The sequence below is a fragment of the Acidimicrobiales bacterium genome, assembly GCA_033344915.1.
Taxonomy (GTDB): Bacteria; Actinomycetota; Acidimicrobiia; order Acidimicrobiales; family Aldehydirespiratoraceae; genus JAJRXC01.
Window position 1 is genome coordinate 1767261 of the sequence record JAWPML010000001.1, and the last position, 458703, is coordinate 2225963.

The following is a 458703-nucleotide window of genomic DNA, read 5'->3' on the forward strand; positions in this document are numbered from 1 at the left end:
GTGGTTGTGCACGACGGCGACCCACGGGCCCTCGTCGTCCACCACACACAGACTCGTGGCGAACCACGGCAGTCCGAGCGACGCGTTCGTCGAGCCGTCGAGCGGGTCCACGACGGCCACCGGGCCGTCACCCGGGCCGAGACCGCTCTCCTCGCTCAGCACGCGCAGCCCGGCCGCGCCGAGCACCGCGAGGACGGCGGCGTCGGCCACGAGGTCCGACGCGTACTGGCCCGCCTTCAGGCCGGACGGTCCCCAGTCGATCGATCCGGCGAATGCGTCGACGACCGCATCGGCCGTTTCGTGGAGGACGGCGAGCACGTCATCGGCTGTCACGACACGCAGTGAACCACGCCCGACGCGACCCGGCACGGTTCGAGGTGCCGATTCGGGGTCGAATCGTGGCAACCTTGGCGCAATGGCCGTGATCGACCTCCAGGGTTTCGTCGCCGACCTCAAGGACCATGTTGCCGAGCACGGCTTCCACGTCCACGACGAACGTCACTTCATCGAGACCTACACGAACCGACAGACCTGGGAGATCGACCTCCACCCCGACCGGGCGTGCGACGGCCCGCTCGACATGCATGTCGCCCTCGAGGTCGATCCGCGCTCGCTGATCCACTTCGAGGACGAGGTGATGCAGATCGGCGACACCGGTGAGCCTTCGGACGACATCACCCTGCCGTTCACGATCGGCTTCGCGCTGCCGCCGCTGCCGGCCGGCCCGGATCTGCTGGTGTTGGCCACGGACCTCGCCGGGATCGGCGGCACCGAACTGCCGCTCGAGGTCAGCGCGGTCGACTCCTTCGCCGCCGTGACCGACGCGGCGGAACGAGCCGTCAGCATCGTGGCGCGCGTGACGGTCCCCCTGGCCCGGATCTACCTCGGCCAGGAGGTGCTGTGCGACGTGCTGGACCGTTGCCAGCAGGTCGGCGAGTTCCTGCTCGACCGGGCTCCCGCCTGGCTCGACGAGCTCTGATTCTCGACGAGCCCTAGAGCGAGCGGAGGGCGTCCAACGCCTCGTCGGCGTGCTTGATCATGTCCGTCTCGCTGCGGATCGACTTCACGAGCCGCCGGTCCGTGTCGATCACGAACGTTGCCCGCTTCGAGGGCAACGGACCGAGCCGCTTCACGCCGAACGCCTTGGCGACCTCCCGGTCGGCATCGGACAGGAGCGGAAAACCCAGGCTGTTCTTGTCGTCGAATTCCTTCTGCCGATCCACCGGATCGGCGCTGATTCCCACTCGCTGGGCGCCGAGTTCACCGAACTCCGACGCCAGGTCGCGGAAATGGCAGCTTTCCTTCGTTCAACCGGGGGTCATGGCCTTCGGGTAGAAGAACAACACGAGCGGCCCGTCGGCGACGAGGCTGCTGAGCCGAACCGACGCTCCGTGCTGGTCGGGGAGCTCGAAGTCGTCGATGATGTCGCCTTCGTCCATGGACCGCACCCTACCCGTGGCGGCCGTGCTGCGGGTACCGTCGCGACATGGCCGATCCGTTCGACACTGATCCGTTCGACACCGATCCGTTCCACAGCGTGCGCGCCCTGGCGCTCGCCCTTCCCGAGACCAACGAGCGGATCAGCCACGGCATGCCGACGTTCTTCATCCGCGACAAGAAGGTCTTCGTCAGTTGCGTCGACGATCACCACGGTGACGGCATCGTCGGGATCTGGGTCGGCGCCGCGCCCGGCGTGCAGGAGGAGTTGATCGAGCAGGAGCCCGATCGCTTCTTCCGGCCGCCCTACGTGGGCCATCGCGGCTGGGTCGGGGTGCGCCTCGACGTCGGCCGGGTCGACCTCGACGAGCTGCGCGAGATCATCACCGAGTCGTTCCGGCTCGTCGCGCCGAAGACCCTCGTCAAGCAGCTCGACGCCGCCGGCCGCGCGTGAGACGCCGCGCCCTCCTGACGGTGGTCGCGCTGGTCGCGACCGGCTGCGTCTGGCCCGTGCCGCTCCCCGGCGATCCGGTGCCGACGATCGAGTCCAGCGCCGATTGGGTGGCCGCCGATGCGACCGTCACGTTCACCATCACCACCACGGATCTCGTCGCTGACCGGGTGTGGGTGTTCCCCGCCGGGCTCGGCGCGCCGGCGATCCACGACGCCGCGGCACCTTTCGTGATCGAGGTCCCCGCGGACAGCATTCCCGCCGGGGCCGAGTCGGTCCTCGTGCTCGCCGAAGGCGGCGGCACGTGGGTCACCGAACACGAGCCGGTGCCGGACGTGCGCTGCAACGGCCATGTCGCCCTGTGCACCCGCCCGTACGACACGGTTCGCACGGTCACGACCCACAACGCCATGTCGAACTCGACGGACGGCTGGATCGGGCCCAACCACCACCTCGACGTGCCCGCCCAGCTCGCGGCCGGTGTGCGCGGCCTCATGCTCGACACCTACCGCGCCGGTGATCTCAACGGCATCGGACAGGTGCAGGTGCCCGGGGTCGACCCCGACACGCCCTATCTCTGTCACTCCTTCTGCTCGCTGGGATCCCAGCCGCTCGTCGACGGGCTCGCCGAGATCCGGACCTTCCTCGACGCCGAGCCGGGGGCCGTCGTGACCCTCATCCTCGAGTCGTATCTGAGCGGGCCGCTCACCGAGTCGGCCTTCGATGCCGCGGGCCTGACGGACGAGGCATACGTCCATGCGGGCGGTGCCTGGCCCACCCTCGGTGAGCTGATCGACGCGGACACCCGGTTGATCGTGCTGACCGACGACAGCGCCGACCCGGCCCGCCCGTGGTTGATGAACGTGTGGACGCACGCGTTCGAGACGCACTTCTCCAACAGCGTCCCCGGCGACTTCTCGTGCACGGACAACCGCGGCTCGCCGACAAACGATCTGTTCATCCTCAACCACTTCCTCACGAACGTCTTCGGTGCACCGGAACTCGCCGAGCAGGTCAACCACAATCCGTTCCTGCTCGACCGGATCGAGGAGTGCGAGACGTTCCACTCCACCGCGGCGACGTTCGTGACCGTCGACTTCTCGTCGATCGGCGACGTGCACGCCGCGGCCGCGACGCTCAACGGAATCTGACGGCTCCCCGCTTGAGTTCACGTCGCCCGTTGTGGGACTGTGCGGGCCTTCGCAGACGAGGAGCATCGGCATCATGACTGACCAATGGGGATTCGAGACCCGCCAGATCCACGCCGGGCAGGAGCCGGATCCGACGACGGGCGCCCGGGCGGTGCCGATCTATCAGACGACCGCGTACACCTTCCGCGACTCGGAGCACGCCGCCAACCTCTTCGCCCTCGCGGAGATCGGCAACATCTACACCCGGATCATGAACCCGACCCAAGCCGTGGTCGAGGCCCGGCTCCAGAGCCTCGAGGGCGGCACCGACACCGCCGTCGGCATCCCCGGGGCACTGCTCACCGCATCGGGTCAGGCCGCGGAGACGCTCGCCATCCTGAACCTGGCCGAGAACGGCGACCACATCGTCGCTGCCGCGGCGCTCTACGGCGGCACCTACAACCTCCTCCACTACACGCTTCCGAAGATGGGCATCACCTGCACCTTCGTCGAGGATCCCGACGACGAAGCCGAGTGGAACGCGGCCGTGCAGGAGAACACCAAGGCGTTCTACTGCGAGTCGATCGGCAACCCGCTGAACAACGTGGTCGACATCCGCAAGGTGGCCGACCTGGCCCATGCGCACTCCGTCCCGCTCATCGTCGACAACACCGTGGCGACGCCGTTCCTCATCCGCCCGATCGAGCACGGTGCGGACATCGTGGTGCACTCCGCCACCAAGTTCATCGGCGGCCACGGCACCGCGATCGCCGGGGCCATCGTGGACGGCGGCACGTTCGACTTCGGCGCCTCGGGCAAGCACCCGATGTTCACCGAACCCGACCCGAGCTACCACGGCCTCGCCTACTGGCCCGGCCTCGGCGCCGGGTCCTACATCATCAAGGCCCGCGTGCAGCTCCTGCGCGACATCGGGGCGGCGATCTCGCCGTTCAACGCGTTCCTGCTGCTCCAGGGGCTCGAGACGTTGAGCCTGCGGATGGAGCGCCACTTCGCCAACGCCCAGAAGGTGGCCGAGTATCTCGACGGTCACGATCAGGTGGAGTCGGTCGCCTACGCCGGGCTCCCCTCGTCGAAGTGGTACGACACCGCCCAGGCCCTCACCGGCGGCGCCGGCTATGGCTCGGTGCCCGCGTTCGAGATCAAGGGCGGTCTCGAAGCCGGCAAGGCATTCGTCGAAGCGCTCGAGCTCCACAGCCATCTCGCCAACATCGGTGACGTGCGCTCACTGGTGATCCAGCCGGCAGCCACGACGCACTCGCAGCTGACACCCCAGGAGCAGGAGACCACGGGCGTGACCCCGGGCCTCGTGCGGCTCTCGGTGGGCCTGGAGAGCATCGACGACATCATCGCCGACCTCGACAGGGGCTTCGCCGCGGCCGCGGGCTGAGCCGGCGCTCAGTCCATGTTCTCCGGGTCGGCGCCCGGCGACGCGATCCATTCGCGCGCCTCGTCGACGGAGTCGACATAGGTGATCTCCGGTAGGTCCTTCACATCGCGGCCGGTGAGCAGATCACGGACGCGGATCGTCGAGACCAGCCTGGCCCGCACGGGTCCGGGCGGGGCGACGAGCGCAACGCGGAACTCGCGGCCCTTGTTGAACAGCACGCGCACATGGACGAGCACTCGGTGCTGTTCCTCGACGTCGAGTTCCAGGCTCGCCACTTCGGCGAAGTCGAGAATGACCCACGGCGTGGCCGCGTCCAGTCCTTCGGCCCGAAGACCGTCGAAGCCGCCGATCACGTCGTCGAGGTGGACGACGCCGGCGAAGGAGAGCCGGTATCCGGCGCCCTCGGAAGCAATCTGGAAACGCGTCACTGTGGGCTCGGTGGGGATCGAACCCACGACCGAAGGATCATAAGTTCCTTCCGTCCTGATTCACATAGGTTCGGTCGATCCCACGTAGCGCCGTTTCACGGAGGTTTCAAGAGCGGAGAGGGCAGGGCGACCCTCTCGGAGCCAGTGCGTCTCACCAGAGTTGAGCAACGAGTGAGCAACCGGGAGGGATTCCAGTTGTCCAACGTTTGTCCAACCGGGCGCATGCCGGCGGTGGGGGCTCCTAGGGAGGAGGACACCCCTGACATCTTTTTCGCAAGAATCGCGCAGGTTCCTTCGCTAGCAGGGGTTCGGCTCCCGACCTAGGTTCAACCTGTGAGGCCACACGAACGGTCGCCGTTTTTCCCCGCCGCTGCTGGCGGAGCGGCGGGTTGTAGAATTGATCCCACGAGCGCCAGCCGGCTGTCTTCCACGTGCGAGGCTCAAGCGGAGCGACAGCTGAGCGAAGCTGAGCCCGACTTCGAAACTGACGAGCCCCCTCGGGAGGACTACTTCCTTACCGGCGTTTTGGGCGAGCTCCATGTCGACCAACGGACTACCTTGCGTTCCCTCCGGATTCGACGCCGAGCTCCGCGAACTCAGCCTGCGCTACCAGCGAGGAAGTGGACAGTCTCTCTTCCACCGAGTTGGAGACGCTCGAGCGGTACAGCGCTGGCGTCGATGCTCAGGTAATTGATGCGATCGTCGACGACTCACAGGCGTGGCCACCAGTTCCAGACGTCTATATCGGTGCTAGCGAGGCCGAGCTACTCAGTCCGTTCGCCAACTCGGACTAGCGGGCCGTTGGCATTGGCATGGCGGCGCCCCGCTGAGCGGAACTTCGATCGCTACTCGAAGGTGCTATGCCCGGCGCTCTCAGCAGGGATGGTGCCGCGCGGAACGCGACAAGGGGTGATGCCGACTCTGGAACACCCGCCATCTCGTCGGTGCGTTGGGAGGTTCCCCCGGGCTCCCTGGAGCTCGCCGTCGAACGGGACTGGACCAGTTCCACACGCCGCGCAACCTGCCGCTTGCTCCTGTGGGAGAGGTCGGGGAACTCGCGGCCGAGCTGCAGTGGAAGACCGACGCGGAGATTCGAGACGCGGACCTCGGACCGGAGAGTCCCGTGGCTCAAGAGCTCGCCGATGTCACGATCTACCTGGCTGGGTTGGCAGACCAGTTGGGTGTCGACTTGAACACCGCCGTCGTCGCGAAGATGGTGTCTAACTCCACCCGCTACGCCGCGGACGAAGTGAGGGGTTCCGCCGAGAAGCGTTGAACCGCGAGTCCCACGGCGTCCTGTGCCGGCCGCTTCGACTCTGCTGCGCCTAGCTGCGGGTCCTCATCCCCGGCCGAAGATCAGACCAAAGACACCGACGAGGACGAGGCCGGAGACGACAGCCCAGGCGATCGTCAAGAAGATCGCGACCATGATGATCGAGACAACGACCAGAGCGATCATCGCGATGCCCACCAGCGAGGACCCTGCGGCGGCGACAGTTGAGCCTGTCGATCCCGAGTGGAACCAGTCATCGAGTACCTCGTAGGCCGTCGCTGAGATACCCCAGGCGGGCACGAGTCCACCGAAGAGGCCGACAAGCAGGATCAGGAATCCCCACGGCCTTGATTCACCGTCGGCGGGACTGGCGGATTCTGCGAGGGCGATCGCTCCCGCCGCGATGCCCATCCACAAGGCAAAGAAGATGACAGCGGCGATGCCGAAGGCGCCGAGCGCTCGCATGTCGGCGACGGTAGTAGTTCACGGTCGATCGGGCCAGGGGGCAACGCCTGACCCAGGTCGAACGGCAGAGCGCAGCGGCGCGACGCTACTGTTCTTCTATGCCTTGTCCAATCTGCGGAACAGCCTCCGATAGGGCAACTCGGATCTCGAACGGCTACTTCCAGTGCGTCGCCCCGACCCGGGAGGTGCAGTGGAACGAGATGGTTCCAGATCCACGTATCCGCGGAGGAATGATGCCGGTGACACACAGCCGGATGGAGCCTTGCATGACGAGATTCCAGGAAGGAGGTCATGGTGGTTTGACCCCGCCCTGCCACATCTGCGGCACCGACTCCATCGCGACCTGCGCGAAGTGTGGCGAACGGGTCTGCGGTGAGCCGTCGCACTCAAGGTTGTATCCGACGAAGCGGCATTGCGGCGTTTGCGTCGAAGAGATGGAGTACGCGAAGCGCAACAGAGGGGGGGCAAAGAAGGCTGAGGCTGCGATCGCGAAGGCAAAGGCGAAGCGGGAGAGGGAGGCGCGTGACAGGAAGGAGGGACAGCGTCAGGCGGATGCGAAGGCGGACGCTAAGAAGCTGCTCAGCCAACTCGCTGATGCCGGCTGGCCGGGAGCTGAGAAGCTCCTCATCCCCAAAGCCGACGTGGATCTGGGGTTGACGCCGACCGGCGACAAGCGCCTCGACTACAGGCGTCGATCCAAGGCAGAGCGAAGGGTCGGGAAGGCCTACAGTCATGGCGCCTTCGGCCGCCCCTGGCGGCACGTGCTTCTCGGAGTTGATCGCCGGCGGAAGGTGCGGGGATATCCCATCGACAGGTACACCTCGAAGCGTGTCGAGACGAGCGGGATCACCTACCAGGAGCAGACCTATGCGGACCGGATGTCGGCATTTATTCTTGAGGACGGGACAATCGGCTATTCCGACAAGCCTGGTTGGCTGATGCGCAAGATGAGTCGACCCGAGAAGCGCGAGCCGGACTGGACCACCGTTCGGGATGCGCTCACCCAGCATCTCCCATCCTGAAAGGCACCGAACACGGACGGCGAGCGTTGTGCCGCCCCTCGGTACAAGTGCGGCGCCGCCCGTTCAGGCCGCTCCTCGGTGGTGCCTTCGGCGAGCGAGCCGACCTGGCGGGGGTTCAACCCGTCGGTCTATGGGCACTCGGATGCCGGCCGCGACGAGGCGGCAGCGAAGACCGTGGGCGGGGCCCTCGCGACCGAGGCGACCGCTGCCCTGCCCGTCTCCAGATCAGAAGGGTGTCAGCGTGTGGACCTCCTCGTAGGTCCGCCCTTCCTCGTCGGAGAACGTCACGCGCAGCTTCCACTGGCTGGCCGTTCCCATCGTCACGGCGATGAGGACACTCACCGACTCCCCCGGCGGGATGACTTCCAACGGTTCGTCGAGTAGCACCTGCGGCGCCCGTCCATCGCCCACCGGCTCGACGGCGACGTCGACGCCTACAGCCGCAAGAGCGCCGATGTTTTCAAGCGTGAGGACGTCGCCGCCCCGGCCGCTTCGTTGGCGATAGCGGCCGCGTACCAGAGGGCGCCCGTGCTCGGGAGGAGACGCCACCGAAGATGAGACGCCTCCGACTGCACCCTCGCTTGGCGGCGTGACCTTGGCCAGCTCCGCGATGTCCGCCTCAAGCGCGGTCCGCACCTTCGCCCTCAGGTCATCGAGCGACGCATAGCTGCCGAGGAGGCCGCCGGCTTGGAGTTGCTCCTTGTAGGCGACCAGACGGGCGATCTCATCGGGCTCGAGATCCTCCCGGGAGATAGGCATCTCTGAGAAGTAGACGTGGACTGGGATACCGCGATCTCGCGCCCTCTCGATCTCCTCCGCTGTTCCCGAATCCGCTCGGCCCGTCGGTGACCCGAGCCGAGCGTGGAACAGAGCGACAACGACATCGCAGCCATCGACCAGCTGCCGGTTGATGACTGCCTGCGCTCCGCCATCGTCGAGCGTAGGAACGCTGTCCTGCTCCCACCGCAACGGGAGAAGCACCACCCGTTCGTTAACGGCACGGTCCCGGTTCCATGACCCGATAGTTGCCTCGACCGCGTCGCGCCCGGACTTCGTATCCCCAGGGGAAGCGACCAGGACCTGGATCACCCGCGCGTCGAATCCCATCGCTCCGGTCTACCCGAGCGACGCACCATTCACATCTCCCTTGAGCAATCCCTGAGCAACCGTGAGGCTGACCGGTCGAGCGGTACCGACGTTTCGCCGACGTTTTCCCTGGCCACCGTGGTGGGCTCGGTGGGGATCGAACCCACGACCGAAGGATTATGAGTCCTCTGCTCTGACCACTGAGCTACGAGCCCGCCAGAACCCTACGACCTCGCCCGGCCCCGGACGCGAAACAGGCCGCCCGTGACGCGGTGCGGCCTGCCTCTGGAGCTCCGGGGGTGGGGATCGAACCCACGACAAGATCGTTAACAGCGACCTGCTCTGCCAGCTGAGCTACCCCGGACTGACAGGGGAGGAGGGTAGCAGCATGAGGCCATCCATCATCCCCAGAATCCGGCGCAACGTATGGGTACACGCGTACCGCACATGACAGCAGCCGAACACGTGGCGGTTGTGGCGCCTCGTCTCGTCGACCACTGCCCGATAGGGCTTGTGGAACTGCTCGAGCGGGATGCCAGTCACCCTCGACCAATGCCCGTTGGCGGAGTCGAGATCGAGGTCTGCATGGAGATAGAGCTGCACCCGTAGCCGCGCCTCCTCGACGTCGAAGAACTGTCTGAACCAAGCGCAGTAGAAGCGGATGTAGTCCGGATTCGAGTTCGCGAAGTTCACCGAGCCGCCCTTCTTCGATCCATCGCCGGCGTAGAGGCCGAGACCCGCGGCGAAGAACTCGTCGTCCGTGAGCTGAGCGAAGCGCTCCAGGCCGGCCACCCGGCACGCCTCGATCTCCTCTGACTTTGCCCGTTGGAGCTTGTTCGGGCCGCGCTTGCGGGCCGTGCGGCGTGGGTTCGGCACGAAATCGACATCGCGGACCCAGACGGAGACCGAGCTCTTCGACACGCCGAGCTCCGCGGCGATGTCCGCGAGCGTCCAGGCTCGTGCCCGCAGCGCACGAGCCAGTTCCTGTTCTCGGAGCTTGCCGCCGTATCCCATGCCCCGAAGTTAGGGAGGGGGTGTGACACGCAGCCCTGGGGATCAGCTGCTCTCGAGATAGTCGCGGAGGCGGTCGCTGCGGTGGGGATGACGCAGCTTCGCCAGCGTCTTGGCCTCGATCTGGCGGATGCGTTCGCGGGTGACACCGAACTGGCGGCCGACCTCCTCCAGCGTGCGGGGGCGGCCGTCGTCCAGGCCGAACCGGAGGCGCACGACCTCCTGCTCGCGCTCGCTCAGCTCGTGGAGCACCTCACCCACCGCCGCCGTGAGCAGCTTGCGGGCCGCCGCGTCGATCGGAGCGATCGCGTTCTGGTCCTCGATGAAGTCGCCGAGGTTGGACTCGTCCTCCTCACCGACCGGCGAGTCGAGCGACAGCGGGTCGAGAGCGATGCGAAGGATCTCGCGGATCTTCTCGACCGGCTCGTCGACTTCGGCGGCGAGCTCCTCGACCGTGGGTTCACGTTCGAGGTCCTGGTGCATCTGGCGCTGGATCCGCTTCACCCGGTTCATCGCTTCGACCATGTGGACCGGGATGCGGATGGTGCGGGCCTGATCGGCGATCGCCCGGGTGATGGCCTGGCGGATCCACCACGTGGCATAGGTCGAGAACTTGAACCCCTTGGTGTGGTCGAACTTCTCGACCGCCCGCATCAGGCCGAGGTTGCCCTCCTGCACGAGGTCGAGGAGCACCATCCCGCGCCCCACGTAGCGCTTCGCGATCGAGACGACGAGGCGCAGGTTCGCTCTCGTGAGCTCGTCCCGGGCCCGTTCGCCGTCGCGCACGACCCGGTTGAGGCGGGCCCGCTCGCCGGGCTCGAGCGAGTCGAGTTTGCCCGCGGCGCTGAGCTCGGCGAGCTCCTCCTCGCCCTCGCTCCCCCGTCGGATCCGGGCGGCGATCCGCACCTCCTGGCGGGCGTCGAGGAGCGGGACCTGGCCGATCTCCTTGAGATACATCCGCACCGGGTCGCTGCTGCTGCCCCCGTCGCCGCGTTGACGCGGGGTGCGGCGGCGTCGCTCCGGCTCCTCCACATCGTCACCGATCGACGCCGCGAACTCCGCAGCGCGCGCCACGCGGGCCTCGTCCACGGGCGCCGCATCCAACTCCTCCTGGGTGGGTTCGGGGGCGGCGCCGGGGACCGTGATCTCGGGCGGAACGGGTGAGGACTCGTCCTCGTCGATGACGATCCCGTCGGCTTCGCACGCCGCCCGGATCTTCTCGAACAGCTCCATGTCGAACTCGACATCCTTGAGCGTGTGGACGAGCTGATCGAGCGAGAGATGGCCGGAGACCTTGCCGGTCTCGAGCAGCGCGGCGAACAGGACGGCCGCATCATCCGGGAGGGGCAATTGCGGTGCGGTGTCGGTCATGCGCTCCTCCCCTCTTCGTAGTTGATGAGCCACGGTAGCAACTGCTCGATCGCCTCTTCTCGCGTATCGCTCTCGTCGAGGCGCTCGATCAGCAGCTTGATGGGGCCGATCGACGACACGGCGTGCCGTTTCTGTTCATCGGTCGAATCGAGCGCGCGCTGGACCCGCCGCAGGTCATCGAGGGTGCGACGGCCGGCGCTGCGGGCGAGTCCGGCCACCACATCGGACGGATCGGCGTCGGACGGATCGACGGCGAGACGCCGCAACAACGCGGCCGCCCGCTCACCGGCGCGGTCACCGGCCCCGAGCAGTCCGCCGCTGCGCAGCGCCGTCAGCGCCTCCTGACGGGTGGCGTCGCCGAACAGCTTCGGGTGGAGTCGGGCGGCGTCGTCGGGCCGGTGGATCGCGAGCCGCAGCGCCTCGTCCTCCGCGGCGACGGCATGGTTCTCGGCGTCGATCAGGACGTCGGCGGCGACCATCCCCTCGTCGAAGTAGTGATCGTCGGGTTGGTTGGCGACCTCCCGCGGTCCATCGGTCGGAGCCGGCGGCTCGTCGCGACGACGGGGCGGCACGGTCTCGCGTTCCGGCGTGCGGGCGCGCGGTGCCGCAGCCAGCTCGCGGAGCCGGGCGAGGTCGACGCGGCAGCGGTCGGCGACGTCGAGCAGATAGGCGTCGCGCACGAGCGGATCCGGATGCTCGGCGATCACGTCGAGGGCGGCCTCGGCCGTGCGGGCCCGGCCCTCGACGGTGGACAGATCACCGGCCGCCAGCACCCGCTCGAGCCGGAAACTCAGGAACGGTGTGGCCTCGTCGATCGCCCGCTGGAGCTCGACCGGGTCCTCACGGGCGAGGTCGGCCGGGTCGACGCCCGCCGGCAGGTCCGCCACCCGCACCTCCAGACCGTGCTCGCGCTCCCATTCGTACACCCGATCGGCGGCGGCGAGCCCCGCCGCGTCGGCATCGAACGCGAGCACGAGCCGGTCGGCCGAGAACCGCTTGAGCAGCTTCACGTGTTCCTCGGTCATGGCGGTGCCGCAGGTGGCGACCGCGCGCGGGATACCGGCATCGGCGAAACCGATCACGTCCGTGTAGCCCTCGCAGATGATCGCCTCGCCCGCCTTCACGATGCCCTCGCGGTGGGCGTGGAGTCCGTAGAGCACCCGGCTCTTGTCGTAGACGACGGCATCGGTGGTCGTGTTCTTGTACTTCGAACCCTCGTGGCCCGGCAGGATCCGCCCCCCGAAGCCGACCGGGTCACCCCGCTCGTCGGAGATCGGGAACATCACGCGGCCGCGGAAGAAGTCCTGCTGACGGTCGGCCTTGTTGACGAACCCGAGCCCGGCATCGCGGAGATCGTCGGCCGAGAGCCGGAGGTGTTTGGCGAGCTGGTCCCAGTCGTCGGGCGCCCAGCCGATCCGGTACGTGCGCACGACCTCCCCGTCGTAGCCCCGCGAGCGCAGATAGCTGCGCGCCTCCCCCGCGTCGGCTCCGGTGAGCAGGCGCTGGTGGTAGAACTCGACGGCCTTCTCCACCGCGTCGAGCAACGTCCGCTTGCGGGCCCGCCGGGAGCCCTCGTCCTTCGACGTGTAGCGGAGCTGGATGCCGTAGCGCCCGGCCAGCGACTCGACCGCGCCGGCGAAGTCGAGATTGTCCATCTCCTGCACGAAGGTGATCGCGTCGCCGCTGCGCTGACAACCGAAGCAGTAGTAGACCCCTTTCTCCGGGCTCACCGACAGCGACGGCGTGCGCTCGCCGTGCATCGGACAGCGAGCCATCCACTGGCGACCGGACCGCTTGATCTCGGTGTGTTCGCCGATGAGCGCCACGAGGTCAGCAGAGGACCTGACCTTCGCGATGTCATCGTCGTGGATACCCATTGATCCGCAAGCTAGCAGTGCCCTCCGACAGCCACCCATGGCGCCCGGGCGGGGCCTCCGATCGTCCGGATGCCATGATGCCCGGGTCATGGCCCGCACTCCGAAGACGCTCCTTCTCGGCCTCGGTGGCCTCGTCGCGATCGCCCTCGTCATCTCCCTCACCGGCTCGGGCGGCGACGCCGACAGCGGCGCGCCCGTGACCACCTCGTCGACCTCCACCTCGAGCACGTCGACCACCACCTCGACCACGACCACCACGACGACCACAACCACGACGACGCTCGATCCACGGGTCGCCTTCATCGACGCCATCGATCGGCAGGCGGCGGCCGAGACGGATCGCGGACTCGCCTACCGGCTCGTCGTCACCGGTCTCACCGGGTCGCAGCTCGCCACCCGGCTCCAGGACACCGTCGGCTCCGTTTGCGTCGGCGGCGTGTTCCTGACCGAGACGAACCGCAACTGGGCCCCGGAGGACGACGTCGATGCCTTCACCGCCGCAGTCGCCGACCTCGACGCCGCGTGGCACCGCCAGGAATGCGCGGCGGCCAGCTTCATCGCGACGGACGCGGAGCTCGGCGCCATCGTGCGCGTCCCCGTGACCTCACCACCGGCGCCGCCCCGCTGGACGGAGCGCTACATCACCGGCGAGCCCTACAACGTGCTGCTCGACCTCCAGGAGCAGACGGCGACCTACGCACAGCAGCTCCTCGACCTCGGCATCACGGTCAACTTCGGGGCTGTCGGCGACGTGGTGACCGACCCGGCGCACTTCATGGCCGGCAGCGGCCGGACGTTCGGCGACGACCCCGGCGTCGTCGCCGCGCTCGCCAACGCGGTGATCCAGGCCCATTGCGAGGTCGGCGTGGCCGCGACGCTCAAGCACTTCCCGAACCAGGGCGCCACGGTCGAGGATCCCCATCGCCGCACCAGCACGGCCGTCGGCGGGCGGGAGCTGTGGGAGGCCACGGGGCGTCTCCCCTACGAGGGCACCGGCGCGCCGATGGTGATGACCGGCCACATCTTCGTGGACGACGTGGACCCGGACCTCCCGGCGTCGATGTCGTTCGCGATCACGACCGGCCTCCTGCGTGAGGAACTCGGATTCGACGGCGTCGTGATCACCGACGACCTCTCCACGATGCGGGGCGCCATCGACGTCATCGCCGAGCCGGGCGCACGCGCCGTCGCGGCGCTACGCGCCGGAGCCGACCTCGTGCTCTTCGTGGACGATCGCGACATCGCCGAGGTCGTCGACGCTCTGGCTGCGGAGATGGACGCCGATCCCGCGTTTCGCGACCGGGCCGAGGAGGCCTTCGGACGGGCACTGCGGCTCGATCTCGCCCGACGCCAACCCGACCTCTTCCCGCTGTGCGGCGAGGCCGCCTTCTAGGGGAGGCGGTCGGCGAGGTAGGACTCGAGCTGGTCGAGGCTGACGCGGTCCTGTTCGCGGGTGTCGCGTTCGCGGACGGTGACGGCTCGGTCGTCGAGCGTGTCGAAGTCGACCGTCACGCAGTAGGGCGTGCCGATCTCGTCCTGACGGGCGTAGCGCTTGCCGATCGACTGGGTCTCGTCGTAGTCCGCCATCCAGCGGCCCTTCACGGCGTCGAACACCTCGTGGGCGGTCGGCGTGAGGGTGTCCTTCTTCGACAGGGGCAGCACCGCGACCTTGTAGGGCGCGAGGCGGGGGTCGAGGCGCAGGACGGTGCGGGTGTCGTCGTTCACCGTCTCCTCGTCGTAGGCGGCCATGAGGAACGCCATCGCCGTGCGGGTCGCACCGGCGGCCGGCTCGATCACGTGGGGCGTGTAGCGCTCGCCCGAGGCCTGGTCGAAGTAGTCGAGCTTCTCGCCGGAGTGCTCGGCATGTTGGGTGAGATCGAAGTCGCCCCGGTTGGCGATGCCCTCGAGTTCGTCCCAACCCCACGGGAACAGGTATTCCACGTCGGACGTGCCCGACGAGTAGTGGCTCAGCTCGTCGGCGTCGTGGGCCCGCAGCCGGATCGCGTCGCTCGGCATCCCGAGGTCGAGATACCAGTTCATCCGCTCCTGGCACCAGTACTCGTACCACTCGGTCGACTCGTCGGGCGGGACGAAGAACTCCATCTCCATCTGCTCGAACTCGCGGGTGCGGAACACGAAGTTGCCCGGCGTGATCTCGTTACGGAACGACTTGCCGATCTGGGCGATGCCGAACGGCGGCTTCTTGCGACTCGTGTTCAGCACGTTCGCGAAGTTTATGAACATGCCCTGGGCGGTCTCGGGGCGCAGGTAGACGTCGGCTGCGGTCTCCGCGACCGGGCCGGCCTGGGTCTTGAACATCAGGTTGAAATCACGCGCCTCGGTGAACGTGCCCCGATTGCCGCACGTCGGGCACTGGTCCGGATCGTCGAGCTTGTCGAGTCGGTGCCGGGCGTTGCACTCCGTGCAGTCGACCAGCGGATCGGAGAAGTTGGCCAGGTGACCCGACGCCTGCCAGACCTGGGGTGGCGACAGAATCGACGCGTCGAGCCCGACGACGTCGTGGCGCAGCTGGACCATCGAACGCCACCAGGCGTCCTTCACGTTGCGCAGCAGGAGCACGCCCAGCGGGCCGTAGTCGTAGGTCGAACGGAAGCCGCCGTAGATCTCGGCCGACTGGAAGACGAAACCCCGTCGCTTGGACAGGTTCACGATCTTGTCGAACAGCTGCGGATCCGGCTCAGGCATGGCCCAGAGGCTAGCGGCGGCGTGCGAGCATGGATTCCGTGATTTCTCCCACGTCGAGTCCTCCGCCGCCCCTGCCCCCGACCGCCGCCACCGGCGCATCGCCGCCCGCGGATCCGACCGCGGTGGTGGGTCGGCGCATCGTCGCGTACCTGATCGACTTCGTCCTCTATGCCGCGGTCGCCATCGGCACCACAGCGGCCGTTGCGTCGTCCGAGACGATGCGGTCGAGCTTCGAGGCGGAGAGCGTCTGTTCGATCCTCAACAACGCGCCGGACGTCGATGCGCTGTGCATCACCTCCGGCTCCGACATCATCCTGCTCGAGTTCGGCGACTTCTCGACGATCTTCCTCGTCTCGGCCGTCTTCGCCCTGGTCACCCAGCTGATCCTTCCGACCATCACCGGCTTCACACCGGGCAAGGCCATGGTCGGGCTCCGGATCGTGAACCAGGAGACCTTCGCCAAGGCGGGGTTCGGCGCCCAACTCGGCCGCCTCCTGCTCTGGGCGGCCGACGGCTTCCCCTACTGCTTCCCGCTGGTTGCGCTCGTCACCGGTCTCTCCAGCACCGGACACCGCCGGGTGGGCGACATGGCGACCAACACCGTGGTGATCGACAAGATGTGGGTGGACCATCCGTTGCCGATCCCGGGCCTCACCGGCGACGCAGCCACGGCGCCGACCGCCGTCGCCGCGCCCTTCGGGGCCAGCACACCGCCGCCGCCGGCACCGACCACCACGCCACCCACCGCGCCGCCCGTCATTGCGCCACCCACCGCACCGCCGGCTCCCTCCCCGGCCGCGCCGCCTCCGCCCGCCGCCGGCCCGCCCGTCGCCCCGCCGGCGAGCGCGCCGCCCGCACCGCGTCCGCCGGTCGATCCCCCGCCGCCCCGGTCCTTCGCGGACGAAACGGTCATCCGCGAGCCGGAGCCCCCCGCCCCGAGGCCGCCGGTCGATCCGCCCGCACCCGAGGCCTTCGCTGACGAAACGGTCGTCTTGGAGCCGGAGCCCGCCCCTCCGGAGCCCGCCCCACCGGCGCCTCCGGCCCCCACGCCCCCACCGGCTCCCACACCCCCGCCGGCCCCCGATCCGGCCCCGCCCGCACCGGCGCAGCCGGGCATCGACGCACCCCAATGGGACGCCGCGCGCGACACCTACATTCAATGGGACCCCGAATTGGCCGAATGGATGGAGTGGTCCGAGGCCGCCGGCGCCTGGATCCCGATCTCGCAGTAGCCGGAACCCGCGACCGGAACAGACCATGACCAGACACCTTCGCCTCCCGCTCATCCTTCTCGCCTCCCTCGCGCTGCTCGCCGCGGCGTGCGGTGACGACAGTGATGAGGCCGCGCCCACAACGACGACCACCACCACGACCACCGAGGCACCGACGACGACGGCCGAGCCGACGACGACGACCACAACCACGACCACCGAGGCGCCGACGACGACCGCCGAGCCGACCACCACGACCACCGCGGCGCCGACGACCACGACGGTGGCCAGCCAGTGCCCGGGCAGTGGTGCGCTCCCCGGCGACGCGCAGTACAGCACGCTCGCGGGGGCCGACGTGGACGGCGACGGCGACATCGACACGCTCCATGCCTACGCAACCGGTGACCCGGACACCCCGAACCAGTGGTGGCTCCAGGTCTCCTTCACCGGCGGTGGGGGCGCGACCTACGCCGTCGACCACCCGGGCGCCCTGCTCAGCGGCGTGCAGGCCAACGACGGCGTCGACCTGAACGGCGACGGCACCGAGGAGTTCTTCGCCAAGATCGGGGCCGGCGCGGCCGCGACGATCATCGGTGTGTTCGACGTCATCGACTGCGAGATCGTGCACGTGACGGTCGACGGCAGCCCGACCGAGCTCACGGTGGGCGCGTCCATCGGCAACTTCAGCGGCTTCGAGTGCCTCGACATCGACACCAACGGTGCGAACGACTTCCTCCTCGTCTACACCGGTCAGCGGCTCGGCGACTCGGACGACTTCGAGGTCACCGCGATCCAGTACGCCCTCCAGAACGGCACGCTCGAACTCATCCTGGCCGACGGCCTCGGGATGACCGAGGGCGAGCCCGGGTTCATGGAGTTCGGCGGCGTGGAGTGCCCCAACTCGGCGTTCTGATCGTCGCCCGGGATCAGGTCGCCGTCTGATCGAGGACGGCGACCGATCGCAGCCGCCGCTCCAGGTGATGCTCGAGGAGCGCGGTCGACAGCATGTCGACCTCACCCGTGGCCGCGCCGACCTGCTCGTCGAGGACCCCGGCGAGACCGCCGCCGAGGATCCGCTGCATCAACGCCACGGCACCGGGGGTGATCGGCCGGCCGCGGCGGTGCTCGTGGCAGCGCACGCCGCCGTCGTCGAAGTCGAACGACTCCAACCCATCGGTCGATCCGCAGTCGACGCAGAGGTGGAGTTCGGGCTGGAGCCCCTCGTGGGCCAGCAGCTTCAGGAAGAACGCGGCCACGACGAGCGGCGAGTCCTTCTCGTTCAGCGTGCGCAGGGCCCGCACCAGCATGACGTGGAGCACCCGGTCAGGTTCACGGTCCTGGGAGACCTGGTCGACGGCCTCGAGCACGGCCTCGGCGCGGGCGAAACGGTCCGGATCGTCACGCAGCGACCCGAACCGGTCGACGGTCTCGACCTGGGTGATCGTGTCGAGGTCGCCCCGCCCGCGATAGAGCTGCACGGACACGTGGCTGAGCGGCTCGAGCCGGGCGCCGAACTTCGACTTGGTGCGGCGCACGCCCTTCGCGACGCCGCGGACCTTGCCGTGGTCGTGGGTGTGGAGGCTGATGATCCGGTCGGCCTCGCCGAGCTTCCACGATCGCAGCACGACGGCGTGATCGCGGTAGAGGGCCATCGTCTCAGGCCCCGTTGACGCCGCCGTAGCGACGCTCGCGTTCCTGGAAGTCGGCGATCGCCTCGAACAGCGCCTCGCGCCCGAACTCCGGCCAGGGCGTGTCGGTGAAGATCAGCTCGCTGTACGCCAGCTCCCACAGGAGGAAGTTGCTGATCCGGAACTCGCCGGAGGTGCGGATCATGAGATCCGGGTCCGGCATCTCGTTGTCGTAGAGATGCTTCGCGATCGTCTTCTCGGTGATCTTCCCGGGTGAGATCCCGGACGCCGCGATCTCGCGTACCGCGTCGACGATCTCGGCTCGGCCGCCATAGTTGAACGCGATCGTGAACGTCAGCTTGCGGTTGCCCCGGGTCAGCTCGATGGACTCGTCCATGCGCTTGATGAGCCGCTTCGGCACTCGCCAGTCGCGCCGGCCGACGAAGCGGATGCGCACGCCCCGCTCGTGCAGCTCGTCGCGACGGCGTAGGAGGATCTCCTCGTTGAAGTTGATGAGGAAGCGGACCTCGTCCTTGGGCCGGCGCCAGTTCTCGGTGCTGAACGCGTAGACCGTCAACCATTCGACGCCGGCATCGAGGCACGCGTCGACGACCTCGAACAGCGAGTGTTCGCCGGCCTTGTGACCCTCGGTGCGGGGCAGACCCCGGGCCTGCGCCCATCGTCCGTTGCCGTCCATGACGCACGCGATGTGGCGGGGGATCCGCGTCGGATCGAGATCGTCGGGAGACACCCCGCGAACCTATCGGGAGAGAACCGAGAACGAAGGGACGCACGGATAGGCTCCGCAGCCACGTGACGGAAGAACCGGTGGACCTGGCCGAGCAGACGCTCGCGACGCTCGACGAGGTGACCGTGGCGCTCCCGGGCGGAGGCGAGCGCCGCGACGGACAGCGGGACATGGCCGCCGCGGTGGCCGCCGCGATCGCCGACAACGGCCATGTCGTCGTGCAGGCCGGAACGGGCACAGGCAAGTCCCTCGCCTACCTCGTGCCGCTGGCGTTGTCGGGGAAGACGGCGATCGTGGCCACGGCCACCAAGGCGTTGCAGGACCAGCTCGCCGGGAAGGACCTTCCGTTCCTCGCCGACCACATCCCGGGCGGCATCGACTACGCCGTCCTCAAGGGCCGCTCCAACTATCTCTGCCTGCAGCGCCTGGACGAAGCGGAAGCGGACGACCGTCTCGGGCTCGAACTCGACGACGAGAAGACGTCGCCATCGCTCGACAGCGACCTCCTCGATCGCCTCCGCGTGTTCGCCGCATCGACCGAGACCGGCGACCGCACCGAACTTCCCGACATCGACGACCGCACCTGGCGCCTCGTCAGCGTCGGCCGCGACGAGTGCCCCGGCGCGAACCGCTGTCCGGCCGGCGACGACTGTCTCGCCGAACGGGCCCGCCGCAAGGCCGCCGCCGCGGACGTGATCGTCGTGAACCTCCACCTCTACGCGATCGAGGTGATGGTCGAGGGCATCCTCCCCGAGCACGACCTCGTCGTCATCGACGAGGCCCACCAGCTCGAGGACATCGTGTCGGAGGCCGCGGGCCGCACGATCAGCCCGGCCCGTCTGCAGGCCGCGGCACGCGCCGCGAGCACCGTGCTGGCCGATCGCGACGCGCCGGTCGGCGTGGAGGAGGCGGCCACGCTGCTCCACGCGCTGCTCGAGCCGCGGGTCGGCGATCGGCTCACCGAGGGGCTCGACGACGAGTCCGGCGCGACGCTCGATGTCGTCCGCGGGCGCGTGGATGCGCTCCTCAACGCCCTGCGGGCCGTGCCGAAGGACGCGCCGGCGGACACCGCGGCGAAGGCCCTCCGGGCGCGCCAGACGATCACCTCGCTGCTCGACGACATCGACTACGTCCGCTGGCCGATCGACACCGAGGTGCTCTGGGTCGACGGACCGCCGAACAACCCGGCGCTGCGGTCGACCCCGGTCGCGGTCGACGCCCTCCTGGCCGAGAACCTGTGGGCGAAGCGCAGCGGGGTGCTCACCTCGGCCACCCTGCCGGGCAAGACGGCCGCACAGCTCGGCCTCCCGGGTTCGACGCCGACGCTCGATGTCGGCAGCCCGTTCGACTACGAGAAGAACGCCCTGCTCTACTGCCCCACCGATCTGCCCGACCCGCGCGCCGAAGGCCATCGCGAGGCCCGGCAGGCCGAGTTGGAAGCCCTCATCGTCGCCGCCGGCGGCCGCACCCTCGCCCTGTTCACCAGCTGGGCGGCGATGCGCGACGCCGCCGAACATCTCGACGGGCGCCTGCCCTGGAAGGTCCTGGTCCAGGGCGAAGGGTCGAAGATGGCCCTGCTGGATTCGTTCGTCGAGGATCCCGAGGCGTGCCTGTTCGCGACGATGTCGTTCTGGCAGGGCGTGGACGTGCCCGGCTCGACCTGCAACCTCGTCGTGATCGACAAGCTGCCGTTCCCCCGCCCCGACGACCCGGTGCTACAGGCCCGTCGTGAACGGGCGGGATCCGCCGCCTTCCGGGTGATCGACCTGCCCCGGGCGGCCACGCTGCTCGCGCAGGGGGCCGGCCGGCTGATCCGCTCCGCCACCGACCGCGGGGTGGTCGCGGTGCTCGATCCACGGCTGGCAACGTCACGTTCGTATCGCTGGGATCTCATCAACGCGCTTCCCCCCATGCGGCGCACCAAGGACCGGGCCGAGGCCGAGGCCCTGCTGCGCGAGCTCCGCGACGCGGACTGATCCCGCTCAACCCCTCGGACCGGCGTGCCGATCCAACCCAGGTGACCCGACGTACGCGTCCCCACCCCGCGCGCCGCGCCCGCCGTGTCGTCGGCGCGTCCGCGATCGGGGCGTACGCGGGACTGCTGGTCGTCGTCGGCTGGGCGCAGCGCGGCACCGAGGACCAGGCCACCCCGCCTCCTCCTCCGCCGGACGGGCCGACGACGACGATCGCCGGTGTCCAGCGGGTCGACATGCGGGCCACGGCGACCTTCTCGCCGACCGGGTCGGTCGCCACGACGACCTCGCTGGCCCCGGTCCGGCTGACCCCACCGCCACCGCCCCCGAGTGTCGTCGTCACTACCACCGTGGCACCGCCGCCGACCGCCCCACCCACGACCGCGCCTCCCAGCACCACGGCCGCACCGACCACGACCGTCGCGCCGACGACCACCGCGCCGCCGGCCACGACTGCGCCGCCGACGACGGTGCCGCCGACCACGTCCATTCCGACCAATGCCAGCTGACCTGATCGTCTCCGGACGCGAGCGTCGGGCCGTCGGTCGAGCGATGGGCTCCGACTATCTGGTGGTCGTGCACGAGCGCGACGCCGGACTCGTCGCCGACGTGCGGGTCGAGCTCGCCGGTCTCGAGCAACGGTGGAGCCGCTTCCTCGCGGACTCCGAGATCTCGATGCTGAACCGGGCCGAGGGGCGCCCCGTGATCGTGTCGCCGGAGACGTTCGCCGTCGTGGCCGACGCCGTCGAGGGTTCCCGGGCGACCCAGGGCCGCTTCGACCCCACCGTGCACGACGCGCTCGTGGGGCTCGGTTACGACCGCACGTTCGAGCAGATCGCGGACATCGACGGGATCGAGGCAGCCGCCGGTACCCCGACCGCCGCGCCCGGCGTCGCCGCGATCCGACTCGACGAGCAGCTACACGCCATCACCCTGCCACGCGGTGTGCGGCTCGATCTCGGGGGGATCGGCAAGGGCGCGGCCGCCGACCTTCTCTGTGACCGCCTGATCGAGCGCGGGGCGCGCGGTGCGGCCGTGTCGATCGGTGGCGACACCCGGGTCCGGGGCGAGAGCCCCTCCGGTGGAACCTGGCGAGCCACCCACGAGGGCGAACCGCTGGACCTGCCGCCGCTCGTCGACGGGGGCGTCTGCACGAGCGCCATCACCAAGCGGCGCTGGCAGGTCGGCGGAGCCACCCACCACCATCTCGTCGACCCCCGCTCGGGCGAATCGCTCGACCCGACGATCGACTCCGTCACCGTCGTCGGCGCCACGGCCGCGCAGGCCGAGGTCCTCGCCAAGGCGGCGATGGTCGCCGGGCGGGCGGCGCCGGCCCTGCTCGCGGGATTCGGTGTCGCCGCCGTGATCCGCTGGGCCACGAACCACTGACCCGGCTTCCTCGGGCAATTCCTCGCATTCCCACGGTTCGTGCCGACGGGAGACGCCGTGAGTGAACAAGTGTGGTGGTACGCCACCCGCGCTGCCGGGATGATGACCTGGACGACAGCGACCGCGTCGGTCGTTTTCGGCCTCCTGCTGTCGACGAAGAAGATCCGCGCCCGCACGGGCCCGTGGTTCCTCGACCTCCATCGTTTCCTCGGCGGGGTCTCGGTCGTCTTCCTGATCGCCCACATCCTCACGCTCTGGGCCGACGGCTATGTCGACTTCGGCCCCCGTGAGCTCTTCGTCCCGGGCGCGAGCGAATGGAAGCCCGAGGCGATCGCCTGGGGCATCATCGCCGCGTATCTCATCATCGCGGTCGAGGTGACGTCCCTGCTGCGGGCGCGCGTCAACACCACGGTCTGGCGGGTGATCCACTTCTCGTCGTTCGCCGCGATGATCGGCGGCAGCTATCACGCCTTCCTGGCCGGCAGCGATGTCGACAACCCGGTCACGTGGGCCATCGCCGGCATCGGTTCCCTCCTCGTCATGGGGCTGGTCTCGATGCGGCTCCAACGCCAGGATCCGGACGAGGCCGGCTCGGCTCGCCTCGCCGACAATCGCGCCATCCTCGAGGAGATGCGCCAGCGGCTCCAGGACCTTCCCGTCCCCGAGACGACCCCGCAGCCTCAGATCAGCAGCCCCGGTCCATCGGGCGCGCTGCCCCGCCGGGCGCCGGTTTCCGAAGCCCTGCCCGGCATCGAACACTCGACGCCGGGCACCCCGGGCGAGCCCGTCGGCTTCTCCGAGGATCCGTTCGCCGCGGTGCCGCTCAGCGGCGCCGACCCGCAGCTCGGCACCTGGGCCAGCCCCTCGACCGCCGACCCGTTCCTCGCTCGAGAAGCGGGGTGGGACGACGGCGCCGATCTCTTCGACGACGGGCCGCAGGACACGCCGACCCCGGACCTCTTCGCCACGGTCATGCCCGACGATCCGTTCGGCGACATGTCCGGCAATCCGTTCGACCCCGTCGAACCCACGCCGACGGCGATCCACGCCCCCACGCCGGCCCCTGCGCCGGCGCCCGCGCCGCAGCCGGTCGCCAGCGCCGGTGGCCCTCCGCCGTTGCCGACCGCGATCGACCCGGTCACCGGCGAACCGGACGAGGCCGCCTACACCGCCTGGCTCAAGGACTGGCTGGCGTACGCGGAGCGGTACGGCGACGAAGCGCCGGACGACCCGTCGCGTCAGTAGCCGAGGCGCTCCACCGAGTGCGCCTGGTGCTGCCAGTTCTTCTCGACCTTCACGAAGAGCTCCAGATAGACCTCCTCGGGGAGCTGGGCTCGCACCGCGATGCCGACCTGCTTGAGGTTCTCCCCCTTCTTCCCGATCACGATGCCCTTCTGTGAGTCGCGCTCGACGATGATCTCGCAGCGCACGCGGGGCCATTCCCACTCGGTCACCCGTGTGGCGATCGAGTGCGGGAGCTCCTCACGGGTCACGGCGAGGAGCTGCTCACGCACGAGCTCGGCCACCCAGAAGGCGTCGGGGACGTCGGTGATCACGTCGTCCGGGTAGAACTGCGGCCCTTCGGGCATCCGCTCGCGGAGATGGTCGACGAGTGCATCGACTCCCTCGCCGGTGGTGCCCGAGACCGGGAACCACGCCTCGGCGTCGAGATGCGAGGTCGCCTGGAGTTGGGCGAGCACCTGATCGGGTGATGCCAAGTCCGCCTTGGTGACGACGACGACCGTATCGGCCGGCAGTCGCTCGGCGATGTACGCATCGCCCCGCCCGTAGGGTGCGGTCGCGTCGAGGACGAAGCAGACCACATCGACCTCCGCGGTCGCCTGGTTCGCCGTCGCGTTGAGGCTCGTGCCCAACGCGGTCCGCGGCTTGTGGATCCCGGGGGTGTCCACGAAGACGAGCTGGGTGTCCGGCGTGGTCAGCACCCCGCGGACCTGGGTGCGCGTCGTCTGCGGCTTGTCCGAGACGATGGACACCTTGTGGCCGAGGATCCGGTTCAGCAGTGTCGACTTTCCGGCGTTGGGTCGGCCGACGAGGGTGACGAAACCCGACCGGTGCTCAGCCATCGGCCGGCACCTCCTGCTCCACCGGGGTGAGGCGCACGCGGGTGATCCGGCGGCCCTCCATGCGCTCGACCCGGAGGCGCACGCCACCCTCCTCGATCGACTCGCCCACCGCCGGCACGTGTCCCAGCGTGTTGAAGATGAGGCCACCCACCGTGTCCCAGTCGCCCTCTTCGATCTGTGACGCCACGAGGGCGTTGAGCTGGTCGACGGGCATGCGCCCGTGGACGAGCGCCTCCCCTCCGGCCAGCGGTTCGAGCAGCGGCTCTTCCACGTCGTACTCGTCGACGATCTCCCCCACGAGCTCCTCGACGACGTCCTCGAGCGTCACGAGCCCGGCGGTCCCCCCGTATTCGTCCACGACGACCGCCAAGTGGTGGCGGCCGGACTGCATCTCCCGGAGCAGCACGTCGGCATGCTTGGTCTCGGGCACGAAACGGGCGCGGCGCATCAGCGAGCGGGCAGGACGATCCCCCTTGCCGGCCCGTTCGGAGCGGGTGAGGTCCTTCACCAGGCAGACCCCGACGATGTCGTCGACCCCGGTGCCACAGACCGGGAGGCGGCTCAACCCCTTCTCGATGGCGAGGTCGAGCACTTCGGTGATCGTGCTCGACGCGTCGGCGGTGATCATGTCGGGGCGGGGCACCATGACCTCGCGCACGATCGTGTCCCCGAGGGCGAACACCGACTCGATCAGCTCGCGTTCCTCGTCCTCGATCGCCGCGCCGGCCGCCGCCGCGCCGGTCAGCGCGATCAGCTCGTCCTCGGTGATCACCGGCGGGCGGGCCGGGCCGGGCAGCAGCACGTTCGAGACGCCGTTGAGGAGTCGGCTGGCCCAGCGCAGCGGCGCGATGACCAGCACGACGCGCACGATCGGTGCCGCCCGCCGCGCCGCGACGTCGGGATTCTGGAGCGCCCAGGTGCGCGGCATCGCTTCCGCGAACACGTAGAGCACGATCACTTCCGCGGCGACCGCGAGCGCGACCCACGCGGGACCGACTCGATCGAGGACGATGACCGTGACCACCGCGGCGGCGATCAGGTGGAACACCACCCGCAGCAACAGCAGCGGCGCCAGGGTGGCCTCGCGATCGGCCAGGAGGTCAGCCAGCGCGCTCCTGCCCTCCGGATGTTCGGCTGCGAGCGATTCGGCGCGGGCCCGGCTGATCCGCGTGAGCGCGGTCTCCGCCGCCGCGACCAGCGCCGCGAAGACGGTGACCAGGGCGACTGTCACGAGACCGAGCAGGAGGCCGCCGGTCATGCCCGTCGTCCGGTCCGGTGGTGGCGGTCGAGCAGGCGCTGCTCCTCGGCCTGCATGGCGACCGTCTCGTCGGGCGCCGCGTGGTCGTGCCCGAGGACGTGGAGCACGCCGTGCACGATCAGCAGCGCCAGTTCGTCCTCCGTCGTGCCGCGATGACCGCGCTCGCCGGCGTGGTCCCCGGCCTGACGGGCGGCGTACGCGGGACAGACGACAATGTCGCCCAGCAGGATCTCGCCGGGCAGGACCTCGCCTGCCGGGGCTTCGCCGGCGCCCGCGTCGAGCGGGAACGACAGCACGTCCGTCGGCCGGTCCTCGCCCATGTGGTCGCGGTTGAGCGCCGTCATCTCGGTCTCGTCGACGAAGAGCAGGTTCAGCTCGCCGGTGTCGACGCCGCAGGAGACGAGCGCGTCGCGGCTCAGGGACTGCCAGCGGGGGAGGTCGATCGCGATGTCGGACTGTTCGTCCACGGCCACGACCACCGGCCCCTCGTCAGTCATCCACGGCGGCCTTCTCGTAGGCGTCGACGATGTCCTGCACGATCCGGTGGCGCACGACGTCGCGTCCCGTCAGCCGCACGAACCCGATCCCGTCGATGCGACCGAGGATGGGTTCGAGGCCGTCGAGACCGCTGCGACCGGTCTGCACGTCGACCTGGGTGATGTCGCCCGTGACCACCGCCTTCGAACCGAAGCCGATGCGGGTGAGGAACATCTTCATCTGCTCGGGCGTGGTGTTCTGCGCCTCGTCCAGGATGATGAACGACGAGTTCAACGTGCGTCCCCGCATGAAGGCGAGCGGGGCGACCTCGACCACGCCGCGTTCCATGAGGCGCTCGACGCCGTCGGTGCCGACCATGTCGTGCAGGGCGTCGTAGAGCGGACGCAGGTAGGGGTCGACCTTCGCCATCAGGTCCCCGGGCAGGAAGCCGAGCCGTTCACCGGCCTCGACCGCGGGGCGGGTGAGGATGATGCGCTCCACCGAGCCCGACTGGAGCGCAGCGCACGCCATGGCGACGGCGAGCCACGACTTGCCGGTGCCGGCCGGGCCGATGCCGAAGGTCACGACATTGCTGTCGATGGCCTCCACATAGGTCTTCTGGCCGCTCGACTTCGGCCGGATGATCTTGCCCCGGTCGGCACGGAGGATCTCGTGGGTGAGTACCGAGGACGGCTTCTCGTCACGGCGGACCATGTCGATCGTGCGGTCGAGCGAGCGCTCGTCCAGCCGCTGTCCCTTCTCGGCGAGCACGACCAGTTCCTCGAAGAGCGTCTGCACCACGGAGGCGGACGGCCCGGACAGGTGCACCTCGTTGCCCCGCACCGTCATCTCGGTGTCGGGGAAGGCTTCCTCGACGCGACGCAGGTGGCGGTCGTGTTCACCCAGCAGCGCGCCCATCAGATGGTTGCCCGGGATTCGGATGGTGATCGGCGTGTCGCTCATGGGTTCACCCGAAAGGGTACCGGTACCCTCGACGGTCGTGGATGCCGATTCCCCACTCGAGCCGGTCGCGCTGACGCCGAACGATCCGCTGGCCGGCCTCGCGGACTGGATCGCCGAGGGCCGGGTGGACGCCGCCGCGGCCGATCGGGCCCGCGGCCGCTGGCTCGAGCGCCAGGCCCAGGAGGACGCGACCCTCGCCGGCGTGCTGCTCGATCTCGCCGAACGAGGCCGTCCGGTCGCCGCCCGCACCGTCGGTGGGCGACTCGTGCGGGGTCCGGTCACGGCGTTGGGCGCCGACTTCCTCGTGATCCGCGAGCAGCGACTGGGCGACGTGATGGTGCCGCTCGGAACCCTCGCGACGGTGCGGGCCGCGCCAGGCGACCCGCCGCCCGTCGGCGCCCGGCCGGTGTCGTTCGCGATCGTGCTGGCCGAGGCGTTGGTCGAACTCGCGGCCGACCGGCCGACGGTCGTGGTGGCGGTGGCCGGCGAGGAACTGCGGGGCGAGCTCTGCCGAGCCGGCCGTGACGTGGTCGCCGTCGCGTTGACGGATCAGCATCGCGAGGTCGTCAGCATCGCCACGGCCGCGATCGACCATGTGATCGTCCTGCGTCACTGACGGCCGCGACGCTGCCGTTCGAGGAACCGGTACACGTCGAGCAGGTCGATACCCGGGAAGGGACTGAACTGCCGATCGCTCGGCGGGAGCGCGGACAGCACGTGGCTGCGCTCCGCCGCCGACGGCCAGGCGACGTCCTCCCACGCCTCCACGAGCTGGGGGTCCGGCTCGATCTCGCGGCCCCGGGCGAACTCGCGGCGGAGCGTGTCCGCGCCGCGGAAGGCGGAGGCGTGGGCCGCCGTCGTGCCGAGGGAGATCGCGTGCGGGGTCCGGTCCGTCTCCGTCTCGATGTAGGTCGTGCAGAAGTAGTCGCCTTCGTCGCACACGGTGAACTGGCTGTGCAGCAGGAAGCTGCCGTGGGCGTTCCACGCCTGCCGACTCCCCCACTGCCGGGGCACACGCTGGCCCTCGAGGCCACCGTCGGTCGCAGCCGGGAAGCGGATGCCGTCGTTCTCGTACGCCTTGCTGATGACGCCCTCGCTGTCGGTGCGCAGGAAGTGACAGGGGATGTCGAGGTGCCTCGTGGCGAGGTTCGTGAACCGGTGCGCCGCCATCTCGTAGGAGATGTAGAAGACCTCCTTGAGGTCCTCCACCGAGATGTCGTTCTGGCTCTTGGCCTCCCGCAGGAAATCGACGGCGGGCGCTTCGGGGGCGAGCACCGCGGCGGCGAAGTAGTTCGATTCGATGCGCTGCCGGAGGTACTCGCCGAAGTCCGTGGTGTCGCGGTGTTCGAGCGCGAAGTGGCCGAGCGTCTGGAGCACCACCGAGCGGGCCTGGCGGATCCGCAGGCCGCCGCGATCGGGGATGAAGATGATCCGGTCCCGCGTGTCGGTGATGCTGCGAGCGGTGCGGGGCATCGCGCTGACCCGTTCGATCGTGAACCCCTGCCCGGCCGCGATCTCGGTCAGCACCCGCTCGCTGATCGGGCCCGATCCGCCGTAGCCGGCCTTGTCGAGGGCCAGCCGGGCCACGTCCTCGATCTCGACGAAGTAGTTGTCCCGCCGCCGCATCTCCTCCCGTAGCGCCATGTTGGCGGCGCGGGCATGGTCGGCGAACCGGCTGCGGTCGTCGGTGCGGGCCTCCTGGTCCCGGTCGGCAAGCCGTTGCCACAGGGTCAGGATGTGTTCGAGCACGTCGTCGCCGAGCTTGGCCGAGGGCTTGAGGTAGGGCAGGCCGAGGGCGGCGTAGCGGGGATCCTCCTGGGCGCGGGCAACGCCGATCTCCAACTCGGCACGACGATCCGGCGGGTTGGGGTCGAGCAGATCCGCCGTCGTCGTGCCGATCGCCGCCGCCAGATCGCCCAGCAGGCTGAGCTTCGGTTCGACCTTCCCGTTCTCGAGCTGGCTGAGGTACGGGGCGGGTCGTCCGACCCGCTCGCTGACGTCGGCGAGGGTCGCCCCGGCCCGCCGCCGGGCGTGGCGGATACGGGCGCCGAGCACCAGACCGTCGAAATCATCAGCCATGAGGTGCGAAGAATGACAGATCTTTCGACCTTTGGGAAGTCATGCCCCGATATTTGTTCCCTACCTGTCTTGTTTTGTGCGCAAATCACCCCCAAACTTGGGAGCAGCGATCAGAGAGGAACATCGATGCCCGTCGGTTCGCCCGCTGAACCCACCGCCGACGCCGCCACGCATCCTCTGACCGCGTCCGTGCTCACCCCGGCCGCCCTGGCGTTCCTCGGCGAATTGCACGCCCGGTTCGGCGAACGCCGCCGCGCCCTGCTCGACGCCCGCACCACCCGCCAGCAGTGCATCGACCGCGGCCTGCGCCCTGAGTTCCGCGCCGACACCGCCCACATCCGCTCCGGCGGCTGGACCGTGGCCAGTGCCCCGGCCGATCTCACGAACCGCCGCACGGAGATCACGGGTCCGGTCACGCTCGAGTTCATGTCCGCCGCGCTCCAGTCGGGCGCCGATGTCTTCATGGCCGACTTCGAGGACGCGACCGCTCCGACCTGGGACAACATCGTGACCGGCCAGCACAATGTGGCGTCGGCCTACCGCGGCGAGGTCACCCCGCCGCCCTACACGACCACGCTGATGGTCCGCACCCGGGCCTGGCATCTCGACGAGAAGCACGTCACCGTCGACGGGGAGCCGATGGCCGCCGCCCTCGTGGACTTCGGTCTGTGCGTGTTCCACAACGCGAAGGTGGCCGTGGGCCGGGGCACGGGCCCCTACTTCTACCTCCCCAAGGTCGAGGGCCAGGACGACGCCCGCCTGTGGAACGACGTGTTCGACCACGCCGAGGCCCGCCTGGAGCTCGGCCCCGGCACGATCCGGGCGACCGTGCTGGTCGAGACGATCCTCGCCGCGTTCGAGATGGAGGAGATCCTCTACGAGCTGCGCGACCACATCACCGGCCTCCACACCGGCAACTGGGACTACCTCTTCAGCGTCGCCAAGACCTTCCGGGCCGACCGGTCGTTCGTGTTGCCCGACCGTGATCGCATCTCGGTCACGACCCCGTTCATGCGGGCGTTCACCGAGCTGCTGGTGGCCACCTGCCACCGCCGCGGCGCCCACGCCATCGGCGGCATGTCGGGCGTGAACCCCGAGGGCGAGGACGAGGAGCGTGTGGCGAGCGCCCTGCGGAAGGTGTCGGTCGACAAGCGGCGCGAGGCCGGCGACGGCTTCGACGGCACCCGGATCGCCCACCCCGGCCTCGTCCCGGTGGCGCGGACCGAGTTCGACAAGGTGCTGGGGAGCCGACCCAACCAGATCGCCCGCCAGCGCGACGACGTGTTCGTCATGCCGGAGGACCTGCTCACGCTGCCTGGATCGGACGGCGCGGTGACCATCAGCGGCGTCCGCACCAACATCGCCATCGTCATCCGCTATCTCGGCGAGTGGCTGTCCGGCAATGCGGCCGTGGTGATCGACGATCATCTCGAGGACACCGCGATGGCCGAGGTCTGCCGGGCCCAGCTGTGGAGCTGGCGCCACCACGGTGTCGAGGTGTCGGACGGACAGATCCTCGACGACGAACTCCTCGATCGGCTGATCGACGAAGAGTTCGAGGCGCTGCGCAGCTCGCTCGACGCCGCCCACTGGGCCCACGGCCGCTTCGACGAGGCCCGCACGCTGCTGCGCGACCTCGTCACCACGGACGACTACCCCGACTTTCTCACCATTCCGGCCTACGAGCTCCTCTGAGCCCGAGGCCAGGACCAACCCATCTCAACCGAGAGAAACCCACAGGAGACACGAATGAACCCGAGCTTCGCCGAACAGGTGGCCGCGCTGAAGAAGGACTGGGACGAGAACCCCCGGTGGAACGGCGTCACCCGCGACTACACCGCCGAGGACGTCGTCCGTCTACGCGGCAGCGTCACACCCGAGAACACACTGGCCCGCCAGGGCGCGGAGAAGCTGTGGGACCGGATCAACACCATGGACTACGTCCATGCGCTCGGCGCCATGACCGGTGGCCAGGCGATCCAGTACGCCAAGGGCGGTCTCCCCGCGATCTACCTGTCCGGTTGGCAGGTCGCCGGTGACGCGAACCTCGCCGGTCAGGTGTACCCGGACCAGTCGCTCTACCCGGCCAACTCCGTCCCGTCGGTGGTGAGCCGGATCAACAACGCCCTGCGCCGCGCCGACCAGATCGAGTGGAGCGAGACCGACGGCAACCCGTCGATCGACTACATGCTCCCGATCGTCGCCGACGCCGAGGCCGGCTTCGGTGGTCCCCTCAACGCCTACGAACTGATGAAGGGCATGATCGAGGCGGGCGCCGCCGGCGTTCACTGGGAAGACCAGCTCAGCTCGGCCAAGAAGTGCGGCCACATGGGCGGCAAGGTCCTCATCCCGACCCAGCAGCACGTCACGACGCTCAACGCGGCCCGACTCGCGGCCGACGTCGCCGACGTGCCGACGATCGTCCTCGCCCGCACCGACGCCCTCGCCGCGAACCTTCTCACGACCGACGTGGACGAGCGCGACCAGGAGTTCCTCACCGGCGAGCGTTCCGCCGAGGGCTTCTACTACACCGAGCCCGGCATCAAGACGCCGATCAAGCGGGCCCTGGCCTATGCCCCCTACGCCGACCTGATCTGGTGCGAGACCGGCACACCGGACCTCGCCCAGGCCCGCGAGTTCGCCGAGGCCGTCAAGGCCGAGTACCCGGACCAGCTGCTCAGCTACAACTGCTCGCCCTCCTTCAACTGGAAGGCACACCTCGACGATTCCGACATCGCCAAGTTCCAAAAGGAGCTCGGCGCGATGGGCTACGCGTTCCAGTTCATCACGCTCGCCGGCTGGCACGCGCTCAACTACTCCGCCTTCGAACTCGCCAAGGGCTACACCGAGTCGGACATGACGGCCTACGTCGACCTCCAGGAGCGCGAGTTCGCCTCCGAGGGCGACGGCTACACCGCCGTCAAGCACCAGCGTGAGGTGGGTGCGGGCTACTTCGACCAGATCGCGACCGTGGTCTCCGGCGGCAACGCCTCGACCCTCGCCCTGGCCGGCTCCACCGAAGAGGAGCAGTTCCACTAGAGCCGCGAACAGCCCGGATCAGCCTGCGGGTGGGGGCGGCGGCGGTGGCGGCGGTGGCGGCGGCAGCGATGCCGTCGGCGCGCCGTCGCCCCGTAGCCCCGGGTTGGACGTGAAGAGGCCGTCCATGTCGAACGAGCCGTCCTCGGTCAGCAGGTCATTCTCGACAGAGGCCCGTTTCGCCGCTTCGTTCTCGGCGAGGATGGCCTTCGCCGCCGCGAGTTCGTCGGCGGACAGCGCCCGCCGCTCGGCCGGCGCGCCCCACCGGTTGACGACGTCGTAGCTCCCGAAGAACTGGAGATACACCCAGACAGCGATGTTGAGGATCGGGAAGAAGAACAGGCACACGAGCCAGCCCGTGTGGTTGCGATCGTGGGCCCGGCGCACCGACTGGGCGTAGAGGATCCAGATCAGCGGCACGCTGAAGAGGAAGATGTTGCCGGCCTCGTTGACGTTGGTGACCATGCCGTCGCTGCCGGCGAAGACGATGTTCACGACGATGTAGGCCGCGAAGATCCCGGCCTGCCACATGAAGTACTCGAGGCGACCGATGCGGCCGGCTCCGAAGAGCACCTGGTTCATGCATTGATCGTCGGCGGATCCCGGACCGGATTGAGAAGCTCACGCCGCTCGCCTGTCGGCCGAAAGGGACTCGTGCTCCCGTTCGACCGCCACGACCGCCGCGTCGCGCTCGTCGCCGCCCTCGTTGGTGTCGGCATCGTGCTCGTCTCTCTGCTCAGCCACGGCGGCGACATCGCGGGCCTCATCAAGTTCGGGTCGGGTGGCCACGTGGTCGAACGGACCGCGCATGTCGAGGAGCTGCTCGGGCGCGAGGTCGCCACCGTCGACGAGCTCGGCCACGACGGGTCCATGTACTTCCTCCAGGCCGTCGATCCCTTCTTCCTGGACCCTGACGAGCACGCGGTGCACCTCGACCGACCGGTGTATCGCGCCCAGCGGATGCTGTTCCCGACGATCGCCGGACTCGGTGGTCTGGTGCCGCCGGAGCCGCTGCTGTGGACGATGGCGCTCACGAACATCGCCGCGATCGTCCTCGGATCGGTCGGCACGAGTCGCCTCGCCCGCCGGCTCGGCGGCTCACCGTGGTTCGGCCTCGCCTTCGCGCTCAATCCCGGGATCCTGTTCGAGTTCGACATCTCCGGCGCCGGCATCCTGGCGTTCGCCGCCGCGATCTGGGGCACCCTCGCCCTCGACGACGGCCGCGACCGTTCGGCCGCGGCCTGGTTCGCCGCCGCCGTCCTCGCCCGCGAGGTGATGTTCCTCTATCTCGCCGGGGTGCTGCTGTTGCGGCTCTGGCGGACCCGGCGCATCCCCTGGCTGGCCGGCGCCGTGCCCGCCGCCGCCGCGGGCGCATGGGCGCTCTACATCCGCACCCGTCTCGAGTCCCACCCCGGGGTCGAGGAGGTGCAGGAGTTCGGACTTCCCTTCAAGGGGATGATCGGCGCCAGCGAGAACTGGTTCGCGAATCCGGACGAGATGGCCGTGATCGCAGGCGTGTTGATCGTGATCCCCGTCTTCGTCGTAAAGGTCATCCGCAACCCGAGTTCGCTGGACGCCGGCGCCCTCGGGTTCGTCGTGCTCGCGCTGCTGCTGAGCCGTCAGGTGTGGTGGCAGTTCGTCGACATCACCCGGGCGCTGGCGCCGATCTTCACCGCCTACGTCCTCACCGCCTTCGCCCGACCCTCGACACCCCCGACCGCTGGGCCGGGCGTCAGCGAATCGCCGGATACACACCCCGTCGCTGCCGCGACGGCGTGAACACGATCTGGAAGAGCTGAGCGGACCGACTCCGGAAGCCGGACGCCGACCCGAGCAGGTAGTAGTCCCAGGTGCGCCGGAACCGTTCGTCGTAGTGCGGGATCTCGTGCCAACGTCCCGAGATGTTGCGGTGCCACTCCATCAGGGTCGTGTCGTAGTCGGGTCCGAAGTTGTGGACGTCCTCGATCGACCAGTGCTCACCGGCGGCGCGGGCAATCTGGCCGAGCGAGGGCAACACGCCACCGGGGAAGATGTACCTGTCGAACCACGGGTCGCCGACGGTCTTCCACTCGTTGGACCCGATCGTGTGGTGCAGCATCATCCCCTCGGGGTCGAGCAGCTCCCGGCACTTGGCGAAGAGGGTGCCGAGGTTCTTGGGGCCGACGTGTTCCATCATCCCGATCGAGGTGATGCGATCGAACGTGCCCTCCAGGTCCCGGTAGTCGAGCTGTTGGATGCGCACCGGCAGCGACGCCGTGCGCTCGCGCGCGACCGCCACCTGCTCCCGTGCCGGACTGATGCCGGTGACGTGCACGTCGTAGCGCTCGGCCGCGAACTGGGCGAAACCACCCCATCCGCACCCGATGTCGAGCAGGCGCATCCCCCGCTCGAGTCCGAGCTTGCGACAGATCAGGTCCAGCTTGGCTTCCTGCGCCGTGTCGAGATCCGTTGCGTCACGCCAGTAGCCGCACGAGTAGATCATGCGCTTGTCGAGCATCCGCTCGTAGAGGTCGTTGCCGATGTCGTAGTGAGCCCGGGCGTTGGCGACGGCCCGACGCTTCGACTGCTGGTTGCGCATCCGGGCGGCGAGCGCCGCTCGCACCATCCGGGCGCTCGGCTTCACCAGCGACCGGAGATCGGCGGTCTGGACGACCGTGAGGAACTCGTCGAGTCGATGCGCGTCCCACCAGCCGTCCTGATAGCTCTCGCCGAGCCCGAGTTCACGCTCGCTGAGGACCCGATCGTAGAACCGCTCGTCGTGCACGACGATGTCATGCGGGGCGTCTCCCCCGACCGTGACTCCGGCCCGGGCGAGAAGTTCTCGTCCTATGGTTTCGGCGTCGGCCATGCGCTGCTCCCCACGGAACCGGTGTGACCTGACGCCATTTTGACATCCCGGGACCACCCGACGCCACGGAACAGCCCGTGTAGTAGCAATGGGCCTCGTGACGATGAAGGTCCAGATCCACGACACGCTCCCCCACACGCTGCCGCCGGACGACTCGCATCCGTACCGCTCCGGTGCTTGGCGACCGCAACACGTGGAGTACGACGCCTGGGATCTGGACGTCGAGGGCGAGATCCCGGCCGACCTCAGCGGCGTGTACCTGCGCAACACGGAGAACCCCCTGCACCCGCCGATCGAGCGCTACCACCCGTTCGACGGCGACGGCATGGTGCACTCCATCTCCTTCGAGAACGGCGAGGCCCGCTACGCGAACCGGTTCGTCCGCACCGACGGCCTGCTCGAGGAGCTGGACGCGCAGGAGTCGCTGTGGGCCGGCCTGGCCGAGCTTCCCGCATCGGCCAAGGCCCCGCATCGGATCGGGGCCCGCCCGCAGATGAAGGACGCGGCGAGCACCGACATCGTCGTCCACCGCGGGCAGGCGCTCGCCAGCTTCTACATGTGCGGCGACCTCTATCGCCTCGACCCGCGCACCCTCGCGGCCGACGGCAAGGAGGACTGGAACGGCCAGTTCCCGGCGCACGGCGTGTCGGCGCACCCCAAGGTCGACGAGCACACCGGCGAGCTGCTGTTCTTCAACTACGGCACCGAGTGGCCCTACATGCACTACGGCGAGGTCTCCGCCGACGGCGAGCTCACCACGTATCAGGACGTCGAGCTCCCCGGCGCCCGTCTCCCCCACGACATGGCGTTCACGGAGAACTACGCCATCGTCAACGACTGCCCGATGTTCTGGGACCCTGCTGCGATCGACGCGGGCCTCTACGTCCCGCGGCTGTTCCCGGACCTCCCCACCCGGTTCGGGGTTATCCCGCGGGGTGGTGGCGACGTGCAATGGTTCGAGGCCGACCCGACCTATGTCCTGCACTGGATGAACGCCTACGAGGCGCCGACGGCGACCGGCACCGAGATCGTGCTCGACGGCTTCTTTCAGAAGAACCCGTCGCCCCGGCGCCGGCCGGAGGCGACCTTCGAGGAGAACCTCTACCGCTACCTGGACCTCCACTCGATGCTCTCGGTCCCCTACCGCTGGCGGTTCGACCTCGAGACCGGCGAGACCACCGAAGGCCCGTTGCACGACGAGATCCTCGAGTTCGGCATGATCAACGGCCGCTACGGCGGGCGGCCGTACCGCTACAGCTACGACGCCCTGCCCGCGGCCGGCTGGTTCGGATTCCACGGCGTCGTGAAGCACGACGTCGAGACCGGTGATCTCACGACCTACCGCCTTCCGGAGGGCGTCTACGCGAGCGAGACCGTCATGGCGCCGCGCGACGGTTCGACGGCCGAGGACGACGGCTATCTGGTCACGTTCACGATCGACCTCGCGAACGACCGCTCGCAGTGTGTCGTGCTCGACGCGGCCGATCCGGCCGCTGGGCCTGTGGCGACGATCTCGCTCCCGGAGCGGATGTCGTCCGGCACCCACGCATTCTGGGCACCTGCGTCGTCGCTCTGATGGGCGACCTCTTCGGCCTGGTCGAGGAGTACGCCGACTTCGGTGAGCACCGCACCGGGACGGCGAGCCAGGCCCGCACGGCCGACTGGCTCGCCGATCAGCTCGGGTCGCGCGGCGGCGCGGTGCGGTTGGAACCACTCGCCTTCGAGCGCTACACGGCGGACTGGAGCGTCACCATCGACGGTGACGAGGTCGAGGCGCTCCCGCTGTTCTACGAGGCCGTCGGGTCGGCGGCATCGGACGACCCCGTGCGCTGGCCGGCGTTCGATCCGCCGGGCGCCGGGCCGCTGGGCACGACCGGCGCGCTGGAGGACGCCCAGCCTGGGGTGCTCGCGGTGGCGGCCACCCGCAACCTCCTCGGGCTCCTCGCCGTGTCGAACCGCACGCCGGTGCTCGGCTCCGGCCAGCCCGTCCTGCAGGTCGCCGGGCACCACGGCGAGGCCCTCGCCGGCGGCGCGACGGTGCGAGCCCGGCTCGACGCCCGCATCGAGCCGGCGACCTGTCCCAACGTGATCGCCGAGTTCGGCGATGTCGCCGGGGCCCAGCGACTCGTCATCGTCACCACGCCGATCTCCGGCTGGTTCCGCTGTGCCGGTGAGCGGGGAACGGGCATCGCGGTCGCCCTCGAGGTCGCCGAGCGCCTCGCGGCCGAGACGCCGGTGCTCTTCCTGGGCGCCACCGGCCACGAGCTCGGCGGGCTCGGCGGCGTGGCCTTCCAACGCGCCCACGCCGGGCGCGTCCACACCCTGCTCCACGTGGGCGCGAACGTCGGATGTGACTGGCCCGCGACCGACACCCTCGCGGCGCCGAACCATGCGTTCATGCGCGCCCGGGTGATCAGCACCACGCGACGGACCCGCGATGTCGCTGCGCCCTTCGAGCGGCTCGGGTCGGGCATCGACGAACCGGGGCGCGACCGGTCGAAGTGGTTCGGCGAGGCGGCCGAGTGGCTCGACGCGCCACAACTGCTGTCGTTCCTCGGTCAGAACCCTTGGTTCCACGCGCCACAGGACACGCCGGACGTGTCGTGCACGGCCGAACGCACCGCCGCAGTCGCCGGCGCGTTCACCGAATCTGCCCTCGCCCTCGTCCGCCGGTAGCGTTCTGCCCATGGCAGTCACCGAGTCCACCGGCACCGACGCGATCCTCGACGAACTCCGAGCATGGCTCGAGGACAACTGGGATCCCGACCTCACGCTCGCCGAGTGGTGGGAACGCCTCGGCCTCGCCGGGTGGGCCGCGCCCACGCTGCCGACCAACGCCTACGGCAAGGGTCTGAGCCGTAGCGACGCGAACCAGGTCGGCCGGGTCATCGCCGAACACGGCGCCGTCGGTGCGATGGGCGGCCTCGGCCTGCTCCTCGCCGCCCCGACGATCGCGACCCACGGCACCCAGGAGCAGATCGATCTCTATGTGCGCGAGATCGTCACCGGGCAGAAGGCGTGGTGCCAGCTGTTCTCCGAGCCGGGCGCCGGTTCCGACCTCGCCGGGTTGACCGCCAAGGCCGAGCTCGACGGCGACGAGTGGATCGTCAACGGCCAGAAGGTGTGGACCTCGCTCGGCCAGACCGCCGACATGGGCATGCTCATCGCCCGCACCAACCCGGACGCGCCCAAGCACCAGGGCATCACCTGGTTCGCGTGTGACATGCACCAGGAGGGCGTGGAGATCCGGCCCCTCATCGAGATGACCGGCCACGCCATGTTCAACGAGGTGTTCCTGAGCGACGCCCGCGTGCCGAACGACGCCGTGATCGGCGACGTGAACAACGGCTGGGCCGCCACCAACACCACGCTCGCCCACGAACGGGCCGGTCTCGGCTCCGGCGGTGGCGCCGGCGGCTCCGGGCTCACGCCCGGCACGGTCGCGGGGATGCTCGACAAGCGCGCTGGCGACTACGCCCCCGATCCGGCCAAGCGGTCCCAGGCAGGCGGCGCGGCGGCCGCGGTGCGGCGGGGCGGCGCCGACATGATGATCGACCTGGCCCGCGCCGAGGGGAAGAACACCGATCCGGTGATCCGCCAGGACCTCGTGCGCCTCCACATCCTCCACCGGCTCGGCCAGATGAACACCGACCGGGTCAAGGCCGCCAAGGCCGCCGGCAAGGACATCCCGGGCATGGCCAACATCGGCAAGCTCTCGATGAGCGACGTCATGCGGCTCACCCGTGACCTCGGGCTCCAGCTCGTCGGCCCGATGGGCACGCTCCACGGCTACACGCCCGAGCAGACCGCGGCGCTCAACGAAGCGACCGGCAACCCGTTGCTGCCGATGATCACCGGCCAGGCGCTCTACGCCCAGGCGCCGCCGATCTACGGCGGCACGGATCAGATCCAGCGCAACATCATCGGCGAGCGGGTCCTCGGCCTCCCCAAGGAGCCCGGCGACTTCAAGACGACCCCGTTCAGCGAGCTGCCGAAGAACGCCTGACCGCGTCCGCCGGGCCGAGCTGCGAGATCGCGGCGACACCAGCGGCCAGGAAGATCCACTGGATGGTGCCCAGGCGGGCGTTCGCCGGGTCGAGCAGCATCCACGCACCCGTGACAACGGCGACGATGGCGAACGGCGCGACGCGTCGTCGGGCACGGATCCCGGCCCAGATCGAGCCGCCCATGACGGTGACCACGCCGATGGCGGCGAGGCCGGCGTGGCCGAGGTGTTGCCACCCGACCATGTCGTGGCGCATCAGCGTGCGACAGAAGCCGATGCGCGGCGAACACTCGAGCGGGACCGCGCCCAGCGCGACGACCAGCACCGCGAGGAACCCGACCAGCGCCGCAGGGCCGGGAGTGGCGCGCCGCCAGCGCCACGCGACGAGCGCCATGACCAACCCCACCACGGCGATCGCCGCCCGGGTGGCCGCCGGATACGGCGCCTCCGACGCGGCGAACCAGCTGATCGGATGCTGAGCTGGGAGGACTGCTGGGTGAACTCGATCGGCTTCGACCTGGCGATCGCCTACGCCAACCAGTGGCCTACGCTCGGCGACGCCGAGGCCGACGGCTGGCATCGCGCCGTCAACTATGTGGAGGGCATGGGCACCCATCACGTGCGGCTCGAGGGCTTCGATCCGACCGGTCCCGGATTCGATCCCGACGATCCCTCCTTCCCGGGCACCGCGATCGACGGCACCTTCAACGCGGCACAACCCGAGTTCCTGATGTACGACGGCAACGGGGCCGACGCCGAGCTGACCAGGTTCGCCTGGTTCTTCGAGTCGGACTCCACCACACCGCCCGAGGGCTTCCGGGGCGACAACGACTGGTGGCACCGCCACGAGAGCCTCTGCTTCACCAACAACTCGTGGCTGGTGGTCGGCGAGAACATCACGGACACCACGTGCGCCAACCGCGGCGGCACCAACGTCGACCTGTCCAACTTCTGGATGCTCCACGCGTGGATCATCGATCCGTGGACGGTCCAGTTCGACGTGTTCGCCAACCACCACCCGTGCCTGCACCAGTCCGGTCCTGCCGTCCCCGGCGACCATGACCCGTGCTGGGAGGAAGCGCACAGCGGCGGCGGTCACGGGCACTGACGTCACCGCCGGGCAGCGGGGTTCGATGACGCCGAGATCTTCGGGATCACGGCGTTCGTCGGACTGCGCATCGCGTTCTCGACGATCAACGCCGCGCTGGGGGTGAGGCCGGACGCGGAGCTGCGGAGTTTCTCGCCGCCGGAGGTCGTCGACGCGGTGGACTTCGGCCGACCGATCGCCGACGACTGAGCCGGCGGTCGGCGACACGTGGTTCGGGGCACCCTGGGTTCCGATCTCCATCCGGTACCATCACTACCGACGTTTGTTGCCGCCTCGTTGCGGGCGACTGTCGACTTCCTGCACCCTGCGCGCCGTTTTGATTCGGGCCTGTTACGGCTCGGCGAACACCGCCGCGATCGGGAGACAGATGAAATCGGGTCTGCGTATGTTCGCCTCGAGCGGTGGTCGACCACCGGGAACCGACGAGAGAACCGAGTACCGAACATGAGCGGCAACGAGATCAGATTGCAGGCGATCAACGAGGTGACGAACCGCAGCGTCGTCCCCGCCGGCAGCCCCGGCGGGCCGTTGAGCGAGATCTGGGCGTGCGACGTGTTCAACCTCGCCACGATGGAGGAATCGCTGTCGAAGAACGCCTTCAAGGCGATGAAGGCGGCGATGCAGACCGGCACACCGCTCGACCCCGCCACCGCTGACGTGGTCGCCGCCGCCATGAAGGACTGGGCGATCGGCAAGGGCGTCAAGTTCTTCTCGCACATCTTCTACCCGCTGACCAACATCACCGCGGAGAAGCACGACGGCTTCATCGTCACCAACGCCGACGGCAACGCGATCACCGAGTTCACCGGCAGCCTGCTGATCAAGGGCGAGCCCGACGGGTCGTCGTTCCCCAACGGCAGCCTCCGCACGACCAACGCCGCCCGGGGCTACACCGCCTGGGATCCGACGAGCCCGGCGTTCGTCATGCAGACCGCCAACGGTGCCACGCTCATGATCCCGTCGGTGTTCATGGCGTGGACCGGCGAGTCACTCGACAAGAAGATCCCCCTCCTGCGGTCCAACGCGGCGATGAGCAAGGCCGCCACACGGGTGCTGTCGCTGATGGGCGAGACCGACATCGAGACGCTCAACTCGAGTTGCGGCGCCGAGCAGGAGTACTTCCTCATCGACGCCCACTTCGCCCACAGTCGCCCCGATCTGCTGCTCGCCGGGCGCACCCTGTTCGGCGCGCCGTCGCCGAAGGGCCAGGAGTTCGACGACCACTACTTCGGCGCCATCCCCGAGCGGGTCCAGGTCTTCATGCAGGACTTCGAGGACAAGCTGTTCCGCCTCGGCATCCCGGCCAAGACCCACCACAACGAGGTCGCCCCCGGCCAGTTCGAGATCGCGCCCTACTTCGAGGCGGCCAACGTCGCGGCCGACCATCAGCAGCTGATGATGACGATCATGCAGTCGACGGCGAAGGCCCACGGCTTCGTGTGTCTCCTCCACGAGAAGCCGTTCGCCGGACTCAACGGCTCGGGCAAACACGTCAACTGGTCGGTGGGCAACTCCACCCAGGGCAACCTCCTCGACCCGGGACAGACGCCCGCGGAGAACCTCAACTTCCTGCTGTTCTGCGGTGCCGTCATCCGCGGCGTCCACCTCTTCGGTCCCCTCCTGCGCGCCGTCATCGCGTCGGCCAGCAACGACCACCGACTGGGTGCCAACGAGGCGCCGCCGGCGATCCTGTCGGTGTATCTCGGCGAGCAGCTCGAAGCCGTGTTCAACGACATCAAGGACGGCTCCGCGTCCGAGCTCGCCGAGGGCGGCACGATGGACCTCGGGCTCGCCGAGATCCTGCCGTTCACCCGCGATCCCGGCGACCGCAACCGAACCTCGCCGTTCGCGTTCACCGGCAACCGCTTCGAGTTCCGCGCCGTCGGGTCGTCGCACTCCGTCGCCGGCCCGCTGGTGGCGATGAACACGATGCTGGCCGACTCGCTCGAGTGGATCGGCGACAAGCTCGAGCCGGTGCTCGAGTCCGGCGCCTCACCCGTGGAAGCCGTGGCCACCGTGCTCAAGGAGCTGATGGAGCTCCACGGCGACGTGGTGTTCGGCGGCGACGGCTACTCCGAGGAGTGGCACCGTGCCGCGGTCGAGGAGCGCGGCCTGCGCAACCTGCCGACGACGGCCGACGCCCTGCCGGTGCTGATGGAGGACGAGACGATCGCCCTCTTCGAGCGGACCGAGGTGCTTTCCCCCGTCGAGCTCGAATCCCGCTACGAGGTCTACGCCGAGCAGTACATCCTGTCGATCGGCGTCGAGGCGAGGATGGCGGTCGAACTGGCCAAGACCTGGATCTACCCGGCGACGATGTCGTACCTGTCCGAGCTGACCACCACCATCGGCAACGCGGGGACGCTGGGCGTCGACATGGACACGTCGATCGTCAAGGCCCTCGGCAACGAGGCCGACGCCATGCTCGCCGCCGCCAACGAACTCGACGAGGCGATCAGCTTCCACGATTTCGATTCGACCGCAGGCCACATGCGCTACTGCGCCGACACGATCCGGGGCCTGATGGACAAGGTGCGCAGCCACGCCGACCGTCTCGAGACCGACGTGGCCGACGACCACTGGCCGCTCCCCAAGTACCGGGAGATGCTCTTCATCAAGTAGCGGCCCGCCGCAGGGCCCGCCTCGCACCCCCGACAGGACTCGAACCTGCAACCTGCGAGGTAGAAGCTCGCTGCTCTATCCAGTTGAGCTACGGGGGCGAGATAAGGGTAGGCCGGGCGGGTACACCCCCGGTACACTCTGTCGCTGCCGGGCCCTCCGGGTTCGGCACATCGTTCGGCTCCGGCCGGCATGGTGGGCGTAGCTCAGTTGGTTAGAGCGCCTGGTTGTGGTCCAGGAGGTCGGGGGTTCGAATCCCCTCGTTCACCCGTAGAGTTTCTCCTCGGAGCAATTCCTGCACCTCTAGCTCAATTGGTAGAGCATCGGACTCTTAATCCGCAGGTTCTGGGTTCAAGTCCCAGGGGGTGTACCACCGCAAACCCCAGGTCAGGCCCGTTGTCCGGGCGGCCTGGGGTTTCGTCGTAGGCTCGGCTGCCATGCACCCAAGCCGGCGCGTCGGATGACCAAGGTCGTCTTCGTCGTCATCGACGCCCTGCCGCTCGATCTCGTCGGTCCGGCGTGGACGCCGAACCTGCACCGGCTCGCCGAACAGGGCGGCACTCATCCCGAGGGCGGACGGGCCGTCCTCAGCACGGCGACCTACCCGAACCATGCAACGTTCGCGACCGGCACCTCGCCGGCGGAGCACGGGATCATGGTCAACCGGATGTGGAACGGCGAGGCGTTCGTGTCGTCGTCCAGCCACGGTCCCCGCGGGGAGACCATCTTCACCGCGGCTCGTCGCGCCGGACGGTCGAGCGGCATCGTCGTGGGCGACCACCACCTCGTCGGCGTGATGGGCGGCTTCGAGGCCGACCTCCACTGGCCGCCCGACGGCCGCCGCGCCGATGTGGCGCTCGACCCGTTCCGCTACGCCGCGGACTCATCGGTGATCGACGCGGTGGACGAGACGTCGGTCCTCGACTGCGATCTCGCGGTCGTCCACTTCAACGAGCCGGACACCGCCGCGCACCGGTTCGGGCCGGACTCGAGCGAACTCGCCGAGTGCGCCCGCTCGACGGATGCCGCGCTCGGCCAGCTGCTCGAACGCATCGGCCCGGCGTGGGACGACACCGTCGTCATGGTGGTCAGCGACCACGATCAGGAGCGGGTGACCGACCACGGGCTCGACGTCCAGGCTTCGCTGGACCAACGGGGCCTGCCGGGCATCGTGGAGACCGAGGGCACGGCCGCGCTCGTCATGGGCGGGCCGCCGGTCGAGCAGCTCCTCACCCTTCCCGAGGTCGCCGGCGCGCTGCCACTCGACGCCGACAACACCCTCGTGTGGGGCGAACCCGGCCAGGTCTTCGGTCCGTGGCTCGACGAACTCCACGGGTCCCACGGCAGCCCCCGCTGCGACACCCAGGTGGCCGTCGTCGGCGGTGGACACTCGTCCGTCGCTCCCCTCGCCGCCCGCATCCGTGCCGAGCGGCCGGCGGCGACCTCGTGGGCGCCGACGATCGCCGGTCTTCTCGGGCTCGATCTCGCAAGCCCGGCGAGCTGACGGGGCCTAGGCCCCGCACCCGGCGACCAGGACCTCCGCCGGCTCCGCCCCGAGCTCGAAGAGACTCACGCCCCCACCCTCGTAGTACGACCAGCGCGAGGCGAGTTCGTAGGCGCCGTCACCGTTGACGTCGATCGGCCCGGCCAGATCGACCCGCAGGACGTACTGACCGGCCTGCTCGAGATCGGCGATCCCCGCGTGGAGCGTGATGTTCTCGACCGAGTCGTCGGCCACCACCCGGCGCAACACGATGATCGAGTAGTGGCCCTCGTCGATCAACCCGAACAGCGGGCCGTCCGGGAACCGTTGGGCCTCGATGACCACCTCGTCCACCCCGTCGCCCTCGATGTCGAGCCGGGTGACCTGCGCGATCTCGACCGGCACTGACGGATCCACGCCCTCGGCGTCGAGCACGGCCCGGATCGCCTCGACATGGGCGTCGGCGGCGCCGATCACCTCGAAGGGGCGGGGCTGGAGGTCATGGCTGCCGCTCGCCCGCACTCCCTCGAGACCGTCGAGCCACCAGTTCACGACGCCGGCCTCCGGCATGCAGCTCGCGAGCGGCTCGCCCGCGGTGACATCCGGGAGCCCGTCGACCGATCGCAGCGTCTCGCCCGCGATCGGGGGCACGTCCGCCTCCACGTCGGCGGTCTCGACCCAGGTCGATCCGTCCCACCAGCCGAGCACCATCTCGTCGACCGTGACGAACACGGTGTCATCGACCGGGCCGGGCACCGTGGTGGTGGTCGTGGTCGGGGCCGCCGTCGTCGTCGACGCCGCGGTGGTGGTGGGGACCGTGGTGGTCGAACCCGTCGCGACCGCGCCCGACGCCGATGTGGTGGTGTCGGCGGTGTCCGCGGCATCGTCGTCGCCACAGGACGCGGCGATCAGGGCCGCGACCAGCACGACAGCCACGGTCCACGAACGAGGACGAGCGCAAGTCATGTCCACGACGGTAGTGGCCGACGCATCGACCGCCGGGCACCGTCCGGCCCCTGGGTGTACCTCAGCCCCCGAGCAACGCCCGCCAGGCCTTCCCGGCGGATCGGCCGCCCGAGATGCCGGCGACACCGGCGACCGCGCTGTAGGCGTCCGCCGCGAGCACCCGGGTGTTCTGGGGGCGCAGGAACGAGATCCGGTACTTCTCCCCGCCCACGACGAACGAACACCCGGCGCTCATCTGCAGCTTCGGCCAGCGGACGTCGTGGACCTTGTCGATCGGCACCGCGAAGACCTGTCGGAGTTCGTCGTCATCGTCGAGGAGCTCGAGGCGCACGCGGCCGCCCTCGTGGTGGAGCAACCCGGGCGTCGATCCGGTCAGTCCTTGCAACGTCCAGATCTCGGTGCTGAGTGCGTCAGCCATCGACGTCGCCCCTTCGGCGTCAGGTGCCCGTCCAGTTCGGCTCGCGCTTCTCGGCGAACGCCGCGGGGCCCTCCTTCGCGTCGTTGGACGTGAAGACGGGGATGTACATGTCGGCCTGGATGGCCATCATCTCGTCCTCGGTGTTGCCCTGGGTCGCCCGGATGATCTTCTTGGACGCGGCCACACCCAGCGGCGCGTTCTTCGCGATCCGCTCGGCCAGCTCGATCGCCACGTCGACCGCGGTGCCCGGCTCGGCGAGGCGGCTGATGAGCCCGAACGCGTGGCCTTCCTCGGCGGTGATCGGATCGCCGGTCACGGCCATCTCCATCGCCTTGCCGTAGCCCACACGGGCGGGCAGGCGCATGAGGCCCATCCCCGCGGCGAACAGCCCCACCTTCACCTCGGGAATACCGAGCTTCGCCCCCTCGGCGGCGACGAGCAGATCGCACGACAGCGCGATCTCGAGGCCACCGGCGAGCGCGAACCCCTCGATGGCCCCGATGAGCGGCTTCTCCGCGCCGGCCGCGAAGAACTGCTGGATCGGCCCGATGTCCTCACCCTTGGCGAACGCCTTGAGGTCCATGCCGCTGCAGAAGGCGCCGCCCGCGCCCGTCAGCACACCGGCCGTGAGCCCGGAGTCCTCGTTGAGCTCGCCGACCGCGGCGAAGAGGCCGTTGGCGAGATCGCCGTTGATGGCGTTCTTCGCCTCGGGCCGGTTCATGGTGATGACGAGGACGCGGCCGCGCCGCTCGGTCAGGATTGCATCGCTCATGGCAGGTTCTCCTTCAGGATCCGGCGATCACTTCGGTGGCATCCGGATGCCGCCGTCGACCCGGATGGTCTCGCCGTTCATGTACGGGTTGGTGATGCACTCCATCACCATGAACGCCAGCTCCTCGCCCGAGCCGAGCCGCTTGGGGAACAGCACCGACTGGCCGAGATGGTTCTTGAACGCTTCGGAGCCCTCACCCTCGCCGTAGATCGGGGTGTCGATCAGGCCGGGGGCAACAGTGTTGACCCGCACGCCGATGGCGGCGAGATCACGGGCGATCGGGAGGGTCATGCCGACCACGCCGCCCTTCGAGGCGGAGTAGGCGCACTGGCCGATCTGGCCGTCGAACGCGGCGGCGGAGGCCATGTTGACGATCGCGCCGCGGGAGCCGTCGTCGTCGACGGGGTCGGTCTTCGACATCGCCGCCGCGGACCGGCTCAGCATGTTGAACGAACCGATCAGGTTGACGTTGATCACGAAGGTGAAGTTGTCGAGCGGGAAGGGGTTGCCCTCACGGTCGACGGTGCGCCCGGCCGAGCCGAGGCCCGCCGAGTTCACCAGCGCCCGCAGCGGGCCCATCTCCGAGGCCGCGGCGACGGCGGTGTCGGCGTCCTCGGTGCTGGTCACGTCGCACTTCACGAAGAGTCCGCCCAGCTCCGATGCGACGGCCTGGCCCTTCTCCTCGTTGAGGTCGGCGATGACGACCCGGGATCCGGCCGCCGCGAGCTGGCGGGCACTGGCCTCGCCGATGCCCGACGCGCCGCCGGTGATGATTGACGAGCTTCCTTCGAGGTTCATGCGTGGCATCCCGCCAGCTTCCCACGGGAAGCCCGCGAGGGCCTAAGCCTGCATGCCCCGCAGCCGCAGGCTGTTGCCGACCACGAACAACGACGACAGCCCCATCGCCCCGGCCGCGATCATCGGGTTGAGCACACCGAACGCGGCGAGGGGAATCGCCGCCGCGTTGTAGGCGAACGCCCAGAAGAGGTTGGCCTTGATGGTGGCGAACGTGTGGCGGGACACCTCGATGGCGGTGACGACCGCCGGGAGCTCTCCCCGCACCAGCGTGAGGTCCGAAGCCTGCATGGCGATGTCGGTACCGGTGCCGATGGCGATGCCGAGGTCGGCCGCGGCGAGCGCGGGTGCGTCGTTGATGCCGTCGCCGACCATGGCGACCGTGCGGCCCTCGTCGCGCAGCCCCGTGATGGTGGCCGCCTTCTGGTCGGGCAGCACGCCGGCGATGACGGAGGAGATGCCCACCCGATCCGCCACGACCTGCGCGCTGGACGGGTTGTCGCCGGTGAGCATCACGACGTCGAGGTCGCGTTCACGCAGCGCCGCGATGGCGTCGACCGAGGTCGGCTTGATCTCGTCGGCCACCGCGATGACGCCTTCGGCCACGCCGCCGCGGCCGACGAACACCACGGTGCGGCCGAGGGCTTCGTCCGCGCCGGCGAGCGATTCGACCTCGGCGGGCACTTCGTCGAAGAACTCCCGTCGGCCGACCCGCACCCGCACGCCGTCGACCGCACCGGCGACCCCGCGCCCGGCGTCGTTGTAGAAGCCGGTCACCGTCGCGTCGTGGGACACATGGGCGGCGATGGCGCGGCCGATGGGGTGCTCGGAGGAGCCTTCGAGAGCCGCCGCGAGCCGCACCAGCTCGGCGGTGTCGTCGCCGGTGCTTCCCGCGCCCACGACGGTCATGCGTCCCTCGGTGATCGTGCCGGTCTTGTCGAGCACGACCGTGTCGATGCGACGGCTGTCCTCCAACACCTGGGCGCCGCGGACGAGCACGCCGAGCTGGGCCGCCCGCCCGGTGCCGACCATGATCGCGAGCGGCGTCGCCAGCCCGAGCGCACACGGGCAGGCGATGATCAGCACGGCGACGGCGGCGGTGAACGCGTCGGCCGCCGGCTGGCCGAGGGCGAGCCAGGTCAGCAGCGTGAGGACCGCGATCCCGATGGCGGTCGGCACGAACACCGAGGCCACCCGGTCGGCGAGCCGTTGGATCGGCGCCCGACTGCCCTGCGCCTCCTGGACGAGGCGGACGATCTGGGCGAGGGCGGTGTCCGCGCCCACCCGGCTGGCCTCGACCACCAAGGAGCCGTCGGTGTTCACGGTGGCCCCGATGACCTCGTCACCGACCCCGACCTCGACGGGCAGCGGCTCCCCGGTGAGCATCGACGCATCGACTGCGGCCCGACCGTCGACGACCACACCATCGGTCGCGATGCGCTCTCCGGGCCGGACGACGAAGCGCATGCCCACGGCGAGATCGTCGATCGCGATCTGGCTGCCGTCCTCGAGTTCGACCACGCGGGCGCCGAGATCGGCGAGGGCGCGGATGGCGTCGCCGCTGCGCCGCGTCGCTCGCACCTCGAACCACTTCCCGAGGAGGATCAGCGTGACGATGACGGCACCGGTCTCGAAGTAGACGGGCTCGTCGAGGTCGGCGAGGAGCACCGTCGCCGACCATCCCCACGCGGCGAGCGTGCCGACCGACACGAGGGTGTCCATCGTGACGAGGCGATGCCGGAGGTTGCCGGCGGCGACGCGGTGGAACCTCCAGCCGGCGCCGAAGATGACCGGGGTGGCGAGCGCGCCCGCGACCCACTCCCATCCGCTGAAGCGCAGCGGGCGGACCATGGAGACGACCATCAAGGGGACGGTCAGCGCGACGGCGACCCGGAAGCGGAGCCAGAGATCCGCCTCGCGGGCGGCCTCGGCCGCGTCGTGGTCTCCCTCGACGGGGGCGCCGTAGCCGAGTGACTCGACGACCCGGCGGAGATCCTCCGCCGCGACGGCCGCGTCGTGGTCGACCGTGGCGCGACCGGTGGCGAAGTTGACGTGGGCATCGGCGACGCCGCTCAGCTTGCCGAGCCCGTCCTCGATGGAGCGGGCGCAGGCCGAACAGGTCATGCCCTCGATGGCGAGTTCACTGTGGACGACGGTGGTCATGCCCCCAGGATAAACCTTCCAGTCGAAAAGAAGGTCAAGCCCGATCGATGACCTGACACCGGTTCGGGTCGGTGCAGGCCGACGGATCCAGCCCTCCGGCCCGTGACGCCAACTCGACGAGCTCGGTCCGGGCGGCCACCAGCCGTTCGATCTGGTCGTCCAGGTCCGCGAGGTGGCGTTCGAGCAGCGATCGCGTGTGCGAGCAGCTGTTGGCACCGGTGTCCTTCAGCTCGAGCACCGACTGGATCTCCGCCAGCGACAGGCCCGTCGCCTGGGCGTCACGGATGAACCGGAGCCGCTCGGCAGCGGTGGCGTCGTAGTCGCGATAGCCGGACGGCGTGCGCCCCGGTTCGGCCAGCAGACCGATCGACTCGTAGTAGCGGATCGTCTTGGTCGTGACGTCCGCCTGTTCGGCCAGCTCTCCGATCTTCATGTCCGCCAGCGTAGGACTCCCTAGGCTGGACGGCAGGAGGTCTCGCCATGCGGCTCGACCAGCTCACGTTCGACAACTCGTTCACCCGCGAGCTCCCGGCGGATCCGTCCACCGAGATCCGGCCGCGGCAGGTCACCGATGCGGCCTACTCCCGGGTGGCGCCGACCCCGACCGAGGCCCCGACGCTGCTGAGCCACTCCCCCGAGGTCCTGGCGATGCTCGACCTCGGCCCCGAAGCGTTGGACGACACGTTCACGCGGGTGTTGTCCGGCAACGAGGTCCTCGACGGGATGGACCCGCACGCCATGGCCTACGCCGGCCATCAGTTCGGCAACTTCGCCGGCCAGCTCGGCGACGGCCGGGCGATCACCCTCGGCGAAGTCGTCACCAGTCACCACGGCCGCCAGACCCTTCAGCTCAAGGGAGCGGGGCCCACTCCCTATTCGCGCACGGCCGACGGCCTGGCCGTGCTGCGCAGCTCGATCCGTGAGTTCCTGTGCAGCGAGGCGATGCACCACCTCGGCGTGCCGACCACCCGCGCCCTGAGCCTCTGCCTCACCGGCGACAAGGTGATGCGCGACATGTTCTACGACGGCCGCCCGGCCCTGGAGCCCGGCGCCGTCGTGTGCCGGGTCGCCCCGTCGTTCATCCGCTTCGGCAACTTCGAGCTGTTCGCGTGGCGCCAGGAGACCGACAACCTGCGGGCGCTCGCCGACTACACGATCCGCACCCACTTCCCGGAGCTCGGCGAACCGTCCCCCGAGGTCTACGGCGAGTGGTTCACCGAGATCGCCAACCGCACCGCCGACATGGTCGTGCACTGGCAGCGCGTCGGCTTCGTCCACGGCGTCATGAACACCGACAACATGTCGATCCACGGCCTGACGATCGACTACGGCCCCTATGGCTGGCTCGAGGACTACGACCCCGGCTGGACGCCCAACACCACCGATCGCCAGCACAGGCGCTACCGGTTCGGTGCCCAGCCGGCGATCTGCCAGTGGAACCTCACCCAGCTCGCCAACGCCCTGCACCCGCTGATCGGCGAGGTCGAGCCGCTCCAGGCGGGCCTGGAGGCGTACGTCACCCGGTTCAACGACGGCTGGCCCCGCATGATGGCGGGCAAGCTCGGCCTGGCCGACTTCGATCCCGGCAGCGACGGACAGCTGATCGAGTCGCTCGTCGAGCTGCTCCCCCGGATCGAGACGGACATGACGATCTTCTTCCGGGGTCTGGCCGACGTCCCCGCGGGGACGTCCGAGCTGTCGGAGGACGAGACGTTGGCGCCGATCCTCGACGCGTTCTACGTACCCGACGAGCTCACCGGCGACGTGCGGGCCGCCTGGCTCGACTGGCTCGGCCGCTACCGGGCCCGGGTGCGCGACGACCGCCGTGAGGCCATGCACCGCGTCAACCCGAAATACGTGCTGCGCAACTATCTCGCCCAGCTCGCCATCGATGCGTCCGAACAGGGTGACCACACCATGATCGACGACCTGCTCGACACGCTGCGCACCCCCTACGACGAGCAGCCCGGCCGCGAGTCCTTCGCCGCGAAACGCCCCGACTGGGCCCGCACCCGCGCCGGCTGCAGCATGCTCAGCTGCTCCAGCTGAAAGATGGGACACGGGGTCAGAGTCCCGTCCCACCTTTTCCGAACTCAGAGTTTGCGGATCTCGTCGCCTTGGCGGATGGTGCCGGGGGTGACCACGCGGGCGTTGATGCCACGCAGGTGGAGCTCCTTGCCGATCTCGCTGTTGACGAACCGGTGGGCATCCACACCGAAGCGCCGACTGAACTTGGCGCACCCCGTGTGGGGCTGGTCGGTCACCTCGATGACGGCATCGCCGATGGCGAGCTTCGTCCAGTGCGGCAGGTTGGCGTCGCTGAGGTCCATGTCGGCGATCAGCTGATCCCCGGCCAGCGGCATGCGCTCGGGTGACTGGGCGATGAGCGCGAGGATCCGGGCGTTCATGATGTTGAGCTGCATGTCCGGATGCGACGACCCGTCCTCGGTGCGCTTCGAGCCCCGCTGGTTCCACGTGTCGCCGGCGAGCCCCTCCTCACAGTTGAGCTCCGCGGTCTCGAGCACCACTCGCTCGTCCTCCGCGGGACGCTGCACGATGAGTTCCACGGTGCCCTCGGCGGGCGAGGCCCGGATGTGATCCAGGGCGGCTTCCATGTCGGCGGTGGTGAGGTGTTCCATGCCGGTCAGTCTGTCAGGAAACCGGTGGGACGCCGGTGAGATTCGTCTCGAGCAGCAGACCCCCGTCGATCTGGATCGCCTGGCCGGTGATGGCGCTCGATTCGTCGCTGGCGAGGAACAACACCAGGTCGGCGACCTCCTCGGGCTGGATCGTGCGACCGATCGCGTGCTTCGCCGCCACCTCCTCGCGGGTGGTGAGGCCGATGCTCAGCACCTGCTCGAACATCGGCGTCTCGACCACGCCCGGGCAGATCGCGTTGCAACGGATGCCCTTGCGCCCGTATTCGAGCGCCGTCACCCGCGTGAGGTTGATGAGCGCCGCCTTCGCGGAGCAGTAGGGGGCGTTTGCTGCGCCGGCCAACAGGCCGTAGACGGAGGACGTGTTGACGATGGCGCCGCCGCCCTGCTCGATCATGTGCGGGATGGCGGCCTGCATGCCGTGGAGCGGGCCGTTCAGCATCAGCTTGATCGACGCGTCGAACCCGGCGAGGTCCAGGTCGGCGACATAGCCACCGGTCGAGGTCGCGGCGTTGTTGAACAGGATGTCGATCCGGCCGTGATCGGCCACGCAACCATCGACCGCGGCGGTGACCTGGTCGGGGTCGGTGACGTCGGTCTTGACGAACGTGACGTGGTCCGCACCGATGTCGTCCACCATCTGCGCCCCCCGATCAGCGTCGATGTCGAGCCCGACCACCTTCGCCCCCTCGGCGACGAACCGGCGAGCCGTCGCCCAGCCGATACCTCCCGCCACCCCGGTGATCACTGCTGCCCTGCCGTCGAGTCTTCCCATGGGCGGAGTTTCGCGCGGCATGATCCTGGGTATGGAACTCACGCCGGAGCTCACCGAAGCCGTCGACCACGTCCTCTCGACCACCCGAGCCGTGCGCAGGCGCATCGATCTCGACCGGCCGGTCGAGGATCAGGTCCTCTACGACTGCATCGACCTCGCCGAGCAGTCGCCCACCGGCGGTAACCAGTCGACCCGCCGCTGGCTGGTCATCCGCGATCCCGAGCAGAAGAAGGCCGTCGCTGATCTCTACCGCGAGGCCGGCGGCGAATGGATCATCGCCAGCCACGAGGGCGTCAAGGGCACCGGCCACCACAACGAGAAGGTGCTCGCCTCGGCCGCGTTCCTCGCGGAGAACCTCGAGCGCATGCCGGCCATCGTGATCGTGTCGATCTGGGGCGAACACGACGCGAGCGGACGCCCCGGCCTCTTCGACTCCGTGATCCAGGGGGCGTGGAGCTTCTGCCTCGCGCTGCGGGCCCGCGGGCTCGGCAGTGCGTGGACCACCCTGCACCTGAGCAAGGCCGACGAGTTCAAGGAACTCCTCGGCATGCCCGACGGCCTCACCCAGATCGTCCTTCTCCCGGTCGGCTACACCGTCGGCACGGACTTCAAGGCCGCGCCGCGCATCTCGGCCCGCGAGATCACCTACGTCGACCGCTGGGGCGACACGATGGCAGACAACGCCGACGGCCCCCTCACGTTCGCCGCCGGACCCGGCGTGACCGTCGAGGTCGAGACCAAGGCGAAGCCGAGCGCTATCTGGCCGTTCATCGCCGATCCCGACCTCCTCGCCCGCTGGAGCGACGAGTTCCAGGGCGCCACCTGGAACGGCGAGCCCGGCGAGGGCCAACGCTTCACCGGGCGCAACGCCAACGAGGTGTTCGGCGAGTGGGAGACGTCCAGCGTGTGCACCCACTACGACGAGAACCGCTGCTTCGGCTGGAAGGTGCAGCGGCCCGACGCCGACGAACCCGGCACCCAGTGGCGTCTCGAGATCATCCCGCTGGCCGGCGGGTCACGTCTGCGCTTTGCGATGCGCTTCGGACCGGGCGACTCCGGTCTGACGTGGAACATCTCCCAGAACCCCGACCGGGAGACCGAGATCATCCGGGCCCGTCAGGACGAGCACCGGGCCAACATGCTCCGCTGCGCCGAGGGCATCATCGCACTGGCCGAGGCGACCGGAGGATCCTGACCATCCCGCCGGCGGCCCGCACCGTCAGCCAGACGACCGACGTGAGGATCACCGCGCCGCCGATCAGCGTCTCCGCCGAGGGCTCCTCGGCGTGGATCCACCACATCCAGATCGGCGCCAGGACGACCTCGGACATCAGCAGCAGCGCGGCGTCGGGCGCGGGGACGTAGCGGTTCGCCCAGGTGAAGATCGGCAGCGGGATGCCGAGCAGCAGCACCCCGGCGAAGAACCCGATCCACCGGTCGTGCCCGGACGCCACGAAGCCGTCGCCGAGGCCCGTGGCGATGAGCGAGATCACGAGCGCGGTCGTCGCCCCGACGATCACCGGCACGGACGGGTCGATGTCGTCGCCGACACGGATCAGCGTCGAGTAGAAGCCGAAGCCGATCGGGATGATGGCGACGACCGGCACGATCCACAACGGCGCGCCGCCGAGTCCGGCGCTGACCATGATCACGACGCCCGTGATCATCCCGACCGTCGCCAGCTGCGCCTCGCGACTCATGCGCTCGCGCAGGATGAACCAGGAACAGATCGCGGCGAGGATCGGCGATCCCGCCTGGAAGGCGAGGACGAACGCGGCCGTCGTCTCGGTGAGCGCGACGATGAAGGCCGAGAACATCAGGCCGATGATCACACCCGCCCCGATGTGGGCGAACTCGACCGCCTGCAGCTCGACGCCGACACGGCGCCGGTTCTGGAACACGAACACCGGCACCGTGACGGCGAGGGCACCGGCGGCCCGAAAGACCAGGTACTCCCACGCGCCGATGTCGTCCGTCCACCGGAAGAAGACGGCCCCGAAACTGAAAACGATGCCCGCGGCCAGAACGACCACGGCCCCCTGTGCACGCGACATCGCAGGCACGCTAGGAGGGAGTAGGCGGCCGATGCCAGGCGATTTCAGTCGTCACCCAGCCAGCCGGCGACGGCGTCGGTCGGCGCGAAGCTCTCGACGAGCGAGTTCTCCGCGAGGCGGCGCAGACCGTCATCGTCGAGGTCACAGAGGTCCCAGGCGTGCTCGTACTCGGCCAGGAGGCTCGTGGCGAACAGCGGCGGGTCGTCCGATCCGAGGGTGACGGTGAGACCGGCGTCGAGCATCGCCGGCAACGGGTGGACGTCGAGCGACGGCACCGCGGCGAGGGCGACGTTGCTGCCCGGGCACACGTCACAGGCCACACCCTCGTCGACCATCCGGGCCACGAGATCCGGATCCCCCATCGCGCCGATGCCGTGCTGGATGCGTTCGGCGCCGAACACGTCCAGGGCGTGGGCGACCTCCCAGGCCGGGCCGTGCTCCCCCGCGTGGCTCACGGTGTGCAGGCCGGCGTCGCGGGCGCGGTCGAACGCCGGCCCGAAGTCCTCGACGCGCCAGTTGTCGGCCGGCCCGCCCATCCCCACGGCGACGATCCGGGGATGGAGCTCGGCGAGCACGACATCGAGCGCCCGGTGGGCGGCGTCGGCCCCGAGATGGGGCGAGAGATCCGGGATCAGAAGCGACGAGATGCCGAGGGCCGCTTCCGTCCGTTCGCACCCGGTCACGATCCCGGCGAGCACTTCCGACCAGTCGGCTCCCTGCTCGACGATGTGGTAGCTCGACGACACGTGGAACTCGACGTGGACCGCGCCCTGGTCGTGGGCGTGCCGCAGATAGGCCTCGGCGACGTCGGCGAAGTCGTCGGCCGTGCGCAGCAGGCCGCACACCCAGAAGTAGCGCTCGAGAAAGCTCGGGAACCCGTCGAAACGGAGCCAGTCCCGTATGCCCGCCTCGTCCGCCGCCGGCGGGGTGACCCCATGGCGGTCCGCGAGGCGAAGCATCGTCGCCGGATCGACGCTGCCCTCGAGATGAACGTGGAGCTCCGCCTTCGGCAGGGCGCGGGCGAGGTCGGCGGGGAACTCAGGCATGTCATCCATACAAGCCGAGGAGGCGACCGGAGAAGATGATGACCGCGACCACGAGCACGGGCCGGATCACCCGCTCGCCGCCGGCCACGGTCACCCGGGCGCCGATGTAGCCGCCGGTGGCCAGCCCGACCGCCAGCACGAGGGCGGGCGCCCAGTCGACGTCGCCGGCGATGATGAACACCGGCAACGCGAAGACGGTGAAGACGAAGGTGACGATCACCTTGATGTTGTTGGCCGTCACGAGGTCGACGCCGGCCCGCGACAGGGCGACGATCAACATGAGCCCGACGCCGGCCTGGAAGGCGCCGCCGTAGACGCCGATACCGAAGAAGATCACCGTGGTCAGCCAGGTGGGCCACTGGGGCCGTTCGGCCAGCGCCTCGACGTCGGGCTTGCGCAGCGACAGGATCAGGATCGGGATCATCACGAAGCCGAACGCCTGCTCGAACGCGTCGTCGGCCAGCTGGCTGATCACGATCGACCCGACGAGCGAGCCGACGATCGCGGGACCGAGGATGCGGCCGATGCCGCCGAGCCCCCGCACGCCGAGCCGCCGGAACGTGCTCGCCGCGGTCAGCGAGTTCGCCAGCACGCCGACCCGGTTCGAGCCGTTGGCTGTGTTGCCCGGCACGTCGGCGAACACCAGCAGCGGCACGGTGAGCAGGGAACCGCCGCCGGCCATCGCGTTGATCACGCCGGCGACGACACCACCCCCGAGGAGGACGACGACGTGGATCCACTCCATCGGCGCCACGCTAGCTGTGCCGGGGACCGGCTCAGTCGAGCGTAAAGGGACCCTTGCCCATCTGGTCGCGGATCGGCACCACGGTCGGGTTGGTCATGGACCGGCGCTGCCAGTTCGCCCCGTCGACCACGAGCGTGTGGCCGGTGATGAACTGGGCGTAGGGGCTGGCCAGGAAGGTTGCCGCCCAGCCGAACTCGCGACGGGTGCCGACCCGCATCGCCGGCTGCAGCCCGTCCTTCTCCGGATCGGCGCGGGCGAGGTTCTCCTGGATGTCGGCCGTCATGTCCTCGTGCGGGATCAGCCCGGGCACGAGGCCGTTCACCTGGATCCCGTAGGGCCCCCATTCGACCGCAAGCGACTCGACCATGTTCTTCACGCCGGCCTTCGCCGCCGCGGAGTGGGCGAAGCCCGGGCCACCGGTCCACGCGTAGGACGCGCCGATGTTGATGATGCTGCCGGGCGTGTCGGCGGCGAGGTGACGGCGACCGAACTCGCGGGCCACGAAGAACGTGCCGTTCAGCGTGATGTCGACGACGGTGCGCCACGCGTTCGGCGACATGTCCTCGGCCGGCACGGGGAAGTTCGCCGCCGCGTTGTTGACGAGCACCTGCGGCAGCCCGAAGGCGGCCTCCGCGGCGTCGAAGGCCGCGGCGATGCTGTCCGGCTCACGGATGTCGCACGTCACCGTCTCCACCGGCGCGCCGAGGGCCTCCATCGCGGCACGACCCGCGTCGAGGTGTTCGGGCTTGCGCGACGCGATCACGATCGACGCACCGAGTCGGGCGAACTCCTCGGCGATGCCCTTGCCGAGGCCGGTGCCGGCCCCGGTGACGAAGACGCAGACGCCGTCGTAGGTGCCGGCCGGAAGGGCGCTGGCCCCGAGCGCTGGTGGGTCGGGAAGGCCCATGTCAGCTCCCCCGGTAGTTCGGCTCGCGGTCCTCGGCCCGGGCCGCCTTGAACTCGGCGAAGTCGTCGGACCGGTTCAGGAACGTCTGGTAGATCAGCTCGTCCTCCATCGACGATCGGATCTGCGGACGGCTGAGGTGACTGATCACCCGCCGGGCGAGCTTGACCGTCACCGCCGGCGCCGCCGCGATCTTCTCGGCCATCTCCCGGGCGGTGTCGTCGAGTTCGTCCTCGGCGACGATCCGGCTCACGATGCCGTGCGCCAGCGCCTCCTCGGCGCTGAGGCGACGACCGGTGAGGACCATGTCGCTGACCAGGCCGTGGCCGCACATCTCGTAGAGCACCCCCATGCCACCGGTGTCGGGGATCACGCCGTGGCCGACCTCGGGCAGCATGAAGCGGGCACCCTCGGCGGCGATCCGCACATCGCACATGAGCGCCCGCTGGAACGAGCCACCGATCGCCCACCCCTGGATCGGGACGATGACCGGCGCCTCGAGCTCCCAGAGCTTCTGGATGCCCTTGTGGCCGCGGGTCATCAGCTCGTGATGGGTGAGCTCGGTGACGTTGGTGCCGATCGCGGCGACGTCACGGCCGCTCGACCAGCTCTTGCCGTTGCCCCGCCAGATCACGGCCCGCACGGTCGGTGTCGCGATCAGCTCGTCGAGGATCTCCCACAGATGGGCGTCCATCTCGTCGTCGAACGCATTGTGCTTGTCGACATTGTTGTTGGTGATGGTGGCGATCGGGCCGTCGATCTCGAAGAGGATCTTGTCGCTCATCGCTCCATTCCATCATCCGTTCGCCCCGAACGGAGAGTTCGCGCCGCGAGCAGGCCACCGCCGGCGACGGCGAGGCCGACCAGGACCAGTACGGGAACGAGCAGGCCGTTGCCGTCATCGTCGGGCGCGGTGGTCGTGATCGGTGCCGCCGTGGTCGTCGTCGTGGTGGTCGTCGGCGTGGTCGTCGGCGCGACCTCGCCGTCGAGGGCGGCCAGCACCTCGTCGCCGGACGGCGTGTCGAGCACCTCCCAGTTCACGCCACCGTCGGTCGATCGGACCACCGAGGTCTGGGCGTAGGCGTACACCGTCTCGTCGCGCGCATAGGTCGGCGAGAACTGGATCGGCGAGGAGGACGGGTTCGAGTAGTCGGCGATGAGGAGGTTCTGGCGGACGAGCGATTCACCGGCGATCGCGAACGTCCGACCGCCGTCGGTCGAGCGCAGCAGTCCGACCCCGCGCACACTCACGAGGACCGGACCGCCCTCGGCCACCGTCGGCGCGATGCCGATCGCTTCGATCGGGGTGCCGTCGTCGAGTCCGGGGCCGGAGACGAGCGACCACTGCTCCCCGTGATCGCGGGTCTCGTACAGCCCGTGGTCCGTGCCGGCGAGGCCGTACCCGTCGTCGACGTAGGAGGGCGAGAGCACGACCTGGATGCCGAAATCGACCTCGGTTCCGGAGACCTCACTCCGATTCACCACCCCCGTGGGCGCGAACGACGCGCCGCCGTCGCGGCTGCGATGGAGCGCGGCAACCGTGCCGACGAAGAGATCGCCGCCACCGGCCGCGTCCGTCGCGGGGGCGACGGATCGCACCCGACCGTCGAAGCGATGGAGCAGCTCCCAGCTCTCCGCGTCGCCGCGTTCCCCGGACCGGTAGAGCTCCCCCTGCCGTGTCGCGGCCCACAAGGTTCCGTCGGTGGCGAAGTCCGACGACAGCGCGAGCACGAACTGACGCAGCGCGGTGTCGTCGGGCCGATCGCCGACCGCGATCGACTCCCAGTGCGCGCCGGCGTCCGTGGACCGCACGACGGCGGTCCAGGTGGCGCCGTAGAGCGTCCGGTCATCGGCAAATCCCGGGGAGATGTGGACGTTGTGCAGTCGCCGGAGCGGCGCGAACTGGTTGCCCTCGTCGACGGACGGCTGGCCGAGCCCCTCGCTGACCAGGGTCCACGTCGCGCCGCGGTCCGTCGAGAGGAACGCCCCCTTCACGTAGGTGAAGACGGTGATGGTCGAGTCCTCCGCGTGGTCGGGCGAGACGGCGAGACCGGTGATGTAGTCGTCGAGCGTCTCGATCGGCAGCCAGGAGTCGTCTCCGTCGTCCGCGACGAACACGCCGGCGAAGCCGCCGAGGACCAGCCGCCCGGAGCCGCCCGGGGCGATCGCGATCGCCGCGAAGTCGGCCGCGCCGGACGACAGCGCCTGCGGCGAACGGGTCAGGCCCGCGTCGACCAGGTCCCAGCTGTCACCGGCATCGCGTGACACGACGGGGCCAGAGCGGATCGTCACCCCCCAGAGCAGTCCGTCGTCGGCGAATCCCGGGGAGAAGGCGATCTCGTTGACACGGTCGTCGGGAAGACCGGGGACCGGGGCGTAGGACCCACCGCCGTCGGTCGAACGGACGACGCCGTCGTCGCCGGTGATAAAGACCGTCGCCTCACCCGACGGCCCCGGCCCGATGGCGATGTCGCGGGGAAGCCCGATCTCGACCGAGAGGCCGTCGTGCCAGGTCGCCCCGCGGTCCGACGAGACGAACGTCTGGCCGTTCGTGCCGATGGCGAGGAGGTTCTCGCCGTCCTCGTGGTGCTCGACCTGCCATGCGCCCAGGTTCCGTTCCGGGAGGGTCGCGGCTGTCCAGGACTGCCCGCCGTCCGTCGAGCGGGCCACGGGTCCGTTGAATCCGAAGCTGCCACCGACGACGAGGAGGTCGTCGGCGTCGACCGGCGACACGCTCAGCTCGCGGGCGGTGAACCCTGTGTCGGCCACCGTCTCCCAGGACAGGCCGCCGTCGGCGCTTCGCAGCACCGCGCCGTCGCCGGTGGTCAGGTAGCCGACCGCCGGGTCCGAGGGTGCCATCTCCATGCGGGCGACCTTCTGCGCTTCGCCCCCGAGGCCCCGCACGATCTCGCTCCAGCTCTCCCCGCGGTCCTCGGATCGCATCAGATGACCGCGGACGATGGCGTGGACGACACCGCTCTGCGCGAAGTCGACGCTGAAGTCCACGTCGGTGACCTGATCGTGCGGCGCGTGGGCCGCGGCCGGGGTGTCGTGGCCCGGGGCGAGCGACACGATCATCGCCGCGGCGATGACACCCCACATTCCCCTGCGGCCCCGGTTCATGGGGCGACGATACTCCCGGCACGCGCCATACTCCCCGAATGGAGATCGCCTCACTCGGCAACTGTCCCTCGACGCTGTTGGCCGATCCGATGGCGATCGACGGGGAGAAGCTGCGGGCCTACATCGACGCCACCGCGTCGGCCGGCTTCGATGCCGTGAGCCTGTGGGCGTTCCATCTGCTGTTCGCCGGGCCGGACTCGGCCGCCGTCGTGCGCGACTCCGGTCTCGACGTCGGGGCGGTCGAGGCGTGCATCGGTTGGACCGCCGGGCCGAGCGACGCCCTCACCGCCGAGATCGACGGTCTGATCGGTACCGGCGTCGACCTCGGCGCTCGCATTGTCGGTGCCGCCTGCCTCGGTCCGATGGACGACCACCCCGCCGCCGTCGACGGGTTCGCGGCCATCGCGGCGCGTGCCGCCGAGGCGGACATGGTCGTCTCGCTCGAGTTCCTCCCCTGGACGGGCATGCCGACCCTCGCCGCCGCCAACGATCTCGTCGTTGCGACCGGGGCCGCGAACGCGACGATCCTGCTCGATCTCTTCCACTGGATCCGCCAGCCCGGCGGGCCGGACCTCGACCTGCTCCGCACCCTGCCCGGCGAGCGGATCTCCTACGTCCAGCTCTGTGAGCCGTCCGCCGCGCCGACGATGGCGACCGGCGAGATCGAGAACGAGGCGATGCACGCCCGTCGCCTCCCCGGCGCGGGCACGGTCGACCATCCGTCGATCTGGGATGCGCTCGACCACATCGGCAGTACGCCGTTCGTCGCCGCGGAGGTGTTCAGCGACGAGCTGGTCGCCGACGGGCCGGTGTCGATGGCCCGGGCCGTGCACGACGCCTGCCGAGCCGTACTGCCCTAGACGGTACTGCCCTAGACGGTACTGCCCTAGGTTTCGCCGAGGTCGACCGGGTCGCCGATCCGGAGGGTCGCTCCCTCGATGACGCGGCAGATCACACCCGCGCGGCGCCGCATGGCCGTGCGGGCGCCGTCGCCGATCTCCATGTCGAGCATCTTGCACGGCGCCGCATCGCGGACGACCTCGAGCACGACATCGCCGACCCGCCAGCGATGCCCGGGTGTCCGCGGCACCACGCCGTGGCTGATCGTGACGTTGCGTCGGGTGAGGAGCGGATCGATGGGCGCGCCGAATGCCTCCTCCGCTTCGGCGAGCTCGGTCAGTGACTGCACGCTCAGCTGGCGGTGCCTGCTGCCGTGATAGCGGTCGCCGACCAGACCGGCCTGCGTCTCGATCTCCGCCTCCTCGACCGCCCGCATCGGCAGTTTCGTGGCGAGACCGAGCTGGATGCCGACGACTCTCATGGGAGGAACACGCTTCCTCGCGTGCCGTCGATCGTCACCGCCGCGCCGACCTCGACCCGCCGGCCGGCCACGTCGATGCCGTGGTCGCCGATCACCAGTCCCTGCACCGCCACGACGGCGGGCACACCCGCGCCCCGGGTGACGACGGCGGCGTGACTCTCGGGGCCGCCGAGCACCGTCAGCACCCCGGCCGCCCGCACCATGACCGGCACGTCGCCGGGCGAGCTGGTCTCCAGCGCGATGATCACCGACCGACCGGCATCGATCGCGTCGAGTGCGTCGTCCGCGTCGACATGCAGTTCGCCGGTCGCCACCCCCGCGCTGGCCGCCCGTCCGTGGGCGACCGCACCCTCGAGCTCGGGCGTCGCGCCGTCCACCGCCGGAGGGGCGAAGGTGCGCAGTTGCAGGTACCAGAGCTCGCCCTGCTCGATCACGATCTCGAGTTCGACCGGCGAGCCGAGTTCCGCCTCCAGTCGTGCCGTGTCCTCCCGCAATCTCGCAGCGGTCGCCGGGAGACGCCCGTCGATGCTCGCGGCCGGGTCGACGGCGATGGTGCCCGCCATGACCGCGTCGCCCCGCTGTCGCCAACCGATCGAGCCGGCCATGCCCGCCTTCCCGGTCACCGGGTCGCGGCTCGTCACCACCCCGGCCCCGGACAGGTCGTCCCGCGTCGCCTCGACCTGATGCTGCACGATCACTGCAGTCGGGGGCACCTCGTCGACGCCCATCGCCCGCACGATCGTTTCCACCCGCAGCCCTCGCGTCGAGGCCACCACGGCGGCGACGGCCTCCGGAACGTCGTCCGGCTTCACATCGAGCATCGTGTCGAACGCCCCCGGGAGCGAGATCGACGCTCCGGAGCGCACCGCGAACCTGGTGTCGTGCGCCCCGGGGATGCGTCGCAGCTCGTCGAGCGCGTCGGCGAGGTCGGCGAACGCGGTCGTCACCACGCCGATCTCCACACCCTCGGCGATCTCCGCCGCCGCGTCGATCGGGACGACGATCGCCGCCGGCACCGACAGGCCCAGCCGGAGCAGCTCCTGCAGCCCGCAGGCCTTGCCGCCGTGCCGCAGCGGATCGAGGGGCGCGCCGTCGCCGGCGATCACGACGATCCCCGAACGCTCCTCCCCCGCGGCGGCCATTCCACGAGTCTGCCCTGCCGCATGCCTCACCGTCGGGAGTATCACTCGGCAGCGCCCCGCGCCATCACGCCACGTTTTGCGACATGCGACACCACGACGCTCCCGGCGCTTGTCGCATGTCGCAAAACGTGGCGCACCCGAACGACCGGGTGCGTGCGGGCAGGGCCGGCGCTGCTAGTTCTTCGGCAGATCCTTGAACGGGGTGCCCTTGTCGGGGCCCGGCTCACGGGGCAGCCCGAGAATGCGCTCACCGATGATGTTGCGCTGGATCTGGTCGGTACCGCCATAGATGGACGGCCCGGGCGAGAAGGTCGTCAGCTCGCCGACCGCGCCATGGGTGGTGGGATCGCTGGCTCCCCACAGCATGGCGTCGGCGCCGATCACGGCGCAGCCGACGTCGCGGAAGGTGCGGAACATCTCCGACATGTGGAGTTTGCCGATGTTGGGCTCGGCGCCGGTCCGCTGGTTCGGATCCTTGGCCCGCAGCGTGCCGAGCCGGTTGATCTCGATGAGCGAGTAGAGCTTCATGAGATCCTGGCGCAGGACCGGGTCGTTGATCCGGCCGGACTTCGTGGCGAGATCGACATAGTGCTGCCAGAGCCCGGGCCCGAGGGAGGGCACGCCACCCTCGCTGCGCTCCCGCTTGGCGAAGTCGGTCACGGGCCGCTGGAGCGCCTTGCCCAACCGGCCCGGGGTCGCGGTCTGGGGCTTCTTGCCTGCGGAACCGAGCGAGGCCCGCTCGAACATCAGCGTCGAGTTGGCGACGGCCCAGCCGTTGTTGAGCCCGCCGATCATGTTGGCGTCGAGCACGCGGGCCTCATCGATGAAGACCTCGTTGAAGAGCGCCCGGCCGGTCATCTCGGTGAGCGGTCGTACCGTCACACCGGGCTGGTCCATCTCGAAGGCGAAGTAGCTGATGCCCTTGTGCTTCGGCGCATCGGGATCAGTGCGGGCGATGAGCATCCCCCAGTCGGCGACCTGACCGCCGGAGGTCCACACCTTCTGACCGGTGATGACCCACTCGTCGCCGTCCTTCTCGGCCTTGCAGGCGAGACCGGCGAGATCCGAACCCGCGCCGGGCTCGGAGAACAGCTGACACCAACCAACCTGGCCGGTGAGGATGTCGGGCACGAACTGGTCGATCTGCTCCTGGGTGGCGTGGGCGGCGATCGTCGGCGCGGCGAGCATCCAACCCAGGCCCGACGACGGCGGACCCATGACCCCGCGCTCGGCCATCACCGTGTTGACGACGGCCGCGAGATCGCGTCCCCAGCCCTTCCCACCGGCGTTCACCGGCAGCGTCGGGTGGGCATAGCCGGTCGGCGCGAGGCGCGCCCACCACTCCTCGACGGTCAGGGTCTCGTCCCAGTTGGCGTCCAACCAGGACTCGAGATCGGCTCGGACTTCTTCCGCGGTCGGCATGGGCGTGCTCATGGAAGGGAGCGTAGCAAGAAGTTAGCGAGCGTTCACTTCCCGGGAAGGTGGGTCAACAATCCTCTCCCTCACACGGGTGACACTCGGCCTGGAGGGTGACATGGTCGATGCCCCGCTCCCCCAACGCGACCGACAGCCGTTGGGTGACCACCTGCGCCTCGTGGAGGTCCTCGGTGTCGACCTGGACGTGGGCGGTGAGGCTCACCGTGTCGCCGTCGAGGGTGCGTACGTGGAGGTGGTGGGCGTCGGTGACCAGCGGATCGTCGAGCATGAGCGCCCGCAGACCGTCCAGGTCGACGCCCTCCGGCACCGCGTCCATGAGCACCCGCAACGAGGTGGAGCCGAGGCGCAGCGCCGACCACACGATCAACACGGTGACGACGAGCGAGGCGGCGGGATCGACCCAGTCTGCGCCGGTCGCGAGGACGAGCGCACCGCCGATGAGCACGACGAGCGACCCGGCCGCGTCGGCCGCAAGATGCAGGACTGCGCCTTCGACGTTGAGCGAGTGGCCGTGCCCCATGTGGAGCCAGCGGGCCGAGAAGCCGTTGACGGCCAGACCCACCAGGGCCAACACGACCACACCCAGGCCCTCGACCTCGTGGTCACCGTCGAAGCGCCGGACCGCCTCGATCACGATCCAGACCGCGCCGGCCAGCAGGAGCACACCGTGCAGCAGCCCACCGAGCGCATCGGCGCGGCGGAACCCGAAGGTGAATCGCCGCGACGGCGGTCGGGCCACGACCGCGGCGATCCCGACCGCGAGGAACAGCGACACCACATCGGAGCCTTGGTGGATCGAGTCGGCCAGGAGCGCGATCGAGCCGAACGCGATCGCGCCGACGACCTGGACGACCAGCAGGACCGTGTTGGCCCCCGCCGCCACCGTCAGATCTCGGACGGGGCGGGCCGGGCCCGGTGCGTGGTCGTGATCGGTGTGGGCCATCGACCCTCCGGGTCAGGGCAGTGGCGTGTTGAGGAAGGTCACGTTGTCGAGCAGGATCTTCTTCTGGTCGACGGCGTCGAACGCCTTCAGTTCGACCAGATAGTCGAGCGGCTTGGGCAGGCCCTCGATGTGGGGCCAATCGGAACCGAAGATCACGTGATCGGCGCCCATGAGCTCGGCCACCTCGTTGACGTCGTCCTCCCAGAACGGGTTCATCCACACGTTCGCCTTGAAGGTGTCGACCGGATGATCGGTGAACCAGCCGAAGCTCTTCTTGGCTGTCTGATCGAACTTGCGGAACGTGGGACGCAGGAAGTCCGACCCGTTCTCGACCGAGGCGACCCGCAACCGCGGGAACCGGTCGAAGATCTTCTGGAAGACCGCCTGGATCAGCCAATCCTGGGCGGCCCGCTCGATCGAGAAGCTGCCGATGCTGGGACCGCCGTAGTTCCCCTTGCTGATGCCGGCCGCCGAGAAGCGATTGTCGGCATACCCCTGGGTGCTGTAGCCCGAGTCGGCCGCATGGATCACGACCGTGATGCCCGCCTCGTTGATCCGCGACCAGACCGGGTCGAAGTGGGGGTCGAACGGCGACTTCATCCCGGTCGGTGTGGTGACCGCAGCCGGCCGCATCACGACCACGCGGGCGCCGGCGGCGACGACCTTGTCGACCTCGGCGGCGGCTGCGTCGACATCACCGAGACAGAGATACGGCGCACCGAAGATCGTGTCCTCGTAGGCGTAGCCCCAGTCCTCGAGCAGCCACTGGTTGAACGCCGACATCATCACGGCGCACGCCTCGACGTCGTCCTTGATGAGCTCCTCGTAGAGCACGCCGAGCGTCGGGAACAGCCAGACGCCCTGGAGGCCCTGCGTCTCCAGCAGCGCCAGGCGGGCGTCGTTGTTCATGTAGTAGTCGGGAAGCGGCTCGCGCTCCTTCAGCATCTCCATCGGGCTGCGGCCCTCCGGGTTGCCCTTGAAGTACTCGTGGAGGGCGCCGGGCATGGCGACCGGATCCCAGGTGGGATTGACCACGGCGTGGCTGATCCGGCCACCGACGAGGTGGTACTTGCGGCCGTCCTTCTCGATCCACTGCACGACACGCGGCTGCATCTCGGCCGGCACGTGGCGGGTGAACGCGTCGAGCGCCTCGTAGTAGTGGTTGTCGGCGTCAAACGGCTTGAAGTCCAGATCCTCGGGCGTCATGGCCCCCATGGTAACCGCCCGCTAGAGCGGACCCCAGTTCGGTTCGCGCCGCTCACCGAACGCCCGCATAGCCTCGGTCATGTTGCCGGTGAACGTGCCGAGCACCTGCTGACGGTTCTCGAGCTCGACGGCGTGACGGATCGACGGCGCGTCGATGTTCGCCCACAGTCCCCGCTTGGTGAGCCAGACGCCGTACTCGTTGTTCTTCGCGATCTCGGCCGCATAGGCCTTCGCCTCGTCCACGTGGGTGCCGGTGGGCACGAGCCGGTTCAGCAGGCCCATGCGGTCCGCTTCGTCGGCGGCGACATGGCGACCGGTGATCATCATGTCCATCGCATGGCCGCTGCCGACGAGCCGCGGGAGGAAGTAGCTCGTGCCGATGTCGCAGCTGGTCAGACCGACGTTGATGAAGACGGAACCGAAGTAGGCGGTCTCGTCCGCCACCCGCAGATCGCTCGCCAGCGCGAGGGCGAGTCCACCGCCGACCGCGGCGCCGTGGACGGCCGCGACCACCGGCTTGTCGCACTCGTGCACGGCCATCATGAAGTCGACGATGTGCTCCTGGGCCCGATAGACGGAGCCGACCGGGCCCCGACCCTCCGAGTCCGGCGCCGGCGAGCCACCCTTGAGATCGGCCCCGGCACAGAACCCGTCGCCCGCCCCCGTCAGCACGATCACCCGGGCCTCGCGGTCGCGATGGAGTTCCCGGAACGCGTCGATGCCGTCGCTGACCAGGTCCATCGACAACGCATTGCGCCGCTCCGGCCGATTCAGGGTCACCACCGGGATCGCCGGATCCCCGCGATCTATGGTCACGAAAGGTTGACGCGTCTCGCTCATGTCGTCCGACCCTAGACGGACCCGCTACATTTTCTCCCCGTGCCGAAATCGCCCCCCACCACCGCAGAACTCCAGGCCGACCCGTACAAGCGGGGCACCAAGGTGCGCCTGGTCGACGACATCCCCGGCTACCCCGCGGGCAGCGAGGGCAAGGTCGCGGTGGCGAACGGGTTCGCGTGGCAGCGCTACTGGATCCGCTTCGCGGACGGCGAGTCCGTGGGCCATATCGACCACGGCAGTGTCGTGCGGGCCAAGGACTACGAACGGTTCCTCGTCCAGCGAGAGCGCGAGGCCGTCGAGGCCGAGAAGGCCGCCGAACTCGCCGCGGCCGCCGCCGAGGCCGGAGGCGACGACGCAGGCGATTCGGGTGGCGCGGCAGCCGGCGGAGGCGTGACCGTCAACGGCGTCACCGTCCCCCAGCGCCTGCTCGACATGAGCGCCGCCGCCCGCACCCGCCTCGGCGCCTGATCCACCCCACCCCAACGCAGCCCCACCCCACCGCAGCCCCACCCCACCGCAACTGGCGTGTGCCACGCCCGAACTCAGGGCGATGTACACGCCACTTCGGAAGGGTGGGGGTGAGTGGTAGGGGGGTTGGAAGGTGATCAGCGGATACGCGGGGTGATCCGCTCGCCGGAGCCGAAGGCGTCGGCGCCGGCGGCGAGGACCGACACGTCGGTGCCGGTCGTGAGGATCGACGGGGCCATGGCGATCGCGTTGAGCCGGCCCAGGTCGTTGGCCGCCCAGATGGCTCGGACCGTGCCCTGCACGGCGACCGGCGGCTGCGACGCGATGGCGTCCGCGACCCACTTGGCCCGCTCCCGCAGTTCGTCGGCCGGACACACCTCGCTGACGAGACCGATGCGCTGGGCCGTCTCCGCGCTCATCCGCTCGTGGTTGCCGAGCAGCGACAGCCGCAGGATCTCCCCGAGCGGCATGCGCTGGAGCATCTTCATCGGCTCGTAGACGGCCGCCATCCCGTACGTCACGTGCGGATCGAAGAACGTGGCGTGGTCGGCGGCGATGATCACGTCCGCCTCGGCGAGCATGTAGAACGCGCCCCCGGCGGCCATCCCGTTGACCGCGCAGATCACCGGCTTCCAGAGGTCACACGCCTTCGGTCCGAGGCTGTCGCCCGGATCGTCGTACATGAAGTTGTTGGACGTGCCGTAGAGGCCGGCGCTGTCGTCGAGCGCCGTGAACTCGCCCTCGTTGCGGTCAATGCCGACGCAGAAGGCCTTCTCCCCCGCCGCCGTCAACACGATCGCCCGCACGTCGTCGTCGCGCCGGAAGGCCTCCCACGTCTCGCGCATCTCCCGTTCCATGGTGGGACTGAATGCGTTGTAGGCCTCCGGCCGATCCAGCGTCACCCACGCGACATGGCCGTCCATCTCGACGGTCAGCGTCTCGAGCTGCGACGGGTCATATGTCTGGGGATCAGGGCTCTCGGGAACAGGGCTCATGGGGTCCAATCTCTCAGTCGGGCGACGGCTTGCGCCACATCGGCTTCGCTCCCGGCGAACGAGAAGCGCACGAAGCGATGGCCGTCGGTCGGGTCGAAGTCGACGCCTGGTGTGGCAGCGATCCCGAGCTCGTCGAGCCAGCGGGCGCACAACGCCTGCGAGTCGTCGGCGAGATGGTCGGTGCGGGCCCACACGTAGAAGGCACCGTCGGCAGGAGCGAGCTCGGTGATGCCGGCGGCGGGCAGACCCGACAGGAGCAGCTCCCGGTTCGTGGCGTAGCGGCGCACGTTCTCCTCGCACTCGTCGTGACAGTCGAAGGCGGCGAGCGCACCGAGTTGGGACAGCGTCGGCGCCGCGATCGTGACGTTCTGGCCGATGCGGGTGAGGGCGGTGCGCAGCGGATCGGGCGCGATCATCCAGCCGAGCCGCCAGCCCGTCATCGAGAAGTACTTCGAGAACGAGTTGATGACGATCGCGTCGCGGTCGAACTCGAGGGCGGTCGGCGCCGCCTGGCCGTAGGTGATGCCGTGGTAGATCTCGTCGGACACGAACCACACGTCGTTCGCGCGGCACCACTCGCAGACGGCCGCCATCCGCTCGGGGTCGAGCATCGTGCCGGTCGGGTTCGACGGTGAGCTGAGGACGAGTCCGTCGACAGGGCCGAGCGCGTCGAGCTGGGCGACGGTCGGTTGGAAGCGGTCGTCGATCGTCGTCGGCAGGTCCACGACCTCACAGCCGAGCGCCGCGAGCGCGTTGCGGTAGCAGGGGTAGCCCGGCGTCGGCACCACCACCCGATCGCCGACATCGAACGCCGCCAGGAAGGCGGCCACGAACGCGCCCGAGGCCCCCACGGTGAACATCACCGCGTCGGGATCGACGTCCACGCCGTACCAGTCAGCGTAGTGGTCACCGACCCGCCGACGAAGCGGTTCGAGCCCGGCCGCCGTGGTGTAGCCGAGCACGTCGTCGTCCAGGGCCCGATGGGCCGCGTCGATGACGCCCCGCGGCGCCGGCGTCGACGGTTGGCCCACCTCGAGGTGCAGGACGTCGTGCCCGGCGGCCGCGCGCAACTCGGCGGCGCGCATCACCTCCATCACGTAGAACGGCGCGATGTCGGCCCGGTCGGCCGCCCGGCGGCTCATTTTCGTTGCGACACGGCGATCTCGGGCACCGCAGTCTCAGGCACAGCCCGATCCTGGCACGTATGGCCCATTTCGGCCGTTTCCGCAGACGCGTATCCTGGGATTCCGACGATGCCAGTAGACGCCAAGCGGTTCGGATATCAACCGGCCCTCGACGGGCTGCGGGCCGTCGCGCTCCTCGGCGTGGTCGGCTACCACGCCGGCATCGACTGGCTCCGGGGCGGATTCCTGGGCGTCTCCACCTTCTTCACCCTGTCCGGCTTCCTGATCACGACCCTGCTCCTCCAGGAGCGCTCGACGACCGGCACCATCGCGCTCGGCTCCTTCTGGGAGCGCCGGATCCGGCGCCTGCTCCCGGCCGCCATGGTCACGATCATCGCCACCACGCTGGTGGTCGCGTGGATCGGCGACTCGTCCCAGCTCGACCGACTGCGGACCGATGCCCTCGCCTCGCTCTTCCACTTCTCCAACTGGCGCTTCATCAGCGCGGGCGACAGCTACGGCGCCCTGTTCCAGAGTCCGTCCTTCTTCCGTCACTTCTGGTCGCTCGCCGTCGAGGAGCAGTACTACTTCGTCGTCCCCGCCCTGCTGACCCTCACCCTGCGCCGCGGCGCGACCCGCGCGTTCGCCGCCGCGCTCACCGCGACCGCGGTGGCGTTGCTCGCCTGGCCGGCGCTTCTCATCACCATGGGAGCGAGCACCGATCGCGTCTACTTCGGCACGGACGGGCGCCTCGGCGAGCTTGCCCTCGGTGCGGTGCTCGCCGTCTGGTGGCAGCGGCGGGCCGACGCCCCCGCGAGCCTCGCGGCCACCCGCGCCCTCGACGTCGCCGCCCTCGGCGCGATCGCCGCGACCGCGGCGATGTGGGCGACGGCCGAGCCCACGGACCTCTGGCTCTATCGGGGTGGACTCGCGATCCACGCGGCCCTGGCCCTCGTCATCCTCGTCGCGGCCATGACCCCGGGATCGGTCGTCCGCCGCACGCTCGCGTTCGAGCCGTTGCGCCGCCTCGGGGTGATCTCCTACGGCGGCTACCTCCTGCACTGGCCGGTCCTACTCGTGCTCCAGCAGGAGACCGCGCTGGAGCCGCTCGCCCGCGTCGGCGTCGGCCTCGCGATCACGATTCCGTTGGCCGCCGCCATGCACCGGTGGATCGAGACGCCGATCCGGCGGGCCCGCGGCAGCGGCCGGCGGCTTCTCCTCGTTGCTCCGGCCACGGCGATGGCTGCGCTCATGATCGTCGCCGTGGCGGCCCGGAGTCAGCCGACCGACACACCGACCGACTTCGCCCAGGCCCAACGGGAGCTCGAAGCGCTCACCGCCGCGCCGCCCCCGCCGGCGGTCGCCGCCGTCGCCCCCAACACCGCCTCGCCCGACACCGCCTCTCCCGAGACCGTGGTGGCCGGGGCGATCGAGGAGGCCCCCGGCCCGGCGATGATCGCCATGTTCGGCGACTCGACGGCGCTGATGACCGGGCTCGGCATCGCCGAATGGGCGGCCGAGCATCCCGACGAGCTGTGGATGATCCGCGGCGCCGCCAAGCTCGGGTGCGGCCTCATCGAGGACGGCACCCGCATCCTCGAGGGCCGGGAGGTCCCGGTCGGCGACGACTGCGTGGCGTGGCTGGACAGCTGGCTCGCGGCCCTCGACCGGCATCAGCCGACCGATCCGGACGGGACCCGGCACGAACTCGACCTCGCCATCATCCAGCTCGGCGCGTGGGAGATCGTCGACCATCGCACCGACGGCGGCTTCACGAGCCTCCTCGACGACGCCCGGGCGGACCAGCAGCGCCGGATCCTCGCTGCCGCGGTCGAGGCGCTGCACGAACGGGCGGCGACCGTCGTGCTGATCGCCCATCCCGACGTCGGCGCCGGGCGCCTGCGCGCAGTGCCGGCGGGTGCGCACTATGCGGAGTACGACGTCGAACGGTCCGAACGGTGGCGGGAGATCGTGGCCGAGGTGGCCGCCGAACGCCCGGACACCGTGGTCATCGACCTGAACGCCTGGATCGCCGCACAGGACGACGATCTGCGGCTCCGCCCCGACGGCGTCCACTTCTCGACCGACTCGGCGCGAGAGGTGGCCGACTGGCTGGCGCCCGAGCTCCTCGATCTCGTGGACGCTCCGACCCCGGGCACCTGAGCCGACTGTTGCTAGTCTGACCGCCCGTGGCAAGGCTCTACGGGATCTGCGGCGGCTCCGGCGCCGGGAAGACGACCCTCGCGGTCGAGCTGACCCGCCGACTCGGCCCGGACCATGTGTCCGCCCTCGCCTTCGACGCCTACTACCGCGACCTCTCGCACCTCTCGATGGAGGAGCGCATGCAGGTCAACTACGACCATCCGGACTCGCTCGACCACGAGTTGTTCGCGACGCATCTCGCGGACCTCCGCGCCGGTCGACCGATCGAGGTGCCGGAGTACGACTTCGCAACCCACACCCGCACCGGTCGGACCATTCCGGTCGAGGCCCGTGACGTCGTCATCGTCGAAGGCATCCTCCTGTTCTGTTTCCCCGCCATCCACGCGCTCCTCGATCACGCCGTCTTCATCGACGTGCCCGAACCCGTGCGGCTCGAACGGCGCATACGGCGAGACGTCGCCGAGCGGGGACGCGACGCGGACGACGTCCGCCGCCAGTTCGCCCAGTTCGTGGCCCCGATGCACGATGAATTCGTGCAGCCCCACCGCGATGCGGCCGATCGGGTGGTCGACGTCGCCGAGGACCTCGACACCGTGGCCGGCGAGCTGGCGGGCCGCATCGAAGTGAGCTGAGTCTCCCCACCCGCTCGAATCGGACGATTTTCGTGCCGATGGAGATTTCATGTCAGAGATCGGGGTGCGTGACGCGTCTGAAAGGGTGGTGACCACTCACGCGACGCTCAGTGCCCCGATGGAGGCGATCCCCCGGGGCACGGCCCCCGGCCGACCGGCGCGCACGGTCGGCGGGCGTCGATCACGGCGGGAACGACGCGCCGAGCGCCACGACGAGGTGGTCGCCGTCTACGAGGCCCACTATCCCGACCTTCTCCGCTTCGCCGGTTTCATCGCCCCCGAGGCGGGGATGGCCGAGGATCTCGTCCACGAGGCGTTCGTGAAGCTCTACGGCGCCTGGAACCGGATCGACGACCCGGCCCGGGTCGGCGGCTATCTCCGCACCACGGTGCTGAACCTCGCCCGCGGCCGGGCCCGCCACCTCGGGGTGATCCGGCGCAACCGCCCCGACCCGCGCCCGGACATGGCCAGCGCGGAATCGGGCGCCATGCGCAACGACAGCCGCGACCGGGTGGTCGACGCCCTCGGGCAACTGTCCGACCGTCAGCGGGCGTGCCTCGTCCTGCGCCACTACGAAGACCGGTCCGAGTCCGAGATCGCCGAGATCCTCGGCATCTCGATCGGTTCCGTTCGCACCCATGTGCACCGCGGGATGGAATCCCTCGGTCGCCTCCTCGACGCGGAGATGCCCCGATGAACGAGTTCGAGATCCGCCGAGCCCTCGCCGGTGCTGCGGCCCCGGCAGCCACCGCCGACCCCGAGCGCCTGCGCGCCGCCCTCGTCCACGCCGACCGGATGAAGACCGTGCGCATGGCGATGGCCGTCGGCGCCGTGACCCTCGTGGCGAGCCTCGGCATGTTCCTGGCCCGCACCGGCGAGACGACCGCACCGACGAACGTCGTCGACCAGCCCGACCAGCCCGCCCCGGATCCGAGCACTCCGTTCATCGACGACGCCTCGGCCGAGACCACGACCACCACGGTGGCGGCCACCACGACGGCCCCGGCGCCGGCGAACGATCCGTCCCACCTCGCGACGCCGACCACCACCGAGCCGCCGGCCCTCGTCACCGCGACGACCACGCTCCCGCCCGTCACCACCACCACCGCTCCCCCGCCCACGACGACCGCCGCCCCGACAACGACGTCGCCCACCACGACCACGGCGCCCACCACGACCACGACCGAGGCCGCCGTCGCCTTCACCGCCCAGGCCCGCTACGGCAGCTGCGAGGAGGATCCGCCCTACGACGAGTACTCCGGCACTGCCGCCCCCGGCGCGACGATCACCGTCACGTCCGCCTACAACGCCACCACCCAGACGACGGCCGACGGCAACGGCGACTGGTTCGTGCGGGTCGAGTTCCCCACTGCTCCCGTCGACGAGCACTTCGACGTGACCGTCGGCGACGGCACCGACAGCCAGGTCTTCGACTTCGTCCGCACCGCCTGAGGGCCGCTCGGCGAGCGCGACGACGGTGCTACCGTCCGGCGCATGTCTCTGGACGGCAATACCCTCGACCGTGAAACCCGATACCGCGACGACGTCGTCACCTACGCTGGCGTGGTCGGCGAGAACATCGACATCCCGAGCCGGAACCCGTCCAACTATGTGACCGCGATGGCCGGCCCGGCCCCGGGCGAGGCCGCCGACGACGCCGTCGTGCTCGACGGGAAGCTGTTCGTGCCCGAGGGCGCCGCCGGTGCGACGGTGATCGTCACGCCGGGATCGCTCGGCGTCGGGCCCAACCACGAGCAGCACGCCGAGACATTGGTCCGCGCCGGCTTCGTCGTCTTCGTGCTCGATCCGTTCGGCGCCCGATCCGTCACCTCGACCGTGGCCAACCAGGTCCAGTTCAGCTTCGCGGCCAGCGCCTACGACGTGCTCGCCGCCGTCGCCGTGCTCGCCGACCGCCCGGAGGTCGACCGCAGCCGCATCGCCGCCCAGGGCCACAGCCGCGGCGGCGCGGCCGTCACCATCGCCTCGAGCCGCCACTTCGCCGACGCCGTACTCGGCGACGGCCCCCGACTCGCCGCCGCCTACGCCGTCTATCCGTGGTGCGGCCACCAGTTCCTCGACGCCGACATCGGCGACACCCGCCTCCGGGCGATCATCGGCGAGCGTGACGAGTGGTGCTCCGTGCAGGAGGCCCAGTCCCAGATCGCCGCCCTGCGCGCCGGCGGGGCCGATGCGTCGATCCGGATCGTCGGCAACGCCCATCACAGTTTCGATCGGCTCGAGCCCGTGTCGTTCATGGAGGAGGCGCGGGTCTGCCCGAACATGCCGACGACCTACCTGGCCGACGACGGCGCCATGATCGATCCGATCGTCGGCGAGCCCGATCCGGCTCTGACCGATGTCGACCTCTTCACCGCCGCCATCGAGCGGGGCTTCGGCCAGAAGGGCGCCCACATCGGCGGCGAGGGCGATCAGCCGGCCGTGTTCGAGGCCGACATGCTCGCGTTCCACGCCCGGCTCTGAGCCGGACCGACCTCAGGCGACGAACGCGCCGACCGTCTCCACATGGGACGTGCCGGGGAACATGTCCACCACCGTGAAGCGGTCGAGGCGCATCCCGGCGTCGATCAGCAGGCCGGCGTCGCGGGCGAACGACGACGGGTCGCAGCTCACCAGCACGAACAGCTGTGGCTCCGACCGCAACAACGCCGTCACGGCCGCCTTCCCGAGGCCCTCGCGGGCCGGATCGGCGATCACGATCGCGGCCGGTGACGGGCGCCACCGCTCGACCGACGCGGCGATGATCCTGACGTCGCCGTCGAGGTTCACGCGGGCATCGGCGATCGAGTCACGACTGCGTTCGATCGCGTGGACGGTGCGCCCTTCGCCGATCGTCCCGGCGAAGATGCCGACCCCCGCGTAGGCGTCGACCAGCGGGCCGTCGGCACCGAGGACGTCGACCATCTCGCGGACCTCGTCGACGAGCGCGTCGACCCCGGCTGGGCGGTTCTGGAAGAACGACTGGGCGGACACCCGCCAACGGCGACCGCCCGCCTCCTCGTGGATCCACGCCCGCTTCCCCTTCTTGAGGTCGGCGGAGCCGACGACGAGCACGTCGTCGGGCACCTCGATGTCGAACGGGCTTCCCTCGACCAGCACCAGGCGTTCCCCGGTGCGGTTGCCGACCCGGATCGTGACCTCGTGCGCGTCACCGAACCGGCCGTCGACGAGCAGTTGCTCGGCGGACGGGTCGACGGCGTCGCACGACTCGGGCACCACCACGTCGTGCGAGCCACGGATGCGATAGCCGGCCCGCCCGTCGCTGACGGCGGCCCGCACGGTCGTGCGGCCGTGGTCGTCGTCGAGCGAACGCAGGTCCGGGTCAGGGGCATCGAGTCCCAGCCGGGCGAGCTGATCGACCACCATCGACGACTTCAGGCGCAGCTGGGCCGACTGGCCGACGTGGAGCAGATCGCACCCACCGCAGCCCTCGATCTGGTGGGTACACGGCACCGGCACCCGGTCGGGCGACGGGTCCAGCACCCGCACGACCCGGGCCCGCGACCAGCGGCGATCCACCTTGAGCATCTCCACGCTCACGGTCTCGCCGGGCAGGGCGCCCTCCACGAACACCACCCGGCCGTCCTCCGCGCGGGCGACGCCGGCGCCGTCTCGCGCAGTTGCCGTCACCCGGAGTTCCACGAACGGAACGGTATCGGCACCCCACCGAGAATCGCCCTGCCCCGCCCGACCCGGCAGGTAGGGTCGCGCCCGTGAGCCGCGCCATCGAGATCGCCCCGTCCATCCTTCCCGCCGATTTCGCCCGCCTCGGCGAGGAGTGCATCGACCTCGAGAAGGCGGGCGCCGACCGCATCCACTGGGACGTCATGGACGGCGTCTTCGTCCCCAACATCACCGTCGGACCCGATGTCGTCTCCAGCATCCGTCCCCATCTCACCATCCACTTCGAAGCCCACCTGATGGTCGTGAAGCCCGACGAGATCGCGCCCCTCTATGTCGACGCCGGCTGTTCGACCGTCATGGTCCACGCCGAGGCCTGCACCCACCTGCACCGATCCCTCGACAACATCCGCAAGCTCGGCGCCCGCAGCGGCGTCGTCCTCAACCCCCACACCCCGGCCAACGTGCTGTCCCATGTCCTCGACGTCACCGATCACATCCTCGTCATGACCGTCAACCCCGGCTTCGGCGGCCAGACCTACATCCCGCTTCTCGACAAGATCGCCGACCTGAAAGCCATGGTCGACGCCTCCGGCAACGAGATCGACATCGAGGTCGACGGCGGCATGAGCGCCGACACGATCGGCGAGTGCGCCGCGGCGGGGGCCAACGTGTTCGTCAGCGGCTCCGCCCTGTTCCGCTACGACGACAAGGCCGAAGGCATCGCCGAGCTGAAGTCGATCGCGGAAGCGGCCCGGGCATGAGCCTCACGGTCTCCGAACTCCGCCGCTTCCCGGTGAAGTCGTTCCAGACCCCCCGCGTCGACCGGGTCGACCTCGGCCGCCACGGCATCGTCGGCGACCGCTTCCTCGGCCTGCGCGAGGTCAACACCGATCGGGTGCTCAGCGCCAAGGCCCCCCGCATCGGCGAGACCCTCCTCGGCTTCTCCGCCGACTTCGACGCCGAACCCGTCGCCGGCGAAGCCATGCCCGCCGTCACCCTCACCATCGACGGCGACACCTTCTCCTCGGCCGACCCCGCCGCCGTCGCCACGGCCGCATCCGCCGCCCTCGGCATGGAGGTCGAGCTCGTCACCGCCGGCGACCAAGCCATGACCTACGCCTCCGAATGGCCCGACATCGGCGAAGGCTTCGCCCTGTCCGGAATCGAGCTCGATCTCCCGTCCGCACTCGCCGAGCAGGGCAGCTTCGCCGACCTCGAACCGCTCCACATCCTCACCACGGCGAGCATCGCCCACATCCAGGAACGCGCCGCCGACAGCGTCGTCAACGCCGATCGGTTCCGCCCGAGCGTGCTTCTCGACACCGGTGATCTCGACTGCATGCCCGAGAACGACTGGGAGGACCGCACCGCCACCATCGGCGGCGCCACCATCCGGTTCGGCTCCACCGCCCCCCGCTGTGTCATGACCACCCGCGCCCAGGCCGGCCTTCCCCGTGACAAGGCCGTGCTCCAGACCATCGCCGCGGCGAACAAGCGCCCCTTCGGCGGGTTCGGCGACTTCCCGTCGCTCGGGATCTATGCCGTGGTGGTCGAACCCGGCCCCGTCGCCGTGGGCGACACCCTCACCTTCACCTGAGCGAACTACCGTCGTCGCCATGCGGTGGACGGCGTGTGTGCTCGCCCTCACCCTCGTGGGGGCTGCCTGTGGTGACGATGCGGCCGCGCCCGACGACACCACCAGCACCATCCCCACCGTGGTCACCGGCGTGTCCGAGGAGTCGCCGACCGGCTCCGGCGTGTTCATCCCGTGGCACGAGCGCGCCACCTTCGACCCCGTCGGCCAGGACCCCGCCGACTGTGTCACCCGCGACCGTGACGCCGACGACAGCCGCGAGGCCGGCGGCGACATCGATCTCGGCGGTGACGGTGGTGGTGACGGCGGTGACGACGCGACGGCCCCGGACCGCCCGGCCACCGACCTCGAACAGGCCAACAGTTGGCTGATCGTCGAGGGCCTCCCGCTGGTCGACGCCGAGGACCCGGATCTCGTCGATGTCACCGGCGGCCGCATGGTGCTGCACCCCTCATCGGACTTCGCCCCGACCCATCTCGTCGCCGCCCGCGACGATGTGCGCCAGACGCTCGAATGGATCGCCGGTCGACGCGACGTGACCCTCACCGCCCTGCTCTTTCTCGCCACCGACGATCTCGACCTTCCCGACGCGGCCGGCCAGCAACACGGCGAAATCGTCGCGGGCTGGGCGGTCGTGGACGAGCAGCTGGTGTCGTTCCGTGGCTGTGACAGCGTCCTCTGGCTCCTCGAGACGCTGGACGGCGTCGGCCTCGGCGGCTCCACCGACGAGCTCGCGCTGATCGAGTCGCTCCGGGCGATGACCGAAACCCGCCAGAGCGTGCTCGCCGCCATGGGCGTGGGGACCAATTCGTTCCGTTTCGACCATTGCGCCCCGAAGGACCCCGGCATCATCCCGAGGCTCGGGTTCGGCGGCGCGGACATGGCCATCGGCTGGGGCGCCCTGCCCGAAGGCAACGACGGCCGCCTCGACCTCGACGGCTGGACCATCCACGCCGCTCCCCAACACGACCCCGCGCCCGTCATCGACGCTCCCCGCGTGGTCGACTGGTCGGCCGACGACTGGTTCGTCACCTACGACGCGACCGATCCGAACGCGGTGGCCGTCGGCCTCTTCGGGGTCGACGCCGACCTCGGCCTCTACGCCGCCACCTCGCTGACCTACGACTGGGAGAACGTGTGCGACATCGTGCGCGACGTGCTCGCCTTCGCCGAGTTCCTCGCCGGTGTGGAACCGGATCGGGAGCGCTGGGACCTTCCCGCCGGTGAGGCCGGCGACGAGCAGATCGTGATCGACACGCTGCTCGCGTTGCGCGACGACGAAGACACGCTCGAGAAGTTCTTCCTGTGGACGCCGTGCACCTACAAGCTCTGCGTGCTCAACGGCGACGTGCCGCCTCGCATCAGCTGACGCCAACTCCTGTCGCCCGGCCATCTCAGGCCGCCTGCGCGATCGGCCCGGCCCGGGCCCCGGGTTCGATCAACCGGTAGCGGCCGGCATCGTCGATGACCACCTGATAGCCGTGGTCATGGATCAGCGAATGGGCGCTGGCACACACCAGGGCGAGATCGTCGATGTCGGTCTCGCCGAACGTCGGCGGCGCCCACGGCACCAGATGGTGGGCCTGGCATCGGGCCGGATCGGCACCACAGTGGATGCAGCCGCCATCCCGGTCGATCAGTGCGTTCCACTGATCGTCGGTGGCGAGCCGGACAGCGCGGCCCTGCCAGAGGATCGAGCCGTCGGTGTCGAAGATCGAGCCGACGAACGCCGACTCACAGGCGATGCGCTCCAGTACGGACTGTGGCAAGGGTGTGCCGTCGAGGAAGGCGGCGAACCCCGACGGATCGTCGGCCCGGCACCGGTCCGCGTCGATCCGCACATGGGTGACGAACCGCGGATGCGGCCGCCGGCTCGCGGCAGCCGCCCCAGCCGATCCACCCGACGCCCCGTCGGCGATCAGTTCGGTGAGGGCGTCGGCTCCACGTTGGGCGTAGGTGCGCATCGTGGCCGGATCGCCGTCGCGACCACCGTCTTCACGGAACAGCCGGGCCATCGCCTGCTCGAACGCCTGGAGCACCGGGTTGCCGGCGACCGGGTCGAACTCACCGTTGATGCCGATCCGGCCGTTCTTCTTCCGCCAGACCACACCGGTGCGCTCCCGGCGGGCCCGGTCCTGCGCCGTCTCCTTCTTCTCGTCGGACTCACGCCGACTCGCCCAGTCGTTCGCCTCCGACGCGAACCGGTCGGCCGGCAGCAACAGCGCCAGCTTCGCCAGCTCGGCATCGGCCTCCTCGGGCGACACCCGCGCCGCCGCATCGGCGGCCGCGTCGGCGTGTTCCTCGGAGATCTCGCCGTCGGCCAATGCCTGCTGGATCGTGGGCATCGCCGGCAGCTGCTTCGCGGTACGCGCCGCTCGCTTCGACTTCTTCGACGACGCTCTCGTCTTCGTGCGATTGGCGTCGGCCGGCTTCACCCCATCGTCGCCCAGCGCCTCGATCGCGGCGAGACACGCCAGCTTCTTCGCCGCCGCGAACGCCGCCAACCGCCCGCACCCCTCGAGGGCGCGCTCGATCTCGGTGCGGGTCTTCCCCACCGGGTCGAAGTTCGAGAGTCGCTCGAAGTCGGTCACATGCATCGTCCCGTCACCATAGCGAACATATGTTCGCCTCGCAAGAGGAATTGCCATGAAAACGCGAGAAATCCGGGCGCGCCGAAATCGACGTCCCGTTGCCCGCTCCGACTGGCCGCGCGGCGTGGCCGCGACGGCTCAGATCATCTCGCCACGCTTGACGATGACGTGGTCGATGATGCCGTAGTCCTTCGCCTCTTCGGCGGTGAACCAGCGGTCACGATCCGAGTCGGCCTCGATCTGCTCGACGGTCTGACCCGTGTGGTGGGCGATGCGCTCCTGGAGCAGCTTCTTCGTGTAGGCCATCTGCTCGGCCTGGATCGCGATGTCGGTGGCTTGGCCCTGCACGCCGCCGAGGGGCTGGTGCATCATGATCCGGGCGTGGGGCAGCGCGTAACGCTTGCCGGGCGCACCGGCGCAGAGGAGGAACTGCCCCATCGAGGCGCCGAGACCCATGCAGATCGTGCCGACCTCGCAGTCGACGAACTGCATCGTGTCGTAGATCGCCATGCCGGCCGACACCGAACCACCCGGGGAGTTGATGTAGAGCCAGATCGGCTTGTCCTTGCCCTGGCCTTCCAGGTACAGGAGCTGGGCGGTGATGTAGTTGGCGATCTCGTCGTTGACGTCGGTGCCGAGGACCACGATCCGATCCTGGAGCAGGCGGTGGTAGATGTCGGCCTGGGGGTTGGCCGTGAGCGGCGTGGCCATGAGCGGCACGTTCGGAGGGGTCTGCGTCATACCGCGAAGGGTATCGGGACGGACCTGCCGGGTGGCGCCAGCTCAGCCCTCCACCTCGTCGGGTGCGGATGTGGGTGTGGGCGCGAGTGTGGATGCGGGTGCGGGTACGGGAACGGCCTCACCGGGGCCGGGCGCGGCCTCGGTGGTCTCGACCCAGGCACCGACCTGGCCGTCCCATTCGACGGGCGCGCCGGAATCGCAGTCGATCGTCTCCCACCCCGAGGTGATGAACAGCGCCGTGTCGACGTCGGCATCGATCGCCGCGAAGCACGGCAGGTACGTGGGCGCGATGCCGTCCTGGTCGCAACGCTCGGGTTCGGGCTCGAACCCGTCGTCCGCCGCTTCCATCGCATCCTCGCAGAACACGACCGGCGCGGCCTGGGCGATCTCGAACAACGCCCCGTAGAGCGGCCACCCGCACGGCTCGAGCGTGATCTCGTCGAGGGCGGCGACCAACTCGGCGAACTCCTCCTCGTCGACATCGGGGTCGTCCGCCTCGATGACCGCCACGACCGAGGCCACCGCCTCGTCGCCGAACGGCTCGACCGCGTTCAGGAACACGGCCTGCTGCTCCTCCTCGGATTGGTTCGCCAACGCCTGTGCGGTCGACCCGACGACGACCGTCGCCATGTCGGTGCACGGGTCGCCGGTGACCTCGTAGGTGAACGTCGGCTCGTCGAGCTCGAGGTCGTCGATGTCGGGCAGCGGCGGGACGTCCCCGCTATCCGCGTCCCCGTCGCTGTCGGACCCCGTGTCGTCGGACCCGGTGTCACCGGACCCCGTGTCGTCATCGGTGATGCCCTCGACCACGATTCCGCCGCCATCGTCCCCGTTGGTGGCGGTGTCCGGCGCGCCGTCCGAGCACGCGGACGCGGCCAACGACACCAACAGGAGCAGCGCACCGGCGAGCAGCCGCCTCCGCCTCGACCGCCTCGGTACGCTGGCCCCACCACGCGGACGTGGTGGAATTGGCAGACACGCCAGGTTTAGGTCCTGGTGCCCGAAAGGGTGTGGGAGTTCAAATCTCCCCGTCCGCACGAGCGACGCCGCTCAGTCGCCGCGCATGCCGCGGGCGCGCTCCCGCTCGAGCGTCAGCTCGGGAGAGGTGTCCGGTTGCGGTCGCGAGGTCGGACGGGTCAACCCGCGGAGGAAGTTGCGGACCTGCCGGATGATGGCCATGGGGCAACGATAGACGCTGACACTGCTCAGCCCAGACCGCCCCAGAAGTCGGCGAGGGCGTCGGCCGCGGGGGCCGGGGCACTCACCATCCACCAGTGGGCCTGACCTTCGAGCACCACGGAATCGCTCTCGAGTCGTTCCGCCATCTCGGCGGCCAGCGGCGCGGGCACGAAGTGGTCCTCGGACGCGATCACGACCAACCCCGGCGGACGATCGGCGGCGACGACCCGTTCCCCGAGCTCGACCATGAACGGCTGCGCGGCCTCCCGGTACAGCGTGAGGATGCACTCCCCCATCGTCGCGTCCACCGCGGCAGCCATCGCCGCGGCGACGTCGGCGGTCAGCCCCATGTCGACATAGGTGGCCGTGCGGTCCTCGATCGACCCGGCCGTCATCGCCTCGATGACCTGTTCGCCGACCTCCGGGGTCTGCCAGGCCTGCGCCATGTCGTGCCACTCGTAGTCGGGGTGGATGAGGGCGGCACAGTCCGCCGCCCACGACCGCACCAGATCCGGCCGGCGGGCGAGGAGGCCCATCACGTGGCCCGCGCCCCAGTCGTGGCCGACGAGATCGATCGGCCCGTCCATCGCCCCCAACTCGGCGATCAGCCAGTCGACGTAGGCGCCCGGCGTCGCATCGAACCCGTCGGGCACCGGCGCGCCGAAGCCGGGCGGCGACAGTGCCACGAGATCGTCGACCCCCCGCTCGGTGAGGGCGGCGAACAACGGCCCCCACACCGCGTCGCACTCCGGATTGCCGTGGACGAAGACCTTCGTCATGCGTTCCCCTCCCGGGATTCGTGAAAGCACTTCTCGACAAAGCTGCGGATGATCGGGATCGCCGTGTCCGGCTGATCCCGGTAGGCGCCGTGACCACAGTCGGCGAACCGGTGGAACTCCACGAGATCGGGAGGCAACGCCGCCACGATCTCCTCCTGGTCCTCGATCGGTGTGGTCGGATCGTCTTCACCGCCGAGCACGAGCGTCGGACACGTGACCGAGCCGAGCGCGGGCAGGAAGTCCATCTCGTGGTACTCGCCGCGGAAGAAGTCGTAGAGCGTCCCGAGCCGGTAGACGGTGCGGGACGCCCCGTCCGGGTCGCTGAAGTGCCGGTTGTAGGTCGACATCGCGTCCCGCATGAACGGGCCGAGCGTCTCGTCACCCGGGTCGTCGTAGAACGCGTTGGCCGCGTCGACCGCGGCCTGACCGCCGAGCCGTTCGAACACCGCGATGTTGCGCTCCCGGTTCTTGCGGGCCGAGGTGCTGGAGAGGATCACGCCGGCCGGATGGTCGGGGTGGCGGGTCATGTAGGCCATCGCCACCATCCCGCCGAACGACTGGCCGAGGACGATCGGCTTCTCGATCCCGAGGACGTCGCAGACCGTGCGCACGTCGTCGCCCCACTGATCGAGGTTGCGCCGCTCCGGCGGGCCGTCGTCGGAACGGCCGTTGGCCCGATGGTCGATGTACACACACTGGGCCATGTCGGTGAGCATCCGCAGCTCGCTCTTGAACGGGCTGTGATCCATGCCGGGCCCACCGTGCAGGAGGACGACGGTCGGCCGCCGCTGCATGCGATCCCCGACCACTTCGTACTCGGGGCCGTCGACGTCCACGAACACCCGCACGCCGTCGCCCACGTCGATCCTCATGCGATCTCCTCGGTCGAGCGGCCCCACAGGAATCCGGCCATCAGGTCGGTGAATCCGAGGTGCTGGTAGAAGGCGATGGCGTTGGTGTTCTCCGGCGAACAGCCGAGGTGGATCGCATCGGCCCCCGCGGCGCGGCACGCGGCGAAGAGGCTGTTCATGAGCCGCTTGCCGAACCCGCGGCCCTGGAGCCGGGGCAGCAGGTCGATGTGGAGATGGGCCGGGTAGTCGCCGACGATCTCGGCCGGCATGACCGGCGGGGTGTGGATCAGGTTGACGCAGTCGGCGTCCGCGGTGCCGTCAGCGAACGACCCTTGCGGATAGCGGTCCCGCAGGGGCGGGAACCAGACCGTCTCGGCCCAGTGGTCGTATGCCGCCGTGTCCGGCGTGCCCACGATGTAGCCGCCGACGCCGGCGTCGTCTTCCAGCACGAACGCACACTCCGGGTGACGCACGAGGTAGGGGGCGACCCACACCTCGCCGGTGATGCGCGGGTCGGTGTAGAGGTGGGTGGCATCGGATCCGTTGTCGCCCGTCCGCAGACAGATCTCGTAGCACGCGTCCGTGTCGGACGGCTCGAAGGGACGGATGCGGGGCTCGCTCATAGGGGCACCGGCCGGGGGCCGGTCCGGCCCAGCGTGCCATAGAGCATCCCGGCGATCACGATGACCCCACCGACCACCGTCCAGACCTCGGGCACCTCCGAGAACCCGATCCACGCCCAGATCGACGCGGCGACCGTCTCGACCGGCGTGAACATGGCGACCTCCCCGGCCGGCGCGTACTTGGGGGCGTGGGTGTGGAGCAGGCGGCCGAGTGGGTTGAAGACGAAGCCCATGCCGACGAAGGCGGCGAGGGCCCGGCCGTCGATGGCGAACGTGACCCCGACCGCGAGGCACACGGCCATCACGAGCACGGCGGCGGTGCCGAGCCCGACGAGGCGGCTCATCGCCGGCCATCGGCGCCACAGATTCATGTTCGTGGCGAACGCGAAGATGGCGAGCAGCGCGAGGAGGTCGCCGTCGAGCGTCGGCTCACCCACCGAGCGCACGACGATCACCACCACCCCGGAGAATGTGATCGCGATCGCAGTCCAGACCCGGCGGCTCGTCGACTCGCCGAAGAACGCCTTGCCGATGAGGGCGGCCACGATCGGCGACGCGGCGACGATCACGACGACGTTCGCCACCGACGTGCGGGTCACCGCCGTGACGAACGCGAGCTGCGAGACGGTCGCGCCGACCGCCACCGCCAACAACGGCCAGCCCGCGGCCCGGAATGCCCGCACCGGCCCGGGTTCGCGCCGCACCGTGCCGATCCCCAGATAGAGAACGAGGGAGAACGCGGCGACCCAGAACGAGATCGTCCACGCCTCCTCCTCGCTCCACCGGATGAAGAAGGAATCCGTGGACACCAGCAGCATTCCGCCCGCGGCGTAGAGCCAGCCTTGTGTGCGGTTGGTCATCGACGGGTGCTCATGACCAGAAGGCCACCACGTCGCCGGGGTCCTCGCCGGCGAAGAGCTCGACCACCTCGGTCCCCCGATGGCCCACCACCGGCGGCAGGCCGCGGCTGCAGTGCCGCGACCACATGGCGAGGGTGTAGGCGCCGACGTCGCGGATCAGCAGCAGGTCGCCCCGTTCGGCGAGCGTCAACGGACGTTCGACGGCCAGCAGGTCACCCGAGAAGCAGAGCGGGCCGGCGACGGTGGTCGGCTCGGCGGGGCCGGCCTTCGGGTTGCCGTGCGAGTCCAGCACGACCATCTCGTGGTCCCAGGAGCCGGGTTGGTACACGCGGCGCAGGAACATGTCGGCGCCGGCGTGGACCACCATCGTGCGCACCCCGTTCACGTCCTTGACCGCCTCGATCCGGCTGACCAGCCAGCCCCGGCCCGCCTGGATCCACCGTCCCAACTCCGTGACGAGGCGACGGCTGCCCCACGCGGTGGTGCGCGACAGCATCGCGGTCCAGTCGTCGAGCGTCGGCGGCTCGGGGTCGGCGTCCGTGTAGCGCACGGGCAGACCCCCGCCCACGTCGACCCAGTCGAGGTCGAGGGCGGCCGCCGCGTCGCAGGTGGCGTTGACGGCCGCGTCGATCAGCTCGAGTGCGACGCCCTGCGATCCGGTGTGGACGTGGAGGCCCCGCACGAACGGGTAGCGGGCGACCAGGTCGGCGGCCTGCTCGAGCGGCACGCCGAACTTGCTGTCGGCCGACACCGTGCTGGTGAAGCCGATCGAGCCGGCGCCCGAGCCCGGGTTCACCCGCAGGCCGACCTGCGTCCCCGCGGGGACGCCGATGGCCTCGAGTCGGCGCAGCTCGTCCTCGTGGTCGGCGTTGATCCACAGGCCCAGCTCCGCCGCGGCTCGGAGCTCGGCGTCGGTCTTGGCCGGCGAGTCGAACACGATCCGGTCCGGCGCGCAGCCCGCCGCTCGGGCGAGCTCCACCTCCTCCCACGAGGCGGCCTCCAACCCGGCCCCTCGATCGACCACTGCGGCGAGGAGCCGGACCACCGGGTTGGCCTTGATCGCGACGCTGTGGAGGGTGTCGGCCGGGAAGCCCGCGTGGAGACGATCGAGGTCCGCTTCCATGCGGGCGAGATCGTGGAACACGACGGCGCGCGACTCGTCGTGCCACAGCCCCGCCGAGCGGGCCGCGTCGAGCACGGGCGCGACCTCGTCGACGGGCAGGCGCCGGACCGGTTGCTCGGTCACGGAAGGAGGTCGGGGGTCAACACCGCGGTCTGGAGCTTGTGGTGGAGCTCCTCGGCACAGCCCCGGAACCAGGCGGCGCCCGCGTCGGGCCGGTCGGCGTGTTCGCGCACGAGCCGAGCCCCGAGCGCCACCCGCAGCACCGCGGGCTGGTCCGCCGAAGGCGGGCCGAGGGCGACCGGCTGGCCGAGGTGGAACCGGCGCCGCACCGCGGGGTCGGGCGACTCGACCTCGCTGTCGAGCACGGTGTGGAGCCGGCGCAGCGCATCGGCGTCGAGACGGGTGCCGTCGGGCCGGTGGATGGCGAGGCTGTAGACGGACGGGAACGCACCCAGCCCGCTCGCGAGCTCATGGACGGGCGGCGTCGGGATCGACAGCTCCACCAGCGGCGCCGGGCCGAACGTGCCGAGCAGGGCTGCGGCGAACGTGTGGTACACGCCGCTGCGCCGTTCGACGGAGATGGCGTGGTACGCCTCCATCTCGGCCAGCGCGGATTCCCAGCGCAGCAGCAGCCCCGGATTGGCCCGCACGGGGGCGCCCTCCCGGGCCCCGGCCCACGCGGCAGGCAGATCCACTGAGGTCACCCAGCCGTCGAGCCCGACCGGAAGCGGCCCGGGGTCGTCGGCCCACTCGCCGGGCATCAGCAGGGCCCCGGAGAACGGCGGCCCGGAATAGAACTTGCTGCCGGTGAAGAGCACCACATAGCCCTTGCGCAGCGCCCGGCGGATGTCGGTCGGGGCGACGCGGCCCTGGGCTGCGTCCATCAGCACGAGGATGCGGCCCGGATGGGCGGCGACGAGCTCGTCGACGCAGCGCACCGAGGGCGCCCGCAGGCCGGTTTTGGAGTGGGCGACCATGTGCAGGATCACGGTGCTGCCGGGCTCGTCGATCCCCCGTTCGACCGCCGCGGTCGCGGCCGCGTCCACCTCGTCGGGGTCGAGGGCGTGGCCGGCCGCGTCACGCAGATACACGGGCTCGGCCGAGCAGTACTCGCTGAGGCCGGTGAGGCCGATGCCCCAGTCGTCGGTCAGGCCGAGCGGCGGCGCCTCCGTGAAGGTGTCACCCGCGGCGGCGGGCATCGTGCCGCTCCCCAACTCACCAGCCCCGACCACGACATGGTGCAGGTGGCGAGCGCCGCGGGCCAGGGCCACGGACGACACCACGAACACGGCATCGGTGCCCGATGGCGTGAGCACGACCTCGCAGTCGGACACGGCGAAGATCGCTCGCAACCGGTCGCGCACACCATCGGCGGTCTCGAGCAGGGCGGCGACGGGGTCGACGCCGGTCTCGGCCCGCCAGCCGTCGAGGACCGCTCCCGCCGCGTCCCACCCGAGGGGCGAGGACCACGATGCCGTGCAGGACCCGAGCGGCTCACCGTCGCGGGGCACGCCACTGACCCGGTAGCGGTTGAGGCCGGTCGAGGGGTCGAGCCACTGACGGTGATCACCACCGCTGTCGATCATCTCGTCGAGGGACAGACCACGAATGTCCACCGCCGTGTCCAGGGACTCTGTCATCCATCGCCTCCACCGGCCCGCGCCGGACAGGCCCCCAACGTAGTCCGCTACGACTCGCGCAGGGCGACGGCGAGCGCCCGCAGTGCCCGGCCCCGGTGGCTGATCTCGTGCTTCTCGTCGCCCATCTCGGCGAACGAGCGCCCGTCACCTTCCACGGGCACGAACACCGGGTCGTAGCCGAAGCCGCCCGCCCCCTGCGGGGCCGGCGCGATCACACCCTCGACCACGCCCTCCACGGCGAGCTCGGACCCGTCGGGCCGCACCACCATCACGACCGTGCGGAAGCGGGCGGTGCGCTGGGACGGTTCGACCGCGCCGACCCGGTCGAGCTCGGCGAGGAGCTTGTCGACATTGTCCTGATACGTCGCGTCCTCACCGGCGTAGCGGGCCGAGTAGACGCCGGGGGCGCCGTCGAGCGCGTCGACCTCGAGGCCGGTGTCGTCGCTCACCGCGGCGGCGCCGGCCGCGGCACAGACGGCGACCGCCTTCAGCCGGGCGTTGCCCGCCAGGTCTGGCGCGTCCTCCACCACGTCGGCCAGGCCAGCGGGACGGGGCAGCAACTCGACGAGACCGTCGAGCACAAGCGCGATCTCGGCGACCTTGTCGGGGTTGGCGCTCGCGCAGACCAGTCGGGGCAGCGAGCCGGCCACGTCAGCGACCGACGCTCCGGGGCGACGGCGGATCGGCCAGCACGGCCTTCTGCGCCTCGGTGATCGTGGCGATCCCGCCCTCCGCCAGATCCAGGAGCGCATCCAACTCGGCTCGGTCGAACGTGTTGCCCTCGGCCGTGCCCTGCACCTCGATGAGCTGGCCGGTGCCGGTCATGATCACGTTGAAGTCCACGTCGGCCGTGGAGTCCTCCGGGTACGGCAGGTCGAGCACAGGCTGTCCGTCCACGATGCCGACCGAGATCGCGGCGCATTCGGTGGTCAGCGGATTCGCCGGGATGGCGCCGTCAATCACCAGCCGCTCACAGGCGTCGTGCAGGGCGATGTAGGCGCCGCAGATCGAGGCGGTGCGGGTGCCGCCGTCGGCCTGGAGCACGTCGCAGTCGAGGCGGATCGAGTGCTCGCCGAGGGCCACCATGTCGGTGACGGCCCGCAGCGAACGGCCGATGAGCCGCTCGATCTCCTGGGTGCGGCCCTTGGCGCCGTTGCGCTCACGGCGGATCCGCTCCGGCGACGAGCCGGGCAGCATCGAGTACTCGGCGGTGACCCAGCCCTCGCCGTTGCCCTTCATCCAGCGGGGCACGTCGTCCTCGACCGAGGCGGTGCACAGCACCCGGGTCTCCCCGAAGCTCACGAGGGCCGAGCCCATCGTCATGTTGGTGAAGTCACGGACGAACGAGAAGGGGCGGAGGTCGTCGGGCTGACGACCGTCGTAGCGGGTGGGCACGGTGGGCTCCGGAGTCGAGTTGGTACAGATCTCGAAGTCGCAGCCCGGCAGGGCCACGTCGACCGGGCCACCGTAGGCCGCGACGGCCTCCTCGCGGTGCGGGACGGTCGATGCGGTTGAACTCAGTCGCTCGGCGCGAGGAGTGGCACGGTCGGGAAGTAGGTGCGATAGCGGCTGACGTCTCGGGTGAGAAGCTGGAATTCGGCGATCGCCGCGTGGGCGCCGATGAAGAAGTCGGGAAGCGGTGTCGTCTTCGCGCCCTGGCTTCGTCGGTAGTCCAGAAACGCCTTGCCGGCGAGGAACGCGGCAGCCCACGGAATGGGCTCGCGCCGGTAGTCCTCATGCGGAAGCGCATCCTCGAGCGCCTCGATCGATGAGAACCTGACGGACACTTCCGAATACACCACCACGTTGATGTGCAGCGGGCCGGTTTCCGCGGCCTCGGCGAGCGCGGTGAGGGACCAGTCCTGCCAGACCGGATCTTCGGTCATGATGTCCAACAACACGTTGCTGTCGACCAGGGTGCCGTAGGTCATGTCACGGTTCTCGGGTGAGAGCCATGATCTCGTCGGTTGTCATGTCGATGTCGCCGCGGCCTCGAAGCCGTTCCGCGAGCTGACGCCCCCTGGTCGGTCGACCACGGGCCTTTCGCACGACGATGGTGTCGTTGTCACGCTCGAACTCGACCTCGGTTCCCGCCCCGATACCGAGCGCGTCACGGAGGTCCTTCGGGATCGTGACTTGGCCCTTCTCCGTCACTCTCATGGTAAGAATCCTACAGGTAGTACTCTTACTCGTCCACCGGTCGCCGCCCGGAGCGCGCGTCGAGGTTGGCTCCGGCGTCGAGGTTCAGATCTCGAAGACGCAGCCCGGCAGGGCCACGTCGACCGGGCCGCCGTAGGCCGCGATGGCCTCCGCGCGGTGCGCCACCGGGTCCGAACCCGGAATCAGATGCGTGAGCACGAGCCGGTGGACGCCGGCGGCATCGGCTCGTTCCGCGGCCTCCCGGGCACTCATGTGGGGGATGCCCTGGCCCTCGTAGTGCTCGAGATGGCTGGCGTCACAGAACGCGAGGTCGACATCACGGCCGAAGTCGTCGAAACGCCAGCCGGGCCCCGAGTCCGACGTGAACATCACGGCGCGGTCACCGACCTCGACGCGGGCGGCCAGGGTCTCGACCGGATGATCGGTGCGGTCGAACGTCCACGTCTGGTCGCCGATGACGACGGTCGACGACTCGTCGATCGTCTGCCACTCGAAGGGCGGTGGTGCGCCGGGCGCTCGCACGGTGACGGCCTCGTCCATGCGCCGGGTCTCGGCCGTGCCGTGGAGGGGGATGCCGTTGCGGGGATGGAACCAGGTGAACACGTTGCGCAGCACCGGGAGCTCGAGCCAATGGTCGGGGTGGCAGTGGCTGACGACGATCGCGGTGAGGTCGTCGAGATCGATCGCCGCCTGGAGGGGGCCGGTGGTGCCGGGCCCGCAGTCGAAGAGCACGTTGGCGTCGGCACTCGAGACGAGGAAGCCGGTGCACGGATTGTCGACCGACGCATAGGAGCCGGACGAGCCGAGCACCGTCACCGTCATCGCCGCCGTCACCACTGATGCGCCTCCACCGAGTCGAGCTCCGGGCCGAGCAACTGGCGTCCGAGTCGGGCGAACGTCTCCACGTCACCACTCGACACGAACCGGCGAACCGGCGGTCCGCCACCCTCCCGATCGGCACCGAGCGCCTCGATTGAACGCTGCACCTCGAAAGCGGTCTCGTCCGCCGACGACACGAGTACGACGTCGCGACCCATCACGTCGCCGATGGTACGGGCGAGGAACGGGTAGTGGGTGCAGCCCAGCAGGAGGCTGTCCACCTTCGCGTCCTGCACCGGCGCGAGCAGCCGTTCGGCGAGCACGTGCACCTGGTCCGACCGCGTCTCGCCCCGTTCCACGAACTCCACGAAGCCCGGGCACGCCGCGCAGGTGAGGTCGACGTCCGGCGCCAGCGTCTCCGCGAGGCGCTGGTATGCGCCGCTCGCCACCGTCCCCACCGTGCCGATCATCGCGACCCGGCCGGTGACGGTCACCTTCAGCAGCGAACGCAGGCCCGGTTCGAGCACGCCGATGACGGGCACGTCGACCATCGCCTCCAGCTCCTCGAGCGCCACCGCCGATGCGGTGTTGCAGGCGACGACGATCATCTTCGGATCGTGGGTCTCCACGAGCCACTCGGTGATCTGCACCGCGTAGTCCCGCACCTCGTCGTGGGTGCGGGGCCCGTAGGGGTAGCGCGCCGTGTCACCGAAGTAAACGACGTGCTCGTTCGGGAGCAGGTCGATCACCGCCCGGGCGACGGTGAGTCCACCGAACCCCGAGTCGAACATCGCCACCGGGCGATCGGCTGCAGCCATCCGCCCAGGCTACGGGCGCGCCGGCCGGTAGTCAGGGAGGGGCTGTGGTCGCGATCTCCCCCTCAACGCCGGCGCATGGTGATCATCATCTCCCTCTCGGCACGGAGTCCGGTCAAACCGCTCCTGGGATAGGAGATAGGGGTGCTAGTGATGTCGTTGTAGTCGTGACTTGAGATTCCGGAACTGTCTTCGAACGATTCGGGAGGCCGTCGTCCATCGGAACTGCGCTGATTGGACGCGGTGAATCCATGTTGGTCGAAGTGTCCGACGGAGATGATCATTCAGCTCCTTCAACGCAGGGTCGGCAAAGTACCGCTGCGGAGACATCTCGTCAGGATTCCTAGTCGAGGGCGCCGCTGTCAGCCAGCCAGCCTCGTCATCGAAGTCGAAGAGCCGGGACCAAGCTTCTCGATCCACCCATGGGAGCAATGCGACCTGTCGGTCTAGGTCCAAGAACGTGTCGAGAGCACCTCCGCGGTCGTTCGAGTCTTCGTGCTGCATCCGGCTGACTCTCCAATAGAGGGGAGCCACTTGATTGAGAACTGTCTGTCGAAGCTCAACTCTCATCCGAGCGATCGCACCCGATCTGGCGCCCACGTAGCCACCGCCGAAGAGAGAGGCAAGGGTCTGCCGCGGTTGGAGGTGACAACTGATCTGGCTTGCTTCGGCGGGCCTGGAAGGATGTCACTATGCCCAAGCCCTATCCGAAGGAGTTCCGCGACGACGTCGTGCGGGTCGCTCGCCAACGCGGTCCGGGAGTAACGCTCGAGTCGGTCGCCGAGGATTTCGGGATCCACGCGATGACGTTGTCGAAGTGGATCCGCCAAGCGGCGATCGATGCCGGCGAGAAGACCGGCGTCACCTCCGCGGAAGCGAAAGAGAATCGGGAGCTGCGCCGCCGGGTGAAGCTCCTCGAGCAAGAGAACGAGGTGCTGCGCCGTGCGGCTGCGTATCTCGGGCAGGCGAACCTGCCCCCAAAATGATGTTCCCGGTCGTTCGCGACCTTGCCGCTGACGGGATCCCCGTCACGGTGACGTGCCGGGTGTTGAAGCTGTGTCGCCAGCAGTACTACCGCTGGCTCGATCAGCCGTTCACCGATGCCGAGCTCGATGAGGCCTATGTGGCGAACGCGGTGTTCGACGCGCATCGCGACGACCCGGAGTTCGGGTATCGGTTCCTCGCCGATGAAGTCCGCGCCGCCGGCCACATCGACGTCGGTGACCGAACGGTGTGGCGCATCGCCAGCGAGAACGGCTGGTGGTGCAGCTTCGGCAAGAAGAAGACCCGCAAGAAGTCATCGCCAGCGACGGCTGCGCACGACGATCTGGTCCGCCGCGAGTTCTCAGCCGATGGCCCGAATCAGGTGTGGGTTGCGGACTTGACGGAGCATCGCAGCGCCGAAGGCAAGATCTACTGCTGCGCGATCAAGGACCTGTGGTCGAACCGGATCGTGGGCTGGGCCATCGACGAACGAATGAAGGCCCGCCTCGTGGTCGCTGCGATCGAGATGGCCGCCGCCCGGCGAGGCGATGTCGCCGGCTGCATTCTGCATTCGGACAGGGGTAGCCAATTTCATTCACGGAAGGTCCACCGGGCACTCACGAGGCATCGCATGGTCGGCTCGATGGGCCAAGTCGGCACTGCGGCCGACAACGCCGCTATGGAGTCCTTCTTCTCGCTACTGCAGAAGAACGTGCTCAACACCCGCCGCTGGGAAACTCGCGACGAGCTTCGCATCGCGATCGTCACCTGGATCGAACGCACCTACCACCGCCGCCGACGCCAACCCGCCCTCGGCCGATTGACCCCCGAAGAATACGAAACCATCATGACCCCACCCGCGGCCCTCGCCGCATAACCAACCTGTCACCTCCAACCGCGGCAGACCCCAACTGCGACCATGAGGTTTGCTGTGTCAAAGAAGCCAGAAGACATTCCCTCACCCCGCAGGCCTCGGGATAAGGACCCGCGACCGGCGCCACTGTAGATGTCGCCTAGACGCACCGCCGAAAGCCATGGAACTCGCTTGGCGAGTGCTCTCGCGGCCCTCGCCGCCGACGACTATTCGGTCTCTTCGTCTTCCGTCCCAATTCCCAGTTCGCCCAGGCCAACCCGGTCCTGTGCTCGTTCAACCGCTTCGAGCGGCTCCCCGATGAGAGCCCGTGTTGCCTCCACAATCGCCACCTCGGGCATGCCAGCTTCACGCATGGCTGCGATCCGAGACCGGAGAAGATCCGTTTCTCGCTGCTGGTTCTCTAAATCTAGGCGGCGAGCATCCTCGCGGTCGCGGTAGTCCCGGTCCTTCCGCCGCTCGTCTCTGTCGTTCAGCCAGATCCTGAGCTGCTCCAGGATCCCTAGATCGCCGAACAACGAGATGCTTCCTGGGGACGACACCTCGATCGCGGACAAGACGAGCCTCTCCGAGGGAAGCACGGCCGGCTCGGGCAGCCAATCTCTATCGAGTAACGGCCGCAGGCCGAACGGCCGAAACTGCTCCGGTCGCCCGGCCTGCGCCTGGAGCTCTTCGATGAAGCGGTCCAGCGTGAGAAGGCTGTCGTAGAGGCGATTGATCGCGTACAGCGCAGAGACATACTCGCTAACAAGTCGTCCCCCTTCGAGGCCGAGTACTACTGTCCCAAGCTCGGCCTCGGATGTGCTTATCTCGCTCATGCGTCGCCATAGTAGGCCTCAGCGTGAACCGCAGCATTCGGTATGTAAGCGGGTGAAGCTCCCAGGGGGTTCGCGCGGCGAGCCTCGCGTCCTGAGACTGGCGTATCTCCAGTCGGAGTTCGTGGTGTGACTATCGACGTCTGAGCCTGCGTTCGGTGAGCGACGCGAGACCCTAGGTGTCGCCGAGACACCCTGAGCAGACGCAAGGGTTCGGAGTTTCTTGCCGGGTTGTGGCCTTCGAAATCGACGGGTTCTCTGACAGACGGCGAATCAGTCGAGCTCAAGCCGCGCACGGAGGACGTCGGAGCCGCGGAGAGGACGCTCACCTGACGTACATATCCCGGCCGCCGGACGCCGGGTGACGCGGACCCCGGTGGGTGGTAGACGGTTTCCCCGGGCGGTTGTGGTTGGGATGATGGTCGCTCTGAGCCTCGAGGAGAGGCTTGTGAGCGAGGAGAGGCAGTGTGGAGGTCCTCGGCCAGTAGCGCAGTCGCTGATCAGCGAGTTCAGACGCAGTCCTCACCTTGGACAAGCAGATCGTCGCTTGCCGTGACTCGGATGGACTCCACACGACCTACGTCGTCAAGTGCGATGAGGTACCCGCCTTCGCCACCGGAGTACACCATCCAAGCGGTGTAGTCTACGCCGATCCGGTCCGGCTCGCCGTGAGCGTCGAGAATCTCGGTTCTGAGATCGCCAACGCGTCCAACAGGAGTCAGAATCGTCGGACTCATGACATCGATTGCGAACACACCTTGTTCGCCATATGCGACAGAGTACGAGTACGGGTGTTCGGCTTCGCCGACAGGAGTCAGGTGTCCACACACGTATCCGTCCACGGCCTGCGTAAACTGATAGAACTGATCGTCGGTCACAACACCCGTGGCAAGTGCCTCGCTGGCCGACATGCCGAACTTGAGCTCCTCAATGCCGTTCGTCGTCACGCAAAGGCGGTTCCCGCGGCAGGCAGGTTCTAGCCCCCCAAGGCCCGCGGGCTTGTCGAGGCCAGAGCACGAATAGGCAGGGATCTGATCCGTGCTGCCGTCGACGCCGTCGAACACGTAGCTGAACACCTTTTGGCCATCTCCGTCGTAGAGAGCGACGTCGGTCGAAGGCGCCGTACCAAGGGAGTCAACGACGTAGTAGAAGTCTTCGTTCTGGGCGAGCCATTGACCAGCGGCGGTCTGGCATGCCGACAGTTCGATACTGCCGATGCCGGCCTCAGTACCCCGGTAAACTAAACCCGAACCGGATTCGCAGATTCCGACCTCTACCGCCCCGTTGTTGGCGGTACCGCCAAAGACGAGCGACGTCCCCACCGGACAAAGCGCCGCCGCGCGCATGAATTCGGCGATAGCGAAGATCGTGTCGTTGGTGGGTTCGACTGAGGTGGTGAGGGCGCTGTGGTAGCAGCCTGAGTCCCAGAGCCCGGTGTATAGGAGGTCGGATCGTTCGGCGAGTGGGACGAGGCCGATGATGCTGCCGATGTTGTCTGCAGCGCTGTCGACTGTGTCGAGGGTGTAGTCGCATTCCCAGTTGCGGGTGGTGTCGGCGTCGGCCGTGGCGGATGAGGCGGAGACCGCGATGTCGCCGATGTTGATGGTTGTGTCGGTGAAGGGGGTGTAGAAGAGCCCGAAGGGCTTTTTGAGTGACTCAGGGTCGTGGACGATTATCGAGCCGGCGAGAGCATGGACTGCGATGTTGTCAGGCCAGGGTTGAAGGGCTCGCAGTTGCTGGGAGCCGGCGCGGAGGGCTTGGCCTGCGTCGCTGTCGATCACGTTGAGCAGTGGGATCGGGCACGACTCGACGTCAATGGTGGAGATTGTCCCGCAGGTGTGGAGCAGCAGTCGGATGAGCGGGACGGTGACGTTGCCTGCGAGTGCGGGTCCGACGGATACGCCGTTGAGAATGTCTTGGGCGATCGCGAGGGTGTCGGAGCCTTCGTAGGGCGTTCCGAGTGTGACCACGAGGCCGATCTGTTCAGATCGCGGTCCCAGCGGCCCGACGCTGTTGGCGACCCAACGGGTGGCGAGCCCGCCCATCGAGTGAGCGACCACGACAACGGGCTTGTCGAAGCGCGCGTAGAGACAATCGATAGCCGAACCGAACGCTTCACCCACCGCAGGATGAGTGACCCATCTGAGCGAGTTGTCGTGATAGTCAAATGTGTAGGAGACCGCACCATCGATCCCGTTGATCTGTTCGACGAGTGATCGGTCCAAGGGGTCAACGAGATGGTTGACGCGTTTGACGATCGGCTGTGTCCATTCCTCGGCTGATCCGGTGATTCCATGGATCATCACCACGGGTTGCAGCCGCGCCGTATCGGAGACGATCGGTTGATGGTCCAGATCAGCGCGCACGGCGCCGTTGCAATCCTCAGGGATCGCGGTGTCCTGCGCAGCGGCGTCGCCAACCAGCCGAGTAGGCGACGCGGAAGGGAGGATGCTGACCGCGACAAGGACGCAGACAGCTACAGCGGTCGAGACGGTGGCCTTTCGCAGCGTCACGAGTCGGCTCCCGGCGAGAGCTGCAGCGTCGACGAGATCAACCACTCCCCGACGTCGTCTTGGAACATCACCACGACGAACCGGTCCGCTGGCAGCCCTGGGCGAGTTACGAGCACCTCAACGGTCGCACCAGCATCCGAGACGACCCACGAATCAGCCACCACCTCAAGCTCACTCCCGGCCGGCAACGCAGAATCAACGGCGACGAGGCCAGCAGACTCGGGTGCCACAACCGACGCGAGCTGCTGCTCCGCTACTTCGAGAACCTCGACGACCTCCGACGGCACTGCCCTCGCCTCAAAGGCCCGTTGCCTCGCGGTCTCCGAGTCTTCGACCTTAGGAGAGCGGTCTTCAGAAGGCTCCGAATCATCAGCCGGGTCGCCACTGGATGAACATCCGAGCGCGAGAAGCGAGACCACCGCAACCATGGAGACTCTGGAACCCAGGAGCGTCCACGGAGCCTGGCAGAGCCTCATCTTCAGTTGTCCGGATCCGGCCGGGCCGGTGCCGCAGGGATCAGGTCATCACGCTCGACCTCCCCCTTCGCTATCGCCCAAATGTGCTCGACACAGAACTCGTTCGACTTGTGACCTGAGTTGGTGCATCCCGTCGCGGCGCAGATACGAACCGCAGGGCTGTTGGAGTCGTGACCAGCTCGGGTTGGCCCGCCTTGGAACGTTTCGCCCAGCCCCCACGTCGCCCAGGATGGGACCGAGCCACCGTCCGGGAGCTCGTCAACGATGCGGTCGAGCGACGTGTTCCATCCAGCAACCATGGCTTCTTCGGTCTCACCGTTTGGTTCCACGTGACCGCCGGCGATCCGTTGGATCGCGATGTCCCGGCGTCCGCGCATGACCAGCACCGCCCCCTGAGTCGAAATGTGGGACACCACCACCCCCGACGGGGTGCACCCGTCGGCGTGGGCTTGTTCTGCGAGGCCGTCGAGGATCGCCAAGTCGAGCGCTCGCCGATCAGGGTCGGTGGGAGCGACGGTCTCCGAGGACCACTCGGCAAGCAGCGACGAGAAGCCGTACTCTGCAACCGCCCACTGCAACGTTGGGATCGGGCTTGCTGCGACTTCCGCGATCCAGCGCTCCAACGCGGCAACAAGGTCCTTGGGACCGTGGCGATAGCCAACCCCGCCCGCTGCCGCGATCAGGTTGGTGTATGACGGTCGGAGCTTGACCCGGCTCCCCGTCGCTCGCATCGACTTTGCTGCCGACCAGAACTCGGTTGCCGCCGCTTCGAACTGATTCACCGCCGCGTTCGGCGCTTGGTAGCTCACTGTTCAAGGACTCCTCGTCTTCAGGCTCCGGTGAGGCTCGGGTACACAAACTTCTCTCCACGGTGAGCTGCGCTCGCCGCTCGCACGGTTACCACCACGCCATAGATGAATAGGCCCAGCAACAAGAACAACCCGATGACGACCAGCACCAACAGAGACGAGATCACAATCGCGAGCGTCATGAGCGCGTGGAACCGCACAACACCACTCGCATGGTGCCGCAGGAAGTCTGAACTCGTCCGCGTACCCACCCAGAACAGCCCGGCCCCGACCAGCCCGAAGAAGAAGCAAGCGACGATCGCCACCGTCGCCGTTGTACGATCTCCGCCTGACGCGGACACCGCGCCGTGGAGCTCGAGCTCGTCTTCGATCCAGGACTCGCCGTCCCAGAACGCGATCGCTTCAGGACCGCGGCGATACCAGCCAGGCGCTTGGCTCACTATGCCTCCTGATGGTCGATGTCCCTTGTCTCGTCATCGCCATGTACGTCTCCCATCCATGCCCAGGCTTGCCCGCAACGCCATCCACCCTTCTATCCTGACATCCGGCATACCGTCTAGTTTCCCAGCAACTGGAGTCCCCGGGTCTGCCGCGCTCTCAGAAGCTCGCTGATTCTGATGCCGGCACCGATCAATGCCGCCGCAGCCCATAGTTCTCGCGCGAACGGTCGTTGTGGGTCGACCACGAAACCGCAGGAAGCGGTATCGCCTTCGGAGCCTCCAGCTGGTCGGGTTCGACGAGATCGACCGCCGGGATCTGCGGCGCCGCGTCCTCGATCCCGGGTGGCGGAGCGACCCGCTTGGGCGCCGGCGCCTGATAGGCGGTGAGATCCTGCAGCACCGTGCCGTAGAAGTTGGCGACAGCGTCGTACACCGACTGCGAGAACCCCGGCTTCTTGCCGCTCTTGCGGTTCATGCCCATCTCGGTTCGAGCGACGACGCGGAATCGCGACGGCGGCTTCTTCGTGTCGTCGACGATGAGCATGGGGTCGTCACGCACGGCCGCGAGCGCGGCGGCCGATCCGTTGCTCGAGTTCTTGGGATACGCCTCGATCACGAGATTGTCGGGGCAGTCCCTGAGCTGGCGCAGGAGCCACGTCACGCGGGCCTTGGCCTGCTTGTCTCGAGGAGCGTCGAATGAGACGCTCGCCTCGATCTGACGGGCCTTGATGTCGGCAAGCACGTCAAGATCGCCGATGGTGTTCGGGATCCGGAGCCGACCCTCGAGAAGTCCCGATGACGCGAGACACTCGACGAAGTACTTCGTCCGAAGCCGCGGGTCATTCTGCTGTGCTCGAGGTACGAGCTCCACGACGTCTTCGCCGATCTCGCTGCCGAGCTTCAATGAGACGTAGCCGAGGAGTTGGTCCCACCGCTGGGCGATCTCGGTCACGCCTTCGTTGCGAACGTTGAGCGTTCCGTCCCGTGCCCCGTCGCGCACGCTCACCCACGTCCCGCCCATGTCGTCGAAGCCCATGGCGCCCGAAGCGTCGTGTTCCAGGTAGCGAATCAGCTCACCGAGGATCCAGTCCTGCTCCGGATCATCGACGCCGCGGTGGGTCTTCTCGACGACCGCCGTCGTGAGCAGCCGAGTCCACGACAAGTGGTGGACCGCCACCTTCGAGTTGGCGCGCACCTTCAGCTCCGGGGTGGGGTGGACGCCGGGCGACGGTGCGATCTCATTGGAGATACTCAGCACCGCGTCGAAACCATTGGCCCGCGCAATATCCCAATAGGCATTGAGCTGCTCGGCCGACAGCGCCGTAGTGCCCGTCTTGACCTCGACCAGCGCAACCCACGGCGCCTTGGACCCGTGACTCACACGAATGAGTCCGTCGGGACGAATGGACTTGCCAGCAGCATCCTTGAACGACGGTTCCACATAACACTCAACGGTCGCCCGATCCGCCTTCGACGCTCCATAAGGCCCGAGGAGAGACTTCGAGAACGGACGGACAACACTGATGACGGCGAGCAATGCTGATGTCGCCCGCTGTTCCGCCTCCTTGTCGCTCGATATCCCCGATACCGGGATCAGACGCGCCTCTTGCCACTTCGCCATTGCCACTCCTTCCGCCGAGTGGCAACGTACCGCACATCGGCGAAGGAGACGGACGCTGGGTGCGCGTCCCGCCGCACACCCAGGGCGCTGACCGAAGCCGAGCGTTAGTAGCCACGACGCGGGCGTCAGCCAGGCCGCTCGACCTCAGCTCAGCGCTCGATCGGCTTCCTCGAGCGCCTCGTCCAGCACGGCCAGGCCCCGCTGGAGCTCGGCGCTCGTGATGGTGAGCGGCGGGGTGATCATGATGACCGACGCCGAACCGGGCATGCAGTAGACGCCGCGCTCCATCGCCGCCTTGAGCACGGCAGTCTTCGCGGTCGGGCCCTTCGGGGGATTGAGGCCATCGTGCACCGGCGCCCGGGTGTCGGGGTCACTCGCCAACTCGAGACCGAAGAACAGGCCGAGCCCGCGAGCCTCGGTGACCGACGGGTGCGCGTCGACCAGCGCGGCGGCACCCTCGGCCAGCTCGACGCCCCGCTCGCGGGCCGCGTCGATCAGGCCCTCGTCCCGGTACACCTCGATCGTGGCGGCCGCGGCGGCACAGGCGAGCGCGTGACCGCCGTAGGTCAGACCGTGGTTGAGAAACTGGTCGTCGATCCGGGCCGCGATCTCCTCGCGGACCACGGCGGCACCGAGCGGCACGTAGCCGCCGTTGAGCCCCTTGGCGACGGTCATGATGTCGGGGACCACGTCGTAGTGGTCGCACGCGAACCATTCGCCGGTGCGACCGAAGCCGCTCATCACCTCGTCGGCGATCAGGAGCACGTCGTAGGCGTCGCAGATCTCCCGCACCCGCCGCAGGTATCCCTCCGGCGGCACGATCACCCCACCGGACCCCGGGACCGGCTCGATCAACACCGCGGCGACATGGGCGCGGCCGCCCTCCCGCCGGATCGCGTGTTCGATGGCGTCGGCACAGACGAGATCGCAGCCGCCCCGCGATCCGCACGCGAAGGGACAGCGCAACGGGTAGGCCTCGGCGACGTGGGAGACCCCGGTGATGCCGGGTTCACTCGGCCAGGTGCGGTGGTCCCGCCCCACGCTGAGCGCGCCATAGCTGGCGCCGTGGTAGTCGCGGGCCCGGCCGATGATCTTCGACCGACCGGTGGCCATCCGGGCCAGCTTGATCGCGGCCTCGATGGCAGCGGCACCGCCGCCGGTGAAGAAGCTGCGGTTCAGATCCCCCGGGGTCACCTCGGCGACGAGCCGCGCCGCGTGTGACGCCGCCTCGGTGGCGAACGGCGTGGCCGCGAACGGCAGGACGCGCGCCTGCTCGACGATCGCCTCGATGATCCGGGGATGGGCGTGGCCCGGGTTCGCGTTGGCGAACTGGGCCGTGAAGTCGAGATAGCGGGTGCCGTTCTCGTCCCAGAACTCGCACCCCTCGGCCCCCGCCACGACGAGCGGGGCCCGGTTCGCGTTGACGCTCCAGGAATGCAGGACGTGGCTGCGATCCCAGGCCAGGGCGTCGTCGAACTCGGTCATCCGATGTGCATCTTGTGAGGAGAGCGGGCGGCGGAGCTGCCCGCTCGGAGCTAGCGCTCTTCTTTGAACGTGACGTGCTTGCGAACGACGGGATCGTACTTCTTGATCTCGATGCGCTCACGCGTGTTCGTCTTGTTCTTGGTGGTCACGTAGGTGTAACCGGTGCCCGCGGTGGAGCGGAGCTTGATGATCGGGCGCTTGTCGGAACCAGCCATGATCGGACTCCTCAGACCTTCTGGCCGTTGCGGCGCATCTCGGCGACGACGGACTCGATGCCGCGCTTGTCGATCGTCTTGATGCCCTTGGTACTGACGTTGAGCTTGATCCAACGCTTCTCACTGGCGAGGTAGTAGCGCTTCACCTGCACGTTCGGATCCCAGCGACGGCTGGAACGACGGTGCGAGTGCGAGAGCTGCTTGCCAAAGTGAGGCGTCTTGCCGGTGACCTGGCAAATCTTCGACATCGGAAATTCTCCTGGCGGAACCTGCGACCGCCGGATGGGGTCAGCGAAGTAGGACCCAGAGAGGTTACCGCGCAGGGCTCAGGACTCCACCCGGTCCAGGACCCCGCAGAGCCACTGATCCATGGTGTCGTTGGCGATCCGGGACAGCTCCGCCGGGTAGGCGTTGAAGCCGTGCGGACACGCCGGATACGCCGCGACCTGGGCTTCTCCCCCGGCGGCGTGCCAACGGGCGGCCATGAAGAGTGAATCGTCGAACAGATAGTCGGCCGTGCCGACCGTGAACAGGGCCGGCGGCATGTCGCGCAGGTCGGCGAAGATCGGCGACATGTCGACGTGGTCCCGGTCCCGCCGCTCGACGTCGGGCAGGTAGAGGTCCCGGAACGAGGGAATGCCCCGCTCGTACTGCGACGGCGTGCCCCGCATGTCGAACACGCCGTAGACCATGTTGGCGGCCTCGATGGCGCCGAGCGCATCGTGCTTGTCGCGCAGGCGGACGAGGGCGCCGGCCGCGATGTTGGCGCCCGCGGAGGATCCCATCACGGCCCGCAGGGGCACGCCCCACTCCGCCGACGCGTTCTCCAGGACCCAGAGCGCGGTGGCCTCGGCGTCGTCGGGCCCGGCCGGGTAGGGCGCCTCGGGCCCGAGCCGGTACGAGGCGGACACCACCACGGTGCGGGTGGCCGCGGCGAGGCGCAGGTTGAGCACGTCGTCCATCTCGGGGCGGCCGAGGAAGAAGCCGCCGCCGTGCCAGTCGAGCACCACACCGCGCACGTCACCGTCGGGCACGTGGGTCCGCAGCCGGATCGGGCCGTGGGGGCCGTCGATCTGGCGGTCGACGAACCGGTCGGTGACCTCGGGAGGATGGGTCGAGTAGGCCTCGAAGTTCGCCCGAGCCCCGGTGATCGCCTTCTCCGTCCACACCTCGGGCGACTCACCCTGCATCTCGGCGACGAGGGCCGCGATGCGCTCCATCTCCGGCACGTGCTCGTCGAGGGCGGGGTCGTACAACGGATCGGGAATCGGCGCAGGCACGACGCGACGGTAGCGCCGGGAGTCACTAGCCTCGGAACCGTGACCGTCGACCGCGTTCTGCTCGCCTCGCCCCGCGGCTTCTGCGCCGGCGTCGAGATGGCCATCAAGGCGCTCGCCTGGATGGTGCGGGCCTTCGAGCCGCCGGTCTACTGCTACCACGAGATCGTGCACAACCAGATGGTGGTGCAGCGCTTCGAAGAGAGCGGCGTCGTCTTCGTCGACGACATCGGCGAGGTGCCGCCGGGCCGGCCGATCATGCTGTCCGCCCACGGCTCCGCGCCCGAGGTCGTCGCCGCGGCCCGCGACCGGGGCGGCTATGTGGTCGACGCCGTGTGTCCCCTGGTCACGAAGGTCCATCACGAGGTGAAGACCCGGGCCGGCAAGGGGTTCCAGATCGTCTACGTCGGCCACGAGGGACACGAGGAGGCGATCGGCACGATGGCCGTGGCGCCCGACGCCATCCACCGGGTCGAGACGCCCGAGGAGGTCGCCGCGCTCCCGGCCTTCGAGACACCCGTCGCCGTGCTGGCCCAGACCACCCTGTCGCACCGCGAGTGGGCCGGCGTGGTCGAGGCCACCAAGGAGAAGTTCCCCCAGCTCTGGCAGCCCGAACGCTCCGATCTCTGCTTCGCCACCACGAACCGGCAGTCCGCCCTCATGGCGATCGCGCCCCAGTGCGACGCCATGGTCGTGATCGGCTCGGCGAACTCGTCGAACACGAACGCCCTCGCCGCGCTCGCCGCCGAAGCCGGTTGTCCCCGCGTGTTCCGCATCAACGGCCCGGACGAACTGCCCGACGACATCACCGGCACCGTCGGCGTCACGGCCGGCGCGTCGGCCCCGGAGGACCTCGTCCGCTCGGTGATCGACCGCCTCTCCCCCGCCAACGGCGTCGAGGAGGTGCAGGTCACCGACGAGGACGAGTACTTCCCGCCGCCCCGCAACCTCCGCGAGCTCCTCAGCGCCGTCGACGCGGTGGCGTCGGTGATGCTGCCCATGCCGGACGCGTCCGTCGGCCTCGACGATCGCAACATCGATGCCAGCGACGTGCTCGAGTCGCTCCACCGCCACGGGTGAACGACCTCCGCTACCGATTGGGCGTCCCGTTCGCCGCCGGCGCGGCCACCGCCCTCGCGCTCGGCATCTACGCCGGCGCCCACGACCCCTCCACCCGCTCGTGGGTGATGCCGGGCTTCGACGGCCTCATGTCGTGGAAGGCCGCCTTCACCACGACGGCGCTCGTCCTGTTCGTGCTCCAGGTCGGCCTCGGCCGCTGGATCACCGGGCCCGCCCCGGCGTGGGGTCCGGACGTCCACCGACTCGTCGGCACCGTGGCCTTCGCCCTCACCATCCCGGTCGCGTTCCACTGCCTGTGGGCGCTCGGCTACCACGATGACGACTGGCGGGTCGCCACCCATTCCCTCGCCGGGCTCGTCGCCTACGGGCTCTATGTCGCGAAGGTGATCAGCGCCCGGTCCCGGCTCGACCGGCCCGCCTGGGCGCTCCCCGTCACCGGCTCGCTGCTGGGCGTCGCCCTGCTCGTGGTGTGGTGGACGAGCGCGCTCCACTGGTACGGCGGCGGGGGCGGCCCATGAGCACGGAAGGCGAGACTGCCCTGCCTCGGACGATGCTGCACCGGATCACCGATGCCGTGCAGTGGATCGTGGGCGTGGGCGCAGCCACCGCGGTCGTGATGCTCTTCACCCTCGACAACGCGCCGCCCGGACCGCAGCCCCAGGTCGTGTCGGCCGAGGCGCTCTACGCGCAGCACTGTGCGTCGTGCCACGGGATCGACGGGAGCGGCGGTCAGGGTCCCCGCCTCGCCGGCACGATGGAGGAGCTCTACCCCGATCCGGCCGATCAGGCGGCGTACATCCGCGCCGGCAGCACCGGCATGCCCGCCTTCGCCGACGTGCTCAGCGGCGAGGAACTCGACCGCATCGTCCACTACACCCGCAACGTCCTCGGCTGAGGCGCCTCGGGGCCGGTTCAGCTCGGCGCCGGCTCGTCGCCCGCCAGCACACGGGCCTCGACATAGAGGTCGCTCAGCTCCTCGTAGAGCTGATCGGTGAGCTCGCGGACCGCTCGGCGCGGCACCTTGCCGTCCACCTTCGGCGCCGGGTGGATCGGTTCCCCGATGACGACGACCACCTTGTGGGGTCGCGGGATCTTGGCCCCGAGGGGCAGGGCCTTCGCGCTGCCGCCGATGCCCACCGGCACGATTGGCACCCCGGATCGCGACGCCACGAACGCGGGCCCGTCGAGCACCTGAGCCCGATCGAGACGAGCACCCTCCTGGCGGGTGCCCTCGGGGAACATCACGAGCGGCTCGCCCAACGCGAGGACATCCTGGGCGGCCCGCAGGGCGGTGCGATCGGCCCCGCCCCGCTCCACCGGGAAACCGCCGAAGAAGGTCAGGAAGGCGCCGAGCGGCTTCGACTTCCAGAGGCTCTCCTTGCCCATGAACCGCAGCCGCTTGCCGGTGATGACGCCGACGATCGGCGTGTCGATGAACGACCGATGTACCGCGGAGAGGATGAACGGCCCGTCCGGCAGGTTCTTCCGACCGTCGACCCGCATCCGGAACAGCAGCTTGCACAGGCTGTAGACCACGAACCAGAAGGGGCGGTACATGATCCGACCGAAGAGGCCGTGGGCACTGCGAGCCGGCGTGTCGCCCTCCTGGCTTCCGTAGGCGACATCCCTGCTCACGCCAGCAGTCCTTCGATCACCTCGACCACCTCATCGATCGAGAGTCCGGTGGTGTCGACGAGCACGGCGTCGTCCGCCTCGGCGAGCGGGTCGACGTCGCGGGTCGAGTCGAGCGTGTCGCGACGGGCGAGGTCGGCGGCCACCGTCTCGTAGTCGAGGTCGGTGACCTCCTTTGCCCGGCGCCGGGCCCGTTCGTCCGGATCGGCGGTGAGATACACCTTGAGCTCGGCGTTCGGGAAGACGACGGTGCCGATGTCGCGCCCTTCGAGCACGCCACCGCCGCGGCGCTCGGCCCACTCACGCTGGCGGGACACCATCTCGACCCGCACGGCCGGGTTCGCGGCGACGAGGCTCACGCACCGGTTCACCTCGGGCCCGCGGATCTCGAGGGTGGCGTCCGCCCCGTTCACGATGACGGTGTCGAGCCCGACCGTGAGCTCGATGGAGCGGGCGACGTTGGCGGTGAACTCGGCGTCGGCCGGGTCACCACCCGCCCGCAGCACGGCGTATGCCACCGAGCGGTACATGGCGCCGGTGTCGAGATACTCGAGACCGAGCCGGTCGGCGACCGCTTTCGCAACGGTGGACTTGCCCGAGCCGGCCGGACCATCGATGGCGATCACACGCATGATCGCCCATCTTGCCCCGTCACCGGAGTTGTTCCAATGCGGCGAAGTAACCCGGGAACGTCTTCGCGACACAACCCGGGTCCCGCACCGCCACCCCCGGCACGACCAATCCGACCAGGGAAAACGCCATGGCCATGCGGTGATCGTCGTAGGTGTCGAAGGTCGCGGCCGTCGGCCGGCCCGCCGGGCGGACGACCAGGCCGCCGTCGATCTCCTCGGCGTCCACACCGCAGCGCCGCAGCTCCCGCACCGGGGCGCCGATCCGGTCGGACTCCTTGCCCTTCACGAAGCCGATGTCGGTGATCGTGGTGGGCCCCTCGGCGAACGCGGCGACGACGGCGAGCGTCGGGGCCGTGTCGGAGATGTGGCGCAGGTCGACGGTGACGCCCCGGAGAGGCCCGCCGACGACTTCGATGTGGTCGGGGCCGACGTCCACGGTCGCGCCCATGTCGGCGAGCACGTCGGCGAAGGCGACGTCGCCCTGCAACGACGAGCGGCCGAGGCCCTCGATACGGACCCGTCCCCCGGTGATGGCGGCTGCGGCGAGGAAGTAGGAGGCGGCCGACGCGTCGGGCTCGATCTCGTAGTCACCCGGCGAGGTGTAGCCGCCTCGCACGGTCCACGCCGTGCCGTCGTCGTCGCTGACTTCCGCGCCGAACGAGCGCATGACCGCGGCCGTCATGTCGAGATACGGACGGCTGACCGCGGACGTCGTCAGCCGGGCGTCGAGCCCGTGGATCGCACCGCTGAGCAGCAGGCCGGACAGGAACTGGCTGGACACGTCGGCCGCGAGGCCGATCCCCGCAGCGCGCATCGGCCCGGTCAGCCGCAGCGGCAGCCGGCCCGGGTCGCCGAGTTCCTCGACCGTCACCCCCATCGCCCGCAGGGCGTCGATCTGGTCGTCCATCGGGCGGTCCCGCATCTGCGGGTCGGCGTCGACCACGACCGGGGCGGCGCCGAGCGCCACGGCGGGGGTGAGGAAGCGGGCGGTGGTGCCGGACTGGCGGGCGTCGATCGTCGTCTCGACCCCCGGCAGCTCGCCGCCGCACCCGACGACGGTGACAGTCGCCGCGTCGCGGTCGATGCGGAGGCCGATCCCCAGGTCGCCGAGGGCGGCGAGCATCGCCTCCGTGTCGTCCGCGAAGAGGACACCGTGCAGCGTCGTGTCGCCCGCGGCGAGTGCAGCCGCGACGAGCGCCCGGTTCGTGATGCTCTTCGAGCCGGGCAGGGTGATCGTCGCATCCGGCGGCGCGGCGAGCGGTTCGATCTCGTAGGGATCGGGCAGGGCCCGGGGGTCGGCGGTCGCCATGCCGGGTCAGTCCAGCGGCCGGATCGAGGGTCGGTAGCCCTGCACCATCAGGCCGCCCTGGAAGCGCTCGGCGAGCGCGGACTCCACGAGCACCACCACGACACCGCGAGGGCCCTCGGCCGAGTGGGCGATCTCGAGGTCGTAGATGTTGACGTCCAGATCCGCCGCGAGGGTGGCGATGGCGGCGATCTCCCCCTGGCGATCGAGCACCGGGATCCGCATCTCGGACATCTTCTCGGCCACCAGCGCCGTCGTCGGCAGGTTGCGACGGGCATGACGGGCCGACTCGAGATGATCGAGCAGGCGCTCGCCCTGACCGTCGGCCACGACGTCACGCAGGCCGCTGAGCTCCCGGATCAGCTCGTCGAGCACATCGGTGATCGCGGCCTGGTTCTGGGTGCAGATGTCGGGCCAGATCGCCGGATGGCCGGCGGCGATCCGGGTCATGTCACGGAAGCCACCCGCCGCCAACCGCAGGAGCGACCGGTGCTCCTCCGCCCGGCCGTCGGCCAGACGCATCAGCGTCGCCGCGGTGAGGTGCGGGACATGACTCACGACGGCGACGAGGGTGTCGTGGCGGTCCGGCGGCATCACGATCACCTGGGCCCCGAGCGAGGAGACAACCCCTCTGACCTCGGCAAACGCCGCGTCGTCGGTCGTCTCGGTCGGACACAGCACCCACATCGCACCGCTGAACATGTCGGCGAATGCGCCGGCGAGCCCGTCCTGCTCGCTGCCCGCCATGGGATGGCCGGGCACGAAGCGCGAGTCGTCGACCGCGGCCGTGATCGGCGCCTTGACGCTGCCGACGTCCGTCACCACCGCGGCGCCCGCGTCGAGCGCGGCGATCGCCATCGACGCGGTGACGTTCACCGGCGTGGCGATGAAGGCCAGGTCGCACTCGCCCAGGGGGCCGGCCTCGTCGATCGCACCCGACTCGAGGGCCGCGGCCAGTCTGTCCGTGTCCGGATCGACGCCGACGACGTGCCAGCCGGCGCCGCGCAGCGCCATACCGACCGATCCGCCGATCAGGCCGACGCCGACGACGAGCGCCGTACGCGTCTCGGGGTCGGCGGGCGGAGTCACGAGAGGCGAGGTTAGCGCTCGCCGTCGGCGCCACCGACGGCGATTTCGAGGCTGCGCACCTCGTCACGGGTGAGGACCCGCCACTCCCCCGGCCGCAGCCGCCGGTCGACCAGCGGCCCGATCCGGGTGCGCACCAGCCGCACGACGGGGTGACCGACGGCCTCACACATCCGGCGGACCTGACGATTGCGGCCCTCGTGGATCGTGATCCGCAGCAGCGAATCCTCGACCGCGGTGACGCGGGCCGGGGCGGTGCGGCCGTCCTCGAGCTCGATGCCCTCACGGAGTTCTCGCAGGGCGGCGCGGCTCGGGGTTCCCTTCACCTGGGCGAAGTACTCCTTCTCGACGCCGAACGACGGGTGGGTCAGCCGGTGGGTGAGGGTGCCGTCGTTGGTGAGGATCAGCAGGCCCTCGGTGTCCGCGTCCAGGCGGCCGACCGGGAACACGCGGGGCTCAGCCGGCACGATCTCCACGACGGTCGGGCGGCCCTGCGGGTCGTCGGCCGTCGTGATGACGCCCGTCGCCTTGTTGAGCAGGTAGTAGACGAGATCCGGCCGGATGCCGACGATCGCGCCGTCGACCTCGACCTCGTCGTTCTCGACGTCCACCCGGCGGCCGAGGATCGCGGTCTCGCCGTTGACGGTCACCCGCTCGTCGGCGATGAGTTCTTCGCACGCCCGTCGACTGCCGAATCCGAGGCGGGCGAGCACCTTCTGGAGCCGCTCGCCCTCATGGTTCACGACCCGTCGACCTCGGCACTGTCCGCGCTGTCCTCGGTGTCCTCGGGCTGGTCGCTGCCCGCCTCGGCGATGACCTCCTCGTCGGGGACCACCCGCAGGCCCCGCTCCAGCGCCTCCACCACGTCGCTGCCGGGGAAGAACTCACCGAGCGGCGGCAGCTCGCTCACCGAGTCGAGCCCCATGCGTTCCAGGAACGTCGGCGTCGTGCCGTAGAGCACCGCCTGGCCCGGACCGGGGTCGCGGGCGACCTCGTCCACGTAGCCGCGCTGTTGGAGGGTGCGCATCACGCCGTCGACGTTCACGCCGCGGATCGACGCGATCTGGTTGCGGCTCACCGGCTGCTTGTAGGCGACGACGGCGAGGGTCTCGAGCGCGGCAGCCGAGAGCCGCGACGACTGGCCGTCGAGCACATAGCGCTCGACATAGGGCGCCTGCTCGGTGGCCGTCTGGTAGCGGTAGCCACCGGCGACCTTGGCGAGGACGAAGCCCCGTCCGTCCACCTCGTACTCACGGGCCAGGGTGTCGCAGACCTCGACGACCTCGTCGGGCGACGCCCCCACGAGCTGGGCGAGCAGCTCCGGCGGCATCGGATCCTCGGCGACGAGGAGGATGGCCTCGACGGCCGGCGGAATGTGATCTGCGGTCACGGTCAGCCCTCGTAGGTGTCGATCGTGATGGCTTCGGCCCGCACGGACTCGTCGCCGATCCACACGATGGCGATGTCGCCGAAGTTCCCGGGCTGATCGAGCTCGACCACGCCCTGTTTGAAGAGTTCGAGCACGGCGAGGAAGCGCACCACCACCTCGATCCGGTCAACCAGCTCGGCGGTGAGCTCGCGGAACGTCAGGCGCCCGACGCGGGGCAGCTCGTCCACGAGTTCCTCGACGGCTTCGCCCACCGTGACCTTGATCGGGGTGATGTGGGAGATGTCGACCCGGACCACCGGCTTCGGGGCCGTGGCGCTGAGGTAGGCGTTGCGGAGATCCTCGGGCGTGGTGCGTTCGAGGAGATCGGGGGCCAGGCCGATGAACCGGTCCTCGACGGGCCCGACCCGGCGGGGGTAGCTGCGGGCGGCGTGGGCCGACAGCTTGCGGAGCACGAGGGCGGCGTCCTTGAAGGTCTTGCACTCGACCAGACGGGCGAGCAGCAGATCGCGCTCCTCCCACAGGCCGAGCTCGTCGTCCAGATCGATCTCGTTGTCGTCCGGCAGGAGCCGGCGGGCCTTGAGCTCGACGAGGGTCGCCGCGATCAGCAGGAACTCGGTGGCGACCTCGAGATCGAGGCGATCCATGCGGTCGAGCTCGACCAGATAGGCGTCGACGATCTCGCTCAGGTTGATCTCGTAGAGGTCCACCTGCTCGCGCAGGATCAGGTGCAGGAGCAGGTCGAACGGCCCGTCGAAGACCGGGGTGTGCACCTCGTACGGCATTCCGCTGACCCTAGACGGCGCAGCGCCGCGTTCCATGCTCCTCCGCCGGGTTCGGGCCGTGCATCCGGAGGCGGGGTTCGATCCGTAGGTTCCACATGACGACATCCGCGATCTGCTGGTTCCGGCGCGACATGCGCACGACGGACAATCCGGCGTGGACGGCCGCGCTCGACGCCGACGAGTGCGTGCCGCTCGTCGTGCTCGAGCCGGCGCTGCTGGACGCGGCGGGGCGGTTCCGGCGGGACGCCTTCCTCGATGCGGTCGAGAGTCTGCGGGAGCAGCTCGCCGCGGCCGGTCACGAGCTCCGTGTGGAGACCGGTGATCCGGCCGTCATCGTGCCGGCGGTCGTGTCCGCTTCGGGCGCGACGGTCGTGCACGCCAACGCCGACGTCACCCGGTGGTCGACGCGGCGCGACGCGGCCGTCGCCGCGGCGATCGAGGTGCCGCTCGAGCACCACTGGGGCACACTCGTCCAGCCGCCGGGCACCGTGCTCACGAAGGCGGGCACGCTCTCGAAGGTCTTCACCGCGTTCTACGTCACCTGGCTGAGGAGTCCGGTCGGCGACGGCGAGACGGACGAGCCCACCACGGCCGTGGCGAAGGCCGTTGCGCGCGCACCGGGATACGAGGGGCGCCGAGACGTGCCCGGCGAGCCCGGCACCACCGAGCTGTCCGTCGCCCTGCGCTTCGGCACGGTCTCGCCCCGAGCAGTCGTGCGCGCCCTCGAAGGTGTCGACGGCGGGGAGGCGATCATCCGGCAACTCGCCTGGCGCGACTGGTACGCCCATCTCACCGCCGAGACGCCCGACATCGACCGGGTGGCCCTGCGCCCCGAGTACGACGCCATCCCGTGGGAGACCGGGCCCGACGCCGACGCGGCGTTCGCCGCCTGGTGCGAAGGACGCACCGGCTACCCGATCGTGGATGCGGGGATGCGCCAGCTCCGCGAGAGCGGGTGGATGCACAATCGCGTCCGCATGATCACCGCGTCGTTCCTGGTCAAGGACCTGCTTGTCGACTGGCGGCGGGGCGAACGCTGGTTCCGGCACTGGCTGGCCGACGGTGACATCCCTCAGAACGCCGGCAACTGGCAGTGGATCGCCGGCAGCGGGCCCGACGCGGCGCCCTACTTCCGGGTCTTCAACCCGGTCGCGCAGAGCCGCAAGTTCGATCCCGACGGTGCCTACATCCGTCGCTGGGTCCCGGAACTGCGCGAGCTCGACCGGAAGCAGATCCATGCGCCCTGGGAGATCCCGCCGCTCGATCTCGCGAGCGCCGGCCTCACGCTCGGCGCCGACTATCCCGCACCGATCGTGGATCACGCGGCCGCCCGGGAGGAGACGCTCGCCGTCTACAAGCGTGCGCTCGCGGCCGCCCGCGAGAAATGACGGCCATCGGGGTGCGATCGCCGTAGCATCGCAAGCCATGACCCGCGTCTTCTCCGGCATCCAGCCCACCGGCGAGCTCCATCTCGGCAACTATCTGGGCGCGATCCGCAACTGGGCGCGCTTGCAGCACGAGACCGACGCGATCTTCTGCGTCGTCGACCTCCACGCGGTCACCGTGCCGAAGACGCCGGGCGAGGTCGGCGAATCCACGCTGCGTCTCTCGCAGCTCCTCATGGCGGCCGGGCTCGATCCCGAGGTGTGCACCCTGTTCGTGCAGTCCCACGTGCGCGAACACACCGAGTGCGCCTGGTTGATGGAGTGCAGCGTGTCGTTCGGCGAGCTCAGCCGCATGACCCAGTTCAAGGACAAGTCCGACCAGCACAAGGACTTCGTCTCGGCCGGGCTCTTCACCTATCCGGCGCTCCAGGCGGCCGACATCCTGCTCTACGACACCGACGAGGTGCCGGTCGGCGAGGACCAGCGCCAACACATCGAGATCACCCGTGACATTGCCGAGCGGTTCAACTCCCGCTACGGCGACACCTTCGTGCTGCCCAAGGCCGTGCTGCCACGGGCCGGGGCGCGGGTGATGGATCTCCAGCGGCCCGACAACAAGATGTCGAAGTCGCTCGACTCGCCGAAGGGCACGGTGAGCCTGCTCGACGAGCCCAAGCAGATCGCCAAGAAGATCAAGAGTGCGGTGACCGACAACGACGGCGAGGTGCGGTTCGACGTCGCCGAGAAGCCCGGCGTGTCGAACCTGCTGTCGATCCTCGGCGCGGCGACCGACCGCGACCCCGCCGCGCTCGCCGACGACTACGAGCAGTACGGCCAGCTCAAGGTCGACACCGCCGACGCCGTCGTCGCCCTACTCGAGCCGTTCCAGGCTCGCTTCCGCGAGCTCGAGGCCGACCCCGGCGAGACCGCCCGCCTCCTCAAGATCGGCGCCGACAAGGCCCGCGAGACCGCGTCCACCACCGTCGCCCGGGCCAAGTCCGCCATCGGCTTCCTCGCCGACTGACCCGGGCACGAGCCCGCGGCAGAGGAATCTCTGGTCACGAAAGGGTCGCCCCGGGGCCCTTCCTCGGCCCCTCGCGGCGATCTCTGGTCAGGAAAGGGTCGTTCTCGCCGGCCGGATCAGCCGCAGCCGACGAGTTCGGAGCCGGTGATCGCGAGGATCGTGTCGTCCGAACGCACGACCGAGCGGACCGGGAGCTCCGTGGGGACCCACACGTCGCCGTCGTCGGCTCGATACATCGCCACGCCGAGGTCGGTGCCGACCGCGACGACATCGTCGTCCACGGCGACGAGCCAGTCCGGGAACCACGTCAGGGCGGGGCGGACAGGCACGGGGACTTCCTCTGCCGACTCCGGCACCACGATGTCGATCAGGCTCTCGTCGGTTCGCACGGCGAACACCGGCAGCCCGTTCATCGCGCCGACGAACCCCGGGAGTCCTCGGACGTGCTCGGCGAACGCCTGCGTCTGCCAGACGAGGTCGCCGCTGTCGAGCGAGACGGCGTACAGCTCCCGCGTCGGGACGCCACTCGAGGCCGCCTCGCTGTTGCGGACGTCGTAGAGGAGGAGGTCTCCGGCCAGCCTCGCGTTGCGCACCGAGAGCGCGTCGACGACCAAGGCGCCCTCGAGGTTGACCACCACGGCGTGAGCGTTCGGACCTACCTCCGACCCGATCTCGACGAGCACCCGTCCGTCTGCCTCCTCCACCCTCTCGATCACGTCGAAGTCCTGGGGCACACCCAGTTCCTCGGTCGTGAACCGCAGGCCATCGGGCCCCGTCACCGTGAGCTGATCGCCGGCGAGCTCCGCACGCCACTCCAACGCCTCAGCTGTGTCGCCGTCACCGGGCACCCTCGGCCGCGTCTCGATGATCGACCCGTCGAGGGCGATCTCGTACACGTCGTCCCCGCCCGAGACCGACAGTCCGTTTGCCGCCGGCCGAGCATCGTAGAGATAGCGATGCGCGAAGAAGCGTTGCCAGATCGGCTGCCCCGTTCGCACGTCGAAAGCGACGACGCTGGGCGGGTGCGTGTCCAATTGCGATCCGACGGTGAGGACCCGGTCTCCGATGCTCAGCGGCGGGTCGCTCGCGAACGGAATTTGCTCCTGCCAGAGCCGTTCACCGGATCCGGCATCGATGGCGACCAGCCAGCTGATGAACGGGCCGCCGCACGCATCCGGCAGTCCGTCGCCGATCGCGACGGACTCCGGGTCCTCCACGAGGACCGCGGGTTGACGCTTCAACGCATCGTCGAGCGAGCCCTCCCACGAGCCCCCGGAACAGGCTGATCCGAGGAGTCCGAGGCCGACCAGTACCGCGAGGCGCCGCATCGGACCAGCCTGACACACCCTCCGTCCTGGTCGGCCTCGCAAGCGGACCCGGACGACCCTTTCCTGACCAGAGATTGCTTGGAAGGGGCCAGAACCCGGGGGATTCTCGACACTTTCGTGACCAGAGATTGTTCTTGGGGGGAGATTCCTCGTTGGGAGTGGGGTCAGTCGTCGTCGACGGCGGAGAGGACGTGGGCGATGTCGAGGGGGATGGTCCATTCGTCTTCGAGTTTGTGGTGTTCGGCGGCCCAGGCGACGGTGAGGGGGTCGGATTCGGCCATCTCGAGCATGTCGGCGCCGATCTCGGGGTGGTGCAGGTAGAGGCCGACGCGGCGGGTGAAGCCGCTGGACTTGATCCAGAGCCGGGCCGTGTCACGGCCGGCGACCTTGGCGGACAGGGTGGCGACGACGCGGCCCCAGGTGCCGAGGTCGGCGTCGATCTTGCCGATGTCGTGCAGCAGCGCCGCAGCGAGCACGGGGGGCGTCGCCTCGTTACCGAGGCGGCGTTCGACCTCGCGGGCGACCTTGGCGGTGTGGCGGCGGTCCGGACCGTACTGGCGGCGCCACAGCCCGTACTCGGCCTCGGACAGCACCGACTCGACCCATGCCCGGTCGGCCTCGGGCGGCCCGCCCGGCCGGAGGGCGCCGAAGAACCGCTTCGTCAGGTGCCAGGCGCCACCCATCACGCTCTGCCTTTCACGACAGTGCCCGCGGGTGGGCGTTGCGGTAGACGGCGAGCAAACGCTCGGTCGAGACCTTCGTGTAGATCTGCGTCGTCGAGATCGACGCGTGGCCGAGAAGTTCCTGCACCGTCCGGATGTCGGCGCCGTGATCGAGCATGTGAGTCGCACACGAATGACGCAGCACATGGGGCGTCAGGCGGTCGCCGAGCCCCACCTCGTCACCGTGGCGGCGCACCACACCCCAGGCGCCCTGGCGGCTCAGGCGACCGCCCCGCTGGTTGAGGAAGACGGCGTCGGCGTCGTCACGCCGGGTCCATCGGTCGGGCTCCATCGCGCCGCGCCCGGCGGTGGCCGTCCACTCGGCGAGTGCGACGGCGGCGTGACGCCCGATCGGCACGATGCGCTCCTTGCTGCCCTTGCCCATGACCCGCATGAGCCCGTCGTGGAGGTCGACGTCGCCGAGCGACAGCCCGACCAGCTCGGAGATGCGAACCCCGGTGCCGTACAGCGTCTCGAGGATCGCCCGGTCCCGGCGCGCCACCGGGTCGTCGCCGGTGACGACCTCGATCAGCGCCGTCACCTCGTCCAGCGTGAGCGCCTTCGGCAGACCGCGCGGCACCCGGGGCATCTCCACCTCCGCCGCCGGATCATCCGGACGGATCTCCTCGGCGACCAGGAACCGGTGCAACCCCCGCACGGCGACGAGGGTGCGGGTGACCGACGATGCCGCCAGCCCCTCCCCCTGCAGCACGTGCACGAAGGCGAGCACGTCGTCCTCGTCCGCCGCGACCACCGACCGGCCGCGCCGCGACAGATGGTCCCGATAGCGCAGCAGGTCCCGGCGATAGGCGTCGAGGGTGTTGGGCGAGCGACCCTTCTCGACGGTGAGCCAGATCAGGAAGTCCTCGGCTTCGGGTTCCAGCCGGTCGATCGACTCGGTGACCGGACCCACGATTCAGCGCCCCAGATGACGCAGGGCGGCGAGCAGGCCGATGACCGTCTTGGCGTCCTTGATCCGGCCGTCGGCCAGCCCGCCGGGGATCTCGTCGACCGGCCAGCGCTCGATGGTCATGTGTTCCTCTTCCGGGCCCTGCCGGTCGAGCGGCACCGGCTCCAGGTCGGTGGCGAGGAAGACGTGGGAGTACTCGTCGGAGAATCCGACGGAGTTGTAGAACTCGCTCAGCAGGACGAGCGGCGTCGACGTGGTGAAGCCGACCTCCTCAGCCAACTCCCGCAGGGCGGTCTCGGCCGGCGGCTCGCCGGGCACGTCGCGCTTCCCGGCCGGGATCTCGAGCAGGTCCTCCTCGGCCGGCGCCCGGAACTGGCGTACGAGCACGATCTCGTCGCCGTCGAGGGGCACGACCGCCACCGCGCCGGGGTGACGCACGACATCGCGGCTGATCACCTCACCGTCGGGCGTCTCGAACTCGGCCACGACGACCCGGATCGCGAACCCTTCGTGGACCTCCCGCTCGCCGAGCCGGCGGAACCCCGACGCAGCGCGAGGCCCCGGCTCGGTCACGAGTCGGCGCGTGCGGGAACGTCGGCGTCGACGTCGATCAGCTGCGGGTTGCGGCCCTCGGCGCGCTGCATGGCGGCAGCGACGAACTCCCGGAAGAGCGGGTGAGCCCGATCGGGGCGGCTCTTGAACTCGGGATGGGCCTGGGTGCCGACCCAGAACGGATGGTTCTTCAGCTCGATGAACTCCACGAGCCGCCCATCGGGGGACTCACCGCTCAGGACGAGGTCGCTCTCCTCGAAACGCTGGCGGTACTTCGGGTTGAACTCGTAGCGATGACGGTGACGTTCCGACACCGTCTCCTTGCCGTAGGCCTTCGCCACCTGCGAACCCGGCTTGAGCTGGGCGACATAGGCGCCGAGGCGCATCGTGCCGCCCATGTCGGTGACGTCGCGCTGGCTCTCCATCAGGTCGATGACCGGATGGGGGGTGCGGGTGTCGAACTCGGTCGAGTTGGCATTGGCGAGGTTGAGCGCATTGCGGGCGTATTCGATCGTCATCACCTGCATGCCGAGGCACAGGCCCAGACACGGGATGTCGTGCTCGCGGGCATACGCTGCCGCCGCGATCTTCCCCTCGACGCCGCGCTCACCGAACCCGCCGGGGATCACGATGCCGTCGAGATCACGCAGACGGTCGGCGGCGAGAAGACCCTCGACGTCCTCCGCCTGGATCCACTCGATCCGGATGTCGCCACCATGGTGCAGGCCGCCGTGGTTCAACGACTCGACGACGGACAGGTAGGCATCGGGCAGGCTCACGTATTTTCCGATGAGGCCCACCCGCACGGGGGTGGTGGCGGCTTCGACCTTGGCGACGATCTCCTTCCACGGCTCAAGATCGAGCTCGTGGCCCTCGAGACCGAGGATCCGGCAGACATAGTCGTCGAGACCTTCGTCGTGCAGGACGAGCGGGATGTCGTAGAGGCTCGACGCATCGGCGGCGTTGACCACGCCCTCCATCGGCACGTCGCACAGGTTGGAGATCTTGCGCCGCAGGTCCGCGCTGATGGGATCGTCGGACCGGCAGACGATGGCGTCCGGCTGGATGCCGCGGCTGCGCAACTCGGTGACCGAGTGCTGCGTGGGCTTGGTCTTCTGCTCCGACGACGGGCCGATGAACGGCACCAGCGTGACGTGGACGTAGAAGACGTTCTCGCGGCCGACGTCGAGACGGAACTGCCGGATGGCCTCCAGGAACGGGAGGATCTCGATGTCGCCGACCGTGCCACCGACCTCGGTGATGACCACGTCGACCTCGTCGGAGACGAGCCGGTTGATCCGGCGTTTGATCTCGTCGGTGATGTGCGGGATCACCTGGACGGTCTTGCCCAGATAGTCGCCCCGCCGCTCGGCCGCGATCACCGCGGAGTAGATCGAGCCGGTCGTGGCGTTGGAGTCCTGCGTGAGATTCTCGTCCACGAAGCGCTCGTAGTGCCCCAGGTCGAGGTCCGTCTCGCCACCGTCGTCGGTGACGAACACCTCGCCGTGTTCGAACGGGTTCATCGTCCCCGGATCGACATTGAGGTACGGATCCAGTTTCTGCATGGTGACTCGGAGGCCTCGGGCCTTCAGGAGGCGCCCGAGCGACGAGCCGCTGAGCCCTTTCCCGAGCCCACTCACCACTCCACCGGTCACGAAGATGTGCTTCGTCATCGGGATCTCAACATAACTCCTCGGGACGCCGGTGGCGCGCACGGGTGACGGACAATTCGCGATTCGCGCGGAAATTCACGCACGACCGGCGCCCAGAAGCTCGATCGCGTGCTCGCGGGCCGCCTCGGAATCGGGCGAACCGGAGAGCATCCGGCTCACCTCGGTGATGCGTGATTCGTGGTCGAGCAGCACGGCCGCGCTGACGGTCGAGCCCTTCCGTTCGCGCTTGGTGATCGCCACATGGTGATCGGCGACGGCGGCGACCTGGGCCAGATGGGTGACCACCAGGACCTGATGGGTGTCAGCCAACTCGGCCAGCGACGAACCGACCGTGTTGGCGGCCTCGCCGCCGATGCCGGCGTCGACCTCGTCGAACACCAGCGTGGGCGGCCCGGCGCTCAGCACGAGCCGCAGCGCCAGCATCGTGCGGGCGAGCTCGCCGCCCGACGCGACCTTGGCCAGCGGTTGCGGATCGTGGCCGGCATTGGCGGCGAGCCGGAACGTGACCTCGTCGCCCGCGTCGCCCTCGACGGAGATCGCCAGGTGGGCTCCCTTCATCGCGAGACCGGCGAGGTGCTTCTCGACCGCGGCGGCGAGCCTCGGCGCCGCCGCTTCGCGCGCAGCGCGGACCCGTTTCTGCTCGGCGGTGAGGGCGGTCAGCAGTTCGCCCCGACGCCCGTCGAGCGCAACGGCCCGCTCGTCGTGGCTGCGCAGTTCGGCCAGCCGCTCGGCGGTCTCGGCGCCGTAGGCGGCGACCTCGGCGAGATCGGCGCCGTACTTGCGACGGAGTTCGCGCAGCATCGCCCGCCGCTCGCGGAGGGCGGCGAGCCGCTCCGGGTCGTCCTCGATCCCCTCGACCCGGTCACGCGCCTCGGCGGCGAGATCGGCCAGCTCCGCGATCATCGACCGCAGACGCTCCTCCAGGTCGGCGAACGGGGCCCGCCCCTCGAGCGCGGTGAGCGCCTCCCCGACCGCCCCGGCGGCGGCGCCGTCGGCATCCAACAGGGAGCGAGCCGTGGCCGCAGCCTCGCGGTGGGCCGTGGCATCGGCCAGCACGTCTTCCTCGCGGTCGAGCCGCTCGTCCTCGTCAGGGCCGGTGATCCCCGCCGCCTCGATCTCGTCGAGCTGGTGTTGCAGCAGATCGATCTCGCGGGCCCGGGCCCGTTCGTCGCCGCCCAACTCGGCCAACGCGGCGTCGACCGCCCGCAGATCGTCGACCAGCGCGGCCAACGCGGTGGTGTCGATGGCGCCGAAGCGGTCGAGGGCGGCGCGCTGGACCGGCTGCTTCAGGAGCGACTGGTGGGCGTGCTGGCCGTGCAGGTCGACCAGGTCGGCGCCGTGTTCGCTCAACGCGGCGACCGTGGCCAGGCGCCCATCGATGTAGACCCGACTCCGGCCGTCGCGGGGAATGACCCGCCGCACCACGATCTCCTCGTCACCGTGGACGAAACGGCCCTCGATCTCCGCCTCGTCGGCGCCGGGGCGCACGAGCGACGCGTCGGCCCGGCCCCCGGTGAGCAGGTCGATGGCGCCCACGATGAGGGTCTTGCCCGCGCCGGTCTCGCCGGTGACCGCGGTCATTCCCTCCCCGAGGACGAGTGACAGCTCGTCGATCACGCCGAGATCCCGCACGACCAGCTCGGTCAGCACGGCGGGATCTCGGAGGTTTCGCTAGCGGTCATTGAGCCCGAACTTCGCCTTCAACACTCGGTGGAACTGACGCGGCCCGAACGACACGAGCCGGACCGTGTGGGCGGCGGCGGTGCACTCGATCGCGTCACCATCACCCACGACCGCCACCCTACGACCGTCCACTGACACTGTGGCCGGACGGTGGCCGTCGACGGTCATGCGCAGGCGGGTCGACGGGGCGAGCACGAGCGAGCGGTCGAAGAGCATGTGGGGCGACACCGGGGTCAGCAGCAGGGCCGAATGACTGGGATCGATGATCGGACCGCGGGCGGAGAACGCGTAGGCGGTCGAGCCCGTCGGGGTCGCCACGATCAGACCGTCGGCGGCGTAGGAGGTGAAGAACTCGCCGTCGACGTCGACCGCGAGCCGGATCGTGTTGGCATCGGCGGATCGCTCGACGACGACCTCGTTGAGCGCCCGGTGGACGGCCACCTCGCCGCCGCTCTCGATGCGCACCTCCACCAGCATCCGTTCCTCGATCACCATCTCGCCGGCGAGGGCGCGCGAGACCGCGGTCTGCGCCTCGCCCGGCTCGACCTCGGTGAGATAGCCGAGTTGGCCGTGGTCGACACCGAGGATCGGCACCGGAGCGTCACCGAGCAGCTCGACGGCCCGCAGGATCGAACCGTCGCCGCCGAGGGTCACGACCAGATCGAGCCCGGCGGCGAACGCCGTGGCGGGCACCGAGAGCGCCTCGAGGCCACTCACCGCGGCGTCATCGGGCGGGATCCGCACGGCATGACCCTGCGCGGTGAGCCACGCCGCGAGGTCGCGGGCGTGGGCGGCGGCTTCGTCGCGACCCAGGTGGACGATGAGCCCGATGTCAGCCATGGGCTGATTCCACCTCGCCGAGGACCCGATCGACAAGCTCGTCGAGCGCGACCGGCGCGTCGGCGCCCCGGCGGGCATGGAGCAGGAACTCGACGTTGCCGTCGCCCCCCGTGATCGGCGAGACCATGACGTCCATGATGGCCGCTGCGCGCTCCTCGAACGCGGTGCCCACGTCCAGAACCGTCCGACGCCAGATCTGCGGATCGCGGATCACGCCCCGCCCCCGGTCGGCGTCGGCCTTGCCCGCTTCGAACTGGGGCTTCACGAGCACCACCAGATCCCCGCCGTCGACGACGAGGGCGAGCAGCGAATCGAGCACCGTACGCAGCGAGATGAACGACAGGTCGCCGACCAGCACGTCGCCGGGGCCGCCGACCGAAGCCGGCTCCAGATCCCGCACGTTCGTCTGCTCGTGCACGTCGACACGGGGGTCCTCACGCAGGCGTTCGTGAAGCTGGTTGCGGCCGACGTCGATCGCCACGACGCGGGCCGCGCCGTGCTGGAGCGCGCAGTCCGTGAACCCGCCCGTGGACGAACCCGCGTCGATCACGCGGCGATCGGCGAGGTCCACCGTGAACCGCGCCAGCGCGGCCTCGAGCTTGCGGCCGCCCCGCGACACGAAGCGGGGCGGGTCACCGACGACCTCCACCGCATCGCCCGGATCGACCTGCCGGGCCGCCTTGTCGGCGACCGCGCCGCCGACGCGGACCCGTCGCGCGGCGATCAGTTCCTGCGCCTGGGACCGGCTGGTGGCCAGCTCGCGGCGCACCAGTTCGGCATCGAGGCGACGGCGACGGCTCACGGGTGCTCCACGGGTCGGGACCGGTGCGGCCACTCTATGCAGCCAACCCTCCGTATCATGACGGTGCTGCCGATGGAAAAGGCAGTATCAGTTGGCACACTCGCGCGTGTTCGTTTCAGAGAGAAGGACGATGGCGGAAGATTCAGACGACGCGATCAAGGAACAGGTCGCCGGCTACCAGGCGGCCTTCGACAAGATCGTGGCGAACGTCGAACACGTGATGAAGGGCAAGCCCGATGTCGTGCGCCTCGCGGTCACCGCGATGCTCGCCGACGGCCACCTGCTGATCGAGGACGTGCCGGGGGTCGGCAAGACCTCCCTGGCCCGCGCCCTCGCCGAGACGATGGACGGCTCGCTCCAGCGCATCCAGTTCACCCCGGACCTCCTGCCGACCGACGTCACCGGCGTCCAGATCTACAACCAGGGCGAGAACAGCTTCGAGTTCCACGACGGCCCGGTGTTCGCCAACGTCGTCGTCGCCGACGAGATCAACCGGGCGTCGCCGAAGACCCAGGCCGCCCTGCTCGAGGTCATGGAGGAGCACCAGGTCACGGTGGACGGCGCGCCCCGCCCCGTCCCCGACCCGTTCATCGTGCTCGCCACGCAGAACCCGGTCGAGCTCGACGGCACCTACGAACTCCCCGAGGCCCAGCTGGACCGCTTCCTCATGCGGCTCCACATCGGCTACCCGGACGCCGCGGCCGAGATGGAGATCCTCGACCAGCACGAGAAGCGATGGGACCGCACCGAGCTCGCCCCGGTCGTGTCCACCGAGCAGTTCGCGAAGATGACCCGCGTCGCCGACCGCGTCCACGTCGGACCGCTCGTGAAGGAATATCTCGTCACCCTGTCCCACGCCACCCGCATCCGCCCCGACGTGCGCATCGGTGTGAGCCCCCGCGGCACCATCGCCCTCGCCAACGCGTCGCGGGCATGGGCAGCCAGCCAGGGTCGCCACTTCGTCGCCCCCGACGACATCCGCCTCATGGCCCCGCACGTCCTCCCCCACCGGATCGTGGTCACCCCCGAAGCCGAGCTCCGCGGTGTCACCGGCAACGCCGTCATCAACGAGGTCTTGTCGCAGACTCCGGTGGACGAGACCGCGCGGAGCTAGGCCGTGACCGCCGCCGGACGCGGCACGCTCGTCATCGGCATCCTGATCGGCGTCCTCGGACTCGCGATCGGTTATCCCACGCTCGTCGCGATGGGGGCGACGCTGATCGCCGCGGTGATCATCGCCCTCATCCTCGTCGGCCGGCCGCCGGACCTCGCGAGCGTGCGGGTCGTCGTCCCGGACCGCGTGACCTCCGGCGAGACCGCCGTCACCCAGCTCACCGTCGCGAACCGGGGTCGGCGCACCAGCGGCGCGTCGAAGGGCCAGGAGCGCTTCGGCGACGATCTCATCCCCGTCGACATCCCGTCACTCGAACCCGGCGAGTCCACGACGATCACCAGTGAACTCTCCACCGCCACCCGCGGCATCTTCGACGTCGGGCCGCTCACCGTGCGCCGCGGCGATCCGATCGGCCTCGCCCGCCGCGGTGACATCAACTCCGACATCAGCCGCCTGATCGTCCACCCCCGCATCCACGACGTGTCGCCGTTCCCGGCCGGCATCCGGCGGGACATGGAAGGCCTGCCCTCCGGCGAGGCGGCCGAGGGCGGCGTCACGTTCTCCAACCTGCGCGAATACGTCCCGGGCGACGACCTTCGACTCGTGCACTGGCGCTCGTCGGCCAAGGTCGGGCAGTTGATGGTGCGTCACAACATCGACGTCCACCGTCCCCGCACGACCGTCATCCTCGACACCAGCGCGGGGCTCTACGACGACGAGTCGTTCGAGGACGCGGTGCGAGCGACGGCGAGCGTGATCGTGTCCGCCATGACCCGTCGGTTCCCGTTCACCCTGCGCACGAGCCACGGCTACCTGATCGACGATCGGTCGTCCCGGCTCGCCGTCATGGATCTCCTCGCCGCCCTGACCACCCACGACGACGAGACGATGGACCTCGGGCAGGCTGCCGTGGCCGCGAGCCACGACCCCGCCGGGCTCTCGTGCGCCGTCATCACCGGCCGCGCCGGCGTGGACGCCCTGCGCAGCCTCGGGCCCATCCGCAACCGCTTCGACCAGCTGACCATGATTCGCATGGGCAGCGGCACGTCCTCGGAGGTCTACGAACTCGGCGGGGCCGTCCTCATCAACGCCAACACCTCGGCGGACTTCGCCCAGGCCTGGAACCGGCGGATGAAACGATGAGGCTCCGCCCCTCGTTCACGACCACGGCCTCGCTGGCTGCGCTGGTCGTCGTCGCCGCTTTGCCGCTACGCGAGGTCTTCGGCGAGTGGACCTGGGCCATCAGCGTGCTCGGCGCCGCCGTGGGCGGGGCGTTCGTCGCGAGCCTGCTCGAGTCGACGCTGCGCCGGCTCCCCCCGACCATCACCGCGTTGAGCGTGGTCGCCGGCGCGCTCGTGTGGTCGGTACTGGTGTCGCTGCGCGACATCTTCTGGGCCGATCCCGTCTCGCGGGCGATCCGCCGGGAGCTCGGCGACGGCGTCTTCGAGGGATGGGGCGCCCTCCTCGACGAGGAGTTCCCGCTCACGGACCCGCAGAGCGCCGAGACGTTCGCCGCCCTCCTCACCTGGATCGCCGCCGCGGCCGCCGTCCACATCGCGGCCCGCTACCGCACCCCCCTCGCCGGCGCCCTCACCGCCGCCGGGGTGCTGTGGGTGGCCACCGCCGCCGCCCTCCCCCGCGGACTCACGCCGGCGATCTTCGGTGCCGGTGCCGGCGGCGTGGTGCTCCTCGCGGTGGCGACCACGACCCGCTCCCCGGACCAGCGGTGGCGCGTCGGTCGCGCCGTTGCCCTCCTGCTCGTGATCATCGGCGCCGCGACGGTCGCCACGATCGGTGCAAGTGCGTCCGGCCGCTTCGACCGTGAACCGGTCGACCCCCGCGCCACCCAGAGCACGGAGACCGTCACGGAGGTGGTTCCGGACATCCTGGCCGAGTTCGCGGTGACGGCCGACGACGACGAGGTCGTCATGGTGCTCGACGGCCCCCAGATCACCACCCCGCTGCGCCTCCGGCTCCAGGTCTACGACGAGCACAACGGCCAACGCTGGCTACCCGCTTCCGGATTCGACGAGATCGCCACGTTCCCGGGCCCCGACAGCCTCCCGCCCGGCGAGGTCGTCACCTATGACGTCGACCTCGAGTTCCTCCCGGGGCCGTGGATCCCGTTGCCGGACCGCCTCGTCAGCCTCGACGTGAACGACATCCGCTGGAACGAGGAGACCCAAACGGCGCTCGAAACCCGCCGCATCGACACCTACCGCTTCACCGGCGCCATGGTGCCCCGCACCGATCTGGAAGGCATCGACGCCGACCGCGACGCGGTGAGCGAGGAGGCGAGCGAGGTCCCCGCCGGCCTGCCGGACGAGATCCGAGCTGCAGCCACGGCCGCGGTCGAAGGGGCGGACGACGCCATCGCGAAGATCGACGCGATCACCGCACGCGTCCGTGAGCTCGGGCGCGACGAATCGCTCGCTCCCGGGCATTCCTTCGGGCGCCTGCGCGCGGACCTCGAGGACGGACGGGCCACCGGGGCCGAGCAGATCGCCTCCCTCCACGCCCTCATGCTGCGGGCCGTCGGCATCCCGAGTCGGCTCGTCGTCGGCTATCTCGCGACCTCTTCGGTCGTCGAGTCGAGCGACCTCCACGTGTGGGTCGAGACGGCACTGCCCGGTGTCGGCTGGTTCGCGACGGACCCCGTCCCCATGGGGGCCGACGCCAGGCCCGAGACCGAGACGGACCCGACCGCCACGACCACCTCCCTCGCAGAGAGACCCGCCGTGCAGGCCCAGGCCCTGCCCCAGGAGCTCGGGCCCGGCGAGGATCCGGGCGAGACCGCCATCGGCGGCCGCAACGACATCACCCTGCGCGACACGATCGTGTTCGCCGCCATCGCGATCGGCGGGCTGGTGCTCCTCCTGATCGTCGTGCGGGTCGCCCGCCGCCAGTTCCGCCACGCGACGAACCGCCGGGCGGACGTCCGGGTGCTGGGCGCCTGGGCGGAATTCGTCGACCGACTCCGTGAGCTCGGCGCCCCGATCACCGCCACCACGACGGTGGACGACATCGTCTACATGGCGCGGGCGATGGACGAGCAGCTGGGCGACGAGGCCGAACTACTCGGTGACCTCGCCTCCGACGCCCTCCACGGGCCGATCGGGCCGAACGCCGACGACGGCACCCTGGCCTGGGAGGAACTCCGGCGGATCGAGTCCACCCTCGCCCGGGTGCGCGGCGGCCACACGATCGCGCTGCGTTTCATCGATCCGCGGGTCCTTCGCCATCGGGCCCCGCGGGCCCCGGCATCGCGCGAGGGTCGCTCGCGGGAAGGTGTCAGGACACCGTGATCGTCGCGCTCACCGAGTCGAACTTCGCGCCGGACCACACGGTCAACGTAACGGTGTAGGACCCGGGCGCCGGATAGGTCACCACCGGGTTGGGCACCGACGTGACGCCGACGGCCCCCGCGCTGCCGAAGTCCCACGACCAGTTGTCGACGGGCGGACCCGACGACGTGTCGGTGAACGAGATCTCGAGCAGGCCGGTCTGGCTGTGCCCGAAGCCGGCCACGAGCGGTTCCTCGACCGTCACGAACGCGATCTTGGTGTCCGACACGCCGTTCGGGTCCCGGGCCGTGACGGAGACGGTCCAGTCCCCGGCAACCGTGAACGGGTGGTTGATCGCGTCACCCGCGTTCGCGTAGGTCGGCGTGGCTGGCGGGGACGATCCCGTCGGGTACACCCGCCAGTCCCAGGTGAGTCCCGGCAGGCCGAGCGGGTCATTCGACGACAGGCCCACGACCGTGCCGGTCGGGACGGGTGACGGCGGGCTCACGACGATCGGATCGATGTCCGGGCCGGGGTTCACGACGAGGTCGACGGTCTCCACGACCTGCTGGTCGAACGCGTCGACGATCCGCAGCCCGACGGTCTTCCCGCCGACCGTGTTGAAGATGGTCTGCCCGTTCTCGTCGCCGCGCTCCCAGCCGTCGCCGTAGTTCCACCACCACTCCTCGACCGCGCCGGACACCTCCACCGGGAACTGCACCAGGACCCCCGTGGTGGCCGGGTTCGGGGTGGCCTCGAGCTTGTCGATCGACGGTGGCGGCGGCGGGTTGATGTGGAGCGGCTTGACGACCTGATGATCGGCCACCGCGGCCACGGGGCTCTCGGCCGTGAGCGTGATGGTGTAGTCGCCCTCCGCCCCGAAGAAGTGGGGCGGCGTGGTCTTGCCGGAGTACTCCGCGATCAGACCGCCGTCCTTGCGGATCTGCCAGTTCCACGCGGCGATGGGGCCGCCGCCCACGTCCACCCCGGTGAACGAGATGGAGCCGACCTCCTGAGGGTCGGCGAAGTCCGCGATCGCCACCGACGGCGGCGGCGGATTCACCACGGTCACCGGCAGTGAGACCCACTCGCTCCACTCGTTCAGTCCGCCGTGGGCCCGCATCTTCACGGTGTACGAACCGGCGGCGTCGTAGTCGTGCCCGAAGGACGGGCTCGTGGAGCCGAACACCCCCGAACCGTCGCCGAAGTCGATCTCGTAGCCGTCGATCGGCCCGGACGACGCGTCGACGACCGCGGTGAAGGTGACGTCCTCGAGCGTGGTGACGACGTCGTCGTCGCCGGCATCGAGATCCACCGATGCGATGCGCGGACGCGCCGGGTTCACGAAGACCGTGCGGGTGAACGAGGACGAGTCGCCGGCGCCGTTGTGGACGGTCAGGGTGACGGGCCAGGCACCGGTCGAGGTGTAGGTGTGCAGCGGGTTCTGGGCGCTGCTGGTGGCGCCGTCACCGAACGTCCATGCCCAGCTCACGGCGTTGTCGGACCGGTCGTAGAACTCGACCGTCTCCCCGGTGCGGACCGCGCTCGCGGACATCTCGAAACGGGCGATCGGTTCGAGCCTCGGCTCGACGATCACGCTCGTGGAGTTCGACCCGTTGCGGTTCGAGACGGTCAGTGTGACGATCTTCTGACCCGGGGTGGTGAACGTGTGCAGCGGGTTGATCGACGTGGACGTACTGCCGTCGCCGAAGTCCCACTGCCAGGACGTGGCGTCGATGCTGGCGTCGAGGAACAGGGTCGTCTCGTTGACCCACGGGGACGGGTCGAAGTCGCCGATCTGAGCGACCGGCGGCGGGAGCTCGGCCACGACCACGATGGTCTCGGTGACGCTGTTCGTACCCGCCGCGTTCGTCGCGGTGAGGGTCAGCAGGTACGAACCGACCTCGTTCCACGCGTGGCGGACCGTGTTGCCCGATCCGGTCATGCCGTCACCGAACGACCACACCTCGGTGTCGGGGCTGTTCGTGGAGAGGCTCGTCAGCTCGACGAGGTCGCCCACCTCGATGATCGCCGGAAGGGTGCCGATGACCGCCGTCGGGGGGAGGGTCGGCGGAGACACGACGATGACCGTCTGGGCCGTCGACGTACCGGCGTCGTTGCGGGCGGTCAGGGTGACGGTGAAGGTGCCCGTCTGGAGATAGACGTGGACGGGCTCGGCGCCGGAGGCGGTCGTGCCGTCGCCGAAGTCCCAGTCGAACTTCGCCGGATCCGTGGTGGACGATCCCGTGAACTCCACCCGTTCGCCCAGGTCGACGTCCGTCTCCGACGCGACGAGCACGGCCTCGGGGGCGCGCAGACCCGCGATGACCTCGATCTCGACCCTCGCCCGATCGGACCCCTCGTCGTTCGCGACGGTGAGCTGCACCGTGTAACGCCCCGGCGTCGACCAGGCATGGCTCGCATCCGGTGTGAAGGCCGTGGCGCCGTCGCCGAAGTCCCAACGCCAACGTTCGATGTCGCCGTCACTGCGATCCTCGAAGTCGATCTCGTCGCCGACCTCGACCACGGTCGACGAGAAGACGAAGTCGGCCGCCGGGGGCAGGCTGACCTCGGCGGGCACCACCGTGATCGCCAGGCTGATCGCCTTCTCCTCGTCGCCCCGCTCGACGGTCAGGGTGACGGGATACGTGCCCGGCTCGTCCCACGCCTTCTCCACCGTCGGCCCCTCGCCGCCGGTGCCGTCGCCGAAGTCCCAGCGCCAGGCTTCGGGATCGCCCGTCGAGCTGTCGACGAAGCGGACCAGCTCTCCGACCGTCACGGTCGTGGCGCTGAACGAGAAGTTCGCCACCAACTGGTCGTCCGGAAGCGGATCCGGCGGGTCGTCGGGCTGGTCCTGCACCGTCGCGGCGAGGACATTGGCGTCGATGACCGGCGCTCCTTCGGCCGCGAGGTCCGCATCGACGCCGGGCACCGCGACGGCCGGCGCGTCACTGTCGCCGCCGACGACCGCGGTGTCCGCGTCATCGGTCACCACGATGCCGCGATCGCCGGCGGCGGTGGGGACGAACGCCACGACGCCTTCCTCGTCGATCAGCGCAGCGAGCGTCCCGACCGCGTCGTAGGCGACCACCATGTCGGCGCGGGCCCGCAGGCGCATGAACCCGGGGGTGAGCACGCTGATTCGGTTCACGGAGCGCTGATTCGGATCGATCGCGTACACCGCGCCGGTGGCGGTCTCCGGTATGAACACGCGACGACCGGCGACGACCGGGCGTCCGAGCGCACCGACGTCATCGCCGAGCCGGATGACGACACAGTCGCCGTCGACGAGGTCGGCCACGTGCAGGTTCGAGCCGTCGAGCGCGACAACCCACTCGTCGCTCGTCCCGATGGCCACGTCGGGGCCGGACAGGTTGTTCTCGAAGCAGCCGAGCTCGCTCCCGCCGAGACTGCGCACCTCGTCACCCCGCAGGGCGACGACCCGATCCACGACCCGCACCACATGGCCGGTGGTGGCGGTCCCCGGCGCGACCTCGCCGTCCGGGTCCACCGCGAACCGCTCGAGTCCGTTGTCGACGATCGCCCCGTCGCCGTCGGCCGCGACCGACCGTACGGGTGCGTCGATGGACACGATCTGCGATCCGGTGACCTGCAGGTCCACAAGGGCCACTCGGTCGCGGTCGGCGGTGATCACCGTCGAGGGGCCGATGTCGAACCGGTTGCCGTCGACGGGAAGGCCACCGACCTCCCGGACGACCTCGTGCAGGGCGGGATCCACCAGCGTGACGCGTCCGGCGGTGCGGTCGAGCACGATGACGCCGGCGTCGCGCTCCTCGACGTCCAGCAGTGCGCCCGGATCGGACACGCCCACGCGCGCGGTGACCCGGGCGCTGGCCGCGTCGATGTGCACGATCTCCCCGCTCGCCGGGGCGGGAACCCAGAGGCCGATCGGGTCGGTCGCGATGTCCGTGACGACGTCCGGATCGATCTGGAACGCGGCCGCGCCGGCACCCATCGTGGCCACCAGGGCGAGTACGCCCGCGAAACGACTCCAACGCCTCCGCACAACACCCCAGAGTACCGCACCATCGGGGCCGGACATGGGGCGGGCGACCCATGACCTCACCACGCTTCGTGGCGGGAGATCCGCGTCAGATCAGCTGATCGACGAGCGTTGCAAGGTCCGCGGCCACGAACTGTGGCGCGGGTTCGACCGGGAGATCGGCGGGGCCGACGACACCGGTGAGCACCAGGGCGAAGTCGTAGCCGAGCGTGGCGGCGAACAGCCCGTCGGTGTCGGGACGGTCCCCCACCATCACCCCCGCGTCGCCGAGGCGGGCGCGGGTGAACGCCGCGATCGGTTCGTGGGGCTTGCCCGCGATCTCGGGTTCGACACCGGCCGCGACCGCCACTGCGGCGACCAGGGCGCCGTTGCCGGGCAGCAACCCGGTCGTGTCGGGATAGGTGGAGTCCGTGTTCGTGGCGATGAAGCGGGCACCGCCGTGGATCGCCCGCATCGCCCGGGTCATGTCGTCGTAGTCGAACGACATCGAGATCCCGACGACCACCGCGTCGGCTTCGCCGTCGTGGACGAGCTCGACCCCGCGGCGCCGCAGTGCGTCCACGAGGCCCTCCGATCCGATCGCCAGGACGCGCGAACCGGGCTCCACGAGCGATGCCGCCGCCATGGCGGCCGTGATCACGAGCGGTTCGGCGTCGGGAATTCCGTGCGACGCGAGCTTCTCCGCCACCTGGGCCGGGGTGCGCAGGGCGGAGTTCGTCACGAACGCCACCGGCGCGCCGGCTGCGCGCAGACGCGCCACCGCCTCCGGTGCGCCGGGAACCGACGCCGCGCCCCGCCAGACGACGCCGTCGAGATCCAACGCCCAGGCGGTCAGCTGACTTCCCAGGTGGGGAGGCTGTGGAGGAGTCCGTGGAGGTCGCCGCGGTCGCCGCCGGCCTGGGCGGCGGCGAGCTGAGCGTCCACGGCCGCGCCATAGTCCTGGGTCTCGACCGCCCGGAACACACCGACCGGAGTCGGGCTCTCCCGATCGCTCGCCAGTCGGCTGAGGGCGAACGCGACCGACGGATCCGGTGCCTGCTCGTCGTGCACCACGAGCGCGTCGACGCCGACCTCGTCCACCGCGACGACCCGCGCCACGCCGTTCTCCAACACGACGCCCCGCGCCCCGTCCTCACCGAAGCGAACCGGTTCACCATGGGTCAGCTCGATGAGCATCTCCGTGCGGGCGTCCTTCTTGGTGATCGCGGCGAACGCGCCGTCGTTGAAGACGTTGCAGTTCTGGTACACCTCGACGATCGAGGCCCCCTTGTGGGCGTGGGCCCGGCGGAACATCTCCTGCATGTGGGCCCGGTCCATGTCGTGGGTGCGGGCGACGAAGGTGGCCTCCGCACCGAGCGCGACCGAAATCGGGTTGAACGGTCGGTCGAGCGATCCCATCGGCGTCGACTTGGTGACCTTGCCGACCTCGCTCGTCGGCGAGAACTGGCCCTTGGTCAGACCGTAGATCTGGTTGTTGAACAACAGGATCGTGAGGTCCACGTTGCGGCGCAGGGCGTGGATCAGATGGTTGCCACCGATGGACAGCATGTCGCCATCACCGCCGACGACCCACACGTCGAGATCGGGGCGGGCCATCGCGAGCCCGGTCGCGATCGCCGGCGAGCGACCGTGGATCGAGTGCATCCCGTAGGTGTTCATGTAGTACGGGAACCGCGCCGCACAGCCGATGCCCGAGATGAAGACGGTGTCCTCGCGGCGGGTGCCGACCTCGGGCATGAGCAACTGCATCGCGGTGAGGATGGAGTAGTCACCGCAGCCGGGGCACCAGCGCACCTCCTGGTCGCTCGACCAATCCTTCCTCGTGGTTGCGGCGGTGTCGGTCACGCGACGATCTCCTCGATCTTGGCAACGAGTTCCCCGGCGGTGAACGGTTGACCCATCACCTTCGGGATCACTTGGGCATCGACCAGGTACTCGGCCCGCAGCAGGGCGCTGAGCTGGCCGAGGTTCATCTCCGGCACGATGACGTGCTTGCGGCCCTGCAGCAGCTCGCCCAGGTCGTTGGGGAACGGGTGCAGGTTGCGCAGGTGGATGTGGCCGACGCGATGCCCGGCCCGCCGGAGGCGGCCGGCCGCGCCGGTGATCGCCCCCCAGGTGGAGCCCCAGCCGACGAGCAGGATGTCGCCGTCGGCGTCGCCCACGACCTCGGTGGCGGGGTACGACTCGGCGATCTTGTCGATCCGCTCCTGGCGGATGTCGACCATCGCCCCGTGGTTGACCGGGTCATAGCTGATGTTGCCCGTGCCGTCCTCCTTCTCGATGCCGCCGATGCGGTGCATCAGCCCATCGGTGCCGGGGATCGCCCACGGTCGAGCGAGGTCTTCGTTGCGCATGTAGGGCCAGAAGACGTCCTCACCGTTCTCGTCGAGGGCGTTGGTGCCCGTCGCGAACTCGGCGGGGATCTCGGGCAGCGAGTCGACGTCGGGCAGGCACCAGGGCTCGGTGCCGTTGGCGAGATAGCCGTCGCTGAGCAGGATCACCGGGGTGCGGTAGCGCAGGGCGATCCGCACGGCCTCGAAGGCCGCCTCGAAGCAGTCCGACGGCGAGTTCGCCGACACGATCGGCAGCGGAGCCTCACCGTGGCGGCCGTAGCGGGCCATCATCAGATCGGCCGCCTCGGTCTTGGTCGGCAGACCCGTGGACGGACCGCCGCGCTGGATGTCGATGACCACCAGCGGCAGCTCCAGGCTGACCGCGAGGCCGAGGGTCTCTCCCTTCAGCGCGACACCGGGACCGCTCGTGGTCGTGATCCCGAGATGCCCGCCGTAGGACGCGCCGAGCGCGGAGCCGATGGCGGCGATCTCGTCCTCGGCCTGCAGGGTGCGCACGCCGAAGTTCTTGTGCTTCGCCAGCTCGTGGAGGATGTCGCTCGCGGGCGTGATCGGGTACGACCCGAGGAAGATCGGGATGCCCGCCTTCTGCGATGCGGCGATGAGGCCCCACGACAGGGCGGTGTTGCCGTTGATGTTCGTGTAGGTGCCCGGTGGCAGCTCGGCCGGGCGCACGGCGAGCCGGCTGGCACTGAGCTCGGCGGTCTCGCCGAACGCGTGGCCGGCCTTGAACGCCGCCTCGTTGGCCGCGATGACCAGTTCCTTGCCCGCGAACTTTTCGCGGATCCAGTGCATCGTCGGCTCGGTCGGGCGGGTGTAGAGCCACGAGACGAGCCCGAGCGCGAAGAAGTTCTTGGAGCGCTCCGCGTCACGCGGCTTCACCCCGAGGTCCTTGCAGACCTCCTTGGTGAGTTCGGTCATCGGTGCGGTGATCACCGAGTAGCCGTCGAGCGTGCCGTCCTCCAGCGGGTTGGCGTCGTAGCCGGCCTTCGCGAGATTGCGCTCCTCGAACGAATCCGTGTTCACGATGACGGTGCCACCCGCCTCGAGCTTCGGCAGGTCGCTCTTCATCGCGGCGGGGTTCATCGCGACGAGCACGTTCGGCGCATCGCCGTGGGTGTGGATGTCGTGGTCCGAGATGTGGACCTGGAAGGCCGAGACGCCGGCGAGGGTGCCGGCCGGCGCCCGGATCTCGGCCGGGAACTCGGGCAGTGTCGCCAGGTCGTTGCCGAACAGTGCGCTCGCCGAGGTGAAGCGATCACCCGTGAGCTGCATGCCGTCACCGGAGTCACCGGCGAACCGGACGATGATCCGGTCGACTTCACGGACCTCGGACGAACGTTCCTCTGTGTTGGTCACCGGACCCCCTTGACCGCGACGTCTTTGCCTCGGACCCGGCCAACCCTAACCATATGGATTCGCTAGTGGTGCATCCCCCTCACCCGGGTTCGGAGCCGGTGCCGCGGGCCGCGTCGAGGGCGGCTTCGACCACCCGATCGGCGCGCGCGGACCCGCCCTTGACCACACGCTGCGCGACCACTTCGGTGCGGCTCTGACTCCCCCCACCGGCACGGAACCAGCGGCGCCGGACCCGCCCCGCCACGACGACGTCCTGACCGGCCAGCAAGCGTGGAGGCCGCTTCGCGTCGTACCAGGCGATCGGCACGGCGGCGCCGTCGGCCCGCACCTCGAAGTTGTGGACGGTGCGGCCGTCGGCGAGTTCGGTCAGGTGCGCGTCGGCGGCGAGGACGCCCCGCAGGACGGCAATGTTGATCTGGGCACTGCTCATGTCGGTACTTCCCATCGGTTTCGCGCCGGCGACGCGGTCGCCGGCGTGCGGAGGAGGGAAGTGACGTCACCCTATGTCGGGGGTGTGACAGGGCCCGGAGGGCCTCAGCTGAGGGTCTTCACCCGGGTCTTCACGTCGGCGAAGCGCGGGTCGTGCCCCGCGATCCACTTGAACAGCTCCCGGGCGCGGGCGGCCTTGCCGGCCCGGTCGTAGAGGTCGGCCAGCGCGTACGCACGGCGCAGATGGTGGTCCTGGGGCCGCTTGGGCAGTTTCCAACCGGCCTGGAGCGTGCGGATCGCCTTGTCGATATCGCCCTGGTCGGCCTGGGCCCCCGCGAGCACGATGCGTCCCTCCGTCACGAGGTCACCCGCCGGTGATGCCTCACCGAGCTCCTCCCACAGTGCTTCGACGTCGGCCCAGCGCCCCTTGGCCCGGTGGCAGTCCATCAGGACCGGATGTTGCTCGGTCGAGTGGGTCAGCTCCCGGAACGCCTCGAGCTCGTCGATCGCCGCCTTCCAGCGGCCGAGGCGGTACAGGCTCAGCCCGTACAGCTCACGCGCTTCGGCGAGCTCGGGCGCCTCTGCGAGCACGGGCCGCAGTGCGGCTCGGGCGTCGTCGAAACGCTCCGTCTGGAAGGCTCGCCCCGCATCGTTCAGTCGACGGAGAAGCTTCTTGGCGCGGTCCTTGCCGACCAGCCGATCGAGCACGACGGCCGGATCCTGCACCCGTTGGGGGCGCGCGCCGAGCGGCTTGCGTTCGCGCGCCGCGGGACCTCGACTCCGGCGCACCGCCTTGGCTGCGTGGCGCTGCAGATCCTCCGCCCCCGGGAGGTCGCGCTCCTTCTTCGGCAGCGGCTTCTTCTCGACGACGGGTTCGGCCGGTGGACCGCCCTCGTGCCCTTCGCCGTCGCCGCTCTCGCCATCGACGTCCACCGGCGGCTTCGGTGGTCGCTTCCGCGGCGGGCGGATGTCGTCCATCGCCTCGGTGCCGATCGCGGGCGACTCCATGCGCCCGGCGCCACCGCGGGCGATGCGGCCCCACTTCGCCGGCCCGGCGAGATCGGGCCCGGGGCGGCGCTCACGCTCGTCGTCGCGACGCTCGGGGCCGGCGGACCGGTCCCGGCGATCGCCGCGGTCGTCGCGTCCAGTGGGCCGGCCCTTGCCCGATCGCTTTGCGCCCTTGTCCGGCCCTGCCCCCTTGCCGGATGGCTTGCCACCCTTGCGGGGCGGGCGGCCGCCACCGGTGCGGCTCGAGCCGGACGGGCCACCCTTGGGGCCGCGACCACTCGATCGATTGTCGCGGCGACCGTCAGAAGGCATGGCGCTCGATCCTATCCGGCCAAAACGCACTCGAGCCCCGCCGTAGCGGGGCTCGAGCTCATCGTTTGATCGCTCCAGCCGCGGATGCGGCGAGCGGGGCAACGCCGAGGCGTTGCGGGAGAAATCCGGCGGCGTCCTACTCTCCCAGGGCGTGACCGCCCAAGTACCATCGGCGCTGACAGGCTTGACTTCCGTGTTCGGAATGGGAACGGGTATGACCCTGTCGCTATCGCCACCGAAACTGTTGAGTTGGCGTTGGAACGGCCCCGATGTCGAAGACACCGGTGCCGGCAACGCCGAAGGGCGGGGTCGGTGAACCCCTGCCTCTTCAGAACTCCATAGCGAGCACGAACATCCAGGCTTGAATTGTGAGACCAAGCCCTCGGCCGATTAGTACCGGTCAGCTGAATGCATTACTGCACGTACACTTCCGGCCTATCAACGTGGTGTTCTGCCACGGGCCTTACCCGGTTAACCCGGTGAGAGATCTCATCTTGGAACAGGCTTCCCGCTTAGATGCTTTCAGCGGTTATCCCTCCCGTAGGTCGCCAACCAGCCATGCCCTTGGCAGGACAACTGGCACACGAGAGCTACGTCCATCCCGGTCCTCTCGTACTAGGGATAGGTTTCCTCAAATCTCTTCCGGCTACAGAGGATAGGGACCGAACTGTCTCACGACGTTCTAAACCCAGCTCGCGTACCGCTTTAATGGGCGAACAGCCCAACCCTTGGGACCTGCTTCAGCCCCAGGATGCGATGAGCCGACATCGAGGTGCCAAACCTTCCCGTCGATATGGACTCTTGGGGAAGATTAGCCTGTTATCCCCGGGGTACCTTTTATCCGTTGAGCGACGGCGCTTCCACACGCAACCGCCGGATCACTATCTCCTACTTTCGTACCTGCTCGACTTGTTAGTCTCGCAGTCAAGCTCCCTTGTGCGATTGCACTCAACGACTGATGGCCGACCAGTCTGAGGGAACCTTTGAGCGCCTCCGTTACCATTTAGGAGGCGACCGCCCCAGTCAAACTACCCATCTGGCACTGTCCCTGACCCGGATAACGGGCCGAAGTTAGATTTCCAGCATGAGAAGGGTGGTATTTCAAGGACGACTCCACACTAGCTGGCGCCAATGCTTCCTAGTCTCCCACCTATCCTACACAACTCAGACCAAAAACCAATACCAAACTGTAGTAAAGGTCCACGGGGTCTTTCCGTCCTTCTGTAGCTAACGAGCATCTTTACTCGTACTTCAATTTCGCTGGGTCTATGGTTGAGACAGTAGGGGAGTCGTTACTCCATTCGTGCAGGTCGGAACTTACCCGACAAGGAATTTCGCTACCTTAGGACCGTTATAGTTACGGCCGCCGTTTACTGGGGCTTAGGTTCAGAGCTTCGCCTTACGGCTAACCCTTCCCCGTAACCTTCCAGCACCGGGCAGGAGTCACAGCGTATACAGCGCCTTACGGCTTCGCACGCTGCTGTGTTTTTAGTAAACAGTCGCTTCCCTCTGGTTTGTGCCACCCCTTCGAGCTCGGACAGCAAGTGTCGTCACTCTATTGGGGTCGTCCTTCTCCCGAAGTTACGGACGCATTTTGCCGAGTTCCTTAACCATAGTTATCCCAATCGCCTTGGTATTCTCTACCTGTCCACCTGTGTTGGTTTGGGGTACGGGCACCACACGTACTAGCTAGCGGCTTTTCTTGGCAGCATAGGATCAGTGACTTCGCCTGATTCGGCTCGGCGTCGCGTCTCAGGATCATGAGGGCCGGACTTACCTGGACCTCTCCCTACACGCTTACCCCAGGACTACCATCGCCTGGGCTCACTTACCTTCCTGCGTCCCCGCATTGCTTGCCTCCACGACCTGGGTCGGTTCGTCCACCAGCCGTTTTACGGGCCGGAGGCATCCCCTTAGCAAGGTTGCTTCAACATGGGCGCATAATGTGGTGGTACTGGAATATCAACCAGTTGTGCATCGACTACGCCTTTCGGCCTCGTCTTAGCTCCCGACTCACCCTGGGAGGATTAGCCTTCCCCAGGAACCCTTGGACTTCCGGCGGAGGGGTTTCTCACCCCTCTCTCGCTACTCATGCCTGCATTCGCACTCGACCTCGCTCCACGACGGTTTCCACCCCCGCTTCGCTGCAAGATCGACGCTCCGCTACCACTCCATGTTGGTCGAAACCAACAAGAAATTCACAGCTTCGGCTCTGTACTTGAGCCCCGTTACATTGTCCGCGCAGGACCACTCGACCAGTGAGCTGTTACGCACTCTTTCAAGGGTGGCTGCTTCTAAGCCAACCTCCTGGCTGTCTGTGCAATCCCACATCGTTTACCACTTAGTACAGAATTAGGGGCCTTAGCTGGTGATCTGGGCTGTTTCCCTCTCGACCATCGAAGCTCATCCCCCGAGGTCTCACTGCCGCACTCTGGAACCATGGCATTCGGAGTTTGGTTGGGGTCGGTAACCTTGTGGGGCCCCTAACCCATCCAGTGCTCTACCTCCATGGTTGAACATGCGACGCTGCACCTAAATGCATTTCGCGGAGAACCAGCTATCACCGAGTTTGATTGGCCTTTCACCCCTAACCACAGGTCATCCCCTCCGTTTTCAACCGAAGTGGGTTCGCGCCTCCACGGAGTCTTACCTCCGCTTCACACTGCCCATGGCTAGATCACTCGGCTTCGGGTCTACAGCATGCGACTGAACGCCCTGTTCAGACTCGCTTTCGCTCCGGCTTCCCCTCACGGGTTAACCTTGCCACACACCGTAACTCGCAGGCTCATTCTTCAAAAGGCACGCCATCGCGACCACTGTTCCGAAGAACAGAGGCGACGCTCTGACTGCTTGTAAACCAACGGTTTCAGGTACTATTTCACTCCCCTCCCGGGGTACTTTTCACCTTTCCCTCACGGTACTAGTTCACTATCGGTCACTGACATATACGTAGCCTTACGAGGTGGTCCTCGCAGATTCACGCCGGCTTTCCCGGATCCGGCGCTACTCGGGAGACACGATCGGAGGCAAGATGCGTTTCGCGTACGGGGCTATTACCCACTATGGCCGGCCTTTCCAGAGCCGTTCCACTACACACTTGCTTTGTAACTCCGTGAGGACTCTGACGCGTCCTCTATCGGTTCCCACAACCCCCATGTGGCAACGCCGTCAGGCTTTCCACCACACAGGTTTAGGCTGATCCCGTTTCGCTCGCCGCTACTCAGGGAGTCGCTGTTGCTTTCTTTTCCTCTGGTTACTTAGATGTTTCAATTCACCAGGTTCCCTCTACCCGCCCTATGTGTTCAGACGGGAGTAACACCCCATGACGGGTGCTGGGTTTCCCCATTCGGTCATCCACGGATCGGGGCTTAGTCGGCAGCTCCCCGTGGCTTATCGCAGCCTCTCACGACCTTCATCGGTAGTCAGTGCCAAGGCATCCACCGTTGGCTCTTCGTAGCTTGGAAATTCTACAATTCAGAAAAATTGAATATTAATTGATCTATTGATCATCTTTTTCAAGATGCTCGTGCTCGCTATGCAATTCTCAAGAGGCGAAACGAACGAATGCCAGCCCCCATGGTTGGACCATGATGAGCTGGCAGCGCGTTCAATCGAAAGAGCATGACTGCTCCCTCAAAGCGGAAGAGACGAACACCGGCCGGCGCGCTGAGAGCAGAGCTCTGTGCAGGGCGCCGGACGAATAGCGAGTGCCTAACTGGGAACCTACTCGAGTTGCCGGCTCAGAAGAGCCAGGTCATCGAGAGGAGCTCCTTAGAAAGGAGGTGATCCAGCCGCACCTTCCGGTACGGCTACCTTGTTACGACTTCACCCCAATCGCCAACCCCACCTTCGGCAGCTCCTTCCCCGAGGGGTTAGGCCACTGACTTCGGGTGTTGCCGACTTTCGTGGTGTGACGGGCGGTGTGTACAAGGCCCGGGAACGTATTCACCCCGGCGTTGCTGATCCGGGATTACTAGCGACTCCAGCTTCATGGAGTCGAGTTGCAGACTCCAATCCGAACTGAGACCAGCTTTATGGGATTCGCTCGACCTCGCGGTCTTGCAGCCCTCTGTACTGGCCATTGTAGCATGTTTGCAGCCCTGGATATAAGGGGCATGATGACTTGACGTCATCCCCACCTTCCTCCGAGTTGACCCCGGCAGTCTCCTACGAGTCCCCACCATTACGTGCTGGCAACATAGGACGAGGGTTGCGCTCGTTGCGGGACTTAACCCAACATCTCACGACACGAGCTGACGACAGCCATGCACCACCTGTGTATCGCCCCGAAGGACACCATATCTCTATGGCTTTTCGATACATGTCAAACCCAGGTAAGGTTCTTCGCGTTGCCTCGAATTAAGCAACATGCTCCGCCGCTTGTGCGGGCCCCCGTCAATTCCTTTGAGTTTTAGCCTTGCGGCCGTACTCCCCAGGCGGGGCACTTAATGCGTTAGCTACGGCACGGAATCCGTTAGAAGACCCCACACCTAGTGCCCAACGTTTACGGCATGGACTACCAGGGTATCTAATCCTGTTTGCTCCCCATGCTTTCGCTCCTCAGCGTCAGTACCGGCCCAGAAGACTGCCTTCGCCATTGGTGTTCCTCCTGATATCTGCGCATTCCACCGCTACACCAGGAATTCCATCTTCCCCTACCGGACTCGAGTCATTGCAGTATCGGATGGCGTCTCAGGGTTGAGCCCTGAGTTTTCACATCCGACTTACAAAACCGCCTACGAGCTCTTTACGCCCAATAAATCCGGACAACGCTTGGTCCCTACGTGTTACCGCGGCTGCTGGCACGTAGTTGGCCGGACCTTCTTCTGTGATTACCGTCATTTTCGTCATCACTGAAAGTGGTTTACAACCCGAAAGCTGTCATCCCACACGCGGCGTTGCTGCGTCAGGGTTTCCCCCATTGCGCAATATTCCCCACTGCTGCCTCCCGTAGGAGTCTGGGCCGTGTCTCAGTCCCAGTGTGGCTGATCGTCCTCTCAGACCAGCTACCCGTCGATGCCTTGGTAGGCCGTTACCCCACCAACTAGCTGATAGGCCGCGAGACCCTCCTAGAGCGCCTGAGCATTTCCTCACTCGGCCATGCGGCCATGTGAGGGCATCCGGTATTAGCCGTCGTTTCCAACGGTTGTCCCGGTCTCTAGGGCAGGTTTCTCACGTGTTACTCACCCGTTCGCCACTGTCCCCCGGAGCAAGCTCCGGGATCTCGTTCGACTTGCATGTGTTAGGCACGCCGCCAGCGTTCGTCCTGAGCCAGGATCAAACTCTCCGTCGAGATCTCCACACCGGCCGAAGCCGATGCTTGAATCGGGTTGCTACTCCCTCAACCACTCAGGCAAGCCTGGGTGATCGCATGAGGGAGCGGCGTACTGAGAGCCGGCCACCGCTGGCTGCAGTGACCATTTTGTTCTGCGTCGTCATCCGAAGATGACTCGGCATGGCTCGTCGGGGCCGTTGAGGGTCCCCGACATGTTTTGAATTGACAGATGCCATTTTGGATTGCGAAACCCAAAACGTCACCCGCACTCGCTTTTGCGTCCGTCTCTTCCGTTTTCAAGGAGCAGTCGACCGAGTGTCTCGAGAGACGCCGGCCGGGCACGCGGATCGAGCGGACTCGATTTCCGTCGGTGCCTAGCAGTTGCTTCCAGGGGCTATTGCCCACAGAGGCGAGTTGTCACGCTATCGGGAGGGTGCTGGAGCGTCAACCCCGGCAGCCCCGATTTTTCCGGCCGGAGTTCCCGGCGTTCGAGCGCTCGGGCACGTTACCGGGCGCACCCCGGGGGGAGACACCCCATCGGTGTGATCCGCGTCACAGTCGGCCGGGTCAGGCCCGCACGGCGAGGTGGCGCTGCTTCTTCCCCCGCTGGACCAGAACGAACCGGCCGTCGACGAATGTCACGGTGTCCGTGGCGGCGACGACCTTCTCGCCGTTCACCCGGATGCCGCCCTGGTCGATGGTTCGCCGGGCGTCGCCGCGCGACGAGCAGACCCCCGTCGCCACGAGGAGATCCACGACCGGCTCCTCGTCGCCGAGCGGCTGATCGAGCGTCGTCTCGGGCACCACCCCGCGCAGCGCATCGAGCCCCTCGGCGTCGACCGCTCCCCCGCCGAACAGCACACCGGCCGCGAGCACGGCACGGTGGGCGGCGGATTCGCCGTGCACCAGGGTGGTCACCTCGTCGGCCAGCACCCGCTGGGCGTGGCGTTGCTCCGGCACCTTCTCGTGCTCGGCCATCACCTCGCCGATCCGCTCGACCGGCAGCAGCGTCAACTGGAGCAGGAACCGCTCGACGTCGCGGTCGTCCGCCTGCACGAAGTACTGGTGGAACTCGTAGGGCAACGTCTGCTCGGCGTCGAGCCACAGGGCCCCGGAGGCCGACTTCCCGAACTTCGTGCCGTCCGCCTTGGTGATGAGGGGCCAGGAGAGACCGTGGACCGTGTGGCTCTCCCGCCGGCGGATCAGGTCGATGCCGGCGGTGATGTTCCCCCACTGATCGGACCCGCCGATCTGGAGATCGCATCCCCGGTTGACGTGGAGCCACCAGTAGTCGAACGCCTGGAGCAGCATGTAGCTGAACTCGGTGAACGAGATTCCGTGCTCACTGTCCATCCGCGAACGGACCGAGTCCTTGGCCACCATCTGGTTCACCGTGGCGTGTTTGCCGACGTCGCGCAGGAAGTCGAGGACGCCGACGTCCCTGGTCCAGTCGAAGTTGTTGACCAACTCGACGCCGGACGAGCCGCCGGTGTCGAGAAGGCGCTCGACCTGCGCCCGGATGCCGGCGACATTGTGGGCCAGCGCGTCGGCATCGAGGAGGTTGCGTTCCTCGGATCGACCGCCCGGGTCGCCCACCATGCCGGTGGACCCGCCGACCAGCGCGATGGGCCGGTGCCCGTGATCCTGGAATCGACGCAGCACGAGGATCCCGACGAGATTGCCGAGATGCAGGCTCGGAGCGGACGGGTCGATGCCGTGGTAGAGCGTGATCGGACCCTCGTCGAGGCGCTTCCTGAGCTCGGACTCCTCGGTGGAGTCCTGCAGCAGGCCGCGAGCGATCAGGTCATCGAGGATCTCTGCACCGGGCACGCCCCGAGGATACGCAGAGGTGCCGTGGATCACGGGTGATTTGCCACCAGAATGAACACTCATGCGCCGCCCCCGTCGCCTCCTCGCCGCGCTCCTGGCGCTCGCGTCCCTCGCCGCCGCGTGCAGCTACGAGACGAAGGACTTCGATTCGCTGTTCGGCGACGACTTCAGCATCGAGCAGCTCGAGACCGCCCAGTCGTCGAGGCTCGTGGACCGCAACGGCACGGTCATCACCGACCTGCGAGGCGAACAGAACCGGACCGACATCGAGTTCGAGGACATTCCGCCCGTCGTCTACAACGCCGTCGTCGCGATCGAGGACGAGCGCTTCTGGGACCACTCCGGCATCGACCTGAAGGCGATTCTCCGGGCGGCGCGGTCGAACGTGAACGCGGGCGGCGTGAGCCAGGGCGGCTCCACCATCACCCAGCAGTACGTGGGCAACGTCTTCCTCGACCGTTCCGACCGCACGGGGAGTCGCAAGATCGAGGAGATCTTCATGGCCCGCCGCTTCGAGCAGCGATTCACGAAGCAGTTCATCCTCGGCCGCTACCTGAACTGGGTGTACTTCGGCAACGGGGCCTACGGCGTGGAAGCCGCGGCCCGCGAGTACTTCGGTCCCCCCGACTGCGCCCGCCAGCAGACCCTGGCCGATGCCGACGACCGCGACTGCCTCAAGGTCTCGGAACTGTCCCTCGTGGAGGCGGCGACGATCGCCGGTCTCATCCAGGCGCCGGGCCGCTTCAACCCCTACGACAACTACCAGGCGGCCAAGGACCGGCGCGATCTCGTCCTGCTGCGCATGCTGGCCAACGACTACATCACCGAGGACGAGTACAACCGTGCCCTGCTCGAGCCCATCGAGCTCGTGGACGACGTGCCCCTGCTCGAGGAGCAGTATCCGGCCGCGCACTTCGTGGACGACGTGAAGCAGTGGTTCCTCGACAACCCTCTGTTCGGCGCGGACCGTGAGGAGCGCGCCCGCCTCCTCTTCGAGGGCGGCCTCACGATCCACACGACCATCGACCTCGAACTCCAGGCGCGGGCCGAAGCGGCGGTCACCGAGGTGCTGCCCGAATACGCCGAGGACGGCCGGATCAATCCCGACGCGGCCGTCGTCACGCTCGGCACCACCGCCCAGGACGACGGCCATGTGCTCGCCATGGTCGGCGGCCGAGACTTCTTCGGCGACGGCAACTTCGCGAAGGTCAACCTCGCGTCCGGCACGGGGCGCCAGGCCGGCTCGTCGATGAAGCCGATCGCGCTGGCGGCGGAGCTCCAGCGAGGCCGCTCGATCACCCGGATCTGGGACGCGCCGCTGCGCATCGAGATCGACGAACCGAGTGTCTGTGGCGGACTCTGGCGGGTGCGGGGCGGCACCGGCGGCCAGGTCACCCTCGCCCGCGCGACCCGCCTCTCCCTCAACTCCGTCTATGCGCAGGTCGTGGCCGACCTCGGGCCCGACACGTTCGTCGACATGGCCGAGCAGCTGGGCATCGGCGAGGACCGCCTGGCCCCGGTGTGCGCCGCGGTGCTCGGCTCCGAGAACGTCAACATGCTCGAGATGGCGACCGTCTACTCCACCTTCAGTCGGTCCGGCACCCGGGTCGACCCCGTCCTCGTCACGTCGGTCGTCAATGCCGACGGCACGGTCCTCTACTCCCATGCCTCGAATCCCGTGCCGGTCCTCACCCCGAGCGTCGCCCACCAGATCAGCTGGGTCCTGACCACGGCGGTCGAGAGCGGCACCGGTCGGCGGGCCCAGCTCGCCGACGGCCGCACCGCCGCGGGCAAGACCGGCACGGCCCAGGACAACGGCGACGCCACCTTCGTCGGCTACACGCCCCAGCGGACGACGGCCGTGTGGGTCGGTTTCCCCGAGGAGGTCACGCCGATGCGTGACTACTTCCTCGGCGGCAGGGTCGAGGGCGGCACCTTCCCCGCGCTCATCTTCAAGGCCGTGATGGACCAGATGCACGACGGGATCGAGGACACGCCGTTCCCGACGCCGCCGCCCAGCTCCACCACCACGACCCTTCCCGTGCCCCCGGAGACACTCACCGTCCCCGACTGGGTCGGCCAGGCGATCAACACCGAGCTGCTGGTGGCGGCCGAGGAGCAGTTCTTCAATCTCGTCATCGCCGAGCAGGAGACCGACGAGTTCGCGGAGGGCACGATCATCTCGCAGGTGCCGGCGGGGGGCACCCAGGTGCCGGGCCTGAGTCTGAACACCGTGACCGTCGTGGTCGCGATCTCTCCCCTGTCCGCGCCAGTGCCCGATGTGACGGGTCTCGTCGAGGCGCAGGCCCGCCAGACCATCAGCGGCAACGGTTTCGGGCACGAGGTGATGTACCAGGAGGACCCCGACGGCGAGACCGAGCCGGGGTTCGTGTGGGACCAGGACCCGAGCGGAGGCAGCCCCCGTGACGACGTGGACACCGTGCGGCTCTGGGTCCAACCTATTCCGGATCCCTCCGATGACGGCGGGGACGACAGCGGCGACGAGGGCGACGGCGAGTGACCACCACGTACGACGCGCCCCACGACGAAATCGAGCGGCCGCCCTCGAAGGTGGCGCGGGTCGGGCTCGGCGTCGTGGTGGTCGCCATGATCGGAATGTGGGCCTGGATCTACATCTGGGCACCCCGCGACAACCCCGACCGGCTGACCAATCGCGCCTATCCGGAGGCCGTCGAGCCCAGCTGCGCCGCGTTCCAGGCGGAGATCGACGAGCTGCCGTTCTTCGACACGTCCACCACCATCGGCGAGAAGACTGCGCAGGTTGCCCGGGCAACCGAGCTGACCGAGGAGCTCGTGGCGACGCTCGAGGCCGAAGCGGCGTCGAGGACGTTCGACGATCCCGACGACAGCCGCCTGCTGGGGCTGTGGTTCGCCGACTGGAACGCCTACCTCGCCGACCGGCACGCCTACCTCCAGCTCCTGCGCGACGCGCCGGCGGACACGCCCCGCAACGAGCTCTCGTTCACGCTCACGGAGCGCTCGTCCGGCGGGTTCTACACGCGCACGATCGAGGGCTTCGCGAACGTCAACGACATGTCGTCGTGCCGCGTGCCCACCGACATCTGAGGCTCAGCCCGACAGCTCGCGGGCGAGGGCGAGCCCGGCCACGGCCATGCGGTGCGACCCCGGGTCGGCGCCGAGCGCGGCGAGCTCGTCGGGCCTGACCCAGCGCTGATCCTGCGACTCGTGGTTCGCGTCGACGGTCGCTCCCGGCGGTGCGACGACGAGGAAGCGCACGTCGTAGTGCAGGTGGGCGTCCTCCGTCGGCGGGTCGACCCGGTGGATGTCGAGGTCGATCGCCACAGGCCACACCCGGAGACCCTCGATCCCCGTCTCCTCCTGCGCCTCGCGCAGGGCGACGGCGGGAAGATTGGCGTCGCCGTCGGCGTGACCGCCCGGCTGCACCCAGATCTGAAGCTTCGTGTGGAACAGGAACAGGGTGCGCTCCGCCGCGGCGTCGACCACGAGCGCCGAGCCGGTCAGGTGTCCCGGTCGTTCGGTGCGGTCGAGCGGCCGGGGACGGTCGGCCAACAGCGAGCGCATCCCCTCCCGTTCGTCACGCAGGGCGTTGTCCGAGACACCGGCGATCGCGGCCCACGCATCGCCGACCCGCATCGATGGGGCGAGTCGGTGGTCACCGGCAGTGAGCAATCGGGGGTCAGGGGCCATCCTCGGCGACCCTACCGGGCGCTCGTTCGCCCCCGGCCAGTCGGATCGCGAACTCTTCCGCCCGGCGTCCCCACCGGCTCTCGAACGCGTCGATCACCTCCCACCCCAGCGCGGCCAGCATCATGCGCCGCCGCAGATGCGCTTCCGGACCGCCCGGATGAACCGTGCAATCCAGTGCGACGGCGGCCTGTGCCTCCCCCACGACCAGGTCGATCTGTTCGTGGCCGACGCGATACCCGCTGCGGACGACGAGACCCTGCTCGGCGAGGAGGTCGCGCAGGACCGCCGGCCAGCCGTCGACGGGGAGGCCGCGCGGGGCGTCATCCACCTGCTCGGCGTGGGCGAGGTAGTCGGCGATCAGCCCCTTCGGGGGCGACGCGAGCGACGTGACGACGGTGCAACGCTGGCGAGCCCGCGTGACCATCACGTTGAAGAGATGTCGGTTCTGGGCGAAGCGGACGGACCCCGCCGGACAGTCGTCATCGAGGGCGAGCGAGACGATCATGTGGTCCCGTTCCGCGCCCTGGAACCCGTGGACCGTTCCGACGGCGAGGCGGTGCTCGAGGATCGTGTCAGCGTCGAACGTGTCGACGAGGCGGGTCTCGAGGAGATCGGCTTGGGCGCGAAACGGCGTGATCACACCGAGTTCCCGCTCCCCTGCGGCCACCCGAGCCGTGAGGAACTCGACGATGTGCTCGACCTCGGTCGGGTTGGTCCCGTTCTCGAGCCGGTCGCCGTCCAGGCGCACCACGTCGATCCGATCGCTGGTGTCCACGCGGGGATGGCGAGTGGCGGGCTGGACCCGATCCTCGTAGAAGCGCTTGGCCGAGAAGTCGATCAGGTGCGGCACGCTCCGGTAGTGCGTGGTCAGCAGCGTGGTCGGACCGGCCGCCGACGCCGCGTCGAGCAGGCTGTTGCGCCGGATGTCGAGCTGACCGGCACGGGCCGTACCGGCGAGCCCCCAGCGCGCGAGTGCCTCCGCCATAGCGTCGTCGGAGGCGAACGACGTGTGGCGGAGTTGGTGCGGATCGCCGGCTGCGATCATCCGGCGACCCCGCAGCAACGCCGGCGGCGCGACCGTCTGGTCGACCTGACTCGCCTCGTCGACGATCACGAGGTCGAACATCGCCGCGGTCGGTGGGAGCAGATCGTCGATGTCGCCGATCGTCCCGACCCAGAGCGGGAGCGCTCGGAGCAGTCGTTCTCCGTCGAGCGCGGCGAGGATGCGGCGCCGCGGGGCGCGCCCCGAACGCAGCGCCCGGCCCAGCTCCATGAGCACGCGGCGATCCCCGCGGGCGACGCGCTGTTGCGCGCGAACCCGTTCGAGTCGCAGGAACCGCTCCCGCAGCTCGTGGTCGAGCGCGATCTGCTGTTCGACCGCCTCGCCGAGTTGCAGGCCCCCGGCGCGCTCGAGGCGGCGGGCGTGCAACCGATCCTCCAGATTCTCGATGCCGCGATCGCCCGCTCGGACCGCAAGCCGTCGCCTCGCCCGTCGACGACGCCACCACCCGGCCCGGACGTCGCGCCGCACGACCCGGAGGTCTCCTTCCACCTCGGACCATTCGTCGTCGGTCAGCGCCTCGTCCAGGACCAGGGAGACGGCATCCGCGTCGCGGATACGCGCGTCGGCCCGCATCGCTCCGAGCACGTCACGCTGCGACTGGGCAACCGCACGTACGGCGTCGGCCACCGCTCGCTCGGCTTTGCTCGCGTCCTCGGCCTTGGCCCCGATCGCCTCGTACAGATCGGCGACCATCTGCTCGCGACTGCGATTGTCCCCGAAGACCACCGCCCGCGGCGCGCCGATCTCCGAGAGGAAGTCGATGATGACCGACGCGGCATGCTGCGACTGGGTCGCCACGAGGACCGATTCGCCCCGGTGCACCGCGTCGACAGCGAGCGCCGCGACCGTGTGCGACTTCCCGGTGCCGGGCGGCCCGGAGATCACCGAGATGCGCTCGCGACCGCCCGCGACGGCCGCGAGCTGGTCGCCGTCGAGCGGGAGCGCGCTCGTGGGGGCGTCCGCCACGGGTTCACGCTCCGCAGCGGGGACGGGTGCGCCGTAGAGGGCGGCGAACGCCGTGCCGTCGAGATCCGGGCGGGTGGCCCACGCTTCGAGGGACGGCCGACGCCCGATCTGGTCGAGATCGCGGGCGAGGTAGACACCGACCGACGGCACGACGAGCAGACCGGGAGACTCGCTCTGCTTCGCCAGAGACTCCACCGCGATGGCCGGGCGCGCGTCGGGGAACCCCATCGCCGTCGCCGAACTCCGCAGCCACCGCTGCAGCTTCGGGAACCGTGTCCACCAGTGGGCTGACGCATCGGGGGCGATCGCCTGGTACTGGGCGTCCTCGACCGATGCGAGCCGGGCCTCCACGTCCTCGATGAGATGTGAGCCCTCCTGGTCACCGTCGAGTCGCCAGCCCGACCCTGCGAGGCTGTCGGACCGATCGGCGATCCCACCCACGAGAGAGGACCGGGTACGTCGGATCCCCTGGGAGACGATGGGGGCGAGCACGCGACGCGTCGAGTCGCCCTCGTCGAGCCGGCCGACGACCCAGCCGTAGCCGATGCGGAGCAGGGTCTCGTGGGGATGCAACCCATCGCGCGCAACCATTCGTCTCACCGCGGAGCTCTGCAACGCGTATCTCTGCTCGGGCAGGAGCGCTTGCGCGACGACCGCACCTTCGGTGAAGAACTGCAAGGGGGACGGCACCACCGTGACGACCCCGCCGTGCGCCGCCACGTCGATGATCCGATCGGGAGGCTTCACCATGTCGGCGAAGTACCGAAGCGTCGCACGAACGGGTGAGGTGTCGGTCACGGCCCTGGGATCGTAGCGTTGGGGCCCGGTGCGGGATGAGGACGACTCACCTCGGCGCAGTCCGGCACGGCGAATCGCCAGGGAAGACCCTGGCCCTTCGTCAGACCGATCCGCTCCCCCACCGCCGGTGTCGGCGGCGGGGCCGTGCCGTCGTCGCGGATCGAGACGCCGAGGTCGGCCCGGGCCAGATCGACGCCGTCGTGGGTGCCGTCGATCGCGAATGCCTGTGCCAGCTTGGCCGGCCCGTTCGCGAGGTCGACGTCACGGCGTGCCCGCTCGCGGCGGGACCGCATCGCCGGGACGCCCCGTAGCGGGGTGACGGCCCGGATCAGCACGGCTCCCGGCTCGCCCCGGGGGCCGGTCACCACATTGGCGCACCAGTGCATGCCGTAGGTGAAGTACACGTAGAGATGGCCGGGCGGCCCGAACATCACCTCGGTTCGCGGCGTCACGCCCCGGTGGGCGTGGCTCCCGGGGTCATCGGCGCCCTGGTATGCCTCCGTCTCCACGATCCGGCCGGCCACGCCCGGGGCAACCAGCACCTTGTTGAGCAGGTCAGGAGCCACCTCGAGCGCCGGGCGCGCGAAGAAGCGACGGCCGAGTCGGCGGCTCACCCGTCGAGGTGGGCGCGCATCTCGTCCGGAATCGGGACGGGCGCGTACCCATCGTGGCTGACGACGACATAGGTCGTTGTCGAATCGATCACCGCCCGTCCGCCGACATGCCCGGTGGCGGTGACGTCGAAGCTGGTGGTGCCCCAACGCGAGACGGCGAGATCGAGGGTGAGCGTGTCACCGAAGCGGGCCGGGCCCTGCCAGACGATCTCGCTGCGCTTGACCGTGACCTCCCACCCGAGCGTCGCCTCGAAGTCGGTCTCGATGCCTCGCAGCCACTGGTCGACCGCATCGTCGATGTAGGCCATGTAGTGGGCGTTGAAGACGATGCCCTGCTGGTCGCACTCGCCGTAGCGGATCCGGTAGTCGTAGGACGCCATCACCCCAGCGTCGCGCGAAAGCGGTCGAGCTGCGCAGCGACCGCGGCGGGCGAACCGCCGCCGTGGGTGGTGCGGCGGGTGACCGAGACGCCGGGCGCGAGCAGCGCGGCGGCGTCGGGACCGAGATCGGGGTGCGCGGCGACGAGATCCGCGAGGGTGCCCTCGCCGGCGAGCGCCTTGCGGACCTGCTCCCCCACGACCGCGTGGGCCTGGCGGAAGGGCATGCCCCGGCCGACGAGCCACTCGGCCAGGTCGGTGGCGGCGGCGTAGGGCGAGTCGGCCTGCTCGGCCATGGCGTCGGTGCGGAAGGTCGTGGTGGCGAGCATCCCATCGAGGGCGAGGAGGGTGAGACGCACCGTGTCGACGGCGTCGAAGAGCGGCTCCTTGTCCTCCTGCATGTCCTTGTTGTACGTGAGGGGCAGGCCCTTGAGCGTGGTGAGGAAGCCCGTGAGGTGGCCGACGAGACGCCCCGCCTTGCCCCGGGCGAGCTCCGCGATGTCGGGGTTCTTCTTCTGCGGCATCATCGACGATCCGGTGGAGAACCCGTCGTCCAGCTCCACGAAGCCGAACTCCGTCGATGCCCAGAGGATCAGCTCCTCGCCGACCCGGCTGAGGTGGACGCCGAGCAGGGCGAGGGCGAACAGCGACTCGGCGACGAAGTCGCGATCGGCGACGGCATCGAGGCTGTTGTCGAAGACGCCGTCGAAGTCGAGGTAGGCAGCGGTCTTCGCCGGGTCGAGGGGCAGCGAGCTGCCCGCGAGCGCGCCCGCTCCGAGGGCGGACACGTTGGTGCGAGCCCGCGCCTCCCGCAGCCGTTCGACGTCACGTTGGAGGGCCCAACCATGGGCGAGGAGGTGATGGGCGAGCGCCACCGGCTGGGCCTGCTGGAGATGGGTGTAGCCGGGCAGGTAGGCGTCGCCGGCGGCCTCCGCCTGGGCGAGCAGGGTGCGTTGTACCCGCACGACGAGATCGACGACCTCGTCGAGCGCGGCGCGGGTCCACAGCCGCAGGTCCGTCGCCACCTGGTCGTTGCGGCTCCGGCCGGTGTGCATCTTCGCGCCGGCCGGCTCGAGCTCGGTGACCCGTCGTTCGACGGCGGTGTGGATGTCCTCGTCGCTCTCGACGAAGGCGAACGTCCCGTCGGCGATCTCGGTTTCGACCGCGTCGAGTGCGGCCAGGACGCCGTCGCGCTCGGGCTCGGACAGCAAGCCCACGTCGGCCAGCATCCGCACATGGGCCCGAGAACCGGCGACGTCCTCGCGAAACATCCGCCGGTCGAAGGGCAGAGAGTCGTTGAGCGCCTGCAGCGCCTCGGACGGCCCACCCTCGAACCGACCGTGCCAGAGCTGGCCCCGCTCGGTCACGAGGCCCCCCGCTTCCGGGCGAGGTTCCGCAGCCGCAGGGCGTTGAGCTTGATGAAGCCCTCGGCGTCGGCCTGGTCGTAGGCGCCTTCGTCCTCCTCGAACGTGGCGATCTTCTCGTCGAACAACGAGTCGGGCGACTTGCGCCCGGCGACGTCCACATTGCCCTTGAACAGCTTCAGGCGCACCGTGCCGTTGACGTACTCCTGGCTGTGGTCGATCGCCACCTGGAGCATCTCCCGCTCGGGGCTCCACCAGAAGCCGTTGTAGATCAGCTCGGCGTATTTGGGCATCAACGAGTCCTTGAGGTGCGCGACCTCACGGTCGAGCGTGATCGACTCGATGGCGCGGTGGCCCCGCAGCATGATCGTGCCGCCGGGCGTCTCGTAGGCACCCCGGCTCTTCATGCCGACGAAGCGGTTCTCGACGATGTCGAGCCGTCCGATGCCGTTGGCGCCACCGATCTCGTTGAGCTTCGTGAGCACCTCGGCAGGGCTCATCGCGACATCGTCGATGGCGACGATGTCGCCCTTCTCGTAGGTGAGGTCGACATAGGTGGCCTCGTTCGGCGCGGCCTCGGGGGACACCGACCAGCGCCACATCTCCGAGGGCGGCTCGGTGAACGGGTCCTCGAGCGGACCGCCCTCGAAGCTGATGTGGAGCAGGTTGGCGTCCATGGAGAACGGCGACTTCTTCCCCCGCTTCATCTCGATCGGGATGTCGTGCTGCTCGGCGTAGTTCATGAGCGACTCACGCGAGCCGAGATCCCACTCCCGCCACGGGGCGATCACCTTGATGTCGGGCGCGAGGGCGTAGGCCCCGAGCTCGAAGCGCACCTGGTCGTTGCCCTTGCCGGTGGCACCGTGGCTGATGGCATCGGCCCCGTGTTCCTCGGCGATCTCGACGAGGCGTTTCGCGATGAGCGGCCGGGCGATCGAGGTGCCCAGCAGGTACTCCCCCTCGTAGATGGTGTTCGCCCGGAACATGGGGAAGACGAAATCGGCGACGAACTCCTCCCGGACATCCTCGATGTGGATGTTGCTCTCCGGCACGCCCATCTGGAGGGCCTTGGCCCGCGCCGGTTCGACCTCTTCGCCCTGTCCGAGATCGGCGGTGAACGTGATCACCTCGGCGTCGTAGGTCTCCTGGAGCCAACGCAGGATGATGGAGGTGTCGAGACCTCCGCTGTAGGCGAGAACGACCTTCATGGGTTCGTGTGCTTTCTCTTCGTGCTGTCGATCAGAGGCCGGCGAGCTCACGGAGCTGCGCGGCGAGGGCTTTGCCACCGGTGGGTTCCGTGGCGACGACCATCAGGGTGTCGTCGCCGGCGACCGTACCGAGGATCTCCCCGATCCCCGCCCGGTCGAGGGCGGAGGCCACCACATGAGCCGACCCCGGCGGCGTCCGCAGCACGACGATGTTCGCCGAGCTGGCGACGTCGGCGACCCAGTCGCCCATCACCCGGCGCAGGTGCTCCTCCGGCGCGATGCGGTCGACCGGATGCTCCGGGATCGCGTAGACCGTCTCGCCGCCGGGCACCCGCACCTTGATCGCACCCAACTCGTCCAGGTCGCGCGAAACCGTCGCCTGGGTGGCGTGCAGGTCCTCCTGCTCGAGCAGCTCCACGAGCTGCCCCTGGTTGGTCACCGCGTTGTTCTCGAGCAGCAACGCGATCCGGTGCTGCCGCCGTGCCTTACTCACACTGGCCCCCGTTCATGACTGAGCCTCGGACATGAGCCAGGCGAGCAGGCCACGAGCGGCGTGCATGCGGTTGGCCGCCTGGACCCAGATGCGACTGCGGGGGCCGTCGAGCACCTCGTCGACGACCTCCTCGCCGCGATGGGCCGGCAGACAGTGCAGGAAGATCGCGCCGGCGGAGGCGAACCCCATCATCCGCTCGTCGATGCGGAACCCCTCGAAGTCCCGCCGCCGCTGCTCCGCCTCGGCCTCCTGCCCCATGGACGTCCACGTGTCGGCGTAGACGGCGTCGGCGCCGGCGACGGCGTCCTCGGGCCGGTCGAAGATCTCTGGCTCGCCGTGAGACCGAATCCGGTCCAGGTCCCGCTCGCTGAACGTGTAGCCGGCCGGCGACGCGATCCGGAACTGCATGCCCGACAGTGCCGCGCCGATCGCCAGGGACCGGGCGACATTGTTGGCATCGCCGACGTAGGCGACGCTGCGACCCTCCAGGGCGCCGAACTCACGACGCATGGTCAGCAGATCGGCGAGTGCCTGCATGGGGTGGCCCTCGTCGCACAGCAGGTTGACGACGGGGACGCGGTCGACCGCGGCCATCCGGGCGACCGTGTCGTGGGCGAAGACCCGCGCCCCGATCGCGGCGTGGAACCCGGCCATGGCGTTGGTGACGTCCTCCACCGACTCACGGGTGTCCAGCCCGACCTCGTCCGCCTGGATGTAGACCGGATGGCCACCCAGCTGCACCACCGCCATCTCCATGGAGTTGCGGGTACGGGCCGACGGCTTCTCGAAGATGAGCGCCATGCCCTTGCCCGCGAGGACCCGGGCCGGGTCGGCCGTGGACGACAGATCCAACACCCGCGCCAACTCGGCGGACGAGAGGTCGTCGATCTCGAGAAAATGGCGCATCACGCAGCCTCCTTCGCGTCGAGCACACCGGCGATGATCGAGACTGCCTCGGCGATCTGTTCGTCGGTGATGATGAACGGCGGCGCCACCCGCAGCGCCGTCGGGGTGATGCCGTTGAGGACGAGCCCCTCGTCGAGACAGGCACGGGCGATCTCCGGGCCGGTGCGACCCGCACGGGCGTCGTCGGTCAGCTCGATGCCGAGAAGGAGGCCGGCGCCGCGGACATGATCCACGCCGTCCAGTGCCGTCAGCGCCGCAGTCAGGGCGGCGCCGCGCTCACGCACCACCGCCGGCGCGTCCATGGCCGCATAGCGGTCCAGGGTGGCCCGGGCAGCGGCCAGCGCGAGCGCCTGACCGGCGAAGGTGGACCCGTGATCGCCCGGCCCGAAGGCGGCCGCGACCTCGTCGCGGGCCCAGATCCCGCCCACCGGCATGCCGTTGGCGATGCCTTTCGCGAGCGTGACGATGTCGGGCCGGATGCCGGCGTGCTGGAAGCCGAACCATTCGCCCGTGCGGGCGAACCCGGTCTGGATCTCGTCCATGATCAGCAGGATGCCCCGCTCGTCGCAGAGGCTGCGGACGCCCTGGAGATAGCTCGCGTCAGCCGGGTTCACGCCGCCCTCGCCCTGCACGGGCTCGAGGAGGATGGCCCCGACCTCGGGGCTGAGAGCCCGCTCCAGTTCGCCGAGGTCGTTCCACGCGACATGGTGGAAGCCCTCGGGCAGCGGTTGGAACGGCTCGTGCTTCTCCGGCTGACCGGTGGCCGCGAGCGCAGCCAGCGTGCGACCGTGGAACGACCGCATGGCGCTGATGACCACATGGCGGCCCCGGCCCTGGTACTTCCGGGAGAGCTTGATGGCCGCCTCGACCGCCTCGGCACCGGAATTCTGGAAGAGCACCTGACCCGGACCGGCATCGATCAGCGCGGAGACACGCTCGGCCACCGGCGCCTGGTGTTCGTTCGCGAAGAGGTTGGACGTGTGGATCAACGTGCTCGCCTGGGCCGCGATCGCGGCGGCGACATCCGGGTCGGCATGACCGAGCGATGTCACCGCGAGACCGCACAGGAAGTCGAGGTGGCGGTTGCCCTCGGCGTCCCACAATTCGGCACCGGCACCCTTCACGAAGAGACGGGGCGGGGAGCCGTAGTTGTTCATCAGCGGGCTGTGGTCGCCCGAGGCGCCCCACGCGGCAGCTTGCTCGGTCGTCACGACTCGTCCCCTTTCGTGACCATCGTGCCGATACCGGCATCGGTGAACAGCTCCAGCAACAGGACGTGGGGAATCCTCCCGTCGAGCATGTGGGCGGAGGTCGCGCCGCCCCGGACGGCCTCGATGCACGCCTGCACCTTCGGGATCATGCCGCCACCGATCGTGCCGTCCGCGATCAGACCCTCGAGCGTCGCGACATCGGCACGGGCCACGATCGAGGACGGGTCGTCGACATCGGTGAGCAGCCCCGGGACGTCGGTGAGGTACACGACCTTCTCCGCGCCGAGCGCACCCGCGAGCGCGCCGGCGACGGTGTCGGCATTGATGTTGTAGGCCTGTCCGTGGCCGTCGCTCCCGATCGTGGAGACGACGGGGATCATGTCCTCGGCGAGCAGCCGTTCGATGATGCCGGGCTGCACGGAGACCACGTCGCCGACGAAGCCGAGCGCAGCGTCGCGGGGGGCGGCCGTGATGAGGCCGCCGTCCTCGCCGGACAGGCCGACTGCGTGGGCGCCGTGGACATTGATCGCGCCGACGATGTCACGGCCCACCTTGCCCACGAGCACCATGCGGGCGACGTCGAGCGTCTCCTCGTCGGTGACCCGCAGACCGTCGACGAACTCGGTCTCCTTGCCGAGCCGAGCGAGCAGGTCGCCGATCTGGGGACCGCCCCCGTGCACGACGACGGGTTTCAGCCCGACCGAACGCAACAGGACGATGTCCTCGGCGAAGGTCGCAGCCAGCGCCGGATCGGTCATCGCGTTGCCGCCGTACTTCACCACCACCACGGCCCCGCGGAACTGCTGGATGTAGGGCAACGCCTCGACCAGCGCATCGGCGCGCCGCTCCGGAGAGAACCCCCGGTCCGGAAGGATCTCGTCGCTCGTCTCGGTCATGACCGGTACCCCGCATTGATCTCGATGTAGCCGTGGGTCAGATCACAGGTCCAGATCGTGGCCGACCCGGTGCCCACGCCGACGTCCACCCGGATCGACACCTCGTCCTCCCGGAGGTGGGCAGTCGCCCGCTCCTCGGAGTAGTCGTCGACCACGACGCCGTTGGCGGCGCACTGCTCGGGGCCGATCCAGATCGCCAGCTCGTCGCGGTCGGCGGCTTCGCCGGCCTTGCCGACGGCCATCACGATCCGACCCCAGTTGGCGTCCTCGGCGGCGAGCGCCGTCTTCACGAGGGGCGAGTTGCCGATGGCGAAGGCGATCGTCTCCGCCGCGTCGTCCGACGCGGCACCGGTGACGGTGACCTCCACGAACTTCGTGGCGCCTTCGCCGTCGCGCACGATCTGATGGGCGAGGTCGAGCAGCACCGAGTCGAGGGCCTCCTGGAAGTCCGCGAACCGCTCGTCGTCGGTCGTGACGATCTCGTCGTCGATCTGTTCGCCGGTGGCGAACAGCAGCACGGTGTCGCTCGTCGACGTGTCGCCGTCGACGGTGATGCGGTTGAACGAGCTCCCAACCGAGCGCGACAACGCGACCTGGAGGACGTCCGGGGCCACCCCGAGGTCGGTGAACACGAAGGCCAGCATGGTCGCCATGTCGGGGGCGATCATGCCGCTCCCCTTCGCGATACCGGCGATGTGGGCGGCCGTGCCGGGGATCCGGGCGGCGGCGCCTTTCGAGAACGTGTCGGTCGTGCGGATCGCCAGGGCCGCGTCCGCCCAGGCCTGCGAGTCGGCGGTGCCGAGCGAACCGGCGAGGGCGGGGAGGCCGCCGCGGAGCGCGTCCTCCGGCAGGGTCTCGCCGATCACGCCCGTCGATGCCAGGAACACCCGATCGGTGTCGACCCCGAGTTCGGCGGCGATCAGCTCCGCGGTGAGGGCGGCAGCGGTGTCACCCGCACGGCCGGTGAACGCGTTGGCGTTGCCGGAGTTGCAGACGATCGCCCGCGCCGTGCCGTCGCCCTCGGCGAGGATGCGGCGGCACCAGTCGACCGGCGCCGACGGGCAGAGGCTCTTCGTGAACGTGCCCGCGACCGTCGTCCCCTCGGCCAGGGCGGCGAGGAAGAGGTCGGCGCGCTTCGCGTACTTGATCCCGGCCGCGTGCGTCGCCAGTTGCAGACCGGCGATCGGCGGGAGTTCGGGGAACGCCGCAGGGGCGAGCGGTGAGGGGTCGGTCATCTCGTGCTCGTCGATCTAGGGGTAGAGGCCGGCCGAGGCCAGGCCGGTGGCTTCGGGGAGCCCGAGGACGATGTTGGCGCACTGCACGCCCTGGCCCGAGGCGCCCTTCACGAGATTGTCGAGCGCGCCGATGGCCAGGACGGTGCCCGTGCGCTCGTCGACCCGGGCCGTGAGGTGGACGCTGTTCGAGCCGAGCGTGGCCTTGGTGGAGGGCGACCGCTCCGAGACGACCATGAACGGCTCGTCGGCGTAGGCGTCGTGCAGACACGCCATCACGTCCTCCGTGGTGGGCGCGCCGACGGGCCGGCCGTAGCAGGTGGCGAGGATGCCCCGGTTCATCGGTGCCATGTGGGGGGTGAAGAGCACCTGGGCGTCGGTGTCGGCATGGCGACCGATCGCCATCTCGATCTCCGGCGTGTGCCGATGGGTGAGCAGGCCGTAGGCGGTGAAATCCTCGTCGACCGTGCAGAAGGTGGTGTTGGGCTTCGGCGGCCGCCCCGCCCCCGACGCGCCGCTCGCGGCATCGACGATGATGCCCGTCGGTTCGATCAGTCCGGCCCGCAGCAGGGGCGCCAGCGTGAGGGCGGCTGTGGTGACGTAGCAGCCGGCGACCGCCACCAGCTCGGCCCCGGGCAGTTCGTCACGGAAGAGCTCGGGCATCCCGAACACGTAATCCGAGAGGAGGCCCGGCGCCTGGTGTGCTTCGCCGTACCAGTCGGGGTAGACGGACGGATCGTCGAAGCGGAAGTCGGCCGACAGGTCGACGATGTGGGCGACCTTTCCCCGGATCTGCGGGGCGATCTCCTGGGCGTGGCCGTGAGGCAGTCCCATGAACACGAGGTCGATCCCGTCGAGGATCGACTCGTCGTAGGGCACATACGCCATGTCGCCGTACGCAGCCGCAAGACTGGGATAGAGGTCGGCGATGCGCGTGCCGGCCTGGGTCTCCCCCGTTGCCGCAACCACCTCGAGATCGGGGTGGCCGGCACACAAGCGGAGGAACTCCGCGCCGGTGAATCCCGACGCGCCGACGATCGCTACCCGGTGCATTCCGACACTGTACCGAAGGTCGTATGTCTATGCAACCATTTGCATGAACATTAGTTGGGTGGGGCGAGGTCGCAGTCCGGGGCGGTCACCGGATTGCACCACTCGTCGACCGTCACGACATAGTCGGTGCCGAACGCCGGATCCTCGACGTAGTAGTCCGTCGAGAGATAGTGGGCACCGCTGGCCAGCGCCGCCTCGCGACGGGTCGTGTCGCCGGTGCGGGCATCCGCGGTCGGCGTGTCGGTGCGTGTGCGGATCAGGTAGCCGAGCGCGGCGAGCTCCGCGATCCGATCGGCATTGTCGACCGGTCCGTCGACCCGGAGGAACGCGGCATCCGGGGCGCCGGGATCGCTCGTGGTGAACATCACCCGACCGGCGAGCACGTCGCTGTCGGCGCGGTAGAGGTCGCGGGCCGAACCGGTGTTCACCATGGCGAAGAGCACCTTCCCCCGGGCGTCCTCGACCGTGGGCCACCCATCGGCGAGGACCACCTCTTCCAGCGTCGCCGCGTCGCCCCGGACCTCATCGGGGGTGATGATGCGGTCCTCCCCCATCGCCTCACGGATCTCCTCGTCGAGCGCGTCGAGGGTCTCCTCGGTCGTCTCCACCGGGATCGTCCACTCGATCGGCAGGTCGGGGAGCTCGACCCCGGCGTCGGCCGCCGCCTGGGGCACCGACTCCTCCTTGACCTCGATCATGATCATCAGCGGCACATGGTCGGGGTTCTCGTCGGACCACTCGGCGATCTCCGTGAGGCAGAGCTGCAACGTGAGGCAGTTCGTCTCGAAGTCGAAGTCCTGCGTGTGCAGCACCTTGAAGCCGGGCTCGTCGAGTTCCGCGAGTCCCGATTCGGCCGGAAGACCGATGACGGGCATCGCCGCCCGGTTGGCGTAGAGGCCACCGTCCGGGTCGGCGAACACGTCGATCTCGAACTGGCGGATGTCGAAGTCCTCCAACTGTTCGGTGAGCGAGCGGTGCGAGTAGTCGATCGACTCGGCCAGCTCCCGACTGACGGCTTCGATCGCCGCGTAGGCGTCCGGCATCGGCCGGAGGTGATACGAGTTGTGCGACCCGAGGACCTGCAGATCGTTGATCCGCAGCGGCTCGGGCGGAGCCTCGGTGGTCGTCGAGGTGCTCGTGCTCGTCGTCGAGGTCGTCGTGCTCGTGGTGGTCGTGCTGGTGGTGGTCGGCGTCGCCGTGTCGCCGTCGTCACCGCAGGCCGCGGCGACGAGGGTGACGGCGAGGGCGACGGCGATCGCTCGGATGCTCATCGCCGGGACCGTAGTGGCTGCGATGCGGTCGTCTCGACGACGGCCTTGCCGTAGACCTTGCGATCGGCGAGATCCTGGAGCGCCTGGGCCGCGTCCTCGAAGGCGAACGGCGGATACAGCGGCGGCGCGACCGCGCCCTGCTCCGCGAGGGCGAACACCTCACCCAACTGGCGCGCGACCGCGCCGGGGTCTCGCATCAGCGACGCACCCCAGTGCACGCCGACGACGCTGTAGTTCTTGAGCAGGATGTGGTTCGTGGGGGCGTCGGCGATGCCGCCCACGAAGCCGATGATGAGCAACCGGCCGTCCCACGCCATGCACCGGCGCGCCTGGTGATAGGCGTCGCCACCGACGGCGTCGAAGCACACGTCCACGCCCCCGCCCGACATCTCCCGCACGGTGTCCACCCACGCAGGGATCTGCTGATGATCCACGACATGCTCGACACCGAGGTCGCGCACGACCGCCGCCTTCTCCTCGCCGCCGACCACCGCGATCGGGATCGCCCCGGCCGCCAGTGCGAGTTGGATGCACGCGGTGCCGGTGCCGCCGGCCGCGCCCGTCACGAGGACGGTCTCGCCCGCTTCCAGATGCGCCCGGTCGTGGAGGGCGTACCACGCCGTGCCGTAGTTGACCGGGACCGCGGCCGCCTGGCCGGCGGACAGGGCGCCGGTGGGATACGGGAACACGCTGCTTGCGCCAACCGTGTTCACCTCCCGCAGGCCACCGCCGAGCACGGCGACCGCGGTGCCGACCTCGATGCCCTCCACACCGTCGCCCAATGCCGTGACCACACCCGCCGTCTCGCCCCCCGGCGTGTAGGGCAGCTTGGTGGGCACCTGATAGTCGCCCCGACAGCTCAGCACGTCCGGGAACGTGAGGCCGACCGCCGTCGTGCGGATCTGCACCTGACCCGGCCCCGGCTCGATGACCTCCTCGTCCTCGAGTCGGAGAACGGCGAGCGGCTCGCCGAGTTCGTGGGAACGCCAGATACGCATGGCGGGCACCGTAGTCCGCGCAGCAGTAGCGTCTCGACCGTTGTGCGGTTCGACCTCCCCCTCTCGCCCGACGGCGTACGCCACGAGCTGCGCGACGGTTCGTCCATCGTGCTCCGGCCGATCCGGCCCACCGACGCCGACGAGCTGCGCAACGGATTCGCCCGCCTGTCCGAACGGTCGCGCTTCCTGCGCTTCTTCACCCCGATGCAGACGCTCCCGGACGCGCTGGCCGAACGGCTGGCCTCGATCGACCACGTCACCCACCGCGCCTGGGTGGCCTATGACCCCGAGGCCGACGCGCCCCCACCCGGTCTCGGCGTGGGCGTGGCCCGGCTCATCGAGGTCGCCGACGACCCACGATCGGCCGAAGCGGCCGTTGCCGTCGCCGACGACTACCACAACCGCGGAATCGGGCGGGCCCTGATCGCCGTGCTCGGCGGCACCGCGGTCGCCGCGGGCTACGAGACCCTTCTGATGCACGTGCTGGCGGAGAACGCGGCGATGTTGGAGATCGCCCGATCGCTCGGACCGGTGCGTTCGACCCGTCGTGACGGTGCCGCCATCGAGATCCACGTCGGCCTGGAGCACTCGACCGACGAAGCCATCGCGGAAGGCGCGCTCTACGACCTGCTGCGCCTGGCCGCCCGACATCAGGCGGAGTGAACGTCAGGCGCGCAGCACGGCGCGGGACTTCGCGGCCGCCTGTTCGATGCAGGACTGGCGGACCTCGGCGACCTCGGCGTCGGTGAGGGTGCGGTCGTCGGCCTGGAACCGGAGCCGGTAGGCGAGCGAGCGGGATCCGTCGGCGACCCCCTCGCCTCGATAGACGTCGAACAGCGCCACGGTGCGCAGCAGGGCGCCTCCGCCCTTGCGCAACGACGCCTCGACGGAGGAGGCGGGCACGTCCTCGGGCACCTCGAACGCGAGATCGATGTCGGACGACGGGAACTTGCTGACCGGCGTGTACCGGCGGTTGCCGTGGGGTCCGTCCAGCACTGCGCCGAGATCGAGCTCGATCCACGCGACCCGGCCGACGACGCCATAGTTCTCGAGCACGGTCGGGTCGACCTCGCCGACATAGCCGCGGGGTCGCCCGGCGATCACCACCTCGGCGGTGCGGGTGGGATGCAGCCCGGGCGCCCGGTCGGGCTGCACGCGGACGTTCGGCAACGCCAGCGTGCGTTCGAGCAGATCGAGGATGGCGACCGCCGAGGGGGCCTCCTCGCCGGCGAGGGCGACGGCCAGGTACTCCCGTTCGTCCGGGAGGAGCTCGCCGGGCGGCGCGGGCAGGTACACGTGGCCGATCTCGAAGAACCGGGTGTCGGGCTCGCGGTGCGACTGGTTGTAGGCGATCGCCTTGAGCTGGCCGGGAAGCAGCGACGTCCGCAGCACGGACTCCTCGGCGTGGAGCGGGTTCGTGAGGGTGACGCCGTCCTCGGGGAGGCCGGCGTTCTGGAGGTCGCCCGGGGCGAGGAAGGGCATCGGGAACGTCTCGTCGATGCCGGCGCCGACGAGCACGTCACGCACCAACCGACGGGCCTTCTGGTACTCGGTGAGGCCGCCGGCGGCCTTGCCCTTGGGCACCGTGCGGGCGATGTTCTCGTAGCCGTACATCCGAGCGACCTCTTCGGCGATGTCGGTCTCGGTGGCGGTGTCCCAGCGCCAGGTCGGGATCGTCACGTCGAGATCGCCATCGACCGGCTCGACGTCGAAGCCGATGGAGGTGAGATGCGCGGTCATCTCCTCGGCGGCCAAGTCGGTGCCGAGGAGACCGTTGACCTTCGCAGGACGAACCCGTACCGGTGTGCGGTCCGGCACCTCGCCGGCCTCGTCGATCTGACCGGCGACAGCCACGGCCCCCTGCTCGGACGCGAGCTGGACGAAGCGCCGCATGGCTCGGTCGATGTTCTCGCCCCAGTCACAGCCGCGGCGGAACCGGGTCGACGCCTCGCTCGGCAGGTTGAGACGCTTCACGGTGCGGGAGATGGAGGGCGGATCCCACCAGGCCATCTCGAGGAGCACGTCGGTGGTCGTCTCGGAGATCTCCGTGGAGGCGCCGCCCATGACGCCCGCGAGGGAGATAACCGTGTCGGTCTCGTCGGCGATGACACCGTCGATGGACGTGAGCGTGCGTTCGACGCCGTCGAGGGTCACGAGCGTCTCGCCCTCGACCGCCCGTCGCACCCGCAGCCTGCCGTTCGGCACCGTTGCGAGATCGAAGGTGTGGTTCGGCTGTCCGAGCTCGAGCATCACATAGTTCGAGATGTCGACGATCGAGTTGATCGGCCGCATCCCGAGCTGGATCAGCCGGTTCTGCATCCAGACCGGCGACTGGCCGACGGTGACGTTGCGCAGCACGGTGGCGACGAATCGGCCACACAGGGACGGGTCCACGATCTCGACCGACAGCAGATCGTCGACGTGCTCGTCGGATCGGTCGGCGTCGTGGTCCGGGAAGGAGAACGGCACGCCGAGGGCAGCGGCGAGATCGCGGGCGACGCCGGCGACCGACATCGCGTCGGGCCGGTTGGCGTTGACCTCGAGGTCCCAGAGCACGTCGTTCTCGATGCCGAGCGCGTCGCCGAGCGGCATGCCGAGTTCGGCGCCCTCGACCACCCGGTCGTTGAGGATGAGGATGCCGTCGGCATCGTCGCCGAATCCGATCTCTGCTCCGGAGCAGCACATGCCGTTCGAGGTCTGACCCCGCAGCTCGCGCTGGGCGATCTCCATACCGTTGGGCATGGTGGTGCCGATCGTCGCGAAGGGAATGAGGTCACCGACGGACATGTTGAAGGCGCCGCAGCAGACCTGCAGCGGGCCCCCGCCGCTGCCGTCGTCCACGTCGACGAGCTGGATCTTGTCGGCGTCCGGGTGGGGGCGCAGGTCCACCACCCGGGCGAGCACCACGCCCTCGACGACGTCGCCGATGATCGCCATCTCCTCGACGGCGAGGCCGAGCGCGGAGAGGGTCTCGCCGAGCTCGACGGGATCACCGTCGATGTCGGGCGCGAACTCCCGCAGCCAGGAAAGGGTGACCTTCATCAGAACTGCCTCAGGAAGCGGACATCGTTGTTGACCAGCTCACGGATGTCGTCGAGCTGGTAGCGCATGACGGCGAGACGATCGATGCCGAACCCGAACGCGAAGCCCTGCCACTCATCGGGATCGATGCCACAGTTGCGCAGCACGTTCGGATGGACCATCCCGCAACCGCCGAGCTCGAGCCAGGATCCGTCGGGGCGGGAGATGTCGAACTCGGCGCTCGGCTCGGTGAACGGGAAGTACGACGGACGCAGCCGCGTCTTCACCTCACCGCCGAAGAACGCCCGGACGAACTCGTCGATCGTGCCGGACAGATCGCCCAGGGTGATCCCGCGGTCCACCACGAGTCCCTCGATCTGGTTGAACGCGGGGAGATGGGTGGCATCAGCGGTGTCGGTGCGGAAGGTGCGCCCCGGAGCGACGATGTAGATCGGCGGCTCCTGGTTCTCCATCGTGCGGATCTGGACCGGCGAGGTGTGCGACCGGAGCATCACCTGTTCGGGCTCACCGAGGTTCACGAAGATGGTGTCGAAGCTGCCCCGGGCCGGATGCCACTCGGGGATGTTGAGCGCCTCGAAGTTGTACCAGGCGCTCTCGACCTCGGGGCCCTCGGCGATCGTGAAGCCCATGCCCACGAAGACGTCCTCCAGCCGGTCGCGTGACTGGGTGACCAGGTGCAACGAGCCCCGGCGGATCTCGTCGCGGATCTCCGTGAGATCGAGCCGCTCCGCCTCGAGCTGTGCAGCCCGCGCCGCTGATGCCAGCCGGGTGCGGGCGTCGGCGACGGCCGCCTCGATACGACCCCGGATCTCGTTGACCGCCTGACCGGCGGCTTTGCGATCCTCGGGATCCAGCCCGCCGAGCTGCTTCTTGGCCTGGGTGATCGCCGACTTCTTGCCGAGATACTCGGCGTCGATCGCCGCCAGAGCGTCGAGGTCCTCGACGTCGGCCAGGCGGGCGGTCGCCTCGGCAGCGGTCTGTTCCAGCTCCTCGATCATCAGGGCCACAGGTTACGGGGTCGGAAGGGCGCTGCCGTCGACGTTTCCGGGGTTGGATGCTGCGAGACTGCGCGGGTGGACCACATCGTGCGCGACAACCCCGACCGCAACCGCTACGAGCTGATCGTCGACGACCGGATCGTCTCGATCGCGGACTACTCCCTCGACGGCACCAACGTCGTCGTTCCCCATGTCGAGACGGACCCGGCGATGCGGGGCCAGGGCATGGCCGACCGCCTCATGCGGGGCATGCTCGACGACCTCCGGGCCGGCGGACGCACGATCACGCCGCTGTGTCCCTTCGCCGCTGCCTTCGTCCGCAACCACCCCGACGACCACGACCTCCTCACCTGACCCCCTGATTTCCGATCCGCGTTGAGTTGTGGTCGATATGCGACCACAACTCGGTTAAGAAGCCGGGGTTCGGCGGGCTTCGTAGGCGAGCAGGGTGCCGGCCATGGCGACGTTGAGGGATTCGGTGTTGCCGGGCATGTCGATGCGGACCCAGGCGTCGACGTCGACCTCGGCCCGGTCGAGGCCGTGGGGTTCGGAGCCGAGGACGATGGCGACCGGGCCGCTCAGCACACCCCCGTCGTGGGGTTCGCCCTCGCGGACGTCGGTGCCGATCACCCGGGCGCCCGCGGCGCGCAGCGCGGCCGACGCAGCCGCCAGCGTTTCCGCCTGGACGATCGGGACCCGCAGCACGGAGCCGGCCGAGGAGCGCACCGTCTTCGGGCCCCACGGGTCGGCGCCGCCGACACAGACCACGCCGACCGCACCCACCGCATCGGCGACTCGGATGAGCGTGCCGACGTTGCCCGGGTCACCGACCTCGGCGAGCAGCAGCGCGACGTCGTTCGCGCCGAACGCGGCGGGCAAGGCCGCCACCGGCCGGGGTACCAGGGCGAGCATCGGTTGGGGCGATACCGCGGGTGCGAGCCGATCGAACACGTTGTCACGGGTGACGATGATCTCGACCCCGTCCGGCAGGTCGGCGAGCAGCACGTGCCCATCGCCCGATTCCGGCACGATCACGACGGACGGGACATGACCCGCGTCCAGCGCCTCGGCCACCGTCCGGGGCCCCTCCAGCACGACCTCCGCCGAACGCGAACTGCGCCGCCCGAGCAGGCGACGCAGCTCGGCGATTCTCGGATTCTGTGCCCCGAGCACATGCGACCCGGGGTCAGGCGCCATCAGGCGTCGGTGAGCGCCCCGTTGGCCGCCTCGACCAGGGCGGCGAAGGCCGCGGGGTCGTGGATGGCCAGCTCGGACAGCTGCTTGCGATCGACCTCGATGTCGGCCGCCTTCAGGCCGGCGATGAACCGGCTGTAGCTGGTGCCGTTCTCACGGCACGCCGCGTTGATGCGCTGGATCCACAGCTTGCGGAACTCGCCCTTGCGGGCCCGACGGTCACGGTAGGCGTAGTTGCCCGCGTGCATCACCGATTCGTTGGCGGACTTGTAGCTCCGCGACCGGTTCCCGTAGTGGCCCTTCGCCCGCTCGAGGACGACCCGGCGGCGCTTCTTGGAGTGAACGGATCGCTTGACGCGTGCCATCTGACTCCCCTTTCTCTCTCGTTCTGGTTCGGGTGCGGATCGGCTCAGACGCCGAGGTCGCGCAGGTTCTTCTCGTCGGCCTTCGAGACGATGGCCGTCTTGCGGAGCTGACGCTTCCGCTTCGGGCTCTTCTTCTCGAGGATGTGGTTCTTGTTCTGGTGCCGGCGCTTGAGCTTGCCGGTGCCGGTGCGCTTGAAGCGCGCGGCCGCACCCTTGTGCGTCTTCATCTTGGGCATGTCTGGTCTCTTTCAGGACTCGGCGTTGTCGTCCGACTCCGCTGCGGCGGCCTCGGCCGCCTCCTTCTCCATCTGCTTCTTGTGGCGGGCCTGGGCCTGCTTGTCCGGCGCGAGCACCATCACCATGTTGCGGCCGTCCTGGCGGGGGTGGAACTCCACCTTGCCGACGTGTTCGACCGTGTCAGCCACCCGATCGAGGATCTTGCGACCGAGTTCGGGATGTTGCATCTCACGGCCACGGAACATGATCGTGACCTTGACCTTGTGGCCCTCGCCGAGGAACTTCTCGACCTTGCGCGTCTTGGTGTCGAAGTCGCCGGGACCGATCTTCGGCCGGTACTTCATCTCCTTGACCGAGAGATTCGAAGACTTCTTCTTCGATTCCTTCTGGCGCTGGTTGTTCTCGTACTTCCACTTGCTGTAGTCCATGATCCGGCAAACCGGGGGGTTTGCCTGATCGGCGACTTCAACAAGATCAAGACCTGCGGCGCGAGCGATGTTGAGTGCTTCGGGCAGTGCCTTGACACCGATCTGCTCGCCGTCCTGGCCGATGAGGCGGACCTCACGGGCTCGGATTCGGTCGTTGATCCTTGGCTCGTTGCTTGGCGGTGCTATCGCCCTGTACTCCTTGTGAGCACGGAACCTCCGTTGTCTGGCGGAATCCGTTGCTCCAAAACGAAACAACGGACGACGGCGAGCCGACGTCCGCGAAAGAACCCGAGAGTTCTGCCGTGTGGTCGACCTGGGCGCATCGCTGGTTCCGAAGAACCGGATTCCGGAGAACCTGATGGCCAGGTGGGGGGTGACCCCGCTTGCCCTTGAATTGTGCCCGTTAGGGTACCAGCCATGAGTTCACTCTGGACACCCGGTGGCGAGCACCCCGTTGATCGCAGCACCCCCACGCCCCCCAGTGACGCGCCGCCGGCCGGCGATCCGTCGCTGGACGACGAGATCGCGGCGGCGCTTCCGGAGGGTGTGACGCTCGACGACCTGTCGCCCGAGGAGCGGGCTCGGGCCGAGGAGATGATCCGGGAGATGGCCGAGGCGCGGGGCCGCCTGCTGGAGACCCCGGCGGCGATGATCGTCGCCAACCACGGCATGGGCCTCTACGAGCTGGCCGCGCTCCACCTGTCCCAGGAGACGCCGAACTTCACCGAAGCGACGGTCGCCATCGACGCTCTCGCCGCCATCATCGAGAAGCTCGAGGGCCGGCTGGGTGAGGCCGAAGCGACCCTCACCGAGGCGCTCGATCAGCTGCGCATGGTGTTCGTCCAACTGAAGAACCAGGGCGCTCCCTCGGAGAGCTGATCCTTCAGTCGGCGCCCTCCGGCGCCGACGGATAAGGGTGACCGCCGCGCCCGATTCGACCTCCGCAACCGGCGGTTCCGCCGGCTCGCAGGCCGAGGCCCTCGACGACCGGGCCTGGCACCCCCGACGCGGCGTGACCGCCGCCATCCGCGTCGTGATGGTGGTGGCTCCCGCGACCGCCAGTTGGGTCGCGGTCTGGGCGGCACTGACCATCGTGCCCATGCCGGGCGGTGTGCCGGCCCGGGTCGGCTGGGTGGTTCTGCTCGTGGCCTTCGCCGTGGCCGGTATGCGCGTCGCCCACTTCGCCACCCGTCAGCTCGCCCCGCTGCGGGCGCTGTACCAGATGTCGCTCGTGTTCCCGGATGCGGCACCCTCGCGCTTCCGCACGGCGTTGCGGGCCCGAACGGGGCGCCAGTTGGAACGCGCGGTCGGCGTCGCCTACGCGTCCGATCAGGAGGCTGCGGAGACACTCGTACAACTGCTCGCCCGCCTCGGCGCCCACGACCGGCTCACCCGCGGCCATTCGGAACGGGTCCGAGCGTATTCGGTCATGCTCGGCGAGGAGATCGACCTGTCCGCCGACGCGCTGGAGAAGCTGAACTGGGCCGCCCTCGCCCACGACCTCGGGAAGCTCGAGGTGCCGCACGCGATCCTGAACAAGAACGGGCGACCGACCGACGACGAATGGCAGATCCTGCGCGGTCACCCCGCCGCCGCCACCCCGTTCGTCGAACCCCTGCGCCCGTGGCTCGGCGACTGGGTCGACTGTGCGACCCAACACCACGAACGCTACGACGGTGGGGGGTACCCGGCCGGCCTGGCCGGAACGGAGATCTCGCTCGCCGGACGCATCGTGTCGATCGCCGACGCGTTCGATGTCATGACCGCGACGCGTTCCTACAAGCGTCCGTTCCCGGCCGAGCAGGCACGAGCGGAGCTGCTCCAGAACGCCGGGACACAGTTCGATCCGGCGCTCGTGCGATCGTTCATCGCGATCTCGCTCCCCGAACGGAGCCGGTTCGCCGGATGGATCGGCTGGCTCGCCCAGGTGCCCAACATGCTTCCGGCGCCCGTCGTGCCCCTCGCGCACAACGTGGGCAACGTCGTCGCGGCTGCGGCCGTGTCGGCCGCCGCGATCGTCGCCGCGCCGATCACCGACGGCGGCCCCGGCGACCAGGAGTTCGCGGCCGAGCGCACGGTCGAGGACGATGACACACCGACGTTCGCTCAGCCGGCCATCGGCGATGCACCCGATTCCCAGGTCACCGCCCCGACGACCTCCGGCCCGGCGCCGACCACCAGTACGACGACGACGACCACCACCACGACCGAACCGCCGGCCGTCCCGGAGTCGTCGACCACGACCAGCCCGCTGCCGACCGTCACGCTTCCTGCGATCACGACGACCATCCCGTCGACGACCACGGTCGCGCTCCCGACGACGACCACGACCCTCGCCCCCACGACGACCACGACCACCACCACGACAACGACGACCACCGAACCACCGGCGGTCACCGTGGCGAACGACGACGAGGCCGTGGTGTTGAACGTCCTGGGCCGCCTGGTCGCCGTACTCACCAACGACGACTTCGGCTCGTCGAGCGCCGACCCGGCGACGCTCGTCGTCGTTGTCGACCCGGGTCGGGGCACCGCGAGTGTCGTCGGCGAGTCGATCCTCTACACGCCGGGATTCCTGCAGACGGGCGGCACCGACTCGCTGGTCTACGAGATCTGCTCCGTCGCCGGCAGCTGCGACCAGGCGACCGTGTTCCTGACCCTCGCGATCTGATCGCCGCCCGACGCCTGTTCAGGCCACGACGAGCCCGGCACCGGCCACCACACAGCACGAGCCGAACACGATCCGAGGCGTGACGGTACGCCGCACCAGGAACAACCCGATGAGGATCGACACGCCCCGCAAGGTGGCGACGTTCGCCGCGTCGGCCCGCTGATACGCCAGCAGCACGAGCGCGTACGCCGCGGTCGAGAAGAGTCCGACCGTGATGCCGGGCCGAATCGCACGACGGAGCCGCGTCGGCGACGGACGGGAGCCGACGAGCACGACCGCGGCGGCGACCAACGACGCAGCCGCGAAGAACCCGAGCTCACCGGTCTCGCGGACGGCCCGGGCGTCGATCAGCGTGTAGCTCGCGATGAAACACCCGGTCACCAGCGCCATCGCCATCGCGACCCGCTCACCGCGCCCCCAGGCGACGCCACCGATGACGACCAGCCCGACGCCCACGGCCACGGCGCCGGCCAACGTCGGCACCGAGGGCGTCTGATCGAGCAGCCAGATCCCGACGACGGCGACCAGCAAGGGGGCCGTGCCCCGGGCGAGCGGATAGGTGGTCGCGAGACCCCCGCGGGCGTAGGCCTGCGAGAGGAACAGCAGATACCCCCCGTGGGCGAGGCCGCTCAGCAGGACGAACCCGAGCGCCTCGGTCGGCGGGTCGGCCACGAGCCACGGGGCGAGCACGACCGCGCCGGTCGTGTACATGAGCGCCAGCTGTGGAGCCCGGTCGTCGTCGGCGTTGGTGCGGGCGTTCCAGCTGGCGTGGAGGAACGCCGATGCCAGCACGAGCGCGAACGCGACGGCGGACACCGATCAGACCGCAGCGATGTCGCGCGCCTCGAGTCGCCCCCGATGGCCGGGCACGAGCACGAAGCCCACTTCGGCCCCGGGCTCGATCGTGCGGGACCCGTCGGCGATCGCCGTGCAGTGGAAGAACCACTCGCCGTCCCCATCGGTGACCGTGCCGTAGGCGGCCGCGTCGTCGTAGCCGGTCACCCGCCCGATGCGCCGGGCGCGAGACGAGTGGGCGTTCACGGGACGATCTTCGCGATGGGCAGTTCGACGATGTCGGTGGCGCCGCCGTCGCGCAGGGCCGGGATCAGGATGTTGATCTCGTTCTTCGGCACGACGGTCTCCACGGCGTAGCCGGCGCCGCGGAACAGCTCGTTGACCGTCGGCGCCTTCATCGACGGCAGGAGGTCGATGACGATGTCGAGCCGGTCGCTCGGCACGTTCATCTTCACCAGCACCTTGCCCCGGGCATCGAGCACCCCCTGCAGCAGGGTGTGGATCTGACGCATCGCATGGGCCTTGTCCGGGTCGGCGAACGACGTGGGGTTCGCGATCAGTTCGGTGTAGCTCGTGACGAGGGTGTCGATGATGCGCAGCCCGGCAGCCTTGATCGCCCGCCCGGTCTCGGTGATGTCCACCACCACGTCGACGATGTCGGGCACCTTCGCCTCGGTGGCGCCGTAGCTGAGGCGGACATCGGCGTCGACGCCGGCGTCCTCGAGAAAGCGACGGGTGATCTCGGGGTACTCGGTCGAGACGCGCACGCCGGCCGGGAGGTCGCCGACCGATTGCCACGGCGAGTCGCCGGGAACCGCCATCACGATGCGCACCGGCTTGGCGGTGGCCTTCGAGTAGCGCAGCTCACCGAGCGACTCGACCTCGCTGCTCGTCTCCTCGATCCAGTCCCGGCCGGTGATGCCGATGTCGAACAGCCCGTCGGCCACGTAGGTCGGGATCTCCTGGGGTCGCAAGATGCGCACGGACTCGATGCGCGGATCCGCGATCGTCCCGTTGTAGGCGACCGAGGACGAGCGTTCGACCGGCAGGTCGGCCGCCTCGAACAGCTCCATGGTCGCCTTCTCCAGCGATCCCTTGGGGAGAACGAGCTTCAACATGGGCGTGAAGGCTATCCCTGCGGGCCGACGGCACCGTCGGGCAGCATCGTCACCCGCAGGTCGGCGCCGAGCTGCTGGACGGATTCGAAGCGTCCGCGCCAGATGCCATCGACCGACATCGCGCCCGCGCCGGCGAACAGGCTCGCCGCGTCGCTGCCGGCGAAGAGGGCCGGGGCGACGTACACGACGTATTCGTTCACGAGCCTCGGGTGATGGAACGCATGGGCGACGCGGGGCCCGCCCTCCACCATGAGTTGCACGACCTCCTCGGTGCCGAGCTGTTCGAGCAGATCCGGGATCTCACCGTCGAACTCCAGGCAGGGATGGACCTTCGCCCCCTCCGGGGCCGAGCCGAGCACGATCCGGCGGGGATCGCTCACCCCGGTCGGGTCGATGTGGAGCTCGGGCGGCGGCCAGTCCCGCACGGTGAGCGACGGGTCATCGGCGCGCACGGTGCCGGCGCCGACGAGGATCGCGTCCGACTCCGCGCGCAGCCGGTGCGCGTCCACCCGGGCCTCGGGGCCGGTGATCCACTGCGACGAGCCGTCGGGCGCGGCGACGCGTCCGTCGAGGGTCGCGGCGAGCTTCAGCACGACCCACGGACGCCCCGTGCGGCGATGGTGCAGGTAGGGCCGCAGCTGCTGCTCGACCTCGTCGGCGGCGACGCCGAGGTCGACCTCGATACCGGCCTCGCGCAGCCGGGCGATCCCGCGGCCGGCGACCTTGGGATCCGGGTCCTGGATGCCGACGACGACGCGGGCGACACCGGCCTCGATCAACGCTTCGGTGCACGGGCCGGTCCGGCCATGGTGGCTGCACGGCTCGAGGGTCGTGTAGACCGTCGCCCCGACCGTGTCCTCGGCGCTCTCGAGCGCCTCGATCTCGGCATGGTTCCCGCCCGGCGGCTGGGTCGCCCCCCAGGCGATGCTGCCGTCGGTCTGGACGAGCGTGACGCCGACCCACGGGTTGGGCGAGGCGCGATGGCGGGCCCGACTCGCCACGTCGACCGCCCGGAGCATGCGGTCACGGTCCACGACCGGTGAGACGTCAGCCATCGGAGCGGTGCGAGGAATCGGCGCCGGGGTGCGGGTCGGCGTTGTCGACGAGCAGACGCACGGCGTGGGGCAACACGTCGAGGACCGCATCGAGCGTCTCGACACAGCCCTTCGACGAACCGGGCGTGTTGACGATCAGCGTGGTGTCCAGCGTGCCGGCGACGGCGCGGCTCAGGCGACCGAGCGGGCTGACCAGACGCATCGCTTCGGCCAGGCCGGGAGCTTCGCGGTCGATGACCGCCCGGGTGCCCTCCGGCGTGTGGTCCCGAGGACCGAAGCCGGTGCCGCCCGTGGTCACGACGAGACCGTGGAAACCGTCGGCGAGGGCCCGCAGCTTGGCCGCGACCGCCTCGGCGCCGTCCACGGTGACGTCGCGTGCGACCACCGCCCAACCCGCGGCCGCGAGGTGCTCCTCCAGGATCGCGCCGGATCGGTCCTCGCGGGTGCCGTGGACGACGCCGTCCGACACGGTGAGGATCTTCACGAGGAGCGGCGCGGCGTCGTCATCGCCACCGTGATGATCGCCGGGCTGGTGCGCATGGGCCATGGCGGAACGATAGCGACTCGGCTCAGCCTCTCCGGAAGACAGCCCGACACATGCCGTCATGACCGGGGCCCGGGAGCAGCAGGTCGACGTCGGGTCCGAACGGCCGCCAGTCGGCGTCGGCCGGTCGATGGCCTGTCAGACCGAGCGCGGCGAGCTCGTCGCGACAGGCGCCGACCACATCGGTGGACTCCGCCGCCGTCAGGGTGCAGACGCTGTAGACGAGCGTGCCGCCGGGGCGGACGAGCGGGGCCGCGGCGACGAGCATCCGGCGCTGGAGGGTGGCCAACTCGTCCACGTCGGACGGCGAGATGCGCCAGCGGGCGTCGGGCCGACGACGCAGGGCCCCCAGGCCCGAACACGGCGCGTCGACGAGCACGGCGTCGAACGTCTCGGGGACGAACGGGGGCGCCGTTGCATCGGCCTGGAGGACCGCGACGCGATCCGTTCCGAGACGGGCGACGTTCTCCCTGATCAAGCCGACCCGACTCGGCCGGAGATCAGCCGCCACGACGAATCCGCCCCGATCCGCAATCCCGGTCGCCTTGCCCCCGGGGGCGGCGCAGAGATCCAGCACGCGGTCACCCGGCGCGGAGGGCACCAGGGCGGCGATGCGCTGCGAGCTCTCGTCCTGCACATAGCCGTCGTCGCGCCGCTGGACGGTCGCCGGCCGGTTCATCGTCGTGAGCGCCGCCGTCGCCTCGTCGGCCCCGATGTCCGTGCGCAGCCGATCCACGACCCAGTCGGGATAGCTCAGCTCGACCGCGGGGCTGGGATACTCGATGCCCGACTCGGCCGCCGTGGCCACCTTGCGGAGCACCGCGTTGACCATGCCCCGGAAGCGTTTCGGTGCGGCGGACACCGTGGCCGAGACGGCGGCGTGGGGCGGGGTGCCCATCTCGATCAGCTGGTGGGCCCCGATGCGCAGCGCGGCGCGGGCCGCGGGCGGCGGGTCCTGCACGAGGAAGCGGTCGACCACATGGTCGAGCGCCCGCCGCCGCCGGGTCGACCCGTAGACGAGCTCGGTCACGAAGCCGCGATCGCGCGGTTCGAGATCGGTCTCCTCCAACAGCTTCGGAAGGAGGACGTTGGCGTACGCGCCGCCGTCGTCGATGCGGACGATGGCGTCGATCGCGACGCGGCGAGGATCGTCCGCCATCAGTGCAGCCGGTCGTCGGCGGTGGGCTGTGCGCCGTTGCGCCACGCCGCCGCGTCCTGGCGCGGCTTGCCCTCGGGCTGGACCTCGACGAGTTCGACCGCGCCGTCGCCCGTCATCACCCTGAGGCCGTCGAACGATCCGGGCTCGCCGCTCCCGCTCGCGAGCGCGGTGCGATGGATCTTCAAGCGCTTGTCGCGAAACGTCGTCCAGGCGCCGCCCACCCGCACCTGCCGATGCACGGTCGGCGCCGACGCAGTCCAGTCGATGCGCCGTTCGTCGGCGGTGAGCTTCTCGGCGTAGACCGGCTCGCCGACCTGGGGGGTCGGCTTGCCGAGTCCCTCACCGAGGGCCGCGACCAGCTGGCTGACTCCCAGGGTGACGAGCCGGGTGCGCAGCTCGTCGAGCGTCTCGTCGGGGCCGATGTCGATCTCGTCGCGGCGATAGACCGCCCCGGTGTCGAGTCCCTCCTCGACCGCCATGAGACAGACGCCGGTGCGAGCGTCGCCGGCGAGGATCGCCCGCTCGACCGGCGCCGCACCGCGCCAGCGGGGCAGGAGCGAGAAGTGGATGTTCACCATCGCCAGGTGGTCCAGCACCGACGCGGGGATGATGCGGCCGTAGGCGACCACGACGCCGAGGTCGGCGTCGACCTCGGCGAGGTCGGCGAGGTCGTCCGTGACCCGCAGACCGAGTGCCTCCGCGGCCGCTTTCACCGGGGACGGCTGATGGCCGCCGCCCCGACCCCGCCGGGTGTCGGCCCGGCTCACGACGAGGGGCACCTCGTACCCCGACGCCACGAGCGCGGCGAGCGGCGGTACGGCGAGTTCGGGCGTGCCGAGATAGGCGATCCGTCGGATCTCCGCCGGAGGCGGGATCGTCACGGGAGGGACAGCCCGCCGCCGGTGGGCCGTCGGGTGTCGGCCCCACCCAACTGCTGGTCGCGGATCGTCTTCAGCGCGGCCTTGCGCGTGTCGTCGTCGAGCCGCTCGATCAGCAGCGTGCCGTCGAGATGATCGAGCTCGTGCTGGAAGAGGCGGGCCTCGATCTCGTCGGCCTCGAAGGACATCTCGTTGCCGTCGAGATCACGCCCGACGATGTGGACGGTCTTCGGTCGGACGATCTCCCACGAGAGGCCGGGCACGGAGAGGCACCCCTCCTCGAACAGCCACTCACCGTCGCTCTCGACGATCTCCGGATTGACGATCGCCTCGGGACCGGTGCCGACGTCCCACACGAAGAGGCGCTTTTGCACGCCGACCTGCGGCGCCGCGAGGCCGATGCCGGGGGCGTCGTACATCGTCTCCAGCATGTCGTCGACGAGGCGTACGAGCGCGCCGTCGATGTCGGTGATCTCCTTCGCCGTCTGGCGCAGGACAGGGTCTCCGATCACGCGGATGTCGTAGCCGGCCATGGCTTCCAGGGTACCGTCCCCCTCGTGAGCGCCGGTCACTACTTCGATGACGACCCGGACGCGCCGTCCACCCCGGCCCCCGTCGAGATCACGCTGCCGGATCTCTCCCTGACGCTGACCGCCGACCGAGGCGTCTTCTCCGCCGATCGGCTCGATCCCGGCACCAAGTTCCTCCTCCAGGAGGCCCCTCCGCTCGACGGGGCGACGGCCGTGCTCGACCTCGGCTGTGGCTGGGGGCCGATCACCTGCGTCGCCGCCCGCCGCGCGCCGGCGGCGCACATCTGGGCCGTGGACGTGAACGCGCGAGCGCGCGCCCTCACCGAAGCGAACGCCGCGGCGATCGGCGCCGCCGACCGGGTGACCGTCACGGTGCCCGACGGCGTGCCGGACGACATCCGCTTCGATCGCATCCTGTCGAATCCGCCCATCCGCGTCGGGAAGAAGGCGCTGCACGACATGCTGCTGCGCTGGCTCCCCCGCCTCACCGCGAGGACCGGCCGCGCCCACCTCGTCGTCCAGAAGCATCTCGGCAGCGACTCGCTCGCCCGCTGGCTCGGCGAACACGGATTCCCCACGACCCGGTTGGCGAGCCGGGCCGGCTACCGGATACTCGAGGTCACGACCACCGGAGACGAGCGATGAGCCAACTCGACGGCACGGGCATGAAGCGCCTCCATCGCGAATGGCGGCGCCGCACGGACGGCCGGCTGGCGTTGATCCTCGACGGCGTGCAGAACCCGTTCAACGTCGGGTCCGTCGTGCGGACCGCCGCGGCCGAGCGGGTCGACCACGTGTGGATCGCCGGCGGCACCGCCCCCGACCACGACAAGGTCAACAAGACTGCGCTCGGCACCGCCCGCTATCTCACGTGGGACGAGGTCGAGGACGGTCCCGCGGCCGTCGCCGCGGCGAAGGCGGCCGGCTATCGCGTGGTCGCCGTCGAACTCACGTCGACCGCCGTGCCCCTCCACGAGGCGGATCTCTCCACGGACGTCGCCCTCGTCATCGGCCACGAGGACCGCGGGGTCACGCCGGCGACGTTGGCCGAGTGCGACCAGACCGCCTTCATCCCCCAACTCGGCAAGGTCGGCAGCCTCAACGTCGCCGCCGCCACGGCGATCGCGATCTACGAAGCCCGTCGCTGCCGCTGGACGGCTAGTTGACGTAGCCGATCGGGATGTTGTGCAGCTCCGCCATCCGCCGGAACTCCTGGGCCGCGGTTGCGCCCGTGAGGTGTCCGAGCGCCCGGTACGACTCGAACTTCTGACCGTCGAAGAGCTGGTTGACCGTGCTGTGCGACGGGAACTTCTTGTCCCGACGGCCGAACGAGCGCACGTCCCAGGGGTGCGCACGCACCACCGCGGTCTTGGCGAAGACGATGATTCCCCGGGTGCCGTCGGGATAGTGGATCGTGCCGGACACGACGGCGGCGGGTGATTCGCGCGACATCTCGATGTCCTCGGGATCGAGCGCGCTGGGGTCCAGGATGATCTCCACGCCGAGCTCGGCCCGGGCCAACGCGATCGTCTCGCCCACAGCCTTGAAGGAATCGATGTCGTCGCCCCCGGCGTCGAACGCCATCACCGCCGTGCACCCGCGCCGGAGCAGCTCCACCAGGCCGAGGTTGTCGATGTGGCCACCATCGGTGACGTAGAGGAACGTGTCCTCGAGATTGTGACGCCGGAGCACCTCGTTGAGCAGATAATTCGCCCGCGGCCGCCGCGCCCAGCCACCGGGAAGCTTCGCCCGGGCGACGGAGTCGGGGTGCGGCGTCCACACGCCGAGGCGCAGGTTGAACAGGGCGAGCAGCGACGTGACGGCCGGCAGTGTGAGCCGCCCCATCGACGGCGACACCGCCGCGCCCGAGATCGCCACCGCCGCGGGAAGGGTGGCGTTGCGGTGCAGGCGACTCGACACAACCGACTCGAAGTGCTCGGTCTGGCAGTAGCCGACCACCGGACCACCGATCTCGGTGCTGCTGAACGTGAACCCCACGGCGCCACGGCCGGCCGGTGACACGTCGGCCGTCGTGATGTTCGCCGCCGCGCAGAAGATCGTCTGCGGCCATCTGTCGTCCGGGTCCTCGCCGTATCGGGACAGCGACCAGAACCGATCGGTCTCGAGGGTCGAGGCCGCCGCCTTCCCGTTCGGCATGAGTATCCGGCGCAGTCCGAACGCCGACTCCAGCCGGGCCTTGTAGAACGGATGGAACGTCCGCCGGTTCTGATCACCGGGCAGGAACAGGACGACGAGCGTGCCGAGGGTGATCAACCAGATCGTCACACTGTCGTTCCATTCGGAGGTGACGGCGTACCAGATGGTGCCGAACACCACCCCGGGAACGACGATCCACGCCGCGATGTTGCCGAGCACCTTCTTGTTGCGGCTGGCCACCGCGGCGACCGCATTGCCGATCAGCGAGGTGACGCCGAGCAGCTTGAGCACGCCGATGAACGTGATCTCCGTCGCCCCCGTCACCGCGGCGGCCTGCGTGTCGTCCGCGAGGAGATCGTCGGGGAACAGCGCCTGAGCAACCCACGCGAGTGCCTGCGGCACCCAGGTCACGAGCAGCGGTACGAACACGGCCACGGAGAACAGAACGGCGGCGACGGCGACCGCCACCCCTCGCCGAGCCCGCGCGGTCGGGAGGGCATTGACGGGGTCGACGGCGCGGGCGACCTTCACCCTCCGGCTCGCTCGCATCGCCACGCCGAACGAGACGGCCGTCACGACGATGAGTGGGACCGACCACCAGAGGTCGTATCCCGGGGCATGGAGGTCGGGGTGGAGGAACGACATTCGGCTGACGGCCGCGACCGGGACGGCGACAAGCCACACGGTGAGCACGAGGAACGCGAAGTTGTGGCCAAGGCCGAGCAGGAACCGGAGGAAGACGAGGAACTTGTTCCACGCTTTCGGGGCGAGATAGGTGGTGCGGTTGCGGAGAAGTCGCTCCTCCGGTGACAGCGGAGCGAACGGTGCTTCGTCCGCGAGCAGCCGCGCGTCGGACTCGCGCCGCAGGGTGGTCATCGCTCCGGTGATGTAGCCACCGCCGGACACCGACGCGAGATAGCGCGACTGCCGTAGGAGATCGTCCTCCTGGAGCGCCTGGTACACACCGAGATGGAACGAGGCCGAGCGGATTCCGCCGCCGCTGGCGCTGATCCCCATCCGTCCCTCGACCGGCTTGCGGGACCAGTCGTTGCGAAGTTCGATCGACGCCGACTCCCAACTGTTCGGGTCCAGCCCGGCGGGCGGTTTCGACTCGAATCGCTCCCGGTCCGGACCGTAGGCCGGGACGACCGGACGGGTCTGGAGCCCTTCGATGTACCAGCGGCGACTGCGCTTCTGCACGCCCGCATCCGACGTGCGACGACGCTGCGCCGACAGCCTCGCCCACTCCCGGACGCGGGCAACGCGGGCCTCCCGACGGCTCATCACCTGACTGACGCTGCGGGCCTTGTCGACCTCCACCTGCGCGAGCGTCTCCGCCCGTCGCGCCGCGACGACCGCGTCGAGGTCGGCGGACTCGCCCGCAGCCACGGCGTCCTGCAGAACGATCCGGAGCGAACGCGCGTCGGCCAACGCCGCCTCCGCGGCTGTCAACGCCGCGGTCGCAGCCGCCGCCCCAACGCGCGCCGTCAACTGTGCCTCGTCCACCCACTCCTGGATGCGGCGGTTCTCGGCCTCGTCCGGACCACGTTCGACAACGCGCGGCTCCGCCCCGAACACCCCCGGGAGCATCCACTCCAGGAAGCCCCAGATCCAGGCGAGCACGCCGACGAAGGCGTAGACCAACGCCACCGCGATGAGCACGAACTTCGCCCACGCGAAGGTCGCCGCCACCGCGGCGACGACACCACCGGCATCGCTCGCCGTTGCCCCGGTGGCGCCGAAGCTGAGCTCCTCGAGGACGAACAGGAGTCCGAGGTTCTCGACCATGTCGAAGCCACCCGCGAGCAGTGCAGCCAGACCGGCATGACGTCCGAGGGCCACGGCCCAGGGGTCGGCCATGTTCCGACGACCGACCCCGCACAGATAGGCGAGGAGAACCGCGTAGCCAGCCGCGAAACCGAAGTCGAAGAGCAACTGGCGCCGGATCGCGTCCGCGTCGTTCTCGGTCCAACGCGTCTTCACCCGCGCGTCGGAATCGCCCGGAGCCTCGCCGTTCACGACCTCCTGGATCCTGTCGGCGCTCCCGGCCAGTTCGAAGTCGACGATGTTGTGGGCGCCGTCGACCGGCTTGGTGTCGGCGAACTCGAAGAGGGCAGCGCTGCCGAGGACGACCAGAAGTGCGATGGCACCGATCCAGTGCCGTATCGGCTGTCGCTCGACCGGCTCCCAGATGAACCGACGGAAGTGGATCGTCTGCTTCTCGCCGCGGTCGTCGGTGAACGTCAGACGTTTGGTCGCCGCCTCGCGGCCGATCCCGATGAGGTCCGCCAAGCGAGCGGGCCGGGACCGACGGGGCGCCGCGACCGCATCGTCGTCCGTCTCGCCTGTCACCGCCGCCATGGCCGTCCCCCTGCTGAACCGAAATCGCGCCGGCTCGTGTCCGACTTCCTACCAGAATCGGTCCGCGCGGTCGACGGAGCTCAGTTGCGGGCGGCCGTCTCCCGGCAGACCCGGACGATCTCGTCGGCGAGGCGCTCGTCGGTGCCGAGGGCGAGCCGCACGGAACAGGCGACGTACTCGTCCGCGCCGTCGGCGAAGGCGGCGACGACCACGATGCGGCCCGCGGTGGCCGTCGTCGCCCGGAGCACGTAGGCGTCCGACAGCTCCTCCTCGACGACGTCGAAGAGGCTGTCCCCGCTCGCGGCGCGCATGTCGACGAACGACGGCAGCGATGCCGCGCCGGCGGTCCACTCCGCCAGGGTCGCGGCACGACACCCGTCGAGTGGACAGGCCCGGGCGACCGACCACACATCGAAACCCTCGACGCCGCCGGGCGGATGGAAGTCCCACACGAAGGCTCCCTCGGCGACCCAACCGAGCGGCACCTCGGTCACGAGGCCTTCTTCGGTGGTGACCGTCTCGAGGTCGGGCCCCGGTTCGTCGTCGCTCGCCGTGAGGATGAGTGCACCGCCGACGAGGCCGAGCACGATCAGTCCGACGAGCACCCAGGGACGACGCATCGGCTCATACTCGCAGGGGATCGACCTCGATCCGCAGCCGGGCCGCGGGCCGCGGCGTGCGCGCCAGCGCGTCGAGCAGCGGCGGATGCGACGGCGCCCGCAGCAGCCAGCGGTCGTCGACGGGACCGCGGACCTGCACATCGTCCGGCTCGCCGAACGCCTCGACGAAGGCTTCGGCCCCGGCCCCGCTGACGAGCGCCTCGGCGCCGTACGGCGGCGCACCGGTCGCCTGGCGACGATCCCGCTCCGCCACGGCCACGATCGACGGATCGGCGCGAACCGCGGCCTGCACCACCTCGTGCTCGGGTTGGCGCGTCTGGAGGACGAGCCGGCCGTTGTCGCCGCGGGGCCCGAGCAGGCGGGCGGCGCGGGCGAGGAGGGCGAGCGCCTGTTCGGGTGCGCGCTGGGTGGGCCGGAGCAGTTCCTGATCCAGGTCGAGGAACACGATCACATCCGCCCGGTCCACCCGATGCAGGAGGGCCTCCGTGCCGATGACGACGCGGCTCTGCGGCGGATCGTCGGAGGCGGCCGTGACCTCGTCGACGTCCTCGCCGACCAGCGCGGCGAGCTCCTCACGAGCCCGGGTGACGCCGACCCGGAGGTTCTTCAACATCGTGCTGCCGCAGTGGGCACACACGACAGGCCGATGCTCGGCGCCGTCGGCCGTCTCCAGCCGATCGTCCACCAGCACCATCGGTCGGCTGCCGTCCTCCGAACAGACGATCTCGCCGCAGGTCGCACAGGCGAGCAAACGGGCCCGTCCGGTCCGGTTGAGGATGCACAGCACCCGGCCCGAGCGCAGGCGCTCCCCCAGTCGTTCCGCGAAGGGTCCGGCCTTGACCGGGTCATCGGCGCGGCGATCGAGCACGTCGACGATCGGCCAGCCGTCGCGCTCGGCCCCGCGATCGGGACGCAGGAGCGGACCGGCCCGGAGCGCGTCGAGCGACGGCGTCGGGGATGCGAGCACACAGGGAACAGCCGCCCGACGACACCGCTCGAGCACGACCTCGCGGGCGTGCCAGGTGGGCTGGCGTTCCTCCTGAAGTGCTTCGTCGTGCTCGTCGAACACGACCCCGGCGGCGAGGTTCGGCATCGGCATCCAGGCCGCCGAGCGGGTGCCGACGACCGTCGCTCCCCCGGCTGCGGTCGCCCAGTCGTCCGGACCGAGGGCGACGACGACGCCGGCCCGCCGCAGCGCGATCGCGAGACGACGAGCCCGGCTCATGTCGGCGACGACGATCAGGGCGTCGCCGCGCCGACACGCGGCCAGCGCGAGCGAGACACCGTCATCGGTCGGCGGGGCCCGCACGACCGCGACGTCGTTGTCGAACGCCGCGTCGAACACGTCGGCCGGACCCGACGGCACGGGCGCTCGGGGCCGGCTGTCGGGGATGCCCGCGACCATCCGGGGCGGCGACGCCGTGCGCAGGAACGGCACCCGCCGGCCGGCCCAGCGCCACGCCGCCCAGATCGAGAGGTCCAACAGGTCCGCGCTCGGCCCGACGCCGCTGACCTTCGTGAGGGGCACCAGGTGCACGCCCGGCGCCGGCTCGACATCGACGGCGGTGACCCACCCGGCCACGCGCCGCCCGGCGAGGTCGACGCGCACCATCGAGCCCACCTCGACCCGGCTCGCGCGACCGTCGTCGGCCCATTCCGGCGGCACCACATAGTCGAATTCGCGGTCGATGGCGGGAACGTCGGGCAGCACGCGCACGACCCGCCCCGGAGGGCGGGTCGCAGCATCGGATTCCGGCTCCCCCGGGCGGTCGAACTCAGTGAGCTCGAACAGCCCCTCCGGAGCAGCGTCGGGTTCGCTCGGGCTCAGAGCCCCAGCGCTGACTTCAGGTCGTCGACCTTGTTCGTCTGCTCCCACGGGAACAGTCCACCATCCGTGGAGCGACCGAAGTGGCCATAGGCCGCGGTCTGTCGGTAGATCGGCCGACGCAGGTCGAGGTCGCGCATGATCGCGCCGGGACGGAGGTCGAAGACGTCGTCGACGGCCTTCTCGATCGCGGCCTTGTCGACCGTCTCGGTGCCGAAGGTCTCGACCAGGACCGACATCGGACGGGCCATGCCGATCGCGTAGGCGACCTGGATCTCACAGCGGCTGGCCGCGCCGGAGGCGACCACGTTCTTCGCGACCCAGCGGGTCGCGTAGGCGGCCGAGCGGTCGACCTTCGACGGGTCCTTGCCCGAGAAGGCACCGCCACCGTGGCGGGCCATGCCGCCGTAGGTGTCGACGATGATCTTGCGGCCGGTGAGGCCGGCGTCGCCCACGGGACCACCGATCACGAAGCGACCGGTCGGGTTGACGAAGACCTCGTAGTCGTCGTCGGCGAACGCCTCGGGGATGACCGGACGGATCACGTGCTCGATGAGATCCGGCCGGATCATCGTGTCGCGATCGATGCCGTCGTTGTGCTGGGTCGACACCAGCACGGTCTTGAGCTTGACCGGCTTGTTGTCCTCGTACTCGAACGTGACCTGGGTCTTGGCGTCCGGACGCAGGTAGGGAATCGTGCCCGCCTTGCGGACCTCGGCGTGGCGCTCGGCCATCCGGTGGGCCACGTGGATCGGCAGCGGCATGAGCGCGTCGGTCTCGTCGCACGCGTAGCCGAACATCATTCCCTGGTCGCCGGCTCCCTGCTTGTCGAGTTCGTCGGCCTCGCCGGCTTCACCCGAGCGGACCTCCTCGGAGGCGGTGACGCCCTGGGAGATGTCGGGCGACTGCTCGTCGATCGCGATCATGACGCCGCAGGTGTTGCCGTCGTAGCCGAACGACTCACGGTCGTAGCCGATGTTGTTGATCGTCTCCCGAACGGTGCCGGGGATGTCGACGTAGGCCTCGGTCGTGATCTCGCCGGCGACGATCGCCAGGCCGGTGGTGACCATGGTCTCGCAGGCGACCCGGGACATCGGGTCCTGCTCCAACATGGCATCGAGAATCGCGTCCGAGATCTGATCGGCCATCTTGTCGGGATGGCCCTCGGAAACGCTCTCCGAAGTGAAGGTCCAGCGGGTCACTCTTGCTCCTGATCGGTGGGTGAGACGGTGTTGTTCGAAAGAGGGGTGGGATCGGTTTCGAGACAGCCCCGCGCCGAATCCAGTACGGCGCGCGCGATGTCTCGCTTGTCGGACAGTGGTACATGATGCCGTGAGCCGTCCGCCATGAGCACAATGACCTCATTTGTCTCGTGCTCGAAGCCCACACCGGGCTTGGAGACGTCGTTGGCGACGATCATGTCGAGATTCTTGCGCTCGAGCTTGGCCGCGGCATTGTCGAGCAGGTCGTCGGTCTCCGCGGCGAAACCGACCAGCACCTGGCCCGGCTTCTTGTGCTCACCCAGCCGGGCGAGGATGTCGACCGTGGGCACCAGCGCGACATCGGGGGCGCCGTCGTGCTTCTTCAGCTTGCCGTCGGCCGCGGTGGCGGGCCGGAAGTCCGCGACGGCGGCCGCCATCACGACGATCTCGGCGTCGGGCGCCTCGAGTTCGCACGCGGCAGCCATCTCGGCCGCGGTCTCGACCGGGACGACCCGCACCCCGCTGGGGGCGCTCTCGCCGCGGGTGGTGACCAGGACGACGTCCGCACCGCGGGCGGCGGCCTCCGCTGCGACCGCGTGGCCCTGCTTGCCGGAGGAACGGTTGCCGACATAGCGCACGGCGTCGATCGGTTCACGGGTGCCCCCCGCGGTGACCAGGACGCGCCGGGCGACGAGATCGCCGGGGGCCAGCGCCCGCTCCGCCGCGGCGAAGATCGTGGCGGGCTCGGCGAGGCGGCCGTGGCCGATGTCACCGCCAGCGAGACGGCCGGACTCCGGGGCGACGATGAGCACGCCGCGTTCCTCGAGCACCTCGAGGTTCTCCTGCACCGATGCCTGTTCCCACATCTCGGTGTGCATCGCGGGACACACCATGACGGGGGCCCGGGTGGCGAGCACGGTCGCCATGAGCAGGTCAGCCGAGCGGCCGGTGCGGATGTCCGAGATGACCCGTGCGGTGGCCGGGCAGATCAGCACGAGATCGGCGTCCTGACCGAGGACCGTGTGCGGAATCGGCGTGTCCGGATCGTGGAAGAGCGACGTGCGGGCGGGTTCGCTGGCCAACGCCGAGAACGTGGTGGCGCCGACCATCTCGAGCGCGCCGTCCGTCAGGATCGGCGACACGTGGGCGCCGGCGTCGACGAGACGCCGGCAGACCTCCACGGCCTTGTACGCCGCGATGCCACCGGTGACGCCAAGGACGATGCGGCGACCGGTGAGGGATCCCATGGCGCCGGGGAGGTTCAGGCGCTGTCGTCGCCGAGTTCGGCGGCCGCTTCGGCCTCCGCCTGAGCAAGCGCCAGCGCCGCGGCTTCGGCTTCGGGATCGATCTCGATCGCTTCGATCTTCTCGGCCGCGATCTCCTCGAACGCGATGGACAGAGGCTTGCTGGCCGTCGAGGTGACCTGGGGCGGGACCGACGCACCGATGCCCTGGCCGAGCTGGCCGACATAGTTCGTGATCTCCCGGCTCCGCATCGCGGAGAGCGTGACGAGGCTGAACTTCGAGCCGGTCTCGTCGAGGAGTTCCTCGATCGCCGGGTTCATCATCGTGTCGTAGCCGTGCGCCATTGCATTCTCCGTGCGGTGAGGGCGCCGTCAGGCGACGGAGCCGAGCATCAATCGTATCAGTCGGCGCTGTCGCCGCGGCGCGCCTCGATGTGGGCCTCGACCTCGGCGACGGCCCGGTCGAGGTCGTCGTTCACGACGAACACGCTGTCGAGGCGGCGGGCGACCGCCACCTCCTCCTCGGCCTTGGCCAGGCGGGCCTGCACCTTCCCCTCGGCGTCGCCGCGGCCCCGGAGACGTTCCTCCTGGTGGGCGCGGCTCGGCGCGTCCACGAAGATCAACAGGGCATCGGGATAGCGCTGTCTGATCTGCTCGGCGCCGTACACGTCGATCTCGAAGACCACGTCGTGCCCGGCCGGCGGATCCGGCACCGGCGTGCCCTGGAGATAGTCGAGGAACTCGACCCACTCGAGGAAGCCGTCGTTCGCCACATGGGCGAGGAAGAGCTCGCGGTTGGTGAAGTGGTACGCCTCCATGTGCTCGCCCGGCCGACGAGGACGGGTGGTCCACGAACGACTCAGCCAGAGACGAGGATCGCGATCGAGAAGCCGCGCGACGATCGTACCCTTGCCGACCCCGCCGGGGCCGGAGATGACGATGATCAGGCGGTCGCTGAGTTCAGCCACCGATGCTCCTCAGCCGAGCTCCTTCAGGAGCTCGCGGCGCTGGTTGTCACCCAGGCCCCGCAGACGGCGGCTGTCCGCGATCCCGATCTCCTCCATCGTGCGCCGCGCCTTCACCTTGCCCACGCCGGGCAACGACTCGAGCACGGCGAGCACCTTGGTCTTGCCGATGACCTCGTCGTTGTCCGCCATCGTCAACAACTCCGGAAGCGACAACGACCCCATTTTCAGCCGCTGTTTCAGTTCGGCCCGCACCCGGCGCGCCTCGGCGGCCTTCTGGAGCGCCGCAGCGCGCGCCTCATCGGACAGTTTCGGTGGCGTCGGCATACCGCCGACACTACCGGAGAGCGCCACCCCGGGGGTCTGACCCCACCAGGGCGGGCCCGGAGCCGCTCGACGCGACGATCAGTCGCCGGCGGAGGCGATGGACTCGTGGACGGCTGCGGCCGCGGCGAGCGGGTCATCGGCGCGGGTGACGGTGCGGCCGACCACCAGGAGATCGGCACCGGCGGTGATGGCATCGCCGGGGCTCACGGCGTTTGCGTGATCGTCGACATTGTCACCCGGCAGGCGGATGCCGGGAACGACCCTCGTCATGCGGGGCGCATAGTGGTGGGCCTGCTGCAGGTCGCCCGCCGAGCACACGAGACCGGTGCAGCCGGCCTCGGTCGCGAGCATGACCCGCTTGGGCATGATGTGCTCGGGCGCATCGCCATCGCTGGTCAGCACGGTGACGGCGAGCGATTCGGGCTTGTCGAGACCGGCGTTGCGGGCGCCCTCCTCGAGACCGTGGACCCCGGCCTGGAGCATCTCCACGCCACCGTGAGCGTGCATGGTCAGGTAGGACACCCCGAGCGCGCCGAGCACCCGGGCGGCCTTGCCGACCGTGGTGGGGATGTCGTGCAGCTTCAGGTCGAGGAAGACCTTGTACCCGAGGTCGGCGACCGCGCCGATCGCCTCCGGTCCGGCGGCGCTGTAGAGCTCGAGGCCGATCTTGGCGACACCGAAGTAGTCGTTGAGCTCCCGCCCGAGGCGGATGGCGGCGACGAGGTCGTCCACATCCATCACCAGGGCGAGCTTGCTGCGGATGTCGGCGTCGATTTCAGCCATGTGCTGCTCCGATCAGTTCGGCCACGTCCGCCACCCCGTGGCGGGCGCACCATTCTTCGAATTGTCTCAGGATCCGGCGGGGGGCGCGCGGATCGGCGAACGTTGCGGTTCCCACCTCCACCGCGCTGGCCCCGGCGAGGAGGAACTCTACGACATCGGCTCCGGACGTTGTGCCACCCACCCCGACGATCGGGACGGTCGGCGCCGCCTCGTGCACGTCGTAGACGGCCCGCACGGCCACCGGGTGCATCGCGGCGCCGCTCAGGCCGCCCTTCTTCGCCCCGAGGACGGGGCGGCGGGTCTCCGTGTCGATCACCATCCCCAGCAGGGTGTTGGTCAGCACGACCGCTTCGGCCCCGGCCTCGTGGGCGGCGATCGCGATCTCGGGGAGGTCGGCGGCGTTGGGGCTCAGTTTGGCCCAGCGGGGACGTCCGCACCCGGCCGCCGCCTCGATCGCGTCGCGGGTCGACGCCGCCGAGTGGGCGAACATCGAGCCGCGATCCTCGAGGTTCGGGCACGAGACGTTGACCTCGACGGCGACCACCTCCGGCGGCGCGCCCGCCAACGCGTCGGCCGCGGCGGCGTAGTCGGCGATCGAGTTCCCCCAGATGCTCGCCACCACCGTGGCGCCGGTGGCGATCAGCTCGGGCAGCTCGTGCGCCAACCAGTGGGGCACGCCCTTGCCCTGGAGGCCGACGCTGTTGATCATGCCGGCGGCGGTCGGGTGCACCCGCGGCGCCGGATTGCCCGCCCACTCCCCCGCCTTCATGGACTTCACCACCACCGCGCCGAGCTCGGCCGGTTGCAGATAGCGGGCGAATTCGGAGCCGTATCCGGCGGTGCCCGATGCGGTCAGCACCGGCGCCCGCAGTCGGACCGAACCGACCGAGGTGGCCAGGTCGGTCACGAGCCGCCCAGGGCCGAGGCCGAAACGCCGGCGTGGTACTCCTGCAGGCTGCGCACGGCGAGCGGGTGGGTCCGCCAGTCCTGCATGCCGTTCGCCGCGGCCACGGCGGCGGCGCCGGTGGTCAGCAACGGCACGTTGGCGAGCCCGGCGGCGGAACGGATGTGCTCACCATCGGCGCGCGGGCCCCGACCGCGGGGCGAGTTGATGACCATCTGGACCTTGCCGTCCTGGATCAACTGGACGGCATCCACGCCCTCGGCCTCGCCGAGTTTGGCGACGTCGACCGCGATGTCGACCCCCGCGTCCCGCAGCGTGGCCGCGGTGCCGCTGGTTGCGGCGATCTCGAAGCCGAGTTCGATGAACGTCTTCGCCGCGGTGACGCCCAGGTGCTTGTCGCGGTCCGCCAGCGACATGAAGATCGTGCCCGACTCCGGCAGGCGTGTCCCTGCGCTGAGCTGGGACTTCACGAACGCGAGGCCCGGGGTCAGGTCGATGCCCATGACCTCGCCGGTCGAGCGCATCTCGGGACCGAGGACGGCGTCCGCCTCCGGGAACCGGTTGAACGGGAGCACCGCTTCCTTCACGGCGACATGGTCGCCGGCGACGCGCTCACGCAGGAGCCCTTCGGTGCGGAGTTCGTCGAGCGTCGCGCCGAGCATCACCCGGCTCGCCACCTTGGCGAGCGGCACCCCGGTCGCCTTGGCGACGAACGGCACGGTACGGCTGGCGCGGGGGTTCGCCTCGATGACGAACACCTGGTTGGCCTTCACCGCGTACTGCACGTTGATCAGGCCCCGGACCTCGAGCGCCGCCGCGATCTGGCGGGTGTACTCCTCGATCACCGCGACGGTCTCGTCGCTCAGCCGGTTCGGCGGGATCGAGCAGGCCGAGTCCCCGGAGTGCACGCCCGCCTCCTCGACGTGCTCCATCACGGCGCCGATCACGGTGGCCCCGGTGTGGTCGCGGATCGCGTCCACGTCGACCTCCGTCGCGTCCTCGAGGAAGCGGTCGACCAGCACCGGGCGTTCGGCACTGAGCCCGCCCTCCTTGCCGAGCGAGCCGAAGCCGGCGAGTTCGGCCATGGCCCGCCGAAGGTGCTCGTCGTCGTAGACGATCTCCATGGCCCGTCCACCGAGGACGTAGGACGGCCGGATCAGCGCCGGGTAGCCGATTCGCTCGGTGATGGACAGCGCCTCGTCGATGTCGACCGCGGTACCGCCCGCCGGCTGAGGGATCTCGAGCCGGGCGCACAGGGCGTTCCACTGCTCACGGTCCTCCGCGAGGTCGATCGACGCGGGGGACGTGCCGAGCACGAGCTCGGGCGGCAGGCGGTCGGCCAGCTTGAGCGGTGTCTGCCCGCCCAGCGAGACGATGACGCCGAGCGGCTGCTCCGCGTCGATGACGTCCATCACGTCCTCGTAGGTGAGCGGCTCGAAGTAGAGCCGATCCGAGGTGTCGTAGTCCGTCGAGACTGTCTCCGGATTGCAGTTGATCATCACCGTCTCGTAGCCGGCGTCGCGCAGGGCGAAGCTCGCGTGGACACAGCAGTAGTCGAACTCGATGCCCTGGCCGATGCGGTTCGGGCCCGACCCGAGGATGATCACCCGCTCGCGTTCACCGGGGCGGACCTCGTCCGTGTCCTCGTAGGTCGAGTAGTGGTACGGCGTCGAGGCCTCGAACTCGGCGGCGCACGTGTCCACCGTCTTGAACGTGGTCGCCACCCCCTCCGCGAGCCGGGCGGCGCGCACCGCCGCCTCCTCGACCTGCCAGAGATGGGCGAGCTGGGCATCGCTGAAGCCGAGCTGCTTGGCCCGCTTCCAGGAGCGCCGGGTCATCGCCGCCATGCCGACCTCTTCGAGATGGGCCCGCTCCTCGGTGATCATCAGCATCTGGTCCAGGAACCAGAGGTCCACACCCGTCGCCTCGTAGATCTTGTCGATCGAGACCCCGCGGCGGAGCAGGGCTTCGAGCTGGAACGGCCGATCCGGGGTGCCGATGCTGGCGGCGGCCAGCAGGGCGGCGTCGTCGAGTTCGTCGAACGCTGCCTCACCGGGATCGCAGTTGAGGCCGTAGCGCCCCTGCTCCAGCGAGCGCAGCGCCTTCTGGAGCGACTCGGGGAACGTGCGCCCGATCGCCATGACCTCGCCCACCGACTGCATGGAGGTGCCGAGCACGCCGGACGTGCCCGGGAACTTCTCGAACGCCCACCGCGGCACCTTGGTGACCACATAGTCGATCGACGGTTCGAAACTGGCCGGTGTCTTCTCGGTGATGTCGTTCGGGATCTCGTCGAGGGTGTAGCCGACGGCCAGCTTGGCCGCGATCTTCGCGATCGGGAAGCCGGTGGCCTTCGACGCGAGCGCAGACGACCGACTCACCCGGGGGTTCATCTCGATGATGACCTGGCGGCCGGTCTCCGGATGCACCGCCCACTGCACGTTCGAACCGCCGGTCTCCACGCCGACGCGACGGATGCAGGCGAACGAGCCGTCCCGCATCGTCTGGTACTCGACGTCGGTGAGGGTCTGGGCGGGAGCGACGGTGATGGAGTCGCCCGTGTGCACTCCCATCGGGTCGAAGTTCTCGATCGAGCAGATGATCACGCAGTTGTCGTTGCGGTCGCGCATCACCTCCAGCTCGTACTCCTTCCACCCGGAGATGGACTCCTCGATCAGGATCTCGTTGATCGGGCTGCACTCGAGCCCGTAGGCGGCGACCCGCTCGAACTCCTCCATCGTGTGCGCCATGCCCGTGCCGCGGCCGCCCAGGATGTAGGCGGGCCGGATGATGATCGGGAGGCCGACCTCCTCGACCACGCGGCGGGCCTCGTCCATGTCGTGGGCGATGCCCGAGCGAGCGACCTCGAGGCCGATCTCCTGCATCGCGACCTTGAACTTCTCGCGGTCCTCCGCCGTCTCGATGGCCTCGGCGTCGGCGCCGATGAGCTCGACACCGTTCGCCTCCAGGACTCCGGCCTCCTCCAGCTCCATCGCGAGGTTGAGCCCGGTCTGCCCGCCGAGCGTCGGCAGCACCGCATCGGGCCGCTCCTTCTCGATGATCTTCGCCAGCACGGCGACATCGAGCGGCTCGACATAGGTCGCGTCCGCGAAGTCGGGGTCGGTCATGATCGTCGCCGGGTTCGAGTTGGCGAGGATGACGCGATAGCCCTCCTCCTTGAGCACCCGGCATGCCTGGGTGCCCGAGTAGTCGAACTCACACGCCTGACCGATGACGATGGGGCCCGAGCCGATGATGAGGATCGACTCGATGTCCGTGCGCTTCGGCACTACGCCGCCTTTCCGTGGGAGTCCATCAATTCGGCGAACTGATCGAAGAGATACCGACTGTCGTGGGGGCCGGGACCGGCCTCCGGGTGGTACTGCACGCTGAACGCCGGAAGGTCGTCGTGGACGAGCCCCTCCAGGGCGCCGTCGTTGAGGCAGACGTGGGTCTCCGTGACATTGGGGACCGACCCCAACTCGACCGCGAAGTTGTGGTTCTGGCTGGTGATCTCCACCTTGCCCGTGCGGGAATCCTGCACCGGCACGTTGCCGCCGTGGTGGCCGAACTTCATCTTGAAGGTCCTCCCGCCGAGGGCGAGGGAGAGCACCTGGTGCCCGAGGCAGATGCCGAAGATCGGCACCTTGCCGATCAGCTTCGGCAGCTCGGCGACGATCGATCCGGCTTCCTCGGGGTCACCGGGACCGTTCGAAAGGAAGACGCCGTCGGGTTCCATGGCGAGCACCTCGTCGGCCGGCGTGCCCGCGGGCACGACGGTGACGGTGGCCAGTTCCCCGAGGTGACGCAGCATCGTGGCCTTCACGCCGAGGTCGTAGGCGACGACCTTCCGGGGGCCCGAGCCGACCGTGTAGGGCGCATCCGTGGTGACCGTGCTGACGAGGTCCACACCCGCAGTGCCCGGGTCGGCCTGGGCGGCGGCGCGGAGGGCCGCGGCGTCCGCGGTACCGAAGGCGCCGGGCATGGCGCCGCTGTCACGGATGTGACGGGTCAGCCGGCGGGTGTCGATCCCGGCGATCCCGGCGACGCCGTGTCGACGCAGGAAGGCGTCGAGATGACCCTCGGCCCGCCAGTTGCTGTGGCGCCGGGCGAGATCACGGATGATGACCCCACGACAGTGGGGCCGAGCCGCCTCGTCGTCGGTCGCGTTCACGCCATAGTTGCCAATGTGGGGGTAGGTGAACGTGATGATCTGGCCCGCGTAGGACGGATCGGTGATCACCTCCTGATAGCCGGACAGGACCGTGTTGAACACGACCTCGCCCGACGCGATCCCGTCGACGGGGTCCGCCCCGATGCCCTCGCCCTCGAAGACCTCGCCGTCGGCGAGAACCAGTTGGTATTCCCTGAGCTCGCTCACCGTTGTGCTTCTCCGTCGATCACGACTGCTTCTCCCCGCAGGATGGTGTGTCTCGCCCGCCCGCGCACCGTCATTCCCTCGTAGGGCGTGTTGGTGCTGCGGCTCGCCATCGCCGCGCCCGACACCGTCCACGTCGTGTTCGGGTCGATCACGGCGAGATTCGCGGCCCCGCCCTCCACGACGGGACCACCGTGCTGGTCCTGGATCCCGGCGATCGCCGCGGGGCGCCAGCTCATCGCCGCGAGCAGATCCTCGATCGGCATCTCCAGATGCGTGTTCGCGATCGCGAAGGCGGTCTCGAGCCCGAGCATGCCGGGCGGCGCGTCCGCGAAGGTGCGCTCCTTGTCCTGTGACGTGTGGGGGGCGTGGTCGGTCGCGATCGCGTCGATCGTGCCGTCCGCCAGGCCCTCCTTCACCGCCGCCACGTCCGCGTCGGTCCGCAGGGGCGGGTGCACCTTGTAGAGGGGGTCGTAGTCGGCACAGCAGGCGTCGGTGAGACAGAAGTGATGGGTGGCCGCCTCGGCGGTCACGGGCAACCCCGCGTCCTTCGCGGCGCGGATCATCGCGACCGATCCGGATGTCGACATGTGCTGGAAGTGCACGCGGGTGCCGGTGAGTCGGGCGAGGGCGATGTCGCGCATCACCATCAGCTCCTCGGCCTCCGCCGGCTGGCCGGGAATACCGAGGCGGCTCGACCACTCGCCCTCGTGCATGTAGGTGCCCTCGCTGAGGGCGTTCACCTCACAGTGCTGGGCGAGCACGATCGGCCGGCCACCGGCGAGGTGGGCGAGCGACCCCGCGTACTCGAGCGCCGTGCGCATCAGCCGGTCGTCCTGCACGCCGGTGCCGTCGTCGGTGAAGACCCGCACGCCGAGCTTCACGAGCTCGGCCATCGGCGTCAGCGAATGCCCGTCACGGCCGACGGTGATCGCCGCCGAGGGACGGACATCGCAGATGGTGTCGGCCGCGAGGTCGATGACCTCACGGACCACCGCCGCGCAGTCCATCGCCGGGGTGGTGTTGGGCATCGCGATGACCGAGGTGAACCCGCCCAGCGCGGCGCCGCGGGCCCCGGTGTCGATCGTCTCGGCTTCTTCCTTGCCGGGCTGTCGCAGGTGCACGTGGAGATCGACGAAGCCGGGCGAGACGACACAGTCGGTGGCGTCGAGGGTGCGATCGCCGTCGAGGCCCTCGCCGACGGCCACGATCGTCCCCTCGTCGGAGACGACCACGTCGGCGCGCCGGGAGCCGGTCTGATCGACGACGGTGCCGCCCTTGATGACGGTGGTGGACTCGGACATCAGGCAACGGCCTCCTGGGTGTCGACGAGGTCGAGGCCCGACCCCAGCAGCAGATACAAGACGGCCATCCGCACGGCGATGCCGTTCGTGACCTGTTCGGTGATGACGGCGTTGGGCCGATCGGCGACCTCGCCGGCGATCTCGACACCCCGGTTCATCGGCCCCGGGTGCATGATCAGCGCGTCGTCGCGCAGCCGATCGGCGCGCGCCGTGGTGAGCCCGTACTCCTCGTGGAACTCCCGCAGCGTCGGCACGACCGCCTGCTCCTGGCGCTCGAGCTGCATGCGGAGCAGGTAGCAGATGTCGACCTCGCCGATGACCTCGTCGAGATCGTGGGTGACCTTCACCGGCCACCCTTCGAGGCTCGGCGGAAGCAGCGTCCGGGGGGCGACGAAGGTCACCTCGGCGCCCATCGTGGCGAACCCGATCGCGTTCGAGCGGGCGACGCGGGAGTGTTTGATGTCGCCCACGATCGCGACCCGGCGACCGTCGAGGCTGCCGAGGCGTCGGGTCGCCGTATAGAGATCGAGCAGCGACTGGGTGGGGTGCTGATGCCAGCCGTCTCCCGCGTTGATCACGCAGGCGTCCGTCCACTCGGTGATCCGCTGAGGGGCGCCGGCGCCGTGATGGCGCACGACAATTCCGTCGATCCCCATCGCCGCGACCGTTTCCACGGTGTCGCGCAGGCTCTCGCCCTTGTTCACCGAGGACGAACTCACGCTGAAGTTCATCGTGTCGGCGGAGAGCCGCTTGGCCGCGGTCTCGAACGACAGGCGGGTGCGGGTGGAGTCCTCGTAGAACAGCCAGGCGATGGTCTTGCCCCGCAGCGCCGGCACCTTCGGGATCTGACGCTGGCCGACCTCCGCGAACGAGTCGGCCAGGTTCAGGAGGCGTTCGACGTCATCGCGGTCGAGGTCGGCCATGGAGAGGAGATGACGCATCGCCCCGGTCACGTCACGTCTCCCAGGTCGACGCCGTCGTCGTGCACGTCGACCAGCTCGTCGCGCCGGGTCGGGAGGTTCTTGCCGACATAGTCCGGCCGGATCGGCAGTTCGCGATGACCGCGGTCCACCATCACCGCGAGCTGGATGGCCGCGGGGCGGCCGTAGCTGTGCACGGCGTCCATCGCGGCCCGAACGGTTCGGCCCGTGTAGAGCACGTCGTCGACGAGCACGATCACCTTGCCGGTCGGGTCCTCGGGGATCTCCGTGACCGCTTCGGGCATGACCGGCCGCAGACCGAAGTCGTCGCGGTGCATCGTGGCATCGAGGCTTCCGACCGGCACGCCCACCCCGGCATCGCCCTCGATCTCGGTGATGTCGTCGGCCAGCCGCTGGGCCAGGGCGACGCCACCGGTCTGCAGACCGATGATCATCAGGTCGGCCGCGCCATGGTTTCGCTCGAGGATCTCGTGGGCCATCCGCCGAACGGCTCGGGTGACATCCTCAGATGTCATCACCCGGGTCCGGGCCTGGAACTCGCCGCCCGCGGGCGGCGCAGCCAGGCGACGTTCTCGCTCTGCCACGTTTTCCTGCTTTCGTCCGTACGAGCCTCACGGGACTCGTTTCACGGTCGAGACGGCAACGTACCAGACGCGCGTGCCGCGACCTCGCGCGGTTTCCTGTGGATTTCGCGCGGCCCGCCCGATGGGTCGGCGCGGTTCCCGGGACCTTCACCTGGCGTGGCGGCGACCGCTACGCCACGTTTTGCGACAAGCGACACGCGACACGCCACGACGCCGTCCTCGCGGCAGACAATCCTTGTCGCTTGTCGCAGAACGTGGCGGCAGACCCCGATCGCCCGATCGCCCCTACTCGATGGCCCCTACTCGATGGACCGAGACGGGAGACTTCTGCACCACACACCAGGCTTCAAGGCTGCGAACCCGGCCGAACGAGCCACCGCCTGCGAGGCGTGGTTCTCCTCGCCGATCTCGGCGAGCACGTGGTCGATCCAGGTCGACGCGAGGACCCACTCGACCACGAGCGAGACAGCCGCCGTCGCCACGCCGGCGCCGCGGGCCTCCTCGTGAACCCACCAGCCCATCAACACGGCGAGCCGATCCGCATCGAAGCGAGAGAAGCCCACCTCGCCGAGGACACGCTCGTCGCTGGCTGCGGCGATCACGAGATCGAAGGCGACCCCCGCCCGCCGGCGCTCGTCGCAGCCCTCGATCCAGCGGGCCGCAGCGGCCACGGAGCAATCGGCCGGCGGCGTCGATCCCGCGATGATGGCCGGGTCGTGCCACGCCCGCGACAGCGAGGGCGCGTCGTCCACCCGCCACGGGCGCAACCGGATCTGTTCGGTCGAGAGGTCGGGCACCTCGAGGACGAGCGCCTCGGGGTTCACGTCTCGTCGGGACGCAGTTCGTTGGCGATGGATCGCAGCACACCGTTGAGGAAGCGGGGCGAGTCCTCGGCGCAGTACTGCGACGCGAGCTCGACGGCCTCGCTCAGGACGGCCCCGGTCGGCACGTCGTCTCGGTACCGCAGCTCCCAGGCCGCCATCAGCGCGATGACGCGATCGACGATGGGCATCCGTTCGAAGCGCCACCCGGTGAGGTGGTCGCCGACCAGTGCCGACAGCTCCTCACGGGCGCCGTCGACCCCCTCGATCATCTCGACCGCGTAGTCCTCGAGCGACACCACCCGCGCGGCCAGACCGTCCACCGCGGATTCACCCGTGAGTTCGATCTCGTAGAGGAACGACAGCGCCTCCTCCCGGGCCTCGCGACGGCCGCCGAGGCCGGGAAGAGCAGCAGTCACGCGCGGCTGAGGTATTCCCCGGACCGCGTGTCGATCTTGACGCGCTCGCCCGGTTCGATGAAGAGCGGCACCTGGATGACGAGGCCCGTCTCGAGGGTCGCCGGCTTGGTGCCGCCCGACGAACGGTCGCCCTGCAGGCCCGGCTCGGTCTGGGCGATCGTGAGTTCAACCGACGCGGCCATGTCGGTGCCGACGATCTCGGTGCCGAACATCAACAGGATCGCGGTGGACCCGTCGACCACATAGTTCGCCGCGTCGCCGAGGACATCGGGGGCGACGTGGATCTGCTCGTAGGTCTCGTTGTCCATGAAGACGTAGTCGTCGCCGTCGCGGTAGAGGAAGTTCATCTCCCGCTTGTCGATCGTCGCCCGTTCGACCTTCTCACCGGCCCGGAAGGTGCGCTCGACGGTGCCGCCCGCGCGGATGTTGCGGAGGCTGGTGCGCACGAACGCGTGGCCCTTGCCGGGCTTCACGTGCTGGAAGTCGACGACCTGGAACAACCCGTCGTCGAGATCGAGGGTCATGCCGTTCTTCAGGTCGTTGGTGGTGATGGTGGGCACGGCGTCTCCGAAGCGGGCTCGAGCGAGATCTTGGGGTGGTTGGTCAAGGGTCGACACCCGTCGTCGGTGACGACCACCATGTCTTCGACCCGCACGCCGCCGACTCCGGGGAGATAGATCCCGGGCTCGACGGTGATGACGTGGCCGGGCTGGAGGATAGCGGTGTTGCCTCGCCGCACCGAGGGGAGCTCGTGGATGTCGAGACCCACGCCATGACCGGTCCCGTGGCCGAACCGGGGACCGAAGCCGGCGTCGGTGATGATGCCGCGGCAGACGTCGTCGATGTGGCCGACCTCGATGCCCGGCTTCACCGCGGCCACGCCCGCAGCCTGGGCCCGCGTGGTGATGCCGTGGATCTCCGCGGCGATGTCATCCGGTGCACCGACGACGAACGTGCGCGTCATGTCGCTGCGATAGCCGTCGACCACGGCGCCGGCGTCGATCACGACGAGATCGCCGTCGACCAGGCGCCGATCGGACGGTCGGGCGTGGGGCAGGGCCGCGTTCGGGCCGGAGGCGACGATCGTCTCGTACGCCGGCCCGCTGGCACCGCGGTCGCGCATGCCGTCCTCCAGGAAGCGGGCGATCGCCTGCTCGCTCGACCCGGCGACCAGCAGCGCCTGCGCCTCCGCCAGGACGTCGTCGACGATCTCCGCGGCCCGTTGCATCCGGGCGAGCTCGGCATCGTCCTTCACGGCGCGCAGCTCGGTGATCACGGATTCGGTCGCCACGAGGTCGGTGTCGATCGCGTCGGCCCACCGCCGTTGTTCGGCCCAGGTGACGGCGTCCGCCTCCAGTCCGACGGTGGCCCCCGCGGGAAGCGAGGCCGCGCCGTCGGCGATCGGGTTCGCCGTGACGACGACGTCCACCGGGGCACCGGCCGCCTCCAACTGACCCGGCGCCTGTTCGGCGTAGCGGGAGTCCGTCAGCAGGGTCGCCGCGTCCGTCCCCACCACGACGACGCCGAAGGAACCGGTGAAGCCGCAGGTCCAGCGGATGTTGGTCAGGTCGGTCACCACCAGGATGTCCACCGACCGTTCGGCCGCCGCCGCCCGCACGCGGTCGAGGCGGCCCGAGACGTCGAGCGCCGGGAGCCCGTTCACGCCAGCCGAGCCGCGATCGCGTCGACCGCCAGACGGTAGCCGTCCCCGCCGAAGCCGCTGATCGACCCGGTCGCCACCGGCGCGACCACCGACGTGCGCCGCCAGGGCTCCCGGGCATCGGGGTTGGAGAGGTGGAGCTCGACGATCGGGCCGTCGAAGGCGGCGAGTGCGTCGTGGATCGCCCACGACGAATGGGTGAACGCCCCGGGGTTGATCACGATGGCGGCGGCCCGACCGCGCGCCGCGTGGATCGCGTCGATCAGGACACCTTCGTGATTCGACTGGACGTGCTCGAGCTCGAGCCCGTGTCCGGTCGCCGCCTCGGTCGCCGTCGCGACATGGTCGGCGAGTGTCTCTGTGCCGTAGACGTGCGGCTCGCGAGAACCCAACAGGTTGAGGTTGGGCCCCGAGAGGAGCAGTAGGACGGGGTTGGTCATCGGATCGCCTCCATCGCGTCGGCCAGCAGGTCCCGGTCGACACCCACGACGGCTTCCACACCATCGTCGCCGTCCAGGACGAGCGTGATGCCGTCGATCGCCTTCTTGTCCCGGCTGAACAGGTCCAACAGCTCGCCCGGATCCAGCGCGTCGGGCAGCCGGAACGGGAGATCGTAGGCGGACAGCACCCGCCGATGCTCCGCCACGCGGGCGTCGTCGATCCGATCGAGCCGGCGGGCGACCTCTGCGGCGTACGCGATGCCGACGGCCACCGCCTCGCCGTGGCGGAGGTGGTACTCCCCCGCCGTCTCGATCGCATGGGCGAGCGTGTGGCCGTAGTTCAGAATGGCCCGACGCCCGCCCTCGCGCTCGTCGGCGGCCACCACGTCGGCCTTGATCTGCACGCAGGCGGCCACCCGTGCGTCGAGCTCGAGATCGTCGAGCCGTCCGCCGCCGAGGAAGTGGTACTTGGCGACCTCACCCATGCCGCTGCGGTATTCGGGCGGCGGAAGCGTCGCGAGCGTGTCGGTGTCGCAGAGCACGGCGGACGGCTGCCAGAACGCGCCGACGAGGTTCTTCCCCTCGGGCAGGTTGACGCCGGTCTTGCCGCCGATCGCGGCGTCGACCTGACCGAGCAGGGTGGTCGACACGCTCACGAAGCGGATGCCCCGGTGGTAGACGGACGCGACGAACCCGGCGAGGTCGGTCACGACACCGCCACCGATACCGACGATCACATCGCCGCGCGTGTAGCCCGAGCGCGCCATCCGGCGACAGACGTCCTCCACGACGGTGAGCGACTTCGCCGCCTCACCGTCCGGCACCTCGATCACCTCGTGCTCGATGCCGGGGTCGACCCGCCACGGGATCCCGGCCTGGGTGATCACCGCGGCACGCGTCGCCCCGTCGGGGATCACGTCGGACAGCATCTCCCGGACGCCGGCCCCGACATGGACCGGATAGCTGCGGTCCGCCAGCGGCACCTCGATCGTGATGGTCATGCCGAGACCCCTTCCAATGCCGCGATGATCGCATCCACACAGTCCCCGTGACGCATCTCGGACGTGTCGACCCGGAGGTCGGCCACCTCGAGGTAGCCGTCGGCGCGGGCCGCGACCTTGTCCTGGAGGGTCGCGCGGATGTCATCGCCGAGCAGGGGGCGGCCCCGTCCGCGGCCGACCCGCTTGACCAGAGCGTCGATCGAACCATCGAGCCAGACGACGAACGCCGGTGCTTCGACGAGCAGACGGCGGTTCTCCTCGGTCACCACGATGCCGCCGCCCGTGGACACGACGGCATGGGCTTCGAGCGCCGTGCGCAACTCGGCGGTCTCGAGCTCACGGAACGCCGCCTCACCCCGGGTGTCGAAGATCTCCTGGATGGACAGGCCGCTGCGCCGTTCGACCAGATCGTCGGTGTCGACATGGCGCAGACGCAGTCGCCGGGCGAGGGCGCGGCCGACCGACGACTTGCCCGACCCCATGGGGCCGACGAGCACGACGCTGCGGGTGTCCACGAACCGCGAGGCTACCGGCGCGCCACCCCGGCAACGGGACCGTTTCCCCGCGGCGACCGGAACGGCGCCTAGACCGTGGAGACGAACGACTCCGCGAAGAGCACGACGACGATCGTGCCGACGGCGAGAGCCGGACCGAACGGCATCGATTGCGACAGCAGGCGGGTCGGCTGCCCCTCGGTGGCCAGCGGATCCGGGACGACGTCGCGCCGCATCGCTCGACGCACGACGGCGAGCAGGAGCCCGCCGACCGCACCGACGCCGCACGAGACGAGCAATCCGTAGAAGATCAGTTGGAACACGACGACCCAGTCGGTCCAGAACGACCCGGCGGCCCACCCGAGGTGCAGGCCGAGCAGCAGGGCCAGCTTCACATCGCCGAATCCCATGCCCCGGGGCGAGATGAGGTGGAGGATCAGCAGGAAGCCGCCGTAGAGCGCCATGCCGGCGAGCGCGCGCACGATCGAGGGCGGATGGTCGATCCCGAAACCGGCGACGACGACCGCGATGAGCGACAGCCCGAGCGAGGGGAACACCAGTCGATCCGGCAGCCGGTACACGTACATGTCGATCGTCGACAGGGCCACGAGCGCGGTGACGAGGATCAGCGGGGGCAGCAGACGCCAGTCCCACCCGAACCGGGCGGCGACGGCGACCCACAGGCCCATGGTGACGAGTTCGACCCACGGGTAGGCCGGGGTGATCCGCTCGTCACAGTGGCGGCACCGTCCCCGGCGGGCGACCCAACCGAGGACCGGGACCGTGTCGCGGACGGCGAGATCGTGCGTGCAGAACGGACACCGCGAACGGAGGGTGAGCGGAGTGGCGTCCGGAATCCGGTCGACCAGCATCGTCGCGAATCCACCGGCCAGGAGCCCGATCGGTACGGCGAGGATGATGACCAGGAGGTCCATGATCTGTGGACCCTAGGGCCCGTCGCTCAGGAGTCGACGGAACCCAGGAACTTGAGCAGCAGACCGCGGTTGACGCTGTCGTCCTCGGCTTCCACGGCGGCGAGGGCGGCGTCGCGCTCGGCCTCGGTCGTCGCCTTCGCGGCGGCCGCGACGGCCTTGGCCGCCTTCGGGCTCAGGTTCGCGAGCTGGCGGGCCATCTCGGCCGGGTCGAGCTCGTCGTCGGCGTCGGTGGGACCCGGCGCGCCGGCGAAGATGTCCTCGCCAGTCGGGTCGCCGATGCCGGTGTCCAGCGGATCGCCGGGCGACAGCAGCGGGTCGATCGACTCCTCGCTCGACGCGAGGGCGGCCAGCGAGGGCTCCGTGCTCTCGGTGGCGTCGTCATCGTGATCGCCCTCGCCGAACTGGGGCGCGTCGTCCATGGCGTCGAGCTCGTGCAGGAGCGCCTCGGGCTCACCGGGCGTCTCGTCGGCGAACACCGCAGCGTCGGCCGTTTCGTCGTCCGAGTTCCCGGCCGGGGCCTCGTAGGTCGACTCCTCGAAGACCTGATCGTCTTCATCGACCGGCTGCGGCTCGAACGACGTCGCCGCCGGAATACCGGCCGGCTCGTCGATGAACTCGACGAGACCGAGCTCCAGCAGTTCCTTGACGAGACGACATCCGTCGATCTCGTTCAGTTCGAGACGCTCGGCGACGGCGCCGACCTGGGCACCCGAGCCGATGGCGGCGATGCCACCCCAGCGGGCCTGGTCGACCATGACGTCGGGGCCGTCGAGGGAGGTACGCAGACCGACCCACACGTCGAGGGAGGGGATGACCTCCTCGATCGCCCGCCATTCGACGAGCATGTTCTCGGCCGCGCCGAGAATCGGCTCCATCGCCTCGCCGTCCGATGCGTTGGGGGCGACGGCGTCGGCCTCGAAGGTGAACGAACCGGCCGCGAAGCGGAGGAGTCCGAAGACGACCTCCGCGGCGGTCGGTGCCTGGGTGACGGCCGAGGCGAGCTCGGCCGCGACGACCTCGCCCGAGTCGACCCAGACGCTGCCGGAACCACGGTCGCCCGTGATCCGCAGACGGCCGGTCTTCGACGTGGATGCGAGGAGTCGAAGTACGTCAGGAAGAGCAAAGGTGTCGAGTGTGCCCGAGAGCGCCACGGTGACCTCCGAAGTGGTGCGAACACCTGACCATCGGCACGGGGAACGTGGGAGATGAGGACTACGAGAATTTGTTCGAGATCGAGTCGCGCATCGCCGAAACCGGCGCGTCGGCGCCGGTCCAGAGCGTGAACGCCTCGGCCGCCTGGTGCACGAGCATCGACAGGCCGTTGTGCGCCTCGATCCCCGCGTCCCGCACGGCGGCCAGCCACGCGGTTTCGAGCGGCGTGTAGATCAGATCGACGACGACCTGCCCGCCGTGCAGCAACGCCGGGTCACACGGCATCGCGGCGTCGTCGCCCATGCCGATGCTGCTCGCGTTCACCACGATGTCGACCGTTGCCAGATCGGACGCCGCGCCGACACGACCGACCGGACCGGCCAGTGCCGCACAGGCCGCAGCCCGCTCCGCGGTGCGGTTCACGACGACGACCGCGCCGGCACCCGCGACGCCGCACGCCTGGGCCACCGCTCGAGCCGCACCGCCCGCGCCGATCAACCCGACACGACGACCCTCGACCCCGGTGCCGGCGTCGTCACGGAGCCCGGCGAGGAAGCCGGCGCCGTCGGTGTTCTCCGCCCGGATGCGGCCGCCGTCGAGGCGAACGAGACAGTTGGCGGCGCCGAGCGCAGCCACTGCGTCGGAGCACTCGTCGGCCGCGTCGGCCACCGCGTCCTTGTGCGGCATGGTCACCGACATGCCGGCCAGACCCGACACGCGCATGGCGTCGACCGCCGCTGCGCCCCCGCCCGGCGGAACCGGCCAGGCGACGAAGACCCAATCGAGTCCGGCTGCCGCAAAGGCGGCGTTGTGGAGTTCGGGTGAGAGCGAGTGGTCGATCGGGTCGCCGATGACGGCCGCAACCCGGGTGCGGCCGGTGATCATCCGCAGCCCAGGCCTTCGGCTTCACAGAACGCCTTGGCCTCCTGGAACTCGGCGTCGGTCTCCACGAAGCGGTGGGCCCCGTCGACGCCGCCCTCGTTGGTCAGCACGTAGTACATCCACGGCCCCTCCGCCGGCGCGTACGCGGCGTCGAGACTCGCCTGTCCCGGCGCCGAGATGGGCGTGATGGGCAGGCCCTTCACCGCGCGGGTGTTCCAGGGATTGGGGTCGTTCAGTTCCTCGTCGGTGAGGTCCAGGCAGGAGATCTGCGGAGCGAAGCAGGCCGTCGCGTCGATGCCGAGCAGCCAGTCCTGCTCGAGTCGGTTCCAGATCACCCGGGCGATCTTGGGGCGGTCCTCGTCGAGGAAGGCCTCCTCCTCGATCAGCGAGGCGACGATGACCATGTCGTACTCGTCGAGCCCCAGGGCGACGGCCTCCGGTGGGAGTCCTCCGGCGGCATCGCTCGCCCGGCCGATGCGGGTGTCCATCTCCTGGGTCATGCGGGCGACCATCAGCCGCTCGTCGGCGAGGCTCTGTTCGGGCACGTCGTAACAGGCGGGGAAGAGCATCCCTTCGAACTGGAAGAACCCGGCGGTGTCCTCGGGGAGATAATCGGACGTGAGCTCGCGATCGCTGAGCGCCTCGCGCAATTGCTCCTCGTCGAACAGATCGTTCTCGTCGAGGATCCGGGGGATGAACTGGCTGACCCGCAGACCCTCGGGCACGCAGACCTGGAAGATCTCCTCCACGATCGGACCCTCGTTGAGCGCGGCGACGACCTCCTCGTAGGTCATGTTCTCGACGAGTTCGTAGTCGCCGGCCTGGAACTGCACCTCGGTGTCACATCCCAGGAATCCGGTGATCGTGATGTCGCCGTCGCACCGCAGCCAGTAGCGGAAGACGGTGGCGTTGTTGATCACGCCGGCGTCCGCGAGCAGGGTGGCGACGTCGTTGACGGCGGCCCGCTCCGGAATGGTGAACATGACGTCATCGCCGTGGTCGCCGCCGGCGGACACCTGGTCGTCGATCCACCCGTAGACGCGGGCCCGGGCGGTGATCACCACGATCAGGACGAGCACGACGAGCCCGATGATCCGCAGGAATCCGCCCCAGCTGGTGCGGTAGCGGACCCAGTTGCGATCGTCCGCGTCGTAGCGCGGGTCGACGAGCGGGATCCCCTCCGGGTCGTCCTCGAACACGTACTCCACGCCGTTGGCGTCGAACCCGGCCGAGACGACGACACCAGGGGGCGCGGCGTAGTCGGGCAGGGCGACGATCGGCACCTCTTCCCCATCGGGACCGACGGTGACCGGCGGGGGTGACGCGGGAGTCGCCTGGGCGGCGCGGATCACACGGGTGGCCGGACGCACCGGCGGAGCGACCGGGATCAGCGGCGCCTCGGTCGCGCGGGGCGGCTCGGGCGGCGGCTTCGCGGCCTCCGGGATCTCGTCCTCGACCTGTCCGGTCAGGAACGCGGCGAAGCTACGGCGGGGCTTATCGGCCATCGGGCATCCCCGCGTCGAGCCACGACTGGAGCATGACGGCTGCCGCGACCTTGTCGACGACGGTCCGGCGGGCGTCGGCCTTCATCTCTTGTTCCATGAGGGTTCGCTCCGCGGTGACGGTGGTCAGGCGTTCATCGTAGGGAACGACGGGCACGTCGAGGGTGTCGCCCAGCGCCTTTGCTTCCCGGCGGTACTTCTTCGCCATCTCGCCCTCGCTGCCGTCCATGTTGAGCGGAAGACCGACGATGACGATCTCCGCCTCCCACTCCGCGACGAGATCGGCGATCTCGCCGTGTTCGCGACCGCGGTCGCCGGACCGCGCGACGACCTCGATCGGCATCGCGAGCGTGCCGTCCGAGTCGCTCACGGCGACACCGATCCGCTTCGACCCCAGGTCGAGGCCCAGGGCTCGCATGTCAGCCGATGCCCGCCGCCGCCCGAGCCTGGTCGAGCGCGTCGCCGAGCGCGTCGGCATCCTTGCCCCCGGCCACCGAGATGTCGTCGGAGGCCTTTCCGCCACCACCGATGGTCTTCTTCGCGTCCTCGATGAGAACGCCGGCCTTGTGGGGGCTGTCGGGGGTCACGGCCGCGGCGAGGCCGACGCCGCCGGCGTCGAAGACGGCGCCGAGCACGACCGCGTGCACGGCCTCCTGATCGCGGATCGACACGGCCAGGTCCCGCAGACCGTTGCGATCGACGCCGTCGACCTGCTCGACCACCACGCCGTCCACCGCCTTGGCGGCGAGGGTGGGCGCCTGACCGACGGCCAGCTGCTGCTTCAGCCGATCGAGTTCCTTGCGGAGATCCTTGTTGGTCGCGGCGAGGCGAGCGGCGGCCTCGGGCGCCTCCTCCGCGTTGGCAACGCCGAGCGCGGCGGCCGTCGCGGCGAGCTGGTCGTCCAGGGCCCGGACCGCCTGGCGGGTGCCGTCGCCGGTGACCGCCTCGATGCGCCGGATGTTCGATCCGATCGAACCCTCCGAGAGGATGCGAACGAGGCCGATGTCGCCCAGCGCCTTGACGTGGGTGCCGCCACAGAGCTCGGTCGAGTGCGGGCCGGCTTCGAGGACCCGCACGACATCGCCGTACTTGTCGCCGAAGAAGGCGATGGCGCCGAGCTTCTGGGCCTCGTCCATCGTGGTCTCGAAGTGACGACAGCTCGGGTTGGCGAGCACCTCGGCGTTGACGAGGTCCTCGACCTCGGCGAGCTGCTCCGCGCTGACCCCTTCGTAGTGGCTGAAGTCGAAGCGCAGCCGGTCGGGACCGACCCATGAACCCTGCTGCTTGACGTGGTCGCCGACGACTTCCCGCAGCGCCCAGTGGAGCAGATGCGTAGCCGTGTGGTTCCGCCGGATCGCGGCCCGGCGGGTGTCATCGATCGTGGCCGTGGCCGTCTGTCCGACCTCGATGGTGCCCTCGATCGAGTCGATGGCGTGAACGTGCAGGCCGGGCACGCCGTAGGTGGTGTCAGCGATGACGGCCTGCCCGCTCTCGGTGCGGATCGTGCCGGTGTCGCCGATCTGGCCGCCGGACTCGGCGTAGAACGGCGTGCGGTCCAGCACGACGATGTCGTCGTCGGCATGGAGCACGGTGGCCTCGGTCGATGTCTCGTCGCGACCGGTGAAGATCGTCTCGCCGTGGGTCTCGACGAGCGCGGCGAGATCGCCGGTGTTGCCCCCGGCGGTCACCTTGCGGGCGTCCTTCGCCCGCTTCTGCTGGTCGGCCATGGCCGCCCGGAAGGCCTCGACGTCGACCTCGACGCCGCGCTCGCGCGTGATCTCCTGGGTGACCTCGAGCGGGAACCCGTAGGTGTCGTGGAGCAGGAACGCCGTGTCTCCCGACAGCACCTCACCGTCGGCGAGCGCGTCGAGGCGCTCGTCGAGGATCGCCTGTCCGGTACGGAGGGTCTCGCGGAACCGGACCTCCTCACGGTCGATGACGTCGCGGATGAACGCGTGGTTCTCGACCAGATCGGGATAGTCGCCGCCCATCACGTCGACCACGGCATCGACCATGCCGCCCATGACCGGGGTCTCGACCCCGAGGAGGTAGGCGTGGCGCACGGCGCGGCGCAGGATGCGGCGCAGGGCGTAGCCGCGGGCCTCGTTGGACGGGAAGACGCCGTCGCTCACGAGCATGGAGGTGCTGCGGGCGTGGTCGGCCAGGATGCGCAGCGAGACGAGCTGCTCGGGTTCGGCCGTCGCCGGATCGAGTCCGGTCAGCTCGGCCGCGGACTGCTGGAGCGCGGCGAGCTCGTCGGTGTCCCACACGGAGTCGACGCCCTGGAGGATCGAGACCGTCCGTTCGAGGCCCATGCCGGTGTCGATCGACGGCTTCGGCAGCGGCGTCTTCGTGCCGTCGTCGGCCTGGTCGAACTGCATGAAGACCAGGTTCCAGAACTCGATGAAGCGATCCTCGTCACCGTGCGCGGGGCCACCGTCGTCGCCGAACTCCGGGCCCTTGTCCCAGAAGATCTCCGACGACGGGCCACACGGACCGGTGTCGCCCATCTTCCAGTAGTTGTCCTCGTCGAGACGCTGGATGCGCTCGACCGGGACGCCGATCTCCTTCTCCCAGATCTCGGCCGCCTCGTCGTCGCTCACATGGACGGTGACCCAGAGGCGGTCGGGGTCGAGCTCGAGCACGTTGGTGATGAAGTCCCACGCGAAGGCGCAGGCCTCCGACTTGAAGTAGTCCCCGAAGCTGAAGTTCCCCATCATCTCGAAGAACGTCAGGTGCCGCCGGGTGCGGCCGATCTCGTCGAGATCATTGTGTTTCCCGCCGGCCCGGACGCACTTCTGGATCGTGACGGCCCGGTCGTAGGGGGCCGTCTCCTCGCCGGTGAAGAAGGTCTTGAACTGGACCATGCCCGCGACGGTGAACAGCACCGTGGGGTCGTGGGGAATCAGGGACGCGCTCGGCTGCAGCGAGTGACCCCGCTCGACGAAGAAGTCGGTGAACGCCCGGCGGACTTCGTTGGCCTTCATGAGTGAAGGAGCCTACCGCTCCGCTCCCCCCCACCCCCGCTGGAATCTCTGGTCACGAAAGGGTCGCAAAATCGGGGACGAACCGCCCAGGATCGACCCTTTCGTGACCAGAGATTGCTTCTTGTCGGGGGTGCGGGGCTAGTGGCGGATGCGGGCGGGGCGGTGGCGGTGGCCGCCGTCGTCGCCCGAACCCGGGGCGAACTCGCGACGCAGCTCGTCCTCGCGGGCGCGCATGGTGGCGACGCCGTCGGCGGCGGCGTCGCGCAGGTCGACCACCACGTCACGGGCCCGGTCGGCCATCTGACGACCCCGGACCTGGACATCGTGACGAATCTGTTCGGGGGTGTAATGCTCCACGGCCCGCCGCACCCGGCGCTGGACGTAGACCGATGTGCTGATGCCGGCGCCGTAACCGACGGCGCCCCAGAAGATGCGTTTCACTTGGCTCGTCCTCCGACTTCGATGGCCCGGCGCCGGGGCTTCCCGCTGCGCAACCGCCAGGTGGCCCGTCCGGCACCGGCGACGAGCGAAGCCGTCTTGATGAGCGGCGGTGCGACCGCCTTGTAGGCGAGACGGGACGCGACGTCGGCAGTGGCGGACACCCGCTCGGCCTTGTCGAGCACGCCCTCGACCCGCTCCAGCTCGTCGCCCGCCTTCGACACCGTGGAATGCAGGTCGTGCACCATCGGCAGCGTCGCGCCCCGTAGGTCGTCGACTGTGGCCCGCAGCTCGCGCAACGTGCGCACGAGTGCTTGCACGGCGAGCACCATGACGACGACCACCGCGAGGCAGACCACGGACACGATGACGGCTGCGAGATCGGCCCCGGACATGTCGTCCAGTGAACCGTCCCGCTCGACACCGCGGGGGGATGGTCAGTCTGCGGCCCGGCCCGGCCAGTCGGCTTCGAGCTCGGCTTCGGCGCCGTGGGCCGACGGTTCGTAGAAGACCAGGTCGGCCACCTCGTCGGGGCGGTACTGCTGGTCGACCCAACCCGCCGGGTCCTTGTGCGGCAGGAGGTAGCCGTCACCGTGGCCGAGACTCGCCGCCCCCTGGTAGTGGGCGTCGCGCAGATGGGCGGGCACCTCACCCGTACCGGCCACCCGGGCCGCCTCCCGGGCGGCGAAGATCGCCGTGGTGACCCGGTTCGACTTGGGCGCGGTGGCGAGATGGATCACGGCCTGGGCGAGGTTCAGCTGGGCTTCCGGAAGCCCGACGAACTCAACCGCTGACGCCGCCGCATTGGCGATCAGCAGCGCCTGCGGATCGGCCATGCCGATGTCCTCCGACGCCAGGATCACCAGTCGACGGGCGATGAAGCGAGCGTCCTCCCCGGCCTCGAGCATCCGGGCGAGCCAGTACAGGCCCGCGTCGGCGTCGCTACCCCGGATGCTCTTGATGAACGCCGAGATCACGTCGTAGTGGCCGTCGCGGCCGTAGCGGACCGCCTTCGCGTCCACGGCGCCTTCCGCGTCGGGCAGAGTGACATGGAGCGGCCGGCCCCGCTCCGACGCGAGCGCGACGGCCACCTCCGTGCCGGTCAGGGCATGACGCCCGTCGCCCCCACTGCGGGCGGCGAGATGCACGATCGCCTCGTCGTCGGCCGTCGCCCCTTCGATCTCGAGGCCGCGCCGGATGAGCTCAGCAATGTCGTCCTCCGTGAGCGCATGGAGCCGGAACAGGGTCGAGCGGGACATCAGCGGCGGATTCACCTCGAAGTGGGGGTTCTCCGTGGTGGCGCCGATCAGCACGATCAACCCCTCCTCCACCGCGGGGAGGAGGGTGTCCTGCTGGGCCTTGTTGAACCGGTGCACCTCGTCGAGGAACAGGATCGTGCCGGTGCCCCGCTCGCCGAGCCGGTGCCGGGCGGTGGCGATCACCTCGCGCACGTCCTTCACCGACGCCGTGACCGCCGAGAGCTCCTCGAAGACCTTCTCGGTCGTCGACGCGACCAGCCGCGCGAGCGATGTCTTCCCCGTGCCGGGCGGACCCCAGAAGATGACCGACGAGAGCCGATCGTTCTCGATCAGGGCCCGGAGCGGACGCCCGGGGGCGAGCAGGTGACGCTGACCGACCACGTCGTCGAGTGATCGCGGCCGCAGGCGGGCGGCCAGCGGCGAACGGCTCTCCAGCCGGGATTCGGCCGCCGCACTGAACAGATCGTCGCTCACGGCGTCGACCCTACGAGAAAAGCGAGTGGGCCGAACGGCCCATCAAGTCCTCAGGCCGAACCCACGACGACCGATAGGAGATCGTGCGACAGATCCTTCCGTACCTGTTCTGGCCGTGGTTCGCCACGAGCTGCTTCATCCTCCTGCGTCGCCGCGTCACCATCGGATCGTGGCGACCCATGCCGGAGGCGGACGACGACCCGAGCGTCCGGTTCCCGCCGCTGCCACCCGCACCGGTGGACGAGACCGTGCCCGACGAGACCGTGCCCGACAAGGCCGTGCCCGACAGCGCGGTGCCCGACAACACCGTGCCCGACGACTCGCCGCCGGCCGCGACGCCGAAAGAGCCCGGCACCGTCGCGACGAAGACCGCCCCGGTCGCCCGTTCGCTGGCGGAGGCCCTCGACGGCATCGCCATGCCCTGCGACCTCGCCCCGCTCATCGGGACGGGCGAGCCCAACCCCCGCGAGATCGCGTTCTTCACCAGCGGGGTCGAGGCCGCAACCGTCGGCCGCGCCCTGTCCGACGAGTTCGAACGACTCGGCTACGAGATCACCCCGCTCGACGACACGTCGATCCGCGCCGAGCACGGGCCGAACCTCATCCGGGCGCGTCTCGTGAGCGCCGCGCTCACCAGCGACGACGTGATGCACGAGCTCCACCCGAGCGCGCCGGCCGGCGCCCTCGTCGTCGAGCTGAAACTGACCTGACGCTCAGGTGGCGGGCGGGAGCACCCGCAGGCCGAGCTCCTCGAGATGGGCCGCGTCCACGGGGGTCGGCGCGTTGGTGAGCGGATCCGCACCCGACTGGGTCTTGGGGAACGCGATCACCTCACGGATGTTGGACTCGCCCGCGAGGAGGGCGACGAGGCGATCCATACCGAACGCGAAACCGCCGTGGGGCGGCGCGCCGAAGCGGAACGCGTCGAGCAGGAAGCCGAACTTCGCCTGACGTTCCTCTTCACCGATTCCGAGGAGTTCGAAGATGCGGTTCTGAACGTCGGGTCGGTTGATCCGGATCGAGCCGGAGCCGAGCTCCCAGCCGTTGAGCACGAGGTCGTAGGCCTGCGAGCGCACGTCGAGCAGCGCGTCGCCGCCCTGATCGAGCAGACTCCAGTCCTCCTCGTGCGGCATCGTGAACGGATGGTGCGCGGGCACGGGCTTGCCGCCGTCGCCGATCGCCTCGAAGAGCGGGAAATCGACGACCCACAGGAAGTTGAGTCCGCCCTCGTTCACGGGAGGACGACCGAGCTCGAGCCGGAGCAGGCCGAGCACGTGACGCACCAGACGACGCTCGTCGGCGACCAGGAACACCATGTCGCCGGGGGCGGCGTCCAACGCGGCGATGACCTGGGCGGACTCGTCGGCGGAGAGGAACTTGGCGACGCCGGCATCGAGGGCGGGCCCGTCGTCGCCGTCGATCACCTTCATCCAGGCGAGGCCCTTGGCGCCCCAGCGCTGACAGGTCTCCACGAGGCCGTCGATCTGGTTCCGGCTGAGCGCCTCGACGCCGCCGTCCATCTTGATCCCCTTGACGCACGGCGCCTGGAACACGCGGGCCTCGGTGCCCTCGAAGATCGGGGTGAGCTCGACGAGCTCCATGCCGAAACGGGTGTCGGGCTTGTCCGACCCGAATCGCTCCTGCGCTTCGTGCCACGTGATCCGCGGGAACTCGGTGGGCCGCTCCCCCGTGACCGCTTCGGCGGCGTTCGCAACCGCATGGGAGATCGTGGCGAAGACGTCCTCCTGGCTCACGAAGGTCATCTCGGCGTCGAGCTGCATGAACTCGAACTGGCGATCGGCGCGCAGATCCTCGTCCCGCAGGCAGCGGGCGATCTGGTAGTAGCGGTCGATGCCGCCGATCATGCACAGCTGCTTGAACAGCTGCGGGCTCTGCGGGAGGGCGTAGAACGAGCCGGGCTCCTTGCGCGACGGCACCACGAAGTCACGGGCCCCCTCCGGGGTCGAGGCGATGAGCATCGGGGTCTCGATCTCGACGAAACCCTGCTCCTCCATCCCCTGCCGTACCGCGCTGTTGACCGTGGCCCGGAGGCGCAGGTTGCGCTGCATCCGCTCCTTGCGCATGTCGACGTAGCGGTGGCGCAGCCGGATGGTCTCGTCGACGTCGGTCCGTTCGTCGAGCGGGAACGGCGGCGCCTCGGCCTCGGCCAGGATCTCGATGTCGGTCACGTCGATCTCGATCTCGCCGGTGGCGAGGTTCGTGTTGGCCGTGTCGTCGGGGCGACGGCGCACCGTGCCGGTCATCCGGGCGACGAACTCGCTGCGCAGGTCGTGCTTCTCGTCGACGACGCACTGCACGACGCCCGTGTAGTCGCGTAGGTCGATGAAGGCGAGGTGCTCGCCGTGCTCACGGCGTCGGTCGACCCAGCCGCACACCGTCACGGTGCGGCCGTCGTCGGCCGCGGTGAGGTGGCCGCACATGTCGGTTCGGAGGGAAGTGGAGAGATCCATCGTGGTTCCTGGTTTCTGCGTCAGTTCTGGAGGAGCGAGCGGACGTCGCTCACGAGATCGTCGAGAGCGATGCGGCGCTGACCGCCGTCGCCTCGGAGGTCGCGCAGGGTGACTTCGCCCGCGGCGACCTCGTCTTCGCCGATGATCGCCGCGTAGGGCGCACCGGACCGGTCGGCGACCTTCATCTGTGCCTTCATGGAGCGCCCGCCGTAGGCCCGGTCGGCGCCGATGCCACCGGCCCGCAGCCGCTGACAGACGTCGAGGCCCTGGCTGCCCCCGGTCACGTCGACCACGAACACGCCCACGGACGGCGGCGGCGCGGCGAAGACGCCCTCGGCGTCACAGGCGAGGAGGATGCGGTCGACCCCGAGCGCGAACCCGATGCCGGGGGTGGGTGGTCCCCCGAGGTCCTCGACCAGCCCGTCGTAGCGGCCACCGCCGCCGACCGCGTTCTGCGCCCCGCCGAGCGCCTCGCCGACGAACTCGAAGACGGTCTTGGTGTAGTAGTCGAACCCGCGCACGAGGCGGGGCGACATCGAGTACGGGATGCCGAGCGAGTCGAGACCCGCCCGCACGACGGCGAAGTGCTCGCCGCATTCCTCGTTGAGGTGGTCGACCATGCTCGGCGCCGCGTCGATGACGGCCTGATCCTCGGCCCGCTTGCTGTCGAGCACGCGGAGCGGGTTGCGATCGAGCGTGACCTGCGACTGGGGCGACAGGTCGTCGCGGCGGTCCTGGAGGTAGGAGGTCAGGGCGTCGAGATAGCCCGGCCGACACGAGGCGTCGCCCATGCTGTTGACCACGAGCTCGATCTGTCGCAGTCCGAGCGCGGCGTAGAACTCCCAGCCCAGGGCGATCACGTCGATGTCGACCTGGGGATCGTCGGCTCCGAGCACCTCCACGCCGACCTGCGTGAACTGCCGGTAGCGACCGGCCTGGGGCTGCTCGTAGCGGAACTGGGGACCCTGGTACCAGATCTTCCACGGCGGGATCGGCCGGTGCTCGGCGTAGGCCCGACAGATCGAGGCCGTCAGCTCCGGACGCAGGGCGAAGTGCTGGGGCGGATCGCCCTTGTCGTGGAAGTCGAACATCTCCTTGGTGACCACGTCCGTGGTCTCACCGAGGCGGAGGAAGACGCCGATGTCCTCGAACATCGGCGAGACGACCTCACCGAATCCGCTGAGCTCGGCGATCCGGGCGAACTCGTCGAGCAGCGCGCGGAGCCGGCCCGACTCGGGCGGGAGGATGTCGCGGGTGCCTTTCGGGGCACGGAAGGTCGGCTCGGCCACAGCCGCTCAGGCTATCGGTGCGCCCCGTCGACCCCGTGGAGGTTTCCGACCGGTACTGCCGACCCTCGGCGGTGTCAGTCCGCGGCCTCGGACGAGCCGCCGCCCGGCACGATGCGGTAGGCGTCGTAGACGGCTTCGACGGCGAGCAGCCGGGACAGCACGGCGTCGAGCTGGCTGACATCGGCGAGCTCGAACTCGAACTGCATCTTGGCGACCGCGTCGTCACCGGTCTCCGTGGCGACCGAGACCACGTTGAGTCCGTGGTCGGAGAGCACCTTGGCGACGTCCACGAGCAGCGATGCCCGGTCGAGTGCCTGCACCTCGATGGTGGTCTGGAAGCGACCGTCGTGGTCCGCGTCCCACTCGACCTCGATCAACCGATCCGGCTGGCCTTCCTGGAGCGTCGTGGCGTTGAGGCAGTCGGACCGGTGCACCGACACGCCGCGACCACGGGTGACGAAGCCGACGATCTCGTCGGGCGGCACCGGTGAACAACAGCGCGAGATGCGGATCATGATGTCGTCCAGGCCCTCGACGTGGACCCCGGCGGTGCCTCGCGCCCGTCGCTTCGCGCCGATCCGACGGGAGACGTTCGACGGCAGCCGGTCCTGGTGGCGGTCGGCGGCGTCGTCGCCGCGCAGCTCGCGGGCGATCCGTTCGGCCACGGTGGAGCCGGCGACGTGGCCTTCCCCGATCGCCGCGAACAGCGACTCGTCGTCGACATAGTTCAGCTGCTCGCCGACGGCCATCAGCACGGGTTCTTTGAGGACGCGCTGGGCGGGCAGACCCTCGCGCCGCAGCGCCGACAGCAGCTCGTCGCGGCCGTGTTCGATGGCGTCCTCGCGACGCTCACGCGTGTACCACTGGCGGATCTTGTTGGCGGCCCGACGCGACGCGACGAACTTGAGCCAGTCCCGACTCGGGCCCGCTCCTTCCACCTTCGAGGTGAAGATCTCGACGGTGTCGCCGGACTCGAGCCTGCTGTCGAGCGGCACGAGCCGGCCGTTCACCTTGGACCCGATGCAGGCATGCCCCACGTCGGTGTGGATCGAATAGGCGAAGTCCACCGGGGTCGCCCCGACGGGCAACTCGACGACCTTTCCCTTCGGCGTGAAGACGTAGACCTCGTCCTGATCGAGGTCCACCTTCAGGTTGCTCATGAACTCCGAATGGTCGGCGGTCTCCTGCTGCCACTCGACGATCCGGTTGAGCCAGGCCATCTCCCCGCCGGACTCTCCGTCCTTGTAGTCCGAATGCGCCGCCACCCCGAACTCGGCGCGCTGGTGCATCTCCCGCGTGCGGATCTGCACCTCGATCGACTTGCCCTGGGGGCCGACCACCGTCGTGTGCAACGACTGGTAGAGGTTGAACTTGGGCATCGCGATGTAGTCCTTGAACCGGCCCTGCACCGGTCGCCACGTGGCGTGGATGGAGCCCAGTGCGCCGTAGCACTCCCGCACGGAGTCGACGATCACGCGAATGCCGACGAGGTCGAAGATCTCGTCGAAGGACCGGCCCTTCACGACCATCTTCTCGTAGATGGACCAGAGGTGTTTCGGGCGACCGACGATCTCGGCGACGATGCCCAACTCCGCGAGGCGGGCCTGCACGTCGGCGAGCACCTGGGCGAGATAGAGATCTCGCTCCGGCGCGCGCTGGTGGATCATCTGGTCGATCTCGGCGTAGCGGCGGGGATGGAGCGCGGCGAACGAGAGATCCTCCAGCTGCTGCTTCATGTCCTGCATGCCGAGCCGGTGGGCGAGTGGGGCGTAGACGTCGAGCGTTTCGCGCGCGGTGCGCTCCTGTTTGAACGGGGGCAGCGCGGCGACGGTACGGAGGTTGTGGAGTCGGTCGGCGAGCTTGATGATCAGCACCCGCATGTCCGAGGCGATCGCCACGATCATCTTGCGGACGGTGGCCGCCTGCTGCTCCTCCTTGGTGTCGTACTTGACCCGCTCGAGTTTGGTGACGCCGTCGACGATGCGGGCGAGGTCGCTGCCGAACTCGTCCTCCAGCTGCTTCAGGCCGACCGGCGTGTCCTCCACCGCGTCGTGCAACAACGCGCCGGCGATCGTCACATCGTCGATGCCCTGACGGGCGACGATGGTGGCGACGGCCACCGGATGGCGGATGTAGGGCTCGCCCGACTTCCGGGTCTGCCCCTCGTGGGCTGCGGCCGCGAGCTCGAAGGCCCGCTCGATCAACGCGGTGTCGCCCTTGGGGTGGTGTTCGCGATACGCCTCGAGCAACTCGGCGATCTCGATCGACGGGGAGCGGTTCGGCCCCCGACGCCAGGGCAGGACGCGGGTGACGGTGGCCATCAGCTCGCCCCGATCGTCACGAGGGACTCGATCCGATGGTCGCCCAGCTTCGATCGACCGTCGAGGAAGGCGAGCTCGAGGAGGAACCCGAACCCGGCGACGACCGCATCGTGGCGGCTGACCAGCTCGGCCGCGGCCGCCGCGGTGCCTCCCGTGGCGAGCACGTCGTCCACGATCACCGTGCGTCGTCCGGGGGCGAGGGCGTCGGTGTGGATCTCCAGCGTGTCGGTGCCGTACTCGAGCCCGTAGTCGATCGACGACGTGTGGTGCGGCAACTTCCCGGGCTTGCGCACGGGCACGAAGCCGATGCCGAGCTGGCGGGCGACGGTGGCGCCGAAGAGGAACCCGCGTGCCTCGATGCCGATGATCGCGTCGATTCCCTGCTCTGCCCACGGCTCGGCCATCGAATGGACCGCCTCGTCGAAACCGTCCGGGTCGGCGAGCAGTGGGGTGATGTCCTTGTAGACGATCCCGGGCTCGGGGAAGTCGGGAACGTCGCGGATCAATCCCTCGATGCGTCCCATACTGGCCATGGCTCCACCGTACCGCCGCCTGTCGATGTCGATGACCAGCCCGGGGTCAGCGCTTCTTCTTCTTGCGGGGCCGCGGCGGCGCGCTCGTCGCCCGGGGCCGATCGGCCGTCGCCCGGGCGGGACGCGAGGCTGTCCGGCCGAGCGCGATGTCGTCCGTCGAGACCGCCCGGGTGCCGTCGCCGGTGTGTCCCCGCGCCTCGACCTTCCGGGCGATCGCAAGGTACTGCTCCTCGCGACTCTTCATGAACGCCACCAGCGACGACGCCAGGAAGATCGACGAGTACGAGCCGACCACGATGCCGATGAGCAGGGCGATGGCGAATTCCTGGAGCGTGAGTGCGCCGAGGAAGAACGAGCCGACGAAGAGCATCGACGCGACCGGCAGCATCGAAGTGATCGATGTGTTGATCGAACGCATCAGCACTTGGTTGAGCGCCAGGTTCATCATTTCGTTGTAGGTGTAGCGACCAGTGCCGGTGAGCCGACCGGAGATCTCCCGGACCTTGTCGTAGACGACGATCGTGTCGTAGAGCGAGTAGCCCATGATCGTCAGGAACGCGATGACGGTCGCCGGCGTCACCTCGAACTGGAACACCGAGTAGACGCCGACCGAGATCAGGATGTCGTGGGCCACGGCGACCACGGCGCCGACCGCCATCTTCCACTCGAGGCGGATCGCGATGTAGCCGGCGACGATGATGAAGAACCAGATGAGCGCGTTGCGTGCCTTCTCGGTGATCTGGTCGCCCCACGACGGTCCGACCGTGGTGACGCTCACCTCGGAGATCGCGACACCGCCGAGCTCGGCCATCACCTCGGTGACGTCGGCGATCGCGTCGGCCTCGTCGAGATCGGCGCGCAAGCGGATGCTGTCGCCACCGAGGACCTGGATCTTGCCGGCCGCGGCGTCGGTGCCACTCAGGGCCTCGCGGGCGTCGCCCACCGAGGTGCCGGGCGCCTCGACCTCCCACGACGTGCCGCCCTCGAACTCGATGCCGAGGTTGAGGCCCCGGGTCGCGAGCGAGCCGATGCTGAGCAGGACGAGTAGGAGCGAGCCGATGAGCGCCGGGCGCCACAGCTTCGGGAAGTCGAAGTGCTGCTCGCCGCGGTACATGAGGCGGAGGGTGTTCACGCCGACACCTCCCCCGCCGGGATGCCGTAGCGCCGCGGGCGTTCCGTCATGGCGTCACGGCGGGCCATGAGGCGGATCACCGGACCCATGAAGAAGTAGGTGGCGACGAGGTCGAGCACGGTGGCGAGGCCCAGGAAGAGTGCGAAGCCCTTCACCTGGCCCACCGTCAGGAAGTAGAGGACCACCGCCGCGATGAGCGACGCGACGTCGGCCTTCACGATCGTGGAGTAGGCGATCGGGAACGCCCGCTCGACGGCGGAGCGAACGGTGCGGCCGCCGCGTACGTCCTCCTTGAGGTGCTCGAAGTACACGACGTTGGAATCCACGGATACGCCGACGGAGACGATGAGGCCGGTCACGCCGGCGAGGGTGAGGGCGAGGCCCTGGGACTCGCCGAGCCAGGCGATCATCGTCCACAGGAGGGCACCGGACACACCGAGAGAGGCGATCGCGACGAGGCCGAGTAGGCGGTAGTAGGCGAGCAGGTAGATCGACACGAGAGCGAGCCCGATGACGCCGGCCGCGATGCCCGCGTCGAGCGCGTCCTCACCAAGGGTGGACGAAACCGTACGGCTCTCCTGGGGGGTGAGCTCGACGGGCAGCGAGCCGAACCGCAGCACCAGGGCGAGATCCTTCGCTTCGCCCTCGGAGAAGGAGCCGGTGATGGAGATCTGCGACCGGTCGAAGGTGGGGGCGTTGACCGATGGTGCACTCTCGACGACACCGTCGATCTCGATCGCGATCGAGGCCGTCGGACACGTGATCGTCACCGCGAAGCACTGACTCGCGAGCTCGTTGAAGTCGTCGATGCCGGGCGAGCCGCCGCGCATCACGAGCGAGACCTGCCATTGGCCGGCGAAGCGGGCCGACGCATCCTCGACCGCGAGGCCGGTGAGTCGATCGGTCGTACCCTCGTTCTCGATCAGCTCGGGGGCCGGGCCGAGGAGGTAGCGGATGCCGTCGGTGCCGTCGGCGACCATGCACTCGGCTGCGCTCGCTTCCGGCGTGGGCTCGCCGTCCGAGAAGTCGGGCGGCTCATCCCCGTCGCCCGGGCACAGGGCCGCGCCGGGCGTGAAGTCCGTGCCGGGGCCGCCCCGCATGAGCACCGGCCGGAACCGCAACTCGGCGGTCTGGCCGACGAGATCGAGCGCCCGCTGCTGGTCGTCCACGCCGGGGATCTGCACGAGCACGGTGAGCCCCTGCCGGGTGATCTCGGGTTCGCGAACACCCAGTCCGTCGACCCGGTTACGGATGACGGCGATCGCCTGATCGAGGATGTCCTCGGACACCTCGGATCCGTCGGGGTTGGGCTCGGGCTCGAGCACGACGCTGACCCCGCCCTGGAGGTCCAGGCCGAGCAGCGGCTCGTTCCCGGCGGCGAACGTGTAGACGATGCCCGCGATGGCGACGAAGACGATGCCGATCGCGAGGCTGAGTTGACCCCGCATGTTCAGGCGTCGCTGTCCTCGGCGTCCACCATCTCCTCGTCGTCCTCGTCGTCCCCGTCTCCGTCCGTGACCTTCTCGACGATGGCCGACTTGGTGACCTTCAGCTCGACCTCGGGCGCGACCTCCAGCCACACGACGGCGTCCTCGACCTCGGCGACGGCGCCGTAGATACCGGCGTTGGTGACCACGATGTCACCCTCCTCGAGCGAGCGGATGAGTTCCTGATGGGCCTTCATGCGACGCTGCTGCGGAACGATCATGAACGCGTAGAGGGCGCCCATGGCGACGAGAAGGATGACGATCTCCATGCCGGGGAGGCTAGCTCGCAGGTCCCGGGTACCGACGACCCGGGCCCGCCCGGTCACTCCCGGCATAGAGGAGCGAGCTCGCCGCGAGGCACGCCCCGGCGGCAATCCACGCCATCCCGATGCCCCGACTGTCCGCGAGCGCGGTGAGGGTCAGGGCGGCCACGACACCGCCGGCCTGGAACAGGAGCGAATCGACGGAGAGCGTCGTACTTCGCTGCTCGCTCGCGGTGTGCTCGTGCAGCAGTGCACTCCGCAGCGGTCCCGTCACCCCGAGGAATGTGTAGAAGAACACGAACACGAGCGCAGCGACTACGGGCTGCGTCACGACACCGAGCAGGGCGAGCATCGACCCGGCCAGCAGTTGGGCGGTCATGGTCGGTGACGCGCGTCGGCCGATCCTCCGGCCGAACGCGGGACCCAGTGCGGCACCGGCGGCGCCCCCGGCGAATCCGACGGCGAGCAGCGCGCCCAGGAAGATGGTGGCGTCGTCTCGATCGAGCAGCTCCAGGAACCGCGGCTGCCAGAGCGCCTCCACCGCGACCAGCGCTGCCCCGATCAACGCGCCGCCGGCGATGGTGCGGCGAAGCGACCCGGCCCGGACGGCGAACCCGAGACCCGTCCGGACGTTGGCGAACGCTGCGATGCCGTCGGCTCGATTCCGGGACCGGGCCGGACGTTCTTCGTTCATGAGGACGTAGACCGCGACGAGATGAACCCCTTCGAGGACGAGCGCGAGCAGGACGGTGGCCCACAGTCGCCCACCGGCGAGCTGCGGGACGAGGCCACCCACGATCGACCCGACCGCGAGCGCGAGCCCGTCCACGGCCCCACCGCGAGAGAGCCCGATGCGCACGTCGACGTCCGCGTCCGCCGCCTTCGACTCGTCCACGAACCACGATTCGAGCGGCCCGGAGTCGAGGGCCCGCCCCACACCACCGAGAAACAGTGCGACCGCGAGGACCCGGAGGTCCGTCGACGCGAGCAGCAGCGCGAACAGCCCCACATTGCAGAGGGCGGACGCGAGCAGGACGGGGCGGCGGCCGATCGAGTCCGCCAGCCCGCCGGTCGGGAGTTCGAGCGCCGCCGTCGTCACGCTGTAGACGGCCAGCAGCGGACCGAGTTGGGTGAGCGACGCGCCACGGGACAGGACGAGCACGAAGATCGGCTCGACGAGGCCGACGGGTAACCATCGCAGCGCCAACAGGACGATGTACCGCCGCCGCACTTCGTCAACGCTCACGCGGCGACCCTAGTGGCCGACCCTTCCCGGCAACCTCGACCTGTCAGGTCGCCCAGACCTCGTGGACTCCCTGGCGGAACGAGTCGAATGTTCCCGCGCGGATCGAGTCCGCCATCCGGTCCATGAACCGCAGCAGCCAGGCGACGTTGTGCAGCGTGATGATGCGGGCCGCCGTCGGCTCCTTGGTCTGGAGCAGGTGACGGAGATAGCCCCGGCTCCAGCGGGCGGCCGGGCTCTCGGGCCAGGACGGGTCGAGCGGGTCGTCGCTGCGGACGAACTCGGCGCGGGTCAGGTTGTAGCGGCCGTTGTCCGTGAGGATCGTGCCGTGGCGGGCGTGACGCGTCGGGAGCACGCAGTCGAACATGTCGACGCCGCGGGCGACCGACTCCACGATCCCGATCGGATCGCCGAGCCCCATGAAGTAGCGGGGCTGGTCGGCCGGCAGAAGACCCATGCAGCTGTCGAGCCCGTCGAGCATCGCGCTGCGGTCCTCCCCCACCGACAGACCGCCCACGGCATAGCCGTCGAAGTCCAACGCGACGATCTGCTCGGCGGACTCCTTGCGCAGCGCGTCGTCGGTGCCGCCCTGCACGATGCCGAACTGGCTCTGGCGGGTCGCGGCGTCGCCATGGTCGAGGAAGGCCCGACGCCCCCGGGCGGCCCACAGCGCCGTTCGGTCGACCGCGGACTTCACGACGCCGAGATCGGCGACGGAGGACGGACAGACATCGAGCACCATCTGGATGTCCGCGCCGATCAGGGCCTGCACCTCGACGGCACGCTCCGGCGTGAGGAGGTGGGTCGACCCGTCGTAGGTCGACGTGAAGGTCGCTCCCTCGTCGGTGAGGTCCGGGCCGAGGGAGAAGATCTGGTAGCCGCCGGAGTCCGTGAGGAAGTGGCCGTCCCACGCCGCGAACCCGTGGAGCCCACCGAGTTCGGCGACCACGTCGGCGCCGGGTCGCAACATGAGGTGGTAGGTGTTCGCCAGGATCACCTGCGCCCCGAGCGCCTCGACATCGTCGCTGGCCAGATGGCGGATCGCGCCCCGGGTGCCGACCGGCATGAAGCGGGGCGTGGTGAACGTGCCACGCGCGGTCGTGACGATGCCGGTCCGGGCGCCGCCATCGCGGCCGGTCTCGGTGAAGGTCGCACGCACGGGTCCGAGGCTAGGTCCCGCCTCCCGCGACGACGCGCTCAGGTGCGGGCCAGCGTGGCGACGAACGTGCGGAGGATGCGGTACGACGTCGCGAAGTAGCGCCGGGGATAGCGCACCCGGTTGGTCGAACGCAGCGACATCGTCACGATGGTCTGGCGGCGCCACCAGGGTTCGATGGCGATCCACACCGGGAGGCCGGGCCACGAGCCACGCAGCACGAGCGTCCCCGGCGCTCGCAGACCGGCGCGGTGGTCCGTGAACGGCTCGTCGAGCACGAGGCGACCGCCCCGGGTCCGCCCGATCACGCCCGGGGCCGGGATGCGACTCCGCGCGACGGCATACGGGACGAAGAGGTGCAGACGCAGCCGCGACTGACGCCGGGGGCTGCTGTCGGCGATGCGCTGCTTGTGGCGCAGCCCGAGCCGATGCACGAACGATCCGACCGCGACGCCGGTGTGTTCGGAGACACGGCGGGCCGGCTCGAGCACGTCGTCGACGGACTCGCGCAGGTCGTCGATCCACACCGACAGCGCATCCTCGCCCGACTCCGCCTCGACGACCGTGCGCTCTCCGCCGTCCGGTGCGTCGAACGCGTCGAGGATCTCGATCTCGAACTCGTCGTCGGGTGTCGGACCGGCCGACGTGGACGTCGCCATGCCCGCAGCGTACGCCGATCGTGTCAACCCAGCGTGTAGCCGATGCCCGCCTTGGTCCGCTCCACCTCGACGAACGTCCCGAGCGCTCGGAAGCAATAGGCCATCCGTTGGGCGACATCGCGACGCACGCCGGCCCGGCCCGCGAGATCCGCGGTGGTGAACACGTCCGGAAGTCCTTCCGGCACCAACGTCATCAGGTCAGCCGCGGACGCGAACCGGCGCCGGTCGACGATTTCGCGAAGCACCCGATCGTCGGTGCGGAAGCCGCCCCGCCCCCGCCGGAGTCTCGCGTCGGGCGACTGGTGTTTGACCACGCTGACCAGGGCGACGTCGATCTCGAGGTTCGGGTGATCGATGAGCGTCGGCATGCTGACGAGCTCCTCGAACAGGTCGTACACCGAGCCCTTCTTCGGCGACTTCCGCAGCGGGGCATCGGGCTTCTGGAGGTAGGTCTCCACCGCGATCGGGTGTACGAGCAGGATCCGATGATCCGGGAGGAGGCGGTCCAGCTTCGAGCCCATCGAGGCGAAGGACGACGTCTGGATCTCGATCAGCCGGTCGTCGCGGCGGATGTCGATCACGAACCCGTCGAGCGGCACCTCGAAGACGTCACCGGGTTCGGCATAGTCCGCCTTGAGCGCGGCGTGCAGCGAGCCCTCGTTGAGCGTGCCGATGTGGGGTTCCGTCGCGATGCCCCGATCGTACGAGGACCATCGCCCTCGCCGGGGGGACCGAGTCCGACCTACGGTTGCGGCATGCAGCTGGAACACCTCCTCAACCTTCGCGCCGAGCTCAAGGACCCGATCACCGTCGGCGAGACGGGCTTCGGCACCCGCCAGATCGTCGATGTCGTCGGCGGCACGTTCGAGGGGCCCGGGCTCACGGGCACGGTTCTCCCCAGCGGCGCCGATTGGCTGACGATCGGGTCCGACGGCACCGCCCGGCTCGACGTGCGCGCGACGCTCGAGACGGACGACGGTGCGCTGATCTACGTCCAGTACCCGGGCGTCATGGTGATCAACGAGGCGGCGATGAACGCCCTGGCCGGCGGCGGCGAGACCCAGTTCGGCGAGGTCGAGTTCTTCACGCAACCCCGCTGCGAGACGGGGCACCCGGACTACGCGTGGCTCAACCGCGTCGTCGCCGTCGGTCAGGGGCGGCTCTTCCCGAACGGGGTCGAGTACAACATCTCACGCGTGGTGAACTGAGCGGGGATGGCGTTCACCGGCTGGCCGGTCGAGGCGATCGAGTTCTTCGAGCGGCTCGAGGACGACAACACGAAGGCGTTCTGGAACGAGCAGAAGCACGTCTACGAGGAAGCCGTGAAGGCGCCGATGGTGGCACTGCTCGCCGACCTCGAGCCGCGCTACGGCGAGGGCAAGATCTTCCGCCCGTACCGCGACGTCCGCTTCAGCAAGGACAAGACGCCGTACAAGACCAACATCGCGGCCCGCATGGCCGGCGGCCCGTACATCAGCCTGTCCGCCGACGGGTTCGGCCTGGGCACGGGGTACTACATGATGGCGAAGGACCAACTCGCGAGCTTCCGGGCGGCGATCGACGACGACAAGACGGGCCGTCAGCTCGAGCGGACCATCGACAAGGTCACGAGCGCCGGTATCGAGGTCACCAGCCACGACGCCGTCAAGACCGCGCCGCGGGGGTACTCGGCCGACCACCCCCGCATCGGGTTGCTGCGGATGAAGGGCTGCATCGCGTGGCAGGAATGGGAGATCGGTGCGTGGCTCGACACCGCGGAGGCGAAGGATCGGATCGTCGCGTTCATGGGCGCGACGAAGCCGCTCGTGACGTGGCTCGCCACGAACGTCGGCCCGAGCGAACTCGAAGGTGGATGGGGCTGACACGATGAGCATCGAAACCGTCACGGGCTACTGCTGGCCCCAGTCGATCGCGCCCGGCGCGTCGGTTGCCCTCCATCTGTCCTCGGCCGGCGGCCGCCCGGTCTCCGTCGAGATTGCCCGGGTCGGCGCCGAACGAACCGTCGTGTGGTCGGGCACCGTGGACGCCGACGACCATCCGACGCCGCGCGACGCGTCTGCGAACGGGTGCGGCTGGCCGGCGGCCACGAGCGTCACCGCCTGCGACGATTGGGCCTCCGGCTACTACGAGGTGGTGTTGTCCATCGACGTGAACGGCAGGACCCGTCGGAGCCACGCGTTCTTCGTGATCCGGCCGACGGCCGAGTCGACGAACACGATCCTGCTCCAGCTGTGCACGAACACGTGGCACGCCTACAACGACTTCGGTGGCTACAACCTCTACAACGGCGGCACCCACTCGTCGCTCCAGCGTCCGATGGCGCGGGGCTACCTCTTCAAGCCCGAGGGTGCGGGCCGCCGGGTGACGACCACCAACCCACCGGACCGGGACATGAACACCCATGTCGGCTACATCCGGCTCAACCATCTGTCGGGCTGGGCCGGTTCGGCCGGATGGCCGGACTGGGAGTGGCCGTTCCTCGCCTGGGCGGAACGCAACGGCTACGGCATCGACGTCATCAGCAACGCCGACCTCGAGGAACACCCCGGCATCATCGACCGCTACAACCTCCTGCTCTCCGTCGGCCACGACGAGTACTGGTCCGGGCCGATGCGCGACACGGTGGAGGGCTTCGTCGCCCGAGGCGGCAACGTCGCGTTCTTCTCGGGCAACACCGCGCTGTGGCAGGTGCGCCTCGAGGAGCCGGTGGGCAACTCGGCGAGCGTGATGGTCGGCTACAAGGGCCAGTTCAAGGACGATCCGGTCTACGACACCGAGCGGATCGGCGAGCTCACCAGCATCTGGTCCGACCACCTGATCGGTCGCCCGGAGAACCACATGACCGGCGTGTCGTTCAACCGGGGCGGCTATCACCGCATCGGCAAGCGGGTGACCAACGGTGCCGGCGGTTACACGGTCTATCGACCCGACCACTGGCTCTTCGACGGGACCGCCATCGACTACGGCGACGTCCTCGGCGCCAAGGCGACCGCCGTGGGCTACGAGTGCGACGGCTGCGACTACACGACCGTCGACGGGCTCCCCTGCCCCACCGGTTCCGACGGCACACCCGAGAACTTCGAGATCCTCGCCATGGCACCCGCCGCCCACTTCACCCGCACGACGGCGGCGCGTCCACCGCGGCCCGAGGACCCCTCCGAGATCGAGTTCCTCGCCTCGCGCCTGTTCGACTCCCGCGAGCCGGAGGCCGTCGAGCGCATCGCCCACGGCCAGGCGATGCTCGGGTCCTTCGTCTCCCCGGGCGGCGGAACGGTCGTCACCTCGGGCTCGACCGACTGGGCTCACGGCCTCGCCGGACGCGACGAGGACATCGAGCAGATCACCCGCAATGTCCTCGACCGGCTCGGCTGACGCCGGCCTGCGCATCGGCGTCGCCCACCATTTCGGGTGGGCGGTCGTGGTGACCGCCGATGCCGCCCACGAGGTCGTCGACCGACGCCGCATCGAGTTGATCGAACCGGGTGTCGCGACCGCGCCGATCCACCACGAGGGCGCCGACCTGGACGACGCGGCCGTCGCCGACCTGCTCGCCGAGGTGCGGGCGTGGCCCGACGATTTCCCCACCGACCTGGCGACGTTGCGCCGCACGCCCTACGAGGCGCAGGCCGACTCGGTGATGTACCGCGAGATCCTGGCGGCCGATGCCCGGGCGAGGGGGTGGGAGGTCCCCGTGTTCGACGCCAAGACGACCGAGGCGGAGGCGGCAGCCGTGCTCGGCTCACGGGCCGACGATGTCCTCCACGGCCCCCGCGCCCGTCTCGGCCCGCCCTGGAACAAGGACCACCGCATCGCGCTCGCGGCAACCGTCGTCGCCGCCGGCTGACGGAGTCGGCGGATCGAGATCAGACCGGCTGCTCCACCGTGACGTCGTCGTACGTATCGATCCTCCGCAGCGACGGCACGAACGCTGCGAAGCCGAGTGCGATCGCCACGGTGGCGAGTCCGCCGCCGGCCACCGCCCACGGCACGCCCAGATAGCGGGCGGCGACGCCGCTCTCGAACGCGCCGAGCTCGTTGGAGGCACCGATGAACACGCTCTCGACGGCAGTGACCCGGCCGAGCTGGGTGTCGGGCGTCGCCACCGGGACCAGCGTGGAGCGGATCGTCATCGAGACCATGTCCGCACCTGCCGCGATGATGAGCGCGACGAACGCGACGGCGTAGTTCGTGGCCACCCCGAGCACGACATGGAACGCCCCGAAGATCACGACGACGGCGAGGAGGGTCGGCCCCACCCGTCGGGTGACCGGTCGGCGAGCCAGCGCGAGTCCCGTGATGCCGGCGCCGATCCCCGGCGCCGCCCGGAGCCATCCGTAGGCGACGTCGCCCACCCCGAGCCGCTCCTCCGCGATCACCGGGATCAAGGCGACCGCGCCGCCGAAGAGGACGGCGATCATGTCGAGCGAGATGGCCGACAGCACCACCGGTGACCGGCGGATGAACCGCAGGCCCTCGAGCGCGAGCTTCACCGACGGCCGGTCCGTGATCTTCGTCTGCTCGACGGCGTAGACGATCCGCAACAGGGGTGGCGCCGACAGCGCGAACACCACGGCTGCCACCAGGTACGCCACGTCGGCGCCGACGGTGAGGAGGAACCCGGCCGTGACCGGGCCAACGATCGCGGCGACCACCCGCGTGACGGCGCCCGCCGCGACCAGGCGGGGAAGCTGCACGCGCGGCACCACCAGCGGCGCCAGGGCATGACGAGCGGGAATGGCAATCGCGTCGATCGATCCGAAGGCCAGGGTGATGAGGTAGAGCGGCCAGATGGCGACGTCCACGTCGTCGCCCACCCCGCGGCTGTACGCGAAGAACGCGAGGGCGCACGCGACGCGACCGACCGTCATGAGCGCGGCCACGCGGCGCCGATCGAAGCGATCGGCGATGTAGCCGCTGATGATCACCAGCACGACGGCGGGCACGAACTGGAGGAGCCCGATGATGCCGATCGTCAACGCATCGCCCGTCAGGTCGAACGCCTGCTTGAACAGCACCGCCAGCATCAACGAGATGCCGGTCCCGGCCAGGGCGCTCGACGTCAGATAGGCACGCACCGACCGGTCGCCGAGCAGGCTCGACTGCGCTGCGGTCACGCGTGGTCCTCGGACATGAGATCGGGACGCTAGTCAGCCGGAGGCGAGTCGGCGCCTACGGGACGATCGACGAGCGCCACGAGCTTCTTGGGGGCGAGGACGCAATAGCTGTCCGTGATCAGCTCGCGCACCTCTGCCCAGTCCGTGTCGGCGTCGATCACCAGGCCGAGTGCGTCACGGCCCCAGCCGAGCACGAAGAACGGGTGGCCGGCGTGGCGCAGCATGTCAAGGTCCTCGCCCTCGGCGCGAAACGTCAGCATGACCAACGGTGCCGCCTCGTCGAACACGACGCCGAGCACATGGGCGAAGGTCCGATTGCGCACCTTCCACCGGGTGCCGACCCACGCCGGCTCCTCATGGACCTCTGGCAGCTCGACGCACCGTTCGCGCACCCGGGCGGTGACGTCGTCGGGAACGTCGCCCGTGTACTGCGGCCGTGCACCGGTCATCGGATCAACGCGGGTCCGCAGTGGGGCCGGTGATCTGCCAGGGCTCGTCAGAATCCATCCCGGAGTATCGCAGGAGTTCGGTTCCATCGGCCGCGCTACCGTGCACCATGACGTTCGCTCGCCGGTTCCAGATCGAGCTCCTGCCCAACATCGAGTGGCCGGAGTTCCGGCGCCGAGCCGTCCACACCGAGGAACTCGGCTTCGACCTGGTGACGACGGCGGACCACTTCGTCGACTGGAAGAACCCGACCGTTCCGTTTTTCGACCTGTGGCCGGCGCTTGCGGCACTGGCCGAGGCGACGGCGCGGATCCGCCTCGCGCCGTGTGTCGCGCAGATCCCGATGCGCGATCCCGCGAGCTTCGCCCGCTCGTTGCTCACCGTCGACCACGTGTCCGGCGGACGGATCGAGGCCGCGATCGGGCTCGGGCTCACCGTCGACCCCGGCTACGCCATGATCGGTGTCGAGAACTGGGACAACCCCGAGCGCGCCGACCGGTTCGGGGAGTACATCACGATCGTGGACGAGCTCCTGCGCACATCCACGTGCACGCTCGATGGCGATCACTACACCGTCGAGAGCGCGGTCGTCCATCCATCGCGGCAGACGCCGCGCCCGCCGATCACGATCGCCGCGATGGGGCCCCGGATGATGCGCTACGCCGCAGCCCATGCCGACACCTGGAACACGATGAGCTTCGGGGCCGGCGCGGACACACTGCTCGCGGATGCGAGCGCCCTGAAGGCAAAGATGACGAAGGCCTGCGACACCGAGGGACGCGACCCTGCCTCGCTGCGTCACTCGTTCCTGCTCTTCGACGGCGGCGCCAGAGAGAGCGGCGGCCGTTTCTTCTACTGGGACTCGGTGGCGGCGTTCGAGGACCTTGCCGGCCGGATCTTCGAGCTCGGCTTCGACGAAGTCGGCGCCTACTACCCGGTCGACGAGCAGCGCGACGTCTTCGAGGACGCCTCCACGAACATCATCCCCGGCCTCCGCGGCTGAGCACCGTGTTCACCGCCTCGACGGCCGACGCCGTGCCGTCGTCGGGCCGATGGGTGATCGTCGCGCGGGTGACAACACTGCGAAAGGATCTCGTCAGTCGGCGTCGGGCGCTGATCGGCGGACCATCATCCGGCCGAAGTGGTGGCGGAAGTCCATCGTTGCGTCGCTCTCTTCCGCCCGGTCGCCGAACGGCCACTCCGAGGGTGCCGTCGGCAGCTCGAACGAGAATCGTTCACGCCGCGGAATCCGGCAGGCGAGATCGTCGCAGGCCTGCCAGTGCACCGTGCCCGACACCGTCACCGTCTTGTGTCTCGGCGACGCGGTGTTGACGAGGGGCTGGCGGAACTCGACGGTGCCGTCGTAGACGACGAACGTCTCGTCCGTTCCGTCGAGATGGTGCTCGTGCGGCTCGGGAGCGACCAGCCTCCTGATGCCGATCCGATCGGTGTCGTCGAACTCGATCGAGACCGGCACCATGCCTTCGGGCGCCGGGTCGGCGTAGACGTGCTGGCCCTCCGGAATCGCCAGGCGCACGACGAGGTCGTGGCGGACGATCTCGGCGAGGTGCTCGCCGTCGTACGTGATGGTCGCGGTGACCTCGCCATCGGCCGGCGGTGCTTCGGTCACGAGCTCGACCGTCTCGCCGTTGGCCGCTCGGAGCAGCTCGGCCGAGTTCGCCCGGACGCCGAGGTGCTCGTCGAAGAACTTGGCGATGATCACGCCGTCGGCATCGAGCACGTAGGTGCCCGGGAACGGGATGCCGGCCCATGGGTGGTCGTCGGGGTCGACGAGCGTGTTGAGGATGCCGAGCCGCGTGATGATCTCGCTGTCGGGGTCGCTCAGGAGTGGGTAGGTGATGCCCTTGTCCTCGGCGAACGCCGCGAGGGCATCCTGCTCGTCGTAGGACAGCGCGTAGAGGGCAACCCCGGCCGCCTCGAACGCTTCAGCGTGTTGTTGCAGCTCGACCAGCTGCGTCCGACACGGCGGTCACCAGACCGCCGATCGATACACCACGAACGCCGTCGGCCGACCGGCCCGATCGGCCTCCATGTCCACCATGCGGCCGGTGTGGTCGAGGGCCCCGATCTCGGGGAGCCGCTCCCCCACGTCGGGTCCCGTCGGGAACCAGCCGACCGGATTCGACCTCGCCCCGGCACCCGGCTTGAGCGGCCCGATGTTGCCCAGGGAATCGCGCCACCACCCGTTCTCGAGTTGCTCGGCCCAGGTGTCGACGACGATCTCCGGCGTGTCGGTCATGGCGCCGACCGTAGCGAAGGTCGACCAGGCGCCGGGAATCCCTCGGCGTCGACGAGCGCTGAGTCTTGGCCGCGACTGGCCGTCACTCCGCCATGAACTGCGCCAGGGATCCGAGCATGGCGGGCGCGTCCGGGGCCAGGTCTTCGAGTGCTGTTCCCCGCCCCGAGAGGGAATCGACGATCGAACAGAGATCGGCGGCGAAGTCCGCTTCGGCATCCGTCGACTCCGCGCTCGAGATCGCACCCGCCTGGTGGACCGCGCTGACCACACGGCCGCCGGATCCGGTGAGGTCCATCGTCACGCCGAAGGGCTGTTCCATCATCCGGGCCGGCACCATGGCCATGAGGAGTGCGTAGACAGCGGCCAGCCGTTGCTCGTCGTTCGTGGACTCCGCCGTCAGACCGAGGGGCAGGAGCACGTCGCGCTCGTGCAGCCACGAGTCCCAGAAGATGTGAACGATGTTGACGGTCCAGTGGGCGGGGCCGTACACCGTCGCGTCGAGCGAGGAGTCACCGGCCGTCATCTTCTCGCCGACGCGGGCCCGTAGCCGCTCGGCGGCGTCGGCGAATCGCTCGATCGTCCGAGTGGGAGCATCGCCGGCCGACTCAGCGAGCCACACGTCCGGCGTCGTCCGGGGGTCGAACGCGCCGAGCGTGAACGGCGGCGACTCACCGAGGACCTGGGCCGCTCCCAGCTGCACGGCGTCGGCGACATGGCGAACGGTGTCGTGGGCGGACCACGACGGGTTCCGCGACGGCTGCTCCCACTGCTCGGGCGTGAGCGCCTGCCACGCCTCGACGATCCGGGCGTGATGGGTGGCGAGGATGCCGACGAACTCGTCGCCGCTCAGGTTCAAGCCGTGATCGGTTGACACCTTCCACAGCTTCGTCATCGTGGAACCTCCGGGTTCGGATGGACGACCGTACCAGCGGCGTTTGGTCGGCCGGAGCGACGCATCGCGTTCCGGCCCGGTCACATCTCGACGAGGATCTCGTTGATCGTGACCACCGGAGGCTCGAGGAACTCGGCTGCGAACTGCGCCATGACGGTCTGGAACTCAGCGCTGCCGCGAAGCCGCTCGTAGGACTCTGCGTCTCGCCAGCGAGCGATCACCGTCACCTCGCCGGCCTCGCGATCAGCCGTGAACCACGCGCCCAGCCAGTCGTCGTGGCCTGCCACCAGTTCCCGATTCGTCGCATCGAAGAGCGACGCGAGCTCGTCGATCGACTCCGGGCGGACCTTGACCCTCGTGACGACTGCGTACACCAGACCCATCCTCCCGAGTCCGGATCCAATCATGACACAACAGCCGAGCCCTCAGACTGCCTGCGCCGACCGCTCGAGCAACATCGCGTCGCCGAAGCTGAGGAAGCGGTAGTCCTCCCGCAGCGCCGCGGCGTAGAGGTCGCGCCAGCGGGGACCGACGAAGGCGTCGACGAGGCAGAGCAACGTGGACCGGGGCAGGTGGAAGTTGGTCATCAGCACGTCGACCGTCGTCCACTCGTAGGGGCGGCGGATGAAGATCCGGCTGCGGCCTTCCGGTTCGCCGGTCGTGCCCCACGTCTCGAGCGCGCGGACGGACGTCGTGCCGACGGCGACGACGCGATTCGCCGCCGCGATCTTCGCCTGCGTCCCCGCGGGGACGTGGTACCACTCGCTGTGCATCACATGGTCGTCGAGACGGTCGACCTGCACGGGCCGGAACGTGTCGAGGCCGACGGCGAGCTCGACGGTCGCGGTCTCGATGCCCTTGTCCGCGAGTCGGGCGAACACCTCGTCGGTCAGATGCAGGCCTGCGGTCGGCGCGGCTGCGGACACGGGCCGGTCGGCGAAGACGGTCTGGTAGCGCTCCGGGTCCTCGATCTGGTTCTCGATGTAGGGCGGGAGCGGCGGCAGCCCGACCTCGGCCAGGACGTCGAGCAGCGCCCGGTCGCCGGGATCGGGCCGCACGAGCCGGCGCCCGTCGCCGAGGTCCTCGCCGACCTCGACGCTCAGTCCGTCGGTCGTCAACGACGTCCCCGCGGGGACTTTTTTGGACGGCTTGACCAGCGCCTCCCACCATCCGTCGTCGCCGGCCTCGAGGAGCAGTACCTCGGCGGCGCCTCCCGTCGGGCGGGTCAGCGGAAGCCGCGCCGGGAGCACGCGGGTGTCGTTGACGACGAGGAGGTCGCCCGGCTCGAGCAGATCCGGCAGATCGGCCACCGTTCGATGCTCGATCGTGTCGCCCCGATCCACGAGGAGGCGGGCCTGGTCCCGCACCGGGAGCGGCGTCTGGGCGATCGACGACGACGGCAGCTCGTAGTCGATGTCGTCGAGCGTCTCCGGGGGCCGATTCACCCTCGGCAGGCTACGACCCCTCCCGTTCTGGGTGAACATTGGGTCGGTTTCCGACCCAATGTTCACCCAGAACGCAAAGGAAGGGCGTCAGTCGTCGAAGAGGCCGGGGGCGGGAGCGGGCGCGGCGGGCGGGGTCATGCCGAGGTGCTCGTAGGCGGCGGGGGTCGCGACGCGGCCACGGGGGGTGCGCATGAGGAGGCCCTGCTGGATGAGGTACGGCTCGTAGACGTCTTCGACGGTCTCGGTCGGTTCGCTCACCGAGATGGCGAGCGTGGACAGCCCCACCGGTCCCCCGCCAAAGCGGCGGCAGACGGAATCGAGGACGGCGCGGCTGGCCTTGTCGAGGCCGAGCACGTCGACCCCGAAGAACGCGAGACCATCGGCGGCGATGCCGGCGTCGATGTGGCCGTCTCGCTCGACCTCGGCGTAGTCACGGACCTGGCGCAGGAGCCGGTTGGCGATCCGGGGGGTACCCCGGGAACGACGGGCGATCTCCCATGCCCCGTCGGCGTCGATGTCGACGTCGAGGATGCCGGCCGCCCGCATCACGATCGACTGGAGATCGTCGACCTCGTAGTAGTCGAGCCGGGCGACGAGTCCGAAACGGTCCCGCAGCGGACCGGTGATCAGACCGGTGCGGGTGGTGGCGCCGACCAGCGTGAACCGCGACAGATCGAGCGGGATCGAGCGGGCGGCCGGGCCCTTGCCGAGCACGACGTCGATCCGGAAGTCCTCCATCGCCGGATAGAGCACCTCCTCGACGGGGCGCGGCAGGCGGTGGATCTCGTCGATGAAGAGGATGTCGCCCTCCTCCAGCTTCGACAGGATCGAGGCCAGGTCGCCGGCCCGTTCGAGCGCGGGACCCGAGGTGACCTGGATGTGGGTGCCCATCTCCGCGGCGATGATGTTGGCGAGGGTGGTCTTGCCGAGCCCGGGGGGACCGGCGAACAGCAGATGGTCGACGGCCTCGCGCCGCTTGGACGCGGCGCCGAGCATCACCCCGAGATGGCCCTTCAGCTCGGCCTGGCCGACGAACTCGTCGAGCGTGCGGGGCCGAAGGCCCGGCGTGTCGAGGTCGTCGACGATGTCATCCTCGGTCTCGCCCGGCGTGAGCAACTCCTCGCGCATGTCAGACCCCCGTGGCCAGACGCTTGAGGGCTTCCTTGAGCAGCTCGCTCGTGTCACCCTCGGACGGCAACTCGCTCAGCACGCCGTGGATCTCGTCGATGCCGTAGCCCAGGCCCTCCAGCGCGGCGCGCAGGTCTGCCCGCGCACCGCCGGCCGACGAGGTGGACGACCCGTCGTCACTGATCGTGATGACGGGACCGTCGGGCACGTCGAGCTTGGACTTCAGCTCCATGATCAGGCGGGCGGCGGTCTTCTTGCCGACGCCGGGCACGAGGCACAGGGCAGCGACGTCGTCGTCGGCGACCGCGATGCGCAGCGCATCCGGCCCGTGGACCGACAGGATCGCGAGCCCGAGCGCCGGGCCGACGCCGTGGGCCGAGATCAGCTGTTCGAAGATCCGGCGCTCGTCGATCGAGGCGAACCCGTAGAGCGTCTCGCTGTCCTCCCGGACGGCGTGGTGGGTGTGGACGAACACGTCGCCGTCGATCTCGCCGATCGTGACGGACGTGGACGGTGTGACCGCCACCCGATAGCCGACCCCGCCGACCTCGACCAGCAGCTCGCCGTCGGGACCGCGATCGAGCAGCGTGCCCCGCAGTGATCCGATCATGAACGTGTTCCTCCGTTTCGCCCGACCATCGCCCGCGATGATCGCGCAGGCACCCGGGCCAGGTGGCACAACGCCACGGCCACGGCATCCGCGGCGTCGGCCGGCGACAACCGCTGCGGGAGATGGAGCAACGTCTGCACCATCGCCCCGACCTCGTCCTTGTCGGCGCCGCCCCACCCGGCGACCGACTCCTTCACCTCGTTCGGCGAGTACTCGACCACGTCGCAGCCGGCGGACGCCGCCTCCGCCATGATGATCCCGCTCGCCATGCCGACGGACATCGCCGTGGACACGTTGTGCTGGAACAGCACCCGTTCGATCGCGACCACCTGCGGTTCGAACTCGCGGATCAGCGCACGGATCTCCTGCTGCATCTCGGCGAGGCGAATCGGACGCTCGGTCTGCGGATCGGTGCGGATCACCCCGGCCGCGACGGCGCGCGGTTTGCGGCCGTGTTCGACACAGCCGTAGCCGCAGCGCGACAAACCCGGATCGATCCCCAGCACGAACACATGTACGACCCTAGCGAAGAAATGTGCCGCACCCGGACCACCTGTGAACGACCGGTCCGTGGCACCCTTGCGGCCGTGTCCCGCCGCCGTTGGCTCCTGGTCGGAGCCGCCGCCCTGTTGCTACTCGTCGGCTTCCTGACGAATCGATGGTTCGTGAACCCGACGACCGACGAGCCGGGCACCGCCGACGCGATCTTCGTGCTGGGCGGCGGCGGGAACCGGGTGCAGTTCGCGGTCGACCTCGCCCGAGACGGCGTGGCCGACCAGGTCGTGTTCGCCTCGTCGTTCGTCGAGGAGGAACGGGTGTGGGCGGCGAGGCCGTGCAACACCCGCCGCCCCCGCGGCGTGCCGGACAGCGTCACCTTCGAGTGTTTCGAACCGGATCCGGGCACGACCCGCGGCGAGGCGCGCCTGCTGCGCGATCTCGCCGAGGAGCACGGCTGGGAGAGCGTGGTCGTCGTCGTGTCGACCGATCAGGTCACCCGCGCCCGCCGCCTGATCGAGCGCTGCTGGGACGGGGAGATCCGCATCGTCGACGTCGACCACCACGACCCCTGGTGGCGCCGGGCCGTCTACGAGTGGGGCGCCGGGCTGAAGGCAACGTTCCTGCGCAGCTGCTGAGTCCGGCGCGCTACAGCCGGCGGGACGGCTGCCGATAGAGCGAGGATGGATCCGCACCCCGCTCCTCCCGCGGTCTCGCTGCAGGGCGTCACCAAGTCGTTCAACGACGTGCCCGCGCTGACCGGCCTCGATGTGGTCGCCCCGGACGGCCGGATCACCGTGCTGCTCGGCCCCAACGGAGCAGGGAAGACCACCGCGATCCGCATCGTGACCGGCGCCATGTCGACCGACGGCGGCACGGTCCGCACGCTCGGGCTCGACCCGGACGTCGACGGCGAGGAGGTCCGCCATGCCTGCGGCGTCGTCTCCGCCAAGCCGGCGCTCTACGACCGTCTCTCCGGCACCGACAACCTCCGCTACGCGGCCGAGCTCCACGGCGTCGACAAGCGGATAATCGACGACCGCATCCGCAGCGCCGCCGGCCGCTTCGGCATCGAGCACGCGCTGGCGTCGCAGGTCGGGGGCTACTCCACCGGCATGAAGACCCGCCTGGCCCTCGCCCGGTCAGTGCTCCACGAACCGACGCTGCTGCTCTTCGACGAGCCCACCTCCGGCCTCGACCCCGAGTCCGCCCAGGCCGTGCTCCAACTCATCCGGGACATGACCACCGACGGCCACACCGTCGTGATGTGCACCCACCATCTCGTGGAGGCCGAGGGCCTCGCCGACCATGTCGTCGTGCTCGACGAGGGCAAGGATCTGATCGCCGGCCCTCCGGCCGAGCTCACCCGCCGCTTCTGGCCGGAGGACTCGGTCGAGATCGCGGTCGAAGGCGACGCGTCGATCGACGACATCACCGTGCTCGACGGCGTGCGCCGCACCGAGCCGAGCAAGTTCGGCACCCGCGTCGTACTCGACGATCCGTCACGCACGCCGGACGTCGTGGCGGCACTCGTCGGCGCCGGTCACCGGATCCGCATGGTCAACCCGCACGACCCAACGCTCGAGGAGCTGTACTTCGCGGTCCGACGGTCGGCCCGGGAGCTCGCCGAGTCCACCGCTGCGCCCGCGCCGAGCGCCGACCGGGAGGTCGCCCGATGAACTGGTCCCGCACCCTGACCGTCGCCCGCACGGACGTGAAGCAGCTCGTGCTCGCCAAGGACTTCTGGATGCCGATGGGCATCCTCGGCTCGATCTTCTTCGTGATCGTGCCCCTCGTCCTGCTCTTCAGCATCACGTCGCTCGGCGACGTCGACGCGGTCCGCAGCATCGCCGACACGCTCGAGGTCCTTCCCGAACGGGCGCAGGCCCAGATCAAGGGCGACACACCGCAGGGCCGCACGAGCTACGCCCTCGCCGTCTTCCTCTTCGCGCCGATGGCCGTGGTCGTTCCGCTGACGATCTCGACCGCCGTCGGCGCGGCGACGCTCGTCGGCGAACGCGAGCGGGGCACCGGCGAGTTCCTCGCCCACTCCCCCGCCGGCACCAAGGAGATCTACCTCGGCAAGCTGCTCGCTTCGCTGCTGCCCGGCTATTTCACGACGATGGTCGGCTTCACCGCCTACTCGCTGATCGTGAACCTGATCGTCGGCCCCGAGGTCGGCGGCTGGTTCTTCCCGACGACCCAGTGGTGGCTGCTGATGCTGTGGGTGCTCCCGGGCTTCCTGCTCATCGGCTTGTCGCTCGTGCTCCGGCTCTCCGGCCGGGTGAAGTCGACCGCCGCCGCCCAGCAGGCCTCCGGTCTGATCACGCTGCCGCTCATCGCGGTCTCGTACGCGCAGGCGTCCGGTGCGATCTACGGCACCGCCGGCACGACGATCGCCATCGGCGCCATCGCGTGGACGATCGGCATCGCCTCCACCGTCAAGGGCATGAGCGCCGTCAAACGCCAACGCCTCCTCGGCGTCGCCGACGGCGTCTAACCATACTTTCTGGGGTCAGACCCCCGTACTTTCTCGAATGGCCGGAGAAAGTACGGGGGTCTGACCCCGACGTACTTTCTCACTCGCGGGCGAGTTGGGTGCGGCCGGCGGCGGTGTGGTCGACGTCTTGGTCGTGGTCCATGTCGACGACGACCCGGATCAGCCGACCGGTGAACGGGTTCGGTGCTTCGTAATGGCTGACCGGGCTCGATCGGTCGAGTCCGATGTCGAGCCCGGAGAACGACACCATCGTCACGAAGATGTCGCCGGTCGTCATCACCCCGACGTCGACCCCGTCGATCGTCAGCGTGCCGGTGCCCGCGGGCCCGTCCCGGTCCATCCGGAACCCGAGATCGTGGCGTCCCGACGGCACCGCCCGGTCGGAGCGCACCAGCTGGTGTGACCCACCGATGTTGAGGTCGTGGACGAGATGACCGTTGCCGTCGATGTAGAGGGAGTAGCCGCTCGTCGCGTCACCGTGGGCGACCAGCACACCCGTGGCCCCACCGTCCGGGATCTCGACCTCGGCCACGATCCGGTAGCTGCGCGACCGCACGTCCGGCGCCACGTCGGTCGGCAGGTGCCCCATGCCGGCCCAGAACTCGTAGTGCGTGCGGTCACCGTGGACGCGGGCCGCGTTCTCGGCGAAGCGCTCGCCGAACCGGTCGTCGAGCGGCAGGACCTGATGGGCCTCGGCCTCGCGCCACCATTCGTCGATCATCGCCTGGAGACGGTCGGGCTCCTCCCCGGCGAGATCGTGGTTCTCGTTGAAGTCCGTGGTGAGGTCGTAGAGCTCCCACTGGTCGTCGTCGATCGCGGTGCCCGGCGCGTGGAAGGCGACCGCCTTCCACCCATCCAGATAGATCCCGCGATGGCTGAACATCTCGAAGTACTGCGCCCGCTTGCCCGTGTCCGCGTCGGGATCCGTGAAGGTGGACAGGAACGACGTCCCCTCCAGCGGCTGCTGGGCGACCCCGTTGACCACCTCGGGCGCATCCACCTCCAGCAGGTCGAGCAGCGTCGGCACGACGTCGCTCACATGGGCGAACTGATGACGCAGCCCGCCGTGATCGGTGATCCCGTTCGGCCACGAGACGACCAGCGGGTCCCGCACGCCGCCGCCGTGGGTGTTCTGCTTGTAGCGCTTGAGCGGCGTATTGGCGACCATCGCCCAGCCGAGCGGGAAGTTCGAGTGCGTGTCCGGCCCGCCGATGTCGTCGAGCCGGGCGATCCGGTCCTCGGTCGACTCGCTGATGCCGTTGTACGGCCCCATCGCGTTGACGAACCCCTTCGGCCCGCCTTCCTGCGACGCCCCGTTGTCGCTCAGGACCATGATCAGCGTGTCGTCCAGCTGGCCGGTGTCCTCGAGGAACTGCACGATCCGGGCGATCTGGCGGTCCGTGTGGTCGAGCATCGCGGCGTAGGCGGCCTGGAGACGTTGCCCCACCCGTTGCTCGTCCGGCGTGAGGTCGTCCCACGGCTTCACCCACGGGTTGCGCTCGGGCAGCTCGGTGCCCGGGGGGACGATGCCGGCGTCGAGTTGGCGAACGAGCCGACGCGCCCGGGCGGCGTCCCACCCGTCGGCGAAGAGCGGGTCGTAGCCGTCGATGATGTCCTTCGCCACCTGGTGGGGCGCGTGGCAGGCGCCCGGCGCGAAGTACAGGAACCAGGGCGTGTCCGGCACGCCGGCCCGATGCTCGGCGAGCATCCGGATCGACTCGTCGGCCAGATCCTCGGTCAGGTGGTAGCCATCGGCGAACGTGCCGGGCGGCGCCACGTGGGTGTTGTCCCGCACCAACTCCGGCGCGTACTGGTCGGTCTCCGCGTCGAGGAAGCCGTAGTAGCGATCGAAGCCACGGGCGAGCGGCCACCCGTCGGTCGGCCCCGTCGGACCCGTTTCGTACAGCGGCGTGACGTGCCACTTGCCGGCCATGTAGTTCCGGTAGCCGTGGGCCCGCAGCATCTCGGCGACGGTGCCGGCGCTGCGGGCGATCTTGCCGCGGTAGCCGGGGAAGCCCGAGTCGAAGTTGGCGAGACACCCCACGCCGACCGAATGGTGGTTGCGGCCGGTCAGCAGCGACGCCCGCGTCGTGGAGCACATCGCGGTGGTGTGGAAGCCGGTGTAGCGCAGCCCCCGCGCCGCGATCGCGTCGATCGCGGGTGTCGCCGCGTCGCCGCCGTAGCAGCCGAAGTCCGAGAACCCGACGTCGTCGAAGAGCACGACGAGCACGTTCGGGGCGCCCTCGCGCGGACGGGCCGGGTCGGGCCAGTGCGGGGTGGAGTCGGCGACGGTGCGCCCGATGACAGCGTCAGTCATCGGTCGAGCATGGCTCAGCGGGCGTGTGGAAGCTCGCTCGGACCATGCGCAGGTACTCCTCGCGCACGGCGAGGGCCACCGGCCCCGGCACCCCCGCGCCGACCGGTTCGCCGTCGATCGACACCACGGGTTGCACATAGGTCGACGCCGCGGTGGCGAACGCCTCGTCCGCCGCTTGCGCCTCGTCGAGGCCGACCACCCGCTCCTCGACGGCGAGGTCCAGCCGCTCGGCCACGGCGATCACGGCCCGCCGCGTGACCCCGCCGAGGATGTCGTGCGACAGCGGCCGGGTGATCAGCGCGCCGTCGCGCACGATGAAGAAGCTGCTCGACCCGCACTCGGTGATGAGGCCGTCGGATGTCACCAACAGCGCCTCGTCGCGTCCCTGTGCGGCGGCGTGTTGTTTGGCCAGGACCTGGCCGAGGAGATTCGGTGTCTTGATGTCGCGACGGGCCCACCGCAGATCCGGCGCCGTCGCGAGGGCGATGCCCGCCACCGCGTCGGCCGGCCCGGGGCCCGGATGACGTTCGATGAACGCGAACACCGACGGCGTGAGCCCCGCCGGGTAGACGTAGTCGCGCTCGACCCCGACGCCCCGGGTGATGTGCAGATACGCGAACCCGGCGTCGATCTCGTTGCGTTCGACAAGCTCCATGAGCAGGCCCCACCAGTCGTCCGCCGACTGCTCCACCTCGATCGAGATCTCCCGCAGCGACCGTTCGAGGCGCTCCATGTGGTGGAGGAAGTCCACGACCTGACCGTCGAGCACCCCCATCCCCTCGTAGACCGCGTCGGCGAAGAGGAACCCGCGATCCCCTACGGGAATCGCGGCCTCGTCACGGGCGACGACGGCCCCGTTCAGGTGGACGAAATGCTCCATCGGGAGAGTCTGGCAGGCCCAGCCGGCGCCGTCGGCGAACACTGATGACGACCGGATGACGGGCGTGGGCCAGGATGCGCCCATGCTGAAACGCTGCTCTGTCGCGCTCGCCGTCGCCGTTCTGGCGACCACCGTCTCGCCGGCGGCCGCCCAGGACACGGAGCTCCCACCGGACTACTTCGACGCGTTCGACTCGACCGCGGAGGAGGTCGCCGAGCTCGAACCCAACGAGTCGTGGGACCCGCTCGGCCTCTTCAGCGACGACGCCCTCCGCATCATCTCGGCGGCGACGGAGCCGGCGACCGGCGACACCTACGCGTTCGGCGACAGCAAGACGGACCCGCCGGTCATCACGCCGTCCGGGACCAAGCCGACCGGCGTCGGCAGCATGGTCTGGCAGCTTCCCGCGGACTGGACGCCACCCCAGCAGGGTTGGGCCGACGACATGGCGTTCGCCCAGAGCGCCCGCGCCCTCGACCCCGGCGCGGAGGTCGTCCTGTTCTGGGCGGAGATGGACGGCGACTACGACTTCACCTCGGACCTCACGGTCAACGAGGGGTTCCCGATCACGGTTCCCGGTCTGCCGGTGTGGAACAGCTCCTTCGCCGGAGACACGTGGGAGGGCGCGAACGTCATCCCCAACGCGGTTTACGACGGGACCACACTCACCTTCGACGTGAAGGGCTACGAACCGCCCCAGCAGTTCCCGCTCCTCGACCTCCCGGGGTTCTACTTCCGCTCGGGCAACGTCATGGCGATGGCGTTGGACGCGGACGGGCTCGCCGCGCTCGCTCCGAACGGGACGGCGCCGGCCGCGGCCGCATCGGAGGGCGTCGACTCGAACCTGCTCTTCACCGGCGAGGCCGCGACCTCACTGGCCCAGAACTCGGGACGATCCGAGGCCCTCAACTCGATGGTCTTCCGAGTGTTCCTTCACGTCGCGGTCGAGCTCTTCTCGCCGGGCTTCATCTTCCTGTCCGACGGCGAAGCGCGTTTCCTCCTCACGGTGATCGTGCTGCTGGCCACCGTGGGCATCCTCTTCGCGCCACCGCTCATCCCGGCGCCGGAACCGGAACCCGAGCCCGACCCGGACCCGGACCCCGCACCTGATCCGGGTCCCGCCGTCGTCGATCCGCCCAGCGACACCACACCGCCGTCGGCCCCCTCCACCATCGCGGACGACTCCGGCTTCCCGACCACCGTGTTGATCCTCCTCATCCTGGTCGGCCTCATCCTGCTGGTCGTCGGCCTGTTGTTGTTCGGCGGCGGCCGCACCCGCACCCGCTCCGGCGGCGATGACGACGAGGAAGACGAAGACGACGACGACGAGGACGGAGACGACGACGAGGAGCAGGAGGATCTGTCCTCGACCCCGCCGCCGGTGATCCACTCGTCGACGGAGGACGAGGGGCCCGACACCCGGCCGATCATCTTCGTGCCGGGCGTCATGGCGTCCGCCATCTCGGTGCCCAGCGCCAACGGCCCCCAGACGGTGTGGCCGCCGATCGGCTACGGCATCGATCCGACCGCCTGCTTCGAGGCGCTCCAGGCGACCGAGGCGGACAAGATGGAGATCTCCGGGATCACGTCGACCGGGCTCCTTCCGTTCATCCATCTCGGCCTGCTCGGGTTCCTCGACAGCCACGGCTACAAGCGGTATCCGACCCGCGGGCCGGCCAACTGCTACGTCCACTCGTACAACTGGCTCCGCCCGTGTGCGGAGGCCGGCGAGAGCCTCAAGGCCCTCATCGCTCGCGCCACCGCCGAGCACGGCCAGCCGCCGTCGATCATCGCCCACTCCATGGGTGGGTTGGTCACCCGGTCGGCCCTGCTCGACGGTTCCGCCCAGGTCGACAAGGTCATCTTCTGTGCCAGCCCCCACTACGGGGCGCCGATGGCGTACTTCTCGATCCATCCGGACATTCCCTACGCCTTCGTCCCCGGTCCGCTCGGCACGATCTTCAACGCGGCGTACGCGACGGCCACGTCCGGGCACGACTCGGACATCTCCTTCACCGATCAGGACTCCTGGGGCATCACGAAAGCGCTCGAGGGCGGCCTCCAGGCCGTCGAGAAGGCGGCGGAGACCGTCGCCCACGCGGCGTTCACGGGGTCCGCGTTCGACAACCACCTCAAGCTCGTCTCGCAGAACGCAACCGGCGTCTTCGAGCTCCTCCCGGATCATCTCTACTTCGAGCACATCAACGGCAGCTGGCCGGTCGTCACCCACAAGCAGCGGTGGTACCGGCGTTCCCACGGTTGGGAACGCCACGACTTCATCCCGAACTCACCCCACGACGCCTATCTGTCCGACAACCACAAGGACATCGCCGCGCTGCCCCCCTCGCTGCGGGGCAAGATCGAGGCCGCCATGGCCTTCAAGCGCACGATCTCCGTGCCGCTGCCGCCCGGCGGTGACGGGCGGACCATCGTCGTCTACGGGGCGAGTCACGACACCTTGTGCGAGGCCGTGATGACCGACGACGGCGATGCGACCACACGCGGCGACGTGGAGGTCGAACTCGGCGGCGACCAGGGCGGCGACGGAACGGTGCCCCGCGAATCCGGACGGGGTCGGTCGCTCTGGCACGGTGGCGTGATCGCCGAACGCGACAACGGAGCCGAGCACTTCATGCTCACCGAGACGACGAACTTCCATCGCATCATCGAGAACCACATTCCCCCCGGCGGCTACTGACGCGGCCGTGACATGCTCGCGTTCGGACGACTGCGAGGCGATCGATGACCACTCCCGAGACATGTGACCAGTGCGGGTTCGACGCCGCCGAATGGAACGACCTCGACACCCGGCGCACGCTCGGCTGCGCCGACGCGCTCTTCGCGGTCTGGACCGACGGCATGTCGGACGCCGACCGCAATCGCCGGCCGGCCGACGACACGTGGTCCGTGCTCGAGTATCACGACCACAACCGCAGGACGCTGTTCGGGCTCCGCGCCCTCTGTGAGGTCGCGCTGGAGACACCGGGCACGGACATCGGCCCCGACATCGAGCCGTCGCCCCCCGGGCCCGCCCGCGAACTCGATGCCGACGAGGTCGCGTCCGCCTTCGCCGAGGAGGCCCGCACCTTCGCGTCCCGCCTCGCCGAGCTCACCGACGAGCAGATGCGGCACCACATCGTGATCGGCGGCAACGAGCGCACCGTCGGGTGGGCCTCCCGCCACGCGGTCCACGACCTGTGGCACCACCTGGTCGACATCGCGGCGATCCGGCGCACCCTCGGCGACGCGGTGCCCGCCGGGTCCGGCACCGTCGCCCGGATCAACGCCTCGGGCGGCGGCGTGCCGAAGACGCCGGTGGACGAGGCCGCGATCGATCGACGGGGCGTGGTCGGCGACACGCAGGCCGCCCGCCAGCACCACGGCCGACCCTGGCAGGCGCTGTGTCTCTGGTCGACCGAGGTCATCGATGCGCTGGCCGACGAAGGTCACCCCATCGATCCGGGGTCGGCCGGCGAGAACATCACGATCAGCGGTCTCGAGTGGTCGACGCTGCGCCCCGGCGCCGTGCTCGGGATCGGCGACATCCGCTGCCGCATCAGCGCCTACGCGGTTCCCTGCGCGAAGAACGCCCGATGGTTCGTGGACGGCGACTTCAACCGCATCCTCCACGACCGCCACCCCGGCTGGGGTCGGCTCTACGCGTCCGTGCTCGAAGGCGGCACCGTGCGCCCGGGCGACACCGTCCGCGTCATCGGCTGATCACGCGGGTCAGCCCGCCTGGGCGGCCTCGAGCACCTCGTCGGGGGCGTCCATGTTGCCGTGGACGTCCTGCACGTCGTCGAGGTCGTCGAGCAGCTCCATCAACTGGAGGAGCTTCTTCACGTCGCCGACCTCGGTCATCTCGACGGTGCTGCTCGGCAGCATGACGATGTCGGCCGACTCGACCGTGATCTCGGCGCCGTCGAGGGCTTCTCGCACCGTGTTGAGATCCGTCGGCGCGGTGGTGACCCGCCACATCTCGCCCTCGTCGACGATGTCCTCCGCGCCGGCGTCGAGCGCCGCGAGCATGACGTCGTCCTCCGCCACCGAGGTGGGCACGAGGATGACGCCCTTGCGCTCGAACTGCCACGACACGGCGCCGGGCTCGGCCAGCGAACCGCCGTTCTTGGACAGGGTGGAGCGCACATCGCCGGACGTGCGGTTGCGGTTGTCGGTGAGGCACTCGATCAGCAGCGCGACACCGCCGGGCGCGTAGCCCTCGTAGGTGATGCTCTCGTAGTTGACGCCCTCGAGCTCGCCGGTGCCCCGCTTGACCGCCCGCTCGATCGTGTCCAGCGGCACCGAGTTGTCGCGGGCCTTCTGGAACATCGTGCGCAGCGTCGGGTTCGAGTCCGGGTCGCCGCCCCCGGTGCGAGCTGCGACCTCGACCTGCTTGATGAGCTTCGCGAAGAGCTTGCCCCGCTTGGCGTCAGCGGCGCCCTTCTTGTGCTTGATCGTCGCCCACTTGGAATGACCACTCATGCTGAGGAATGTACCCCCGGTTGCGCCCGTCGGAAGGTGTTGACGTAGTCGATTCGGAGCTGGTCGTGCCACGCCCACGATCGGAACGCGTCGCTCGCGTCCCCGCCGAGCCGCTCCGCCACGAGCGGCGTCATCGACAGGAAGGCCGCTTCGGGATCGTCGGTGTGCATCTCGTAGAAGTGCAGGAACGTCGGTGCCCCCTCGGAGACACCTCGGTACGGCGTGATCATCCGAAAGCCGGGCACGGCCGCCTCGGCGATGTGGCGGATGTGCACGTAGTCGGCCCAGTCCCGCAGCGCCTGCGCGGCCTCTGCACCCGGGTCCTTCGCGCTGATGAGGACGAGCTGCAGTCCGGTGGTCGGCTCGTCGGTGAGCGATCCCTGACCCGGTCGCGCCGTGCGGGCGAAGCGATGATGGGTCACGCCGTCGATCGCCGGCCCGGCAGCGGTCCCCTCGATCACGCCGAGCGTGTCGAACTCCGGGAGCCGCCGGGGCAGATCCGCACGGTCGCGATGGCAGTTCGTGAACACCGCGGCGTCGGGTCGCTGCGCGCCATAGTCGTCGACCGAGAGATCCGACATCTCCAGCGTGAGCTCGACGGGCTGGCGACCTTCCATCGGTTCAGACTTGCAGAGCGGCGGACGCCAGCCAACGTCGATGGATGCGGTCGTCGTCGGAGAGCTCGGGATGAAACGCCGCCGCCAGCACGTTGCCGCGGGCGCACAGCACCGGATCACCGTCGACGGTGGCGAGCACCTCCACGCTGTCCCCGACCCGCTCGACCTTCGGGGCGCGGATGAAGACGGCATGGAACGGCTCGTCGAGCCCGGCGACGTCGATGTCGGCCTCGAAGGAGTCGATCTGGCGTCCGTAGCCGTTGCGGGTGACGGAGAGATCGAGCACACCGAGCGCGTGCTGGTCGTCGCGGCCGTCCCGGATGTCGGCGGACAGCAGGATCATCCCGGCGCACGTGCCGAACACCGGAAGGCCGTCGTCGATCCGGGCCCGCAGCGGTTCGAGCATCGCCGACCGCTCGAGCAGCATCGACATGGTCGTCGACTCGCCACCCGGGACGACCAGGCCGTCGACCGCCGCGAGCTGCTCGGCGGTGCGGACCTCCTGGGTCGCGCACCCGAGCGCGGCGAAGATCTCGGCGTGGACGGCGAAGGCGCCCTGGAGGGCGAGGACGCCGATGGTCGGGGCGGACAAGCCCCGCTACCAGCCGCGTTCGGCCAGCTTCGTCTCGAGCGAGGCGATCTCGAGACCCTTCATCGCGTCGCCGAGGCCGGTCGACACCTTCACCAGGATGTCCGGATCCCGGAAGTGGGTGGCCGCCTCGACGATCGCCGTGGCCATCTTGGCCGGTTCGTCGCTCTTGAAGATGCCGGAGCCGACGAAGACCGCCTGGGCGCCGAGCTGCATCACGAGCGACGCGTCGGCCGGAGTGGCGATGCCGCCGGCACAGAACATCGGGACGGGCAGCTCTCCCGTTTCGGCGATCTCCTGCACGAGGGGCAGCGGCGCCTGGAGCTGCTTGGCCCAGTCGAACAGCTCGGCCGAATCGGCCTGCCCGATCTTGCGGATGTCGCCCATGATCGAACGGAGGTGACGCACGGCCTCCACGACGTTGCCGGTGCCGGCCTCGCCCTTGGAGCGGATCATGCAGGCACCCTCGCTGATGCGCCGCAGCGCCTCACCCAGGTTGGTCGCGCCGCACACGAACGGCACGGTGAAGGCCCACTTGTCGATGTGGTGCGCCTCGTCGGCCGGGGTCAGCACCTCGGACTCGTCGATGTAGTCGACGCCGAGCGACTGGAGGATCTGTGCCTCGGCGAAGTGGCCGATGCGGGCCTTCGCCATCACCGGGATCGACACCGTCGCCTGGATGCCCTGGATCATCTCGGGATCGGACATGCGGGACACGCCGCCGTCACGACGGATGTCGGAGGGCACGCGTTCGAGCGCCATGACGGCCGTCGCTCCGGCGTCCTCGGCGATCTTCGCCTGCTCGGGATTGACGACGTCCATGATGACGCCGCCCTTCAGCATCTCGGCCAAGCCCCGCTTGACGAGCGGTGTGCCGGTCGTGCGGCCGCTGTTCTCAGTCATGGGGCCATCCTAGGTCCGTCTCCGGCCGACGGCTCCCTCGTTTCGAGGCGGCGGATCAGCCGGCCGCGGTCGACTCGGCGTACGCCTCGCGCGCCTCGGCGAGCATCGCCGACGCGTCGGCGCGGCTGAAGGTGGAGATGTCGCCCGTGGCGAAGCGGCTGTCGGCGTCGGCCACGAGGAGCACCCACGTGGGCCCGGGCGCGAGCGGGATCGGGTCACCGGAGACCGTGCGCAGATCCCAGATCGGATTGTCCGTCGTGCGGCTCCACGTGCCCTGGATCTCACGGCCCTGGGTGAAAACCTGGGCCGGCCCCATCCCGAAGCTCTCGGCTTCGGGGCTGGAGGGATCCGCCGGCGAGACGCCGTAGGTCACGCTCGCGAGCACGACGTTGGTCGGCGCGATCTCCACCTCGGTGCCACCCTGGCCGTCGTCGTCCGCGCCGTCGATGACGGTGTGGAGGGTGCCGTCCTGCACCCGCACCCAGGCTGCGAGATCCGCGTCCCACAGATGGACGGACTCGCGGCCGAAGGCCGGCGGGTACTTGACCGACACGCCGCCGATGGTCTGACCGAGCGTGCCGATCGAGCCGTAGACGAACTGGGGCGTCGGCGGGTTCTCACCTCGCACCTCGTTGTCCACCGTGGACAGCACGAGGTTGTACGGCGCAGCTCGGTCGGCGATGCGGTGGTAGTAGCTCTCGCGCCACACCCAGCCGACGTCCACGAGGTCACCGGCGTTCGACGCATTGCGCAGCGCCCCGAGCACCGTCGGGTTGCCGCCCGACGACGCGAACCCGGGCACGCCCAGGCCGTGGACGAGGTCGAAGTCGCTGGTGCGTCCGGAGCGGATCGGGCCCAGGATGTCCGGCAGTTGGCTGTGGAAGACGGCGGCGAAGCGGGTCTTGGCGTTCTCGACGAACTCTTCGTAGACGATGTCCGCCTCGTGGATCCCGAACTGGGGGCGACTGCTCTCGTTGTTGTTGCCGATCTTGACCAGGACCGCACCCGCTTCGGGGTCCGCCTCGCCGGCGGACAGTCCGGTCAACGGCATGACCGGCCCGACCGGCTCCGTGGTGGTCGTCGTGGAGGTCGTGCTGCTCGACGTCGTGGACGTGGTCGTGGTGCCGTCGGCATCCCCACCATCGTCACCACCGCACGAGGCGGCCAGCAGGGCGAGGACGAGCAGGACGAGCAGGGCGGCGGCTCGGCGGCCGCGTCGTGTGGAGGACATCAGAGTTCCCGGAGAGTGTCGATGCGCTCGGTCAACAACGGCTGGACGACGCCGTGTGAGCCGCGCGGGCCGATGAGCCAGAGGTGTCGCGACGCCGCCTTGTCGGGGACGCCGTCGGCGTTTGCCGCCTTCTCGAACGCGCCGGCGAGGGCCGGCGGGTAGCGGGTGAGCCGCACGCCCTCGATGTCGACCATCGCGAGGCGGCGGTCGTCGAGCAGACGACTGCGGAGACGGTCGGCGAACGGACCGTAGAACGGTGCCACGGACGCCAGCACGGTCGCCGCGTGGATCCCGTTGCCGAACATGACGAGCTCACGAGCCACGACCGCCTGGAGCTCGAGGCGGTCGAGCTGGCGCAGCGCACCGGTGGTGACGACGAGTCGCGTGTCGTTCGCGTTACCGGCGACCGCGGCATCCGGAGCCCGCGACTCGACGAGATACAGCTGCGGTTCGCTGATGCCGTGGCTGGCGCAGATGCTCTCCACGAGGCTCTCGAGCCGGGGCTCGGAGCCGGGGATCAGCGGCTGGGCACCGAGCGAACGCAGCGCCGCTTCCGGGGCGCGTCGCTCGAACCACCAGATAAGGGCGACGGCGATCGCGACACCGACGACGAGGCCGATGAGCAACGAGAGGGGCGGATCGAGCACCGCGGCGACGACGATCGCGACGACGAGCGCGGGAACGATCGCCGGCGCGAGCAACAGGAGGCGAGGCGCGACAGTGGGCATGGTGCAGGCTCCGGAACGGTCAGAACTCGACGGAGACGTTGCCCCGCTCTTCGCCCTCGGTCTCGAAGTACTCCCGCTCGTTGAAGCGCAGCGCGCCGGCCAGCAGCACGGCCGGGAACGTCTGGATCGCGGTGTTGTACTTGAGGACGGAGTCGTTGTAGTGCTGACGGGCGAAGGCGATGCGGCCCTCGGTCGAGGTCAGCTCCTCCTGGAGCTCGAGGAAGTTCGTGTTGGCCTTGAGGTCCGGGTAGGCCTCGCTCAGCGCGAAGAGCCGGTTGAGCGCGCCGGTGAGCATGTTCTCGCTCTCGGCGGCCTCGACCGGGCCGCTCGCGGCCGTGGCCGCGTTGCGGGCCTCGATGACCGCTTCGAGGGTCTCCCGCTCGTGCGAGGCGTAGCCCTTCACGGTCTCGACCAGGTTCGGGATGAGGTCCCAGCGCCGCTTGAGCTGGACGTCGATCTGCGCCCAGGCGTTCTCGATGCGGTTCCGGAACTTGACGAGGTTGTTGTAGAGCCGGATCACGTAGAAGACCAGCAGCAACACCACGACGAGAATGACGATCAGTGCAATGACCATGGATGGCATCGTAGCCCTGCGAACGCGCCGTTCGGCCGCGCTGATCAGCGGCGGCGGGCGACGGTGTGCAGGATCCGCTCGTAGCGGACGAGGTAGAGGTCCGCCAGCGCCGCCATGGAGAACTCCTCGGCCCGTTCGCGACCCGAGGTCACCAGCGCATCACGACGGCGCTCGTCTCGCATCACCTCCCGCAGACTGCGGGCGAGCGCGGCGGCGTCGCCGGCGGGGAAGAGCAGCGCATCGCTGCCCTGCCGGGCCGCGTTCGCGTAGCCGGGGATGTCACTCGCGACCACCGGCGTCCGCGCCGCCATGCCCTCGAGGAGCACGATGCCAAACGATTCGCCGTGCAACGACGGTGCGCAGAAGACATCGGCGCCCTTGATGCGCGAGATCTTCTCGGATTCGCTGATCGCGCCGAGCCACACCAGACGCGGATCGCCGGCGTACGCGGCCCGCAGCGCCTCGGTCTCCGGACCCTCGCCGGCGATCCAGATCCGAACGTCGGGCGGCAACAGCGCCGCGGCCTCGAGCAGCACCCGCAGCCCCTTGCGCTCCTCGTGACGACCGACGAAGAACACGGTCGGCCCGTCGGTCGGGTGGGCGTCGCTCTCGTCGTAGCGGCGGACCTCGACGGCGTTGAAGGTCAGGTCATAGTCGCCACCGAGATAGGTGCGTGCCATCGTGCGGGCGTCCTCGGACACCGCCACCTTGTCGTCGAGACGGGCGGCGAGGTAGCGCACGACGTTCGGCATGAGTTCGTAGCTCAGGGACTTGCCCGCCATGTGGAACGTGCCGAGCAGCGGGGCGGGTTTCGTCAGCAGGGTCGTGGTGGTCGGCCCCGGCGCGAGCGGTTCGTGGAGATGGATCACGTCGAACGCCTCGTCGCGCATCGCCCGGATGGTGCGGAGCTGGGCGGACGGGTCCGGCGCGACGGGGGCGACCGAGCCGTTGCTCGACGCCGGGAGGCTGAGACCGAGGGGCGTGACGCCGGCGTCGGGTGGCGGGCCGTCACACGGCGCGAGCACCCGGACGTCGTGGCCCTTGCGCCGCAGGGCCCGGGCGAGGGCGAGCACCTGGTTCTGGACCCCGCCCGGCAGGGTCAGGCTGTAGGGACACACCATGCCGACCCTCATGCCAGCCCCTCGAAGTGGGGCGGCAACGGCTCACCGATCGCGGCGTAGTCGCTGGGCCAGTTCGGCTGGAGCATGTGCCACTGCTCGGGCGCGGCCGAGATGAGCGACTCGAACGCCGTCGCCAGGTCCTGGGTGACGCGGGCGATGTCCTCGCGCAGCTTGCCCCGTCGTTCGGTGTCGAGCGCCGGCAGGACGTGACCCCACCGGCTGCCGTCCTTCCAGTAGACCGCCGTCGGCAACAGGGGCGACCCGGTGCGCAGGGCCAGTGTGGCCGGGCCGGCGGGCAGCGTGGTGCGCTCGCCGAAGAAGTCCACGGGGATGCCGTTGCCCTGGAGATCGCGGTCCGCCAGCAGGCAGAGGACCTCGCCCCGGTTGAGCGCTCCGACGCTGGCCTTTCCGGCCTCCGGACCGAGGGGCACGATGTTCATGCCGAGCGACTCGCGATAGCTGACGAACCACTCGAACAGTTCCGGCGGCTCCAGCGGCTCCACGATCGCCGTCACCTTGTACTTCGGCACGAGGGCGAGCCAGAACGCCGCCCACTCCCAGGTGCCGAGATGGGGAAGGGCGAGGATCGGGCCCTGCCCGTTGGCGCAGGCCTCCTCGACCTGGCCGAACCCCTCGTAGCCGAACTCCCGGTCGATCTTCTCCGCCGAGTGATCGGGGAGGCGGAAGCTCTCGTGGTAGTAGCGGGCGTACCACTCGAACACCTCGGCGACCTTGCGCCGCTTCTCCACCGCGCTGAGCTTGCGGCCGTAGACCCGTTCGAGATTGCGAGCGACCACCCGTCGCCGTTCGGGCGACGCCGCCGCTCCGGCGCCGATCAGGCGGGCCGCGGTGGTGCCGACGGAGGCCGGGAGTCGACGGGCCAGAAGCGACCCCGCCTTGTAGGCGGAGGCGGACGGCACGGATCAGCCGTCGCGCAGGGAGCGACGCTCACGCATGCGCTGACGCCACTGCGACTCCGTGGTCGCACGTTGACGGGCCCGGGGCTGGCGGCGCTGCTGGCGAACCGGAAGCGGTCGATCCACGGAGGCTTGCTTCCAGACCTTCACGAACCGCTGGATCGCGGTGATCGCGGTGAGAACGAACATCACCCACAGGATCGGGATCAGCAGCTCGGAGAACAGCAGGGCGAGGGCGAGCACGATGATGCGCTCGGCCCGTTCCATGATCCCGCCCTTGGCGTCGTAGCCGAGCGACTCGGCCTTCGCCCGCTGGTACGAGATGAACATCGCGAGGCCCATGATCGCGACGGGCAGCATCATGATGCGGCCCGGCTCCGTGCTCGCCAGATGCCAGGCGACACCGCCGAAGAGCAGGCCGTCGGTCAGGCGATCCGAGACCGAGTCGAAGTAGGCGCCGCGCTGCGAACCGGTGCCGGAGGCCCGGGCCACCGCGCCGTCGAGGGCGTCGGGGATACCCGTGAGCAGGAGAAACAGGAACCCGAGCCGGGTGTAGCCGGCACCGATCGTGATGGCTGCGATCGAGGCCATGAGGATGCCGATGACCGTGATGACGTCGGCTGTGATGCCGGTGCGGCGCAGGCTGTGACCAATGGGCGTGAGGCCCTTGTCGACCGTCGTGCGCCAATTTCCGTCGAACATGAGAACTCCTGGGGGGACGGCCCAAGGGTAGCAGCGTGCCCCGCGGGGTCGGTTCAGCCCTCGACGTCGCTCTCGGCCGACGAAGCCGGGCCGGTCTGGTATGCGGACCAGTCCTCGGGGTTGTGCTCGGTGAAGTGGTCGATGATCTCACCGTCGATGCCGTCGACGAGCACGAGACCCCGGTGCTCGGGAGACGGCTCGTTGGAGTAGAGCAGGATGCGCCACGTCGGCCGGCTGCGGAACCCGCGCCAGCCGAGTTGGGCCGACGCATGGCCGACCGGGAAGCCGACCTGACGGGTCGCCGCGCCGAGCGCCTGCTCCTCGTCGAAGGAGAGATCCCATCCGCCCTGCAGGTGGTAGAGGCCGATGACGATCAGGGCGATGCCGGCGACGGTCACCCCACCGTTGACGAGCACGGCACCCTCGCCGGCCATCGCGACGACCACGACACAGCCGATCCCGATCAGGATGTAGAGCACCCCGGGGATGCGGCGGCGGCTGTTGTTCGGGAACAGGTACGGCGTCGCGATCGCCGTCGTGTCGAGGTCCGCGGGGAGTTCGTCGCGGACGTCCTCGGCGCGGACCGGCTCGTCGGAGATCATGTCGTCGGACACGTCGCTCAGGGTACGGGCCAGGCGTCGCGGATACGCCGCCAGGAATCGATCAGCGCCTCCGGCAGCACCCGGGTGTTGGCGACCGCGGTCATGAAGTTCGTGTCGCCCTCCCAGCGGGGAAGCACGTGGACGTGGAGGTGGTCGGGGAAGCCGGCGCCGGCCCCCTTCCCGAGGTTCGCCCCGATGTTCAACCCCATCGGCTCGTACGCGGCGGTGATCGCCTCGCTCGCGAGCCGCACGCCCTGCCAGAGCTCGGCGTGCTCGTCGTCGGTGAGGTCGGCGAGCATCGGCACACCCCGGTTCGGGAGCACCATGACGTGACCGGAGGTGTAGGGATACGCGTTGAGCAGCGCGAAGCAGTGCTCCCCCCGCCAGACGATGAAGGTCTCCTCGTCGGGCTGCGGGCTGGCGAGGATCGCCTCGAAGAGCGTCGACCCCTCCGGAACGGCCACGTTGCGCACCTCCGAACCGGGCTCGCCTTCGATGTAGGCCATGCGCCAGCCGGACCAGAGGTGTTCGACCATCCGTCGCCTCAGACCTTCTTGTCCACCTCGGTGGCGAGGCGGGCGATGAAGTCATCCACGGTGACGTCGCGCTCCGGCTTGTCCTCGCCCCGCTTGTTGACACCGACGGTGTCGGCCGCCACGTCGTCGTCGCCGACGACCAGGACGTAGGGGATCTTCTCGACCTTCCCGTTGCGCACCCGCTTGCCGAGCGGCTCGACGGCACCGACGACGTCGACCCGGAAACCGGCGGCGCGCAGACGCGACGCCACGGCGTCGGCGTGGTCGTCGTGCACCTCGGCCACCGGCAGGATGCGGACCTGGGTCGGCGCGAGCCACGCCGGGAACGCGCCGGCGTAGTGCTCGATGAGCACGCCGAAGAAGCGCTCGATCGACCCCATCAGCGCGCGATGGATCATGACCGGCCGCTTGCGGGTGCCGTCCGACGCCACGTACTCGAGGTCGAACCGCTCCGGCAGGTTGAAGTCGAGTTGGATGGTCGACAGCTGCCAGGAACGGCCGATCGCGTCCTTCACGTCGACGTCGATCTTCGGCCCGTAGAACGCGCCGCCGCCCTCGTCGACCACATAGTCGTGGTCTCCCTGCTCGAGTGCCGCCCGCAGTCCGTCGGTCGCGAGCTCCCAGATCTCGTCGTCGCCCACCGACTTCTCCACCGGGCGGGTCGAGAGCTTCATCTGGAACTCGTCGAAACCGAACGCCCGCAGCACGCTGAGCACGAACTGGAGGGTCGAGTCGACCTCCTCGGCGAAGCCTTCGCGGGTGGTGAAGATGTGGCTGTCGTCCTGGGTGAACCCGCGACTGCGCAGCAGGCCGTGAACCGCACCCGAGAGCTCGTAGCGGTAGACCGCGCCGAGTTCGAACATCCGCAGCGGCAGCTCCCGATAGCTGCGCTGTCGCGAGCGGTAGATCATCACGTGGAACGGGCAGTTCATCGGCTTCGGGTAGTACGTCGCACCGTCCATCTCCATGGGCGGATACATGCCGTCGGCGTAGAAGTCGAGGTGGCCCGAGGTCTCCCAGAGCACCGACTTCGCGATGTGGGGCGACACGACGAACTCGTAGCCGCCGTGCTCGTGACGGTCGCGGCTGTAGTCCTCCATGATCTTGCGGATGAGCGCACCCTTGGGGTGCCACACCGCGAGGCCCGGACCGAGCTCCTCGGGCCAGCTGACGAGATCGAGCTCCTGGGCGAGGCGGCGGTGATCGCGCTTCTCGGCCTCGGCCAGCATCTGGAGGTGGGTCTTCAGCGCCTTCTTGGAGTCCCACGCGGTGCCGTAGATCCGCTGGAGCATCGGACGCGAGACGTCGCCACGCCAGTAGGCGCCGGCGACGGACTGGAGCTTGAAATGGGCGAGCCGTGCGGTGCTCGGCACGTGGGGCCCGGTGCACATGTCTCGGAAGGTGCCGGGGGCGGTGATGTCGCCGTTGGCGTAGTAGCTGATCGAGTCGCCGCTGACCTCGCCCGCGTCCTCACCGGTGACGGCGCCGTCGCGGACCCGTTCGATGATCTCGGCCTTGAAGGGCTCCTCGGCGAAGAACCCGACGGCCTCGTCGAGGCTGAGTTCGTGACGGACGAAGGGCTGATCGGCTTCGACGATCTCGCGCATGCGGGACTCGATGCGTTCGAGATCGTCCTCGGACAGGGTCTGGCCGTCCGGCAACTCGACGTCGTAGTAGAAGCCGTGCTCGATCGGCGGGCCGATCGCGAGTTGGGTGCCGGGATGGAGGTCGACGATCGCCTGCGCCATCACGTGCGCGGTCGAGTGGCGCAGGGTGTGCAGCCCGCTGTCCGATGCCGGCGTGACGATCTCCACCACCGCGCCGTCCGTGAGCACGACATCGAGATCGTGCTCCGTGCCGTCGACGACCGCGATGAGCGCGTCTCGGGCGAGGCCGGGCCCGATGTCGGCTGCGAGGTCGGCGGCGGTGGCACCGGCCGGGAGTTCGCGAGCTGACCCATCGGGAAGGTTGATGGAGATGACGTCGGACATACGCCGCGAAGGTTACCGGGCTGTCCGGCCGGGCCCGTGGGAATTCAGACGGCGGCGGCGCGCAGCACGTCGGCCGACGAGCGTCGCTCGGGCATCTCCGGATCCACGGTGACCTGGAGTGTCTCGGTGGCGGTCTGGGTGCCCTTGGTCGCGTACTCGTTCACATAGTCCTGGCCGGTGAGGGCGCGGATCTCGAACATCACCTCGTCGGTGATCTGCCGCAGGCGCATGCGGGTGTCGGACACCGACTCGCTCGAGGCCGGGTAAATCGGCTTGCCGAAGCGGATCTCGACGGGGCGGAACGGACGGGGCATCGGCACGTCCGGCGGTTGGATGGCGCGGCTGCCGAGGATGCCGACCGGCACGATCGGCGCGCCCGTGCGCAGGGAGAGCCGTGCGGCACCGGTGTGACCCTTGTGGAGATAGCCCGTTCGCGACCGCGTCCCCTCCGGATAGATGCCGAAGAACTCGCCGGCCTCGAGCAGACCGGCCGCGGTGTCGAGGGCGCGGGTGGACGCGTCGCCGCCGCTGCGATCGATCGGGATCATGCCGAGCGCCGGGAAGAGCCGCCGGGTCTTCCAGTCGTCCAGATACTCCGCCTTGCCCACGAAGCAGATCGGTCGGGGAAGGACCGCCGGCAGGAAGAAGGAGTCGATCACCGACGTGTGGTTCGGCGTGAAAATCGCCGGGCCGGTGGCCGGGATGTGCTCCAGACCCGAGGTACGGATCCTCCAGAGTGAGGCGAAGAGCGGACGACAGACGGTGAGGACGGCTCGCTGCATCGCTCGGTGGTCCGACATCAGGCGCCCATCATGACAGATCCACGCCGAGAAGGGCGGCGGCATCGCCGACCCCTTCACCGGCATTCGCGGCGTCGTCCACCACCGCGAGCGCGGCCGGTACGTCGAGGTCGTCGTCGAGGTGGGCCCGCACCTCCTCGAGCGCTCCGGACCCGGGTCCGGCCGCACGCCAGCGGTCCAGTCGCGCCACCGCATCGTCGATCAGTTGATCGCTCCACTGCCAGGGACGCCGGTAGTGATGCGCACCGAGCGCCAACCGGATCGCCATCGGGTCGAAGCGATCACGCAGGTCGTGCACGAACACGAGATTGCCGGTCGACTTCGACATCTTCCGGCCGTCGAGGTGCACCATCGACTGGTGCATCCAGTGCCGCACGAACGGCTCCCCCGTCGCCGCCTCGCTCTGGGCCCGCACACACTCGTGGTGCGGGTAGAGGAGGTCGACGCCGCCGCCGTGCAGGTCGATCGTGGGACCGAGCTCGCGCAGCGCGAGAGCCGAACACTCGACGTGCCAGCCGGGCCGGCCGGGACCCCATCGCGACTCCCAGGCCGGTTCGCCCTCGTCCGAGGGTCGCCACATGATGAAGTCGAGCGGATCCCGCTTGTTCGGGTCGCTCGGGTTCTCCCGCCACTCGACGGCCAGCTGCTGCATCCGATCGCGTCCGAGCCCACCGAGCGAACCGAAGTCCTCGGCCGCCACGGTGTCGAAGTAGACGGTGCCGCCCACGACGTAGCCGAGGCCGCGGTCGAGGATCGACTCGATCACCCCCCGGATGTCGGGGATCGCGCCCGTGGCCCGCGGGGCCGACCACGGTTCGATGGTGTTCAGCGCGGCCATGTCCTCGTCGAAGCGGGCCGTCTCGCCGAAGGCGAGGTCGAGATAGTGGACCCCGCGCCGGGCGGCCGCCGCGAGGATGTCGTCGTCGACGTCGGTGATGTTGCGGACGCAGCGGGTCTCGTGGCCGAGGTCCCGCAGACGGCGCTGCAAGACGTCGTAGGTGACATAAGTGGCGGCGTGCCCGAGATGGGTGGCGTCGTAGGGGGTGATGCCACACACGTACATCGTGACGATCGGGCCCGGTTCGAACGGGACGATCCGGCCGAGATGCGTGTCGTAGAGCTGCATCATCGGACCGAGCGGGTCAGTCGACGTCGTCGTCGATGCCGATCAGCTTCAGCGCGACCCGGGTCTTGTAGCGCACGTTCAGCTGGAGCAGAACGGCGGTGAACGCCTCGATGGCGGTGGCGTTCGAGAGCTCGCCGGCATCGAGCGGTCGCATCCCCGGGATCTCGCCGACCAGGTCGCTGACGGTCACGGTCGCCTTCTGGTGATCCGAGCAGATCAGGATGTCGGACACGACCGGCTCGTCCAGCTGGGCGAGTTCCTTGGCGGGCACATGGTGGAACGCCGCGGCCACATAGCTGTCCGGCAGTTCGGCCTGGACGCTGCCGGACACGGACCCGCGGGGCGGCACGAGCGGCTGAAACTCGCGACCCACCTTCGACAGCGCGTTGCTCATGCAGACGACGACCTTGCCGCGGAGCCTCGTCCGCACGGAGTGAGCCGTCTCGGTCGCCGCGTTCCACGGGGTGGCGATCACGACGAGCTCGCCGTTCGCGGCACCCTGGTTGTCGGAGCTGTCGATCGCCAACGTCCGGTCCGGCCACTTGTCGATGATGGTGTCGCGCACCTCCAAAGCCCGGTACTTGGAGCGCGAGCCGATGGTGATCTCGTGGCCGACGGAAGCGAGTCGGGCGGCCAGAGCCATGCCCGCTGGACCGGTGGCGCCGAGGAGACCGATGTGCATGGTGAACGAGGCTACGGTGCGTCTCTGTCGACGGCGACTCGGCCGACGACCAGGGACGACACCCGGAGGAACCCGCGTGGGGCTGCTGGACGGCAAGAAGATCCTGATCACCGGCGTGCTGACCGACGCCAGTCTCGCGTTCGGCGTCGCCCGGATCGCCCAGGAACAGGGCGCCGAGATCGCGCTCACCGGGGCCGGCCGGGGCCTGCGGCTCACCGAGCGCACCGCCCGCAAGCTGCCTCAGCCCTGCGAGGTCCACGAGCTCGACGTCACCGAGCCGGCCCAGGTCGAGGCGCTGCGCGACACGCTCTCGAACACCTGGGGACGGGTCGACGGGGCGCTGCACTCCATCGGCTTCGCGCCCGAGGCGATCCTGGGTGACGACTTCATGGGCGGCACCTGGGACGACGTGAAGGTCGCCCTCGAGATCTCGGCCTACTCGCTGAAGGTGGTGGCCGAGGCCACCGCGCCGCTCATGACGAAGGGCGGTTCCATCGTCGGGCTCACCTTCGACGCCACCGTCGCCTGGCCGGCCTACAACTGGATGGGCGTGGCCAAGGCCGCGTTGGAATCGACCAACCGGTATCTCGCGCGGGCGCTGGGTCCGCAGGGCATCCGCTGCAACCTCGTGGCCGCCGGGCCGATCCGCACGATCGCCGCGAAGTCGATCCCCGGCTTCGCCGCCTTCGAGGAGGTGTGGGACGAGAAGGCGCCGCTCGGGTGGGACGTCAACGACTCCACCGCCGTCGCCGAGAGCACGGTCGCGCTGCTGTCCGACTGGTTCCGGGGAACGACCGGTTCGATCATCCACGTGGACGGCGGCTATCACAGCATCGGCGCCTGACCGCGGCCGTCCCGCCCTCCTGATCGTCGGCGGCACCGGCCTGCTCGGGCGGGCACTCTGCCGCATCGCGCCGCCCTCCGCCGCCGCGACCCATTGCTCGTCGCCGCCCGTCGCCGGCGTGTCCACGTGGCACCACATCGACCTGCGCGACGGCGGCACGGACGGCGCCGCGCTGGTCGACGAGCTGCGCCCGGACACCGTGGTCAACGCGGCCTACGTCGCCTCCGGCCCCGACCTCGACGCCATCACCGCCCGGGCCCCCGGCGCGCTCGCGGCGGCCTGTGCCCGGGTCGGGGCGCGGTTCGTCCACGTGTCGACCGACGTGGTCTTCGACGGCACGACCGACCGCCCCTACCGCGAGGACGACCCGGTCTCGCCACCCCATGACTACGGCCGGGCGAAGGCCGACGCCGAGGCCGCGGTCGCCGACGCGGATCCCGGCGCGGTGATCGTGCGCACCAGCCTCCTCTACGGCGATACAGACGACCCCGGTCACCAGGCCGCGATGGTCACCGACCCGTCGATGCGGTTCTTCGACGACGAGTACCGCTGCCCGCTCGCGGTCACGTCACTCGCCCACGCGTGCCTCGAACTCGCCGAGCGCCGCGACATCGCGGGGCCGCTCCACGTCGCCGGCGCCGACATCGTTGACCGCCACGAGTTCGCCCGCCGTCTCGCCCCGCTCGTGGGGGTCGACGCGGCGGCTGTGGTCGGAGCGCCCGGCCCGGCGGACGGATCCCGGCCGCGGAACTGCCCGCTCGACACGAGCCGGGCCCGCTCGCTGCTCACCACTCCCCTGCCGGGCGTACGCGAGATCCTGCGCTGAGGGTCGAGTGGCGCCGAAAAGGGCCGGATCAGACCTCGGCGTCGGTCTCGTCGCGGATGTCGCCCACCAGCGCTTCGAGCGCGTCCTCGAGCGTGACGAGCCCGAGCAGGCGACCCTCCGTTGTCTGGACCAAGGCGACATGGCGGCGGACGCGCCGCATGGCCCGCATGAGGTCACGCACCGAGGTGTCGGGTCCGACGATGAGCATGCGCCGCATCATCTCCAGCGGCACCTGATCGTCACGGGCGTCGGGACCGAGCCGCAGCAGGTCCTTGGAGTGGACGAACCCGATGATGTCGTCCGGCCCGCCGCCCTCGATCGGGATGCGGCTGTGGCCCGTCTCGGCCACCCGTCGCTCGATCTCGGCCACGGGCGTCGGACGGGGCACGGAGTGCATCTCCGCCCGCGGCACCATGATCGACCCTGCGGTGCGGGCCCGGAAGTCGAGCGCGCCGGAGAGGAGCTCGCGTTCGAGCTGCTCGATCTTCCCCTGTTCGAGCGCGCCGGCGAGCAGTGTGTGGAACTCGTTGACGGTGAGCGCGGTGTTGAGTTCGTCGACCGGCTCGTAGCCGAACAGGCGGACGATGCCGTTCGAGATGAGGTTGAGGAACCAGACCACCGGCTTGAACAGCGCGACATAGGCACCGTGCAGCGGCGCCAGGACCCGCGCCACCTTTTCCGGATTCGCGATGGCCAGGTTCTTCGGCACCATCTCCCCGACGACCATGTGGAGCACCACCACGATGCTCAACGCGATCAGGAACGAGATGGTGTGCAGGACGCTGCTCGACAGGTGCACGAAGGACTCGATCGCGGATTCGAGGAGGGTCGCGATCGCCGGTTCCGCGACATAACCGAGTCCGAGCGACGCCATGGTGATGCCCAACTGGGCACCGGCGAGCTGCGGCTGGAGGTCGCGAACCGCGTCGAGGGCGGCCTCCGCTCGCGGGTCGTCGCCCGACAGCGTCATCGGCTCGAGTCGCGAGACCCGCGAGGCGAGCAGGGCGAACTCGATCGCGACGAAGAACCCGTTGGCGACCAGGAGGAGCACCGCGGCGATGAGGAAGCCGGTGGTCATGATGGTGTCTCCGACGGTGTCTCCGGCGGCGGCGTCTCCGGCGGCGCCACGACGCGGACCGAGGCGATGCGCAGCCGCTCCATGGCCACCACTTCGAGCCGCCACCCGTCGACCGTGCACATGTCGCCCGGGGTCGGGATCTCGCCGAGCTGATCCAGCACCAGGCCGGCGAGCGTCTCGTACTCACCCGGCGGCATGTCGAACCCCGTCAGGTCACGGACCTCGTCGGGATGCAGGGAAGCCGGGATGACGGTGGAGCCCTTCGCCTCGACCCGCGTGAGCGACGTCGAGATGATGTCGTGCTCGTCGTCGATCTCGCCGACCAACTCCTCGAGCACGTCTTCGAGCGTGATGATGCCCGCCGTGCCGCCGTGCTCGTCGACCACCACGGCCAACTGTTGCCCGCCCTCGCGCAGGTCGACCAGGAGTTCGTCGAGGTCGCGGGCCTCCGGTACGGCGAGCACCGGCGCCATCAGGTCGATGACGTGGGTCGTGGACCGCTCGCTCACCGGCACGCCGTGGACCGACTTCACGTGCACGACGCCGACGAGATCGTCCAGACCGTCGGCCATCACGGGGAACCGGGAGTGGCCGCTGGACACCGCGAGCTCGACCAGATCGTCGACCGTCGCCTCGTCGTCGACCGCCACGACCCGCACGCGCGGCACCATCGCGTCGTCCGCCGACTTGTCGGCGAGCCGGATGGATCGGGTGAGGAGGTCGACCTCCGCCGGATCGAGCATCCCTTCCTCGCCCGAGCTGCGGATCATGTGTTCGAGCTCTTCGAGGTTCGGGATCGCCTCGAGCTCCTCGGCGGGCTCGACCCCCAGCCGACGCGTCAGGCGAGCCGCCATGCCGTCGAGCACCACGATCACCGGCCCGGCGAGGATGCCGTAGACCGCGGTCGGACGGGAGAGGGCGAACGACGATTCGAGGGGCCGACTGGTGGCGAGGGACTTCGGCACCAGCTCGCCGAACACCATCTGCACGACCGTGGCGATCAGCAGCGCGAGGGCGATCGAGACCCCGCGGGGCACGTCGCCGAAAACGCTCTCCAGCCCCGGTTCGATCGCCGCCGCGACGGCCGGTTCGGCCAGGAACCCGAGGAGCAGGGACGTGACGGTGATGCCGAGCTGGGCGCCCGACAGGTGGTACGAGATGCGGTCGAGCAGCCCCTGCACACGACGGGCGGCGCTGCTGCCCTGTGCGGCGCGTTCGTCGACACGGGTTCGATCGACGGCCACCAGCGCGAACTCGGCGGCGACGAAGGCTGCGTTGGCCGCGACCAGGGCGACGGCGGCCAGGAGCCGTAGGGCGATGTCGATCGGAACTCCTCAGTCGATCTGCGTCATCGGAAAATGTACCCGTAGGTTGGAGCGAATGTCGTCGCTCGCCACCACCCCCGTCTCCCCGGACGGTCGGGTGCGCCCTTCGACTCACAGCCGATTCGACCCTCCACGCAGGCGGATCGACCCCGATCCGTCGAGGACGTGGCTCCGACGGCTGGCTCCGGTCGTCTGGTCGCAGAAGCCGCTCTTCTTGTTCGGCGTGACCTGCGGCCTGCTCTCGACGGCCGCGACCGTCTTCGTCCCGCTCACCGTGGGCATGGGCATCGACGCGGTTCGGGACAAGGACGATGTCACGCCGTTCGTCGTCGCCCTGTTCGTCCTCGCCGCCTGCCGCTTCGGGTTTGGCTTCGGGTACCGCTTCAGCCTGTTCCGGGCGGCGCACCGCATCGAGGCGGACCTGCGGAACCTGATCTACAACCGGCTCACGGAGCTGTCGTTCGGCTACTGGGATCGCATCCAGAGTGGGCAGGTGATCAGCCGGGCCAACACCGACATCCGGTCGATCCAGCTGTTGTTCTCGTTCGGGCCGCTCATCGCGATGCAGGTCGTCCTGTTGGGCTTCGCCCTCGTGGTCATGGTCTCGATCAACCTCGGTCTCACCGCCGTCGCGCTGGCGCCGTTGCCGTTCGTGTTCGTCATCGGCATCGTGCTCCGCAACCGGATCTTCCCGCTGTCGTGGATCGTCCAGGCCCGCCAGGCGGACGTCGCGACGATCGTGGACGAGAACATCCAGGGCACGCGGGTCGTCAAGGCCTTCGCCCAGGAGAAGCGTCAGGTTCAACTGCTCGCCGCCGCCGCCCGCCGACTGCGATGGGCGGCCACCTCGGTGGCGGACACCCGGGCGCGCTACGCCCCGGCGATGGAGGCCTTCCCCCGGCTCGGACTGGCGCTCGTCCTGCTCTACGGCGGGCTCGAGGCGATCGACGGCAACCTCGAGATCGGTTCCCTCGTCGCGTTCAGCGCCTACGTGGTCCTCCTCGCGACCCCGTTCCGGATGGTCGGCTTCATGCTGCTCCAGTGGCAGCGGGCGTCGGCCGCCTCGGTGCGCGTCTTCGAGATCCTCGACGAACCGCCCGCGATCGTCGATCCACCGGACCCCGTCCGCCTCCCGGACCCGATCGGCGCCATCCGTTTCGAGAACGTGTCGTTCGCGTACCCCGTGTCGGACGGTACCGAGGTGCTCCGATCGCTCAGCTTCTCGATCGAGCCGGGCGAGACCGTCGCCATCGTCGGGTCCACGGGCTCGGGCAAGTCCACCATCGCCCGCCTCCTCCCCCGCTTCTACGACGTCGACGACGGCATCGTGTCGGTCGACGGCCACGACGTGCGCACGCTGTCCGTCGCCGACCTGCGCAACGCCGTCAACGTGGTGACCGACGACCCGTTCCTCTTCGCGACGAGCGTGTTCGACAATGTCGCGTTCGCCCGCCCCGACGCCGAGGAACACATCGTCCGCGCCGCGATCGACGACGCCGCGGCCGGCGACTTCGTCGAGGACCTCCCTGACGGCATCGACACCGAGATCGGCGAGCGTGGCCTCACCCTCTCCGGCGGTCAACGGCAACGACTCGCCCTCGCCCGGGCGCTGCTGGCGGACCCGAAGATCCTGATCCTCGATGACGCGACGAGCGCGATCGACGTCGCGGTCGAGGAACGGATCCACGATGCGATCGAACGACGCGGAGTCGATCGCACGACGATCCTGATCGCCCACCGCCTCTCGACGATCGCGCTCGCCGACCGGGTCCTCCTCATCGACGACGGTCGGGTGGTCGCCTCCGGCGGCCACCACGAGCTCCTGGCGACCGACCCGCGCTATGCCGCGATCCTCGCCGACACCACCGACGACGGAGGCGACGCCTGATGTTCGCGGTCGGCGGCGGGTTCTCCCCGGGCAGTGGCCCCACCTCGATGCAGGCCAACGCGGCCGCGGGCCTGCCCCACGCCGACGTGCCGGGGAACCTGCGCAAAAAGGTCGAGGCCGTTCTCGAGCACGAGCCCGAGCACCATGTCGCCGAGGTGCCGTGGACCCACGACGAATGGGACCGCCGGCCGTTCACCCTGCGCGGGTTCCTCTGGCCGCATCGTTGGCGGCTCGGCGGCGCCATCGTGCTCGTCCTCGTCGAGACGATCGCCCTGCTCGTCGGACCGGTGCTGACCCAGATCGGCATCGACGACGGGATCAACGCCCGCAACAAGAACGTGCTCGTGGTCGCAGCCGTCGTCTATGTCGGCGCGGTGATCCTCTCGGCATTCCTCGGCTACGCCCGGGTCAGCTACACGGGTCGCCTCGGCGAACGGCTCAACGAGAACCTGCGCATCCGGGTCTTCAGCCACATGCAGCGCCAGGGCGTCGACTTCCACACGGAGGAGAAGGCCGGCGTCCTCCTCACCCGCATGACGTCGGACATCGAAGCGCTCGCGGTGCTCTTCCAGGAGGGCATCGTCAACCTGCTCGTGCAGGTCTTCACGCTGCTGGTGATCACCACGGCCCTGTTCGTCTACGACCCGCTCCTCGCGATCATCACCCTCGCGGTCGCGATCCCGCCCACACTCGCGACGTCGTTCTGGTTCCGCGGGGTTTCGGCCCGTCGCTACCTCCGGGTGCGCGACCGCATCGCCGCGCTGCTGTCGGATCTGCAGGAGTCGCTCGCCGGTATCCGCGTGATCACGGCCCACAACCGGCGCGCCGTCAACATCGCCCGCCACCGCGACGTCGTCGGTGACCATCGCGACGCCGGCATCGCCGCGGCGAAAGCCAACTCCACCTTCGCCCCGGCCACCGAGTTCATCGGCATCTGCACCCAGGCCGTGCTGCTCGGCGTCGGGGCGGTCATGGTGAGCGACGGGCGGATCTCGGTCGGCGAGATGGCGGCCTTCCTGTTGTTCCTCACATCCTTCTTCGCCCCGATCCAGACCCTCGTCCAGCTCTACAACTCGTACCAGCAGGGCGGCGCCGCGATCGTCAAGCTGCGCGAGCTCCTCGGCACCGAGCCGTCGGTCGTGGAGAAGCCGGACGCCGCCGAGCTCCCGCCGATCCAGGGCGAGATCGAACTGCGCGACGTCACCTTCAGCTACACCCCCGGCCGGCCGGTGTTGCGCAACATCGATCTGCGGATCGCGCCCGGGGAAACGGTCGCGTTCGTCGGCGAGACCGGTGCGGGCAAGTCCACCGTCGCCCGCCTGCTCACCCGATTCCACGACCCCGATTCCGGCACGGTCACGATCGACGGGCACGACCTGCGCGACGTGACACTCACGAGCCTGCGGTCCCAGCTCGGCGTCGTCCCGCAGGAACCGTTCCTGTTCGCCGGCGTCGTGCGCGACAACGTCGCGTTCGCCCGACCCGATGCCACCGACGAGGAACTCCAGGCTGCGCTCACCGCGGTGGGCATCGACGATCTCGTCGCCCGGCTCGGCGGCCTCGACGCGGTCGTGCACGAGCGCGGCGCATCACTCTCCGCCGGCGAGCGTCAGCTCCTCGCGCTCGCCCGCGCCTTCGTGGCCCGGCCCCGGGTGCTGATCCTCGACGAGGCGACGTCGAACCTCGATCTCCAGAGCGAGTCCCAGGTCGAACGGGCCCTCGACGTCGTGCTGGAAGGCCGCACCGCGGTGATCATCGCCCACCGCCTCGCCACCGCCCGGCGGGCTGATCGCATCGCCGTCGTGCACGACGGCGAGATCGTCGAGCTCGGGTCGCACGACGAGCTCGTCTCCCACGAGGGTCGCTACGCGGCCATGTTCGCGACCTGGATCGCCCACGGCGGCGCCGAGTGAACGTCGACGCGGAGGTCGTGGTGCTGGCCGTGCTGGTCATGGCCATCGCCTCCACCGTGCAGGCCTCCGTCGGGTTCGGCGCCAACATGCTCGCGACGCCGGTGTTCGCCCTGCTCGACCCCGACCTCGTGCCGGGGCCGATCTTCGTGGCCACCGGAATCCTCACGTTCGCCACCGCCCTGCGCGAACGCGAGGGCGTCGACCGCGAAGTGGTCACCATCGCCACCGGCGGCCGCATCCCGGGCGCGATCGTCGGCGCGTTCGTCCTGGCCGCGGCCGACGACCGGGCCCTGCAACTCCTCGTCGGGGTCACGATCCTCGTCGCCGTCGTGCTGTCCACCGGCATCATCCACATCCGCGAGAACCGGCCGACCTACTTCGGTGCCGGCGTCGTGTCGGGCTTCGGTGCCACCACCGCCGCGATCGGCGGGCCACCGGTCGCCCTCACACTGCAACGCCGCAGCGGGCCCGAACTGCGCGCCACCATGGGCGCCTACTTCGCGATCGGCAGCCTCATCACCCTGCCGGCGATCGCCGCGGCCGGCCGACTCGGGTGGGCCGAGATCGCGGTCGGCGCCGCGCTCGTGCCGGGCGCCCTGCTCGGCTTCGTCGCCTCCGGGCCGCTGCGCAGCCATGTGGACGCCGGCCGGGTCCGTCCGCTGGTGCTCGGGCTCGCCGGGATTGCCGCCGTGATCCTGATCGTCCGTACGATCTGAGCCGATGGCCCACCCCGCTCCCGAGCCGGTCCTCCACCTCGAGGGCGTGCACCGCACCACCGACGGCGTCGAGATCCTGCGCGGCATCGACTGGCGGATCGACCCGGGCCAGCACTGGGTCGTGCTGGGCCCCAACGGCTGCGGGAAGACCACGCTGGTCCGCATCGCGTCCATGTGGCTCCATCCGTCCCAGGGCGAGGTCCGGGTGCTGGGCGAGCGCCTCGGGCGCACCGACGTTCGCACCCTGCGCCGCCGCGTCGGCTTCGCGTCCGCGTCGATGTCGGATCTGCTGCGGGGCGACCTGACCGTGCGGGACGTGGTCATGACCGCCCGCAACGCCGCGCTCGAACCGTGGTGGCACACCTACGACGAGCAGGACCACGAGTCCGCCCGGGCCGCCCTCGCTCGCGTCGGCATCGGCCACCTCGAGGAGCGCCGCTTCGGCGCCTGCTCGTCCGGCGAACGCCAGCGGGTACTCGTCGCCCGGGCCCTCTCGACCGAGCCGGGTCTCGTGCTCCTCGACGAGCCCACCGCCGCGCTCGATCTCGCCGGACGCGAACAGTTCGTGCGCATGCTGACCGAACTCGCCGGCGACCCGGCGACTCCACCGATGGCGCTCGTGACCCACCACGTCGAGGAGATCCCGGCCGGGTTCACCCATGCCCTGCTCGTGCGGGAGGGCCGGACGCTCGCCCAGGGCCCGCTCGACGAGGTGCTCACGTCGGAGCTGCTGTCGACCTGCTTCGACCTGCCGCTCACGCTCGAGCGGACCCGCGGTCGCTATGTCGCCTGGGCGGACGAGATCACGAGCACGACGCCCTCCTCCACCTGAACGGTCGGCGAGTCCGTCGTCACCTCGTTGGAGATGCCGCGCGCCGACAGGGAATCGAGCCGTTCGTCCGTCAACGACCAGCGCACGCCGCTGGTGGTCACGCGGGCCGCCCCGCCCATCGGTTGCAGGGCGACGGCGGCGCCCCGGTCCAGCGGCAGCGCGACCGCGCCGGACCCCGGGTGGACGACGAAGACCCGGTTGCGACCGACGAAGGCGCCGATCTCGGCGTCGTGCCAGCGGGACGACGCGATCACGGCGAGGTTCGCGAGTTGATGGTCGAGCCGACCGCCGGCGGCGAGGTGCACGGTGATGCGCGACGCGCCGCGGGCGCGCGCTTCGGCGAGGGCGAGCTCCAGGTCGGTCTCGTCCTTGTCCGACGAGACGCGGAGGACCTCGGCGCGACCCGCGACCGCTTCGAGGGCGGCCGCGCCGGCCGAGTCCAGATCGCCCACCACCAGGTCGACGTCCACTCCGGCCGCCAGCGCCACATCGAGACCGCCATCGGCACAGATCACGCAGTCGGCGGTGACCCGGCCGAGCGGCTCCGGGTCCGCGCCGGTCGCGATCACCTGCACGTGGAGTTCCGACACGCTGCCGACGTTATCGGGCGATGCTCACGCGGTGGCCGGGCACTCCCCCGGCACGAGCGCGGCGGCTGCGATGTCCGCGAGGTCCGGCAGGGCGACGACGAGCGCCGTCTCGCTCCGTGCCTCCTTGGCCACGACGAGACCGACCACGTCCCCGGAGTCGGCGATCGCCACTCCGCCGGAGATGCCGGCCCGGATCGCCACGTCGACGCCGATGATCTCGCCGGCACCGGCCTGTACCGCCGTCGTGACGTCGACGGGGACGGCTGCGCCGACCAGGACCGTCCGCGGGCCGCCGTCGGGATGGCCGACCAGCGTCACCGCATCGCCCGGCTCCGGCGCGCCTGCGAACTCGAGCGGTGCGGCCATCGGCGCGTCGACCTGCACGAGCGCCACGTCGCGCCCGTCGCCGAGGACGCCGAGGACCTCACCGGTGACGACGGTTCCCGCGTGGTCGATGCGCACGAGCGCGGCGTCGCCCACGACATGGGCCGCGGTCAGGATGAGCCCGTCGGCGACGACGACCCCCGACCCCACGCCGCGGCTGTCGCACACGGAGACAGAGACCTGCACGACCGTGAGGTGCTCCACCGAGGCCGGCGTGAGTACACCGTTGCGTTCGACGGACACGGCGTCGCCGATGTCGGTCGTCGATTCGTCGCTCGCCGGCGGACGCTCGATCTCGCCGGCGACCTCGGAACCTGCGTCGGGTAGCGGAGGCGGCGGTTCGGCCGCCTGCGTCGGCGGCGGCACGAGCGTCGCGACGCCGAGGCCGAGCACGAACAGCGCACCGGTCATCACCAGCGCCGCGCCGAGGAGCCGCTGCGTCGACCACGAGGTCGCGACCCGCAGCGGGTCCAACTCGCTCGTTTCCGGCCACTCTGCCGAGTCCTGCCACTCTCTGTGCATGATTCGCCCACTCCCAGTGGCAAATCCTAGTGGCGCGACTTCGCCGGTGTCAGGTCGGGAGAGCGGTCAGGAGAGATAGGGCGCCGGGTTGACGGCGACGCCGTCGATACGGATCTCCCAGTGCAGGTGGGGGCCCGTCGACCAACCCGTGCTGCCGACCCGACCGAGCACGTCGCCGCCGCTGATGGTGTCACCCGACGACACGAGCAGCTCGTCCTGATGGGCGTAGAGGGTCGTGAACCCGTCGCCGTGCGAGATCACCACGGTGTTGCCGTAGCCGCTCATCCAGCCGGCGGACAGGACGACGCCGGAGGCGGCCGCCGAGATGGGATCGCCGCGTGACGCGTTGAAGTCGATGCCGTAGTGGTTGCGGGTCGTGCCGAAGATGGGATGGACCCGGCTGCCGAACGAGCTGGTGATGACGCCGGGCACCGGGCGGTGGGTCACGGCGAAGGGCCCGAGGTCGGCCGGCGGCGCCGGGTCGTCCGGCTCGCCAGGATCATCGGGATCGCCGGGATCCGCCGGGGTGTCCGGGTCGGCATTCGCCTCTTCGTCCGCGAGGCGCTGGGCCTCCTCCTCGGCGAGACGGCGAGCTTCCTCCTCGGCGGCCTGCCGGGCCAACTCCGCCTCGAGCTCCTGGATCTGGCGCGCCACCGCCGCGTCAGCCGCCTCGATCTCGTCGCCCACGGCCTGCCACTCGGTGACGCGAACGGCGACCTGGGCGCGCAGCGCTTCGACCTCGGCCCGACTCTCGTCGAGTTCCGCGAGCCGCGCCGTCAGTTCGTCGTGGTGCGCCTGCGCCTCATCGGCGGCGGCCTGCGCCCGGCGCTCGGCCTCGTCCTGCGCGGCCTGGGCGACCCGGAGATCGTCGAGGAGCTCGTACTCGTCGCCGACGACCTCGTCGATGTAGGACCGCTTCAGCTCGGCGTCCAGCAGGTTGCCGCTGTCGAGCTCCTCGAGCGTGTCGAGCTGGGGGGCCACGAACGCGTTCACGACCGCCCGCTGGAGCCGGCTGCGGATGTCCGTCATCTCGTCGCCGAGTGCGGCGGCATCGGCCGCGGCTCGCTCGGCCCGCTCCTCGGCATCGGCGATGGCGTCCTCGGCCGACGCCACCCGGCCCTCCTGAAGGGCGATGTGAGCGTCGAGCGCGTCGATGGCGTCCTGCAGCTCCTGGTCCTCCGCGGCGAGGGCATCCAGTTCGGCGGCGACGTCGGCGGCGTCGCGGCGGATGTCCTCGCGCTGTTGGCGGAGGTCGTCGACGTCGCCCTCGTCCTGCGCGGCGGCGAGACCGAACCCGAACAGGATGCTCACGAGCGCGGCGCCCGCGAAGGCAACCGCGATGGGACGGGGCGACGGGCGACGGTCACGCATAGCGGCGTGATCGTAACAGAACCGCAATAAAATCCAGTGGCGGGGCCGGACAGGATGCTCGCCATGGCTCTTGCGGACTTCCGGATCGAATCGTTCTCCCACAACGGGATCACCCACGACGTGTACCGCCGGGGCGACGGGCCGTGCGTGCTCGTCGTCGCCGAGATCCCGGGCATCACGCCCGAAGTGATCCGGTTCGCCGAGGAGTGCCTCGCGGCCGGCCTCTCCGTCGCCATGCCGTCGATGTTCGGCGAGCCGGGCAAGGCGCCGACCACCGCCTACGCCCTGAAGTCGATCGTGAAGTCGTGCGTGAGCAGCGAGTTCCGGGCGATGGCGACGCGCGACGAGGCACCGGCGACCGAGTGGTTGCGCGGCCTCGCCCGCACGATGCACGAGGAACACGGCGGCCCCGGCGTCGGTTTCGTCGGCATGTGCTTCACCGGCGGGTTCGGGCTCGCGATGCTCCTCGACGATGCGGTCGTCGCCCCGGTGCTCAGTCAGCCGTCGCTGCCGTTCGGCATCGGCAAGAAGCGCAAGGCCAGCGTCGCCCTCGACGCGAAGCAGCTCGCCGCCGTCGCCGAGCGGGCCGCCGAGGGGTGCGCGGTCATGGGCCTCCGCTTCACCGGCGATCCGCTGGTGCCCGCCGAGCGGTTCGCCACGCTGCGCGACGCGCTGGGCGAGAACTTCATCGGCGTCGAGATCACCTCGCCGGACGAGACCCACGACATCGGCAAGCGTTCCCACAGCGTGCTCACCGAGGACCGTCGCGACACCGAAGGCCACCCCACCAAGGAGGCCTTCGAGCAGGTCATGGCGTTCCTGACCAACCGCCTCGCGGGCTAGGCCCCCAACAAGAGGAACAGACCGGCGACGGTGTAGACGACCATCACGCCGAGCATCGGGTATTGCGATCGCACCGCCAGATCGTGGGGATAGCGGGTGATCGCCCGGTCGTGGGCGGCGGCGACGGCCAGGACGTGACCGATCGCGATGGCGAGCGTCTGCACCCACGCGATGACGTCGGGCGACACGAGCAGCCAGTCGATCGAGTAGTCCTTCGTCCCGAAGATGTCCCAGCCCCGCCCGTACGGGTCGCTGATCTGGATGAACATCCGCTGTCCGTCGAGCACGAGAAGGCTGAAGTAGTGGGCGACCGCGTACGCCGCGGCGATGGGCACGAGTGAGGGCCCGAACGCCGAGGCGAGATCCCGCTCCGCATCGCCGGTGATCGACGCCATGATGCTGACGGCGAGCATGTAGACGAGCCACACGGCGACGATGATGACAAGGAGGCCGAGCGTCTGGATGAGGGTGAGGCCCCAGCCGGTCGCGTCGCCACTGATGTCGAACCAGAACGAACTGCGGCTGAACCCGTCGAACGTCGTCGAGCCGAGCACCACCACGATGAAGGCGACCGTGCCGGCCGGGTTCGGCATCGTGGCGACGCCGGCGAGCGGGGGCCGGATCCGGAAGCGCCGGTCCTCGTCCAGATGGAAGATCGCCATCGCCGAGAGCTTGGTGAACAACACCGCGAATCCATCGGCGCGCCGCACCCAGCCCCGGCCGTGCACGGCCGCACCGGCGAGCATCACGGCGCTGTAGAGCGTGAGGTAGACGCCGATCGAGCGGGGCGCCGATGCCGAGTGATAGGCGAGCTCGTACCAGAGGTACGAGAAGATCGCGACGACGGCCGGCCACACCGGTCCGGCCCCGCGATCGATGGGTGAGATCTCGGTCTGCGTCACCCTGGCCTTCACCCAGGCCGCCGTGTCGGCGATGGTGACGTAGGGGTTGAACGCTCGCCAGACGTCACCGAAGACGGCCGAGACGAACTGGAGTCCGACCCAGAACCAGATCAGGAACGCATCGCCGGAGATGTTGACCGCGAAGTTGGTGTTGCCCCACCACGCAGCCGACAGCACCACGCCGAAGAGGAACAGGCCGACCAGCTTGAGCAGCACCTCGACGATCCGGAAGAGCGGCCCGAGGGCGGAGAAGAGGACGCGTCCCCGTGCCGCGGCGGCGAGGTGGGGGCGTTCCCAGAAGGCGCCGAGCGCGACGAACGAGATCGCGACCGAGAACCCGGCCGCCCAGGCCAGCTGCCACACGGGCAGAGGCAGATCCGTCCGGCCGCCGATGCCGTGGCCGAGGAGCTGCGCGATCATGCGCCTTCTCCGGTCACGAGACGGTCATCCGCAGGAGCAGGCGCCCGGAGCCCTCGAGTTCGACCTCGAAGGTGCCGGGTATCAACGCGTCGAAGGTGAGGTCTTCCTCGCCCTCGAGGATGTAGAGGTCGTAGCCGTGCACGTGGACGTCGTCGCCGGCGTCACCGGCAATCGTGATCTGGATACGGTCGCCGAGGCCCACCGACTCCTGGCGGGACCCGCCGACCAGCTCGCCGTCCTCGAAGTCGAGCATGATCGCGCCGTCGTCACCGCCCCCGCCGCCGTCGTCACCGCACCCGCTCGCGAGCAGGGCGATGACGATGGCGACCAGACCCACGATCCGGGCCGGGCGACTCACGACGCGACCGTCACGGTGGCGGAGGCGGCCACCGGCTCACCGTCGATCTCGTAGGGCATGTGATCGTTGGTGTACGCCACGACGGTGATCTCGACGTCTCCCGCCGGCAGGGCGGCGATGTGCGTCGCCGGACCGTAGAGACGGCCGAGCTTCTGCCCGTTGGCGTAGATGTGCAGATGACCTTCACCGGCGACATGGTCGCCGTTCACGTGCTCGGGCGACAAGGTCATGCCGTCGACCGCGATGAACGCGTTCCAGCCCGACTTCGGGTCGACCTCGACGGCGAGCGCCAGCGAAACCGGATCGCCGGTCCACTCGACCGCCGCCGGATCGTCGTGTGAATGCTCGTCGTGGGCGTGCTCGGGCACCGTGAACGTCGTCGTCGCCCGTAGCAGCTCTCCGTCGACGGCATAGGCGCGGTGGTCGTTGGCGGAGAGCTCGACCGCGACCTCGACATCACCCTCCGGCACGCCGGCGTAGTAGATCGAGTCGTTGTAGAAGCGCAGGGCCTTCTCCCCGTCGAGGTAGAGGTGATAGTGGCCCTCGCCCTCCACATGGTCGGTGGACGCGGCCTCGGGGTTCACCGTGTAGTCGGTGCTGGTCACATGGACGTTGATGCCGCCGGCCGGATCGGCCTCGACGTCGATCGCGATGGTGGGCACGACGTCGCCGGTGAACTCGACGGCTTCGCCGTGGTCGTGGCCACCGTCGTCGCCCATGTCGCCGTCGGCCATGCCGTCGTCATCGGTGTGGGTGCCGTCGTCGTCGTGGCTGTGTTCGCCGTCGTCGGCCATGTCGTCGTCCGCCATGCCATCAGCCATGTCGTCGGCGGTGTCGTCGCCGCCGACGTCGTCGGTGACATCACCGGGAGCGACATCGGTGTCGGCATCGTCGTCGCCGCAGGCCGCGGCGATCAGGGTGAGGGTCAGGAAGGCAGCGAGCAGCCGCCAGAACGCGCGTGAGCGCATGAGTGGATCTCCAGTCGTTCGTTCGTACTCGTCGTGTGCGGTCCCCGGCCGTGCCGGGGTGCAGGCCTCAGCGCGAGACGACGGGTGGACCGCGGCGACCGACGCCGGCGGGAACGAAGGCGACACGGGGACGTTGCGCCACTGCGGCCGGGGCCCAACCGGGTGCCGGCGCGACGAGCGAAATCGAGGGGGCGAGCGAGGCCAGCAGGGTCGACCACGCGTCGATGACGCCGGAGCGCAACGTGCGAGCGAGGCGGAAGACGAGCGCGCCCGTGATGACACCGCCGAGCACGGCGGGAATGCCGACGAGCGCCGCAGCCGGGTCCGTCGTGGACGCGATGTCGGCGACGAGCGCCGTCGACGTGACCGACAGCACCGGAATCGCGAGCAGCCCGAGGATCATCCATACAGCCCGAGCGGCGTCAGCGTGGCGGTGCTCCCTCACGACCCCCACGGTACCAACCCCCCATACCTTCTGGTGTCAGACCCCCGTACCTTCTCGGCCACGAAAGCGCCCGTTACCCGCGCTTCACCTGGGGTCTGACCCCCGCTTCACCTCGCCCGCTGAGATGGGACGGGACTCTGACCCCGGCGTCTCAACTCTCGAGGGAGGGGTCGCGGTAGCGGGGGTTGGCGACGGCGAGTTTGGCGAGGGTCGTCGTCCACAGGGCGGCGGCGAGTTCGGCGTGGCGGGCGTCGAGCGAGCCCGCCCGGATGGCCGCGCTCAGGTCGGCCTCCGATGCCACGCCGAAGGCCGCGAGCATCTCGGCGTGGGCGGCCGCGTCCTCGGGCAATGCGCTGATCTCCCGCTCGGCGATGGCGAGGGCATTCGCCGCCACCCGCAGCAGGAAGCGGTCCCGCCCCTCGCTGCGGGGGCCGAGGTCATCGGCGAGGTAGGTCCGTACCGCGGCGACCAGTTCGGCGGCCGACGGCACGTCGTGCGGCCAGTTGTCGCGAGGCGGCGGACGATCGGTCATGCCGCCAGCTCCGGTCGGAGCAGGAGCAGGATGTCGTACTCGTTCTCGACGACGCGGCGACCGATGGCCGCCTGTTCCATGGACGGCGACGCGCCCGACCGGTACTCGGCCCCCATGAACATCGTGATGACACCCCACCGCAGCGTGGCGAGCACCTCCCACCAGCGCAGCGTCTCCAGCGGGATCTCCCGCCCGCCCGCGGCCACGTAGGCCGCCACCAGGTCTTCCCGCGTCCCGATGCCGCCGACGGCGCCGTCGCCGCCGAAGCGCCACGCCCGGGCGCAGAGCCAGCCGAGATCCTCGGCCGGGTCGCCGCGATGGGCGAGCTCCCAGTCGAGCACGGCGGTCAGCCCCGACGCGCCGACCAGCAGGTTGCCCATCCGGAAGTCGCCGTGGACGACCGTGGGCGTGCCCATCGCCGGCCGATTGTCGTCGAGCCAGCGGAACGCCAGCTCGAACACCGGGTGCGGATCGCCGATCAGGTCGAAGGTGGACCGCTGCGCCGCCACCGGATCCTCCAGCAGCGCCAGGAAGCCCTCGACGGGTGCCGGGTCGAGGGCATGGATCGCCGCCAACTCCCGACCGCAGTCCGCGACGAAGCACGACCGGGCCGCGGCGAACTCGTCGTCGCGCAGGATCTTGCGGGCGATCGACTCACCCTCCACCCGCTCGGAGATCGTGAAGCTCGGTCCGATCGGATGGTCGCCGCTCGCCGACGACCGCACGATCTCGGGCACCGTCACTCCCCCGGCGTGCGCGTGGCGCAACAGCGCCGGTTCGTCGATCGGGTCGGTGAGACCGCCGGTGCGATTGCGCTGGAGGATCAGGGGACGACCGTCGACCGAGAACGACCACGTCTCGCGGCTGGCGCCGGCTGACAGGCGTCGGAGGTCGGTGATGTCGCCGCCCAACTCCTCGGCGAGCTGCTCCTCGAGGTTCACGACGGGACGTCGGCCCCGATCGGCCGACCGTCGACGACCTGATCGAGGTACTCGCTCATCCCCATGCCCTTGCGGCCGTTGCACTCGTAGCGGGTCATCGCCTCGGTGATGCGGGTGTGGAGCTGCTCGCCGTCGGGAGTCGTGCGCCGGTTGCGCAGCGGGATCATCGAGATGACGTCGCCCGTCACCTCGTACTCCTTGTGGTCGGTCTTCGCCCAGCACCGCATCGACGTCTGATAGTGGTTCTCGTCCCACTCTGACTCGATCGTGCAGTCACGGATGTGGTGATACTCGCCGTCCTCCAGGACCATGCCCGAGCGGCGGGTCTTCCCGTCGTTGTCCGTGATCGACAGCATCATCGCGAAGTCGGGCCCGAAGATCATCGGCAGCCAGCGGTACCAGCTCACGGCCTGCCAGTAGCGGGGGCCCCAGGACTTGTCGCGAAGGCCGAGACCGTCCATCTCGATGATCTCGTCACCGACCTGGATCGTGCCCGTGACCGCGGTGTGCTGCTCGTAGTGCGCCTTGGCGAAGCTCTTCTCCGAGTCAGTCTCGATCGGCGATCCGTCCTCGTACTGCGGGAGCCCGCCGTACATCGGGGAGACGCCGCGCACGTCGAGACGCACCTCGCACTCCACGAACGGGTTGGTCTTGAACGCCTCGCGGGGGTTCGCCATCTGCTCGGGCTCGTCGAGCAGACAGACTTTGCCGTCATAGTTGATCTTCAGGTGCTCGAACGGGGTGACGACGGCGATCTCGAGCCCGCCGGCCTTCATCTCGTCGTTGCTCGTGATCTCCGGCCGGCCGTAGAGGAACGCCACCCGCCCGCCGGGCAGATAGATGCACACGGTCATCTCCGCGTAACCCTCGTTGACCCGGTTGCCGATGCGGAACCAGGCCCCGACCTCACGCTCCAGGTCGAAGCCGTTGAGGTACATCGACTCGTTGTAGTTGGGTACCGGATCCGGTTCGTGGGTGTATTCGTCCTCGGGCTCGAGGACGGTGATGATCTTGCGGTCGGCCATGAGCGGACCCTACTTCTCGGCTGCCCCGGCCTCCCCATTTCCCGGTTCGTACACTGGCGCCATGCTCGACCCGCTCGACGAGGACTGGTCCGTGGCGCTGGCGGTCGTCGCCCACCCCGACGACATGGAGTACGGCGCCGCTGCCGCCGTGGCCCGGTGGACCGATCAGGGCAAGTCCGTCGTCTACTGCCTCGTCACCAAGGGCGAAGCCGGCATCGCCGGGATGGCGCCCGAGGTGGTCGGTCCGCTGCGCATGGCCGAACAGCACGCCTCGTGTGACGTCGTCGGCGTCACGGACGTCCGCTTCCTCGACCATCCCGACGGTCTCGTGGAGGAATCGACGGCCCTACGCCGCGACCTCACCGCGGTGATCCGCGACGTGCGCCCCGACGTCATCGTGTCGATCAACCATCGCGACTCGTGGGGCGGGCCGTCATGGAACCATGTCGACCATCGCGCCGTGGGCCGCGCCCTGCTCGACGCGGCCCGCGACGCCGGGAACGAGTGGATCTTCCCCGATGCCGGTCAGGCCTGGGACGGGGTGCGCTTCGTCGCCTTCAACGCCTCGCCCCAGGCGAGCCACACGGTCGACGTCACGAACACGATCGACCGCGGGATCGCGTCGCTCGAGTGTCATCGCACCTATCTCGACGCCCTCGCCGATCCGACCGACCCGGAGGCATTCCTGCGCGGCAACGCCGAGGCCGCGGCCCGCGACACGCCGTTCGATCTCGCCGCGACGTTCGAGATCGTCGTCGTCTGACTGGCGGGGCGGGCGGGGGCTCAGTCCTGTTCCGCTCCCTTGGCCAACACGGCCCGCAGGTCCTCGAGGCCACCCGGCAGCTCGATCGGCGGGTCGGGCAACTGCACCGCGCCCCGCTCGGCGAGCCACTCGTGGATCGACTTGTCGTCGTCCGACCACGACCGCGGGTCGCCCATCATCACCTCGTAGAGCTCGCATCCCTCGGGGCCCGCGACGAACGGTCCGAACGACGCACCGAGCGGCAGCTCGATGTGGCCGCCCACGCCGAGGGTGATGTCCTGACAGGTCAGCTCGCCCTTCAGCACCGTGAGCGTGTGGGGCGAGTAGTGCCCGTGGTGGCGGACGATCATTCCCGGATCCCAGCGGGCGAAGAGCGCGAGGTAGAGCGGCTCGACGGAGAATCCCACCCACTTCTCCCACACGTGTGACTCGCTGCCGTCGGCGTTGCGTTGGCTGCGAACGGGGATGAACGGGATCCCGTCATCCTCGGCGTTGACGTCGGTGAACTTCGGCTCGAGGCCTTCGATGCGTGGGGTGGACATGGGCGAGTTTCTAGCGTGCGGCACCAGGCTCGGCCATACTCGGCCCGGCTGGCCGAGCTCGACCTGTCACGAGTCTCCGTCGCCGGCTCGACGGCCCGGCGTGCGACGGCGATCACGCCGACCGCCCAACCGATCCGCAGGATCGACACTGCTCCCCCGCTCGATGACGAGCTCGGTCAACTGCGACGCCCGGAAATGCTTCACCGGCGCGTCCGCATGCGTCAGGACCACCCGCTGCTCGACGACCACACCGTGTTCGCCCCCGAGTCCGAAGTGATCGACGACGGCGTTCGCACCGGCGATCAGCGCGTCGACCAGCACCGGCCGTTCGCGCTCGAGGCGGGTGGGCAACCGGACGGACTCCGGCACGTGGACGATGTCGAAGCGGGGCTGACCGCGACCGGACTTCCAATCGACGGGCGTGGACCGTCCCTCGCTCACGGCCCGCAGGTTCCACGCTTCGCGCGACGACCGCACCGGCAGGGTGGCGACGAGATCGCCGACATGGTCGTTGTGGACGCGCCGGACCACGGGAACGACCGACACCCGTTCGATGAAGCTCAGCGAGTCGAGCTCGTGGTCCGGGGTCACGGGCTTCGACGGGAGCGCGAGCACGTGGGTCGCGCCCAGCATCGCGGCCGTGCGCCACGGGATCTGCTCGTGGAGACCGCCGTCGACGTAGTACTCCCCGTCGACCTGCTTGGCCGGGCCCGCGAGCACCGGCAGCGAGGCGGACGCCTTGAGGATGGCGTTCACGTGGTCGGCGCTGCCGGTGACGGGGAAGTAGCGACGGGAATTGCCGGGGTCGACCGGCGCGACCGTGGCGTAGAGCTCGATCGGGTTCGTCACGAGCATGGTGACGTCGAGCCCCCGGTCGACCGCCGCCTGCTCGACGAGATAGTCGAGGTCGAGCGCGGCCGCCCGCTTGAGGAGCCGGGACCGATCGAGGAAGGGCTCCTCGTGGAGATCGGTGTAGAACAACACGCTGCCTTCCACGGCGCGGCCGTCGACGAAGAAGGCACCGGCGAGCGCGCCGGCGGACGTGCCGACCACGAGGTCGATCGTGCCGGTCATGCCGAGTTGCTCGAGCGCGACGAGCATCCCGGCGCTGACCACGCCGCGCATCCCGCCCCCCTCGATGGCGAGGGCGAGCCGATACGGGTCGTCGCGCTCGCCCGGCTTCGTGCCGGCCGCGAGGCGCTGGTGGATCACCTCCGCAGCGGACGGCAGCCCATCGGCCACGTCAGCTCCAGTCGCGAGCGAGCAACGCCATCTCGACGGCGACCTGGGCGGCCTCCGCGCCGACATTGTGGCCGTCGCCGGCTTCGCTTCGAGCCTCGGCCTGGGCGACGTTCTCGGTGGCGAGGACCCCGAAGCCGATGGGCACGCCGGTCTGGATCTGCACGTCCTGGAGGCCCCGGGCACACTCCTCGGACACGATCTCGTAATGGGTGGTCTCACCCCGGATGACGGCACCGATCGCGACGATCGCATCGACCCGACCGGAGGCGGCGATCGTCCGGCACGCGAACGGGAGCTCGAACGCCCCCGGCACCTCCACGGTGGTCACGTCGTCCACGCCGAGGGCCGCGAGCGTGCGGGACACGCCGTCGGCGAGGCGATCGATGATCTCGGGATTCCAGCGCGTCCGCACGAGCACGACCTGCAGGCCCGAGCCGTCGATGTCGAGGGCTGCGGTCACGTCCTTGGTCGCCATGGCCGCGACGGTACCGCCCGGTGGGGACCGAGACGCGATCCCACCGAAAACGCGAAACGGCGGCCCCGAAGGGCCGCCGTCTCACGGATTCAGCTCGGTTCAGCCGAGGGCGGCGGAGAGCGCTTCGACCGACGGGGCGAAGTAGTACGAACCCGACGCCGGGGTCGAATAGTCGGTGATGAAGTCGGTCTCGTGGCCGTTGTGGCCGTACATCGCCTCCATGCGCTCACGCATGGGAGCCTGCGTCTTGCAGAAGCCCATGAAGTACAGGCCGACGGTGCCGTCGTGGAACGCGTAGGGCGTGGAGCGACGAACCATCTCGCCCCGCTTCGGCGTGGACTCGTCGGCGGTGGCACCTTCGCGGAGCTCCACGTGGGACAGGTGCGAACGGGGAACCTGCGTCTCGAGCTTGGTGGAGTCCGCCTTGGTGCGACCGAAGGTGTTCTCCTCCTCCTCGAGGCTCAGCGTGGCCCAGTAGTCCATGTCGTGGACCCAGCGCTGGGCGATGCAGTAGGAGCCACCTTCGCCGGGCTGGCCGTCGTCGATGATGCCGCGGTCCTTCTGGTCCTCGGGCTCCGGGTTGCCGGTGCCGTCGATGTGGCCGGTGAGATCGAGGCTGTTCTTGTAGATGAAGCAGGGGGTCTCACGGGCGACGGACATGTGGCCGGCGAGGGCACGGCGCATCGTGTGCTGGACCTCCCAGATGAGGTCCTTGTCCGCGTGGTGCAGCCAGAGAAGCAGCTCCTCCTGGGTGCCCTTGGCGACCTTGGCGCCGTCGGGGGACTCGTAGCCCGGGTAGGCCTCGAAGTCGCCGTCGGTCTCGATGCCGAGATCGGCGGCGAGGGTCGGCCCGAAGAGCAGGCACAGGTTGACGCCCTGCGCCGCGGCGTCCGCCTGGCCGGCCTTGAGCGCTTCCTTGATGACGCCGAGATCAGCGCCCTCCGTGCGGCTCATGTGGACGTACCACTGGTACTTCTGGAGATCCCCGAGGATCGCGGGCTGCGACGTTGCCATTGAAAGTGTTTCCTCTGTCGGTGTTCGCGGTTCAGCCCGGACCATAGACGAACGATCGAACGGTTGGCACAGTCCCACCGAGGAATTTCGCAAGTTGAGACGCCGGGGTCAGAGTCCCGTCCCACCTTTGCTGTCACACGCCGTTCGTAGCGTGCGGGTCATGCCCAGAACATCTCGTACACGTCAGCCCGGCGAGTGGCATCACGTCGTCAACCGGGGCGCTCGGCGGCTTCCGATCTTCGGAGACGACGACGACCACGAGTTCTTCCTGAACCTGCTGGCGAAAGCAGTCCGGCGATCCGGAATCGAGGTCCACGCCTACGCGCTCATGCCCAACCACTACCACCTGCTCGTCCGGGCCGAGGTCGGCACGCTGGCCGTCGCCATGCAAGTGCTCGGCGGCGAGTACACGCGTCGGTTCAACGTTAAGTACGGACTCGATGGCGCACTCTTTCGCGGCCGCTACCGCTCCGTCGCCGTGGAATCGGAACAACACCTCGCGTCAACGGTGCGATACATCCATCGCAACGCGCCACGAAGCGATCCACCGCGTCTCTCCGACTTCCGTTGGACCAGCCATCTCGCACACTCGCGACTCGCCCGCGCGCCGCAATGGCTCGCCCAGTCCCTCGTTGAGCAGCTCTTCGCAGGCGACACGACGCGGCTTCGTCGGTTCGTCGAGGGGCCGAGCATCGCCGACGATCCCCCGTCGGCGACTGCGCTCGAGGGCGCCTCCGATCCTCGGGTCCTCGATGCAGCAGATGTCGAGCAAGCCCTGGGCGTGGAATCCGAGCCAGAACGGCGCCTCCTGCAGCAAGGCGGCCGCGGCCTGCGCAATCGGCAACGGACGGCGTGCGTTCTGCTGTGCCAGGAGTTCACCGACCTCACGACGGCCGCACTCGCCGAGCGGTACGGGTATGGGTCGGCGAGCAGTGTTCGCACGGCTGCCCAGCGGGGGCGTGCACTTGCAGAGTCGGACCTCTCGTTCGCGACGACCCTCGACGCAGCCCGCCGGCGACTGAGCCCTGCCAGACCGGTGAAGGTGGGACGGGGCTCTGACCCCGGCGTCTCAACTTGAGAGTGGACAGGTGTCTGACCCCATGTCCAGACTCGTCGGATGGTGCTCTCTGAACTGTTTTCGATGGGTGGGCGGACGTGTTTGGTCACGGGCGGGTCGAAGGGGCTGGGCCGGCACATGGCCGAGGCGTTCCTCGAGGCCGGCGCCGATCGGGTCTACATCACGGCCCGCAACGCCGATGTCGTGGACGCGACCGCAGCGGAGCTGACCGACGCCCACGACGGTGAGTGCATCCCACTCGCCGGCGACCTGTCGACGATGGCCGACGTCGAGGCGCTCGCCGCCACGATGGTCGAGCGCGAGAGTCACCTCGACGTGCTCGTCAACAACGCGGGCCGCGGCTGGATGGCGCCGCTCGGCGACTTCCCCGAGCGGGGCTGGGACAAGGTCATGGACCTGAACGTCAAGTCGCCGTTCTTCCTCACGCAGGCGCTGCTTCCGCTGCTCACCCAGCGGGCCACCCCCGAGCAGACGAGCAGCATCATCAACATCGGCTCGATCGCGGGCCTCACCGCCAACCCCGTCGACACCTACAGCTACGACGTGTCGAAGGCGGGCATCCACCAGATGACGCGCAACCTCGCGTTCACCCTGTCCCAGCAGAACGTGCGGGTGAACGCGATCGCACCCGGCCGCTTCCACTCGGACATGACCGAGTTCGCCAAGGCCGACCCGGCGTCCTACGAGGCGGAGCTGCAGATGATCCCGATGCACCGATGGGGAGACGCCGACGACATCAAGGGCGTCGCCCTCATGCTCGCCAGCCGGGCCGGCGCGTTCATCACCGGACAGATCATCCCGATCGACGGCGGCACCACCCTCGTCGCCTAGACGGCGAGGTCGACCCAGGTCCCGTGGGGATGGGTCCAGCCGAGGAACCGTCGCTCCACGGGCCGAGCCGCGCCACCGGTCACGAGCGTCATCGCGCTCGTCTCGCCTGCACCATCCGGTGGCGCCGGTGTGTCGACGTCCGGCACGACGCCCGCCATCTCCATCGCCAGCCACGCGGTCGGCCGGTCGGCGCCGACGATTGCCGCCTCGAAGTCGCGCCGGAGGTCGGCATCGAAGTAGTAGACGACCCACGTCGTGAGGACGACGGCGAGCAGGTCGTCCGGCGCGTCCGCCAGCGCGGACTCGAGCCCGGCGAGGGCATCCGCCTGCACCAACGGCGGCGGGTCCTTTCGCAGCTCGTCGATCGCGGCGCGCAGGCGGGCGAGTCGATCCGGATGATCCGGCCACACGAGCGCCTCCAACCAGCGGGCCTGATCGGGATCGGTCGCGTCGATGGGGTTGCGGTCGACGCCGCGCCGCCACCCGATGTCCGCCGCGGTGGTCTCCACAGGTCCGCCGCGGTTCTCGGCGTGGAGGTGGAGGCCTGCGTCAGCCGGTCCGAGGACGGCGTCCCCGATGGTGATCCGGTAGCGGTCGAGGAGGAGGTTGAGCCCGGCGCTGCATCCCAGGTCGATCAGCGCCAGCGGCGATCCGGTCGCGGCGCCGATCCGGTTCACCAGCGGCGCGATCGCGGCCGTGCGGTTGACCTCGTTGGTCTGCACGACACGCGTCGCGAGCAGTTCGGCCACGGCCTCGGCGTGGCCGAGCAGCAGGTCACAGAACGCCGGGCCCGGGTCACCGTCGAAGTCCGGCTCGTACGCAGCGGCCAGCGGATGGTCGACACCGGACAGCAGGAGGTAGTGCGCTGCAGCCTGCAGGTTGTTGGGCGAGTGCGTCTCCGGCGGCGCGGCGGCCAGCAGCGCCATCACCTCCGCGTCGTCCGCCGCCGCTCGCGTCATTGCGTCGTAGCGCGGCGCGTACGGGGCCAACGAGATGTCCGCGAAGGCCCGGAAGAAGTCGGCGAGCGCCTCGCTCACGGTCAGCCGCCGATCGGGCCGAGCACCCGATCGGTGTAGGCGTTGGCGAACCGGCCTTCCGGGTCGAGCTCGGCGCGCACCGCCTGGAACAGATCCCACTCCGGATAGCGCGGCGCCAGCGTCGTGTGGTCCTGGAAGTGGAGCTTGCCCCAGTGGGGACGACCGTCGTAGTCGTTCATGATCTGTTCGACGCCCTGGAAATAGGTCTCGTAGGAGCCACCCTTGTGGACGTGGACGGCGATCCACGCGCTGTCGCGACCGCTGGCGGTCGAGAGCGGGATGTCGTCCCCGGCGGACACCCGCACCTCGACCGGGAAGAAGATCGGCTCGGCGAGCCCGAGCACGAACTCGCGTAGTCGGCCGAGCGCCTCCGGCAATGCCTCGCGGGGAATGCCGTACTCCATTTCGTAGAACCGCACCCAGCGCGGGCTCGCGAAGATCTTGTAGCTCTTGTCGACAAGATCTCTGGCCTGCACCCCACCACCGACGAGCTTCCCGATTCTCGGTGCGGCCGACGGGAAGCGAGCGCCGACCTTGCACACGAGCCCGAATGCGATGTTCTCCGCGAGGATCTTGTTGCGGAAGTAGGTCGACCGCGACTCGGGTTGCCGCGGCTCCTCGGTGCGGTTGTTTCGCTTGACCTGGCAGCGCCGCGCCCCCGGCATCCAGAAGAACTCGAAGTGGTCGTTGGCCGTCGCATCGTCGGCGAATGTGCCGAGCAGGTCGTCCAGCGACTCGATCGTCTCCTCGGCCCGCAGGTCGAACGCCGGCACGCACTGGAGCGTGACCCGGGTGACGATCCCCAGCGCCCCCACACCGACGCGGGCGACCCGGAGCAGATCGGGTCGTTCGTTCTCGTCGCACCAGATGCGCTGGCCCTGTCCGTCGACGATCTCCATGCCCACGATCGTCGTCGCGAGGTTGCCGAGCTCCGCGCCGGTGCCGTGAGTGGCCGTCGCGGTCGCACCGGCGATGGACTGGTAGGCGATGTCGCCCAGGTTCGGCATCGCGAGACCGGCGCCGTCGAGCACTTCGTTCAGCTCGTGGAGACGCATGCCCGCGCCGACGGTGACCCGCCCGGTCTCCGTGTCGATCGACTCGACCTCGTTGAGCTTGTCGAGCGAGAGCAGCACGCCGTCGGTCATCGCGGCAGCGGTGAACGAGTGGCCGGCCCCGACCGCCTTGACCCGCTGCCCGTTCTCGGCGGCACGGGCCACGATCGCCGCGAGTTCGTCGGCCGAGCCCGGCGTGAGCATCTCCGTCGGCAGGCAGACCTGGTTCCCGGCCCAGTTTCGGTACGACGCGCTCACCAGTGCCTCAGATCCACGGCCCAACGATCCACGACCGCGTCGCCGTCGACCACCCACATCGCCTCGTGCCGGGCGACGGTCGGATCGAGATGGGCCGGTTGGAGGCGCACCCGATCACCGACGGCGAGCGCGCCGTCGGGATTCAGCAGCGTCGCGTGTTCGTCGGAGCAGAACAGGAGGTCGCCGTCCGGCCACACCGGATTGCCGTGGTCCATGCCGAAGGCCTTGAGCCCGGCGTCCACCACCGCCCAGCCGTCACGGTTCACCGAGATGACGGTGGCAAGCACCGTTATGGCGATCTCGAACGGCGAGTCGAGCTTGGCGTAGTCGGTGTCGAGCAGACAGTACGAGCCCGCCTGGATCTCGGTCGCCCAGGTGTTCACCGCGTACGTCCCGGTGCCACCGGCGGACACGACGTCGCCGCCCACCGCCTCGGCGGCACGGAGCAGATGCGCCATCGACTCCTCGACGGCTGCGGGCTTGTCCTCGGCCGCGGCCATCATCAGATGCCCCTCGTAGCCCATCACCCCGCGGACCTCGAGCCCCGCGGCGCGAGCGTCATCGGCGATCCGGCCCGCGTCGTCCGGCGAACAGCCGCAACGGGGCATCCCGACGTTCACGTCGACGAGCGCCTCTCGGACACCGCCGGCGACCGCGGCGGCGATCGTCTCCGCCGAGTCGATCGCGACGGTGACGCGATGACCGTCGTCGACCAGGGCGCCGAGGCGGCGGGCGTCGAGCGTCTGATTGGCGAGCAGGAGGTCGGTGCCGAGCCCGGCCCCCGCCATCCCCTCCATCTCGCGCACGGTCGCCGCGCAGAAGCCGCTGTGGCCGGCCGCGGCCAGCTCCTTCGCGAGCGCCGTCGACTTGAACGCCTTCACGTGGGGACGGAGCTCGAGGCCCGGCCGGGCGGCCGACATCGCGGCGACGTTGGTGTCGAAGATCGAGCGCTCGACCAGGAGGCTCGGCGTCGGCAGCTCGGCGAGGGTGGCGGGTTCGGACATCGTGGGAGCTTAGGTCCTCCCCGGGCGGTGATCGTATGCTCGGCCGATGCGCGATTTCTCCGACAAGTTGGCCGTCATCACCGGTGGAGCGTCCGGTATGGGGCGCCAGATCGCCCGCCAACTCGCAGCCGAGGGTTGCGACGTGGCGATCTGTGATCTCTCCGACGACGACATGGCCGACACGCTCGCCGAGATCCGCGAGGAGACGACGGGCGTGCGCATCACCAGCCACCACTGTGACGTCGGCGACGAGGAGGCGATCCTGCGCTTCCGGGACGAGGTGGTCGAACAGCACAACACCGACCACGTCCACCTCGTGTTCAACAACGCGGGCATCAGCGGCGGCGGATCACTCTTCGACGGAAGCCGAGAGAGCTGGGATCGCTGCTTCAACGTCTGCTGGGGCGGCGTCTACTGGGGCACCCGGGCGTTCCTGCCCCTCCTGACGGCGGCGCAGGAAAGCCACCTGATCAACACGTCGAGCGTCAACGGCTTCTGGGCGAGCCTCGGCCCCGACCGTCCCCACACCGCCTACTCCGCCGCGAAGTTCGCCGTGAAGGGATTCACCGAGGCACTCATCACGGACCTCCGGCTCAACGCGCCCCACGTCGGCGTGTCGCTGGTGATGCCCGGCCACATCGGCACCGGCATCGTGCGCAGCTCGATCCGTCACGGCGACAACCCGGAGGTGACCGACGACATCAAGTGGATGATGGACGAGGCCGCCGATCAGTTCGAGGCGAACGCGCCGATGACCGCCGCCGAAGCGGCGACGGTCATCCTCGACGGCGTTCGTGAGAACCGCTGGCGGATCCTCGTCGGCGAGGACGCCCACGCCCTCGATCAGATGGTGCGAGCCCATCCCGAGGACGTGTACGACGGGTCCGGGCTGAGCGACATGATCGCTTCGCTGAGCGGTGCCCTCGACCAGGACTGAGCCGCCGCCCGGCGATCAGGCGAGATCGAACCGATCGGCGTCCATGACCTTGACCCACGCCCGCACGAAGTCACGCACGAACTTCTCGCCCGCGTCATCGGCGGCGTAGACGTCCGCGATGGCTCGCAGGATCGAGTTCGAGCCGAAGACGAGGTCGTTGCGGGTGCCGGTCCACTTCGCCTCACCGGTCGAACGGTCCTTGCCCTCGAAGACGCCCTCGGCGGAAGCCGACGCGGTCCACTCGGTGTCGTAGTCCAGCAGGTTGACGAAGAAGTCGTTGCTGAGGGTTCCCACCCGGTCGGTGAGCACGCCATGGCCATCGGTGGTGACGCCGAGGACTCGCAGGCCGGCGACGAGAACCGCCATCTCCGGAGCGGCGAGCCCGAGCAGCTGGGCCTTGTCGACGAGGAGGTGCTCTGCGACCGCCTCGTTGCCCTTGCCGACATGGTTGCGGAAGCCGTCCCAACGGGGCTCGAGCCAGGAGAAGTTCTCCTCGTCCGTCTGCTCCTGCGTGGCGTCACCACGACCGGTGCTCACGCCGACGCCGACATCGACACCACCGGCGGCAGCCGCGGTCTCGATCGCCGCGGCACCGCCGAGCACGATGAGGTCGGCCATCGACACGTCGAACCCGACCGTGCCCTGCACGCCTTCGAGCGCGGACAGGACCCGGCGCAGCTCGGCGGGGTTGTTGGCCTCCCAGTCGATCATCGGTGACAGACGGATGTGGCCACCGTTGGCACCCCCGCGCTTGTCGGAATCGCGATACGTCGAAGCGGATGCCCAGGCGACGCTCACGAGGTCGGACACGCTCAGGCCGGTGTCCAGGATCGCGGCCTTCACGGCGGCGACCTGATCATCGCTGAGTTCGGTGCCGGCGGGGATCGGATCCTGCCAGATGTAGTCCTCGCTCGGGGCCTCCGGTCCGATGTAGCGGACCTTCGGACCCATGTCGCGGTGGGTGAGCTTGAACCAGGCGTCGGCGAACGCCTTGTCGAGCAGCGACCGGTCGTTGCGGAAGCGGGTGCTGATCTCGTTGTAGATCGGGTCCATCTTCATCGACATGTCGGCCGTGCTCATGACCGGCGCGTGGGTGAGCGCCGGATCGTGGGCGTCGGGCACGGTGCCGGCCAGAGCCGGGGCCACCCACTGCTTGTGACCGGAGGGGCTCTCGGTGAGCTCCCACTCGTTGTCCATGAGGGTCTCGAGGTAGTTGTTGTCCCACGTCGTCGGCGTGGAGTTCCACGCCCCCTCGAAGCCCGACGAGGTCGTGTGCACGCCGAGGCCCGACTCGAAGCCATTCTTCCAGCCGATGAGCTGTTGCTCCATCGGCGCCCCTTCGGGTTCGGACTCGACGAGTTCCTCGGGGCCGGCGCCGTGCATCTTGCCGAACGCATGCCCACCGACCACGAGGGCGACGGTCTCCTCGTCGTTCATCGCCATACGGCGGAAGGTCTCGCGCACGTCACGACCGGACGCCACCGGGTCGGGGTTCGCGTTGGGGCCCTCGGGGTTGACGTAGATGAGACCCATCTGCACCGCACCGAGCGGCTCCTGGAGCTGGCGGTCGCCGCTGTAACGCTCGTCGTCGAGCCACACGTTCTCGGGACCCCAGTAGATGTCCTCCTCGGGCGCCCAGACGTCCTCGCGGCCACCGGCGAACCCGGCGGTTTCGAACCCCATCGACTCGAGCGCGACGTTGCCGGCGAGGATGAGCAAATCCGCCCAGGAGATCTTGCGGCCGTACTTGCGCTTGATCGGTTCGAGCAGCAGGCGGGCCTTGTCGAGGTTGACGTTGTCGGGCCAGCTGTTGAGAGGGGCGAACCGCTGGGTGCCGGACGCGCCACCGCCGCGTCCGTCGTGGGTGCGGTAGGTACCGGCGGAATGCCACGCCATGCGGATGAAGAGCGGGCCGTAGTGGCCGTAGTCCGCCGGCCACCAGTCCTTCGAGTCCGTCATGAGGGCGTGGAGGTCGGCCTTCAGCGCGTCGTAGTCGAGCGTGGCGAACGCCGCGGCGTAGTCGAAGTCGTCGTCCGTCGGGTCGGCTGCGGGCGAGCCCTGGTGGAGGATGTTCAGGTTGAGTTGGTCCGGCCACCAGTGTTGGTTCGCTTGGCTACCACGAGCCGAGTGGTCGTGATGCAGTACGGGGCACTTCTCGTCGGACATGGTGATGCTCCTGGTCGCTTCCGGCATGGCGTTGGCCTGGACTGCATCCTCCCCGACCCGATCGAGAAGTTCCAGGACATATATCCTGTGGTTTCATTAGGGTGTAACTATGAATCCTCCCCACCGCCGACCGACCATTCGGCAGCTCGAGTATCTCGTGGCCGTCGCCGACCACGGCCACATCGGACGCGCCGCGGAGGCGTGCCATGTCGCCCAGCCATCGCTCAGCGCCCAGCTCAAGGAACTCGAGCGGGCACTCGCCACATCGGTGACCGAGCGGATCGGCCGAGGCGTCCGCCTGACCACGGCCGGCGCGGAACTCGCGGCGCGGGCCCGGCAGATCCTCCAGGACACGGACGACCTCGTCGCGGCCGCCGGGTGGGCGGCAACAACGCTGCGGGGTCGACTGCGCGTCGCCGCGATCCCCACCGTGGCGCCGTACCTGCTCCCCCGGTTCGTGCCCCTTCTGCGCGACCGGCATCCCGACGTGGAGACGCACCTACGCGAGATGCAGACGCCGCTGCTCGTCCCCGCGCTGGCCCGCGGCGAGGTCGACCTCGGCCTGCTGGCGTTGCCGATCGAGGACCCGACCCTGGAGCACATCACCATCCTCGACGACCCGTTCGAGTTGGCGCTCGATCCTCAGCACCAGCTGGCCGGTATCGACGACGTTCCCGTCGACCAGCTGGCCGGCGAGGCGGTGCTCCTGCTCGAGGACGGGCACTGTCTGCGAGATCAGGCGTTGGAGATCTGCGGCCGGGTCGGAGCGGAGGAGGCCGGCGAGATCCAGGCAACCAGCCTGTCCACCCTCTGCCAGATGGTGGCGGCGGGCATGGGCGTCACCCTGCTTCCCCGGAGTGCACGCTCGGTCGAAGCCCGAGACGGCACGGGCATCGTCGTCAAGCCGTTCCGGGGCGACCCACCGACACGCCGGCTCGTCCTCGCGTGGCGGAGCCGATCACCGTCCGCCCCGCACTATCGCGCGCTCGGCGAGGCGCTGCGCGAGATCCTCGACTGAATCGCCTACCGCAGTTCGACCGTCACGGGATAGTGGTCGGACGCGTGGCCGGCCTCGGTGTGGATCGTCGCCGCGACGACCTCGAAGTTCGCGCTGACGAAGACATGATCGATCTGTTGCTGACCGGACGCCGCGCCGAAACCGTTCGCCGTCGGACCGACGCCATCCTCCAGCGCCGATCGCAGGCCCGCCGCACGCAACGCCGAGTGCCACGACTCGGTGAGCGGCCCGTTGAAGTCACCGAGCACGATCATCGGCCCGCCGAGTCGCGGCTCCAGCCAGCCGAGGAGCTGATCCACGCTCGCAGCCCGGCGCTCGCCCGACACCGGGTCGAGGTGCACGTTGGCGATCGTGAGCTCGGCGTCGTCTCCCACGAGGTCGTAGTCGGCGATCGTCGCGATCCGCGGATGGGCGGCGCCGGGCGGGCGTGAACCGGCGCGATCCGGATCGGGGCCGAACCAGCGGGTGACCTCGGTGCGGTTCGCGAGTGCGGACGAGCGGGTGAAGATCGGCGCCGCCTCGCCCCCGCCGCCGGCGTTGCGGCCGCGTCCGGCGACCTGCCACTCCGACGCCGTCAACGGATCGTCTCGAAGCCAGCGGATCTGCGACGGGTAGGCCTCCTGCAGCGCCACGACGTCGGCGTCGAGACCGGCGACGACGGCGCGGACCGCGCCTCGCCGACGCCACCACCACGACGCGCGGTCCATCGCCCGGACGTTGCGGATGTTGTACGTGGCCACGCGCACGGTCAGCTCCGATGGGCGAGTGCCAGCTCGGCCATCTCCCCGACGATGACGCCGAGGTCGTAGTCCGCTGGGGTGTATATCCGCGCGACCCCGAGCCCGTGCAGATCGGCGTGGTCGGCGTCCGGGATGATCCCGCCGACCACGACCGGCGCATCGACGGCGTGGGCGGCCAACGCGGCAATCGTGTCTCGCACGAGTGACAGATGGCTGCCGGAGAGGATCGACAGACCGATCAGGTCGACGTCCTCCTCCTGGGCGGCCTGGGCGATCTGCTCCGGCGTCGACCGGATGCCGACATAGATCACTTCCATGCCGGCGTCGCGGCCCGCGAGCGCGAGCTGCTCCGCGCCGTTGGAGTGCCCGTCGAGCCCGGGCTTCGCGATGAGCACCCGGGGCGGCACGGCCCCGTCGAGGCGGCGACGCGTTGCGGCGAGCGAGGAGGACGGGGGACGCGGCCCGGCCGCGGCGACCCCGGTGGGACCGCGGTACTCGCCGAACTCCTGGCGCAGGGTGTCGGCCCACTCCCCCGTCGTCCCTCCGACGTGGGCGAGGGCGATCGACGGCTCCATGATGTTGGTGCCGTCGGCCGCGGCCGCGGACAGTCGGGCCAGCGCCTCGTCGACGGCGGACTGATCGCGCGACGAGCGCCACTCGTCGAGTGCCGCGACGAGCCGACTCTCGACCTGGGGGTCGGCCTGGAGGATGCTCGCCGCGCCACCCAGCGGCGACGGCTCGGCCTCGGTGAACTCGTTGACGCCGACCACGGTGAGATCGCCCTGCTCGATCCGGGCGCGGCGTTCGGCATGGGACCGGACGAGCTGCGCCTTGAGCGACTCGACGTTCGCGAACGCGCCGCCCTGGTCGATGATCTCGTCGAGCGCCACGGTCGACGCCTCGACGAGCCCGGCCGTCTTCCCCTCGATCACATGCGACCCGGCGAAGATGTCGTCGTACTCGAGCAGGTCGGACTCGTGGGCGAGGATCTGCTGCATCCGCAGGGACCACTGCTGGTCCCACGGGCGGGGCAGGCCGAGCGCCTCGTTCCAGGCCGGAAGCTGGATCGACCGGGCCCGGGCGTCCTTCGAGAGCGTGACGCCGAGGATCTCGAGGCCGATGCGGTGCACATTGTTCTCCGGCTGCTCCGCGGTGAGGCCGAGCGAATTCACCTGTACGCCGTAGCGGAAGCGGCGGGCCTTCGGATCGGTGACGCCGTAGCGCTCGGCCGTGATCCGATCCCACATCTGCGTGAACGCCCGCATCTTGCAGGTCTCCTCGACGAAGCGGATGCCCGCGTTCGCGAAGAACGACACGGCCGCGACGACGTCGACGAACCGATCCTCGTCGACCTGGCCGGACGCGCGGACGGCATCGAGCACGTCGACCGCCGTGGCCAGCGCCATGGCGATCTCCTGCACCGGCGTCGCGCCGGCTTCCTGGAGGTGATACGAGCAGATGTTGATCGGGTTCCACTTCGGCACCTCGGCCGCGCAGAACGCCATCGTGTCGACGATCAGCCGCTTCGACGGCTCCGGCGGGAAGATGTAGGTCCCGCGGCTGAGATACTCCTTGACGATGTCGTTCTGTGTCGTCCCCCGAAGGGCCGCGCGAGCGACGCCCTGGGTCTCGGCGTGGGCGACGTAGAGCGCCAGCAACCATGCGGCGGGCGCGTTGATCGTCATCGACGTGTTCATCGAGTCGACCGGGATGTCTTCGAGCAACGTCGCCATGTCACCGAGGTGGGTGACCGGCACGCCGACCTTGCCGACCTCGCCGCGGGCCAGCACGTGGTCCGGGTCGTAGCCGGTCTGGGTGGGCAGGTCGAAGGCGATCGACAGCCCCGTCTGGCCCTTCGCCAGGTTCGTTCGGTACAGCTCGTTGCTCGCCGCCGCGGAGGAATGGCCCGAGTAGGTCCGCATGATCCACGGCCGATCGGCCCCCGGTGCCGGCATGGTCAGCCGACCTGCTTCGGGTCGGGGACCCCGGGCCGGGTGCCCTCGGCGTGCTCCACGAACTCGACGAGGTAGCCGTCGAAGTCCTTGACGAACGCGACGGTGACCGGCCAGCGGTCCAGTTCCTGGGGTGCGGTGACGGACTCGCACCCGGCTGCGATCGCCCGGTCGTAGACGGCCCGGCAGTCCGACGTGTTGACGTAGATCTTCCACATCGCCGTGCCCATGTCGATCGGCCCGTCCTGATCCTTCTGCTGGGCGAGCTGGAGCCGTGATCCGCCGTGCGGACTCTGCAGCACCGCCTCGTACGCCGTCGGGATCTCGGTGCGGTGCTGCACCTCGAGCTCGCAGACGCCTTCCCAGAACGCGATCGCCCGGTCCATGTCCGCGACATTGATGCAGAACTGTCCGAGGATCTGGGTCATTCCGGGCAGGCTAGGACGCGCGAGTAGGGTGCGCGCCATGACGCCAGAGGAACTCGGGTTCGACTCCCGCCGGCTGCCGAGGATCGCCGATCTCACCCACCGCTATGTCGACGAGGGGAAGTGGCCGGGCGCCCTCGTAGCGGTGTGGCGCCACGGCGAAGAGGTGTACCGCGACGCCTACGGCATGGCCGACATGGAGCGGAGCACCCCGGTCGCGGACGACACCGTCTACCGGCTCTACTCGATGACGAAGCCGATCACGTCGATCGCGCTGCTCCAGCTCGTCGAGCGGGGCATCGTGCGCCTCGAGGATCCCGTCAGTGACTACATCCCCGGGTTCGCGGACACGGAGGTCTACGTCTCCGGCGACGCCGACGGCTACGAAACCCGGCCGCCCGATCGCCCGATGGAGGTCGTCGACATCCTGCGGCACACCGCCGGCCTCACGTACGGCTTCCTCGAAGCGGGGCCCGTCGATGCCATCTACCGGGCGAACGGGTTGGGAACGTTCGCTCGCGAGACCCGCCCCCTCACGGACGTGTGCGACGAGCTCGCGAGGCTGCCGCTCGTCTATTCGCCGGGCGATCACTGGGAGTACTCGATGGCGACCGACGTCTGCGGACGGGTGATCGAGGTCGCGTCCGGCACGCAACTGAGCACGTACATCGCCGAGCACGTCACGGGTCCGCTCGCCATGTCCGAGACCGCGTTCTGGGCCCGACCCCACCAGCACGACCGGCTCGCGGCGAACTACGCGGCCACGCCGGACCAGAAGCTGATGCTCATCGATGACCCGGCGACATCGCCGGCGCGGGAGGCGCCGGCGTTCGAAGGTGGCGGCGGCGGGATGGTCGGCACGCTCGACGACTACCTGCGGTTCTGCCAGGCGCTGCTCGACGGCGGCGAACTCGACGGCGAGCGGGTCATCGGCCGCAAGACCCTCCAGGTGGCGACGCGCAACCACCTCCCCGGCGGCCGCACGGTGGCCGACATGTGGCTCGCGCAGACCTTCGCCGAGGCGCAGATGTCCGGCATGGGATTCGGACTCGGCTTCTCCGTCATCCAGGACGTCCCCACCAACCGCATCATCGCGAGCGAGGGCGAGTTCGCCTGGGGCGGCGCGGCGAGCACCGGTTTCTGGGTCGATCCCGTCGAGGACCTGATCTGCGTGATCATGACCCAGCAGCTGCCGAGCAGCACCTACCCGATCCGGCGCCAGCTCCGCAACGTCGTCTACGGCTGTCTCACCTGAGCGGCGACGTCAGCCGAGCACGGCGGCGGCGAAGGCCCGCATCTCCCGTTCGAGGTCCGGGCCGGCCGGCGTGTAGAGGATCTCGGTCGACCCCGCCGCGGCGGCGGCCTCGACCCGGTCGCGGATGTCCGCCGCGTCGCCGACCCAGCCGCTCCAGGGGTCATCGGCCGTTCCCTTCGTGGCGAGCAGCGGTCGATCCCGATCGGTCACATGGGAGCAGTGCCCCTCGTGCACGGCGAGGTGCCGCTCGCCCTCCGGGCGGTCGGCATTGACCCGTTCGACCCACTCGGCGCCGCCCGGCAGCATCGCCGCGACCTCCTCACCGGCCATGTGCCACGCACCGTGCCAGCCGAGCACCTCCCACGGCCCGGCGGCGTCGACCACGCGGTCCGACGTCGGCGCCTCGCCCTCATCGAGCACCGTGCCGTTGATCATCTGGATGTGGCGACCGGCGCCGGGCGCGTCCGGCGGAGCGACGTGCATCACGCCGTCCGCGATCTCGGCCGCGATCGCCTGACCTTTCGGGCCGAGCGCCGAGAGGATGATCGGCACGTCGATGGGCCGGGCGACGGTCATCGCCGGATGGTGGTTCATCTGGCAGCGCTCGCCCGCGATGTCCACGACCTCCCCGGCGAGCAGGCCCCGGAGCTGACGGGTGTAGGTCTCGGTCGTCGCCCACGAGAGCGCCTTCTTGTTCAACACGAGCCGGGCCGTGAAACCGGTGCCGATCGCGACCTGGAGCCGCCCGGGCGCGAGCCGGGCGACGGTCGCGATCGCGGACGCCGTGGCCATCACATGACGCAGGTTCGGGACGAGGACCGCGGTCCCGAGCCCGATGGTGGAGGTGCGCTCGGCGATCAGGCCGAGATGGATCCAGATGTCCTCGTAGATCGCGGCGGAGTCGTAGAGCCACACGCGCTCGTAGCCGAGGTCCTCGGCGAGCACGGCGAGATCAGGGGCGCCCGGGCTCGGGGGGACGCCGATGGAGATCGAGGGAGTCGTCATGGCGCCATCGTCGCAAGCCGAGGCCGCGGGCACCAAACGGCGGCGCGATCAGGCCTTCGGGGTGAGCACGCCGACCGGGATCCGGCGCTCCGTGAGTTCCTGGTAGGAGTCGAAGTCCGGGTAGACGTCCACGGCGATCGCCCAGCATTCGTCGCGGTCCTCGCCGTCGACCTCGCGGAAATCGACGGCCCACCGGTCCGCCCCGACCTCGACGTGCGCTTCCCCCGCCGCCTGCAGATTGCGGTACCAGTTCGGGGTGGCAGGGTTGCCGCCGTTGCTCCCGATGACGATCAGATCGTCGTCGCGCCGAGCGAGCATGAGCATGACCGGGCGAGGCTCCCCGCTCGTCCGGCCGGCGACGTCGAGCAGGAAACACGGCATGCCCCGCAGCTCGTTTCCCTTCTCGCCCTTGCTGCTCCGGAACTGCTCGACCTGACGCCGCGTCGCCCAGCGGCCCAGGCCAGGGAGCCGCTTGCTCATGATGTTGACGATACGTCCGCTGAGCGTTGCCATCCGCCGAGCGTACGCTCCCGGGGAGTCGCTCGGCGGGGTCGCGTTCGGTTCCCGCGAGCGCGGTCCGCTACCGTTCAACCTCGCAAACGCCGCACCCGACGTTGCGGCGACGGCCCGAGGAGTTCTGTGCCCACCTACGTTCCGTTCGTTGCCGATGGCATCGCGATCGCCGTTCTGGTGTTCGCGATCTACTTCCCCCGGCACCGGCGGCGCGATCTCTCCCTGGCCTATCTCGCGCTCAATGCCGGTGTGCTCTCCGTCGCGCAGGCACTGTCGAGCGTGCAGGTGAACTTCGGACTCGGCCTCGGACTCTTCGGCGTTCTGTCGATCATCAGGCTCCGTTCGGCCGAGCTGGACCAGTCCGAGGTCGCCTACTACTTCACGGCGCTCTCACTCGGTCTGCTCGGCGGCCTCGAGATCGCCGACGACTGGCTCGCGCCGGCCCTCATGGCCACCCTGGTGCTCATCATGTACATCGCCGATCACCCGCGGATCTTCGCGGACTACCGACGCCAGGTGCTCACCTTCGACCAGGCGATCCCGAACGAAGAGGCGGTGATCAAGCGGGCCGAGGAGATCCTCGGCGCGACGATCCACTCCGTGAAGATCCGACGCACGGATCTCGTCAACGACACGACCGTCGCCGAGGTCCGCTACCACGTCCCGTTGACATGACGGTGCCGGCGGTCATCGGCGAGCTCGAGCCGGTGTCGCTCGACGAGCTGAACGACCGCGCCGCGCTCACCACGCGTCGCGACCGCAAGTATCTGGTCCCGACCGACCGCCTCCCCGCGCTCCTCGAGGCGGTGGCCGATCACCTCCGCGTGCTCGACATCGACGGGCGCCGCGCGTTCGCATACGACACCCACTACTTCGACTCACCGGAGCTGACCAGCTATCTGGACACGGCCCGCCGCCGCCCGTTCCGCTACAAGATCCGCACCCGCCACTATGTCGACGACGACCTCAGCTGGTTCGAGGTGAAGCAGCGGGGCCGTCGCGGCATCACCGTCAAACATCGATGGTCCGTCGACGACGGGCCGCACCGCTTCGGCGCCCGCGAGCTCGACATCGTCGCCGAGACCCTCGGGCCGGACGTCGCCGCTCGCCGCTTGGATCCGACGCTCGCGACCCGCTTCGAACGCACGACCCTGCTGGTCGGCGACGACGCCCGCATGACCGTGGACCTCGACGTGGCCTTCGCCACGCCCGGGGCGGGCGACCAACGCCGGCTGCGCCACGCGATCGTCGAGACGAAGACCCTCGGCCGGCCGTGCCGGGCCGACCGGGCCCTGTGGCGGCTCGGCGTGCGCCCCACCAAGGTGAGCAAGTACGGCACCGGCCTGGCATCGCTGCGCCCCGAGTTGCCGTCGAACCGCTGGGCCCGCCTCCTGCGCAGTGACGCGTGGGCCGCCTGATCCCGACGAGCGGCCCGGCGCAACTCGCCCGATCCGGTGACGGGCACTAGAACCTGGGTGCTGCATCGAACCCGAGGGGGCTGGCATGGCGTGGGACTTCTCCACCGAACCGGAATTCCAGGAGAAGCTCGACTGGGTCGAGGACTTCTGCAAGACGGAAATCGAGCCGCTCGACATGGTGTTCCCCTACGCCGTGCGCAACCCGGACCCGAAGATCAAGGCACTGGTCAAGGATCTCCAGGACCAGATCAAGGCGCAGGGTCTGTGGGCGCTGTTCCTCGATGAGGAACTGGGCGGTCCCGGCTTCGGTCAGCTCAAGCTGGGCCTGCTCAACGAGATCCTCGGTCGCTATGGCAGCGCGCCCCAGTTCTTCGGCTGCGCCGCCCCCGACACCGGCAACATGGAGATGCTCGCGGCCTACGGCACGGAAGAGCAGAAGGAGCGCTGGCTCACGCCGATGCTCAACCAGGAGATGTGGTCGGCGTACTCGATGACCGAACCCGCCGGCGGCTCCGATCCGAACCTCTTCACGACCCACGCCACACGCGACGGTGACGAGTGGGTCATCAACGGCGAGAAGTGGTTCACGAGCGCGGCGCGCGTCGCCGACATCTTGTTCGTGATGTGCACCAACGGCATGTTCGTGGTGCCCCGCAAGACCCCGGGCGTGGAGATCCAGCCCTACCCGCGCAACCACAACCACATCATCTACAACGAGGTCCGCGTTCCGGCCGATCACCTGCTCGGCCCGGAGGATGGCGCCAAGGTGCTCGCCCAGCGGCGGCTCGGCGGCGGGCGAATCCACCACGCCATGCGCACGATCTCGAACTGCAAGCTCGCCTTCGACATGATGTGCGAGCGGGCCCTCAGCCGTGAGTCCCACGGCAAGATCATCGGCGAGCACCAGATGGTCCAGGAGAAGATCGCCGAGAGCTACGCCCAGATCCGGATGCTGCGCCTGTTCGTGCTCGAGACCGCCTGGAAGATCGACAACTCCTCGACCCAGGAGACCCGCACCGACATCGCGGCGGTGAAGTTCACGATGGCGAAGACGCTGCGCGAGGTGTCGTTCAACGCCCTGCACATCCTCGGCTCGCTCGGCACGACGGGGTTGACCCCGCTGCAGGACATGTACGCCGGCGCACCCACGATGGGCATCGCCGACGGCGTCGACGAGGTCCACAAGGCCACCGTCGCCCGCAACGTGCTCAAGGGTTACACCCCGCACGAGGGCTACTGGCCGACGGAGTACCTGCCGGAGAAGCGCCGCAAGGCCCGCGAGAAGTTCCAGCCGATGCTCGACGCCGACCCCGACCTCAAGAAGATGGCCGACGGCTGGTCCGACTACATGGACCGCCGCATGCGCTGAGTTGAGACAAGGGGTTCGCGCGGTGCGCGCGATCATCCACCGTTTGAGTGGCGAGGGTGTCCACGATCAGGGGGCTTACACAAACCCTGATCCTGAAGGACACAGCGCATGAACCCTGAACTGGACACCCTCGCGACGCGACTCTACGTCACCATCGACGATCTCTTGATCGATCACCCGGAGTGGGCGCCGGAACGGCCCACGGTCGGGATCGCCCCCAAACTCAGCGACGCCGAACTGATCACGTTGGCGGTGATCCAGGCGTTGCTCGGGTTCACGTCCGAGGCCCGGTTCATTCGTCACGCCAGAGCCCATCTCACGCCCTGGTTCACGTATCTACCCGATCGGCCCGGCTACAACAAACGCCTCCGTCACGCCGGCCAACTCTTCCAGCACGTCATCGCCGCGCTCACCAATGCCTGCCCGTCAGCAACCGATGATCTTTGGCTCGTCGACTCGACACCGGTCGAGTGCGGACGTTCACGTGAGACCACGAGACGATCGAGCCTGGCCGGGTTCGCCGAGTACGGCTACTGCGCGTCGCACTCCCGGTTCTTCTGGGGACTGCGCCTCCATCTGATCACCACCACGACGGGTCTTCCGTTGGCGTTCGCGCTCACCGGCGCCAAAGCCGACGAACGCGACACCTGCCTCGACATGATCGCGTTCTCCGGCCTGCGCACCGACGGCGTCACCCTGATCGCCGACAAGGGCTACCGGCGCGCCGCGTTCGAGACCGAGCTGAACACCGCCGGCATCGCCCTGATCCGCCCCAACCTCAAATCAGAGAAGACCCGCACCGGACGCCGTTACCTCAAAGCATTCCGCCAGATCATCGAGTCCGTGAACCAGACCCTCAAAGCTCAACTCGACCTCGAACGCCACGGCGGCCGCACCCGATCCGGTGTCGCCGCCAGAATCCTCCAACGCATCCTCGCGTTGACCGCCGCCATCTGGCACAACGAAACCACCAACCGAGCCGGCCCCGCCCGCTCACTCACCGCCTACGACCACTGACCCCTTGGAACTATCCGTCTAGTAGCCGGAGATGTAGTTGGTGAGGCGTTCGGTGGCGATCTCGAGGTTGTGGACGCGGGCGTTCACGACGTCGCCGATGCTGACGATGCCGATCAGTTCGCCGTCCTCGGTGACCGGGACGTGGCGGAACCGGCGCTCGGTCATCTCGGCCATGAGCTGCTCGATCGTCGCGTCCTGACTGCAGGTGACCACGTCGGCGGTCATGAGGTCGCGGGCGGTCCGGGTCAGCGTCGAGGCTCCGTCGACCGCCAAGGCGCGCACGACATCGCGCTCCGAGATGATGCCGTCGACCGAGTTGCCGTCCACGGAGACGACGAGCGCGCCGACGCCGTGCTCGGCCAGCGCGGCCACCACGTCTTCGACCGACATGTCGGGTGCGACCGTCGCGACCGCGGAACCCTTCTTCCTGAGCACCTCGCTGATCAGCATGCTAGTAGTGTGACAGACGTCACCGTTTCTTGTCAGCGGGGTACCGCCATGAACGACGATCCGACTCGTCCCGACATCGATCTCACGGTGTCGAACGAGGCACTGGACCAGGCCCGCGTACGTCGCACCGCGCTCGGCGACGCCGCCGACCTGATCGAGGAGATCCTCGCCCGCCCCGGCTCCGACCCGCAGTGGACGATGCGGGTCGCCGACGCCCTCCAGGGACTCCAGTACGCGTTCGCCGCCCACGTCGAGGAGGTGGAGAGCGACGACGGCCTGCTCCCCCAACTGCTGCGGGAGGCTCCCCGCGTCGCCAACGGCGTCCACCGGATGGAGCGCGAACACGTGTCGCTCACCGACGAGATGGAGGCCGCGGCCGCCCTCGTCCGCTCGTGTGACGGCGAGTGCGACGCAGCCACCGTCGACGAGATCCGCGAGGCGATCGTGGACCTCCTGCGCGCCATCTCACGCCATCGCCAGAAGGGCGCCGACCTCATCTACGAGGCGTACCACGTCGACATCGGCGGCGGCTGAGGGCAGACTCGTCGGATGTCCTCCGACCACTTCGATGTCGTGATCGTCGGCGCCGGGATCTCCGGCATCGGCGCCGCATACCATCTCAAGACGCTCTCCCCCGATCGCACGTTCACGATTCTCGAGGGACGCGGCGACATCGGCGGCACCTGGGACCTCTTCCGTTACCCCGGCATCCGGTCCGACAGCGACATGCACACGCTCGGCTACAGCTTCAAGCCGTGGCTGGCCGAGAAGTCGATCGCCGACGGCCCCGCGATCATGGACTACCTGCGCGAGACCGTCGCCGAGAACGACATCGGTCCCCACATCCGCTTCAACCATCTCGTCACCCAGGCCGAATGGTCGACGCCGGACGCCCGCTGGACGCTCACCACCACCGATGCCAAATCGGGCGAGGTGCGCACCGTCACCGGCAACTTCCTCTTCATGTGCAGCGGCTACTACTCGTACCAGGGCGGCTACGAACCGGAGTTCCCCGGACGCGACCGGTTCGCCGGCGACGTGATCCACCCGCAGAAATGGCCCGAGGACCTCGACTACGCGGGCAAGAAGGTGGTCATCATCGGATCGGGCGCCACCGCCGTGACCCTCGTACCGGCGATGGCCGACGACGCCGCCCACGTCACGATGCTGCAGCGCTCCCCCACCTACGTCGTGTCCGCACCGTCGGTCGACCCGATCAACAAGGTGCTCAAGAAGGTCCTCCCCGCGAAGGCGGCCTACGCCCTGACCCGCAAGAAGAACGCGGGCATGACCGAGTTCTTCTACAAGCAGACCCGCACCCGCCCCGAACGCATCAAACAGCGGCTCCTCAAGGAGGTCCGCAAGCACCTCGGCGAGGACTACGACGTCGACACGCACTTCACGCCGCGCTACAACCCGTGGGATCAGCGCATGTGCCTCGTGCCGGACGGCGATCTGTTCACGGCGATCAACCGCGGCCGCGCCAGCGTCGTCACCGACACGATCGAGACGTTCACCGAGACCGGCATCCAGCTCGACTCCGGTGAGCACCTCGACGCCGACATCATCGTCACCGCCACCGGCCTGCAGATGGTGACCCTCGGCGAGGCGGACTTCATCGTCGACGACGAGAAGGTCGACTTCGCCGAGACGTGGAGCTACAAGGGCATGGCCTACTCGGACGTGCCCAATCTCGTGTCGAGCTTCGGCTACATCAACGCGTCGTGGACGCTGCGCGCCGACCTCACCTGCGAGTACGTGTGCCGTCTCGTCAACCACATGGCGGCCACGGGTACGGACACGTGTGTGCCGACCCTGCGTCCGTCGGATCACGACATGCCCCGTCGTCCCTACATCGACGACTTCTCGGCGGGCTACATGCAGCGCATCATGCCGATGCTGCCGAAGCAGGGCGACCGGGCCCCGTGGCTGAACACGCAGTCCTACAGCGAGGACAAGAAGCTCTTCCGCGAAGGCCCGCTCGAGGACGGCGTGATGCAGTTCACCCGGGAACGCACGCCCAGCAGAGTCTGATCGGCCCCTCGCACTGGTGGACTCGCGCTCCCCTGCGTAGGGTCCGCGCATGGAAACACGACACTTCGGTCAGACCGGTGTGAGCGTCTCGAAGTACTGCTTCGGGGCGATGATGTTCGGCCCGATGGGCAACACCGACGAGGCCGAGTGCATCAGCATGCTGCACACCGCACTCGACGCGGGCGTGAACTTCGTGGACACCGCGGATGCGTACAGCCGCGGGATCAGCGAGGAGATCGTCGGCAAGGCGCTGGCCGGGCGGCGCGACGACGTCGTGCTCGCGACGAAGGCGTACATCCCGATGAGCCGGGATCCGAACCACCAGGGCGGGTCGCGCCGCTGGCTGATCCGCGCCGTCGAGGACAGCCTCCGCCGGCTCGACACCGACCACATCGACCTCTACCAACTGCACCGCCGCGACCACACGCTCGATCTCGACGAGTCGCTGTCCGCGCTCGACCAGCTCCAGCGGGACGGCAAGATCCGCTACGCGGGCATGTCCGCCACGCCGGCGGAATGGATCGTCGAGGCGCGCCACATCTCCGACGCCCGGGGCCACGTCCGCATCCGGTCGGAGCAGGTGATCTACAACATCTTCAACCGGTCGATCGAGCAGGACGTGCTCCCCGCCTGCGACCGCCTCGGTATCGGCGTGATGACCTACGGCCCGCTCAACAGCGGCTGGCTGACCGGCAAGTACACCCGTGACGGTGGGATCCCCGACGGCAGTCGCGGCGACCGTATGGGCGATCGCGGCGATCGCTGGGAACTCGAGCGCGAGGCGAACCAGAAGAAGTTCGATCTCCTCGACCGCTTCCGCGCCCTCTGTGACGACGCAGGGCTGCCGATGTCGCACGTGGCCCACGCCTGGGCGGCGGAACATCCCGTCGTGTCGTCGGTGATCATCGGACCCCGTACTCCCGAACAACTCGACGACGCCCTGGCGTCGGCGGACCTCCGCCTCGACGCCGACCTGCTCGATGCGATCGACGACCTCGTCCCCGCGGGCACGACCGTCGACGCGGCGGACACGATGCGAGCGGAGCCCCAGCTGGCGGCGAGTGCGCGCCGGCGGGGTTGAAACTGTCGGCACGGCGCTCGGGTGGGGCCTACGGTCGACACCCGTGACCAGCCTCCTCGTCCAGGGCGGCGACACGCTGCTCGCCGACGGGTCCGTCCGGCGAGCCGACGTGCGCACCGACGGTTCCCTCATCACCGCGGTCGGCGAGCCTGACGCGACCGACACCACCACGCTCGACGCCACTGGCGCCCTCGTCCTGCCCGGCATCATCGACGTGCACGGCGACGCATTCGAGCGGGCGATCATGCCGCGACCCGGTGTCGTCATGACCGTCGAACGGGCGCTGGCGGAGACCCGGCCCCAGCTGCTCGCCGCGGGGATCACCACCGCGTTCGTGTCGGTCACCGACGGATGGGAGCCGGGCCTGCGCAGCCGGGCCCGCCTGCGTGCCCTCCTGGAGGCGGTCACGTCGACCAGCGCACGCAGCCGGCCGCCCCGGCTCGAGGTCCACGTCCGCCACGAGTGCTGCAACACGGACGACCTCGACGAGCTCGTCGGCTGGATCGAGAACCGGGTCGTGAAGCTGCTCTCCTACAACGACCACACGCCGGGAGGGATCAAGCTGGTCACGGGACTGAGCGACGTCCGGGTGCAGCGCTCCGGGGTCAGCCGCGACGAGCTCCAGCGCCTCCAGGACCAGGCGATCGAGCGGCGACCCGAGGGGCAGGCCCAGCAGCGGCAGCTCGCCGAGACGGCGCGTGCGGTCGGGGTGGTGACGGCGAGCCACGACGCGGACGACGCCGAGGACCTCGCCCGCGATCTCGAACTCGGCGTGGGGTTCGCCGAGTTCCCGACCTCGATCGCTCTCGCCGGCGAGTATCGGACCCACGGCATCCCGGTGCTGCTCGGCGCGCCGAACCTGGTGCGGGGCGGCTCCCACCTCGGCAATCTGTCGGTGGGGGACGCGTGGGAGGCCGGAGTCGTCGACATGTTGTGCTCGGACTACCACTACCCGTCCCTGCTCCTCGCGCCTTTCTCGCTCGTCGAACGGGGCGCGACGCTGGGCGATGCCTGGGCGACCGTTTCCGCGACGCCGGCGCGAGTGGCGGGGTTGTCCGACCGGGGCAGAATCGAGCCTGGTCGGTCCGCCGACCTCGTCGTGGTCGAGCCACCGACGGACGGCGAGGACGCCCGGGTCCGGGCGGTGGTGGTCGACGGGCAGGTGGCGATGCTCTCGCCATGACTCACGCCGAGCTGATCCTCTACGCGACCCCGACCGGTCCGCTCGCCGACGCCCTCGCCGACCTCTTCGAGCGCCTCCGGCGCGATGCGCCGACCACCGCACAGACGTACCCGCCGCACTGCACCCTGACCGGCTTCTTCCACCGGGCCCGTACGGACGTGGCCCGGGCCGTCGACGACGCCCGAGCGGCGGTCGCGGCGGCCGGGCCGCCCACGCTGGTGACCGTGGACCGCCTCCGTTTCGCGCCGGACTGGATCGGGCTGGAACTCACCGCTCCATGGCTGCTCGCCGTGACCGAGGCGTTCGTGGATCGACACGAACTCGCCGAGGGCGACGATGCGTTGCGCCCGAAGGACTGGCTGCACCTGAGCATCGCCTACGGCGACGGTGACCTCGACGCGGCTGCCCGCATGGCACAACGCCTGGACCCGACGCTCGTCGCCGGGTGGGACGTGGGCGTGTGGGAACGCGACGCCGACGGATCGTGGACCGAACTCAGTCGGCCGTAGCGACCGCCGACGCCGCAACGGGCAGCGCGGCGACGAGCATCGCGACGAGCCGCTCACCGGTCACGCCGTCGTCGACGGGGAGCGTGAACCGGCCGGTACTGCGGAGCCGGGCGTAGCCCCCGACCGCGGCGAGCAGCAGCCGCGTCCAGTGGATCGCGTCGTCGTCGGTCACGCCGGCGGAAGCCAGCACCGAGGTGAGTGGCTCACCGGCCGCGGCGACGGCCGCCGCAAGCTCCGGGTCCTCGCTCGGTGGATGGATCGACAGGTCGTAGAGATCGGGGGCGGCGGTGGCGAACGCGAGATGGACGCGCACGATCGACTCGATCGCGGCCGGCCCGCTCACCCCGAGCGCGGCCGCGGTGACGTCGTCGCGCAGCCGGCCGAGCCCGTGCACCGCGATCGCCCGGCGCAGCCCGTCCGCCCCGTCGACATGGGCGTAGAGCGACTGGGTCCGGATGCCGAGGCGACCGGCGACGGCACCGAGCGATATCGCATCCGGCCCGGCCTCCGCGAGCAGGTCGACAGCACTTGCGACCACGTCCTCACGGGTGATGCCGACACGTGCGGCCATGCGTCCTCCCTGCGGGGGTTGCCCTTCCTGTCTGAATGTATCAGACTGGTGACTGATGTCTACAGACGCCACCACATCGGCCCCGGGCGGTCCGCTGTTCCTCGAGGTCGACGACGATCCGATCGCGATCATGGAGGCCTACGCCGAGCGGGGCTGGGGCGACGGCCTCCCCCTCGTCGCCCCCACCGAATCCCGCGTCGATGCCATGCTCGCGGCGGCGCCGGGCGACCCGGACGAGGTGATCGCCACGCTGCCGCCCCGCTCCGGCGCGGCGACCCGCCGCATGATCGCCGTCAACGCCGTGCTCGCCGGATGCGCACCGGCGCAGCTCCCCGTCCTGATCGCCGCCGTACGAGCGCTCGGTGCCCCCCAGCTGAACCTCCGCGGCGTCAACGCCACCACCCATCCGGTCGCCCCTCTCCTCATCGTCCACGGCGAGATCGCCGAACGGGCCGGGTTCAACAGCGGCCTCGGCGCCTTCGGGCCCGGCAACCGCGCCAACGCGACGACCGGTCGGGCCCTGCGGCTCATCCTGCTCCACATCGCCGGCGCCGTCCCCGGCCCCGGCGACGCGTCGACCCAGGGCGGCCCGGCCAAGTACACCTTCTGCGTCGCGGAGAACACCGCCGAATCGCCGTGGGGCGGCTACGCCCGCTCCGTCGGCGTCGACGCACCGTCGGCCGTGACCGTGCACTGTGGCGAAGCTCCCCACAACGCCCACGACATGGAATCGGCCGAACCCGCCGCGATCCTGGACAAGCTCGCGTCGGCGATGACCTCACTCGGGCAGAACAACGCGCCGATCGCCCAGGGCGAGTACTTCGTCGCCCTGTGTCCGGAGCACGCCGCGGCCTGCGCCGACGACGGGTGGACGCGCGCCGACGTGGCGTCCTACCTCTTCCAGAACGCCCGGCTGCCGGCCGGCGAGTTCCGCGCCGCGTTCGGGCTCCTCGCCTGGGAGCCCTGGCAACGGGCGCTGCCCGACGACGCCCTCGTGCCGATGACCGGCCATCCGGACCACATCAAGGTGCTGGTCGTCGGCGGGGCCGGCAAGCACAGTTGTGTCGTCCCGAGTTGGGGGATGACGAAGAGCGTGACCATTCCGATCGAGGAGCACTGACATGCGGATCTACACACCAGACGGCGCGATCGGCGAGGAGCCGGGCCCGCTCGCCGCGTCCCGACCCGTCCTCAGCGGCGCCCGCATCGGGATCCTCGACAACACGAAGCCGAACGCCGGCGTCCTGCTCGGCCGCATGGCCGACCGCATCGCCGAACGCACCGGCGCCGAGGTGCGGATCGTCGAGACGAAGAACGCCGCGCTCGCCGCGCCCGACGACGTGCTCACCCGCCTCGAGAAGGAGGTCGACGTCGTTCTCACCGGCTCGGCCGATTGAGGCAGCTGCACGTCGTGGAGTGTCCACGACCTCGTCCAACTGGAAGCCGCCGGTGTCCCCACCGTCGTCGTCACCACCACCAAGTTCCGCATGCTGACCGACCAGGTCGCCGCCTCGCTCGGTCGGGCCGACGCCCGCATCGTCGAAGTCGACCACCCGCTGGGGGGCACGGACGAAGCGACGGTTCGCGCCTGGGCCGACGCCGCCGTCGAGACGGCCATCGCCCTGCTCACCGAGGCGTGAGATGAGCATCGAGATCGACCACACCGGCAAGGTCGCGCTGGTCACCGGCGCCGGAGCGGGCATCGGGCGCGAGATCGCCCGCTGGCTCGCCACCGCGGGCGCGGCCGTCGGCGTGAACGACCTGCGGGCCGAGAAGGCGGCCGCGGTCGTCGCCGAGATCGAAGACGCCGGCGGGCGCGCCGTCCCCCTGGTCGCCAACTGTCGAGACGACGACGCGGTCGACACGATGGTCGCGGCCTGCGTCGAACAGCTCGGCGGGCTCCACATCGCCGTGAACAACATCGGGATGATCCCGCCGGGCCGCGCCGTCAAGCCCTTCGTCGAGTACCGGGGCGACGACTGGCGCGACATCGTCGACCAGAACCTCACGCTCGCCGCCCTGTGCGGTCGGGCCGAGGCGGAGGCGATGCTCGCGCGCGACGGCGGCGTCATCCTCTTTGTGTCCTCCGGCGAGACCACCCGCCCGTCGCCCTACAACGCCATCTACGCGGCGGCGAAGGCCGCGATCAACCATCTCGTCACGTCGATGGCCGTCGAACTCGGCCCGGGCGGCATCCGCGTGCTCGCGATGGCTCCGGGCACGACCCTCACGGAGACGGTCGCCGCCGCGTTCACCGAGGAGCGTGCGGCCGCCATCGCCGCGTCGACGCCCTTGCGCCGCCAGGTCGAGCACGATGAGCTCGCCCGTCTCGCCACCTTCCTCACGAGTGACCTCGCCCGCTGCATCACCGGCCAGTTCATCCTGGCCGACGCCGGCGCGTTCCTCTCGAGATCGCGGCCCGCGAACGATGAGGGCCTCAAGACCAAACCGACGGGAGCCAACGCCCGATGATCGATCACCACACCGCCGACGCCGCGCTCGGCCCCGTCCGCGACCTCATCGAGGCCGACGGCGGCAAGGTCGAGCTCGTCCGGACGAGCGCGGACAGCGTGCACATCCGGCTCATCCTCGACACGGCCGAATGTGCCGAGTGCGTCATGCCGAAGCCGTTCCTCGAGACGATCGCGCTCGACATGCTCGCCCCGGCCCTTCCCGGTCTGGCCACGGTCGAGATCGACGATCCGCGGGCGTAGCCTGGGCGCATGCCCCTCCCCCACCTGACCGGCGCCGGCTCGCTGACGGCCCGCGACGCATTCCGCGCCCTCAATCGGGTCGTGCTCCCCGCGGTAAGGGCGGGGGTCGCCAACCCACTCCCGGTCGGACTCGGTGTCGTGGTCGTCGAGACGACGGGACGCCGCTCCGGACGTCCCCGCCCGGTGCCACTCGTGGCCCTACGCGTCGGCAAGACGGTCACGGTCTCGACCGTGCGGCCCGACTCACAATGGATGAAGAACGCCGATGCCGACCCCGAGGTCAGCGTGTGGCTCCATGGTCACAAGCGAACCGCCACGGCCACGACCCACGCGGGCGCGCTCTCGACGGCGACGCTGCAACTCGACTGAGCGTCGGTCGACCCGACGGCGACCCGCCGGGTCGACGGATCAGCGGTGGTCTCGACTGCAGGTGTGGGTCACCGCGCGCAGCACGCTCTCGGTGATGCCGCCGGCCTGGAGGCCCGGCCCCTGGGCCAGGCGAAGGGCGGCGAAGTCGACGTAGCTGGAGTTCCGGGGGGTGGTCATGGCCCCAGTATCGGCAGAAACAGGCATGACGTGGGCTGTTTGAACTTCTCTTTTCCATCGAATCTTGTCATGACAAGGGTAGGGTCGGCCCATGCAGCTCGACGTCGAATCCGTCCGGACGTTCATCACCGTGCTCGACCACGGTGGCATGACCGCCGCGGCCGACGTGCTCGGGATGAGCCAGTCGGCCGTCAGTTGGAAGATCAAACGCCTGGAGGAGCGAGTCGGCCGCGACCTCCTCGTGCGCGATGGCCGAACGCTGACGCCCACCCACGACGGCCGCGAGCTCCTCGAGCACGGGCGGACGCTCATCCGCATCCACGACGAGACGGTGCAGCGACTCAGCAGCACCCCGCTCGAGGGCAACGTCCGGCTCGGATCCACAGAGGAAGCCGGCGCGCTCGCCACCGGTGCGGTCTGCGGCCGCTTCGCCCGCATCCATCCCGACGCCGACCTCGACTTCCACGTCGACCGGTCGAGCCGGCTCGCCGAGATGATCGAGCAGGGCGAGCTCGATGTCGCCATCCTCCAGCTCGCCGAACACGAGGTCCGCGCCAGTGACCGCCTCCTCTGGCGCGACGAGCTCCGCTGGGTCTCGTCGCCGGACTGGACCTACGACGAAGGGCCGGTCCCCCTCATCACGTTCGGGCAGGACGGGTTCTACCGGCCCATCTCCGAGGAACTGCTCGACAAAGCCGGGATCCGACACCGGGTCGCGTACTCGGGGCCGAGCATCGGCGGCGTGCTGTCCGCCGTCGCCGCGGGGACCGGCGTCGCGCTGCTCAGCAGCCGATCCGTCTCCGGTCCCATCATCGACTGGCCGCGCGCGGAGACGCTCGACAAGCCGCCCACCGTCGTCAACGTGGCCCGAGCGGCGCGGGGCGCGACATCCGAGGTCGCCAACGCACTGATCGACGACATCCGCGCCGAGATGGGCGAGATCGCCGCCAACGACTGACACAGTCGTTTCGGCAGCCGCGGGAGCCGACCGCTACCTTCTCCCGGATGCCCATCCGCACCTGCGCCCGGGTCGGCGCGGCCGCGCTCACCCTCGCGCTCGTCGCCGCGACGTGCGCCGACGACTCGACCAGCGCCGATCCGGAGCCGAGTGTCACTCCCAGGGAAACCACCACGTCAACGACCGTCCCACCGGGAGCCGGCAGCGAGAATCCGCCGCCGGAACCGGCGTGGCAAACCGGCGACTCGGCATTCCTGTTCGACCAGGACGAGCTCCACACCTTCGAGCTGACCCTGGACGACGAAGCCCTCGCCTTCCTCGACGCTGATCCCGTCGCCGAGGAGTACGTCGAGGGAAGCCTCACGTTCAACGGGGAGACGCTCGACCGCGTCGGCATCCGCTACAAGGGCTCCATCGGGGCATTCTTCGGGTGCGTCTCCGAGGTCAATTTCAGCAATCTGACGGCCATCGGCGGCCACAAGACCTGTCGCAAGCTCTCCATGAAGGTGAAGGTCAACTGGGACGGCCAGGACCGGACCTTCTACGACGTCCGCAAGCTGCAGTTCCACGCGATGAGCAACGACCAATCACTGATGCACGAGCGGCTCGGCTACCAGCTGTTCCGCGACATGGGCATCGCCGCCCCCCGTGCGGTGCACGCGCGTTTGGTGCTCAACGGCGAGGAGATCGGCGTGTTCGTGCTCGTCGAGCAGATCGACGGGCGGTTCACCCGCGAGAACTTCGCCGACGGCACCGGCAACCTCTACAAGGAGGTGTGGCCGATCGTCGGCGACCAGATCGCGAACGACCGGCAGCTCTTCGCCGGTTTGAAGACCAACGAGAACGAGGACCCGCGCTACGACCAGATCCAGTCGTTCGCCCAGGCCATCCGCGACGCCGACGACGAGGACCGGGGCGCCCAGCTCGCCCGCTTCATGGACATCGACGAGGTGGCCCGCTACACCGCCGTCGACCGCACGATCCGCAACGACGACGGCGTGTTCCACGTGTACTGCTTCGACGGCCCCGACGCCGCGTGCGCCCCGCACAACTACTACTGGTACGAGGAGCCGACCGCGGGAACGATGCACCTGATCCCCTGGGATCTCGATCACGCGTTCGGGAGCATCATCTCGCCCCAGAACCCGGTGATCCCGATCCCCGACGAGCTCGGCGAGATCTCGAACGACTGTGAGCCGTTCGGCGGCTTCGGCCCGTTCATGCAGGTGTCGGCGGCCTGCGACCCGATCCTGGGCGCGATCGCCTCGTTCGACGAGGAGATCGACGCGAAGGTCGCCGAGTTCCTCGCCGGTCCGTTCGCGCTGGACCGGGTCAACGGACTCCTCGACGCTTGGGCCGACCAGATCCGCGACGCCGTGGAAAAGGAGGCCGACGACCACACCGACGCCCTTCGGGTCAGCACCTGGGAGACGTCGCTCGAGTGGCTGCGCGAACAGATCGCCTGGGTGCACGAGCAGGCCGAGATCGGATGACCGGACGATGACGACGGAGATCGACGACCTGCGCGAGCGCTACCGGCTCGAGCGTGAGAAGCGACTGCGCGACGACGGGCTCGCCCAGTACGTCGCCTTCGAGGGCGACTTCGAGGAGTTCGACCGCAACCCGTGGGTCGAGCCCGGATTCACGCGTGATCCGGTCACCGAAGAGGTCACCGCGGTCATCGTCGGCGGCGGGTTCGCGGGCATGCTCACAGCGGTCGAGTTGACCCGGCTCGGCATCCGCGACTTCCGCATCGTCGAGAAGGCCGGCGACTTCGGCGGCACCTGGTACTGGAACCGCTATCCGGGCTGCATGTGCGACGTCGAGTCCTACAGCTACATGCCGTTGCTCGAGGAGACGGCTACATGCCCACCGAGAAGTACGCGAGCGCGTCGGAGATCTTCGAGCACTGCCAACGCATCGGGAACCACTTCGAGCTCTACCCGCACGCCCTCTTCCAGACCGAGATCGAGACCGCCGAATGGGACGACGACGCGCGGCGGTGGCGCATCGCCACGACCCGCGGCGATCGCCTCACCTCACGCTTCTTCATCACCGCCGGCGGCATCCTCCACAAGGCGAAGCTGCCCGGCATCCCCGGCATCCAGGACTTCGCCGGTCGCTCGTTCCACACGGCGCGTTGGGACTACGAGTTCACCGGCGGCGCGCCCCGCGAGCCGATGACGAAGCTCGCGGACCTGCGGGTCGGTGTGATCGGTACGGGTGCGACGGCGGTTCAGGTCGTGCCCCAGCTCGCCCGCACCGCGAAGGACGTCTACGTCTTCCAGCGCACGCCGTCGGCGGTCGGCGTGCGCAACAACGGACCCACCGACGAGGAGTGGTTCCACAGCCTGGAGCCGGGCTGGCAGGCCGAGCGGATGAAGAACTTCACCCAGGCGGTGACCGGCGAGAAGCCGGAACAGGATCTCGTCCAGGACGGCTGGACCGACGTCCTGTGGGACGCCACGAACGAGACCGTCGAGACCGACGCCGAGCGCGAGGAGCTCGAACGTCTCGACTTCGAGGTCATGGCGAGGTTGCGGGACCGCATCGACGAGGAGGTCGACGACCCGGAGACGGCCGAGAAGCTCAAGCCCTGGTACGGCAAGCACTGCAAGCGGGTGTGCTTCCACGACGACTATCTCGCGGCGTTCAACGAGCCGAACGTGCACCTCGTGGACACCGACGGCAGAGGGGTCCGGGAGGTGAGCCCGGCGGGACCGGTCGTCGACGGCGTGGAGTATCCGCTCGATCTGTTGATCTTCGCGTCGGGGTTCGAGGTCACCACCCCGCTCGCCCAGCGGCTCGGGTTCGATCCGGTCGGACGCAACGGCGTGTCGCTCGGCGAACGGTGGCACGACGGCGCCCACACGCTGCACGGCGTGCTCACGGCCGGATTCCCCAACATGCTGATCATCAGCACGGTCCAGGCGGGCTTCGGCACCAACTTCGTACATTTCCTGTCCGAGTCGGCCAAACACGTCGCCGCCCTCGTCGACACCTGCGTCGGGCAGGGAATCGAGACGATCGAAGCGACCCCGGAAGCCGAGGACGAGTGGCTGGCCGTGCTCCACGGCGTCGCGGCGGGACTCGCCCACTATTCGGCGTCGTGCACGCCCGGCTACTACAACAGCGAGGGCGCTCGGACACCGCAGGGCGCCCGCAACCTCGTCTACCCGGGGTCACTCCTGCACTACGCCGGTCATCTCGAGCGCTGGCGAGATGCCGGTGACCTCGCCGGGACCGTGGTCACCCGAGCCGACTCGTCGTCGCGCCGCGTCTGGCAACGTTTGCGCGGTGGGAGCGAGAACGGGCCCTGACGTTCGTCTCACGTATTGCGACATGCGACAGGACCGGCTTGTCGCTTGTCGCAATACGTGAGACGTCAGGACGCACGGACCACGGCCGGGTGCGGCGCGAGGACCTGCCGCTCAGATCTCCTTCGACGGGAAACCGGGGCCGAACGCCTCGTGGCCCGACATGTCCGCGTTGCCCTTCGCCTGCGCCATCAAGTCAGCGACGACGGGGCCGAGCTGGGCCGGATCGTCCGGTTGCACGGCGCCCGGACCGATGTGCCAGCCCTCGGCGATGGCGAGGTTCTCGCCCCGCACGTCGAACACGCGGCCCGTCACGTTGCCGGCCTCCGGGCTGGCCAGCCACGTGACGGTCACCGCGATCCAGCGGGGCGACATCGCCTCCAGCCGCTCCTCGGGGATCGCGTCCATGCCCCCTGACAGCGGCGCCGTCATGCGCGAGATCGCGCCGGGGGCGATGCAGTTGACCGTGACGCCGTACTTGACGAGTTCCTGGGCGGCGATGATCGAGAAGGCGGCGATACCGGCCTTGGCGGCGCCGTAGTTGGTCTGGCCGACGTTGCCGTAGATGCCCGACGGCGATGCCGTGTTGATGATGCGACCGTAGACGTCGTTGCCCGCCTTGGCCTGCGCCCGCCAGTGCGCCGCCGCGTGGTGCGTCGGCCCGAACGTGCCCTTGAGGTGCACGGCCATGATCGAGTCCCAGTCGTCCTCGGTCATCGAGAACACCATGCGATCGCGCAGGATGCCCGCATTGTTCACCACGATGTGGAGGTCGCCGAACGTGTCGACGGCCTGGTCGACCATCGCCTTGGCCTCGTCGAAGATCGCGACGTTGCCGCCGTTGACCACGGCTTCACCCCCCATCGCCTCGATCTCGGCGACGACATCCTGGGCCGGGGTGAGGTCCTCGCCGCCCCCGGCAGCGTCGCCCCCGAGATCGTTCACGACGATCCTGGCGCCCTCACCCGCCATCATCAGCGCGTGCTCGCGGCCGATGCCGCGACCGGCCCCGGTGATGAGCGCGACCTTGCCCTCCAGCAACTTCCCCATGGGTTCTGCTCCCTCTCGTCCCCGGCCTACTCCGACCAGGCTTTGATCTTCTCGATGGTGCCCAACGTGTCCGGACCGACCGGCATCACATTGAGATGGGTGACGCCGACGTCCTTGAACACCTGGATGCGTTCGCGGACATAGCCCTCGTCACCGATCAGCGCCGACAGGTCGATGTACTCGTCGGGCACGGCGGCCATCGCTTCCATCCGCTTGCCGGAGAGGAAGAGATCCTGGATCTCCTCCGCCTCCTGCTCCCACCCGTAGCGCTTGAACAGGTCGTTGTAGAAGTTCTTCGTCTTCGCGCCCATGCCCCCGACGTAGAAGCCGATGGTGCCCCGGTGCATGTCCCGTGCTTCCTGGATGTGGTCGCCCGAGCCGAGCGCCACCGTGCTGCCGGCCATCATCTGGAGCGGCGCGAGGTCCGGTGAACGCTTCGCCTTGCCCGCGGCGAGGGCGTCACCCCACACCTGCTCGAAGCGATCCGGCACGAAGTGGATCGTCTGCCAGAGATCGGCGACCTCGGCGGTGAGCTCGACGTTCTTCGGGCCGATCGCGGCGAGGGCGATCGGGATGTCGCGCTCCGGTGGGCGATCCATGAACTTGATCGGCTTGCCGAGCCCTGTGCCACCCTCGGCGAACGGCAGCTGGTAGGTGGCGCCGTCGTGTTCGAGCCGGTCGCCGCTCCACACCTTGCGGCAGATCTCGATCGTGTCGCGGGTGCGCCCCATCGGCTTCTCGAACGGCACGCCGTGCCAGCCTTCGATCACCTGCGGGCCCGACGAACCCAAACCGAGCACGAACCGCCCCCCGGAGAGCGCATCGAGGGTCGCCGCCGTCTGGCCGATCAGGGCGGGGCTGCGGCTGTAGAGCGGAATGATCCCCGTCATCAGCTGGGCGTGTTCGGTCTGGCCGGCGAGGAAGCCGAGGATCGACACCAGGTCGTAGCCGTAGATCTCGGCCCCCCACATCAGGTCGACCCCGGCCGACTCCAGATCGCGGGCCCGTTTCGCGAGCGCCTGCGGGTCGCCGCTCAAGCCGATGGTGGTGCTGATCTTCACGGGGCCTCCTGCGTTCGAGCCGCGAACCTAGTGCGCCCGGCCAGGGGGCGACACCGGGCGACTAGCGTGCCGCCATGTCCACATGCCGAGGCGTCGTCTTCGCCGGCGACGGAACCTACGAGACCCGCGAGTTCCCCATCCCGACACCGCCACCGGGCGGGGCCGTGCTGAAGGTGGAGTCGGTGGGTCTGTGTGCGAGCGACGTGTCCCAGCTCCACGGCCACCACCACGTGCCGGGCGAGGTCTCACCGATCGTGCCCGGCCACGAGATCGTCGGTCGCGTCCACGCCCTCGCGGCCGACGCCGACCTCGGGGTCGACGTCGGGCAGCGGGTGGGCGTCGACCTCGTGCTGTTCGGCGGCCGCGACGGCCACGGGCTGGACGTCTACGGCTACACCATCGGCCCCGATGTCGATCACGGCCTGTGGGGCGGCTACGGCGAGTACATGGGCATCCTCCCCCGCACCCATCTCGTGCCGCTCACCGACGACGTACCGGCCGCGGAGCTGAGCCTCTTCGAACCGCTGGCCAGCATCGTGAACTGGTCGGACATGCTCGACCTGCAGCCCCACGACCGGCTCGTCATCCAGGGCCCCGGCCACATGGGGTTGATCGCGGCCGCCTACGCGTCGAGCCAGATCGGCGTGCGCCAGATCATCGTCACCGGCACGTCACGCGATGGGTTGCGGCTGGAGGCGGCGAAGGCGGTCGGCGCCCACGAGGTGATCGACGTCGAGGCGGAGGACGACCTCGTCGGGCGGATCCAGGAACTCACGCGGGGCGGCCCGAGCGCGGTGATGGAACTGACCGCGCTGGCCACCCAACCGGTGGCCGACGCGGTCGCCATGGCCGCGTTCGGCGGACGGATCCTGCTCGCGGGCCTGAAGGACGAGCGACCGGTCGAGATCATCAGCGACCATGTCGTGTTCAAGTCGCTGCGAATCGTCGGTGGCTCCGGCTCGACGCCGCAGACGATGGACCGCGCCGGCGAGGTGCTCAACAGTGGGACGTTCCCCACCGCCGAACTGCTCGGCGAGACCTACGGACTCGATCGTCTCGACGAGGCGATCGAGATGCTCGAACGCCGGGTCGAGGGTCGCGACGCCGTGCGGGTCAGCCTCGTCCACACCTGATCCGCGAACGATCAGTCCGCGAGCGCCGCCTCGATCTCGGTCTTCACCGCGTCGTCCAGCTTCGGGATCACTGCGACCGTCTCGAAGTTCGACACGACCTGTTCGACCTTCGACGCACCGGTGATCACGGTGGACACCGCCGGGTTGGTCGTGCACCAGGCCAGGGCGAGCTGCGCCATCGTGCAGTCGAGCCGTTCGGCGATCGGCCGCAGCCGCTCGACCCGCGCGACCGCCGACGGGTCGTTGAGCCGCTTGGCGAGCCACTCGTAGCCCTCGAGCGCGAAGCGCGAGTCGTCTGGGATCCCGTCGCGGTACTTGCCGGTCAACAGGCCCGAGGCCAGAGGACTCCAGATGGTGTTGCCGTAGCCGGTGTCGGCGACCAGCTCGGCGTACTCCTCCTCGACCCGCGATCGTTCGAGCAGGTTGTACTGGCTCTGTTCGGTGACCGGCTTGTGGAGGTGGTGGCGGTCGGCGATCGCCATCGCCTCGCGGATCTCCGCCGCCGACCATTCACTGGTGCCCCAGTAGGTGGCCCTGCCGGACGACACGATGTCGCTCATCGCCCACACGACCTCCTCCATCGGCGTGTTCGGGTCCGACCGGTGGCAGTACAGGACGTCGACGAAGTCGGTCTGGAGGCGTTCGAGCGACCCCTCGATCGCCTGGAGGAGGTACTTCCGGTTGAGCGTCATCCCCATGTTCGGCACGCCCGCGTGGATCCCGAAGAAGACCTTCGTCGTGAGGACATAGGACCAGCGGGGCCAGCCGAGGTGCTGGAGAGAACGTCCCATGATCGCCTCGGACTCACCACCCGCGTAGGCCTCGGCGTTGTCGAAGAAGTTGCAGCCTGCCTCCCCCGCCGCCGCCATGCAGTCGATCGCGAGCTGGTCGTCCAGCTGCGTGTCGAAGGTGACCCAGCTGCCGAAGGACAGCACGCTCACCCGCAGTCCCGTCGCGCCGAGCCGTCGATACTCCATGTCCGTGTTCACCGCGGGTTGTGCCATCAGAGACGCCGTCCGAACAGGTCGAGCGTCGCGGACCAACTCTCCTCGGCGCCCTGCTCGTGGTAGTTCGGCGAGATCGGCCAGGTGAATCCATGATCGGCGCCGTCGATGACGTTCACCTCGATGTTGTCCCGCAACGCCGCCGCGTCGAGGTAGCGCTGATGCATCTCGATCGACTGCACGCGATCGGCGGTGCCGATACCGATGTAGAGCTGGCCGGCGAGGTCGTCGACGGTGAGGTGCGGGGACGCGTCGGTGTCGTCCGTGAGGAACGACGGGTGCCACATGGCGCCGGCCACGAACCGATCGGGGTGGGCGATCATCGCCCGGTGCACGCCGCGGGCGCCCATGCAGAAGCCGATCGCACCCAACGACCCCGTGTCCCACCCGAGCGCGGCGAGCGCGGCCTCGCGGTCCATGTCGGTGCCGGCGTCGGTGAGGGTGCCGAGCATCTCGCCGATGTGCGCCCGCCGCAACGGGTCGGCGGCGATGTCGGCCGGTTCGTAGCCGATCAGCCGGCCGTGGCGATGCCAGAGATCGGGGATGGCGACCTCGTAGCCCTCACCCGCGAGCCGGACGGCGTACTCGTGCAGCGACGCCCGGATGCCCGGGGCGTCCATGAAGATCATGACCCGCTTGTCCGTGCCCGCGTCCGGTTTCTTGCGGACGACCGCCATGGGCCCGTCGGCCGTCTCGGCGTCGATGATCGTCTCGTTCACGGACATGGGTGAAACCGTAGCGCAGCGACGAATCCACGATTTCGGAGCCGAATTCACAGAAATCGCGCGACTCGCGGCCGTCTGGGCCGTTGTACCTACGACCACCCACCCCCGAACGTCCCATGAGTCATCCACGCAACACCGCCCTCCCCCTCCACCTTCGAGTCGCCGATCGTCGCCAAGCCGAGCGCGTCGCGTCGATCGACGAGCCCCAGTTCCCCGCGACCGGCACCGCCCGGGTGTCGGCGATGCTCGCCGCCGCGAAGGAGCGGGAGTCGGAGGAACGCCGCCGAGCGCGAGCCGAGCGCTAGCGGGCCCACCCCGCGCCCCGGGCGGGCGCATTACGGTGACGCCGTGACGGATCCCGAGGACCACCCGCCCGGAGTCGCCCTGGTCACCGGAGCCTCCAGCGGCATCGGTGAGGCGACGGCTCGCCACCTGCGCACGGCCGGCTTCACGGTCCACGCGGTTGCTCGCCGGGCCGACCGCCTCGCCTCGCTCGCCGACGCCAGCGGCTGCACGCCCCACACGCTCGACGTGCGCGACTTCGCCGCGATCAACGACCTGGTGGCGTCGATCGGTGCGGTGGACGTGCTCGTCAACAACGCGGGGCTCGGGCGCATGGAGCACCCGCTCGCCGAGACCAGGATCGAGGACATCGAGACCACGATCCAGACCAACGTCACCGCGCTCATGGTTGCGACCCGCGCGGTGCTTCCCGGCATGATCGAGCGACGACGCGGCCATGTCGTCAACATCGGCTCGATGTCGGGCCTCTACCCGCTGGCCTCCGCCAGCTACGGCGCGTCGAAGGGTGCCGTCCATCGGCTCTCGACCAACCTCCGCATGGAGCTGCGGGGGACGGGTGTGCGAGTCACCGAGATCTGCCCCGGTCGGGTGACCACGGAGTTCTACGACGTCGCGATCGACGATCCCGAACAGCGAGCCCGCCTCAAGGACACCGGCGTGGACGAGGTGACCTCCGACGACGTGGCGGCTTCCATCCTCCACGCCGTGCTGGCACCGGCCCGCGTGAACATCAACCGCATCGAGATCCAGCCCACGGAGCAGGTCTACGGCGGCATGCACTTCGACGCCGTCGCGCCCGGAACGCAGGACACGTGATGGCGCGCTTCACGGACCGCGTGGTCGTCGTCACCGGCGGCGCGTCGGGCATGGGCGCGGCCAGCGCCCGCGAGTTCGCGGCCGAGGGCGCGACCGTCGTTCTCGTCGACCGGGACGGCGACGGCGCCGCCGCGGTCGCGGCCGAGTGCGGCGCGACGACCATCGTCGGCGACATCGGCGAATCGGCGTTCTGCGACCGCGTCGTCGAGCGCGTCGTGGCCGACCACGGCCGACTCGACGTGCTCGTCAACGCCGCGGGCACCATTCACCGCGCCGACAGTCTCGGCACGAACGACGACGACTGGCGGCGGGTCATGCGCGTCAACGTCGACGGGATGTTCTTCCTCTGCCGGGCCGCGATCGCGGCGATGGCCGATGCCGGTCGCGGTGCGATCGTGAACTTCGGTTCGATCTGGGGTGGGGTCGGCTCCGCCGGCGCCACGGCCTACTGCGTCTCCAAGGGTGCCGTCCACCAACTGACCCGAGCGCTCGCCCTCGACCATGTCGAACAGGGCATCCGGGTCAACGCCGTCGCACCCGGCGAGGTGCGGACGCCGATGCTCTCGTCACAGCGGGACACCCCGCCGACCGACGCCGACCTCCAGGCCCTCGCCGACGCGACGATCCCCATGAAGCGGCTCGCCGAACCGGAGGAGATCGCCAAGGTGGTCGTGTTCCTCGCGTCCGACGATGCCAGCTACATGACCGGCGAGATCGTCCACGTGGACGCCGGCTACACCGCCCGCTGATCCCGGCGGCGTTGCCGCGCCTCCCGGCGGGCCTGGGCCCGCTCCCACTTGCGTTGGCGACTCCGGCACGCCTTGCGACAGAAGAGATGGTTCGCGGTGCGGCGCTCGAACAGCTCGCCGCAGCGCCAGTAGGCGCACTCGGCGAGGCGATCCGGGTCGAGGTCGTCGAAATCGGGATGGTCGGGATCGTCGATGTCGGGGGTGTCGATCCCCCATGGTGACACTCAGGTCACGGCGTCGGTGACCGTCTCGACGGCGTCGCTCGCGGTGCGCTTCGCCGCACGACCGAACCGGCGGCTCTTGACCTCGGTCTTGCGGGCTGCCTTCTGCAGCTTGCGCTCGGCCTTGCGGCGGCCACGACGGGTCAGCGAGCCGGCGGCGTCGACCGCGTCGTTCTTCAGCTTGCGGCGCTTGGCCCGGCGCTTGGCCGACTGCACGGTCGCGAGCGTCTCGAGCTCGGCCTTCTCGGCGCGCTTCGCCGCGGCCTCGGCCCGGGCTTCGAGCTTCTCGCGCTTGCGCAGCGACTTCTCGAGCGCCTCCTGGGCCTGATCGCGGTCGTTGCGGGCTCGGTCGAGGAGCTCGGTCTTGCTCCGGAAGTTGATCGCTCCGAGGGTGAGGATCGAGGCCGTTTTGCGGATCATTCCCATGAGAACTCGTTTCTGGCGCGGTCGCCGTTGGTCGGGTGCCGTTTCGATACCCCCGGGCGTTCGATCCGAAACATCGCGGGAAACCCGGTTTGAGTCCTCGCGAGTCGGGGTAGAGCCCAGTCGATGAATGACCAGACCACCCCGCCGAGCGCCGGCCCCCGAGTCGACGACCTCCACGCCGCCTTCGTCAACTGCTCGCTGAAGTACGACGCCTCCACGTCCCACACCGCCACGTTGATGCAACGGGCGGCGCGGGTGATGACGGACGCGGGTGCGTCGGTCGACATGATCCACGCCCTCGATCACCGGATCGAGTTCGGGATGGCGCCGGACATGACCGAGAAGGGACGCCCGGTCGACGACTGGCCCTCGCTGCACGAGCGGATCATGGCGGCGGACATCCTGGTGCTCGGCACCCCGATCTGGCTCGGCGCGAAGTCCAGCGTGGCCACGCTCGTCATCGAGCGTCTCTACGCCTCGAGCGGCGAGACCAACGACAAGGGCCAGTACCTCTACTACGGCAAGACGGCCGGCTGCATCGTGACCGGCAACGAGGACGGCGTGAAGGCGTGCAGCCGCGACGTGCTCTACGCCCTCCAACACATCGGCTACATGATCCCGCCCCAGGCCGACTGCGGCTGGCTCGGCGCCATCGGCCCCGGACCCAGCTACGGCGACGACATCGAGGGATCGGACGTGCCCGCCGGGTTCGACAGCGATTTCACCAACAAGAACACGACCTACATGGCCTGGAACCTGCTCCACACCGCTCGGATGCTCCGTGACAACGACGGCATCCCGGCCCACGGCAACACCGCGGACTCGTGGACGGACGTTCCCAACGCCCGAGACGTCGAACTCGCCTGACCAGCACCTTCCCCCGAACCCACCCATCAACCAGGAGAACAGACATGACATCGTCCGACGACACCAACAAGGACACCGCGAACGACGGCGTGACCGACGGCCCCAAGGAGCCGGCCAAGCCGAAGGTCGACCCCGACAAGATCGGCCCGGACGGCACCGTCTACGACGAGGACGCCACCGAAGAGGCCGAGCGCAAGATGACCGGCGGCGACAGCTGATGCACCGCTCGGCTGACGACGCGGCCGGGGATCCGACGTGAACCCCGTCCTCGCCGCCAACGACGTGTGGGAGGACGCGCTCGACATCGCGCCGCGTATCGGCGGCGCGATCGGGCTCGTACTCCTCGGCTACGTCGGCTCGCGCATCCTGCGGTGGATCCTGTTCCGCTCCTTCCGGGGAAAGCGGACCGAGAGCTTCTCCCGCGTGATGAGCAAGGTCGGAGGCTGGATCCTCCTGACCGTCTTCGTCCTCGCGGCGACCGCGGTCGCGTTCCCGTCGGTGAAGCCGGTCGACCTGTTGGCCGGCCTCGGCTTCTTCTCGGTGGCGATCGGCTTTGCCTTCCAGGACATCCTCGAGAACACCCTCTCGGGCGTCCTCCTGTTGTTCCGTCAGCCGTTCGAGTCGGGAGATCAGATCGAAGTCCAGGAGCAGCAGGGCACCGTGGAGGCGATCACGATCCGTGAGACACGTTTGAAGACGTTCTCGGGCGAGCTCGTGGTGATCCCGAATCGGGACGTGTACAAGAACGCGATCAGGGTCCAGACCCACTATCCGGATCGTCGCATCAGCTTCATGGTCGGCATCGCCTACGAGAACGACGCGACCGAGGCGACCGGCGTCGTCACCGACGCGCTGGCCTCGGTCGACGGCGTTGCCACGGATCCGGGCCCCGAGGCGCTGATCAAGCAGCTCGGGGTGTCGACCGTCGACATCGAAGCCCGGTTCTGGGCCGGCTCACACCAGCACGACGCGCGAGTCGTCCTCGACCAGGCCATCAAGGCTGTCAAGAAGCACCTCGACGACGCCGGGATCGAGATGCCGGCCGACATCGTCGCCCTCCAGGCGACCCCGAGCTTCCGGGCCGCACTCCAGAACGACGGCGAGCTCACTCCGGGCGGCAGTCTCCGTGCTGTGGAGGGTTAGTGTTCGTGGCGCCCCGACCGGATCAACCGACTCATGACGAAGGTGTGCCCTTGACGGCCAACCAACTGACCCTGACGTTCGCCGCCGACTCGCGTTTCATTTCGACGGTTCGGCTCACCACCGCCAGCGTCGCCGCCGAGTTCGGTTTCGATGTCGACGACATCGAGGACCTTCGGGTTGCAGCCAACGAGCTCGTCGCCTTTCTCGTCGAGACCGCCGAATCGGTGGGTGGTGCAGAGGTCGAGATCGCGATCCATCCGTCCGACGGCGAGATCGAGATCGAGGGGCGCGTGCTCGGCGCCAACGGCGCCACGCCGGAGGGGCAGGTCGTCGACGAACTGACGGCCCGCATCCTCGACGCGGTGGTCGACGGACATGACTTCGACGGCACGTGGGGCCGCATCCACAAACGAAGCTCGTCGTGAGCGATCTGACCCCGGAGGAGGCGCTCGATCTCTTCCGTGAGTACAAACAGCATCGCCGCCGGGCCGTCCGGAACCGGCTGGTCGAGGAACACATGGGCTTCGCGCACCACATCGCCCACCGGTACCGCAACCGCGGCGTCGCCGACGACGACCTCCATCAGGTCGCCCTCGTCGGCCTCGTGAAGGCGGTGGATCGTTTCGATCCGGAGTTCGGCGTGGCGTTCACGACCTTCGCCGGTCGGACCATCGAAGGCGAGGTGAAGCGCCATTTCCGGGATGCGACCTGGGCGGTGCGGGTGCCGCGGTCGATGAAGAACACGTCGCTCCAGGTACGGGGGGCGCGCGACGAGCTCGGGCAGACGCTCGGCCGGCCGCCCACGGTCCCCGAAGTCGCCGCGCATCTCGGGATCGACACCGACGAGGTCGTCGCCGCGCTCGCCGCGTCGGAGGCCTTCGGCACCGACTCGCTCCTCACCGGCTCCGACCGTGGCGACGCGACACGCGACCGCGACGACGTGCTCGGCACCGTGGACGAGGAACTCGAGTCCACCGTCGACCGCGCCCTGGTCGAGTCACTGCTGGAGCTGCTCTCGGACCGCGACCGCCGGATCGTCGAGCTGCGCTTCTATGAACAGCTCAGCCAGCAGGAGATCGCCGACCGGGTCGGCGTGAGTCAGATGCACGTGTCGCGGCTGCTGTCGCGGTCGCTGACGCTGATGCGAGCCGAGGCGACGTCGGGCGACTGAGCTCCGCCGCACCATCGGCGGACCATTGCACCGCGCACCCTTGCGTGAAAGCGTGGCCGCTCGATGTCCTCCCCCGGCAAATCGAACTCCCCTGACCTCGAGGCCGCCTTCGCGGCCGCGCCGTCGCCGTACGCGCTGATCGATCGAGACTTCGTCTACGTCTGGGTCAACCGGGCCTACGCCGCGTTGTCGAGCCGACCGGAGGGTGACCTCATCGGCCGTTCGGCCCTCGAGAGCTTTCCGGGCGGGACGATCCCGGACGCCGTCGACGGCGAGCGATCGCTTCGCCACTCGTTGGCTCGCGTGCTCGCGACCGGTGAGCCCGACACCTTCGCAGTGACCCGGCGCGCACTCGGCTCGGCACCCGGGACGTTCGACGAAGCCCCGTACTGGGCGGTGACGAGCAGCGCGGTGACGGAGGGTGACCGCATCACCGGCATCCTGATCCATGCCGAGAACGTCACCGGTTCCATCGAGGCCGTCGGCGAGGATGCTCCCGGCGACGGCGGTCCCCCGCGGGCCGGGACCGTCGCCGCGGTCGACAACCTGCTGCAGCGCTCCCTCGTGCGGCTCGGGGCACTGAACGACCTCGGTGTCGCGCTCGTCGGCGTGACATCGATCGACGACTTGGCGGCGATCTTCTGCGCGCCGGGGGCGCTGGGGGCCGGTCCGAACTCGGTGCGAATGGCCGTCGCCGACCAGGGAGTCACCCGGGTCGCCCGCCTCGTCGACGACGGCGTGACGTGGGATCCCGCCCCGGCGATCGACCCGGACCCCACCGCCTACCCGAAGACCACGGATACCGACGACGGCACGGAGGTGGTGATCGCCCTCGGTGCCGACGACACGACGGTCGCCACGCTCAGGCTCCACTACGACCCGGGCTACGAGTTCACGTCCACGGACCGGTTGATCTACGAGTTGGTCGCGGGGCTCGGCAGCGACGCGATCGCGGCGTGCCTGCTCCACAGCGAACAGAGCGAGACGCTCGAGTCGGTGAGCGAGGCGCTTCTCCACTCCAACATCGAGGATCCGGTCCACGCCGAGGTCCATGGCCTGTACCGGCCCGCGACGACGCACACGACGGCCGGCGGCGACTGGTTCGATCAGTTGCAGCTCGAAGGCGAGCGGGTCCTGCTCGTGATCGGCGACGTCGCCGACCACGGGGCGACGGCATCCGGCGAGATGGCCCGCGCCAAGGCGACCATCCAGGCCCACGCGCTCGAGAGCGCCTCCACCGACGTGATCGCCACGAAGGCGTCCGCCGCGATCCGTCGGTTCGCCGGAACGCTCGCCACCGCCGTGATCGCGCTCTACGACCCGGCCACCGAGCTGCTGTCCTGGACCACCGCCGGTCACCCCTTCCCGTTGATGATCCCGGCGTCGGGCCCCGCCCGGTTTCTCGAGGGGACCCACGGCCCGCCGCTCGGAACCGGCCTGGCCGGCCGGTACACGCAGTCGTCGTGTCGGCTCGAGCGGGGCGACACCGTCGTGTTCTACACCGACGGGCTGATCGAACGACCGGGTGAACTCATCGACACGGGTCTCGAACGGCTGCGGGCGGTCGCGCAGGACGTGAGCCACTCGCCGGACCTCGCCGAAGACCTGTTCGCCCGTCTCGTGCCGGACGAGGCCAACGCCGACGACGTCGCGATGCTCGTCGCCCGCATCACCTGATCGGTTCAGTCGCCGCTGGTCACCGAGAGCAGAACGGTCACCGTGGCGCGGCCGTCCTCGTCGGTGACGGAGACATCATCGACCAGCGCCTGCACGATCGCCAGACCCCTCCCTCGCGGCGCGAGCACGGACTCCGGGCCCCACTGCGCGGGGTCGGGAATGAGGACCGCGTCGGCGAGGCTGCTCACCGCCAGCTGCAGTCGCTGACCGGCCCACGACGCGGCGACGTGATACGGCTCCGGCGCCGACGCCTCGATCGCGTTGGACACCAACTCGCTCACCACGAGCTGGGCGACTTCGATGTCGGCCTCGACACACCCGTGCGCGGCCATCCACTCGCCGACACCTTGACGGGCACCGTTGATGGTGGCCGTCGACCCCTCGTAGGTCACGGCAAAGCGATCGCCGGGAGCGTCGTGGGGGCCACCTGCCGTCATGGGTCAGCGCAGATGCAGATGGTCGCGAATACCCGCGATCTCGAACAACCGGGCGACCGCAGAGGTCGGTGAGCTCATCACGAGGCGCTTGCCCGCGTCCGCGAGGGTCTCGTGCCAGGTGACCAACGCGCGGAGCCCGGAGGAGTCCACGAAGTCCACGCCGGAGAGATCGACGTGGACGTCATCGGCCGCGCCGAGCGCTTGCGCCTTCTCGTCGAGCACCGGCGCAGTGTGCGCGTCGATCACGCCCTCGAGGGCGATGGTCCGCGGCTCGGTGGCCGCGAACGAGAGACGGGACGGTTCAGGGTTCATGAGCCACCGATCCTACCTGCGAAGGCCGGAGCGCGGGAGCGCTGATGTTGTTCGACATCACCGGTGTCGTACCCGGGCCCGGCGCGATCCAAACCAACACGTTTGGGCTCGTGCCGGCCGTGGAATGACCTGCCCCATGACGAACATCTTCGAATCCCTCCGAGCCGACCACGACATCCAGCGCGATCTGATCGACGAGCTGGTGGCGACGACCGGGGATTCCCCGGACCGACACGAGCTCTTCGAACGTCTGACCCGGGAGCTCACGGCGCATGCCGATCAGGAGGAACGCCACTTCTACGTGCCGCTCATCCGCGCCGACCTGACCCAGGAGAAGGCGCGCCACAGCGTCGCCGAGCACCACGAGCTCGACGAGCTCGTGGAGAAGCTCGAGACCTACGAATGGGCGTCCTCGCAGTGGCTGACCACCGCGGAGCAGCTCCGTCACCAGCTCGTGCATCATCTCGACGAGGAAGAGCAAGAAGTGTTCCAGCTCGCCGGCAAGGTCCTCACCGACGACGAGAAGGTCGATCTCGGTGAGCAGTACCGCAACGCCATGACGGCCGCACGCGCCAACGCATGACCGCCCTGCGGGTCGGCTGGCTCGCGAAGGGCGCCCTGTTCGTCCTGGTCGGCCTGCTCGCCGTCGGGCTGGCCCAGAAGGACTACGGCGGCACGGACGCCGATCAACGCGGCGCGTTGTCCTCGCTGGCCGAACGACCGGCCGGCACCTTGCTCGTGACCGCCGTCTCCGTCGGGCTGCTCGCCTATGCGGCGTGGCAGCTCCGATCCGTCCTCGGTCCGCGCGACGGCCTTCTCGATCAGGCGAAGCGGATCGGCACCTTCGGCCTCGCCCTCAGCTACGGAGCCCTCGCGATCGACGGACTCCAGCTCGCCTGGGTGTCGCCCGAACGCGGGCCCGAAGGCGAGCGGGTTTCCTCCCCTGAAGGCATCGCCGACCGGGTGCTGTCCCTCCCGGGTGGCGTGGTCGTGGTGAGCGCGATCGGGATCGGAGTGTTCGCCGTCGGCGGCTACCACCTCCGGAGAGCGCTGCGGGGCGGCTTTCTGGACGACATCGACACGGCGGACCTCGACCGGCGGGCACAACAGGTCCTCCGAGCGCTCGGCACGACCGGGTTCATCGGGCGCGCCGCCGTTCTCGCCATGGCCGGGTGGCTGCTCATCGACGCCGCACTGCGCCACTCCCCGGATCGGGCAGCCGGCATGGACCAGTCGCTGCGGACGCTCCTGGAAGCGCCTGCGGGCCCCACGCTGCTGACCGCCATCGGTCTCGCGATCGCCTGCGCCGGACTGTACGACGCCGTCACCTTTCGTCGTCAGCGTGTCGACTGACGTCTCGCCGACAAAGGACGTTTGAACCACCGGAGCCCCGGGTAAGCCCGATCCGTCACCGACAGCGATCGAAAGGAGCGTCCCATGGTCATCGGAGGAGGAGTTCTCGGAACGATTCTCATCATTCTTCTCATCGTGTGGCTCGCCCGCCGAGTCTGACGAGAACGAATACCCCAAGCCCCCAAACCCAACCCCCAACCCGGAGGAAGAAACAACATGAGTGGAGAAAAGGACAAGATCACCGGTCGCGTCAAGCAGGCCGCAGGCGACCTCACCGATGACGAGGAGCTCCAGGAAGAAGGTGAGCTCGACGAGCTCGCCGGCAAGGTCAAGGACGCCGTCGACGACGTGGGCGACAAGGTCCGCGGCGGCATCGACAAGCTCCGCAAGAAGTTCGACTGATCCCCCGGTCCCCGATGCCCGGCTCGACGTCACCGTCGGGTCGGGCATCGGTGTATCCGCACCACCTCCCAACAACGAAGGAGCAATCCCCCATGGCCTTTCTTCTGTGGCTTCTCGCCGTCGTCCTCGTGGTCGCCGGCATCGTGAATCTCGTCCGCCGCCAGGTGCTCTACGGCCTCGTCCTGATCATCGTCGGCTTCCTCGTCGGTCCCGGCGGCGTCTCGCTCTTCACCTGACGATGACGATGGACGACGCGAGCGGCGCGGATCTCCTCGCCGCTCGGCTCGTCGCCCACGGCATCACGACCGTCTTCGGTCTTCCCGGCGAGGAGAACATCGACGTCGTCGACGCGTTCCACGACGCCGGCATCGATCTGATCGTCACCCGCCACGAGCAACACGCGGCGTTCATGGCCTCGACCCACGGGCGGCTGACCGGCCGCCCAGGGGTCTGTCTCGCCACGCTCGGGCCGGGCGCGATCAACCTCTTCACCGGGCTGGCCCAGGCCGAGCTCGGCGGCACCCCCGTGGTCGCGCTGACCGGCCAGAAGGCCCGACGTGACAACGACGAGGGGTCGTTCCAGGTCGTCGACGTGCCCGCCGCGGTCCGACCGATCATCCGGTGGGCCACCTCGATCGACGACCCTCGTGACATCGAGTCCTCGGTCGACGAGGCGTTCCGACGGTCGATGAGCGGCCGACCCGGCGCCACGCTGATCGAGCTCCCCGAAGACGTCGCCCGCGAGACCGCCTCCGCACGCGCGCCCGCCCTGACGGACGAGTCGATCGGACAGGTCGAAGATGCGGCGATCGCAGCCGCTGCGGACCGCATCGACGAGGCCGGCCGGGTGGTCGTGCTCGCCGGCGACGGGGCGAACCGACCGGGACCCTCGGCAGCGCTCATCCGGTTCGCCGAACGAACCGGGATCGGCGTGCTCGCGACCCAGCTCGGCAAGGGCGCGATCCCGGAACTGCACCGCAACTCCTGTCGGTCCCTCGGGATCCATCGACCGGACTACTCGCACCTCGCCATCGAGCCCGCCGACACGGTCATCGCCGTGGGCTACCAGCCCGTCGAACACCCGCCGCTCGCCTGGAATCCCGACGAGGACAAGACCGTGATCCATCTCGCGCCATGGTCGGCGGCGTCGGAGCGTGGCTACCATCCGGCCCGGGCGCTCGTCGGTGATCTCGCCGACACGCTCGACCGGTTGGCCGACGCCGTCACCCCCCGCGATCCCGACGAGTTGACCGCGACCCAACAGACCATCGAACGACTTCTCGCCGAGGAGGACGAAGGACCGGCGTTCCCGCCCTCCCCGCTCGCCATCGTGCGGGCGATGCGACGCGTCCTCGGCCCCGACGACGTCGTCGCGCTCGACAACGGCGCGTACAAGATCTGGTTCGCGCGGCACTACCCGACCGAACGGCCCCAGACCCTCCTGCTCGACAACACGCTCGCGACGATGGGGGCCGGGCTCGCGACGGCGACGGAAGCGGCCCGGCTCGATCCGTCCCGTCGCGTCGTTGCGGTCTGCGGCGACGGCGGCTTCCTGATGAACGTGCAGGATCTCCAGACCGCCTGCGAGCTCGGCCTCGACCTGACCGTCGTCATCGTGCGAGATGACGCCTACGGCTTCATCGGCTGGCACCAGGAGGAGGCCGGCCTCGAGCGTCGTGGCGTCGAGCTCACCAACCCCGACTATGTCGCCCTTGGCGCCGCCTTCGGGGCCACGGCGTACCGGGTCGGGGAAGCCGACGATCTCGACGACGTCCTCGCCCGCGCGATCGCCGAGCCCGGCGTCGCCATCGTCGACTGTCCGATGGACTACGCCATCAACGAACTGCTCGGCACGGACCTCTACGGCCGCGCCCGAGGGGAGATCGGCTGGTCGTGACGGTCCGCGGTCAGCCGATCCGTACGGACGGCGGCTCCTGGGGCGTCAGCAGGTACGACGGTCCCCGCTGGTGCAACGGCCGCATCACCATCACGGCGATGTCGTCCTCGGCGGTCTCGCTGGCGTCGTCGGTCAGCCGCGCCGCGATGTCGATGCACGGCGCGTCGATCATCGAGGCGACGACCTCCCCGACCGCGTCGATCGCGTCGTCGACGGAACCACCCCGCCGTTCGACGAGCCCGTCCGTGTAGAGCACCAGCAGGTCGTCGACGCCGTACTCGAAGGTGCCGACCGTCGGCTCGCCGCGCCCCATCGTGAGCGGTGGTCGCCGCCCGACCTCGACCGACCTGACCTCGCCCTGGGCGGTGACGTGGACGGTGGGCGGATGGCCGGCCGACGCGATGCGGGCGACGTTCGATCCGTCGAGCATCACCACCGCCATGGTTGCCATCTCGGCGCCCGGCAGGTCGGCGGCGAAGCCGTCGAGATCCCGAACGAGCGATGCCGGGTCCTCGCACCGTCGGGCCAGGGCGTTCGCCGCCGCCCGCAGTTGGCCCATCACGCTGATCTGCTCGAGTCCGTGGCCCACGACATCGCCGACGATCGCCACGATCCTGCCGTCGTCGCGATCGACGAGGTCGTACCAGTCGCCGCCCAGCTCGAGTTCGTGGTTGTGGGACCGGTACTCCACCGCGATCTCGGTGCAGCCGATCGGCGGGAGGCCGGCCGGGAGCAACAGGCGCTGGAGTCGGGTGAGCTGATCGCGCGCCGACTCGACGGGGCGCGCGGGGGACGACATCCAGCGGACGCTAGCCCGCCACCCTCATGTCGTCACAGCCTCCGCGTCGGTCCCGGCGATCGTCTCCGCCTCGGCAGCACGCAGGATCGCCCCGATCATCTTGGGGAAGATGACGTGGTGGAACGGCACGACCGAGTACCAGTAGAGACGCCCCAGCAGGCCCCGCGGCACGTAGCGGGCCCGCTGGACGACCTCGGTTGCGTGCTGGCCGCTCGCGTCCGTGGTGGGCGAGATCGTCCACTCGAGCCACGCATAGCCCGGCAGCTTCATCTCGGCCCGGAGCCGCAGGAACCGGTCGGGCTCCAGATCCACGACCCGCCAGAAGTCGACGGCGTCACCGACGGCCAGTTCGTAGGGATGACGCCGGCCGCGGCGAAGGCCGATCCCGCCGGCGAGCTGGTCCAGCGCGCCGCGCACCCACCAGAGCCACGATCCCCACAGCCAGCCGCGTTCGCCGCCGAGGGACGTGACGACCCCGTAGACGGACTGCGGCGACGTCGCGGGCGTGACGACCCGGCGGACGTCCTCGAACACCTTGCCGCCGGCCCAGTCCGGGTCGTCGGCGTCGGGCGTCGCGTCCAGTTCGGCGCGGGAGTTGCCACTCCAACGGGTAGGGATCACGAGGTCGTCGACCATCCGGATCGCTTCGCGAACGGCGCTCTCGAAGCTCTGCACGTCCAGGCCCAGCGCGTCGGCGGCCGACTCGCCCGTCACGACGACGTCGTTGACGAGGCTGTCGACCAGCTGGCGGGCGAGGGTCGCCGGCAGCGGCGTCACCAGGGCGACCCAGTGGGCCGACAAGCCGGGTGACAGGGTCGGCAGGCCGATGATGCGCCGGCGGGGAAGGCCCGCGGCCTCGGCGTAGATGTCCATCATCTCGCGGTAGGTGACCACGTCGGGGCCACCCAGCTCGAGCACGTCGTGGCCCGCGACGGTGCGATGACGGGCTGCGCAGAGCGCCTCGAGCACGTCGTTGATGCCGGTGGGCTGGCACTTCGTCGAGTTGACCCAGGACGGCGTGGTCATGATCGGGAGCAACTCCGTCAGCCAACGCAACATCTCGAACGATGCGCTCCCCGAGCCGATGATGACGGCGGCGCGAAGCTCGGTGACGGCGATCGGCCCGGCCGCGAGAACGGCACCGACCTCCTGACGGCTCCGCAGATGCGGGGAGAGATCGTCGTCCTCGGCGCCCAGCCCGCCGAGATAGACGATGCGTTCGACGCCGGCGCGCTCGCATCCGGTGCGGAACGCCTCGGCGAGGTCACGATCGCGTTGCTCGAAGTCGTCGCCGTCGAGCGAGTGGATCAGGTAGTACGCGACCGAGCAGCCGCGTGCTGCTTCCGCCACCGCATCCGGGTCGTCGGCCGAACCCTCGACGGTCGTGACCGCCGGGGTGAACGGCCGGTCGAGCGACGCCGGGTTGCGCACCAGGCAGACCACCTCGTCACCGTCGTCGAGCAGGCGGGGAACAAGCCGCCCGCCGACATAGCCGGTGGCGCCGGTGACGAGCACGCGGCGCGAGGAGATGGGGTCTGCGGATTCGGGCACGGGGGAACCATGCCCCGCGACGCGAGAATTCAAACGCGAGGTTTGCCGATTGCCGGTCGGGGGTAGACCAGACCTCATGGCCCACTACTCGACCACCGTCACCACCCTCTGGAGTCCGGAGGAGGCGTTCGCCTACATGGCTGACCTCCGCAACTTCGAGGAGTGGGATCCCGGCGTCAGCTCCGCCGAGCTGGTCGCCGGCGAGGCCCCGGGCATGCACGCGGAGTACGACGTCAAGGTCGCCGCCACCACACTGCGCTACAAGACCCTGGAGTTCGAACCGTCAACCCGTGTGGTCATCGAGGCGACGTCGTCGTTGCTCCGCAGCTACGACGTCATCGAGGTCACGCCGGCCGACGAGGGTGGCGGCGCGATCGTGCACTACGACGCCACGCTCGAGCTGAACGGCATCCTCCGGCTCGCCGATCCGCTGCTGCGGCTCGCGTTCGACCGCATCGGTGACCGGGCCGCCGACGGCATGCGCCGCGTGCTCGCATCGAAGGCCCGCGCATGAGCCCGTCCGCCCGGGTCTCCTCGATCCTCGACTCGACGCTCGAGGGCACCGTCGTGGGCAGCTTCACCAAGCTCGGCATCCGCGCCCGCGACCGACTCTTCGACTGGGATCACGACCTGCCCCGGATGGACGGCCAGACGGTCGTCGTCACCGGCGGCACCAGCGGCATCGGCGAGGCGACCGCGGCCCGGCTGCTCGACCTCGGCGCCGACGTGCACCTCACGTCCCGGGATGAGGATCGTGCGCAGGAGGCCGCCGACGCGTTGAACCGGGGTGGGTCCGACGCCCGACGCGGCACCGCCACGGGGCACGCGCTCGACACCGCCGACCGGGCCTCGATCGCCTCGTTCGTGGCCGAGATGAGCCGCCTCGCTTCGGGGCTGGACGTCCTCATCCACAACGCCGGAGCGCTCACCTCCGAGTACCGCACCGACGATTGCGGCAACGAGCTCACGCTCTCGAGTCACCTCATCGGTCCGTACCTGCTCACCCGCGACCTGCGTCCCGCGCTCAACCCCGGCGCCCGGGTCCTGTGGATGTCGTCCGGCGGCATGTACACACAGGGCCTCGACGTCGACTCGATCGAACTGAGCGAGGACGACTACCGCGGCGCGATCGCCTACGCCCGCGCGAAGCGCGGTCAGGTCGAGCTCGTCACCCATCTCGCTCCGGACTGGGCGCCCGACATCGTCATGCATTCGATGCACCCCGGCTGGGTCGACACCCCCGGCGTGGATGCCGGTCTCCCCGGCTTCGGCAAGGTCATGGGCCCGCTCCTGCGCACCGCCGAGGAGGGCGCCGACACGATGGTCTGGCTCGCCGCGACCGGCGGTGACGACGCCGAACCGGGCAGCTTCTTCCTCGACCGACGCCCCCGACGCACCCACTATCTGCCCGGCACCGGCACCACCGACGACGAACGAAGCCGTCTCGTCGAATGGCTCGAGTCCCACTGAGCTGACCAGCGCGCCGGCCGCGGTCCGACCGCTAGCCGAGCTCCCACAGCAGGCGGTAGTACTCGGTCCGCTCCGGGTCGGCATCGATCCCGTAGCCATCGAGGAGTGCCTGCTGCCAACCGGGGCCGAAGTTCCAGTCCGCGCTCCAGGTCGCGACCGCGATGTCGGCCCAACGGTCCGCGACGCCCATCGATCCGAGATCGACGACGCCCGCGGGCCGACCGTCGGCGGTGATCAACGTGTTCGGCGCGCAGGGATCGCCGTGGCAGACGACGAGCGCGTCGATCGGCGGGACCTCCGCGACGCGGCGCAATGCCTCACGCACGGTCACGCCGCGGAAGTCCGGCCGCCAGTCCGGCGCCGACAGCAGCTCGTCCGAAGGCTCTCGGCCCCCCGTCGCGAGCCGGGTCTCGACCGAGCGGGAGAACGGACAGGTCTCGACGGGGAGGGCGTCGTGCACGGCGCGGAGCTGGACACCGATGGCGCGGGCGGCGACCGCCGGCTCCGCCTTCCACCGGGAAGACGCCGCGCTCTCCCCGGCGAGCCCTGCGGTCACGAGCCAGCTCTGGTCGGCGTCGGTGCCGAAGTCCAGCACCTCGGGCACCCGCAGGTACGGGCCGGCCCACATGAGCCGGTCCCGCTCGGCGGCGAGATCGACCCCCGACCCCGTCGCCGCCCACTTGACGAACCGCCGGGTCTCCCCGTCACCGAGTCGGAACGTCAGCCCACCGAGCTGGTTCTCCCACACGGGCATGATCGGCTGACCGTTCGCCAATTCGCGCACGACGTCCGGCACGTCGATGTCGCCCACCGGAGGGCCGGCCATGCGGTCGTCGCGGTTGTCGGTTGACACGGCGAAGGTCGTCAGTCCGGGCGGCGGGCGATCCGCGCCGCGAGGGCGCGGACGGCATCCTCAGGCCCGCCCATCAGGGCCGCCGCCTGGTCCTCGTGATGTGCCAGCGTCAGTAGATCGGCGGCCTGGGCGCGCGAGCCGAGGGTGAGGGGGCCGAGCGTGACGTCGCCGACGTCCGGCACCGATGCGGGGAGCGCGGCGACGGTCGCGACGATGCGGGCGCCGACCTCGAGGAACGGCGAGTCGGCCAGGGAGGACAGCCCGAGGGCACGGCGGATCTGCGAGTGGTGGGTCCACCGCTCGAGGTACTCGCGCACGATCGCGTGCCAGTAGGGCGAGCCCTCACCGGGCGGCGGGGAGAACAGCGGGACCGGCTCGCCCGGCGCCATCGGGTCGATCTCTTCGTAGAAGGCCGCGCTCTCCTCCCCCACGAGCCGCAGCAGTTCGAGCAGCAGGCGGGGGCTGAGAAAGCGAGCCGCCTCCACCCACTGGTCGTTGAACCCGTCGAGCAGCGCGCGGAAGTCGAGCCCCGGGTTGTGCTCGGCGAAGAGGATCAGACCCTGCATGGCGCCGTCACGCTGGCGGCTCAGGAGGCTCAGGTCGTCGCCGAGGATGTGAGTGGCGATCCCCTTGACGGGATAGGCGGGGCATTCGGTCGGCCGGGTCCAGTCCTCGGCGTCGAGGCCGGACAGCAGCTCGAGGAGCTCGCCCCGCTCCGCTCGCATGGCGTGGGTGACGACGACGAGGGTGTCCGGCCCGATCGGGTCGAGGGCGGCGTCAGACATGGCGCGACTCTAGGTCGGCGCCGGAGATCGCCGGAGCTGCGTGAGGAAGACACCGGCCGACACGACGGCGACACCGACCAGGCCGATCCAGCCGGGGCTCTCGTCCAGGAACCACCACGCGAGTACGGCGATCTGGAGGAGCATGGTGTTGTTGATCCCGGCCGACTCGATCGCGGACAGCCGGCGCAGCGACAGGTTCCACAGGGTGAAGGCGAACGCGGTGTTGACGATCGCCAGCCAGGCGATGATCAGCCCGGCGCGCAGCGTGATCGAGGGCAGACCCTCGACGACGAGCCCCGCGAGCACGAGCAGCGCTGCGCCGATCGACATGCTGACGGTGGTCACGATGATCGGCGAGGTCGACTGGGTGCGGTTGACGGTGCGGCCGAGGAGGGAGCCGCCGACGTTCGCGGCGAGGCCGATGATCGCAGCGGTCAGTCCGATCGCGGTCGCACCGAGGTCACCGGCGAAGTAGACGACCGCGCCGGCGACGATCAGGCCGGAGCCGGCGAACTGTCGGGGGGTCGGGCGTTCCCCGAGCGACCGCGCCCCGGCGATCCCCACGAAGAGCGGGGTCAGCGAGAGCACCAGGCTCGTGGTCGCGGCCGGCTGGCTGTCGATCGCGACGAACTGCGCTCCCTGGGTCAGCGCGTAGAACACGACGCCGAGCACCACGAGTTCGACCCGCGCCCGCCGGTCCAGCCGTCGGATCTCCTGGCGACGACTCCGCTTCGCCGAGACCGCGACGATCAGGGCAATGGCGGCGAGGCCGTAGCGCAGGCCCGCGAAGGTCAGCGGGGCGAGGTCCTCGTCGTCGAGACCCAGCCGGATGAGCACCCACGACGAGCTCCACAGGATGGTGACCAGAAGCGCCGAGGCGATCGCCAGGAGGTGCGCTCGCCGATCATGCGGTGGAGGGTGGATGCCGGCCATCGATCGGTGTCCGCACCGTACACGAACCGGTCAGGACCGGCGCCAGCCGTAGACGCGACACGGCGGCCCACCCGGTGTCGGGTGGACCGCCGTGCGCAGGATTCTCGGGATCAGCCGATGCCGCTCTCGACCTCGGAGAACTTGCCCGAGGCGCTCGAGCCCAACGCGGTCACTGCGGCGATGCAGACGACGGCGATGAGCGCGACGAGGAGCGCGTACTCCACGAGCGAGGCGCCTCGATCATCATCGATTCGCGAGGTGACCCAGGCTGTGAAGAACTGGTATGCGGTGGTCATGGTGGGTGGACTCCCCTGTTGTGGGCCGCTGCGAGGGTGCACCGGCCGTAGCTAGAGCCATCGGCAGACTCCGACCACGGCCTTACCGATTGTCAGCAGTGGAGCCGAATGGCCTAGGACGGCCCCGAGCGGGCGACGAAGACTCGAGGAATGGCACGAACCGGGCGGTTCCGGCTGATAGGGCTATGGCGAGTCGCGCGGCGATCGAGACGCCGTTGCGTGAGGACCTCGATCCCCGCACGTCCGGGAGGGCAACACGATGAGATGGGTGACCTACCGGGATGGGAATGGCGACGAGCACGTCGGGCTCGTGGTGGGCGGGTCGATCCACGGTGTGCAGGTGGAGGGTGGCCTGATCTCGCTCCTCGGCGACGACGGCACGGCGATGGCGGAGGCAGAAGCCCGCGCCCGCAACGAGCCCACCGAGACGATTCCCTTCGCCGGGGCGGACCTCGCCGCACCGCTGCGGCCGGTCCAGGTGCGGGACTTCCTCACCTTTCTGGACCATCTGCGGAACTCCCTGAGTGCCGCGGAACTGACCATGGCTCCCGAGTTCGACGAGATCCCCGCCTTCTACTTCTCCAACACCTCGTCGGTCTTGGGCCCCCATGACGAGGTCCTCATCTCACCCGGCTGCGAGCAGTTCGACTTCGAGCTCGAGGTGGCGGCGATCATCGGGCGCCCCGGCTCCGACATCGCGCCCGAGGACGCCCATCACCACATCGCCGGCTACACGATCTTCTGCGACTGGAGCGCCCGCGACGTCGCGACCAAGGAGTTGCGACTCGGTCTCGGCCCCGCGAAGGGAAAGGACGGCGGGAACACCTTCGGCCCGATGCTCGTCACGGCGGACGAGTTGGAACCGTTCCGTTCCGGCAACTCCTTCCACCTCGAGATGCGGGCGTTCGTCAACGGCGAGCTGACCGGTTCCGGCTGGATGGATCAGATGGACTGGTCGTGGGCGGACCTCGTGGCGTATGCGTCCCGGGGAACGAATCTTCGGGCCGGCGAGGCACTGGGGTCCGGCACCGTCCCCACCGGATGTCTGTTCGAGCTGATGGCGACCGGGGGACCCGAATCGTTCCGGGGGTGGCTGCAACCCGGTGATGTCGTCCGCCTGGAGATCGACCAGCTCGGCGCGATCGAGCAGACCGTCGGCGCGGCTCGACCGTTCCACCCACTCCGCACCGGGTTCTAGGCCGAAGGAAGGAAGCCATGGAGAACAACTACACGCGGGGCCTCCACGAACTGGGCGACGGTCTGTTCACGTGGCTGCTCCCCAACGGCAGCTGGGGGTGGAGCAATGCGGGCCTGGTCGCCGGCGACGAGCGCTCACTTCTCGTCGACACGCTGTTCGACCTGAAGCTCACCCAGGAGATGCTCGACGGTTTGAAGGCGGTGACGTCCACGCGGCCGATCTCCACCCTCGTCAACACGCATGCCAACGGGGACCACTGCTGGGGCAACGAGCTCGTCACCGGCGCCGAGATCATCGCGACCGATGCCTGCGCCGCGGAGTTCGACGAGATGCCGCCGTCGATGACCCAACAGTTGCTGTCCACTGCGTGGGGAGATCCCGTCGTCGAGGAGTACATGGCGGTGTTCGCCGCCTTCCGTTTCGACGACATCACGCTGACGCCGCCCAGCCGCACCTTCAGCTCGGAGCTGACGATCACGCTCGACGACCGGCAGATCCACCTCCTCGAGGTCGGTCCGGCGCACACCCAGGGCGACCTCATCGTCCACGTCCCCGATGCGTCGACCGTGTTCACCGGCGACATCGTGTTCGTCAACGGAACGCCGCTGTGGTGGGCGGGCCCGCTCGACGGCTACATCCGGGCGTGCGACGTGATCCTCGCGCTCGGCGCGGACACCGTCGTGCCGGGCCATGGCCCGGTCACGGACAACGACGGCGTCAGGCGGGTGAAGGCCTACCTCGAGTTCGTCCGGGCGGAAGGCACCCTGCGCCACGCCGCGGGGATGTCCGCTGTCGACGCCGCCCGCGACATCGACCTGGGCGAGTTCGGCGAGTGCACCGATGCCGAACGGATCGTCACCAACCTGCATTCGCTCTACGGCGAACTCGACCCGGACTATGTCAGCCCCTCGCTCGAGGACAGCATGCGGGAGATGGCCCATCTCGCGAAACACTTCGCATCGGCCTGACGCTGCTCGAGACGGGAGCCGGCCGGGTCAGATCGCCGTGTTGTGTCGGGGTTGATAGAGCAGCATCTCGACGCCGCCGGGCAACACCATCGTGACGACGATGCCCCAGCCCTCGTCGACCGGCTCGCCGTTGAACTCCACGCCTTTGGACTCGAGTTCGGCGATGGTGGCGTCCAGGTCGTCGCACATGAACGAGATCTCGTGCGAGGGCGAGTCGCCGGGGTGGACCCCCAGTTCCGCCGGCGGGAGTTTGAAGATCAACCAGCCGGCGTCCTGACCGTCATCGACATGGCCGAGCCCCAACACGTCGACGAGCATCGTGCGCAGCGCTTCGGCTTCGGGCGTGTAGAGCAGCGTGTGAACTCCGGTGATGCCCATCGGTGGTGTGTCTCCTCGTTGGTCGGCGTGCCGCATGCTTAGCATTGACAACAGTTGATAGTCGGCCGCACACTGCCAGGGTGAGCAAGAACACGATGAGCTTCGCCATTCCCGAGCCGATGCGGGCCTACGTGTCCGAGCGGGTGCGGTCCGGTGAGTACGGCAACACCAGCGAGTATCTGCGCGACCTCATCCGCAAGGATCAGCAGGAACAGGCGGCCCGGCGCCTCCGTCGACTCATCGCCGACGGGCTCGACTCCGGTGACGCGCGGCCGGTCACCGACGCGGTCGTGTCCGAGCTTCGCCGCTCCGCCCTCGGTACCGATCGGTGACCCCGGTCCGGCTGCGTCCGCTGGCCGAGACCGACCTGATCGAGAGAACCCGCTACGACCGATCCGAGGCCGGCGACGACATCGGCGAGCGCTTCTTCGAGAGTGCGGTCGCAACCCTCCAGACCATCTCGGCGATGCCGGGAGCAGGCTCGCGGCGCCTCGGTGAATGGTCCGACATCCCGGGTCTGCGGTCGTTCCGGATCGAAGGATTCCCCTGTGGGTGGCTCTATCTCGAGCGCGACGACTATGTCGACGTCGTCCGCCTGCTCTCCTACGCCCAGGATCTGCCCGCGCACTTCGCCGACGAAGAAGACTGAATCGACTCACTCGACAGCCCATCCGCCCGGCTCAGACGATGCGGCCGGCCCGCAGCGTGATCACCTCGTCGGCGAGATCGAACGCCAATTGGCGGTGCGACACGGCGATGATCGTGCTCTGGGCCCGGGCTCGCAGACCGGACCAGAGCCGGAGTTCGGTGGCGACGTCGAGCGCGCTCGACACGTCGTCCACCAGCAGCAGTTCGGGCGCGGCGATGAGGCTGCGGGCGGTCGCGACCCGCTGGGCCTGCCCACCGGAGAGCCGCAGACCCCGCGCCCCGACGCGGGTGGCGACGCCCTCGGGCATCTCGGCCAGGTCGGAGGTGAGCGTGGTGACGTCGAGGACATCGTCGATCGGCAGGTGATCGCGACCGAGCCGCACGTTGGCCGCGATCGACTCGCTGAACAGCCGTGGGACCTGGGGCAGGTACGCGGACTGGGGCGGCACCATCCACGAGGCGACGTCGTCGATCTCCACGCCGTTCCAGGCGATCGATCCGGCATCGGCCCGTTCCAACCCGGCGAGGGTGCGCAGCAGGGTCGACTTGCCCGCGCCGACTTCGCCGGTGATGACGACGAAGCCGCCCCTCGGCACCGAGAGGTCGATCGAGCGGATGCCGCCACCGGTGTCGGGATGGACGAAGGTGAGGTCGCGCACATCGAGCCGGCGAAGCGGAACGCGGTCGGGATCGGGGTCGCGGACCCGCATGGTGTCGCGCGGCTCGATCGTCACCTCGCTGTGCTCGACGAGATCCTCGATCCGGCCGGGCGGCACCATCTCGCCCATGCGTTCGTAGGCGACGATGGCCTGCTCGCGGGCGGTGATGAGCCGGGCCGCGAAGCGCGGGACCCGGCCGAGCTGCACCGAGTAGGCGACGAACAGCGCCAGGTCACCCACGCTGAGGCTGCCGTCGCGCATCGAGGGGACGAGCACGAGCAGGGTGAGCCCGATGCTGACGTCGGAGGTGGACGACGACATGCCGTCGATGGCCTGTTGCAGGACGGTGTCGCGCACCGCGGTGCGGCGGCGATGCGACGTGTGTTGTTCGAGCCGGGCAACCGCCGCGCCCTCCCGCCCCGCGAGGCGGAACGCGAGCATGCCCGCGAACATCTCGCCGAGATACGAGTTGACGGTCGCCGCGGCGCGACGATCGGCGTCTCGGGCCGCGTAGAGCCTCGGCGTGAGCTTGCGGGTGATGACGGTGACGACCACGAGCGGAACCAGCGCCACCAGCGCGGCGCCGACGTCGATCGTGGCCATGATGATGAGCGCCCCGATGCCGTAGACCAGCGTGCCCGAGCCGTCGAGCCAGGAGTCGGCCCAGATGACGGTGTCTCGCGTGTCGTCGTGGAAGCGGGTGATCGCCTCCGACGGGCTCATCGGCAGACGAGCCGCCTTCGGACCACCGCTCACGGTCTGGGCGTGGAGCATGTTGGTGCGGACCATCGTGCTCACCGCCACCCACCAGCGGATCACCAGCCAGATCGCGAGCGCGAAGACGATCCACGACGCCGCCTCGGCGATGCCGAGGCCGACGAGGAGACCGTTGATGGACCCGGACTGCTCGAGCTCGTCGAACACGAGCTTGAGCAGCCAGCCGGTGACCAGCGGGCTGAGGAAGAACGCGGCCCAGGTGACCCAGGTGAACGCCCAGAGGCGGGGTCGGAACACGCCGGTGCGCCAGGCGAACACGTCGGGGCGGACTCGATCGCTCATGACGCCCCCGGTTCGAGCAGCGCGGCGTCGACCTCGACCCCCACACCCACGTCGAGCAACGCGGAATAGCGGGAGTCGGGATCGGCGCGGAGGTCCTGCCGACTGCCGTGCTCCACCACTCGCCCGGCGTCGAGGATGACGATCTCGTCGAGCCGCTCGACCGTGGACAACCGATGGGCGATCACGACGGCCGTCCGACCCTGGATCAGGCGATCGATTGCCCGGGTCACCCGTTCCTCGGTTGCCGGGTCGACGCGAGACGACGCCTCGTCGAGCAGCACCAGGTCCGGCTCGCGCAGGAAGAGACGCGTGAGCGCGATCAGCTGGCCCTCCCCCGCGGACAGGCCGGCGCCGGCCGGACCGAGCACGGTGTCGAGTCCGTCGGGCATCGCCTCGACCCAGTCGAGCAGGCCGAGCTCGCGCAGCGCCGCACGAACCTGATCGTCGGACACGGTGTCGTCGAAGAGCACGAGGTTGTCGCGGATCGAGGCAGCGAACAGATGCACGTCCTGGCTCACCACGCCGGTGCGGGCGCGCAGGTCGGCGAGCGGCACGGTCGAGATGTCGACGCCACCCATGCGGACCACGCCCGCGGTGGGTTCGACGAGGCGAAGCAGGCTCCGGGCCAGCGTGGTCTTGCCGCTGCCGGTGCGGCCCAGCACGCCGAGCGTCGAGCCGGCCGCGAGGTCGATCGCGACGTCCTGCAGCACCGGGGTGGCATCGTCCTCGTCGGCGTAAGTGAACGACACGTCGTCGAACGTGAGCGAGAGCGGACCCGCGGGGAGTCGGTCCTCGCCCTGGTCGGCGATCGCCGAGCGCTCGGCCATGAGGTCGAGGGTGCGGACCATGCCGCCGGCGGCCCGCTGCACCCGTTCGGTCTCGTCGGCCAACTGCCCCAGCGGTTCGCGCAGGATCTGCGTGAACTGGAAGACGACATAGGCGGTGCCGATCGTGATCGATCCGTTGCGCAACAGCGCGGCGTCGATCGCCAGGATCGCGATGCCGCCGAGGACGAACGCCGCGTTGGACGCCACCCAGAAGATCACGCCCTGCTTCTCGCGCTGGAGCATCGCCCGCAGCAGACGGGCGCTGGCGACCTGGAAGGTGGCGACGGCGTGGCTCCCTCCTCCGTTGCCCCGCAGGTCGTCGGCGCCGGTCAGCCGCTCCTCGACCTCACCGAGCAGCCGCCCCATCGCCGCCTGCTCGCTGGCGGCCTCGTCGACCGACTGATTCCGCAGTGCGAACATCGTGCCGACGGCGATGGCGAGGTACACGGCGAAGCCGAGGCCGATACGCCAGTCCTGCGCGGTGACGATCACCACGATGCCGACCAGCGTGACGCCGGCCGCGACCGCCTTCACCGCGAACTGGGCGATGAACTCGCTGAGCGCCGTCACGTCGCCGTCGACCCGGCTCACCAACTCGCCGGGACTGGTGCGACGGTGGAATCCGAGATCGAGTGACAGCACGTGTCTCGCCAGATCGGATCGCAGCTCGTTGGTGACCAGCCATGCCAGGTCGGCCGCCGTCCACGCCATGGCCACGGCAACGACCTGGCGCCCGACACCGATGCCGACATAGATCGCGGCGATCACCAGCAACGCCGACGCCGCCGCCCCGTCGGCCGCGTCGTCGATGAAGCGTCCGATCAGGATCGGCCCGGCCAGCGGAAGCGCGCCGGCGACAGCCAACACCGCAGCCATGGCCGCCACCCGCGCCCGATGCGGGGCGAGCAGCGCCCCGAACGCGCGCCAAGGCGACATCGACAACCCCACGCCGAAACCGTACCGGCGCCCACCGACGGGCTCGGGTGATTATCCGCCGACGAGGGTCGAGCCCGGGGCTCCGGCCCCGATCCGTACGACAGCTGAGCCGACCGAAGGCGACGTCGACGTCGCTCGCGAGGTCAGTCCGGCAGCCGGAAGGCGGCCACGCCCCCGGCGGGATTCGGCGGACTCCCGAAGAACCAGAATCCGTAGGGCGCGTACAGCGTGCCGTCGGAAATGCTCACGCCGCCACCGAGGTCGGCGCCGAGATCCTCCGACCACAGCTCCGTGCCGTCGGCGGCCGAGAGGGCGTAGACGGTGCCCGGCGTGGTGGGGAGGTACACGACACCGTTGGCGTGGCTCACCGCGCCGAAGGAGGCGGCCGGCAGGGTCCGCTGCCAGAGAATCGACCCGTCGTCGGCATCGAGTGCGAACACCTCCGACGTGTTGGCGGCGCTGGTGTAGTCGAAGGCGTCGGCCATCACGTTGGACGCCGCGAAGATCGTCCCGTCGGCGTAGGCCGAGGTGAGCATCACACCGCCGAGATGGCTGCCCTCGGTCAGTTGACGGGCCCACACCGTGGCGCCGGTGTCGCGATCGAGCACCGCGTACACCCCGGCCTTGTCGCCGACCCCGACCACGTCCTGTCCCCCGATCGTGAAGAGGTTGGGGGCGGCCCCGATGTCGGCATCGGGGCCCTGGGGCGGCGTGCCGAAGATCGTGTAGACGTCGCCCTCGGTGAACTGCCGTATCCACTCGAGCTCGCCCGTGGTGTAGTCGACCGCAAGGAGGGCGTCGCTCATCGGCGCGGCCGGTTCCTCATAGGTGTTGCCGGTGCCGATGTAGAGCAAGCCACGGGACAGATCGATCGCCGGTGTCGACCACACCGACACCCCGGCGCCCGCCGTCTCGTCATCGGGCGTCGTGTAGAGCCGCCACTGCTCCACGCCGGTCGTCTTGTCCATCGCGACGACGCTGCCGCGGAACGTGTAGTCCTCCTTGACGAGGGCGAGTTCGTAGGAGGCGACGCCCACGATCACGAGGTCGTCGACCACCACCGGCGAACCGAAGAGCCGTGTCTGGGGGTGGTTGTCGAGTTGCAGGCTCCACTCGACCGCTCCGGTGAGCCGGTCGAGCGCGTGGAACTCGCCCTGGCCGTCGCCCACGTAGATCATGTCGCCGCTGATCGCGGGCGTGGCATCGACCATCACCCCGGCGCCCGAACCCGAGGTCAGCTGGGTCTCCCAGCGGAGGCTGCCGTCCGCCCGGTCGACGCCACGGAGATACCCGTCCCACGAGCCGAAGTAGACCCAATCGCCGATGGTCGCCGGCGTGCTCGTCACCCCGTCGACACCGCTGTGGTTCCAACTCTCGGTGAGTTGCGGGACGTTTGCGGCGGAAATCGTCGACTCGAACGGGTTCGCGCGGGTGTTGCGATAGTTGAATCCGAAGGCAGTCCAGCACGCCGACGCCGTGAGCGCGACCACCAACGCGACAGCGCCCGTTCTCACTTTGCTCGTCACCAACGACACGCCGCCCAGTGTGGAAGCGGTGACCGCAGGGCGCAAGATGGCGCCCTCCCCGAGCGTGACCGTCTGGTCGCTCTGGTGTGCAACTGAGACCGAGGCAGGGAGGGATGCGGCGGACCCAGACGCATCTCGCAGGACTCAGGTGTCGAGAAGGAGCAAGGCAGCCCCACTCGATCTATTCGATCGAGTCGGTCTCATCGGTGTCGACAACGACCGTGATGCGGTGCTGCCGCATTTGCTCGATCGCCTGGGTCGATATGGCATCTTCCGGGATGGTCCGTGTCGCTGATGTCGTGGACGAAGAGGCGGTGAGGCAGTGGCTTCGTCCCGTCCTATGTACGCGGACCGTGCAGACTTCGGGAGGGCCGACCGCCTTCCAGCCAAATGGCAGCATCACGGACAGAATCCCGGCGCGAATACTGACGTACGACCAGCGCGAGATTGCGATGTGCGCAACCACCCAGATGCCGATGAGCAACCCGACGGCGCTAACAACCAGCCGTGTCCAGTCCGGCACATCCACGCCAACGATCCGGTTCTCGCTGGCGAAGACCAGTGCGCCCAACGAGACGCACACAAACGGCGCCGCCGCCCAGAAGTAGTCGCGCCCATACGTAACCAGTCGGATCATCCTGCCGCCACCCAGTCCTCGTCAGACACCCAGACCCACCCGCGCGAGGCGCGTCGCTACAGGAGGTCCGCTCCTACGAAGCCCCACGCGATGGCCGCAACCCCGAGTACAACCCAAGATTCAAGACTACGCGGGCGCTTCCACCAGAATCTTCCGCACGCAAGCGTTGTGCCAATGGCAAAGGCGACGAGCCAACCCGTCGTGTACGGGGTGGATGGGGGCCCGCGGCTCACGAGGAACTCAATCATTGGCGCCGTTGTCTCCCCGAGTTCCGCAAATGGTGGACCTTAGGGGAATCGAACCTGACCCCGGCGTTGTGAACGTCAACTCCCGACTCCTCTATTCGGGTGCTTCGAAGGAGAGTCCACACTCGAGCAGGTGAGCGGCGACCAAGAGCGCTGCGAGGCTCATGTCGACCCAGTCGTAGCTACTCAGGGGCGCTGGGCGCGGCCCAACAGGTTCATTGTCCGGGATGGTGTCGCCATACGGAGTAGTGGCCCTCCGTCGGGTGGGTCGTGAAGAAGGTCGAGCTCGCGACTCGTTGACCAGTCGCGGCAGACCCGGGGGCAGACCCGAGCGATAGGCTGGTCTTCTATGAAGCGGATTGCCGCCATGGCCACCAAACGAGCGCTCACCGACCGTGACACCTCGTGGTCCGACTACTGGCGAGACCGCCCGATCGAGGAACGACTCGCCATGGCCAGCGAGCTCAGCATGGAGTGCGGCGATGCAACTCTTGACACCCGACTTCATCGAGTTCATCGAAAGCTGCGCCGCACGTAACGTTCGCTTCCTGATCGTCGGCGCTACGCCGTCGCCGCTCACGGCCACCCTCGCGCCACCAAGGACCTCGACGTCTGGATCCTCGCAGACGCAGAGAAGGCGGATCGACTCATCGGGGCCCTCGACGACTTCGGCATGGGCTCCATCGGCCTCACCCGGGACGATTTCCTCGAGCCGGATGTCGTCATCCAGCTCGGCTACCCACCCGTGAGGATCGACATCCTCACCTCGATCTCCGGCGTGTCGTTCGACGAGTGCTGGGACAAGCGCGTCGTCGTTGACATCGGCTCTGTCGAGGTCGGAGTGATCTCCACCATGGAAAGGACGTTCCTACCACTGAAGGTGACCGTTCACTCGCTCCACGTCGAAATGTAGCAAGGCATCGTCGTCTGGAAACAGCTCAGATCGATGAGATCGTCGAGCTCTACCAAGCGGGGACCACGGTCAAGGCCCTGGCGAGCCAGTTCCAGGTGCATCACCACACCATCTCCAAGCACCTCGAAGCCAGAGCCATCCCTCGAAGAGGAGGGAAGCCCTCATTCACCGAAGCCGATCTTCCCGCCCTGATCGAGCAGTACCAGGCCGGCGACTCCTGCGCCACCATCGCCGACCGCTACGGCGTCAACCACGCCACCGTCATGCGCTGGCTCAAGAAGGCCGGCATCCAGATGCGACCCAGACGAGGAGGAATCAGACGCTGAGCCGTGTCAACCTGTCACCGCTTCCGCGCCGAATTCCTTCGCGAGCTGCGCGAACTGGGTGTCGCTGCTGCGAGCAACGCGCACCGCACCACGTCATCGGCACGATGCCCATCCTTGCCGAGGCACACGCCTCGAATCGAGAACATCAACCAAACCGGGGGGCAGACCCCCTAGCGCGCGGTAGTCCCGCCCGAACCGTCGACGGTGCGCTCTCTTATCGCCGTCCGGATCAACTCCGAAGCCCGTTCAAGCTTCCGGCAGACTCGATGGTCTGACAACCAGCCGGCGTAGGCCCCGCTAAGAAGGATGACCTCCGATCCGTCGTGGAGGTTGGCGACAAGGCTGTAGGGCGCAGCGACGGGATCTCTACCGAGGTCTACGATTCGATCAGCCGCAATCCATCCACTCCGAGGAATGGCCCGGCGAACACCGCGACTACTGACCAATGCAGTAGTGGCAATAGGGATAAAGGAGCCAACGGCTAAGAAGGCTGGCACCATAAAGATCGCGAGAGCGGGACTGCCCTCGCCCAACGCCGCAGAGAGGCAGAAGAGGAGCGCCACGCCGCCATAGCAAAGAGCCCACGCAGCGGAGTAGACCGGTCGCGCGAGAATCGCGGCCACATTGAAGACGCGTATCACCATCGCCCGATAGCCTAACCGCTAGCGATAGTCTCGTTGGCCAGCTCAGCGGCCTTCCGCACTACCCAGTTCACGAGCCTCTGCGTCGCTGTGTCGTCTAGTGTGTCCAAGGCGACAGCCGGGCCCTGAGCTCTGAACACGGCGTAAATTCCGGCGGTTTGTGCGGGCAGTTCACCGGCCGCGGCCGTGGCTGGTGCTAGGAAGCCCGCAGTGCTTCCGATTACCATTCCTTCGACGAACTCGCCCGCAAACTCTTCCTTCGTCATCGTCCCGCACGATGCACCCTGATAGCAGTCGATTGCTTCGGTGGTCGCTATCTGCGTCATCGCACCGACGCTACCCCCGATCACAACTACGCAGACTGCAGTTGCGAGGGTACACGCCGCAACAGCGCCTGTTGCCGCGATGGCGACAACGAACGTCTGCCCCGCCTTAATACCGAGATCAGTGAGGAAGTCGCCCAGATCTCCGCTGTACTCCTGCTTTCCGTCCAGTACCCACGCGATGGCTGCATCCTCAGCGATGATCCGTGGTATCGCTCGATCCTGCCCCGCGTTGATAACAATGTTGGGGTTGTCGGTCGTTCCTGTGAACGCGCTGAGAGCGATCTCCAATATCTGGGCATCGGTGCAACGCGAAAGGTCACCCGAGTAGCACTGCTGCTTCCTCTCCTCCAGGAAGCGCATGTCCGCCTCATCACACCCTGGACACAGTCCTGTTTGGTCGGTGTAGTTGGTGGGATTGTTGAGGGCGTAGCCGTAGGCGTTGGTTGCTTGGGGTCGGGTTTCTTGGCGGAGTGGGTCGGGTTGAGTGAAGAGTCGGGTTGTGGGGTTGTAGTAGCGGGCGTTGAGGTAGGTGAGGTCGGTTGTGGTGTCGTGGTATTGGTTGAGGAATTGGCGTTGGTCGTGGGCGACTTGGGGTGTGTTGATTTGCCAGTGGGCGGTGAGGTCGCCGTACGGGTCGAAGCTGCGGGCGTGCCAGGCGGGGTCGGTGGGTGTGGTGGAGGGGTTGTCGTCGACGAGTATGGCGGTGGAGCCTTGGTTGTTGCCGAACGTGTATTGGAGGTCGGTGAGTAGCGAGTTGCGGGTGGCGAGGTGGATGCTGCCGGTGCTGTAGCTGCGTACGGTTGCGGGGAGCCATCCTGCTGCGAGCGCGACTTGGGTATCGTCGAGGTAGAGGCGGATGGTGCCGTCGGGTTCCTTGGTGTACCAACGTTGCCCGCTTGCGTCGTAGGCGTACTCGGTGTCTTGGCCGTTGACGGTGGCGGTGGCGAGGCGGTCTTGGGCGTCGTAGTCGAAACTGCGGGTAGTGGTGCCGGTGTCGTGGGTCTTGAGGTTGCCGTTGTCGTAGTAGGTGAAGGTGTCGTGGGTGACGCCGCCGATCCAGATGTAGTTGGGTTGGTGATCGGCGTTGGACGTTGAGGCGGACCCGTAGCGGTATTGCTGGTCGTTGGCGCCGGATGTGGTGGTGTTGTCGATGACCCAGGTGAGCTGGGAGTGGCTGTTGTAGGTGAAGTCTTCGTGGAATCCGGTGACGTTGGGGTTGTTGGGGTTGCCGCAGGTTGTGGCGGTGGTTTGCCAGCGTTGAACAAGTCGGCCGGCGTTGTCGTTTTCGAAGCACTCCTTGTTCTGGAAGATCCCGCCGACGCCGCGGTGGATGTATTCGAGGCTGCCGGCGTCGTCGTAGGCGTAGACCTCGTTTTGCATCGTGTAGGTGGTTGCGGGCGCGGTCGCGGTGGTGTTGAGTGTGAGCCCAGAGAGCCGCCCGGTGTCGGTGTCGAAGCTGCGGATGCGTTCGATGATGTTGCCGGCTTGGCCGTGGGTGGTGGTCCAGGGCCGACCGAGGTCGTCATAGCGGGTACTGGCGAGATACGTGTCGCTGCTGTAGGTGCCGTCGCCGATGACGGTGTCGAGCCGTCCGGCGTTGTCGTAGGTGTACTTGACGGTTTCGGCGTTGAGGCCGCTGCTTGCGGGGTAGGTACGTGACGCGAGCGTGCCGTCGTCGTTGTAGACGCTATCGAAGTCGTAGTACGACGCGAAGCCGCCGATCGCGGGGATGTCCCATCGAACCGTTTCCGGTCGACCGGCGGCGTCGCGGCTGCGGACGTCGCGCAAGAAGGTGCCTTGGTCGGTGTAGGAGAACTCGCGGTCGAGGCGCGCCTTGTTGGGGTCGTACACCCATTCGGCGAGGCGGCCGTTGCCGACGGTGTTGCCGATGTTGTGGTCCCACCGGCGCACGGGCCGGTTGGCGTTGTCGTAGCTGGTACGGATGTCGTTGCTGACGTCGGGGTTGTCGTCCTCGACGCGGATGATGTTCCCGTTGCGGTCGGTTTCGAAGCGGGTGGTGCCGCGGTCGGTGTCGGTGACGGAGTATTGGCGGCCCGTCCAGGACGGGTTTGTGCCCGGCTGGGTGTGCCAGTACGTGTAGTCGTAGACGATGTTGGTTCGCACTGAGCTGGGGTCGGTGACCGAGGTCAGACGGCCGTGGATGTCATAGGTGTATTCGGGGCTGGCGGCGCCGTCGTCGATGCTGGCCGTGAGGCCGCGCCGGTTGTAGGTGGTGGTGACGGTGTTGTTCTCGGGGTCGGTGACGACGACCTTGTCGGGGTGATTGTCGAACGTCGTGGTCGCGGCGAGGGTGGTGCCGTTGTAGCGGTGAGTGTCGGTGATGCGGCCAAGGCCGTCGTAGTCGTTGTGATACGAGATCTCGACCCCGGTGAGGTTCGCGAGCGGGATCGGTTCGTCAGTCACGCTCGACCAGTGGAACGGTTCGGTTTGGTACTCGACACGTCCCGCGGAGTCGTAGTTGGTCGCGGTCACGACGGTGCCCGAGAAGGGGCCGTTGCCGTCGAAGTTCGTTGCTGGGTCGTTGTCGCCGAAGACTTGTTGGAGTCGGCCGAGCCCGTCGTAGTGACTGTAGCGGTCGACGTACACGTCGTCTGCGGCGGTGGTCGTGTTGTTGTCGTCGTGCAGGCGTTGGACGTGAACAGTCGTGAAGTTGGTGCCGTTCGGGTTGGTGTATGGGAACCAGCCGTCTTCGGTGTAGGTGATGATCGCGTCGACCCCGTCGGAGTGGGCGTGATCGATCTCGAGCGGGCGGCCCAGACGGTCGTAGTCGGTGGTCGTCGTGAGCCCATCGACATCGGTCGTGGTCTTGATGGAGCCTCGTCCGCGGGTGAACGTCGCCGTGGATGTCAGCGCCAGAGCGCCGGAGCCGGGATCGACCGTGGTCGTGATCTGGGTGATGAACCCCTCGGTCACGGTCGGGGTGATCGACGTTTCAGTGTTGCGGGCATCGAAGGTTGCGGTGACGTGCCCGTAGCCCGAGGTGGTGGGTGAATCGTCGTACTCCGTCTTGGTTTCGGAGTAGGTGGTGTCGTTGTCGTAGACGCGAACCTTGGTCCGGTTCAGTTTGGTGTTCTGATCGAATGTCGCGCCGGACGCGGTTGTGCTGCCGTCATAGAACAGCAGTGTGCGGCTGATCTTGGACCCCGTACAGCTGGTGCCTTCATAGGAACGGACCTGGTAGGGCGCGGCGACATGGCGGGCGCCGAAGTTCCAGGTGTCATAGGAGTGATAGTCGGTTCGTGTGCAGGTCGCGTCGGTCGAGCTGCCCGATGTCGGCTCGTTGACGACCTCCACGACGCGGCGGTCGACGACGTCTCGGGTGACCCGCGAGGTCCAGGTCGACCCGGTTGAGGTTTCGCGTGAGTTCCAGGTTGTTTCGGGATGCACGAACCACACGTCGGGGTTGGTGTGCTCGGCGATGCGTTCATAGCCGGTGGTGGTCCAATCGACCGGGTCGTAGGTTCCGTTGGTTGAGACGCTGCTCCACACGGTTCGCACACGGCCCGCGAACTCTTCAGGATCGGCGACCGAGGTGCCGGGAAGGTTGACGCCCAACCCGCGATGCATCAGGAAGTCGGTGCGCTGCTGTTCATCGGTGCTGTTGCCGACGATCACGGTGGCGTCGGCGTAGCCCCGCCACTGCGAATATGACTGCTGTCCGCTGGGCACGTACGGGTTGTCATCATCGGCCCAACCCGCACCCGCGTTGGGCACTGCGTTGGCGTCGTCGTAGGTGTAGGTCGTGAGCACCGGCTCTGCGTTGGCGACGTTGGACTTCTGCGTCACGGTCTCCACGAGCCACTTGTTGAACACGCGAAAGCCCGGTTGACCCGATGACGGCACGACCCACTTCGGGAAGCAATCGTTGGTGTTCGCAGACCACGCCGGCGACGGCGGGTCCTGAAGCTGCCCGGCCGTGCAGGGGCTGTGCTGGCCATAGTCGATCACGATCGTCCCGCCCATCGACACGTCCCAGATCGTGTCGAGACGGTAGATGTTCAGCGGTGTCGGAATCGCCGTCGCGAGGTTCTGGCGAACGCTATGGCCAAACGTTGTCACCCTTGTCGCCAATGCGGAACCCTCATCACCAAATGGTTCGTGCGAGATGAAGCTCAGCAGCATCCGGTCGAGCGTTTCGGTCGAGTAGTGGGTGTAGTGCGGGTTCAGAGTGAACGTGTCAACCGTGCGATACCCAGAACCGCTCTCGTTTTGCACGTTGATCTCGATCGACCCGAGCCGGGTCTTTTCCCAAAATGTCGGCGTGGTTTCGGTGCAAACGCCTCCGGTGTTGTCGCAATCAAGATCGTCGGGCCAGTACTGCGTGCCGCCGTCCTCGCGCAGCGCGTAGGGGAACTCGATCTCCACCGCCGCGGCGGACGACGGGGCCGAGGTCTGCTTGCCGTACTCGATTCTGGTGAGCCGAGCCGCACGGTCGTACTTGAAGTTGGCCCCAGCCAGGCTGAAGTAGTTCGCCATGCCGTCGTAGTCGTAAGTGATCCAGTTGCCGTGCACGTCGGTCACTGCGTCCAGGCGCCACTCATACGCCTGATAGCACGGGCCCCAAAGCCCGTTGCACGGCTCGCCGGCATCATCGCCGAACACCGGCGCGGTCAGTGTCGAGTTGTAGTGCTCGTTGAACCGACCAAAGAAGTAGCGGGTGCCATCGGGAACCGCGACCACCCAGAACTCCTGATCGTTGTCGTCATACTGCGACGCCGACGACGCGTTCGCGCCCAGGCTTCCCCAGTAGCGGTAGATGTTCCAGCCGTTGTCGTTGACCAAACGCCACTCATCGGCCTCAGTGCCGTGCGAGTCGACCTTCACCAACTCACCCGACTGGCCGTTCAACACGATGGTCGCGTTGTCTGAGTGCCAACACCACGCATCGGTCAGTACGGAACTCCCATCCTGGCCGCACGACCAATAGTTCCGCCGAATCGACCCGATCGGGAAGTCCCAACCCAACCCGGCCGACGGAGCCTGGCCGTTCTCGTTCAACGTCACCCGATCAACCGCCGACGACGCATACGACAACCGCAGATCTGGGACCAAACCTCCGGCGACATCGGGCACCGGTATCGGGAACGCCCAACTGAAGTTGCCCGAACCCGGTGACACAGACCACTCACCCAGCTGCGCCTGCGGCACCGCCCCCAAATTGCCGGCCTCATCGCCCGATGACCCCGATGACATCGCCAAAATCACCCCGCCGCCCGCCACCGGCGAGGACGGCACAGCACCCTGCGCCAACACCGCCGACGACAGACTTGCCAAGCGCTCCCCGAATGCCGACGCACCGGCCAAAGACCCATCAGGGGTTGGCGCTTCCTCGGGATCAGCGGCGGCCCCGTCTACGGCATCCGCGTCAGTCACGCCAGACTCAGGTTCGCCCTCCGCCGCGGTCTCGGGCTCGGTATCGCTGGGGTCGGCCGCACTGGCATCGTCGATGGCCGCCTCGGTTGTCGCGCTCTCGACGCGAAGCCGCTGCGTCGCGTCACGCTGCGCCTCGGCTTCGAGCACGGGAACCTGCACGTCGAAATCGGACTCCCTCGCGGCCACAACATCACGCGATGACGTCACCAGCTCGCTCAACCCGTCCAAACGAAACGAAACCGTCTCCGCGAAACGGTCATGTGCCAACAACTCCGCAGACAACTCCACCGGCACCGAACACAAGACATCCTTAGGACGCTCCGAAACACACTCCGGATACATCCGAACCACCATGCGATCCCAGAACCCCCAACCCCCCGCATCAGCAAACTCGCCATACGAAACCGTCACGACACCCGCGGACGGATCCTCGACCCGCACCACCAACGGCACCCCCGACAACCCGGACTTCTCAGCATCGAGAACCTCGACAGCCACATCAACCAGAGCGGACTCACCACGACGATCATCAACAACGACAACCGGCCCGAGCCCCGGCTCCAACGGCCCCGGCTCCGGCAAATCCAAACGCGGCGCGGCCCGTTCAACCTCGCCCTCCGCTGTCACAACATCAACGGGCTGCCCCTCAACATGACCGCCCGGCCCGTCCACCACCGGACGACCCAACTCCGCCAACGACGTCCCCGGCACATCAAGAAACGCCTCATTATCCGGCGCACCCTCCGAGGAACCAGGCTCGCCAAGCATCGAACGAACCGCAGCCTCACGTTCCGCATCCGACTGAGCGCTGACACCCACCGGCGACAACACCGCCGCAGCAACCGCCAAAACCACCAACAACCAGATACGCCGCATCGAACGCAGCCCCTTCCGCCTCGACCCCGCCGGTCACCCCGAAGGCCAGCACATCAATCCAGTTCCGTCAACGAGTCACCACCAGCGACGGCCGAGCGACCTCAACTGGAGCCGCCAGCTGCCGCCGCGGATCAGCCTCCCGCAGCGCACAATCGGTCTTGTGCGACGTGTCCCCCATCGACGGTGGTTCAAACAACGCTCACAAGGTGTCGAAATTGTGGGCCGTACTGGACTTGAACCAGTGACCTCTGCCGTGTGAAGGCTTCAGCATCAGCCCGAGACCTGCGATTGCACCCAATCGAGTGTCGTCCCGTCCGGCGAATCCGGCCGAGTACGTGGAGTAGATGGGATACGGGATGGGATGGAGCCGGGTCGCCGGGAGGCTCACCTCCCGGCGACCTCAACTCCAGAAGGCCATCTTGAACACCCTGACCGTGCACTACAGCGACCGAATCGCCGACCACATCCGATGAACACCACCACGCCCGGATACACAGAAAATCTGACAGACCCGCCGATACACGAAATTCCTGACAGTCCTCTAGTGCAGGAGGCCGTGCCACGGACCGAGCGAGTGCGTGGTCGCGAACTCCCAAGCTTTGAGGAAGTCGGTTCGCGTGAGCCGACCTGCCTCCATTGCTGAAGGCCAGTTCTGGAAGCGGTCGAGGATCTCCCGCAGTGGCGTCCGCTTGCGCGACAGCGAATCGAGAAACGCTGCCTCGTACGGTGCATCCGGAATGGCCAGCCGATTCCTTCCTGGTTTCTTGGTGAGGCTGTCGATGATCATGGATTCGCTGAGCTCGATCTTTCGGGCGGACCAACCGGTCTCGGGGGCGAGCTCGTAGAGGTCCACATCAACACCGACGCTCTCCATGCTCGGCCATTCGGCACGCGGCCCGGCGACCCAGAGGTAGTCCCAGTGTGACGGGTCCACCCGCCTCAGCTTCAGAGATGTCGCCTTTAGGGGGAGGGCGCCTCGCATCGAAGCTGTCGTCCGGTCCTGGTCGACTTCAATGCCAACTCCCAAGAGCCACTCGCCGCGCTGCTCGCCGCTCGGCAAGACGTATGCCGGCGAACGGACCAGGTGCAGCTCCTCGATGTCACACTCGCCGAGATCAGCGGGTCACGAAACCCGGGCATCCCATGCACCCGTTCGACTCAGGACGTCGACGACGAACTCCGTGCTAGCCAACGGTCTCTCCGGCTCCGATCAGGTAGACATCAAACCAATCCGGAAACCCGTCAAGGCCCACTTGCACCTCAAGAGCAGGGACTGGAGCAATCGGGACTGCTGAACGGTGTGTGTAACCGGGGCGGTCATGGTTATTGGTTGGCGGCGGCCAGGCGGTCGCCGTAGTGGATGGTCAAGGTGTTCAGGATGGACTTCCATCCGTTGATTCGTCCAGTGGGGTTCTGGCGGTTCTTCCGCCCCTCGATCGCGGTCAGGTAGAGCACCTTCAGCGCGGCCTGCTCGGTCGGGAAATGCCCCCGCCGAACCGCTGCCTTTCGGAACCGAGCATTCAAGCTCTCGATCGCGTTCGTCGAGTACACGATCTTGCGGAGCTCGGCAGGGAACTCGAGGAACGGCACGAAGTCGTCCCAGGCGTCGCGCCAGGCCTTGATCATCGCCGGGTAGGTGTCGTCCCAGTCGTCGGCGAAATCGGTGAAGGCAGTCTCGGCGGCGTCGAGGCTCGGGGCGGTGTAGATCGTCTTGAGCTGCTTGGTGACCTGGCCCCGGTGCTTCTTCGACGCGTAACGCAGCGAGTTGCGCACGAGGTGCACGACGCAGAGCTGCACGTCGACGAGGGGCCAGGTCGCCCGGGCCGAGTCGGGCAGGCCCTTGAGCCCGTCGCAGCACAGCACCAGCACGTCGTTGACGCCACGGTTCTTGAGTTCGGCGAACACGCCGAGCCAGAACTTCGGTGACTCCCCGCCGGTGGGGCCGACCCACAAGCCGAGGACGTCGCGTTTGCCGTCGAGGTTGACGCCCATCACCACATACACGAGGCGGTTGGAGACCGTGCCGTCGCGGATCTTGATCCGGATCCCGTCAACCAGCAGCACCGGATACACCGCGTCGAGCGGCCGGCTCTGCCAGGACTCCATGTCGGCGACAATCGCGTCGGTGATCCGACTGATCGTCGACGGATCCACCTGCTGGTCATAGACGTCGAACAGGTGCGACGCGATGTCACCGGTGGTGAGCCCCTTGGCATACAGCGAGATCACCATCTGATCGAGCCCCGAAAGACGCCGCTGCCCAACCGGCACCGTGACCGGCTCGAACGTGCCGCCTCGATCACGCGGCACCGCAACGCGGACGTCGCCGACCTCGGTGCGCACCGTCTTGGGGTAGTGACCGTTGCGAGAGTTCCCGCTGCCCCGGCCCTCGACGGCGTGGGGTTCATAGCCGAGATGATCGGTGATCTCGGCCTCCAACGCGGTCTGCAGCACCTGCTGCACAAGCCCCGTCAACAACCCGCCATCGCCAGTCAGCGAGACGCCCTCGGCGCGGGCCTGATCAACCAGCCGATCCGCAACCAGCGCCATCGACGCGTCGCGAGGCAACGCCAACGCCGGCGACGACTCCATCACCTCGATCGTCGGCTCGAGTTCATCATCAGAGTTCATTGCAGTGATCCTTCCCGGACCACGACCTCACGCCGCGGACCAGATCGGACCACCCCACTTACACACTCCCTGCAACAGTCCCAGCTGACGATGGCCCTCCTCAAGCTTGCGGATGATCTGCTCCGGCGTATGCCGGCGGCGCTTCTTGGTCATGGTCATTGATGCTCTCTCTGTTCAGAGTCGCACACCAACCGGACCACTACCCGGGGCCCACCTCACCGGGGTCTACGTCACAGTCCCTGCTCCGACCTGCCCATCTGCAGAACTCCCGAACGACCCAGCGTGGTCATTCGGCGCGCGTTTCGGACAGTTTCGAAAGCGCCGAAACGCGTCCGCTAGCTCGGAAGGCGGCGGTGTGGCCGTCGCGATGAAGCTCAGCCCGATTTACACGATCCCGCCAGACGTATAGGCGGATGGCAGAGTCGGGGTGAAGGTCTGCGGAGGTCGCCGTGCTACGGCCAAGTTGCGCGTACCAGATCACTCGAACCTGGCCGTCCGACATCCAGGCGAGCAGCGCGGAGATCGGGGGGCTCCCGACCTTCGTCGACTGCGCTGTCGGTCTCGCGTAGAGCGGCACGATGCTCTCGTACGGCGCGGCGATACGGACGGCACGCCCGTCCACCTGCCGCTCGGCATCTCTAGCGAAACTGAGCGAGTAGAGTATCAGGCCAGCCGTACCTACTGCGCCAACCAGAAACGCCCCCGCTAGCGAAGAGCCAGTTGAGGCACCAGTTACTGTTCGGAATCCGATCAGTGACAACGAGAGGCCGACTACGACTGCGAAGGCCGCCATGATCCGAGCGCGCCGGCCCCAGGCTGAACCTCGATCATGGACTAGCTCAACTGACGACATGGCCGTGCCTCCGGCTCAAACCTGCAAGCTACCAATCCGACTCTGCTGTGCAGGACTCATCCGAGCGCCTTGCCCAACGCCACAGTCAACGTGTCGAGCGCCCAAATGAAGAGGTCAAACAATGTGCGGAAGGTTCGCTCGAAGGCGTCGCCCCAGTCGATTCGTTGTCCGTCTCCAGCCACTGAGAGCATCTTCGATAGACCAGAGGTAGTAACGGCGAGCATGCCAGCGACCACGTGCTCCGGCTCTCCCGCCAATAGTCCCGATCGTGGGCTGGGCCATCGATGAACGGATGAAGGCCGCCTCGTCGTTGCGGCCATCGAGATGGCCGTCGCCCGACGAGGCGACGTCGACGGCTGCGTGTTTCACACCGACCGCGGATCGCAGTTTCGCGCCAGGAAAGTCCACCGCTGCCTGACGCGTCACCGCATGGTCGGCTCAATGGGCAACGTCGGCACCGCAGCCGACAACGCCGCCATGGAGTCCTTCTTCTCGCTGCTGCAGAAGAACGTGCTCAACACACGCCGCTGGGACACCCGCGACCAGATCCGCATCGCCATCGTCACCTGGATCGAACGCACCTACCACCAACGCCGACGCCAAGACGCCCTCGGCCGTTTGACCCCCACCGAATACGAACCAATCATGACCCCACAGACGGCCATCGCCGCCTGACCAACCTGTCACCGCTACCCGCGGCAGACCCCGTCGTCGTTGACATCGGCTCTGTCGAGGTCGGAGTGATCTCCGCCGCCGACCTCATCGCCAACAAGCGAGCAGCAGGCCGCCCTCAAGACCTCGTCGACGCCGACATCCTCGCCGAACTCCTCAACGACTTAGACCCGCCCGCAGAGGGACAGTGAGTGGACAGCCCATCACACCCGCGAAATCGGCCCTTGAACAGGGACTATCTCCGTGGGCCGTACTGGACTTGAACCAGTGACCTCTGCCGTGTGAAGGCAGCGCTCTAGCCAACTGAGCTAACGGCCCGGAGCGGACGAGGATACCGGATCCCGGGAGCGACCGGCACGGGCGTCCGCTCCGGCGCGTCAGCCCTCCTCGCGGCTCAGCCGGTAGGAGACCGTGATCACGAAGACCACCCACGTGAGAAAGCCGAGGCCGCCGAACGCCATGGGATACATCTCGCCCTCCACTGCCTGCGGCGTGAGGACAGCGGAGATCATCAGGAGCGCTGCGCCGATCGGGGCGACGACGCCGAAGAACCGGGGCACGAGCCCGATCGCCACGGCCCCGAGGGCGAAGGCCAGGTAGGCGGCGGCGAGGAACGCCGCGTTGAAGCCGAAGACGACTTCGTGCAGCTTCCAGATCGTCCACACGGGGTCGGGCCCGATCGCCTGGGTCTCGAGTGCGACCACGAGCGTGAGCCGGGTCGCAGCCGTCATCGCGAACATCGCCGCAACGCCGCTGAAGGCGAACAGGCCGAGCACGGCCATGGCCGTCTGGCCGTCGCGGTGGATCCGGCGGGCGAGCCCGACGACGAAGACAATGACGAACGGGATCGCGATGACGAATCCGAGCGTTGCCAGGATCACCGGGCCGCGATCGTCGACGAGATGTTCGGCGACCTCCGCGACGTCGGCGTCCGCCCCGGGCTGCACCGAGCCGGTGATGATGTTGGTGATGATGAGCAGCGCACCCCAGACAAGTCCGGCGATGCCGGCCGTGCGGGAGCGACCCAGCCAGGCGGACCCCTTGTCGGGTTCGGTGCTCGTGGTCGTGGTGGTGGTCATGACGAAGTGCCTCCTGTCCCCATGCCTCCGCCTGGCCTCATCGCAGATCTACGGTGGTGCCATCCGGAAGTCACTTGAGTACTATTCTACTGATCTGAACACTATTCCAGTGACTGGAAGGAAGATCAAGTGAACCGTCGCGTCGAGCAAGCCGCCCGCACCCGGCTGGACATCCTGCGCGCCGCTCGCGCGACGTTCGCCCGCGACGGCTACCGGGGAGCGACCATGACCGAGATCGCCGCCGAGGCCGGCGTCTCCGTGCAGACGATCTACGACTCCGTGGGCAACAAGGCGGCGCTCCTCGAACAGATCGTCGACGGGATGGACGCCGAGATCGACATCCCCGAACTCCTCGCCGAACTGCCGACGCTCACCGAACCCCGGGAGCTGATCCGGTGGTCGCTCACCCTCAGCGGCCGCTTCCTCGAGCGGACCGGCGACATCATCCGGGCGCTCGCGACCACCGGTGGCGACGAAGCGATCCTCGCGATCCGCGAGGAGGGACGCAAACGCCACCGCAGCGGCACGCTCCAGGTCGCGACCCGCATCGTCGACCACGCAGGGCTCGACCTCGATGATGCCGAATTCAACCGACGCGCCGCGCTGCTCAGTGTCACGACCGACGTGATGCACATGGTCGAGTTGACCGAGGCCTACGGGTGGACCGTCGACGAGGTTCGCCGCGCCCTGGAGGACATGCTGGTGCCCATGATGACCGCTCCCCCGCCCGGGACCAGCTGACCGTGCCCGACGTTCCGATCCGCAAACCGCCGCCGCCCTTCCGCGCCGTCGAGGTGATCCGCACCGAGCCGTTGACGCCCCGCATGATGCGCGTCGTCGTCGGCGGCGCCGCCCTCGACGGCTTCGGACAACCCGAGCCGGCGTCGTCGATCCGCGTCGTGATCCCGTGGCCCGGCGACGAGTTCGAGCTGCCCGAGTGGACGGGGAACGAGTTCCTGCTGGCCGACGGTCGCCGACCGGCCCTGCGCACGTTCACACCGGTGACGTTCGACGCCGCCGCCTACGAGATGACGTTCGACATCGTGCGCCATCCCGGCGGGGCGATCTCGACCTGGGCGGAGACGGCCGGCCCGGGTGATCCGGTCGCCGTGTCGGGCCCGGGCCGCAGCGAGGTCATCGACCCCGAGGCGAGCCGGGCGATCGTGGTCGGCGACGAGACGGCCATCCCCGCGATCCGTCAGCTGATCGAGACGACGCCCGCGTCGATCGCGCTCGACATCACGATCGAGGTGACGACGCCCGAGGCCGAGCTGCCCCTCCCCGACCGCGACGGGTGCGAGGTGCGCTGGTCCGTGCTCGACCCGACGCACGCCCCGGGTACCGCGCTTCTCCCGCCCGTCGTGGCCGCGGAGATCGGGCCGGACGATCGCGTGTGGGCCGCCGGCGAGGCCGCGGGGGTGCAACGCATCCGCAAGCACCTGAAGGAACGGGACGTCCCCCGTCAACACACGACGGTGCGGGGCTACTGGAAGGTGCCGCGGGACTAACCGAGGTCGGGGGCGATCGGGTCGAATCCGAGCAGGTCCTCGATCCAGGCCGTGGTGACGAGCGTGCCCAGGTCGTCGAGCTGATGCCCGACGATCTGGAGGCCGACGGGCATCCCATCCGCGGTGAACCCCGCGTTGGTGGTGCCGGCCGGGCGCCGGGTGACGTTGAAGCCGTAGGTGTAGCTCACCCACGCGGTCGTCTCCTCGCCGTCGATCGTGCCGTTGCGCTCGGAGACGGGCGTCTGCCCGGCGACCGTCGGCGAGAGCAGCGCGTCGAAGCCGGCCATCGTCTCGGCGAGCCCGATCGACAGGGCCTGGGCCTGACTGCGCGCCGTCTCCACCGAGTCGGGCGTGAGGATGCCGTCGGCGACCGAGAGGATCTCCTGGAGCCCGGGCGTCACCATGGCGAACTGGGCCGGGTCGTTCATCGCCTCCCGGAAGACGGGCACCATGCCGCCGTAGAAGAGGAGGGCGAACGGGCCCATGAGGTCCTCGAACACGGGTCCGACCTCCACCACCTCCACACCGGCATCGGCGATGCGATCGACGGCGGCTCGACAGACACCGTGGATCTCCGAGTCCGGCGCCTGGCCCTCGATCGAGGGCGCCCAGAGCACCCGCTTCGGCGCGTGCGGGTCGGCGAGCGCCTCGCGATACGAACGTGCGGGCGCGTCGAGCGAGCGCAGATCGCCGGGCGCGGGGCCGGCAACGACGTCGAGGGCGAGGGCGACGTCACGGATCCGGCGGGCCATCGGTCCGACCGTCGACAGGTCGCCGGCCCCCATCGGCGCGGGACCACCCGGCACGCGGCCCTGCGACGGCTTGTGGCCAGACATGCCCGTCAGCGCGGACGGGATGCGGATCGAGCCGCCACCATCGGACCCGGTGGCGAGCGGCACCATGCCCGAGGCGATCGCGGACGACGTGCCACCGGAGGAACCACCGGGTGAACGCTCGACGTTCCACGGATTGAGCGTGGCGCCGAACACCGGGTTGTACGTGTCGCCGATCCAACCGGCCTCGGGCGTGTTGGTCTTGCCGAGGACGACGCAGCCGGCCGCCCGCAGGCGAGCGACCTCGGTGGAATCGGCGCTCGCCGGGTCGCGCCCGCCGGTCACGAGCGAGCCGCGGCTCGTGACGAACCCCTTGGCGTCCTCCAGGTCCTTCACGCCGATCGGAATGCCGGCGAGCGGCCCCACGTCCTCCCCCGCCGCGAGCCGGCGGTCGATCGTCGCCGCCTGCGATCGGGCGTCGTCGGCATTGACCGCGACGAAGGCGTTGAGGGTCGGGTTGAGCGCGTCGATCCGTTCGAGCGCGGCGTTGGTGACCTCGGCCGCGCTCAACTCGTGGTCTCTCACCCGGCGGGCAAGCTCCTGGACGGTGAGGGAACGGAAGTCGGGGACGCTCATCGAGGCTCCTCGGGTCTGCGGCGTGCAGCGACAGTAGGCGCGGAGGCCGGAGACGTCAGGCGCCGCGACTCAGTCGTCGATCGCGGCGCGGGCGACGAGCCGGCGGATCGCGTCCGCCTCACTCGGCCGCACGTTGCGGTCGAGCAGGCGCCGGTCGCCGACGACGCGGAGCACGCGCTGCGCCTCGGGCCGGCCGGCGTGGCGCAGAAACGCGCGTACGAAGAGCGATCGGCCGAACTCGAGGAGGCGACGTTCGGGGCCGGTGCTGTCCACCTCGCTGGTGGCGGTGATGACCCAGGTGCTCGCCACGTCCGCCGCGGCCGGGCCGGCCGTGGCGTTGTCCCAGTCGATCACGATCGGTCCGTGCTCGGTGAGCATCACGTTGTCGGGATGGAGGTCGAGATGCAGGAGCGACGGGCCCGGGCCGAAGGGCATCTCGAGGTCGACGTCCGGCAGCGGGATCTCGGCGAGCCGCCGGTGGAGATCGGCCAGGGTCCTGGCGAACGTGAGGACCTTCCACGGCCGGCGGCCGAACTCGTCGAGCATCGTGGGGGCGTCGATCCGCTCCATCACGAGGTCGCCGGCTTCGGCGTGCTCGACCCGCGGCACGGGGTAGCCGTGGTCGTGGAGATGGCGCATCACGGTCGCCGAGAGCGCGGTCGACGCGCCGGTGCGGTTGCGACGCAGGACGAGGCCGCCACCGACGTCGTACACGTCCGCCGCCCGCCCCTCCCCGATCAGCGGCCCCGGTGTGGTCATGGCCGCGACGGTAGTCTCGGCCCCGTGCCGCTGGTGACGTGCCCCCATTGTGACGAGGACGAGAACCTCGAGGGCGCCACGGTCGACGGCACGATCACGATCACCTGCGGCGAGTGCGGAGCCGTCTGGGATCGCGACATGACGCCGAAGTGCTCGACCTGCGGGCGCACCGATGTGCGCGAGGCGCTCCAGGCGATCCTCGACAAGTCGCGGGGCACGCAGCTGTCGATCCAGTCGATGCGGGTCGTGTGGCTGTGCCCGGCGTGCGACGCCGAGAAGCTGCGGCGCTACCTCGACTCGAACGTGCCGCTCCCGCCCGACCAGATGCCGGTGGATCCTCGGTAGCGCGGAAGTTTTTCCTGTTCAGGGGTTGCGGAGACGAACATACGTTCGCTATAGTGATCGCATGTTCACGGCGACGATCACGGCGATGCGAGAGGACCGGCTCGACGGTCTCCCGCGCGCCGAGCTCGTCGACCGGGTCGAGCAGCTGCGGCGGTTCCGCGGCGCGGTCGCCGACTACGAGGCGCGGCTGGTGCGGGCAATCGACGGTCTCGACGACAACGGGCTCGACGGGCGCGGTGTGCTGCGCTCCCACGGACGCGTGTCGGGTCGTGCTGCGCATCGCGCCGCACGGACTGCGCACGGGCTGGCCGACATGCCGCGTGCGGAGGCCGCTCTTGCTGCCGGGCGGATCACGGTCGAGCACGCCCACTCGCTCACCAAAGCCGGCCGCGAGATCAACCCCGAATCGGCTGACGCCGAGCTCGTAGAGATCGCCGAGACGTCGCCGGCGGACCTGTTCGCCAAGCGCACCACCGAATGGATCACCAAGCGCAAGAAGTCCGACCCGAAGCCTGATCACGACGCCCAACGACGAGCCCGCACCCTGAAGCGCTGGGACGACAAGGCCACGGGGCTACGCATGTTCCTCCTCGGCGTCGACCAAACCACCGGGGCACTCCTCGACGCCGACATCAACCGACTCGAACAAACCCTGTGGAACGACGACGGCGGCCGCAACGCCGACCCCAACACGGCTCGCACCCTCGACCAACGGCTCGCCGACGCCACCGTGCAACTCATCACCGGCGCCCGACGAACCGCCGACCGGCCACCGCATCCCAAGTCCAACGTCACCATCATGATCGACCTCGCCGACATGACCACCGACGACGGCGCTCCCCTCGCCACCCTCGTGCAGGACGGCCAGCCCCTCCCGGCCTCCGTGCTCGACCGACTGCTGTGTGTCTCGACCATCACGCCGATGCTGTTCAACGGGCCATCCAACCCCATCTGGGTCGGCCGCGACTACCGCCACGCCACCCTCACCCAATGGCGCGCATTGATCGCCCGCGACCGCGGCTGCATCGGCTGCGGCGCCAACCCAGACCGCTGTCAGGCCCACCACATCCGGTACTGGGAACACTTCGGACCAACCGACATCGACAACCTCGTGCTGGTGTGCTCGCGCTGTCACCACAACATCCACGACCGCGGCCACACCCTCCACCGGACAAACGGCCGCTGGACCATCCGACCACCCGGCGCACCACCCGGCGCCAAACAACCGCACTTCCCCACCCCCGACTTCCCCACGACACCAGAACCCGCCCACATCACGCCCCACGCGGCCTGACCACAGGCACGGACCTGACCGTCGTCCTGCACCTTGACAACTGAAGACCCACACCGGGGCCGGCGGCTCACTCCCGCAGGAGGTCGACGAGGCGCTCGAGCTCGGCGACTCGGGATCCCTTGACGAGCACGACGTCATCCGGGCCGACCGGCTCGCCGGACGATGGTGTCGCCAGCTGACGAAGTGCCTCGGGAATGTCGGCCGCTTCGGTCGCTGCGGGCACGGTCTCCGCGGGCACGGTCTCCGCGGCCCGGTCGAGTTCGGCGAGATACGCCGGTGCGTCGACCGCGATCAGCTCGACGCCGAGGGAGTGAGCGAGCGCCCCGATGCGGGCGTGTTCGGCGGCACTGACGTCGCCGAGTTCCGCCATCTGACCGAGGACGGCGATTCGACGGCCACCGCGGTCGACGGGAAGGGCCAAGAGCGAACGAAGTGCGGCCTCGGTCGACATCGGGTTGGCGTTGTAGGAGTCGTCGATGATGCGGGTCCCGCGGGGCGAACGAACGAGCGACATCCGCATCGGTGACAGCGAGGGGGTCGACAACCCTTTCACCACGGCATCGATCGGCACGCCGATCGCGAGGGCGGCGGTTGCGGCGGCGAGGGCATTGTCCACGAGGTGGGCGCCCCGGGCGCCGAGGACGACCGTGGCGCTCCCCCACGGCGACACGAGCTCGAAGCGGGGTATGAGCTCGTCGTCGAGCTCGACATCCACGGCGTGCACGTCGCCGCCATCGCCGAAGGTCACGATCCGAGCGTCGGTGCGCTCGGCCATGCCGACGACCGCGGGTTGGGCGGCGTTGAGCACGGCGATGCCACCGTTCGCCTCGCTCGGGAGGGCCTCGACCAACTCGCCCTTGGCCTGGATCACCCCGGCGACCGAACCGAACTCGCTGGTGTGGGCGGCGCCGACGGCGGTGACGATGCCGACGGTCGGGCGACCGATGGCGCAGAGGTCCTTGATGTGGCCGATCCCCCGGGCCCCCATCTCCAACACGAGGGCCTCGGCGTCGTCGGGGGCGTTGAGCACGGTGAGCGGCACGCCGATCTCGTTGTTGAACGAGCGATGGCTGGCATGGGTCGGACGGTCGGCGGCGAGGACGGCGGCGAGCAGATCCTTGGTGGTGGTCTTGCCGACCGAACCGGTGATCCCGACGATGGTCCGCCCGTCGAGCCGGAGGCGACCGGCGGAGGCGAGCTCCCGAAGGGCGATGGTGGTGTCGTCGACCTCGACGATCGTCATGTCGGCCTCGAGGATGCGACCGTCCACCCCGAGATGGGGGGCGGGGCGCGACGACAGCGCCACGGTGGCCCCGGAGCCGGCGACGAAGTCGTGGCCGTCGCGATCGGCGACGAGGGGAACGAGCAGGGTTGGCGTGTCGGGATCGACCTCGCGGCTGTCCTGGGTCACGCGCTCGACGGTGGCATGGGGGTCGCCGCGCGTGACGGTGCCGCCCACGATTTCCGCGATCTCGGCCGCAACCCAACGCATGTGCGCAGTGTGACACGACTACCGTCGAGCGTGATGGCTCCCGCTCCGCCACCCCGACCTCGGCTCGTCGTGCTGTTCGGCGGTCGGTCGGCCGAACACGAGGTCTCGTGCGTGTCGGCCCGCCATGTGCTCGCGGCGATCGACCCGGCCCGCTACGACGTGGAGCCGATCGGGATCACCCGCAGCGGCGACTGGGTGCTCGCCGAAGGCGCGATGAAGGCGCTGGCGGAAGGGGCCGGGAGTCTCCCGGCGAGCCTCACCGCCGACGGCCCGACGGTCGAGGCCCTGCCGATCCTCGGCGGAGCGGGCGGCGGCGCAAGCGGCACGACGGCCGGGGGCCCGCAGCAGACGGTCGTCCTCCCGATCCTGCACGGACCGATGGGCGAAGACGGCACGGTGCAGGGCCTGCTCGAGTTGGCCGATGTGCCCTATGTCGGGGCCGGGGTGCTGGCATCGGCGTTGTGCATGGACAAAGTCGCCGCCAAGACCCATCTCCGCGCCCACGACCTGCCCCAGGCGGACTATCGCTGGCTCACGGTCGACGACGAGGACCACGGGGGCGTGCGGCGACCCGACGGCACCGGATCCACGATCGAGGCTGAGGTGGACGACGCGATCGGGGTCCTCGGCCTCCCGCTGTTCGTCAAGCCGGCGAACATGGGGAGTTCGATCGGCGTCTCCCGAGCGACGGACCGGGCGTCGGCGATCGCCGCGGTCGAGCTGGCGGCGAGCTACGACCGCACGGTCGTGATCGAGGAGGCGATCGAGGGTCGGGAGATCGAGTTGGCCGTGCTCGGCAACGAGTCGCCCGAGGCGAGCGTGGCCGGCGAGATCGTGCCGGGCGCCGACTTCTACGACTACGACGACAAGTACGAGGACGGCGCCGAGCTCCTCATCCCGGCCCCGCTGGAGCCGGCCGAACTCGCCACAGCGCAGCGGTTGGCGATCGCCGCGTACCGAGCGCTCCATGTCGAGGGTCTGGCCCGCGTCGACTTCTTCTACGAGCCGGACGGCCGGGGCTGGCTCATCAACGAGCTCAACACGATGCCGGGGTTCACCCCGATCTCGCAGTACCCGAAACTGTGGGCCGCGTCAGGGCTGGACTATCGGGCGCTGATCGACCGGCTCGTGCAGCTCGCGATCGAGCGCCACGAGCGCAACCGCGGCCACCAGCGCACGGATCACTGACGCTCAGGTCACTGACGCTCAGGTCAGGACCTCGGTGACCAGCTCGATGACCCGGTCGACCTGGTCGTCGCGCAGGTCGATGTGCATCGGCAACGAGAGCACGTGGTCGGCGAACCAGTGGGCCGCGGGGAGATACGCCGGCTTGTAGACCGGATAGCGGTCGTTCGCCTTGTAGTGCACGCCGGCCCCCACACCATGGTCCCGGAGATGGGCGAGCACTCGGTCCCGGCCCTCCTCGAACGTGACCGCGAAGAGGTAGTGCGCGGAGATCCGGTCCTTGTCGTGGCGCATCGGCTCGACACCGTCGAGGGTCGCGAGACCGGCCCGGTAGCGGTCCGCGATCTCGGCGCGGCGGGCGTTCCCGGCGTCGAGCGTGGACAATCCCGCCCGGCCGATCGCGGCGTTCAGATCACTCATCGTCGACCGGAAGCCGACCTCTGCGACGTCGTACTCCCAGTGGTAGCCGGTCTCGGTGTGGCGCTCGTAGGTGTCGGCGTCGATCCCCATCCAGCGCAGCCGGCGGGCGCGCGCCGCGAGCTCGCCATCGCCGATCATCAGTGCACCGCCGTCGACCGTGGACAGGTTCTTCGTCGACTGGAACGAGAACGCGCACAGCCCGCCGTGCGAGCCGATCGGCCGGCCCCGGTAGCTCGCGCCGAGCGCATGGGCACCGTCCTCGATCACGACGAGTTCGTGGCGTCGAGCCAGCTCGTACACGCCGTCGAGGTCACACGGGTAGCCCGCGTAATGCACGACCATGATCGCCCGGGTGGCCTCGGTGATCTGCGCCGCGATCGAGTCCACGTCGATGTTGCCGGTGTGGGTCTCGATGTCGGCGAAGACCGGGACGAGCCCGGCCCACAGGAGGACATGGTTGGTCGACACGAACGTGTTCGGGGTGGTGATCACCTCTGCGCCGACTGGAAGGTCCGCCAGCGTCACCGCGATCTGCAGCGCATCGGTGGCCGATCCGGTCGCCACCGCGAAGGACGCGCCGACCCGGGCCGCGAGCTCCCGCTCGAACGCGCCAACCTCGCTCCCCGGTCCCGACCAGCCGGAGCGCAACACGTCGGCCGCCGCCCGGATGGCCTCCTCGGAGAAGGTCGAGGACGCGAGTGGGATCTCCTCATCCATCAGAGCTGCCCTCGGATCGGCGCCGAAGCGACATCGTGAGCCCACCGAGGCGATCCTCGTCCGACTCCTCCGGGTAGGTGATCGACAGCTGGAGTTCGTCCGGCCCGACGAAACGGATGGTGCGCAGGAAGCGGATCTCGCGCCGACTCGGCAACACGATCTCGACGCCACGCAACAAGAGCGAGTCGGCCGCCGGGTCGTGGGGCCCGTGCTCGATGTCGTACTGCTGATGCAAGGCGTTGACCGCGAAGGCGAAGTAGTCCTCGGAACGTCGGTCGGCGCCGTAGATCACCTTGCTGCTCGGCTCGCTCGCGGTGGCCGTCGGGAATGTGTCCGACTCGAGAAACCGACCGTCGAGGATCCAGCGGTTGACCATCCGACCGCCCATCGACAGCGCAGGGCGATCGGTGCGCACCTGCCAGCGCCCGTCGACGTCCCACTCACCGACCATGCGGGCCAGGACGGGGTCGACCCCCGGGCGTTCGAGCGGCGTTCCCATCATCTCGAGGACATCCGTGTACTCGGGTCCCCACGCGATCGGGGGCCGCGCCTCGTCCGCCTCCGTCCGGTCACCATGTGCGTCCCCCACACCCAGCGACGGTACTACCGGGCTGCGATCTGGGTCCCATTCCCGGCGGGCCAGACGGGCGCCACGCCTAGGGTTCGACGGCGAGCGCAGCCCGCAGGAAGCGGATCAGCTCCTGGCGGCGACCGACCGTTGCCCGCAGGGTCGGCGCCATGCCGAGCGCCCGCTGCACCTCGAGCTCGGTCGCGACCCCGACCACGGTGGAGTACAGCGACAGCAGGAGCATCGACGGGTCGGACCGACGCAGACGTCCGGCGTCCATCTCCCGTTCGAGGAAGTCTCGGGCCCGGTCGAAGGTCGGGGCGACATGACCGCCGAGCCGGGCGGCGACCGCCGATCCCGGACGGGTGACCTCGCGCACGAGGCCGAGTAGTTCGGGACGGCGCACGGCGAGCCGGAACACCCGGCGCACGATCGCCTCCACCTGGGCGATTCCGGTGAGCCCGCGGGATGCCTCGGCGTCGAAGAGCTTGACGAGATCGGCGGCGGCCTCGTCGACCACGGCATCGAACAGCGCCTGCTTCGACGGGAAGTAGTAGAGGATCGTCTGCTTGCGCACGCCGAGCTGATCGGCGAGCGCGTCGAGCGAGGTCGCGGCGTAGCCGCCCGTGCCGTAGGCCACGAGCGCGGCCGCCAGGATGCGCTCCCGAGTGCTCATCGCTCCATCTCTACCATCCCGTCTCTACCAATTGGTAGAGAGATTTGCTAGAACCAGTCATGTGATCCGGGAGGAGTTGAACCAGACGCGCATCGCCGTCACCGGCGCGACCGGCTTCCTCGGCACCGCGCTCGTGGAGCGGCTCCTGCGCTGCGCCCCGGACTGTGAACTCGTGCTGATCGTGCGGCCCGGCCGCCGTGGCGCACAGCACCGCGTCGACCGCGACATCCTCCGCAACGACGCGTTCGACCGGCTGCGCGACGAACACCAGGCGGCCGTCGACGCCGGCACCACCACCGAGACGTTCGACGAGATGTGTGCCCGCCGGGTCACCGGCGTGGCCGGCGACGTGGGAACCGACGGCCTGGGCCTCGACGACGAGGGCCTCGCGCACCTGGCGACGTGCGACCTGGCGATCCACTCCGCCGCGACGGTGAGCTTCGACTCCGCCCTCGACGACGCCGTCGAAGTCAACCTCCTCGGCCCCACCCGCTTCGCCCAGGCACTCCAGGCCGCGGCGGAGATCCGCACCGAACCGACCCGCACCGGCCGTCCGCCCGGCGAGCCGGCCCACCTCGTGGCGGTCTCGACGTGCTACGTCGCCGGCAGCCGTCGGGGCAAGGCGCCCGAGGAGCTGGTGAACGACTCGCCGTTCTTCGTGGACGTCGACTGGCGGGCCGAGGTCGACAACGCCCGCCGGGCCCGCATCGCCAACGAGCAGGAGAGCCGCACACCGTCGCGCCTCCAGGAACTCCGCAAGGAGGCCCACCGCCAGCTCGGCGCCGCGGGCACGCCGGCGCTCGCCGAGAAGGTCGAGCAGCTCCGCCAACGCTGGGTCGGCGAACAGATGACCGACGCCGGACGCGCCCGAGCGAGCTCGCTCGGCTTCCCCGACGCCTACGCGTTCACCAAATCGCTCGGCGAACGGGCCCTCGGCGAGAGCCGCGGCGACGTGCCGGTCAGCATCGTGCGGCCCTCCATCATCGAATCGGCCCTCGCCGAACCGGTGCCCGGCTGGATCCGCGGCTTCCGGATGGCCGAGCCCGTGATCGCCGCCTACGCCCGCGGCCTCCTCGTCGAGTTCCCCGGGGTGCCCGAGGGAACGATCGACGTCATCCCGGTCGATCTCGTGGTCGCCACGATCCTCGCCGTGGCCGCCCGCGGCCCGGAGTTCGACGACCAGGGCAACCACACGCCCGATGTCGTCCAGATCGCGTCGGGCGCCGCCAATCCGCTGAAGTACGGCCAGCTCGTCGATCTCGTGCAGGCGTGGTTCACGGAGCGTCCGGTGTACGACGAGTACAACCAGCCGATCTCGATCCCCGACTGGAGCTTCCCCGGCCGCGGCCGCGTGTCGAAGCAGCTCAAACGGGCCCGCCGCGCCCTCGACCTCGGCGAGCGCGTCCTCGACACCCTCCCGCTGCGCGGCAAGCAGGCAGACCTCGGTGCCGAGCTGGAGGAACGCCGGGAGCAGCTCGAACGGGCCGGCGGCTATGTGGAGCTCTACGGCGCCTACGCCGAGTGCGAGGCGATCTACCAGCTCGAGCGGCTCTACCGACTGTGGGGTTCGCTCGACGACGACGACCGGGCCGAGTTCGTGATGGATCCGGTGGCCGTCGACTGGCCGACCTACATCAACGAGATCCAGCTGCCGTCCACCGTCAAGCAAGCCCGGCTCAAGATGGCGCCGGGGCGCAAGGTGAGTGTCGGCCGCAACGAGCGCATCCGCAAGAACGTGCTGTCGCCGGAGCGCCAGCTGGCCGTCTTCGATCTCGAGAACACCCTGATCGCGAGCAATGTCGTCGCCAGTTACGCGTGGCTGGCGACCCGCCGGCTCGACACCCCCGACCGCATCCGCCTCACCGCGAAGACGATCCGCGAAGCGCCGACCCTGCTGTCACTGGACCGGGCCGACCGGTCGGACTTCCTGCGCTACTTCTACCGCCGGTTCGACAACGCCGCCGTCGACCGACTCGACCACGACGCGATGGAGATGATGAGCGATCTGCTCATCACCAAGTCGTTCCCCGACGGCATCCGCCGGGTGCGCGAGCACCGTCGGCTCGGTCACCGCACGCTGCTCATCACGGGGGCGCTCGACCTCGTGGTCCAGCCGTTGCGGCCGTTGTTCGACGACATCGTGGCGGCGGAGATGACCTCCGTCGACGGCGTCTACACCGGGCGCCTCTCGAGCGTGCCGCCCACCGGCGAGGCCCGCTACCAGACCCTCGTCGACTACGCCGACGAGCACGACATCGACCTCCGCGAGTCGGTGGCCTACGCCGACTCGTCGTCGGATCTCCCGATGCTGGAGGCCGTCGGCTTCCCGGTCGCCGTCAACGCCGAGACGAAGCTCGCCGCCATCGCCCGCAAACGGGGCTGGCTGATCGAGCACTGGTCCAAGTCCGCGGGCGCCCCCAACCGGGTCGTCCCGATCGGTCCCCGCACCCATCGCGGGCCGATCCGCAACCGAAGGGGCATCCGTGCCTGATCCTCGAACGCAGGCACCGCGCCCGGGCTTCGTGCTCGACGTCGACTCCTCGACGCCGCCGATCCTGTTCCACCACGGCGAGCAGTTCCGCCTCGAACGGCTGCCCGCCGATCGCAGCCGCGTCATCTACCCGGCCGAGCCGCTGCCGGGCCTCGACGACCCCGACGAGTCGATCCGCCAGGCGCTGCTCAACCCGATCGACGACGATCCGCTCCCCACGCTGCTCACGCCGGGCATGAAGCTGACCATCGCCTTCGACGACCTGTCGCTGCCGCTGCCGTCGATGCGCAAGCCCGACATCCGCCAGCGCATCATCGAGCAGGTGCTCGACATGGCCGCAGCGGCCGGCGTGGACGACGTCCACCTCATCGCCGCGCTGGCGCTGCACCGCCGGATGACCGAGGCGGAGCTGCGCCACGCCCTCGGCGATCGGATCTACGACGCCTTCGCGCCCCAGGACGCGCTCTACAACCACGACGCCGAGGACCCCGACGGCATGGTCGAGCTCGGGCTGACCCGCCACGACGAGCAGGTCACGATGAACCGGCGGGCGGCCGAGTCCGACCTGCTCATCTACGTCAACCTCAACATCGTCTCGATGGACGGCGGCTGGAAGTCCACCGCCACCGGCCTCTCCGGCTACTCGGGCATCCGTCATCACCACAACGTGAAGACGATGCAGGAGTCGAAGAGCTTCATGGATCGCCACGCGTCGGAGCTGCACCACTCGAACTGGCGCCAGGGCGAGGTCATCAAGACCCACGGTCCTCGCATCTTCCAGATCGAGACCACGATCAACAACAACACGTTCGGCTACGACGGCCCCCTCCACGTGCTCCAGAAGCGCGAATGGGAATGGTCGACGAAGGACCGGGCGACCTTCATCGCCATGCAGAAGGGGCTCGACGCCATGCCGTCGTCGGCCCGCCGCAAGATCTTCCAGAGCTGGAAGGCGCCCTACGAGCTCACCTCCGTGCAGGCCGGCGACGTCGAAGCGGTCCATGAGAAGACGCTGCAGCACTGCTTCGACCAGCACATCGTGCCGGTCGAGGGGCAGACCGACGTGCTCACCTTCGGGCTCCCCTACATCTGCCCGTACAACGTGAACTCGGTGATGAACCCGATCCTCGTGATGTGTCTCGGGCTCGGCTACTTCTTCAACATGTACCGGGGCAAGCCGCTCGTGCGCGAGGGCGGCGTGCTGATCATGAGCCACCCGGCCCCGTGGGAGTTCCACCCGGTCCATCACCCGAGCTACATCGACTTCTTCGAGGAGGTGCTGGCCGACACCACCGACCCGCTCGAGATCGAGGCCAAGTACGAAAAGCAGTTCGCCGAGGACGAGTGGTACATCCACCTGTACCGCAACAGCTACGCGTACCACGGCGTCCACCCGTTCTACATGTGGTACTGGGGCGCCCACGCGCTGCAGTACCTGGGCCGCGTGATCATCGTCGGCGGCGACCCGAAGTCCGTGCGCCGACTCGGCTTCACCCCCGCGTCCACCATGCAGGACGCGCTCGAGCTCGCGTCCGACGTCGTCGGCCCCCGCCCCTCGATCACCCACCTTCACAACCCGCCCATCCTCATGGCCGACGTGACATGACCGCCCCGCCGACCCTCCCCCTCCTGTTCGCCCCAAACCCCCCGTTCTGGGTGAACGGGGGCGCGGATTCCAGCCGTATGTTCACCCAGAACGCGGGTTTGGGGGGGAACGCGGGGGTGGGGGCATGAGCAAGCTCGCGAAGCGGCTGGGGGTGCCGGGGGTGCCGGCGGCGCTGTCGCCGGTGCGGCGGTTCCGGGCGCTCGGGTTTCCGTACCGGGCGCCGACGACGCCGCGGGGCGTGGCCCCGGCCGTCGTCGAGAAGACGACCGGCGCCCACTACGACACGGCGTGGGCGCGGCGCATGCCGGCGCGCATGGCTCGTGCCGCGATCGTGGACGGGCCGATGCGGCTCGTCGTGTCCGGCCTCGCCGCACCCGACCGACGGGGCCAGGACCGGCTCGATCATCTGACGGGCCCGGCGATCTTCGCCGCGAACCACCACAGCCATCTCGACACGCCCCTGTTGCTGACGTCCATCCCCGAGCCGTGGCGCCACAAGCTGGTCGTCGGTGCCGCCGCCGACTACTTCTTCGGGACCCGCCTCACCTCGGCGCTCTCGTCACTCGTGATCGGGGCGATCCCGATCGAGCGGAGCAAGGTCAACCGCCGCTCTGCGGATCAGGCCGCCGAACTCGTCGACGCCGGCTGGTCACTGCTCCTGTTCCCCGAGGGCGGTCGCAGCCCGGACGGCTGGGGCCAGCCGTTCCGTGGCGGCGCGGCCTACCTCGCGGCCAAGACGGGGCGACCGGTCGTGCCGATCCATCTCGAGGGCACCGGGCGCATCCTCCGCAAGGGCCGGTCGCTCCCCCAGCCGTCCACCACCTCGGTCACGTTCGGCCGGCCGTTGCTCCCCCGCGACGACGAGAACGCCGCCCGCTTCGCCAGCCGCCTCGAAGCCGAGATCGCCGCCCTGGCCGACGAGGCCTCGACCGACTGGTACCGGGCCCGGATGCGGGCCCACGCGGGCGACAGCCCTGGCCTGACCGGGCCCGACACCGGGGCGTGGCGTCGCTCGTGGGCGCTCGGCGACCGCAGCCGATCCGCGAAGCGCCGCGGCCGGCGCTGGCCGGAGATCTAGCGCGACGGATCGGTCACTGGGGCGTGACGTTGTCGTGCACGATGACCGCGTAGATCGCGTCCTGGAAGTGCACCGCGCCGATCGCCATACGGAACACCCGACGCTCATCGGGACTGTCGCAGTTGTAGACGAAGACGCGACGCTGCAGCCGACCCCGCAACACCCCGCGGAGGGCGTTGGCGACGATGGCCGCATCCTCGACGCCTTCGCCGGCCGCCCGGTCGCACTCGTCGAGATAGTTGCGCTCGACCCACGGCTCGCCGGGCGCGCCGTTGAGGTCCCCGAACTCGTCCCAGCCGGCATTCGTCAAGGCGATGCGTCCGTCGGGGTCGATGACGGCGGCGTGGACGGGCAGCCCATCGAATGCCGCGAGCGCGAGTCGGGCGGAGTCGATCTCGTCGACGGGCACGGCGTCACTCATGGCGGAACCGTAGCTGCCATCGCTCGCCGACTCCTGCGTCGGCTAGAACACGCCCATGCGCTTCTCCCTCGCCGAGTCGATGATCGATCCGTCCATGTACGCGCCGCTGGTGCAAGCGGCCGAGGCCGCCGGCTACGACTCCTTCGTCGTCCCCGACTCGATCTGTTATCCCGAGGAGGGCGACAGCACCTATCCCTACAACGCCGACGGCACCCGCGAGTTCCTCGAGGGCAAACCGTTCATCGAACCCTTCTCGCTCATCCCCGCGCTTGCCGCCGTGACCGAGTCCATCCGGTTCACGACGTTCGTGGTCAAGCTCCCGATCCGCCACCCGGTCATCACCGCGAAGCAGGTGACCTCCGTCGGTGTGATCACCGGCGGTCGGTTCGGGTTCGGCGTCGGTACGAGCCCGTGGCGTGAGGACTACGACATCACCCAGGTGCCGTGGGAACGCCGCGGCGCCCGCATGGACGAGTGCATCGAGATCATCAACGGGCTCCAGACGGGCGACCAGTTCGGCTACGACGGCGAGTTCTACGAGTTCCCCCCGTGCCAGCTGTGCCCGGTCCCCGAGCAGAAGGTGCCGATCCTCATCGGTGGCCACTCGAAGATGGCCCTCGCCCGCGCCGGTCGCCTCGGTGACGGATGGATGCACGCGGGTGGCGACGCCGCGGAACTCGCCCGCATGATGGAGACGGTGAACCAGCATCGCCTCGACGCCGGCCGCGCCGACCAGCCCTTCGAGGTGCACGCGATCTCCATGGACGCCTACTCCGCCGACGGCATCGAGCGGCTCGAAGCAGCCGGCGTAACCGATGTGATCGTCGGCTTCCGCGACGCGTATCAGCCCGGGCCGGATCCGCAGACCCTCGACGAGAAGCTCGGGGCGATGCAGTGGTACGCCGACGAGGTCATCAGCAAGGTCCGCTGACCCGGTCCGGCTCAGCCGGCGTCGCCGATACCGAGTTGCACTCGGCAGTCGACGATCAGCGCGCTGCGCTGCACGACGTCCTCGAGCGCTTCGGCGGCGTCGTCGCGACCGTCGAGCATCGTCTCGAGACACTGGCCGACGGCGAACTCGAGGCCTTCGTCGACGAGACGGGCGACGCTTCGTTGGACCAGGTCGTCCCCCGCAGCCATCTCCGCCGCCACGGCCGCCTCGTCGAGCGGCGGCCGCCCGATCACGACCGGGCCGTTGAGCGCCATCGCCGGCGCGCATTGGGCCGACGTGGCCGCCAACAGACGCAGCTCATCGGCGGTGAGGTCGATCTCCAGTCCCGACACCTTGGCGAGGTCCAGGTCGCCGCCCACGTTCTCCACGATGCAGACCGCGCGGGCCCGGGCGACGCCGTCGAGCACCATCACCTCGACCGCTTCCTCGGGCCCGAGCGTGGTCGAGCGGCCGCACGAGGACGCGACGAGTCCGAGGACGAGGAGACAGACGGGCAGGGCGAACGACGCCGGGAATCGGCTCACACCGGAGCCGTCGGCAGTCAGTCCACCAATCTCAAGCCTGCGGGTGATTCTCCGGTGCCAACACTCGGCAGATCGACGGAGAACACCGTGAGGTGCCCCGGGTAGACGTGTTCGCTCATCAGCACCGCGGCTCCGCTGTCGCTGCGGGTGATGCGCTCGCAGACGAGCACCGGCGAGCCGACGGGTACGCCGAGGAGGTCGGCGTCGGCCTCGGAGGCCGCACCCGCGCCGATGGTCTGCTCGGCCCCGCGTACCCGCACGCCGAGGATCTCGTAGAACGGACGGGCTTCCACGTCGCGACGGGAGAACCGCGAGCCCAGCCCCTCCGGGCACCAGACAGTGACGCGGGCGAAGGGTTCGCCGTCGGCCAGATTGACCCGCCGCACCTCGAGGACGCGATCGCCGCCCAGCACCTCGGCGACCCGCGGCGGCGCATCGATGAACGCGAAGTCGAGGATCCGCCGCGTGGAGATCGCTCCGGAGGCCGCGAGCTGCTGCTCGACGGTGTCGAGTTCGGCGATCGGCTGGCGCACGGGATCGCCGGCGACGAACCAGCCGAGCCCCTGGCGGGAATCGATGAGGCCACTGTCGCGCAGCTGTTCGAGCGCCCGCCGCACCGTCACCCGGCTGACGGAGAACTCCGCGGAGAGGTTCGCCTCCGACGGAAGCAGCCGGCCGGCCGTGTAGCCACCTTCATCGATGCGGGTCCGCAGCTCGTCGGCGATCTGTTGGTAGCGAGGCGTCCGCATGCAATCCCGAACTTGTATAGTACTTGTCTGGTTTTTTCCGCTAGGGTACACAGTATGGCAGTCGCAGCAAGCACACCCATCGAACTGATCAACGGCGTCTACGCCACGTTGGACGAGCGCATCGGCGCCGCCCGTGAGCGCTTCGGCCGGCCCCTCACCCTGGCCGAGAAGATCCTGATCAACCATCTCGATCGTCCCGACCAAGAGCTCGAGCGGGGCGAGAGCTATGTGGACCTGCGACCCGACCGCGTCGCGATGCAGGACGCCACCGCCCAGATGGCGTGGCTCCAGTTCATGACCGCGGGCCTCGACGAGGTCGCCGTGCCCACCACGACCCACTGCGATCACCTGATCCAGGCCCGGGTCGACGGCAAGCGGGACCTCATGGCCGCGGTCGACAACAACGAGGAGGTCTACGACTTCCTCGAGTCCGTCTCCGCCCGGTACGGCGGCGGTTTCTGGAAGCCGGGCTCCGGCATCATCCACCAGGTCGTGCTCGAGCAGTACGCCTTTCCCGGCGGCATGATCATCGGCACCGACAGCCACACCCCCAACGGCGGCGGCATCGGCATGATCGCCGTGGGCGTCGGCGGTGCGGACGCGGTCGACGTGATGACCGGGTTCCCCTGGAACGTGAAGTGGCCGAAGCTCATCGGCGTGGAGCTCACCGGCTCGCTCAGCGGGTGGAGCGCCCCGAAGGACGTCATCCTCAAGGTCGCCGAGATCCTCACGGTGAAGGGCGGCACGGGCGCCATCGTCGAGTACTTCGGGCCCGGCGCCGAGAGCCTCAGCTGCACCGGCAAGGCCACGATCTGCAACATGGGAGCCGAGATCGGGGCGACCACCTCGGTCTTCGCCTACGACGACGCCGTCGCCCGCTACCTCAAGAGCACGGGTCGCGAGGCCGTCGCCGACGCGGCGAACGCCGTCGCCCACCACCTCCGGGCCGACGACGAGGTGCTCGCCAACCCGGCCGACTACTACGACGAGGTCATCACCATCGACCTCGACACCCTCACGCCCCACATCAACGGCCCCCACACGCCGGACCTCGCCCGCGAGGTCGCCGCGCTGGGCGACGAGGCCCGGGAGAACGGCTGGCCGCTCGAGGTCAGCGCCGCGCTAATCGGCAGCTGTACCAACAGCTCCTACGAGGACATCACCCGGGCCGCGTCCATCGCCCGCGAAGCGGCCGCGAAGGGCCTGAAGGCGAAGACCCGTCTGCTCGTCACCCCCGGTTCCGAGCAGGTGCGCGCCACCATCGTGCGTGACGGTCTGCTCCAGGACTTCGAGGCGCTCGGCGCGGTCGTCCTGGCGAACGCCTGCGGGCCGTGCATCGGCCAGTGGGACCGCTCGGAGGAGCACGACCACCAGCCGGGCACCCCGAACGTGATCGTCACCTCCTACAACCGCAACTTCCCGAAGCGCAACGACGGCGACGCCGAGACCCTCGCGTTCGTGACGTCGCCGGAGACGGTCATCGCACTGGCGCTCGCCGGCACGCTCGACTTCGACCCGATCAACGACACGATCACCAACGACGCCGGCGAGGAAGTCGCCCTCAGCACACCGATCGGCCTCGAGCTCCCCGAAGCCGGATTCGATCCGGGTGAGGACACCTTCGTCGCCCCGCCGGCCGACGGTTCCGACGTCGACGTCAAGGTCGCCCTCACCTCCGATCGCCTCCAGCTGCTCACGCCGTTCATGCCGTGGGACGGCGAGGACTACGAGGACCTCCCGGTGCTGGTCAAGGCGCAGGGCAAGTTCACGACGGACCACATCTCGATGGCCGGCCCCTGGCTCAAGTACCGCGGCCATCTCGAGAACATCTCCGGCAACCTCTACCTCGGCGCGGTGAACGCCTTCCGCCAGGCCGACGGCTCCGAGTACGAGGTCGGCTACGGCAAGTCACAGCTCGACGGCTCGATCAAGCTCTTCCCCGAACTGGCGAAGGACTACCACGAGGCCGGCGTGCAGTGGGTCGTGATCGGCGACGAGAACATGGGCGAGGGTTCGAGTCGCGAGCACGCGGCCATGGAGCCCCGGTTCCGCAACGGTGTCGTCGCCATCGCCCGCTCGTTCGCCCGGATCCACGAGACGAACCTCAAGAAGCAGGGCATGGTGCCGCTGACCTTCGCCGATCCGGCCGACTACGACCGCATCGACGAGGACGACCGCATCGCCGTGCGCGGCCTCGCCGATCTCGCGCCGGGCCGGCCGGTCACCGTCGAGGTGACGAAGCCGTCGGGCGAGACGATCTCGTTCCTCACGAACCACACGTTCAGCGACGACCAGATCGAGTGGTTCAAGGCGGGCAGCGCCCTCAACATCATCAAGCAGCGCACCGCTAGGTGAAGATGCGGGTGCAGCTGTCGCCCGCCCACAAGCTGATGACCGTGCCCTCCGGGTCCCGGGAGCTCGTCGTGCCGTTGAGCAGGGCTCCCGACCCGGGGTTCGTCGCGGCGAACAGGCCGGTCGGGTCGCCCGGGATCGCCTCGACGAGCTGCAACGAGCTGCCCAGCGTGACCTGGAGGAACCCCACCGTCGCGGTCACGCCGATCCCGCTGAAGGTCACCAGCCCCTCCGGGTCGTCGTGGCCGGACGCGTACCACTGGGTGAAGCGACCGTCCTCGGTACCGAGTTCTTCCTCGGTGAACACCAGCTCCAGCTGACCCCAGGAGACGAACCGGCTGCGATCGCCGCGGCAGAAGTCGAACTCCTCGTAGCCCCCGTCGGTGTCGGGGTCGCCGAGCTCGGCGGACACCGCCGCGATCACGCTCTCCGCCGACTGGTCGAACAGCACGACCTCACCACCCTCGAGCTTCAAGCCGGTCTCCACCAGGGTGACGAGGCCCGGTGAACCGACGGGCACGGGCGTGGTGGTGGTCGAGGGAGGTTCCGTGGTCGTCGGGGGTTCGGTGGTCGTGGGCGGCTCGGTGGTGGTGGGGCCACCGTCGTCGACGGTCGACGTCGGGGCCACGGTGGTCGTGGGCGCGACAGTCGTCGTCGCCGGCGCGGTGGTGGTCGGCTTGCCCTCGTCGGTCACCGTGGGCTCGTCGTCGGGGCCGAACACCACCAGCCCGATGCCGACCGCCGCGATCAGCGCGAGCAGGACGACGACCGCCACGACCCCGGCCGACACCCGCCGAGCCGGGGGTTCGTAGCGCAGCGTCTCCGGTTGGGGCGCCGGGGTGACCGGCAGGGTGCGGGTCGGCGGGGCCGACTCCGTCGGGCCGGCGGCGACGGGCCGGGCGTCCACCGGCGTCGGCGCCGGTCGGGCCGGCGACGGCGGCTCGTCGTCCTCGTCGGCATCGAACACCGAGACGGGACCGGCCGGCGTTCCGACGGCGGGAGCGGAGGGAGCGGCCTTGGGGACAACGGGCTCACCGAGATCCTCACGGGTGACGAGGGGCGCGGCGGCGAGCGAGGCGACCCGGGCGGCGCCCGCGGCGAGCGCGACCACGTCGTCCTCCGTGCCGACCCTCGTGGCTGCCGCGGTCTCCGGCACGGCGACGGTGTCGGCGATGCCGGCAGTGACGCCGGCCTCCACGATCCGGTCCCGGGCGTCGGCGTCGAAGTCGTCGGGCACGACCACGGCGAGGCGGCTCGGTGCGCTGCCACCGAGCATCGCGGCGCGACCCACGACATGGTTGATCACCGCCGCGAGTGCGCCGATCCGGCCGGCCTGGGCCCGCTCCAGCGGATCGCTGACAGCGGGGCCGGGGGCGTCGCGAGCCGCCTCACCGACGAGGACCGCGCCCCCCTCGTCCTGTGCGACGAGGGTGGTGGCGGCGGGTCCGTCGACCCCGAGGGGCACCACCACCGCCGGCGTGCCGGCGACCGCGTCGATTCGCACCGCGGTGATGCCGTCCGCGGTGACGTGGAGTCCGAGCGTGTCTGCCATGCGGGTCGAAGCGTAGTGCCGCGCCCTGCCGTCGAGCGGACGGGAGCCGGCCAAAACGAAGAGAAGCGGTTGGATTGGTCTTGGGGGACATCCAACCGCTTCTCTGAGCCTCGGACCGCCGAAAGGGGGGACGGGGGTCCGGGCTGACTGACGGGGGCAAGGGGGTTGCCCTTCGTCGTCGTTACGTCGTAGTCAAGCAGGTCTCGACCCATCTTTCCAACAGTTCCCGGGGATATGTGTCATCATTCACAGCGATGGATCTCCGCCAACTCAATGCCCTGCTGGCCGTGGCCGAACACCACTCCTTCTCCGCGGCGGCGCGGGCCCTCCACACCGTGCAGAGCAACGTCTCCACCCATGTCGCCCGGCTCGAACAGGAGGTCGGCTCCACCCTCATCGACCGGGCCGAGGGCGAACTCACCGTGGAGGGCGAGATCGTCGCCGACCGGGCCCGCCGCATCCTCATCGAGCTGCGGGCGATCGAGGACGACCTGATCGCCCTGCGCGACGACGTGAGTGGCCAGGTACGGGCCGGCGTGATCGGCACCACCGCGCGCTGGCTCGTCCCCGCGCTTCTCACCGGCGTGTCGACGGAGTACCCCCGGATCGAGCTACGGGTGATCGAGGCGACCACCACGTCGCTGCTCCCCCAGCTCCTCAGCGACCGACTCGATCTCGCCGTCGTGAACCTGCCGGTGGACGATCCGGACGTGGACACCGACGTGTTGTTCACCGAGGAGCGGATCATCGTCGCGCCGCTCGACCATCCACTCGCCGACCACGACCGGGTCGACCTCGCCGAGATCGCCCGCCACCAGATCCTGCTGCCCCCGCAGGGCACGGCGTTTCGCGACGAGATCGACACCGACGCCCGCCGCGCCCGGGTCCGCCTGACCGCGAAGGCCGAGGTGGACGGACTGCGCCTGCTCACCTCACTCGCCTTCGAAGGGTTCGCGCCGGCCCTCGTCCCCGCCAGCGCCGCACCCGGATGGCTCGGTGGCAACTGGAAGCGGGTCAACGTCGACGGGCTGTCGCCGCGGATCGTCGGTCTCGCCACGCCGAAGCGCACGTCGCCGTCCGCCCCCACCCGGACCCTCGCCGATCTCATCCGGCGAATCGTCGCCACGGACGGACCCGACCAGAGCCTGATCAGCCCGGCCGCCACCTCGAACGACTAGGCAGGGAGGCGTAACGTCGCCCGCAACACGCGGGTCAGAAGCAGCGCCGCATCACCGTGATGCGCGCGGGGTCGGGAGGCGCCGGTGACCACGATCGACGATTCCGTCGACATCCGGGCGAAGGCGGCCGGCTTCGTGCGGGCCAAGGCGTCCGACTTCCACGGTCGCCGGGTCATCGTCGTCGATGCGCAGAACGGTGACGACGCCGGCGCGCTCACACCGAGCGACGGCCACACCATCGCCGCCGCGGCCCGCTACGCACTGGACCAGCGCCTCCCGCTCGTCATCCGACTCGCCTCGAGCGGTGCCGATCTACGCGAGGGGGTCGCCGCCCTCGACGGCTGGGGCGGAGCGGCCCGCGAGATGACCCGCTGCTCCGGCGTGATCCCGTCCGTCGTCATCGTCTGCGGCCCGACCGTGTCCGGCCCGGCACTGATGCTCGGCCTCGCAGACGTCGTGATCATGGTCGACGAGTCGTACGCCTTCGTCAGCGGACCGGTCATGGTCGAACAGTTCACCGGCGTGCCGATCGGGTCCGCGGAGCTCGGCGGGGCCGCCGTCCACGGACGCACCTCCGGCGTCGCCACCCTGGTCGCCGCCGACCTGGAGGAAGCCGAGGCGCTCGCCGCCGAGGTGCTCGCGTTCCTCCCCGACCACACGGACGATCCGGCGCCGGCGGTCGCCTGCAACGATCCCGTCGACCGACCGACTCCCGAGGCCTACGCCGTCCTCCCGGAGTCGGCCAACGGGTCCTACGACTGTCGCGACGTGCTGGCCGCGATCGTGGACGACGGCCACCTGCTCGAGCTCCACACCGACTGGGCCGCCAACCTGGTCACCGCCTTCGCCCGGATCGGCGGTCGCCCGATCGGCATCGTCGCCAACCAGCCGCAGACCATCGCCGGCACGCTGAACATCACCGCATCCCGCAAGGGGGCGCGGTTCGTCGCCCTGTGCGACGCGTTCAACCTCTCGATCCTCACCGTCGTCGACACGTCCGGCTTCTACCCGGGCAAGGATCTCGAATGGCGGGGCATGATCCGCTACGGCGCCCAGATGGCGTTCGCCTACGCCCGCGCCACCGTCCCCCGCGTCAACGTCACGACCCGCAAGAGCTATGGCGGCGCCTACATCGTCATGGACTCCAAGCGGATGGGCAACGACATGGCGCTGGCGTGGCCGTCGGCGGAGATCGCCGTCATGGGTGCCAAAGGGGCGGTCGAGATCCTCCACCGCGGTGCCACGGCGGAGGAACGCGAGGAGCTCCAGGCCGGCTACGAGGAACGCCTGCTCAACCCCTACATCGCCGCCGAGCGCGGCACCATCGACGCCGTGATCGATCCGGCGGACACGCGCGCCGAGATCCATGCGGCGCTGGAGATGCTCGCCGGCAAGCGGGAGCGGTTGCCCCGTCGGCGCCACGACAACACACCGCTCTGAGGCCCCGCCCAACGTGTGAGGCAGGCGTATCGCGGTCTAGATTCATCCCCGTGTCTGAGAGCGTAACCATCACCGACAACCGCACCGGCGAGTCGATCGAGATCCCGATCGTTGACGGGGGTGTCGATGCCGCCGACTGGCGCAAGCTGCTGCCCGGCATCTGGTTCTCGGACCCGGGGCTGGCCACCACCGCCGCCACCGCGAGCGGCATCACCGAGCTCGACGGCGAGAACGGCATCCTGCGCTATCGCGGCTATCCGATCGAGCAGCTGGCCGAGAACAGCACGTTCCTCGAGGTCGCCTACCTGCTCGTCCACGGTGATCTGCCCGACGCGGCGCAACACGATGCGTGGATCGACGAGATCACCCACCACACCTACATCCACGAGAACTTCCGCAAGCGGATCAACGACGCCTACCACTACGACGCCCACCCCATGGGCCTGCTCACCTCCGCCGTCGCCGGCCTCTCGACCTTCTACCCGGAGGCGAAGGACATCGAGGATCCCGCGAACCGCATGGAGCAGATCGTTCGCCTGATCGCGAAGATGCCCACGCTGGCGGCCAACGCCTACCGCCACTCGGTCGGTCAGCCGTTCGTCTTCCCCGACAACAACACCGACTACCCCACCAACTTCCTGCGGATGATGTGGCAGATCGGCGGGCCCTACGAACTCGACCCGGCCCTCCAGAAGGCCATGGAGATCCTCCTGATCCTCCACGCGGACCACGAGCAGAACTGCTCGACTACCGCGGCCCGGGTCGTCGGCTCGGCCCACGCCGACCCGTACTCCTCGATCGCCGCGGCATGCGCGGCCCTCTACGGCCCCCGCCACGGCGGCGCCAACGAGGCCGTGCTCAACATGCTCGACGACATCGGGAGCTACGACAACGTCGACGCCTTCATCGAGAGCGTGAAGGCCGGTGAAGGTCGCCTGATGGGCTTCGGTCACCGCGTCTACAAGAACTACGACCCGCGGGCCACGATCATCAAGGACGCGGCCTACGACGTGTTCGAGGTGACGGGCAAGAACCCCCGCCTCGACATCGCGTTGAAGCTCGAAGAGGCCGCCCTCAACGACGACTACTTCGTGAGCCGCAAGCTCTACCCGAACGTCGACTTCTACTCGGGGCTCATCTACCAGTCGATGGGCTTCCCGACGGAGATGTTCACCGTGCTGTTCGCCATCGGCCGCACACCGGGTTGGCTGGCCCACTGGAACGAGATGCTCGAGCAGGACTCCCGCATCGCCCGGCCCCGCCAGCTCTACACCGGCCCCGAGGTGCGCGACTACGTGCCCCTGGCCAGCCGCTGAGCCCGGGCCGCTGCAACCGACGCTGCGCAACCGACTCGGACGGCTTCGGCCGTCGCGGTTGGAGCTGATCAGCCTCCACATCCCGAAGACGGCGGGCACCTCGTTTCGCGCCGCGCTCGAAGCCGAGTACGGCGACGACCTCACCCCGGTCTACGGCGGCATCGGCGTGGACGGGAGAGCGTGCCGGGCCGTGCACGGGCACTTCTCGCCGAGCCAGTTCTGGTCGGCCGGTCGGCACGCCGCGCTCATCATGTGGCTGCGGGACCCGGCCGAGCGGATCGCGTCCTACTACGACTTCTGGCGGTCGTCGGCCGCCCACGGCAACCCGAACCACGACGAGTTCCTCGCGTCGGACATGACCCTCACCGAGTTCGCGGCCTGGGAGCCGATCCGCACCGAGTTCGAGACGATGTACATCGAGGCCCTCTCCCCCGCCGACTTCACGTTCGTCGGGATCGCCGAGCGCTACGACGAGGACCTGGCCCGGCTCGCCGATCGGCTGGGCTGGCGCACGACAGGCGTCGCGGAACGGGTGAACGTCACCCCCGGCGAGCGGGCGCCGCTCGACGCGGCCACCCGCGCCGAGATCGAACGGCACCACCCCGTCGAGGTCGATTGGTACCGGCGTTTCGCCTCTAGGCGGTGACGCCGAGCTTCTCGGTGGGCGTGAACCTGACGGGCATCGCCTCGACGCCGGTGATGAAGTTCGAGTTGCGCCACGGCAACTCGGACTGGGGCACCGCCATCTCCATGTCGGGCAGGCGGGTCAACACCTTGGTGAACATCTCCTTCAGCTCCAACCGGGCGAGCGAGGCACCGAGGCAAAAGTGGGTGCCGAAGCCGAACGCCATGTGGTGATTGGGGTCGCGGGCGATGTCGAACCGGAACGGGTCGACGAAGTGTTCCTCGTCGCGGTTGCCCGACGGGTACAGCATGATCACGTCGCTGCCCGCAGGGATCGTCTCGCCCCGCAGCTCCACGTCCGTCATCACGGTGCGGGCCATGTTCTTGATCGGCGTGACCCAACGGAGCATCTCCTCGACGGCCGTCTCGATGCCGCCGGCCAGGTCGGCCTGGAGCTTCGCCCGCTCGTCGGGGAACTCGAGCAACGCCTGCATGCCGCCGGTGATCACGTGGCGGGAGGTCTCGTCACCGCCGATCAGGATGAGGAGCGATTCCTGCACGATCGACTCGTCGTCGAGTCGGTCGCCGTCGACCTCGGCCTCGCAGAGGATCGAGACGAGGTCGTCACCGCCGGGGTTCGCTCGCCGATCGGCGATGATCCCCATCTGGAACTCCCGGAAGGCGATACCGGCGAGCATCGCCTTCTCCGATGCCTCCGGCGACGTCGTCGTCGTGCCCCGGATCAGGTCGTCGGACCATTCGAGCAGATCGTCGAACGACTCCCGCGGAAAGCCGAGCATGTCGCCGATCAACAGGAGCGGGAGCGGCGCGGCGATGTCCCACACGAAGTCGGCCTCGCCCTTCTCGCACACCCGGTCGATGATCATGTCGCACAGACCACCGATCTGGTCGAGCTTGTCGCGCACCCGTTTCGGCGTGAAGCCCTTGTTCACGAGCTTGCGCCGGTTCAGATGGTCCGGGTCGTCCATCGAGATCATCATCGGCAGCGGATCGCCCTTGGGCCGGGGCGCCTTGTACGACGAGTAGGTCTGCGGGTCCCGCGACACGGTCAGGATGTCGTCGTACTTCGCCACGGCCCACACGTCGGAGTTGGGGTCGTAGTACACGGGCGCGTTCTCGCGCATCCATGTCCAGTCGTCGTGCGGTTGCGCCGCGTACCAGTTGCCGTCGAGGAGATCGATGTGGTCGCGCACGGGATGATTCGCCATTGCCGGAAAATAGGCGAACATGGGCGCCATGGGCACGTTCGTCACCGTGGTCGACGCGTTCAGCGATCGACCGTTCCGGGGAAATCCGGCTGCCGTGTGCATCCTCGACGGCCCCGTGGACGACGACTGGATGCAGAAGGTCGCGGCGGAGATGAACCTGTCCACGACCGCCTTCTGCCACCTCGACGGCGCCCTGTGGGACCTCCGTTGGTTCACCCCGCTGGTCGAGATCGACCTGTGCGGCCACGCCACACTGGCGACGGCCCACGTCCTCGCGTCGGACCACAGCGTCGAGGGAACGATCCGCTTCACCACCCGAAGCGGCCTGCTCGCCGCCCAGTCGCTCCCCGACGGCATCGTGCTCGACTTCCCCGCCGACCCGACCAGAAAGATCGACGCGCCGCAGGGGCTGCTCGCCGCGTTGGGCATTGCGGACGACACCCCCGTCCGCAAGGGCCGGACCCACCATCTCGTCGCGCTGGATGACGAGGCCGCCGTGCGGGCGGTACGGCCGACGTTCAGCCTGCTCAGACGGGTCGAGTGCCGTGGCGTGATCGTCACCGCGCCTGCCGATGCCGACGCCGACCACGACGTGGTGTCGCGCGTCTTCGCCCCCGCGATCGGCATCGACGAGGACTCCGCGACGGGTTCCGCCCATTGCGCGCTTGGCGCGTACTGGTCCGCCCGGCTCGAGCGGGACCGACTTCGCTACCACCAGGCGTCGGCCCGCGGCGGCGAACTGGAGGTCACCCGGGTCGGTGATCGGGTCGAGATCCTCGGTCAGGCCGTGATCACCATGCGGGGCGAGCTCGTCAGCTGACGGCGATCACGATCTTGCCGGCGTTGAGGTTCGCCCCCATGCGCTCGTGCGCGGCCGCGACCTCGTCGAGCGGGAAGCGGGAGTCGATCACCGGCGCCAGCAGACCCTCGTCGACGCGAGGGAGCATCTGGGCCGCGAACTCCCGGGTCACGGCGATCTTCTCCTCGATCGGGCGGGCCCGCAGCGTGGTACCGATCAGCGCCGCCCGCTTGCCGAGGAGGATGCCGGGATCGAACGGGACCGGCCCAGCGTTCATCACGCCGACCTGGATGATGCGCCCCCCGAGGCGGACGGCCCGCACGTTGCGGGGCAGGTAGTCGCCACCGATGACATCGAGCACGACGTCCACGCCGGCCCCGCCGGTGGCGTCGAGCACCCGTTCGGCGAAGTCCTCGGCCGCGTAGTCGATCACGACATCCGCGCCGAGTGACCGACAGACCTCGTGCTTGCCGGCCGATGCCGTCACCGCGATCCGGGCCCCGAGCGCCTTCGCGATCTGGATGGAGGCCGTCCCCACACCCGACGCCCCGGCGTGGACGAGCGCCCATCGACCGCTGGTGAGGCCGCCTTGGCGCACGAGTGCGTCCCACGCGGTGATGTACACCTCGGGGAACGCCCCCGCGTCGGTGAGGGGAAGGCCGGCGGGCACCGGCATCGTCTGCCGTTCGTGGACCGCGATCTGCTCGGCATAGCAGCCGCCGTTGCTGATCCCCATCACCGCGTCGCCGACGGCGAGGCCGACGACGCGTTCACCGAGGCGCGCCACACGGCCCGCGTATTCGAGCCCGGGCACCTCGTGCTCCATGGGCGGGCCCGGGTAGAGCCCCATCCGTTGCAGCAGGTCGGCCCGGTTCACCGCGGTGGACACGATCTCGACGACGACCTCCTCCGGCCCGGCGGTCGGCTCGGGGATGTCGCGGACCCGGAGGACCTCCGGTCCACCCTTTTCTTCGAGGACGATGGCGCGCATGGGCGGACTCTACGGGGTGGAGTCCGGATCGGACAGACCGGCCGCCGCCTCGAGCGCGTCGGTCAGGAGCGCCGCGGCGAGGCGGGCGCCGGGCTCGGTGAAGTGCACGCCGTCGTGGCGCGCGGGCTGCCCGTCGTCGGCCAGCAGGCAGCCATGGTCCGGCCCATCACCGGGGCAGAGCGCTTCGGCGAAGGCGAACATCGAGATCCGTGGGTGGTCGCGCGCGACCTCCTGCAGGAGCGCGTTGAGACGCTCGGCCCGGGCCGCACTGAACTCGTCGAAGAACGCCGACATCACCGGCTGGGGCATGTGGGCGCCGATGAGCGGCGGCGACGTCAGCACCACGACGGGAGCCGAGGCGGCGAGGTCCCCGAGCAATTCGTCCGCCGACTGCTCCAGCAGATCGGCGAACGCGGCGGACTCGAAATCGACCACCGTGCCGTCCACCACGCGGGACTGGAGATCGCTCAACCCGAACAACGCCACGACCAGGTTCGGCTGCACCGAGGCGACCGTTTCGCGCCACCAGGCCTCGTCGTCCCGGTCGACGAAGGGCCGCTCGCGGGCTTCGCCGAAGTCGGTCGTGGCCCCGGGCACCAACCGGTAGCCCTTGCGGGCGAGGTTCACGAGCTCGATGCGGTCCGGGTCGAACGGCGAGTCGTAGGGCCCGTGGTTCAGGCCCCACGAGACCAGCCCACCGCCGAGCGTCCACGCGGAGCTGTCGCCGATCAGCACGACGACAAGGGGCTCGTGGGCCGCGATCGCGTCGGCGGGCCCCTCCGTCGGCCCGCCGGGACGGGAGCCCTCGATCGCGTCCTCGATCGCCTCGTCGACGCTCACCGCCTCGGCCGGGATCGTCGTGCGGGTGAGGCCGACCACGGCGACGCCGAAGATCGCCATCGCGCCGACGGCCGCCACCACGGGCCGCCAGGCGACCAGGCGGGTGGACCGTCGAATCGGTGTCTCCACGAGGCGGTGGGACGCCGCGGACACCGCGAGCGTCGCGACCACGATCAGCGCGTCGGCCCACGGCCCGGTCCATCCCTCCCGGCGGGCGCCGATCAGCAACGGCCAGTGCCACAGGTAGACCCCGTAGGAGATGGCGCCGAGCGCGACGAGGGGGCGCCAGGCAAGCAGCCGGGCGAGTCGGCCGTCGACGGTGGCCGCCACGAGCACCACCGCGACGACCCCTGCGATCGCCAGAGCACCGCCGCGGTAGAAGCCGTCCCAGCGATCGTCGACGAGCAACACGGCCGCCAGCCAGACCGCCGCTGCGCCCCCGCCGAACCGCACGATCACGGATGGCTTGGCCGCCCGGAGCGGCAGGACGGCGGCGACCGCGGCGCCGACGAGCGGCTCGAAGATGCGCGTGTCGGTGCCGAAGTAGACCCGGCTCGGATCGGCGGCCTCGAACCAGAGGGCCATGAGCACCACCGAGACCGTCCCCACGCCGAGGGCCACGGCGGCGACGCCGCGGCGCCCGGCCAGGCGTAGCGCCGCCCAGGTCGCCAGCGGCCACAGCAGGTAGAACTGCTCCTCGATCGCCAGTGACCAGACATGGCGCAGCATCGACGGGCCGACCACGTCGGCGAAGTACGAGTCGCCGTCGAGGATGAACAACCAGTTGGCGACATAGCCGATCGTCGCGAGCCCGTGCCGACGCATGCGTTCGATCTCGCCGAAGTCCCCGCGGGCATTGACGTAGACCGCCGTGGCCATCACGACCACCAGGACCGCCGGGAGGAGCCGCCGCAGCCGGCGCCCGGCGAACGCGAGCAGGTCGACCCGGCCGGCGCGCTCGTGCTCCTCGAGCAGCAGGCTGGTGATCAGGTAGCCCGAGAGGACGAAGAAGAGGTCGACGCCGAGAAAGCCGCCGGGCACCCAGTCCGGCCGGACGTGATAGGCGACGACAGCCGCGACCGCGACGCCGCGGAGGCCGTCGAGCGCCGCGACGTGGGTGCGCATCCGGCTCAGTCGACCGCCGGGGTCGGAGGCAGACGGCGGTCGAGGAGGGCGTCGAACCGGGTCCGGATCTGGTCCGCGTACGACGGCTTGGTGGCGATGAGGAAGTCGCCGGCGGCGATCCCCGCGAGGACGATCGGCGGCACTTCGGACGGGTCGATTCCCGCCTCGGTCATCTGGAACAGCGACTCACGCACGAACGCGGCGTCGTCGCTCTCGGCCGGCGGTCCGCCCGGACGCACCTGGTCGGTGTGGGCGATGCCGGTGCGGATCGCACTCGGGCACAACACCGACGCCCCGACGGCCGCGTCCACCGCGGCCAGGTCGTGGGCGAGCGTCTCGCTCATCGAGAACGCCGCGACCTTCGAGACGTTGTACGGACCGGAGAACGGCGCGGCCACGAAACCGGCGACGGAGGACGTGTTGACGACGTGGCCCTCCTCGCCGCCCTCCAGCATCCGGGGAACGAAGGAGGTGACGCCGTGGATGATGCCCCACAGGTTCACGTCGAGGGCCCACCGCCAGTCGTCCAGCGATCGCTGCCAGGCGAGACCCGCCTGGAACACGCCGGCGTTGTTGCACAGCAGGTGCACGGCTCCCCAGCGGTCGTAGACGTCGTCCGCCAACTGCTGCACCGACGCCGCATCGGCGACGTCCACCGCCGAGGCCATGACCTCGGCCCCCGCCAGGGCGGCGGACTCCTCGGCCGCGGCGCCGTCGATGTCCGCGGCGGCGACCTTCATGCCCTGCTCGACGAAGTGCGCCACCATCGCCCGGCCGATGCCGGAGCCCGCACCCGTGACGACGGCGACGCGCCCCTCAGTCTGTGTCAGCGGCATGGAAGCGGAGCTCCTCGGGGTAGGGGTAGAAGTCCGGCAGTTGGCCGGCCTCGTGCTGCTTCTGCATCGACTGCCAGAACTCGACGGTGCACAGCTCGGGGTGCCGGGTCTCCATGATCTCACCGACCACCCGCGGCGAGCGGAGGTACGTCTTGAACTCCTCGGGGAACACGTCGTTGGCCTCGACCGGGAACCACGGCTGGTCGGACATCTCGTCCTCGTAGCTCTGGCTGACCGGCATGTGGCGGAAGTTGACGTCCTGCAGCAGGGCGAGCTCGTCGTAGTCGTAGAACACCACCGCGCCGTGGCGCGTGACACCGAAGTTCTTCGGGAACAGGTCGCCGGGAAAGATCGCCGCGGCGGCGAGGTCCTTCACCGCGTGGCCGTAGTCGATCGCCGCGGCGCGGGCCCGCTCCGGCGACATCTCCCGCAGGTACAGGTCCAGCGGGTACAGCCGCCGTTCAGTGTAGACGTGGTGGAGCACGACCTCGTCGTCGGTGATCGTGACGGTTCGGGCGCAGTCGTTGCGCAGCTCGTCGATGAGGTCCTCGTCGAACCGGTCGCGCTGGAAGCTCAGGTTGGTGAACTCCTGGGCGTCCACCAGCCGGCCCACCCGGTCGTGGTTGAACACGAGCTTGTAGCGCCGCTTCACCTCGTCGGGCGTGGTCCGCTTGGTCGGGGCGAAGCGATCCTTGATCAGCTTGAACACGACGTCGAAGGACGGGAGCGTGAACACCGCCATGACCATCCCGCGCGCGCCGCGGGCCCGCTCGAAGCGGGTGTTGGAGTGCTCCATGTGGCGGTAGAGGGCCCGGAAGAGGTTGGTCTTCCCGTGCTGGCTGTAGCCGATCGACGTGTAGAGCTCGGCGACCGGCTTCACCGGCAGCAGCGACTTCAGGAAGCCGACGATCGCGGCCGGGCGGCGGCACAGCACGTGGAAGTACGAACGGGTGTAGCCGAACAGACGACTCGCGTCGGTCTCGGTGAGCAGCACGGCGTCGACGTGGACGCCGCGCTCGGTGTTGAGCAGCGGGATGACGATCGGCGACACCCGGTTCAGCCAGCGGAGCCGGCCGACGAGATAGGCGCCCTTGTTGCGATAGAAGATCGGCCGCAGCACGTCGATCGCGTCCAGATGCCCGTCCCAGATGTCGTCGAGCTGCACGGCGACGCGCGCCGCGACCCGCTCGGCGTCGCCGTCGAGATCCTCGAAATGGGGACCGAGGGGCGAATGCTCGAACACGTCGCGCACACAGTCGACGAGAGAACCCTCCTGGGGGAACGCCCGATACTCGCCGCGCGATCCGTCGTCGGCCGGGAGGGCGGTCGGGCCGAGCCACAGGAACTCCAGGTCGGTGTCGAGCCCGACGATCTCGAAGAGACGGCGGGTGACGGAGTTGTAGAAGGTCTCCGCGAGCTCGAGGTCCATCCGTTCGCCGACCAGGTCGACATAGCGGCGGCGGGCCCGGATCCAGAGCGTTCGCGCCGCGAACTCGTCGTCGGGAAGCACGAGCCGGGCGGCGTCGACCACGCCGTACACGAGCTGCTTGTGGAGACCGAGCCGCTCGGTGGCGTCGCTCTGGTGGGCGAGCCAGTCCCGGTCGAGGAAGCGGCGTGATGCGCGGTGGGTGATGCCGAGGAAGCGGTCGTGGTAGTCCACGAACGCGTCGTGGAGCATGCGGGCGAGCCGCTCGACGGCGGGATCCACGCTCGCCGGATCCGCGGTGGCGTCGAGGGCGCTCACTCGTCCTCCGCGGACATGCGCAGCCCGCCGCTCCCCGCGGCGGACCAGTCGGCGAAGAAGCGGTAGCGGTCACCGCGGATCAGGGTCACGCGCCATTCGATCACGCGATCGCCCAACTGACCCAACCGTTCGACCCGGAACGCGGCTTCGTCGGCCGACGCGCCGAGCACGTCGGCCTCGGCCGCGGTGGGGATGACGGGCGCGATCCGTTCCCAGCCGCGATCCGGCCGGCACTGGCACCGGCGTTCGAGCTCGTCGTAGAGCGCGGTGTGGCTGAAGTCCGCGTCGAGCAGGGGCCGGCCGAGCTCCGCGTCGAGCCAGGCGATGTCGATCGCCAACGGCTCGTCGTCCGCGTATCGGATGCGCTCGAGTCGGAACAGCTCGGCATCGTCGGCCAGGTCCAGTCGCGCCGCGACCTCGGCGTCGGTGGCGAGACCGACCGCGATCACCTCGGAGCGCTGCTCGACGCCCTCCGCCTCGATCGACGTGAAAAGCGAGTAGAGCGCGCCGAGCCGTTGCTCGAAGCGGGGCCGTTCGACCACCGTCCCGCGGCCCCGCACCCGCCGTAGCAAGCCGTCCGCCTGGATGCGCCCGACCGCCTCGCGCACGGTGTGGCGCGAGACGTCGTAGCGGCGGGTGAGCTCCAGGTCGGTCGGGAAGCGATCGTCGAACTCCCCCGCATCGAGCGCTCGGCGGAGTTCGGTCTCGAGCTGAGCCCACAGCGGCAGGTCGCTCGCACGGTCGAGAGGAGAAGAGTCCATCGGGACGGACGGGGTCCGGGCCGTTCACCCTACCGGTGTGCTCGGCGTGCATTCGCCGACGGCGCCGTGCGATCGTGGCGCCGATGACCGGATCCCTCGACCTCGCCGATCGCCAGGCCCTCACGGACCTCGTCGCCCGCTACGCCCTGGCGGTCGACACGCGGGACTTCGCCGACCTCCACCAGGTCTTCGTGGCCGACGCGACGCTCGACACCGGACGCGCGGTGCGGTCCGGGATCGACGAGATCACGGACGCGATGCAGGGGCTCCTGCGCTACGAATCGACGAGCCATGTGCTCGGTCAACACGTCGTGCGGCCCGACGGCGACGGGGCCACCGGCATCACCTACTGCAGTGCGCACCATCTCACGGTCGACGGCGACGTCCGCACCGACACCGTGATGCAGATCCACTATCACGATCGCTACGTGCGCACCGACGACGGCTGGCGCATCGCGGCCCGGCGCCTCGATGTGCGGTGGCGCGGTACCCAGCCGTTGGGTTGAGACGCGCCCGCGGCGGTTCAGTCGCCGTTGGCCGCGTGCTCGTGGTGACGGATCACTTCGGCGATCACGAAGCGCAGGAACGCCTCGCTGAACGCGGGATCGAGATCGGCATCCGCGGCGAGGGCCCGCATCCGGGCGATCTGCTCCTTCTCGCGGGCCGGATCGGCGGGCGGGAGGCCGGCGGCGGCCTTGTGGGCCCCGACGGCCTTGGTGACCTTGAAGCGCTCGGCGAGCAGCAGGATCAACGCCGCGTCGATGTTGTCGATACTGGACCGGTACTGCTCGAGCTGCGGATCGGTCATCGACTGCTCCGGACTCCTACCGGCCAAGGTTGCCGGGAGTACTGGCCCTGCCAATACTCCATGGAACCCGAAGGGTTCCCGTGGGCCGTACAAGAGTCGAACTTGTGACCTCCTGCGTGTCGAGCAGGCGCTCTAACCAACTGAGCTAACGGCCCTGGAGACGGTGACTGTAGCAGCGGATCCTCCCAATCCCGAACGCGATTCGAGGCCGCCGCGGAAGCGACGGCCTCGAACACTGACGAGCGCCGGGCGGGATTTGAACCCGCGACTGTACGGCTTTGCAGGCCGTTCCCTTGGGCCGCTCGGGCACCGGCGCCAGCGGGAGGAATGGTAGCGCCCTCGCCCACGCGTGAGAGCATGATCGGGTGAGCGATTCAGGATCACCGGACGAGGCGCGGCGCTCGCCGCTCGAGATGTTGGGCGTGTTGGCGAAGGCCGACGGCGAGTTCACGGAGACGAGCCGCCTGGTCGAGATCTACACCATGGAGGGCCTGCTGCAGATCATGTGGCACGGCGCGCCGGGTGCGTCCGACGTGGTGCTCATGTGCGGCGGGGCGATGGGCGGAATGCTCGGGCCCGGACGGTCGCTCTATCTGGAGTTGGGGCTCGAGCTGGCCGCCGAAGGGCGCGCCGCGATGGCTGTCGGCTACCGCAAGCCCGGTGATCTCCCCCGCTGTCTGCTCGACACCTGTGCGGCGGCCGACCTCGCCTTGCGCAACGGTGCCGAGCGCTTCGTCATCCTCGGACACTCGTTCGGCGGCGCCGTCGCGATCCAGGCGGCATCGACGTTCACCGCCCACACCGCCGGCGTCATCACCTACGCGACCCAGTCGGCCGGCTGCGAGGAGGCCGCTCGGCTCGGCGACACGCCCCTGCTGTTGCTGCACGGCGAACGGGACTCGATCCTCGGCCCGGAGAACTCCATGATGGTGCAGACGCTCGCCGGCACGGGCGACGTGCGCACCTTTCCCGAGACGGACCACCTCATGGCCGAGGCCGCCGACGAGATCGCGCAGATCACCGGCACCTGGGTACGCGAGACGTTCGCCGCCCACGCGGCACGGTTCTAGCGGCACGGCCCTAGCTCGTCTCGATCTCGTCGAGGAGCGCCCGCAGGTCCTCCTCCACATGGCGCAGCCGGGTGGTGACGTCGCGCAGGCGAGCGAGCAGCGCCATCGCCTCCTCGCGCTTCAGGGCGTCCGCGCCGGCCGGAAGCATCGCCAGGGAGCGGCGGAGGTGTTCGATTTCGTGGTCCCGGTCGAACTGCAGCATCACCGCATCGTAGCGAACGTGTGTTCGCTCGCAAGTCCGTCGTAAGGTGACCGCCATGACAGTGGAAATCGACTTCTCCGGACGCACCGCGCTCGTGGTGGGCGGCGGTGGCGGCGGCATCGGCACCGCGATGTGTCGGCGCCTGGCCGAGGCCGGGGCCGACGTCATCGCGGTGAGTGCCGTGGCCGAACATCTCGAGGCGACGGTCGCGGACGTCGAGGCGATCGGACGTCGGGCGTCCGCCCAGGTCGCCGACGTGACCGACTTCGACGCCCTGCGGGCCGCCATCGACCGGGGGGCCGAGGCGGTCGGGCCGGCCGATCTGCTGGTGAACGTCGTGGGCGGCGCGCCGCCCGAACACTGGCACCGTCTCGACGACTTCCCGATCGAGTCGTTCGATCATCTGATGACGACGAACCTGCGGTATGCGTTCATCGCCTGCCAACACGTGGCCGCGGCAATGATCGACCGCGGTGCCACCGGCGCCATGGTGAACATCTCGTCGATCGCGAGCCGGGGACAGCCCCTGCTGTCGGCCTACGGCGCGGCGAAGGCGGGGCTCGACTCGCTCACCCGCTCGATGGCGATGGAGTGGGGGCGCCACGGCATCCGGGCCAACACCCTCGCGCCGGGCACCATCAACACGCCCCGCTCGGGGCGCGACCCCGACGAGGTCGACCCACTGGCCGAGGCGATCACCCTGCGCCGGCGCGGCCGCCCGGGCGACATCGCCGATGTCGCCCTCTTCCTCCTGTCGGACCTGGCGAGCTATGTCACCGGCCAGACCATCGACGTGGACGGCGGCCCGAGCCGCGGCGCCCTCGACGACCACGACCTCCCCATCTTCGTCACGAACGAAGCCATCCGCACCCGCTTCGAACGCTGACCCCCCCACCCACCGTCCCGCGTTCTGTGAGTAGAAGTCAGCACGGGGTGCTGACTTCTACTCACAGAACACTCAGCGGGGGACGAATGGACATGGGGTCAGACGCCTGTCCATTCTTGGCCCATGACCGATGAGTGGACACCGGATCGCATGCGATCCGTTTTCGAGAGCGTGAAGAACTGGGGCCGGTGGGGTGACGACGACGAAGCGGGTGCGCTCAACCTGATCACGCCGGCCAAGCGGCTGGAGGCGGCGGCTGCGGTGCAGCGGGGCGAGACCGTGAGCTGTTCGCTCCCGTTGGCCGTCCGGCCGGCGGCCGACAACCCCCATCCCGCCCTGCACATGATGGTGCGCGGCGGTGACGACTGCCTGATCCCCGGCACGGACTTCGAGACGACGATGGACTTCGTCGGCGTGGCGTTCCACGGCATGGCCACCAGCCACATCGATGCGCTCTGTCATGTGTTCGTCGACGGCCAGATGTACAACGGCTTCGCCGGCACGGAGGTGAAGAGCACCGGGGCCCGGCACGGCAGCATCATGTGCGCGAGCGACGGCGTCGTGTCCCGCGGCGTGCTGCTCGACATCCCCCGCACGAACGGCGTCGACTGGCTCGACAAGCACCATGCGATCACGATCGCCGAGCTGGAGGCCGCCGAGCAGGCGCAGGGCGTGCAGGTGTCCGAGGGCGACATCCTGCTCGTCGCGACCGGCCGGGATGCGCTGCGTCGCGCCGAAGGCGCCTGGGTGCCCTGGCAGGGACTCGCCGGGCTCCACGCGGAGTGCATCGAGTGGATCCACGACCGCGGGGTCGCCGTCCTCGGCGCCGATGGCGTGTCCGACGCCCTCCCCGGCCTCGGCCTCGACGGCTGGTTCATGCCCGTGCACCAGTGCGCCCTCGTCGCGATGGGCGTGCACCTGCTCGACAACCTCTGCCTGGAGCGACTGATGGCCGCCTGCGCCGATGCCGGTCAGTGGACCTTCCAGTTCACCGTCGCGCCGCTCCACGTCGAAGGCGGCACCGGTTCACCCGTGAACGCCATCGCGATGCTCTGACCGGCCAGCGGGAGAAAGTACGGGGGTCTGACCCCGTGTACTTTCTCAGGCGGAGGCGCGGTCGGCGGCGACGAAATCGAGGTCGTCGTATTCCTCGCCGGTGTCCTCGAGGTGTTCGAACTCGATGACGCCCATCTCCTCGAAGCGCTCCCGCAGCCAGCCCTTCTCACCTTCCTTGGTGACGCCGGCGTCGAGCAGGCCGAGCTTCTTGCAGTTCGGCACGATCTTCGAGAACAGGAGCTGTTGGAAGAGGATGCGGCCGGGGTCCTGCTGGATCAGCGGGATGAGCGGCGCGACGTCGATGTCGTAGCGCTGCCACACCTCCTGCTGGAGGAAGCGGTCCCGCATGCGCACGGCCGCCTCGAACGCGAACTCCTGACGCTCACGGAGCTCGGCGGCGGTGAGGCTGCCGTAGTACTCCTCGAGGCTGAGGACGCCGAACGCCACATGACGGGCCTCGTCGCTCATGACGTAGCGCAGCAGCTGCTTGAGCAGCGGCTCGCTCGTGGTCTGGTGGAGCATGCCGAATGCGGCGAGGGCCAGACCCTCGACCATGATCTGCATGCCGAGATAGGTCATGTCCCAACGGCTGTCGTTGATGATGTCGTCGAGCAGCATCCGCAGGTGGGCGTTGATCGGGTAGTTGCCCTCGAGCTTCTCGTCGAGATACCGGGAGAAGACCTCGACGTGGCGGGCCTCGTCGACCACCTGGGTGGCGGCGTAGTACTTCGCGTCGATCCACGGCACGGTCTCGACGATCTTCGCGGTGCAGAGCAGGGCGCCCTGCTCGCCGTGCATGAACTGGCTCAGGAGGTGGTTCTGCGCCTCGATGCCGAACTCCAGGAACTCCTTGTCGCCCCAGTTCTTCAGCGGCGTGTCGGAGAGGTCGAACGGCGGCGCGAGCTCGTCGGAGCCGCTGATCGCGAGATTCTGGTCGCGGACCATCTTCTCGATGTCGACGTCGAGCTCCCACGGCAGATCGGTGGTGGCGTTCCACTGCGAGGTCTTGGCCTTCTCGTAGAGCTTGTCGAGCTTGGCCCGCTCGCCCTTGTCGTAGCCCCAGGTGAAGATCGCGTCGGCGTTGTCCTGCACCGCATGGACGACGTCGGTCTCGTCGAGGGTGGTGACGGCGAGGATCGCTTCGGCGTCGTTCAGGTCGGCACGGCCGATGATCTGCTCGTTGTCACGCATCTTGCTGCGGATGCCTTCGGTCATCGTCATGGACACGACTCCTTCTCGCCGGAATTCTCGGGGTGCTTACACTGTATGTCTCCGCCGGGGCCAATACCAGACCCTCCGCGACGCGGCCCACCCGCCCTGGTAGCAAAGGCGCACACGACGGCGGAGGTCCACCCGTGAAAAGACTGCTCCTCATCCTGGTGATCGGCTTCGGCGTGGTTGCCGTCGGCTGCGGCGACGACTCCGGCGGTGGCGGCGCCTCGAGCGATCCGGGCGAGGCCGGCGCGGTGGCCACGGCCGACGCGGCGTTCACTGCCCTGTTCGAGAGCCAGAACGCGGAGGCGGCCTACCGCCTCATGTCGCCGGCCTGCCGCGAGGTGATGTCGTTCGGCGACTTCGCCGGCGAGATGACCTTCGGCATGGCGCTCCTGCTCGGCTTCATGGGCATCGAGCCCGACCGTCAGTCCGACATCACGATCGAGAACGTCCGGGCCGTGTCGGTGACCGACGGCGTCGAAGCCCAGATCACGTTCGCGATGATGCTGGACGACCTCGAACTCGGCGACTCGGCCAACGACGACCCGGCGCGCTTCGTCTACGAGGACGGCCAGTGGTGGGCGACGTGCGACGACTTCGACGCCTACCAGCGCGCCAATGCCGTGCCGTGTGACGACCTCCAGGGCACCGCGGTCGACGACATCGACATGGAGGACGGCATCAGCTGCCTCGACGGCGAGGACCTCACCACGATGTTCTTCAGCAGCTACGACTGCTCGGACGGGTCCACGCTGATCCAGACCTTCGACAACCAGTGGTTCGGCAATCCGGGTGGCACCCTCACCAAGGACCAGGCCGCCGGAGATGCGGCCTGGGAGGCCTGCTACTCGTAGGGTCGGCTCCCGACGACGCACGGGGAGCAACCCATGAATCGACTCGATGACAAGGTGGCGCTCATCACGGGCGGCGCCCGGGGGCAGGGCGCGGCCGAGGCCGAACTGTTCGTGAGCGCCGGCGCGCAGGTGGTCATCACCGATGTGCTCGATGCCGAGGGTGAGGCGACGGCCGAACGCCTCGGTGCCGCGTGCGACTTCCTCCATCACGACGTCGGTTCCGAGTCGGACTGGCAGCGCGTCGTGGACGAGGTGGTCGCCCGCCACGGCCGCCTCGATGTCCTCGTCAACAACGCGGGCATCTTCCGCACCGTGGGCCTGATCGAGACGTCGATGGAACTCTGGGAACAGATGCTGACCGTCAACCAGACCGGTGTCTTCCTCGGCATGCGCACCGCCGCGCCGGCGATGCAGGCGAACGGCTCCGGCAGCATCATCAACATCTCCTCGATCGCCGGGCTCGGTTCGGCCTCCATCGCCCATGCCTACGGCGCCACGAAGTGGGCGGTCCGGGGCATGACCAAGTCGGCGGCCGTGGAGCTGGGGCCGTCCGGCATCCGGGTCAACTCCGTGCACCCCGGCATCATCGAGACCGCCATGCTCGAGGAGTTCGGCGAGTTCCGGGAGCTCCTCGCCGGCCAGATCCCCCTCGGCCGCACCGCCGAAGCGGAGGAAGTCGGCAAGCTCGTGCTGTTCCTCGCCTCCGACGACCCGAGCTACTGCACCGGGCACGAGTTCGTCGTCGACGGCGCCATGACCAGCTGACACGCTGGTCGCCGTGTTCGACATCGATCTCGATCGGCTCCGCGCCCTGGTGGGCCCGGCGAACGTGCTCACCGACGCGGCCGCCGCCCCGGCGCTCGTGGACTGGCGCGCGGTCTACGCCGGCGACGCCCTGGCCGTCGTGCGGCCCAGCGGCACCGACGAGGTCGCCGCCGTCCTGTCGTGGTGTGCCGAGCACGACATCGTCGTCGTCCCCCAGGGCGGCAACACCGGTCTGTCGGGCGGCGCCACGCCGCGGGGAAACCGCCCATGCATCGTGCTCTCGCTGCAACGAATGCGGGCGATCGAAGTCGTCGACGCCGCCGGGTGGACCATGACCGTCCAGGCCGGCGTGACGATCGAGGCGATGCAGGACGCGGCTGCGGCGGCCGACCGCCTGTTCGCGCCTGACTGGGGCGCGCGCGGGTCGGCGACCATCGGCGGCGCGATCGCGACGGACGCCGGCGGCAACAACGTCGTGCGCTACGGCAACCTGCGTGACCAGGTGCTCGGTCTCGAAGTCGTCCTCGCGGACGGCCGGGTGTGGGACGGCCTGCGCTCGCTGCGCAAGGACTCCACGGGCTACGACCTCGTCCAGCTCTTCGTAGGGTCGGAAGGCACGCTCGGGATCGTCACCCGCGCCGTCGTCAAGCTCCACCCCGCGCCGACCCACCAGCAGTCGGCCATGGCCGCGCTCACGGGTCTCGACCGCCTCATGGATCTCTTCGCGCTGGCCAAGTCGACGGCAGCGGACGCGCTCGTGGCGTTCGAACTCATGCCGGAGACGGGCGTGGCGAAGGTGTGCGACACCTACGCACTCCCCCACCCGATGCGCGAGCGGGCCGAGTTCTACGTCCTCACCCGTTTCGCCGGCGCGGACGACGTGGCCGACCGGCTCGCCGCGTTCCTGGCCGAGGCGAGCGCCGCCGGGCTCGTCACCGACGCCGTCGTCGCAAGCACCGCCGACCAGGAAGAGCGGCTGTGGACGATTCGTGACGAACTTCCGCCGATGGGCCTCTACCCCCACCACAACAAGGGCGTGAAGCTCGACACGGCGGTGCCCATCGAGCGCATGGGTGAGTACCACGACGCGGTCCGGGCCGTGGCGGCCGAGCTCGTCCCCGATGCGGTCGCCTACGGTTTCGGCCACGTGGGCGACGGCAACCTCCACATGACAGTGCTGCCCGCGACGGACGACGACGTGGAGGCCTTCGCCGCGATCAAGCCCGAGCTGGTGCGCCGCATCGACGAGATCACCTTCTCGATGGGCGGCACGATCAGTGCCGAGCACGGCGTCGGTCAGGAGCTCCGCTCCCGCGTGGCCGCGCAGAAGCCGGCGATCGAGTGGGAGTTGATGCGGGCGATCAAGACCGCCCTCGACCCCGATGACCGCCTGAACCCCGGCGTGCTGCTCCCCGAGTGACCGCTAGGTTCGCCCCATGACCCGACCGTGGTGGCAGGACGCCGTCGTCTACCAGATCTATCCCCGCTCCTTCGCCGATTCGAACGGCGACGGCGTGGGCGATCTCCGCGGCATCATCGACCGGGTCGACCACATCGCCGAGCTGGGCGTCGATGCCGTCTGGCTCTCCCCCATCTTCCGATCTCCGATGGCCGACCACGGCTACGACGTGGCCGACTACTGCGAGGTCGACCCCGTCTTCGGCACGAACGACGATCTCGACGACCTCGTCACCGCGCTCCACGACCGTGGTCGGCGACTGCTGCTCGACTGGGTGCCCAACCACACGTCGGATCAGCATCCGTGGTTCGTCGAATCGCGTTCGTCGCGCGACAACCCGAAGCGCGACTGGTACGTCTGGCGCGACCGGAGGCCCGACGGCTCGCCGCCGTCGAACTGGCGCGCCGCGTTCTCCGACGTCCCGGCGTGGACCCATGACGACGCGACCGACCAGTCCTACCTCCACCTCTTCCTCCCCGAGCAGCCCGACCTGAACTGGGCCAACCCCGAGGTCGAGGCGGCGATGCACGACACGCTGCGCTTCTGGCTCGACCGCGGCGTCGACGGGTTCCGCGCCGACGTCGTGCACCTGATCGGAAAGGGCACGGACGTCGATGACCTCCCCGAGAACGAGGCGAAGGCGCCGGTGATCTCGGTCGACCGGCCCGAGGGGCACGAACGGCTACGACGGATCCGCACCCTGCTCGACAGCTACGCCCACGATCCGATGATGGTCGGCGAGGTCTACCTCCTCGGTCCGGGCGAGACGGCGTCCTACCTCGGCGATCCCGACCGCGGCCGGGGCGAGCTCCATCTGTCGTTCGACTTCCGCCCGCTGCACACGCCGTGGGACGCCGCCGCGCTCCATGCCGCGATCACCACGACGCAAACGGAGTTCCCCGAGGGCCGGTGGCCCACCTGGGTCCTGTCCAACCACGACCAGACCCGCCATCGCAGCCGCTACGGCACCGATGCGCGGGCCCGGGCCGCGGCGGTGCTCTCGCTCACGATGCGGGGCACACCCTTCCTCTACGCAGGCGAGGAGTTGGGCCTGACGGATGCAGACGTGCCGCCCGACAGGCAGGTCGATCCCGCCGGCCGCCGCGACGGATGTCGGGCCCCGATCCCGTGGACGACCGACGGCGACGCCGAGACCGGCCACGGCTGGCCGACCATGCCGTGGCTCCCGTTCCCGACCAACGCCGCCACCAACGCGGCCGACGCCCAGGTCAACGATCCGGATTCCGTGCTCGCCCTCTACCGGCGACTGCTCCAGCTGCGACGAGGCAGCACTGCCCTGCGCGCCGGCACGATGACCCTGGCTCCGCTCGACGGCGACGTCCTGCGCTATCGCCGCAGCGCGGGCGACGAGCATGTGGACGTCGTGGTCAACCTCGGCACCGACCCGGTCGCCATCCCCACCCACCTCGACGGCCGCGTCGTCATCCGCACCTCCGGCCACGGCGACGAGCTGATCGCGCCCGACGAGGCGATCGTCGCGATCTGACGAGGATCACGAACCGGGTCGAACGTGGCCCGCGATCAGCTCCGCGGCCTGCTCCGGGTCGACGGCCGACGTGTCGATCGTGAGCTCGGTGCCCGGCAGGGCCGACGCGTCGAACGAGGCGAGGATCTCGCGCAGGCGCACGGGGTCCGTGAGCTTGTGGTGACCGCGCCGCGACTCGCTGCCGACACGCCCCTCCAACTCGGAAGCCTCGCCGGTGAGGTGAACCAGGACGGTCCGCCCACCCGCGTTCGCGACCCCGTCCTGGACCCGGGCCGCGAACGACTCGAAGCGCTCGCGGCCGTCGTCGCCGCCCCATGCCGAACTGTTGGTGAAGATCAACGAGGTGCCCTCGGCGATCGCGGTCGCACACACATCGATGCGCAGCCGCTCGATCACGGCATTGAATCCCGGCGTCCCGAGCCCGAAGATCGGGCGTACCGCATTCACGCTCAGGTGGTTGTGGAACAACGCCAGCCCCGTCCGCTCCGCCACGCGCTCGGCGACCGTCAGCTTCCCGACCGCCGGCGGCCCGTACAGGTAGAGCAGCGTCGGCAGTTCGTCGCCTGGCATGGTCTGCCCGGTTCTCGATGCCGGCCGGATCTAGCCCGAGACCAGCAGGACGTACACCACGGGCCCATCCGCTTGCGCGCCCGGGTCGTGGTCGGGGGTGATCGTGATCGACTCGATTCTGTCGCTGTCGACACGTTGGAAGACCACGACGTCGCCGACCTCACCCTTGGACCACTCGCCGTTCCCGCTCGTCCACGCGTCGTAGAACGCAACGATCCGGTCGACGTCTTCGTTCGCGTAGTAGAGCTGCCGCTGCCCGCTCATGGAGATGCCGGCATCAGCGAGCGCATCGAGCACCAGCCCGTCGGGGGCCGCGATCGGGAAGTCGTCCCCCACGTCGGCGGTCCCGCTGCTCGAGCCGTCCGAGCCCTCCGAGCCGTCCGAGCCGTCCGCGGCGTCGCCGCCCGTCGCGCCAGGATCCGGCGAGGGCGATCCCGAACTGCCGCCGTCGTCGCCGCACCCGGCCAGCCCGAGGAGCGCCGACACCGCGAGCACCGCCAACCAACGTGATTTCCAAGTCGCCGTCATGTCGCGACTGTAGCGAACGCCACGTGCGCGGTGCCGGGCGGCATCGTCCGCACGGGGTCTCCGGCTTGGCATTCCCGCGGCCTCAACCGGGATTTGCGTGGAGCGGACGACCGGGTTCGAACCGGCGACCTCAACCTTGGCAAGGTTGCGCTCTACCAACTGAGCTACGTCCGCAAGAGCCTGCAACTGTATCCGCTCGCCGGGTGAACCTACACCCGGAATCGGTGATCAACCGTCGACGCGACTGCGCACCCCGGCGGCGATCTCCTGGGCCTTGGCCAGGTCCGCGATCTGGTCGACCACGAGATCGCGACCGTCCCGCGAGAACACCAGGGCGGCTTGTCGCTCGTCCTGCCAGCCCTGCACGGTCAAGCCGGGCTCGAGGCTGATCGGGAGGACGTCCGGGTCCCACTGGCGCGCGTTGACGACGATGAGACGCCGGTCGGTCAGAGCCAACGCGCCGTTGGCACCCTGGAACCGGCAGGCCGTCAGCGTGACCACCGTCTCGCCCTCGTCGAGCGCACCGGACAGCACCAGGAACGCGGCATGGCCGGCTCGGCGGGCCGCACCGGACAGTGCCTGGGCCGCGGCCCCGATGCCGTGGGCGTCGGTTGTGCCCGGGCCACTCTCGGCCGTGGGCATCGCCGGTTCCGGAGCCGCGGGCGGCGGTGGGGGTGGCGCAGCGGCCGGAGCAGGAGCGGCCGACGGGGCGGCGGGCGGCGGCGGCGGAGCTGCGGGTGCGGGAGGCGGCGCAGCGGCGGGCGGCGGCGGAGCTGCGGGCGCGGGAGGCGGCGGCGCGGCTGCCGCGGGAGGCGGCGGCGGAACGGCAGGCGCCGTAGGCGGCGGCGGAACGGCAGGCGCGGAAGCCGGCGGCGGCGCGGGATCCACGCCGGCGATCGGAGGCGGCGGCGTTGGGTCGACCCCGGCGATCGGGGCGTCGCTCGTCGGCAGCGAGCCGATGTCGTCCGTCGTCGGCTCGGCCGGCGCCGGCGGCGGGGGCGGCGGTGGCGGTGGCGGCGGTGGTGGGGGCGCCGGCGCGGGGGGTGGCGGCGGCGCGTCGTCCGGTTCGAGATCGTCAGGCACCAGCATTCTCCTCTTCGGGCGGACGGAGATCGATCGTGAGCGTCAGCACGCCGTCGACCAGTGAAGCCTCGGCGTCGGCGATCATCGCGTAGTCCTGGAAGTCGAGCTGCGCCTGTTCGAGAAAGCGCGCCCGCTCGTCGCCACCGACCGGCGGCAGGTTGCGCTTCTTGACGGAGGCGGCGCGCTCGCGAAAGCGCGCGATCATTGCGTCGATGTCGAGTCCTTCGGCCATGGAGAGACAGTATCGGTCATGAACCGACCGGGCTTCAGTCTTCGGCCGGCGGACCGGCTGGCTCCGCCGGCACGACCCCCGATGCCTGGAGCTGGCGGGCGGCCACCCGCAGGCGCCGCCGCGGGCTCGTGTGCCAGAGATAGACGAGCAGGGCCGCGGCCGCGATCACGCCGACGGTCACCAACTCGCGACGGATGCGCCGCACGGTGTCACTCGTCTCGGTGTCGAGCACGACCGCCGAGTCGGGCTGCGCCTCGTCCGTGTCATCGAGGACCGTGACGCCGGTCGGCTCGGTGTCCGGCTCGTCGGCCGCCCCGGCCGGGGACGCGACGACGCCCACGACGACAGCGATCACGATCGCGCAGAACCCGCGTGTCCAACCCACGGCCAGCGACCGTACCGGCTCGACCCGCGATGCCGCGAGCGGGGTCACACCTGGTGGGCGGGACACCAGTAGGTCGTGCGCCCGCCCACGTCTTCGCGCCGGAGCTCCTCGCCGTCCTTCGGACACCGCCCGCCCCGCTCGCGGGCGGGCTGGAGGTCACCGGTGTGGCTTCCTCCACGGCGGCCGAGCACGGCGAGCGTGCGCCGCATCGCCCGATGCAGTCGCGCCACCTCGTCGGCGGCGAGTGAGTTCGCCGGCCGGGTCGGGTCGAGCCCGGCCCGCCACAGTGCGTCGTCGGTGAGCAGGTTGCCCATGCCCGCCAGACGGGCCTGATCCATGAGGCGGGCCTTCACCGGCGCCGTCGACGAGGCGAGAATCGCCCGGAAGGGTTTCAACGTCACCGACGCGGCGTCCGGGCCGAGCTTCGACTCGTCGGGGTCGAGCTCGACGCCCCCGAGGCGACGCGGGTCGCGGATCACCAGGTCACCGCGGCCGGCGAACGTCAGACCGAACCGGTCCCACGCCGGATCGTTGCGGTCACTCGAGTACTCGAGCTGATCGATCGACGCGCCACCGTCGACGAGCAGGCGTCCCGTCATCCCGAAACGCAATCCGAGAACCGGGCCGTCGGTGTCGACGAGCAGGAGCTTGCCGATGCGACGCAGGCCGACCACCGACCGTCCGGGCAGCACGGCCCGGAGCTCCTCCGGCGTCGTGGCGCCCTTCGTGTACCAGTCGTCGGGCGCGTGGACGGTCGCGATCCGGCGGCCGACCACGGGCGCGGCGGCGCTGCGATACGTCTCGATCTCGAGCAGCTCCGGCATGCCGACAGCCTGCCCGTCAGCGGATCGAGTCCAACGCCTGCCGCAGATCGGCCTCGAGATCGTCCGCGTGCTCGAGCCCGCACGACATCCGCACCGTGCCTTCACCGATGCCGGAGGCTTCCAGCTCCTGGGGCAGCAGGCCGACGTGGGTGGTGGACGCGGGATGGGTGAGCAGCGTCTCGGGACCACCGAGTGACGTGGCGAGTTGGGCGAGCTCGATCCGTTCGACGAGCTGACGGCCCGCATCGCGCCCACCGGCCAGGTCGAAGCTGACGAGACCACCGGGGAGATCCATCTGGCGCTGGGCGAGCTCGTACTGCGGATGTGAGGGCAGACCCGGGTAGAAGACCTGCTCGATCGCCGGATGGCCCGAGAGCGCCTCGGCCAGCTGCGTGGCCGTCTTCGTCTGCTGTTCGAGCCGGACCGCAAGGGTGCGGATGCCGCGCAGGCCGTTGGCCGCGTCGTAGGGCGACGCCACCGCGCCGTGGAGGATCGCGAAGCCGCGGATCCAGGCGAGCAGCTCCTCGCTGCCACTCACCACGCCGAGGATCGCGTCGTTGTGACCGGCGATCGCCTTCGTCGCCGAGTGGACGACCAGATCGACGCCGTACTCCAGCGGACGCTGGGCGATCGGCGGGGCGAAGGTGCCGTCGACGACCGTCATCGGGCCCTTGATCGCGCCGAACCGTTCGAGATCGACCAGCGCCAGCTTCGGGTTCGCCGGCGTCTCCGCGAAGCAGAGGGCGGTCTTGCCGGGGATGACCGCGGCATCCCAGGCGTCGGGGTCCGTGCCGTCCACGAACGTGACGTCGATCCCGAACCTCGGACACACCGCCTGGAACAGCAGCTGGGTGTGGGAGTAGAGCTGGGACTGCACCACGATGTGATCGCCCGACGAACACAGGCCGAGGATGACGGCGCTGACCGCACCCATGCCCGACGAGAAGGCCCGTGACGCCTCGGCTCCTTCGAGATCGGCGATCGCGCTCTGGAAGTCCGACACCGTCGGGTTCGAGTTGCGCCCGTAGAACTTCGGCATCGTGATGTCCTGAGCGAAGCGGTGCGCCTCCTCCACGCCTCCGGCGACGAAGGTGCTGCTCGCCCAGACGACCGGCGCGAGCGCCGTGTCGTTGTGGACGCGCCCGGCCCGGATCGCCCGGGTCTGCGGCTGTCGTTCGGTCATCGCGTTTCCTCCGCGGTTGCAACGGTTCGAGAGATGAGGGGGCCGAGATGGGCGGACTCGAGGAGGAATCCGTCGTGGCCCTGGGGGCTGTCGATCACGTGGTACTCGCAGCTCCCACCCGCCGCCTCCACGCCGGCGTGGATCTCCGCCTGCTGGTAGGGCGGGTAGAGCACGTCGGATGTGATCGAGGCCGTGAGCACGGGCACCCGGAGCCGCCCGAGGGCGGCAGCGACGCCGCCGCGGCCACGGCCGATGTCGTGCAGGTCCATCGCCTTGCTCAGCACGAGGAACGAGTTGGCGTCGAAGCGCTTGACGAGCTTCTGCCCGTGGTGGTCGAGGTAGGACTCGACCTCGTAGCGCCCCCACTGGTCGAACTCCTCGCGGGAGTTGACGTGGTGGCGCCCGAAGCGCTGGTCGAAGACCTCGGAGGTGCGATAGGTGATCTGCGAGATCTCGCGGGCGAGGCCGAGGCCGGCCCACGGCCCCTTGCCGGGCGGGGCGTCGTAGTAGTTGCCGCCAGCCCATTGCGGGTCCTGGACGATCGCCAGGCGCTGGACGGCGCTCCAGGAGATCTGCTGGGCACTCGCCGCCGCGCAGGTGGCGATGGGAAGGATGGCGTCGACCCGATCCGGGAACATCGATCCCCACTCGAGCACCTGCATGCCCCCCATCGAACCGCCGACGACCGCCAGCCACCGGCCGATGCCGAGGCGATCGGCCAACCGCCGCTGGGCTCGGACGATGTCGCGGATCGTGACCTGGGGGAAGGCGGCGCCGTAGGGCCGGTCGGTGCCGGGAACCAGGCTCGCCGGGCCGGTACTGCCCTGGCAGCCGCCGAGCACGTTCGCACAGACCACGTACCAACGATCGGTGTCCAGTGCCTTGCCGGGCCCGATGAGGTCGTCCCACCAGCCATCGGCCGCGTGACCCGGCTCGATGCGGCCCGCAGCATGCGAGTCGCCGGTGAGCGCGTGACAGACGAGCACGGCATTCGACGCGTCGGCGTTGAGCTCGCCCCACGACTCGTACGCCATCACGACCTCGTCGATCCGACCGCCGCCTTCGAGGGCGAACGGCCGACCGTCGGTCACCGTGACGAAGCGACGCCGTCCCACCGGATCCCCCGGTCGCCACGCGCCGGACGCGGGGAGGTCATCGGCGTAGCGCTGATGCGGATCGAAGCTGAGAGGCTGCGGGTCGGAATGGTCCACGGAGAGATTCTCGGGACTTCTACCTTCAGGTGCCCAGTGGATGATGGCGAACCATCAGACACTTCGTTGCGGGGGCCGGAGCCTCCACCACATCCCCACCGAGGTGGGTGGGCACCTTGGGTGTCTGGTCCCAGGTTGCCGGGTCCGCATCATCTCACCGGGGTGAGACTCCACGAACCGCTCTGAATGTTGTCGGCACCCTATCGGCGGGGAAGCCGTGAATGCCACCATTTGTGCAGATCAGACCGGCCCTCGACGCCGTACGCGGCCATCGCCGCCTCGCCGATCGCCTCGACCGACACCGCCGTCGGGTCGCGCCGGCGCCGGGTGACCAGCGCCGCCGCCGCGTCCCAGGCGGCTCCCTCCACCGGCAGCGGCAGGGCCGCGATCGCCGCGGCGCTGATCCGCATCGCGTCGCTCGACAGGGCCGAGCCGGCCGCCTCGCGCAGGAGGAGCGCGGTCGCGACGGGCGAGCAGAGCGCGGCGGCGAGGTGGGCGAGCGACGGTCCGTCCTCCCCCGGTTCGACACTGACCACCGGTGTACACGGCACGGTCCCCCCGGTGTCGTCGATGAGCACCTCGATCGTGCGGGTCTGGTTCGCGACCAGGAGCTTCGGTCGCAGCCGGGCCGCGACCCACGCCGCGATCGACGGGTCCACGTCGGCCACCCGCACCCCCGGGTGTTCCCAGCGCCGGCCGTCGAACCGGCACGGGGTCGTGCCCCAGCGGTCCTCGAGCGGGTCGATGAGACCCGAGGTGATCAGGCGGCACTCGGCGTCGGGGTCTTCGTGGACGGCGCCGCGGAGCCCGTAGAACTGATCACGGAAGCCGGCCGTGACGGAGGCGACGTCGCCGACCACGGCTCCCGCCGAGAACTCGTCGTCGCCGAGCCAGGCCGCCGGGTCGTCGATCAGCAGCGCCGCCCACCGCTCGCCGGGCGGCCCGTCGGCGCGGGCGACGGGCGGGACGCCGACGAAACGCGCGACCGGCGCGGTATCGGCGCCGCGTTGCAGGACGAGCGCGACGGTGTCGACCGCGGCATCGAAGCGGCGCCCGTCGTCCAACCAGATCGCCTGGAGCGGCGCGTCGGTCGTGAGCCGCGACCGCACCGCGGCGGCGTCGCGGGCCGACAGCACCGACGTGGGCTGCACCAGCGCGACCACGCCGTCGGGACGGACCGCATCGGCGCCGGCGAGGAGAAAGGCGGCAGCATCGTCGGTGTACGCCCCGAGCTCCGGCCAGCGCCGGCGCAGCGACGCGTGTCGGGCGCGATCGCGCACGGTCTCGCCCTTCAGCTGGGCCAGGAACGGCGGATTCCCGATGACCCAGTCGATCCGCTCGTCCGTCACGTCGGTGAGCCCGTCGCCGACGCGAAGTGCGTTCTCGCCGACCGGCGCACCACCGGCCCACAGGCGCAGCGCGGCGATCGACGTCGCGACCGCCAACGGATCGGTGTCGAGGCCCCGCAGGCGGGCGATCACGTCCGCCCGCGCGCCGGACAGGCGTTCGGCCACGGCCAGCAGGAAGGCTCCCCCGCCGACGGCCGGGTCGAGCACGATGTCGTCCAGGCCGAACGGGCGGACCCCAGCCGCGACGTCCACCACGGCGGCCGCAACGTCCGGCGCGGTGTGGTGCACGCCGCCGGCCGCTCGCGAGCGGCGGTCCAGCAATGCTTCGCGCAGCTGACCCGGGAGCCATGGCCCCCATGCGCTCAAGAGCTCCGGATCCACCTCGATCCCGAGGATCGCGTCGTCCGGGGCGACCGGCGCCCCGTCGATCTCGAACGCCACGTCGACGTCGAGGGCACGGGCCACCACGGCGACAGCCGCGGCCAACACCGCCGCGTGATCACGCTCGGCACCGATGTCGGCCCAGGCATCGATCGACGCCGGGCGCGCAGGATCAGTCGGCGAGGGGGTCCCAGCTCGCGAGGTCATTGAGCCGCTCGTCGTTGGAGAACATCTCGGTGAGCGGCTGGATGACGTCGATCCGCTTCTGGAGCCGCTTGATCTCGAGCTCCTCGTCCCACAGCGACAAGGTGACCACGAGACCGGACTCGCCGGCACGCGCGGTGCGGCCGGCCCGATGGAGGTAGGTCTTGTGGTCGCCGGGCGGGTCGTACTGGATCACGACGTCCACATCGTCGACGTGGATGCCGCGGGCGGCGACGTCGGTGGCCACGAGGGCCTGGAGCTTCCCGTCGCTGAAGTCCTTCAACGACTTCTCGCGGCTCGTCTGGCGCAGGTCGCCGTGGATCGGCGCCGCCTTCACGCCGAAGTCCTTGAGATCGCCGGCGAGTCGATCGGCCATCGCCTTCGTCCGGGTGAACATGATCGTGCGCCCGGTCGACTTGGCGATCGTGGCGGCGACCTTCGACTTGTCCATCTTGTGGACGGCGATGAACCGGTGGGTCATCTCCTCGACGGTGACTTCCTTGCCCTCGACCTCGTGCATCGACGGATCGGTCTGGTACCGCTTGATCAGCGTGTTGACCACGCCGTCGAGGGTGGCCGAGAACAGCAACGTCTGATGCGACGTGTCGATGTTGCGCAGGATCCACTCGACCTGGGGCAGGAATCCCATGTCGGCCATGCGGTCGGCTTCGTCCACCACGACATGGGCGACGTCGGCGACCGAGACGGCCTTTCGGTCGATGAGATCGATCATGCGACCCGGGGTGGCGACGACGAGATCGACACCCTTCTCGAGCCGCTCGATCTGCTTCTCCATCGGTGCGCCGCCGTAGATCGCGAGGGCGTTGCGGCCGACCGCACGAGCGGCCGGGTCGAGCTCTTCGGTGACCTGGTTGGCGAGCTCACGGGTCGGCACGAGAACGAGGCCCGTGGGGCGGGAGGGCGCGGCCTTGGCCATGCGCTGCAGGACGGGGAGGCCGAAGGCGAGGGTCTTTCCCGAGCCGGTCTGGGCCTTGCCGCACACATCGCGGCCAGCGAGGGCGTCGGGAATGGTGAGGGCTTGCACCGGGAAGGGCGACGTGATGCCTCGCTCGTTGAGCGCATCGACGATTTCGTCGCTCAGACCCAGCGCCGCGAAGGAAGTGAGGGCGGTGTCTGTCATCGAGTTGCCAAGGGTACCGGCGAACGCCCGGCAGGCGGCGAATCAGCCCCGTATCCGGCCGTCGCGGACCTCGATGCCCTCGGCGGTCAACCGCTCGGTCTGTTCGACCTCGTGGTCACGCAACAGTCGACCGGATGCGCTGACCACCCGCCACCACGGAAAGATGCCGTCGGACTTGCGCAGGATCGAGCCGACCGCCCGCGCCGCGCCCGGAAAACCCGCCTCCGCCGCGACGTCGCCGTAGGTCACCAGGTCACCGGGCCGGAGCCGATCGAGGACCTCGCCGACGGCCCGTTCGAAGTCGGTCCACTCGGCGCGGTCGTCCGGAAGCATCGCTCAGTCGCAGGCCGTCAGACGCAGCAACGGGATCAGGATCTCGACGCCGCGGATCCGTCGCTCCCCCGCCGATTCGACGGCGATGCCCACGAGCGACGGCGACACGGCCTCTGCGGTCGCGAGCACCTCCCGGGGCGCCGCCTCGTCACAGAGGCGAGCCGCGATGTTCACCGCGTGACCGATGCAGTCGTCGCCCTCGAAGAGGATCACCGGACCCCGTGAGATCCCCCCTCGCAGAGGCAGCCCTGCGGCGGACTCGTCGATGCGCTGCTCGATGTCGACGACCGCCTCCACCACGGGATCGGGCTCGACGCCGACCAGCATCGCGCCGTCGCCCAGCCACTTCGCGATGCGCACGCCGCGCGTCGAGGCGGCGTCGCGCACCGCCTCGCGGAACTGCTTCAGCAGCTCGGTCGCCTCGCCGTCACCCTGGCTGTCGGTGAACCGGGTGAAGCCGGACAGGTCGATGAACGCGAAGGTGCGATCGACCCGAATAGTGGTGGCGCCCGGCACATCGGTCACGGCGAGAAGACTCCCACGGAACCCCGACCGACATCACACCCGGCGGGCTACCGTCACCGCGATGGGCGCCCTGGATCTCCTGCACGACTGGCCGGTGGAACACGCGGCGGGCGCGGTGATCGTCGACGGCATGGTGGAAGCCACGACGACGGACGTCGACCGTCCCTTCGCGCTGGCGTCGGTCACCAAGCTGATCACCGCGCTCGTCGCCCTGGTCGCCCACGAGGAGGGCACCCTCGAACTCGACGAGGAGATCACCGCGGCGGGTGCGACCGCCGCCGACCTCCTCGCCCATGCCGGCGGGGTCGCCCCGGATGACGACTCGCAGCTCGCGGCGCCGCATCGCCGCCGGATCTACTCGACCCACGCCTACGACATGATCGCGGAGGCGATCGCGACGCGAGCAGCCATGCCCTACGCCGACTACGCCCGGGAGGCCGTGCTCGAGCCGTTGGCGATGACGGAGACGCGGCTGCTCGGCTCCGCCGGGGCCGGCGCGTGGTCGACCGTGCGCGACCTCACCCACCTCGTCCGGGCGTGGCGTGAGCCGATCGTCGTCGGCGCGCCGACGTTGGCCCGCGCGACCTCCCCCCATCTGCCGGATCTGGCCGGCGTCCTCCCCGGCTTCGGGCGCCACGACCCGAATCCGTGGGGTCTCGGCCCGGAGATCCGCGGCCACAAGGACCCTCACTGGACGGGGTTCGGCAACGCCCCGTCGACCTTCGGCCACTTCGGCCAGACCGGCACCTTCCTGTGGGTCGATCCGGCGGCCGACATCGCCGTGGTGGTGTTGACGGACCGATCCTTCGGCGAGTGGGCGACCCAGGCATGGCCCGTCTTCGCCGATGCCATCCTGCCCGGCACCTGAGCGATCCGGGCCGAACGGCCCAGCCCGAAGGGCCGGTCGCTGTGAGGGTGCTCAGTTCGGCCCTTCGGGTGCCGATGGGGTGGCATGAAGAGGGCCCCCTCGCAACATGGTCGCGGATTCGACCGAGGTCGACGCACGTGAACGAACGCCGCAACCCCATGGCGATGGCACGCGCCCGCCACGCGCTCCTCCAGGCCGGACTCGATTCGTCGGTTCCGCTGGAGCCCGCCAGCAGCGTGACCAACGAGGTCTGGCTGACGCCGACCCATGTCGTGCGGGTCAACCGCCGGCCCAACCAGCGACTGCGCCGCGAGGCGACGCTGGGGCCGAGCCTTCCCGCCGAGATCGGCTACCCGATGGTCGTCGCGTACGGCGGCCGCATGGGTGCGGACTATCTCGTCCTCAAGCGGGTTCCCGGCAAGCCACTCGCCCACTGGTGGCCCACGATGTCGACGGCGAAACGTCGCTCCGCCGTCAGCCAGCTCGCGACGAAGATGCAGCGCCTGCACAACACGCCGGGTCCGGCGGACCTTCCCCTGATCGACGCCCCGCAGATGCTGCGGGGCGAGACGCTCTCACCGGTGATGTCGCTGCTGGTCGCCCTCGACCAGGCTCGCTCGCTCGCCCACGTCGACCGCGGGCTCATCGACGACGTCGAACGCATGGTCTACGACCTCACCCCGGCGATCGAACCGTTCGACAGCAAGTTCCTCGTCCACGGCGACCTCACGTTCGAGAACATCCTGTGGGACGGCGACGAGATCACGGCGGTCCTCGACTTCGAATGGGCCCGCACCTCGCCGGCCGACGTCGACCTCGACGTGTTCCTGCGCATGTGCTGCCTTCCGCACCTGCACGTGGCCGACGAGTGGGTCGAGCGGACACGGGCGGACGACTACGCCGACATCCCCTGGTGGCTCGCCGAGGACTACCCGGAGCTGTTCGAGGTCCCCCGCCAGTTCGACCGGCTCCGGCTGTACGCGATCGCGTACGACATCCGGGATCTGACGATGTTCCCGCCGCCGGCTCCCGCCCAGCAGCTGAACAAGCACCACGCGTTGAACCGGCTACGCCGAACCGTCGTCGGGAACAGCCACCTCGACCGGCTCGACACCAGCGCCGGCGTCGTCTGAGTCGTCGTCCGTCGTCGGACGACCCCGCAGCACCAACCACGCGCCCGCGGCCACGATGCCGATCACGCTCATCCAGATGTTGATGCGCACGCCACCGATCTCGGTGGCGTGGTCGACCCGGACCGTCTCGAGCCACAGCCGGGCGACGAGATAGCCGACCACATAGACGGCGAGCAGTCCGCCCGAGCGGACCCGCTTCGTCTTGCCGAGCCAGATCAGGAACACCACGAGTCCCAGGTTCCAGACCGCCTCGTAGAGGAACGTGGGGTGGAACGTCTCCTCGGTGAGATGCTCGGCTGGCCGGTGCTCGGGCGCGATCTCCACGGCCCAGGGCAGATCCGTGGGACCACCGAAGAGCTCCTGGTTGAACCAGTTGCCGAGACGGCCGATCGCCTGCGCCAACGGCAGGGCCGGGACGGTCGCGTCCAGCAGCGTCGGACGGTCCCATCCTTCGCGGTGGATCAGCCACAGACCGACGAGGATGCCGGCCGCCATGCCGCCGGGGATACCGAGACCGCCTTCCCAGATCTTGAACGGTTCCGCCCATCCGTCCTTGAAGCGCCAGTCGGTGAGCACGTGGTAGATCCGCGAGCCGACGAGGCCGGCGGGCACGGCCCACATGGCGAGCTTCGAGATGTCCTCCGGGTCCCCGCCGGCGGCGGACCACCGCTTCTGGGCGAGCCAGACGGCGGCGATGACGCCGAAGGCGATCGCGAGGCCGTAGGCCCGCAGGGTGAACGGGCCGAGTTCGATCGCCTCACTCGACGGGCTGGGGAAGGACGCGAGAAGCATGGGGACGAAACCCTATTCGCCCCGTCCGGCTTCCGGGATGTCGCCGCTCACGGCGCGAGCACCGTCGTCCGGCCGTCCGCGAGGACGGCACCGAGACCCTCGACCGCCGGTCGGCGACCGACGACCGCGGCGAGTCGATTCATCGCGAAGAAGCGCGCCAGCGTCGCTCGGCGCTCCGCCTCCTGCCCGTCGTCGGCGTCGGCCGCCGACAGGGCAGTGTCGATCAGGATCGAGCCACCGGTCGCGACGGCCAGCATCTCGAGATAGGCCGTCGCCCCGGGGAGACGGTCCACCGGACTCGCGGCGAGCATCCACGCCGTCGCCTCCTCGACCGCGTCGAGAGCCGACGTGAGATGACCGGCCACACCGCCCAACGTGGGCGATGCCGCGGCCGCCGTCGCGACCGAGCGCATCTCCGCGAGATGGGCGCGCACGGCGGCGCCGTCGTCGAGCGGCACCTTGCGACTCACGAGATCGATGGCCTGGATGCCGTTGGTGCCCTCGTAGATCGGGGTGATGCGGGCCTCGCGGAAGTGCTGGGCCGCACCGGTCTCCTCGACGTATCCCATGCCGCCGTGGATCTGGATGCCGGTGCTCGTCAACTCGCACGCGAGGTCGGTGCACCACGCCTTCGCGAGGGGCGTGAACAGCGCGGCACGGTGGTCACCGGCTCGGCGCTGGTCCGCCGTCTCGGCGTGGTCCGTCCGATCACTGGCTGCCGCCGTCCGGTAGCAGAGGCCTCGCATCGCGGCGATGCAGGACGCCATGTCGAGCAGCATCCGCTGCACATCGGGATGCTCGACGATGGGGCTGGGCGAGCCCGGCTCGGCGCCCGGCGCCTGACCCTGCCGACGCTCGTGGGCGAACGCGAGGGCCTGCTGATACGCCCGCTCGGCGATGGCAACGCCCTCGAGGCCGACCGCCAGTCGGGCGCTGTTCATCATGGCGAACATGGCGCGCATGCCACCGTGCTCCTCGCCCACGAGCCATCCCGTGGCGCCGCCCTCGTCGCCGAACGCCATCACCGCGGTGGGACTGCCGTGGAGTCCGAGCTTGTGCTCGAGCGACACGCAGCGAACGTCGTTGTGCTCGCCGAGCGTGCCGTCGTCGCCGACGAGGTACTTGGGCACGAGGAAGAGGCTGATGCCCTTCGTGCCGGGCGGTGAATCCGGAGTGCGGGCCAGCACCATGTGGACGATGTTGTCCGCCATGTCGTGCTCGCCCCACGAGATGAAGATCTTCTGGCCGGTGATACGCCACGACCCGTCGTCGTTCGGGAGGGCCCGGGTGGTCAGGGCACCGACGTCGGAGCCGGCCTCCGGCTCGGTCATGTTCATCGTGCCGCTCCACTCCGCCGAGATGAGTCGCGGGAGATACACCTCGCGCTGTTCCTCGGTGCCGAACTCCGACAAGGCGTCGATGGAGCCTCCGGTGAGCGTCGGGCACAGCGAGAACGACAGGCAGGCGCTGGCCATCAGGTCGTGCACCGCCAGATTGACGACCGACGGGAACCCACCGCCTCCGTAGGCGACGGGACCACCGATGGACATCCAGCCCGCGTCGACCATGCGGCGGTAGGCGTCCGCGAACCCCGGCGCGGTGCTCACCCCGCCGTCGTCACGGCGCACGGTGCCGACGACGTCACTGTCCCGGTTGAGCGGCGCGAGCACCTCCTCGAAGAAGCGGCCCGCTTCGGCGACGAGGCCCTCGACGGTGGCCTCGTCGACCCCCGCGAACGCGGGCAGAGCGAGCACTCCGTCGAGGTCGGCGGCGTGACGCAGGAGCGAGAAGATCTCCGTCGACGGAGCGCGGAAGTCGGTCACGGCTGCACCCTACCGACGAAGGCGACGACTGCTCTCCGGCCTCGCCGCCCGGTTGATGTCCAACCCCTTCTCGACCGCGAGGAGCGAGTTGATCTCCGCCCCCAGGAGCAATCCCATCGCCATCAGGTAGAGCCAGAAGAGGAGGCTGATGGCGCCCCCCAGCAGGCCGAAGACGGCGTTCGCCCCCGAGCTGGCGAACGACAGGTACGAGCTGAAGCCGAGCGACACGGCCGACCACCACAGCGACGCGATGACCGCGCCCGGGAGCTCGGAACGCCACGGCGTCGAGTGGTTCGGGGCGACGTGGTACACGGTTGCCGCCCAGCCGACGAACACGAGGAAGACCACCGGCCATCGCAGCCATGTCCAGAGCGTGGCCAACCACGACCCGACGCCGAGTTCGTCCGCGATGTCCGATCCGCCGCCGAAGAGCGGGCCGACGACGATGAGCACGAGCACGACCGCCGCCACGGCGACCGTCAGCAGGGTCAGGCCGAGACCGACGAGCCGGGTCGAGAGCCAACCCCGGAGATGATCGTGGTCGTAGGCGACATCGAGGGCCCGCACGACCGCGGTGAACCCCCGCGACGCCGCGTAGATCGCGATCACCGCGCCGATCGTGAGCGCGCCACCGTTCCCGCCCCTGAACAGGTCCTCCACCGTCGCTTCGAGGCTGTTGTCACCGCCGAACACGTTGACCATCTGGTCCACGAGCCAGTTCTCCACGTCGGCCGCCGTGTTGTCGCCGACGAGCGCATCGGCGGACCCGAGCGCGGCGGCGAGGGCGACCACGGCCGGGAAGAACCCGAGGAGCGCGAAGAAGGCGATCTCGGCCGCGAGCCCGCCGACGCGGTCCTTGGACCACTCGCCCGCGACGAGCCGGGCAAAGGCGTAGCCTCGCCGACCCAGCTCCATCAGTCGATCCATCGCTCCGAGGCTACGACCTCCCTCCCACCCGATCGCATCTCTGGTCATGAAAGGGTCGCAATTTGCGACCCTTTCATGACCAGAGATCCCGTGGGGCTCGTCGGCGGCTCTGCCGTCAGGCGACGATGTCGACGGGGGTCCCGATCGGGACGGTGTCGGCGAGCACCCGGACGACATCGTTCGGGATCCGGATGCAGCCGTTCGAGTGGGCGCCGCCCATCAGATCCGGCCGGTTCGTCCCGTGGATCGCGATCACGGGGACACCGCCGCCGAACGTGTCCATCGCCTCGGAGAAGCCGCTGAGGCTGAGGATGTAGGGCCCGTAGGCGCTGGTGTCCCACTTCTCGATGAGGTCGTTGACGAAGAAACTCCCCAGCGGCGTCGGGGTGGCCTCCTTGCCGATCACGGCCGTGGTCTCGACCACCAGATCGGCGCCGTCCCACACCGTCACCGCCCGCGCCGTGAGGTTTACCTCCGCCCGGAACCGATGCGACGTGATCTCGGCGTCCGCGGCGCGGATCCAGGCTTCCGTGCCGTTCGGGCGGACCGGGATCTGCACCTTGAGCCACTCGCCGTCATCGGTGCGATCCGTGATCATCAGCGCGAGCTGGTTGCCGAAGTAGGTCGGATTGCCGACGGCGAACTCGAACACGGCGGGCTCACCGTCGGGCGTCTCGTAGGCGTCGAGGATCGTCACCTCCTCGCGGATGTTCGCGACGAAGGTCTCGTACGGGTCCGCCGGCACGGTGGACGTCGTGACCGGCGCGGCCGTCGTCGTGGGCGGCACCGTGGACGTCGTCGTCGTGGTCGTCGTCGTCGAGGTGGACGTCGTCGTCGTCGACGCCGCCCGCGACTCCTCCGCGGTGCCGGATCCGCACCCGCCCGCGACGATGCCGACGGCCAGCAGAACAGCGAGCGCACGGCGGGGGAACATGGCAGTCATCGTAGAGAGATCATCGGCATCGAGCGTCTCCTGATGAACCCGCCACGGCTACCGTCGCTTCCGTGGAACTGGTCGAGGTCGCCGACGGCATCCTGCTCGCGCAACGCGACCCCGGCGGCTTCGGCTCGGCCAACTCCGTCGCGATCTACGACGAGGACGGCATCACGGTCGTGGATGCCTGCACGGTTCCCGCCCACGCCGCGGAGCTCGCGGACCTGCTCGCCGACACCGGCGTGCCCATCCGCCACCTCGTCTACACGTCGCCCCACATCGACCATGTCGGCGGGTCGAGCGTCTACCCGCTGGCCGCCGTCTACGGCCGCCGCGAGACCAGCGCGCTCCTCGAGCAGCCACCGAACGTCGCCGCCTACCAACACCTCGAGCCTTCGCTCGCCGCCGACTTCGCCGACCTGACGACCCGGCCCGTCTCCCACATGGTCCAGGAAGCGGCCTGGCTCACATCCCGCGTCGTCGTCGCGCCCACCCACGGGCAGACGCAGGAGAACCTGGTCGTGCAGGTCCCCGACGCGAACGTGGTCATCGCCGGCGCGATGGCGTCGTTCGGCGTGATCCCGGCCGCCTGGGCCGGCGATCCCGCGGCGTGGGCCGAGCAGCTCGACGTCCTCCTCGGCTGGGGGACGACCGTCGTGCCGGGCTACGGCGCGGTTGGTGGCGAGCCCGAGGTGCGGGCCCTCCAGCGGTACCTCCGCGCCGTCACCGAGGGCATCACCGAGGACGAGGCGTGGAGCGACTGGAGCAACCAGCGCTTCCACCCGGCGAACGTCGAACGGGCGGCCGCACTCGCGGCCGGCGACCCCTCGCCCCCGCCCACCATCCTGCGTCTCATGGGGATCGATTGACGCCACGGTTTACGCTGGGCGACCCATGACCGAGGTCCGCAGCCACTCCGCCCGCGACTTCCCGCTGCCGATGCTCCGGGACGCGAAGGGTGAGCACACCATCTCGGTCTGCATCCCGGCCCGGAACGAGGAGGCGACGGTCGGCACCATCGTCGGCGCCATCCACGAGCACCTCGCGTCCAACGGCCATTCCCTCGTCGACGAGATCATCGTGATCGACGATCGCAGCGAGGACGGCACCGCCGACGTCGCCCGGGCGGCGGGTGCCACCGTCGTGCAGGTCGCGGACGTGCTGCCCGACATCGCCCCGGGCGCCGGCAAGGGCAACGTGCTGTGGAAGAGCATCGCCGCCTGCCGTGGCGACCTGATCGTGTGGATCGACGCCGACCTGACCTCGTTCACGCCCGCCTGCGTCACCGGCCTGGTCGGCCCCCTGCTCACCGATCCCGAGATCGCGATGGTCAAGGGCTACTACGAACGCCCCGAGATCGGCGGCACCGGCGGCGGCCGCACCACCGAGCTGATGGCCCGGCCGCTGCTCGCCACCCTCTTCCCCCACCTCACCTCGGTTCGTCAGCCGCTGGGCGGCGAGTACGCGGCCCGGCGCGACATCCTCGAGCAGGTTCCGTTCAGCATGGGCTACGGCGTCGAGACCGGGTTGCTGATCGACATCGCCGCGCTGGTCGGCACGGAGCGACTCGCCCAGGTCGACCTGGGCGTGCGGGTCCACCGCAATCGTCCGCTCCACGAGCTCTCCGTGCAGGCGATGGAGATCCTCCACGTGGCCCTGCGCCGAGCCGAGGTCGAGTGGCAGGACGAGTGGAGCCACGTCCTGCTGCGCCCGGATCTCGAGCCCGTGGAAGCCCTCGTCGACGAGCGCCCCCCGCTCGCCACCGTCGCCGACTATCTCCGGCTGCGATGACGCTCGACCTCGTCGCCGCGTATCGCTGGATGCGCCTCACCCGCGACGTCGACGAGGCCATCCGCACCCTGTGGCTGACCGGTCAGGGTGTCGGCGGCACCTTCAACCAGCGAGGGCACGAGGCCGTGTCCGTCGGCCCCGCCCTGTGTCTCGACGAGGACGACGTGGTCGCCCCGATGCACCGCGACCTCGGTGCCTACCTCGTGCGGGGCATGACCCCCCACCGGCTGCTCGCCCACCAGTTGGGCCGCGCGACCGGCCCGAGCGGGGGGCGTGACGCCAACATCCACGGATGTGGTGACGTCGACCTCGGCATCATCGGGTTCATCTCCCACCTCCCCCAGTCGTTGCCGGTCGCCGTCGGCGCCGCGATGGCCTTCAAGCTCCGCGGCGAAGACCGTGTCGCCATGACCTGGACCGGCGACGGGGGCGCGGTCACCGGACTCTTCGCCGAGTCGCTGAACCTCGCCGCCCTCGACAAGGCCCCGGTGGTGATCGTCGTCGAGAACAACCAATACGCCTACTCGACGCCGATCGAGCAGCACTCGGCGAACCCCGACATCGCGGCGCGGGCGCGCGCCCACGGCGTGCACGCGGTCGACGTCGACGGAAACGACGTGGAGGCCGTCCACCACGTCAGCCGCAAGGCCGTCAACCGGGCCCGCAACGGCGGCGGCCCGACGGTGATCGTCGCGGCGACGATGCGGATGCTGGGCCACGCGATCCACGACGGGTTCGAATACGTGCCGCAGGGATTGCTGGAGAAGTGGGAACGGCGTGATCCGATCGACCGGCTGCTCGTCCGCCTCCGCGAGGAGGGCGTCGAACAGGAGCGGATCGATCGCATCGACGCGGACGTCGCCGCCGAGGTCGCCGACGCGCTCGCGTTCGCCCACGAGAGCCCGTGGCCGGATCCGGCGACGGTCACCGACGGCGTCTGGGCGGGCGACGCGTGAGCACCGGCACCTACCTTGACGCGATCAGCGCCGCGATCGTCCACGAGATGACCCGCGACGAACGGGTCCTCGTCATGGGCGAGGACGTCGCCGGCCCGTTCGGCGGGGCCTTCAAGGTGACGAAGGCCGCTGCGGAGGCGTTCTCCTCGCGTCGTGTCCGCAACATGCCGATGACCGAGCTCGGGTTCATCGGCGCGGCCAACGGCATGGCGCTGATGGGCCTGCGCCCGATCATCGAGCTCCAGTTCGCCGACTTCATCAGCTCGGGTTTCGACTCGATCGTGCAGTTCGCCTCGACCGCCCACTACCGCTGGGGCGGCGCCGTGCCGTGGGTGATCCGAGCACCGTCGGACGGGAACCTCCGGTCCGGGCCGTTCCACTCGCAGAATCCCGAAGCCTGGTTCGTCCACACCCCCGGGCTCAAGGTGGTCGCGCCGTCGACCCCTGCGGACGCGTACGGCCTCCTCCAGTCCGCGGTCCGGGACGACAACCCGGTCATCTACTTCGAGTCGAAGCCCCTGTATCGCTCCCTGAAGGGCGAGATCCCTGCCGGCGACGCCCCGGTCCCGCTCGGCGCGGCCGCCGTCGTCCGGGCCGGCAGCCACGCCACCGTCGTGACCTACGGGGCGATGCGCCACGAGGCGGTCGCCGCCGCCGACGCCCTCGCGACCGAGGGGATCGAGCTGGAGGTCATCGACCTCCGCTCGCTGAAGCCGCTCGACATGGACACCGTCACCACCTCGGTCGCGAAGACCAGCCGGGTACTCGTCGTCCATGCCGCCAACCGGCTCGGCGGTCTCGGCGCCGAGATCGCGGCGACGATCGCCGACGAGTGCTTCACCGATCTGGACGCGCCGGTCAAGCGGTTGGGCGGCCTCGACGTGCCGGTCCCGTTCAGCCCGCCCCTCGAGGACGCCTACCGCCCGAATGCCGAGACCATCGCCGCGACGGCCCGGGAGCTGTGCGCCTGGTAGGCGCGTGATGCAGACTCTGCCCACACCGAACGGGGAGATGACATGGGCCGCTGGAGTCGAGAGGAACTCGAGGAAGAGTTCGACAAGTACCAGGCACGGGCCCTGAAGGCGGCGACCAGCCACGACTGGCGCGAGTGGGCCGACCAGTTCACCGAGGACGCCACCTACATCGAGCACCACTACGGCACCCTCGGCGGGCGCGAGGCCATCTACCAGTGGATCCAGTCCACGATGGACGAGTGGCCCAACAACGAGATGATCTACTTCCCGATCGACTGGTATGTCATCGATGAGGACAAGGGATGGGTCATCGCTCGGGTCTTCAACCGCTTCGCCGACCCCGGTGACGGCTCCCTGCACCAGGAAGCCAACATCACGATCCTGCACTACGCCGGCAACGGGAAGTGGAAGTACGAAGAGGACGTCTACAACCCGGTCCACTTCGGCGAGATGGTCAAGGGCTACCTCCGCCGCAAGAAGGAGCTCGCCCCCGACGACTGATCGGCCGCCGCGGCGGTACCCGCTCGTCGCGGACCGGTCCCCTACGCTCACGCCATGCGTCCGGAGCAACGGCGGTGGCTCGATCGATTCCTCGTCCTCGTCGCCGCGGTCGTCGCCGGCGTCGTCGCCCTGATCGGCGCCCTCGTCGGGGACACCGAGCGCATCGGGGCGTACTGGATGCAGGCGGACATCGACGACACCGCCACCGTCAACGTCATCGAGGTGATCGACTACGACTTCGGCGTGATCGCCCGACGGGGCATCCTCCGCCAGATCCCCGACCTCCCGCCGACCACCGACTTCTCGGTCGAGTCACCGACCGCGCCCGACGACCTCCTCGTCCAGCCGTGGTGGCTCGGCAGCGAACTCCGAGTCGGCGACCCGAACCAGACCGTCACCGGGCGGCACCGCTACACGATCCGCTACGCCCACGACGGGCTCGTGATCGGCGACGACTTCGCCTGGAACGCGGTCGGCGACGGGTGGACCGTGAGTGCGCACGAGATCGAGGTCCACATCACCAGCGCCCGCACGCTCTCCGACCTTCGCTGCGACACCGGCGAGACCGGGGACGAGGGCGGCTGCTCGATCGAGCTCGTGGCGCCCGGCCACGCCGTCGCCCGCCACGACGAGGTGAGCCCCGGACGCTTCCTGACCGTGCGGGGCACGCTCGGCGGTCCGATCACCGCCCCCGTCGTCGCCGCGCCGACGGGGCCGGCTCCGGATCCCGGGGTCGGCGCGCTCGCGCCCTTCGTGTGGGCGGCCGTGGCCGCGGTGATCGGCGGCTTCGCCGTGTCGGCGCTGCACCGACGCGCCGGCCGGGAGTGGGTGTGGGACGGCGGCGCCGTCGATGCCGCGTTCGGGCCCGACGAGCTGGACGACGCACCGACCCGCCGGGTCGACCACGCCGAACTCGCGGAGATGACGACCATCGAGTTCGAGTCCCCCCGCGGCTACAGCGCCGCCATCGGCGGCGTGATCCACGCCGAACGGGTGAAGGACGATCACAAGATGGCCTGGCTCCTCGAGGCCGCCATCCGCGACGAGGTCGAGCTCGACACCGCCGGCGCCACACCCGAACTCCGGCGAGGTGCGGCGGAGGCGAACCCGGCAGTGGAGCGCATCCTGAAGGGGATGTTCGGGGGTTCGAGCGTCGTTCGCCTGGACTCCTACGACTCCGGGTTCACCGCCGCGTGGGGCGAGCTCGGCACGGAACTCGAGCAATGGCAGGCCGATGGTGGCTACTGGGACCGCAAGGGCGCCCGCCGGCGCCGGCTCGCCATCGCCCTCGGCATCGTCGCCACGCTCCTCGGCGGCGCGGTGGCGTTCGTGGCCGCCGGGATCGCGAACCGCAACGGCGCCGGTGCGCTCACGGCCGTCGCCATCGGCGGCCTGCTCGCCGGCATCGGGCTCGGATCGATCATCCGGGCCTGGGAGCTGCGGATCCGTACGCCCCAGGGTTCCGGCGCGTGGATCCTCGTCGAGTCGTTCCGGCGCTTCCTGCACGAGTCCGAAGCCGAGCACGTCGAACGCGCCGCGGACATGGGCCTGCTGCGGCAGTACACCGCGTGGGCCGTCGCCCTCGACGAGACGGACCGCTGGGAGCGAGCCGTGAAGGCGGCCGCCAGCGTCCCCGGTTCGCGCGTCGCGGGCATGTCACATCAGACGGCGTGGATCTACGCCGCGCCGTCGATCCGGTCGGCCCTCGGTTCCACCACCACCGCCCCCTCGTCCTCTGGCGGGGGCGGCGGTTTCAGCGGCGGAGCGGGCGGCGGCGGGGGCGGAGGCGGCGGCGGCTCCTGGTGACGCGCCGAGCCGGTGGCAGCCATGATGGGGCAGGCTCCCTAAGCTGCCGTGATGGCCAAGCTCGGGGGTCGCCGTATTCGGATCGCACAACGCGACCCGTGGGTGCGTTTCCGCGTCGGCGTGTCGTTCCTCGGACTCGTCCTCGTGGTCGGTTCGGTCGGCTACATGCTGCTCGGCCTCGGGCCGTTGGATGCCGTCTACCAGACGGTCATCACGGTCTCGACCGTCGGCTACCGCGAGATCGGCGACTTCGACCGGCAGTACGCGATCTTCACCATCTTCCTGATCCTGTTCGGGACGGGCACCGTGCTCTACACCCTCGGCGTGTTGCTCGAAACACTCTTCGAGGGCCAACTCGACGACCAGTTCCGGAGGCGCCGAATGCAACGCTCCATCGACCAACTCGAAGGGCACGTCATCGTCTGTGGCTACGGACAGGTGGGCCGGGCGATCGTCGACGAGATGCGCCGGGCCGGGCGCGACGTCGTCGTCGTCGACCGCGCCGACCTCGAGGTCGACGACTTCCCGGAGGGCGTGCACGCCGTACTCGGCGAGGCCACGGAGGACGCGGTCCTCGCCGCGGCCGGTCTGGCGCGGGCCGAGACGCTCGTCGTCGGCCTCGACAGCGACGCCGACAACCTCTTCGTCGCCCTGAGTGCCCGCAGTCAGAACGAGACGCTCTTCATCGTGTCGCGGGCGAACAGCGCCGGGGTGACCGAGAAGCTCGAGCGGGTCGGCGTGAACCGCGTCGTCAACCCCCACGAGATCGGTGGTTCCCGCATGGCCGCGATGGTGCTCCAGCCGGACGTGACCGACTTCCTCGACGTCGTCATGCACGACCGGGAGCTCGAGGTCCGCATGGCCGAGATCGAGGTGATCGCGGGGAGCCGCTATGTGGACTCGACGATCGTCGACATCCTGATGCCGGACCATCCGACCACGATGCTGGTCGCCGTTCGCCGCGGCGGGGCGTTCATCACCAACCCACCCAGCGACCTGCACGTGCACGAGGGCGACATCCTCATCGCCCTCGGCACGGACGACCACCTCCGGGCCATCGCCGCCGGCGCCGGGTGACGCGGCGACTCAGGGTTCGACGATGCCGAACTCGCTGCTGAACTGATCGAGGTTGCCGAGCAGCGTCCGCAGCGGCTCCGGGTCGTCGACGCTCACCCCGTCGAGCGCCAGGAACCCGTCCACATCGACATCACCGCGCACGGCGTGGGCCAGGTCCATCTTGGTGGACACGACCGATGCCGCGGCCCCGTCGAGCACCGTGTCGGGACGATGGTGCACGGCGCAGTTGTCGACGCCGATCGCGTGGTGTTCGTCGACGTCGGTGAAGTGCCAGTTGAGCTCGAAGGCCTCGCCGACGACGTTCTCCGCCCGGAGCCGGATGCCGATGAGCTCCACGAGCATCTCGACGTCGAGCTGATCGGTGATCGCCCGGCCACCGAACATGGCCAGCCCCTTGCTCCCGGTGCGCAGCTCCATCGCCCCCATCAGGTACGAGTCACGCCACGGTCCCGACTCGGACTGGTAGGCGAGCTGCTCGAAGGAGTCGGCCTGCAGGAGCCGGCCGGGCTCGAAGTCCGGCTCGGCGAACACGAGATGGTTGAGGATCTCGCTGCACCAGCGATAGTCGCCGGCGTCGTACGCCCGCTGTGCCTCGGCGAGCACCGACTCGGCGCCGCCCATCGCGGCCACGTAGCGGCGACCGCTCTCGGTCGGCGTGTGCCGGTTGAGGTTGGCCGGATTGCCGTCGTACCAGCCGATGTAGCGCTGGTACACCGCCTTCGCGTTGTGGCTGACGGTGCCGTAGTACCCGCGCGTGTGCGACTGGCTCGTGAAGCACTCGGGGGCCTCGAGATCCTCGGCGATCTCCCGCGGGGTGAGCCCGTGGTTGGCGCGCCGCATCGTCTGGTCGTGGAGCCAGCGGTACATGTCGCGCTGCTGCTCGAGATAGCGGGTCGCGTCGTCGTGGCCGAACCGGGGCCAGTTGTGGGTCGAGAAGAGCAGGTCCATGTCGCCGCCGAACAGGTCCAACGCCTCCTGGATGTACTTGCTCCAACTCAGCGTGTCGCGGGCCTGGGCACCCCGGAACGGCAACGTGTTGTGCATCGTGTGGGTGCAGTTCTCCGCGATGCAGAGGGCGCCGTGGTCCGGGAACATGAAGTTCATCTCGGCGGGCGCCTCGGTGCCCGGCGTGTTCTGGAAGACGACCCGCACCCCGTCGAGCACCAGCTCCGTGCCGGTCAGGCTGATCTCCTCGGTCGGCGCGACGAGGTCCGGGGTGGCGCGGGGGATGCCCTTGCCGAGCCCGCAGTCGATGTGGCCCATCGGACCGGGCGGCAGCAGCATGCCGAACTGGTAGAAGGCGCGACGTCCCATCACCGGCCCGGCGATCAGGTTCTCCGCCACTGCCTCGCGCATGAATCCCTCCGGCGCGAGGATCCGCACGTTGCCCTTGTCGACCTCCTCCGTGCTCGTCACGCCGAGGATGCCGCCGTAGTGGTCGGTGTGGCTGTGCGTGTAGATCACCGTGGTGACCGGCCGCTCGCCCAGCGTCGCGTTGGCGAGGTCGAGACACGCCTTGGCTGTGAACGAGGTGGTCAGCGGATCGATGATCACCCAGCCCTCGTCGCCCTTGATGAACGTGATGTTCGAGATGTCGTAGCCGCGCGCCTGCCAGACGTTCTCGGTCACCTCGAACAGGCCGTGGATGGCGTTCACCCGGCCGTGGCGCCACAGGCTCGGGTGCACGGTGGCGGGCGGCGCTTCCTGGTCCCGCAGGAAGTTCCAGTCGTTGGTGTTCCACGAGAGGCCGAAGGGGCCCTCGATCTCGCCCGTCTCGTGGGTGGCGATGAGACCGCGGTTGGCCCGCTCGAAATCGTCCTCGAGCTGCAGGGCCGCCGCGTGGGCGGCGTTCGCCCGGGTGGTGTGTTCGGAGGCGGGCTTCGGGTCGCGCGGATCGTCGCTCATGGCCAGCAGTATGGCCCATACACTCCGGACGATGAGTCGCCACGTAGCGCTGTTCCGCGGCATCAACGTCGGCGGCCACAACCGGGTGCCGATGGCGGAGCTGCGCCAGGTGTTCGAGACGCTCGGCTTCGAGAACGTCACGTCGATCATCCAGAGCGGCAACGTCTGCTTCGACAGCGATCTCGACGCGGCCGCGATCACCGTCGCCATACGCCGCGCCGTGGCCGCGTCGTTCGACGTCGACGTGCCGGTCCTTCTGCGGACCCGCGCCGAGATCGAGGCGGCGCTCGCCGCCCACCCCTACCCGCCCGGTGAAATCGAACCGAAGCTCCACCATGTGCTCTTCCTCGCCGACGAGGCACCCGCCGACGCGGCCGAGCTGATCGGCGATCACACCCCCAGCTCCGAGTACGAGGTGATCGGTGCCGAGATCCACGTCCGCTATCCCGAGGGCTCGGCGCGGGCAACGCTGAGCGTCGCCGAGGTCGACCGGGCACTCGACACGGTCGCGACCGCCCGCAACCTGCCGACCGTCGAGAAGATCGCGGCCGCGCTCGCCGGCTGAGTCAGCTGCAGCCGCTGGTGGTGCCGCAGTCGCCGCAGACGTAGCAGGCACCGGCGCGCTGCATCGGCACGCCACAGGTCATGCAGAACGGCGCATCCGCGGCCGCGGCAGGCGGATCCGGCGGGATCTCGGACCCCTGGACGGTCTCGGTGACCTGCTCCTCCACGCCCGGCAGCGTCGGCTGGATGCGTTCGTCGGTGGTGAGGATGCCGAGACCGGACCGTTCGTCGTGGCTCAGGTACATCACGGCGAGCTTGCGGAACAGATAGTCCATCAGGCTGTTGGCGATCCGGATCTCCGCGTCGTCCGTCATGCCCGCCGGCTCGAACCGCATGCCCACGAACGCCTCGACGAAGGCCGACAGCGGCACCCCGTACTGGAGCCCGTGGCTCAGCGAGATCGCGAAGGCGTCCATGATCCCGGCGAGGGTCGATCCCTGCTTCGAGACCCGCACGAAGATCTCGCCCGGTCGACCGTCGGCGTACTCGCCGACGGTGACGAAGCCCTTGCAGTCCGCCACGCGGAACTCGAACGTGCGCGACGCCCGCGAGCGGGGCAGCCGCTCTCGCACGGGCTCCGGTACGACCGGTGCGGACTCGCCCGGCTTCCCGTCGCCGGCCGAGAGCGGCTGGGCGACCGGCTCGCCCGGCTTCCCGTTTCCGGTCGACAGGGGTTGGGCGACCTTGCAGTTGTCGCGGTAGAGCGCCACGGCCTTGAGACCGAGCCGCCAGGACTCGATGAGCAGCAGCTCGATCTCCTCGACGGTGGCGGTCTCCGGCAGGTTCACGGTCTTGGAGATCGCGCCGGAGATGAACGGCTGCACCGCCCCCATCATCTTCACGTGGCCGAGATGGTGAATCGGGTCGGCCCCGAGCGAGCAGGCGAAGACGGGAAGGTGGGCCGGGTCGAGCCCCGGCGCGCCGACCGCGGTGTGGTTCGCGTCGATGTGGGCGACGATCGCGTCGGTCTCGTCCTTCGTGTAGCCGAGGTTGCGCAGCGCCCGTGGCACCGACCGGTTGACGAAGCTCATCGTGCCCCCGCCGACCAGCCGCTTGAACTTCACGAGCCCGAGGTCGGGCTCGACGCCGGTGGTGTCACAGTCCATCAGCAGCCCGATCGTGCCCGTGGGCGCGAGCACGCTCGCCTGCGAGTTGCGCACGCCGCCCTTCGCGGCCTGGTCGCACGCTTCGTCCCAGGCGACCCGGGCCGCCTCGAGGATCGAGGCCGGCGCGAGCTCTTCGTCGACCGCGGCCGCCGCGGCCTGGTGCTGATCGAGCACGCGGAGCATGTGCTCACGATTCTCGGCGAAGCCGGCGAACGGACCCATGCGGGCGGCGAGGCCGGCCGAGGTGCGGTACGCCTCGCCCGTCATGAGGGCGGTGATCGACCCGGCGACCGCCCGCCCGCCGTCGGAGTCGTAGGGCAGGCCGAGCGTCATCAGCAGGGCGCCGAGGTTCGCGTAGCCGATGCCGAGCTGACGGAACCGCCGGGCGTTCTCTCCGATGGCCTCGGTCGGATAGTCAGCGTTGCCGACGAGGATCTCCTGGGCGGTGAACAGCACCTGCACCGCGTGAGCGAACCCCTCCACGTCGAACCCGTCGACGTCGTTGCCATGGGTCAGGAACTCGAGCAGATTGAGCGACGCCAGATTGCAGGCTGAGTCGTCGAGATGCATGAATTCCGCGCACGGATTGCTCGCCGTGATCCGGCCGGTGTTCGCTGCGGTGTGCCAGTGGTTGATCGTGGTGTCGAACTGGATGCCGGGATCGGCGCACTCCCACGACGCCTCGGCGACCTGACGGAAGACGGCGCGGGCCTTCACGGTGTCGAGCACGGCGCCGTCGCCGCGGGCGGTGAGCGCCCAGTCGCCGTCGTCGATCACGGCCTGCATGAAGTCGTCGCTGACGCGGATCGAGTTGTTGGCGTTCTGGTACTGCACCGAGTGGATGTCGGCACCGTCGAGGCTCATGTCGAACCCGGCCGCCTCGAGCGCCCGGGCCTTGCGTTCCTCGCGGGCCTTGCACCAGATGAACTCCTCGATGTCGGGATGATCGGCATCGAGGATGACCATCTTGGCGGCGCGGCGGGTCTTGCCGCCCGACTTGATCGTGCCGGCCGACGCGTCGGCGCCCCGCATGAAGCTCACGGGTCCGCTGGCGGTGCCGCCGCCGTTGAGCAGCTCGGTGGAGGCCCGGATCCGTGACAGGTTGACGCCGGCGCCGCTGCCCCCCTTGAAGATGCGGCCCTCCTCGGCGTACCAGTTGAGGATCGAGTCCATGGTGTCGTCGACGCTCAGGATGAAGCAGGCGGAGGCCTGCTGGGGCACATCGGCGACGCCGATGTTGAACCACACGGGCGAGTTGAAGGCGGCCTTCTGGGTGACGAGCAGGTGGATCAGCTCGGCCCGGAAGGCGTCGCGTTCGGCTTCGTCGGCGAAGTAGCCGTCGCGCCCGCCCCACGTGGTGATCGTGTCGACGATGCGGCCGACGACCTGGCGCAGCGAGGACTCCCGCTCCGGCGTGTCGGGCGTGCCGCGCAAGTACTTCTGGGCGAGGATGTTGGTGGCGTTCTGCGACCAACCCACGGGCACCTCGATGTCGAGCTGCTCGAACGCCACGGAGCCGTCGCGATGGTCCGTCAGTCGGGCGTCGCGCCGCTCCCACTCGACGACGTCGAAGGGGTCGGCCCCTTCGGGGACGAACCGGCGGCGGATACCAAGCACCGCCTGATCGGGGGCGAGCGTCATGTGCGTGGTCCTTCGCGGTTGCAGGCGGGTGTCGGGCGGTGGTGGAGGGGCGAAGTGGCCGTGCGGACGGATCGACCTGGGTAAGAGGGCGGCACCATTGGCGCCGTTCTCCCCACACCCCCCGGTGCAGGACCCCCAAGGAGCGATTCCGACTCAGCTGAGCGAGACGATTGCCACCACCATCCTGGCGATCCGCACCGCACGGCGAAGCGAACCCTACGGGGGACACCATGTGAACGAAAAGGGGAGGCCATGTGGATTTCCGGGGGATATCGCCGTGGCCATCCACAGATCATCCCCATCGCGGTGGAGAACCCGATTCGGTAGGGTCCGGGCCGATGCGCCAGCTCATCCCGACCCCGATCGACGAGGTCGACCCCCTCGACCTCTACCCCGCCGACGCGCGCCCGCGACCGGCGGACCGGCCCTGGCTGATGGTCAACATGATCGCGAGCGTGGACGGGGCCACGGCGGTGGACGGCGTGAGCGGCGGGCTCGGCGGACCCGCCGACAAGGCGGTGTTTCGCGCCGTGCGGGCGAGCTGCGACATGGTGCTCGTCGCGTCGGCCACCGCGATCGCGGAGCGCTATCGGATGCCGGTCACCTCGCCCGAGGTGACGGCCCGACGGGCCGACGCCGGCCGACCGCCGGCCCCCGGACTCGCCATCGTGACCGCCAGCGGACGGATCGACCCGACGGTACCGGCCTTCGCCGAGCGGCCCGACGGGGTCGGCCCACCCCTCGTGATCACGGGCGAGGATGCCGATGCAGCGGCGCTCGCCGAACTCGATGCCGAGATCGTGCGGGTGAGCGCGCCCACACCGGAACCCACCCTCGTGCTGGCGGCGCTCGCCGAACGCGGGATCGAGGTGGTGCTGGCCGAGGGCGGGCCGTCGTTCAACGCCCGACTCCACGCGGCCGACATGATCGACGAACTCTGCCTCAGCCTCTCGCCGACCCTCGTCGGGGGGACGTCGTCGAGGATCCTGGCCGACGATGGCGGCGGCGAGCTGCATCGCCTGCGGCTGGCCCGCCTGCTCGAGGCGGACGGCCTGTTGTTCGCCCGGTACGTGCGGGCCTGAACTCAATCGACCAGCGAACCGGGGACGGTCAGGAGCTGGCCGGGCTGGAGCGAACCGGGACCGGCGATCTCCCGGAGCGCAGCCACCATCGGACGCGGGTCGGTGCCCGGGGCCAGGGTCTCGGCGATGCTCCACAGTGTGTCGCCCGGCTGGACGACCACCAGCACCGCCGCAGCGGCATCGGCCTCGGGCGTGGACGTGGCGTCGGCCGAACGCCCGAACGAGGCGATGCCGAGCACCAGGCCGACGACCACGGCGACGACGGCCAGGCGGCGGCGCCGGTACACCTCCGGGCTCACGGGGCGGACGGCCACCGGTGCATCGAAAGCGGCCCGGTCGACGAAGTGCGGTTGGGGGGCGAAGGCTGCGGTCATGGGTTCGAGTGTGCTCCTGGGGTGTGACACTCACCGGAGGAAGCGGTCCGGTCGGTGCCGATTCGGGGGTGAAGGTGCGAAATTTCACCGGGGTACTTGACGGCGAACGAATGTTTGGCGAACATGTGTGCGGCGAACAGTCGTTCGAACGTCAGTCAACCCGAACATCTGTTCGTTGTCAACAACTCACCCACAGGTTTCCCCGCAGGGGAAACCACCCCCGGAGGCGACCATGCCCGACAAGCTCACCAAGCGTCAGCGTCAGATCCTCGACGTCATCGTCGCCCACCAGACCGATCGCGGGTACCCGCCGTCGGTGCGCGAGATCGGTGAGGCGGTGGGGCTGCGCTCCCCCGCCACCGTGAAGTCACATCTCGACAACCTGCGAGACGCCGGATATCTCGTCCGCGATCCCGCCAAGCCGCGGGCGATCCAGGTCCACTACAACGGCGACGCGAACACGGCCAACACCGCCGACCGCCGTCCCGTCCGCCATGTGCCCCTCGTCGGCGACGTCGCCGCCGGCACCGACGTGCTCGCCGAGCAGAACGTCGAGGAGCTCGTGCCGATGCCGGCGGACCTCACCGGCGACGGTGAGCTGTTCATGTTGCGGGTGCGGGGCGACTCGATGATCGACCTGGGCATCTTCGACGGCGACTTCGTCGTCTGTCGCAGCCAGACCGAAGCGGCCGACGGCGACATCGTGGTCGCCGGGATCCCCGGCGAGGAAGCCACCGTGAAGACCCTGAAGCGGCGCGGCGATCAGGTCGTACTCGTGCCGGCCAACGAGCGGCTGAGCGAGATGGTGTTCACCGCCGACGAGGTCACCGTCTTCGGACGGGTCGTCACGGTGATGCGCAAGCTCTGAGCGAACGCCGCGGCGTCACACGCCGTGGGTCAGGAGATCGACCAGCGCGGCATGGGTGTCGTCGAGCCATTGCCGCTCGACGTACTCCCCCGCCGTGTGGGCGATCGTCGGGTCGCCGGGCCCGAAATTGCTGGCCGGCACGCCGCGCGCCGCGAAGAACGCCACATCGGTCCATCCGAGCTTCGCCCGCACCTCGAGACCCGAGCGGGCCACGAGCGATTCGAGCAGCGGGTTCTCGAGCCCCGGGCGCGCCGGCGGCGAGCAGTCGACCACCTCGAGGGTGTCGCCCTCGGCCAGCGCGGGCTCGAGGAGGTCGCGCACGAACGCCTCCGCCTCCTCGGCCGTGCGGTCCGGGGCGAACCGGTGGTTGATCCGGATCATCGAGCGGTCCGGGACCACATTGCCGGCGACCCCGCCCTCCACGTGCACGGCTTGCAGCGCCTCGCGGTAGGCACAACCTTCCACGATCGGCTCGCGCGGTCGATACGTGTCGATGATGTTCAGCAGCGGGCCGAGGCGATGGATGGCGTTGCGTCCCATCCACGGTCGCGCCGTGTGGGCCCGGGCCCCGACGAGGGTCACCTCGAAGCGCATCGTCCCCTGACAACCGGCCTCGATCGCCCCGAGGGTCGGCTCGCCCAGCAGGGCGACATCGCCCTCCAGCAGGTGGGGCGCCTCGGCGTCGATCTCACGCAAGCCGTTGTGGACCACGGCCACTTCCTCGCGGGCGTAGAACACATAGGTCACATCCACCGCCGGTTCGGTGACGGTGCGGGCGAGTTCGAGCATCGTGGCGATGCCACCCTTCATGTCGGTCGCACCGACACCGGAGAGGCGGTCCCCGTCGATCGTCGCCCCGACGTTGCCGTCGGGCGGCACCGTGTCGGTGTGCCCACCGAGGACGAGCCGGCGCTCGCGCCCGAGGTCAGTGCGGGCGATCAGGTTGTCGCCGATGCGATCGACGTGGAGATGACCGAGGATCCGAAGCTCCGCCTCGAGCACGTCGGTGATCGCCTGCTCCTCGAAGCTGACCGACGGAATGTCGATGAGCGCGGCGGTGAGGGCGAACAGATCCCCGCGGGGCAGTGGGCTCATCGGCGCCTCGACATGGGTCTCATTCGATCAGGTCGCGGCCCCGTGGTCGCGGAGGATCTCGTTGAGCTGCGACTTGTCGTGGCGCTCACCCGGGTTCAACCGCCGGATCACGAGCAGCGCCGGGAGCCCGAACTGGCCACCGGGGAAGTCACGCGGCCGGGTGCCGGCGACGGCCACACACCACGCCGGCACCTCGCCCCGGGCGATCTCCTCGCCGGTCTCGACGTCGATGACCGGCATCGAACCCGACAGGATCGCACCGGCGCCCAGCACCGACCCCTCGCCGACGCGGGCGCCCTCGACCACGATGCAGCGACTGCCGATCATGCATTCGTCCTCGATGATCACCGGCGCGGCCTGGGCCGGTTCGAGCACGCCGCCGATCCCCACACCCCCGCTGAGGTGGACGTTCCTGCCGATCTGGGCACACGACCCGACCGTCGCCCAGGTGTCGACCATCGAGTTCTCGCCGACATAGGCGCCGATGTTCACATAGCTGGGCATCATCACGACGCCGGGCGCCTGGTAGCTGCCCCACCGGGCCTGGGCGCCCGGAACGACGCGGACCCCGCGCTCCATGTAGTTCGTCTTCAGCGGGATCTTGTCGGCGTACTCGAACGGCGCGTTCTCGATCGTCTCCATCTTGGAGATACGGAACAGCAACAGCACGGCGTACTTGCACCACTGGTGGACGACGACGGCGCCGTCCGCACCCACCTCGGCCACCCGGGCGACACCGGTGTCGAGCTGGTCGATCGCCTCGTGGACCGTCGCGATGACCTCCGGGTCGTCGGTGTCGATGGTGTCACGGCCCTCCCAGAGGGCCTCGATACGGGACTGGAGATCGGACATGGCGGGCACCCTAGCGGCCCGGCTCGGCGGGCCACTCGCCCGCGGACCAGGGTGACGGCGGCGGGGGCGCGGCCGTGCGCGTGCGCCGTCGCGTGTCACGGATCGCGCTCACGATCGCCAGCGCGGTACCGCCGAGGACGAGGGGAAGTCCGATGATCAGCGCCGCCGCGATCGCGCCGGTGATCACGCCCGTCGGGTCGCGCCCGATGGCCACGGTGGCGTCGCCGGCGGTCACCTCGAGCCGATAGCGGCCGGGAGCGAGGTCGGCGGTGGCGATCTCGCGCCCGGAATCGCCGAACCAGTCGTAGCTGGACCCTCCGCTGCGCCCGAGCGCCACGACCTCGCCCGCCTCGTCGACCAACTGGTAGCGCAGCCCCGATTGGGACCGGCTCGAGGGCTCGATGAACAGGTCCCAGGAGACGTCCTCCTCGACCACGAATGATGCGGGTGTCTCGGCATCGGCGCGGTACATCTCGTCGACGCGATCGCGAAACGCCGGGATCCGCGCCCCGATCCACACGACGGCGACGATCCCCCCGAGGGCGACCAGGCCGACGCCGATCCAGATCCCGGGGCTGCGCCGGCGCGGTTGCGGGGTCGGACGGGTCGGCGGGGGCGGCAGCGTCGAGGTCATGCGAGCCGGGCGGCGGCTCGTTCCAGCGCGTCCGTCGGCTGCACGACCGCGAGTCGGACATGACCGGCGGACTGATCGCCGTAGAACTCGCCGGGGCTCACGATCACGCCCGCTTCCTCGGCCAGGCGCCGGGCCAGCGCCCAGGCATCGCCGCCGGGCGCCGCCGCCCAGAGGTAGAAGCCGCCGCCGGGCATCGGGACCGACACGTCGACAGCCGCGAACAACCGTCGGCCGACCTCGAGTCGCTCCCGGTAGATGTCACGCTGGGCCGCCACGTGGCTCTGGTCGCTCCACGCGGCGATCGCCGCCGCCTGGACCGGACCGGGGACGATGCATCCCGCGTGCTTGCGGACCTCACGCAGATAGCGCACGATCTCCGCGTCGCCCGCGTAGAAGCCGGCCCGCACGCCGGCGAGGTTGGACCGTTTCGACAGGGAATGGACGGCGAGCACCCCACTCGTGCCGTTCGAGAGGACGGTTCGACCGGGTCCGTCCCAGGTGAACTCGATGTAGCACTCGTCGCTCAAGACCAGCACGTCGTTCGCCCGCCCCCAGGCGGCCACCGCGTCGAGGTCGTCGAGTCCACCGGCCGGATTGCCCGGCGTGTTCACCCACAGACACAGCGCTCGGGCGGCGTCGACGGGGTCGATCGCGTCGAGATCGACGCGCCACTCGTCGTCGACCGGCACCGCCACGGCGCGGCAGCCGGCGAGCGTGGCCCCCATCTCGTAGGACGGGTAGGAGACCGCCGGGTACAGCACCGTGTCGAGCTCGGGACGGCGCAACTTGAGATAGTGCGGAGTCGACGCGACGAACTCCTTCGTGCCGATGCAGGCCGCGACCTCCGCCGCGGGATCCACGTCGACCCCGAACTCACGGGCCAGCCACGCCGCGGCTGCCCCCCGGTAGTCGAGACTCCCGATCGAGGGCGGATAGCCCCGCTCGTCCCCCGACGTCGACAGCGCCTCGATGACTGCGTCGGGGGGCGCGTCGAAAGGTGCGCCGATCGAGCAGTCGATCACCTCGCCGTGGCGCTGTTGCGCCTCGGCTCGGAGGTCGTCGAGCCGGTCGTAGGGATAGGCGGGAGGGACGAAGCCGGTCACGAATACGTCTCCTCGACCACCACATAGTCCCGGAGCGCGCCGAGCGACGACGGTTCCAAACGGGCCTTGAGTCGCATACCGGCCTCCTCCGGGGCCTCGCTGAGCACCTGCCCCTCCCGATGGACCGAGGCGAGCACGTCGCCCCGATCCCAGGGCACCAGCAGCTCGGCGAGCTCGGTCATCGAACGGACTCGGTCGCCGATCGTGGCGAGCACGAGATCGAGGTTGAACCCGGAGTGGGCGGAGACCGCCACGGATCCCTCGTAGCGGGCGGCGAGGCGCTCGGCGCCGTCGCCCCGGTCGGCCTTGTTGAACACCATCAACTCGGGCACGTCGCCCGCCCCGATCTCCTCCAGCACGTCGCGGACCGCGGCGATCGAGCCCTCCGGGTCGGGGCCGGAGCCGTCGACGACGTGCACGAGCAGATCGGCGTCCCGCACGACGTCGAGGGTCGTCTTGAAGGCCGTCACGAGCTGATGGGGCAACTTGCGGACGAACCCGACGGTGTCGGTCGCGAAGACCGTCTCGCCGCCGGGGAGCGGCAGCTTGCGGGTGGTCGCGTCCAGCGTGGCGAACAGCCGATCCTCGACGAGCACGTCGGCGTCGGTCAGCCGGTTGAGCAGGGACGACTTGCCCGCGTTCGTGTAGCCCACGAGGGCGACCGCCCGGTTGCGGGTTCGGCTCCGCGCCTTCGACTGGGTGACCCGGTGGCTCTGCACCCGGCGCAGATCGGCCTCGAGCTTGTGCACCCGGCGGACGAGGCGACGGCGATCGACCTCGAGCTGGGTCTCACCGGGACCGCGCGTGCCGATCCCGCCACCCTGCTGCGAGAAGCTCTTCCCGCTGCGCCGGAGGCGGGGCAGTCGATAGCGAAGTTGGGCGAGCTCGACCTGGGCCTTGCCCTCCAGCGTGCTCGCATTCTGGGCGAAGATGTCGAGGATCACCGCCGTGCGGTCGAGCGCGCTGCGGCCAAGGATCTTCTCCAGGTTGAACTGCTGGGCCGGGCTGAGCTCGTCGTCGAACACCACCGTGTCGCAGTCGATCGCCTCCGCGATCTCCTTGACCTCGGCCGCCTTGCCCGAGCCGATGAACGTCGCGGGGTCCGGTGACGTGCGCCGTTGATGGACCCGCTCGATCGCGTCGGCGCCGGCGGTGTCGACGAGCAGGGCGAGTTCGTCGAGCGACGCGTCGGTGAGCTCGGGATCGCCACCGTCCTGCGTCACCCCCACGAGGACGATCCGCTCCCGGAACGTGCGCTCGATGAGACCCGTGGACTCGCCGCCGTAGTCGCCGAAGGCGCCACGATGACTCTCCTCCTCCGTGGCGTCGTCCTCGATCTCGAAGAAGTCGTCGTCCTCCGGCTCGATGCCGGGGTCACGCATCGGGGACCTCGATGTCGGCGACGTGGGTGGCCGGACCGGTGAGTGTGAGCGGACCGCGGAGATCGACGAGGGCGTCTCCGCCCGGCATCCGCACGACCACCTTCGGGCCCACGAGGTCCCAGTCGTGGAAGAACTGGGCGGAGACGGTCGCGCCGCTCCCACACGCATTGGTGACCCCCGCGCCGCGCTCCCAGACCCGCACCGTCAGCTCGTTGAGCCCGGTGACGGCCACGAAGTGGACGTTGATGCCTTCCTCGAAGTGCGCCTCGATCGCCGGGCCGGCGACGGCGAGTTCGACCTCGTGGGGGTCGTCGACCTCGCAGACCACATGGGGGTTCCCGATGTCGCCGGTCTCCCACCGCTTCACCATGCGCACGGCATCGCCGACCGAGGCGAGCAGATCCTGCACGTCGGGGTCCGGGCCCGGGCACACGACCCCCATGTCGACGGTGGCGACGATGGTGTTGGGATCGGCGGTGGCGTGCACGGAACAGTGGCGGACACCCGCCGGCGTGTCGACGTCGATCTCGATGTGGGGCACGCCGCGGTCGAGGGCGATCGCCTGCGCGAAGCACCGCAGGCCGTTGCCGCTGATCTCCGCCGGACTGCCGTCCGAATTCAGCAAGCGCATCGACACCGTGCCGTCGGCCTGCTGCAGGCCGAAGATCAGACCGTCCGCGCCGATCCCGCGATGGCGGTCGCAGAGGGCGATCGCCCGCTCCCCCGCGTCGAGCGGGAGTCGGTCGGTGAGGGTGACGAGGAAGTCGTTGCCCAACCCGTGGTGCTTCGAGTAGCGGACCGGCATGGCCCTCCATTGTCGCAGGTCTTCGCGGTCATGCCCCGCGCAATCCCGATTCCCGTTGCCAGTGCTCGATCAGGGCCGCCGCGTCCACCGGCATGTCGACCCAGGTGATGCGGGGATCGCGGCGGAACCAGCGCTCCTGGCGCCGGGCGAACCGGCGGGTGCGCAGGACGGCCTCGCGCACGGCTTCGTCGCGCGACACCTCGCCGGCGACGTGACGGAGGAGTTCGCGGTACCCCAACGCCTGGGCGGCGGTACGACTCGGACCGAGCGCCGCGAGGCGGCGGACCTCGTCGAGGAAGCCCTCGTCCAACTGACGCTCGTAGCGATCGGCGATACGCCGGTCGAGCACCTCGCGGGGCCAGCGCAGTGCGACCTGGACGAACGGGCTCGGGCCGTACTCCTCCATCCCCGGTCCGAACGACGAGAACGGCCGGCCGCTGCCCACGGTGACCTCGAGGGCGCGGAGAACACGGCGCCGGTTCGTCGGCTCCATCCGGGCGGCCGCGACCGGATCGAGCTCCGCCAACCGGGCGTGCAGCCGTTCGGTGTCCGGCTCGGCGTCGAGGGCCGCGTACGTGTCCGGGAAGCGCCCGGGCAGTTCGAGATCGTCGATCACCGCCCGCAGGTACAGCCCGGTTCCGCCGACGAGCAGCGGCACCCGGCCCCGCTCACGGATGTCCGCCAGCGCGGCCCGGGCGTGGCGCTGGAACTCGCCGACGGTGAACGCGGTGTCGGCGTCGATGAGGTCGACGAGATGGTGGCGTACCCGCGACCGCTCGGCGGCCGTGGGCGAGGCCGTGCCGACGTCCATCCCCCGGTACACCTGCATCGAGTCGACGGAGACGATCTCGACGTCGCCGAGTGTCTCGGCGATCTCGAGGGCGAGCGCCGACTTGCCGGAGGCCGTCGGGCCCAGCACGACGAGCGGATGGTCGGCTCGGTTGGTCATCCCAGCAGGTGCACGAGCAGTTGGGCCGCGTCGAGCCGCCGCACATCGATGCGATCGAGGCCGTAGCCGGCGAGCATCGGGGCGACGAGGGCCGGGCCGTGGACATCGGTGACGATCGCGGCCGCCGCCGCGAGGTCGACATGGGGGTCACCGATGCCGGCGGCATGCCAGCCGGTGAACGTGACACGGCCATCGGGCGCGAACCACACCCGGTCGGCTCGGAGGCCGCCGTGGATGAACGCGGAACCCGCCGAGTCGGCCGCCGTCAGCTCGTCGTGGACCGCCAGGAGCTCGGTGTGGTCCCGGCCCGCATACGGGCCGTCCTGGGCGACGGCGAGCGGCGTCTGCGCGGCGCGGGTTCGCAGGGCGGCCGTCGACGCATCGAAGGGACAGTCGGGCACCGGCAGCCGATGGAGCTCCGTGAGCGCGGCAGCCAGAGCCTCGGCCATCGCCTCGGGGCCCAGCGGGTGACCTTCGGACGCCGCCGTTGCGTCATCGTGCATCCGGACGACGACGGCGTCCGGGCCCCGTTCGGGACGCGCCGCGACCATCTCGGGCGCCGGCGGGCGCCCGGCGAGCCAACGCAGGCGGTGCGGGTCGTCGAGCACCTCGCGCTCGCCCGGACCGAGCGGGCGCGGGTCGGCGGGCGGCATCTCAGCCGGCGACGACCGGGATCCGGGTGCGGTGGCGCGCCGCGTGGGTGACCTCGACCAGGTCGCCGAGCAGATGGTTCACGCTCGCCTCACGGATCGACACCTGCGCATAGGTGCCGGGGCGCAGCGGCGTCGGCGACGGGAAGTGCACGAGCGTGTTGCGTCGGGTCCGACCGGTGAGCACGGACGGATCCTTCTTCGACGGGCCCTCGACCGTGACCTCCTCGATGCCACCGATCCGCCGCTCGTTCGCGGCGCGGCTCGAACGTTCGATCACCAGCCGGAGCCGCTCGTAGCGCTCGACGGCCACGGCATGATCCACGAACCGGTCCTCCATCTCGGCCGCCTCGGTGCCGGGCCGGGGCGAGAAGACGAACGTGAACGCACTGTCGAACTGTGCCGCCGCGGCAACTTCCAACGTCCGCTCGAAGTCCTCGTCGGTCTCGCCCGGGAAGCCGACGATGATGTCGGTCGACACCGCCAGCCCCGGGATCGTGGCCCGGGCCGCGGCGAGCTTCTCGAGGTACCGCTCCCCCGTGTAGCCCCGGTGCATGGCCGCGAGCACGGCGTCGCTACCCGACTGGAGCGGGAAGTGCAGGTGCTCGCACGCTTCGGGTGTCTCGGCCATCGCCTCGAAGACGTCGGCCCGCATGTCCTTCGGGTGGGGACTGGTGAACCGCACCCGGTGGATGCCGTCGACCGCGCCGGCGGCGCGGATCAGGTCGGCGAACAGGGGGCGGGCCCGGCGATCCTCGAGCCAGCGCTCGCCACAGACCGCGGCGTCGTCGTCGCCCGGTTCACCCCGGCGGGCGAGGGCGAGATCGCGTCCGTAGCTGTTGACGTTCTGGCCCAGCAGGGTGACTTCGCTCACGCCGTCGGCCGCCAGCTCCTCGATCTCCCGCACCAGATCGCCGAAGGGACGGCTGACCTCCGGACCCCGCACGGAGGGCACGATGCAGAAGGCGCAGGTGTTGTCACAACCGACCTGGATGGTGACCCAGCCCGCGTGGTCGACCTCGCGCCGGGTCGGAAGGGCGGAGGGGAAGCGCTCGGCGTCCTCACGGGCCGTCGCCTCGAGGATCTCCACGATCGGGCCGTGTTCGGCGGCGTGCTCGAGCAGCTCGAGCGCCCGGTCGACATTGTGGGTGCCGAAGACCACGTCGACATGGCCGGCCCGCTCGGTGATCAGCTCGCGGTCCTTCTGGGCGAGGCAGCCTCCGACCGCGATCTGGAGATCGGGGTTCTGCTCCTTGAGCGCCTTGAGGTGACCGAGTGCGCCATAGAGCTTGTTGTCGGCGTTCTCCCGGATGCAGCACGTGTTGAGCACGACGACATCGGCGTCGGCGACGTCGTCGACCCGCGCCATCCCGTCGGCCTCCAGCAGACCGGAGATCCGCTCGGAATCGTGTTCGTTCATCTGGCATCCGTAGGTACGGATCACGTACGACTTGCCCACGGGGCAAGGCTACCGGTGCACGCCCTTCCGACCCGCCGTCTAGCGTTGACCCATGACCCCCATCGCCGCCGAGAAGTATGTCCGTCTCACCACCTTCACGAAGGACGGTCGGCGCAAGGAGTCGCCCGTGTGGATCGCCGACGTGGGTGACGGCCGGGTCGGATTCACCACCGAGCTCGACTCGTGGAAGGTCAAGCGGATCCGCAACACGCCGACGGTGGAGCTCGCTGCGAGCAACATGAAGGGCAAGGTGGAGGAGGGAGCCGAGACGGTGACCGGCACCGCCACCGTCGTGCGCGACGACGAGGCGGCGGCCACCGCGGCCGCTATCAAGGCCAAGTACGGGTTCCAGGTGACCATGATCAGGGCGATCGGCACGATCAAGGCCCGATTCGGCCGGGGCGACGACACCCCGTGCGCCGTCCTCATCAGCCTCGACTGACCGACCCCGGTCCGAAAAACAGTGGGCCGAAAAACAGTGAGTGGGCCGCCGGGGAGGGCGACCCACTCGGGAACGACTCGACGGGGGGAGGTGCCGGGTCGTTGTGCTGTTGTGACCTGAATTGCTCAGGCCTCGGATGGGTCAGTCGTCGAGGGCGATCGGGAGATCGTCGGCGTCGGAGAACTCGTCGTCGTCGCCTTCGGTGACGTCGACCACCTCTTCCTCGGGCTCGGGCATGACGGCCTTCCAGACCCGATCGGAGATCTCGACCATGATCTCGGGGTTCTCCTGGAGGAACTTCTTGGCGTTCTCCCGGCCCTGACCGAGCTGCTCGCCGTCGTAGGTGTACCAGGCACCCGACTTCTTGACGATGTCCTCCTCGACGGAGAGGTCGAGCACCGAGCCCTCACGGGAGATGCCGGTGCCGTACATGATGTCGAACTCGGCCTGACGGAACGGCGGCGCCACCTTGTTCTTCACGACCTTGACCCGGGTGCGGTTGCCCACGACCTCGACGCCGTCCTTGATCGATTCGATGCGGCGGATGTCGAGCCGGCACGACGAGTAGAACTTCAGCGCCCGGCCGCCGGGGGTGGTCTCCGGCGAACCGAACATCACGCCGATCTTCTCTCGCAGCTGGTTGATGAAGATGCAGATCGTCTGGGACTTGTTGAGGTTGCCCGTGAGCTTGCGCAGGGCCTGCGACATCAGGCGGGCCTGGAGGCCGACGTGGGTGTCGCCCATCTCGCCCTCGATCTCGGCGCGTGGGGTGAGCGCGGCCACCGAGTCGATCACGATCACGTCGAGCGCACCCGAGCGAATCAGCATGTCGGTGATCTCGAGCGCCTGCTCGCCGGTGTCGGGCTGGGAGATCAGCAGCTCGTCGATGTCGACGCCGATCGCCTTGGCGTAGACCGGGTCCATCGCGTGCTCGGCGTCGATGTAGGCACAGATGCCGCCATTGCGCTGGGCCTCGGCGACCACATGGGTGGCCAGGGTGGTCTTGCCCGAGGACTCCGGACCGAAGATCTCGGTGATGCGGCCACGGGGGAGGCCGCCGATCCCGAGGGCGAGATCCAGCGCCAGGGCACCGGTGGGGATCGACTCGATCGCCATCGTGCTCTTGTCGCCCATCTTCATGACCGAGCCCGTACCGAACTGCTTCTCGATCTGCCCGAGGGCCATGTCGAGTGCCTTGTCTCGCTCCACTGTGTCTCCTGACGTCTCGCCCGCCGCGTCTGCGCCGGGCCTGCTTTGGGGGGTGTGGTTGGTGGGCTCGAACCTACGGAGGGGGTGTGACACCCACCGGCCGGGGCAGCCGGTCAGGAACGAATGACAGCAACGTAATTGCGAACAGCTGTTCGGTCAAGGACCGAACGCGAGAATTTTCCCGAAGGCGGGACCAAACCGTGCGCTCCCGGTGTTCTACGGTGCACGACGACACGTCGATCACAGACGAAGGAGCGCCCCATGAGCGACACCACCCTCCCCACCGGCGAGACCGACGACGAACTCCGCGAACGCCTCACGCCCGCCCAGTACGCCGTCACCCAGCAGGCCGGCACCGAACGGGCCTTCACCGGCGAGTACTGGGACTGCCACGACGACGGCACCTACCGCTGCGTGGTGTGCGACACCGCCCTGTTCACCAGCGACACCAAGTTCGAGTCCGGCTCCGGCTGGCCGAGCTTCTTCGACACCGTCGGCGAGGACGTGATCGAGATCCACACCGACACCAGCCACGGCATGGTCCGCGAAGAAGCCGTCTGCGCCAACTGCGGCGCCCATCTCGGCCACCGTTTCCCCGACGGCCCCGCCCCCACCGGCCAGCGCTACTGCATGAACAGTGCGAGCCTGCGGCTGGACCGGGACGGAACGGTCACCGAGGACGACGATGCGTGATCTGCTGGGGCGTCTCGTCTGACCTGGTGTTCGGGCCGACACTCGGGTCCCGAACTGCAGGGCTACGGGGTCGTGCCATCGACCGGTTCGACGGCCTGAAGAGCGAGGAACTCCTCACGCAGGTCACACAGCCACTTGTCGCCTCTCGCCGGCACCTGCCAGACGTCCCAGCCGGCGACGGCAGCAAGTCCGGATGCGCTCATGGCGGCCTGCGACGGCGAGTCGACGAGGCGCCCGTCGGGAAGGCGGATCTGTCCGTCGGCTGCGATCTCGGCGTGGAACGTGTCACCCGATCGGGGGCGGACCCATCGCAGTTCGTCCCCCTCGGCCAGCAATCCCGCTTCGGCGAGGTCGTTGATGTGGAGGCGTCGCCCGTTGTGGGTGTAGCGAACCGGCGTGGCCCGTCCGGGGGTCTCGGGCGTCGCCGAGTCGGTGGTGATGTCGTCGAACTTGCCGTCGATGCGGAAGAGCCGGGACCCGTCACCGTCCTCGTAGACGGTGACGGTGACGATCTCGACCGGCAGCCCGTTGGCCTCGAGGAAGGCGATCGCTCCGTGGGTGCGATCATCGACCTCCCCGGCGACGAGGTAGAGCAGCGGCTCCTGGGAAATCACCTGGGGAGCAGACGTGCCGGTGAACTCCTGCCAGTCGGCGAAGAACGCCCCGGGATCGTCTGCGAAGTAGAGAGCGGCGAGTTCGTCGAGGCTCGCCGTCCTCGCCCAGCCGGCGTACTCGAGGCTCTGGGCGAGCTGACTGCGGTCGAGTGATCGCTTCACCTCGAAGATCACCACTCGCCCGGTCTGGTCGAGAGCCAGCACATCGGGACGGCCGCCGGTCGAGATCCTCCCCTGCCGACACACCGGGAAGAGATCGCCACCGGTGAACGCCTCGAGGTTCGACCACAGCAGGTCCTCTATCTCGCTCTCGTACAGCTCGGGCCCGGGGGTGAGTTGTCGCAGCGGTGCAAGCTGCGAGCCATCGGATCTGAAGATCGGCATCTGATACCTCCCCGTCTCGTCAACGTACTTGAGGGGCGTGACACGGCCGTCGAACCCTGAACCGGCGGCCGCCACATTCGAGTCACGCCGCTCGCCTACTAATGTCCGACATCAAGCAATAGGGGTGGTCGAGAGTGGCAACAGATCTGGCGGAGCTGCAGTCGAAGCTGTGGGCGGTGGCGGACGAGCTCCGAGCGAACTCGGGCCTCAAGGCATCGGAGTACTCGACACCAGTGCTCGGGCTCCTCTTTCTCCGCTACGCCGACGACCGCTTCGCTGCGGTCGCCGAGCAGGTCGGTGCCGGCTCCGGGCGTTACACGCCGGGCCCGGAGGCCTACATCGCCGAGGGTGCCCTCTACCTGCCCGACGAGGCACGCTTTGAGCGCCTCGTCGAGCTGACCGAGGCCGACGATCTCGGCAAGGCGCTCAATGACGCCATGAAGGCGATCGAGACCCACAACCCTTCACTCGAGGGGGTGCTCCCCCGCAACTACGGCGACCTTCCCCACAACGTTCTCGTCGAGCTCCTACGAACGCTGTGGCGCCTCCCCGAGTCGATCGAGGGCGATGGGTTCGGTCTCATCTACGAGTACTTCCTCGGCCAATTCGCCATGTCCGAGGGACAGAAGGGCGGCGAGTTCTTCACCCCAACCTCGATCGTTCGCCTGATCGTCGAGGTCCTCGAACCGAACCATGGCCGGATCTTCGACCCGGCCTGCGGGTCGGGCGGCATGTTCGTGCAGTCCGCCCACTTCGTCGAGCGTCACCAAGGCAAGCCGTCGGACGAGCTTTCCGTGTTCGGTCAGGAGAAGACGGGCGAGACGGTCCGGCTGGCGAAGATGAACCTTGCCGTGCACGGTCTCGAGGGCAACATCCGGGAAGGCAACACCTACTACGAGGACCTTCATGACTGCGTCGGCAAGTTCGACTTCGTCATGGCCAACCCTCCGTTCAACGTGAACAAGGTCGACAAGACCAAGCTCGAAGACGACCCTCGGTTCCCGTTCGGTCTCCCGTCGACCGACAATGCCAACTACCTGTGGATCCAGCAGTTCTACTCGGCACTCAACGACGAGGGCCGGGCCGGCTTCGTCATGGCCAACTCGGCCTCCGACGCCCGAGGGTCCGAGCTCGAGATCCGCAAGCAGCTGCTCGAGTCCCGAGCCGTCGACGTGATCGTCGCCGTCGGCACCAACATGTTCTACACCGTCACCCTCCCGGTGACGCTGTGGTTCCTCGACAAAGCCAAAGCGACCAAGGACCCAGAGTGGGCCGACAGCGTCCTCTTCATCGACGCACGGGAGATCTACAACACGATCGACCGTGCCCACCGGGACTGGACCAACGACCAGATCGAGTTCCTCTCCAACATCGTCCGCCTCTACAAGCAGGAGGAGGTCGACGTCACCTCCGACGAGTCTCAGGCGATGCTCGACGAGCACTTCCCCGACGGCGAGTACGTCGACGTGCCTGGCCTCTGCAAGTTCGCCTCGATCGAAGAGATCGAAGAGCAAGGCTGGAGCCTCAACCCGGGCAGGTATGTCGGCGCACCCCGTGTGCATGTCACCCATGACTTCCTGGACGAGATGCACCGCCTCGAGGAGGAGTTCAACACGCTCTCCAAGTCGGCTGCTGCCCTGTCTGACTCGGTGTCGGCCACCGTTCGAGCGAGCCTTTCATGACGACCCTTTTAGAGGTCTGCGAACTGATCGTCGACTCGGAGCACAAGACGGCGCCAAAGTCCGAAGCGGGCTTTCCGCTAGTACGAACGACGGACATAGGTCGGGGCCGACTGGACCTGTCGAACGTTCAACGGGTCGACAAAGCGACCTACGACCAATGGACTCGCCGTGCCGTGCCGGTAGAAGGCGATCTGATCCTGGCGAGGGAGGCACCTGTCGGGAACGTCGCAGTGGTGACAGAGGGCATCAGGCCTGTGCTTGGCCAACGCACGGTGCTGATCCGCCCCGACGACAGCCAGGTCGATTCGACGTATCTCTGCTACCGACTGCTCGGAGCCGATGTCCAGCACTGGATGAACGCCGTCGCAAACGGGGCAACGGTGCCGCACCTGAACATGTCCGACATCAGAGAGCTTCCGCTGGGAGAGCTACCGGAGATGGAGCTGCAAGGACGGATCGGGACGGCGCTCGCCGACATCGACGATCTGATCGAGAACAACCGGCGGCGGATCGAGATCCTCGAGGAGATGGCCCGGCTCCTGTACCGGGAGTGGTTCGTGCACTACCGGTTCCCGGGGCATGAGGACGTGGAGCTGATCGATTCCGAGCTCGGCCCGATCCCCGAAGGGTGGAAGGTCACCTCTCTTCAGGAAGAGTCAAACCTCCTCAAGTCGAATGTGAAGCCCCAGGACTTTCCCGACGAAGACTTCGCCCACTTCTCCATCCCTGCTCTCGACGAGGCCCATCATCCAGCAATCGAGCCGGGGGCCGATATCAAGAGCGGCAAGTATCTCGTTCGACAGGAGAGCGTTCTCCTGTCGAAGCTGAACCCTCGGTTCCCTCGAGTCTGGCGAGTGACACCACCGACCTCAACGAGGTCCATTGCCTCGACCGAGTTCCTCGTCATCGAGGACAACGGCGGGTGGCCTCTACCGTTTCTGTACGGGGTCTGTTCCTCGGACTCTCTATCGGGTCGTCTGACGGCCATGGCTGGCGGTACGTCCACTAGCCACCAAAGGGTGAAGCCCGGCGATGTTGTCGCACTGCCTTTGGTGGGACCGTCCACGGAGGTAGTCGACCGGTACTCAACGATAGCCACGCCCATGCTGGACTTGGCTGACAACCTCCGGGACCAGAACAAGACCCTGACTGCCGCCCGGGATCTACTACTTCCCCGTCTGGTCTCCGGCGAGCTCGACGTGTCGGAGATCGACTTGGAGCTGGAGGCGGTGGGCTGAAAATGGTTGGCGGCGGGTTCGGAGAGGATGCGGCGGTCGAGCAGCCGGCACTGGCGGTGCTGGCGGACCTCGGGTGGGACACGGCATCGGGTGCACAGGAGACCTTTGGGTCCGGAGGGTCCTTGGGGCGTGACTTTCAGTCCGATGTCGTCCTTCGCCATCGGCTCAAGGACACGTTGAAGGTCCTGAACCCGGAGATCCCCGATGCCGGGCTCGACAAGGCGATCGAGGAGCTCGTCGAGTCCCGGTCGGCGATGGACCAGGTGCGGGCGAACCAGGCCGTCTACGGGTTGTTGCGTGACGGGTGCGGCGTCGAGGTCGAGCTCGACGACGGCACCCGAGAGACGAGACGGGTCCGGTTCATCGACTGGGACCGGTCGGCCAACAACGAGTACCTGGCGGTGTCGCAGCTGAGGGTCGCCGGCGATATGTACAACCGCCGCACCGACGTCGTGCTCTTCGTCAACGGCATCCCGCTCGTGCTCATGGAGTTCAAGGCGCCGCACGTCAACGTGAAGGCGGCGTTCGACGACAACCTGCGGGACTACCGGGAAGCGATCCCGGAGCTGTTCGCCTACAACGGGTTCGTGCTGCTCTCCAACGGGGGCGACAGCAAGATCGGGTCGACCTTCGCTGGGTGGGGGCACTTCGCCGACTGGAAGAAGATCAACAGCGAAGGCGAGGAAGGCGTCGTCTCGCTCGAGACCGCCCTACGAGGCACGTGTGAACCGGCACGGCTCCTCGACCTGATCGACAACTTCGTCGTCTACACCGAGCGCCCTGGCGGGCTCGTCAAGGCCGTGGCCAAGAACCATCAGTACCTGGGCGTGAACAACGCCCTCGATGCACTGGCCGACGTGAAAGAGTGTGGTGGGCGCCTGGGTGTGTTCTGGCACACCCAGGGGTCGGGCAAGTCGTTGTCGATGCTCTGGTTCACCCAGAAGGTGTTGCGCAAGCGGCCCGGCAACTGGACGTTCGTGCTCGTCACCGACCGCAAAGAGCTCGACGATCAGCTCTACGAGGAGTTCGCCGACTCGGGTGTGATCACCTCCGGCGTGCAGGTGCACGCCGAGACATCGGCGCACCTGCGGGAGTTGCTGCGGGCCGATCACCGGTACGTCTTCACGCTGATCCACAAGTTCATCCCGGAGGAACGCAACGGCGAGATGCCGGTGCTGTCCGAGCGTGACGACATCGTGGTGATCACCGACGAGGCCCACCGGTCGCAGTACGACACGCTGGCGATGAACATGCGCAAGGCGCTGCCCAACGCATCGTTCCTCGGGTTCACCGGCACGCCGCTGATCGCCGGTGAGGAGCTCACCCGGCAGGTGTTCGGCGACTACGTGTCGGTCTACAACTTCCGGGACTCGATCGAGGACGGCGCCACCGTGCCGCTCTACTACGAGAACCGGATCCCCGAGCTGCAGCTCGTCAACGACGACTTCGACGAGGAACTCGAGGAGCTCCTCGAACGGGCCGAGCTCGACGACGGCCAAGAGAAGGCCGTCTCTCGCCAGTTCTCCCGCCAGTACCACCTCATCACCCGTTCCGAACGTCTCGACGAGATCGCCGACGACGTCGTAGATCACTTCCTGAACCGGGGGTTCCGAGGCAAGGGCATGTACGTGGCGATCGACAAGGCGACGGCCGTGCGGATGCACGACCGGGTGGCCGCTCGATGGGCCACCCGGCTCGCCGAACTCGAAGCTGAGATCGAGTCGGCCCCCGAACTCGAGCGTCCACCGCTCGAAGCGCTGGCGGAGTTCATGCGCAGCACCGACATGGCCGTCGTCGTGTCGCAGGGGCAGAACGAGCAGGCCGACATGGCCGAGCTCGGCCTCGACATCACGCCGCACCGTCAAAGGATGGTGAAGGAGGACCTCGACTCGGAGTTCAAGGACCCGGCCGACCCGTTCCGGCTCGTGTTCGTCTGCGCCATGTGGCTGACCGGGTTCGATGCGCCGTCGTGCTCGACCGTGTACCTCGACAAGCCGATGCGCAACCACACACTGATGCAGACGATCGCCCGAGCGAACCGGGTGTTCCCCGACAAGGAGAACGGGCTGATTGTCGACTACGTCGGGGTGTTCCGCAACCTCGAAGATGCACTCGCCATCTACGGCTCCGGCTCGGAGCAGGACGTGCTGGGCGAGTTGCCGGTCCGTCAGAAGGACGAGCTCATCGCTGAGCTCGAGACGGCGCTGTCGAACGTCGCCGACTTCCTCGACGACCACGATGTCGATCTCGATGACCTCGAACACTCACAAGGACTCGAGTTCGTCGCCCTGCAGTCCTCAGCCGCTGAAGCGTTGCTGATCGACGACGACACCCGCCGCCGGTACACAAGGCTGGCCACCGAGACCCGCAATGCCTTCAAGGCGCTGCTCCCCGACCCGCACGCCCAGGCCCGCACCCGTCGGGTGGCAGTGATCCGCTCGCTGGCGAAGAAGCTCGCATCTGCGACCGACCCGCCCGACATCAGCGACGTGATGGACTCGGTGTCGGAACTCCTCGACCGATCGGTCGGTGCGGAGGAGTACATCATCCGCACCGCCGGCGACGCCGACCCGATCTTCGATCTCGGGGCGATCGATTTCGAACAGCTCGCTCTTCGGTTCGCCGACAAGAAGCGCACGGCTGCGAACGCCGTGCGCAACCAGGTCGAGGAGCGGCTCGACAAGGCAGTGCGGGAGAATCCGACCCGCATGGAGCTCGCCGAGCGGTTCCGTCGACTGATCGACGAGTACAACGCCGGCACCCACAACATCGAAGAGTTCCTACGTCGGCTCGAAGCGATCTCCAACGAGCTCTCGGCGGAGGAAACCCGCTCCGTTCGGGAGGACCTGTCCGAAGCGGAGCTCGCCATCTTCGACCTGTTGACGAAACCCGAGCCTGAGCTGACGGCCGCCGAACGAACGCAGGTGAAGCTCGCCGCCAAACACCTGCTCGAGGCGATCACGGATCGCCTCGTGTTGGACTGGCGGCGACGGGCCCGTGGCAAGGCTGCCGTGCAGCATGTGATCGGCCACACGCTCAACCAGGAGCTTCCCGACGCCTATGGTCCCGAGCTGTTCGACCAGAAGGTGCAACTCGTGTTCGACCACGTGTACAGCAGCTTCTTCGACGACGGCTCGAGCGTCTACGACGTCGAGCCCGAAGCCACCACGACGGCCGTGGCAGTGATGCCAGACGCTCCAATCGATTCGACCGAGGGCGTCGTCGAGCGAGTCCGGGAGGATCCAGACTTTGCCGCTCGGCTCCTCGAGGAGCTCCTGGGCGCAGCGGCAGTGTGGGCAATCTCGACCGTCGACCTACTTGCCGGTGGCCCTGATGAGAACCGGTTGGTCGAGTACAAGCAGACAGCCCGCTGGAACGTGCGGGAGCAGAAGAAGGACAAGACCATGGAGGACGTCGTCGTGAAGACAGTGGCCGGGTTCCTCAACGGCGAGGGCGGGACGCTGCTGATCGGCGTCGACGATGATGGCCGGGCCGTCGGTCTCGACTCCGACTACGCCCTTGTGAAGCCGCAGAGCCGGGACGGCTACGTCAATTGGCTCGACACCATGCTCGAAAACGCCCTCGGCCACGCCGGGGCTCATCGGGTCCAGATCCGACTCGAACTCGTCGGCGGCTACGACGTGTGCCGTATCAACGTGCCCGCTTCGTCTCGACCGATCTGGGCCAAGAGGGGTGACGAGGAGGTGTTGTTCGAGCGCCGCAACAACTCCACCCGAGCCGTCCCGAAGGAAGAGGAGGGCGACTTCATCGCCGAGCGCTTCGGACGAGAGCATGTCTAGGGCTCGACGATGCGCTGTCTTGGAGGGCCCAGTAGAGCCTGAGCGACGGCTGATCGACCGCCGGCCGACGCGGCTCAGTCGTCGTCGCGGATGACGAACAGCCCCAGTCCGAAGAAGGCGGACGTGTCGAGTTCGGCGTTGACGATGTTGTCGAACTCGACGACACCCCACTCGCCGCCGTACAGCGGCATCTCGTGGACATCGTCGCCCAGCACCACGATCTCCACATAGGCGAGCGTCTCGCCGGGAGCCCACGTGATCGATCCGGACGCGAGTTCGTAGTCGCGACCGGGAGCGGCGTGGCCGAGCCCGACGTCGCTCTTCGCGACCCAGTCGGCCGAGACCTCCCGGTCCGCGGGCACGGTCAACAGCACCGGCAGACGCCACATGCGCTGGCCGGTCGATCCCTCGGTGCGCACGAGCACACCGTGGGGACGGATCATGGTCGGCTCGGCGGTGCGGAACCGGATGATCCCCTGGCCATCGCCCGCACAGTCACCCTCCACCACGGTGGAGCCGAGACTCGCGATGCCACCGCCGTTGACACCCCCGCCGCGCGCCACGACGGCCCGATCGTCCCACTGATCGCCGCCGACCCGCAGGTCCGTCGCTCCTCCGCCGCCGCTGCCCCCCGCGTCGGCATCCTGACCGCCGTTCCACCCACCGGTCGCGTCCACGCCGGCGCCACCGACACGCAGCGTGACCACCCGACCGGGAGTGACCTCCACGCTGCTTTCGACGCGATCGCCGAACCCGTCGGCTCCCGCACTGCCTGCCGCCGCGCCACACAGGCTGACCTGCAGGGACGTGACATCGGCGGGCACGGCGACGTACTGGTTCGCGCCGGTGAAACCGAAGCGGAGTTCCACGTCGACGAGCGGCGCCTCGACGGCAACGCCCGCGACCGCGCCGAGCGCGGGCGCCTCGGGACCGAGATCGATGAACTGACCCGACGTGCCGCCCGCGAGGGCGAGAAGACCGAGCACCAGTATCGCCGTTTTTCGCATCACTCCTCGCAGTTCCGAAGCGGTGTTCTACCACCGGTCGTGGCCGATCGCACGCTGAGCGTCGGCCCGAACACGTGTCTCGCGAGGGCGTCCGCCCCGCGGCGATAGCCTGGTAAGGCACCGGACATGTCGTACGGCCGTCGCCGACGACGATCCCGCTGCGGAATCGTCTTTCCATGTCTCCCACATTCGCCGACATCGGCGTGCCCGAACCGATTGTCGCGGTCCTCGACCGCCAGCGCATCCGCGAGCCCTTCCCCGTCCAGGCCGCGACCATCCCCGACCTCCTCGACGGCCACGACGTCGTCGGCCGCGCCCCCACCGGCTCCGGCAAGACCCTCGCGTTCGGCATCCCGCTCATCACCGCCGTCGAGCGGGCCGAGAGCCGTCGCCCCGGCGCCCTCGTGCTCGCCCCCACCCGCGAGCTCGCCGAGCAGATCAAGTCCGACCTGTCGCTGCTCGCCGAGGCGATGGACCGCCGGATCCTCGCCGTCTACGGCGGCGTCGGGCTCGAGCCGCAGATCAAGAAGCTCCAGCGCGGCGTCGACATCCTCGTCGCCACCCCCGGACGGCTGGAGGACCTGATCGCCCGTCGTGCCGTCGATCTCGGCGCCGCGAACATCGTCGTCGTCGACGAGGCCGACCGTATGGCGGACATGGGCTTCATGCCCGTCGTGAAGCGGATCCTCGACCAGACCGCCCGGCCCCGCCAGACCGTGCTCTACTCCGCCACCCTGGACGGCGACGTCGGCAAGCTCATCGAGCGCTATCAGCGCGACCCGCGCCGCCACGAGGTCGGCCCGGCCGCGCCGGACCTCAAGGCCATGGAGCACCACTTCTGGGAGCTGCCCCGCACCGATCGTGTCCCGCTGTGCGCATCCGTGATCGCGACGTTCGGCCCGACCATCGTGTTCACCCGCACCCGTCACGGCGCGGACCGGCTCGCGAAGCAGCTCGGCCGCCTCGGCGTGAAGGCCGCGGCGATCCACGGCAACCGCTCCCAGGCCCAACGCAGCCGGGCGCTCAACGACTTCTCGAACGGCAAGGCCCACGCCCTCGTCGCGACCGACGTGGCCGCCCGTGGCATCCACGTCGACGGCGTCGAGTGCGTCGTCCACTTCGACCCCGTGGACGAGGATTCGGCCTACGTGCACCGCAGCGGACGCACCGCACGGGCCGGGGCCACGGGTCGCGTCGTCTCGTTCGTCGACCCCGGCCAGGTGCGGCTCGTCAAGGCGATGAAGCGCCGCCTGGAACTGCCCCACGACATCACGCCTCCGCCGGCGGTGGAGGGTGGCGAGCTGCCCGAACTCCCGCCCGACGACGACGACCGCAACGACCGCCGCGACGATCGCAACCCGCGACCGAACCGCCAGCAGTCGCGCCGTTCCAGCAAGCCGCGCACGCGCTCCGGCGGTGGTTCCGGACGCCGACCCGCCAAGAAGGCCGCGAAGAAGCACCGCGGCAAGGGCGGTCCCAAGGGCAAGGGCGGCGGGCCGAAGGGCAAGGGCGGTCCCAACCGCGGTCCCAAGGGCAAGCGGGGCGGGCCCAAGGGCAAGCGGGGACCGGCGTCGCGCTGAGTCCGTTCAGTCGGCGAGCAGGAAGTCGCGGATGGTCGTCATGGCCCGCGGGTCCTGCATCATGAAGATGTGCCCGCCGTCGAAGATCTCGAGCCGGGCGTGCGGGATCGCCGCCGCGATGCGTTCCGAGTTGCTCACCGGTGCGATCCCGTCGTAGCGGCCGGCGCACACCAGCGTGGGTGACGTGATCGACGCCAGGCCGGCGCTCGCATCGTGGCACCGCCGCGCCTCCAGCTGAGCGGCGAACCCTTCGGCCGCCTCGGCGGGCAGTGGGGACCGCTGCCGGTCCCGGAACATCGTGGTGAATCCCTCGAGCCCCGGGAGCTCGCCCCCGGGTTCGTAGCGGGTGTCCATGATCGGCATCCAGGCGTCC

At 69.3% G+C, this 458703-nt stretch carries 451 protein-coding genes, 10 tRNA genes, 3 rRNA genes, 3 pseudogenes and 1 riboswitch (2 of these 468 running past the window's edge); of the genes and pseudogenes, 164 read left to right on the forward strand and 303 right to left on the reverse strand.

What is annotated here, in order from left to right; all coding sequences use genetic code 11:
* A protein-coding gene (locus tag R8F63_08550) for an inositol monophosphatase family protein (GenBank protein ID MDW3218652.1) crosses the window boundary here: on the reverse strand, window positions 1–333 show its beginning. The gene continues 408 nt to the left of window position 1, outside the view; only the first 333 of its 741 coding nucleotides appear in the window; it begins with the start codon at window positions 331–333; its stop codon lies beyond the left edge, outside the window.
* Between the two features lie 82 nt (window positions 334–415).
* On the opposite strand from R8F63_08550, the gene R8F63_08555 reads away from it, so the two are divergent.
* Entirely contained in the window at window positions 416–979 is a 564-nt protein-coding gene (locus R8F63_08555) for a hypothetical protein (GenBank protein MDW3218653.1), read from the forward strand.
* Window positions 980–992: 13 nt separating this feature from the next.
* Here R8F63_08555 and R8F63_08560 read toward each other — a convergent pair whose 3' ends face one another.
* On the reverse strand, window positions 993–1439 hold the full coding sequence (locus R8F63_08560; protein MDW3218654.1) for a peroxiredoxin: 447 nt from the start codon (window positions 1437–1439) through the stop codon (window positions 993–995).
* A 47-nt stretch (window positions 1440–1486) separates the two neighbouring features.
* Here R8F63_08560 and R8F63_08565 point away from each other — a divergent pair, with 47 nt between their 5' ends.
* From R8F63_08565 to R8F63_08575, 3 genes are all read left to right on the forward strand, one after another.
* Window positions 1487–1891 (forward strand): MmcQ/YjbR family DNA-binding protein, encoded by a 405-nt coding sequence (locus R8F63_08565; protein MDW3218655.1) that lies wholly within the window; start codon window positions 1487–1489, stop codon window positions 1889–1891.
* Window positions 1888–3039, forward strand: a complete 1152-nt coding sequence (locus R8F63_08570; protein ID MDW3218656.1) for a hypothetical protein — start codon at window positions 1888–1890, stop codon at window positions 3037–3039. Before R8F63_08565 ends, R8F63_08570 begins: the two co-directional genes overlap by 4 nt.
* A 73-nt stretch (window positions 3040–3112) precedes the next feature.
* Entirely contained in the window at window positions 3113–4426 is a 1314-nt protein-coding gene (locus R8F63_08575) for a bifunctional o-acetylhomoserine/o-acetylserine sulfhydrylase (GenBank protein MDW3218657.1), read from the forward strand.
* 8 nt (window positions 4427–4434) lie between these two features.
* On the opposite strand, the gene R8F63_08580 is transcribed toward R8F63_08575, so the two are convergent.
* Complete coding sequence (locus R8F63_08580; GenBank protein MDW3218658.1) at window positions 4435–4881, reverse strand: hypothetical protein; 447 nt, start codon at window positions 4879–4881, stop codon at window positions 4435–4437.
* Between the two features lie 1009 nt (window positions 4882–5890).
* Here R8F63_08580 and R8F63_08585 point away from each other — a divergent pair.
* A complete protein-coding gene (locus R8F63_08585; protein MDW3218659.1) occupies window positions 5891–6130 on the forward strand; it encodes a MazG-like family protein in 240 nt (79 codons plus the stop codon).
* 63 nt (window positions 6131–6193) lie between these two features.
* Here the strand turns inward: R8F63_08585 and R8F63_08590 are convergent, their stop codons facing one another.
* A complete protein-coding gene (locus tag R8F63_08590; protein MDW3218660.1) occupies window positions 6194–6592 on the reverse strand; it encodes a hypothetical protein in 399 nt (132 codons plus the stop codon).
* Window positions 6593–7026: 434 nt separating this feature from the next.
* On the opposite strand from R8F63_08590, the gene R8F63_08595 reads away from it, so the two are divergent.
* Window positions 7027–7614, forward strand: a complete 588-nt coding sequence (locus R8F63_08595; protein ID MDW3218661.1) for a hypothetical protein — start codon at window positions 7027–7029, stop codon at window positions 7612–7614.
* A gap of 225 nt (window positions 7615–7839) precedes the next feature.
* On the opposite strand, the gene R8F63_08600 is transcribed toward R8F63_08595, so the two are convergent.
* The 6 genes from R8F63_08600 to dnaG form a co-directional block, all read right to left on the reverse strand.
* Window positions 7840–8721 (reverse strand): hypothetical protein, encoded by an 882-nt coding sequence (locus R8F63_08600; protein MDW3218662.1) that lies wholly within the window; start codon window positions 8719–8721, stop codon window positions 7840–7842.
* Between the two features lie 118 nt (window positions 8722–8839).
* Window positions 8840–8915, reverse strand: a tRNA-Ile gene (locus R8F63_08605).
* A gap of 76 nt (window positions 8916–8991) precedes the next feature.
* Window positions 8992–9064 (reverse strand) — tRNA-Asn (locus R8F63_08610).
* Window positions 9055–9714: a helix-turn-helix domain-containing protein gene (locus R8F63_08615; GenBank protein MDW3218663.1), complete on the reverse strand. Its 660-nt coding sequence runs from the start codon at window positions 9712–9714 to the stop codon at window positions 9055–9057. The genes R8F63_08610 and R8F63_08615 overlap by 10 nt, the downstream gene beginning before the upstream one ends.
* Window positions 9715–9756: 42 nt before the next feature.
* Complete coding sequence (gene rpoD / locus R8F63_08620; protein ID MDW3218664.1) at window positions 9757–11082, reverse strand: RNA polymerase sigma factor RpoD; 1326 nt, start codon at window positions 11080–11082, stop codon at window positions 9757–9759.
* A complete protein-coding gene (gene dnaG / locus R8F63_08625; protein MDW3218665.1) occupies window positions 11079–12959 on the reverse strand; it encodes a DNA primase in 1881 nt (626 codons plus the stop codon). Before dnaG ends, rpoD begins: the two co-directional genes overlap by 4 nt.
* 88 nt (window positions 12960–13047) lie before the next feature.
* On the opposite strand from dnaG, the gene R8F63_08630 reads away from it, so the two are divergent.
* Window positions 13048–14352 carry a glycoside hydrolase family 3 N-terminal domain-containing protein gene (locus tag R8F63_08630; GenBank protein MDW3218666.1) on the forward strand — a complete coding sequence of 435 codons (1305 nt, stop codon included), beginning with the start codon at window positions 13048–13050 and terminating at the stop codon, window positions 14350–14352.
* On the opposite strand, the gene R8F63_08635 is transcribed toward R8F63_08630, so the two are convergent.
* The gene (locus R8F63_08635) at window positions 14349–15665 is read right to left on the reverse strand and encodes a glycine--tRNA ligase (protein MDW3218667.1); all 1317 of its coding nucleotides are present in this window, start codon (window positions 15663–15665) and stop codon (window positions 14349–14351) included. The genes R8F63_08630 and R8F63_08635 overlap by 4 nt on opposite strands.
* 38 nt (window positions 15666–15703) lie before the next feature.
* Here R8F63_08635 and R8F63_08640 point away from each other — a divergent pair, with 38 nt between their 5' ends.
* A complete protein-coding gene (locus R8F63_08640; GenBank protein MDW3218668.1) occupies window positions 15704–16897 on the forward strand; it encodes an RDD family protein in 1194 nt (397 codons plus the stop codon).
* Between the two features lie 25 nt (window positions 16898–16922).
* A complete protein-coding gene (locus tag R8F63_08645) occupies window positions 16923–17789 on the forward strand; it encodes a hypothetical protein (GenBank protein ID MDW3218669.1) in 867 nt (288 codons plus the stop codon).
* Window positions 17790–17802: 13 nt separating this feature from the next.
* On the opposite strand, the gene recO is transcribed toward R8F63_08645, so the two are convergent.
* A complete protein-coding gene (gene recO / locus R8F63_08650) occupies window positions 17803–18528 on the reverse strand; it encodes a DNA repair protein RecO (protein ID MDW3218670.1) in 726 nt (241 codons plus the stop codon).
* 4 nt (window positions 18529–18532) lie between these two features.
* Entirely contained in the window at window positions 18533–19255 is a 723-nt protein-coding gene (gene uppS / locus R8F63_08655) for a polyprenyl diphosphate synthase (GenBank protein ID MDW3218671.1), read from the reverse strand.
* Between the two features lie 62 nt (window positions 19256–19317).
* On the opposite strand from uppS, the gene R8F63_08660 reads away from it, so the two are divergent.
* Genes R8F63_08660 through R8F63_08675 form a run of 4 tightly spaced genes read left to right on the forward strand, consistent with a single transcriptional unit; the run spans window position 19318 to window position 23859 of the window.
* A complete protein-coding gene (locus R8F63_08660) occupies window positions 19318–21228 on the forward strand; it encodes an ATP-dependent DNA helicase (protein MDW3218672.1) in 1911 nt (636 codons plus the stop codon).
* Window positions 21229–21269: 41 nt separating this feature from the next.
* On the forward strand, window positions 21270–21734 hold the full coding sequence (locus tag R8F63_08665) for a hypothetical protein (GenBank protein MDW3218673.1): 465 nt from the start codon (window positions 21270–21272) through the stop codon (window positions 21732–21734).
* Window positions 21724–22614 (forward strand): FAD:protein FMN transferase, encoded by an 891-nt coding sequence (locus R8F63_08670; protein ID MDW3218674.1) that lies wholly within the window; start codon window positions 21724–21726, stop codon window positions 22612–22614. The genes R8F63_08665 and R8F63_08670 overlap by 11 nt, the downstream gene beginning before the upstream one ends.
* Before the next feature lie 57 nt (window positions 22615–22671).
* The gene (locus tag R8F63_08675; protein ID MDW3218675.1) at window positions 22672–23859 is read left to right on the forward strand and encodes a ferric reductase-like transmembrane domain-containing protein; all 1188 of its coding nucleotides are present in this window, start codon (window positions 22672–22674) and stop codon (window positions 23857–23859) included.
* Here the strand turns inward: R8F63_08675 and era are convergent.
* Genes era through R8F63_08695 form a run of 4 tightly spaced genes read right to left on the reverse strand, consistent with a single transcriptional unit; the run spans window position 23853 to window position 27396 of the window.
* Window positions 23853–24698: a GTPase Era gene (gene era, locus R8F63_08680; protein MDW3218676.1), complete on the reverse strand. Its 846-nt coding sequence runs from the start codon at window positions 24696–24698 to the stop codon at window positions 23853–23855. The two genes, R8F63_08675 and era, sit on opposite strands and share 7 nt — an antisense overlap.
* On the reverse strand, window positions 24691–25956 hold the full coding sequence (locus tag R8F63_08685) for a hemolysin family protein (GenBank protein ID MDW3218677.1): 1266 nt from the start codon (window positions 25954–25956) through the stop codon (window positions 24691–24693). The genes era and R8F63_08685 overlap by 8 nt, the downstream gene beginning before the upstream one ends.
* Window positions 25953–26453, reverse strand: coding sequence for an rRNA maturation RNase YbeY (ybeY, locus tag R8F63_08690; GenBank protein MDW3218678.1), 501 nt, complete (start codon window positions 26451–26453; stop codon window positions 25953–25955). The genes R8F63_08685 and ybeY overlap by 4 nt, the downstream gene beginning before the upstream one ends.
* Window positions 26446–27396 (reverse strand): PhoH family protein, encoded by a 951-nt coding sequence (locus tag R8F63_08695; protein MDW3218679.1) that lies wholly within the window; start codon window positions 27394–27396, stop codon window positions 26446–26448. Before R8F63_08695 ends, ybeY begins: the two co-directional genes overlap by 8 nt.
* Before the next feature lie 37 nt (window positions 27397–27433).
* On the opposite strand from R8F63_08695, the gene R8F63_08700 reads away from it, so the two are divergent.
* Window positions 27434–28012, forward strand: a complete 579-nt coding sequence (locus tag R8F63_08700) for a hypothetical protein (GenBank protein ID MDW3218680.1) — start codon at window positions 27434–27436, stop codon at window positions 28010–28012.
* On the opposite strand, the gene R8F63_08705 is transcribed toward R8F63_08700, so the two are convergent.
* The gene (locus R8F63_08705) at window positions 28006–29475 is read right to left on the reverse strand and encodes a helix-turn-helix domain-containing protein (GenBank protein ID MDW3218681.1); all 1470 of its coding nucleotides are present in this window, start codon (window positions 29473–29475) and stop codon (window positions 28006–28008) included. The two genes, R8F63_08700 and R8F63_08705, sit on opposite strands and share 7 nt — an antisense overlap.
* A gap of 126 nt (window positions 29476–29601) precedes the next feature.
* Here R8F63_08705 and aceB point away from each other — a divergent pair, with 126 nt between their 5' ends.
* Both aceB and aceA read left to right on the forward strand, forming a co-directional pair.
* Window positions 29602–31170, forward strand: a complete 1569-nt coding sequence (gene aceB, locus R8F63_08710; GenBank protein MDW3218682.1) for a malate synthase A — start codon at window positions 29602–29604, stop codon at window positions 31168–31170.
* Window positions 31171–31224: 54 nt separating this feature from the next.
* The gene (gene aceA / locus R8F63_08715) at window positions 31225–32514 is read left to right on the forward strand and encodes an isocitrate lyase (protein ID MDW3218683.1); all 1290 of its coding nucleotides are present in this window, start codon (window positions 31225–31227) and stop codon (window positions 32512–32514) included.
* 18 nt (window positions 32515–32532) lie between these two features.
* Here aceA and R8F63_08720 read toward each other — a convergent pair whose 3' ends face one another.
* The gene (locus R8F63_08720; GenBank protein ID MDW3218684.1) at window positions 32533–33093 is read right to left on the reverse strand and encodes a DUF805 domain-containing protein; all 561 of its coding nucleotides are present in this window, start codon (window positions 33091–33093) and stop codon (window positions 32533–32535) included.
* 72 nt (window positions 33094–33165) lie between these two features.
* Between R8F63_08720 and R8F63_08725 the strand changes: the two genes are divergently transcribed.
* Window positions 33166–34290, forward strand: a complete 1125-nt coding sequence (locus R8F63_08725) for a hypothetical protein (protein ID MDW3218685.1) — start codon at window positions 33166–33168, stop codon at window positions 34288–34290.
* On the opposite strand, the gene cfa is transcribed toward R8F63_08725, so the two are convergent.
* Window positions 34244–35359: a cyclopropane fatty acyl phospholipid synthase gene (gene cfa / locus R8F63_08730; GenBank protein ID MDW3218686.1), complete on the reverse strand. Its 1116-nt coding sequence runs from the start codon at window positions 35357–35359 to the stop codon at window positions 34244–34246. The two genes, R8F63_08725 and cfa, sit on opposite strands and share 47 nt — an antisense overlap.
* A 103-nt stretch (window positions 35360–35462) precedes the next feature.
* Between cfa and R8F63_08735 the strand changes: the two genes are divergently transcribed.
* Genes R8F63_08735 through R8F63_08745 form a run of 3 tightly spaced genes read left to right on the forward strand, consistent with a single transcriptional unit; the run spans window position 35463 to window position 39365 of the window.
* Complete coding sequence (locus tag R8F63_08735; protein MDW3218687.1) at window positions 35463–36935, forward strand: carotenoid oxygenase family protein; 1473 nt, start codon at window positions 35463–35465, stop codon at window positions 36933–36935.
* On the forward strand, window positions 36935–38035 hold the full coding sequence (locus tag R8F63_08740) for a hypothetical protein (GenBank protein ID MDW3218688.1): 1101 nt from the start codon (window positions 36935–36937) through the stop codon (window positions 38033–38035). The genes R8F63_08735 and R8F63_08740 overlap by 1 nt, the downstream gene beginning before the upstream one ends.
* A gap of 10 nt (window positions 38036–38045) precedes the next feature.
* Complete coding sequence (locus tag R8F63_08745) at window positions 38046–39365, forward strand: acyl-CoA dehydrogenase family protein (protein MDW3218689.1); 1320 nt, start codon at window positions 38046–38048, stop codon at window positions 39363–39365.
* Here the strand turns inward: R8F63_08745 and R8F63_08750 are convergent.
* Window positions 39340–39759 carry a hypothetical protein gene (locus R8F63_08750; protein ID MDW3218690.1) on the reverse strand — a complete coding sequence of 140 codons (420 nt, stop codon included), beginning with the start codon at window positions 39757–39759 and terminating at the stop codon, window positions 39340–39342. The genes R8F63_08745 and R8F63_08750 overlap by 26 nt on opposite strands.
* 78 nt (window positions 39760–39837) lie before the next feature.
* Here R8F63_08750 and R8F63_08755 point away from each other — a divergent pair, with 78 nt between their 5' ends.
* Entirely contained in the window at window positions 39838–40473 is a 636-nt protein-coding gene (locus tag R8F63_08755) for a hypothetical protein (protein ID MDW3218691.1), read from the forward strand.
* Between the two features lie 2 nt (window positions 40474–40475).
* On the opposite strand, the gene R8F63_08760 is transcribed toward R8F63_08755, so the two are convergent.
* The gene (locus R8F63_08760) at window positions 40476–40694 is read right to left on the reverse strand and encodes a hypothetical protein (protein ID MDW3218692.1); all 219 of its coding nucleotides are present in this window, start codon (window positions 40692–40694) and stop codon (window positions 40476–40478) included.
* 223 nt (window positions 40695–40917) lie between these two features.
* Here R8F63_08760 and R8F63_08765 point away from each other — a divergent pair, with 223 nt between their 5' ends.
* Window positions 40918–43095, forward strand: a complete 2178-nt coding sequence (locus R8F63_08765) for a glutamine synthetase III (GenBank protein MDW3218693.1) — start codon at window positions 40918–40920, stop codon at window positions 43093–43095.
* A 24-nt stretch (window positions 43096–43119) separates the two neighbouring features.
* Here R8F63_08765 and R8F63_08770 read toward each other — a convergent pair.
* Window positions 43120–43193: transfer RNA gene (locus R8F63_08770), tRNA-Arg, on the reverse strand.
* Window positions 43194–43287: 94 nt separating this feature from the next.
* On the opposite strand from R8F63_08770, the gene R8F63_08775 reads away from it, so the two are divergent.
* The 3 genes from R8F63_08775 to R8F63_08785 all read left to right on the forward strand — a co-directional run bounded on the left by R8F63_08775 (window position 43288) and on the right by R8F63_08785 (window position 44596).
* Window positions 43288–43361: transfer RNA gene (locus R8F63_08775), tRNA-His, on the forward strand.
* A gap of 28 nt (window positions 43362–43389) precedes the next feature.
* Window positions 43390–43465 (forward strand) — tRNA-Lys (locus R8F63_08780).
* 87 nt (window positions 43466–43552) lie between these two features.
* Window positions 43553–44596 (forward strand): ectonucleotide pyrophosphatase/phosphodiesterase, encoded by a 1044-nt coding sequence (locus R8F63_08785; GenBank protein MDW3218694.1) that lies wholly within the window; start codon window positions 43553–43555, stop codon window positions 44594–44596.
* 6 nt (window positions 44597–44602) lie between these two features.
* Here R8F63_08785 and R8F63_08790 read toward each other — a convergent pair whose 3' ends face one another.
* The 6 genes from R8F63_08790 to R8F63_08815 all read right to left on the reverse strand — a co-directional run bounded on the left by R8F63_08790 (window position 44603) and on the right by R8F63_08815 (window position 50122).
* The gene (locus R8F63_08790) at window positions 44603–45541 is read right to left on the reverse strand and encodes a hypothetical protein (protein MDW3218695.1); all 939 of its coding nucleotides are present in this window, start codon (window positions 45539–45541) and stop codon (window positions 44603–44605) included.
* Window positions 45542–45602: 61 nt separating this feature from the next.
* A complete protein-coding gene (locus R8F63_08795; protein ID MDW3218696.1) occupies window positions 45603–45959 on the reverse strand; it encodes a hypothetical protein in 357 nt (118 codons plus the stop codon).
* A gap of 19 nt (window positions 45960–45978) precedes the next feature.
* Complete coding sequence (locus R8F63_08800) at window positions 45979–46731, reverse strand: crotonase/enoyl-CoA hydratase family protein (protein ID MDW3218697.1); 753 nt, start codon at window positions 46729–46731, stop codon at window positions 45979–45981.
* 27 nt (window positions 46732–46758) lie between these two features.
* Window positions 46759–47538: an SDR family NAD(P)-dependent oxidoreductase gene (locus R8F63_08805; GenBank protein ID MDW3218698.1), complete on the reverse strand. Its 780-nt coding sequence runs from the start codon at window positions 47536–47538 to the stop codon at window positions 46759–46761.
* Window positions 47539–47571: 33 nt separating this feature from the next.
* Window positions 47572–49689 carry a heavy metal translocating P-type ATPase gene (locus tag R8F63_08810; GenBank protein ID MDW3218699.1) on the reverse strand — a complete coding sequence of 706 codons (2118 nt, stop codon included), beginning with the start codon at window positions 49687–49689 and terminating at the stop codon, window positions 47572–47574.
* A gap of 34 nt (window positions 49690–49723) precedes the next feature.
* Window positions 49724–50122, reverse strand: coding sequence for a heavy metal-responsive transcriptional regulator (locus tag R8F63_08815; protein MDW3218700.1), 399 nt, complete (start codon window positions 50120–50122; stop codon window positions 49724–49726).
* Between the two features lie 47 nt (window positions 50123–50169).
* Between R8F63_08815 and R8F63_08820 the strand changes: the two genes are divergently transcribed.
* Window positions 50170–51738 (forward strand): YdiU family protein, encoded by a 1569-nt coding sequence (locus R8F63_08820; GenBank protein ID MDW3218701.1) that lies wholly within the window; start codon window positions 50170–50172, stop codon window positions 51736–51738.
* A gap of 44 nt (window positions 51739–51782) precedes the next feature.
* Here R8F63_08820 and R8F63_08825 read toward each other — a convergent pair whose 3' ends face one another.
* Together R8F63_08825 and R8F63_08830 are read right to left on the reverse strand one after the other, a co-directional pair.
* Window positions 51783–52328 (reverse strand): hypothetical protein, encoded by a 546-nt coding sequence (locus R8F63_08825; protein MDW3218702.1) that lies wholly within the window; start codon window positions 52326–52328, stop codon window positions 51783–51785.
* 13 nt (window positions 52329–52341) lie between these two features.
* On the reverse strand, window positions 52342–53121 hold the full coding sequence (locus R8F63_08830; protein MDW3218703.1) for an SDR family oxidoreductase: 780 nt from the start codon (window positions 53119–53121) through the stop codon (window positions 52342–52344).
* A 31-nt stretch (window positions 53122–53152) separates the two neighbouring features.
* Here R8F63_08830 and R8F63_08835 point away from each other — a divergent pair, with 31 nt between their 5' ends.
* Window positions 53153–54316: a nitroreductase family protein gene (locus R8F63_08835; GenBank protein MDW3218704.1), complete on the forward strand. Its 1164-nt coding sequence runs from the start codon at window positions 53153–53155 to the stop codon at window positions 54314–54316.
* Here the strand turns inward: R8F63_08835 and R8F63_08840 are convergent.
* The 6 genes from R8F63_08840 to R8F63_08865 are packed head-to-tail and all read right to left on the reverse strand — an operon-like array spanning window position 54282 to window position 60993.
* On the reverse strand, window positions 54282–55175 hold the full coding sequence (locus R8F63_08840) for a DMT family transporter (GenBank protein MDW3218705.1): 894 nt from the start codon (window positions 55173–55175) through the stop codon (window positions 54282–54284). The genes R8F63_08835 and R8F63_08840 overlap by 35 nt on opposite strands.
* Window positions 55176–55219: 44 nt before the next feature.
* Window positions 55220–56221, reverse strand: a complete 1002-nt coding sequence (gene add / locus R8F63_08845; protein MDW3218706.1) for an adenosine deaminase — start codon at window positions 56219–56221, stop codon at window positions 55220–55222.
* Between the two features lies 1 nt (window position 56222).
* Window positions 56223–56966, reverse strand: a complete 744-nt coding sequence (locus tag R8F63_08850) for a sulfite exporter TauE/SafE family protein (GenBank protein ID MDW3218707.1) — start codon at window positions 56964–56966, stop codon at window positions 56223–56225.
* 31 nt (window positions 56967–56997) lie between these two features.
* The gene (locus R8F63_08855) at window positions 56998–57873 is read right to left on the reverse strand and encodes an SDR family oxidoreductase (protein MDW3218708.1); all 876 of its coding nucleotides are present in this window, start codon (window positions 57871–57873) and stop codon (window positions 56998–57000) included.
* A gap of 1 nt (window position 57874) precedes the next feature.
* Complete coding sequence (locus R8F63_08860; protein ID MDW3218709.1) at window positions 57875–58654, reverse strand: enoyl-CoA hydratase/isomerase family protein; 780 nt, start codon at window positions 58652–58654, stop codon at window positions 57875–57877.
* Entirely contained in the window at window positions 58651–60993 is a 2343-nt protein-coding gene (locus tag R8F63_08865; protein ID MDW3218710.1) for a hypothetical protein, read from the reverse strand. The genes R8F63_08860 and R8F63_08865 overlap by 4 nt, the downstream gene beginning before the upstream one ends.
* A gap of 38 nt (window positions 60994–61031) precedes the next feature.
* On the opposite strand from R8F63_08865, the gene R8F63_08870 reads away from it, so the two are divergent.
* Window positions 61032–61853 carry a TIM barrel protein gene (locus tag R8F63_08870; GenBank protein ID MDW3218711.1) on the forward strand — a complete coding sequence of 274 codons (822 nt, stop codon included), beginning with the start codon at window positions 61032–61034 and terminating at the stop codon, window positions 61851–61853.
* 26 nt (window positions 61854–61879) lie between these two features.
* On the opposite strand, the gene R8F63_08875 is transcribed toward R8F63_08870, so the two are convergent.
* From R8F63_08875 to R8F63_08900, 6 genes are all read right to left on the reverse strand, one after another.
* Window positions 61880–62314: an MOSC domain-containing protein gene (locus tag R8F63_08875; GenBank protein ID MDW3218712.1), complete on the reverse strand. Its 435-nt coding sequence runs from the start codon at window positions 62312–62314 to the stop codon at window positions 61880–61882.
* Complete coding sequence (locus R8F63_08880) at window positions 62311–63456, reverse strand: PEP/pyruvate-binding domain-containing protein (protein MDW3218713.1); 1146 nt, start codon at window positions 63454–63456, stop codon at window positions 62311–62313. Before R8F63_08880 ends, R8F63_08875 begins: the two co-directional genes overlap by 4 nt.
* A 174-nt stretch (window positions 63457–63630) precedes the next feature.
* Window positions 63631–64890, reverse strand: coding sequence for an acyl-CoA dehydrogenase family protein (locus tag R8F63_08885; protein ID MDW3218714.1), 1260 nt, complete (start codon window positions 64888–64890; stop codon window positions 63631–63633).
* A gap of 52 nt (window positions 64891–64942) precedes the next feature.
* On the reverse strand, window positions 64943–65836 hold the full coding sequence (locus R8F63_08890) for a cation diffusion facilitator family transporter (protein MDW3218715.1): 894 nt from the start codon (window positions 65834–65836) through the stop codon (window positions 64943–64945).
* A gap of 12 nt (window positions 65837–65848) precedes the next feature.
* A complete protein-coding gene (locus R8F63_08895; protein ID MDW3218716.1) occupies window positions 65849–67042 on the reverse strand; it encodes an amidohydrolase family protein in 1194 nt (397 codons plus the stop codon).
* A 21-nt stretch (window positions 67043–67063) separates the two neighbouring features.
* Window positions 67064–67882 carry an enoyl-CoA hydratase-related protein gene (locus tag R8F63_08900; protein MDW3218717.1) on the reverse strand — a complete coding sequence of 273 codons (819 nt, stop codon included), beginning with the start codon at window positions 67880–67882 and terminating at the stop codon, window positions 67064–67066.
* A gap of 39 nt (window positions 67883–67921) precedes the next feature.
* Here R8F63_08900 and R8F63_08905 point away from each other — a divergent pair, with 39 nt between their 5' ends.
* Window positions 67922–68350 (forward strand): hypothetical protein, encoded by a 429-nt coding sequence (locus R8F63_08905; protein ID MDW3218718.1) that lies wholly within the window; start codon window positions 67922–67924, stop codon window positions 68348–68350.
* Window positions 68351–68487: 137 nt separating this feature from the next.
* On the opposite strand, the gene R8F63_08910 is transcribed toward R8F63_08905, so the two are convergent.
* Entirely contained in the window at window positions 68488–69345 is an 858-nt protein-coding gene (locus R8F63_08910; protein MDW3218719.1) for an enoyl-CoA hydratase/isomerase family protein, read from the reverse strand.
* Window positions 69342–70487 carry an aminotransferase class I/II-fold pyridoxal phosphate-dependent enzyme gene (locus R8F63_08915; protein MDW3218720.1) on the reverse strand — a complete coding sequence of 382 codons (1146 nt, stop codon included), beginning with the start codon at window positions 70485–70487 and terminating at the stop codon, window positions 69342–69344. The genes R8F63_08910 and R8F63_08915 overlap by 4 nt, the downstream gene beginning before the upstream one ends.
* Window positions 70488–70598: 111 nt before the next feature.
* Between R8F63_08915 and R8F63_08920 the strand changes: the two genes are divergently transcribed.
* The 5 genes from R8F63_08920 (at window position 70599) to R8F63_08940 (ending at window position 75745) form a co-directional block, all read left to right on the forward strand.
* Window positions 70599–72632, forward strand: a complete 2034-nt coding sequence (locus R8F63_08920) for an acyltransferase family protein (GenBank protein MDW3218721.1) — start codon at window positions 70599–70601, stop codon at window positions 72630–72632.
* A 26-nt stretch (window positions 72633–72658) separates the two neighbouring features.
* Window positions 72659–73264: a uridine kinase gene (udk, locus tag R8F63_08925; protein ID MDW3218722.1), complete on the forward strand. Its 606-nt coding sequence runs from the start codon at window positions 72659–72661 to the stop codon at window positions 73262–73264.
* 88 nt (window positions 73265–73352) lie between these two features.
* Entirely contained in the window at window positions 73353–73961 is a 609-nt protein-coding gene (locus R8F63_08930) for a SigE family RNA polymerase sigma factor (GenBank protein MDW3218723.1), read from the forward strand.
* Window positions 73958–74716, forward strand: coding sequence for a hypothetical protein (locus R8F63_08935; protein MDW3218724.1), 759 nt, complete (start codon window positions 73958–73960; stop codon window positions 74714–74716). Before R8F63_08930 ends, R8F63_08935 begins: the two co-directional genes overlap by 4 nt.
* Window positions 74717–74758: 42 nt before the next feature.
* Entirely contained in the window at window positions 74759–75745 is a 987-nt protein-coding gene (locus R8F63_08940) for a dienelactone hydrolase family protein (GenBank protein ID MDW3218725.1), read from the forward strand.
* Between the two features lie 12 nt (window positions 75746–75757).
* Here R8F63_08940 and R8F63_08945 read toward each other — a convergent pair whose 3' ends face one another.
* A complete protein-coding gene (locus tag R8F63_08945; protein ID MDW3218726.1) occupies window positions 75758–76924 on the reverse strand; it encodes a TRAM domain-containing protein in 1167 nt (388 codons plus the stop codon).
* A 71-nt stretch (window positions 76925–76995) separates the two neighbouring features.
* Between R8F63_08945 and rpe the strand changes: the two genes are divergently transcribed.
* The 3 genes from rpe to R8F63_08960 are packed head-to-tail and all read left to right on the forward strand — an operon-like array spanning window position 76996 to window position 79869.
* Window positions 76996–77667 (forward strand): ribulose-phosphate 3-epimerase, encoded by a 672-nt coding sequence (gene rpe, locus R8F63_08950; protein ID MDW3218727.1) that lies wholly within the window; start codon window positions 76996–76998, stop codon window positions 77665–77667.
* The gene (locus tag R8F63_08955; protein ID MDW3218728.1) at window positions 77664–78503 is read left to right on the forward strand and encodes an MOSC domain-containing protein; all 840 of its coding nucleotides are present in this window, start codon (window positions 77664–77666) and stop codon (window positions 78501–78503) included. Before rpe ends, R8F63_08955 begins: the two co-directional genes overlap by 4 nt.
* Before the next feature lie 19 nt (window positions 78504–78522).
* Window positions 78523–79869: a hypothetical protein gene (locus R8F63_08960; GenBank protein ID MDW3218729.1), complete on the forward strand. Its 1347-nt coding sequence runs from the start codon at window positions 78523–78525 to the stop codon at window positions 79867–79869.
* A gap of 25 nt (window positions 79870–79894) precedes the next feature.
* Here the strand turns inward: R8F63_08960 and R8F63_08965 are convergent, their stop codons facing one another.
* From R8F63_08965 to R8F63_08975, 3 genes are all read right to left on the reverse strand, one after another.
* The gene (locus R8F63_08965; GenBank protein MDW3218730.1) at window positions 79895–81097 is read right to left on the reverse strand and encodes an HNH endonuclease signature motif containing protein; all 1203 of its coding nucleotides are present in this window, start codon (window positions 81095–81097) and stop codon (window positions 79895–79897) included.
* A 132-nt stretch (window positions 81098–81229) separates the two neighbouring features.
* On the reverse strand, window positions 81230–81802 hold the full coding sequence (locus R8F63_08970) for an ATP-dependent Clp protease proteolytic subunit (GenBank protein MDW3218731.1): 573 nt from the start codon (window positions 81800–81802) through the stop codon (window positions 81230–81232).
* Between the two features lie 72 nt (window positions 81803–81874).
* A complete protein-coding gene (locus tag R8F63_08975; protein MDW3218732.1) occupies window positions 81875–82711 on the reverse strand; it encodes a hypothetical protein in 837 nt (278 codons plus the stop codon).
* A gap of 74 nt (window positions 82712–82785) precedes the next feature.
* Between R8F63_08975 and R8F63_08980 the strand changes: the two genes are divergently transcribed.
* A tRNA-Leu gene (locus R8F63_08980) sits at window positions 82786–82869 on the forward strand.
* A 13-nt stretch (window positions 82870–82882) separates the two neighbouring features.
* Here the strand turns inward: R8F63_08980 and R8F63_08985 are convergent.
* The 13 genes from R8F63_08985 to murI form a co-directional block, all read right to left on the reverse strand.
* Window positions 82883–83011: a hypothetical protein gene (locus R8F63_08985; GenBank protein ID MDW3218733.1), complete on the reverse strand. Its 129-nt coding sequence runs from the start codon at window positions 83009–83011 to the stop codon at window positions 82883–82885.
* 26 nt (window positions 83012–83037) lie between these two features.
* Entirely contained in the window at window positions 83038–83790 is a 753-nt protein-coding gene (locus R8F63_08990; GenBank protein ID MDW3218734.1) for an alpha/beta hydrolase, read from the reverse strand.
* The gene (locus R8F63_08995) at window positions 83787–84662 is read right to left on the reverse strand and encodes an alpha/beta hydrolase (GenBank protein ID MDW3218735.1); all 876 of its coding nucleotides are present in this window, start codon (window positions 84660–84662) and stop codon (window positions 83787–83789) included. The genes R8F63_08990 and R8F63_08995 overlap by 4 nt, the downstream gene beginning before the upstream one ends.
* The gene (locus R8F63_09000) at window positions 84659–85264 is read right to left on the reverse strand and encodes a GNAT family N-acetyltransferase (protein ID MDW3218736.1); all 606 of its coding nucleotides are present in this window, start codon (window positions 85262–85264) and stop codon (window positions 84659–84661) included. Before R8F63_09000 ends, R8F63_08995 begins: the two co-directional genes overlap by 4 nt.
* A complete protein-coding gene (locus R8F63_09005; GenBank protein MDW3218737.1) occupies window positions 85261–86124 on the reverse strand; it encodes a DMT family transporter in 864 nt (287 codons plus the stop codon). The genes R8F63_09000 and R8F63_09005 overlap by 4 nt, the downstream gene beginning before the upstream one ends.
* A gap of 10 nt (window positions 86125–86134) precedes the next feature.
* Complete coding sequence (locus R8F63_09010; protein ID MDW3218738.1) at window positions 86135–87370, reverse strand: hypothetical protein; 1236 nt, start codon at window positions 87368–87370, stop codon at window positions 86135–86137.
* On the reverse strand, window positions 87367–88887 hold the full coding sequence (locus R8F63_09015) for a hypothetical protein (GenBank protein ID MDW3218739.1): 1521 nt from the start codon (window positions 88885–88887) through the stop codon (window positions 87367–87369). Before R8F63_09015 ends, R8F63_09010 begins: the two co-directional genes overlap by 4 nt.
* Window positions 88888–88934: 47 nt before the next feature.
* On the reverse strand, window positions 88935–89537 hold the full coding sequence (gene rdgB, locus R8F63_09020; protein ID MDW3218740.1) for an RdgB/HAM1 family non-canonical purine NTP pyrophosphatase: 603 nt from the start codon (window positions 89535–89537) through the stop codon (window positions 88935–88937).
* Between the two features lies 1 nt (window position 89538).
* Entirely contained in the window at window positions 89539–90339 is an 801-nt protein-coding gene (rph, locus tag R8F63_09025) for a ribonuclease PH (protein ID MDW3218741.1), read from the reverse strand.
* Between the two features lie 65 nt (window positions 90340–90404).
* Window positions 90405–90818: a type II toxin-antitoxin system VapC family toxin gene (locus R8F63_09030; GenBank protein MDW3218742.1), complete on the reverse strand. Its 414-nt coding sequence runs from the start codon at window positions 90816–90818 to the stop codon at window positions 90405–90407.
* A gap of 1 nt (window position 90819) precedes the next feature.
* Window positions 90820–91047, reverse strand: a complete 228-nt coding sequence (locus R8F63_09035; GenBank protein MDW3218743.1) for an AbrB/MazE/SpoVT family DNA-binding domain-containing protein — start codon at window positions 91045–91047, stop codon at window positions 90820–90822.
* Window positions 91048–91131: 84 nt separating this feature from the next.
* Window positions 91132–91881: an MBL fold metallo-hydrolase gene (locus tag R8F63_09040; GenBank protein ID MDW3218744.1), complete on the reverse strand. Its 750-nt coding sequence runs from the start codon at window positions 91879–91881 to the stop codon at window positions 91132–91134.
* Entirely contained in the window at window positions 91878–92684 is an 807-nt protein-coding gene (gene murI, locus R8F63_09045; protein MDW3218745.1) for a glutamate racemase, read from the reverse strand. Before murI ends, R8F63_09040 begins: the two co-directional genes overlap by 4 nt.
* Before the next feature lie 689 nt (window positions 92685–93373).
* Here murI and R8F63_09050 point away from each other — a divergent pair.
* Window positions 93374–94542 (forward strand): IS3 family transposase gene (locus tag R8F63_09050; protein ID MDW3218746.1). Its coding sequence is split into 2 segments (ribosomal slippage): window positions 93374–93646 and window positions 93649–94542, totalling 1167 coding nucleotides; the frame shifts between segments, so codons are not numbered across the junction.
* Between the two features lie 203 nt (window positions 94543–94745).
* On the opposite strand, the gene R8F63_09055 is transcribed toward R8F63_09050, so the two are convergent.
* The 10 genes from R8F63_09055 to R8F63_09100 form a co-directional block, all read right to left on the reverse strand.
* Window positions 94746–95354: a hypothetical protein gene (locus R8F63_09055; protein MDW3218747.1), complete on the reverse strand. Its 609-nt coding sequence runs from the start codon at window positions 95352–95354 to the stop codon at window positions 94746–94748.
* A 506-nt stretch (window positions 95355–95860) separates the two neighbouring features.
* Window positions 95861–97909 carry an alpha/beta hydrolase gene (locus R8F63_09060; protein ID MDW3218748.1) on the reverse strand — a complete coding sequence of 683 codons (2049 nt, stop codon included), beginning with the start codon at window positions 97907–97909 and terminating at the stop codon, window positions 95861–95863.
* Window positions 97861–98292 carry a hypothetical protein gene (locus R8F63_09065; protein ID MDW3218749.1) on the reverse strand — a complete coding sequence of 144 codons (432 nt, stop codon included), beginning with the start codon at window positions 98290–98292 and terminating at the stop codon, window positions 97861–97863. Before R8F63_09065 ends, R8F63_09060 begins: the two co-directional genes overlap by 49 nt.
* Window positions 98293–98342: 50 nt before the next feature.
* Window positions 98343–99149 (reverse strand): hypothetical protein, encoded by an 807-nt coding sequence (locus R8F63_09070; GenBank protein MDW3218750.1) that lies wholly within the window; start codon window positions 99147–99149, stop codon window positions 98343–98345.
* A 20-nt stretch (window positions 99150–99169) separates the two neighbouring features.
* A complete protein-coding gene (locus R8F63_09075; protein MDW3218751.1) occupies window positions 99170–99589 on the reverse strand; it encodes a DUF4870 domain-containing protein in 420 nt (139 codons plus the stop codon).
* 190 nt (window positions 99590–99779) lie between these two features.
* Window positions 99780–101216 (reverse strand): hypothetical protein, encoded by a 1437-nt coding sequence (locus tag R8F63_09080; protein MDW3218752.1) that lies wholly within the window; start codon window positions 101214–101216, stop codon window positions 99780–99782.
* Between the two features lie 138 nt (window positions 101217–101354).
* On the reverse strand, window positions 101355–102695 hold the full coding sequence (locus R8F63_09085) for an aminotransferase class III-fold pyridoxal phosphate-dependent enzyme (protein MDW3218753.1): 1341 nt from the start codon (window positions 102693–102695) through the stop codon (window positions 101355–101357).
* Between the two features lie 50 nt (window positions 102696–102745).
* Entirely contained in the window at window positions 102746–102910 is a 165-nt protein-coding gene (rpmG, locus tag R8F63_09090) for a 50S ribosomal protein L33 (protein MDW3218754.1), read from the reverse strand.
* A gap of 11 nt (window positions 102911–102921) precedes the next feature.
* The gene (rpmB, locus tag R8F63_09095; protein MDW3218755.1) at window positions 102922–103158 is read right to left on the reverse strand and encodes a 50S ribosomal protein L28; all 237 of its coding nucleotides are present in this window, start codon (window positions 103156–103158) and stop codon (window positions 102922–102924) included.
* Window positions 103159–103236: 78 nt separating this feature from the next.
* Complete coding sequence (locus tag R8F63_09100; protein MDW3218756.1) at window positions 103237–104190, reverse strand: alpha/beta hydrolase; 954 nt, start codon at window positions 104188–104190, stop codon at window positions 103237–103239.
* Between the two features lie 39 nt (window positions 104191–104229).
* On the opposite strand from R8F63_09100, the gene ispH reads away from it, so the two are divergent.
* From ispH to R8F63_09115, 3 genes are read left to right on the forward strand one after another with little or no spacing between them, the layout of a single operon-like run.
* On the forward strand, window positions 104230–105267 hold the full coding sequence (ispH, locus tag R8F63_09105) for a 4-hydroxy-3-methylbut-2-enyl diphosphate reductase (protein ID MDW3218757.1): 1038 nt from the start codon (window positions 104230–104232) through the stop codon (window positions 105265–105267).
* Window positions 105264–105785 (forward strand): DUF6529 family protein, encoded by a 522-nt coding sequence (locus R8F63_09110; GenBank protein ID MDW3218758.1) that lies wholly within the window; start codon window positions 105264–105266, stop codon window positions 105783–105785. Before ispH ends, R8F63_09110 begins: the two co-directional genes overlap by 4 nt.
* Complete coding sequence (locus R8F63_09115; protein MDW3218759.1) at window positions 105782–106162, forward strand: cytochrome c; 381 nt, start codon at window positions 105782–105784, stop codon at window positions 106160–106162. The genes R8F63_09110 and R8F63_09115 overlap by 4 nt, the downstream gene beginning before the upstream one ends.
* 17 nt (window positions 106163–106179) lie before the next feature.
* Here R8F63_09115 and R8F63_09120 read toward each other — a convergent pair whose 3' ends face one another.
* The 7 genes from R8F63_09120 to R8F63_09150 are packed head-to-tail and all read right to left on the reverse strand — an operon-like array spanning window position 106180 to window position 112095.
* A complete protein-coding gene (locus R8F63_09120) occupies window positions 106180–106902 on the reverse strand; it encodes a lysophospholipid acyltransferase family protein (protein ID MDW3218760.1) in 723 nt (240 codons plus the stop codon).
* Window positions 106899–107531, reverse strand: coding sequence for a (d)CMP kinase (cmk, locus tag R8F63_09125; protein MDW3218761.1), 633 nt, complete (start codon window positions 107529–107531; stop codon window positions 106899–106901). The genes R8F63_09120 and cmk overlap by 4 nt, the downstream gene beginning before the upstream one ends.
* A 19-nt stretch (window positions 107532–107550) precedes the next feature.
* Window positions 107551–108840 (reverse strand): 3-phosphoshikimate 1-carboxyvinyltransferase, encoded by a 1290-nt coding sequence (gene aroA, locus R8F63_09130; GenBank protein ID MDW3218762.1) that lies wholly within the window; start codon window positions 108838–108840, stop codon window positions 107551–107553.
* A 6-nt stretch (window positions 108841–108846) separates the two neighbouring features.
* A complete protein-coding gene (locus R8F63_09135) occupies window positions 108847–109926 on the reverse strand; it encodes a prephenate dehydrogenase/arogenate dehydrogenase family protein (GenBank protein MDW3218763.1) in 1080 nt (359 codons plus the stop codon).
* Between the two features lie 11 nt (window positions 109927–109937).
* Window positions 109938–110666, reverse strand: coding sequence for a pseudouridine synthase (locus tag R8F63_09140; GenBank protein ID MDW3218764.1), 729 nt, complete (start codon window positions 110664–110666; stop codon window positions 109938–109940).
* Complete coding sequence (scpB, locus tag R8F63_09145; protein MDW3218765.1) at window positions 110663–111313, reverse strand: SMC-Scp complex subunit ScpB; 651 nt, start codon at window positions 111311–111313, stop codon at window positions 110663–110665. The genes R8F63_09140 and scpB overlap by 4 nt, the downstream gene beginning before the upstream one ends.
* Window positions 111314–111315: 2 nt before the next feature.
* A complete protein-coding gene (locus tag R8F63_09150) occupies window positions 111316–112095 on the reverse strand; it encodes a segregation/condensation protein A (GenBank protein ID MDW3218766.1) in 780 nt (259 codons plus the stop codon).
* Between the two features lie 95 nt (window positions 112096–112190).
* Here R8F63_09150 and R8F63_09155 point away from each other — a divergent pair, with 95 nt between their 5' ends.
* Both R8F63_09155 and trpS read left to right on the forward strand, forming a co-directional pair.
* Window positions 112191–113483 carry a deoxyribodipyrimidine photo-lyase gene (locus tag R8F63_09155; GenBank protein MDW3218767.1) on the forward strand — a complete coding sequence of 431 codons (1293 nt, stop codon included), beginning with the start codon at window positions 112191–112193 and terminating at the stop codon, window positions 113481–113483.
* A 37-nt stretch (window positions 113484–113520) separates the two neighbouring features.
* Window positions 113521–114504, forward strand: coding sequence for a tryptophan--tRNA ligase (gene trpS, locus R8F63_09160; GenBank protein ID MDW3218768.1), 984 nt, complete (start codon window positions 113521–113523; stop codon window positions 114502–114504).
* 116 nt (window positions 114505–114620) lie between these two features.
* On the opposite strand, the gene R8F63_09165 is transcribed toward trpS, so the two are convergent.
* The 8 genes from R8F63_09165 to R8F63_09200 all read right to left on the reverse strand — a co-directional run bounded on the left by R8F63_09165 (window position 114621) and on the right by R8F63_09200 (window position 123014).
* Window positions 114621–115832, reverse strand: a complete 1212-nt coding sequence (locus R8F63_09165) for a PQQ-binding-like beta-propeller repeat protein (GenBank protein ID MDW3218769.1) — start codon at window positions 115830–115832, stop codon at window positions 114621–114623.
* A gap of 164 nt (window positions 115833–115996) precedes the next feature.
* The gene (locus R8F63_09170; GenBank protein MDW3218770.1) at window positions 115997–116515 is read right to left on the reverse strand and encodes an HD domain-containing protein; all 519 of its coding nucleotides are present in this window, start codon (window positions 116513–116515) and stop codon (window positions 115997–115999) included.
* A 13-nt stretch (window positions 116516–116528) separates the two neighbouring features.
* Window positions 116529–117467: a site-specific tyrosine recombinase XerD gene (gene xerD / locus R8F63_09175; protein MDW3218771.1), complete on the reverse strand. Its 939-nt coding sequence runs from the start codon at window positions 117465–117467 to the stop codon at window positions 116529–116531.
* Window positions 117468–117470: 3 nt separating this feature from the next.
* Complete coding sequence (locus R8F63_09180; protein MDW3218772.1) at window positions 117471–118037, reverse strand: NUDIX hydrolase; 567 nt, start codon at window positions 118035–118037, stop codon at window positions 117471–117473.
* Complete coding sequence (locus tag R8F63_09185; GenBank protein ID MDW3218773.1) at window positions 118034–119689, reverse strand: CTP synthase; 1656 nt, start codon at window positions 119687–119689, stop codon at window positions 118034–118036. Before R8F63_09185 ends, R8F63_09180 begins: the two co-directional genes overlap by 4 nt.
* 75 nt (window positions 119690–119764) lie before the next feature.
* Window positions 119765–121339, reverse strand: coding sequence for a DNA repair protein RecN (gene recN / locus R8F63_09190; GenBank protein MDW3218774.1), 1575 nt, complete (start codon window positions 121337–121339; stop codon window positions 119765–119767).
* 21 nt (window positions 121340–121360) lie between these two features.
* Window positions 121361–122212: an NAD(+)/NADH kinase gene (locus R8F63_09195; GenBank protein ID MDW3218775.1), complete on the reverse strand. Its 852-nt coding sequence runs from the start codon at window positions 122210–122212 to the stop codon at window positions 121361–121363.
* On the reverse strand, window positions 122205–123014 hold the full coding sequence (locus tag R8F63_09200) for a TlyA family RNA methyltransferase (GenBank protein ID MDW3218776.1): 810 nt from the start codon (window positions 123012–123014) through the stop codon (window positions 122205–122207). Before R8F63_09200 ends, R8F63_09195 begins: the two co-directional genes overlap by 8 nt.
* Window positions 123015–123144: 130 nt before the next feature.
* Between R8F63_09200 and R8F63_09205 the strand changes: the two genes are divergently transcribed.
* The 3 genes from R8F63_09205 to R8F63_09215 are packed head-to-tail and all read left to right on the forward strand — an operon-like array spanning window position 123145 to window position 127433.
* Window positions 123145–124128 carry a MoxR family ATPase gene (locus R8F63_09205; protein ID MDW3218777.1) on the forward strand — a complete coding sequence of 328 codons (984 nt, stop codon included), beginning with the start codon at window positions 123145–123147 and terminating at the stop codon, window positions 124126–124128.
* Window positions 124129–124131: 3 nt separating this feature from the next.
* Window positions 124132–125271, forward strand: a complete 1140-nt coding sequence (locus R8F63_09210) for a DUF58 domain-containing protein (GenBank protein MDW3218778.1) — start codon at window positions 124132–124134, stop codon at window positions 125269–125271.
* A complete protein-coding gene (locus tag R8F63_09215) occupies window positions 125268–127433 on the forward strand; it encodes a transglutaminaseTgpA domain-containing protein (GenBank protein MDW3218779.1) in 2166 nt (721 codons plus the stop codon). Before R8F63_09210 ends, R8F63_09215 begins: the two co-directional genes overlap by 4 nt.
* Here R8F63_09215 and R8F63_09220 read toward each other — a convergent pair.
* The 10 genes from R8F63_09220 to tyrS form a co-directional block, all read right to left on the reverse strand.
* Complete coding sequence (locus tag R8F63_09220) at window positions 127420–131439, reverse strand: PKD domain-containing protein (GenBank protein MDW3218780.1); 4020 nt, start codon at window positions 131437–131439, stop codon at window positions 127420–127422. The genes R8F63_09215 and R8F63_09220 overlap by 14 nt on opposite strands.
* A gap of 85 nt (window positions 131440–131524) precedes the next feature.
* The gene (locus tag R8F63_09225; protein MDW3218781.1) at window positions 131525–132256 is read right to left on the reverse strand and encodes an HAD-IIA family hydrolase; all 732 of its coding nucleotides are present in this window, start codon (window positions 132254–132256) and stop codon (window positions 131525–131527) included.
* Window positions 132257–132267: 11 nt separating this feature from the next.
* Complete coding sequence (locus R8F63_09230) at window positions 132268–133281, reverse strand: 2-oxoacid:ferredoxin oxidoreductase subunit beta (protein MDW3218782.1); 1014 nt, start codon at window positions 133279–133281, stop codon at window positions 132268–132270.
* Window positions 133278–135146 (reverse strand): 2-oxoacid:acceptor oxidoreductase subunit alpha, encoded by a 1869-nt coding sequence (locus R8F63_09235; GenBank protein MDW3218783.1) that lies wholly within the window; start codon window positions 135144–135146, stop codon window positions 133278–133280. The genes R8F63_09230 and R8F63_09235 overlap by 4 nt, the downstream gene beginning before the upstream one ends.
* Window positions 135147–135225: 79 nt before the next feature.
* Window positions 135226–135576 carry a hypothetical protein gene (locus R8F63_09240; protein ID MDW3218784.1) on the reverse strand — a complete coding sequence of 117 codons (351 nt, stop codon included), beginning with the start codon at window positions 135574–135576 and terminating at the stop codon, window positions 135226–135228.
* Between the two features lie 104 nt (window positions 135577–135680).
* Window positions 135681–136895 (reverse strand): tetratricopeptide repeat protein, encoded by a 1215-nt coding sequence (locus R8F63_09245; GenBank protein ID MDW3218785.1) that lies wholly within the window; start codon window positions 136893–136895, stop codon window positions 135681–135683.
* A 123-nt stretch (window positions 136896–137018) separates the two neighbouring features.
* Window positions 137019–137135 (reverse strand): 5S ribosomal RNA (gene rrf / locus R8F63_09250).
* Between the two features lie 130 nt (window positions 137136–137265).
* Window positions 137266–140359 (reverse strand): 23S ribosomal RNA (locus R8F63_09255).
* Between the two features lie 311 nt (window positions 140360–140670).
* Window positions 140671–142188: ribosomal RNA gene (locus R8F63_09260) — 16S ribosomal RNA — on the reverse strand.
* Together the 16S, 23S and 5S rRNA genes form the textbook arrangement of a ribosomal RNA operon.
* A 549-nt stretch (window positions 142189–142737) precedes the next feature.
* Window positions 142738–144000: a tyrosine--tRNA ligase gene (tyrS, locus tag R8F63_09265; GenBank protein MDW3218786.1), complete on the reverse strand. Its 1263-nt coding sequence runs from the start codon at window positions 143998–144000 to the stop codon at window positions 142738–142740.
* A 61-nt stretch (window positions 144001–144061) separates the two neighbouring features.
* On the opposite strand from tyrS, the gene R8F63_09270 reads away from it, so the two are divergent.
* Both R8F63_09270 and R8F63_09275 read left to right on the forward strand, forming a co-directional pair.
* A complete protein-coding gene (locus tag R8F63_09270; GenBank protein MDW3218787.1) occupies window positions 144062–146521 on the forward strand; it encodes a transglycosylase domain-containing protein in 2460 nt (819 codons plus the stop codon).
* A complete protein-coding gene (locus tag R8F63_09275; GenBank protein MDW3218788.1) occupies window positions 146518–147087 on the forward strand; it encodes a hypothetical protein in 570 nt (189 codons plus the stop codon). Before R8F63_09270 ends, R8F63_09275 begins: the two co-directional genes overlap by 4 nt.
* Before the next feature lie 3 nt (window positions 147088–147090).
* Here R8F63_09275 and R8F63_09280 read toward each other — a convergent pair whose 3' ends face one another.
* From R8F63_09280 to R8F63_09345, 14 genes are read right to left on the reverse strand one after another with little or no spacing between them, the layout of a single operon-like run.
* On the reverse strand, window positions 147091–147690 hold the full coding sequence (locus R8F63_09280) for an NUDIX hydrolase (protein MDW3218789.1): 600 nt from the start codon (window positions 147688–147690) through the stop codon (window positions 147091–147093).
* Window positions 147680–150517, reverse strand: a complete 2838-nt coding sequence (locus R8F63_09285; GenBank protein ID MDW3218790.1) for an AAA domain-containing protein — start codon at window positions 150515–150517, stop codon at window positions 147680–147682. Before R8F63_09285 ends, R8F63_09280 begins: the two co-directional genes overlap by 11 nt.
* Entirely contained in the window at window positions 150514–151131 is a 618-nt protein-coding gene (locus R8F63_09290; GenBank protein MDW3218791.1) for a DNA-3-methyladenine glycosylase, read from the reverse strand. Before R8F63_09290 ends, R8F63_09285 begins: the two co-directional genes overlap by 4 nt.
* Window positions 151128–151511, reverse strand: coding sequence for a thioesterase family protein (locus R8F63_09295; protein ID MDW3218792.1), 384 nt, complete (start codon window positions 151509–151511; stop codon window positions 151128–151130). The genes R8F63_09290 and R8F63_09295 overlap by 4 nt, the downstream gene beginning before the upstream one ends.
* Complete coding sequence (gene argH, locus R8F63_09300; GenBank protein ID MDW3218793.1) at window positions 151511–152875, reverse strand: argininosuccinate lyase; 1365 nt, start codon at window positions 152873–152875, stop codon at window positions 151511–151513. The genes R8F63_09295 and argH overlap by 1 nt, the downstream gene beginning before the upstream one ends.
* Window positions 152872–154080, reverse strand: coding sequence for an argininosuccinate synthase (locus R8F63_09305; GenBank protein MDW3218794.1), 1209 nt, complete (start codon window positions 154078–154080; stop codon window positions 152872–152874). The genes argH and R8F63_09305 overlap by 4 nt, the downstream gene beginning before the upstream one ends.
* Window positions 154081–154111: 31 nt before the next feature.
* Window positions 154112–154573: an arginine repressor gene (gene argR / locus R8F63_09310; GenBank protein MDW3218795.1), complete on the reverse strand. Its 462-nt coding sequence runs from the start codon at window positions 154571–154573 to the stop codon at window positions 154112–154114.
* A 12-nt stretch (window positions 154574–154585) separates the two neighbouring features.
* Window positions 154586–155479 carry an ornithine carbamoyltransferase gene (gene argF / locus R8F63_09315; GenBank protein ID MDW3218796.1) on the reverse strand — a complete coding sequence of 298 codons (894 nt, stop codon included), beginning with the start codon at window positions 155477–155479 and terminating at the stop codon, window positions 154586–154588.
* Window positions 155479–156690: an aminotransferase class III-fold pyridoxal phosphate-dependent enzyme gene (locus R8F63_09320; GenBank protein MDW3218797.1), complete on the reverse strand. Its 1212-nt coding sequence runs from the start codon at window positions 156688–156690 to the stop codon at window positions 155479–155481. The genes argF and R8F63_09320 overlap by 1 nt, the downstream gene beginning before the upstream one ends.
* Window positions 156687–157586 carry an acetylglutamate kinase gene (gene argB, locus R8F63_09325; GenBank protein ID MDW3218798.1) on the reverse strand — a complete coding sequence of 300 codons (900 nt, stop codon included), beginning with the start codon at window positions 157584–157586 and terminating at the stop codon, window positions 156687–156689. Before argB ends, R8F63_09320 begins: the two co-directional genes overlap by 4 nt.
* Window positions 157583–158821, reverse strand: coding sequence for a bifunctional glutamate N-acetyltransferase/amino-acid acetyltransferase ArgJ (gene argJ / locus R8F63_09330; GenBank protein MDW3218799.1), 1239 nt, complete (start codon window positions 158819–158821; stop codon window positions 157583–157585). Before argJ ends, argB begins: the two co-directional genes overlap by 4 nt.
* Window positions 158822–158836: 15 nt before the next feature.
* Entirely contained in the window at window positions 158837–159871 is a 1035-nt protein-coding gene (gene argC / locus R8F63_09335; GenBank protein MDW3218800.1) for an N-acetyl-gamma-glutamyl-phosphate reductase, read from the reverse strand.
* A gap of 50 nt (window positions 159872–159921) precedes the next feature.
* Window positions 159922–161142: a Ca2+-dependent phosphoinositide-specific phospholipase C gene (locus tag R8F63_09340; GenBank protein ID MDW3218801.1), complete on the reverse strand. Its 1221-nt coding sequence runs from the start codon at window positions 161140–161142 to the stop codon at window positions 159922–159924.
* Complete coding sequence (locus R8F63_09345) at window positions 161139–162140, reverse strand: NADPH:quinone oxidoreductase family protein (protein MDW3218802.1); 1002 nt, start codon at window positions 162138–162140, stop codon at window positions 161139–161141. The genes R8F63_09340 and R8F63_09345 overlap by 4 nt, the downstream gene beginning before the upstream one ends.
* A gap of 42 nt (window positions 162141–162182) precedes the next feature.
* On the opposite strand from R8F63_09345, the gene R8F63_09350 reads away from it, so the two are divergent.
* Complete coding sequence (locus R8F63_09350) at window positions 162183–162803, forward strand: GNAT family N-acetyltransferase (GenBank protein ID MDW3218803.1); 621 nt, start codon at window positions 162183–162185, stop codon at window positions 162801–162803.
* Window positions 162804–162806: 3 nt separating this feature from the next.
* Here the strand turns inward: R8F63_09350 and pheT are convergent, their stop codons facing one another.
* The gene (pheT, locus tag R8F63_09355; protein MDW3218804.1) at window positions 162807–165182 is read right to left on the reverse strand and encodes a phenylalanine--tRNA ligase subunit beta; all 2376 of its coding nucleotides are present in this window, start codon (window positions 165180–165182) and stop codon (window positions 162807–162809) included.
* Window positions 165182–166180 carry a phenylalanine--tRNA ligase subunit alpha gene (gene pheS / locus R8F63_09360; protein MDW3218805.1) on the reverse strand — a complete coding sequence of 333 codons (999 nt, stop codon included), beginning with the start codon at window positions 166178–166180 and terminating at the stop codon, window positions 165182–165184. Before pheS ends, pheT begins: the two co-directional genes overlap by 1 nt.
* A 75-nt stretch (window positions 166181–166255) precedes the next feature.
* Here pheS and R8F63_09365 point away from each other — a divergent pair, with 75 nt between their 5' ends.
* Window positions 166256–166534, forward strand: a complete 279-nt coding sequence (locus R8F63_09365) for a GNAT family N-acetyltransferase (GenBank protein ID MDW3218806.1) — start codon at window positions 166256–166258, stop codon at window positions 166532–166534.
* 54 nt (window positions 166535–166588) lie between these two features.
* On the opposite strand, the gene R8F63_09370 is transcribed toward R8F63_09365, so the two are convergent.
* The 4 genes from R8F63_09370 to infC are packed head-to-tail and all read right to left on the reverse strand — an operon-like array spanning window position 166589 to window position 168659.
* Window positions 166589–167377 (reverse strand): RNA methyltransferase, encoded by a 789-nt coding sequence (locus R8F63_09370; protein MDW3218807.1) that lies wholly within the window; start codon window positions 167375–167377, stop codon window positions 166589–166591.
* Window positions 167377–167739 carry a 50S ribosomal protein L20 gene (gene rplT / locus R8F63_09375; GenBank protein MDW3218808.1) on the reverse strand — a complete coding sequence of 121 codons (363 nt, stop codon included), beginning with the start codon at window positions 167737–167739 and terminating at the stop codon, window positions 167377–167379. The genes R8F63_09370 and rplT overlap by 1 nt, the downstream gene beginning before the upstream one ends.
* Window positions 167740–167783: 44 nt before the next feature.
* Entirely contained in the window at window positions 167784–167975 is a 192-nt protein-coding gene (rpmI, locus tag R8F63_09380) for a 50S ribosomal protein L35 (protein ID MDW3218809.1), read from the reverse strand.
* Between the two features lie 12 nt (window positions 167976–167987).
* Window positions 167988–168659, reverse strand: a complete 672-nt coding sequence (gene infC / locus R8F63_09385; GenBank protein MDW3218810.1) for a translation initiation factor IF-3 — start codon at window positions 168657–168659, stop codon at window positions 167988–167990.
* Window positions 168660–168821: 162 nt separating this feature from the next.
* Between infC and R8F63_09390 the strand changes: the two genes are divergently transcribed.
* Together R8F63_09390 and R8F63_09395 are read left to right on the forward strand one after the other, a co-directional pair.
* A complete protein-coding gene (locus tag R8F63_09390) occupies window positions 168822–169283 on the forward strand; it encodes a DUF1844 domain-containing protein (GenBank protein ID MDW3218811.1) in 462 nt (153 codons plus the stop codon).
* 37 nt (window positions 169284–169320) lie between these two features.
* Window positions 169321–171075: an HD-GYP domain-containing protein gene (locus R8F63_09395; GenBank protein MDW3218812.1), complete on the forward strand. Its 1755-nt coding sequence runs from the start codon at window positions 169321–169323 to the stop codon at window positions 171073–171075.
* An 18-nt stretch (window positions 171076–171093) separates the two neighbouring features.
* On the opposite strand, the gene R8F63_09400 is transcribed toward R8F63_09395, so the two are convergent.
* The 8 genes from R8F63_09400 to def are packed head-to-tail and all read right to left on the reverse strand — an operon-like array spanning window position 171094 to window position 177157.
* Entirely contained in the window at window positions 171094–171891 is a 798-nt protein-coding gene (locus tag R8F63_09400) for a hypothetical protein (GenBank protein MDW3218813.1), read from the reverse strand.
* A gap of 3 nt (window positions 171892–171894) precedes the next feature.
* A complete protein-coding gene (locus R8F63_09405) occupies window positions 171895–172116 on the reverse strand; it encodes a cold shock domain-containing protein (protein ID MDW3218814.1) in 222 nt (73 codons plus the stop codon).
* The gene (gene hisG, locus R8F63_09410) at window positions 172113–172988 is read right to left on the reverse strand and encodes an ATP phosphoribosyltransferase (GenBank protein ID MDW3218815.1); all 876 of its coding nucleotides are present in this window, start codon (window positions 172986–172988) and stop codon (window positions 172113–172115) included. The genes R8F63_09405 and hisG overlap by 4 nt, the downstream gene beginning before the upstream one ends.
* A gap of 11 nt (window positions 172989–172999) precedes the next feature.
* Window positions 173000–174043 (reverse strand): bifunctional diaminohydroxyphosphoribosylaminopyrimidine deaminase/5-amino-6-(5-phosphoribosylamino)uracil reductase RibD, encoded by a 1044-nt coding sequence (gene ribD / locus R8F63_09415; GenBank protein MDW3218816.1) that lies wholly within the window; start codon window positions 174041–174043, stop codon window positions 173000–173002.
* Window positions 174036–174590, reverse strand: coding sequence for a MogA/MoaB family molybdenum cofactor biosynthesis protein (locus tag R8F63_09420; protein ID MDW3218817.1), 555 nt, complete (start codon window positions 174588–174590; stop codon window positions 174036–174038). The genes ribD and R8F63_09420 overlap by 8 nt, the downstream gene beginning before the upstream one ends.
* A 22-nt stretch (window positions 174591–174612) precedes the next feature.
* On the reverse strand, window positions 174613–175746 hold the full coding sequence (locus R8F63_09425) for a transcription antitermination factor NusB (protein MDW3218818.1): 1134 nt from the start codon (window positions 175744–175746) through the stop codon (window positions 174613–174615).
* Window positions 175746–176627 (reverse strand): methionyl-tRNA formyltransferase, encoded by an 882-nt coding sequence (locus R8F63_09430; GenBank protein MDW3218819.1) that lies wholly within the window; start codon window positions 176625–176627, stop codon window positions 175746–175748. Before R8F63_09430 ends, R8F63_09425 begins: the two co-directional genes overlap by 1 nt.
* Window positions 176624–177157: a peptide deformylase gene (gene def, locus R8F63_09435; protein ID MDW3218820.1), complete on the reverse strand. Its 534-nt coding sequence runs from the start codon at window positions 177155–177157 to the stop codon at window positions 176624–176626. The genes R8F63_09430 and def overlap by 4 nt, the downstream gene beginning before the upstream one ends.
* A gap of 24 nt (window positions 177158–177181) precedes the next feature.
* Here def and R8F63_09440 point away from each other — a divergent pair, with 24 nt between their 5' ends.
* Window positions 177182–177799: a methyltransferase gene (locus R8F63_09440; GenBank protein ID MDW3218821.1), complete on the forward strand. Its 618-nt coding sequence runs from the start codon at window positions 177182–177184 to the stop codon at window positions 177797–177799.
* The gene (locus tag R8F63_09445) at window positions 177796–178320 is read left to right on the forward strand and encodes a TrmH family RNA methyltransferase (protein ID MDW3218822.1); all 525 of its coding nucleotides are present in this window, start codon (window positions 177796–177798) and stop codon (window positions 178318–178320) included. Before R8F63_09440 ends, R8F63_09445 begins: the two co-directional genes overlap by 4 nt.
* On the opposite strand, the gene R8F63_09450 is transcribed toward R8F63_09445, so the two are convergent.
* The 31 genes from R8F63_09450 to R8F63_09600 all read right to left on the reverse strand — a co-directional run bounded on the left by R8F63_09450 (window position 178313) and on the right by R8F63_09600 (window position 211212).
* Window positions 178313–181672 (reverse strand): hypothetical protein, encoded by a 3360-nt coding sequence (locus R8F63_09450; GenBank protein ID MDW3218823.1) that lies wholly within the window; start codon window positions 181670–181672, stop codon window positions 178313–178315. The genes R8F63_09445 and R8F63_09450 overlap by 8 nt on opposite strands.
* Before the next feature lie 80 nt (window positions 181673–181752).
* Window positions 181753–182292, reverse strand: coding sequence for a hypothetical protein (locus tag R8F63_09455; GenBank protein MDW3218824.1), 540 nt, complete (start codon window positions 182290–182292; stop codon window positions 181753–181755).
* Between the two features lie 4 nt (window positions 182293–182296).
* The gene (locus R8F63_09460) at window positions 182297–184003 is read right to left on the reverse strand and encodes a hypothetical protein (GenBank protein ID MDW3218825.1); all 1707 of its coding nucleotides are present in this window, start codon (window positions 184001–184003) and stop codon (window positions 182297–182299) included.
* Window positions 184004–184116: 113 nt separating this feature from the next.
* Window positions 184117–185319 carry a methionine adenosyltransferase gene (gene metK, locus R8F63_09465; protein ID MDW3218826.1) on the reverse strand — a complete coding sequence of 401 codons (1203 nt, stop codon included), beginning with the start codon at window positions 185317–185319 and terminating at the stop codon, window positions 184117–184119.
* Window positions 185316–186566 carry a bifunctional phosphopantothenoylcysteine decarboxylase/phosphopantothenate--cysteine ligase CoaBC gene (coaBC, locus tag R8F63_09470; GenBank protein ID MDW3218827.1) on the reverse strand — a complete coding sequence of 417 codons (1251 nt, stop codon included), beginning with the start codon at window positions 186564–186566 and terminating at the stop codon, window positions 185316–185318. Before coaBC ends, metK begins: the two co-directional genes overlap by 4 nt.
* A 14-nt stretch (window positions 186567–186580) precedes the next feature.
* Window positions 186581–186907 (reverse strand): DNA-directed RNA polymerase subunit omega, encoded by a 327-nt coding sequence (rpoZ, locus tag R8F63_09475; protein MDW3218828.1) that lies wholly within the window; start codon window positions 186905–186907, stop codon window positions 186581–186583.
* A 56-nt stretch (window positions 186908–186963) separates the two neighbouring features.
* Window positions 186964–187530: a guanylate kinase gene (locus tag R8F63_09480; protein MDW3218829.1), complete on the reverse strand. Its 567-nt coding sequence runs from the start codon at window positions 187528–187530 to the stop codon at window positions 186964–186966.
* Between the two features lie 9 nt (window positions 187531–187539).
* On the reverse strand, window positions 187540–187854 hold the full coding sequence (mihF, locus tag R8F63_09485; protein ID MDW3218830.1) for an integration host factor, actinobacterial type: 315 nt from the start codon (window positions 187852–187854) through the stop codon (window positions 187540–187542).
* 78 nt (window positions 187855–187932) lie between these two features.
* Window positions 187933–188637 (reverse strand): orotidine-5'-phosphate decarboxylase, encoded by a 705-nt coding sequence (gene pyrF / locus R8F63_09490; protein MDW3218831.1) that lies wholly within the window; start codon window positions 188635–188637, stop codon window positions 187933–187935.
* On the reverse strand, window positions 188630–189544 hold the full coding sequence (locus R8F63_09495; GenBank protein MDW3218832.1) for a dihydroorotate dehydrogenase: 915 nt from the start codon (window positions 189542–189544) through the stop codon (window positions 188630–188632). The genes pyrF and R8F63_09495 overlap by 8 nt, the downstream gene beginning before the upstream one ends.
* Window positions 189541–192831, reverse strand: coding sequence for a carbamoyl-phosphate synthase large subunit (gene carB, locus R8F63_09500; protein ID MDW3218833.1), 3291 nt, complete (start codon window positions 192829–192831; stop codon window positions 189541–189543). Before carB ends, R8F63_09495 begins: the two co-directional genes overlap by 4 nt.
* On the reverse strand, window positions 192831–193922 hold the full coding sequence (gene carA / locus R8F63_09505) for a glutamine-hydrolyzing carbamoyl-phosphate synthase small subunit (GenBank protein MDW3218834.1): 1092 nt from the start codon (window positions 193920–193922) through the stop codon (window positions 192831–192833). The genes carB and carA overlap by 1 nt, the downstream gene beginning before the upstream one ends.
* Complete coding sequence (locus tag R8F63_09510; GenBank protein ID MDW3218835.1) at window positions 193919–195223, reverse strand: dihydroorotase; 1305 nt, start codon at window positions 195221–195223, stop codon at window positions 193919–193921. The genes carA and R8F63_09510 overlap by 4 nt, the downstream gene beginning before the upstream one ends.
* Complete coding sequence (locus R8F63_09515) at window positions 195223–196176, reverse strand: aspartate carbamoyltransferase catalytic subunit (protein ID MDW3218836.1); 954 nt, start codon at window positions 196174–196176, stop codon at window positions 195223–195225. Before R8F63_09515 ends, R8F63_09510 begins: the two co-directional genes overlap by 1 nt.
* On the reverse strand, window positions 196173–196748 hold the full coding sequence (gene pyrR, locus R8F63_09520; GenBank protein ID MDW3218837.1) for a bifunctional pyr operon transcriptional regulator/uracil phosphoribosyltransferase PyrR: 576 nt from the start codon (window positions 196746–196748) through the stop codon (window positions 196173–196175). The genes R8F63_09515 and pyrR overlap by 4 nt, the downstream gene beginning before the upstream one ends.
* Window positions 196749–197047: 299 nt before the next feature.
* On the reverse strand, window positions 197048–197572 hold the full coding sequence (locus R8F63_09525; protein ID MDW3218838.1) for a GNAT family N-acetyltransferase: 525 nt from the start codon (window positions 197570–197572) through the stop codon (window positions 197048–197050).
* Window positions 197569–197988, reverse strand: a complete 420-nt coding sequence (nusB, locus tag R8F63_09530; GenBank protein ID MDW3218839.1) for a transcription antitermination factor NusB — start codon at window positions 197986–197988, stop codon at window positions 197569–197571. Before nusB ends, R8F63_09525 begins: the two co-directional genes overlap by 4 nt.
* Window positions 197985–198548 (reverse strand): elongation factor P, encoded by a 564-nt coding sequence (gene efp / locus R8F63_09535; protein MDW3218840.1) that lies wholly within the window; start codon window positions 198546–198548, stop codon window positions 197985–197987. The genes nusB and efp overlap by 4 nt, the downstream gene beginning before the upstream one ends.
* The gene (locus R8F63_09540) at window positions 198521–199651 is read right to left on the reverse strand and encodes a Xaa-Pro peptidase family protein (GenBank protein ID MDW3218841.1); all 1131 of its coding nucleotides are present in this window, start codon (window positions 199649–199651) and stop codon (window positions 198521–198523) included. Before R8F63_09540 ends, efp begins: the two co-directional genes overlap by 28 nt.
* The gene (locus tag R8F63_09545; GenBank protein ID MDW3218842.1) at window positions 199648–200088 is read right to left on the reverse strand and encodes a type II 3-dehydroquinate dehydratase; all 441 of its coding nucleotides are present in this window, start codon (window positions 200086–200088) and stop codon (window positions 199648–199650) included. The genes R8F63_09540 and R8F63_09545 overlap by 4 nt, the downstream gene beginning before the upstream one ends.
* A complete protein-coding gene (locus R8F63_09550) occupies window positions 200085–201089 on the reverse strand; it encodes a 3-dehydroquinate synthase family protein (GenBank protein MDW3218843.1) in 1005 nt (334 codons plus the stop codon). Before R8F63_09550 ends, R8F63_09545 begins: the two co-directional genes overlap by 4 nt.
* Window positions 201086–201604 (reverse strand): shikimate kinase, encoded by a 519-nt coding sequence (locus R8F63_09555; GenBank protein ID MDW3218844.1) that lies wholly within the window; start codon window positions 201602–201604, stop codon window positions 201086–201088. Before R8F63_09555 ends, R8F63_09550 begins: the two co-directional genes overlap by 4 nt.
* Before the next feature lie 68 nt (window positions 201605–201672).
* A complete protein-coding gene (locus tag R8F63_09560) occupies window positions 201673–202518 on the reverse strand; it encodes a prepilin peptidase (protein MDW3218845.1) in 846 nt (281 codons plus the stop codon).
* A gap of 26 nt (window positions 202519–202544) precedes the next feature.
* Window positions 202545–203669, reverse strand: coding sequence for a DUF4388 domain-containing protein (locus tag R8F63_09565; protein MDW3218846.1), 1125 nt, complete (start codon window positions 203667–203669; stop codon window positions 202545–202547).
* A 61-nt stretch (window positions 203670–203730) separates the two neighbouring features.
* Entirely contained in the window at window positions 203731–204555 is an 825-nt protein-coding gene (aroE, locus tag R8F63_09570) for a shikimate dehydrogenase (protein MDW3218847.1), read from the reverse strand.
* Window positions 204552–206057 (reverse strand): endolytic transglycosylase MltG, encoded by a 1506-nt coding sequence (gene mltG / locus R8F63_09575; GenBank protein ID MDW3218848.1) that lies wholly within the window; start codon window positions 206055–206057, stop codon window positions 204552–204554. The genes aroE and mltG overlap by 4 nt, the downstream gene beginning before the upstream one ends.
* The gene (gene ruvX, locus R8F63_09580; GenBank protein MDW3218849.1) at window positions 206047–206472 is read right to left on the reverse strand and encodes a Holliday junction resolvase RuvX; all 426 of its coding nucleotides are present in this window, start codon (window positions 206470–206472) and stop codon (window positions 206047–206049) included. Before ruvX ends, mltG begins: the two co-directional genes overlap by 11 nt.
* A 1-nt stretch (window position 206473) precedes the next feature.
* Window positions 206474–209041, reverse strand: a complete 2568-nt coding sequence (gene alaS / locus R8F63_09585; GenBank protein ID MDW3218850.1) for an alanine--tRNA ligase — start codon at window positions 209039–209041, stop codon at window positions 206474–206476.
* A gap of 138 nt (window positions 209042–209179) precedes the next feature.
* Window positions 209180–209482: a hypothetical protein gene (locus R8F63_09590; protein MDW3218851.1), complete on the reverse strand. Its 303-nt coding sequence runs from the start codon at window positions 209480–209482 to the stop codon at window positions 209180–209182.
* On the reverse strand, window positions 209479–209874 hold the full coding sequence (locus tag R8F63_09595) for a hypothetical protein (GenBank protein ID MDW3218852.1): 396 nt from the start codon (window positions 209872–209874) through the stop codon (window positions 209479–209481). The genes R8F63_09590 and R8F63_09595 overlap by 4 nt, the downstream gene beginning before the upstream one ends.
* Window positions 209875–209916: 42 nt before the next feature.
* On the reverse strand, window positions 209917–211212 hold the full coding sequence (locus tag R8F63_09600) for a replication-associated recombination protein A (GenBank protein ID MDW3218853.1): 1296 nt from the start codon (window positions 211210–211212) through the stop codon (window positions 209917–209919).
* Window positions 211213–211295: 83 nt separating this feature from the next.
* On the opposite strand from R8F63_09600, the gene R8F63_09605 reads away from it, so the two are divergent.
* Window positions 211296–211922: a hypothetical protein gene (locus R8F63_09605; protein MDW3218854.1), complete on the forward strand. Its 627-nt coding sequence runs from the start codon at window positions 211296–211298 to the stop codon at window positions 211920–211922.
* Between the two features lie 3 nt (window positions 211923–211925).
* Here the strand turns inward: R8F63_09605 and aspS are convergent, their stop codons facing one another.
* The 11 genes from aspS to R8F63_09660 all read right to left on the reverse strand — a co-directional run bounded on the left by aspS (window position 211926) and on the right by R8F63_09660 (window position 224536).
* A complete protein-coding gene (gene aspS / locus R8F63_09610) occupies window positions 211926–213683 on the reverse strand; it encodes an aspartate--tRNA ligase (GenBank protein MDW3218855.1) in 1758 nt (585 codons plus the stop codon).
* A 20-nt stretch (window positions 213684–213703) separates the two neighbouring features.
* Window positions 213704–214972: a histidine--tRNA ligase gene (gene hisS / locus R8F63_09615; GenBank protein MDW3218856.1), complete on the reverse strand. Its 1269-nt coding sequence runs from the start codon at window positions 214970–214972 to the stop codon at window positions 213704–213706.
* A gap of 74 nt (window positions 214973–215046) precedes the next feature.
* Window positions 215047–217293 (reverse strand): bifunctional (p)ppGpp synthetase/guanosine-3',5'-bis(diphosphate) 3'-pyrophosphohydrolase, encoded by a 2247-nt coding sequence (locus R8F63_09620; protein ID MDW3218857.1) that lies wholly within the window; start codon window positions 217291–217293, stop codon window positions 215047–215049.
* On the reverse strand, window positions 217293–217826 hold the full coding sequence (locus tag R8F63_09625; GenBank protein ID MDW3218858.1) for an adenine phosphoribosyltransferase: 534 nt from the start codon (window positions 217824–217826) through the stop codon (window positions 217293–217295). The genes R8F63_09620 and R8F63_09625 overlap by 1 nt, the downstream gene beginning before the upstream one ends.
* Window positions 217827–217872: 46 nt before the next feature.
* Window positions 217873–218958 carry a protein translocase subunit SecF gene (gene secF, locus R8F63_09630; protein ID MDW3218859.1) on the reverse strand — a complete coding sequence of 362 codons (1086 nt, stop codon included), beginning with the start codon at window positions 218956–218958 and terminating at the stop codon, window positions 217873–217875.
* Window positions 218955–220406, reverse strand: coding sequence for a protein translocase subunit SecD (gene secD, locus R8F63_09635; protein ID MDW3218860.1), 1452 nt, complete (start codon window positions 220404–220406; stop codon window positions 218955–218957). Before secD ends, secF begins: the two co-directional genes overlap by 4 nt.
* A gap of 2 nt (window positions 220407–220408) precedes the next feature.
* Entirely contained in the window at window positions 220409–220714 is a 306-nt protein-coding gene (yajC, locus tag R8F63_09640; protein ID MDW3218861.1) for a preprotein translocase subunit YajC, read from the reverse strand.
* Between the two features lie 10 nt (window positions 220715–220724).
* A complete protein-coding gene (locus R8F63_09645; protein MDW3218862.1) occupies window positions 220725–221954 on the reverse strand; it encodes an MFS transporter in 1230 nt (409 codons plus the stop codon).
* Between the two features lie 43 nt (window positions 221955–221997).
* Entirely contained in the window at window positions 221998–223110 is a 1113-nt protein-coding gene (gene tgt / locus R8F63_09650) for a tRNA guanosine(34) transglycosylase Tgt (GenBank protein ID MDW3218863.1), read from the reverse strand.
* Between the two features lie 38 nt (window positions 223111–223148).
* The gene (locus R8F63_09655; GenBank protein ID MDW3218864.1) at window positions 223149–223766 is read right to left on the reverse strand and encodes a hypothetical protein; all 618 of its coding nucleotides are present in this window, start codon (window positions 223764–223766) and stop codon (window positions 223149–223151) included.
* 23 nt (window positions 223767–223789) lie between these two features.
* The gene (locus R8F63_09660) at window positions 223790–224536 is read right to left on the reverse strand and encodes a hypothetical protein (protein ID MDW3218865.1); all 747 of its coding nucleotides are present in this window, start codon (window positions 224534–224536) and stop codon (window positions 223790–223792) included.
* Here R8F63_09660 and R8F63_09665 point away from each other — a divergent pair.
* The 4 genes from R8F63_09665 to R8F63_09680 are packed head-to-tail and all read left to right on the forward strand — an operon-like array spanning window position 224522 to window position 227610.
* On the forward strand, window positions 224522–224974 hold the full coding sequence (locus R8F63_09665; GenBank protein MDW3218866.1) for a DUF3237 domain-containing protein: 453 nt from the start codon (window positions 224522–224524) through the stop codon (window positions 224972–224974). The genes R8F63_09660 and R8F63_09665 overlap by 15 nt on opposite strands.
* A 6-nt stretch (window positions 224975–224980) precedes the next feature.
* Window positions 224981–225628 carry a DUF2461 domain-containing protein gene (locus R8F63_09670; protein ID MDW3218867.1) on the forward strand — a complete coding sequence of 216 codons (648 nt, stop codon included), beginning with the start codon at window positions 224981–224983 and terminating at the stop codon, window positions 225626–225628.
* Between the two features lie 4 nt (window positions 225629–225632).
* Complete coding sequence (locus tag R8F63_09675; protein MDW3218868.1) at window positions 225633–227138, forward strand: DUF6605 domain-containing protein; 1506 nt, start codon at window positions 225633–225635, stop codon at window positions 227136–227138.
* Complete coding sequence (locus R8F63_09680; GenBank protein MDW3218869.1) at window positions 227116–227610, forward strand: hypothetical protein; 495 nt, start codon at window positions 227116–227118, stop codon at window positions 227608–227610. The genes R8F63_09675 and R8F63_09680 overlap by 23 nt, the downstream gene beginning before the upstream one ends.
* Before the next feature lie 19 nt (window positions 227611–227629).
* Here the strand turns inward: R8F63_09680 and R8F63_09685 are convergent, their stop codons facing one another.
* Both R8F63_09685 and R8F63_09690 read right to left on the reverse strand, forming a co-directional pair.
* Window positions 227630–228880 (reverse strand): MFS transporter, encoded by a 1251-nt coding sequence (locus R8F63_09685; protein ID MDW3218870.1) that lies wholly within the window; start codon window positions 228878–228880, stop codon window positions 227630–227632.
* A 29-nt stretch (window positions 228881–228909) separates the two neighbouring features.
* Window positions 228910–229329 (reverse strand): MmcQ/YjbR family DNA-binding protein, encoded by a 420-nt coding sequence (locus R8F63_09690; GenBank protein MDW3218871.1) that lies wholly within the window; start codon window positions 229327–229329, stop codon window positions 228910–228912.
* A 107-nt stretch (window positions 229330–229436) separates the two neighbouring features.
* Between R8F63_09690 and R8F63_09695 the strand changes: the two genes are divergently transcribed.
* Window positions 229437–230330 (forward strand): LLM class flavin-dependent oxidoreductase, encoded by an 894-nt coding sequence (locus R8F63_09695; GenBank protein MDW3218872.1) that lies wholly within the window; start codon window positions 229437–229439, stop codon window positions 230328–230330.
* A gap of 93 nt (window positions 230331–230423) precedes the next feature.
* Here the strand turns inward: R8F63_09695 and R8F63_09700 are convergent, their stop codons facing one another.
* The 9 genes and pseudogenes from R8F63_09700 to ruvC all read right to left on the reverse strand — a co-directional run bounded on the left by R8F63_09700 (window position 230424) and on the right by ruvC (window position 236174).
* Window positions 230424–231068, reverse strand: a complete 645-nt coding sequence (locus tag R8F63_09700) for a protein-disulfide reductase DsbD family protein (protein ID MDW3218873.1) — start codon at window positions 231066–231068, stop codon at window positions 230424–230426.
* Window positions 231045–231305, reverse strand: a pseudogene (locus R8F63_09705) (redoxin domain-containing protein). The gene R8F63_09700 and the pseudogene R8F63_09705 overlap by 24 nt, the downstream one beginning before the upstream one ends.
* Window positions 231306–231317: 12 nt before the next feature.
* On the reverse strand, window positions 231318–231587 hold the full coding sequence (locus tag R8F63_09710; protein ID MDW3218874.1) for a hypothetical protein: 270 nt from the start codon (window positions 231585–231587) through the stop codon (window positions 231318–231320).
* An 82-nt stretch (window positions 231588–231669) separates the two neighbouring features.
* On the reverse strand, window positions 231670–232479 hold the full coding sequence (locus R8F63_09715) for a maleylpyruvate isomerase N-terminal domain-containing protein (GenBank protein ID MDW3218875.1): 810 nt from the start codon (window positions 232477–232479) through the stop codon (window positions 231670–231672).
* A gap of 80 nt (window positions 232480–232559) precedes the next feature.
* A complete protein-coding gene (locus tag R8F63_09720) occupies window positions 232560–232853 on the reverse strand; it encodes an antibiotic biosynthesis monooxygenase (protein ID MDW3218876.1) in 294 nt (97 codons plus the stop codon).
* A 51-nt stretch (window positions 232854–232904) separates the two neighbouring features.
* Entirely contained in the window at window positions 232905–233924 is a 1020-nt protein-coding gene (gene queA, locus R8F63_09725; GenBank protein ID MDW3218877.1) for a tRNA preQ1(34) S-adenosylmethionine ribosyltransferase-isomerase QueA, read from the reverse strand.
* 87 nt (window positions 233925–234011) lie between these two features.
* A complete protein-coding gene (ruvB, locus tag R8F63_09730) occupies window positions 234012–235052 on the reverse strand; it encodes a Holliday junction branch migration DNA helicase RuvB (GenBank protein ID MDW3218878.1) in 1041 nt (346 codons plus the stop codon).
* A gap of 1 nt (window position 235053) precedes the next feature.
* The gene (gene ruvA, locus R8F63_09735; protein MDW3218879.1) at window positions 235054–235662 is read right to left on the reverse strand and encodes a Holliday junction branch migration protein RuvA; all 609 of its coding nucleotides are present in this window, start codon (window positions 235660–235662) and stop codon (window positions 235054–235056) included.
* On the reverse strand, window positions 235659–236174 hold the full coding sequence (ruvC, locus tag R8F63_09740; GenBank protein ID MDW3218880.1) for a crossover junction endodeoxyribonuclease RuvC: 516 nt from the start codon (window positions 236172–236174) through the stop codon (window positions 235659–235661). The genes ruvA and ruvC overlap by 4 nt, the downstream gene beginning before the upstream one ends.
* Before the next feature lie 75 nt (window positions 236175–236249).
* Here ruvC and R8F63_09745 point away from each other — a divergent pair, with 75 nt between their 5' ends.
* The 3 genes from R8F63_09745 to R8F63_09755 are packed head-to-tail and all read left to right on the forward strand — an operon-like array spanning window position 236250 to window position 238657.
* Window positions 236250–236795, forward strand: coding sequence for an ElyC/SanA/YdcF family protein (locus R8F63_09745; GenBank protein MDW3218881.1), 546 nt, complete (start codon window positions 236250–236252; stop codon window positions 236793–236795).
* Between the two features lie 45 nt (window positions 236796–236840).
* Complete coding sequence (locus tag R8F63_09750) at window positions 236841–237836, forward strand: ABC transporter ATP-binding protein (GenBank protein ID MDW3218882.1); 996 nt, start codon at window positions 236841–236843, stop codon at window positions 237834–237836.
* Window positions 237833–238657: an ABC transporter permease subunit gene (locus R8F63_09755; GenBank protein ID MDW3218883.1), complete on the forward strand. Its 825-nt coding sequence runs from the start codon at window positions 237833–237835 to the stop codon at window positions 238655–238657. The genes R8F63_09750 and R8F63_09755 overlap by 4 nt, the downstream gene beginning before the upstream one ends.
* A 79-nt stretch (window positions 238658–238736) precedes the next feature.
* Here the strand turns inward: R8F63_09755 and R8F63_09760 are convergent, their stop codons facing one another.
* Together R8F63_09760 and R8F63_09765 are read right to left on the reverse strand one after the other, a co-directional pair.
* A complete protein-coding gene (locus R8F63_09760; protein ID MDW3218884.1) occupies window positions 238737–240974 on the reverse strand; it encodes an arylsulfatase in 2238 nt (745 codons plus the stop codon).
* Complete coding sequence (locus R8F63_09765) at window positions 240967–241854, reverse strand: aminotransferase class IV (GenBank protein ID MDW3218885.1); 888 nt, start codon at window positions 241852–241854, stop codon at window positions 240967–240969. The genes R8F63_09760 and R8F63_09765 overlap by 8 nt, the downstream gene beginning before the upstream one ends.
* Window positions 241855–241936: 82 nt before the next feature.
* Here R8F63_09765 and R8F63_09770 point away from each other — a divergent pair, with 82 nt between their 5' ends.
* Entirely contained in the window at window positions 241937–244552 is a 2616-nt protein-coding gene (locus R8F63_09770) for a hypothetical protein (protein MDW3218886.1), read from the forward strand.
* 44 nt (window positions 244553–244596) lie between these two features.
* Window positions 244597–245574: an MOSC domain-containing protein gene (locus tag R8F63_09775; protein ID MDW3218887.1), complete on the forward strand. Its 978-nt coding sequence runs from the start codon at window positions 244597–244599 to the stop codon at window positions 245572–245574.
* Between the two features lie 9 nt (window positions 245575–245583).
* Here the strand turns inward: R8F63_09775 and R8F63_09780 are convergent, their stop codons facing one another.
* The 16 genes from R8F63_09780 to npdG are packed head-to-tail and all read right to left on the reverse strand — an operon-like array spanning window position 245584 to window position 259455.
* Window positions 245584–246336 carry a YebC/PmpR family DNA-binding transcriptional regulator gene (locus R8F63_09780; GenBank protein ID MDW3218888.1) on the reverse strand — a complete coding sequence of 251 codons (753 nt, stop codon included), beginning with the start codon at window positions 246334–246336 and terminating at the stop codon, window positions 245584–245586.
* Window positions 246333–246953 carry a hypothetical protein gene (locus R8F63_09785; protein MDW3218889.1) on the reverse strand — a complete coding sequence of 207 codons (621 nt, stop codon included), beginning with the start codon at window positions 246951–246953 and terminating at the stop codon, window positions 246333–246335. The genes R8F63_09780 and R8F63_09785 overlap by 4 nt, the downstream gene beginning before the upstream one ends.
* Window positions 246954–246957: 4 nt before the next feature.
* Window positions 246958–247545: a pyridoxal 5'-phosphate synthase glutaminase subunit PdxT gene (pdxT, locus tag R8F63_09790; GenBank protein MDW3218890.1), complete on the reverse strand. Its 588-nt coding sequence runs from the start codon at window positions 247543–247545 to the stop codon at window positions 246958–246960.
* A 6-nt stretch (window positions 247546–247551) separates the two neighbouring features.
* Window positions 247552–248445 carry a pyridoxal 5'-phosphate synthase lyase subunit PdxS gene (pdxS, locus tag R8F63_09795; GenBank protein MDW3218891.1) on the reverse strand — a complete coding sequence of 298 codons (894 nt, stop codon included), beginning with the start codon at window positions 248443–248445 and terminating at the stop codon, window positions 247552–247554.
* Between the two features lie 55 nt (window positions 248446–248500).
* Window positions 248501–249676, reverse strand: a complete 1176-nt coding sequence (locus R8F63_09800) for a DUF3048 domain-containing protein (protein MDW3218892.1) — start codon at window positions 249674–249676, stop codon at window positions 248501–248503.
* Entirely contained in the window at window positions 249676–250404 is a 729-nt protein-coding gene (locus R8F63_09805; GenBank protein MDW3218893.1) for a M48 family metalloprotease, read from the reverse strand. Before R8F63_09805 ends, R8F63_09800 begins: the two co-directional genes overlap by 1 nt.
* Before the next feature lie 19 nt (window positions 250405–250423).
* The gene (locus R8F63_09810; GenBank protein ID MDW3218894.1) at window positions 250424–250978 is read right to left on the reverse strand and encodes a LemA family protein; all 555 of its coding nucleotides are present in this window, start codon (window positions 250976–250978) and stop codon (window positions 250424–250426) included.
* 44 nt (window positions 250979–251022) lie between these two features.
* Window positions 251023–252111 (reverse strand): glycosyltransferase family 4 protein, encoded by a 1089-nt coding sequence (locus R8F63_09815; GenBank protein ID MDW3218895.1) that lies wholly within the window; start codon window positions 252109–252111, stop codon window positions 251023–251025.
* Window positions 252108–253019: a phosphatidylinositol mannoside acyltransferase gene (locus tag R8F63_09820; protein MDW3218896.1), complete on the reverse strand. Its 912-nt coding sequence runs from the start codon at window positions 253017–253019 to the stop codon at window positions 252108–252110. Before R8F63_09820 ends, R8F63_09815 begins: the two co-directional genes overlap by 4 nt.
* 3 nt (window positions 253020–253022) lie before the next feature.
* The gene (locus R8F63_09825; GenBank protein MDW3218897.1) at window positions 253023–253718 is read right to left on the reverse strand and encodes a CDP-alcohol phosphatidyltransferase family protein; all 696 of its coding nucleotides are present in this window, start codon (window positions 253716–253718) and stop codon (window positions 253023–253025) included.
* Between the two features lie 53 nt (window positions 253719–253771).
* Entirely contained in the window at window positions 253772–254332 is a 561-nt protein-coding gene (locus R8F63_09830) for a hypothetical protein (protein MDW3218898.1), read from the reverse strand.
* A gap of 5 nt (window positions 254333–254337) precedes the next feature.
* Window positions 254338–254856, reverse strand: a complete 519-nt coding sequence (locus R8F63_09835) for an HIT domain-containing protein (GenBank protein ID MDW3218899.1) — start codon at window positions 254854–254856, stop codon at window positions 254338–254340.
* A gap of 8 nt (window positions 254857–254864) precedes the next feature.
* Window positions 254865–256847 carry a threonine--tRNA ligase gene (thrS, locus tag R8F63_09840; GenBank protein MDW3218900.1) on the reverse strand — a complete coding sequence of 661 codons (1983 nt, stop codon included), beginning with the start codon at window positions 256845–256847 and terminating at the stop codon, window positions 254865–254867.
* 44 nt (window positions 256848–256891) lie between these two features.
* Window positions 256892–257647: a lysophospholipid acyltransferase family protein gene (locus R8F63_09845; GenBank protein MDW3218901.1), complete on the reverse strand. Its 756-nt coding sequence runs from the start codon at window positions 257645–257647 to the stop codon at window positions 256892–256894.
* A gap of 10 nt (window positions 257648–257657) precedes the next feature.
* Window positions 257658–258776 (reverse strand): cysteine--tRNA ligase, encoded by a 1119-nt coding sequence (locus tag R8F63_09850; GenBank protein ID MDW3218902.1) that lies wholly within the window; start codon window positions 258774–258776, stop codon window positions 257658–257660.
* A gap of 13 nt (window positions 258777–258789) precedes the next feature.
* Window positions 258790–259455, reverse strand: coding sequence for an NADPH-dependent F420 reductase (npdG, locus tag R8F63_09855; protein MDW3218903.1), 666 nt, complete (start codon window positions 259453–259455; stop codon window positions 258790–258792).
* 76 nt (window positions 259456–259531) lie between these two features.
* Here npdG and fabI point away from each other — a divergent pair, with 76 nt between their 5' ends.
* Both fabI and R8F63_09865 read left to right on the forward strand, forming a co-directional pair.
* Window positions 259532–260299, forward strand: coding sequence for an enoyl-ACP reductase FabI (gene fabI, locus R8F63_09860; GenBank protein MDW3218904.1), 768 nt, complete (start codon window positions 259532–259534; stop codon window positions 260297–260299).
* Window positions 260300–260321: 22 nt separating this feature from the next.
* The gene (locus R8F63_09865) at window positions 260322–261125 is read left to right on the forward strand and encodes a sugar nucleotide-binding protein (protein ID MDW3218905.1); all 804 of its coding nucleotides are present in this window, start codon (window positions 260322–260324) and stop codon (window positions 261123–261125) included.
* 28 nt (window positions 261126–261153) lie between these two features.
* Here R8F63_09865 and R8F63_09870 read toward each other — a convergent pair whose 3' ends face one another.
* Window positions 261154–262203, reverse strand: coding sequence for a hemolysin family protein (locus tag R8F63_09870; protein ID MDW3218906.1), 1050 nt, complete (start codon window positions 262201–262203; stop codon window positions 261154–261156).
* On the reverse strand, window positions 262200–263528 hold the full coding sequence (locus R8F63_09875) for a hemolysin family protein (protein MDW3218907.1): 1329 nt from the start codon (window positions 263526–263528) through the stop codon (window positions 262200–262202). Before R8F63_09875 ends, R8F63_09870 begins: the two co-directional genes overlap by 4 nt.
* Before the next feature lie 223 nt (window positions 263529–263751).
* Between R8F63_09875 and R8F63_09880 the strand changes: the two genes are divergently transcribed.
* From R8F63_09880 to R8F63_09895, 4 genes are read left to right on the forward strand one after another with little or no spacing between them, the layout of a single operon-like run.
* Window positions 263752–265416 carry an ABC transporter ATP-binding protein gene (locus R8F63_09880; GenBank protein ID MDW3218908.1) on the forward strand — a complete coding sequence of 555 codons (1665 nt, stop codon included), beginning with the start codon at window positions 263752–263754 and terminating at the stop codon, window positions 265414–265416.
* Window positions 265416–267329, forward strand: a complete 1914-nt coding sequence (locus R8F63_09885; GenBank protein ID MDW3218909.1) for an ABC transporter ATP-binding protein — start codon at window positions 265416–265418, stop codon at window positions 267327–267329. The genes R8F63_09880 and R8F63_09885 overlap by 1 nt, the downstream gene beginning before the upstream one ends.
* Window positions 267326–268045, forward strand: coding sequence for a sulfite exporter TauE/SafE family protein (locus R8F63_09890; protein ID MDW3218910.1), 720 nt, complete (start codon window positions 267326–267328; stop codon window positions 268043–268045). The genes R8F63_09885 and R8F63_09890 overlap by 4 nt, the downstream gene beginning before the upstream one ends.
* Window positions 268046–268049: 4 nt before the next feature.
* Window positions 268050–268877 (forward strand): ATP-binding cassette domain-containing protein, encoded by an 828-nt coding sequence (locus R8F63_09895; GenBank protein MDW3218911.1) that lies wholly within the window; start codon window positions 268050–268052, stop codon window positions 268875–268877.
* On the opposite strand, the gene R8F63_09900 is transcribed toward R8F63_09895, so the two are convergent.
* The 3 genes from R8F63_09900 to R8F63_09910 all read right to left on the reverse strand — a co-directional run bounded on the left by R8F63_09900 (window position 268826) and on the right by R8F63_09910 (window position 271744).
* The gene (locus tag R8F63_09900; protein ID MDW3218912.1) at window positions 268826–269467 is read right to left on the reverse strand and encodes a thiamine diphosphokinase; all 642 of its coding nucleotides are present in this window, start codon (window positions 269465–269467) and stop codon (window positions 268826–268828) included. The two genes, R8F63_09895 and R8F63_09900, sit on opposite strands and share 52 nt — an antisense overlap.
* A gap of 24 nt (window positions 269468–269491) precedes the next feature.
* Window positions 269492–270373, reverse strand: a complete 882-nt coding sequence (locus R8F63_09905; GenBank protein ID MDW3218913.1) for a serine protease — start codon at window positions 270371–270373, stop codon at window positions 269492–269494.
* Between the two features lie 66 nt (window positions 270374–270439).
* On the reverse strand, window positions 270440–271744 hold the full coding sequence (locus R8F63_09910; protein MDW3218914.1) for a M23 family metallopeptidase: 1305 nt from the start codon (window positions 271742–271744) through the stop codon (window positions 270440–270442).
* A gap of 63 nt (window positions 271745–271807) precedes the next feature.
* Here R8F63_09910 and R8F63_09915 point away from each other — a divergent pair, with 63 nt between their 5' ends.
* Window positions 271808–272587 carry a dienelactone hydrolase family protein gene (locus tag R8F63_09915; GenBank protein ID MDW3218915.1) on the forward strand — a complete coding sequence of 260 codons (780 nt, stop codon included), beginning with the start codon at window positions 271808–271810 and terminating at the stop codon, window positions 272585–272587.
* Here R8F63_09915 and R8F63_09920 read toward each other — a convergent pair.
* The 7 genes from R8F63_09920 to R8F63_09950 all read right to left on the reverse strand — a co-directional run bounded on the left by R8F63_09920 (window position 272584) and on the right by R8F63_09950 (window position 278178).
* Complete coding sequence (locus R8F63_09920) at window positions 272584–273909, reverse strand: hypothetical protein (protein MDW3218916.1); 1326 nt, start codon at window positions 273907–273909, stop codon at window positions 272584–272586. The two genes, R8F63_09915 and R8F63_09920, sit on opposite strands and share 4 nt — an antisense overlap.
* Window positions 273910–273922: 13 nt before the next feature.
* Window positions 273923–274267 (reverse strand): hypothetical protein, encoded by a 345-nt coding sequence (locus R8F63_09925; GenBank protein ID MDW3218917.1) that lies wholly within the window; start codon window positions 274265–274267, stop codon window positions 273923–273925.
* The gene (locus R8F63_09930; protein ID MDW3218918.1) at window positions 274264–275235 is read right to left on the reverse strand and encodes a hypothetical protein; all 972 of its coding nucleotides are present in this window, start codon (window positions 275233–275235) and stop codon (window positions 274264–274266) included. Before R8F63_09930 ends, R8F63_09925 begins: the two co-directional genes overlap by 4 nt.
* A 67-nt stretch (window positions 275236–275302) precedes the next feature.
* A complete protein-coding gene (locus tag R8F63_09935; GenBank protein ID MDW3218919.1) occupies window positions 275303–275680 on the reverse strand; it encodes a hypothetical protein in 378 nt (125 codons plus the stop codon).
* 151 nt (window positions 275681–275831) lie between these two features.
* Window positions 275832–276212: a DUF6285 domain-containing protein gene (locus R8F63_09940; protein ID MDW3218920.1), complete on the reverse strand. Its 381-nt coding sequence runs from the start codon at window positions 276210–276212 to the stop codon at window positions 275832–275834.
* On the reverse strand, window positions 276209–277153 hold the full coding sequence (locus R8F63_09945) for a phosphotransferase family protein (GenBank protein ID MDW3218921.1): 945 nt from the start codon (window positions 277151–277153) through the stop codon (window positions 276209–276211). Before R8F63_09945 ends, R8F63_09940 begins: the two co-directional genes overlap by 4 nt.
* Window positions 277150–278178, reverse strand: a complete 1029-nt coding sequence (locus tag R8F63_09950) for a hypothetical protein (protein MDW3218922.1) — start codon at window positions 278176–278178, stop codon at window positions 277150–277152. Before R8F63_09950 ends, R8F63_09945 begins: the two co-directional genes overlap by 4 nt.
* Before the next feature lie 61 nt (window positions 278179–278239).
* Here R8F63_09950 and R8F63_09955 point away from each other — a divergent pair, with 61 nt between their 5' ends.
* Window positions 278240–278941 carry a PIG-L deacetylase family protein gene (locus tag R8F63_09955; GenBank protein ID MDW3218923.1) on the forward strand — a complete coding sequence of 234 codons (702 nt, stop codon included), beginning with the start codon at window positions 278240–278242 and terminating at the stop codon, window positions 278939–278941.
* Window positions 278942–278961: 20 nt separating this feature from the next.
* Here the strand turns inward: R8F63_09955 and R8F63_09960 are convergent, their stop codons facing one another.
* The 4 genes from R8F63_09960 to R8F63_09975 all read right to left on the reverse strand — a co-directional run bounded on the left by R8F63_09960 (window position 278962) and on the right by R8F63_09975 (window position 282214).
* Window positions 278962–279483, reverse strand: coding sequence for a hypothetical protein (locus R8F63_09960; protein ID MDW3218924.1), 522 nt, complete (start codon window positions 279481–279483; stop codon window positions 278962–278964).
* 66 nt (window positions 279484–279549) lie between these two features.
* On the reverse strand, window positions 279550–280725 hold the full coding sequence (locus tag R8F63_09965) for a patatin-like phospholipase family protein (protein ID MDW3218925.1): 1176 nt from the start codon (window positions 280723–280725) through the stop codon (window positions 279550–279552).
* A gap of 1 nt (window position 280726) precedes the next feature.
* A complete protein-coding gene (ribH, locus tag R8F63_09970) occupies window positions 280727–281200 on the reverse strand; it encodes a 6,7-dimethyl-8-ribityllumazine synthase (GenBank protein MDW3218926.1) in 474 nt (157 codons plus the stop codon).
* Window positions 281201–281299: 99 nt separating this feature from the next.
* Complete coding sequence (locus tag R8F63_09975; GenBank protein ID MDW3218927.1) at window positions 281300–282214, reverse strand: Dyp-type peroxidase; 915 nt, start codon at window positions 282212–282214, stop codon at window positions 281300–281302.
* A gap of 160 nt (window positions 282215–282374) precedes the next feature.
* Between R8F63_09975 and R8F63_09980 the strand changes: the two genes are divergently transcribed.
* Window positions 282375–283292, forward strand: coding sequence for a transposase (locus R8F63_09980; protein ID MDW3218928.1), 918 nt, complete (start codon window positions 282375–282377; stop codon window positions 283290–283292).
* Window positions 283293–283355: 63 nt separating this feature from the next.
* Window positions 283356–284123, forward strand: a complete 768-nt coding sequence (locus R8F63_09985; GenBank protein MDW3218929.1) for an SDR family oxidoreductase — start codon at window positions 283356–283358, stop codon at window positions 284121–284123.
* Here R8F63_09985 and R8F63_09990 read toward each other — a convergent pair.
* Genes R8F63_09990 through R8F63_10000 form a run of 3 tightly spaced genes read right to left on the reverse strand, consistent with a single transcriptional unit; the run spans window position 284120 to window position 287474 of the window.
* A complete protein-coding gene (locus R8F63_09990; GenBank protein MDW3218930.1) occupies window positions 284120–285160 on the reverse strand; it encodes a DUF2332 domain-containing protein in 1041 nt (346 codons plus the stop codon). The genes R8F63_09985 and R8F63_09990 overlap by 4 nt on opposite strands.
* A 2-nt stretch (window positions 285161–285162) precedes the next feature.
* Window positions 285163–286470, reverse strand: coding sequence for a D-arabinono-1,4-lactone oxidase (locus R8F63_09995; protein MDW3218931.1), 1308 nt, complete (start codon window positions 286468–286470; stop codon window positions 285163–285165).
* A complete protein-coding gene (locus R8F63_10000) occupies window positions 286467–287474 on the reverse strand; it encodes an alanine racemase (protein MDW3218932.1) in 1008 nt (335 codons plus the stop codon). The genes R8F63_09995 and R8F63_10000 overlap by 4 nt, the downstream gene beginning before the upstream one ends.
* Window positions 287475–287520: 46 nt before the next feature.
* Here R8F63_10000 and R8F63_10005 point away from each other — a divergent pair, with 46 nt between their 5' ends.
* Window positions 287521–288411 carry an SDR family oxidoreductase gene (locus R8F63_10005; GenBank protein MDW3218933.1) on the forward strand — a complete coding sequence of 297 codons (891 nt, stop codon included), beginning with the start codon at window positions 287521–287523 and terminating at the stop codon, window positions 288409–288411.
* A 15-nt stretch (window positions 288412–288426) separates the two neighbouring features.
* Here the strand turns inward: R8F63_10005 and katG are convergent, their stop codons facing one another.
* A complete protein-coding gene (katG, locus tag R8F63_10010; protein MDW3218934.1) occupies window positions 288427–290577 on the reverse strand; it encodes a catalase/peroxidase HPI in 2151 nt (716 codons plus the stop codon).
* Between the two features lie 109 nt (window positions 290578–290686).
* Between katG and R8F63_10015 the strand changes: the two genes are divergently transcribed.
* Complete coding sequence (locus R8F63_10015) at window positions 290687–291595, forward strand: LysR substrate-binding domain-containing protein (GenBank protein ID MDW3218935.1); 909 nt, start codon at window positions 290687–290689, stop codon at window positions 291593–291595.
* A gap of 5 nt (window positions 291596–291600) precedes the next feature.
* Here the strand turns inward: R8F63_10015 and R8F63_10020 are convergent, their stop codons facing one another.
* The 3 genes from R8F63_10020 to R8F63_10030 are packed head-to-tail and all read right to left on the reverse strand — an operon-like array spanning window position 291601 to window position 294715.
* Window positions 291601–292341, reverse strand: a complete 741-nt coding sequence (locus tag R8F63_10020) for an endonuclease/exonuclease/phosphatase family protein (protein ID MDW3218936.1) — start codon at window positions 292339–292341, stop codon at window positions 291601–291603.
* 2 nt (window positions 292342–292343) lie between these two features.
* Window positions 292344–294290: a methylmalonyl-CoA mutase family protein gene (locus tag R8F63_10025; protein ID MDW3218937.1), complete on the reverse strand. Its 1947-nt coding sequence runs from the start codon at window positions 294288–294290 to the stop codon at window positions 292344–292346.
* A 2-nt stretch (window positions 294291–294292) separates the two neighbouring features.
* Entirely contained in the window at window positions 294293–294715 is a 423-nt protein-coding gene (locus tag R8F63_10030; protein ID MDW3218938.1) for a VOC family protein, read from the reverse strand.
* A 37-nt stretch (window positions 294716–294752) separates the two neighbouring features.
* Here R8F63_10030 and R8F63_10035 point away from each other — a divergent pair, with 37 nt between their 5' ends.
* Complete coding sequence (locus R8F63_10035; GenBank protein ID MDW3218939.1) at window positions 294753–295967, forward strand: serine hydrolase domain-containing protein; 1215 nt, start codon at window positions 294753–294755, stop codon at window positions 295965–295967.
* A 9-nt stretch (window positions 295968–295976) separates the two neighbouring features.
* On the opposite strand, the gene R8F63_10040 is transcribed toward R8F63_10035, so the two are convergent.
* Together R8F63_10040 and R8F63_10045 are read right to left on the reverse strand one after the other, a co-directional pair.
* The gene (locus R8F63_10040) at window positions 295977–296972 is read right to left on the reverse strand and encodes an LLM class flavin-dependent oxidoreductase (GenBank protein ID MDW3218940.1); all 996 of its coding nucleotides are present in this window, start codon (window positions 296970–296972) and stop codon (window positions 295977–295979) included.
* Between the two features lie 48 nt (window positions 296973–297020).
* Window positions 297021–297485, reverse strand: a complete 465-nt coding sequence (locus tag R8F63_10045; GenBank protein ID MDW3218941.1) for a nitroreductase/quinone reductase family protein — start codon at window positions 297483–297485, stop codon at window positions 297021–297023.
* Between the two features lie 126 nt (window positions 297486–297611).
* On the opposite strand from R8F63_10045, the gene R8F63_10050 reads away from it, so the two are divergent.
* The 4 genes from R8F63_10050 (at window position 297612) to R8F63_10065 (ending at window position 301289) form a co-directional block, all read left to right on the forward strand.
* On the forward strand, window positions 297612–298160 hold the full coding sequence (locus tag R8F63_10050; GenBank protein ID MDW3218942.1) for a DUF4956 domain-containing protein: 549 nt from the start codon (window positions 297612–297614) through the stop codon (window positions 298158–298160).
* On the forward strand, window positions 298157–298903 hold the full coding sequence (locus R8F63_10055; GenBank protein MDW3218943.1) for a polyphosphate polymerase domain-containing protein: 747 nt from the start codon (window positions 298157–298159) through the stop codon (window positions 298901–298903). The genes R8F63_10050 and R8F63_10055 overlap by 4 nt, the downstream gene beginning before the upstream one ends.
* Window positions 298904–298988: 85 nt before the next feature.
* The gene (locus R8F63_10060) at window positions 298989–300272 is read left to right on the forward strand and encodes an acyl-CoA dehydrogenase family protein (GenBank protein MDW3218944.1); all 1284 of its coding nucleotides are present in this window, start codon (window positions 298989–298991) and stop codon (window positions 300270–300272) included.
* A gap of 108 nt (window positions 300273–300380) precedes the next feature.
* Window positions 300381–301289, forward strand: a complete 909-nt coding sequence (locus R8F63_10065; protein MDW3218945.1) for an IS982 family transposase — start codon at window positions 300381–300383, stop codon at window positions 301287–301289.
* 18 nt (window positions 301290–301307) lie between these two features.
* Here R8F63_10065 and R8F63_10070 read toward each other — a convergent pair whose 3' ends face one another.
* The gene (locus R8F63_10070) at window positions 301308–301739 is read right to left on the reverse strand and encodes a CBS domain-containing protein (GenBank protein MDW3218946.1); all 432 of its coding nucleotides are present in this window, start codon (window positions 301737–301739) and stop codon (window positions 301308–301310) included.
* Between the two features lie 48 nt (window positions 301740–301787).
* Here R8F63_10070 and R8F63_10075 point away from each other — a divergent pair, with 48 nt between their 5' ends.
* The 5 genes from R8F63_10075 to R8F63_10095 are packed head-to-tail and all read left to right on the forward strand — an operon-like array spanning window position 301788 to window position 306546.
* On the forward strand, window positions 301788–302273 hold the full coding sequence (locus tag R8F63_10075; GenBank protein ID MDW3218947.1) for a hypothetical protein: 486 nt from the start codon (window positions 301788–301790) through the stop codon (window positions 302271–302273).
* A gap of 15 nt (window positions 302274–302288) precedes the next feature.
* Window positions 302289–303773: an NAD(P)/FAD-dependent oxidoreductase gene (locus R8F63_10080; protein ID MDW3218948.1), complete on the forward strand. Its 1485-nt coding sequence runs from the start codon at window positions 302289–302291 to the stop codon at window positions 303771–303773.
* A gap of 49 nt (window positions 303774–303822) precedes the next feature.
* A complete protein-coding gene (locus R8F63_10085) occupies window positions 303823–304854 on the forward strand; it encodes an aldo/keto reductase (protein ID MDW3218949.1) in 1032 nt (343 codons plus the stop codon).
* A gap of 43 nt (window positions 304855–304897) precedes the next feature.
* Window positions 304898–306037 carry an alpha-D-ribose 1-methylphosphonate 5-triphosphate diphosphatase gene (locus R8F63_10090; protein MDW3218950.1) on the forward strand — a complete coding sequence of 380 codons (1140 nt, stop codon included), beginning with the start codon at window positions 304898–304900 and terminating at the stop codon, window positions 306035–306037.
* Window positions 306034–306546, forward strand: coding sequence for a hypothetical protein (locus R8F63_10095; GenBank protein MDW3218951.1), 513 nt, complete (start codon window positions 306034–306036; stop codon window positions 306544–306546). The genes R8F63_10090 and R8F63_10095 overlap by 4 nt, the downstream gene beginning before the upstream one ends.
* Here R8F63_10095 and R8F63_10100 read toward each other — a convergent pair.
* Window positions 306533–307117 (reverse strand): WHG domain-containing protein, encoded by a 585-nt coding sequence (locus R8F63_10100; protein MDW3218952.1) that lies wholly within the window; start codon window positions 307115–307117, stop codon window positions 306533–306535. The genes R8F63_10095 and R8F63_10100 overlap by 14 nt on opposite strands.
* A gap of 55 nt (window positions 307118–307172) precedes the next feature.
* Between R8F63_10100 and R8F63_10105 the strand changes: the two genes are divergently transcribed.
* From R8F63_10105 to R8F63_10130, 6 genes are all read left to right on the forward strand, one after another.
* Window positions 307173–308237: a hypothetical protein gene (locus tag R8F63_10105; protein ID MDW3218953.1), complete on the forward strand. Its 1065-nt coding sequence runs from the start codon at window positions 307173–307175 to the stop codon at window positions 308235–308237.
* Window position 308238: 1 nt separating this feature from the next.
* A complete protein-coding gene (locus R8F63_10110) occupies window positions 308239–308514 on the forward strand; it encodes a hypothetical protein (GenBank protein ID MDW3218954.1) in 276 nt (91 codons plus the stop codon).
* Window positions 308515–308604: 90 nt separating this feature from the next.
* Window positions 308605–308757, forward strand: coding sequence for a hypothetical protein (locus R8F63_10115; protein MDW3218955.1), 153 nt, complete (start codon window positions 308605–308607; stop codon window positions 308755–308757).
* A gap of 1 nt (window position 308758) precedes the next feature.
* Window positions 308759–309589, forward strand: coding sequence for an SDR family oxidoreductase (locus R8F63_10120; protein ID MDW3218956.1), 831 nt, complete (start codon window positions 308759–308761; stop codon window positions 309587–309589).
* Complete coding sequence (locus R8F63_10125) at window positions 309586–309831, forward strand: hypothetical protein (protein MDW3218957.1); 246 nt, start codon at window positions 309586–309588, stop codon at window positions 309829–309831. Before R8F63_10120 ends, R8F63_10125 begins: the two co-directional genes overlap by 4 nt.
* Window positions 309832–309840: 9 nt before the next feature.
* Window positions 309841–310200 (forward strand): nitroreductase/quinone reductase family protein, encoded by a 360-nt coding sequence (locus R8F63_10130; GenBank protein MDW3218958.1) that lies wholly within the window; start codon window positions 309841–309843, stop codon window positions 310198–310200.
* A gap of 39 nt (window positions 310201–310239) precedes the next feature.
* On the opposite strand, the gene R8F63_10135 is transcribed toward R8F63_10130, so the two are convergent.
* Window positions 310240–310377: a hypothetical protein gene (locus R8F63_10135; protein ID MDW3218959.1), complete on the reverse strand. Its 138-nt coding sequence runs from the start codon at window positions 310375–310377 to the stop codon at window positions 310240–310242.
* Window positions 310378–310468: 91 nt separating this feature from the next.
* On the opposite strand from R8F63_10135, the gene R8F63_10140 reads away from it, so the two are divergent.
* The 4 genes and pseudogenes from R8F63_10140 to R8F63_10155 all read left to right on the forward strand — a co-directional run bounded on the left by R8F63_10140 (window position 310469) and on the right by R8F63_10155 (window position 314655).
* The gene (locus tag R8F63_10140) at window positions 310469–311335 is read left to right on the forward strand and encodes a LysR family transcriptional regulator (GenBank protein ID MDW3218960.1); all 867 of its coding nucleotides are present in this window, start codon (window positions 310469–310471) and stop codon (window positions 311333–311335) included.
* A gap of 47 nt (window positions 311336–311382) precedes the next feature.
* Window positions 311383–312828, forward strand: a complete 1446-nt coding sequence (locus R8F63_10145) for a CotH kinase family protein (GenBank protein ID MDW3218961.1) — start codon at window positions 311383–311385, stop codon at window positions 312826–312828.
* 211 nt (window positions 312829–313039) lie between these two features.
* Window positions 313040–313102 (forward strand): annotated as a pseudogene (locus R8F63_10150) (hypothetical protein).
* 98 nt (window positions 313103–313200) lie between these two features.
* Window positions 313201–314655, forward strand: coding sequence for an NAD(P)/FAD-dependent oxidoreductase (locus tag R8F63_10155; GenBank protein MDW3218962.1), 1455 nt, complete (start codon window positions 313201–313203; stop codon window positions 314653–314655).
* A 111-nt stretch (window positions 314656–314766) separates the two neighbouring features.
* Here R8F63_10155 and R8F63_10160 read toward each other — a convergent pair whose 3' ends face one another.
* Together R8F63_10160 and R8F63_10165 are read right to left on the reverse strand one after the other, a co-directional pair.
* Window positions 314767–315702 carry an SDR family NAD(P)-dependent oxidoreductase gene (locus tag R8F63_10160; GenBank protein MDW3218963.1) on the reverse strand — a complete coding sequence of 312 codons (936 nt, stop codon included), beginning with the start codon at window positions 315700–315702 and terminating at the stop codon, window positions 314767–314769.
* A gap of 26 nt (window positions 315703–315728) precedes the next feature.
* On the reverse strand, window positions 315729–316763 hold the full coding sequence (locus tag R8F63_10165) for an LLM class F420-dependent oxidoreductase (protein ID MDW3218964.1): 1035 nt from the start codon (window positions 316761–316763) through the stop codon (window positions 315729–315731).
* 74 nt (window positions 316764–316837) lie between these two features.
* On the opposite strand from R8F63_10165, the gene R8F63_10170 reads away from it, so the two are divergent.
* Complete coding sequence (locus R8F63_10170; protein ID MDW3218965.1) at window positions 316838–317896, forward strand: zinc-binding dehydrogenase; 1059 nt, start codon at window positions 316838–316840, stop codon at window positions 317894–317896.
* 11 nt (window positions 317897–317907) lie between these two features.
* Here the strand turns inward: R8F63_10170 and R8F63_10175 are convergent, their stop codons facing one another.
* Entirely contained in the window at window positions 317908–318900 is a 993-nt protein-coding gene (locus R8F63_10175) for an aldo/keto reductase (protein ID MDW3218966.1), read from the reverse strand.
* Window positions 318900–319625 (reverse strand): dienelactone hydrolase family protein, encoded by a 726-nt coding sequence (locus tag R8F63_10180; protein MDW3218967.1) that lies wholly within the window; start codon window positions 319623–319625, stop codon window positions 318900–318902. The genes R8F63_10175 and R8F63_10180 overlap by 1 nt, the downstream gene beginning before the upstream one ends.
* A 116-nt stretch (window positions 319626–319741) precedes the next feature.
* Between R8F63_10180 and R8F63_10185 the strand changes: the two genes are divergently transcribed.
* From R8F63_10185 to R8F63_10195, 3 genes are read left to right on the forward strand one after another with little or no spacing between them, the layout of a single operon-like run.
* Window positions 319742–319930, forward strand: a complete 189-nt coding sequence (locus tag R8F63_10185; protein MDW3218968.1) for a hypothetical protein — start codon at window positions 319742–319744, stop codon at window positions 319928–319930.
* 43 nt (window positions 319931–319973) lie between these two features.
* The gene (locus tag R8F63_10190; GenBank protein ID MDW3218969.1) at window positions 319974–320744 is read left to right on the forward strand and encodes an SDR family oxidoreductase; all 771 of its coding nucleotides are present in this window, start codon (window positions 319974–319976) and stop codon (window positions 320742–320744) included.
* Window positions 320744–321493 carry an SDR family oxidoreductase gene (locus tag R8F63_10195; GenBank protein ID MDW3218970.1) on the forward strand — a complete coding sequence of 250 codons (750 nt, stop codon included), beginning with the start codon at window positions 320744–320746 and terminating at the stop codon, window positions 321491–321493. Before R8F63_10190 ends, R8F63_10195 begins: the two co-directional genes overlap by 1 nt.
* On the opposite strand, the gene R8F63_10200 is transcribed toward R8F63_10195, so the two are convergent.
* Window positions 321478–321717 carry a hypothetical protein gene (locus R8F63_10200; GenBank protein MDW3218971.1) on the reverse strand — a complete coding sequence of 80 codons (240 nt, stop codon included), beginning with the start codon at window positions 321715–321717 and terminating at the stop codon, window positions 321478–321480. The genes R8F63_10195 and R8F63_10200 overlap by 16 nt on opposite strands.
* Window positions 321718–322134: a hypothetical protein gene (locus tag R8F63_10205; GenBank protein ID MDW3218972.1), complete on the reverse strand. Its 417-nt coding sequence runs from the start codon at window positions 322132–322134 to the stop codon at window positions 321718–321720. It abuts the gene before it with no gap.
* 129 nt (window positions 322135–322263) lie between these two features.
* Here R8F63_10205 and R8F63_10210 point away from each other — a divergent pair, with 129 nt between their 5' ends.
* The 6 genes from R8F63_10210 (at window position 322264) to R8F63_10235 (ending at window position 326998) form a co-directional block, all read left to right on the forward strand.
* A complete protein-coding gene (locus R8F63_10210; GenBank protein ID MDW3218973.1) occupies window positions 322264–323007 on the forward strand; it encodes a flavodoxin family protein in 744 nt (247 codons plus the stop codon).
* Window positions 323008–323051: 44 nt separating this feature from the next.
* On the forward strand, window positions 323052–323225 hold the full coding sequence (locus R8F63_10215; protein MDW3218974.1) for a hypothetical protein: 174 nt from the start codon (window positions 323052–323054) through the stop codon (window positions 323223–323225).
* A 37-nt stretch (window positions 323226–323262) separates the two neighbouring features.
* A complete protein-coding gene (locus R8F63_10220) occupies window positions 323263–324150 on the forward strand; it encodes a mechanosensitive ion channel family protein (protein MDW3218975.1) in 888 nt (295 codons plus the stop codon).
* A 50-nt stretch (window positions 324151–324200) separates the two neighbouring features.
* Window positions 324201–324575 carry a hypothetical protein gene (locus R8F63_10225; GenBank protein MDW3218976.1) on the forward strand — a complete coding sequence of 125 codons (375 nt, stop codon included), beginning with the start codon at window positions 324201–324203 and terminating at the stop codon, window positions 324573–324575.
* On the forward strand, window positions 324572–325321 hold the full coding sequence (locus R8F63_10230; GenBank protein MDW3218977.1) for a SigB/SigF/SigG family RNA polymerase sigma factor: 750 nt from the start codon (window positions 324572–324574) through the stop codon (window positions 325319–325321). The genes R8F63_10225 and R8F63_10230 overlap by 4 nt, the downstream gene beginning before the upstream one ends.
* Window positions 325322–325384: 63 nt before the next feature.
* Window positions 325385–326998: a SpoIIE family protein phosphatase gene (locus R8F63_10235; GenBank protein MDW3218978.1), complete on the forward strand. Its 1614-nt coding sequence runs from the start codon at window positions 325385–325387 to the stop codon at window positions 326996–326998.
* A 5-nt stretch (window positions 326999–327003) separates the two neighbouring features.
* Here the strand turns inward: R8F63_10235 and R8F63_10240 are convergent, their stop codons facing one another.
* Window positions 327004–327435, reverse strand: a complete 432-nt coding sequence (locus tag R8F63_10240) for an ATP-binding protein (GenBank protein MDW3218979.1) — start codon at window positions 327433–327435, stop codon at window positions 327004–327006.
* A 3-nt stretch (window positions 327436–327438) separates the two neighbouring features.
* Window positions 327439–327747, reverse strand: a complete 309-nt coding sequence (locus tag R8F63_10245; protein MDW3218980.1) for an STAS domain-containing protein — start codon at window positions 327745–327747, stop codon at window positions 327439–327441.
* 136 nt (window positions 327748–327883) lie between these two features.
* On the opposite strand from R8F63_10245, the gene R8F63_10250 reads away from it, so the two are divergent.
* From R8F63_10250 to R8F63_10270, 5 genes are all read left to right on the forward strand, one after another.
* Entirely contained in the window at window positions 327884–328330 is a 447-nt protein-coding gene (locus R8F63_10250) for a hemerythrin domain-containing protein (protein MDW3218981.1), read from the forward strand.
* A complete protein-coding gene (locus R8F63_10255) occupies window positions 328327–329100 on the forward strand; it encodes a DUF1206 domain-containing protein (protein ID MDW3218982.1) in 774 nt (257 codons plus the stop codon). Before R8F63_10250 ends, R8F63_10255 begins: the two co-directional genes overlap by 4 nt.
* 216 nt (window positions 329101–329316) lie before the next feature.
* On the forward strand, window positions 329317–329502 hold the full coding sequence (locus R8F63_10260; protein MDW3218983.1) for a CsbD family protein: 186 nt from the start codon (window positions 329317–329319) through the stop codon (window positions 329500–329502).
* A gap of 92 nt (window positions 329503–329594) precedes the next feature.
* Window positions 329595–329738, forward strand: coding sequence for a GPGG-motif small membrane protein (locus tag R8F63_10265; protein ID MDW3218984.1), 144 nt, complete (start codon window positions 329595–329597; stop codon window positions 329736–329738).
* 8 nt (window positions 329739–329746) lie between these two features.
* Window positions 329747–331399, forward strand: coding sequence for an acetolactate synthase large subunit (locus R8F63_10270; protein MDW3218985.1), 1653 nt, complete (start codon window positions 329747–329749; stop codon window positions 331397–331399).
* A 10-nt stretch (window positions 331400–331409) separates the two neighbouring features.
* On the opposite strand, the gene R8F63_10275 is transcribed toward R8F63_10270, so the two are convergent.
* Window positions 331410–332198, reverse strand: coding sequence for a PP2C family protein-serine/threonine phosphatase (locus R8F63_10275; protein ID MDW3218986.1), 789 nt, complete (start codon window positions 332196–332198; stop codon window positions 331410–331412).
* A gap of 24 nt (window positions 332199–332222) precedes the next feature.
* The gene (locus tag R8F63_10280; GenBank protein MDW3218987.1) at window positions 332223–333749 is read right to left on the reverse strand and encodes an SDR family oxidoreductase; all 1527 of its coding nucleotides are present in this window, start codon (window positions 333747–333749) and stop codon (window positions 332223–332225) included.
* Between the two features lie 76 nt (window positions 333750–333825).
* On the opposite strand from R8F63_10280, the gene R8F63_10285 reads away from it, so the two are divergent.
* The gene (locus R8F63_10285) at window positions 333826–334263 is read left to right on the forward strand and encodes an SRPBCC family protein (GenBank protein MDW3218988.1); all 438 of its coding nucleotides are present in this window, start codon (window positions 333826–333828) and stop codon (window positions 334261–334263) included.
* Window positions 334260–335219: an SDR family NAD(P)-dependent oxidoreductase gene (locus tag R8F63_10290; protein ID MDW3218989.1), complete on the forward strand. Its 960-nt coding sequence runs from the start codon at window positions 334260–334262 to the stop codon at window positions 335217–335219. The genes R8F63_10285 and R8F63_10290 overlap by 4 nt, the downstream gene beginning before the upstream one ends.
* Window positions 335220–335250: 31 nt before the next feature.
* On the opposite strand, the gene R8F63_10295 is transcribed toward R8F63_10290, so the two are convergent.
* The 4 genes from R8F63_10295 to R8F63_10310 all read right to left on the reverse strand — a co-directional run bounded on the left by R8F63_10295 (window position 335251) and on the right by R8F63_10310 (window position 338086).
* Window positions 335251–336072, reverse strand: a complete 822-nt coding sequence (locus tag R8F63_10295) for an aminoglycoside 3'-phosphotransferase (GenBank protein ID MDW3218990.1) — start codon at window positions 336070–336072, stop codon at window positions 335251–335253.
* Window positions 336073–336083: 11 nt separating this feature from the next.
* Window positions 336084–336857, reverse strand: coding sequence for a maleylpyruvate isomerase family mycothiol-dependent enzyme (locus R8F63_10300; GenBank protein MDW3218991.1), 774 nt, complete (start codon window positions 336855–336857; stop codon window positions 336084–336086).
* Window positions 336858–336866: 9 nt separating this feature from the next.
* Window positions 336867–337790 carry a DMT family transporter gene (locus tag R8F63_10305; protein MDW3218992.1) on the reverse strand — a complete coding sequence of 308 codons (924 nt, stop codon included), beginning with the start codon at window positions 337788–337790 and terminating at the stop codon, window positions 336867–336869.
* 110 nt (window positions 337791–337900) lie between these two features.
* Window positions 337901–338086 (reverse strand): Flp family type IVb pilin, encoded by a 186-nt coding sequence (locus tag R8F63_10310; GenBank protein MDW3218993.1) that lies wholly within the window; start codon window positions 338084–338086, stop codon window positions 337901–337903.
* Between the two features lie 268 nt (window positions 338087–338354).
* Between R8F63_10310 and R8F63_10315 the strand changes: the two genes are divergently transcribed.
* Entirely contained in the window at window positions 338355–339284 is a 930-nt protein-coding gene (locus tag R8F63_10315) for a fumarylacetoacetate hydrolase family protein (protein MDW3218994.1), read from the forward strand.
* A gap of 17 nt (window positions 339285–339301) precedes the next feature.
* Window positions 339302–340252, forward strand: coding sequence for an MBL fold metallo-hydrolase (locus R8F63_10320; GenBank protein ID MDW3218995.1), 951 nt, complete (start codon window positions 339302–339304; stop codon window positions 340250–340252).
* A gap of 27 nt (window positions 340253–340279) precedes the next feature.
* On the opposite strand, the gene R8F63_10325 is transcribed toward R8F63_10320, so the two are convergent.
* On the reverse strand, window positions 340280–340666 hold the full coding sequence (locus tag R8F63_10325; GenBank protein MDW3218996.1) for a hypothetical protein: 387 nt from the start codon (window positions 340664–340666) through the stop codon (window positions 340280–340282).
* 44 nt (window positions 340667–340710) lie between these two features.
* On the opposite strand from R8F63_10325, the gene R8F63_10330 reads away from it, so the two are divergent.
* Both R8F63_10330 and R8F63_10335 read left to right on the forward strand, forming a co-directional pair.
* Window positions 340711–340962: a type II toxin-antitoxin system ParD family antitoxin gene (locus R8F63_10330; protein MDW3218997.1), complete on the forward strand. Its 252-nt coding sequence runs from the start codon at window positions 340711–340713 to the stop codon at window positions 340960–340962.
* Window positions 340959–341279, forward strand: a complete 321-nt coding sequence (locus tag R8F63_10335) for a type II toxin-antitoxin system RelE/ParE family toxin (GenBank protein MDW3218998.1) — start codon at window positions 340959–340961, stop codon at window positions 341277–341279. Before R8F63_10330 ends, R8F63_10335 begins: the two co-directional genes overlap by 4 nt.
* 31 nt (window positions 341280–341310) lie before the next feature.
* Here the strand turns inward: R8F63_10335 and R8F63_10340 are convergent, their stop codons facing one another.
* The 4 genes from R8F63_10340 to R8F63_10355 form a co-directional block, all read right to left on the reverse strand.
* A complete protein-coding gene (locus R8F63_10340) occupies window positions 341311–342996 on the reverse strand; it encodes an ABC transporter ATP-binding protein (protein MDW3218999.1) in 1686 nt (561 codons plus the stop codon).
* Window positions 342993–344759 carry an ABC transporter ATP-binding protein gene (locus tag R8F63_10345; protein ID MDW3219000.1) on the reverse strand — a complete coding sequence of 589 codons (1767 nt, stop codon included), beginning with the start codon at window positions 344757–344759 and terminating at the stop codon, window positions 342993–342995. The genes R8F63_10340 and R8F63_10345 overlap by 4 nt, the downstream gene beginning before the upstream one ends.
* 143 nt (window positions 344760–344902) lie before the next feature.
* Window positions 344903–346273: a PQQ-binding-like beta-propeller repeat protein gene (locus R8F63_10350; protein MDW3219001.1), complete on the reverse strand. Its 1371-nt coding sequence runs from the start codon at window positions 346271–346273 to the stop codon at window positions 344903–344905.
* A gap of 193 nt (window positions 346274–346466) precedes the next feature.
* Window positions 346467–346922 carry a hypothetical protein gene (locus tag R8F63_10355; protein MDW3219002.1) on the reverse strand — a complete coding sequence of 152 codons (456 nt, stop codon included), beginning with the start codon at window positions 346920–346922 and terminating at the stop codon, window positions 346467–346469.
* Window positions 346923–347534: 612 nt separating this feature from the next.
* Here R8F63_10355 and R8F63_10360 point away from each other — a divergent pair.
* The 3 genes from R8F63_10360 to R8F63_10370 all read left to right on the forward strand — a co-directional run bounded on the left by R8F63_10360 (window position 347535) and on the right by R8F63_10370 (window position 348406).
* Window positions 347535–347705, forward strand: coding sequence for a hypothetical protein (locus R8F63_10360; GenBank protein ID MDW3219003.1), 171 nt, complete (start codon window positions 347535–347537; stop codon window positions 347703–347705).
* A 135-nt stretch (window positions 347706–347840) separates the two neighbouring features.
* A complete protein-coding gene (locus R8F63_10365) occupies window positions 347841–348080 on the forward strand; it encodes a hypothetical protein (GenBank protein MDW3219004.1) in 240 nt (79 codons plus the stop codon).
* A 95-nt stretch (window positions 348081–348175) separates the two neighbouring features.
* Window positions 348176–348406 carry a helix-turn-helix domain-containing protein gene (locus R8F63_10370; protein ID MDW3219005.1) on the forward strand — a complete coding sequence of 77 codons (231 nt, stop codon included), beginning with the start codon at window positions 348176–348178 and terminating at the stop codon, window positions 348404–348406.
* Between the two features lie 655 nt (window positions 348407–349061).
* Here the strand turns inward: R8F63_10370 and R8F63_10375 are convergent.
* The 4 genes from R8F63_10375 to R8F63_10390 all read right to left on the reverse strand — a co-directional run bounded on the left by R8F63_10375 (window position 349062) and on the right by R8F63_10390 (window position 358427).
* Window positions 349062–355643, reverse strand: a complete 6582-nt coding sequence (locus R8F63_10375) for an RHS repeat-associated core domain-containing protein (GenBank protein MDW3219006.1) — start codon at window positions 355641–355643, stop codon at window positions 349062–349064.
* Window positions 355644–356184: 541 nt separating this feature from the next.
* Entirely contained in the window at window positions 356185–356577 is a 393-nt protein-coding gene (locus R8F63_10380) for a hypothetical protein (GenBank protein MDW3219007.1), read from the reverse strand.
* 389 nt (window positions 356578–356966) lie between these two features.
* Window positions 356967–358274: an IS256 family transposase gene (locus tag R8F63_10385; protein ID MDW3219008.1), complete on the reverse strand. Its 1308-nt coding sequence runs from the start codon at window positions 358272–358274 to the stop codon at window positions 356967–356969.
* Window positions 358275–358301: 27 nt separating this feature from the next.
* The gene (locus tag R8F63_10390; GenBank protein MDW3219009.1) at window positions 358302–358427 is read right to left on the reverse strand and encodes a hypothetical protein; all 126 of its coding nucleotides are present in this window, start codon (window positions 358425–358427) and stop codon (window positions 358302–358304) included.
* Window positions 358428–359392: 965 nt separating this feature from the next.
* Between R8F63_10390 and R8F63_10395 the strand changes: the two are divergent.
* Window positions 359393–359802: pseudogene (locus tag R8F63_10395) on the forward strand (integrase core domain-containing protein).
* 241 nt (window positions 359803–360043) lie between these two features.
* Here the strand turns inward: R8F63_10395 and R8F63_10400 are convergent.
* Window positions 360044–360117, reverse strand: a tRNA-Val gene (locus tag R8F63_10400).
* Between the two features lie 59 nt (window positions 360118–360176).
* Complete coding sequence (locus tag R8F63_10405; protein MDW3219010.1) at window positions 360177–360878, reverse strand: hypothetical protein; 702 nt, start codon at window positions 360876–360878, stop codon at window positions 360177–360179.
* A gap of 129 nt (window positions 360879–361007) precedes the next feature.
* Here R8F63_10405 and R8F63_10410 point away from each other — a divergent pair, with 129 nt between their 5' ends.
* Both R8F63_10410 and R8F63_10415 read left to right on the forward strand, forming a co-directional pair.
* Window positions 361008–361619, forward strand: a complete 612-nt coding sequence (locus R8F63_10410; GenBank protein MDW3219011.1) for a TetR/AcrR family transcriptional regulator — start codon at window positions 361008–361010, stop codon at window positions 361617–361619.
* Between the two features lie 2 nt (window positions 361620–361621).
* Window positions 361622–362386, forward strand: coding sequence for a siderophore-interacting protein (locus R8F63_10415; protein ID MDW3219012.1), 765 nt, complete (start codon window positions 361622–361624; stop codon window positions 362384–362386).
* Here R8F63_10415 and R8F63_10420 read toward each other — a convergent pair.
* On the reverse strand, window positions 362383–363795 hold the full coding sequence (locus R8F63_10420; GenBank protein MDW3219013.1) for an amidase family protein: 1413 nt from the start codon (window positions 363793–363795) through the stop codon (window positions 362383–362385). The two genes, R8F63_10415 and R8F63_10420, sit on opposite strands and share 4 nt — an antisense overlap.
* Window positions 363796–363864: 69 nt before the next feature.
* Window positions 363865–364554 carry a phosphotransferase gene (locus R8F63_10425; GenBank protein ID MDW3219014.1) on the reverse strand — a complete coding sequence of 230 codons (690 nt, stop codon included), beginning with the start codon at window positions 364552–364554 and terminating at the stop codon, window positions 363865–363867.
* A 24-nt stretch (window positions 364555–364578) separates the two neighbouring features.
* Here R8F63_10425 and R8F63_10430 point away from each other — a divergent pair, with 24 nt between their 5' ends.
* The gene (locus tag R8F63_10430; GenBank protein MDW3219015.1) at window positions 364579–364899 is read left to right on the forward strand and encodes a hypothetical protein; all 321 of its coding nucleotides are present in this window, start codon (window positions 364579–364581) and stop codon (window positions 364897–364899) included.
* Window positions 364900–364960: 61 nt separating this feature from the next.
* Window positions 364961–366193, forward strand: coding sequence for a DUF222 domain-containing protein (locus R8F63_10435; protein ID MDW3219016.1), 1233 nt, complete (start codon window positions 364961–364963; stop codon window positions 366191–366193).
* Window positions 366194–366260: 67 nt separating this feature from the next.
* On the opposite strand, the gene murF is transcribed toward R8F63_10435, so the two are convergent.
* On the reverse strand, window positions 366261–367685 hold the full coding sequence (murF, locus tag R8F63_10440) for a UDP-N-acetylmuramoyl-tripeptide--D-alanyl-D-alanine ligase (protein MDW3219017.1): 1425 nt from the start codon (window positions 367683–367685) through the stop codon (window positions 366261–366263).
* A gap of 33 nt (window positions 367686–367718) precedes the next feature.
* Between murF and R8F63_10445 the strand changes: the two genes are divergently transcribed.
* A complete protein-coding gene (locus R8F63_10445) occupies window positions 367719–368873 on the forward strand; it encodes a D-alanine--D-alanine ligase family protein (protein ID MDW3219018.1) in 1155 nt (384 codons plus the stop codon).
* A gap of 18 nt (window positions 368874–368891) precedes the next feature.
* Here the strand turns inward: R8F63_10445 and R8F63_10450 are convergent, their stop codons facing one another.
* The 3 genes from R8F63_10450 to R8F63_10460 form a co-directional block, all read right to left on the reverse strand.
* Entirely contained in the window at window positions 368892–370007 is a 1116-nt protein-coding gene (locus R8F63_10450) for a DegT/DnrJ/EryC1/StrS family aminotransferase (protein MDW3219019.1), read from the reverse strand.
* The gene (locus tag R8F63_10455; protein MDW3219020.1) at window positions 370000–370596 is read right to left on the reverse strand and encodes a DUF1579 family protein; all 597 of its coding nucleotides are present in this window, start codon (window positions 370594–370596) and stop codon (window positions 370000–370002) included. The genes R8F63_10450 and R8F63_10455 overlap by 8 nt, the downstream gene beginning before the upstream one ends.
* A 67-nt stretch (window positions 370597–370663) precedes the next feature.
* Entirely contained in the window at window positions 370664–371251 is a 588-nt protein-coding gene (locus R8F63_10460) for a TetR/AcrR family transcriptional regulator (protein ID MDW3219021.1), read from the reverse strand.
* A 61-nt stretch (window positions 371252–371312) separates the two neighbouring features.
* Between R8F63_10460 and R8F63_10465 the strand changes: the two genes are divergently transcribed.
* From R8F63_10465 to R8F63_10475, 3 genes are all read left to right on the forward strand, one after another.
* Window positions 371313–373742 carry an HAD-IB family hydrolase gene (locus R8F63_10465; protein ID MDW3219022.1) on the forward strand — a complete coding sequence of 810 codons (2430 nt, stop codon included), beginning with the start codon at window positions 371313–371315 and terminating at the stop codon, window positions 373740–373742.
* The gene (locus R8F63_10470) at window positions 373735–375348 is read left to right on the forward strand and encodes a lactate racemase domain-containing protein (GenBank protein ID MDW3219023.1); all 1614 of its coding nucleotides are present in this window, start codon (window positions 373735–373737) and stop codon (window positions 375346–375348) included. Before R8F63_10465 ends, R8F63_10470 begins: the two co-directional genes overlap by 8 nt.
* A 124-nt stretch (window positions 375349–375472) precedes the next feature.
* Complete coding sequence (locus R8F63_10475) at window positions 375473–376426, forward strand: lysophospholipid acyltransferase family protein (GenBank protein MDW3219024.1); 954 nt, start codon at window positions 375473–375475, stop codon at window positions 376424–376426.
* A gap of 13 nt (window positions 376427–376439) precedes the next feature.
* Here the strand turns inward: R8F63_10475 and R8F63_10480 are convergent, their stop codons facing one another.
* Window positions 376440–376847, reverse strand: a complete 408-nt coding sequence (locus tag R8F63_10480) for a PAS domain-containing protein (GenBank protein ID MDW3219025.1) — start codon at window positions 376845–376847, stop codon at window positions 376440–376442.
* 55 nt (window positions 376848–376902) lie between these two features.
* Here R8F63_10480 and R8F63_10485 point away from each other — a divergent pair, with 55 nt between their 5' ends.
* Complete coding sequence (locus tag R8F63_10485) at window positions 376903–377778, forward strand: TIGR03619 family F420-dependent LLM class oxidoreductase (GenBank protein MDW3219026.1); 876 nt, start codon at window positions 376903–376905, stop codon at window positions 377776–377778.
* An 11-nt stretch (window positions 377779–377789) separates the two neighbouring features.
* Here the strand turns inward: R8F63_10485 and R8F63_10490 are convergent, their stop codons facing one another.
* Together R8F63_10490 and R8F63_10495 are read right to left on the reverse strand one after the other, a co-directional pair.
* Entirely contained in the window at window positions 377790–378323 is a 534-nt protein-coding gene (locus R8F63_10490) for a hypothetical protein (protein ID MDW3219027.1), read from the reverse strand.
* A gap of 17 nt (window positions 378324–378340) precedes the next feature.
* Window positions 378341–379072 carry a GntR family transcriptional regulator gene (locus R8F63_10495; protein MDW3219028.1) on the reverse strand — a complete coding sequence of 244 codons (732 nt, stop codon included), beginning with the start codon at window positions 379070–379072 and terminating at the stop codon, window positions 378341–378343.
* A 54-nt stretch (window positions 379073–379126) separates the two neighbouring features.
* On the opposite strand from R8F63_10495, the gene R8F63_10500 reads away from it, so the two are divergent.
* On the forward strand, window positions 379127–381427 hold the full coding sequence (locus R8F63_10500) for an aconitate hydratase (GenBank protein MDW3219029.1): 2301 nt from the start codon (window positions 379127–379129) through the stop codon (window positions 381425–381427).
* Here R8F63_10500 and R8F63_10505 read toward each other — a convergent pair.
* Window positions 381420–382976 carry a hypothetical protein gene (locus R8F63_10505; GenBank protein MDW3219030.1) on the reverse strand — a complete coding sequence of 519 codons (1557 nt, stop codon included), beginning with the start codon at window positions 382974–382976 and terminating at the stop codon, window positions 381420–381422. The two genes, R8F63_10500 and R8F63_10505, sit on opposite strands and share 8 nt — an antisense overlap.
* Window positions 382977–383230: 254 nt before the next feature.
* Here R8F63_10505 and R8F63_10510 point away from each other — a divergent pair, with 254 nt between their 5' ends.
* The 4 genes from R8F63_10510 to R8F63_10525 all read left to right on the forward strand — a co-directional run bounded on the left by R8F63_10510 (window position 383231) and on the right by R8F63_10525 (window position 387556).
* Entirely contained in the window at window positions 383231–384154 is a 924-nt protein-coding gene (locus tag R8F63_10510; protein MDW3219031.1) for a LysR family transcriptional regulator, read from the forward strand.
* Between the two features lie 84 nt (window positions 384155–384238).
* Window positions 384239–385594, forward strand: a complete 1356-nt coding sequence (locus tag R8F63_10515; protein ID MDW3219032.1) for a carboxyl transferase domain-containing protein — start codon at window positions 384239–384241, stop codon at window positions 385592–385594.
* Between the two features lie 50 nt (window positions 385595–385644).
* A complete protein-coding gene (locus R8F63_10520; GenBank protein MDW3219033.1) occupies window positions 385645–386910 on the forward strand; it encodes a citrate synthase in 1266 nt (421 codons plus the stop codon).
* Window positions 386911–386968: 58 nt separating this feature from the next.
* Window positions 386969–387556 carry a hypothetical protein gene (locus R8F63_10525; GenBank protein MDW3219034.1) on the forward strand — a complete coding sequence of 196 codons (588 nt, stop codon included), beginning with the start codon at window positions 386969–386971 and terminating at the stop codon, window positions 387554–387556.
* On the opposite strand, the gene R8F63_10530 is transcribed toward R8F63_10525, so the two are convergent.
* Window positions 387546–388763, reverse strand: coding sequence for a cytochrome P450 (locus tag R8F63_10530; GenBank protein ID MDW3219035.1), 1218 nt, complete (start codon window positions 388761–388763; stop codon window positions 387546–387548). The genes R8F63_10525 and R8F63_10530 overlap by 11 nt on opposite strands.
* Window positions 388764–388791: 28 nt before the next feature.
* Here R8F63_10530 and R8F63_10535 point away from each other — a divergent pair, with 28 nt between their 5' ends.
* A complete protein-coding gene (locus R8F63_10535; protein ID MDW3219036.1) occupies window positions 388792–389583 on the forward strand; it encodes a PhzF family phenazine biosynthesis protein in 792 nt (263 codons plus the stop codon).
* Here the strand turns inward: R8F63_10535 and R8F63_10540 are convergent.
* Genes R8F63_10540 through R8F63_10560 form a run of 5 tightly spaced genes read right to left on the reverse strand, consistent with a single transcriptional unit; the run spans window position 389576 to window position 395859 of the window.
* Window positions 389576–390553: an NAD(P)H-quinone oxidoreductase gene (locus R8F63_10540; GenBank protein ID MDW3219037.1), complete on the reverse strand. Its 978-nt coding sequence runs from the start codon at window positions 390551–390553 to the stop codon at window positions 389576–389578. The two genes, R8F63_10535 and R8F63_10540, sit on opposite strands and share 8 nt — an antisense overlap.
* 9 nt (window positions 390554–390562) lie before the next feature.
* Window positions 390563–392518, reverse strand: a complete 1956-nt coding sequence (locus tag R8F63_10545) for an acyltransferase family protein (GenBank protein MDW3219038.1) — start codon at window positions 392516–392518, stop codon at window positions 390563–390565.
* 5 nt (window positions 392519–392523) lie between these two features.
* The gene (locus R8F63_10550) at window positions 392524–393354 is read right to left on the reverse strand and encodes an SDR family NAD(P)-dependent oxidoreductase (protein ID MDW3219039.1); all 831 of its coding nucleotides are present in this window, start codon (window positions 393352–393354) and stop codon (window positions 392524–392526) included.
* Entirely contained in the window at window positions 393335–395098 is a 1764-nt protein-coding gene (gene aceK, locus R8F63_10555; protein ID MDW3219040.1) for a bifunctional isocitrate dehydrogenase kinase/phosphatase, read from the reverse strand. Before aceK ends, R8F63_10550 begins: the two co-directional genes overlap by 20 nt.
* Complete coding sequence (locus tag R8F63_10560; GenBank protein ID MDW3219041.1) at window positions 395095–395859, reverse strand: GntR family transcriptional regulator; 765 nt, start codon at window positions 395857–395859, stop codon at window positions 395095–395097. The genes aceK and R8F63_10560 overlap by 4 nt, the downstream gene beginning before the upstream one ends.
* 83 nt (window positions 395860–395942) lie before the next feature.
* On the opposite strand from R8F63_10560, the gene R8F63_10565 reads away from it, so the two are divergent.
* Window positions 395943–396365 carry a nuclear transport factor 2 family protein gene (locus R8F63_10565; protein ID MDW3219042.1) on the forward strand — a complete coding sequence of 141 codons (423 nt, stop codon included), beginning with the start codon at window positions 395943–395945 and terminating at the stop codon, window positions 396363–396365.
* A gap of 17 nt (window positions 396366–396382) precedes the next feature.
* Here R8F63_10565 and R8F63_10570 read toward each other — a convergent pair whose 3' ends face one another.
* The 3 genes from R8F63_10570 to R8F63_10580 form a co-directional block, all read right to left on the reverse strand.
* Window positions 396383–396667, reverse strand: a complete 285-nt coding sequence (locus R8F63_10570; GenBank protein MDW3219043.1) for a chorismate mutase — start codon at window positions 396665–396667, stop codon at window positions 396383–396385.
* A gap of 81 nt (window positions 396668–396748) precedes the next feature.
* A tRNA-Val gene (locus tag R8F63_10575) sits at window positions 396749–396822 on the reverse strand.
* A gap of 86 nt (window positions 396823–396908) precedes the next feature.
* Window positions 396909–396983 (reverse strand) — tRNA-Cys (locus R8F63_10580).
* Between the two features lie 49 nt (window positions 396984–397032).
* Here R8F63_10580 and R8F63_10585 point away from each other — a divergent pair.
* On the forward strand, window positions 397033–397737 hold the full coding sequence (locus tag R8F63_10585; protein ID MDW3219044.1) for an alpha/beta family hydrolase: 705 nt from the start codon (window positions 397033–397035) through the stop codon (window positions 397735–397737).
* A 10-nt stretch (window positions 397738–397747) separates the two neighbouring features.
* Here R8F63_10585 and R8F63_10590 read toward each other — a convergent pair whose 3' ends face one another.
* Window positions 397748–397939, reverse strand: a complete 192-nt coding sequence (locus R8F63_10590; protein MDW3219045.1) for a hypothetical protein — start codon at window positions 397937–397939, stop codon at window positions 397748–397750.
* 55 nt (window positions 397940–397994) lie between these two features.
* Here R8F63_10590 and R8F63_10595 point away from each other — a divergent pair, with 55 nt between their 5' ends.
* Both R8F63_10595 and R8F63_10600 read left to right on the forward strand, forming a co-directional pair.
* Window positions 397995–398825, forward strand: coding sequence for an SDR family NAD(P)-dependent oxidoreductase (locus R8F63_10595; GenBank protein ID MDW3219046.1), 831 nt, complete (start codon window positions 397995–397997; stop codon window positions 398823–398825).
* 123 nt (window positions 398826–398948) lie between these two features.
* Entirely contained in the window at window positions 398949–399881 is a 933-nt protein-coding gene (locus tag R8F63_10600) for a cyclase family protein (GenBank protein ID MDW3219047.1), read from the forward strand.
* Between the two features lie 45 nt (window positions 399882–399926).
* Here the strand turns inward: R8F63_10600 and R8F63_10605 are convergent, their stop codons facing one another.
* Window positions 399927–401102: a ferritin-like domain-containing protein gene (locus R8F63_10605; protein MDW3219048.1), complete on the reverse strand. Its 1176-nt coding sequence runs from the start codon at window positions 401100–401102 to the stop codon at window positions 399927–399929.
* A 134-nt stretch (window positions 401103–401236) separates the two neighbouring features.
* Here R8F63_10605 and R8F63_10610 point away from each other — a divergent pair, with 134 nt between their 5' ends.
* The 4 genes from R8F63_10610 to R8F63_10625 are packed head-to-tail and all read left to right on the forward strand — an operon-like array spanning window position 401237 to window position 405681.
* Complete coding sequence (locus R8F63_10610) at window positions 401237–401950, forward strand: hypothetical protein (GenBank protein ID MDW3219049.1); 714 nt, start codon at window positions 401237–401239, stop codon at window positions 401948–401950.
* A gap of 33 nt (window positions 401951–401983) precedes the next feature.
* Window positions 401984–402715, forward strand: a complete 732-nt coding sequence (locus R8F63_10615; GenBank protein ID MDW3219050.1) for a glucose 1-dehydrogenase — start codon at window positions 401984–401986, stop codon at window positions 402713–402715.
* Between the two features lie 13 nt (window positions 402716–402728).
* Complete coding sequence (locus R8F63_10620; protein ID MDW3219051.1) at window positions 402729–404135, forward strand: FAD-binding oxidoreductase; 1407 nt, start codon at window positions 402729–402731, stop codon at window positions 404133–404135.
* A 16-nt stretch (window positions 404136–404151) separates the two neighbouring features.
* Window positions 404152–405681: an alpha-amylase family glycosyl hydrolase gene (locus R8F63_10625; protein MDW3219052.1), complete on the forward strand. Its 1530-nt coding sequence runs from the start codon at window positions 404152–404154 to the stop codon at window positions 405679–405681.
* A 6-nt stretch (window positions 405682–405687) separates the two neighbouring features.
* On the opposite strand, the gene R8F63_10630 is transcribed toward R8F63_10625, so the two are convergent.
* The 13 genes from R8F63_10630 to R8F63_10690 all read right to left on the reverse strand — a co-directional run bounded on the left by R8F63_10630 (window position 405688) and on the right by R8F63_10690 (window position 415630).
* On the reverse strand, window positions 405688–406251 hold the full coding sequence (locus tag R8F63_10630; protein ID MDW3219053.1) for a hypothetical protein: 564 nt from the start codon (window positions 406249–406251) through the stop codon (window positions 405688–405690).
* A 30-nt stretch (window positions 406252–406281) separates the two neighbouring features.
* Window positions 406282–406779, reverse strand: a complete 498-nt coding sequence (locus R8F63_10635; protein MDW3219054.1) for a hypothetical protein — start codon at window positions 406777–406779, stop codon at window positions 406282–406284.
* A gap of 98 nt (window positions 406780–406877) precedes the next feature.
* Window positions 406878–406953 (reverse strand) — tRNA-Gly (locus R8F63_10640).
* A 54-nt stretch (window positions 406954–407007) separates the two neighbouring features.
* Complete coding sequence (locus R8F63_10645; protein ID MDW3219055.1) at window positions 407008–407862, reverse strand: hypothetical protein; 855 nt, start codon at window positions 407860–407862, stop codon at window positions 407008–407010.
* Window positions 407855–408094 (reverse strand): hypothetical protein, encoded by a 240-nt coding sequence (locus R8F63_10650; protein MDW3219056.1) that lies wholly within the window; start codon window positions 408092–408094, stop codon window positions 407855–407857. The genes R8F63_10645 and R8F63_10650 overlap by 8 nt, the downstream gene beginning before the upstream one ends.
* Window positions 408095–408128: 34 nt before the next feature.
* Window positions 408129–408479: a hypothetical protein gene (locus R8F63_10655; protein MDW3219057.1), complete on the reverse strand. Its 351-nt coding sequence runs from the start codon at window positions 408477–408479 to the stop codon at window positions 408129–408131.
* A gap of 44 nt (window positions 408480–408523) precedes the next feature.
* On the reverse strand, window positions 408524–409303 hold the full coding sequence (locus R8F63_10660) for a DNA-formamidopyrimidine glycosylase family protein (protein MDW3219058.1): 780 nt from the start codon (window positions 409301–409303) through the stop codon (window positions 408524–408526).
* Between the two features lie 16 nt (window positions 409304–409319).
* Window positions 409320–410486 (reverse strand): aminotransferase class I/II-fold pyridoxal phosphate-dependent enzyme, encoded by a 1167-nt coding sequence (locus R8F63_10665; GenBank protein MDW3219059.1) that lies wholly within the window; start codon window positions 410484–410486, stop codon window positions 409320–409322.
* Entirely contained in the window at window positions 410483–411697 is a 1215-nt protein-coding gene (locus R8F63_10670) for a homoserine O-acetyltransferase (protein ID MDW3219060.1), read from the reverse strand. Before R8F63_10670 ends, R8F63_10665 begins: the two co-directional genes overlap by 4 nt.
* 52 nt (window positions 411698–411749) lie before the next feature.
* Window positions 411750–411892, reverse strand: a riboswitch (SAM-I-IV-variant riboswitch).
* Between the two features lie 5 nt (window positions 411893–411897).
* Window positions 411898–413634, reverse strand: coding sequence for an N-6 DNA methylase (locus tag R8F63_10675; protein ID MDW3219061.1), 1737 nt, complete (start codon window positions 413632–413634; stop codon window positions 411898–411900).
* Window positions 413600–414772: a DEAD/DEAH box helicase gene (locus R8F63_10680; GenBank protein ID MDW3219062.1), complete on the reverse strand. Its 1173-nt coding sequence runs from the start codon at window positions 414770–414772 to the stop codon at window positions 413600–413602. Before R8F63_10680 ends, R8F63_10675 begins: the two co-directional genes overlap by 35 nt.
* 42 nt (window positions 414773–414814) lie before the next feature.
* Window positions 414815–415105: an MGMT family protein gene (locus R8F63_10685; GenBank protein MDW3219063.1), complete on the reverse strand. Its 291-nt coding sequence runs from the start codon at window positions 415103–415105 to the stop codon at window positions 414815–414817.
* Window positions 415106–415108: 3 nt separating this feature from the next.
* Window positions 415109–415630, reverse strand: coding sequence for an adenylate/guanylate cyclase domain-containing protein (locus tag R8F63_10690; protein ID MDW3219064.1), 522 nt, complete (start codon window positions 415628–415630; stop codon window positions 415109–415111).
* Window positions 415631–415691: 61 nt separating this feature from the next.
* Here R8F63_10690 and R8F63_10695 point away from each other — a divergent pair, with 61 nt between their 5' ends.
* Window positions 415692–416498: a serine hydrolase domain-containing protein gene (locus tag R8F63_10695; GenBank protein ID MDW3219065.1), complete on the forward strand. Its 807-nt coding sequence runs from the start codon at window positions 415692–415694 to the stop codon at window positions 416496–416498.
* Window positions 416499–416635: 137 nt separating this feature from the next.
* Complete coding sequence (locus R8F63_10700) at window positions 416636–417631, forward strand: phosphotransferase (protein MDW3219066.1); 996 nt, start codon at window positions 416636–416638, stop codon at window positions 417629–417631.
* On the opposite strand, the gene lgt is transcribed toward R8F63_10700, so the two are convergent.
* The 4 genes from lgt to R8F63_10720 all read right to left on the reverse strand — a co-directional run bounded on the left by lgt (window position 417566) and on the right by R8F63_10720 (window position 422107).
* On the reverse strand, window positions 417566–418423 hold the full coding sequence (gene lgt / locus R8F63_10705) for a prolipoprotein diacylglyceryl transferase (GenBank protein MDW3219067.1): 858 nt from the start codon (window positions 418421–418423) through the stop codon (window positions 417566–417568). The two genes, R8F63_10700 and lgt, sit on opposite strands and share 66 nt — an antisense overlap.
* 47 nt (window positions 418424–418470) lie before the next feature.
* Complete coding sequence (locus R8F63_10710) at window positions 418471–420246, reverse strand: acyl-CoA dehydrogenase (protein ID MDW3219068.1); 1776 nt, start codon at window positions 420244–420246, stop codon at window positions 418471–418473.
* A 9-nt stretch (window positions 420247–420255) separates the two neighbouring features.
* A complete protein-coding gene (locus tag R8F63_10715; protein ID MDW3219069.1) occupies window positions 420256–421173 on the reverse strand; it encodes a YihY/virulence factor BrkB family protein in 918 nt (305 codons plus the stop codon).
* Between the two features lie 115 nt (window positions 421174–421288).
* Window positions 421289–422107, reverse strand: coding sequence for a L,D-transpeptidase (locus R8F63_10720; GenBank protein MDW3219070.1), 819 nt, complete (start codon window positions 422105–422107; stop codon window positions 421289–421291).
* A 71-nt stretch (window positions 422108–422178) separates the two neighbouring features.
* Between R8F63_10720 and R8F63_10725 the strand changes: the two genes are divergently transcribed.
* From R8F63_10725 to R8F63_10755, 7 genes are read left to right on the forward strand one after another with little or no spacing between them, the layout of a single operon-like run.
* Entirely contained in the window at window positions 422179–422976 is a 798-nt protein-coding gene (locus R8F63_10725) for an MBL fold metallo-hydrolase (protein MDW3219071.1), read from the forward strand.
* A gap of 25 nt (window positions 422977–423001) precedes the next feature.
* On the forward strand, window positions 423002–423898 hold the full coding sequence (locus tag R8F63_10730; GenBank protein MDW3219072.1) for a glucosyl-3-phosphoglycerate synthase: 897 nt from the start codon (window positions 423002–423004) through the stop codon (window positions 423896–423898).
* On the forward strand, window positions 423895–424854 hold the full coding sequence (locus R8F63_10735) for a thiamine pyrophosphate-dependent dehydrogenase E1 component subunit alpha (protein ID MDW3219073.1): 960 nt from the start codon (window positions 423895–423897) through the stop codon (window positions 424852–424854). The genes R8F63_10730 and R8F63_10735 overlap by 4 nt, the downstream gene beginning before the upstream one ends.
* Window positions 424851–425828, forward strand: coding sequence for an alpha-ketoacid dehydrogenase subunit beta (locus tag R8F63_10740; protein MDW3219074.1), 978 nt, complete (start codon window positions 424851–424853; stop codon window positions 425826–425828). The genes R8F63_10735 and R8F63_10740 overlap by 4 nt, the downstream gene beginning before the upstream one ends.
* Window positions 425829–425870: 42 nt before the next feature.
* Window positions 425871–426329: a nuclear transport factor 2 family protein gene (locus tag R8F63_10745; GenBank protein ID MDW3219075.1), complete on the forward strand. Its 459-nt coding sequence runs from the start codon at window positions 425871–425873 to the stop codon at window positions 426327–426329.
* A 54-nt stretch (window positions 426330–426383) separates the two neighbouring features.
* Window positions 426384–428135, forward strand: a complete 1752-nt coding sequence (locus tag R8F63_10750; GenBank protein ID MDW3219076.1) for a DUF2207 domain-containing protein — start codon at window positions 426384–426386, stop codon at window positions 428133–428135.
* Between the two features lie 51 nt (window positions 428136–428186).
* Window positions 428187–429212, forward strand: a complete 1026-nt coding sequence (locus R8F63_10755) for a potassium channel protein (GenBank protein MDW3219077.1) — start codon at window positions 428187–428189, stop codon at window positions 429210–429212.
* Between the two features lie 9 nt (window positions 429213–429221).
* Here R8F63_10755 and R8F63_10760 read toward each other — a convergent pair whose 3' ends face one another.
* Window positions 429222–431117: an alkyl sulfatase dimerization domain-containing protein gene (locus tag R8F63_10760; GenBank protein ID MDW3219078.1), complete on the reverse strand. Its 1896-nt coding sequence runs from the start codon at window positions 431115–431117 to the stop codon at window positions 429222–429224.
* A gap of 31 nt (window positions 431118–431148) precedes the next feature.
* Between R8F63_10760 and R8F63_10765 the strand changes: the two genes are divergently transcribed.
* On the forward strand, window positions 431149–431682 hold the full coding sequence (locus tag R8F63_10765) for a DUF1697 domain-containing protein (protein ID MDW3219079.1): 534 nt from the start codon (window positions 431149–431151) through the stop codon (window positions 431680–431682).
* Between the two features lies 1 nt (window position 431683).
* On the opposite strand, the gene R8F63_10770 is transcribed toward R8F63_10765, so the two are convergent.
* A complete protein-coding gene (locus R8F63_10770; GenBank protein ID MDW3219080.1) occupies window positions 431684–434428 on the reverse strand; it encodes a vitamin B12-dependent ribonucleotide reductase in 2745 nt (914 codons plus the stop codon).
* Window positions 434429–434766: 338 nt separating this feature from the next.
* On the opposite strand from R8F63_10770, the gene R8F63_10775 reads away from it, so the two are divergent.
* Entirely contained in the window at window positions 434767–435510 is a 744-nt protein-coding gene (locus tag R8F63_10775; GenBank protein MDW3219081.1) for a dihydrofolate reductase family protein, read from the forward strand.
* 2 nt (window positions 435511–435512) lie between these two features.
* Here the strand turns inward: R8F63_10775 and R8F63_10780 are convergent, their stop codons facing one another.
* Window positions 435513–435884 (reverse strand): LysM domain-containing protein, encoded by a 372-nt coding sequence (locus R8F63_10780; GenBank protein MDW3219082.1) that lies wholly within the window; start codon window positions 435882–435884, stop codon window positions 435513–435515.
* Window positions 435885–436116: 232 nt separating this feature from the next.
* On the opposite strand from R8F63_10780, the gene lexA reads away from it, so the two are divergent.
* Entirely contained in the window at window positions 436117–436752 is a 636-nt protein-coding gene (lexA, locus tag R8F63_10785; protein ID MDW3219083.1) for a transcriptional repressor LexA, read from the forward strand.
* Between the two features lie 15 nt (window positions 436753–436767).
* Here lexA and dapE read toward each other — a convergent pair whose 3' ends face one another.
* From dapE to R8F63_10830, 9 genes are read right to left on the reverse strand one after another with little or no spacing between them, the layout of a single operon-like run.
* Window positions 436768–437847: a succinyl-diaminopimelate desuccinylase gene (gene dapE / locus R8F63_10790; GenBank protein ID MDW3219084.1), complete on the reverse strand. Its 1080-nt coding sequence runs from the start codon at window positions 437845–437847 to the stop codon at window positions 436768–436770.
* Between the two features lie 27 nt (window positions 437848–437874).
* Window positions 437875–438699: a 2,3,4,5-tetrahydropyridine-2,6-dicarboxylate N-succinyltransferase gene (locus R8F63_10795; protein ID MDW3219085.1), complete on the reverse strand. Its 825-nt coding sequence runs from the start codon at window positions 438697–438699 to the stop codon at window positions 437875–437877.
* 10 nt (window positions 438700–438709) lie between these two features.
* Entirely contained in the window at window positions 438710–439333 is a 624-nt protein-coding gene (locus R8F63_10800; GenBank protein MDW3219086.1) for a hypothetical protein, read from the reverse strand.
* Window positions 439330–440436, reverse strand: coding sequence for a pyridoxal phosphate-dependent aminotransferase (locus tag R8F63_10805; protein MDW3219087.1), 1107 nt, complete (start codon window positions 440434–440436; stop codon window positions 439330–439332). Before R8F63_10805 ends, R8F63_10800 begins: the two co-directional genes overlap by 4 nt.
* Window positions 440433–441818 (reverse strand): GTPase HflX, encoded by a 1386-nt coding sequence (gene hflX / locus R8F63_10810; GenBank protein ID MDW3219088.1) that lies wholly within the window; start codon window positions 441816–441818, stop codon window positions 440433–440435. The genes R8F63_10805 and hflX overlap by 4 nt, the downstream gene beginning before the upstream one ends.
* Window positions 441811–442623: a diaminopimelate epimerase gene (gene dapF, locus R8F63_10815; protein MDW3219089.1), complete on the reverse strand. Its 813-nt coding sequence runs from the start codon at window positions 442621–442623 to the stop codon at window positions 441811–441813. Before dapF ends, hflX begins: the two co-directional genes overlap by 8 nt.
* Before the next feature lie 28 nt (window positions 442624–442651).
* The gene (gene miaA, locus R8F63_10820) at window positions 442652–443572 is read right to left on the reverse strand and encodes a tRNA (adenosine(37)-N6)-dimethylallyltransferase MiaA (GenBank protein MDW3219090.1); all 921 of its coding nucleotides are present in this window, start codon (window positions 443570–443572) and stop codon (window positions 442652–442654) included.
* Complete coding sequence (locus R8F63_10825) at window positions 443569–444225, reverse strand: phosphotransferase (GenBank protein ID MDW3219091.1); 657 nt, start codon at window positions 444223–444225, stop codon at window positions 443569–443571. The genes miaA and R8F63_10825 overlap by 4 nt, the downstream gene beginning before the upstream one ends.
* Before the next feature lies 1 nt (window position 444226).
* Window positions 444227–445681, reverse strand: a complete 1455-nt coding sequence (locus R8F63_10830; GenBank protein ID MDW3219092.1) for a MiaB/RimO family radical SAM methylthiotransferase — start codon at window positions 445679–445681, stop codon at window positions 444227–444229.
* Between the two features lie 52 nt (window positions 445682–445733).
* On the opposite strand from R8F63_10830, the gene R8F63_10835 reads away from it, so the two are divergent.
* Window positions 445734–446123: a PPOX class F420-dependent oxidoreductase gene (locus R8F63_10835; GenBank protein ID MDW3219093.1), complete on the forward strand. Its 390-nt coding sequence runs from the start codon at window positions 445734–445736 to the stop codon at window positions 446121–446123.
* Between the two features lie 141 nt (window positions 446124–446264).
* Here the strand turns inward: R8F63_10835 and recA are convergent, their stop codons facing one another.
* Window positions 446265–447332 carry a recombinase RecA gene (gene recA / locus R8F63_10840; GenBank protein ID MDW3219094.1) on the reverse strand — a complete coding sequence of 356 codons (1068 nt, stop codon included), beginning with the start codon at window positions 447330–447332 and terminating at the stop codon, window positions 446265–446267.
* A 261-nt stretch (window positions 447333–447593) separates the two neighbouring features.
* Here recA and msrB point away from each other — a divergent pair, with 261 nt between their 5' ends.
* Window positions 447594–448025, forward strand: a complete 432-nt coding sequence (gene msrB / locus R8F63_10845; protein ID MDW3219095.1) for a peptide-methionine (R)-S-oxide reductase MsrB — start codon at window positions 447594–447596, stop codon at window positions 448023–448025.
* Window positions 448026–448087: 62 nt separating this feature from the next.
* Here the strand turns inward: msrB and R8F63_10850 are convergent, their stop codons facing one another.
* A complete protein-coding gene (locus R8F63_10850; protein MDW3219096.1) occupies window positions 448088–449023 on the reverse strand; it encodes a hypothetical protein in 936 nt (311 codons plus the stop codon).
* Window positions 449024–449157: 134 nt separating this feature from the next.
* Here R8F63_10850 and R8F63_10855 point away from each other — a divergent pair, with 134 nt between their 5' ends.
* From R8F63_10855 to R8F63_10865, 3 genes are read left to right on the forward strand one after another with little or no spacing between them, the layout of a single operon-like run.
* Entirely contained in the window at window positions 449158–450705 is a 1548-nt protein-coding gene (locus R8F63_10855; protein MDW3219097.1) for a class I SAM-dependent DNA methyltransferase, read from the forward strand.
* Entirely contained in the window at window positions 450702–451943 is a 1242-nt protein-coding gene (locus tag R8F63_10860) for a restriction endonuclease subunit S (GenBank protein MDW3219098.1), read from the forward strand. The genes R8F63_10855 and R8F63_10860 overlap by 4 nt, the downstream gene beginning before the upstream one ends.
* Window positions 451944–451945: 2 nt before the next feature.
* Window positions 451946–455743 carry an HsdR family type I site-specific deoxyribonuclease gene (locus R8F63_10865; protein MDW3219099.1) on the forward strand — a complete coding sequence of 1266 codons (3798 nt, stop codon included), beginning with the start codon at window positions 451946–451948 and terminating at the stop codon, window positions 455741–455743.
* A gap of 74 nt (window positions 455744–455817) precedes the next feature.
* Here R8F63_10865 and R8F63_10870 read toward each other — a convergent pair whose 3' ends face one another.
* Window positions 455818–456750, reverse strand: a complete 933-nt coding sequence (locus R8F63_10870) for a glycine-rich protein (GenBank protein ID MDW3219100.1) — start codon at window positions 456748–456750, stop codon at window positions 455818–455820.
* A gap of 176 nt (window positions 456751–456926) precedes the next feature.
* On the opposite strand from R8F63_10870, the gene R8F63_10875 reads away from it, so the two are divergent.
* Entirely contained in the window at window positions 456927–458330 is a 1404-nt protein-coding gene (locus R8F63_10875) for a DEAD/DEAH box helicase (protein MDW3219101.1), read from the forward strand.
* A gap of 6 nt (window positions 458331–458336) precedes the next feature.
* Here R8F63_10875 and R8F63_10880 read toward each other — a convergent pair whose 3' ends face one another.
* Window positions 458337–458703 carry the end of an alpha/beta hydrolase gene (locus tag R8F63_10880; protein ID MDW3219102.1) on the reverse strand. 422 nt of this gene lie beyond the right edge of the window, so 367 of the gene's 789 nt are visible here — the last part of the coding sequence; the start codon falls outside the window, past its right edge — the gene reads right to left on this strand; its stop codon occupies window positions 458337–458339.

Coding starts and splice junctions, on each gene's coding strand:
- R8F63_10240 (MDW3218979.1), bottom strand. CDS start 327,435: ATGACGGCAGGTGGCCCCCACGACGCTCCCGGCGATCGCTTTGCCGTG.
- R8F63_09170 (MDW3218770.1), bottom strand. CDS start 116,515: ATGGGTGGCGCCTGGCACCTGACGAAGCGGTTCTTCGGCGCCCTCCGG.
- R8F63_10600 (MDW3219047.1), top strand. CDS start 398,949: ATGACCGATGAGTGGACACCGGATCGCATGCGATCCGTTTTCGAGAGC.
- R8F63_10795 (MDW3219085.1), bottom strand. CDS start 438,699: ATGTCCGATCTCCAGTCCCGTATCGAGGCCCTCTGGGAGGGCCGTGAC.
- R8F63_08990 (MDW3218734.1), bottom strand. CDS start 83,790: ATGACGAAGGTCTTCGTCCACGGCAATCCGGAGTGCGACGCGGTGTGG.
- R8F63_08810 (MDW3218699.1), bottom strand. CDS start 49,689: ATGACCACCGTCGTCCACAGTGAACTCGCCATCGAGGGCATGACCTGT.
- rpoD (MDW3218664.1), bottom strand. CDS start 11,082: ATGACCGACACCGCACCGCAATTGCCCCTCCCGGATGATGCGGCCGTC.
- R8F63_09835 (MDW3218899.1), bottom strand. CDS start 254,856: ATGGTCGAACACCTCTGGTCCGGCTGGCGCATGGCCTACATCGAAGGC.
- R8F63_10080 (MDW3218948.1), top strand. CDS start 302,289: ATGTCCTCCGACCACTTCGATGTCGTGATCGTCGGCGCCGGGATCTCC.
- R8F63_10305 (MDW3218992.1), bottom strand. CDS start 337,790: ATGGCCGGCATCCACCCTCCACCGCATGATCGGCGAGCGCACCTCCTG.
- dapF (MDW3219089.1), bottom strand. CDS start 442,623: ATGCCGGTCCGCTACTCGAAGCACCACGGGTTGGGCAACGACTTCCTC.
- lexA (MDW3219083.1), top strand. CDS start 436,117: ATGCCCGACAAGCTCACCAAGCGTCAGCGTCAGATCCTCGACGTCATC.
- R8F63_09785 (MDW3218889.1), bottom strand. CDS start 246,953: ATGGAAGGTCGCCAGCCCGTCGAGCTCACGCTGGAGATGTCGGATCTC.
- R8F63_08755 (MDW3218691.1), top strand. CDS start 39,838: ATGCTGAGCTGGGAGGACTGCTGGGTGAACTCGATCGGCTTCGACCTG.
- R8F63_08600 (MDW3218662.1), bottom strand. CDS start 8,721: ATGGGATTCGACGCGCGGGTGATCCAGGTCCTGGTCGCTTCCCCTGGG.
- R8F63_10290 (MDW3218989.1), top strand. CDS start 334,260: ATGAGCCCGTCCGCCCGGGTCTCCTCGATCCTCGACTCGACGCTCGAG.
- R8F63_09680 (MDW3218869.1), top strand. CDS start 227,116: ATGTCCTCGACCGGCTCGGCTGACGCCGGCCTGCGCATCGGCGTCGCC.
- R8F63_10360 (MDW3219003.1), top strand. CDS start 347,535: ATGGCCACCAAACGAGCGCTCACCGACCGTGACACCTCGTGGTCCGAC.
- R8F63_09710 (MDW3218874.1), bottom strand. CDS start 231,587: ATGACCGACACGCCGGAGATCGTCGTCGACACCTGGGCCGAGCAACTC.
- R8F63_10375 (MDW3219006.1), bottom strand. CDS start 355,643: ATGCGGCGTATCTGGTTGTTGGTGGTTTTGGCGGTTGCTGCGGCGGTG.
- R8F63_09695 (MDW3218872.1), top strand. CDS start 229,437: ATGACGTTCGCTCGCCGGTTCCAGATCGAGCTCCTGCCCAACATCGAG.
- ribH (MDW3218926.1), bottom strand. CDS start 281,200: ATGGCGACCAAGGACGTGACCGCAGCCCTCGACATCGACGGCTCGGGC.
- R8F63_08865 (MDW3218710.1), bottom strand. CDS start 60,993: ATGAACCGGGGCCGCAGGGGAATGTGGGGTGTCATCGCCGCGGCGATG.
- R8F63_09955 (MDW3218923.1), top strand. CDS start 278,240: ATGCTCGACCCGCTCGACGAGGACTGGTCCGTGGCGCTGGCGGTCGTC.
- R8F63_09770 (MDW3218886.1), top strand. CDS start 241,937: ATGCTGAAACGCTGCTCTGTCGCGCTCGCCGTCGCCGTTCTGGCGACC.
- R8F63_10730 (MDW3219072.1), top strand. CDS start 423,002: ATGACCGAGGTCCGCAGCCACTCCGCCCGCGACTTCCCGCTGCCGATG.
- R8F63_09960 (MDW3218924.1), bottom strand. CDS start 279,483: ATGTCCACCCCACGCATCGAAGGCCTCGAGCCGAAGTTCACCGACGTC.
- R8F63_08720 (MDW3218684.1), bottom strand. CDS start 33,093: ATGAACCAGGTGCTCTTCGGAGCCGGCCGCATCGGTCGCCTCGAGTAC.
- R8F63_08575 (MDW3218657.1), top strand. CDS start 3,113: ATGACTGACCAATGGGGATTCGAGACCCGCCAGATCCACGCCGGGCAG.
- R8F63_08590 (MDW3218660.1), bottom strand. CDS start 6,592: ATGCGAGCGCTCGGCGCCTTCGGCATCGCCGCTGTCATCTTCTTTGCC.
- argJ (MDW3218799.1), bottom strand. CDS start 158,821: ATGACCGACCCCTCACCGCTCGCCCCTGCGGCGTTCCCCGAACTCCCG.
- R8F63_09425 (MDW3218818.1), bottom strand. CDS start 175,746: ATGGCGGACGATCCTCGCCGCGTCGCGATCGACGCCATCGTCCGCATC.
- R8F63_10085 (MDW3218949.1), top strand. CDS start 303,823: ATGGAAACACGACACTTCGGTCAGACCGGTGTGAGCGTCTCGAAGTAC.
- R8F63_10760 (MDW3219078.1), bottom strand. CDS start 431,117: ATGAGCGACGATCCGCGCGACCCGAAGCCCGCCTCCGAACACACCACC.
- R8F63_09760 (MDW3218884.1), bottom strand. CDS start 240,974: ATGACTGACGCTGTCATCGGGCGCACCGTCGCCGACTCCACCCCGCAC.
- aspS (MDW3218855.1), bottom strand. CDS start 213,683: ATGGATCTCTCCACTTCCCTCCGAACCGACATGTGCGGCCACCTCACC.
- R8F63_10175 (MDW3218966.1), bottom strand. CDS start 318,900: ATGGCACAACCCGCGGTGAACACGGACATGGAGTATCGACGGCTCGGC.
- R8F63_08970 (MDW3218731.1), bottom strand. CDS start 81,802: ATGGCCACGCCGCTCACGGCCAACCCCCAGGCCGACATCTACCACCGC.
- R8F63_09305 (MDW3218794.1), bottom strand. CDS start 154,080: ATGAAGGTCGTTCTCGCCTACAGCGGAGGTCTCGACACCTCCATCATC.
- R8F63_10270 (MDW3218985.1), top strand. CDS start 329,747: ATGGACGACGCGAGCGGCGCGGATCTCCTCGCCGCTCGGCTCGTCGCC.
- R8F63_09765 (MDW3218885.1), bottom strand. CDS start 241,854: ATGGAGCATTTCGTCCACCTGAACGGGGCCGTCGTCGCCCGTGACGAG.
- rpmI (MDW3218809.1), bottom strand. CDS start 167,975: ATGCCCAAGATGAAGACGCACAAGGGTGCGGCCGCGCGCTTCAAGCGC.
- R8F63_09345 (MDW3218802.1), bottom strand. CDS start 162,140: ATGCGTATCTGGCGTTCCCACGAACTCGGCGAGCCGCTCGCCGTTCTC.
- R8F63_09750 (MDW3218882.1), top strand. CDS start 236,841: ATGGATCCGCACCCCGCTCCTCCCGCGGTCTCGCTGCAGGGCGTCACC.
- R8F63_08895 (MDW3218716.1), bottom strand. CDS start 67,042: ATGACGCCCGAGGATCTGGACTTCAAGCCGTTTGACGCCGACAACCAC.
- R8F63_10510 (MDW3219031.1), top strand. CDS start 383,231: ATGGATCTCCGCCAACTCAATGCCCTGCTGGCCGTGGCCGAACACCAC.
- R8F63_09165 (MDW3218769.1), bottom strand. CDS start 115,832: ATGCGGCGCCTCGCGGTACTGGTCGGCCTCGGACTCCTCGGATCAGCC.
- R8F63_10195 (MDW3218970.1), top strand. CDS start 320,744: ATGGCGCGCTTCACGGACCGCGTGGTCGTCGTCACCGGCGGCGCGTCG.
- R8F63_09815 (MDW3218895.1), bottom strand. CDS start 252,111: ATGAGGGTCGGCATGGTGTGTCCCTACAGCCTGACCCTGCCGGGCGGG.
- R8F63_10345 (MDW3219000.1), bottom strand. CDS start 344,759: ATGTCGCCTTGGCGCGCGTTCGGGGCGCTGCTCGCCCCGCATCGGGCG.
- R8F63_09940 (MDW3218920.1), bottom strand. CDS start 276,212: ATGACCGATCGTCCGCCGCCTCGCGACAACTGGCCGCACGACGTGCCG.
- R8F63_09595 (MDW3218852.1), bottom strand. CDS start 209,874: ATGTCCGGGGCCGATCTCGCAGCCGTCATCGTGTCCGTGGTCTGCCTC.
- R8F63_10285 (MDW3218988.1), top strand. CDS start 333,826: ATGGCCCACTACTCGACCACCGTCACCACCCTCTGGAGTCCGGAGGAG.
- R8F63_10110 (MDW3218954.1), top strand. CDS start 308,239: ATGCGGATCTACACACCAGACGGCGCGATCGGCGAGGAGCCGGGCCCG.
- argB (MDW3218798.1), bottom strand. CDS start 157,586: ATGACCGAGACGAGCGACGAGATCCTTCCGGACCGGGGGTTCTCTCCG.
- R8F63_10300 (MDW3218991.1), bottom strand. CDS start 336,857: ATGTCTGACGCCGCCCTCGACCCGATCGGGCCGGACACCCTCGTCGTC.
- R8F63_08815 (MDW3218700.1), bottom strand. CDS start 50,122: ATGAAGATCGGAGAGCTGGCCGAACAGGCGGACGTCACGACCAAGACG.
- pheT (MDW3218804.1), bottom strand. CDS start 165,182: ATGAAGGTCACCCTTTCCTGGCTGCGGGAGTTCGCGCCCGACATCGAC.
- R8F63_08835 (MDW3218704.1), top strand. CDS start 53,153: ATGGAACTCACGCCGGAGCTCACCGAAGCCGTCGACCACGTCCTCTCG.
- R8F63_10535 (MDW3219036.1), top strand. CDS start 388,792: ATGGGCACGTTCGTCACCGTGGTCGACGCGTTCAGCGATCGACCGTTC.
- R8F63_10030 (MDW3218938.1), bottom strand. CDS start 294,715: ATGACCCAGATCCTCGGACAGTTCTGCATCAATGTCGCGGACATGGAC.
- R8F63_10275 (MDW3218986.1), bottom strand. CDS start 332,198: ATGTCGTCCCCCGCGCGCCCCGTCGAGTCGGCGCGCGATCAGCTCACC.
- R8F63_10040 (MDW3218940.1), bottom strand. CDS start 296,972: ATGACGACTCCCTCGATCTCCATCGGCGTCCCCCCGAGCCCGGGCGCC.
- R8F63_10615 (MDW3219050.1), top strand. CDS start 401,984: ATGAATCGACTCGATGACAAGGTGGCGCTCATCACGGGCGGCGCCCGG.
- R8F63_08855 (MDW3218708.1), bottom strand. CDS start 57,873: ATGGGCCTTCCCGACCCACCAGCGCTCGGGGCCAGCGCCCTTCCGGCC.
- rplT (MDW3218808.1), bottom strand. CDS start 167,739: ATGGCACGCGTCAAGCGATCCGTTCACTCCAAGAAGCGCCGCCGGGTC.
- R8F63_09450 (MDW3218823.1), bottom strand. CDS start 181,672: ATGGCGGCGGTGACAGGCGAGACGGACGACGATGCGGTCGCGGCGCCC.
- R8F63_10480 (MDW3219025.1), bottom strand. CDS start 376,847: ATGAGTGACGCCGTGCCCGTCGACGAGATCGACTCCGCCCGACTCGCG.
- R8F63_08840 (MDW3218705.1), bottom strand. CDS start 55,175: ATGTCGCGTGCACAGGGGGCCGTGGTCGTTCTGGCCGCGGGCATCGTT.
- R8F63_09085 (MDW3218753.1), bottom strand. CDS start 102,695: ATGACCGAGTTCGACGACGCCCTGGCCTGGGATCGCAGCCACGTCCTG.
- R8F63_09895 (MDW3218911.1), top strand. CDS start 268,050: ATGGCCCACCCCGCTCCCGAGCCGGTCCTCCACCTCGAGGGCGTGCAC.
- miaA (MDW3219090.1), bottom strand. CDS start 443,572: ATGACCAACCGAGCCGACCATCCGCTCGTCGTGCTGGGCCCGACGGCC.
- R8F63_10750 (MDW3219076.1), top strand. CDS start 426,384: ATGCGTCCGGAGCAACGGCGGTGGCTCGATCGATTCCTCGTCCTCGTC.
- R8F63_10325 (MDW3218996.1), bottom strand. CDS start 340,666: ATGCGGCACGCCGACCAACGAGGAGACACACCACCGATGGGCATCACC.
- R8F63_08735 (MDW3218687.1), top strand. CDS start 35,463: ATGAAGGTCCAGATCCACGACACGCTCCCCCACACGCTGCCGCCGGAC.
- R8F63_10105 (MDW3218953.1), top strand. CDS start 307,173: ATGTCTACAGACGCCACCACATCGGCCCCGGGCGGTCCGCTGTTCCTC.
- R8F63_10595 (MDW3219046.1), top strand. CDS start 397,995: ATGACAGTGGAAATCGACTTCTCCGGACGCACCGCGCTCGTGGTGGGC.
- alaS (MDW3218850.1), bottom strand. CDS start 209,041: ATGAAGGCCAACGAAGTCCGCCGGGCGTTCACCGACTTCTTCGTCGAG.
- argF (MDW3218796.1), bottom strand. CDS start 155,479: ATGCGCCATTTTCTCGAGATCGACGACCTCTCGTCCGCCGAGTTGGCG.
- murF (MDW3219017.1), bottom strand. CDS start 367,685: ATGCGTTGGGTTGCGGCCGAGATCGCGGAAATCGTGGGCGGCACCGTC.
- msrB (MDW3219095.1), top strand. CDS start 447,594: ATGAGCGACACCACCCTCCCCACCGGCGAGACCGACGACGAACTCCGC.
- R8F63_10260 (MDW3218983.1), top strand. CDS start 329,317: ATGAGTGGAGAAAAGGACAAGATCACCGGTCGCGTCAAGCAGGCCGCA.
- R8F63_10075 (MDW3218947.1), top strand. CDS start 301,788: ATGAACGACGATCCGACTCGTCCCGACATCGATCTCACGGTGTCGAAC.
- R8F63_10500 (MDW3219029.1), top strand. CDS start 379,127: ATGGCAGTCGCAGCAAGCACACCCATCGAACTGATCAACGGCGTCTAC.
- R8F63_09065 (MDW3218749.1), bottom strand. CDS start 98,292: ATGGTTGCGGTGGTCTCGCTTCTCGCGCTCGGATGTTCATCCAGTGGC.
- R8F63_08820 (MDW3218701.1), top strand. CDS start 50,170: ATGCGGCTCGACCAGCTCACGTTCGACAACTCGTTCACCCGCGAGCTC.
- argC (MDW3218800.1), bottom strand. CDS start 159,871: ATGCACCGGGTAGCGATCGTCGGCGCGTCGGGATTCACCGGCGCGGAG.
- R8F63_10505 (MDW3219030.1), bottom strand. CDS start 382,976: ATGGCAGACACGCTCGGACTCCACGTCACCGCGGACGGCATCACCGCG.
- R8F63_09845 (MDW3218901.1), bottom strand. CDS start 257,647: ATGTCGGACCACCGAGCGATGCAGCGAGCCGTCCTCACCGTCTGTCGT.
- mltG (MDW3218848.1), bottom strand. CDS start 206,057: ATGGCCGATAAGCCCCGCCGTAGCTTCGCCGCGTTCCTGACCGGACAG.
- R8F63_10100 (MDW3218952.1), bottom strand. CDS start 307,117: ATGGCCGCACGTGTCGGCATCACCCGTGAGGACGTGGTCGCAAGTGCT.
- R8F63_10365 (MDW3219004.1), top strand. CDS start 347,841: ATGGGCTCCATCGGCCTCACCCGGGACGATTTCCTCGAGCCGGATGTC.
- R8F63_08615 (MDW3218663.1), bottom strand. CDS start 9,714: ATGGGATACGGCGGCAAGCTCCGAGAACAGGAACTGGCTCGTGCGCTG.
- R8F63_09780 (MDW3218888.1), bottom strand. CDS start 246,336: ATGAGTGGTCATTCCAAGTGGGCGACGATCAAGCACAAGAAGGGCGCC.
- cmk (MDW3218761.1), bottom strand. CDS start 107,531: ATGCGTGTGATCGCCATCGATGGTCCGGCCGGCTCGGGCAAGTCCACC.
- R8F63_09715 (MDW3218875.1), bottom strand. CDS start 232,479: ATGACGAAGCTGTGGAAGGTGTCAACCGATCACGGCTTGAACCTGAGC.
- R8F63_09115 (MDW3218759.1), top strand. CDS start 105,782: ATGAGCACGGAAGGCGAGACTGCCCTGCCTCGGACGATGCTGCACCGG.
- R8F63_10860 (MDW3219098.1), top strand. CDS start 450,702: ATGACGACCCTTTTAGAGGTCTGCGAACTGATCGTCGACTCGGAGCAC.
- R8F63_10070 (MDW3218946.1), bottom strand. CDS start 301,739: ATGCTGATCAGCGAGGTGCTCAGGAAGAAGGGTTCCGCGGTCGCGACG.
- R8F63_09155 (MDW3218767.1), top strand. CDS start 112,191: ATGACGACATCCGCGATCTGCTGGTTCCGGCGCGACATGCGCACGACG.
- R8F63_10250 (MDW3218981.1), top strand. CDS start 327,884: ATGACGAACATCTTCGAATCCCTCCGAGCCGACCACGACATCCAGCGC.
- R8F63_10025 (MDW3218937.1), bottom strand. CDS start 294,290: ATGCCGGCACCGGGGGCCGATCGGCCGTGGATCATGCGGACCTACTCG.
- R8F63_08740 (MDW3218688.1), top strand. CDS start 36,935: ATGGGCGACCTCTTCGGCCTGGTCGAGGAGTACGCCGACTTCGGTGAG.
- R8F63_08695 (MDW3218679.1), bottom strand. CDS start 27,396: ATGAGCGACACGCCGATCACCATCCGAATCCCGGGCAACCATCTGATG.
- R8F63_10425 (MDW3219014.1), bottom strand. CDS start 364,554: ATGACCACACCGGGGCCGCTGATCGGGGAGGGGCGGGCGGCGGACGTG.
- murI (MDW3218745.1), bottom strand. CDS start 92,684: ATGGCTGCAGCCGATCGCCCGGTGGCGATGTTCGACTCGGGGTTCGGT.
- R8F63_10735 (MDW3219073.1), top strand. CDS start 423,895: ATGACGCTCGACCTCGTCGCCGCGTATCGCTGGATGCGCCTCACCCGC.
- R8F63_10865 (MDW3219099.1), top strand. CDS start 451,946: ATGGTTGGCGGCGGGTTCGGAGAGGATGCGGCGGTCGAGCAGCCGGCA.
- R8F63_09690 (MDW3218871.1), bottom strand. CDS start 229,329: ATGACCGGTGCACGGCCGCAGTACACGGGCGACGTTCCCGACGACGTC.
- R8F63_10120 (MDW3218956.1), top strand. CDS start 308,759: ATGAGCATCGAGATCGACCACACCGGCAAGGTCGCGCTGGTCACCGGC.
- R8F63_10875 (MDW3219101.1), top strand. CDS start 456,927: ATGTCTCCCACATTCGCCGACATCGGCGTGCCCGAACCGATTGTCGCG.
- R8F63_10680 (MDW3219062.1), bottom strand. CDS start 414,772: ATGACAGACACCGCCCTCACTTCCTTCGCGGCGCTGGGTCTGAGCGAC.
- R8F63_10185 (MDW3218968.1), top strand. CDS start 319,742: ATGAGTCATCCACGCAACACCGCCCTCCCCCTCCACCTTCGAGTCGCC.
- R8F63_10590 (MDW3219045.1), bottom strand. CDS start 397,939: ATGCTGCAGTTCGACCGGGACCACGAAATCGAACACCTCCGCCGCTCC.
- R8F63_08955 (MDW3218728.1), top strand. CDS start 77,664: ATGAGCCTCACGGTCTCCGAACTCCGCCGCTTCCCGGTGAAGTCGTTC.
- R8F63_08670 (MDW3218674.1), top strand. CDS start 21,724: ATGCCAGCTGACCTGATCGTCTCCGGACGCGAGCGTCGGGCCGTCGGT.
- ruvX (MDW3218849.1), bottom strand. CDS start 206,472: ATGCGAGCCCTGGGCCTCGACCTGGGGTCGAAGCGGATCGGTGTCGCC.
- R8F63_08795 (MDW3218696.1), bottom strand. CDS start 45,959: ATGGCTGACGCACTCAGCACCGAGATCTGGACGTTGCAAGGACTGACC.
- R8F63_10060 (MDW3218944.1), top strand. CDS start 298,989: ATGGCGTGGGACTTCTCCACCGAACCGGAATTCCAGGAGAAGCTCGAC.
- R8F63_10560 (MDW3219041.1), bottom strand. CDS start 395,859: ATGGACTCTTCTCCTCTCGACCGTGCGAGCGACCTGCCGCTGTGGGCT.
- R8F63_09620 (MDW3218857.1), bottom strand. CDS start 217,293: ATGGCCACCGTCACCCGCGTCCTGCCCTGGCGTCGGGGGCCGAACCGC.
- R8F63_09280 (MDW3218789.1), bottom strand. CDS start 147,690: ATGGCCCCTGACCCCCGATTGCTCACTGCCGGTGACCACCGACTCGCC.
- R8F63_10630 (MDW3219053.1), bottom strand. CDS start 406,251: ATGCCAGGCGACGAACTGCCGACGCTGCTCTACCTGTACGGGCCGCCG.
- pyrF (MDW3218831.1), bottom strand. CDS start 188,637: ATGGCTGAAATCGACGCCGACATCCGCAGCAAGCTCGCCCTGGTGATG.
- R8F63_09445 (MDW3218822.1), top strand. CDS start 177,796: ATGAGCCAACTCGACGGCACGGGCATGAAGCGCCTCCATCGCGAATGG.
- R8F63_08890 (MDW3218715.1), bottom strand. CDS start 65,836: ATGGCCCACACCGATCACGACCACGCACCGGGCCCGGCCCGCCCCGTC.
- R8F63_09755 (MDW3218883.1), top strand. CDS start 237,833: ATGAACTGGTCCCGCACCCTGACCGTCGCCCGCACGGACGTGAAGCAG.
- R8F63_09800 (MDW3218892.1), bottom strand. CDS start 249,676: ATGTCCTCCACACGACGCGGCCGCCGAGCCGCCGCCCTGCTCGTCCTG.
- R8F63_08850 (MDW3218707.1), bottom strand. CDS start 56,966: ATGGAGTGGATCCACGTCGTCGTCCTCCTCGGGGGTGGTGTCGTCGCC.
- R8F63_10420 (MDW3219013.1), bottom strand. CDS start 363,795: ATGAGCGTCCCCGACTTCCGTTCCCTCACCGTCCAGGAGCTTGCCCGC.
- R8F63_10545 (MDW3219038.1), bottom strand. CDS start 392,518: ATGCGCACCCACGTCGCGGCGCTCGACGGCCTCCGCGGCGTCGCGGTC.
- R8F63_10625 (MDW3219052.1), top strand. CDS start 404,152: ATGACCCGACCGTGGTGGCAGGACGCCGTCGTCTACCAGATCTATCCC.
- R8F63_10055 (MDW3218943.1), top strand. CDS start 298,157: ATGACGGTGCCGGCGGTCATCGGCGAGCTCGAGCCGGTGTCGCTCGAC.
- R8F63_09390 (MDW3218811.1), top strand. CDS start 168,822: ATGAGTTCACTCTGGACACCCGGTGGCGAGCACCCCGTTGATCGCAGC.
- R8F63_10390 (MDW3219009.1), bottom strand. CDS start 358,427: ATGACCAAGAAGCGCCGCCGGCATACGCCGGAGCAGATCATCCGCAAG.
- hflX (MDW3219088.1), bottom strand. CDS start 441,818: ATGCGTGACCCCGGCATCGAGCCGGAGGACGACGACTTCTTCGAGATC.
- R8F63_09980 (MDW3218928.1), top strand. CDS start 282,375: ATGCCCAGAACATCTCGTACACGTCAGCCCGGCGAGTGGCATCACGTC.
- R8F63_08750 (MDW3218690.1), bottom strand. CDS start 39,759: ATGGCGCTCGTCGCGTGGCGCTGGCGGCGCGCCACTCCCGGCCCTGCG.
- R8F63_10605 (MDW3219048.1), bottom strand. CDS start 401,102: ATGACGATGACCGAAGGCATCCGCAGCAAGATGCGTGACAACGAGCAG.
- R8F63_09240 (MDW3218784.1), bottom strand. CDS start 135,576: ATGAGCAGTGCCCAGATCAACATTGCCGTCCTGCGGGGCGTCCTCGCC.
- R8F63_10850 (MDW3219096.1), bottom strand. CDS start 449,023: ATGCCGATCTTCAGATCCGATGGCTCGCAGCTTGCACCGCTGCGACAA.
- R8F63_10255 (MDW3218982.1), top strand. CDS start 328,327: ATGACCGCCCTGCGGGTCGGCTGGCTCGCGAAGGGCGCCCTGTTCGTC.
- R8F63_09850 (MDW3218902.1), bottom strand. CDS start 258,776: ATGATGCAGCTCTACGACACGCATCTCGGCCGGATCGTCCCGTTCGAA.
- R8F63_08875 (MDW3218712.1), bottom strand. CDS start 62,314: ATGAGAGTCGTCGGCATCCAGCTCGGTCTCGCCACGAAACTGCCGATG.
- add (MDW3218706.1), bottom strand. CDS start 56,221: ATGCCTGAGTTCCCCGCCGACCTCGCCCGCGCCCTGCCGAAGGCGGAG.
- R8F63_10870 (MDW3219100.1), bottom strand. CDS start 456,750: ATGCGAAAAACGGCGATACTGGTGCTCGGTCTTCTCGCCCTCGCGGGC.
- secD (MDW3218860.1), bottom strand. CDS start 220,406: ATGCGGGGTCAACTCAGCCTCGCGATCGGCATCGTCTTCGTCGCCATC.
- R8F63_09920 (MDW3218916.1), bottom strand. CDS start 273,909: ATGATCGCGCAGCTCCTCGGCCACGGCATCGGCGGCCGGACGGATCTG.
- R8F63_10140 (MDW3218960.1), top strand. CDS start 310,469: ATGCAGCTCGACGTCGAATCCGTCCGGACGTTCATCACCGTGCTCGAC.
- R8F63_10770 (MDW3219080.1), bottom strand. CDS start 434,428: ATGACGCTCGCCCCCGATCAGGCGGTGCTTGGTATCCGCCGCCGGTTC.
- R8F63_08885 (MDW3218714.1), bottom strand. CDS start 64,890: ATGAGCACGCCCATGCCGACCGCGGAAGAAGTCCGAGCCGATCTCGAG.
- R8F63_09245 (MDW3218785.1), bottom strand. CDS start 136,895: ATGCCTTCTGACGGTCGCCGCGACAATCGATCGAGTGGTCGCGGCCCC.
- R8F63_09775 (MDW3218887.1), top strand. CDS start 244,597: ATGACCACTCCCGAGACATGTGACCAGTGCGGGTTCGACGCCGCCGAA.
- ruvA (MDW3218879.1), bottom strand. CDS start 235,662: ATGATCGGATCACTGCGGGGCACGCTGCTCGATCGCGGTCCCGACGGC.
- R8F63_08830 (MDW3218703.1), bottom strand. CDS start 53,121: ATGGGAAGACTCGACGGCAGGGCAGCAGTGATCACCGGGGTGGCGGGA.
- R8F63_10065 (MDW3218945.1), top strand. CDS start 300,381: ATGAACCCTGAACTGGACACCCTCGCGACGCGACTCTACGTCACCATC.
- era (MDW3218676.1), bottom strand. CDS start 24,698: ATGGCTGAGCACCGGTCGGGTTTCGTCACCCTCGTCGGCCGACCCAAC.
- R8F63_09670 (MDW3218867.1), top strand. CDS start 224,981: ATGGCGTTCACCGGCTGGCCGGTCGAGGCGATCGAGTTCTTCGAGCGG.
- R8F63_09825 (MDW3218897.1), bottom strand. CDS start 253,718: ATGTTCGACGGAAATTGGCGCACGACGGTCGACAAGGGCCTCACGCCC.
- R8F63_10035 (MDW3218939.1), top strand. CDS start 294,753: ATGACGCCAGAGGAACTCGGGTTCGACTCCCGCCGGCTGCCGAGGATC.
- R8F63_10435 (MDW3219016.1), top strand. CDS start 364,961: ATGTTCACGGCGACGATCACGGCGATGCGAGAGGACCGGCTCGACGGT.
- R8F63_10660 (MDW3219058.1), bottom strand. CDS start 409,303: ATGCCGGAGCTGCTCGAGATCGAGACGTATCGCAGCGCCGCCGCGCCC.
- R8F63_08915 (MDW3218720.1), bottom strand. CDS start 70,487: ATGAGCCGCCGGGCGGCCGACCGGGCCGACATCGCGCCGTTCTACGTG.
- R8F63_08555 (MDW3218653.1), top strand. CDS start 416: ATGGCCGTGATCGACCTCCAGGGTTTCGTCGCCGACCTCAAGGACCAT.
- R8F63_09655 (MDW3218864.1), bottom strand. CDS start 223,766: ATGGCGACGTCCACGTCGGCCGGTCCGACACCCGACGACGAGTTCGAG.
- R8F63_10205 (MDW3218972.1), bottom strand. CDS start 322,134: ATGATCCGCAAAACGGCCTCGATCCTCACCCTCGGAGCGATCAACTTC.
- R8F63_08635 (MDW3218667.1), bottom strand. CDS start 15,665: ATGCCTGAGCCGGATCCGCAGCTGTTCGACAAGATCGTGAACCTGTCC.
- R8F63_10650 (MDW3219056.1), bottom strand. CDS start 408,094: ATGGCCGAAGGACTCGACATCGACGCAATGATCGCGCGCTTTCGCGAG.
- R8F63_10180 (MDW3218967.1), bottom strand. CDS start 319,625: ATGTCCGTGAACGAGACGATCATCGACGCCGAGACGGCCGACGGGCCC.
- R8F63_08565 (MDW3218655.1), top strand. CDS start 1,487: ATGGCCGATCCGTTCGACACTGATCCGTTCGACACCGATCCGTTCCAC.
- R8F63_09005 (MDW3218737.1), bottom strand. CDS start 86,124: ATGACCAACCGCACACAAGGCTGGCTCTACGCCGCGGGCGGAATGCTG.
- R8F63_09455 (MDW3218824.1), bottom strand. CDS start 182,292: ATGCGTCGTCCCTGGGTGCTCGTCGGACTGATCGTGCTCGGCCTCGTC.
- R8F63_08595 (MDW3218661.1), top strand. CDS start 7,027: ATGGAGTACGCGAAGCGCAACAGAGGGGGGGCAAAGAAGGCTGAGGCT.
- R8F63_09675 (MDW3218868.1), top strand. CDS start 225,633: ATGAGCATCGAAACCGTCACGGGCTACTGCTGGCCCCAGTCGATCGCG.
- R8F63_10530 (MDW3219035.1), bottom strand. CDS start 388,763: ATGGCGAATCATCCCGTGCGCGACCACATCGATCTCCTCGACGGCAAC.
- ybeY (MDW3218678.1), bottom strand. CDS start 26,453: ATGACTGACGAGGGGCCGGTGGTCGTGGCCGTGGACGAACAGTCCGAC.
- R8F63_10210 (MDW3218973.1), top strand. CDS start 322,264: ATGAATGACCAGACCACCCCGCCGAGCGCCGGCCCCCGAGTCGACGAC.
- cfa (MDW3218686.1), bottom strand. CDS start 35,359: ATGGCCGACGCCGAAACCATAGGACGAGAACTTCTCGCCCGGGCCGGA.
- ruvB (MDW3218878.1), bottom strand. CDS start 235,052: ATGCGCGAGGAGTTGCTCACGCCGGGCGAGACCGAGGATGACATCGTC.
- R8F63_10170 (MDW3218965.1), top strand. CDS start 316,838: ATGTCCACATGCCGAGGCGTCGTCTTCGCCGGCGACGGAACCTACGAG.
- R8F63_10565 (MDW3219042.1), top strand. CDS start 395,943: ATGACCGGATCCCTCGACCTCGCCGATCGCCAGGCCCTCACGGACCTC.
- R8F63_09915 (MDW3218915.1), top strand. CDS start 271,808: ATGGCTCTTGCGGACTTCCGGATCGAATCGTTCTCCCACAACGGGATC.
- R8F63_09295 (MDW3218792.1), bottom strand. CDS start 151,511: ATGGCGTCCTACGACTACCGGATCCGCTACGGCGAGTGCGACCAGCAG.
- R8F63_09270 (MDW3218787.1), top strand. CDS start 144,062: ATGCGCCGCCCCCGTCGCCTCCTCGCCGCGCTCCTGGCGCTCGCGTCC.
- R8F63_10145 (MDW3218961.1), top strand. CDS start 311,383: ATGCCCATCCGCACCTGCGCCCGGGTCGGCGCGGCCGCGCTCACCCTC.
- R8F63_10550 (MDW3219039.1), bottom strand. CDS start 393,354: ATGCCGCTGACACAGACTGAGGGGCGCGTCGCCGTCGTCACGGGTGCG.
- R8F63_10450 (MDW3219019.1), bottom strand. CDS start 370,007: ATGGATGAGGAGATCCCACTCGCGTCCTCGACCTTCTCCGAGGAGGCC.
- R8F63_10540 (MDW3219037.1), bottom strand. CDS start 390,553: ATGCGCGCCATCGTCCTCGAAGAAAAGGGTGGACCGGAGGTCCTCCGG.
- R8F63_10235 (MDW3218978.1), top strand. CDS start 325,385: ATGTCCTCCCCCGGCAAATCGAACTCCCCTGACCTCGAGGCCGCCTTC.
- R8F63_08790 (MDW3218695.1), bottom strand. CDS start 45,541: ATGACTTGCGCTCGTCCTCGTTCGTGGACCGTGGCTGTCGTGCTGGTC.
- R8F63_09035 (MDW3218743.1), bottom strand. CDS start 91,047: ATGAGAGTGACGGAGAAGGGCCAAGTCACGATCCCGAAGGACCTCCGT.
- yajC (MDW3218861.1), bottom strand. CDS start 220,714: ATGGAGATCGTCATCCTTCTCGTCGCCATGGGCGCCCTCTACGCGTTC.
- rpmG (MDW3218754.1), bottom strand. CDS start 102,910: ATGGCTGGTTCCGACAAGCGCCCGATCATCAAGCTCCGCTCCACCGCG.
- R8F63_10635 (MDW3219054.1), bottom strand. CDS start 406,779: ATGACGGCGACTTGGAAATCACGTTGGTTGGCGGTGCTCGCGGTGTCG.
- R8F63_09000 (MDW3218736.1), bottom strand. CDS start 85,264: ATGAGCGAGCCCCGCATCCGTCCCTTCGAGCCGTCCGACACGGACGCG.
- R8F63_08870 (MDW3218711.1), top strand. CDS start 61,032: ATGGAGATCGCCTCACTCGGCAACTGTCCCTCGACGCTGTTGGCCGAT.
- recO (MDW3218670.1), bottom strand. CDS start 18,528: ATGGCCCTCTACCGCGATCACGCCGTCGTGCTGCGATCGTGGAAGCTC.
- aroE (MDW3218847.1), bottom strand. CDS start 204,555: ATGATCACCGGCCGCACCCGGGTTGCGGCCGTCATCGGCGACCCGATC.
- R8F63_10160 (MDW3218963.1), bottom strand. CDS start 315,702: ATGGGGAAGTTGCTGGAGGGCAAGGTCGCGCTCATCACCGGGGCCGGT.
- R8F63_10835 (MDW3219093.1), top strand. CDS start 445,734: ATGACCCCCATCGCCGCCGAGAAGTATGTCCGTCTCACCACCTTCACG.
- R8F63_10310 (MDW3218993.1), bottom strand. CDS start 338,086: ATGACCACCGCATACCAGTTCTTCACAGCCTGGGTCACCTCGCGAATC.
- R8F63_10095 (MDW3218951.1), top strand. CDS start 306,034: ATGACTCACGCCGAGCTGATCCTCTACGCGACCCCGACCGGTCCGCTC.
- R8F63_09195 (MDW3218775.1), bottom strand. CDS start 122,212: ATGGCTGACATCGGGCTCATCGTCCACCTGGGTCGCGACGAAGCCGCC.
- hisG (MDW3218815.1), bottom strand. CDS start 172,988: ATGTTGAAGCTCGTTCTCCCCAAGGGATCGCTGGAGAAGGCGACCATG.
- R8F63_09810 (MDW3218894.1), bottom strand. CDS start 250,978: ATGGTCATTGCACTGATCGTCATTCTCGTCGTGGTGTTGCTGCTGGTC.
- R8F63_09015 (MDW3218739.1), bottom strand. CDS start 88,887: ATGACAGAGTCCCTGGACACGGCGGTGGACATTCGTGGTCTGTCCCTC.
- katG (MDW3218934.1), bottom strand. CDS start 290,577: ATGTCCGACGAGAAGTGCCCCGTACTGCATCACGACCACTCGGCTCGT.
- R8F63_09870 (MDW3218906.1), bottom strand. CDS start 262,203: ATGACCACCGGCTTCCTCATCGCCGCGGTGCTCCTCCTGGTCGCCAAC.
- trpS (MDW3218768.1), top strand. CDS start 113,521: ATGACCCGCGTCTTCTCCGGCATCCAGCCCACCGGCGAGCTCCATCTC.
- R8F63_09550 (MDW3218843.1), bottom strand. CDS start 201,089: ATGACCATCACGATCGAGGTGCCGCTGGCGGACCGCAGCTATCCGGTC.
- aroA (MDW3218762.1), bottom strand. CDS start 108,840: ATGGCGACCGCCGACCCCCGGGCCCTGCCCGATCCCTACGAGATCGAA.
- R8F63_08900 (MDW3218717.1), bottom strand. CDS start 67,882: ATGAGCGAGACGCGTCAACCTTTCGTGACCATAGATCGCGGGGATCCG.
- R8F63_10320 (MDW3218995.1), top strand. CDS start 339,302: ATGGAGAACAACTACACGCGGGGCCTCCACGAACTGGGCGACGGTCTG.
- R8F63_09030 (MDW3218742.1), bottom strand. CDS start 90,818: ATGACCTACGGCACCCTGGTCGACAGCAACGTGTTGTTGGACATCATG.
- R8F63_08960 (MDW3218729.1), top strand. CDS start 78,523: ATGCGGTGGACGGCGTGTGTGCTCGCCCTCACCCTCGTGGGGGCTGCC.
- coaBC (MDW3218827.1), bottom strand. CDS start 186,566: ATGGGATCCCTCACCGGTCGCCGCATCGTCCTTGGCGTCACCGGTGGC.
- R8F63_09205 (MDW3218777.1), top strand. CDS start 123,145: ATGGCGGAAGATTCAGACGACGCGATCAAGGAACAGGTCGCCGGCTAC.
- R8F63_10340 (MDW3218999.1), bottom strand. CDS start 342,996: ATGAGCGATCGAGTCCGCCCCGACGTGTTCGCCTGGCGCACCGGCGTG.
- R8F63_10355 (MDW3219002.1), bottom strand. CDS start 346,922: ATGATCCGACTGGTTACGTATGGGCGCGACTACTTCTGGGCGGCGGCG.
- R8F63_08995 (MDW3218735.1), bottom strand. CDS start 84,662: ATGAGGATCGACGTGGGCGACGGCGTGCGGGTGTTCGTGGACGTCGAC.
- R8F63_09625 (MDW3218858.1), bottom strand. CDS start 217,826: ATGGCCAGTATGGGACGCATCGAGGGATTGATCCGCGACGTTCCCGAC.
- R8F63_10775 (MDW3219081.1), top strand. CDS start 434,767: ATGCGCCAGCTCATCCCGACCCCGATCGACGAGGTCGACCCCCTCGAC.
- ribD (MDW3218816.1), bottom strand. CDS start 174,043: ATGGCTGACGTCTCACCGGTCGTGGACCGTGACCGCATGCTCCGGGCG.
- mihF (MDW3218830.1), bottom strand. CDS start 187,854: ATGCCGACGCCACCGAAACTGTCCGATGAGGCGCGCGCTGCGGCGCTC.
- R8F63_10755 (MDW3219077.1), top strand. CDS start 428,187: ATGGCCAAGCTCGGGGGTCGCCGTATTCGGATCGCACAACGCGACCCG.
- R8F63_10005 (MDW3218933.1), top strand. CDS start 287,521: ATGCGCGATTTCTCCGACAAGTTGGCCGTCATCACCGGTGGAGCGTCC.
- R8F63_08630 (MDW3218666.1), top strand. CDS start 13,048: ATGGCCCGCACTCCGAAGACGCTCCTTCTCGGCCTCGGTGGCCTCGTC.
- R8F63_10485 (MDW3219026.1), top strand. CDS start 376,903: ATGCGCTTCTCCCTCGCCGAGTCGATGATCGATCCGTCCATGTACGCG.
- R8F63_08910 (MDW3218719.1), bottom strand. CDS start 69,345: ATGAGCCCTGTTCCCGAGAGCCCTGATCCCCAGACATATGACCCGTCG.
- R8F63_10405 (MDW3219010.1), bottom strand. CDS start 360,878: ATGACCACCACCACGACCACGAGCACCGAACCCGACAAGGGGTCCGCC.
- R8F63_09055 (MDW3218747.1), bottom strand. CDS start 95,354: ATGAGCGAGATAAGCACATCCGAGGCCGAGCTTGGGACAGTAGTACTC.
- dnaG (MDW3218665.1), bottom strand. CDS start 12,959: ATGGGTATCCACGACGATGACATCGCGAAGGTCAGGTCCTCTGCTGAC.
- R8F63_09185 (MDW3218773.1), bottom strand. CDS start 119,689: ATGACGAAGCACATCTTCGTGACCGGTGGAGTGGTGAGTGGGCTCGGG.
- R8F63_10135 (MDW3218959.1), bottom strand. CDS start 310,377: ATGACCACCCCCCGGAACTCCAGCTACGTCGACTTCGCCGCCCTTCGC.
- R8F63_08765 (MDW3218693.1), top strand. CDS start 40,918: ATGAGCGGCAACGAGATCAGATTGCAGGCGATCAACGAGGTGACGAAC.
- R8F63_09665 (MDW3218866.1), top strand. CDS start 224,522: ATGCAGCTGGAACACCTCCTCAACCTTCGCGCCGAGCTCAAGGACCCG.
- R8F63_10475 (MDW3219024.1), top strand. CDS start 375,473: ATGAGCAAGCTCGCGAAGCGGCTGGGGGTGCCGGGGGTGCCGGCGGCG.
- R8F63_09560 (MDW3218845.1), bottom strand. CDS start 202,518: ATGGACCTCCTGGTCATCATCCTCGCCGTACCGATCGGGCTCCTGGCC.
- R8F63_09905 (MDW3218913.1), bottom strand. CDS start 270,373: ATGCACAGAGAGTGGCAGGACTCGGCAGAGTGGCCGGAAACGAGCGAG.
- R8F63_08825 (MDW3218702.1), bottom strand. CDS start 52,328: ATGGAACACCTCACCACCGCCGACATGGAAGCCGCCCTGGATCACATC.
- pdxS (MDW3218891.1), bottom strand. CDS start 248,445: ATGACTGAGAACAGCGGCCGCACGACCGGCACACCGCTCGTCAAGCGG.
- R8F63_10825 (MDW3219091.1), bottom strand. CDS start 444,225: ATGCCGCCCGCCGACCCGCGCCCGCTCGGTCCGGGCGAGCGCGAGGTG.
- R8F63_10045 (MDW3218941.1), bottom strand. CDS start 297,485: ATGGCAACGCTCAGCGGACGTATCGTCAACATCATGAGCAAGCGGCTC.
- R8F63_10675 (MDW3219061.1), bottom strand. CDS start 413,634: ATGACCTCGCGAGCTGGGACCCCCTCGCCGACTGATCCTGCGCGCCCG.
- R8F63_09340 (MDW3218801.1), bottom strand. CDS start 161,142: ATGAGCATCCGAGCGATCGCCGTCGCCCTCGCCGTCACCCTCGTCGCC.
- R8F63_10695 (MDW3219065.1), top strand. CDS start 415,692: ATGGGCGCCCTGGATCTCCTGCACGACTGGCCGGTGGAACACGCGGCG.
- R8F63_10265 (MDW3218984.1), top strand. CDS start 329,595: ATGGCCTTTCTTCTGTGGCTTCTCGCCGTCGTCCTCGTGGTCGCCGGC.
- R8F63_09805 (MDW3218893.1), bottom strand. CDS start 250,404: ATGCCCACTGTCGCGCCTCGCCTCCTGTTGCTCGCGCCGGCGATCGTT.
- R8F63_10460 (MDW3219021.1), bottom strand. CDS start 371,251: ATGAGCACTCGGGAGCGCATCCTGGCGGCCGCGCTCGTGGCCTACGGC.
- R8F63_08920 (MDW3218721.1), top strand. CDS start 70,599: ATGCCAGTAGACGCCAAGCGGTTCGGATATCAACCGGCCCTCGACGGG.
- R8F63_08685 (MDW3218677.1), bottom strand. CDS start 25,956: ATGACCGGCGGCCTCCTGCTCGGTCTCGTGACAGTCGCCCTGGTCACC.
- R8F63_10125 (MDW3218957.1), top strand. CDS start 309,586: ATGATCGATCACCACACCGCCGACGCCGCGCTCGGCCCCGTCCGCGAC.
- R8F63_08985 (MDW3218733.1), bottom strand. CDS start 83,011: ATGGCCATCATCCGGCAGGTCCGCAACTTCCTCCGCGGGTTGACCCGT.
- R8F63_10495 (MDW3219028.1), bottom strand. CDS start 379,072: ATGCGGACGCCTCGCTACCAACAGATCGCCGACGAGCTGCGGACCCGC.
- R8F63_10780 (MDW3219082.1), bottom strand. CDS start 435,884: ATGACCGCAGCCTTCGCCCCCCAACCGCACTTCGTCGACCGGGCCGCT.
- dapE (MDW3219084.1), bottom strand. CDS start 437,847: ATGAGCCCACTGCCCCGCGGGGATCTGTTCGCCCTCACCGCCGCGCTC.
- def (MDW3218820.1), bottom strand. CDS start 177,157: ATGGCCGGCTACGACATCCGCGTGATCGGAGACCCTGTCCTGCGCCAG.
- thrS (MDW3218900.1), bottom strand. CDS start 256,847: ATGTCCGACGTCATCTCCATCAACCTTCCCGATGGGTCAGCTCGCGAA.
- R8F63_09985 (MDW3218929.1), top strand. CDS start 283,356: ATGGGTGGGCGGACGTGTTTGGTCACGGGCGGGTCGAAGGGGCTGGGC.
- R8F63_10115 (MDW3218955.1), top strand. CDS start 308,605: ATGCTGACCGACCAGGTCGCCGCCTCGCTCGGTCGGGCCGACGCCCGC.
- R8F63_09885 (MDW3218909.1), top strand. CDS start 265,416: ATGTTCGCGGTCGGCGGCGGGTTCTCCCCGGGCAGTGGCCCCACCTCG.
- R8F63_10445 (MDW3219018.1), top strand. CDS start 367,719: ATGGCTCCCGCTCCGCCACCCCGACCTCGGCTCGTCGTGCTGTTCGGC.
- R8F63_10765 (MDW3219079.1), top strand. CDS start 431,149: ATGAGTCGCCACGTAGCGCTGTTCCGCGGCATCAACGTCGGCGGCCAC.
- R8F63_08785 (MDW3218694.1), top strand. CDS start 43,553: ATGACCAAGGTCGTCTTCGTCGTCATCGACGCCCTGCCGCTCGATCTC.
- R8F63_10745 (MDW3219075.1), top strand. CDS start 425,871: ATGGGCCGCTGGAGTCGAGAGGAACTCGAGGAAGAGTTCGACAAGTAC.
- R8F63_08805 (MDW3218698.1), bottom strand. CDS start 47,538: ATGCCACGCATGAACCTCGAAGGAAGCTCGTCAATCATCACCGGCGGC.
- R8F63_08645 (MDW3218669.1), top strand. CDS start 16,923: ATGACCAGACACCTTCGCCTCCCGCTCATCCTTCTCGCCTCCCTCGCG.
- R8F63_10130 (MDW3218958.1), top strand. CDS start 309,841: ATGCCCCTCCCCCACCTGACCGGCGCCGGCTCGCTGACGGCCCGCGAC.
- R8F63_08965 (MDW3218730.1), bottom strand. CDS start 81,097: ATGCATGTGACCGACTTCGAGCGACTCTCGAACTTCGACCCGGTGGGG.
- R8F63_09510 (MDW3218835.1), bottom strand. CDS start 195,223: ATGTCCGAGTCCACCACCGTCATCAAGGGCGGCACCGTCGTCGATCAG.
- R8F63_09910 (MDW3218914.1), bottom strand. CDS start 271,744: ATGCGTGACCGTCGCCCGTCGCCCCGTCCCATCGCGGTTGCCTTCGCG.
- R8F63_09420 (MDW3218817.1), bottom strand. CDS start 174,590: ATGGCCCATGCGCACCAGCCCGGCGATCATCACGGTGGCGATGACGAC.
- R8F63_09950 (MDW3218922.1), bottom strand. CDS start 278,178: ATGGCCGACCGCAAGATCATCACCGTCCTCGAGCCCGAGGACGAATAC.
- R8F63_10155 (MDW3218962.1), top strand. CDS start 313,201: ATGCCCACCGAGAAGTACGCGAGCGCGTCGGAGATCTTCGAGCACTGC.
- R8F63_10685 (MDW3219063.1), bottom strand. CDS start 415,105: ATGCTTCCGGACGACCGCGCCGAGTGGACCGACTTCGAACGGGCCGTC.
- R8F63_09215 (MDW3218779.1), top strand. CDS start 125,268: ATGAGGCTCCGCCCCTCGTTCACGACCACGGCCTCGCTGGCTGCGCTG.
- aceA (MDW3218683.1), top strand. CDS start 31,225: ATGAACCCGAGCTTCGCCGAACAGGTGGCCGCGCTGAAGAAGGACTGG.
- R8F63_09930 (MDW3218918.1), bottom strand. CDS start 275,235: ATGCGCTCACGCGCGTTCTGGCGGCTGCTCGCTGCCTTCCTGACCCTC.
- R8F63_08935 (MDW3218724.1), top strand. CDS start 73,958: ATGAACGAGTTCGAGATCCGCCGAGCCCTCGCCGGTGCTGCGGCCCCG.
- R8F63_08860 (MDW3218709.1), bottom strand. CDS start 58,654: ATGAGCGACAAGATCCTCTTCGAGATCGACGGCCCGATCGCCACCATC.
- R8F63_09545 (MDW3218842.1), bottom strand. CDS start 200,088: ATGACCAACCCCGTCCTACTGCTCCTCTCGGGGCCCAACCTCAACCTG.
- R8F63_10215 (MDW3218974.1), top strand. CDS start 323,052: ATGACATCGTCCGACGACACCAACAAGGACACCGCGAACGACGGCGTG.
- R8F63_09975 (MDW3218927.1), bottom strand. CDS start 282,214: ATGGCAACGTCGCAGCCCGCGATCCTCGGGGATCTCCAGAAGTACCAG.
- npdG (MDW3218903.1), bottom strand. CDS start 259,455: ATGCACATCGGTCTCCTCGGCGCCACCGGTCCAGCGGGCATGGCTCTG.
- aceB (MDW3218682.1), top strand. CDS start 29,602: ATGCCCGTCGGTTCGCCCGCTGAACCCACCGCCGACGCCGCCACGCAT.
- R8F63_10570 (MDW3219043.1), bottom strand. CDS start 396,667: ATGACCGATCCGCAGCTCGAGCAGTACCGGTCCAGTATCGACAACATC.
- R8F63_10715 (MDW3219069.1), bottom strand. CDS start 421,173: ATGGATCGACTGATGGAGCTGGGTCGGCGAGGCTACGCCTTTGCCCGG.
- R8F63_10385 (MDW3219008.1), bottom strand. CDS start 358,274: ATGAACTCTGATGATGAACTCGAGCCGACGATCGAGGTGATGGAGTCG.
- R8F63_10015 (MDW3218935.1), top strand. CDS start 290,687: ATGAATCCTCCCCACCGCCGACCGACCATTCGGCAGCTCGAGTATCTC.
- R8F63_09370 (MDW3218807.1), bottom strand. CDS start 167,377: ATGGCGCCTGACCCCGGGTCGCATGTGCTCGGGGCACAGAATCCGAGA.
- R8F63_10720 (MDW3219070.1), bottom strand. CDS start 422,107: ATGTTCCCCCGCCGTGCGCTCGCTGTTCTGCTGGCCGTCGGCATCGTC.
- pheS (MDW3218805.1), bottom strand. CDS start 166,180: ATGATCGAGGAGCTGGAACAGACCGCTGCCGAGGCGACCGCCCGCCTG.
- R8F63_08940 (MDW3218725.1), top strand. CDS start 74,759: ATGTCTCTGGACGGCAATACCCTCGACCGTGAAACCCGATACCGCGAC.
- R8F63_09150 (MDW3218766.1), bottom strand. CDS start 112,095: ATGCCGTACGAGGTGCACACCCCGGTCTTCGACGGGCCGTTCGACCTG.
- rpmB (MDW3218755.1), bottom strand. CDS start 103,158: ATGTCGAAGATTTGCCAGGTCACCGGCAAGACGCCTCACTTTGGCAAG.
- R8F63_10665 (MDW3219059.1), bottom strand. CDS start 410,486: ATGACCGAACGACAGCCGCAGACCCGGGCGATCCGGGCCGGGCGCGTC.
- rpoZ (MDW3218828.1), bottom strand. CDS start 186,907: ATGGCGCACGGCTACGACACGATGATGAACCCGGCGATCGAGGAACTC.
- R8F63_10800 (MDW3219086.1), bottom strand. CDS start 439,333: ATGACCTCGACGCTGCCGCCCCCGCCGACCCGTCCGACCCCGCAACCG.
- R8F63_08705 (MDW3218681.1), bottom strand. CDS start 29,475: ATGGCTGATGATTTCGACGGTCTGGTGCTCGGCGCCCGTATCCGCCAC.
- R8F63_08800 (MDW3218697.1), bottom strand. CDS start 46,731: ATGAGCGATGCAATCCTGACCGAGCGGCGCGGCCGCGTCCTCGTCATC.
- R8F63_08745 (MDW3218689.1), top strand. CDS start 38,046: ATGGCAGTCACCGAGTCCACCGGCACCGACGCGATCCTCGACGAACTC.
- lgt (MDW3219067.1), bottom strand. CDS start 418,423: ATGCTTCTCGCGTCCTTCCCCAGCCCGTCGAGTGAGGCGATCGAACTC.
- R8F63_10245 (MDW3218980.1), bottom strand. CDS start 327,747: ATGAACCCTGAACCGTCCCGTCTCTCGTTCGCGGCCACCGAGCCGCGG.
- R8F63_08880 (MDW3218713.1), bottom strand. CDS start 63,456: ATGGCCGCCGCGGGGGAGGAGCGTTCGGGGATCGTCGTGATCGCCGGC.
- R8F63_10000 (MDW3218932.1), bottom strand. CDS start 287,474: ATGTCCGAACCCGCCACCCTCGCCGAGCTGCCGACGCCGAGCCTCCTG.